The 461,373-nt window shown below is 60.7% G+C and carries 344 protein-coding genes, 10 tRNA genes, 1 other RNA gene and 10 pseudogenes (1 of these 365 only partly in view); 180 read left to right on the top strand and 185 right to left on the bottom strand.

Going from position 1 to position 461,373, the window contains the following annotated elements:
* The 5 genes from J2Y90_RS16535 to J2Y90_RS16515 all read left to right on the top strand — a co-directional run.
* Positions 1–208: the final stretch of an APC family permease gene (locus J2Y90_RS16535; protein ID WP_253500877.1), read on the top strand. It extends 1,418 nt beyond the left edge of the window; only the last 208 of its 1,626 coding nucleotides appear in the window; the start codon falls outside the window, past its left edge; it ends in the stop codon at positions 206–208.
* Positions 209–230: 22 nt separating this feature from the next.
* Positions 231–1,157, top strand: coding sequence for a 4-hydroxyproline epimerase (locus J2Y90_RS16530; protein WP_253500876.1), 927 nt, complete (start codon positions 231–233; stop codon positions 1,155–1,157).
* A 54-nt stretch (positions 1,158–1,211) separates the two neighbouring features.
* A complete protein-coding gene (locus J2Y90_RS16525; RefSeq protein WP_253500875.1) occupies positions 1,212–2,159 on the top strand; it encodes a dihydrodipicolinate synthase family protein in 948 nt (315 codons plus the stop codon).
* 63 nt (positions 2,160–2,222) lie between these two features.
* Positions 2,223–3,815 (top strand): aldehyde dehydrogenase (NADP(+)), encoded by a 1,593-nt coding sequence (locus J2Y90_RS16520; RefSeq protein ID WP_253500874.1) that lies wholly within the window; start codon positions 2,223–2,225, stop codon positions 3,813–3,815.
* Complete coding sequence (locus J2Y90_RS16515) at positions 3,805–5,058, top strand: NAD(P)/FAD-dependent oxidoreductase (RefSeq protein ID WP_253500873.1); 1,254 nt, start codon at positions 3,805–3,807, stop codon at positions 5,056–5,058. Before J2Y90_RS16520 ends, J2Y90_RS16515 begins: the two co-directional genes overlap by 11 nt.
* Here the strand turns inward: J2Y90_RS16515 and J2Y90_RS16510 are convergent.
* Positions 5,055–5,264: a DUF2945 domain-containing protein gene (locus J2Y90_RS16510; protein ID WP_253500872.1), complete on the bottom strand. Its 210-nt coding sequence runs from the start codon at positions 5,262–5,264 to the stop codon at positions 5,055–5,057. The genes J2Y90_RS16515 and J2Y90_RS16510 overlap by 4 nt on opposite strands.
* Before the next feature lie 165 nt (positions 5,265–5,429).
* On the opposite strand from J2Y90_RS16510, the gene J2Y90_RS16505 reads away from it, so the two are divergent.
* From J2Y90_RS16505 to J2Y90_RS16495, 3 genes are all read left to right on the top strand, one after another.
* Entirely contained in the window at positions 5,430–5,657 is a 228-nt protein-coding gene (locus tag J2Y90_RS16505) for a hypothetical protein (protein WP_253500871.1), read from the top strand.
* Between the two features lie 148 nt (positions 5,658–5,805).
* A complete protein-coding gene (locus tag J2Y90_RS16500) occupies positions 5,806–6,855 on the top strand; it encodes an NAD(P)-dependent alcohol dehydrogenase (RefSeq protein WP_253500870.1) in 1,050 nt (349 codons plus the stop codon).
* 130 nt (positions 6,856–6,985) lie between these two features.
* Entirely contained in the window at positions 6,986–7,684 is a 699-nt protein-coding gene (locus tag J2Y90_RS16495) for a tRNA (adenine(22)-N(1))-methyltransferase (RefSeq protein ID WP_301291664.1), read from the top strand.
* A 227-nt stretch (positions 7,685–7,911) separates the two neighbouring features.
* Here J2Y90_RS16495 and ycaC (J2Y90_RS16490) read toward each other — a convergent pair whose 3' ends face one another.
* Entirely contained in the window at positions 7,912–8,541 is a 630-nt protein-coding gene (ycaC, locus tag J2Y90_RS16490) for an isochorismate family cysteine hydrolase YcaC (RefSeq protein ID WP_186528125.1), read from the bottom strand.
* Between the two features lie 364 nt (positions 8,542–8,905).
* On the opposite strand from ycaC (J2Y90_RS16490), the gene J2Y90_RS16485 reads away from it, so the two are divergent.
* Entirely contained in the window at positions 8,906–9,616 is a 711-nt protein-coding gene (locus J2Y90_RS16485; RefSeq protein WP_253500868.1) for an SDR family NAD(P)-dependent oxidoreductase, read from the top strand.
* Between the two features lie 94 nt (positions 9,617–9,710).
* Positions 9,711–10,640, top strand: a complete 930-nt coding sequence (locus J2Y90_RS16480; RefSeq protein ID WP_253500867.1) for a LysR family transcriptional regulator — start codon at positions 9,711–9,713, stop codon at positions 10,638–10,640.
* Positions 10,641–10,656: 16 nt separating this feature from the next.
* Here J2Y90_RS16480 and J2Y90_RS16475 read toward each other — a convergent pair whose 3' ends face one another.
* A complete protein-coding gene (locus J2Y90_RS16475) occupies positions 10,657–11,574 on the bottom strand; it encodes an AraC family transcriptional regulator (protein ID WP_253500866.1) in 918 nt (305 codons plus the stop codon).
* A 174-nt stretch (positions 11,575–11,748) separates the two neighbouring features.
* Positions 11,749–12,513: an SDR family NAD(P)-dependent oxidoreductase gene (locus J2Y90_RS16470; protein WP_227974230.1), complete on the bottom strand. Its 765-nt coding sequence runs from the start codon at positions 12,511–12,513 to the stop codon at positions 11,749–11,751.
* A gap of 258 nt (positions 12,514–12,771) precedes the next feature.
* Between J2Y90_RS16470 and J2Y90_RS16465 the strand changes: the two genes are divergently transcribed.
* Complete coding sequence (locus J2Y90_RS16465) at positions 12,772–13,653, top strand: helix-turn-helix domain-containing protein (RefSeq protein ID WP_253505187.1); 882 nt, start codon at positions 12,772–12,774, stop codon at positions 13,651–13,653.
* Between the two features lie 127 nt (positions 13,654–13,780).
* Positions 13,781–14,518, top strand: a complete 738-nt coding sequence (locus tag J2Y90_RS16460; protein ID WP_253500865.1) for an SDR family oxidoreductase — start codon at positions 13,781–13,783, stop codon at positions 14,516–14,518.
* A 164-nt stretch (positions 14,519–14,682) separates the two neighbouring features.
* On the opposite strand, the gene J2Y90_RS16455 is transcribed toward J2Y90_RS16460, so the two are convergent.
* Positions 14,683–15,378, bottom strand: a complete 696-nt coding sequence (locus J2Y90_RS16455) for a B3/B4 domain-containing protein (protein ID WP_253500864.1) — start codon at positions 15,376–15,378, stop codon at positions 14,683–14,685.
* A 46-nt stretch (positions 15,379–15,424) separates the two neighbouring features.
* On the opposite strand from J2Y90_RS16455, the gene J2Y90_RS16450 reads away from it, so the two are divergent.
* Positions 15,425–16,051 (top strand): helix-turn-helix domain-containing protein, encoded by a 627-nt coding sequence (locus J2Y90_RS16450; RefSeq protein ID WP_253500863.1) that lies wholly within the window; start codon positions 15,425–15,427, stop codon positions 16,049–16,051.
* A 69-nt stretch (positions 16,052–16,120) separates the two neighbouring features.
* Here the strand turns inward: J2Y90_RS16450 and J2Y90_RS16445 are convergent, their stop codons facing one another.
* Positions 16,121–16,321: a hypothetical protein gene (locus J2Y90_RS16445; RefSeq protein WP_253500862.1), complete on the bottom strand. Its 201-nt coding sequence runs from the start codon at positions 16,319–16,321 to the stop codon at positions 16,121–16,123.
* A gap of 151 nt (positions 16,322–16,472) precedes the next feature.
* A complete protein-coding gene (gene ycaC / locus J2Y90_RS16440; protein ID WP_253500861.1) occupies positions 16,473–17,102 on the bottom strand; it encodes an isochorismate family cysteine hydrolase YcaC in 630 nt (209 codons plus the stop codon).
* 206 nt (positions 17,103–17,308) lie between these two features.
* Between ycaC (J2Y90_RS16440) and J2Y90_RS16435 the strand changes: the two genes are divergently transcribed.
* Complete coding sequence (locus J2Y90_RS16435) at positions 17,309–17,572, top strand: hypothetical protein (RefSeq protein ID WP_253500860.1); 264 nt, start codon at positions 17,309–17,311, stop codon at positions 17,570–17,572.
* Positions 17,569–18,306, top strand: coding sequence for a Fic family protein (locus tag J2Y90_RS16430; protein ID WP_253500859.1), 738 nt, complete (start codon positions 17,569–17,571; stop codon positions 18,304–18,306). Before J2Y90_RS16435 ends, J2Y90_RS16430 begins: the two co-directional genes overlap by 4 nt.
* Positions 18,307–18,353: 47 nt before the next feature.
* Here the strand turns inward: J2Y90_RS16430 and ycaC (J2Y90_RS16425) are convergent, their stop codons facing one another.
* Both ycaC (J2Y90_RS16425) and J2Y90_RS16420 read right to left on the bottom strand, forming a co-directional pair.
* Positions 18,354–18,983: an isochorismate family cysteine hydrolase YcaC gene (gene ycaC / locus J2Y90_RS16425; protein ID WP_016774235.1), complete on the bottom strand. Its 630-nt coding sequence runs from the start codon at positions 18,981–18,983 to the stop codon at positions 18,354–18,356.
* Positions 18,984–19,112: 129 nt separating this feature from the next.
* On the bottom strand, positions 19,113–20,039 hold the full coding sequence (locus J2Y90_RS16420) for a Gfo/Idh/MocA family protein (protein ID WP_253500858.1): 927 nt from the start codon (positions 20,037–20,039) through the stop codon (positions 19,113–19,115).
* A gap of 245 nt (positions 20,040–20,284) precedes the next feature.
* Here J2Y90_RS16420 and J2Y90_RS16415 point away from each other — a divergent pair, with 245 nt between their 5' ends.
* Complete coding sequence (locus J2Y90_RS16415) at positions 20,285–21,007, top strand: helix-turn-helix transcriptional regulator (RefSeq protein WP_253500857.1); 723 nt, start codon at positions 20,285–20,287, stop codon at positions 21,005–21,007.
* A gap of 10 nt (positions 21,008–21,017) precedes the next feature.
* Here the strand turns inward: J2Y90_RS16415 and J2Y90_RS16410 are convergent, their stop codons facing one another.
* From J2Y90_RS16410 to J2Y90_RS16390, 5 genes are all read right to left on the bottom strand, one after another.
* On the bottom strand, positions 21,018–22,976 hold the full coding sequence (locus tag J2Y90_RS16410) for a MacB family efflux pump subunit (RefSeq protein ID WP_253500856.1): 1,959 nt from the start codon (positions 22,974–22,976) through the stop codon (positions 21,018–21,020).
* Positions 22,977–22,978: 2 nt separating this feature from the next.
* Entirely contained in the window at positions 22,979–24,127 is a 1,149-nt protein-coding gene (macA, locus tag J2Y90_RS16405; protein ID WP_253500855.1) for a macrolide transporter subunit MacA, read from the bottom strand.
* 66 nt (positions 24,128–24,193) lie between these two features.
* Entirely contained in the window at positions 24,194–42,037 is a 17,844-nt protein-coding gene (locus tag J2Y90_RS16400) for a non-ribosomal peptide synthase/polyketide synthase (protein WP_367399438.1), read from the bottom strand.
* Positions 42,034–55,050 carry a non-ribosomal peptide synthetase gene (locus J2Y90_RS16395; RefSeq protein ID WP_253500854.1) on the bottom strand — a complete coding sequence of 4,339 codons (13,017 nt, stop codon included), beginning with the start codon at positions 55,048–55,050 and terminating at the stop codon, positions 42,034–42,036. The genes J2Y90_RS16400 and J2Y90_RS16395 overlap by 4 nt, the downstream gene beginning before the upstream one ends.
* 260 nt (positions 55,051–55,310) lie before the next feature.
* A complete protein-coding gene (locus J2Y90_RS16390) occupies positions 55,311–61,721 on the bottom strand; it encodes a non-ribosomal peptide synthetase (RefSeq protein ID WP_253500853.1) in 6,411 nt (2,136 codons plus the stop codon).
* 474 nt (positions 61,722–62,195) lie between these two features.
* On the opposite strand from J2Y90_RS16390, the gene J2Y90_RS16385 reads away from it, so the two are divergent.
* The 4 genes from J2Y90_RS16385 to J2Y90_RS16370 all read left to right on the top strand — a co-directional run bounded on the left by J2Y90_RS16385 (position 62,196) and on the right by J2Y90_RS16370 (position 65,667).
* Positions 62,196–62,990 (top strand): helix-turn-helix transcriptional regulator, encoded by a 795-nt coding sequence (locus tag J2Y90_RS16385; protein ID WP_253500852.1) that lies wholly within the window; start codon positions 62,196–62,198, stop codon positions 62,988–62,990.
* A complete protein-coding gene (locus J2Y90_RS16380; protein WP_429459406.1) occupies positions 62,972–64,426 on the top strand; it encodes an efflux transporter outer membrane subunit in 1,455 nt (484 codons plus the stop codon). Before J2Y90_RS16385 ends, J2Y90_RS16380 begins: the two co-directional genes overlap by 19 nt.
* Positions 64,427–64,582: 156 nt before the next feature.
* Entirely contained in the window at positions 64,583–65,188 is a 606-nt protein-coding gene (locus J2Y90_RS16375; protein WP_016774221.1) for an SCO family protein, read from the top strand.
* A complete protein-coding gene (locus J2Y90_RS16370; protein ID WP_253500850.1) occupies positions 65,188–65,667 on the top strand; it encodes a copper chaperone PCu(A)C in 480 nt (159 codons plus the stop codon). Before J2Y90_RS16375 ends, J2Y90_RS16370 begins: the two co-directional genes overlap by 1 nt.
* A 543-nt stretch (positions 65,668–66,210) precedes the next feature.
* On the opposite strand, the gene J2Y90_RS16365 is transcribed toward J2Y90_RS16370, so the two are convergent.
* Positions 66,211–67,227 carry an ABC transporter substrate-binding protein gene (locus J2Y90_RS16365; protein WP_253500849.1) on the bottom strand — a complete coding sequence of 339 codons (1,017 nt, stop codon included), beginning with the start codon at positions 67,225–67,227 and terminating at the stop codon, positions 66,211–66,213.
* A 113-nt stretch (positions 67,228–67,340) separates the two neighbouring features.
* On the opposite strand from J2Y90_RS16365, the gene J2Y90_RS16360 reads away from it, so the two are divergent.
* The 3 genes from J2Y90_RS16360 (at position 67,341) to katG (ending at position 72,266) form a co-directional block, all read left to right on the top strand.
* Positions 67,341–67,535, top strand: a complete 195-nt coding sequence (locus tag J2Y90_RS16360; protein WP_253500848.1) for a hypothetical protein — start codon at positions 67,341–67,343, stop codon at positions 67,533–67,535.
* A gap of 19 nt (positions 67,536–67,554) precedes the next feature.
* A complete protein-coding gene (locus tag J2Y90_RS16355; protein WP_253500847.1) occupies positions 67,555–69,765 on the top strand; it encodes an LTA synthase family protein in 2,211 nt (736 codons plus the stop codon).
* Between the two features lie 224 nt (positions 69,766–69,989).
* Positions 69,990–72,266 carry a catalase/peroxidase HPI gene (gene katG, locus J2Y90_RS16350; RefSeq protein WP_253500846.1) on the top strand — a complete coding sequence of 759 codons (2,277 nt, stop codon included), beginning with the start codon at positions 69,990–69,992 and terminating at the stop codon, positions 72,264–72,266.
* A gap of 187 nt (positions 72,267–72,453) precedes the next feature.
* On the opposite strand, the gene pepN is transcribed toward katG, so the two are convergent.
* The 6 genes from pepN to J2Y90_RS16320 are packed head-to-tail and all read right to left on the bottom strand — an operon-like array spanning position 72,454 to position 78,971.
* Positions 72,454–75,111, bottom strand: a complete 2,658-nt coding sequence (gene pepN, locus J2Y90_RS16345) for an aminopeptidase N (RefSeq protein WP_253500845.1) — start codon at positions 75,109–75,111, stop codon at positions 72,454–72,456.
* 10 nt (positions 75,112–75,121) lie between these two features.
* Complete coding sequence (locus J2Y90_RS16340; RefSeq protein WP_042609562.1) at positions 75,122–75,952, bottom strand: DUF2797 domain-containing protein; 831 nt, start codon at positions 75,950–75,952, stop codon at positions 75,122–75,124.
* Positions 75,949–76,209 carry a YeaC family protein gene (locus J2Y90_RS16335; RefSeq protein ID WP_042609561.1) on the bottom strand — a complete coding sequence of 87 codons (261 nt, stop codon included), beginning with the start codon at positions 76,207–76,209 and terminating at the stop codon, positions 75,949–75,951. Before J2Y90_RS16335 ends, J2Y90_RS16340 begins: the two co-directional genes overlap by 4 nt.
* 34 nt (positions 76,210–76,243) lie before the next feature.
* On the bottom strand, positions 76,244–77,113 hold the full coding sequence (locus tag J2Y90_RS16330; RefSeq protein ID WP_253500844.1) for a rhomboid family intramembrane serine protease: 870 nt from the start codon (positions 77,111–77,113) through the stop codon (positions 76,244–76,246).
* A complete protein-coding gene (locus J2Y90_RS16325) occupies positions 77,110–78,081 on the bottom strand; it encodes a metallophosphoesterase (protein WP_253500843.1) in 972 nt (323 codons plus the stop codon). Before J2Y90_RS16325 ends, J2Y90_RS16330 begins: the two co-directional genes overlap by 4 nt.
* A complete protein-coding gene (locus J2Y90_RS16320; RefSeq protein WP_041480619.1) occupies positions 78,081–78,971 on the bottom strand; it encodes an NAD(+) kinase in 891 nt (296 codons plus the stop codon). The genes J2Y90_RS16325 and J2Y90_RS16320 overlap by 1 nt, the downstream gene beginning before the upstream one ends.
* Positions 78,972–79,084: 113 nt before the next feature.
* Between J2Y90_RS16320 and J2Y90_RS16315 the strand changes: the two genes are divergently transcribed.
* Entirely contained in the window at positions 79,085–80,035 is a 951-nt protein-coding gene (locus J2Y90_RS16315; RefSeq protein WP_253500842.1) for a DUF1853 family protein, read from the top strand.
* 115 nt (positions 80,036–80,150) lie between these two features.
* Here J2Y90_RS16315 and J2Y90_RS16310 read toward each other — a convergent pair whose 3' ends face one another.
* Positions 80,151–81,434: an arsenic transporter gene (locus J2Y90_RS16310; protein ID WP_253500841.1), complete on the bottom strand. Its 1,284-nt coding sequence runs from the start codon at positions 81,432–81,434 to the stop codon at positions 80,151–80,153.
* 184 nt (positions 81,435–81,618) lie between these two features.
* Positions 81,619–82,176, bottom strand: coding sequence for an NADPH-dependent FMN reductase (locus tag J2Y90_RS16305; protein ID WP_253500840.1), 558 nt, complete (start codon positions 82,174–82,176; stop codon positions 81,619–81,621).
* 183 nt (positions 82,177–82,359) lie between these two features.
* On the opposite strand from J2Y90_RS16305, the gene J2Y90_RS16300 reads away from it, so the two are divergent.
* Together J2Y90_RS16300 and J2Y90_RS16295 are read left to right on the top strand one after the other, a co-directional pair.
* Positions 82,360–82,596: a hypothetical protein gene (locus J2Y90_RS16300; protein ID WP_123418551.1), complete on the top strand. Its 237-nt coding sequence runs from the start codon at positions 82,360–82,362 to the stop codon at positions 82,594–82,596.
* A gap of 85 nt (positions 82,597–82,681) precedes the next feature.
* The gene (locus tag J2Y90_RS16295) at positions 82,682–83,575 is read left to right on the top strand and encodes a LysR family transcriptional regulator (protein ID WP_253500839.1); all 894 of its coding nucleotides are present in this window, start codon (positions 82,682–82,684) and stop codon (positions 83,573–83,575) included.
* On the opposite strand, the gene J2Y90_RS16290 is transcribed toward J2Y90_RS16295, so the two are convergent.
* From J2Y90_RS16290 to J2Y90_RS16275, 4 genes are all read right to left on the bottom strand, one after another.
* On the bottom strand, positions 83,541–84,155 hold the full coding sequence (locus J2Y90_RS16290; RefSeq protein WP_253500838.1) for a GNAT family N-acetyltransferase: 615 nt from the start codon (positions 84,153–84,155) through the stop codon (positions 83,541–83,543). The genes J2Y90_RS16295 and J2Y90_RS16290 overlap by 35 nt on opposite strands.
* Before the next feature lie 308 nt (positions 84,156–84,463).
* Positions 84,464–85,222 (bottom strand): DNA polymerase III subunit epsilon, encoded by a 759-nt coding sequence (gene dnaQ, locus J2Y90_RS16285; RefSeq protein ID WP_133339872.1) that lies wholly within the window; start codon positions 85,220–85,222, stop codon positions 84,464–84,466.
* A 217-nt stretch (positions 85,223–85,439) separates the two neighbouring features.
* Complete coding sequence (gene rnhA / locus J2Y90_RS16280; RefSeq protein WP_064390484.1) at positions 85,440–85,910, bottom strand: ribonuclease HI; 471 nt, start codon at positions 85,908–85,910, stop codon at positions 85,440–85,442.
* 90 nt (positions 85,911–86,000) lie between these two features.
* Complete coding sequence (locus J2Y90_RS16275; protein WP_041480625.1) at positions 86,001–86,759, bottom strand: class I SAM-dependent methyltransferase; 759 nt, start codon at positions 86,757–86,759, stop codon at positions 86,001–86,003.
* Between the two features lie 66 nt (positions 86,760–86,825).
* On the opposite strand from J2Y90_RS16275, the gene gloB reads away from it, so the two are divergent.
* The 9 genes from gloB to J2Y90_RS16230 all read left to right on the top strand — a co-directional run bounded on the left by gloB (position 86,826) and on the right by J2Y90_RS16230 (position 100,937).
* Positions 86,826–87,593: a hydroxyacylglutathione hydrolase gene (gloB, locus tag J2Y90_RS16270; protein ID WP_253500837.1), complete on the top strand. Its 768-nt coding sequence runs from the start codon at positions 86,826–86,828 to the stop codon at positions 87,591–87,593.
* 99 nt (positions 87,594–87,692) lie between these two features.
* Positions 87,693–89,156 carry a transglycosylase SLT domain-containing protein gene (locus tag J2Y90_RS16265; protein WP_041480626.1) on the top strand — a complete coding sequence of 488 codons (1,464 nt, stop codon included), beginning with the start codon at positions 87,693–87,695 and terminating at the stop codon, positions 89,154–89,156.
* 312 nt (positions 89,157–89,468) lie between these two features.
* The gene (locus J2Y90_RS16260) at positions 89,469–91,301 is read left to right on the top strand and encodes an extracellular solute-binding protein (protein ID WP_253500836.1); all 1,833 of its coding nucleotides are present in this window, start codon (positions 89,469–89,471) and stop codon (positions 91,299–91,301) included.
* Positions 91,298–93,139: an extracellular solute-binding protein gene (locus J2Y90_RS16255; RefSeq protein WP_253500835.1), complete on the top strand. Its 1,842-nt coding sequence runs from the start codon at positions 91,298–91,300 to the stop codon at positions 93,137–93,139. The genes J2Y90_RS16260 and J2Y90_RS16255 overlap by 4 nt, the downstream gene beginning before the upstream one ends.
* Before the next feature lie 4 nt (positions 93,140–93,143).
* Positions 93,144–94,217, top strand: a complete 1,074-nt coding sequence (locus J2Y90_RS16250) for a microcin C ABC transporter permease YejB (protein WP_016774154.1) — start codon at positions 93,144–93,146, stop codon at positions 94,215–94,217.
* A gap of 1 nt (position 94,218) precedes the next feature.
* Positions 94,219–95,238: an ABC transporter permease gene (locus tag J2Y90_RS16245; protein ID WP_122506905.1), complete on the top strand. Its 1,020-nt coding sequence runs from the start codon at positions 94,219–94,221 to the stop codon at positions 95,236–95,238.
* A gap of 1 nt (position 95,239) precedes the next feature.
* Positions 95,240–96,850, top strand: coding sequence for an ABC transporter ATP-binding protein (locus tag J2Y90_RS16240; protein ID WP_253500834.1), 1,611 nt, complete (start codon positions 95,240–95,242; stop codon positions 96,848–96,850).
* A 19-nt stretch (positions 96,851–96,869) separates the two neighbouring features.
* Positions 96,870–97,664, top strand: a complete 795-nt coding sequence (gene fabI, locus J2Y90_RS16235; protein ID WP_003202751.1) for an enoyl-ACP reductase FabI — start codon at positions 96,870–96,872, stop codon at positions 97,662–97,664.
* 150 nt (positions 97,665–97,814) lie between these two features.
* The gene (locus J2Y90_RS16230; protein WP_253500833.1) at positions 97,815–100,937 is read left to right on the top strand and encodes a hypothetical protein; all 3,123 of its coding nucleotides are present in this window, start codon (positions 97,815–97,817) and stop codon (positions 100,935–100,937) included.
* A 206-nt stretch (positions 100,938–101,143) separates the two neighbouring features.
* Here J2Y90_RS16230 and J2Y90_RS16225 read toward each other — a convergent pair whose 3' ends face one another.
* From J2Y90_RS16225 to J2Y90_RS16205, 5 genes are all read right to left on the bottom strand, one after another.
* Positions 101,144–102,106 (bottom strand): sensor domain-containing diguanylate cyclase, encoded by a 963-nt coding sequence (locus J2Y90_RS16225; protein ID WP_253500832.1) that lies wholly within the window; start codon positions 102,104–102,106, stop codon positions 101,144–101,146.
* 334 nt (positions 102,107–102,440) lie between these two features.
* Entirely contained in the window at positions 102,441–105,350 is a 2,910-nt protein-coding gene (locus J2Y90_RS16220) for a hypothetical protein (protein WP_253500831.1), read from the bottom strand.
* Between the two features lie 149 nt (positions 105,351–105,499).
* The gene (locus tag J2Y90_RS16215) at positions 105,500–106,078 is read right to left on the bottom strand and encodes a hypothetical protein (protein WP_253500830.1); all 579 of its coding nucleotides are present in this window, start codon (positions 106,076–106,078) and stop codon (positions 105,500–105,502) included.
* 1 nt (position 106,079) lies between these two features.
* On the bottom strand, positions 106,080–108,242 hold the full coding sequence (locus J2Y90_RS16210; protein ID WP_253500829.1) for a xanthine dehydrogenase family protein molybdopterin-binding subunit: 2,163 nt from the start codon (positions 108,240–108,242) through the stop codon (positions 106,080–106,082).
* 22 nt (positions 108,243–108,264) lie between these two features.
* A complete protein-coding gene (locus J2Y90_RS16205) occupies positions 108,265–108,720 on the bottom strand; it encodes a (2Fe-2S)-binding protein (protein ID WP_253500828.1) in 456 nt (151 codons plus the stop codon).
* 247 nt (positions 108,721–108,967) lie between these two features.
* Between J2Y90_RS16205 and J2Y90_RS16200 the strand changes: the two genes are divergently transcribed.
* Complete coding sequence (locus J2Y90_RS16200; protein WP_253500827.1) at positions 108,968–109,588, top strand: alpha/beta fold hydrolase; 621 nt, start codon at positions 108,968–108,970, stop codon at positions 109,586–109,588.
* Positions 109,533–109,799: an alpha/beta fold hydrolase gene (locus J2Y90_RS16195; RefSeq protein WP_253500826.1), complete on the top strand. Its 267-nt coding sequence runs from the start codon at positions 109,533–109,535 to the stop codon at positions 109,797–109,799. Before J2Y90_RS16200 ends, J2Y90_RS16195 begins: the two co-directional genes overlap by 56 nt.
* A 1,910-nt stretch (positions 109,800–111,709) precedes the next feature.
* On the opposite strand, the gene J2Y90_RS16190 is transcribed toward J2Y90_RS16195, so the two are convergent.
* Positions 111,710–112,102 carry a GFA family protein gene (locus J2Y90_RS16190; RefSeq protein ID WP_253500825.1) on the bottom strand — a complete coding sequence of 131 codons (393 nt, stop codon included), beginning with the start codon at positions 112,100–112,102 and terminating at the stop codon, positions 111,710–111,712.
* Positions 112,103–112,292: 190 nt separating this feature from the next.
* Between J2Y90_RS16190 and J2Y90_RS16185 the strand changes: the two genes are divergently transcribed.
* On the top strand, positions 112,293–112,796 hold the full coding sequence (locus J2Y90_RS16185; RefSeq protein WP_253500824.1) for a VOC family protein: 504 nt from the start codon (positions 112,293–112,295) through the stop codon (positions 112,794–112,796).
* 34 nt (positions 112,797–112,830) lie between these two features.
* A complete protein-coding gene (locus tag J2Y90_RS16180) occupies positions 112,831–113,664 on the top strand; it encodes an AraC family transcriptional regulator (RefSeq protein ID WP_253500823.1) in 834 nt (277 codons plus the stop codon).
* Positions 113,665–113,808: 144 nt separating this feature from the next.
* On the opposite strand, the gene J2Y90_RS16175 is transcribed toward J2Y90_RS16180, so the two are convergent.
* The 4 genes from J2Y90_RS16175 to J2Y90_RS16160 all read right to left on the bottom strand — a co-directional run bounded on the left by J2Y90_RS16175 (position 113,809) and on the right by J2Y90_RS16160 (position 118,028).
* Positions 113,809–114,396 (bottom strand): LysE family translocator, encoded by a 588-nt coding sequence (locus tag J2Y90_RS16175; protein WP_253500822.1) that lies wholly within the window; start codon positions 114,394–114,396, stop codon positions 113,809–113,811.
* A gap of 320 nt (positions 114,397–114,716) precedes the next feature.
* A complete protein-coding gene (locus J2Y90_RS16170) occupies positions 114,717–116,951 on the bottom strand; it encodes an ATP-binding protein (protein ID WP_253500821.1) in 2,235 nt (744 codons plus the stop codon).
* Positions 116,948–117,553, bottom strand: a complete 606-nt coding sequence (locus J2Y90_RS16165) for a biliverdin-producing heme oxygenase (RefSeq protein WP_253500820.1) — start codon at positions 117,551–117,553, stop codon at positions 116,948–116,950. Before J2Y90_RS16165 ends, J2Y90_RS16170 begins: the two co-directional genes overlap by 4 nt.
* A 196-nt stretch (positions 117,554–117,749) precedes the next feature.
* Positions 117,750–118,028 carry a hypothetical protein gene (locus J2Y90_RS16160; RefSeq protein WP_253500819.1) on the bottom strand — a complete coding sequence of 93 codons (279 nt, stop codon included), beginning with the start codon at positions 118,026–118,028 and terminating at the stop codon, positions 117,750–117,752.
* A 158-nt stretch (positions 118,029–118,186) separates the two neighbouring features.
* On the opposite strand from J2Y90_RS16160, the gene J2Y90_RS16155 reads away from it, so the two are divergent.
* The gene (locus J2Y90_RS16155) at positions 118,187–119,305 is read left to right on the top strand and encodes a carboxylate-amine ligase (RefSeq protein WP_253500818.1); all 1,119 of its coding nucleotides are present in this window, start codon (positions 118,187–118,189) and stop codon (positions 119,303–119,305) included.
* Here J2Y90_RS16155 and J2Y90_RS16150 read toward each other — a convergent pair.
* Entirely contained in the window at positions 119,287–119,718 is a 432-nt protein-coding gene (locus J2Y90_RS16150) for a VOC family protein (protein WP_253500817.1), read from the bottom strand. The genes J2Y90_RS16155 and J2Y90_RS16150 overlap by 19 nt on opposite strands.
* A gap of 109 nt (positions 119,719–119,827) precedes the next feature.
* Here J2Y90_RS16150 and J2Y90_RS16145 point away from each other — a divergent pair, with 109 nt between their 5' ends.
* Positions 119,828–120,910 (top strand): bifunctional transcriptional activator/DNA repair enzyme AdaA, encoded by a 1,083-nt coding sequence (locus J2Y90_RS16145; RefSeq protein WP_253500816.1) that lies wholly within the window; start codon positions 119,828–119,830, stop codon positions 120,908–120,910.
* Between the two features lie 58 nt (positions 120,911–120,968).
* Positions 120,969–121,586 (top strand): DNA-3-methyladenine glycosylase family protein, encoded by a 618-nt coding sequence (locus J2Y90_RS16140; RefSeq protein ID WP_253500815.1) that lies wholly within the window; start codon positions 120,969–120,971, stop codon positions 121,584–121,586.
* A gap of 44 nt (positions 121,587–121,630) precedes the next feature.
* Here J2Y90_RS16140 and J2Y90_RS16135 read toward each other — a convergent pair whose 3' ends face one another.
* The gene (locus J2Y90_RS16135; protein WP_253500814.1) at positions 121,631–122,566 is read right to left on the bottom strand and encodes a LysR family transcriptional regulator; all 936 of its coding nucleotides are present in this window, start codon (positions 122,564–122,566) and stop codon (positions 121,631–121,633) included.
* 250 nt (positions 122,567–122,816) lie between these two features.
* On the opposite strand from J2Y90_RS16135, the gene J2Y90_RS16130 reads away from it, so the two are divergent.
* The 3 genes from J2Y90_RS16130 to J2Y90_RS16120 are packed head-to-tail and all read left to right on the top strand — an operon-like array spanning position 122,817 to position 125,398.
* Positions 122,817–123,515, top strand: coding sequence for a CoA transferase subunit A (locus tag J2Y90_RS16130; RefSeq protein ID WP_253500813.1), 699 nt, complete (start codon positions 122,817–122,819; stop codon positions 123,513–123,515).
* A gap of 24 nt (positions 123,516–123,539) precedes the next feature.
* A complete protein-coding gene (locus J2Y90_RS16125) occupies positions 123,540–124,205 on the top strand; it encodes a CoA transferase subunit B (protein ID WP_016774134.1) in 666 nt (221 codons plus the stop codon).
* Positions 124,206–124,216: 11 nt separating this feature from the next.
* Positions 124,217–125,398 (top strand): acetyl-CoA C-acetyltransferase, encoded by a 1,182-nt coding sequence (locus J2Y90_RS16120; RefSeq protein WP_253500812.1) that lies wholly within the window; start codon positions 124,217–124,219, stop codon positions 125,396–125,398.
* Between the two features lie 219 nt (positions 125,399–125,617).
* Here J2Y90_RS16120 and cobF read toward each other — a convergent pair whose 3' ends face one another.
* A complete protein-coding gene (cobF, locus tag J2Y90_RS16115) occupies positions 125,618–126,373 on the bottom strand; it encodes a precorrin-6A synthase (deacetylating) (protein ID WP_253500811.1) in 756 nt (251 codons plus the stop codon).
* Complete coding sequence (locus tag J2Y90_RS16110) at positions 126,373–126,942, bottom strand: histidine phosphatase family protein (RefSeq protein ID WP_253500810.1); 570 nt, start codon at positions 126,940–126,942, stop codon at positions 126,373–126,375. Before J2Y90_RS16110 ends, cobF begins: the two co-directional genes overlap by 1 nt.
* A gap of 307 nt (positions 126,943–127,249) precedes the next feature.
* On the opposite strand from J2Y90_RS16110, the gene J2Y90_RS16105 reads away from it, so the two are divergent.
* The 8 genes from J2Y90_RS16105 to J2Y90_RS16070 all read left to right on the top strand — a co-directional run bounded on the left by J2Y90_RS16105 (position 127,250) and on the right by J2Y90_RS16070 (position 135,475).
* Positions 127,250–128,104 (top strand): MurR/RpiR family transcriptional regulator, encoded by an 855-nt coding sequence (locus J2Y90_RS16105; protein WP_253500809.1) that lies wholly within the window; start codon positions 127,250–127,252, stop codon positions 128,102–128,104.
* A gap of 2 nt (positions 128,105–128,106) precedes the next feature.
* The gene (locus J2Y90_RS16100; RefSeq protein WP_253500808.1) at positions 128,107–128,751 is read left to right on the top strand and encodes an isochorismatase family cysteine hydrolase; all 645 of its coding nucleotides are present in this window, start codon (positions 128,107–128,109) and stop codon (positions 128,749–128,751) included.
* The gene (locus J2Y90_RS16095) at positions 128,748–130,079 is read left to right on the top strand and encodes a glutamine synthetase (RefSeq protein WP_253500807.1); all 1,332 of its coding nucleotides are present in this window, start codon (positions 128,748–128,750) and stop codon (positions 130,077–130,079) included. Before J2Y90_RS16100 ends, J2Y90_RS16095 begins: the two co-directional genes overlap by 4 nt.
* Positions 130,063–130,815: an N-formylglutamate amidohydrolase gene (locus J2Y90_RS16090; protein ID WP_253500806.1), complete on the top strand. Its 753-nt coding sequence runs from the start codon at positions 130,063–130,065 to the stop codon at positions 130,813–130,815. Before J2Y90_RS16095 ends, J2Y90_RS16090 begins: the two co-directional genes overlap by 17 nt.
* A 68-nt stretch (positions 130,816–130,883) precedes the next feature.
* Complete coding sequence (locus J2Y90_RS16085; RefSeq protein ID WP_253500805.1) at positions 130,884–132,233, top strand: APC family permease; 1,350 nt, start codon at positions 130,884–130,886, stop codon at positions 132,231–132,233.
* A 118-nt stretch (positions 132,234–132,351) separates the two neighbouring features.
* Entirely contained in the window at positions 132,352–133,368 is a 1,017-nt protein-coding gene (locus tag J2Y90_RS16080) for an arginine N-succinyltransferase (RefSeq protein WP_253500804.1), read from the top strand.
* A gap of 49 nt (positions 133,369–133,417) precedes the next feature.
* The gene (gene astA, locus J2Y90_RS16075) at positions 133,418–134,452 is read left to right on the top strand and encodes an arginine N-succinyltransferase (RefSeq protein ID WP_253500803.1); all 1,035 of its coding nucleotides are present in this window, start codon (positions 133,418–133,420) and stop codon (positions 134,450–134,452) included.
* A 153-nt stretch (positions 134,453–134,605) separates the two neighbouring features.
* The gene (locus tag J2Y90_RS16070) at positions 134,606–135,475 is read left to right on the top strand and encodes an isocitrate lyase/PEP mutase family protein (RefSeq protein ID WP_016774123.1); all 870 of its coding nucleotides are present in this window, start codon (positions 134,606–134,608) and stop codon (positions 135,473–135,475) included.
* Positions 135,476–135,580: 105 nt separating this feature from the next.
* Here J2Y90_RS16070 and J2Y90_RS16065 read toward each other — a convergent pair whose 3' ends face one another.
* From J2Y90_RS16065 to J2Y90_RS16055, 3 genes are all read right to left on the bottom strand, one after another.
* A complete protein-coding gene (locus J2Y90_RS16065) occupies positions 135,581–135,883 on the bottom strand; it encodes a hypothetical protein (protein ID WP_016774122.1) in 303 nt (100 codons plus the stop codon).
* A 355-nt stretch (positions 135,884–136,238) separates the two neighbouring features.
* Positions 136,239–137,474: a M20/M25/M40 family metallo-hydrolase gene (locus tag J2Y90_RS16060; RefSeq protein ID WP_253500802.1), complete on the bottom strand. Its 1,236-nt coding sequence runs from the start codon at positions 137,472–137,474 to the stop codon at positions 136,239–136,241.
* A gap of 238 nt (positions 137,475–137,712) precedes the next feature.
* The gene (locus J2Y90_RS16055) at positions 137,713–138,786 is read right to left on the bottom strand and encodes a diguanylate cyclase (protein ID WP_253500801.1); all 1,074 of its coding nucleotides are present in this window, start codon (positions 138,784–138,786) and stop codon (positions 137,713–137,715) included.
* A 189-nt stretch (positions 138,787–138,975) separates the two neighbouring features.
* Here J2Y90_RS16055 and J2Y90_RS16050 point away from each other — a divergent pair, with 189 nt between their 5' ends.
* From J2Y90_RS16050 to J2Y90_RS15990, 13 genes and pseudogenes are all read left to right on the top strand, one after another.
* Positions 138,976–140,430, top strand: coding sequence for a flavin-containing monooxygenase (locus tag J2Y90_RS16050; protein WP_253500800.1), 1,455 nt, complete (start codon positions 138,976–138,978; stop codon positions 140,428–140,430).
* 21 nt (positions 140,431–140,451) lie between these two features.
* Positions 140,452–141,378, top strand: coding sequence for an alpha/beta fold hydrolase (locus J2Y90_RS16045; RefSeq protein WP_253500799.1), 927 nt, complete (start codon positions 140,452–140,454; stop codon positions 141,376–141,378).
* Entirely contained in the window at positions 141,375–142,874 is a 1,500-nt protein-coding gene (gene glcD, locus J2Y90_RS16040; RefSeq protein WP_253500798.1) for a glycolate oxidase subunit GlcD, read from the top strand. The genes J2Y90_RS16045 and glcD overlap by 4 nt, the downstream gene beginning before the upstream one ends.
* Positions 142,874–143,923 (top strand): glycolate oxidase subunit GlcE, encoded by a 1,050-nt coding sequence (glcE, locus tag J2Y90_RS16035; RefSeq protein WP_253500797.1) that lies wholly within the window; start codon positions 142,874–142,876, stop codon positions 143,921–143,923. Before glcD ends, glcE begins: the two co-directional genes overlap by 1 nt.
* A gap of 2 nt (positions 143,924–143,925) precedes the next feature.
* The gene (gene glcF, locus J2Y90_RS16030) at positions 143,926–145,146 is read left to right on the top strand and encodes a glycolate oxidase subunit GlcF (RefSeq protein ID WP_253500796.1); all 1,221 of its coding nucleotides are present in this window, start codon (positions 143,926–143,928) and stop codon (positions 145,144–145,146) included.
* Between the two features lie 88 nt (positions 145,147–145,234).
* Positions 145,235–146,632: a 2-oxoadipate dioxygenase/decarboxylase HglS gene (gene hglS, locus J2Y90_RS16025; RefSeq protein WP_253500795.1), complete on the top strand. Its 1,398-nt coding sequence runs from the start codon at positions 145,235–145,237 to the stop codon at positions 146,630–146,632.
* A gap of 627 nt (positions 146,633–147,259) precedes the next feature.
* Positions 147,260–147,775: an Hcp family type VI secretion system effector gene (locus J2Y90_RS16020; protein ID WP_007949952.1), complete on the top strand. Its 516-nt coding sequence runs from the start codon at positions 147,260–147,262 to the stop codon at positions 147,773–147,775.
* A 135-nt stretch (positions 147,776–147,910) separates the two neighbouring features.
* Positions 147,911–149,953, top strand: a complete 2,043-nt coding sequence (gene tssI, locus J2Y90_RS16015; protein WP_253500794.1) for a type VI secretion system Vgr family protein — start codon at positions 147,911–147,913, stop codon at positions 149,951–149,953.
* Positions 149,943–150,680, top strand: coding sequence for a DUF4123 domain-containing protein (locus J2Y90_RS16010; protein ID WP_253500793.1), 738 nt, complete (start codon positions 149,943–149,945; stop codon positions 150,678–150,680). Before tssI ends, J2Y90_RS16010 begins: the two co-directional genes overlap by 11 nt.
* Positions 150,680–155,338, top strand: a complete 4,659-nt coding sequence (locus J2Y90_RS16005) for an RHS repeat-associated core domain-containing protein (protein ID WP_253500792.1) — start codon at positions 150,680–150,682, stop codon at positions 155,336–155,338. The genes J2Y90_RS16010 and J2Y90_RS16005 overlap by 1 nt, the downstream gene beginning before the upstream one ends.
* On the top strand, positions 155,338–155,730 hold the full coding sequence (locus J2Y90_RS16000; RefSeq protein WP_253500791.1) for a hypothetical protein: 393 nt from the start codon (positions 155,338–155,340) through the stop codon (positions 155,728–155,730). Before J2Y90_RS16005 ends, J2Y90_RS16000 begins: the two co-directional genes overlap by 1 nt.
* Positions 155,731–155,908: 178 nt before the next feature.
* Positions 155,909–158,164: pseudogene (locus J2Y90_RS15995) on the top strand (RHS repeat-associated core domain-containing protein); the annotation flags it as partial.
* Positions 158,161–158,535 carry a hypothetical protein gene (locus J2Y90_RS15990; RefSeq protein WP_042606932.1) on the top strand — a complete coding sequence of 125 codons (375 nt, stop codon included), beginning with the start codon at positions 158,161–158,163 and terminating at the stop codon, positions 158,533–158,535. The pseudogene J2Y90_RS15995 and the gene J2Y90_RS15990, both read left to right, overlap by 4 nt.
* Positions 158,536–158,556: 21 nt before the next feature.
* On the opposite strand, the gene J2Y90_RS15985 is transcribed toward J2Y90_RS15990, so the two are convergent.
* On the bottom strand, positions 158,557–159,105 hold the full coding sequence (locus tag J2Y90_RS15985; RefSeq protein ID WP_252875664.1) for an RNA 2'-phosphotransferase: 549 nt from the start codon (positions 159,103–159,105) through the stop codon (positions 158,557–158,559).
* 175 nt (positions 159,106–159,280) lie between these two features.
* On the opposite strand from J2Y90_RS15985, the pseudogene J2Y90_RS15980 reads away from it, so the two are divergent.
* The 10 genes and pseudogenes from J2Y90_RS15980 to J2Y90_RS15935 form a co-directional block, all read left to right on the top strand.
* A pseudogene (locus J2Y90_RS15980) lies at positions 159,281–161,355 on the top strand (RHS repeat-associated core domain-containing protein); the annotation flags it as partial.
* Complete coding sequence (locus J2Y90_RS15975) at positions 161,352–161,696, top strand: hypothetical protein (RefSeq protein WP_167351290.1); 345 nt, start codon at positions 161,352–161,354, stop codon at positions 161,694–161,696. The pseudogene J2Y90_RS15980 and the gene J2Y90_RS15975, both read left to right, overlap by 4 nt.
* Positions 161,697–161,761: 65 nt before the next feature.
* A pseudogene (locus tag J2Y90_RS15970) lies at positions 161,762–164,283 on the top strand (RHS repeat-associated core domain-containing protein); the annotation flags it as partial.
* A 2-nt stretch (positions 164,284–164,285) separates the two neighbouring features.
* Complete coding sequence (locus tag J2Y90_RS15965; protein ID WP_253500790.1) at positions 164,286–164,924, top strand: hypothetical protein; 639 nt, start codon at positions 164,286–164,288, stop codon at positions 164,922–164,924.
* Between the two features lie 307 nt (positions 164,925–165,231).
* Positions 165,232–166,875, top strand: a pseudogene (locus tag J2Y90_RS15960) (RHS repeat-associated core domain-containing protein); the annotation flags it as partial.
* A gap of 451 nt (positions 166,876–167,326) precedes the next feature.
* Positions 167,327–167,695, top strand: coding sequence for a hypothetical protein (locus J2Y90_RS15955; RefSeq protein WP_253500789.1), 369 nt, complete (start codon positions 167,327–167,329; stop codon positions 167,693–167,695).
* A 106-nt stretch (positions 167,696–167,801) separates the two neighbouring features.
* Positions 167,802–168,146 (top strand): annotated as a pseudogene (locus tag J2Y90_RS15950) (RHS repeat protein); the annotation flags it as partial.
* A gap of 809 nt (positions 168,147–168,955) precedes the next feature.
* Positions 168,956–169,102 (top strand): annotated as a pseudogene (locus tag J2Y90_RS15945) (RHS domain-containing protein); the annotation flags it as partial.
* Positions 169,103–169,156: 54 nt separating this feature from the next.
* A complete protein-coding gene (locus J2Y90_RS15940) occupies positions 169,157–169,654 on the top strand; it encodes a hypothetical protein (protein WP_253500786.1) in 498 nt (165 codons plus the stop codon).
* 157 nt (positions 169,655–169,811) lie between these two features.
* Positions 169,812–170,639 (top strand): glycosyltransferase family 2 protein, encoded by an 828-nt coding sequence (locus J2Y90_RS15935; RefSeq protein ID WP_253500785.1) that lies wholly within the window; start codon positions 169,812–169,814, stop codon positions 170,637–170,639.
* Between the two features lie 322 nt (positions 170,640–170,961).
* On the opposite strand, the gene J2Y90_RS15930 is transcribed toward J2Y90_RS15935, so the two are convergent.
* The 6 genes from J2Y90_RS15930 to J2Y90_RS15905 form a co-directional block, all read right to left on the bottom strand.
* Positions 170,962–171,546, bottom strand: a complete 585-nt coding sequence (locus J2Y90_RS15930) for a hypothetical protein (RefSeq protein ID WP_253500784.1) — start codon at positions 171,544–171,546, stop codon at positions 170,962–170,964.
* An 86-nt stretch (positions 171,547–171,632) separates the two neighbouring features.
* Positions 171,633–171,833: a hypothetical protein gene (locus J2Y90_RS15925; protein WP_253500783.1), complete on the bottom strand. Its 201-nt coding sequence runs from the start codon at positions 171,831–171,833 to the stop codon at positions 171,633–171,635.
* An 11-nt stretch (positions 171,834–171,844) separates the two neighbouring features.
* Positions 171,845–172,087 (bottom strand): hypothetical protein, encoded by a 243-nt coding sequence (locus tag J2Y90_RS15920; protein ID WP_253500782.1) that lies wholly within the window; start codon positions 172,085–172,087, stop codon positions 171,845–171,847.
* Positions 172,088–172,743: 656 nt separating this feature from the next.
* A complete protein-coding gene (locus tag J2Y90_RS15915) occupies positions 172,744–173,811 on the bottom strand; it encodes a lipocalin-like domain-containing protein (RefSeq protein ID WP_253500781.1) in 1,068 nt (355 codons plus the stop codon).
* On the bottom strand, positions 173,801–176,269 hold the full coding sequence (locus tag J2Y90_RS15910; protein ID WP_429459461.1) for an FtsX-like permease family protein: 2,469 nt from the start codon (positions 176,267–176,269) through the stop codon (positions 173,801–173,803). The genes J2Y90_RS15915 and J2Y90_RS15910 overlap by 11 nt, the downstream gene beginning before the upstream one ends.
* Positions 176,269–176,922, bottom strand: a complete 654-nt coding sequence (locus J2Y90_RS15905) for an ABC transporter ATP-binding protein (protein WP_253500780.1) — start codon at positions 176,920–176,922, stop codon at positions 176,269–176,271. Before J2Y90_RS15905 ends, J2Y90_RS15910 begins: the two co-directional genes overlap by 1 nt.
* Before the next feature lie 138 nt (positions 176,923–177,060).
* Between J2Y90_RS15905 and J2Y90_RS15900 the strand changes: the two genes are divergently transcribed.
* On the top strand, positions 177,061–179,034 hold the full coding sequence (locus J2Y90_RS15900; protein WP_253500779.1) for an alkyl/aryl-sulfatase: 1,974 nt from the start codon (positions 177,061–177,063) through the stop codon (positions 179,032–179,034).
* 219 nt (positions 179,035–179,253) lie between these two features.
* On the opposite strand, the gene J2Y90_RS15895 is transcribed toward J2Y90_RS15900, so the two are convergent.
* The gene (locus J2Y90_RS15895) at positions 179,254–180,105 is read right to left on the bottom strand and encodes an AraC family transcriptional regulator (protein ID WP_253500778.1); all 852 of its coding nucleotides are present in this window, start codon (positions 180,103–180,105) and stop codon (positions 179,254–179,256) included.
* A 97-nt stretch (positions 180,106–180,202) separates the two neighbouring features.
* Between J2Y90_RS15895 and J2Y90_RS15890 the strand changes: the two genes are divergently transcribed.
* Together J2Y90_RS15890 and J2Y90_RS15885 are read left to right on the top strand one after the other, a co-directional pair.
* On the top strand, positions 180,203–181,123 hold the full coding sequence (locus J2Y90_RS15890; protein ID WP_253500777.1) for a LysR family transcriptional regulator: 921 nt from the start codon (positions 180,203–180,205) through the stop codon (positions 181,121–181,123).
* A gap of 19 nt (positions 181,124–181,142) precedes the next feature.
* The gene (locus tag J2Y90_RS15885; protein WP_253500776.1) at positions 181,143–182,162 is read left to right on the top strand and encodes a helix-turn-helix transcriptional regulator; all 1,020 of its coding nucleotides are present in this window, start codon (positions 181,143–181,145) and stop codon (positions 182,160–182,162) included.
* Between the two features lie 114 nt (positions 182,163–182,276).
* Here the strand turns inward: J2Y90_RS15885 and J2Y90_RS15880 are convergent, their stop codons facing one another.
* On the bottom strand, positions 182,277–183,974 hold the full coding sequence (locus J2Y90_RS15880) for a sulfatase-like hydrolase/transferase (RefSeq protein WP_253500775.1): 1,698 nt from the start codon (positions 183,972–183,974) through the stop codon (positions 182,277–182,279).
* Between the two features lie 389 nt (positions 183,975–184,363).
* On the opposite strand from J2Y90_RS15880, the gene J2Y90_RS15875 reads away from it, so the two are divergent.
* The 18 genes from J2Y90_RS15875 to J2Y90_RS15790 all read left to right on the top strand — a co-directional run bounded on the left by J2Y90_RS15875 (position 184,364) and on the right by J2Y90_RS15790 (position 203,055).
* Complete coding sequence (locus J2Y90_RS15875; protein WP_253500774.1) at positions 184,364–185,716, top strand: UDP-glucose dehydrogenase family protein; 1,353 nt, start codon at positions 184,364–184,366, stop codon at positions 185,714–185,716.
* Positions 185,713–186,747 (top strand): NAD-dependent epimerase, encoded by a 1,035-nt coding sequence (locus J2Y90_RS15870; protein ID WP_253500773.1) that lies wholly within the window; start codon positions 185,713–185,715, stop codon positions 186,745–186,747. Before J2Y90_RS15875 ends, J2Y90_RS15870 begins: the two co-directional genes overlap by 4 nt.
* Positions 186,748–186,761: 14 nt before the next feature.
* Positions 186,762–187,508, top strand: a complete 747-nt coding sequence (locus tag J2Y90_RS15865; RefSeq protein WP_253500772.1) for a sugar transferase — start codon at positions 186,762–186,764, stop codon at positions 187,506–187,508.
* Positions 187,508–188,155, top strand: coding sequence for a CpsD/CapB family tyrosine-protein kinase (locus J2Y90_RS15860; RefSeq protein ID WP_253500771.1), 648 nt, complete (start codon positions 187,508–187,510; stop codon positions 188,153–188,155). The genes J2Y90_RS15865 and J2Y90_RS15860 overlap by 1 nt, the downstream gene beginning before the upstream one ends.
* A 21-nt stretch (positions 188,156–188,176) precedes the next feature.
* The gene (locus tag J2Y90_RS15855; RefSeq protein WP_253500770.1) at positions 188,177–189,199 is read left to right on the top strand and encodes a polysaccharide biosynthesis/export family protein; all 1,023 of its coding nucleotides are present in this window, start codon (positions 188,177–188,179) and stop codon (positions 189,197–189,199) included.
* A gap of 16 nt (positions 189,200–189,215) precedes the next feature.
* Positions 189,216–190,808, top strand: a complete 1,593-nt coding sequence (locus J2Y90_RS15850) for a GumC family protein (protein WP_253500769.1) — start codon at positions 189,216–189,218, stop codon at positions 190,806–190,808.
* Positions 190,805–191,896, top strand: coding sequence for a glycosyltransferase family 4 protein (locus J2Y90_RS15845; RefSeq protein WP_253500768.1), 1,092 nt, complete (start codon positions 190,805–190,807; stop codon positions 191,894–191,896). The genes J2Y90_RS15850 and J2Y90_RS15845 overlap by 4 nt, the downstream gene beginning before the upstream one ends.
* Positions 191,893–193,260 carry an O-antigen ligase family protein gene (locus tag J2Y90_RS15840; RefSeq protein ID WP_253500767.1) on the top strand — a complete coding sequence of 456 codons (1,368 nt, stop codon included), beginning with the start codon at positions 191,893–191,895 and terminating at the stop codon, positions 193,258–193,260. The genes J2Y90_RS15845 and J2Y90_RS15840 overlap by 4 nt, the downstream gene beginning before the upstream one ends.
* Positions 193,257–194,225, top strand: coding sequence for a glycosyltransferase (locus J2Y90_RS15835; protein ID WP_253500766.1), 969 nt, complete (start codon positions 193,257–193,259; stop codon positions 194,223–194,225). The genes J2Y90_RS15840 and J2Y90_RS15835 overlap by 4 nt, the downstream gene beginning before the upstream one ends.
* On the top strand, positions 194,218–195,354 hold the full coding sequence (locus J2Y90_RS15830; protein ID WP_253500765.1) for a glycosyltransferase: 1,137 nt from the start codon (positions 194,218–194,220) through the stop codon (positions 195,352–195,354). The genes J2Y90_RS15835 and J2Y90_RS15830 overlap by 8 nt, the downstream gene beginning before the upstream one ends.
* Positions 195,355–195,367: 13 nt before the next feature.
* Positions 195,368–196,369 carry a polysaccharide deacetylase family protein gene (locus tag J2Y90_RS15825; protein ID WP_253500764.1) on the top strand — a complete coding sequence of 334 codons (1,002 nt, stop codon included), beginning with the start codon at positions 195,368–195,370 and terminating at the stop codon, positions 196,367–196,369.
* A complete protein-coding gene (locus tag J2Y90_RS15820; protein WP_253500763.1) occupies positions 196,366–197,673 on the top strand; it encodes an oligosaccharide flippase family protein in 1,308 nt (435 codons plus the stop codon). Before J2Y90_RS15825 ends, J2Y90_RS15820 begins: the two co-directional genes overlap by 4 nt.
* Positions 197,670–199,589 carry a hypothetical protein gene (locus J2Y90_RS15815; protein ID WP_253500762.1) on the top strand — a complete coding sequence of 640 codons (1,920 nt, stop codon included), beginning with the start codon at positions 197,670–197,672 and terminating at the stop codon, positions 199,587–199,589. The genes J2Y90_RS15820 and J2Y90_RS15815 overlap by 4 nt, the downstream gene beginning before the upstream one ends.
* A gap of 61 nt (positions 199,590–199,650) precedes the next feature.
* The gene (locus J2Y90_RS15810; protein WP_253500761.1) at positions 199,651–200,340 is read left to right on the top strand and encodes a GNAT family N-acetyltransferase; all 690 of its coding nucleotides are present in this window, start codon (positions 199,651–199,653) and stop codon (positions 200,338–200,340) included.
* A gap of 4 nt (positions 200,341–200,344) precedes the next feature.
* Complete coding sequence (locus tag J2Y90_RS15805) at positions 200,345–201,535, top strand: GNAT family N-acetyltransferase (RefSeq protein ID WP_253500760.1); 1,191 nt, start codon at positions 200,345–200,347, stop codon at positions 201,533–201,535.
* Entirely contained in the window at positions 201,532–202,224 is a 693-nt protein-coding gene (locus J2Y90_RS15800) for an N-acetyltransferase (RefSeq protein ID WP_253500759.1), read from the top strand. The genes J2Y90_RS15805 and J2Y90_RS15800 overlap by 4 nt, the downstream gene beginning before the upstream one ends.
* Positions 202,225–202,450: 226 nt before the next feature.
* Positions 202,451–202,744 carry a type II toxin-antitoxin system RelE/ParE family toxin gene (locus tag J2Y90_RS15795; protein WP_076567390.1) on the top strand — a complete coding sequence of 98 codons (294 nt, stop codon included), beginning with the start codon at positions 202,451–202,453 and terminating at the stop codon, positions 202,742–202,744.
* Between the two features lie 2 nt (positions 202,745–202,746).
* The gene (locus J2Y90_RS15790; RefSeq protein WP_253500758.1) at positions 202,747–203,055 is read left to right on the top strand and encodes an addiction module antidote protein; all 309 of its coding nucleotides are present in this window, start codon (positions 202,747–202,749) and stop codon (positions 203,053–203,055) included.
* A gap of 126 nt (positions 203,056–203,181) precedes the next feature.
* On the opposite strand, the gene J2Y90_RS15785 is transcribed toward J2Y90_RS15790, so the two are convergent.
* Complete coding sequence (locus tag J2Y90_RS15785; RefSeq protein WP_253500757.1) at positions 203,182–203,979, bottom strand: class I SAM-dependent methyltransferase; 798 nt, start codon at positions 203,977–203,979, stop codon at positions 203,182–203,184.
* A 231-nt stretch (positions 203,980–204,210) separates the two neighbouring features.
* On the opposite strand from J2Y90_RS15785, the gene relB reads away from it, so the two are divergent.
* Complete coding sequence (gene relB, locus J2Y90_RS15780) at positions 204,211–204,474, top strand: type II toxin-antitoxin system RelB family antitoxin (RefSeq protein ID WP_301291662.1); 264 nt, start codon at positions 204,211–204,213, stop codon at positions 204,472–204,474.
* Here the strand turns inward: relB and J2Y90_RS15775 are convergent.
* Entirely contained in the window at positions 204,449–205,348 is a 900-nt protein-coding gene (locus tag J2Y90_RS15775) for a LysR family transcriptional regulator (protein ID WP_024012435.1), read from the bottom strand. The genes relB and J2Y90_RS15775 overlap by 26 nt on opposite strands.
* A gap of 235 nt (positions 205,349–205,583) precedes the next feature.
* Here J2Y90_RS15775 and J2Y90_RS15770 point away from each other — a divergent pair, with 235 nt between their 5' ends.
* Both J2Y90_RS15770 and J2Y90_RS15765 read left to right on the top strand, forming a co-directional pair.
* The gene (locus J2Y90_RS15770; protein ID WP_253500756.1) at positions 205,584–206,603 is read left to right on the top strand and encodes an alpha/beta hydrolase; all 1,020 of its coding nucleotides are present in this window, start codon (positions 205,584–205,586) and stop codon (positions 206,601–206,603) included.
* 108 nt (positions 206,604–206,711) lie between these two features.
* Positions 206,712–208,139, top strand: a complete 1,428-nt coding sequence (locus tag J2Y90_RS15765) for a mechanosensitive ion channel family protein (RefSeq protein ID WP_253500755.1) — start codon at positions 206,712–206,714, stop codon at positions 208,137–208,139.
* An 88-nt stretch (positions 208,140–208,227) separates the two neighbouring features.
* Here J2Y90_RS15765 and ycaC (J2Y90_RS15760) read toward each other — a convergent pair whose 3' ends face one another.
* The 6 genes from ycaC (J2Y90_RS15760) to J2Y90_RS15735 form a co-directional block, all read right to left on the bottom strand.
* Positions 208,228–208,851: an isochorismate family cysteine hydrolase YcaC gene (ycaC, locus tag J2Y90_RS15760; protein ID WP_016774080.1), complete on the bottom strand. Its 624-nt coding sequence runs from the start codon at positions 208,849–208,851 to the stop codon at positions 208,228–208,230.
* A 68-nt stretch (positions 208,852–208,919) separates the two neighbouring features.
* Complete coding sequence (locus J2Y90_RS15755) at positions 208,920–210,758, bottom strand: amidohydrolase (protein ID WP_253500754.1); 1,839 nt, start codon at positions 210,756–210,758, stop codon at positions 208,920–208,922.
* 42 nt (positions 210,759–210,800) lie between these two features.
* Positions 210,801–211,427: an antibiotic biosynthesis monooxygenase gene (locus tag J2Y90_RS15750; protein ID WP_253500753.1), complete on the bottom strand. Its 627-nt coding sequence runs from the start codon at positions 211,425–211,427 to the stop codon at positions 210,801–210,803.
* Positions 211,420–211,833: a DoxX family protein gene (locus J2Y90_RS15745; RefSeq protein ID WP_253500752.1), complete on the bottom strand. Its 414-nt coding sequence runs from the start codon at positions 211,831–211,833 to the stop codon at positions 211,420–211,422. Before J2Y90_RS15745 ends, J2Y90_RS15750 begins: the two co-directional genes overlap by 8 nt.
* A 227-nt stretch (positions 211,834–212,060) precedes the next feature.
* On the bottom strand, positions 212,061–212,984 hold the full coding sequence (locus tag J2Y90_RS15740; protein WP_016774077.1) for a LysR family transcriptional regulator: 924 nt from the start codon (positions 212,982–212,984) through the stop codon (positions 212,061–212,063).
* 54 nt (positions 212,985–213,038) lie between these two features.
* The gene (locus J2Y90_RS15735) at positions 213,039–214,022 is read right to left on the bottom strand and encodes an MBL fold metallo-hydrolase (protein ID WP_429459484.1); all 984 of its coding nucleotides are present in this window, start codon (positions 214,020–214,022) and stop codon (positions 213,039–213,041) included.
* Between the two features lie 235 nt (positions 214,023–214,257).
* On the opposite strand from J2Y90_RS15735, the gene J2Y90_RS15730 reads away from it, so the two are divergent.
* Together J2Y90_RS15730 and J2Y90_RS15725 are read left to right on the top strand one after the other, a co-directional pair.
* The gene (locus J2Y90_RS15730) at positions 214,258–214,689 is read left to right on the top strand and encodes a helix-turn-helix domain-containing protein (protein WP_253500751.1); all 432 of its coding nucleotides are present in this window, start codon (positions 214,258–214,260) and stop codon (positions 214,687–214,689) included.
* Positions 214,690–214,823: 134 nt separating this feature from the next.
* Entirely contained in the window at positions 214,824–217,733 is a 2,910-nt protein-coding gene (locus tag J2Y90_RS15725; protein ID WP_253500750.1) for an ATP-binding protein, read from the top strand.
* Here J2Y90_RS15725 and J2Y90_RS15720 read toward each other — a convergent pair.
* On the bottom strand, positions 217,698–219,170 hold the full coding sequence (locus J2Y90_RS15720; protein ID WP_253500749.1) for an ATP-binding protein: 1,473 nt from the start codon (positions 219,168–219,170) through the stop codon (positions 217,698–217,700). The two genes, J2Y90_RS15725 and J2Y90_RS15720, sit on opposite strands and share 36 nt — an antisense overlap.
* 90 nt (positions 219,171–219,260) lie before the next feature.
* Positions 219,261–220,211 carry a GlxA family transcriptional regulator gene (locus tag J2Y90_RS15715; protein ID WP_253505176.1) on the bottom strand — a complete coding sequence of 317 codons (951 nt, stop codon included), beginning with the start codon at positions 220,209–220,211 and terminating at the stop codon, positions 219,261–219,263.
* A 219-nt stretch (positions 220,212–220,430) separates the two neighbouring features.
* Between J2Y90_RS15715 and J2Y90_RS15710 the strand changes: the two genes are divergently transcribed.
* A complete protein-coding gene (locus tag J2Y90_RS15710) occupies positions 220,431–221,153 on the top strand; it encodes a pirin family protein (RefSeq protein ID WP_253500748.1) in 723 nt (240 codons plus the stop codon).
* A gap of 41 nt (positions 221,154–221,194) precedes the next feature.
* Here the strand turns inward: J2Y90_RS15710 and J2Y90_RS15705 are convergent, their stop codons facing one another.
* Both J2Y90_RS15705 and J2Y90_RS15700 read right to left on the bottom strand, forming a co-directional pair.
* Positions 221,195–221,611 carry a hypothetical protein gene (locus J2Y90_RS15705; protein WP_253500747.1) on the bottom strand — a complete coding sequence of 139 codons (417 nt, stop codon included), beginning with the start codon at positions 221,609–221,611 and terminating at the stop codon, positions 221,195–221,197.
* A gap of 250 nt (positions 221,612–221,861) precedes the next feature.
* Positions 221,862–222,737 (bottom strand): LysR family transcriptional regulator, encoded by an 876-nt coding sequence (locus tag J2Y90_RS15700; protein ID WP_253500746.1) that lies wholly within the window; start codon positions 222,735–222,737, stop codon positions 221,862–221,864.
* Positions 222,738–222,847: 110 nt separating this feature from the next.
* On the opposite strand from J2Y90_RS15700, the gene J2Y90_RS15695 reads away from it, so the two are divergent.
* From J2Y90_RS15695 to J2Y90_RS15685, 3 genes are all read left to right on the top strand, one after another.
* Complete coding sequence (locus J2Y90_RS15695) at positions 222,848–224,047, top strand: YbfB/YjiJ family MFS transporter (protein ID WP_253500745.1); 1,200 nt, start codon at positions 222,848–222,850, stop codon at positions 224,045–224,047.
* A gap of 61 nt (positions 224,048–224,108) precedes the next feature.
* Positions 224,109–225,107, top strand: coding sequence for an NAD(P)H-quinone oxidoreductase (locus J2Y90_RS15690; RefSeq protein ID WP_253500744.1), 999 nt, complete (start codon positions 224,109–224,111; stop codon positions 225,105–225,107).
* A 114-nt stretch (positions 225,108–225,221) separates the two neighbouring features.
* Complete coding sequence (locus J2Y90_RS15685; protein ID WP_253500743.1) at positions 225,222–226,166, top strand: alpha/beta hydrolase; 945 nt, start codon at positions 225,222–225,224, stop codon at positions 226,164–226,166.
* Positions 226,167–226,195: 29 nt separating this feature from the next.
* Here J2Y90_RS15685 and J2Y90_RS15680 read toward each other — a convergent pair whose 3' ends face one another.
* The gene (locus J2Y90_RS15680; protein ID WP_186565465.1) at positions 226,196–226,525 is read right to left on the bottom strand and encodes a hypothetical protein; all 330 of its coding nucleotides are present in this window, start codon (positions 226,523–226,525) and stop codon (positions 226,196–226,198) included.
* Positions 226,526–226,710: 185 nt separating this feature from the next.
* On the opposite strand from J2Y90_RS15680, the gene J2Y90_RS15675 reads away from it, so the two are divergent.
* On the top strand, positions 226,711–226,986 hold the full coding sequence (locus J2Y90_RS15675; protein WP_253500742.1) for a hypothetical protein: 276 nt from the start codon (positions 226,711–226,713) through the stop codon (positions 226,984–226,986).
* Between the two features lie 73 nt (positions 226,987–227,059).
* On the opposite strand, the gene J2Y90_RS15670 is transcribed toward J2Y90_RS15675, so the two are convergent.
* From J2Y90_RS15670 to thrS, 12 genes are all read right to left on the bottom strand, one after another.
* Positions 227,060–227,347 carry a hypothetical protein gene (locus J2Y90_RS15670; RefSeq protein ID WP_253500741.1) on the bottom strand — a complete coding sequence of 96 codons (288 nt, stop codon included), beginning with the start codon at positions 227,345–227,347 and terminating at the stop codon, positions 227,060–227,062.
* Positions 227,348–227,587: 240 nt separating this feature from the next.
* Entirely contained in the window at positions 227,588–228,814 is a 1,227-nt protein-coding gene (locus J2Y90_RS15665; RefSeq protein WP_253500740.1) for an RtcB family protein, read from the bottom strand.
* Between the two features lie 815 nt (positions 228,815–229,629).
* Positions 229,630–229,806 carry a hypothetical protein gene (locus J2Y90_RS15660; protein WP_253500739.1) on the bottom strand — a complete coding sequence of 59 codons (177 nt, stop codon included), beginning with the start codon at positions 229,804–229,806 and terminating at the stop codon, positions 229,630–229,632.
* A gap of 78 nt (positions 229,807–229,884) precedes the next feature.
* A tRNA-Pro gene (locus J2Y90_RS15655) sits at positions 229,885–229,961 on the bottom strand.
* 89 nt (positions 229,962–230,050) lie between these two features.
* Entirely contained in the window at positions 230,051–230,407 is a 357-nt protein-coding gene (locus tag J2Y90_RS15650) for a MerR family transcriptional regulator (protein WP_003179985.1), read from the bottom strand.
* Positions 230,388–230,690 (bottom strand): integration host factor subunit alpha, encoded by a 303-nt coding sequence (ihfA, locus tag J2Y90_RS15645; RefSeq protein ID WP_002553164.1) that lies wholly within the window; start codon positions 230,688–230,690, stop codon positions 230,388–230,390. Before ihfA ends, J2Y90_RS15650 begins: the two co-directional genes overlap by 20 nt.
* Before the next feature lie 3 nt (positions 230,691–230,693).
* On the bottom strand, positions 230,694–233,072 hold the full coding sequence (pheT, locus tag J2Y90_RS15640; RefSeq protein WP_253500738.1) for a phenylalanine--tRNA ligase subunit beta: 2,379 nt from the start codon (positions 233,070–233,072) through the stop codon (positions 230,694–230,696).
* A 26-nt stretch (positions 233,073–233,098) separates the two neighbouring features.
* On the bottom strand, positions 233,099–234,115 hold the full coding sequence (pheS, locus tag J2Y90_RS15635) for a phenylalanine--tRNA ligase subunit alpha (RefSeq protein WP_003226365.1): 1,017 nt from the start codon (positions 234,113–234,115) through the stop codon (positions 233,099–233,101).
* Positions 234,116–234,224: 109 nt separating this feature from the next.
* Positions 234,225–234,581 carry a 50S ribosomal protein L20 gene (gene rplT, locus J2Y90_RS15630; protein WP_002553161.1) on the bottom strand — a complete coding sequence of 119 codons (357 nt, stop codon included), beginning with the start codon at positions 234,579–234,581 and terminating at the stop codon, positions 234,225–234,227.
* Positions 234,582–234,608: 27 nt separating this feature from the next.
* Positions 234,609–234,803, bottom strand: coding sequence for a 50S ribosomal protein L35 (gene rpmI, locus J2Y90_RS15625; RefSeq protein ID WP_002553160.1), 195 nt, complete (start codon positions 234,801–234,803; stop codon positions 234,609–234,611).
* Positions 234,804–234,863: 60 nt separating this feature from the next.
* Entirely contained in the window at positions 234,864–235,415 is a 552-nt protein-coding gene (gene infC / locus J2Y90_RS15620) for a translation initiation factor IF-3 (RefSeq protein ID WP_169432615.1), read from the bottom strand.
* On the bottom strand, positions 235,415–237,337 hold the full coding sequence (gene thrS, locus J2Y90_RS15615) for a threonine--tRNA ligase (protein WP_253500737.1): 1,923 nt from the start codon (positions 237,335–237,337) through the stop codon (positions 235,415–235,417). The genes infC and thrS overlap by 1 nt, the downstream gene beginning before the upstream one ends.
* A 370-nt stretch (positions 237,338–237,707) precedes the next feature.
* On the opposite strand from thrS, the gene J2Y90_RS15610 reads away from it, so the two are divergent.
* Positions 237,708–238,010: a hypothetical protein gene (locus tag J2Y90_RS15610; RefSeq protein WP_042609454.1), complete on the top strand. Its 303-nt coding sequence runs from the start codon at positions 237,708–237,710 to the stop codon at positions 238,008–238,010.
* Positions 238,011–238,300: 290 nt separating this feature from the next.
* Positions 238,301–238,513 (top strand): cold-shock protein, encoded by a 213-nt coding sequence (locus tag J2Y90_RS15605; protein ID WP_003179963.1) that lies wholly within the window; start codon positions 238,301–238,303, stop codon positions 238,511–238,513.
* Between the two features lie 65 nt (positions 238,514–238,578).
* Here the strand turns inward: J2Y90_RS15605 and J2Y90_RS15600 are convergent, their stop codons facing one another.
* Both J2Y90_RS15600 and J2Y90_RS15595 read right to left on the bottom strand, forming a co-directional pair.
* A complete protein-coding gene (locus J2Y90_RS15600; protein ID WP_065615026.1) occupies positions 238,579–238,896 on the bottom strand; it encodes an I78 family peptidase inhibitor in 318 nt (105 codons plus the stop codon).
* Positions 238,897–239,062: 166 nt separating this feature from the next.
* Positions 239,063–239,365: a hypothetical protein gene (locus J2Y90_RS15595; RefSeq protein ID WP_253500736.1), complete on the bottom strand. Its 303-nt coding sequence runs from the start codon at positions 239,363–239,365 to the stop codon at positions 239,063–239,065.
* Between the two features lie 131 nt (positions 239,366–239,496).
* Between J2Y90_RS15595 and J2Y90_RS15590 the strand changes: the two genes are divergently transcribed.
* Complete coding sequence (locus J2Y90_RS15590; protein ID WP_253500735.1) at positions 239,497–239,697, top strand: hypothetical protein; 201 nt, start codon at positions 239,497–239,499, stop codon at positions 239,695–239,697.
* 33 nt (positions 239,698–239,730) lie between these two features.
* Here J2Y90_RS15590 and J2Y90_RS15585 read toward each other — a convergent pair whose 3' ends face one another.
* The 8 genes from J2Y90_RS15585 to J2Y90_RS15550 form a co-directional block, all read right to left on the bottom strand.
* On the bottom strand, positions 239,731–240,759 hold the full coding sequence (locus tag J2Y90_RS15585) for a nucleoside hydrolase (protein ID WP_253500734.1): 1,029 nt from the start codon (positions 240,757–240,759) through the stop codon (positions 239,731–239,733).
* Between the two features lie 31 nt (positions 240,760–240,790).
* The gene (gene rbsD, locus J2Y90_RS15580) at positions 240,791–241,195 is read right to left on the bottom strand and encodes a D-ribose pyranase (RefSeq protein WP_253500733.1); all 405 of its coding nucleotides are present in this window, start codon (positions 241,193–241,195) and stop codon (positions 240,791–240,793) included.
* The gene (gene rbsK / locus J2Y90_RS15575) at positions 241,192–242,109 is read right to left on the bottom strand and encodes a ribokinase (protein ID WP_253500732.1); all 918 of its coding nucleotides are present in this window, start codon (positions 242,107–242,109) and stop codon (positions 241,192–241,194) included. Before rbsK ends, rbsD begins: the two co-directional genes overlap by 4 nt.
* Before the next feature lie 24 nt (positions 242,110–242,133).
* Positions 242,134–243,153, bottom strand: coding sequence for a LacI family DNA-binding transcriptional regulator (locus J2Y90_RS15570; RefSeq protein ID WP_253500731.1), 1,020 nt, complete (start codon positions 243,151–243,153; stop codon positions 242,134–242,136).
* A 3-nt stretch (positions 243,154–243,156) separates the two neighbouring features.
* Positions 243,157–244,134 (bottom strand): ABC transporter permease, encoded by a 978-nt coding sequence (locus J2Y90_RS15565; protein ID WP_253500730.1) that lies wholly within the window; start codon positions 244,132–244,134, stop codon positions 243,157–243,159.
* A complete protein-coding gene (locus tag J2Y90_RS15560) occupies positions 244,131–245,684 on the bottom strand; it encodes a sugar ABC transporter ATP-binding protein (RefSeq protein WP_253500729.1) in 1,554 nt (517 codons plus the stop codon). Before J2Y90_RS15560 ends, J2Y90_RS15565 begins: the two co-directional genes overlap by 4 nt.
* A gap of 55 nt (positions 245,685–245,739) precedes the next feature.
* Entirely contained in the window at positions 245,740–246,696 is a 957-nt protein-coding gene (locus tag J2Y90_RS15555; RefSeq protein WP_253500728.1) for a sugar ABC transporter substrate-binding protein, read from the bottom strand.
* Positions 246,697–246,895: 199 nt separating this feature from the next.
* Positions 246,896–247,342 (bottom strand): hypothetical protein, encoded by a 447-nt coding sequence (locus J2Y90_RS15550; RefSeq protein WP_253500727.1) that lies wholly within the window; start codon positions 247,340–247,342, stop codon positions 246,896–246,898.
* Positions 247,343–247,678: 336 nt separating this feature from the next.
* Between J2Y90_RS15550 and J2Y90_RS15545 the strand changes: the two genes are divergently transcribed.
* From J2Y90_RS15545 to J2Y90_RS15535, 3 genes are all read left to right on the top strand, one after another.
* Positions 247,679–248,767 carry an asparaginase gene (locus J2Y90_RS15545; RefSeq protein WP_253500726.1) on the top strand — a complete coding sequence of 363 codons (1,089 nt, stop codon included), beginning with the start codon at positions 247,679–247,681 and terminating at the stop codon, positions 248,765–248,767.
* Between the two features lie 198 nt (positions 248,768–248,965).
* Positions 248,966–249,235: a DUF1654 domain-containing protein gene (locus tag J2Y90_RS15540; protein WP_016774035.1), complete on the top strand. Its 270-nt coding sequence runs from the start codon at positions 248,966–248,968 to the stop codon at positions 249,233–249,235.
* Between the two features lie 4 nt (positions 249,236–249,239).
* Positions 249,240–249,929 carry an endonuclease gene (locus J2Y90_RS15535; protein WP_253500725.1) on the top strand — a complete coding sequence of 230 codons (690 nt, stop codon included), beginning with the start codon at positions 249,240–249,242 and terminating at the stop codon, positions 249,927–249,929.
* An 87-nt stretch (positions 249,930–250,016) separates the two neighbouring features.
* On the opposite strand, the gene J2Y90_RS15530 is transcribed toward J2Y90_RS15535, so the two are convergent.
* Entirely contained in the window at positions 250,017–250,382 is a 366-nt protein-coding gene (locus tag J2Y90_RS15530) for an SPOR domain-containing protein (RefSeq protein WP_253500724.1), read from the bottom strand.
* 250 nt (positions 250,383–250,632) lie between these two features.
* Between J2Y90_RS15530 and csrA the strand changes: the two genes are divergently transcribed.
* Positions 250,633–250,827, top strand: a complete 195-nt coding sequence (gene csrA, locus J2Y90_RS15525; RefSeq protein WP_003179932.1) for a carbon storage regulator CsrA — start codon at positions 250,633–250,635, stop codon at positions 250,825–250,827.
* Between the two features lie 219 nt (positions 250,828–251,046).
* Here the strand turns inward: csrA and J2Y90_RS15520 are convergent, their stop codons facing one another.
* Positions 251,047–251,502 carry a DUF2214 family protein gene (locus tag J2Y90_RS15520; protein WP_253500723.1) on the bottom strand — a complete coding sequence of 152 codons (456 nt, stop codon included), beginning with the start codon at positions 251,500–251,502 and terminating at the stop codon, positions 251,047–251,049.
* Positions 251,503–252,021: 519 nt separating this feature from the next.
* On the opposite strand from J2Y90_RS15520, the gene J2Y90_RS15515 reads away from it, so the two are divergent.
* Complete coding sequence (locus J2Y90_RS15515; RefSeq protein ID WP_253500722.1) at positions 252,022–252,183, top strand: hypothetical protein; 162 nt, start codon at positions 252,022–252,024, stop codon at positions 252,181–252,183.
* A 327-nt stretch (positions 252,184–252,510) separates the two neighbouring features.
* Here the strand turns inward: J2Y90_RS15515 and J2Y90_RS15510 are convergent.
* Positions 252,511–252,587: transfer RNA gene (locus J2Y90_RS15510), tRNA-Val, on the bottom strand.
* A gap of 183 nt (positions 252,588–252,770) precedes the next feature.
* Here J2Y90_RS15510 and J2Y90_RS15505 point away from each other — a divergent pair.
* Complete coding sequence (locus J2Y90_RS15505; protein WP_253500721.1) at positions 252,771–254,054, top strand: NAD(P)/FAD-dependent oxidoreductase; 1,284 nt, start codon at positions 252,771–252,773, stop codon at positions 254,052–254,054.
* Between the two features lie 44 nt (positions 254,055–254,098).
* On the opposite strand, the gene J2Y90_RS15500 is transcribed toward J2Y90_RS15505, so the two are convergent.
* The 23 genes from J2Y90_RS15500 to leuC all read right to left on the bottom strand — a co-directional run bounded on the left by J2Y90_RS15500 (position 254,099) and on the right by leuC (position 279,250).
* A complete protein-coding gene (locus J2Y90_RS15500) occupies positions 254,099–255,070 on the bottom strand; it encodes an XdhC family protein (RefSeq protein WP_253500720.1) in 972 nt (323 codons plus the stop codon).
* Position 255,071: 1 nt separating this feature from the next.
* A complete protein-coding gene (locus J2Y90_RS15495; RefSeq protein ID WP_253500719.1) occupies positions 255,072–256,307 on the bottom strand; it encodes a c-type cytochrome in 1,236 nt (411 codons plus the stop codon).
* A 2-nt stretch (positions 256,308–256,309) separates the two neighbouring features.
* On the bottom strand, positions 256,310–256,849 hold the full coding sequence (locus J2Y90_RS15490; RefSeq protein ID WP_253500718.1) for a (2Fe-2S)-binding protein: 540 nt from the start codon (positions 256,847–256,849) through the stop codon (positions 256,310–256,312).
* Complete coding sequence (locus J2Y90_RS15485) at positions 256,842–259,673, bottom strand: xanthine dehydrogenase family protein molybdopterin-binding subunit (RefSeq protein ID WP_253500717.1); 2,832 nt, start codon at positions 259,671–259,673, stop codon at positions 256,842–256,844. Before J2Y90_RS15485 ends, J2Y90_RS15490 begins: the two co-directional genes overlap by 8 nt.
* A 479-nt stretch (positions 259,674–260,152) precedes the next feature.
* Positions 260,153–260,229 (bottom strand) — tRNA-Asp (locus J2Y90_RS15480).
* A gap of 93 nt (positions 260,230–260,322) precedes the next feature.
* Positions 260,323–260,399, bottom strand: a tRNA-Asp gene (locus J2Y90_RS15475).
* Positions 260,400–260,454: 55 nt separating this feature from the next.
* Positions 260,455–260,530 (bottom strand) — tRNA-Val (locus J2Y90_RS15470).
* 166 nt (positions 260,531–260,696) lie between these two features.
* Positions 260,697–261,473, bottom strand: coding sequence for an SDR family oxidoreductase (locus J2Y90_RS15465; protein WP_253500716.1), 777 nt, complete (start codon positions 261,471–261,473; stop codon positions 260,697–260,699).
* On the bottom strand, positions 261,470–262,681 hold the full coding sequence (locus tag J2Y90_RS15460) for an O-succinylhomoserine sulfhydrylase (protein WP_253500715.1): 1,212 nt from the start codon (positions 262,679–262,681) through the stop codon (positions 261,470–261,472). The genes J2Y90_RS15465 and J2Y90_RS15460 overlap by 4 nt, the downstream gene beginning before the upstream one ends.
* A 71-nt stretch (positions 262,682–262,752) precedes the next feature.
* Positions 262,753–264,258, bottom strand: a complete 1,506-nt coding sequence (purF, locus tag J2Y90_RS15455) for an amidophosphoribosyltransferase (protein WP_003226416.1) — start codon at positions 264,256–264,258, stop codon at positions 262,753–262,755.
* A 41-nt stretch (positions 264,259–264,299) separates the two neighbouring features.
* Positions 264,300–264,860: a CvpA family protein gene (locus J2Y90_RS15450; RefSeq protein ID WP_016773942.1), complete on the bottom strand. Its 561-nt coding sequence runs from the start codon at positions 264,858–264,860 to the stop codon at positions 264,300–264,302.
* A gap of 98 nt (positions 264,861–264,958) precedes the next feature.
* On the bottom strand, positions 264,959–265,618 hold the full coding sequence (locus tag J2Y90_RS15445) for an SPOR domain-containing protein (RefSeq protein WP_253500714.1): 660 nt from the start codon (positions 265,616–265,618) through the stop codon (positions 264,959–264,961).
* Positions 265,602–266,909 carry a bifunctional tetrahydrofolate synthase/dihydrofolate synthase gene (gene folC, locus J2Y90_RS15440; protein ID WP_253500713.1) on the bottom strand — a complete coding sequence of 436 codons (1,308 nt, stop codon included), beginning with the start codon at positions 266,907–266,909 and terminating at the stop codon, positions 265,602–265,604. The genes J2Y90_RS15445 and folC overlap by 17 nt, the downstream gene beginning before the upstream one ends.
* Positions 266,906–267,826, bottom strand: a complete 921-nt coding sequence (accD, locus tag J2Y90_RS15435; RefSeq protein ID WP_016773939.1) for an acetyl-CoA carboxylase, carboxyltransferase subunit beta — start codon at positions 267,824–267,826, stop codon at positions 266,906–266,908. Before accD ends, folC begins: the two co-directional genes overlap by 4 nt.
* Before the next feature lie 199 nt (positions 267,827–268,025).
* On the bottom strand, positions 268,026–268,658 hold the full coding sequence (locus J2Y90_RS15430) for a phosphoribosylanthranilate isomerase (RefSeq protein WP_253500712.1): 633 nt from the start codon (positions 268,656–268,658) through the stop codon (positions 268,026–268,028).
* A gap of 64 nt (positions 268,659–268,722) precedes the next feature.
* Complete coding sequence (gene truA / locus J2Y90_RS15425; protein ID WP_047600206.1) at positions 268,723–269,547, bottom strand: tRNA pseudouridine(38-40) synthase TruA; 825 nt, start codon at positions 269,545–269,547, stop codon at positions 268,723–268,725.
* Positions 269,548–269,812: 265 nt separating this feature from the next.
* Positions 269,813–272,473 carry a FimV/HubP family polar landmark protein gene (locus J2Y90_RS15420; RefSeq protein ID WP_253500711.1) on the bottom strand — a complete coding sequence of 887 codons (2,661 nt, stop codon included), beginning with the start codon at positions 272,471–272,473 and terminating at the stop codon, positions 269,813–269,815.
* Positions 272,474–272,681: 208 nt separating this feature from the next.
* On the bottom strand, positions 272,682–273,692 hold the full coding sequence (locus J2Y90_RS15415) for an aspartate-semialdehyde dehydrogenase (RefSeq protein WP_253500710.1): 1,011 nt from the start codon (positions 273,690–273,692) through the stop codon (positions 272,682–272,684).
* Between the two features lie 246 nt (positions 273,693–273,938).
* A complete protein-coding gene (asd, locus tag J2Y90_RS15410) occupies positions 273,939–275,051 on the bottom strand; it encodes an aspartate-semialdehyde dehydrogenase (protein ID WP_071171651.1) in 1,113 nt (370 codons plus the stop codon).
* 66 nt (positions 275,052–275,117) lie between these two features.
* Positions 275,118–276,200 (bottom strand): 3-isopropylmalate dehydrogenase, encoded by a 1,083-nt coding sequence (gene leuB, locus J2Y90_RS15405; RefSeq protein WP_253500709.1) that lies wholly within the window; start codon positions 276,198–276,200, stop codon positions 275,118–275,120.
* A 55-nt stretch (positions 276,201–276,255) separates the two neighbouring features.
* Positions 276,256–277,023: a class I SAM-dependent methyltransferase gene (locus J2Y90_RS15400; protein WP_253500708.1), complete on the bottom strand. Its 768-nt coding sequence runs from the start codon at positions 277,021–277,023 to the stop codon at positions 276,256–276,258.
* Between the two features lie 149 nt (positions 277,024–277,172).
* Positions 277,173–277,817, bottom strand: coding sequence for a 3-isopropylmalate dehydratase small subunit (gene leuD / locus J2Y90_RS15395; RefSeq protein WP_024012386.1), 645 nt, complete (start codon positions 277,815–277,817; stop codon positions 277,173–277,175).
* A gap of 2 nt (positions 277,818–277,819) precedes the next feature.
* Positions 277,820–279,250, bottom strand: coding sequence for a 3-isopropylmalate dehydratase large subunit (gene leuC, locus J2Y90_RS15390; protein WP_253500707.1), 1,431 nt, complete (start codon positions 279,248–279,250; stop codon positions 277,820–277,822).
* Positions 279,251–279,389: 139 nt separating this feature from the next.
* Here leuC and J2Y90_RS15385 point away from each other — a divergent pair, with 139 nt between their 5' ends.
* Together J2Y90_RS15385 and J2Y90_RS15380 are read left to right on the top strand one after the other, a co-directional pair.
* Positions 279,390–280,280: a LysR family transcriptional regulator gene (locus tag J2Y90_RS15385; protein WP_042609424.1), complete on the top strand. Its 891-nt coding sequence runs from the start codon at positions 279,390–279,392 to the stop codon at positions 280,278–280,280.
* 64 nt (positions 280,281–280,344) lie between these two features.
* Positions 280,345–283,623 carry a PAS domain S-box protein gene (locus J2Y90_RS15380; RefSeq protein WP_253500706.1) on the top strand — a complete coding sequence of 1,093 codons (3,279 nt, stop codon included), beginning with the start codon at positions 280,345–280,347 and terminating at the stop codon, positions 283,621–283,623.
* A gap of 49 nt (positions 283,624–283,672) precedes the next feature.
* Here J2Y90_RS15380 and J2Y90_RS15375 read toward each other — a convergent pair whose 3' ends face one another.
* The 11 genes from J2Y90_RS15375 to uvrB form a co-directional block, all read right to left on the bottom strand.
* The gene (locus J2Y90_RS15375) at positions 283,673–284,116 is read right to left on the bottom strand and encodes an Hsp20 family protein (protein ID WP_042609422.1); all 444 of its coding nucleotides are present in this window, start codon (positions 284,114–284,116) and stop codon (positions 283,673–283,675) included.
* 119 nt (positions 284,117–284,235) lie between these two features.
* The gene (locus J2Y90_RS15370) at positions 284,236–285,195 is read right to left on the bottom strand and encodes a tRNA dihydrouridine synthase (RefSeq protein ID WP_016773924.1); all 960 of its coding nucleotides are present in this window, start codon (positions 285,193–285,195) and stop codon (positions 284,236–284,238) included.
* Positions 285,196–285,362: 167 nt separating this feature from the next.
* Positions 285,363–285,800 (bottom strand): acyl-CoA thioesterase, encoded by a 438-nt coding sequence (locus tag J2Y90_RS15365; RefSeq protein ID WP_122610307.1) that lies wholly within the window; start codon positions 285,798–285,800, stop codon positions 285,363–285,365.
* Positions 285,801–285,846: 46 nt separating this feature from the next.
* Positions 285,847–286,680 carry an alpha/beta fold hydrolase gene (locus J2Y90_RS15360; RefSeq protein WP_016773922.1) on the bottom strand — a complete coding sequence of 278 codons (834 nt, stop codon included), beginning with the start codon at positions 286,678–286,680 and terminating at the stop codon, positions 285,847–285,849.
* A 30-nt stretch (positions 286,681–286,710) separates the two neighbouring features.
* The gene (locus tag J2Y90_RS15355) at positions 286,711–287,250 is read right to left on the bottom strand and encodes a TetR/AcrR family transcriptional regulator (protein WP_016773921.1); all 540 of its coding nucleotides are present in this window, start codon (positions 287,248–287,250) and stop codon (positions 286,711–286,713) included.
* A 182-nt stretch (positions 287,251–287,432) separates the two neighbouring features.
* Positions 287,433–287,508: transfer RNA gene (locus tag J2Y90_RS15350), tRNA-Glu, on the bottom strand.
* A gap of 80 nt (positions 287,509–287,588) precedes the next feature.
* Positions 287,589–287,664, bottom strand: a tRNA-Ala gene (locus tag J2Y90_RS15345).
* A 53-nt stretch (positions 287,665–287,717) separates the two neighbouring features.
* Positions 287,718–287,793, bottom strand: a tRNA-Glu gene (locus tag J2Y90_RS15340).
* A 79-nt stretch (positions 287,794–287,872) separates the two neighbouring features.
* Positions 287,873–287,948: transfer RNA gene (locus J2Y90_RS15335), tRNA-Ala, on the bottom strand.
* 188 nt (positions 287,949–288,136) lie between these two features.
* Positions 288,137–289,618, bottom strand: a complete 1,482-nt coding sequence (gene gltX / locus J2Y90_RS15330; protein ID WP_253500705.1) for a glutamate--tRNA ligase — start codon at positions 289,616–289,618, stop codon at positions 288,137–288,139.
* A gap of 215 nt (positions 289,619–289,833) precedes the next feature.
* Positions 289,834–291,849 (bottom strand): excinuclease ABC subunit UvrB, encoded by a 2,016-nt coding sequence (uvrB, locus tag J2Y90_RS15325; protein ID WP_042609418.1) that lies wholly within the window; start codon positions 291,847–291,849, stop codon positions 289,834–289,836.
* A gap of 337 nt (positions 291,850–292,186) precedes the next feature.
* On the opposite strand from uvrB, the gene J2Y90_RS15320 reads away from it, so the two are divergent.
* Together J2Y90_RS15320 and J2Y90_RS15315 are read left to right on the top strand one after the other, a co-directional pair.
* Positions 292,187–293,383: an amino acid aminotransferase gene (locus J2Y90_RS15320; RefSeq protein ID WP_253500704.1), complete on the top strand. Its 1,197-nt coding sequence runs from the start codon at positions 292,187–292,189 to the stop codon at positions 293,381–293,383.
* Between the two features lie 260 nt (positions 293,384–293,643).
* Complete coding sequence (locus J2Y90_RS15315; RefSeq protein ID WP_016773917.1) at positions 293,644–293,844, top strand: hypothetical protein; 201 nt, start codon at positions 293,644–293,646, stop codon at positions 293,842–293,844.
* Here J2Y90_RS15315 and J2Y90_RS15310 read toward each other — a convergent pair.
* Complete coding sequence (locus J2Y90_RS15310; RefSeq protein ID WP_253500703.1) at positions 293,841–294,071, bottom strand: hypothetical protein; 231 nt, start codon at positions 294,069–294,071, stop codon at positions 293,841–293,843. The two genes, J2Y90_RS15315 and J2Y90_RS15310, sit on opposite strands and share 4 nt — an antisense overlap.
* 220 nt (positions 294,072–294,291) lie before the next feature.
* Between J2Y90_RS15310 and J2Y90_RS15305 the strand changes: the two genes are divergently transcribed.
* Positions 294,292–294,367, top strand: a tRNA-Asn gene (locus tag J2Y90_RS15305).
* Positions 294,368–294,566: 199 nt separating this feature from the next.
* On the opposite strand, the gene J2Y90_RS15300 is transcribed toward J2Y90_RS15305, so the two are convergent.
* Positions 294,567–296,090, bottom strand: a complete 1,524-nt coding sequence (locus J2Y90_RS15300) for a nucleobase:cation symporter-2 family protein (RefSeq protein ID WP_042609415.1) — start codon at positions 296,088–296,090, stop codon at positions 294,567–294,569.
* A 252-nt stretch (positions 296,091–296,342) separates the two neighbouring features.
* On the opposite strand from J2Y90_RS15300, the gene J2Y90_RS15295 reads away from it, so the two are divergent.
* Positions 296,343–296,627: a BrnT family toxin gene (locus J2Y90_RS15295; protein WP_253500702.1), complete on the top strand. Its 285-nt coding sequence runs from the start codon at positions 296,343–296,345 to the stop codon at positions 296,625–296,627.
* Between the two features lie 3 nt (positions 296,628–296,630).
* The gene (locus tag J2Y90_RS15290) at positions 296,631–296,966 is read left to right on the top strand and encodes a BrnA antitoxin family protein (RefSeq protein WP_253500701.1); all 336 of its coding nucleotides are present in this window, start codon (positions 296,631–296,633) and stop codon (positions 296,964–296,966) included.
* On the opposite strand, the gene J2Y90_RS15285 is transcribed toward J2Y90_RS15290, so the two are convergent.
* The 10 genes from J2Y90_RS15285 to J2Y90_RS15240 form a co-directional block, all read right to left on the bottom strand.
* The gene (locus J2Y90_RS15285; protein ID WP_253500700.1) at positions 296,963–297,796 is read right to left on the bottom strand and encodes an arylamine N-acetyltransferase family protein; all 834 of its coding nucleotides are present in this window, start codon (positions 297,794–297,796) and stop codon (positions 296,963–296,965) included. The genes J2Y90_RS15290 and J2Y90_RS15285 overlap by 4 nt on opposite strands.
* Positions 297,797–297,897: 101 nt before the next feature.
* Positions 297,898–298,692, bottom strand: coding sequence for an exodeoxyribonuclease III (gene xth, locus J2Y90_RS15280; protein WP_253500699.1), 795 nt, complete (start codon positions 298,690–298,692; stop codon positions 297,898–297,900).
* Between the two features lie 83 nt (positions 298,693–298,775).
* Positions 298,776–300,218 (bottom strand): mechanosensitive ion channel family protein, encoded by a 1,443-nt coding sequence (locus tag J2Y90_RS15275; protein WP_253500698.1) that lies wholly within the window; start codon positions 300,216–300,218, stop codon positions 298,776–298,778.
* Between the two features lie 243 nt (positions 300,219–300,461).
* On the bottom strand, positions 300,462–301,328 hold the full coding sequence (locus J2Y90_RS15270) for a pirin family protein (protein ID WP_253500697.1): 867 nt from the start codon (positions 301,326–301,328) through the stop codon (positions 300,462–300,464).
* A 155-nt stretch (positions 301,329–301,483) separates the two neighbouring features.
* Positions 301,484–304,690, bottom strand: a complete 3,207-nt coding sequence (locus J2Y90_RS15265; RefSeq protein ID WP_253500696.1) for a transporter substrate-binding domain-containing protein — start codon at positions 304,688–304,690, stop codon at positions 301,484–301,486.
* Between the two features lie 12 nt (positions 304,691–304,702).
* Positions 304,703–305,335 (bottom strand): response regulator transcription factor, encoded by a 633-nt coding sequence (locus J2Y90_RS15260; RefSeq protein ID WP_253500695.1) that lies wholly within the window; start codon positions 305,333–305,335, stop codon positions 304,703–304,705.
* A 128-nt stretch (positions 305,336–305,463) separates the two neighbouring features.
* Complete coding sequence (locus J2Y90_RS15255; protein ID WP_253500694.1) at positions 305,464–305,898, bottom strand: chemotaxis protein CheY; 435 nt, start codon at positions 305,896–305,898, stop codon at positions 305,464–305,466.
* A 229-nt stretch (positions 305,899–306,127) separates the two neighbouring features.
* Positions 306,128–308,827: a magnesium-translocating P-type ATPase gene (gene mgtA, locus J2Y90_RS15250; RefSeq protein WP_253500693.1), complete on the bottom strand. Its 2,700-nt coding sequence runs from the start codon at positions 308,825–308,827 to the stop codon at positions 306,128–306,130.
* A gap of 559 nt (positions 308,828–309,386) precedes the next feature.
* A complete protein-coding gene (locus J2Y90_RS15245) occupies positions 309,387–310,724 on the bottom strand; it encodes a lysine N(6)-hydroxylase/L-ornithine N(5)-oxygenase family protein (RefSeq protein ID WP_253500692.1) in 1,338 nt (445 codons plus the stop codon).
* Positions 310,725–310,856: 132 nt separating this feature from the next.
* The gene (locus J2Y90_RS15240) at positions 310,857–311,339 is read right to left on the bottom strand and encodes a sigma-70 family RNA polymerase sigma factor (protein ID WP_041478511.1); all 483 of its coding nucleotides are present in this window, start codon (positions 311,337–311,339) and stop codon (positions 310,857–310,859) included.
* A 280-nt stretch (positions 311,340–311,619) separates the two neighbouring features.
* Between J2Y90_RS15240 and J2Y90_RS15235 the strand changes: the two genes are divergently transcribed.
* Genes J2Y90_RS15235 through J2Y90_RS15225 form a run of 3 tightly spaced genes read left to right on the top strand, consistent with a single transcriptional unit; the run spans position 311,620 to position 316,156 of the window.
* Complete coding sequence (locus J2Y90_RS15235) at positions 311,620–312,783, top strand: efflux RND transporter periplasmic adaptor subunit (protein WP_253500691.1); 1,164 nt, start codon at positions 311,620–311,622, stop codon at positions 312,781–312,783.
* Positions 312,784–314,754: a MacB family efflux pump subunit gene (locus J2Y90_RS15230; protein ID WP_253500690.1), complete on the top strand. Its 1,971-nt coding sequence runs from the start codon at positions 312,784–312,786 to the stop codon at positions 314,752–314,754.
* Positions 314,755–314,761: 7 nt separating this feature from the next.
* Entirely contained in the window at positions 314,762–316,156 is a 1,395-nt protein-coding gene (locus tag J2Y90_RS15225) for an efflux transporter outer membrane subunit (protein ID WP_253500689.1), read from the top strand.
* 1,224 nt (positions 316,157–317,380) lie between these two features.
* Here J2Y90_RS15225 and pvdP read toward each other — a convergent pair.
* Positions 317,381–319,006: a pyoverdine maturation tyrosinase PvdP gene (pvdP, locus tag J2Y90_RS15220; protein ID WP_253500688.1), complete on the bottom strand. Its 1,626-nt coding sequence runs from the start codon at positions 319,004–319,006 to the stop codon at positions 317,381–317,383.
* A gap of 206 nt (positions 319,007–319,212) precedes the next feature.
* On the opposite strand from pvdP, the gene pvdM reads away from it, so the two are divergent.
* From pvdM to J2Y90_RS15195, 5 genes are all read left to right on the top strand, one after another.
* Entirely contained in the window at positions 319,213–320,577 is a 1,365-nt protein-coding gene (gene pvdM / locus J2Y90_RS15215) for a pyoverdine-tailoring dipeptidase-like protein PvdM (RefSeq protein WP_253500687.1), read from the top strand.
* A complete protein-coding gene (gene pvdN / locus J2Y90_RS15210; protein WP_253500686.1) occupies positions 320,574–321,860 on the top strand; it encodes a pyoverdine-tailoring periplasmic protein PvdN in 1,287 nt (428 codons plus the stop codon). Before pvdM ends, pvdN begins: the two co-directional genes overlap by 4 nt.
* 36 nt (positions 321,861–321,896) lie before the next feature.
* Positions 321,897–322,784: a dihydropyoverdine dehydrogenase gene (gene pvdO / locus J2Y90_RS15205; RefSeq protein WP_253500685.1), complete on the top strand. Its 888-nt coding sequence runs from the start codon at positions 321,897–321,899 to the stop codon at positions 322,782–322,784.
* A 109-nt stretch (positions 322,785–322,893) separates the two neighbouring features.
* The gene (locus J2Y90_RS15200) at positions 322,894–324,543 is read left to right on the top strand and encodes a cyclic peptide export ABC transporter (RefSeq protein WP_253500684.1); all 1,650 of its coding nucleotides are present in this window, start codon (positions 322,894–322,896) and stop codon (positions 324,541–324,543) included.
* Between the two features lie 115 nt (positions 324,544–324,658).
* Positions 324,659–327,142, top strand: a complete 2,484-nt coding sequence (locus tag J2Y90_RS15195; protein ID WP_253500683.1) for a TonB-dependent siderophore receptor — start codon at positions 324,659–324,661, stop codon at positions 327,140–327,142.
* A gap of 902 nt (positions 327,143–328,044) precedes the next feature.
* Here J2Y90_RS15195 and J2Y90_RS15190 read toward each other — a convergent pair.
* From J2Y90_RS15190 to J2Y90_RS15165, 6 genes are all read right to left on the bottom strand, one after another.
* Positions 328,045–329,001, bottom strand: a complete 957-nt coding sequence (locus tag J2Y90_RS15190) for an alpha/beta hydrolase (protein WP_253500682.1) — start codon at positions 328,999–329,001, stop codon at positions 328,045–328,047.
* Positions 329,002–329,064: 63 nt separating this feature from the next.
* Positions 329,065–341,379: a non-ribosomal peptide synthase/polyketide synthase gene (locus tag J2Y90_RS15185; protein ID WP_253500681.1), complete on the bottom strand. Its 12,315-nt coding sequence runs from the start codon at positions 341,377–341,379 to the stop codon at positions 329,065–329,067.
* A 13-nt stretch (positions 341,380–341,392) separates the two neighbouring features.
* Positions 341,393–349,216 (bottom strand): non-ribosomal peptide synthetase, encoded by a 7,824-nt coding sequence (locus J2Y90_RS15180; protein WP_253500680.1) that lies wholly within the window; start codon positions 349,214–349,216, stop codon positions 341,393–341,395.
* Complete coding sequence (locus tag J2Y90_RS15175; protein WP_253500679.1) at positions 349,213–352,614, bottom strand: amino acid adenylation domain-containing protein; 3,402 nt, start codon at positions 352,612–352,614, stop codon at positions 349,213–349,215. The genes J2Y90_RS15180 and J2Y90_RS15175 overlap by 4 nt, the downstream gene beginning before the upstream one ends.
* Positions 352,615–352,802: 188 nt before the next feature.
* On the bottom strand, positions 352,803–353,786 hold the full coding sequence (locus J2Y90_RS15170; protein ID WP_253500678.1) for a TauD/TfdA family dioxygenase: 984 nt from the start codon (positions 353,784–353,786) through the stop codon (positions 352,803–352,805).
* 39 nt (positions 353,787–353,825) lie between these two features.
* The gene (locus tag J2Y90_RS15165; RefSeq protein WP_253500677.1) at positions 353,826–354,566 is read right to left on the bottom strand and encodes a thioesterase II family protein; all 741 of its coding nucleotides are present in this window, start codon (positions 354,564–354,566) and stop codon (positions 353,826–353,828) included.
* Between the two features lie 135 nt (positions 354,567–354,701).
* On the opposite strand from J2Y90_RS15165, the gene J2Y90_RS15160 reads away from it, so the two are divergent.
* A complete protein-coding gene (locus J2Y90_RS15160) occupies positions 354,702–355,835 on the top strand; it encodes a cupin-like domain-containing protein (RefSeq protein ID WP_253500676.1) in 1,134 nt (377 codons plus the stop codon).
* A gap of 191 nt (positions 355,836–356,026) precedes the next feature.
* On the opposite strand, the pseudogene J2Y90_RS15155 reads toward J2Y90_RS15160, so the two are convergent.
* Positions 356,027–356,215, bottom strand: a pseudogene (locus J2Y90_RS15155) (MFS transporter); the annotation flags it as partial.
* Between J2Y90_RS15155 and J2Y90_RS15150 the strand changes: the two are divergent.
* A pseudogene (locus J2Y90_RS15150) lies at positions 356,203–356,352 on the top strand (cupin-like domain-containing protein); the annotation flags it as partial. The pseudogenes J2Y90_RS15155 and J2Y90_RS15150 sit on opposite strands and share 13 nt — an antisense overlap.
* A gap of 165 nt (positions 356,353–356,517) precedes the next feature.
* On the opposite strand, the pseudogene J2Y90_RS15145 reads toward J2Y90_RS15150, so the two are convergent.
* Positions 356,518–356,706, bottom strand: a pseudogene (locus J2Y90_RS15145) (MFS transporter); the annotation flags it as partial.
* On the opposite strand from J2Y90_RS15145, the pseudogene J2Y90_RS15140 reads away from it, so the two are divergent.
* A pseudogene (locus J2Y90_RS15140) lies at positions 356,694–356,843 on the top strand (cupin-like domain-containing protein); the annotation flags it as partial. The pseudogenes J2Y90_RS15145 and J2Y90_RS15140 sit on opposite strands and share 13 nt — an antisense overlap.
* 139 nt (positions 356,844–356,982) lie before the next feature.
* Here the strand turns inward: J2Y90_RS15140 and J2Y90_RS15135 are convergent.
* Positions 356,983–358,164 carry an MFS transporter gene (locus J2Y90_RS15135; protein WP_253500675.1) on the bottom strand — a complete coding sequence of 394 codons (1,182 nt, stop codon included), beginning with the start codon at positions 358,162–358,164 and terminating at the stop codon, positions 356,983–356,985.
* Between the two features lie 211 nt (positions 358,165–358,375).
* On the opposite strand from J2Y90_RS15135, the gene J2Y90_RS15130 reads away from it, so the two are divergent.
* From J2Y90_RS15130 to J2Y90_RS15110, 5 genes are all read left to right on the top strand, one after another.
* Positions 358,376–359,380, top strand: a complete 1,005-nt coding sequence (locus J2Y90_RS15130) for a terpene synthase family protein (protein WP_253500674.1) — start codon at positions 358,376–358,378, stop codon at positions 359,378–359,380.
* 127 nt (positions 359,381–359,507) lie between these two features.
* Positions 359,508–360,308: an SDR family oxidoreductase gene (locus tag J2Y90_RS15125; protein ID WP_253500673.1), complete on the top strand. Its 801-nt coding sequence runs from the start codon at positions 359,508–359,510 to the stop codon at positions 360,306–360,308.
* Complete coding sequence (locus J2Y90_RS15120) at positions 360,301–362,127, top strand: glycoside hydrolase family 15 protein (RefSeq protein ID WP_253500672.1); 1,827 nt, start codon at positions 360,301–360,303, stop codon at positions 362,125–362,127. The genes J2Y90_RS15125 and J2Y90_RS15120 overlap by 8 nt, the downstream gene beginning before the upstream one ends.
* Before the next feature lie 307 nt (positions 362,128–362,434).
* A complete protein-coding gene (locus J2Y90_RS15115; RefSeq protein ID WP_253500671.1) occupies positions 362,435–362,824 on the top strand; it encodes a hypothetical protein in 390 nt (129 codons plus the stop codon).
* Between the two features lie 97 nt (positions 362,825–362,921).
* Positions 362,922–363,809 (top strand): alpha/beta fold hydrolase, encoded by an 888-nt coding sequence (locus tag J2Y90_RS15110; RefSeq protein ID WP_253500670.1) that lies wholly within the window; start codon positions 362,922–362,924, stop codon positions 363,807–363,809.
* Here J2Y90_RS15110 and J2Y90_RS15105 read toward each other — a convergent pair.
* Entirely contained in the window at positions 363,778–364,761 is a 984-nt protein-coding gene (locus tag J2Y90_RS15105) for a GlxA family transcriptional regulator (protein ID WP_253500669.1), read from the bottom strand. The genes J2Y90_RS15110 and J2Y90_RS15105 overlap by 32 nt on opposite strands.
* A gap of 89 nt (positions 364,762–364,850) precedes the next feature.
* Between J2Y90_RS15105 and inhA the strand changes: the two genes are divergently transcribed.
* The 3 genes from inhA (at position 364,851) to J2Y90_RS15090 (ending at position 368,229) form a co-directional block, all read left to right on the top strand.
* Positions 364,851–365,537, top strand: a complete 687-nt coding sequence (gene inhA / locus J2Y90_RS15100) for an isonitrile hydratase (protein WP_253500668.1) — start codon at positions 364,851–364,853, stop codon at positions 365,535–365,537.
* Positions 365,538–365,769: 232 nt separating this feature from the next.
* Positions 365,770–366,561 carry a CPBP family intramembrane glutamic endopeptidase gene (locus tag J2Y90_RS15095; protein WP_253500667.1) on the top strand — a complete coding sequence of 264 codons (792 nt, stop codon included), beginning with the start codon at positions 365,770–365,772 and terminating at the stop codon, positions 366,559–366,561.
* Between the two features lie 102 nt (positions 366,562–366,663).
* Entirely contained in the window at positions 366,664–368,229 is a 1,566-nt protein-coding gene (locus tag J2Y90_RS15090; RefSeq protein WP_042608406.1) for a methyl-accepting chemotaxis protein, read from the top strand.
* 273 nt (positions 368,230–368,502) lie between these two features.
* On the opposite strand, the gene J2Y90_RS15085 is transcribed toward J2Y90_RS15090, so the two are convergent.
* The 3 genes from J2Y90_RS15085 to J2Y90_RS15075 form a co-directional block, all read right to left on the bottom strand.
* Positions 368,503–368,856, bottom strand: coding sequence for a DUF6124 family protein (locus tag J2Y90_RS15085; RefSeq protein WP_253500666.1), 354 nt, complete (start codon positions 368,854–368,856; stop codon positions 368,503–368,505).
* A gap of 1,058 nt (positions 368,857–369,914) precedes the next feature.
* Positions 369,915–370,268, bottom strand: a complete 354-nt coding sequence (locus J2Y90_RS15080; RefSeq protein ID WP_253500665.1) for a DUF6124 family protein — start codon at positions 370,266–370,268, stop codon at positions 369,915–369,917.
* 1,116 nt (positions 370,269–371,384) lie between these two features.
* Complete coding sequence (locus J2Y90_RS15075) at positions 371,385–372,065, bottom strand: alpha/beta family hydrolase (RefSeq protein WP_253500664.1); 681 nt, start codon at positions 372,063–372,065, stop codon at positions 371,385–371,387.
* Positions 372,066–372,155: 90 nt separating this feature from the next.
* On the opposite strand from J2Y90_RS15075, the gene ccoN (J2Y90_RS15070) reads away from it, so the two are divergent.
* From ccoN (J2Y90_RS15070) to J2Y90_RS15025, 10 genes are all read left to right on the top strand, one after another.
* The gene (ccoN, locus tag J2Y90_RS15070; protein WP_253500663.1) at positions 372,156–373,580 is read left to right on the top strand and encodes a cytochrome-c oxidase, cbb3-type subunit I; all 1,425 of its coding nucleotides are present in this window, start codon (positions 372,156–372,158) and stop codon (positions 373,578–373,580) included.
* Between the two features lie 10 nt (positions 373,581–373,590).
* On the top strand, positions 373,591–374,199 hold the full coding sequence (gene ccoO / locus J2Y90_RS15065) for a cytochrome-c oxidase, cbb3-type subunit II (protein ID WP_003223389.1): 609 nt from the start codon (positions 373,591–373,593) through the stop codon (positions 374,197–374,199).
* 5 nt (positions 374,200–374,204) lie between these two features.
* The gene (locus J2Y90_RS15060) at positions 374,205–374,402 is read left to right on the top strand and encodes a cbb3-type cytochrome oxidase subunit 3 (RefSeq protein WP_253505173.1); all 198 of its coding nucleotides are present in this window, start codon (positions 374,205–374,207) and stop codon (positions 374,400–374,402) included.
* Positions 374,399–375,352, top strand: a complete 954-nt coding sequence (ccoP, locus tag J2Y90_RS15055; RefSeq protein ID WP_253500662.1) for a cytochrome-c oxidase, cbb3-type subunit III — start codon at positions 374,399–374,401, stop codon at positions 375,350–375,352. The genes J2Y90_RS15060 and ccoP (J2Y90_RS15055) overlap by 4 nt, the downstream gene beginning before the upstream one ends.
* 481 nt (positions 375,353–375,833) lie before the next feature.
* The gene (gene ccoN, locus J2Y90_RS15050; protein WP_253500661.1) at positions 375,834–377,276 is read left to right on the top strand and encodes a cytochrome-c oxidase, cbb3-type subunit I; all 1,443 of its coding nucleotides are present in this window, start codon (positions 375,834–375,836) and stop codon (positions 377,274–377,276) included.
* On the top strand, positions 377,276–377,884 hold the full coding sequence (gene ccoO, locus J2Y90_RS15045) for a cytochrome-c oxidase, cbb3-type subunit II (RefSeq protein ID WP_042558541.1): 609 nt from the start codon (positions 377,276–377,278) through the stop codon (positions 377,882–377,884). The genes ccoN (J2Y90_RS15050) and ccoO (J2Y90_RS15045) overlap by 1 nt, the downstream gene beginning before the upstream one ends.
* Positions 377,885–377,889: 5 nt before the next feature.
* Complete coding sequence (locus J2Y90_RS15040) at positions 377,890–378,075, top strand: CcoQ/FixQ family Cbb3-type cytochrome c oxidase assembly chaperone (protein WP_016775513.1); 186 nt, start codon at positions 377,890–377,892, stop codon at positions 378,073–378,075.
* Positions 378,072–379,055 carry a cytochrome-c oxidase, cbb3-type subunit III gene (gene ccoP / locus J2Y90_RS15035; RefSeq protein WP_253500660.1) on the top strand — a complete coding sequence of 328 codons (984 nt, stop codon included), beginning with the start codon at positions 378,072–378,074 and terminating at the stop codon, positions 379,053–379,055. Before J2Y90_RS15040 ends, ccoP (J2Y90_RS15035) begins: the two co-directional genes overlap by 4 nt.
* A 525-nt stretch (positions 379,056–379,580) precedes the next feature.
* Positions 379,581–379,835: a type II toxin-antitoxin system Phd/YefM family antitoxin gene (locus J2Y90_RS15030; protein WP_253505171.1), complete on the top strand. Its 255-nt coding sequence runs from the start codon at positions 379,581–379,583 to the stop codon at positions 379,833–379,835.
* Positions 379,835–380,254 carry a type II toxin-antitoxin system VapC family toxin gene (locus J2Y90_RS15025; RefSeq protein WP_253500659.1) on the top strand — a complete coding sequence of 140 codons (420 nt, stop codon included), beginning with the start codon at positions 379,835–379,837 and terminating at the stop codon, positions 380,252–380,254. The genes J2Y90_RS15030 and J2Y90_RS15025 overlap by 1 nt, the downstream gene beginning before the upstream one ends.
* A 38-nt stretch (positions 380,255–380,292) precedes the next feature.
* Here J2Y90_RS15025 and J2Y90_RS15020 read toward each other — a convergent pair whose 3' ends face one another.
* The gene (locus J2Y90_RS15020; RefSeq protein WP_253500658.1) at positions 380,293–381,294 is read right to left on the bottom strand and encodes a metallophosphoesterase family protein; all 1,002 of its coding nucleotides are present in this window, start codon (positions 381,292–381,294) and stop codon (positions 380,293–380,295) included.
* A 486-nt stretch (positions 381,295–381,780) separates the two neighbouring features.
* Between J2Y90_RS15020 and ccoG the strand changes: the two genes are divergently transcribed.
* The 6 genes from ccoG to hemN all read left to right on the top strand — a co-directional run bounded on the left by ccoG (position 381,781) and on the right by hemN (position 388,905).
* Entirely contained in the window at positions 381,781–383,196 is a 1,416-nt protein-coding gene (gene ccoG / locus J2Y90_RS15015) for a cytochrome c oxidase accessory protein CcoG (RefSeq protein WP_253500657.1), read from the top strand.
* Positions 383,197–383,209: 13 nt separating this feature from the next.
* Positions 383,210–383,749, top strand: a complete 540-nt coding sequence (locus J2Y90_RS15010) for a FixH family protein (protein WP_253500656.1) — start codon at positions 383,210–383,212, stop codon at positions 383,747–383,749.
* A gap of 213 nt (positions 383,750–383,962) precedes the next feature.
* Positions 383,963–386,413, top strand: a complete 2,451-nt coding sequence (locus tag J2Y90_RS15005; protein ID WP_253500655.1) for a heavy metal translocating P-type ATPase — start codon at positions 383,963–383,965, stop codon at positions 386,411–386,413.
* A gap of 23 nt (positions 386,414–386,436) precedes the next feature.
* Positions 386,437–386,649 (top strand): cbb3-type cytochrome oxidase assembly protein CcoS, encoded by a 213-nt coding sequence (gene ccoS, locus J2Y90_RS15000; protein WP_039763029.1) that lies wholly within the window; start codon positions 386,437–386,439, stop codon positions 386,647–386,649.
* Positions 386,642–387,325 carry a sulfite exporter TauE/SafE family protein gene (locus J2Y90_RS14995; protein ID WP_253500654.1) on the top strand — a complete coding sequence of 228 codons (684 nt, stop codon included), beginning with the start codon at positions 386,642–386,644 and terminating at the stop codon, positions 387,323–387,325. Before ccoS ends, J2Y90_RS14995 begins: the two co-directional genes overlap by 8 nt.
* A 197-nt stretch (positions 387,326–387,522) precedes the next feature.
* On the top strand, positions 387,523–388,905 hold the full coding sequence (hemN, locus tag J2Y90_RS14990) for an oxygen-independent coproporphyrinogen III oxidase (protein WP_253500653.1): 1,383 nt from the start codon (positions 387,523–387,525) through the stop codon (positions 388,903–388,905).
* On the opposite strand, the gene J2Y90_RS14985 is transcribed toward hemN, so the two are convergent.
* Positions 388,902–389,384, bottom strand: coding sequence for a hypothetical protein (locus J2Y90_RS14985; protein ID WP_253500652.1), 483 nt, complete (start codon positions 389,382–389,384; stop codon positions 388,902–388,904). The two genes, hemN and J2Y90_RS14985, sit on opposite strands and share 4 nt — an antisense overlap.
* A 154-nt stretch (positions 389,385–389,538) precedes the next feature.
* On the opposite strand from J2Y90_RS14985, the gene fnr reads away from it, so the two are divergent.
* Together fnr and J2Y90_RS14975 are read left to right on the top strand one after the other, a co-directional pair.
* The gene (gene fnr / locus J2Y90_RS14980; RefSeq protein WP_253500651.1) at positions 389,539–390,273 is read left to right on the top strand and encodes a fumarate/nitrate reduction transcriptional regulator Fnr; all 735 of its coding nucleotides are present in this window, start codon (positions 389,539–389,541) and stop codon (positions 390,271–390,273) included.
* A 75-nt stretch (positions 390,274–390,348) separates the two neighbouring features.
* Complete coding sequence (locus J2Y90_RS14975; RefSeq protein WP_253500650.1) at positions 390,349–390,897, top strand: adenine phosphoribosyltransferase; 549 nt, start codon at positions 390,349–390,351, stop codon at positions 390,895–390,897.
* Positions 390,898–390,987: 90 nt separating this feature from the next.
* On the opposite strand, the gene J2Y90_RS14970 is transcribed toward J2Y90_RS14975, so the two are convergent.
* From J2Y90_RS14970 to dnaX, 5 genes are all read right to left on the bottom strand, one after another.
* Positions 390,988–392,136, bottom strand: coding sequence for an acyl-CoA dehydrogenase family protein (locus J2Y90_RS14970; protein ID WP_253500649.1), 1,149 nt, complete (start codon positions 392,134–392,136; stop codon positions 390,988–390,990).
* Between the two features lie 154 nt (positions 392,137–392,290).
* Positions 392,291–392,893, bottom strand: coding sequence for a recombination mediator RecR (gene recR, locus J2Y90_RS14965; RefSeq protein ID WP_016773861.1), 603 nt, complete (start codon positions 392,891–392,893; stop codon positions 392,291–392,293).
* A 66-nt stretch (positions 392,894–392,959) separates the two neighbouring features.
* Positions 392,960–393,994, bottom strand: a complete 1,035-nt coding sequence (locus tag J2Y90_RS14960; protein ID WP_253500648.1) for an NADP-dependent oxidoreductase — start codon at positions 393,992–393,994, stop codon at positions 392,960–392,962.
* Positions 393,995–394,267: 273 nt separating this feature from the next.
* A complete protein-coding gene (locus tag J2Y90_RS14955) occupies positions 394,268–394,606 on the bottom strand; it encodes a YbaB/EbfC family nucleoid-associated protein (RefSeq protein ID WP_253500647.1) in 339 nt (112 codons plus the stop codon).
* 66 nt (positions 394,607–394,672) lie between these two features.
* Positions 394,673–396,757: a DNA polymerase III subunit gamma/tau gene (dnaX, locus tag J2Y90_RS14950; RefSeq protein ID WP_253500646.1), complete on the bottom strand. Its 2,085-nt coding sequence runs from the start codon at positions 396,755–396,757 to the stop codon at positions 394,673–394,675.
* A 145-nt stretch (positions 396,758–396,902) separates the two neighbouring features.
* Here dnaX and J2Y90_RS14945 point away from each other — a divergent pair, with 145 nt between their 5' ends.
* Positions 396,903–397,652 (top strand): substrate-binding periplasmic protein, encoded by a 750-nt coding sequence (locus tag J2Y90_RS14945; protein WP_253500645.1) that lies wholly within the window; start codon positions 396,903–396,905, stop codon positions 397,650–397,652.
* Between the two features lie 103 nt (positions 397,653–397,755).
* Here J2Y90_RS14945 and J2Y90_RS14940 read toward each other — a convergent pair whose 3' ends face one another.
* The 8 genes from J2Y90_RS14940 to J2Y90_RS14905 form a co-directional block, all read right to left on the bottom strand.
* The gene (locus tag J2Y90_RS14940) at positions 397,756–399,723 is read right to left on the bottom strand and encodes a hypothetical protein (RefSeq protein ID WP_253500644.1); all 1,968 of its coding nucleotides are present in this window, start codon (positions 399,721–399,723) and stop codon (positions 397,756–397,758) included.
* Between the two features lie 36 nt (positions 399,724–399,759).
* Positions 399,760–400,248 (bottom strand): hypothetical protein, encoded by a 489-nt coding sequence (locus J2Y90_RS14935; RefSeq protein ID WP_253500643.1) that lies wholly within the window; start codon positions 400,246–400,248, stop codon positions 399,760–399,762.
* A gap of 205 nt (positions 400,249–400,453) precedes the next feature.
* An RNA gene (gene ffs, locus J2Y90_RS14930) (signal recognition particle sRNA small type) lies at positions 400,454–400,550 on the bottom strand.
* Between the two features lie 134 nt (positions 400,551–400,684).
* A complete protein-coding gene (locus J2Y90_RS14925; protein WP_253500642.1) occupies positions 400,685–401,848 on the bottom strand; it encodes a zinc-binding metallopeptidase family protein in 1,164 nt (387 codons plus the stop codon).
* A 161-nt stretch (positions 401,849–402,009) separates the two neighbouring features.
* Entirely contained in the window at positions 402,010–404,367 is a 2,358-nt protein-coding gene (gene ligA / locus J2Y90_RS14920) for an NAD-dependent DNA ligase LigA (protein ID WP_253500641.1), read from the bottom strand.
* 141 nt (positions 404,368–404,508) lie between these two features.
* On the bottom strand, positions 404,509–405,372 hold the full coding sequence (zipA, locus tag J2Y90_RS14915) for a cell division protein ZipA (protein ID WP_253500640.1): 864 nt from the start codon (positions 405,370–405,372) through the stop codon (positions 404,509–404,511).
* 259 nt (positions 405,373–405,631) lie between these two features.
* Positions 405,632–409,120, bottom strand: a complete 3,489-nt coding sequence (gene smc, locus J2Y90_RS14910; RefSeq protein ID WP_253500639.1) for a chromosome segregation protein SMC — start codon at positions 409,118–409,120, stop codon at positions 405,632–405,634.
* A 2-nt stretch (positions 409,121–409,122) separates the two neighbouring features.
* Positions 409,123–409,782: a GntR family transcriptional regulator gene (locus tag J2Y90_RS14905; RefSeq protein ID WP_039763015.1), complete on the bottom strand. Its 660-nt coding sequence runs from the start codon at positions 409,780–409,782 to the stop codon at positions 409,123–409,125.
* 268 nt (positions 409,783–410,050) lie between these two features.
* Between J2Y90_RS14905 and xdhA the strand changes: the two genes are divergently transcribed.
* The 4 genes from xdhA (at position 410,051) to guaD (ending at position 416,193) form a co-directional block, all read left to right on the top strand.
* Positions 410,051–411,505, top strand: a complete 1,455-nt coding sequence (gene xdhA / locus J2Y90_RS14900; RefSeq protein ID WP_253500638.1) for a xanthine dehydrogenase small subunit — start codon at positions 410,051–410,053, stop codon at positions 411,503–411,505.
* Complete coding sequence (xdhB, locus tag J2Y90_RS14895) at positions 411,498–413,891, top strand: xanthine dehydrogenase molybdopterin binding subunit (RefSeq protein ID WP_253500637.1); 2,394 nt, start codon at positions 411,498–411,500, stop codon at positions 413,889–413,891. Before xdhA ends, xdhB begins: the two co-directional genes overlap by 8 nt.
* Before the next feature lie 126 nt (positions 413,892–414,017).
* The gene (gene xdhC, locus J2Y90_RS14890) at positions 414,018–414,875 is read left to right on the top strand and encodes a xanthine dehydrogenase accessory protein XdhC (RefSeq protein WP_253500636.1); all 858 of its coding nucleotides are present in this window, start codon (positions 414,018–414,020) and stop codon (positions 414,873–414,875) included.
* A gap of 13 nt (positions 414,876–414,888) precedes the next feature.
* A complete protein-coding gene (gene guaD / locus J2Y90_RS14885) occupies positions 414,889–416,193 on the top strand; it encodes a guanine deaminase (RefSeq protein WP_253500635.1) in 1,305 nt (434 codons plus the stop codon).
* A gap of 157 nt (positions 416,194–416,350) precedes the next feature.
* Here guaD and J2Y90_RS14880 read toward each other — a convergent pair whose 3' ends face one another.
* Positions 416,351–417,115: a GntR family transcriptional regulator gene (locus J2Y90_RS14880; RefSeq protein ID WP_253500634.1), complete on the bottom strand. Its 765-nt coding sequence runs from the start codon at positions 417,113–417,115 to the stop codon at positions 416,351–416,353.
* 357 nt (positions 417,116–417,472) lie between these two features.
* Between J2Y90_RS14880 and J2Y90_RS14875 the strand changes: the two genes are divergently transcribed.
* Complete coding sequence (locus J2Y90_RS14875) at positions 417,473–418,663, top strand: benzoate/H(+) symporter BenE family transporter (protein WP_042608437.1); 1,191 nt, start codon at positions 417,473–417,475, stop codon at positions 418,661–418,663.
* 135 nt (positions 418,664–418,798) lie between these two features.
* Here J2Y90_RS14875 and J2Y90_RS14870 read toward each other — a convergent pair whose 3' ends face one another.
* Entirely contained in the window at positions 418,799–419,143 is a 345-nt protein-coding gene (locus J2Y90_RS14870) for a YggL family protein (RefSeq protein ID WP_016773843.1), read from the bottom strand.
* Between the two features lie 234 nt (positions 419,144–419,377).
* Between J2Y90_RS14870 and dacB the strand changes: the two genes are divergently transcribed.
* A complete protein-coding gene (gene dacB / locus J2Y90_RS14865; RefSeq protein ID WP_253500633.1) occupies positions 419,378–420,838 on the top strand; it encodes a D-alanyl-D-alanine carboxypeptidase/D-alanyl-D-alanine endopeptidase in 1,461 nt (486 codons plus the stop codon).
* 90 nt (positions 420,839–420,928) lie between these two features.
* Here dacB and J2Y90_RS14860 read toward each other — a convergent pair whose 3' ends face one another.
* Together J2Y90_RS14860 and rlmKL are read right to left on the bottom strand one after the other, a co-directional pair.
* On the bottom strand, positions 420,929–423,313 hold the full coding sequence (locus J2Y90_RS14860) for a sensor domain-containing diguanylate cyclase (RefSeq protein WP_253500632.1): 2,385 nt from the start codon (positions 423,311–423,313) through the stop codon (positions 420,929–420,931).
* 145 nt (positions 423,314–423,458) lie between these two features.
* A complete protein-coding gene (rlmKL, locus tag J2Y90_RS14855) occupies positions 423,459–425,729 on the bottom strand; it encodes a bifunctional 23S rRNA (guanine(2069)-N(7))-methyltransferase RlmK/23S rRNA (guanine(2445)-N(2))-methyltransferase RlmL (protein WP_253500631.1) in 2,271 nt (756 codons plus the stop codon).
* Positions 425,730–426,259: 530 nt separating this feature from the next.
* Between rlmKL and rmf the strand changes: the two genes are divergently transcribed.
* Positions 426,260–426,475: a ribosome modulation factor gene (gene rmf, locus J2Y90_RS14850; RefSeq protein ID WP_003223300.1), complete on the top strand. Its 216-nt coding sequence runs from the start codon at positions 426,260–426,262 to the stop codon at positions 426,473–426,475.
* 243 nt (positions 426,476–426,718) lie between these two features.
* On the opposite strand, the gene J2Y90_RS14845 is transcribed toward rmf, so the two are convergent.
* Positions 426,719–427,741 (bottom strand): quinone-dependent dihydroorotate dehydrogenase, encoded by a 1,023-nt coding sequence (locus J2Y90_RS14845; RefSeq protein WP_253500630.1) that lies wholly within the window; start codon positions 427,739–427,741, stop codon positions 426,719–426,721.
* 217 nt (positions 427,742–427,958) lie between these two features.
* Between J2Y90_RS14845 and J2Y90_RS14840 the strand changes: the two genes are divergently transcribed.
* From J2Y90_RS14840 to cobA, 8 genes are all read left to right on the top strand, one after another.
* A complete protein-coding gene (locus tag J2Y90_RS14840; RefSeq protein WP_253500629.1) occupies positions 427,959–429,170 on the top strand; it encodes a CmpA/NrtA family ABC transporter substrate-binding protein in 1,212 nt (403 codons plus the stop codon).
* A 15-nt stretch (positions 429,171–429,185) separates the two neighbouring features.
* A complete protein-coding gene (locus J2Y90_RS14835; RefSeq protein ID WP_007916390.1) occupies positions 429,186–429,761 on the top strand; it encodes an ANTAR domain-containing response regulator in 576 nt (191 codons plus the stop codon).
* Between the two features lie 320 nt (positions 429,762–430,081).
* The gene (locus J2Y90_RS14830) at positions 430,082–431,293 is read left to right on the top strand and encodes a nitrate/nitrite transporter (RefSeq protein WP_253500628.1); all 1,212 of its coding nucleotides are present in this window, start codon (positions 430,082–430,084) and stop codon (positions 431,291–431,293) included.
* Positions 431,294–431,300: 7 nt separating this feature from the next.
* Positions 431,301–432,971 carry a bifunctional protein-serine/threonine kinase/phosphatase gene (locus tag J2Y90_RS14825; RefSeq protein WP_253500627.1) on the top strand — a complete coding sequence of 557 codons (1,671 nt, stop codon included), beginning with the start codon at positions 431,301–431,303 and terminating at the stop codon, positions 432,969–432,971.
* A 411-nt stretch (positions 432,972–433,382) separates the two neighbouring features.
* Positions 433,383–435,836: a nitrite reductase large subunit NirB gene (nirB, locus tag J2Y90_RS14820; protein ID WP_253500626.1), complete on the top strand. Its 2,454-nt coding sequence runs from the start codon at positions 433,383–433,385 to the stop codon at positions 435,834–435,836.
* Entirely contained in the window at positions 435,833–436,150 is a 318-nt protein-coding gene (gene nirD / locus J2Y90_RS14815) for a nitrite reductase small subunit NirD (RefSeq protein WP_016773836.1), read from the top strand. Before nirB ends, nirD begins: the two co-directional genes overlap by 4 nt.
* Positions 436,150–438,864 carry a nitrate reductase gene (locus J2Y90_RS14810; protein WP_253500625.1) on the top strand — a complete coding sequence of 905 codons (2,715 nt, stop codon included), beginning with the start codon at positions 436,150–436,152 and terminating at the stop codon, positions 438,862–438,864. Before nirD ends, J2Y90_RS14810 begins: the two co-directional genes overlap by 1 nt.
* A gap of 10 nt (positions 438,865–438,874) precedes the next feature.
* Positions 438,875–439,642, top strand: a complete 768-nt coding sequence (cobA, locus tag J2Y90_RS14805) for a uroporphyrinogen-III C-methyltransferase (protein ID WP_253500624.1) — start codon at positions 438,875–438,877, stop codon at positions 439,640–439,642.
* A 97-nt stretch (positions 439,643–439,739) separates the two neighbouring features.
* On the opposite strand, the gene J2Y90_RS14800 is transcribed toward cobA, so the two are convergent.
* The 8 genes from J2Y90_RS14800 to ppsA form a co-directional block, all read right to left on the bottom strand.
* A complete protein-coding gene (locus J2Y90_RS14800) occupies positions 439,740–440,774 on the bottom strand; it encodes an OmpA family protein (RefSeq protein ID WP_016773833.1) in 1,035 nt (344 codons plus the stop codon).
* A 107-nt stretch (positions 440,775–440,881) separates the two neighbouring features.
* Positions 440,882–441,472 (bottom strand): RNA polymerase sigma factor SigX, encoded by a 591-nt coding sequence (sigX, locus tag J2Y90_RS14795; RefSeq protein ID WP_016773832.1) that lies wholly within the window; start codon positions 441,470–441,472, stop codon positions 440,882–440,884.
* A 90-nt stretch (positions 441,473–441,562) separates the two neighbouring features.
* On the bottom strand, positions 441,563–442,387 hold the full coding sequence (locus tag J2Y90_RS14790; RefSeq protein WP_016773831.1) for a mechanosensitive ion channel family protein: 825 nt from the start codon (positions 442,385–442,387) through the stop codon (positions 441,563–441,565).
* 2 nt (positions 442,388–442,389) lie between these two features.
* Positions 442,390–442,638: a hypothetical protein gene (locus tag J2Y90_RS14785; RefSeq protein WP_003223293.1), complete on the bottom strand. Its 249-nt coding sequence runs from the start codon at positions 442,636–442,638 to the stop codon at positions 442,390–442,392.
* A 63-nt stretch (positions 442,639–442,701) separates the two neighbouring features.
* Positions 442,702–443,697, bottom strand: a complete 996-nt coding sequence (locus tag J2Y90_RS14780) for a zinc transporter ZntB (RefSeq protein WP_253500623.1) — start codon at positions 443,695–443,697, stop codon at positions 442,702–442,704.
* A 21-nt stretch (positions 443,698–443,718) separates the two neighbouring features.
* A complete protein-coding gene (rraA, locus tag J2Y90_RS14775; RefSeq protein WP_253500622.1) occupies positions 443,719–444,210 on the bottom strand; it encodes a ribonuclease E activity regulator RraA in 492 nt (163 codons plus the stop codon).
* A 210-nt stretch (positions 444,211–444,420) separates the two neighbouring features.
* Positions 444,421–445,410 (bottom strand): alpha/beta fold hydrolase, encoded by a 990-nt coding sequence (locus J2Y90_RS14770; RefSeq protein WP_253500621.1) that lies wholly within the window; start codon positions 445,408–445,410, stop codon positions 444,421–444,423.
* 184 nt (positions 445,411–445,594) lie between these two features.
* Positions 445,595–447,964 (bottom strand): phosphoenolpyruvate synthase, encoded by a 2,370-nt coding sequence (gene ppsA / locus J2Y90_RS14765; RefSeq protein WP_253500620.1) that lies wholly within the window; start codon positions 447,962–447,964, stop codon positions 445,595–445,597.
* A gap of 174 nt (positions 447,965–448,138) precedes the next feature.
* On the opposite strand from ppsA, the gene ppsR reads away from it, so the two are divergent.
* A complete protein-coding gene (gene ppsR / locus J2Y90_RS14760) occupies positions 448,139–448,957 on the top strand; it encodes a posphoenolpyruvate synthetase regulatory kinase/phosphorylase PpsR (protein WP_016773826.1) in 819 nt (272 codons plus the stop codon).
* A gap of 111 nt (positions 448,958–449,068) precedes the next feature.
* Here ppsR and prpD read toward each other — a convergent pair whose 3' ends face one another.
* The 6 genes from prpD to J2Y90_RS14730 all read right to left on the bottom strand — a co-directional run bounded on the left by prpD (position 449,069) and on the right by J2Y90_RS14730 (position 457,762).
* Positions 449,069–450,553 (bottom strand): 2-methylcitrate dehydratase, encoded by a 1,485-nt coding sequence (prpD, locus tag J2Y90_RS14755; RefSeq protein WP_253500619.1) that lies wholly within the window; start codon positions 450,551–450,553, stop codon positions 449,069–449,071.
* Positions 450,554–450,845: 292 nt separating this feature from the next.
* The gene (gene prpF, locus J2Y90_RS14750; protein WP_253500618.1) at positions 450,846–452,036 is read right to left on the bottom strand and encodes a 2-methylaconitate cis-trans isomerase PrpF; all 1,191 of its coding nucleotides are present in this window, start codon (positions 452,034–452,036) and stop codon (positions 450,846–450,848) included.
* A gap of 55 nt (positions 452,037–452,091) precedes the next feature.
* Positions 452,092–454,686, bottom strand: coding sequence for a Fe/S-dependent 2-methylisocitrate dehydratase AcnD (acnD, locus tag J2Y90_RS14745; RefSeq protein ID WP_253500617.1), 2,595 nt, complete (start codon positions 454,684–454,686; stop codon positions 452,092–452,094).
* Between the two features lie 192 nt (positions 454,687–454,878).
* On the bottom strand, positions 454,879–456,006 hold the full coding sequence (gene prpC / locus J2Y90_RS14740) for a bifunctional 2-methylcitrate synthase/citrate synthase (protein WP_253500616.1): 1,128 nt from the start codon (positions 456,004–456,006) through the stop codon (positions 454,879–454,881).
* A gap of 146 nt (positions 456,007–456,152) precedes the next feature.
* Complete coding sequence (prpB, locus tag J2Y90_RS14735) at positions 456,153–457,043, bottom strand: methylisocitrate lyase (RefSeq protein ID WP_042608455.1); 891 nt, start codon at positions 457,041–457,043, stop codon at positions 456,153–456,155.
* Positions 457,040–457,762 carry a GntR family transcriptional regulator gene (locus J2Y90_RS14730; protein WP_253505169.1) on the bottom strand — a complete coding sequence of 241 codons (723 nt, stop codon included), beginning with the start codon at positions 457,760–457,762 and terminating at the stop codon, positions 457,040–457,042. The genes prpB and J2Y90_RS14730 overlap by 4 nt, the downstream gene beginning before the upstream one ends.
* Before the next feature lie 404 nt (positions 457,763–458,166).
* Here J2Y90_RS14730 and J2Y90_RS14725 point away from each other — a divergent pair, with 404 nt between their 5' ends.
* The 3 genes from J2Y90_RS14725 to J2Y90_RS14715 are packed head-to-tail and all read left to right on the top strand — an operon-like array spanning position 458,167 to position 461,230.
* Positions 458,167–458,703 (top strand): ATP-dependent zinc protease family protein, encoded by a 537-nt coding sequence (locus J2Y90_RS14725; RefSeq protein ID WP_039762988.1) that lies wholly within the window; start codon positions 458,167–458,169, stop codon positions 458,701–458,703.
* A gap of 5 nt (positions 458,704–458,708) precedes the next feature.
* Positions 458,709–460,244, top strand: coding sequence for an inactive transglutaminase family protein (locus J2Y90_RS14720; RefSeq protein ID WP_116659146.1), 1,536 nt, complete (start codon positions 458,709–458,711; stop codon positions 460,242–460,244).
* Positions 460,244–461,230, top strand: a complete 987-nt coding sequence (locus tag J2Y90_RS14715; RefSeq protein WP_056784132.1) for an alpha-L-glutamate ligase-like protein — start codon at positions 460,244–460,246, stop codon at positions 461,228–461,230. The genes J2Y90_RS14720 and J2Y90_RS14715 overlap by 1 nt, the downstream gene beginning before the upstream one ends.
* Positions 461,231–461,373 lie beyond the last annotated feature (143 nt).

Below are 461,373 nucleotides of genomic sequence, written 5' to 3'. Positions count from 1 at the left end.
ATCGAAACTCGGCACCTTCGGCGGCCTGGGCATCCTCGCCCATCCGTTCGACACGATTGTCGTCGCCGCTTGCGCCACCGGCATTTACTACTGGGGCGCGGCGACCGGTGTGCCTGCGCATCTGCTGCGCCTGGACGACGAGGACGAGGAAAGCGAAAGCCCTGCGCCCTCGCCCACCGTCAATGCCCGCCCTGCCGGCGCCTACTGAAATCATCCAACGGGATCTCTTCATGAAACGAGTACACGTCATTGATTCCCACACCGGCGGCGAACCGACGCGCCTGGTCATGAGCGGCTTCCCCGAGCTGCCCGGCAACAGCATGGCCGAGAAACGCGACGCCCTGCGCACCCACCACGATCAGTGGCGCCGCGCCTGTCTGCTCGAACCGCGCGGCAACGATGTGCTGGTCGGCGCGCTGTATTGCCCGCCGGTTTCGCCTGATGCCACCTGCGGGGTGATCTTCTTCAACAATGCCGGATATCTGGGCATGTGCGGCCACGGCACCATTGGCCTGATCAATTCGTTGCAGCATCTGGGGAAAATCGGGCCGGGCGTGCACAAGATCGATACGCCGGTGGGGCAAGTCAGCGCAACGCTGCACGACGATGGCTCGGTCACCCTCGGCAACGTGCCCGCTTACCGTTATCGCAAACAGGTACCGGTGGACGTGCCCGGTTTTGGTCGCGTGGTCGGTGATATCGCCTATGGCGGCAACTGGTTTTTCCTCGTCTCCCAGCATGGCCAGACACTGACCATGGACAACGTCGAACACCTGACCGCTTACACCTGGGCGATGCTCAAAGCGCTGGAAGATCAGGGCATCTTTGGCGAAGACGGTGCGGTCATCGACCACATCGAACTGTTCGCCGCTGATGATCAGGCCGACAGCCGCAACTTCGTCATGTGCCCCGGCAAAGCTTACGACCGATCGCCCTGCGGCACCGGCACCAGCGCCAAACTTGCCTGCCTGGCAGCCGACGACAAGCTGCAACCGGGCGCACCGTGGATCCAGGCGAGCATCACCGGCAGCCAGTTCGAAGGCCGTTTCGAATGGGAGGGCGAGCGCATTCGCCCGTTCATTACCGGCCGCGCCTACATGACCGCCGACAGCACCCTGCTGATCGACGACAGCGATCCGTTCGCGTGGGGCATCTGAGCCACCACGCCGATTTTCCACCTCGAATCCAACGAAATGTCAAGGAGTTGAACCATGAGCGACAACATCTTCACCGGTTGCATGCCGGCCCTGATGACCCCGTGCACTGCCCAGCGCAAACCGGACTTCGATGCGCTGGTGGCCAAGGGTCGCGAGCTGATCGATATCGGCATGAGCGCCGTGGTCTATTGCGGCTCTATGGGCGACTGGCCGCTGCTCACCGAAGCCGAGCGCCAGGAAGGCGTGGCACGCCTGGTCGCCGCCGGCATTCCGACCATTGTCGGGACCGGTGCGGTGAACTCCCGTGAGGCGGTTTCCCACGCGGCGCACGCGGCGAAAGTCGGCGCGCAAGGCTTGATGGTCATCCCGCGCGTCCTCTCCCGTGGCGCCTCGGCGACCGCGCAAAAGGCGCACTTCGCCGCCATCCTGCAAGCCGCGCCGAAGCTGCCAGCGGTGATCTACAACAGCCCTTACTACGGCTTCGCCACCCGCGCCGAGCTGTTTTTCGAACTGCGTCGTGAATACCCGAACCTGATCGGCTTCAAGGAATTCGGCGGCGGCGCGGACCTGCGCTACGCGGCCGAGAACATCACCTCCAAGGATGACGACGTGACGTTGATGGTCGGCGTCGACACGCAAGTGGTGCACGGTTTCGTCAACTGCAACGCCACCGGCGCCATCACCGGCATCGGCAACGCCCTGCCCCGCGAAGTGCTGCAACTGGTTGCGCTGAGCAAGCAGGCCGCGCAAGGCGATGCCAAGGCCCGCCGGCAGGCGCGGGAGCTGGAGTCGGCGCTCGCGGTGTTGTCGTCGTTCGATGAGGGTTGCGATCTGGTGCTCTATTACAAGCACCTGATGGTGCTCAACGGCGACAAGGAATACACCCTGCACTTCAATGAAACCGATGTGCTGAGCGACTCGCAACGGCGCTATGCCGAGAAGCAGTATTCGCTGTTCCGTCACTGGTACGAGAACTGGTCCGCCGAGCAGAACTTCGCCTGACCGCCACCTGCCGCGAGCCATCACGATTCGCGGCAGGCCTCGCTCATTTCACAGGAAGACACCATGACTCTGACGGGCAACATGCTGATCGGCCAACACTCCGTGGCGGGCCATCGTCCAGCCTTTCGCGGGATCAATCCGGCGACCAACCAGGCACTTGAACCGCAGTACACCGGGGCGTCAGCCGAACAGGTGGAACAGGCCTGCGCGCTGGCCTGGGCAGCACAAGACGAATACCGCGAAACCAGCCTGAGCGCCCGTGGCGAATTTCTCGAAAGCATTGCCGAGCACATCGAAAGCCTCGGCGATGAACTGATCGAACGCGCCCACGCCGAAACCGGTTTGCCCCGTGCACGCCTCCAGGGCGAACGCGGCCGCACCTGCTCGCAACTGCGCCTATTCGCCCGCACGGTGCGCGCCGGTGAATGGCTGGACGTACGTGTCGACACTGCGCAACCGCAGCGCCAACCTTCGCCGCGTTCGGACCTGCGCCAGCGGCAGATTGCCTTGGGGCCGGTCGCGGTGTTTGGGGCGAGCAACTTCCCGCTGGCATTTTCCGTGGCCGGTGGCGATACCGCTGCGGCACTGGCGGCCGGTTGCCCGGTGATCGTCAAGGCGCACAGCGCGCATCCCGGCACCAGCGAACTGATCGGCCGCGCAGTGGCGCAAGCGGTGAAAGAATGCGGTTTGCCTGAGGGCGTGTTTTCGTTGTTGTTCGATTCGGGCTACGAAGTGGGTATCGCACTGGTAAGCGACTGGCGCATCAAAGCCGTTGGTTTCACCGGCTCGCGCACCGGCGGGCTGGCCTTGATGAAAGCCGCGCAGGCGCGCCCGGAGCCGATTCCGGTGTATGCGGAAATGAGCTCGATCAACCCGGTCTTGCTGTTCCCCGCCGCTCTGCAAAATCGGGCGCAGGCGTTGGCCGAAGGTTTTGTCGCGTCGCTGACACTGGGCGGCGGGCAGTTCTGCACCAACCCAGGGTTGCTGATTGCCTGCAAAGGCCCGGCACTTGACGGGTTTCTCGGCGCCGTTGCAAAGCTGATCACAAGCAGTCCGGCGCAAACCATGCTGACGCCCGGCATCTTCAGCGCTTACCAAGCAGGCGTGACGGCGTTGCGAGACAATCCCCGTGCACGCGCCGTGGCGGCTGGAGAGATCGGCAACGGCCCGAATCAATGTCAGGCACAGGTGTTCAGCGCCGAGGCGGCGGATTTTCTTGCCGATCAGCGTTTGCAGGCTGAGGTCTTCGGCGCTGCATCGCTGATCGTGCAATGCAGCAGCGACGAAGAAATCCGTCAGGTCTGCGCACACCTTGAAGGCCAACTGACCGCGACCCTGCACATGGACGACGCCGACCTTGCACTGGCGCGCGCGTTGTTGCCAACCCTGGAGCGCAAGGCCGGGCGCCTGCTGGTCAACGGCTGGCCGACCGGCGTGGAAGTCTGCGAGGCGATGGTCCATGGCGGGCCTTACCCGGCGACCTCGGATGCGCGCAGCACCTCGGTGGGCACCGCGGCGATCCTGCGTTTCCTGCGGCCGGTGTGCTATCAGGATTTCCCCGACAGCTTGCTGCCGACGGCGCTGCAACAGGCCAACCCGCTGCACCTGCGGCGGCTGCTCGATGGTCAACGGGAAACGACACGCCATGACGAATAACCCGTCGCACGACATCGCCGTAGTCGGCGCGGGGATCATCGGCGTCGCTTGCGCGCTGCGTCTGGCGCGCCAGGGTTTGCGCGTGGTGGTCATCGATCAGCAGGACCCGGGGCATGGCGCTTCGTTCGGCAACGCCGGGCATCTGGCCACCGAGCAGGTATTCCCAATCGCTGACGTGTCGATCCTCAAGCGCTTGCCAGCCATGCTGATGGACCCGATGGGGCCGCTGCGTCTGGACTGGAAATACCTGCCACGCGCCCTGCCGTGGTTCACCCGCTTGCTGCTGAATCTGCGGCCTGAGCCTTTTCAGAAAACCGTCGCCGGCTTGCGCGCGCTCAACGAAAGCAGCCTCGACGCGTGGCAACGCTTGCTGAGTGATATCCAGCGCCCGGATCTGCTCAAGGTTGACGGCTCGTTGCTGGTGTTTGAAAAGCCTGAATCCCGGCAGGCCATCGAAGCCTTGCAGGCTCGCCTGAAGCATCAGCAAGTGCCGGTGGATTACTGGCAGGCCGGGGCGATCCGCGAGACGGCGCCGCAGCTCAGCGAGCAGCTTCAGGGCGGACTGTTTTTCCCGCGCACCGGGCATTTTCTCGACCCGTATCGGGTGGTGTGTGCGCTGGTCGAGGCGGCTCGCAGCAGCGGCGTGAGTTTTCTAAAGCAGCAGGTTCAGGGCGGCTACGTGCAGGAAAACGGGGTTTTATTGGTGACGGGCAACGGCGGTATGACGGCCAGCCGCGTGTTACTGGCCTGCGGTGCGCATTCGGCGAAACTCACCGCCGCGCTGACTGGCACGCAGGTGCCGCTGGACACTGAACGCGGCTATCACCTGATGCTGCCGCACGAGCATGATCGCCTGCCCTTCCCTGTCACCTCGCTGGAGCGCAAGTTCATCATGACGCCAATGAATGAGGGCCTGCGCCTGGCCGGCACGGTCGAGTTCGCCGGGCTGGCGCAGCCAGCGAACATGGCGCGCGCCTGGCAGTTGCAGCGTTTGAGCCAAGGCCTGTTTCGCCATGACCTGAACGCTGATGGCGCAACACCGTGGATGGGCTTTCGCCCGTCGCTGCCGGATTCGCTGCCAGTAATCGATCAGGTCTGCGATGGCAAGGTGTTGCTTGCTTTCGGTCACCAACATCTGGGGCTGACCCAGGCGGCGGTCACAGCGGAGATGATCGGGCAGATGATCTCAGGCGCCACCGTGTCGTTGCCGGACATCGAGCCCTACCGACTGGGACGTTTTTAAGCGTGCCTCAGCGCGTCGCCGTGATGCATGGCCAAGTGGCCGGTCTTGTCGCTCTTGACCTCGTACTGCGGCGCATCTTTCGAGGCCGGGCGGTGGCGGCCCATGAACTCGATATCTCGGGTGTGCACCTTGACCACTTTGCCGTGAATCTCGCCGGCCTCGGAATTCCAGCGCACCGCGTCACCGACCTTGAATGAGCTGCTCATCATTGCCTCCTCGCCTCTGGCTTGTTGGTGTATGGAGCCGCACGCGTCGGAGAAATTCCGCTTTTTTGCGAGGCGACCGAAGGCAGGCAAAAAAATCGAACGGCGAAAATCGCCCACACCTCCAACCTGCACACGCCGTAGAAAACGGCTATAGCGAGGTGTGAGATGAACAACGACCAAGGCAAGCAAGGTGACGATCCGCTCCCAACCAGGCCCGACCCGCTGAGTCCGGGGCGTACCGAGGTCGATCCGATGAAGGAGCGCGGCATCGACGAACTGCCCGACAACGAAGGCGAAATCCCGCTGGATGATGACGATACCGGGCTGGATCCCGAGCGTGTACGTCAGGAAACCGATAACGCCGAGATGGACGATCAGCCCAATCCGCGTTGAGCCCTGAAAGGCAGCCGGCGCAATACGGCTGCCTTTTGGTTCTGCAATCAGCGGCAGAATCAGGCAAGCATTTCACAGAAATGCACTACTTCGCCCTCGGACCCAAGCGCAACAATGGGCGTCCGACTACCCCATGGAGGATGCTCACATGCTTGTACAAGCCTACGGCGCCCACGCTGGCGACAAACCCCTTGAGCCCATGCAGATCAACCGTCGCGCCCCGGCGGCGCATGACGTGCAGATCGATATCGCCTTCTGCGGCATTTGCCATTCCGACCTGCACCAGGTGCGCGCGGAGTGGGCTGGCACGCAATTCCCCTGCGTGCCCGGCCACGAAATCGTCGGCCGCGTCTCGGCGGTCGGCGATCATGTCAAAGATTACAAGGTCGGCGATCTGGTCGGTGTCGGTTGCATTGTCGACAGCTGCAAACACTGCGCTGACTGCGAGTCCGGTCTGGAAAACTACTGCGACGGCATGATCGGCACTTACAACTTCCCGACCCCGGACGCACCGGGCTGGACCCTCGGCGGTTACTCGCAAAACATCGTCGTGCATGAGCGCTATGTATTGCGCATCCGTCATCCCGAGGCGCAACTGGCCGCCGTCGCGCCGCTACTCTGCGCCGGCATCACCACGTACTCGCCGCTGCGTCAGTGGAACGCCGGCCCCGGCAAGAAAGTCGGCGTGGTCGGCATCGGTGGCCTTGGTCACATGGGCATCAAACTGGCCCACGCCATGGGCGCCCATGTCGTCGCCTTCACCACCTCCGAATCCAAGCGCGAAGCGGCCAAGGCGCTGGGCGCAGACGAAGTGGTGGTGTCGCGCAATGCCGAAGAAATGGCGGCACATGCCAAGAGCTTCGACATGATCCTCAATACCGTCGCCGCGCCGCACGATCTCGACGCCTTCCTCGTCCTGCTCAAGCGCGACGGCGCCTTGACCCTGGTCGGCGCGCCCGCCTCGCCGCACCCATCACCGAACGTGTTCAACCTGATCATGAAACGTCGCACCATCGCCGGTTCGATGATCGGCGGCATCCCTGAAACCCAGGAAATGCTGGATTTCTGCGCCGAGCACGGCATCGTGTCCGACATCGAACTGATCCGTGCCGATCAGATCAATGAGTCCTACGAACGCATGCTCAAGGGCGACGTGAAATACCGCTTCGTCATCGACAACGCAACCCTCGCCCGCTAAGCGCAAGCAGCCATCGGCAGCGCTGTGCTGCCGATGGATCGAGGGACTCCATCGGCGCTATTTGACAGCGCCCGCGTTGCTCGCCAGAGTCGCACCCCTTTTTCCACCACTGGGTGAACAGGGGTCGCCGTTGAACCAACAGACATTGTCCATGCGCCTTGAACGGGTCGCCGCCCACGTGCCGCTCGGCGCACGGCTGGCCGATATCGGCTCCGATCATGCTTACCTGCCGGTTGCCCTGATACGCCGTGGCCTGATTACAGCGGCGGTGGCTGGCGAGGTCGCCTTGACGCCGTTCCACGCGGCGCAACGCACCGTCAATGACCACGACCTGCACGGACAAATCAGCGTGCGCCTGGCCGACGGTCTGGCGGCGATCAGACCTGACGATGCGATCACCGCCATCACCCTGTGTGGCATGGGTGGCGAAACAATTCGCGATATTTTCCAGAGCGGTAAAGCCCACCTCAATGGCCACGAACGGCTGATTCTGCAGCCCAACGGCGGCGAGCAGGCGTTGCGCCGGTGGCTGATGGACAACGGCTACCGGATCGTCTGTGAAGAGGTGCTGCACGAGAACCGCTTCGACTACGAAATCATCGTTGCCGAACGAGCCTCTGAGCCGGTGACTTACGATGCCAGGGAATTGTTTTTCGGACCGCTGCATCTGCAGGCGCGCAGCGCGGCGTTTATGCAAAAGTGGCAACGCCGGCTAAGTCAGCGGACGAAAACCTTGGGCCAGATCACGAAAGCGCAACAGGCACTGCCGCAGGCCAAAGTACGGGAGATCAGCCAAGAGGTGCAGTGGATCAGCGAATTGCTCGGGTGACTGTGCCGCAGTCTTCGCGAGCAGGCTCGCACACAGTTGACTGTGTCGTCAGGCCACACGCGATCTCCTGTAGGAGTGAGCCTGCTCGCGATAGCGGTACATCAGCCAACGGAGATGTTGAATGTGCCGACGCAATCGCGAGCAGGCTCGCTCCTACAGTTGCCCGTGTTTCATTTCGCGAACGCAAAAAGCCTGCTTTCAAAGCAGGCTTTTTAGTTAGCGATGTCTTACTTCTGCTGCGTCAGCGCCGAGTAGCTGTTCATCAGGTTGCGGTAGTTGGGGATGCGCTGCGACAGCAGATTGCCCAGGCCTTCGATGTCGTTGCGCCAGTCGCGATGCAGCTCACAGGCCACAGAGAACCAGTTCATCATTTGTGCGCCGGCCTGGGTCATGCGGCTCCATGCGGCTTGCTGCACGGTGGTGTTGAAGGTGCCGGAAGCGTCAGTCACCACAAACACATCAAAACCTTCCGCCAGCGCCGACAGGGTCGGGAACGCTACACACACATCCGTTACCACACCGGCAATGATGATCTGCTTACGGCCGGTGGCTTTGATCGCCTTGACGAAGTCTTCGTTGTCCCAGGCGTTGATCTGGCCTGGACGAGCGATGTATGGCGCGTCCGGGAACATCTCTTTCAGCTCCGGTACCAGCGGGCCGTTCGGGCCTTGTTCGAAGCTGGTGGTGAGGATCGTTGGCAGGTTGAAGAACTTGGCCAGATCCGCCAGCGCCAGCACGTTGTTCTTGAACTCGTTCGGCGAGAAGTCCTGCACCAGCGAGATCAAACCGGTCTGGTGGTCAACCAGCAGCACGATAGCGTCGTCTTTGTTCAGGCGGTTGTAGGTTGGAGTGGTCATGGTGTGCGTCCCTTTTCAAGTTTGAAGTTTTGTTGTTGCGTTCAAGTTGGGTACAGATTACTGACGCACAGCAAAGGGATAAATCGGCTGAAAAGCGTTTCACCGTCCACTCAAACAGGACAATCGAAAGATGCCTCCTGTAGGAGTGAGCCTGCTCGCGATAGCGTCATGTCAGCCAACGTTTTTTATCGATTGAAATGACGCCATCGCGAGCAGGCTCACTCCTACAAACGCATCCCCGATTAGATACACCGAAGTACAAATGAAGTACCTGCGCCCCCATTTATCAACTCCTCGCAACTTCCTAAAGTCCTCTCCAACAGCCACCCGCCATCCCGACGGGCCAGCGACAGAGGAAATCATCATGAGCACATCGAAAAAAGTAGTTGTCATCACCGGCGCCTCGCAAGGCATTGGTGCAGGTCTGGTCGAAGGCTTTCGCGCCCTTGGCCATCACGTAGTCGCAACCTCGCGCTCGATCAAAGAGTCGAGCGACCCGGATGTTCTGACCGTCGCTGGCGACATCGCCGATCCACAAACCGCTGAGCGAGTGATTCGCGCCGCAGTGGCCCGGTTCGGTCGCGTCGATACGCTGGTGAACAATGCCGGGATCTTTCTGGCCAAGCCGTTCACCGCTTACAGCCAGGCGGACTACGCCCAGGTCGTGGCGACCAACATGAGTGGCTTCTTTCATATCTCGCAACTGGCCATCGGCGAGATGGAAAAACACGGCAGCGGCCACGTCGTCAGCGTGACCACCAGTCTGGTCGATCATGCGGTTGATGGCGTGCCTTCGGTATTGGCATCGCTGACCAAGGGCGGTATCAACGCGGCGACCAAATCCCTGGCTATCGAGTACGCCAAGCGCGGCATTCGGGTCAACGCGGTATCGCCGGGCATCATCAAGACGCCGATGCACGCCGAGGAAACCCATCAGGCGCTGGGCAGCCTGCACCCGGTCGGCCACATGGGTGAAATCGACGACATCGTGCAAGCGATCCTCTATCTCGACAGCGCCAGGTTCGTCACTGGCGAAATCCTGCATGTCGACGGTGGCCAGAGCGCCGGCCATTGATCGAAACCCTGCAACGCCGCCGGTGGATACCGGCGGCGTCGTGGGTTGTGGTACACAGAGGATGAACGTCCGTCGATCTTCGGTGCGAGCCACAATGAAACGCCATTTTGAAGACTTGCAATTAGGCAGTATCGAACTGTTCTGCCTGGCTGCCGAAGCCGGCAGCTTCACCGCCGCCGCGCAACTGGCCGGGGTCACGCCTGCGGCTGTCAGCCGGTCGATTCTGCGTCTGGAGCAACGATTGGGTTCGCGCCTGTTCGCACGCACCACGCGCAGCATCCGCCTCACCGACGCCGGCCGCAGCTTCTTCGAACAATGCAGCCAGGCCCTGACGCAACTGGTCGAAGCGCAGCAGGAAGTCATGGGCGCGCAGACTTCGCCGTCGGGGCGACTGCGCATCAGCCTGCCAACCACTTACGGGCATCACCGCATCCTGCCGCTGCTGCCGAAGTTTCGGGCGTTGTACCCCGAGGTTACGGTGGACGTGCACTTGGGCAATCGCAATATCGACTTCGTCGATGAAGGCTACGACCTGGCGATACGCGTACGCGCGCAACCGGACTCGACCCTGATCGCTCGCCTGCTGGAAGACGCCAGCCTTGTGGTGGTCGCCTCCCCTGAATATCTGCAGAGAGCCGGCACGCCGCAAACCCTCGACGATCTGATCGAGCATGAGTGCATCCAGTTCGAGCTGCCCAGCAGTGGCCGGCGGATTTCCTGGTTGTTTCAGGAAAACGGCCGGGACCGCGAAGTGATTTCCGACGGTGGCTATTCCTGCTCCGACGATGTGCTCGGCGGCGTGACGCTGGCCAAGCACGGCGCCGGGCTGTTTCAGACTTACCGATTCATCGTCGAGCAAGAACTCGCCGATGGCCGGCTGATTGAAGTGCTACAGCCGTACGCCGGACGTTCGCGCCCCTACACCCTGCTCTACCCGCACGGCCGCTATGTGCCACAGCGGGTGCGGGCATTTGTGGATTTTCTGCTGGGGTTTCGTGACGAATGGGCGGAACCCGCGCGCTAAACAGGGCGTCAGGCCATCAACCGGTCTGGCGCAGGCGACTGAGTTCTTTCGATGGCGGGCAGCCGAACTGGCGGTTGTATTCGCGGCTGAACTGCGAAGCGCTTTCATAGCCAACGCGATAGCAGGCGCTGGACACGTCCAGCCCTTCATTGATGATCAGCCGCCGCGCCTCCTGCAGGCGCAGCTGCTTTTGATACTGCAGCGGGCTCATCGCGGTGACGGCTTTGAAGCGATGGTGCAGCGCCGAACTGCTCAGGTTGGCCACCTGCGCCAGCGCGTCGATGCGCAGCGGTTCAGTGAAATTCTTGTTCAGCCAGTCGATGGCCCGCGTGACCCGGTGGGTCTGCGAATCGCTGACCGCGATTTCATACAGCAGATGCCCGTGCTGGCCGCGCAGCAGGCGGTAATACAGCTCGCGCAACGCCATTGGCGCGAGCATGCCGATGTCGCGCGGGTTATCCAGCAGGCGCACCAGACGCAGCATGGTGTCGAGCAGGGTCACGTCGATCTTGTCGAGAAACATGCCGCGCCCGGCTTCCTGCGGCACCCCGGTCGGCGGCGATTCGGCAATCAGTTGCGTCAGTTGTGCAGGGTCGAAATCCAGGCGGACGCAAAAATACGGTGCCTCGGGCGAGGCTTCGATCACCCGGCCCGATACCGGCAACGTCACCGACACCACCAGATAATTCAGCGGGTCATACAGGAAACGTTCGTCGCCCAGCCCGACTTCCTTGCGACCCTGCACGATCAGGCACAGCGCCGGACGGTGCACGACATGGATCAGCTCGGACGGCCCATCGAGACGGATCACGTGCAGCGGCGCAATCGCCGTTTCGTAGGTGCCCGGCGCGTCGAAACGCTGGGTCAGCAGGCGCACCAGTTCGGCGCGATACACCGCCGTGTCGTGGAGGATGGAAGCGTCGTGGTTATCCATGCAAAGAGCCTCGAAAGCAGACGAAGGTGGGTCAACTGCGGATGAAGATTAGCCAGTTTTGCGAAGCAACTGCTAGATCAAAGATGCTGCAGATTTGCCTGATTCTGCGTCGCTCGGATCCTGGTAAAGCCATGGGCACGTGATCGCACGGGCCCATGGCTTGCGACGCCGCTTTCAGCCTGCGGTTACCGTCATGCCGCCATCGGCCATGACCACTGAGCCGACCATGAAACTGGCGCGGTCAGAGGCGAGAAAGGTGACGATTTCGGCGATCTCTTCCGGCTGCGCCGCCCGACCGATCGGTGCCGCTTCACCGTGTTGCGCAAGGAATCCCGGGCCGTCCTCGACTACATCATTGAGGATATTGGTCACCACATCGCCGACGCCGATGGCATTGACGCGAATGCCATGCTCGATGACTTCCAGCGCCAGCGTGCGGGTCAGTTGTGCCAGCGCACCTTTCGAGGCGGTGTAGGCGGCAATCGTCGGGAACGCGAAGTACGAGGCATAGGAGGCGATATTTACGATGGCGCCGGACTTGTTCGGGATCATCGCCTTGACTGCTTCGCGGCAGTGCAGAAAGGCCGCCGTGGCATTCACCGCCTGGATCTTTTCCCAGTCGTCGCGGCTCATGTCGATCACCGCTTTGTTGATGATGATCCCGGCGTTGTTGACCAGAATATCCAAGCGACCGAACTTCTCGACGGCAAGGCCTACTGCGCGTTCGGCGGCGCCGTCCTCGGTGATGTCCGCCACCAGCGGCAGCAGATCGGGACGCGCCAGCTCTTCGACAGCCGGGTTGAGATCTTCGGCAATTACCTTGGCGCCGCGAGCGTGCAGCATCAGCGCTATCGCCTTGCCGATGCCACTGGCCGCGCCAGTGACCAGGGCAACTTTACCGGCGACTTCTTGTGGCAGGGTGTGATTGAAATCAGTCATGGTTTTAACTCCTCGATAGCGAATCGGTGTTGCGCCTGATGGCGCTGTCGTAAACACGGCTTCACTGTCGCGCACTGTCCGCCGCCGGGCTTTCGGGTGATTGCCGAGACTGTCGGAGTTTTGCGCTGGAGTTTCCTGTCCGCCCGCCCTAATCTTCGAAACCATCCGCAGCCGAAGCTTTTCATGGAGCGTCCCGTGCCCTCTGCCAGCCCTGCTACGCCGCCAATCAGCCAGCCCGCGCGCATCGCCGCCGAAGCCATGCCGGAGCATTTGCCCGGTGTTGCGGAAACGACGACACCGCGGCCGCAGATCAAGGATGCGGTGGTGCAGCTGTTCCGCCATCAGACCCTGCTTGAGCCGATCCGCGTGCCATGCGTGGCCGAACCGTTGCTGGTGCTGGTATTGGCCGGCACTGCCCGGGTCGAGGAGCGTTCATTGGGCGGCGAATGGCAGGCGAGCCAGGTCACGGCGGGCGATTTCTTCCTGACCAACACCCGCGAACCTTATGAAATGCGTTGGCAGACCGAAGGCTGCGAGGTCTTCGAAGTAATGCACCTTTACCTCAGTCTGGGCCTGATCGAACAAGCGGCCCGCGAAGCTTTCGGCGAACACGCCGGCGCGGTGACGTTCATCGACGTGTCCGGTGCGCGTGACGAGCAGGTCAGCTTCATCCTTGAGCAACTGCGCATCGAACTGACCGAGCAACGCCAGCCCAGCGCACTGCTGGTGCACAGCCTGGCTCAGGCGTTGGCGATCCATCTGCTGCGTCACTATCTCGACCCGGACAGCAACCCGCGTCGCGACAATGCCCTGCCCGCCTACAAATTGCGCCGGGTGCTTGAAGCGATGAATGCGAATCTGGCGGAGGATTTCAGCCTCGGTCATCTGGCCGGCATCGCCGAGTTGAGCGACTACCACTTCAGCCGCACCTTCAAGCGCGCCACCGGCTTGTCGCCCTCGCAATACTTCATACGCCTGCGCATGAGCCGCGCGCGTCATCTGTTACTGGAGACCGCACGCAGCGTGATCGACATTGGCCTGGAGGTCGGCTACTCCAGTCCCAGCCACTTTTCCCAAGTGTTCCGCCGCGAAGTTGGCGTGACTCCGAGCGCCTACCGCGATGCGCCGCGCGGCGGCTGAAAACCGCTCGAAAAGCGACGCAGCAGAATTGGGCAAATTGCGTGGAGGAATCGATTAATAGCCTGAGAGCCTCCGCGCATAACCTTCTTCCAAGCCCACTCCCGGGCACCGCGAAGAGGAAGACATCATGCTGAATATTCAAGACAAAGTGATCGTGATTACCGGCGCCAGCAGCGGCATCGGCGAAGCCACCGCACGTCTGCTCGCCAGCCGTGGCGCCAAAGTGGTGTTGGGCGCGCGGCGCACCGAGCGTCTGGCGCTGATTGCCGAGGAGATCAACGGCGCCGGTGGCCACGCGCAGTTCCGCGCACTGGACGTCACCGATCAGCAGGATGTCCAGCGCTTCGTCGATTTCGCCGTCGAGCATTACGGCCGCGTCGATGTGCTGGTCAACAACGCTGGGGTCATGCCGTTATCGCGGCTGGACGCGCTGAAGGTCGATGAGTGGAACCGCATGATCGACGTCAACATCCGTGGCGTACTCCACGGCATCGCCGCCAGCCTGCCGTTGATGCAGCGCCAGCGCGCCGGGCAGATCATCAACATCGCCTCGATCGGCGCCTACGCGGTCAGCCCTACCGCGGCGGTGTACTGCGCGACCAAGTACGCCGTACGGGCCATTTCCGAAGGCTTGCGCCAAGAGGTCGGCGGCGATGTCCGCGTCACCGTCATTGCACCGGGCGTGACCGAATCGGAACTGGCCGACAGCATCTCCGACGAAGGCGGCCGCGCCGAGATGAAGTCTTTCCGCAAGATCGCCATCCCCGCCGAAGCCATCGCCCGCGCGATTGCCTACGCCGTTGAACAACCGGCAGATGTCGACGTCAGCGAACTGATCGTGCGCCCAACGGCAAGCCCTTACTGAGGCTACATTCCTCCTGAAAAAACCCAATCAACTGTAGGAGTGAGCCTGCTCGCGATCGCGTCACGCCAGTCAATGAAGATGTTGACTGGCCTAACGCGATCGCGAGCAGGCTCACTCCTACAAGGGAACTCTGCCAGCCTGAAGATTCAGTGACATTATCGAACCTACCGCGCCCCCGGCCCGATCAACATGCTTTCAATCTCGGCGCCGGGCATCATCTGCTGCAAACCTTCGATCAGCCTGTCGCCGGCCTCGGTCAGCGCTTCCAGCGGCATGGCCGGCAGGCTTTCGAGGATGAACCACATGTGCTGGGCCTGGGCGTCAAGGCGGGTTCGTACGCCCTGGCGCCAGTTCCACCGTCGGCAGGTCACGCCTTGGTCATCGCGCCAGACCACTTCCCCGGCTTCCGGGAACTCATGCGCAGGCTGGCCTTCCTTCATCGTATCGAACGGTTCGCTGCCATCGGCCACGACCAGGCGCGGTGAGCCGACATAGGCTTCGGCGTTTTCGCCGCCTACGGGAATCGCGTATTCGAGGCTGATGGCGTTGTACAGGTCGACCACCGGATCGATGCTCGGCAAGTTGCCGTCGCGCAATACGCGTTTGCGCAGTGCTTCGGCCGAGCAAGGCGTGCGCTGCGGCTTGGCGCCGAACTGGCGGAACACGTCGGCCCAGGCCTGCAAATGCGCAGGCGCCCACTGCGGGCCACCGGCGGCGACGGCCTGGCAGGCTCTGGCCAGCGCAAGACCTGCCACCTCAGCGTCAAGAATCGGTGCGGCTTGCACGACAATACTCAGCGCTCTGAAGCCCGGCGCCAATTGCGCAATAGCCGGATCGATTGACGGCACGACAGACAGCATCCCAGAATCCCCCTCATACCCGAATTTCCAACGATGCTAGCGACCAATGACCAATAAAGTCAATATACCGACCGAGGCCGGCGCCGACGTCCAGACCGTCAGCGCAGCGGTTTCCCGCACGCTCAAACAGGCACGCAAACAGCAGAGCATCACACTCGACGAACTGTCCCGACGCTCGGGCGTGAGCAAAGGCATGGTGGTCGAGATCGAGAAAGGCTCGGCCAACCCGAGCATCGCCACCTTGTGCAAAATCGCCGCGGCGCTGGGCTTGTCCGTGGCGGACTTCGTCAATGTCGCCGCGACCCCGGCGGCGCACCTGATCGACAGTCAGGACATCCCTACGCTGTGGCGCGGCGAGCTGGGCGGTTCGGCACGATTGCTGGCCGGTACCAGCGGCCCGAACATGCTCGAGTTGTGGCGCTGGGAGTTGTTTCCCGGCGAGTCGTTTGCTTCAGCCGGGCACCCGAACGGCACCACCGAGTTATTTCACGTCGAGAAAGGCACGTTGCATTTGACGGTTGGCGATGCCGAGCTGATTGTCGGGCCCGGGTGTTCGGCGGTAGCGCGGACGGATGTGACGCATGGGTATGCCAACCATGGGCGCTCGAAACTGGTGTTCACGATGTCGGTGACTGAACTGCATCAGGCAGCCAGGGAAAGCCCCTCACCCTAGCCCTCTCCCCGAGGAGAGGGAACTATCCGGGTTGACCATCACAGGGAGCATTCCCCTGATACCACTCTATCAGCGTGAAGGTGGATGCTCCGTCGAAACCGAGTTGGCCGCATCCACATCCGACATGTCTTCCTCAACCGGCGCTTCATCGTCCGGCGGCAAGGGCACCTCGGGACTTTCCCGCTTGGGATCGTGCCCGGTCTCGTTGTCGGTGGTGCGCGTCACGGCTTGTTGCGACTGGTTGCCCGGTGCGTTTTCGTCAATGTCCATGTCGGTCTCCAATGTGATTCAGCGATAGGTACCTGAACGTGTGAAATGCCAGCGCATGACAAGTGCCCGACAATGGACGAACGGTGGCTGGCCTGGCGGGCATAAATGCAAAAAGCCTGCTTTCAAAGCAGGCTTTTTAGTAAGCGATGACTCACTTCTGCTGCGTCAGCGCCGAGTAGCTGTTCATCAGGTTGCGGTAGTTGGGGATACGTTGCGACAGCAGATTACCCAGGCCTTCAATGTCGTTGCGCCAGTCGCGGTGCAGCTCACAGGCCACCGAGAACCAGTTCATCATTTGTGCGCCGGCTTGAGTCATGCGGCTCCACGCGGCTTGCTGCACGGTGGTGTTGAAGGTGCCGGACGCGTCAGTCACCACAAACACATCAAAACCTTCTGCCAGTGCCGACAGGGTCGGGAACGCTACACACACATCAGTTACAACACCGGCGATGATGATCTGCTTGCGCCCGGTGGCCTTGATCGCCTTGACGAAGTCCTCGTTGTCCCAGGCGTTGATCTGACCAGGACGAGCGATGTACGGCGCGTCCGGGAACATCTCTTTCAGCTCTGGCACCAGCGGGCCGTTCGGGCCTTGTTCGAAGCTGGTGGTGAGGATCGTTGGCAGGTCGAAAAATTTGGCCAGATCCGCCAGCGCCAGCACGTTGTTCTTGAACTCGTTCGGCGAGAAGTCCTGCACCAGCGAGATCAGACTGGTCTGGTGGTCAACCAGCAGCACGATAGCGTCGTCTTTGTTCAGGCGGTTGTAGGTTGGAGTGGTCATGGTGTACGTCCCTTTTCAAGTTTGAAGTTTTGTTGTTGCGTTCAAGTTGGGTACAGATTACTGACGCATAGCAAAGGGATAAATCGGCTGAAAAGCGTTTCACCGTCCACTCAAACCGGACAATGCCAAAAGTCGAAATGCTTGACGGTTAATCCCCCAGAACGACGCCATGCTATGCTCCGACAGAGACAACGAGGGGTTAGAAAATGAGCGAATCAGCCACTGACAGCGTCGCGAGCGAAGTTCGCAAGCTCGCGGAAAAACACCGGGTGGGCGCCGAGCGTGACGGACTGAGTCGCATGGCGCTGACGATAACGCGGCTGGCCGGTGATGCCGTTGAACTGGACAGTGTGGAGCAACTGCTGGTCAACCTGAAGCGAAAGGGTGTCTTGAACAAGGCTGAAATCATGGCCTTGCAAGGACGTTACCTTCAGGAAAAAAGGCATTCGAAGAAGCAGCTCAGCGCATGACGTTCGACCCCTTCGGCGATTTCGAAACTGAAGGCTACCTTCGCAACTCGCTCAAGCTCAAAGACCCGGTTGAAGTCAAGGAATCGGAACATCTCTCGTTCGAGGCCAGTATCGAAGAAGCGCTTGCCTATCTGGCAAAAAGAAGACCCATCAACTATCAAGCGGTACTCAAGACTCATGAAATCCTGTTCGCCGGTTTCTATCCATGGTCAGGTAAAGACAGAAATGAGCTGGTTCCCCATCTGGCGGTTTTCAAAGGATCGCTAGACGATCCGCATCACACACCTTTCGAGCGTCCAGAGCTGATCAAAAGATCCATCGAATATGCGCTGGAGCTCGCTGCAAACAAAAAACGTTTCCGTGATCGCCCAGGCGAGGTGATGGGGCAATTGGCTTCGGCTCATCCGTTTCTGGATGGAAACGGACGGACTATCCTGCTCGTTTACATGGAGCTGTGCTATCGGGCCAGGTTTGCCATCGATTGGTCGAAGACCAACAAAGATGCATATTTGCGAGCGCTCAGCGACGAGATCCGCGATCCCTTCAGAGGTCACTTGGACGAATATCTGAAACCCCACGTCGTAGACATCTCAAGCCGTGAGGAATGGCCTGGAGTGATTGGCGGTATCAAAGGGTTAGACGGTCTGGATAAGGAAGGAATCATTTACGCGAATCTCGACAATCCTGACATTCAGCAACTGTATAAAACTTACAGAACGCAGCCAATCGAGTGAAAACGCAAAAGCCTGCTTTCAAAGCAGGCTTTTTAGTTAGCGATGACTCACTTTTGCTGCGTCAGCGCCGAGTAGCTGTTCATCAGGTTGCGGTAGTTGGGGATGCGCTGCGACAGCAGGTTGCCCAGGCCTTCAATGTCGTTGCGCCAGTCGCGGTGCAGTTCGCAGGCCACCGAGAACCAGTTCATCATTTGTGCGCCGGCTTGAGTCATGCGGCTCCACGCGGCTTGCTGCACGGTGGTGTTGAAGGTGCCGGACGCATCAGTCACCACAAACACATCAAAACCTTCCGCCAGTGCCGACAGGGTCGGGAACGCTACACACACATCCGTTACCACACCGGCAATGATGATCTGCTTGCGCCCGGTGGCCTTGATCGCCTTGACGAAGTCCTCGTTGTCCCAGGCGTTGATCTGACCAGGACGAGCGATGTACGGCGCGTCCGGGAACATCTCTTTCAGCTCTGGCACCAGCGGGCCGTTCGGGCCTTGTTCGAAGCTGGTGGTGAGGATCGTTGGCAGGTCGAAGAACTTGGCCAGATCCGCCAGCGCCAGCACGTTGTTCTTGAACTCGTTCGGCGAGAAATCCTGCACCAGCGAGATCAGACCGGTCTGGTGGTCAACCAGCAGCACGATAGCGTCGTCTTTGTTCAGGCGGTTGTAGGTTGGAGTGGTCATGGTGTGCGTCCCTTTTCAAGTTTGAAGTTTTGTTGTTGCGTTCAAGTTGGGTACAGATTACTGACGCACAGCAAAGGGATAAATCGGCTGAAAAGCGTTTCACCGTCCACTCAAACCGGACAATCAACCTCAATCGTAAAACGGCTCAACCAACGCCCGGCTGCCCACAAAGAAACTGTCCGCCACCAGGCGCAACGGTTGCAGATCCAGGTCGCTGGCCTTGTCGCCGATCAGTTGCTGGAAGTGGCGGTAGACCGCTGCGTACTCGCCCTCTTCCGACACGCTTTGCCGAATGCCGTCGATGCTCAGCACGGCACCGCCGTTGTCCAGGCGCAGGACGCCTTCGGCGCAGCGGATTTCGATGCTCCACAGTTCGTCGTGGCCGTGGTCGAAATCGAACTCGGCGCGCACGTCGAGGCGACGCGCATCGGACATTTTGATCGATGCGGCAATCGGCGACTGGCAGTTGCTCGGCACGCGCAGTTCGGCGGCTTCGACAAACAGCGGCAACGCCAGCAGGTGGGTGATGATCGACAAAGCGTTGATGCCCGGATCGAACACACCGAGGCCACCCGGTTGCCAGATCCACGTCTGGCCCGGATGCCACTTGCGTACATCTTCCTTCCAGTCAATCTGCACGCTTTGCAGGGTGCGGCTGGCCAGCCAGCCACGGGCGGCGGCGATACCCGGTGCGTAGCGCGAATGCCAGGCGAACAAAGCGCTGACGCCTTGTTCGGCAACCTGATCGACCAAGGCCATGGCCTCGCCCAATGTCGCGCAGGGCGGCTTTTCCACCAGTACATGCTTGCCGGCCGCCAATGCCTGTTGCACCAGCGCGAAACGCCCCTGCGGCGGCGTGCAGAACGCAATCGCGTCGACGGCCGGGCCGTTCTCGAGCAGTTCGCCAAGCGACTGGAAGTTTTCCACCCCGGCGCAAGGTTTGCCCTGAGTGGCGACCGCCACCAACTGGAACGCCGGGTTGGCGAGGATGGCGGGGACGTGTTGATCCTGGGCGATCTTGCCGTAGCCCACCAGGCCGAGACGAATCGGTTGCATTACAGACTCCTGTTGTTGTTTTGATCTTTGCAGCGCAGCGGCAAGAGTACGTGTTTCTGCGCCGGCCTCCAATCGTCATACTATTTAAATCGCGCATCATCGCAACGCACACATTGACGGTTGATTAAACGCAAGTTCAAACGTTGTACTAGGATAGGATCCAAACCTGCAGAATTTTCCCGGCCAAGGAGCGTTACGCCGGGCTGCAAGGACACGAGCCCCCATTGCCAATCACGGATGAAGTCATGAACTCACACCTGTTTCCGCACATCGGCAAAGTCATCGCCAGCACCGGCAGCCGCCATTTCCCGCGCATGCTGCATGACTTGATCCGCACGCAACTGGCGATTGACGCCACACATATCCGCCAGATGCGCGTCGAACCGGTGACGCAGCACTGCGAACCCGAGCCGATGAAGGACGAGGCGCTGCGAGCCGATACCCTGTTCAGCGAGCACAGTGACCGACCGCCACCCGAGCCATCCTCGACCGCCGCCGACGCCATGCAATTGCACCTGACCCGGCGCAAGGACGGTTACCGCTACGTGATTTCGGTGTACCGCAACGATCAGTCGGAACGTTTTTCTGCGCAGGAACGCAGCCTGTTGCAGGACATCTCCCCGGTGCTGCTGCCGATGGTGGAAAAACACATCCACGCTGTGCAGCCGCTGGAGATCGATGCGCAAAGTCTGGCGCCAGCCAGCGAAACCAGCGGGCTGGAGACACTGCGCCTGCGCTTCAACGAGCGTTTGCAGCAGTTGGGGATGAAGCTGTCGAACCGCGAAAGCGAAGTGTGCATCGGCCTGCTCGCCGGGCACACCGCGCCGGAACTGGCCGCGCAGTTGCAGCTGAAGGTCAACACCGTCGAGAGTTACCTCAAGCGCGCTGCGATCAAACTGGGCATCAGCGGTCGGCACTCGCTGATGAAGTGGATGTATTCGCCGCAGGACAGCGCGGCCTCCCCCTGACCACGCGAGGTCAGTCCCGCGCCAGCGCTTCGATCGGGTCGAGCCGCGAAGCGTTGCGCGCGGGCACGAAGCCGAACACCACGCCGATCAGGGTCGAACAGAACACCGCCATCATTACCGAGGCCATTGAAAACACCATCTCCCATTCCTTGATGAACAGCGAAAACAGATGGCCGATGGCATACGACAGGGAAATGCCGATCGCGCCACCGAGCAGACAGACCATTACCGCTTCCACCAGAAACTGCTGACGAATGTCCGACTGCCGGGCGCCGACCGCCATGCGGATACCGATCTCGCGGGTACGCTCAGTGACCGACACCAGCATGATGTTCATCACCCCGATACCGCCAACCACCAAAGAAATCACCGCAATCAGCGACAGCAGCAACGCCAGCGAGCGGCTGGTTTTCTGCACCGTCTGTAAGACGCTGTCGAGGTTGTTGGTAAAAAAGTCCTTGGTGCCGTGGCGTTGCAACAACAGTCGGGTGACGTGTTCCTCCACCACTTTGCTCGGCTGGCCCTCCTTCATGCGCACGCTGATGCTGTCCAGATAACGCTGGCCCAACATCCGTCCGGCGGCGGTTTCGTAAGGCACCCAGACGTTGAGGGTCTTGCCCGAGGCAAACAGGCTTTTATCCTGCGCGGCCACACCGATCACCGTGCACGGCAGGTTACCGATCAGGATCACCTGGCCCAACGGATCGATGTCTTGCCCGAACAGGCGCTGCCGGGTGTTGTGATCGATGACCACCACCTGTGCCTGGCGCCGAGCATCGTTTTCGCTGAACGCAATACCCGCGGCCATCTTGATGCCGCGCACCTTGAAGTACTGATCGCTGACGCCGTTCACCTGCGCATCCAGATCGATATTGCGGTAACGCAGCAACAGGCTGCGGCCAATCATCGGCGTGGCGCTGTCGACGTAGTACAGCTGATTCAGCGCGGTGACATCGGCCGGTGTCAGGGTTTCGATGGCCGCTGCACGTTTGTCGCCGTAGCTCGTGCCGGGATAGACATCGATGGTGTTGCTGCCAATGGCCGCGATGTCCTTGAGCACATAGTTCTTCGCGCCCTCCCCAACCGCCGAAATCGACACCACCGAGGTGATGCCGATGACGATGCCCAGCATGGTCAGCAAGGTGCGCATGCGATGGGAAATCAACGCTACCCAGGCCATGGCGAACGCTTCTTTGAACAGGCCGAGGCTGGCTACCAGACGCCGCGAAGCGGTGGCTTTCGGCGTCACCGGTGCGTCGCTGAGCAGATGCGTGGTGTCACGTTCGTTGGCGCGGTCGCTGAGGATTTCGCCGTCGCTGACTTCGATGATGCGCTCGGCGTTGGCCGCGACTTTCGGGTCGTGGGTCACCAGAATCACCGTATGCCCCGCCGCGTGCAGCTCCAGCAGGATGCGCATCACCTCTTTACCGCTGGCGGTATCGAGGGCGCCAGTCGGTTCGTCGGCAAGGATCACTTCGCCACCGTTCATCAAGGCCCGGGCGATACTCACGCGCTGCTGCTGGCCGCCGGAGAGCTGGCTCGGCCGATGTGTCAGGTGGCCTTCCAGGCCCAGCCGCGCCAACAACTCCCGGGCGCGGGCATGGCGCTGAAGCTGCGGCGTGCCGGCGTAAATCGCCGGCATCTCGACGTTGTGCATCGCGCTCAAATGGGGCAGCAAGTGATAACGCTGGAAGATGAAGCCGAAGTAGTCACGGCGCAGTTCAGCCAAGGCCTGATTGTCCAGATCGCGGGTTTCCTGGCCGTTGATCCTGTAGCTGCCGGCGGTGGCGTAATCAAGGCAACCGAGGATGTTCATCAGCGTCGACTTACCGGAACCCGAGGCGCCAATGATCGCGACCATTTCCCCGGCATTGATCGTCAGGTCGATGTTCTTCAGCGCGAGGAATTCGCGGTCACCGGCGGTGAAACTGCGGGTGATGCCGGTGAGCTGTAACAGTGGCTTGCTCATGCTCAGGCTCCCCCCACATTGGTCAGCGGATCACCGATGACCACGCGATCACCTTCAGCCAGACCATCATTGATCTGCACTTTGACGTTGTTGTTGATCCCGGTGTGCACATTGCGCGACTGCGCGTGGCCCTTGGCGTCCAGCACCCGTACCGGGAAACTGCCATCGTCATTGCGCGGCCCGAGTGCCGCCACTGGCACGGTCAGCACAGCCTTGGCGGTGTCGAGGATAATGCGCACCTGCGCGGTCATCGAAATGCGCAGACGATGGTCGGGGTTCGCCACCTCGAACAAGGCGTTGTAGAACACCGCGCTGCTTTGCTTCGGTGTACCGGCGGGCGGCGTTTCAAGAAAGTTCTGTGGCGCCGGGTCCGTGCCGCGCAGTTTCGCGTAGTAGCGTTTGTCCTCGCCAAGAATGGTGAAGTACACCTCTTGCCCCGGGGCGATGTGGATCACATCGGCCTCGGAGACCTGCGCCTTGACCGTCATGGTGTCCAGATCCGCCAGTTTCAGCAGGACCGGCGCCAGTTGGCTGGCGATCACCGTTTGCCCTTCCTGCGTTACCACGCCGACCACGTCGCCATCGATTGGCGCGACGATGCGCGTATACGCCAGATTGACCTTGGCCGTGTCAATCTGGATGTGCGCACTTTTGATCTGCGCATCCAGCGACATCAGATTGGCCTGCTGGACCTGATAGTCAGACTCGGCGGTTTCAAAATCCTGGCGCGAGATCGACGCGTCGTCCTGCAGGTTCTTGTAGCGCTCGTAAATCGCTTTGGTCTGCCTCAGTTGAGCCTGGGTGGCACGTTTTTGCGCCTGCAGATTTTCCTCATCAACCTGGGCCTGACGCAGGGTGTTCTGCAATACCAGCGGATCGATTTCCGCCAGCCACTGGCCCTTCTTCACCTTGTCGCCGACCTTGACCTTGAGCGACTTCAACTGCCCGGACACTTGCGCGCCGACGTCCACTTGCTTGATGCCTTCGAGCAACCCGGTGGCCAGCACCGCGTTTTCAATATCACTGCGTTCCACCGGCGCGGTCAGGTATTGCGGCGCCTCGGCTGGTGCCTGCACCGCGTAGAATGCCAATCCCGCTACTGCCACTAACGCCAGACCCATACCGACTTTGCGCAACTTCGACTTTTCCATAAATGACCACAAGTCCGTTCAGGGGTGAGCCCGGCCAGCGGCCGGGCTCTGGTAGATAAACAACAATCAGGACACCACTTGGCCGGCCGGCACTTTCAGGCCGTCATGCCACCACGCCGCGAGACTGAAGACGTTGGGCGCCTTGAGAATCGTGAAGTGATTGCCCGGCCCGTACCACACCGCCAGATCCGCGACCTGGCGTTGCCAACCTTCAACCATTGCCGCTTGCTCGCGCTGATTGCCCCACGCATCCAGCGTCGGGTCATCGACCAGCGCCAGCCCCACCGGGCCGGTGTAGGCCAGTAGTGGTTGATAGACCGTGCGCAATGCCGTGGCGAAGGTGCGGACCGGCCCGTGCAACGCTTGCGCTGACGAACGCGCAGACAACACACCAGCGCGCACCATGCCCTCGTGCAGCAGGGACATTTGCGTAGGCTCGTCAGCCTCGGCGAACGCCAGCGGATCAATGCCCAGCGATTTGCCGCTGGACAGTTGCAACGTCTCGATCAAACGTTCCAGCGCGGCAGTCGTGGTGTACGGTCTGCCGGCCGTACCGTTGCCACCGGGAGATTCACTGTCTATCAGGGTCAACGATGCCACTTCACGCCCGGACGCCTGCAACTGCGCCGCCATGGCGTGCGCGACCCATCCGCCGAAGGAATGACCGATCAAGTGCACCGCACCTTCCGGATACAACTGCTCGACAGCTTGCAGATAGCACTTCGCTGCCGCTTCAACCTGGCTGTGCGGCACGCCACTGCCATCGAGCCCGCGCGGTTGCAAACCGAAAATCGGCCATTCCGGCCCCAGTGCTTCGGTCAGGTGGATAAACCCGGTAACACTGTCGCCCGCGCCCGGCACACAGAAGACCGGCGCATGCCCGGCGTGTCCGCTCTGGATGGTCAGCACCGGCTGATAAGCCTGTGGCTGCGGTGCCTGTGCTACCGCCATTGCCTGACTGAGCGCTTGGCCGAGTGCCTCGATATCCGGGCTTTTCATCATGCTGCGATGATCCCCCGGCACATCGATGCAACGCAGAAAATCGCTGGCGACTTTCGATTCCCAGCCACGAGTCGGACTCGGCTTCGCCTGCCCTGGCATCAGTGCCCGAGCGCGGAACAAATGCACTGGCTGGCTGGCCGGGCTGACCCGGTAATGCGCCAGCGCCAGGCCATGAGCGGCCTCGCGATCAAAGTAACTCCAGGCATCCGCTGCGCTCAGTGCGGCCAGTTCCGGGTCCGGCAACTGCTGCTCGCAGCAACGCTGGAACAGTTGGTCGAACGCGATGAGCTCGACTTCAGCCTCCAGCCGCTCGACCTCAGCCAACGCTGACAGCCCTTCTTCTCCACGCATCTGCGAACGCGCACGGCAATGCTCGATCAACTGACGTTTATCGTGATGCTCGCCGCCCCAACGGGTTTTATCCTGGCTGGCCGGATGCGGTGCATAGGTATCGAGCAGGCCGACAAACGCCACCGCCTCATCGAGACCGAGCAATTGCTGGGCGATTTCATACGCCAGCAAACCACCGAAAGACCACCCGGCCAGACGATACGGCCCATGCGGCTGCAACGTCCGGATAATTCCGACCAGCCGCGTGGCCATGCATTCAAGGGTGCGCAGTTGCGGTTGTCCCAGCGGCACGCCGGGCAAACCATAAATGGGAAACTGCCCTTCGATATGCATCCCCAATGCTGGGAAATACACGTCCCGGCCGCTGAACTCATGGATCAGGAACAGCGCATTGCCGCCCTCCCCCGGTCGCACCACGACCACGCCTTCGGGCTGCGCGAGCGTTGCGTCGGACCGACTGAGCAACGCGGCCAGCGCCTCAATGCTCGGACGCTGGAATACCTGCGCCAGCGTCACCTGTTGCCCTGCACGTTGCAGCAGGTTGACCAGCCGAATCGCCAGCAACGAATGCCCGCCCAATTCGAAGAAGTTGTCGTGACGTCCGACCTGCTCGACATTCAGCACTTCACTCCAGACTCGTGCCAGCAAGGTTTCGATTTCGCCTTGAGGCGCTTCGTAGTGACGGCTGAGCACCGCGTCGAGGCCCGGTGCCGGCAGCTCCTGACGGTCGATCTTGCCGTTGGGACTCAACGGCAAAACGTCGAGCGCAACAAACGCACCCGGCACCATGTACTCGGGCAATTGTTCGAGGATGAACGCGCGCAGCGTGTCGATCGCAGGCACAGCCCTGCCATCAACCGCAGTGAAATACCCGACCAGACGCTCGTCGCGCATCAGCACCACCGCTTCGCGAACCTGCGGGTGCTGGATCAACCGCGCTTCGATTTCACCGGGTTCCAGACGCAAGCCATGCAGCTTGACCTGGAAGTCGTTGCGCCCGCGGAATTCGAGGTTGCCGTCAGCGCGGTAGCGCACCAGATCGCCGGTGCGGTACAAGCGATCACCGGCCACAAACGGGTTGTCGATAAAGCGCTCGACCTGCATCTGCGGCAGCCCCATATAACCGCGCGCCACGCCGATGCCGCCGATGTGCAACTGGCCAATAACGCCGAGCGGCACCGGTTGATCGTGCGCATCGAGCACATACAGGCGGGTGTTGCAGATCGCTTTGCCGATCGGCAATTCGGTGGACGGCACCGGCGTGTGCGGTTCCAGCGTCCATGCCGTGCTGTCGACCGTGGCTTCGGTCGGGCCATACACGTTATGCAGGCGCACCCACGGCAGTTGCTGGCGCACAGCAGCGGCCAGCGCCGCAGTGAGTTCGCCGCCACCACAGAAAATATCGGTGAGGCTGGTGCATTCACTGACAGCCTGCAATTCGACAAACTGCTGCAACAGCGCCGGCACGAACTGGACCACCGTCACGCGTTGCTGGCGAATCACTTGCGCCAGATACGCCGGCTCACGATGACCACCCGGCCGTGCCAATACCAGACGTACCCCCGCCGTCAGCGGCCAGAAGAACTCCCACACCGAACCATCGAAACTGAAAGGCGCCTTCTGCAACAACGCGCCGTGCGCGGTTGGCGGGCAAATCTGCGAGCCCCAATGCACCAGATTGCACAAGCCACGGTGTTCGAGCATCACGCCTTTTGGTGTGCCGGTCGAACCCGAGGTGTAGATCATGTAGGCCAGATTCGAGGCGTTGAGGCCGGGCACCTGCAGATTGCTCTCCGATTGCTTGTGCCACGTGCATTGGTCAAAGTCGATGACTGCTGCGTCGGTCCCGGCAAACAGCGATCGAGTCGCCGTCTGCACCAGCACCGCCACCGGCGCACAGTCCCTGAGCATAAAGTCCAGGCGCTCCGCCGGGTAAGCAGGGTCCAGCGGCACGTAAGCGCCACCGGCCTTGAGAATGCCGAGCAACCCCACCACCAGATCGAGTCCACGCTCGACGCACAGCGCCACCCGCGCATCCGGCCCCACACCCTGCTCGCGCAGGTGACGGGCGAGGCGGTTGGCACGCGCATTAAGTTCGCGGTAAGTCAGACAGTGTTCGTCAGTCTGCACGGCAATGGCGTCCGGCTGACGCTGGACTTGCGCTTCGAACAGGCTCTGCACCGGTTGCTCGACCGGACAATCAACCGCTGTCGCGTTGAAATCGCCAAGCAAACGCAGTTGTTCATCCGCCGCCAGCAGGTTGATCTGCGCCAACACGGCTTGGTCATCACTGACCAATGCTGCCAGCAAACGCTGGAAATAACCGACAAACCGCCGCACGGTCGCCTCATCGAACAACGCCGTGGCGTAGCGCAGCGAGCCACGAATTCCTTGAGGGGTTTCGCCCAGGCTCAGCGACAGGTCGAACTTCACAAAGTGACTTTCCCCGGCAAGGCCTTCCAGCGTCAGCCCGCCCAGCGCCAGGGCTGGCGCGACGCTGCTGTCCCAGCTCACCAGGGTCTGGAACAACGGTGTGTGAGAAAGACTGCGCAGCGGCCGGGTGATTTCCACCACGTGTTCGAACGGCAGATCCTGATGCGCCTGCGCGGCCAGGGTCTGTGCCTTGACCCGCGCCAGCAGCGCTGCGCCCGTCAGATCGCCTGAGGTATCGATACGCAGTGCGAGGGTGTTGACGAACATTCCGATCAACCCTTCGATCTCGGCGCGGGTACGGTTGGCCACCGGCGAGCCGATCACCACATCGGACTGCCCGGACAAGCGAGCGAGCAACATCGCCCAGGCGCTCATGATCACCATGTATGGCGTCACGGCGTGGCACTGACACAACGCCTTGAGACCGGCGCTGGTCTGCGCGTCCAGCAGAATCTCGACGCTGCCGCCGCGGTGATCCTGTTGCGCCGGACGCGGACGGTCGGTCGGCAGGCTCAACAATGCCGGGGCGCCGGCCAGGGTCTGCTGCCAGTAGTCGCTTTGGCGCTGCAACACCTCGCCGCTGAGCCAGCGGCGCTGCCACAGCGCATAGTCGGCGTACTGCAAGGCCAGCGCCGGCAGCGGATCGTCCTCGCCGTGGCTGAACGCCCCATACAGCGCCATCAATTCACGGGCGAGCACGCCCATCGACCAGCCGTCGGAGATGATGTGGTGCATCGTCAACAAGAGCACATGGTGTTCATCGGCCAGACGCACCAGACGTCCACGAATCACCGGGCCATCCTGCAAATTGAATGGCCCGCGCGCCTCCGTGTCGAGCAAGGTGCGCAAGGCCTCTTCGCTCTGTGGCTGTTGCCGCCAATCTTCCTCAGTCAGCGGCAGGCCACTGTCGACCGGGGCAATCAGCACCTGCGCCTGGTCGTTCGATTGCACGAAACGGCTGCGCAGGGATTCGTGCCGCGCAACGATCCGCGCCAATGCCCGTTGCAATGCCACGGCGTTCAGCTGGCCACGCAAATGCAGGCCCAGAGGAATGTTGTAGGCAGTGTTGCCGCCGTCCATCTGCGCCAGGAACCACAAACGTTGCTGGGCGAACGACAACGGCAACGCCTGATCGCGCGGTGCCGGCATAATCTCCGGCAAGCTACTGCGTTCGGCCTGACTCAACACTTCGGCGACCGCCGCCAGTTCCGGGTTGGCGAACAGATCCGCCAGCGCCAGCTCCACACCCAATTGCTGGCGGACCTGGGAGAGCATGCGCATTGCCAGCAACGAGTGGCCGCCGAGTTCGAAGAAGTTGTCGTGGCGACCGACCCGTTCGACCTGCAATACCTCGGCCCAGACTTGTGCGAGGCTGATTTCCAGTGGATTGGCCGGGGCCTCGTAAACCCGACTGCGCAGCGCCTCCTGCGTCGGTGCCGGCAGTGCCTTGCGGTCGACCTTGCCGTTGTTGTTCAACGGCAACACCCTGAGTTGCACCCACGCGGTGGGCACCATGTATTCCGGCAGACGGGCATGCAATTGCGCGTACAGTCCGGCGCTGTCCAAGACGCCATCGTGCGCCGTGTAGTACGCCACCAGACGCGGGGTGTCCTGTCCGTCACGGCGCGCCAGCACCACCGCTTCCTTGATGCCCGGGCAGTTCAGCAGGCGATTTTCGATTTCCCCCAGTTCGATGCGGAAGCCACGGATCTTCACCTGATCGTCGTTGCGCCCGATGCAATCGAGTTGCCCCGGCGCCAGCCAGCGTGCGAGATCGCCGGTGCGATAGAGCAATGCGCCAGGCTTATCGCTGAACGGATCGCGGAGGAATTTCTCAGCGGTCAGATCCGGCCGGTTCAGGTACCCCAGCGCCACGCCCTGCCCGCCGATGTACAACTCACCAGTCACGCCCATCGGCACCGGTTGCTGATACGCGTCGAGCACATAAACCTGCGTGTTGCCGATCGGCCCGCCAATCGGCACGCTCTCGGCGCTTTCCGCCACTTCGCGCACTGCAAAGGCTGTCGCGTACGTGGTAGTTTCAGTCGGGCCGTAGCAATGCACGATGCGCAGTGCTGGCGCCTCGGCCAGCATTCGCCGGAACGCCGCTGGATCGCCACGCTCGCCGCCGCACAACAGAATGCGCAAGCCTTTGAGCGCCTGCGGGATCAGTTGCACGTACTGGTTGAACAGCGCGGTGGTGATGAAGAGGATTGTCGCGCCAGTGGCACTCAGTTCACGGCCGAAAGCATTCGGATCAAGCAAGGTCTGATGGTCGATGACCACCACGCGACCGCCATTGAGCAGCGGCCCCCAGATGTCCATGGTGCTGGCGTCGAACGCAGGGTTGGAGGCGAACACCACACGATCCTGCGCATTGAAATCGGCGTAACCGTTGTTGAGCACCAAGCGACCGATGCCCCGGTGCGGCACCATCACCCCTTTCGGGGTGCCGGTGGAGCCCGAGGTGTACATGATGTACGCCAGCGTCTCCGACGACTGCAACAGATTCGGGTTGTGCGTCGACTGACCGTTGAGGGTCAGCGTGTCCAGATCGATACGCGGCGCGACGTAGTCGATGACTTCACCGCTCAAGGTCAACAGCGCCACCGCCCGGCAATCCTCGACCATGAACGCCTGGCGTTCGCTCGGTGCATTGATGTCCAGCGGGACATAGGCCGCCGCGCACTTGGCGACGGCCAGTTGCGCCACGAGCAGTTCCAGCGAACGCGGTAGCAGAATCGCTACGTGATCGCCCGGTTGCACGCCGTGCGCGATCAGGTGATGGGCCAGGCGATTGGCCTGAGCGTTCAGCTCAAAGTAGCTCAGCGAGTGCGCGCCGTGCACCGCCGCCACAGCCCTGGGATGCGCCGCTGCCTGCTGCTGGAAAATCCCCTGCACGGTGAGTGTTTGCGGGTAGTCACGCGCCGTGGCGTTGAAGTCATACAGCAGGCGCTGACGCTCATCGGCCGCCAGCAACGGCGTGTGTTCCAGGATTATTTGATCATCCGTTACCATCGCTTCGAGCAAGCGTTGCAAGTAATCGACGTAACGCTCGATCGTCGACGCATCGAACAGCGCCGTGGCGTAGTTCAGCGAGCCACGCAACACCCCGTTGACCTCGCCCAGTGTCAGCGTCAGGTCAAACTTGGCGACATCGCCCGATCCGGCAATGGCCTCCAGCGTCAGATCGCCCAACGCCAGTTGCGGGCCGACGCTGCTGTCCCAGTTCAGTGTGGTCTGGAACAACGGGCTGTGCGCCAAGCTACGCGCTGGTCGGGCGATTTCGACCACTTGTTCGAACGGCAGATCCTGATGCGCTTGCGCCTCCAGTGTCCGCGCCTTGACCCGTGCCAGCAGCGCTTCGACGTTCGGTGCGCCCGAGGTGTCGATACGCAAAGCCAGCGTGTTGACGAACATGCCGACCAAGCCTTCGATTTCAGCGCGGCTACGGTTGGCCACCGGCGCACCGATCACCACATCGGACTGCCCGGACAAACGACTCATCAGCAATGCCCAGGCGCTCATCACCGTCATGAACAGCGTCACGCCGTGACGTTGGCTCAACGCTTTGAGGCCTGCGCTCAGGCGCTGGTCCAGCAGCACTTCGACGTTGCCGCCGGTGTAATCCTGCTGCGCCGGACGCGGGCGATCGGTTGGCAGCGTCAACAATGCCGGCGCGCCTTCGAGGGTTTGCTGCCAGTAGTCGCTTTGCTGCTGCAGCACTTCACCGTTGAGCCAGCGCCGCTGCCACACGGCGTAGTCGCCATATTGCAGCGTCAGGGCTGGCAGCGGATCAGGCTGACCCTGGCTGAACGCTTGATACAACGCCATCAACTCAGCGGTCAGCACGCCCATGGACCAGCCATCGGCAACAATGTGATGCACGGTCAACAGCAGCACCTGATGCTCGTCGGCCAGACGCACCAGCCGTCCGCGAATCAGCGGATCGTGCTGCAGATCAAACGCTGTCGAAGCTTCCTGTGTCATCAATGCCTGCAAGGCGTGTTCGGCTTGTGACTGTTGACGCAGGTCTTCAACGCGCAAGAGCAAACCGCTGTCGACCGGGGCAATCGACACCTGTGCGCTGTCGTCGAAGCGGATGAAGCGGCTGCGCAGGGTTTCGTGGCGGGCAACGATCCGCGCCAGCGCTGATTGCAGGGCATCGACGTCCAGGTGACCACGCAAGCGCAGACCAACAGGGATGTTGTACGCCGAGTTGCCACCCGCCATCTGCGCCAGGAACCACAGGCGTTGTTGGGCGAAGGACATCGGCAGTGCCTGATCACGCGGTGCCGGCAAAATGTCCGGTAGCACGCTGCGCCCGGCGCGATTCAATACTGCGGCAACTGCGCTCAATCGGGTATCGGCAAACAGATCACTCAGCGCCAGTTCGACGCCGAGACGCTGGCGAATCAGCGAAACCATGCGCATCGCCAACAGCGAATGACCGCCGAGTTCGAAGAAATGATCGTGACGGCCGACCTGCTTCACTTGCAGCACTTCGGCCCAGATCTGCGCCAGTGCTGTTTCCAGCTCGCCTTGCGGCGCCTCGTATTCGCGGGTCGGCAATGCGGCCAGATCCGGTTTCGGCAAGGCCCGGCGGTCGACCTTGCCATTGGCGGTCAGCGGCAAAGCCTCGAGCCGGACAAACGCTGCCGGCACCATGTAGTCCGGCAACTGCGTCAACAGCTGTGCGCGCAATTCGCCCAGCGCCAGTGGCTCGGCCCCGGCCTGTTCGGTGAAATACGCCACCAGTCGCGGCTGACCGGGTTGGTCCTCCCGGGCCAGCAGTACCGCTTCGTTGATCCCGAGGAGCTGATTGAGGCGGGTCTCGATTTCACCCAATTCAATGCGCATGCCACGAATTTTCACCTGATCGTCGTTACGGCCCAGGTAGTCGAGCGAGCCGTCTTCGCGCCAGCGGGCAAGGTCACCGGTGCGGTACATGCGCGCATTCGGCAAGGGGCTGAACGGGTCGTGCAGAAAGCGCTCGGCGGTCAGATCGACGCGGTTCAGGTAACCTCGCGCCACACCGGCACCGCCGACATACAACTCGCCCATGACGCCCATTGGCACCGGGCGTTGCTGCTCGTCGAGCAAGTAAACCGCCGCGTTCGCCACCGGTTTGCCGATGTGCAACGCCGCGCCGACTTCGATACGCCCGGAAGTGGCGACCACGGTAGCCTCGGTCGGGCCGTAGTTGTTGATCACGGCAAAGCGCTGGTCGCGGTTGAACTGGCGCAAGCGATCGCCACCAATCAGCAAGGTGCGCAAAGTCGGGTGATCGAGGTTCTGGCTGAACGCGTATTCAGCAATCGGCGTGGGCAGGAAGCTCACATCCAGTGGTTGCCCGTGCCACCATTCGAGCAACGCGTCGATGTCTTCGGTGCCGTCATGGGTCGGCGCCAAGTGCAAGGTCGCGCCCACACACAGCGCCGGCCAGACCTCCCACGCCATTGCATCGAAGCCAAACCCGGCAAGGCTTGAGGTGTGGCTGCCGGCGCGTAAGTCGAACGCATCACAGTGCCAGTCGACCAGGTTGGACAGCGTCTGATGCTCGACCATGACCCCTTTGGGCAGGCCCGTCGAACCCGAGGTGTAGATCACGTAGGCCAGATGCGCAGCGCTCAGTCCCGGAACCGCAGGGTTGTGCTGCGGCTGCGCCGGCCACGCGCACAGGTCGACATCGATTACTGGCACGCTCATCTGCGGCAGTCTCTCGTGCAAATCGCTTTGAGTGAGCACCGCAACCGGCGCGCTGTCGCCGAGCAGATAGCTGATCCGTTCAGTGGGATTCGCCGGGTCAACCGGCACGTAGCCGGCGCCGGCCTTGAGTATGGCGACCAGCCCGACCAACGTGTCCAGCCTACGACGGGCGACTATGGCCACGCGGTCATCGGCTTTCACCCCGATGGCGATCAAGTGATGAGCCAAGGCATTGGCCTGACGATTGAGTTGCAAGTACGTCAGTGGCTGCCCGGCAAACAGCGCTGCCACGGCCTGCGGACGCGCGGCGACCTGCGATTCGAAGCGCTGCGCAATCGTCAGCCCACGCGGGTAGTCAGCCTCGGTCGCGTTGAAGCCCGCCAGCACCTTTTCACGCTCGTGCATCGGCAGGATCGACAACCGATCGAAACCCACCTGCGGCTCAAGCTCCAGCGCATCAAGCAATACGCTCAACGCAGCCTGCATGTACCCGCAAATGCGTTGCGCATCAATGCCGGCCCCGGCCAATACCTTCAGGCTGAAATCGTCGCCACGATCATCGACGCTGAGGGTCAGGCGATAGTTGGTGTGTTCCTCGGCATCGAGCAATTGCATGCCGTGCCAGGCGGCTTGCACCTCGGCAGATATCGGTCCGACCGGAGCGCTGTGACGATAATTGAGCAGCGTGCTGAACAGCGGCGTTCCCGCCGGCATGGCGCTGCACTGTTGCACCTGCGCCAGTTGCGCATGCTCGTGGGCGAGCAACTGACTCAGGCGTTCGTGGGTCGCCAGTGCGGCACCTTTGACGCTATGAGCGTTCAGCTCGATGCACAACGGCAAGGTGTTGATGAACACACCGAGCGCTCGCTCCGCCCCCGCACCGCCCTGCAATCGGCCGAGCAACACCGTGCCAAACACCACGGTGTCACGCCCGGACAACTGCCCGAGTACCTGCGCCCAGGCGAGGTGCATCAGGCTGGCGGCGCTGACCCCCAAGCGTCGCGCCTGCTGACGCACGCTGTAGCTCAGTGGACTATCCAGATTCAGTTGCGCCTCTTGTGCGGGACCGTCGTCGGCCAGACTCTGTCCGTAGGGCAAGGTCGGCTCATCAACAGCGCCGAGCATCTCGCCGAAGAAACTGGCGTGCTCTTGCTCTGTCAGGCCGGAGCGGGTGTGCGCCACGTAATTGCGGTACGGCACCGGATCGCCCAGTTGCCCGGCGTTGCCCAGCAAAAACGCCTGCATCTCGTGCTGCAACACCTCGAGCGCCACGTGATCCATGACCAGGTGATGGAACAGCAGCAGCGCCACCACGCGTTGATGGGCGGCATCACGGCTGTACACCACGCGCATCAGCGGTGCCTCGGTAACCGGCATACGGTAGTTATCGACGTTGAATCGGTTACGCAACTGGCTCAGCGCATCGCCTGCTTCGGCATCCAGGTGCAATGCCTCGCAGCTCAGCGAAGCCAGACGCCAGACCACTTGCACCGGCTCTTCCAGCCCCTCCCAGAACAGCGACGTGCGCAGAATGTCATGGCGCTCGATCACTCTTTGCAGTGCCTCGGTGAAGGTCTGCAAACGCTGTTCATCGGCGAAGGCGAACTGCGCCTGCAACACGTACGGATCACCCTGCGCGGCCGACAGATGATGGAACAGAATGCCGGTCTGCAAAGGCGCCAGCGGGTAGATGTCCTGAACATTCCGGACGCCGCCGGGGACACTCGCGACGATCCGGTCGATGGCCGTTTGATCAAGCGCCATCAGCGGCAGCAGTTCGGGGGTGATGCGCAGGCAATCGGCGGGAATCAGGTTCGCTGGCACCGCCGCCTCGGGTTCGCCGCCGACCGCTGCAGCGAGCGCGGCCAGCGTTGGTTGGCCGAACAGCACGCGAATATCCGCCGACAGGCCGGCCTGGCGCATGCGCGCAACCAGATTGACCGCCAGCAACGAATGCCCGCCCAGTTCGAAGAAATGATCAAAGCGCCCTATCCGCTCGACCTTCAGCAGTTCGGCCCAGATACCCGCAATCACGGTTTCGACTTCACCGACCGGGGCTTCGTACGCGCGAGTCAGCAGCGCCGACGGGTCAGGGGCCGGCAAGGCCTGGCGATCCAGTTTGCCGTTGGGGCTCAGTGGCAAGGCCTGCAGATGCACAAACACCGCAGGCACCATGTAATCCGGCAAGTGCTTGAGCAGTTGGCTGCGCAACTGATCGATTTGCAGCGGCTCGCCGCTGTAGTACGCGACCAGACGCTGATCGCCCGGCACGTCTTCACGGGCCAGTACCGCCGCTTCGCGCACACCATCGACGTGCGCCAGATGTGCCTGAATCTCGCCCAACTCGATGCGCAAACCACGGATTTTGACTTGATCGTCGTTGCGCCCCAGATACCCGATGTTGCCATCAGCCAGATACCGTGCGACGTCACCGGTGCGATATAAACGCGCGCCAGCCTGATCGCTGAACGGATCGTCAAGGAAGCGTTCGGCCGTCAGCTGCGGCCGATTCAGATACCCCCGAGCCACCTGCACGCCACCCAGATACATCTCGCCTGCCACCCCCAGCGGCGTCGGTTGCTGGTGAACATCAAGGATGTACACGCGAGTGTTGCACAGCGGTTTGCCAATCGGCGGCGCGCCATGCGGTACCGGCGAATGCGGTTCCAGCGTCCACACGGTGCTGTCGACAGTGGCTTCGGTCGGGCCATAAACGTTGTGCAGGCGCACCTGCGGCAGACGCTCGCGGACGCTGCGCACCAACGCGCCAGTCAGCTCACCGCCACCACAAAACACATCGCTCAGGCTGCTGCACTCAACGACTTCTTCCACTTCAAGGAATTGCTGCAACAGCGCCGGTACGAACTGGATGACATTGACCTGTTGCTCACGAATCAGCTGCACCAGCGCCGCCGGATTGCGATGACCGTCCGGGCCCGCGAGGATCAGGCGCATGCCGCAGGTCAACGGCCAGAACAGCTCCCATACGGAAGCATCGAAACTCAACGGGGTTTTCTGCAACAGCGCAGCGCCGGTCGCCAGCGGACACAGGCTGGTGCTCCAGTGCAGCAAATTGCCCAAGTTGCGGTGCTCGACCATCACGCCTTTTGGGGTGCCGGTGGAACCGGAGGTGTAAATCACATAAGCCAGGTTCGCAGCGTTCAGGCCCGGTACCTGCGGATTGTTTTGCGCAAGGTTTTGCCAGCTGCAATGGTCGAAATCGACCAACATGCCGGCCCACTCGCCGATCAGTGCACGCGTCGGCGCATGCACCAGGACTGCCACGGGCGCGCTGTCCGCGAGCATATAAGCCAGACGCTCGGCGGGATAACCCGGGTCGAGCGGCACATATGCACCGCCAGCCTTGAGAATTGCCAGCAGACCGACAAGCAGCTGCGGCCCGCGCTCGACGCAGATCGCCACCCGCGAATCGCTGCCCACGCCGCACTGGCGCAAGTGATGCGCGAGGCGGTTGGCGCGGCGGTTCAATTCGGCGTAACTCAAACGCAGTTCACCGGCGACCAAGGCCTCAGCGTCTGGCGTGCGCAGCACCTGCGCCTCGAAGCGGCCATGAACGGTCTGTTCGAGATCGTGGGTGACGGCGGTGGCGTTCAGATCGACCAGCAGGTGCTGACGCTCGTCGTCGGCCAACAACGTCACCTGTTCCAGCACGGCTTGGTCGTTGCTGACCATTGCCTGCAACAGTCGCTGGAAGTAACCGACATACCGCTCAATGGTCGATTCGTCGAACAAGGCAACGGCGTACTCCAGCACACCGCGAATCCCGCCCGGCGCGTCTGCCAGCGTCAGCGACAAATCGAATTTGGCAAAGTGGCTCGGCTCGGCGACGCTTTCCAGCGTCAGCTCGCCCAGGCTCAGGCTGGCGCCGTGGCCGCTGTCCCAACTGAACATCGCTTGAAACAACGGGCTGTGCGCCATGCTGCGCAGCGGCCGGGTGATTTCCACCACTTGCTCGAACGGCAGATCCTGATGCGCCTGCGCTTGCAGCGTGCGCGTCTTGACCCTTGCCAGCAGCGCTTCAGTGCTCAACTCACCAGAGGTATCGATACGCAGCGCCAGCGTGTTGACGAACATGCCGATCAAGCCTTCGATCTCGGCGCGGGTACGGTTGGCCACCGGCGAACCGATGACCACTTCGGCTTGCCCGGACAAACGACTCAACAGACTCGCCCAGGCACTGAGCAGAAGCATGTACATCGTCACGCCGTGACGCTGGGCCAAGGCCTTGAGTGCGGCACTCAGGCGTTCGTCGAGCACCACGTCGACGGTGCTGCCGGCGTAATCCTGCTGCGCCGGGCGCACGCGGTCAGTCGGCAACGTCAACAGTGCCGGAGCGCCGGCCAGGGTCTGTTGCCAGTATTCGCTTTGACGCTGTAGCACCTCGCCACTGAGCCAGCGTCTCTGCCACACCGCGTAATCGCTGTATTGCAGCGTCAGCGGTGGCAGTGGATCCGCCTGACCCTGGCTGAACGCCTGATACAACGCCATCAATTCGCGGGTCAGAACCCCCATCGACCAGCCATCGGAAATGATGTGGTGCAGGGTCAGCAACAGCACGTGATGATCGTCGGTCAGCCGTACCAGTCGTCCACGAATCAGCGCGTCATCCTGCAAATCGAACGGCCCGGACGCTTCGCCCTGAATCAGCGCCTGCAAGGTTTCGTCAGGTTGCGGGTGCTGGCGCAGATCTTCGACGCGCAGCAGCAGACCGCTGTCGACCGGGGCGATCAGCACTTGCGCTTCGTCGTTGAACTGGGCGAAACGGCTGCGCAGGGTTTCATGCCGCGCGACGATGCGCGCCAACGCCTGTTGCAGGGCTTGTTCATTGAGGCTGCCACGCAGACGCAGGCCGATGGGAATGTTGTACGCGGTGTTCGCGCCTTCCATTTGTGCGAGAAACCACAAGCGTTGCTGAGCGAACGACAGCGGCAAGGCGCCGCCACGGGCCACCGCGACAATCTCCGGTTGCGTGCTGCGCCCGGCCTGCGCCACCGCCTCGGCGACGGCAGCGAGTTCGGCGTTGGCAAACAGATCGCCCAGCGCCAGCTCGACGCCGAGGCGCTGGCGAACCTGGGACACCATGCGCATGGCCAACAACGAATGGCCGCCGAGTTCGAAGAAATGATCCTGACGCCCTACTCGCTCGACCTGCAGCACCTGCGCCCAGATCTGCGCCAAAGCGCTTTCCAGTTCGTTGTGCGGTGCCTCGTACTCGCGGGTGAACAGCGCCGCACGCTCAGGTTTCGGCAAGGCTTTGCGGTCGACCTTGCCATTGGCGGTCAACGGCAGTGCGTCGAGTCTGACGAAGGCCACCGGCACCATGTACTCCGGCAACTGGCTCAACAAGTGCGCGCGCAACTCGGCTACCGTCAGCGGTTCGACCTGGCTCTGCTCGGTAAAATACGCCACCAGACGCGGCTGACCGGGTTCATCCTCGCGCGCCAGCAACACGGCTTCCTGAATGCCGGGCAACTGGTTGAGGCGGGTTTCGATTTCGCCGAGTTCGATGCGCACGCCACGGATTTTCACCTGATCGTCGTTACGCCCCAAGTACTCGATCGTACCGTCGGCACGCCAGCGTGCGAGGTCGCCGGTGCGGTACATGCGCGGGTTCGGCAGGGCGCTGAACGGGTCATGGAGGAAGCGCTCGGCGCTCAAGTCGGCGCGATTCAAATAGCCGCGAGCGATCCCGATACCGCCAACGTACAACTCACCCATGACGCCAATCGGCACCGGACGCTGCTGTTCATCGAGCAGGTACACCGTGGCATTGGTCACCGGTTTGCCGATGTGCAAGGCGCCGCCTGCCTCGATTCGCCCAGAAGTGGCGACCACGGTAGCTTCGGTCGGGCCATAGTTGTTGATCACGTCGAATTGCTGGTTGCGACTGAACTGGCGCAAGCGGTCGCCACCGATCAACAGCGTACGCAACGTCGGGTGTTCGAGGTTCTGGCTGAAGGCGTATTCGGCGACGGGCGTCGGCAGGAAACTGACGTCCAGTGGCTGCGCGCGCCACCAGGCGAGCAGCGCATCGATATCCTCGCTGCCTTCGTGAGTCGGTGCCAAGTGCAAGGTCGCGCCGGCACACAACGCCGGCCAGACTTCCCAGGCCATGGCGTCGAAACCGAAGCCGGCAAGGCTTGAAGTGTGGCGACCGGCGCACAGATCAAACGCGGAGCAATGCCAGTCGACCAGATTCGACAAGGTGCGGTGTTCGACCATCACCCCTTTGGGCAAGCCAGTGGAACCGGAGGTGTAGATCACGTAGGCCAGATGTGCGGCGGTCAGCCCCGGCACCTGCGGATCGAGGGTTTCGCTCAGCGGCCAGGTGCGCGGGTCAAGATCGATTACCGGCACCGCCAGCGCCGGCAAGCGACCACGCAGATTGTTTTGGGTCAGCACGGCGACGGGGGCGCTGTCGCTGAGTAAGTAATGCAGACGCTCGGCCGGGTGTGCCGGGTCGACCGGCACATAGCCGGCGCCGGCCTTGAGAATGGCGACCAGCCCGACCAGCGTATCGAGGCCACGGCGGGCGACGATGGCAACGCGATCATCAGGCTTCACACCCAGTTCGATCAGATGATGGGCCAGCGCGTTGGCATGCCGGTTGAGTTCGGCATAACTCAATTGCTCACCCAGGAACTGTGCTGCCAGCGCTTCTGGTCGCTGCGCCACTTGCGCCTCGAAACGTTGGGCAATGGTCAACGCTGCCGGGTAGTCGGCCTTAGTGGCATTGAACGCCAACAGCACCTGCTCGCGCTCGCCCGCCGGGAGGATCGGCAATTGGTTGAGCGCGGTATCGGGCGCCTGTTCCAGCGCCAGCACCAAACTATCGAGGGCGCATTGCAAGTAATCGCAGATACGCTGTGGATCGACCTCGGTGGTGGCCAGCAAGGTCAGGCTGAACGCATCGCCGAAATCATCGACACTCAAGGTCAGCGGATAGTTGGTGCGCTCCTCGGAGCTGAGCGTACTGATCCCTTCCCACGCAGCCAGGGTCTCGGCACTCGCCGTCGCCGCCGTATGGCTGTGCCGGTAATTGAGCAAGGCACTGAACAGCGGCGTCGGTGCGACCACGCCGCTGCAACGCTGGGCCAATGCCAGCGGCGCGTGTTCGTGGCGCATCAAAGTAGTCAGGCGTTTGTGCGTCGCCTCCACCGCCGCACGTACGCCCTGCGCATCGACATCGACCCGTAGCGGCAAGGTGTTGATGAAAATCCCCAGCGCCCGTTCAGTAGCTTCGGCGCCTTGCATGCGGCCCATCAGCACCGTACCAAACACCACGTTTGGCTTGCTGGTGAGCGCCGCGAGCACCTGCGCCCAGCCCAGGTGAAACAGGCTCGCGGCGCTCACGCCGAGTTGCCGCGCCTGCGCCCGCAAACGCTGGCCGAGCAACGCATTGATCGGCAGGCTCAGCTCGGTGATACCGCGGCCGTCGCCCTGCACATCCTGCAAACCGTACGGCAGCGTCGGCTCGGCAATGTCCGCGAGCATCTCGCGGAAAAACGTCTCGTGTTCTGCTTCGCTGATGCCCAGCCGCGCTTGCGCCACGTAATTGCGAAACGGCACCGGCCGGCCAAGCGATTGATCCTGTCCGGTGAGGCAGGCGAGCAGTTCGTGACGCACCACGTCGAGCGCCGAGTGGTCCAGGGCCATGTGATGGAACAACAACGTCGCGACCACGCGCTGACCGTCCTCGTCCCACGCGTAGGCCAGACGCATCATCGGCGCACACCGGACGTCGAGTCGGAAATGCCGCGCATCGAAGCGATCGTGCAATTGCTGCAGCGCAGCGCTTTCGCCGTCTGCCAGCACAACCTCTTCCATCGGCAACTGTGCCTGACGCCAGACCACTTGCAGCGGCACGTCCAGCCCCTCCCAATGCACCGCCGTGCGCAGGATGTCGTGGCGATCGATGACCTTTTGCAACGCTTGAGCGAAGTCCTGCAGACGTTCACGGCTGCTGAACGCGAAGTACGATTGCATGACGTAGGGATCGCCCTGCTCGTTGCTCGCGTGGTGATAGAGAATGCCTTCCTGCAACGGCGCCAGTGGATAGATGTCCTGCACATTGGCGGCGCCGCCCGGTACGTCGGCGATCAAGCGGTCGAGTGTCGGCTGATCCACTTCAGCCAGGGTCACCATCGCTGGCGTGATGTGCGTGCTGCCGGGAAGAATGCCGTTGGCCGGCACGTCGATCTGGCCGACGCGAGTGGCCGAGTATTGCCCGGCCTTGATCAGTTCGATCAGTGCCGGTTTGTGTTTACGCAGCGCGGCCAGCAGTGCCGGATCGCTCAACGCCTGTTTGTTGCCGTTGACGCGCAATTGCTCATCGGTCACCGCCAACTGAATGTCTTTTGCCTTCAGGGTTGCCAATAGTTCGAGCACATTCACAGGACGATCTCCATTCTTTCGGTAATTGCGGCGTAGCCGGCCAGGGTCGGTTGTTCGAACAACGCCCTGACATCGGCTTCCATGCCTTCCTGACGTAACCGGCCGATCAGACTGACCGCCAGTAATGAGTGACCACCCAGTTCAAAGAAATGATCGTGACGCCCTACTCGTTCGACGTTGAGCAGCTCGGCCCAGAGCCGTGCGAGGGTGATTTCGACTTCACCGACCGGGGCTTCGTATTCGCGGGTTTTCAGCGATTGCTGATCCGGCGCCGGCAGCGCCTTGCGGTCGAGCTTGCCGTTGGGGCTCAGCGGCAAAGCGTCGAGATGCACGAACACGGCGGGCACCATGTAGTCCGGCAAGGGCTTGAGCAAATGACTGCGCAGCAGGTCGATTTCCAGGCGTTCGCCGGTGTAGTACGCGACCAGACGTTTGTCGCCCGGCACGTCTTCGCGGGCCAGCACCACCGCTTCTTGCACGCCGTGGACCTGGGTCAGGCGTGCCTGGATTTCGCCCAGTTCAATACGCAGACCGCGGATCTTCACCTGATCATCGTTACGCCCCAGGTATTCGATATTGCCGTCCGGCCGATACCGTGCGACGTCGCCAGTGCGGTACATGCGCCCATGCGGATGAAACGGATCCTCGAGGAAGCGTTCGGCCGTCAGTTGCGGTCGGTTCAGATACCCGCGCGCCACCTGCACGCCAGCGATGTACAGCTCGCCGATCACGCCTTGCGGCACCGGTTGCTGTTGCGCATCAAGGATGTACAGGCGGGTGTTGGCGATCGGTTTGCCGATCGGCGTGTTGTCCGGGGTCTGCTCGATGGAGCCGGCGCAATCCCACGCCGTGACGTCGACGGCCGCTTCGGTCGGGCCGTACAGGTTGTACAAAGCGCTGCCCGGCAGTTGCAGTTTGAAGCGCCGCACCAGACTGCCCGGCAACGCTTCTCCGCTGCACATCACCTGACGCACGCCATCGCAGCGTGTGGCATCGCTGTTAGCGAGGAACACGTCGAGCATCGACGGCACAAAGTGCAGCGTGGTGATGTTCTCACGCTCGATCACGTCGCTCAGATACTGCGGATCCTTGTGCCCGCCGGGCTGCGCCATGACCAGCCGCGCGCCGGTCATCAGTGGCCAGAAGAACTCCCACACCGACACGTCGAAGCTGAACGGGGTTTTCTGCAACACCGAATCGGCCGCGGTCAGCTGATAGGCGTCCTGCATCCACAGCAGACGATTGACCACCCCGGCATGTTCGTTGACCACACCTTTGGGCTGGCCGGTCGAGCCCGAGGTGTAGATCACGTAAGCGCTGTGCCGGGGCGTCAGCGCCGGGATTTGCGGATTGTCGGCGGACAGTGATTGCCAGCTGTTGTGGTCAAGGTCGACCACTGCCGCCGTGACATCCCCCAGCAACCCGCTGGTAGCAGTGTGTACCAGCACCACGGCTGGCGCGCTGTCCTCAAGCATGTAGGCCAGGCGCTCCGGCGGATAGGTCGGGTCCAGCGGCACATACGCGGCGCCGGCCTTGTTGATCGCCAGCAGGCCGATGACCATTTCCAGACTGCGTTCCACGCAGATCGCCACGCGCGAATCCACCTGCACACCGAGGTCGACCAGGTGCCCGGCCAGGCGGTTGGCGCGCTCGTTCAGTTGCGTGTAGCTCAATGCCTGTTCGCCGGCGACGACGGCCACAGCCTGTGGCGTACGCAGCACTTGCGCTTCGAATAAACCGTGCAGCGTCTGCTGCAAATCGTAATCGACGTCGGTGGCGTTGAGGCCGAACAACAACGCCTGCCGCTCCTCGTCCGGCAACACCGTCAAACGATTCAACGGTTGCTGTGGTGTCTGCTCCAACGCCTCAGCCAGCACAACCAGCGCGTTCTGCATGAACCGGCTGATGCGTGCTGCGCCGATACGCGCCGGGGTCATCACCGTCAGTTGGAAGCCGCTGCCGAAATCGTCGACGTTAAGGGTCAACGGGTAATTGGTGCGCTCCTCACCGGTCAGGGATTCGATGCCCTGCCAAGCCTCACGCTTGGTATTTTGCTGAGCTTCGCTGTCGCTATGGCGGTAATTGAGCATTGCGCTGAACAGTGGCGACGGCGCCGCCACACCGCTGCAACGCTGGGCCAATGCCAGCGACGCATGTTCGTGGGCCAACAGCGCACTGAGTCGCGCATGGGTTGCCTTGACCCCGGCGCGCACGTTGCTTTCGTCAACATCCACACGCAATGGCAAGGTGTTGATGAACATGCCCAGCCCGCGATCCGCGCCTGCGCCGCCCTGCATGCGCCCGAGTAACACGGTGCCAAAGACCACGCGCTCCTGGCCGGACGTTGCCGCCAGCACCCGTGCCCAGGCGAGATGGAACAGGCTGGCGACGCTGACACCGAGCAACCGCGCCTGACTGCGCAAACGCTGCGCCACCGCAGCAGGCAGCGCCCGGCGGACTTCCTCGATGTCATTGCCGTCGCCGTGCACATCCTGCAAACCGAACGGCAGTGTCGGTTCGTCGATGTCGCCGAGCATCTCGCGGAAGAACACTTCGTGCTCTTGTTCGCTGACGCCAAGTCGGGTCTGAGCCACATAGTTGCGGTACGGCACAGCGGCCACCGGCAGTTGCTCATCACCGCGCAAAATCGCCTGCATTTCTTCGCTGACCACGGCGAGCGCGGTGTGGTCCATGGCGATGTGGTGGAACAACAGCATGGCAACCACGCGCTGATGGTCCGGATCGAGGGCATACACCAAGCGCAGGAGTGGTGCCTGATCCAGCTCCAGACGCCAGTTCCGCGCATCGAAGCGCGCGCGCAACTGCTCGATGGCTTCACCCTGCGCGGGCTCCAGCGCCACGGCCTGTACCGGCAGTTCGGCATGACGCCAGACCACTTGTACCGGCGCTGCGAGCCCTTGCCAGACAATCGAAGTGCGCAGAATGTCGTGGCGGCTCATGACTTGACGCAGCGCCGCGGCAAACGCCTGAAAACGCTCGACGCTGTCGAATGCCAGACACGATTGCAGCAGGTACGGATCGCCCTGCGCCGCACTGAGATGGTGATACAGAATCCCTTCCTGCAACGGCGCCAGCGGATAAATATCCTGCACGTTGGCCGCGCCGCCCGGCACCGTGGCAACGATGCGCTCGATGCTGGCCTGATCCAGTTGCACCAGCGTCAGCATGTCCGCGTTGATGTGCGTGCAATCGGCCGCAATCAGATTGTCCGGCACTGCGACCTCGCGGCCACTGCCCACCGCTGCAGCTAGCGCGGCTAGAGTCGGCTGGCTGAAGAGCACACGCACATCGGTGCTCAGATCGACCTGACGCATGCGTTCGATCAGCGTCACTGCCAGCAATGAATGCCCGCCCAATTCGAAGAAGTTGTCGTGGCGGCCGACCTGTCCAATGTTCAAAACGTCCGACCAGATCTGCGCCAGCGCAATTTCCACCGAACCTTGCGGCGCGGCGTAGTCGCGGCTCAGCCACGCCGTTTGATCCGGCTCCGGCAACGCCTTGCGGTCGAGTTTGCCGTTAGCGGTCAGCGGCAGTGCTGGCAGACGTACGTAAGCGACGGGCACCAGGCCTTGCGGCAACTGCGCTTGCAGATGACTGCGCAAATCATCGATCTCGACGTTCAGGCGTTCGGTAAACCACGCCAGCAACTGCCCGTCGCGCACCAGCACCACGCAATCCTGCACGGCTTCGTGACCACACAATGCCGCTTCGATTTCGCCCAGTTCGATGCGCACGCCGCGCAGTTTGACCTGATCATCGTTGCGCCCCAGGTATTCGATTGTGCCGTCGGCGAGCCAGCGTGCGAGGTCACCGGTGCGGTACATGCGCGCCTGCGGTTCGTCACTGAACGGGTCGTCGAGGAAGCGTTCGGCAGTCAGCTCTGGCCGATGCAGATAACCACGCGCCACACCGGCACCGCCGACATACAACTCGCCGGCGACGCCGACCGGTACCGGGCGCTGCTGATCGTCGAGCAGGTAAATCTTCGCATTGGCCATCGGCCGGCCGATGTGCAGCACCTGCCCGGCCTCGACCGCGCCGGAGGTGGCGACCACCGTGGCTTCGGTCGGGCCGTAGTTATTGATCACCGCGAAGGTCTGCTCGCGGGGGAACTGGCGCAGTTTGTCGCCACCGATCAACAGCGTGCGCAAGGTCGGGTGGCCGAGGTCGCGACTGAACGCGTATTCGGCGACGGGCGTCGGCAGGAAACTCACCTGCAATGGCTGCGCGCGCCACCACGCGAGCAACTCGTCGAGGTGCTCGTTGCTCACCGATTGCGGTGGCAGATGCAGGGTCGCGCCGACGCACAGTGCTGGCCAGACCTCCCACGCCATGGCATCGAAACCGCAGCCGGCGACGCTTGAGGTTTGGCTGCCGGCGCGTAGGTCGAAAGCTTCGCAGTGCCAGTGCACAAGGTTTTCCAGCGTTGCGTGTTCGACCATCACGCCTTTCGGCTGGCCGGTGGAGCCGGAGGTGTAGATCACGTAGGCCAGATGAGCCGGGGTCAGCGTCGACAGTTGCGGATTGCTGTCGGACAACTGCTGCCAAGTGGGATGGTCCAGATCAATCAACGGCACTGCGCCCAGCAAATCAGCCGTCGCAGCCTGCGCCAGTACCGCCATCGGCACGCTGTCCTGCAACAGATAAGCGATGCGTTCCGCCGGATACGCCGGGTCGACCGGCACATAACCGGCGCCGGTCTTGAGGATCGCCAGCAACGCGACGAGCATGTCCGGGCCACGGCGCAGACACACGGCGATGCGGTCATCGGGCTGCACGCCGAGGCCGAGCAAGTGATGGGCCAGGCGATTGGCACGCTGATTGAGCTGAGCGTAAGTCAGCTGCTGCGCGCCCTGCACCACGGCCGGTGCATGCGGCTGCTGCTCGGCCTGAACCTCGACCAAGCGCTGAATCGTCGCGCCACGCGGATAGGCCGCGTCATGCTGGTTGAAGCCGACCAGCAAGTCTTCGTATTCCGCCACCGAAAGCACCGGCAACCGGTTGAGCGGACGTTGCGGTGCTTCTTCCAGTGCGGTCACCAGATGTTCGAGTGCGGTGTGCATGTAACTGCAAATCCGTTGTGCACCGATCTCGGCGACCGCCAGCACGTCGAGGGCAAAGCCTTCGCCCAGATCATCCACCGACAGGGTCAGCGGATAATTGCTGCGCTCCTCACCGCCAAGCATGCGCACGCCCTGCCAAATTCCTTGACCATCGCGCGGCTGTTGTGCGGCGGCGCTGTGCCGGTAGTTGAGCAAGGCACTGAACAGCGGCGCGGAACCGACCATGCCACTGCAACGCTGGGCCAGCGCCAGTGACGCGTGTTCATGGCCAAGCAGCGCCGTCAGCCGCGCATGGGTGGCTTTCACCCCGGCGCGCACGCCTTGTGCGAGATCAACCCGCAGCGGCAAGGTATTGATGAACACCCCGAGCGTGCGGTCGGCGCCCTCGCCGCCCTGCATCCGTCCCATCAGCACGGTGCCGAACACCACATCACAGCGTCCGGAGACCATGCCCAGCACCTGCGCCCAGGCCATGTGCATCAGGCTCGCCGGGCTGACACCCAACTGCCGCGCCTGTTCGCGCAGGCGCAAATTGAGCGTGGCATCGACCGCTTGCAGCGCTTCTTCGATGCCACGCCCATCGCCCTGAACATCCTGCAGACCGAAAGGCAAGGTCGGCTCGTCGATATCGCCAAGCATCTCGCGGAAGAACGCCTCATGTTCCTGCGCATCGGCGCCCAGGCGCGCCTGCGCCACGTAGTTGCGGTACGGCATCGGGGGAGTCAGCGTGTCGAGCTGATCAAACATCAACGCGTGCATTTCCCGACCAATCACTTCCATGGCGGTGTGGTCGAGAATCGAGTGATGGAACAACACGATGGCGACGACTTGCTGATGCGCCGGATCCTCGGCGTAGACCATGCGGATCAGCGGTGCCTGATTCAAGTCGAGGCGGAAATGCCGAGCATCGAATCGCGCGTGCAACTGTTGGAGAATGTCGCCGTCCTGCACCTCCAGTGGCACCTTGTGCACAACCATCTGCGCCTCACGCCAGACCACTTGCTGTGGGTTGGACAAGCCTTCCCAGACTACGCTGGTGCGCAGAATGTCGTGACGCGCGATGACCTGCTGCAAATGCGTGGCGAAGGTTTGTAAACGTTCGAGGCTGTCGAAGGCCAGACGTGATTGCAGCAGATACGGATCACCCTGTTCGGCACTGAGGTGGTGATAAAGAATGCCTTCCTGCAACGGTGCCAGCGGGTAGATGTCCTGCACATTGGCGGCGCCGCCCGGCACCGTGGCGACGATACGATCGATGCTGGCCTGATCCAGCGTGGTCAGGGTCAGCATGTCCGGGGTGATGTGCGTGCAATCGGCCGCAATCAGATTGGCCGGCACTGCGATTTCCCGACCACTGCCCAAGGCCCGCGCCAGCGCGGCGAGGCTCGGCTGGTTGAACAGCACGCGTACATCGGCGCTCAGGCCGGCCTGACGCATGCGTTCGATCAGGCTCACCGCCAACAGCGAATGGCCGCCGAGTTCGAAGAAGTTGTCGTGACGACCGATCTGTTCGATGTTCAGTACGTCGGCCCAGATCTGCGCCAGCGCTACTTCAACCGGGCCTTGCGGCGCCTCATATTCACGGCTGAGCCACGCGTCCTGATCCGGCTCGGGCAAGGCCTTGCGGTCGAGTTTGCCGTGAGCCGTGAGCGGCAGGCTGGCCAGTCGCACATAGGCGGCCGGCACCAAAGTGTCCGGCAGTTGCGCTTGCAGATGGCGGTGCAAGTCGCCGATCTCGACCTGCTCGATGTCAGTGAACCACGCAACAAGACGCCCGTCGCGCACCAGCACCACGCATTCACGGACCGCATCATGTGCGCTTAGCGCCGATTCGATTTCCCCGAGTTCTATACGCACACCGCGCAGTTTCACCTGATCGTCGTTGCGCCCCAGGTATTCGATATTGCCATCGTCCAGCCAGCGCGCCAGGTCACCGGTGCGGTACATCCGCGCGTGCTGTTCGTCGCTGAATGGGTCGTCGAGGAACTGCACAGCGGTCAGTTCCGGTCGATTCAGATAGCCGCGTGCAACCCCGGCGCCACCGACATACAACTCGCCCTGCACGCCCGTCGGCACCGGCTGTTGCTGGCGGTCCAGCAGATAGATCCGCGCATTGGCGATCGGCCGGCCAATGTGCAAAACCCGCCCGGGTTGGATGCTCCCGGACGTCGCCACCACCGTAGCTTCGGTCGGGCCGTAGTTGTTGATCACGGCGAACGTCTGCTCCCGTGGGAACTGGCGCAACTTGTCGCCACCGATCAGCAGCGTGCGCAGGGTCGGATGGCCCAGTTCACGACTGAAGGCATATTCGGCCACCGGGGTCGGCAGAAAACTCACCTGCAACGGCTGCGCACGCCACCACTCGAGCAGTTCGTCGAGGTGTTCATTTTTGATCGAGGGCGGTGGCAGATGCACGGTCGCGCCGACGCACAACGCCGGCCAGACTTCCCAGGCCATGGCATCGAAACCGCAACCGGCGATGCTGGCGGTGTGGCTGCCGGCGTGCAGATCGAAAGCTTCGGCGTGCCAGTGCACGAGGTTTTCCAGAGTGCGGTGCTCGACCATCACGCCTTTCGGTTGCCCGGTGGAACCCGAGGTGTAGATCACGTAGGCCAGATTCGCCGGGGTCAGGCCCGACCGTTGCGGGTTGTCGTCGGGCAAGTGCCGCCAGTCGCTGGCGTCCAGATCAATCACCGGCGCAAAGCCGAGCAAGTGGCGCGTCGAAGCCTGCGCCAGCACCGCGACCGGATCACTGTCCTGCAACAGGTAGGCAATGCGTTCTGGCGGATAATCCGCATCGATCGGTACATAACCCGCGCCGGCCTTGAGAATCGCCAACTGCGCAACGAGCATGTCAGGGCCGCGACGCAGGCACAGCGCGACACAGTCGTCGACTTGCACGCCGAGGCCGATCAAGTGATGGGCGAGGCGATTGGCGCGCTGATTCAGTTCACGGTAGCTGAGCTGTTGCTCGCCCTGCACCACCGCTAGCGCCTCGGGATGCGCCAGGACTTGCGCTTCAAACAGGCGCGGCACTGTTTGCGCGGGCGGGTATTCACGACCGCTGATATTGAAGCCGACCAGCACCCGTTGGCGCTCGCCCGGCGACACGATCGTCAGTTGCTGCAACGGCGCCGTCGGCGTGTACTCCAGCGCCGTGACCAGACTGTGCAACGCGGTTTGCAAGAAATCACAGACCCGCGTGCCATCCACCTGCGGCACGGCTTGCACGCTCAGACGGAAACCTTCGCCAAGGTCGTCGACGCTGACCACCAACGGATAGTTACTGCGCTCGCGCGAGCTGAGAATCTGCACGCCGTCCCACGTTACCGCGGCCGATTCCGGCGCACTGTGGCGGTAGTTGAGCAAGGTGCTGAACAGCGCCTGCGAACCGGCAACACCACTGCAACGCTGGGCCAGTGCCAGCGAGGCTTGCTCATGGCCGAGCAACTGCGCCAGACGTGCATGGGTCGCACGCACGCCGCTCTCTACCGAATCCGCCCCGACGCTGACGCGCAGCGGCAAGGTGTTGATGAACATGCCCAACGCCCGATCAGCGCCCTCCCCACCTTGCATCCGTCCGAGCAACACTGTGCCGAACACCACCTCTTGCTGGCCGGAAACCTGCGCCAACACCTGCGCCCAGGCCTGATGCACCAGACTGGCCACGCTGACACCCAGCCGCCGCGCCTGCTCGCGCAGACGCTGACCAAGGCTGGCGTCCAGCTCGGAATGACTGTCGAGGATCGCGCTGCCGTCGCCGTGCACGTCCTGCAAACCGAAGGCCACGGTGGGTTCGTCAATGTCAGCAAGCATCTCGCGAAAGAAGAGTTCATGAGCCTGATCATCGGAACCGAGCCGCGCCTGCGCGACGAAATTACGGTACTGCACCGGCGGCGGCAGATCACTGCTGACGCCGCGCATGACGTCGTTCATTTCCGCGACCAGCACATCCAGCGCGGTGTGATCAAGGACGATATGGTGCAGCAGGAGAATGCCGATCCAGCGGTTGTGCGGCTGATCTTCGGTGTAGACAAAGCGCATCAGCGGCGCGCGATTGAGGTCCAGATGATAGTGGCGCGGATCGAAACGCGCTTGCATCTGTTCCAGTACATCGCCGACGAGTTCATCGGCATCGACGCGTTCCAGCGCCAGTGGTGCCTCACGCCAGACCACTTGCACCGCCTCTTCAAGCCCTTCCCAGACAATGCCGGTGCGCAGAATGTCATGGCGTTTGATCACGCCATTCAAGGCACGAACGAAGTCTTTGATCCGCGCCAGGCCGTCGAAGGCGAATTGCGCCTGCAACACATAGGGATCGCCGGCGCTGGTTGCCAAGTGGTGATAGAGAATCCCCGCCTGCAACGGGGCAAGCCCGTAGATGTCCTGCACATTGGCAATGCCGCCCGGCACGCTGGCAACCACGCGGTCGATCGCGGCCTGATCGAGATGGGCCAGCGGCAGCATGGCCGGGGTAATGCGCGAGCAATCCGCCGCGATCAGATTGTCCGGCACGACGATCACGCGTTCGCTGCTCAAGGTCGCCGCCAGCGCGGCCACGCTTGGCTGACCGAACAGCACGCGCACATCACAATGCAGATCCTGTTGGCGCATGCGTTCGATCAGTTTTACCGCCAGCAGCGAATGGCCACCGAGTTCGAAGAAATTGTCATGGCGACCGACTTGCTCGACACCGAGCAAGGTCTGCCAGAGTTCGGCAATCAGCTTTTCCACGACCCCGACCGGTGCTGCGAAGCCACGATGGGCGAAGGCCTCGCTGTCCGGTTGCGGCAAGGCTTTGCGGTCGAGCTTGCCATTGGTGGTCAGCGGAAAAGCGTCCAGACGCACGAAGGCGCTCGGCACCATGTAGTCAGCCAGCACCGCCAGCAAATGATCACGCAACTGCGCCACGTCCGGCGCGGCGCCTGCGTCGGCCAGCCAGTAGGCAACCAGACGCTGATCACCGGGGCTGTCCTCGCGGGCGATGACCACGGCTTCGCGCACCCCTGCGCAAGCGCAAAGGCGCGCTTCGATTTCGCCCAGTTCGATGCGGAAACCGCGAATCTTCACTTGATCGTCGTTACGGCCCAGGTATTCGAGGCTGCCGTCGGCGGCCCAGCGCGCGAGGTCACCGGTTTTATACAAACGCGCCTCGGCGTTTTCGCTGAACGGATCATTGATAAAACGCTCGGCCGTCAGTGCTTCGCGATTCAGATAACCGCGCGCCACCCCCGCGCCGCCGACGTACAACTCGCCAATCACGCCTACGGGGACCGGCTGACGCTGCGCATCGAGGACATACAGTTGCAGGTCGGGAATACGCACGCCAATCGGGCTGACGCCGAGCAATTGCGCGTCGGCGGCTTGCAGCGGTCGATAGGTCACGTGCACGGTGGTTTCGGTGATGCCGTACATGTTCACCAGCCGTGTACCGGCATTGCCGACCCGTGCGTACCACGGTTTGAGCAGGCTCGGCTCCAGGGCTTCACCGCCGAAAATGACTTCCCGCAACGAGTGTTGAAGCTGACTGCGGCCCTGCGCGGCGATCAATTGGCGGAAGGCGCTCGGCGTCTGGTTGAGCACGGTCACGCCGCTTTGGCAGAGCAATTCATAGCAGTCATCCGGCGACCGGCTGACAGCTTGCGGGACCAGCAGCAATTGCCCTCCGAGCGCCAGCGCGCCCCAGATTTCCCACACCGAGAAATCGAACGCAAAGGAATGGAACAGCGCCCAGGTGTCCTGCTGATTGAACTGGAACCAGTCATGGGTAGCAGCAAACAGCCGCGTCACGTTGCGGTGCTCGACCATTACGCCTTTGGGCAAACCGGTGGAACCGGAGGTGTAGATCACGTAAGCCAGATGCGCCGTGGTCAATTCGGGAATCTGCGGATTGCAGTCGAGTCCGGCCTCGAGGTGAGCGCCGTCGAGGTCAATCTGCGGCGCGTCGAGATCGGCCACGCGATCGCGCGTTGCCGCTTGCATCAGCACCGCCGCCGGTGCGCTGTCCTGCAAGGTGAAGCTGATTCTGTCGAGCGGATAAGCCGGATCGATCGGCACGTACCCGGCACCAGCCTTGAGTACGCCGAGCAGGCCGATGATCATCTGTGGGCCTCGCTCGACGCAGATGGCGACACGGTCATCGGGGCGGATGTTCAGCGCCAGTAAATGATGGGCGACCTGATTGGCGCGGCGATTGAGCTCGCCGTAGCTGAGCGTCTGCCCCGCGAAGATCAACGCCGTGGCGTCAGGTCGGGCCTGCGCATGGGCTTCGAATTGCTGGTGGATCAGCGGGGATTCGGGGAACTGCGTCAGAGGCAGATTGCTGCCGTGCAGCAGGTGTTCGAGTTCGCTGGCGGGGAGGATTTTCAGCTCTTGCAGCGCCACATCGGCGCTGGATTGCAGCGCCGCAGCCAGGCTCTCCAGCGCAGTGCTCAGGTAAGCCGCCATGCGCTCGGCACCCAGCGCTGCATCTGCCAGGGCGGTGATGCGCAAATCTGCGCCGAGGTCATCAATGTTGATGGTCAGCGGATAGTTGGTGCGCTCGCGGGCGCCGAGCAGCTGCACACCGGGGGCAATGTCGACCACGTCAGCGACTTCTTCGACACTGCTGTGCCGGTAGTTGAGGATCGCGCTGAACAGCGGCGTCGGCACGGCCACTGCGCTGCAGCGTTGGGCCAAAGCCAGCGAAACCTGCTCATGCGCAAGCAACGCCGTCAGGTGCTGATGGGTCGCCCGCACGCCGGCACGCACACTTTGTTCGCCGACATCAACGCGCAGCGGCAAAGTGTTGATGAACATGCCCAACGCCTGCTCACCACCCTCGCCCGCGTCCATCCGCCCCAGCAGCACGGTGCCAAACACCACCGCCGTGCGCCCGGACAATTGCCCCAGCACCCGCGCCAGCGCCAGATGCGTCAGGCTCGCAACGCTCACGCCGAGCTGCCGCGCCTGCTCGCGCAACTGCTGGCTCAAGCGGCTGTCGAGCATCAACGAAGACTCCTCGATGGCGTGGCCGTCACCCTGCACATCCTGCAAACCACACGGGAGTGTCGGCTCGTCGATGTCGGCGAGCATCTCGCGGAAAAACGCTTCTTGCGCCTGCTGATTGCCGGCACTGCGCGCCATCGCCAAGTGATCGCGATACGGCACCGGCGCAGGCACCTGCGCGGTCTGCCCGAGCAGAAACGCCTGGATTTCCCTGCGCATTACATCCAGCGCAACGTGATCCATGATCATGTGATGAAACAGCAACAGCGCGACCACGCGCTCCTGGGCAGGATCCTGCGCATAGACCATGCGCAGCAGCGGCGCTTGCTGCATGTTCAGGCGCAAGTGCTGCGGGTCATGGCGTTCGAGCAATTGCGTGAGTACGTCGCGGTCACGGTCGACGCTGATTTTCTCACACACCAGCGACGCCTCGCGCCAGACCACTTGCACCGCCTCGTCGAGGTATTCCCAGACAAACGAGGTGCGCAGAATGTCGTGACGCTTGACCACCCAACGCAGCGCGTCGGCAAACGCGTCCAGCCGTTGCAGGCCGTCGAACACGAAGCGCGCCTGCGAAATGTAGGGGTCGCCAGCAGCAGCCGAGAGGTGGTGATAGAGCATGCCCTCCTGCAACGCGGACAGCGGATAGATGTCTTGCACATTGGCGGCGCCGCCCGGCACGGTGGCGACGATGCGGTCAAGCGCCTCCTGATTCAGCGTCACCAGCGGCAGCATGTCCGGGGTGATGCGAAAGGCCGGGCTCAGCCAGTCACCGCCGTGTTCTGCAACCAGTTCCAGCAGTTGCGCCTTGTGCGCCGCGAGGCTGTCCCACAACGCGTCATCCAGCGCGTCGTCGCTGCCCAGAATGACCAGGTCTTCATCTTCCTGTTGAAGGCGGATCGCATGGGTGGAAATAACAGCCATCAGTTCGCTGAAATGCATGAGGTAACCTGCTGTAAATACGGAAAATAGGGGCGCGCAGCAGCGAGTCCGTGCAGGCGGCGCGCAGCCTGGAAAAACTAAAACATCGGGGCGTGGGCGTCTGACATGGGAAGCGGGGACAAGCCATATCGGATAAGGGCCACACAACCGGCCCCTGTAGGAGTGAGCCTGCTCGCGATTGCGGTGTGTCAGTCACGAACATATCGCCTGACCTGACGCCATCGCGAGCAGGCTCACTCCTGCAGGGTTTGTGTGCGCCGTCAGAGCCGGCGTTTGCGGTTGAGGTTCGGGATGGTGGTCTGGGCGATCTCGACCTGCTTCGCCTGTCGCGAGGTCTGGGCCGCCAGCGCGGCCAGTGTCGGCTGGCTGAACAGCGTGCGCGCGTCGACATGCAGGCCGGCCAGGCGCATGCGCGCGACCAGACTGACCGCGAGCAAGGAATGCCCGCCCAATTCGAAGAAGTTGTCGCCGCGCCCCACCTGCTCGACCTTGAGCACCTGCGCCCAGATCTGCGCCAAGGCGGTTTCCACGTCGCCTTCAGGTGGCGCATAAGGCCGACTGAGCAGCGCTTCCGCCCCCGGTTCCGGCAATGCCTTGCGATCGATTTTGTCGTTGGGCGTCAACGGCAACGCCGCCAGCATGACGTAAGCGCCGGGCACCATGAATTCTGGCAACCGCGCCAACACGTGGTTGCGCAACGCCTCCAGCGTCGGTGCAGCCCGTTCGGCCCGCACGCTGTAATAAGCCACCAATCGCTCATCGCGCACCAGCACCACTGCCTCGCGAATATCGGGATGCTCAAGCAGACGCGCTTCAATCTCGCCCAGCTCGAGACGAACCCCGCGCAGCTTGACCTGAAAGTCATTGCGACCGAGGAACTCGAGATTGCCGTCAGCGCTGTAACGCACCAGATCCCCAGTGCGATACAACCGGTCACCGGTCACAAACGGACTGTCGATAAAGCGTTCGGCCTGCAATTGCGGCAGTCCCCAATAGCCCCGCGCCACGCCCACCCCGCCAATGTGCAAATGACCGCTGACGCCAAGTGGCACCGGTTGATCGCCGGCATCGAGCACATACAGCCGCGTGTTGCTCAGCGCCTTGCCGATCGGCACTTGTGTCTGTGGCACCGGTTCACCGGGTTCCAGCGTCCAGCCGCTGCTGTCGACGGTGGTTTCGGTCGGCCCGTAGACGTTGTGCAGGCGCACCCACGGCAGGCGCTCGCGCACTTGCCGGGCCAGCGCAACAGTCAACTCGCCGCCACCGTTAAGCACGTCGGTGAGGCTGGTGCACTGGCTGACATCGTCCTGTTCGATGAACTGCTGCAACAACGCCGGTACAAACTTGACCACCGAAATGTTCTGCTCGCGAATCACTTGCGTCACATAAGCCGAATCGCGATTGCCGTCGGCCCGCGCCAGCACCAGACGCATGCCCGAGCACAGCGGCCAGAAGATCTCCCACACCGAACTGTCGAAACTGTACGGCGCCTTTTGCAACAATGACCCGTGTTCGCTCGGTGGCGCCAGTTGCGAACCCCAATGCACCATGTTGCAAGCGCTGCGGTGTTCGATCATCACGCCCTTCGGTGTACCGGTGGAGCCGGAGGTGTAGATCATGTAGGCCAGATTCGCCGCGCCGAGGCCCGACACCTGCGGGTTGTCGTGCGACTGGTCCTGCCAGGCGCCGAGGTCGAGATCGATCAGCGGCACGCTGGTTTCGCCGAGCAGATCGCGCGTCGCGCCATGCACCAGCAGCGCGACCGGTGCGCTGTCCTGCAACATGTAGTTGAGCCGTTGCAGCGGATAATCCGGATCGAGCGGCACATACGCACCACCGGCCTTGAGAATCCCCAACAGACCGATCACCAGTTCCGGCCCGCGCTCGACGCAGATCGCGACCCGCGAATCCGGCTGCACGCCGAGCTCGCGCAGATGATGAGCCAGGCGGTTGGCCTGCTCGTTCAACTGGCGATAGGTCAGGCGTTGCTCGGCGAACTGCACGGCGATGGCATCCGGCTTGCGCTGCACCTGTTGTTCGAACAGCGCCTGCAGCGGTTGCTCCATCGGGCAATCGACTTCAGTAGCGTTGAACTCGATCAGCAGCCGTTGCCGTTCCTCCTGCGGTAACAACGGCAGGCTGTTCAGCGGCCGCTGCGGCGTGTTTTCCAGCGCCTCGACCAAACCGCTCAACGCTGTTTGCACGTAAGCGCAAATCCGCTGCGCGCCAATATTCGACAAGGTTCTGGTGGTCAGGCGCAAGCCCGTACCGAGATCGTCAACGCTCAGGGTAAACGGGTAATTGGTGCGTTCCTCGTTGGCCAGGGTTTCGATGCCTTGCCAGGTTTGCCGGGAGGTTTTTTGCTCAGCATCATCGCTGTGTCGGTAGTTGAGCAAGGCACTGAACAGTGGCGCTGGCGCGGCAACGCCACTGCAACGCTGGGCCAGCGCCAAAGACGCATGTTCATGGGCGAGCAAAGCGGTCAGGCGTGCGTGGGTGGACTGCACCGCCGCGCGCGCGCCTTCACCGACATCGACCCGCAGCGGCAAAGTGTTGATGAACACCCCCAACGCCCGGTCGGCACCCACGCCGCCCTGCATGCGCCCCATCAGCACCGTGCCGAATACCACGCTTCGCTGCGCGGAGGTCGCTGCCAGCACTTGCGCCCAGGCGAGGTGGATCAGGCTGGCAACGCTCACACCCGCCAGACGCGCCTGCTGCTGCATGCGCTGATAGAGATCGGATGCCAAGGCTTGCTCAGCTTCTTCAATGTTGCTGCCGTCACCCTGCACATTCTGCAAAGCGAACGGCAAGGTCGGCTCGTCGATATCGCCGAGCATCTGGCGAAAGAACGCTTCATGCTCCTGCTCGCTGACGCCCAGTCGCGTCTGCGCCACGTAGTTGCGATACGGTACTGGCGGCGCTAGCGTCTCCGGGTGCCCGGACAGGCTGGCGTGAATCTCTTCGCGCATCGCTTCGAGCGCGATGTGATCCATCGCCAGGTGATGGAACAGCAAGATGCCAACCACTCGGTTGTGCGCCGGATCACGGGCATACATCAGGCGCAGCAGCGGTGCCTGACTGACATTGAGGCGATAGCGCCGTGCGTCGAAACGCTCGTGCAATTGATCGATGATCGCGCCGTGAGCAGGCTCCAGTTCGACCTCCTGCACTGGCAGAATCGCCTCGCGCCACACCACTTGCACCGGCGATGTCAGCCCCTCCCAGACCACTGCCGTACGCAGGATGTCGTGCCGTGCGATGACCTGACGCAGCGCAGTGGCGAAGGCCTCGACCCGTTCGAGGCTGTCGAACGCCAGCAGCGATTGCAGCAGGTACGGATCGCCCTGCGCGGCGGTGATGTGGTGATAGAGAATGCCTTCCTGCAACGGCGCCAAGGAGTAGATATCCTGCACGTTGGCGGCTCCGCCCGGCACCGTTGCAACGATGCGCTCGATCATCGCCTGATCCAGTTGCACAAGTGGCAACAGGTCAGGCGTGATGTGCGTGCAATCGGGGGGAATGCGGTTGGCCGGCACCTCGACTTCGCGGCCGCTGCCCTCCGCCGCTGCCAGCGCGGCCAGTGTCGGTTGACTGAACAGCACCCGCACATCGCTGCTCATACCGATCTGACGCATGCGCTCGATCAGCCCGACCGCCAACAAGGAGTGGCCGCCCAGCTCGAAGAAATGGTCGTGACGCCCCACCCGTTCAACCTGCAAGACCTCGGCCCAGATCTGCGCCAGGGCGATTTCGACGTCACCTTGTGGCGCCTCGTATTCGCGCCGGATCAACGCTTCCGGCCCCGGCGCCGGCAGCGCCTGGCGATCAAGCTTGCCGTTGGCGGTCAGCGGCAACGTCGCCAGGCGGATGTAGGCCGCCGGCAGCATCGCGGCCGGCAAGCGCGATGTCAGATGCGCGTGCAGTTGCAGGATGTCCAGCGCTTCACGCTCGGTAAACCATGCCAACAGCTGACCATTGCGCACCAGTACAACGGCTTCCTGCACCGCATCATGGCTGGCTAGAGCGGCTTCGATTTCACCCGGTTCGACACGCACACCGCGAACCTTCACTTGGTCATCATTACGACCGATGTACTCAAGGTTGCCGTCGGGGCGCCACCGTGCGAGGTCGCCGGTGCGGTACATGCGCGCCTCCGGCTGCACGCTGAACGGGTCGTCGAGGAAGCGTTCGGCGGTCAGGTCCGGGCGATTCAGATAACCCCGGGCCACCCCGGCGCCGCCCACATACAGCTCACCAATGATGCCGATCGGCACCGGGCGCTGCTGGTCATCGAGCAAATACGCCGTGGCATTGCTCACCGGTTTGCCGATGTGCAACGCCTGCCCAGGCATGATCAGCCCCGAGGTGGCGACCACCGTCGCTTCGGTCGGGCCATAGTTGTTGACCACCGCAAACGCCTGGGCACGGTTGAACTGGCGCAGACGATCACCGCCGATCAGCAAGGTGCGCAAGGTCGGGTGGTCGAGTTGTTTGCTGAAAGCGTATTCGGCAATCGGGGTTGGCAAAAAGCTGACGTCCAGCGGCTGCCCACGCCACCAGTCGAGCAGCACGTTGATGTCTTCGTTGCCTTCGCTTGCGGGCGGCAAGTGCAGGGTCGCCCCGGCACACAACGCTGGCCATACCTCCCACGCCATCGCGTCGAAACCGAAGCCGGCGAGGCTCGAAGTGTGCTGGCCGATGCCGAGGCCGAACGCCGCGCAGTGCCAGTCGACCAGATTGCCGAGTGTGCGGTGCTCGACCATGACGCCTTTGGGCAATCCGGTAGAGCCGGAGGTGTAAATCACGTAAGCGAGGTTGCTGGTGGTCAACCCCGGGACGTCGGGATCGACCATGTTGTCGAGCGACCATTCGCGCCGATCAAGCTCGATAACCGGCAGCGCTGTGGCGGGCAAACGCTCACGCAGATCGCTTTGGCTCAGCAACGCCACTGGAGCACTGTCGCTGAGCAGATAACTCAGGCGCTCGGGCGGATGCGCCGGATCAATCGGCACATACGCGGCGCCAGCCTTGAGAATCGCCAGTAGCCCGACCAGCGTTTCCAGGCCCCGGCGGGCAACGATCGCCACACGATCGTCAGGGCGCACGCCGAGGCCGATCAGATGGTGGGCCAACCCATTGGCTTGCCGGTTCAGCTCGGCATAACTCAGAGTTCGTCCTTGGTACGTTGCTACCACGGCGTCCGGTTGGTCGGCCACTCGGGATACGAATCGCTTATGAATCAGTTGCCCGTGCGGATAACTGACGCGGGTGTCGTTCCACTCCTTGAGCAGGGCCAGCTCTGCCGGGCTATTGAGGTTGAAATCGGCGATCGCCAGTGCCGGGCATTCCAGGCCTTGCTGCAGAATCAGCAACAAGCGCTCGGTGAGCGCCGCGATCTCATCGGCCGCGAAATAGGCAGGCGAGTACACCAGATGCAGCCAGGCCTTGTCGTTGAAACGGTTGCTGCGCAGGTGAAGGGCCAGCGGTGTCGCTTCATGCTGATTGGAGACCTTGACCACGTGCCCCGGCGTCTCAGCGTAACGGTAGTCATGGTCGTCCTGCTCGTAGGACACCGACAACTCGAACAGCTGCGAACGGTCTTCACGCAACAGGCCCAGTGCGCGGTTCATCTCGCTCAGTGGATAGCGTTGATGGCGAAAATCCTGCTTGAGGCTATCGCCGATCGCCTTGATCAACTCAGCGAATGACAATTCACGGCCAAAGTCCATGCGCATCGCACTTACCTGGGTGAACAAGCCCATGGTGCTTTTGAAGCGGGCGCCAGAGCGATTGAGAATCGGCAAGCCGACCACCCAATCGTCACGCTGGGCGGTGCGACTGAAATACACGTGCAGCGCCGCCAGCAACACATGAAAGGCCGAACCGCCGAGGTGTCGCGCGGTGTCTTTCATGCGCTCGTGCAGCAGGGCCGGAAAAGCCTCGACGTGGATGCGAGCTGGCGCCGTTTCAGGATCAAGGGGTTCGCGATAACGGGGCGTCAGCAAAAGTTCGGGAAGGCTGCGGTACTTGTCCAGCCAGTAGCTTTGATCGAGTTCATAGCGGGATGACTGGTGATAGCGCGCGTCATCTTCGATGAAGCCGACATAGGACGGTGCCGCCACGCCTGGATGCTCGCCGCGGGACAGCGCGCTGTAAATGTCGCCCACCGATTTGAACAGTAAACCAAACCCCCAACCATCGATAATCAAGTGGTGAGCCTGCGCTGCCAGCCAGTGGCGGTAATGATCGAGGCGAATCAGGCTGAAGCGGAACAACGCTTGGCCGCTCATCACGTACGCCTGGGCCATTTGCTCTTCGACCAGCGCCCGAGCCGCCGACTGTGGATCGGGATGCCCGCTGAAATCAAATAGCGGCATGTCCACCGGCAGTGTCTGTGCGAACCCTTGTAACGGCAGCCCGTCGTGACCGACGTCTGCCAGCAGCACAATGCGCAAGGCATCATTCGCTGCCACCAGAGATTCAAGTGCCGATTGCATCAGTGCCGGATCCAGCGGCCCGGTCAGTTCGACATACCCGCCAATGTTGTACAGCGGCGAATCTCCGCGGCTCAGTTGGTCCAGCCAGATATCCCGTTGAGCGGCAGTCAGCGGGAATGTCTCGACAGGCACGGACAGATCGTCCGCCACGTTGGCAGAAGTAGGCTGCATAAGATCCATCTCATGTGATTTGCCGGATATTCAAGCATCGGCCCCGTTTACGGGATGACACCTGAAACCCGGACAAGCGCAACGCTTCCCTGCCCCACTCGCCCTGAACCCCCCGAACTCAGGCGCGCCGCGCCCTGTTTGCTGAAGCAACGACTGAAAAATCTGTAGGAAAAACACCATTCCGCGGTAGCGCTTTTCGCTGGGCAGTCGACGCCGGGAAGACTTCATCTGCCGATAATCCGGGCGTTCGGCATGACCCGTCAGTCACGCATGTCGATTGAGCGCAGGCGCCTGCCATCAGCATCTCAGCGCAAATAGTGGCACTTTGTGTCCCTGTTTTCCCCTACAGACGCAGGACAAATGCATAGGATTAAATTCCGCTGCAGCTCAGTTCAAGGAGAAATGATTGCGCGGTGACGTGTGCATGAACGGTAGACGAAGCGGTGATGACTCTGAACCAGGGATGAGAAGGATATGAATCTGACCGGCAGTATTCGCAACATGGAAAACCCGCACTTCTACTGGCAACTTGGAGAGCTGATAGCCAGCACCGGCGACGATCATTTCGCCAGCAACATGTTCCAGTTGGTCGACACGCTGGTGCCGGTCAACCGCCTCGATCTCACTGAATGGACGCTGGATGAGCGCCAGGCCAGCGTGGTCGAGATCAAACCGCTGGGCAGCGCGGGTCTGCCGCAGGCCGGCGAATGCCAGGCAGCAATCGAACGACCGGACGATCATCCGCTGTTGCAGAAAATGATCGAGATGAACGACTCACTGCTGATCCAGTTGAAAGCCTCCTTGCTGCCACGCCATCCGCAACACGGCGTGCATCAATGCAATCTGGTGTCGCGCACGTCCAATCGCCGGTGTGTGATCTCGGTGTACCGGCCGCACACCCAGCGGGTGTTCTCCCTGCCGGAACTGGCGTTTCTGAAAAGCCTGTCCGACACCTTGCTGCCGCTGATCGAACGTCACGCGCAGATGACCCGGCAAAGCCTTGCCCGGCAGCCACGTCCGGCCCTGGCCGAGTTGGAGCAGGCGCCGCTGGCGCAGGTCTTCGATGAACGTCTGGCCCTGAGCGACGTCGTCTTGTCAGCGCGCGAGAAGGAAGTCTGTCTGGGTCTGCTGACCGGCGCCACCGTGCCGCAAATGGCGGAAAAACTGCGGGTCAAGAACAGCTCGATCGAGACGTATCTCAAGCGAGCCGCCGCCAAACTGGGTGTCAGCGGGCGACATGGTCTGGCGAAATGGATGGCCGGCGCTTGAACCCTTCTCGACCTTTACCGCATGTTCAGCCGAACCGCAGCTGTTCGAGCTTACGCCTTCCCCTACTGTGCACGGCTCTACTCATGGCCGGGTGTTCGCTGATCCCTGATTATGAGCGACCGCCGTCGCCGAGCGCCGCGCAGTACCCGGTGGCGACGCAGCCGGCGACGAACCGCGAAGACTGGCGCACGCTATTCAACGATCCGGCTCTCAAGCAACTTATTGCAACAGCGCTGGCCAATAACCGTGACCTGCGCGTGGCGGCGCTGAATGTTCAAGCGTTTCAGGCGCAATACCGGATCCAGCGCGCCGACCTGCTGCCGGCGGTGTCGGCCAACGCCAACGAGTTACGCCAGCGGATGCCGTCCAGCGTCACCGGCGGCCGGGCGCAAATCACCTCGACGTACACGGTCAATCTGGGCATCAGTGCTTATGAGCTGGATCTGTTCGGTCGGGTGCGCAGCCTCAGCGAACAAGCGTTGCAGAGCTGGCTCGCGACTGAGCAGGCGCGGCGCAGTGCCGAACTGAGTCTGGTGGCCAACGTGGCCAATGCCTACCTGACGTGGCGGGCCGATCAGCAGTTGCTGGAGCTGAGCCGTGACACGCTTACCGCCGACGAACAGAGCCTGCACCTGACCACGCGTAACCGCGAGGCTGGCAAATCTTCGGCGCTGGAACAGGCGCAAGCGCGGACCAGCGTCGACAGCTCGCGAGTCAATCTTGCGCGCTATCAACGACTGGTCGCCCAGGATCTGAACAGCCTTACGCTACTGGTGGGTGCGCCGGTATCCGAGCAATTGCCGGCGCTTCCCTTGGCCAGTGAACTGGTATCGCCGCTGCTGGCGGGGCTGCCGTCGGATCTGCTGCAACGGCGCCCGGACATCCTGCAGGCCGAATACCGGCTCAAAGCCGCCAACGCCAATATCGGCGCGGCGCGCGCAGCCTTCTATCCCAGCGTGAGCCTGACCGCCAATGCCGGCACCGCCAGTCGAGATCTCTCCGGGTTGTTCAGCGCAGGCTCCGGCGCGTGGACGTTCCAGCCGCAGATCAGCCTGCCGATCTTCAATGCCGGGAGCCTGCGGGCGAGTCTGGATTATTCGAAATTGCAGAAAGATGTGGCGGTGGCTGAATACGAAAAATCGATCCAGACGGCGTTTCAGGAAGTCGCCGACGGACTGGCGGCGCGCAGCACCTATGCGCAGCAACTGCAGGCCCAGCGCGATCTGGTGCAAGCCACGCAGGACTACTACAACCTGGCGCAGAACCGTTATCGCAACGGCGTCGACAGCAGCCTGACCTTTCTCGATGCGCAACGTTCGCTGTTCACTGCGCAACAAGCCTTGATCAGCGACCGCCTCGCGCAACTGGTGGCCGAGGTCAATCTGTACACCGCGCTGGGCGGTGGCTGGCAGACGGAGGAGCCAGCGCTGCGCTGACCTCCGGTCATTTCTTCTTACACCTTTTGTCGCCCGATCCGGCACCACGCGGCGATCGGCGGCCGGCGAACGGGCTCAGTTTGCTATCATGCGGCGCTTTTACGGTTAACCCCCCGCCAGTCCTGCCGACTTGCGGGCTGCAAAAGGCGGTATTAGATGACGGCTTTGTTGACTCGCCGCAAGGTACTTGCGGGAATGGGCGTGCTCGGGCTCGGCCTGCTCGCCGGTTGCGATACCCGTGGCCAACTGTCGTACAAGTACGGCAAGGATCTGAGCGACAAGATCCTCGGACGCACCTTCAAGCTGAAGAACCCCGAAGGCGAAACCATGTCGCTGTCGAGCTTTCGCGGGATGATGCCGATGATCTTCTTCGGCTTCACCCAGTGCCCGGCCGTTTGCCCCACCACCCTGGCCCGCGCCGCGCAGATCAAGAAGCTCATGGGCCGCGACGGCGACCGCCTGCAAGTGGTGTTCATCACCCTCGATCCCGAACGCGACACGCCGCAGATCCTCGACGCCTACGTCAAAGCCTTCGACCCGAGCTTCGTCGCGCTGTACGGCACACTTGAGGAAACCAAGGCCACCGCCAAGGAATTCGACGTGTTCTACGAAAAAGTCCCGGCCGGCGACACCTACACCATCTCCCACACGTCCACCAGCTACGTCTACGACTCGCGTGGTGAGTTGCGCCTGGGCCTGTCCACTTCGCTGACAGCCCAAGAGTGCACGGAAGATTTGCTTACTGTTATGGAGGTCTGCTGATGCATCCCGTTCTGAATCACTTCAAACGCACCGTGTGCGTGCTGTCCCTGCTCGGCCTGGCGTTCCAGGTTTCGGCGCAGACCAAAGTCGACGACGCCTGGGTCCGCGCCACCGTGCCGACCCAGTCCGCCAGCGGCGCGTTCATGACCGTCACTGCCGACAGCGACAGCAAGCTGCTCAGCGTTGCCTCGCCAGCGGCAAAGGACGTGCAGATTCATGAGATGAGCATGAAGAACGACGTCATGAGCATGGGCCCGGTGAAATCAGTTGAGCTGCCCGCCGGCAAAGCCGTGAGCTTCGACCCGAACGGCTACCACATCATGCTGATGGGCCTGACCGGTCGATTGAAAGAAGGCGAAAGCGTGCCGCTGACCCTGACCGTGGAAAACGCCAAGGGCGAGAAAGAAGCCATCGAGGTTAAAGCGCCGGTTCGCGCGCTGACCGAGATGGGCGGCCACGATCACAGCAAGATGCATTGATCGCTGACGGAAATACTGTTCGCCAGAAAACCTGTGGGAGCGAGCTTGCTCGCGAAGGCGTCAGGTCAGTCAAATCACCTGTGGCTGAAACTCCGCTTTCGCGAGCAGGCTCACTCCCACAGTAGTGCCGGGTGATGCCCCATTTCGCATCTGCCACAAATCCCCTTTAGGAGTGAGCCTGCTCGCGATCACGGTGTGTCAGTCACGAAAAATGTCGAATGACCTGACGCCATCGCGAGCAAGCTCGCTCCTACAGTAGTGCCGGGTGATGCCCCACTCTGCAACCGCCGAAAAAACCTGTGGGAGCGAGCTTGCTCGCGATCGCGTCAGGTCAGTCAAATCATCTGTGGCTGAACTCCGCTTTCGCGAGCAGGCTCGCTCCCACGGTAGTTCCGGGTGATGCCCCATTTCGCATCCGCCACAAATCCCCTGTAGGAGTGAGCCTGCTCGCGATCACGGTGTGTCAGTCACGAAAATGTCGAATGACCTGACGCCATCGCGAGAGGCTCACTCCTACAGTAGTGCCGGGTGATGCCGGATCCTTCAACTCCCCGCACCACCATGCGCCTCTTCAAAAAAGTAATCCTTCCAGCTTGCCGCTTTGTTTTTCAGCACGCCCAGTCCCTGCAATTTCTCCGCATAGATAAATGTGCGTTGCGGCACCACGGTGAAGTCGATTTCCGGGTCTTTGACGATTTGCTCGACCAGCGCCAGCGGCAGTTTCGATTGCTCTACACGGATGTAGGCCTGGGCAGCGGCAGGCTTGTCGGCTTTGATGATTTTCTCGGCTTCGGCCAGTGCGTCGTAGAACGCCTTGTAGGTTTTCGGGTTTTCGTTGTGGAATTTTTCTGTGGTGTAGAGCACGTTGAACGTCGCCGGACCGCCGAGGATGTCGTAGGAACTCAGCACTTTGTGCACGTTAGGGTTTTGCAGAGCCTGGTACTGAAACGGTGGGCTGGAGAAATGAGAGTTGATTTCCGAGCCGCCGGCGATCAGTGCAGCGGTGGCGTCCGGGTGCGGCAGGCTGACCGAAATGTTGTCGAACTTCTTGAACTGATCGTCGCCGAATTCCCTGGCGGTTTCGATCTGCAGCGTGCGCGACTGGAAGCCTACGCCCGCGGCCGGCACGGCGATGCGATCCTTGTCGCTGAAGTCCTTGAGGGTTTTGATGTTCGGGTTGTTGGTCAGCAGATAATTGGGCATCGAACCCAGCGCGGCGATGGCTTTGACGTTCTGTTTGCCCTTGGTGCGGTCCCACACGGTGAGCATCGGCGGCACGCCGGCGGAGACCACGTCCAGCGCCCCGGTCAGCAGCGCCTCGTTCATGGCCGTCGCGCCGGAAATGCTGTTCCAGTCGACCTTGATCTCCAGGCCCTGGGCCTTGCCGTGTTTCTCGATCAGTTGTTGATCGCGCACGACGTCGAGAATCAGGTAACCGATGCCGAATTGCTGGGCGATGCTGATTTTGCCCTCGGCCCGGGCGCCGCTGCTGAACAGCGCGCCCGCTGCCAGAGTTGCGGCCAACAGAGTCAGCGCAGAACGTTTGAACGGTGTAGCCATGACAACCTCGCAGCATAGGGTGGGCTGAAAGGACTGACTTTATAGCTATAAAAAATAGAAATTAAATACCTTTATCGCATATCGATAGCACTGGGGGATTTGACGTCTGCTGCGTGAATATCACCAGCGGTGGCCGGACCTACAACAGTCTGAAACAAAAAAGTGTCCTGACTGAAAAGCTACAGCTGGTGCGAAACGCCCGCCAGCGCTGGGTGTCCGCCTCTTCAGAGAGCGCCAGCCGCCAGTTTAAAAAGCCGATCAGGATTCCTGTCCTTGTTATCATCACCCACACTTTTTTGACCCTTTGATGACATGCAGGCCTTTTTTGTGAGCGCTCTTTTCAACTGGCTGCGGCAGCCGAATGCCCGTCTCCTCTCCCTCATCGTTTTGGTATTGATCGTGCCGGTGTGTCTGCGCGCGGCCCTGGGCTGGTCGACACCGCTGGGCTTTCTCTCGGATCTCGCCGTCGGCAGTCTGCTGGTGGTAGCACTGCATCGTCGCGCATGGTGGCTGGCCTTGCCGGTGCTGTTGTTCTGGGCGTTGCTGGCGATCGCCACGGTAGAACTGGTCAGCGCCGTCGGCCGCCTGCCGACGCCTTCGGATATCCACTATTTGATCGATCCGCAGTTCGTCGAGAATTCCACCGGCGGCGGGCTTGCGCACCCTGCCCTGGCGATCGCTTTGTTGGGGGCATTGAGTTTCTGGCTGCTGACTCAAGTGGCCGGACGTGGTCTGTCTCGTCCGGCACTACCGCGCGTGGTCTGGGTCGCGCCAATCGTGTTGTTCGCCGCGCACTGGGGTGCGCAAAACCTGTGGCCGAACGACGGCGACGCGTGGCGCTTGTACAACCTGCCGCATCAACTGCTCGCCAGTGAAGTCGCCGACCTGCAGATCCAGGCCGAGGAATGGCTGGACGGTGACCTCGAAGAACCGACGCCCGCAATGGCGGGGCTCACCGACGTCGACCTCAATGGCCAGAAGCTGCTGACCGCGCCGGGTCAGGCGCGCAACGTGTTGATCATCGCCCTGGAAGGCATTCCCGGCGCCTACATCCGTGCCAACCGCGAGGCGATCGGCAGTCATTATCAGGAAGACCTGATGCCGAATCTCAGCCGCTGGGCCGAGCGCGGCATGAACACCCCGGACTACGTGCTGCACAGCCATCAGACCATTCGCGGTCTGTACGCCATGCTTTGCGGTGACTACGACAAGCTCAACAACGGCACGCCCAAAGGCGTGGAAATGCTCACCCTGAACGAGCGCAATCAGGCCTGCCTGCCAGCGCAGCTGCGCGCTCACGGTTTCAGCACCCACTATCTGCAAGGTGCCGGCCTGCGCTTCATGGCCAAAGACAAAATCATGCCGCACATCGGTTTCGATGCGACCCACGGCCTGGAATGGTTCAGCAACAGCAATTATCTGGAGTTCCCGTGGGGCAAGGATGACAAGGCGTTTTTCGAAGGTGCGCTGGATTACGTCGGCCAACTGAAAAAGCACAAACAGCCGTGGATGCTGACCTTGCTGACAGTCGGCACCCACCAGCCCTACTCCGCACCTGACGATTATCTGCAGCGCTATGAGACGCCGAAGCAGGCCGCCGTCGGTTACCTCGACGATGCGCTGGACCAGTTTCTTTCGGGGCTGGAACGCCAGGGCATTCTGAAAGACACGCTGGTGGTGATCACCTCGGATGAATCCCACGGCATCGACGGCGTGCGGCTGGCCTCTTCATGGGGTTTCAACCTGACGCTGGCGCCGGAGCAGGCGCAACTGCCGCGCCTGAATGCCGGGGTGTACGGCCACGTCGATCTGAGCACTTCGATCCTCGACTATTTCGACCTGCCGGTGCCGACGGCGCTGAGCGGCCGGTCGCTGTTTCGCGACTACGATTCCGGGCGCGAAATCATGTCGTTCACCAACGGCAAACTGCGCTACCACAACGGTCAGGGCATTTTCTCCGAGTGCGACCTGCCGCGCCGCTGCCGCTATTACCAAAGCACCGGCTTCATCGCCGAAAGCGCCACCTACAAAGGCACCTACAGCGGACACCCGGCCCGGCAGATCGCCGCCCGCGCCGATGCGCTGGACCTGTCCCTGCTGCGCACGCCACTCAACCATCGCTACCAGTTCGGCAGCAACAACATCATCCCCCTGCAGGCGCAGGTCAAGGACGACTGGGCCGACAACCTGATCGGCGCGCAATACCTGGAAATGCCCAAAGGCTCGCACACCCGCGTGCGCCTGACCGTGCGCTCGGTCGATCCGCAGCAGGCGGCGTACATTCAGCTCAAGGCCAAGGAATTCGAACAGGACGTGCAACTGGGATTGCCGGCAGAAATGGTGGCGACGGCGGATCAGCCGCTGGAGATGGATTTCAGCTTTGAAAACCCGCAGCCGCGCAAGGCCTTCTCGTTTCATCTGTTGGGGTATGGCAATGGCGCGGTCGAGGTCTCGGACTTCAGCGTGATCACTGAACTGCCGGGGCAGGATGACATACTTGATGAAGTGCCCGAGGACGATACCGCGCAATCGAGCTAACCCCGTGCAGGAGCTGTCGAAGGCAGCAATCTTTTGCTTTTTGATTTTTCATCGAACAGCAAGATCAAAAGATCGCAGCCTTCGGCGGCTCCTGCATGGGACGGTGAAAGAGTTTGCCTATCGGTATCCAATAGTCGGGCTATTAGCCGACTTGCCAACTCGGGTCTAGCCTTACCAGTCCGAAGTCGGCACGAGCCGGCCGCAGACCTGATAGGGATACGAACATGGCAAACGAATCGAAATGCCCGTTCAACCACGCCGCCGGTGGCGGTACGACGAACCGTGACTGGTGGCCGAATCAACTCAATCTGAAAATTCTCAGCCAGCATTCACCCAAGTCCGATCCGCTGGGCCAGGACTTCGACTACGCCAAAGCTTTCAAAAGCCTCGATTTTCAGGCGCTAAAACAAGACATCAGAGCGCTGATGACTGATTCTCAGGACTGGTGGCCGGCCGATTTCGGCCACTATGGCCCGCTGTTCGTGCGCATGGCCTGGCACAGCGCCGGGACTTATCGCACCGCCGATGGCCGTGGTGGCGCCGGCTCTGGACAACAGCGCTTTGCGCCACTGAACAGCTGGCCGGACAACGTCAGCCTCGACAAGGCCCGGCGCCTACTGTGGCCGATCAAGCAGAAATACGGGCGCAATATTTCCTGGGCCGACCTGATCGTGCTCACCGGCAACGTCGCCCTGGAGTCGATGGGCTTCAAGACCTTCGGTTTCTCCGGCGGCCGCGCGGATGTCTGGGAACCGGATGAAGATGTGTACTGGGGTTCGGAAACCGAATGGCTCGGCGGAGACAACCGTTATGGCAAGAGCAACGGCCCGGTGCAGGAACCCGGCGACGGCACACTGGTGGCTGAGCCCGATTTGCATGGCCGCGAAGAAAGCCGCACCGATCAGGGCGAACGCAATCTGGAAAATCCCCTCGCCGCCGTACAGATGGGCCTGATCTACGTGAACCCGGAAGGCCCTGAAGGCAACCCGGACCCGGTGGCCTCGGCCAAGGACATCCGCGAAACCTTCGGCCGCATGGCCATGAACGATGAAGAAACCGTGGCGCTGATCGCCGGCGGTCATGCGTTCGGCAAGACCCACGGCGCCGGCCCTGCCGACAATGTCGGTGCCGAACCGGAAGCGGCCGGCCTCGAACAACAAGGCCTGGGCTGGAAAAACGCATTCGGCACCGGTAAAGGCGCCGACACCATCACCAGCGGCCTGGAAGTCACCTGGACCACCACGCCAACGCAGTGGAGCAACAACTATCTGGAAAACCTGTTCGGCTTCGAATGGGAGCTGAGCAAAAGCCCGGCGGGCGCCAATCAGTGGCAACCGAAAAACGGCGCCGGTGCCGGCACCGTTCCCCACGCTCACGATCCGAACAAGAAGCTCTCGCCGACCATGCTCACCTCCGACCTGGCGCTGCGCTTCGATCCTGCCTATGAGCAGATCTCGCGACGCTTCCTGGCCAATCCCGATCAGCTCGCCGACGCGTTCGCCCGCGCCTGGTACAAGCTGATCCATCGCGACATGGGGCCACTCTCTCGCTACCTCGGCCCGGAACTGCCGCAAGAGGAGTTGCTCTGGCAAGATCCGCTGCCCGACGTAACGCATGCGCTGATCGATGACAGCGACGCCACGGCGCTGAAGAACAAGGTGCTGGATTCAGGACTGTCGGTCTCGCAACTGGTCTCCACCGCGTGGGCGGCAGCATCGACCTTCCGCGGCTCGGACAAGCGCGGCGGTGCCAACGGCGGGCGCTTGCGTCTGGCCCCACAGAAGTTCTGGCAGGCCAACCAGCCGGAGCAACTGGAGAAGGTGCTGAGCACACTCGAAGGCATTCAGAACGAGTTCAACAACGGCGCGGCCGGTGGCAAGAAGATCTCGCTGGCTGACTTGATTGTGCTGGCCGGCAACGCCGGGGTAGAAAAAGCCGCGCAAAACGCCGGGCATTCGGTGTCGGTGCCGTTCTCACCGGGCCGCGTCGATGCTTCGCAGGAGCAGACCGATGTCGAATCGTTCGGCTTCCTCGAACCGATCGCCGACGGTTTCCGCAATTACAGCAAAGGCAAATACACGGTTGCGGCAGAAACCCTGCTGATCGACAAGGCGCAATTGCTCACCCTCACCGCGCCGGAAATGACCGTACTGGTGGGTGGTCTGCGGGTGTTGAACACCAACGTCGGGCAGACCCGACACGGCGTGTTCACCGACCAAACCGAAGCGCTAAGCAATGACTTCTTCACCCACCTGCTGGACATGGGCGTGGAGTGGACGCCGACCTCGCGGGATGCCGACGAGTTCGAGGGTCGTGATCGCAAGACCGGAGCGGCGAAATGGACGGCGACGCGGGTGGATCTGGTGTTCGGCTCGAATGCGCAATTGCGCGCCTTGGCCGAGGTGTATGCCAGTTCCGATGCGAAGACGCAGTTCGTCAATGATTTCGTCAAGGCATGGACGAAGGTGATGAATCTGGACCGGTTTGACCTGCGCAAATAGCTGGTTGTTGTGCCAATGAAAATGCCGCTCGTTGAGCGCCATTTTTGTGTCTTGATCGTTCCCACGCTCCGCGTGGGAATGCAGCAAGGGACGCTCTGCGTCCCAAAGCCGACGCAGAGCGTCGAGAAAGGCATTCCCACGCAGAGCATGGGAACGATCAATGAAACGCCCCAACATTTAATCAGCGTTACGCCAGGCTTTTGCTTACCACTTCATACACGTCGCTGGACAACGCTCCGGACGCCAGAATCCGCTCCAGCTCAGCCTTCATCAGTGCCTGACGCGCGCTGTCGTATTTGCGCCAGCGGGTCAGCGGGGCGAGTTGGCGTGAGGCGATCTGTGGGTTGAAGCCGTTCAGCTCGATCACCAGATCGGCGAGGAAGCGATACCCGGAACCGTCCGCCGCGTGGAAGTTGATCAGGTTCTGCCCGGCAAACGCGCCGATCAGTGCACGCACCTTGTTCGGGTTCTTGATGTTGAACGCCGGGTGCTGCATCAACGCCTTCACTCGCTCCAGACCGCCCGGCAAGGTGCTGCCGGCCTGCACGCTGAACCACTGATCCATGACCAGCGGATTGTCCTTGAAGTGCTCGGCGAAGCTGGCCAAAGCCAGGGCCTTCTGCTCTTCGAACGGCGAGTTGACCAGCACCGCCAGCGCAGTCAGGCGCTCGGTCATGTTGTCGGCCGTCTCGAATTGCTCCAGCGCCGCCGCCAGCACTTCCGGCTTGCCGCTGAGCATCAGGTACGACAGGGCAATGTTCTGCAATGCGCGACGGGCGAAGTGCTCGGCCTCGGCCACGTACGGGGTCTTTTTCGACAGGTCGCGGTTGGCCTGATAACGCAGCCACAGCGCTTCGAACAAGCCTTCGGCAAGTTGCTTGCGGGCGAATTCGCGCGCGACATGAATCGCCTCGACGTCGGCCACTTCGCTGATCTCGGTGAGATACGCCTCACCCGGCAACGAGAGCATTTCGGCAACCATCGCCTGATCCAGCGACTCGTCGGAGAGCACCGTGCGCAGCGCCGACACCAGACGTGGGTCGAGCGTCAGGCCCTCGCCCTTCTGATGCTGAGCGATCAATTCCTGCAGCACTTGCACCGACAGTTGCTGACCGGCATCCCAGCGGTTGAAGCCATCGCTGTCGTGCTGCATCAGGAACATCAGTTGATCGCGGTTATACGGGAAGCTCAGTTTCACCGGCGCCGAGAAGCCGCGCAGCAGCGATGGCAGCGGCTGTTCGTTGATGTCGACGAAGGTGAAGGTCTGCTCGGCTTCGGTGACCGAGATCACCCGAGTGGTGCCCTGTGCCGAGGCTTCACCAGCCAGACGCAGGGCAATTTCGTTGCCCTGGCTATCAAGCAGCCCGAGCTCGACCGGAATTACGAACGGCAGTTTTTCTACCTTGTCCGGGGTCGGCGGGCAGCTCTGGCGGAAGGTCAGGCTGTAGGTTTTCGCCGCGGCGTCATAGGACTCGGTCACTGTCAGACGTGGGGTGCCGGCCTGGCTGTACCAGCGCTTGAACTGACTGAGGTCGACGCCATTGGCGTCTTCCATGGCCTTGACGAAATCGTCACAGGTCACGGCCTGACCATCGTGGCGTTCGAAATACAGATCGCTGCCCTTACGGAAGCCTTCGGCGCCCAGCAGGGTGTGGATCATGCCGACCACTTCCGAGCCCTTTTCGTACACGGTCAGGGTGTAGAAGTTGGAAATCTCGATGAAGCTGTCCGGGCGCACGGCGTGGGCCATGGGGCCGGCATCTTCGGCGAACTGGTGGGTGCGCAGATAGGCCACGTCCTGAATGCGCTTGACCGTCGCAGAGTTCATGTCCGAGGAGAAACCGGCGTCGCGGAACACCGTGAAGCCTTCCTTGAGCGACAGCTGGAACCAGTCGCGGCAGGTGACGCGGTTGCCCGACCAGTTGTGGAAATATTCATGGGCGACGATCGCTTCGACCCGCTGGTGCGCGGCGTCGGTGGCGGTTTCGGCGCGGGCCAGCACGGCGCTGGAGTTGAAGATGTTGAGGCCCTTGTTCTCCATCGCACCCATGTTGAAATCGTTGACCGCGACGATCATGAAGATGTCCAGATCGTACTCGCGACCGTAGACCTCTTCATCCCAGCGCATGGATTTCTTCAGGCTGTTCATCGCGTGCTGGCACTTGTCGATGTTTTCCGGCTCGACGTAAATGCGCAGCGCGACATTGCGCTGGCCCATGGTGGTGAAGGTGTCTTCGACGCACCACAGATCACCGGCGACCAGCGCAAACAGGTACGCCGGTTTCTTGAACGGATCTTCCCAGGTCGCCCAGTGCCGGCCGTCTTCGCCGGGGCCGGAAGCGATCGGGTTACCGTTGGAGAGCAGCACCGGGTAGCTGTGCTGTTCGGCCACGACGGTGGTGGTGAACTTGCTCATCACGTCCGGGCGGTCGAGGTAATAGGTGATCTTGCGGAAGCCTTCGGCCTCGCACTGAGTGCAGAACATGGTGCCGGACTTGTACAGGCCTTCCAGCGCGGTATTGGTTTCCGGGTGGATGCGCACGCTGGTGTCGAGGGTAAAAGTTTCACTGGTTGGCTGCAGGGTCAGGTGGCTGTCGGACACTTGATAGTCAGCGGCGCTCAACTCCTGGTCCGCCAGCGTCACCGAGAGCAGCTCCAGTTGCTGGCCATCGAGCACCAGCGGCGGCAGGCCTGCGCCGCGCTCCGGGTTGCGGCGCATCACCAGTTGCGCGTGAACCAGGCTGTGGTCCTCGAACAACTCGAAGGTCAGGTGCGTTTCGTCGATCAGGTACTCGGGCGCCTGATAGTCCTTGAGGTAAATCATCTTCGGTTGTTCGGTGCGCATGCTGGAATCCTTATTGATGCACGGCGAGCTGGTAAGCCGTGTATTTACGAATGTTGATCACGCCGGTGTCGAAGATCAGGTACTGGCCCTTGATCCCCAGCAGCGTGCCTTCGGCAATCGGGTTCTTGTCCAGGTTGAAGCTGACGATTTTCGCCGGGTATTGCTCGACGGGATAGCGGATTTCCAGCGGTTCGACATCGGCAATCGTCTGAATTGCCTGTAGGCCGAATCGCTCCTGCAAGCCTTGCAGACCTTCGGCGCAGCTTTCGAACAACTGATCGCGCACCTGCGCCAGATCCACCGCCGCCGCATCGCCCTTGAGCAGTGCGCGCCAGTTGGTCTTGTCCGCCACCTGGCTGCGGAACAGGTCTTCGACAAACCCCGATTGCTGGCGTGTCGACACGCGCATGATCGGCAGCGCCTGACTCGCGCCCTGATCGAGCCAGCGGGTCGGTAACTGCGTGGCACGGGTGATGCCAACCTTGATGCCTGACGAATTGGCCAGGTAAACCACATGGTCGGTCATGCAGAATTTCTCGCCCCACTCCGGATCGCGGCAGGTGCCGGCGTCGAAGTGGCAACGTTCCGGGCTCATGATGCACAGGTCGCATTGCGCCAGTTTGGTCATGCACGGGTAGCAATAACCCTGACTGAAACTGGTTTTGGTCCTGCGCCCGCAATGGCTGCAATGGATCGCCCCCAAAAACTCCAGACGCAGGGTGCTGCCGATCAACGGATTGACCGGCACCTCGACGTCATCCAGACGAAACGCGTACTGCACGTTCGGCCCGTCCAGGCGCGCCGACATTTTGCTGATTGCACCGCGGCCAATCTCGATCAATGGATGGCATCCGACTTGAACAGGATGTTCGGCACTTCGATCGACTTCGACGCACACTCTTGCGGGCCCATGTAACCGGTGCGCTGGTCTTCCGGCAGGTTCTGGATTTCCCAGGCAATCATCGCCTGCAACGACAGCTCGCGCTGTTCGGCAGTGAGTTTGTTGCCGTCGGACCATTTGCCGATTTCCACGGCCAGTTTCAGGCTCTCGTAGATGTCCGGGGTGATGTTGCTGATCATGTCGTTGAAAGAGGACATCAGGGTCTCCGTGCTCTTTGCTGAAACAAAAATGTTAGACGGCGAGTTTACGGCGGTTATACAAACCGCCCAACAAACCGGTGAAGCATCCGATGAGTAACCCGCTCAGGTGCGCGGCGTTGGCGATCTGACCGAAACCGATCAGCGAAATCAGCCCGGACATGCACACCACCAGCCACACCAGCATCATCACCAGCACGCCGCGCGGCAAACGATAGGCCGGGTTCGGCGCCAGCAACTGGAAGATCCAGCAATGCCCGAGCAAGCCGTAAAGCACGCCGGACAGCCCACCAAACAGGCTCGGGCCGCTCCAGACGAACTGCGCGTAGTTGGACACCAGACTGAACAAGAGCGTCAGGCCGATTAGGTTGATGCTGCCCTGACGCGATTCGATGCGCCGCCCCAGCTCCCAATACCACATGCCGTTCATGGCCAGATGGAGGATGCCGAAGTGGATCAGCATCGGCGTGATCAGCCGCCACCACTGCCCTGCCGCCAGACTGTCGGCCAGCGGCGTGAAGTGGATGTACTCGCCGATCACGCGGAAATCGAGGAAGGTCAGCCAGCGCAGCGTCTCGAGGTTTTCACCGAGGAAGGTCAGACCGCCGACGATCAGGCTCAGCAGCAGAACGAATCCGGTGGCCCTGGCGTGTTTCAGCTGTTCGGCAAAACCCGGCCTTTTGAAGGTCTGGCCCACGGGCATGTCCAGTTGCTGATCCGGGTCGCCGGCCGGAAAGCGCTCGTACAGCGAACGCACGTCCTCGCTGATTTCCTCCGGCGCCCACAGCACCTGCTCGCCCGCTTCTTCGCTGACCCGATGGGGCACTTGCATACGTTGCAGCAGCTTGACGAAGCCGCTCAAATCCACCGCCAACGGCAGGCGCAATACCGCTACCGCGCTCATTGCAGCACCTCCGGCCGCTCGACATCGACCCAGACGAATTTTTGCGGATCCAGGCGCGTTTCCTGATCCAGACGATAGGCCACCAGTTTGCCGTAGAGCACGGCGCTGTAATCCAGGCACGCGAGGTTCGGGCGGATCGGCGCCGGTTTGCCGCTGCGCCAGTAGTGGCCAACGAACAGCAACGGTTCGTCGACGCCATAGCGCAGCAGTGAGTTTTTTTCGGTTGAAGTCAGCGGCGTCTGCGCGACAGGTTCCGGCAACGCATCGGGCTGAAAGACGATATCGCCGTAGGTTTTCGGGTCGTCTTCCCAGAATTTGGTGCGGAAGAACGAACGCACCAGACCATCGCCGCTGGTCATGGTCAGGCCGCCCGGCAGGCGCATGTCGGTGCCACGCAGCAAGCGGTCGAACACGGTGCAGGCGAAGCTGCCGGGAACGGCTGAAGCCTGGAGGAAATGCTCATCGACGCGGCCGTTGGGGAACAACGCCCGCAGCGGCTCGATCAATCCGGCATCCCAGCAGGCGTGGACGACGCGGAAGCGTCCGGCATCGACGAACAGCGGCAGCTCGTAGAACCACTGCTGGAAGTCATGCCAGTCGCCCGGATGGTTTTCGAATTGCGTCAGCGTTTCCTGCAGCAGGCGCGCATGGCGCTTGGTGTGTTCGCGCACGAACTGCTTGCCGCTGCCCGGTGGCGCCGGGGTCACCCAGCCGAGGGCGTTGAATTCATGGTTGCCCATGATGCACAGCGCCTGCCCCGCCTCGACCATGTCGTGGACGATGTGCAGCGCCTCGCGAATCCGCGGGCCGCGGTCGATAATGTCGCCGACGAACACCGCCATGCGCGAAGGATGGCGCCAGACCCCGCCCTGCTTGTGATAACCGAGACGGTCCAGCAAGTGTTCGAGGGTCAGAGCGCATCCGTGCACGTCACCGATCAGGTCGTAACTGCGCGCGGGATCGAGCATCAGTCGCCTCCGCCCCCCAGCTTGCTGCCCCAGCCAAGCTTGGTCCGGCACACCTCGTAGTAGTTGTGATCGAGCGGATGAATCAGGCGCAGTTTCTGCGCTTTCTTGCTCACGGTGATGGTGTCGCCCGGTGCACAGGTGAAGTGGTTCTGGCCGTCGCAGGAGACCTGCGGGTAGATCTGCATATCTTTGGACACGACGATTTTCAGCTCACTGTTGCCATCGACCACGATTGGCCGTCCCGACAAGGTATGGGGGTACATCGGCACAATCACAATAGCGTCGAGCTTGGGATGCATGATCGGCCCACCGGCGGACAATGCGTAGGCAGTGGACCCGGTGGGCGTGGCGACGATCAGGCCGTCGGCCTTCTGGCTGCAGACGAACTGGCCGTCGATGTACAGCTCGAATTCGATCATCCGCGTCGATTTGCCCGGGTGCAGCACCACATCGTTGAGCGCATCGCCCTGGCCGATGGCCTCGCCATGGCGACGCACTTCGGCTTGCAGCAGGAAGCGGTTTTCCACCAGATAGTGGCCGTCGAGCACTTCGGCGACCTTGATTTCCAGCTCGTCCGGGCGAATATCGGTGAGGAAGCCAAGGCTGCCACGGTTGATGCCCAGCACCGGAATATTGTGTCTGGCCAGCGCCCGCGCGGCGCCGAGCAGGCTGCCGTCACCGCCGACGACGATGACCATGTCGCAGACTTCGCCGAGCATCTTGCGCGACGAGGTTTGCAGGCCGTGGCCGGGCAGGACTTCAGCGATGGTGTCTTCGAGGATCACATGCAGGTGACGGTCGAGCAGAAAGCGTTTCAGTCGGCGGACGGTATCCAGCACCTGGGAGCTGCCCAGGCGACCGATGATGCCGATATTACGAAATTGCTCCATGGGACCTCTGCGGACAATCGAAAACGCGAAAACCCGATTATGGGCGAAAGCGCCAGATAGACAAAATCCTTTCAGCCTCAAGGGTGGGCTCGGTTTAAGGCTATGCTCGCAAGATGATCCTGTTTCCCGATTTGCTTCAACTGCCCCATCAATTACGCCATCCCGAAGTGCGGGACCTGGCGTGGGTGATCCTCGCGCCGCCGATGCTCGCCGACACGCCGTGGCCGCAGCGTCATCCGCTGGCCGGCAGCGACTGGGTGCACGACCCACAGCGTCTCGAACACTGGCTGCGTCAGCTCGACCGCGACAGTTACGGCCTGCTGCAATGGCTGTCCCAGGCGCGCACCCGGCGTCTGGGCCTGTATTACGAACGCCTGTGGCAGTTCGCCGTGGAGCACGCACCGGGCATCGACCTGATCGCCGCCAACCTGCCGATCCGCCGCGCCGGGCACACCCTCGGCGAACTCGACATGCTGCTGCGTGACCGCGACGGCGTGCACCATCTGGAACTGGCGATCAAGCTCTACCTCGGCCCGCAGGCTGGCGACGGCCGCGATCCCGCGCAGTGGCTGGGGCCGGGGTGCCATGATCGGCTGGATCGCAAACTGGCGCATCTGGCCGAGCATCAGTTACCGATCTCGGCGCGTCCGGAAAGCCGCGAAGTACTCGCGGCGCTGGACATCGAAACCTTCAGCGCGCAGCTGTGGCTGGGCGGTTATCTGCTGTATCCGTGGCCCGGGCAGGCTGACCCACCGAACGGCGCCCATCCGCAACATCTGCGCGGCAGCTGGCTGCATCAGAGGGACTGGCCGGCGTTCGTCGCGCAACGTCCGCCGGGACGCTGGCAACCCCTGCCCCGCCACGCCTGGCTCGCCCCAGCGCATTACCCGGCGGATCAGGTCTGGGCGGATGAGCATTTGCGTTTGTGGCTGGAGGATCTGCCAGCGCTGGCCCCGGCGCAGCTGATGGTGCGCCTGACCGAGAATGCCCAGGGCGAATGGGAAGAGGCGGAGCGGTTGTTTCTGGTGGCAGATCTTTGGCCGAATGTCCCTGGCCAAGCCTGAGATTTTTGGTGCCTGACCGAATTCGCGAGCAGGCTCGCTCCCACAGGGACCGCATTCCAGATTTGAAATGCATTCTCTGTGGGAGCGAGCCTGCTCGCGAAAAGGACAACTCGGTCTATATGGATAACCGCACCGCCAGCGCCGCCAACGTCACCAGCAACACCGGCACGGTCAACACAATCCCGACGCGGAAGTAATAACCCCAGCCAATATGGATGCCCTTGCGCTCCAGCACGTGCAGCCACAACAAGGTCGCCAGACTGCCGATCGGGGTGATCTTCGGCCCCAGATCACTGCCAATCACGTTGGCGTAGATCATCGCCTCCTTGATCACCCCGCTGGCCTGACTCGCGTCGATCGACAGCAATCCGATCAGAACCGTCGGCAAATTATTCATGATCGACGACAGCAGCGCCGTCAAAACCCCGGTGCCCATGGCCGCACCCCACACGCCGTGCCCGGCGAATACGTCCAGCCACCCGGCGAGGTAACTGGTGAGCCCGGCGTTGCGCAGGCCGTACACCACCAGGTACATGCCCAGCGAGAAAATCACGATCTGCCACGGCGCTTCTTTCATCACTTTGCGCGTGGAGATCTTGTGGCCGCGCGCGGCGATACCCAGCAGCAGCGCGGCGCACACCGCCGAAATTGCGCTGATCGGAATGCCCAGCGGTTCGAGGGCGAAGCAGCCGATCAACAGGATCACCAGCACCGCCCAACCGGCTTGGAACGTCGCCTTGTCGTGGATCGCAGTGCTCGGGTTTTCCAGTTGTTCAGGGTCGTAAGACGCAGGAATGTCGCGGCGAAAGAACCACAGCAACATGCCCAACGTCGCCGCAACGCTGACGAAGTTGACCGGCACCATCACCGCGGCATAGCGGTTGAAGCCGATGTGGAAGAAGTCTGCGGAAACGATGTTGACCAGGTTCGACACCACCAGCGGCAGGCTCGCCGTATCGGCGATAAACCCGGCGCCCATAACGAAGGCCAGCGTTGCCGCCGGGGAAAAGCGCAGCGCCAGCAGCATCGAAATCACGATCGGCGTAAGAATCAGCGCCGCGCCGTCATTGGCGAACAGCGCCGACACCAGCGCGCCGAGCAGCACCATGAAGGCAAACAGCTTGCGCCCACTGCCCCGCCCCCAACGCGCCACATGCAGCGCTGCCCAATTGAAGAAGCCAGCCTCGTCGAGCAACAGGCTGATGATGATCAGCGCAACGAAGGTGCCGGTGGCGTTCCAGATGATCTGCCAGACCAGCGGAATATCCGTGAGATGAACGACGCCGAAGATCAAAGCCAGCACGGCGCCCAGCGTCGCACTCCAGCCGACGCCGAGGCCTTTGGGTTGCCAGATGACGAGGGTAATGGTCAGCAGGAAAATCAGTGACGCAGCGAGCATTCGCAGGAGCCTTCAAAGAGATGATGTGGAACGATGACAAATGCCAAGGTGAATAAATACCCCTGTGGGAGCGAGCTTGCTCGCGAAAGCGCTGGTCCAGTCAGCAATTTTGCACCGGCTGACGACGCCTTCGCGAGCAAGCTCGCTCCCACAGGTTCTGTAAGCAGCCAAAATCTCGGTGAGATTATTTTTTGTGTTGCTCTACGAACTGGCCGTAAGCATCAATGAATTTCTGCAGGAATGGCTTCACCGATTCGCTCAGCTTGCCCGCTTCATCAAACGCATTGCCCGCGCCTCCCAGATACGCTTCCGGCTGTTGCAGGCAATGGATATCGAGGAAAACAAAGGTCTGGCGCAGGTGCTGGTTGGCGCCGAAACCGCCGATGGCGCCTGGCGATACGCTGATCACCGCGCCGGGTTTGCCGCTCCACGCGCTCCGGCCATAAGGGCGGGAGCCGACGTCGATGGCGTTCTTCAACGGTGCCGGAATCGAGCGGTTGTACTCGGGGGTGACAAACAGCACCGCGTCGGATGACGCCACTTTCTGACGGAAAGTGCTGTAGGCTGCGGGCGGAGAATCGCCGTCGATGTCCTCGTTGTACAGCGGCAGTTCACCGATTTCGACAATCTCGAGCTTGAGATTGGCCGGTGCCAGTTCGGCAAGGGCCAGTGCGACTTTGCGATTGATCGATGCTTTGCGCAGGCTACCGACCACTACAGCGACGTTGTAGACATTGCTCATGGAAGACTCTCGATGGTCTGTGGGAAGAGTCGCTAGTTATAGATGATCCAGTGACGCTTTCACCAGTGATCATTGGTTTTTCCTGCGCGAGGAATATTTTTTTCCTGTAAGAAAACTTACCGAGCTTGGTGACGGTCTACAAAGCCGCAAATCAAGCGTTTTATCTCCAGAGGTTCTAAGCAGATGGCAGCAGTACTCGTCGGTCAGTTTCATGCAAGAGACGCGGAAGGCCGTGTTTATTCCGTGCATGAATTCCAGGAATCGAACCCGTCTGCAGACGGATCCACTGGCTCGGAGCCCGTTACCACCTACAAACTGGCCATTGGCGATCGGGTCAATAAGCTCGATGACAACGAGTTCGTGCTGGTTCAGTCGGGCGTAACCCTTACCCGTGAACCCGAGACCAGCGTCGCGTCATAACTGATCGTTATGAGCAGAAGTCATGCGTGCAGACTTGGGGTAGGATTCAGCGCCTGACCCCATTTGCTGAACATGGACTTCACGCATGCGTTTACGCCACATCGAAGTGATTCAGGCGCTCTTGCAGACCGGTCACCTGGGCACCGCCGCCGAATGGCTGCAATTGCCGGTGACCGAGGTCGAAGAGCGTTTGCGCGAAGCCGAAGGCCAGTTGGGGTTCATGCTGTTTGCCAGCGTTCGCGGGCGCCTGCAATCGACCCCCGAAGCGCGCGCCTTGCAGGTGGAAATCGCGCACGTCTATGCAGCGCTGGAGCCGGTGCAGCGTCTGGCCAGCAGCCTCAAGCAATACCTCGCCCCGCCCCTGCGCATCATCGGCACCCCGCCGCTGGCTCAACAGCTGTTACCGCAAAGCCTGGCAGCCCTGCGCCGACGTTTGCCGGATGCACCTTGCAGCCTGCTCAGCGCGCCGACCCGGGACATCGTCCGCAGCCTGTTACTGCGCGAGAGCGATCTGGGCCTGAGCCTGCACGACCCCGAACACCCCGATATCGACTGCCAACCGCTCGCCCAGGGCAAACTGCAATTGCTCGCTCCGCACGGCTGGCTGCAGCCGAAACAGAAATATATTTCTCTGGCAGACCTGGCCGGTCAGGCCATGGTCGGTCTCGAAGGGCAGGATCCGCTGAGCCCGGCATTGGAAAACAAACTGCAGGCCTTGCGCCCGGCACCGAGCATTCAGACCCGCGTGCAGACCCATCAGATGATGCGCAGCATGGTCGAGGCCGGCGAAGGCCTGGCCATCGTCGATCCGTTCACCGCTTTGGGTGCTCGCGCCGGCGGGCTGGACGTCTGCCCGCTGTCACCGGCGGTGCCGGTCAGCCTCTACGCGCTGACCTTCAAACACGCAGCGCCAGCACCGGCAACTCAGACCCTGCTGGCGATCATCACGGAACAAGCCGAGGCGATGCTGTCGATCTGAGTGGGTTTTCCAGCGGATTATCGAACAGCCGATACCAGAACAATGCGACTTCGGCGGTATGCGGATCGATGCCGCGATAGCGCAACTGGTCGATACCGCCAATCACGTAACCGCAGCGTTCATACAGACGGCAGGCGCCAAGGTTGTTGTTCTGGGTTTCGAGCATGATGCCCGGCAGCTTTTTCTTGCGACTCCAGAACTGCGCTACATCGAGCAGCGCCTTGGCCACCCCGTGGCGCCGGGCCGGGGCGTGCACCGCCAGTTCATCGATGTGGGCGAAGCCGTTCCAGTTGGTGCTGATCACCAGGTGGCCGACCGGTTCGTCGTCCAGGTAGGCCATGAAAATTGCGCTGTCGGGCGCGTTGTGAAAGGCGCTGAACTCCTCCGGATCGATGCCGTAGCACTTGCGATAGGGCACGATCGGCGTCACCGGCCATTGCTCGACCGGTTTGCCGATCACGGCGGCGCCATAGGCGGCGACCTCGAAACTGAAGTCACTGCCCCAGATATACGGCGCAAAACCTTCGTCGGCTACACGCACCGACAACCCTGGGTATTTCGGATTCATGACCGGTCGCATACTGGGAAAAGCCCTCATTCCTTGACGCAGCCGACGTAGTCGACCTTGATGTCGCGATGGAAGATCGCCAGCGCAAATTTCAAATCTTCGTACATGAGACTCAGTGTCCTGAGGCGGCAGATCTGCACCCGCCAATGCACTCAGGGTAGAGGGTTGCAGCGGATGTGGCGAGGGTGGCAACTTGGCTTCATGTCGCCAAAAGCAAAAAACCGCCGCCTTCCTCGTCCCTTACTGTGGAATGCAATCCCCGTAGGAGCTGCCGAAGGCTGCGATCTTCTGATCTTCTGATCTTCTGATTTTTCGATCTTTCAGGCCTGCGCATCAGCCTCGGCAATCTGCGTCCACAACGCCGGCGCTCCCGCCGATTTGGCGATGATTTCCAGCCGCACCAGATGCGCAGCCAGCTCTTCTTCGGTGGCGCGGATGATGCGCGCGGGTTGACGATCAACCGGCAGGCGGCGGATTTCCGTAGCCGAATTGTCCGCGCCCTCGCCCGTGCCATTGCCGTCAGACGCATTGCCGGCCAGCGACAGGCTGGTCTGGCCGCCGGTCATGGTCAGGTAGACGTCGGCGAGAATCTCCGAGTCGAGCAAGGCGCCGTGCAGTTCACGGCCGGAGTTGTCGACGCCATAACGTTTGCACAACGCGTCGAGGCTGTTGCGCTGCCCCGGGTGACGTTCCCGGGCCATCATCAGGGTGTCGAGGATTGTGCAATGCTGGGTGATGTCGGCGCGATCGTGCTGGCCCATCAACGCGAATTCATTGTTGATGAAGCCAACGTCGAACGCCGCGTTGTGGATGATCAGCTGCGCGCCTTTGATGAATTCAAAGAACTCGTCGGCAACTTCGGCAAAGCGCGGCTTGCCGACGAGGAATTCGTTGGTGATGCCGTGCACACCGATCGCACCTTCGTCGCTTTCGCGATCCGGTTGCAGATAAACGTGAAAGTGCCGGCCAGTCAGGCGCCGACCGATCAGTTCGACGCAACCGATTTCAATGATCCGGTGACCATCGGTCACCGGCATGCCGGTGGTTTCGGTATCGAGTACAACGGATCTGGTGGCCATCAGTGCTCAGCTCTCAATGGGTCGATCTTGCAAAAAAACGCGGATGTTAACACGCTGGGGATGAAGCCTGTAGGAGCTGCCGAAGGCTGCGATCTTTTGATTTTTTTTACAGCAAGATCAAAAGATCGCAGCGTCCCGCAGCTCCTACAGGGAAATGCATTCCAATTGTAGGAGTGAGCCTGCTCGCGATTGGGGCACCACGGTGCAACGGAGGGAATCAGGTCTGCTTGTAACCGCGCACTTCGTCAACGCCACGATTGGCCAACTGGTCCGCCCGCTCGTTACCGTGATGACCAATATGCCCACGCACCCATTTCCAGGTGACTTTGTGGCGGTTGACCTGTTCGTCCAGTTCTTTCCACAGATCGGCGTTCTTCACCGGTTCTTTCGCGGCAGTTTTCCAGCCGCGCTTCTTCCAGTTGGCCATCCACTCGTTGATGCCTTTCATCACATACTGCGAGTCAGTCACCAGCAGCACTTCGCAGGGACGCTTGAGTGCTTCGAGGCCGCGGATCGCGCCGAGCAGTTCCATGCGGTTGTTGGTGGTGTTGGCCTCGCCGCCCCATAGTTCCTTTTCGACGCCCTTGCACACCAGCAGAGCACCCCAGCCACCGGGGCCGGGGTTGCCCTTGCAGGCGCCGTCGGTGAACAGTTCTACGGTGTCGACGCTTTCCACGCTTTCGCTCATGCCAGTCTTTCCAGAAAAATGCCTGTCCTGCCAATCACGGATCGACAATGACCGCGGCCGGGACAAGCCCGGCCACAAATAAAAGAAGATTTACGGTTCGATGCGGCGGCGGTTGACCTTGGCCATCGGCAGCGGAATCAGCTTGCCCATCGGCTCGCGGCGCTCCTGGCGCAATGGCCTGAGCCCCACCACGATCTTGCGCGCCACCAGCAAATAGAAGCCGCCGCCGGACAACTGCCAGTCCCCGGCCTTGCGTTCCCAGCCGGCCAGGCGGTTCTGCCACTTGGGCGACGCGAGCGGCGGACGATAGCACCCGAAGCGGCGTTTCTCCAGCGCGAAGCCCAGCAGATTGAGCCAGTCGGCAACCCGCGACGGTGATATGCAGCGCGCCTTGCGCAGGGCATCGTTGGCGAAGAAATGCCGCAGGCCCCACGTGCTCCAGGGGTTGATGCCGATGATCAGCAGATGCCCGCCCGGACGCACGCTGCTGGCCGCTTCACGCAGCAAACCGTGGGGCGACAGGCAGAAATCCAGGCCATGCTGCATCACCACCACGTCGGCGGCATGCTCGCTCAATGGCCAGGCCTGTTCTTCGCAAACGATCTCGACCCCGGGCAACGGCGCGCCGAGACGTACGTTGCGCTGCACTTGCGGCGCCGCCGGCGGGGTTTCGGCGGACGGGCCGTAATGCACCAGATAACCGCCGAAGAAGCGGCCGAGCTCGTCATCGAGCATGCGCCGTTCTTCATCCAGCAGAAATTGCCCGAGCGGCCCCGACAGCCATTCGCGGGCAGCGCTGATCAATGCCAGCCAGTCGGGATCGGCCTGAGCGAACGCTTTATCGGTCATGTCATTCTCCAACGCGCCAGGAACTACTAAGATGCGCCAATGTTTTCTGCTTGGCGAATTCCGACGATGATACAGATCAGTGCCCTGCCCGCGTTCACCGACAACTACATCTGGTTGTTACAGGATCATCAGACCCAGCGCTGTGCGGTGGTCGATCCGGGCGACGCCGCCCCGGTGCAGGCGTGGCTCGATGCGCACCCGGGCTGGGTGCTCAGCGATATTCTGATCACCCACCATCACCACGACCACGTCGGCGGTGTCGAGCGCCTGAAAGCGGCGACCGGCGCCAAAGTCTACGGCCCGGCCAGCGAAAGCATCCCGGCGCGCGACGTAGCGCTCAAGGACAATGACAGCGTCAGCGTGCTTGGCTGGGACTTCGACGTCTATGCAGTGCCCGGTCACACTTTGGGGCACATCGCCTATTACCACCATGGCCTGTTGTTCTGCGGCGACACGCTGTTCGCCGCCGGTTGCGGCCGACTGTTCGAAGGCACGCCCGAGCAGATGTATCACTCGCTCAGCCGTCTCGCGGGCCTACCGGAAGATACGCTGGTCTATTGCACCCATGAATACACCTTGAGCAATCTCAAGTTTGCCGCCGCCGTCGAGCCAGGCAATCCGCACACTGCCGCTCGTCTGGAAAAGGTCATTCAGCAACGGCAGAACGGCGTAATGACGCTGCCGTCGACGCTGGCGCTGGAAAAGCTCACCAATCCGTTTTTACGCACTTCTGAAACATTGGTTACACAAAAAGTGGACGAACGGGAAGGCGCTCAAAACCGGGCGCCGAGTGAGGTGTTTGCGGCGTTGCGAGCGTGGAAAGACACGTTCTGAGCAAGCGGCTGGCGGGCACGGAAATTCTCAATGGTTGACCGCGGGGGGTGCGCTTTCTAGAATCGCCCGACATTTTTGCCCGGAACTTACTTCCAGCCAATGTCGTCATCCATACGTAAGTCCGTCAATTCAGATGCTTTGACCCGCCTGGCGCAAGCCATCGCGGTGGCTGTGTCCGCCACGCTGGCGGGTTGCTCCAGCCACGCTCCGCAGACTGAAGCGACGCACACGCCGAACATTGCTGCGCGAGCCAAGCAGAAGCCGATCTGGCTGACCGAGAAGCCCACCCCCGTGGCGCCCCAGGACATCTGGGAACGCATGCGCCAGGGCTTCCAGTTGCAGGAAGGCCTTGGCGTCAATCCGCGCATCGAGCAGCAACGCCTGTGGTTCGCCAGCAACCCCTCTTTCCTCGAGAATGCCGGCGAACGCGGCAGCCTCTACATTCATTACATCGTCGAACGCCTCGAAGAACGCAACATGCCGCTGGAACTGGCCCTGCTGCCAGTGATCGAGAGCGCCTACAACCCCATGGCCTATTCCCGTGCCGATGCCGTGGGCCTGTGGCAATTCATTCCGTCCACCGGGCGTTACTTCAATCTGCGCCAGACGCGTTTCTACGATGGCCGTCGCGACATTACCGCTTCAACCACAGCGGCGATGGACTACCTGACTCGTCTGCATGACATGTTCAACGGTGACTGGCTGCTGGCTCTGGCGGCCTACAACGCCGGTGAAGGCACCGTGAGCCGGGCGATCGAGCGCAACGAAAAGCTCGGCCTGCCTACGGACTACTGGAACCTGCCGCTGCCGGCGGAAACCCAGGCGTATGTGCCGAAACTGCTGGCACTGTCGCAAGTGGTACTGGCGCCGGAAGCCTACGGCGTCAACCTCAACCCGATCGCCAACGAACCGTACTTCCAGGTTGTCGAAATCAACCAGCGCATGGACCTGTCCAAGGTCGCTGCGGTGGCCAACATCGACGAAGACGAACTGTTCCAGCTCAACCCGGCCTTCAAACAGCGCACCACCATCGACGGTCCGCAGCATTTGCTGGTGCCGACGTCCAAGGCACAACTGCTGACCGCCAGTCTGCAGACCATGCGTCCGGACGAGCTGATAAGCCCGCGCTCGCTGAAACCGGTATTCGAAGGTGCCGATCCGTCTGAAGTCGCGCAGCTCAAACGCGCTTATCGGGTCAAGCGGGGCGACAACCTCGGCTCCATCGCCAAGGCCAACAAGGTCGAAGTGAAGGATCTGCAGCGCTGGAACAAGCTGACCGGCAAGAATCTCAAGGTTGGCCAGACCCTGGTCATGCAGGACAACACCAAGCGTGCTCCGGCGCGCAAGTCCGGTCGGGTCAACACCGTGGTCGCGGCGAATACCAAGACCAAAGGCAAGGACGAGAGCAAGCAGCAGACCCAGTACAAGGTCAAGCGCGGCGACACCCTGTACGTGGTGGCGAAGCGCTTCAACGTCGAGATGCAACATCTCAAGCGCTGGAATCCGGGTGCTGGCAAGGCGTTGAAGCCGGGGCAGATGCTCACGGTTTATCAGCCGCACTGACAGAAGAGCCCCTGAGATTTCGGGGGCTTTTTTTGGATGAAGTTTTTGTGGTGTGCTTTAGAACCATCCCCCTCACCCCAGCCCTCTCCCCCAAGGGGGCGAGGGGGAAAGGGAGCCGATCTCCAGGCTTTTCAAAATCTGAGTTCGACTCGGTATCGCACGTCGGTGCAATTCGCCCAGACACCACGATCAGTCCCCTCTCCCTCCGGGAGAGGGTTAGGGTGAGGGGCTCTTTAACCCGCATCTTTTTCCTGTCCAGACAAGCTGTTACTGTACGGCCCACAAAGCCCAAGCCGCTGGATCGGATCTGACTTGAAGCGTGCCCTCCTCCTGCTCCTGATCAGCCTGGCCTTGAGCTCACCCGCAAGCGCGACGATTACCGAAAGTCATGGTTATGCGCAGTTCGGCACGCTCAAGTACCCGGCCAGATTTACCCACTTCGACTGGGTCAACCCGCAAGCGCCCAAGGGCGGCACGTTGCGGGTGATGGCGTTCGGCACCTTCGATACGGTCAATCCGTACACCTTCAAGGGCACCAGCCCGGTCACCACAGCGAACTTCCTGCAGTACGGCATCAACGAGCTGAACGAGCCGCTGATGGTCGGCACCGGGCAGTATTCGCCGTCCGGCGACGAGCCGGCGTCGAGCTACGGTTTGATCGCACAATCGGTGGAGTACGGCGAAGATCGCAGCTGGGTGGTGTTCAATCTGCGCCCCGAGGCGCGCTTCCATGACGGCTCCCCCATCACCGCCTACGACGTCGCGTTCTCCTATCGAACGCTGCTCAAGGACGGCCATCCGCTGTATCGCACCGCGCTGCAGGAAGTGCTGCGGGTCGACATTCTCCACAAGCAGCGCATTCGTTTCGTGTTCAAGCGCTCGGGCAATCCATTGCTCATCCTGCGCCTGGGCGAGTTACCGGTGCTGCCGCAGCATTACTGGAAGGATCGCGATTTCAAGGCCACCACCTTTGAGCCGCCACTGGGCAGCGGGCCGTACCGCATCACCTCAGTCACGCCGGGGCGGCAGTTGATCTTCGAACGGGTCAAGGATTACTGGGGCAAGGACCTGCCGGTCAATCGCGGCAAGTACAATTTCGATCGCATGGAAGTCGAGTTCTACCGCGACAGCGATGTGGCGTTCGAAGCGTTCAAGGCCGGTGAGTTCGACATCTACATCGAGCATCAGGCGAAGAACTGGGTCAACGGCTACAACTTCCCTGCCGTGCGTCGTGGCGAGGTGATCAAGGCGCAGATCCCGCATCGGATCCCGACCCAGACCCAAGGCCTGTTCATGAACACCCGCCGCGCGACCTTCGCCGACGTCAAGACCCGCGAAGCGCTGGGGCTGATGTTCGACTTCGAGTGGACCAACCGCGCGCTGTTCAGCGATGCCTACAAACGCGCCACCAGCTACTACCCCAACAGCGAATTCACTGCGTCCGGCCTGCCGGTCGGCCATGAATGGCTGATGCTCAAGCCTTACAAGGAGCAGCTGCCAGCCCGACTGTTCACCGAGCCGTTTACCCTGCCGAAAACCGACGGCCGAGGCATTCCCCGGGAAACCATGCGCAAGGCGCTGGCCCTGCTCGCCGAAGCCGGCTGGAAACTCAACGGTCAGCGTCTGCAAAACGCTGATGGCCAACCGCTGCGCTTCGAACTGCTGCTGGTCAATCCGAGCCTGGAGCGTCTCTACCAGCCGTATATCGAGAACCTCAACAGCATCGGCATCGACGCGCGCCTGCGTACCGTTGATCGTGCGCAATACAAACAGCGCCTCGATCAATTTGATTTCGACATGATTTCGATGACCCTCGGCCAGACCTTGAGCCCCGGTCTTGAGCAGTGGCAGTACTTTCACTCCAGCCAGGTGACCGTCAAGGGCAGCAAGAATTACGCGGGCATCGCCAATCCGGTGGTCGATCACCTGCTCGAACAACTGCTCGCCGCGCGCACCCGCGACGAGCAGGTCGCCGCCGGCAAGGCGCTCGACCGCGTGCTGCTCTGGCAGCACTACAGCATTCCCAACTGGTACCTCAATTATCACCGTCTGGCCTACCGCAACCGGTTGGCCTTTGTCACCACGCCGCCCTACACCCTAGGCCTGAGCGCGTGGTGGCTGAAGTCTTCGGAGAAAGATCGATGAACCCTGTTCGCATCCTGCTCGTGCAGGCCAGCGGCTTGCTGTTCGCCGGGCTGGCCTTTGCTGCCCCGCAACACGCCGTGACCCTGTACAACGAGCCGCCGAAATACCCGGCCGACTTCAAGCACTTCGATTACGTGAACCCCGATGCGCCCAAGGGCGGCGTGTTCCGTCAGGCCGGTTTCGGCGGCTTCGACAGCCTCAACCCGTTCATCAACAAAGGCGTGCCCGCCGATGACATCGGCCAGATCTACGACACCCTGACCAAACACAGCCTCGACGAGCCGTTCACCGAATACGGCCTGATCGCCAGCAAGATCGAGAAAGCCGACGACAACAGCTGGGTGCGCTTCTACCTGCGCCCGGAAGCACGTTTCCATGACGGCCACCCGGTGCGCGCCGAAGACGTGGTGTTCAGCTTCGAGACGCTGACCAAGGAAGGCTCGCCGATGTTTCGCGGCTACTACAACGACGTCGCCGAAGCCATCGTCGAAGACCCGTTGAAAGTGCTGTTCAAGTTCAAGCACAGCAACAACCGCGAGCTGCCGCTGATCCTCGGCCAGTTGCCGGTCCTGCCGAAACACTGGTGGGCCAGTCGCGATTTCAACAAGGGCAATCTGGAAATTCCGCTGGGCAGCGGCCCGTACAAGGTCACCGAAGTGAAGGCTGGCCGTTCGGTACGTTACGAACGGGTCAAGGATTACTGGGGCAAGGACTTGCCGGTCAACCGTGGTTTCTACAACTTCGACACGATGACCACCGACTACTACCGCGACAACACCGTCGCCCTCGAAGCGCTGAAGGCCGGGCAGTTCGATTACTGGCTGGAGATGACCGCGAAGAACTGGGCCAGCGCCTATAACGTTCCGGCGGTCACCGAGGGCCGTTTGATCAAGGAACTGATCCCCAACAGCAACCCGACCGGCATGCAGGGTTTCGTCTTCAACCTGCGCCGTCCGCTGTTCCAGGATGTCCGCGTGCGCCAGGCGCTTGGGCTGTTGTTCGATTTCGAATGGACCAACAAGCAATTGTTCAATGGCGCTTACGTGCGCACCCGCAGTTACTTCGAGAACTCGGAAATGGCCGCCACCGGCCTGCCGGACGCCGATCAGCGGACAATCCTTGAGCCATTCCGCAGCAAACTGCCGGCCCAGGTGTTCAGCGAAGCCTTCGAAAACCCGAAGACCGACGCCAGCGGCATGATCCGCACCCAGCAGCGCGAGGCGTATCAACTGTTGCAAGAGGCCGGCTGGAAAATCGTCGATGACAAAATGGTCGACGCCGCCGGCAAACCGGTGGTGATCGAATTCCTCCTCGCCCAGACCGAATTCGAACGGGTGCTGCTGCCGTTCAAGCGCAACCTCAGCGACCTCGGCATCGATCTGGTGATCCGCCGCGTCGACGTCTCGCAGTACATCAACCGCGTGCGTTCGCGGGACTTCGACATGATGGTCGGCAGCTTTCCGCAATCCAACTCGCCGGGCAACGAGCAGCGCGAATACTGGATGAGCGCCGCCGCCGACAAACCGAGCAGCCGCAACAGCATGGGCCTCAAAGACCCGACCGTTGACCAACTGGTGGAAAGCCTGATCAACGCCGACTCGCGCAAAAGTCTGGTGGCCCACGCCCGCGCGCTGGATCGCGTACTGCAATGGGGCTACTACGTGGTGCCCAACTGGCATATCAAGAGCTGGCGCGTGGCCTACTGGAACCACATCGGTCACCCGAAAACCTCGCCCAAGTACGACATCGGCATCAACACCTGGTGGGTCAAGCCTGACGCCAAGCCTGCCGTAGAAGTCGAAACCCAACTGCAAGCCGACCCTGCGGGCACGGAGTAATCAGATGCTGGCGTATATCTTTCGGCGACTGCTGCTGATCATCCCGACCCTGTTCGGCATTCTGCTGATCAACTTCGTGATCATCCAGGCCGCACCCGGCGGGCCGGTCGAGCAGATGATCGCCAAGCTCGAAGGTTTCGAAGGCGCCACCAGCCGGATTGCCGGCGGCGGTGCCGAGGTCGCGGTGGCCGGTTCGTCCTACCGTGGTGCGCAGGGGCTGGACCCGGCGCTGATCAAGGAAATCGAGCACATGTACGGGTTCGACAAATCGGCCCCGGAACGCCTGTGGATCATGGTCAAGAACTACGCGCAGCTGGATTTCGGCGACAGTTTCTTCCGCGACGCCAAGGTCATCGACCTGATCAAGGAAAAGATGCCGGTGTCGATCTCGCTGGGGCTGTGGAGCACGCTGATCATGTATCTGGTGTCGATCCCGCTGGGCATCGCCAAGGCCACGCGACACGGCAGCCACTTCGACGTCTGGACCAGTTCGGCGATCATCGTCGGCTATGCGATTCCGGCGTTTCTGTTCGCGATCCTGCTGATCGTGGTGTTTGCCGGCGGCAGTTATCTCGACTGGTTCCCCCTGCGCGGCCTGACCTCGAACAACTTCGATGAGCTGAGCCTGGGCGGCAAGATCCTCGATTACTTCTGGCACCTGGCATTGCCGGTTACCGCGCTGGTGATCGGCAACTTCGCGACCATGACCCTGCTGACCAAAAACAGCTTCCTCGATGAAATCAACAAACAGTACGTGGTCACCGCCAAGGCCAAAGGCCTGACCCGCCATCGAGTGCTCTACGGCCACGTGTTCCGCAACGCCATGCTGTTGGTGATTGCTGGTTTTCCTTCGGCGTTCATCGGTATTTTCTTCACCGGCTCGTTGCTGGTGGAAGTGATTTTCTCCCTCGACGGCCTCGGTCTGATGAGTTTCGAAGCGGCGATCAACCGCGATTACCCGGTGGTGTTCGGCACGCTGTTCATCTTCACCCTGCTCGGGCTGGTGGTGAAACTGATTGGCGACCTCACCTACACCTTTGTCGATCCGCGCATCGACTTTGCCAGCCGGGAGCATTGAGATGAACCTGTCCCCTCTCAACCGCCGGCGCTTCGAACTGTTCAAGGCCAACAAGCGTGGCTGGTGGTCGCTGTGGCTGTTTCTGATCCTGTTCGGCCTGAGTCTGGGTGCCGAGCTGATCGCCAACGACAAACCGCTGGTCGTGCATTACGACGACAACTGGTATTTCCCGGCGATCAAGCGCTACCCGGAAACTGCCTTCGGCGGCGAATTCCCGCTGGAAGCCAACTACAAGAGCCCGTACATCCGCGAACTGCTCAAGGCCAAGGACGCGTGGATTCTGTGGGCGCCGATTCCGTACAGCTACCAGAGCATCAACTACGACCTGAAAGTCCCGGCCCCGGCGCCGCCCTCGGCGGACAACCTGCTGGGCACCGACGATCAGGGCCGCGACGTGTTGGCCCGGGTGATCTACGGTTTCCGCATTTCCGTGCTGTTTGCCCTGACGTTGACCGTATTGAGTTCGATCATCGGCGTGATTGCCGGGGCGCTACAGGGTTTCTACGGCGGCTGGGTCGATCTGGCCGGGCAGCGTTTTCTGGAAATCTGGTCGGGCCTGCCGGTGCTGTACCTGCTGATCATCCTCGCCAGTTTCGTCCAGCCGAATTTCTGGTGGCTGCTGGGGATCATGCTGCTGTTCTCGTGGATGAGTCTGGTCGACGTGGTGCGCGCCGAGTTCCTGCGCGGGCGCAACCTCGAATACGTACGCGCCGCGCGGGCGCTGGGCATGCAGAACGGCGCGATCATGTTCCGCCACATCCTGCCCAACGCCATGGTCTCGACCATGACCTTCATGCCGTTCATCCTCACCGGCGCCATCGGCACCCTCACCGCGCTGGACTTCCTCGGTTTCGGCTTGCCGGCGGGCAGCCCGTCGCTGGGAGAACTGGTCGCCCAGGGCAAATCCAACCTGCAGGCGCCGTGGCTGGGGATGAGCGCGTTTGCCGTGCTGGCCCTGATGTTGAGTTTGCTGGTGTTTATCGGCGAGTCCGCTCGCGATGCCTTCGACCCGAGGAAGTGAAATGAATCAGGACAATCTGATCGAAGTGCGCGACCTCGCCGTCGAATTCGGTTTCGGCGAGCGGGTGCATCGTGTGGTCGAGGGCGTGAGCTTCGACATCAAGCGCGGCGAAACCCTGGCGCTGGTCGGCGAATCGGGCTCGGGCAAATCGGTGACGGCGCATTCGATCCTGCGCCTGTTGCCCTACCCCATGGCGCGGCATCCGGCCGGCAGCATCAATTATGCCGGGCAGAATCTGCTGGGCCTGAGCGAAAAAACCATTCGTCACATTCGTGGCAACCGCATTGCGATGATTTTTCAGGAACCGATGACCTCGCTGAATCCGCTGCACTCGATCGAGAAGCAGATCAACGAAATTCTCGGCATCCACAAGGGCTTGAGCGGCAAAGTCGCGACCAGGCGGACTTTGGAGCTGCTGGAAATGGTCGGCATACCCGAGCCGCACAAGCGCCTCAAGGCCCTGCCCCATGAATTGTCCGGCGGCCAGCGGCAGCGGGTGATGATCGCCATGGCCTTGGCCAATGAGCCGGAATTGCTGATTGCCGACGAACCGACCACCGCGCTGGACGTGACCGTTCAGCTGAAAATCCTCGATTTGCTCAAGGAGCTTCAGGCTCGATTGGGCATGTCGCTGCTACTGATCAGTCACGATTTGAACCTGGTGCGAAGAATTGCGCATCGCGTATGTGTCATGCAGCGCGGTTGCATCGTCGAACAGGCATCGTGCGCAGAGCTGTTCCGTTCGCCGCAGCATCCGTACACTCGGGAACTGCTCGGCGCGGAGCCCAGCGGCGGCCCGGCGAGCAATGAAATCGGTGCGCCGCTGCTCGAAGTCGAGGACCTGAAAGTCTGGTTCCCGATCAAAAAAGGCCTGCTCAAGCGCACGGTGGATTACGTCAAGGCAGTGGACGGCATCAATTTCAGCCTGCCTCAGGGCCAGACCCTGGGGATCGTTGGCGAAAGCGGTTCCGGCAAATCCACCCTCGGTCTGGCAATTTTGCGCCTGATCGGCAGCCAGGGCGCGATCCGCTTTGAAGGCAAGCAGCTAGACTGCCTGACGCAAAGCGAGGTTCGTCCGCTGCGGCGGGAGATGCAGGTGGTGTTTCAGGACCCGTTTGGCAGCCTGAGCCCACGCATGTGCGTCAATGACATCGTTGGCGAAGGCCTGCGGATACACAAGATGGGCACCGCCGCCGAACAGGAAGCGGCGATCATCGCGGCATTGAAGGAGGTAGGTCTGGATCCGGAAACCCGGCACCGCTACCCCCACGAATTTTCCGGTGGGCAGCGGCAGCGAATCGCCATTGCCCGGGCCCTGGTGCTGAAACCGGCGCTGATCCTGCTGGACGAGCCGACATCGGCGCTCGACCGGACGGTGCAGCGGCAAGTAGTGGAGCTGTTGCGTTCACTGCAAGCCAAGTACAACCTGACGTATTTGTTCATCAGCCATGACCTGGCTGTCGTCAAAGCGCTGAGCCACCAGCTGATGGTGGTCAAGCATGGCCAAGTGGTCGAACAGGGAGACGCGCAAAGTATCTTTGCCGCCCCCCAACATCCGTATACACAGCAGTTGCTGGAAGCCGCTTTTCTGGCACCAGCCACTGCGCAATAACCTGAAAGAGGAGCAACACATGGGTTTTCTCGCCGGTAAGCGCGTACTGATCGTCGGTGTCGCCAGCAAGCTGTCCATCGCATCCGGCATCGCTGCCGCCATGCATCGCGAGGGCGCTGAGCTTGCCTTCACTTATCAGAACGACAAACTCAAGGGTCGCGTCGAAGAGTTCGCACAAGGCTGGGGTTCGAGCCCTGAGCTGTGCTTCCCGTGCGACGTGGCCAGCGATGAAGAAATCGCCAAGGTCTTCGAAGAACTGAGCAAAAAGTGGGACGGCCTGGACTGCATCGTGCACTCCGTAGGGTTCGCGCCGGGCGACCAACTGGACGGCGACTTCACCGAAGCCACCACCCGTGAAGGTTTCCGCATCGCTCACGACATCAGCGCCTACAGCTTCGTGGCCCTGGCCAAGGCCGGTCGTGAAATGATGAAAGGCCGCAACGGCAGCCTGCTGACCCTGTCGTACCTGGGCGCCGAGCGCACCATGCCGAACTACAACGTGATGGGCATGGCCAAGGCTTCGCTGGAAGCCGGCGTCCGTTACCTGGCCGGTTCCCTCGGCCCGGACGGCACCCGCGTCAACTGCGTGTCGGCTGGTCCGATCCGCACCCTGGCCGCTTCCGGCATCAAGAACTTCCGCAAGATGCTGGCCGCCAACGAAGCGCAGACGCCGCTGCGCCGCAACGTCACCATCGAAGAAGTCGGCAACGCCGGCGCCTTCCTGTGCTCCGACCTGGCGTCGGGCATCAGCGGTGAAATCATGTACGTCGACGGCGGCTTCAACACCACCGCCATGGGCAACATCGAAGAGTGATCTTCGGTTAGCCAATAAAAAACCCGCCGAATCCGGCGGGTTTTTTTACGCCTGGAGAAAAGGTCGCCGCACTACATATGTACCGCCAACCACCGCGCTCTGCCTTCGATACTCGGCTCTCAATGCTTGTCAGCCGCCAGGGAGGCACAAATGAACGACACACCGGTACATGAACAGACGCTGCTCCAGAATCTCATCACGGAATTGACTGCCGTTCCGGTGGTCACCGCCGCCACGCCGGCGCGTACGCTGGACGTGCCCCGTCCGTGCCTGCTGCGCGAGTGGATGGAGCTTTACTGGAACGCCCTCGAACGCCCCGAGTTTCTCGACTGGGCCAGCCGCTTCCATATCGACCTGGACACCCTGCAGATCAAAGGCGACACCCTGCACGCACAAACGCCAGCCAATGGCTCAAGCGGTGTTCGCACTTTCACTCTGGAAGATGATTCTGGCTGGTGGCAGATGGCGCCCATGTTGCTGTCGATTTCCCAGCGCATAGATCCTGCCGGCTTGGGTTTGCCTTATATCGGCGGCAAGTCGGCCAACCCGCTGTACCGCTTTCCACGGCAAGTGGTATTGGCGTTCTACGGTTATCCGGAACCGCAAAACGCGGTGCAGGCCGGGGTCATTGTGACCGAACTGAAAAACACTGGCTTTGCCCCCATTGATGAAGACGGCCACACCACTTCAGCCGTAGTCAAGGAACGCATCGAGCAACTGAAGGATTTCAAGGCTATCGCCGAGCGCATCGATGAAGTGTTGCTGACGAGGGATCCCTTCGAGCAGCGCAGCTTTCTCGACACTGCGGTGACGCTCACTTCAGCCTCTGTTTCCGCTCCTGTCAGAGGGCCGCGCCTCAAACTGGGCGAGCTTCTGGGTCGCTACGGGTTTCGATTGCCGGAAGATGCCGCGCAAGCTGAAGCGCTTGCACAACGCCTGCGGCAACGCCGCTGGCCGGAACTGCCCTACGTCAGTGACTACGTGCAGACCGCCGACCCCATCCGCAGCTATCGCGAAAGCTTCGCCGACCTCGAAGACGGTCGGCATATTGTCCGGCGCCTTGAGGCACTGAGCTGGAACAAGGCACCCGACGCCAAAATCGATTACGAGGAATTCAGCGAGCCCCATCCGGATTCCGCGCTGGCGGAGTGGATGACGCTCGGCCAGCGTCAATTGCAGATATTCAGCTCCAATGCGGATTTTCAAGCCATTCTGCAGCAGCTCGGGTTGCCTGCCGACAGTCAATTGCTGGTGAGCGACACCGGTCATGTCGGTACCGCCAGTGCCAAAGGCTGGGTAACCTTGACGACTCAGGTAGAAAAGAACACTGATCTGAAACTTCATCGCGATCGGCTCACAGCCAAGGCACGCAAAGCCGGCGGAGCCCTGCGTTCGAGCGGTAAAGTCACGCTTGGGCAGATGTTGCGCTTCTACAACCTGCCTTTGCCGAAAACTGTCGAGCACGCACTCGCCATGGCGAAATGGTACAGGGTCGATCTGAACACGCGTCCCGGACACATGAACCACTGGTATCTGTTAGGTCAGCCCTGGACACAAACCGAAGGGTTCACGACGTCACAACGTCAGAGCATCATCGACACCATCCAAAGGTTTTTGCCCGAAGACTCGCCGCCCTTGATCGACTACCTCAGTGAAGGCGTCGATACCGACCTGCCGCTCAATACGCTCAAGGCAAAAGCCGATTACCTGATCAGCTGTATCCTGATCACGCCACGCGCCCGGACGCTGGGCAATCAGTTGGTGAAGAACCTGGGGGCGCCGGTCGGGAAAAAACGTCTTTTGGCCACCAATCGCGATCGCCTGTTGCTCGCTGCATTGATTCTCAGCCTGGAACCGAGCGCCGGTGAGGATTTGAACCGAATCGTCGACCAGCGTCTGGAGGGCCACGATTTCTGGGGCGACAACTATGATGAGGTACGCCGGTTCATCGACCGGCAGCCGCAGCTCACGAGGGTCACCAACAAGACATTGGCGACCCACCTGTTGTTGTCCGGCATAGCGCCGGAGTTTCTCACCCGCGACATTCCTGCATCACTCTCCTACATGAGTTGCCTGCACTGGGTGTGGTTCAAGCAAGTCGTGCTGTATATCGAAAGCCGCCTGCCGGGCGTGGCGCGCTTGATGAGCTACCCACAACTGAGCCAACTGACCAAAGGCCCGGCTCCGACGGACTTCTACCAATTCCTGCGCGGGGAGGCCTGTGCCTCGATTGTCGTAGACTGGGCGGTTGCCAGAGGGTTGATTCAGCGCAACGCCGAATTTCAGGTCACGATTTATGACGCCACGACGATGAAGCAGGCCGACCTGCTCTTTCGCGGTCACACTCGTTTGCTGGACGATTTAGACCGGCAGGCGTTTCTGACGACACCGCCCACTCCTTCCACGGTTGCCCTGACGGATCTGCGCCAGGTCTTCTCCGATAACCCACACCTGACGGAGAAGGTGCTGTTTATCCCAGCCTCGAATGCCGAGTCCGATGCGCCGCATTACTCTCTGGGCGAACTGCATATGGCCGGCAAGCTGGCAGGCGACCTGCAGGGTTGGCAATCGAGCAATCCACAGCTGCAACTGGCATCCATGAAGGCGTCGCTGCCCAGACTGCAAAGCGTGGCAACCTCTTTCCATGCGGCACTGGCTGCACGCCTCAAGCAGATGAAGGACGCGCATACCGCGTTTCTCAAGGAAGCGTTTTGTAGTTTGCCGCTGGCGCAACGGCTCGACATCGAAGACTACAGGCTGGAATTGCTGGCCCTGCGGCCCACATCAACGACCGCGAACAAGTCAATTTCCGACGCCGCAGCGCCCTTCGGCATCCTTGCACTGCTGCATGGGGAGACAACCCGGGTGTGCGAAATTTTCACCTGCAGGAATGAAGTGGTCGTGCGTCGTGATATCGATATCACCTTGCTCACGCCATCGGTGGCGAAAGAAGCGCCGAAATCGCTGCCCCTGGATGCCGAAGCCTACCGGCACGGCACCCTTCCCCGCTCAAACGCCACCTGCAACGCGTTCATCAGCCGACTCGACATTGAAGGCGCCCCCCTGGAGCAACAAGCACGCCCCGCCGTGCCTGACACCTTTGCCTCGAGGAAGGTCAACGCCATCGCCAGCACCGCCGTCCGGCACCTGTTCGACGCCTATGAGGCGCAAGCCTTGCAAGAGGCGCTGCGAGTGCCCGACCTCAAGGATGCTGCTGCCAGTCATGAGAAATGGCTGGCGTTTTACCGCAAGCTGAGTCCGCCCAAAGTCTGAGCCCTGGCGAGATTGCATTGAATGAGCTGACGCCTTCGCGAGCAGGCTCGCTCCCACAGGGGTAGGCGGCCAAACAAAAAATCAACAACACCGCCAAACCTGTAGGAGTGAGCCTGCTCGCGATAGCATTTTATCTGTGACTTCAGGACCGCCTGACACACCACTATCGCGAGCAGGCTCACTCCTGCCTTTGATTTGCGGCTGAACTAGCAGCCTTTCAGAGTCTGTTTGTGCGCATACATTGCGCTATCCGCATCGGCCAGCAGGCGATCCACGGTGTCATGGCGCGCGGGATCGTATTCGATCTGGCCAACGCTGAAGCGAATCGCGTAACCCCGGTGCAGCGTGGCGTTGCGCTCTTCGAGGATTTCCTTGAGCCGCGCCATGATCCGTGTGGTTTCGACGTGACTGGAGCCGGTCAGCAACGCGACAAACTCATCGCCACCCAGGCGCCCGACCACATCACTCTCGCGAAAGGCAATGCGCAACACATCGGCGAAGGTCTTCAGCGCGCTGTCGCCTTCGGCATGGCCGTACAGATCGTTGATCTGCTTGAAGTCGTTGAGATCGAAAAACAGCAGCGTCGCCGGTCGGTTCAGGCGCGCGCAGGCGTCCAGCGCGTGCTGGGCCAGTTGTTTGAAACCGCGACGATTGGACAACAGCGTCAGTTCATCCATGCTCGCCAACTGCACCGCCGTCAGCTCTTGCTCGGCCATCTGCGCAAGGTCACGCAGCAGGGCCCGCTCTTCGTCATCAAGGTTGCGGGGTTTGGTATCGATCAGGCACAAGGTGCCCATCTTGTTGCCGTCGGGCACGGTCAGCGGATAACCGGCGTAAAAGCGAATATTCGGCGCGCCGGTGACCAGCGGATTGTCATGAAAACGCAGATCTTCCAGCGCATCGGGCACCAGCATCAGTTCGTCCTGCAAAATCGCATGGCCGCAGAACGAGACATCGCGCGACGTCTCGCTGACATCAAGCCCCACACAGGACTTGAACCACTGACGATCCTTGTCCACGAGCGTGACCAACGCGATCGGCACATTGAACAAGCGCTTGGCCAGGCGCGTCAGGCGATCGAAGCGCTCCTCGGGAGCCGAGTCGAGGTTAAGGCCATGCAGCGCGTCAATTCGTGCAGCTTCATTGGCAGGTTTTCCGGGAGCCAACATCACATACTCCATCAGCGTTGATGGACTTTAGAGTAGCGCTAAATGTGCGATGGCTCATCCTATTCGCAGCTAACCGCGGGCATAGGTTGAGTTGTTAATTGGATGTTTTGGGGCTGTGGATAGCAAAATCTTCATCAAAACAGTGCTGGAAAACCTGGGTTTTCCTTTAGTGACAGATGTTGTAATGCCGCGAACTGGCGAAGGGGCCACAAGGCCCCTTTGTTTACTTTTTTAGATATATCCTCGCGAATTAAATCGAGCTGGACTTTTGATAACGGCGTTTTTGGGCTCTATACTTTAGCAATCAACCCGAGCGCTAACCCATAGAATTTCTTCATGAAACTTGTCTTATCCGAATATTATCCAGCTTTGGATATCCTTGTTCAATCTTTATTGTAATACTTGGGGAGGGCGCATTATTTACATATTCAAACTTAAAACCAGCCCAACTACCTGTTGGGTCAACCGCCCTACTGTAAACAGGATACTCAGGCCTAACTATTCTTATAATGGCTGAATCACTTACAAGATAATCAAAACTTATTTCAAAAGTCTGACCAACAGCAAGACCAACGAAACCCTTTGTAATATAGAGCGTATTAAATACACCACCGTATTCCAAAAAGTACTCACCACCTTCTTCGAAGATTCTACTTGGATATTCTTCTGGATAATTGTCACGCCAACCATTCCGTTCCGATCCAGTAAACGTCGTCAAATCATCAAACAAAGTTTTCACCGCATATACCCGCACCGGACAAGCCACCGCATCCGCCAGCGTCGCCGCCTTGAACAATCCAACTTTCAGCTCGACTCTCAGGGTTGAACCTTCCTTGCACTCGCGCAACCACTGCACTTCAGCCGCCATGGCCAGTCCATCGGACTGATTGTTCGGTATGCCCGCAGGGGGTATCGATTGCCGTGTGGTCCCATCGCTCAGCTGTTCGATGTAACTCACCCACACAGGCGCGCCATACAACTGAAACGACCATTGGTTGCACAACACCCGGGTGGTGTCGCGTATGGATGCAGGATCGAACGCGTCGCCCTCAATTCCTTCCAGTTGTGGCATCGGCAAGTTCTGCAACAAGCCGATGCGTAACGGCAAGGTTTTGGAAGGCGTCGGCCCGCTGTCGCGTATCACCTCATAACGCACACTCACTTCTCTCCCGAGATTGGCCGCGGTAATCAAGGCCGCAATCGGAAAATCGATAGGCGTTGTTCCCGTGACATACCGCCGCTCCGGCCGAGCCGAACCCTCCCCTGCACGCCCCTCGATGATCAGATCGATACCATCGTCCTGCTGCAGCGCGGTGGTGTCGACGCGTACCGTGAACCCTTCCTGATGGACATTGGGGTCGAGCTGTCCGCCGGGGGCTTCCAGTACGCTGGGCGCGTCCCATTGCGGTTGCGGCTCGCCGATGCTCAGGGTGCGGACTTGCGAGTAGCGTGTCGGCTCGCCCGAGGCAAATATGACGTAGTAGCTCACGTCCACCTGGCCATTGCGATTGGCCTCGATGTGCGCGAGGTGCACGTGAAACGGCACGGGGTAACCCGCGGTGTGTGTGCTCAGGGGAATTTCATATTTTGGATGCGGGCCGCTGATCGAGCCCACCCAGCGCAGGCCGACAATGTCGTCTTTCACTGTATCGACAAACGGTGCAGTCACATCAGCGCCATTCGGCGCGTTCTCCGGCGGCAGGACGTCGTTGTCGTCCGCCTGAGCCACCTCCGGTTTTTGCAGATCAGGCAGGGCGTCGCCAACAGTGAGGTTCAGCGGCAGCGAGTTGCGCACGCTGTTGAGCATCACGTCGTCATTGGCCACGGAGTACCAGACTTTCACCGAACCACCGTCCAGCAGCAGGATTTCCTTCGCCGGCACCTCGCGGACGATGGCCGTGCCTTCCGGCTCGTCAGCGACGATGATGCGGATCGGGTAATACGTATCGCCGCCGCCGGGACGCTTACCTTCCCAGTGCACCGTGATCAGATCGCCCTTGCGGCGCCCTTGGTAATACAGCACCGCCACCGTGGCGCGCGGCGCGTCTGCCGGCAGGTGGCCGCCGGACGCTTCGAGCACCTGCGGCGCCTGCAAATTGCTGATCTCGCCCTTGACGCTGGCACTGGCGTTTTTCGAGGGACGGTCAGGGACGCCCTCACGTTTCAAGGTATACGCCACCAGTGCCGAACCCATGGCAATGGCCTTGACCTTGGCGTTGGGAATCGGGAAGACAACTTGCAGGCCGACACGAACGACGGGCAATTCGATCGGCCCGTGGACCACTTGCGATCCTTCGGACGGGGTCCCCGTCCAGGTCATCACGACGATATCACCGGCCCTGAAATGGTCTTCCGACGTGTTGACCAGCACGGTGACGTCCTTTTCTCCCAGTGTTTCCAGTTTGATTTCACCCGTCACCGGGTCAGCTTCCAGCACGATGGGCGCGCTTAGCCGGTTCTGTTTGAGATCAACCAGCAAATAGGTGGGCGCCGACCAGGGCGAGCGCTCGTCCGGGTAATTGCCGACCTCGTCGATCACCTGATAGTGCACGCTGATCCGCGTGCCATCGCCGACCTCGACAATGCTGGCCTCGTCAATGTTTACGATCAGTGGATGTTTGACCGGATCCTCAACGTGCTCGCGCGTAACGCGCTCGGTAAGGCGCTTGGAGCCAAAGATAAGGTGGATGACGTCGTTCTCCCGCATGAACGGATACGGCAGGATGGTGACTTTCACCCCCGCCTCCGCTTCGACCGGACCGATACCATGGTCGATGATGGCTTGCGGAATCGAGTACAGCAGGTGTGAATGACCGTCCTGGTTGTAATCATCATCAAACCCGCCGGGGCGGTCGAGCTTGACCAGCACCTTGAGTTCCGGGGTGGAATTTTCCCACGCCTGATTCAAGCGCTTGACCGAATAGAACAACGGATGAACGTCACCCCGCACCACATGCCCGGAGGGAATGCGGCCGTGCAGCGGCTTGTTTTCCTCGCCGGCCAACAGCGTGTGGCTCCACACATCGTCAATGATATTGCCCCAGTAAACCCTGACTTCGTCCCCCGCCGTCATGATGCCCCAGGGATTGATCACAAAACGCAGGCCACCTTCGACCGCTCCTACACCGAAGCCGCCGTCGTAGCCCTCGACGGGCGTCCTGATGCTGGAAAAAATCGGTGGCCGCAGCACCAGCGGTTCGACGGGTTGCGATTGCGTTTCGTCTGTTGTCACGGGGGTGTTCATGGGCAGGCTCCGGGTCTGAGGGGACGGAGAAGCCATGAAACAGGAAAAATTGCGCGTTGCCACCTGTCAGATCTGACAGGTGCGGACGAATGGTTGCGGGGCTAAGCTCGCAGGTTGCATAACTCAGCGCCGGACGAAAGGGCTCCGCATCAGCCGCCCGCCACCGGACACGGCCCGCCGGCATCGGCCCAGAGTTTGAATTGCGCGACGAAAATATCGTGCGGTACCGGCACCGGCGCGCGCCCTGCCCCGGGATTCCAGCCCCAGAGCACCAGTTTGTCTTCGCTGACGTGTTTTAACAGCGCGGCGAAATCGCGATCGCCGTTGCTCGCGCGGTCCTTGATCATCGCGCAGAGCTTGTCCGAAGGCAGGCCGATCCAGGCCATTTTGTGCGCCGCTGGTGGCAGGCTCCAGTGCGGCGCGCCCGGAGGTGCATGGGGGCCGTAACTGGCCGGTGGATTGCTTTCAGCGTGGCAGGTGGCGCAAGGCAAACCGGCGGCGCCCTTGCCGTCCAGGCCGCGCACCACGTTCATCGCATGGGGAATGCCGGCATCGAACTGCAACGGCGAATCGCCGGGAATGTGACAGTTCTGGCAGCGCGGGCTCTGGAAAACTTTCTGCACCGTGCCGAAGGCTTGCAACGCCTGCTGATCCTCGGCAAACAGGTCCGAGGCGTAGCCACCTAGGCCCAGCAACACGACGGTGCCCAGCACCAGATGTCGTTTCATCTCACACCCCCGACAATTGCAGTGGCAGTTCGCGCAGGCGTTGCCCGGTCAGGGCGAACACCGCGTTGGCCACGGCCGGCGCGGTCGGTGGCACGCCGGGTTCGCCGATGCCGCCGGGTTTCTCACTGCTGGGGACAATGTGCACTTCGACCACCGGCATTTCGTTGAGCCGCAGCACCTGGTAATCGTGATAGTTGGATTGCACGACGCCGCCGTCCTTGACGGTGAGTTTGCTATGCAGCGCCATGCCGAGACCGAAGGTGATGCACGATTCCATCTGCGCGGTGATGCTCTGCGGGTTCACCGCAATGCCGCAGTCCACCGCGCAGACCACCCGATGCACGCGAATCGCCAGATTGTCCTGCGACACCTGCGCCACTTGCGCCACGTAGCTGCCGAACGACTCGTGCACCGCTACGCCGAGAGCATGGCCGTCGGGTAGCGGCGCGCCCCAGTTGGCCTTCTCCACCGCCAGATTGAGTACGCCAAGATGCCGCGGATGCGCCTTGAGCAGCGTTCGTCGGTACTCGACCGGATCCTTGCCTGCCGCCGTCGCCAGTTCATCGATCAGCGACTCCATGACGAACCCGGTGTGGGTGTGGCCCACCGAACGCAGCCACAGCACGTTGATGCCGGTCTGCGGCGAATGCAGATCGACCTGATGATCAGGCAGGTCCTTGATGTACGGACTGTCAGCCACACCCTCGACCGAGGTCGCATCGATGCCATTCTTGACCATTGCCGCCTCAAGCATCGTTCCGGTCATGATCGATTGTCCGACCAGCACATGCTGCCAACTTATCGGCAGGCCATCGCCGCCCAGCCCGACACGGGCCTGATGCAAGTACATCGAGCGGTAATAGCCGCCGCGAATGTCATCTTCGCGCGCCCACACGGTTTTCACCGGCAGGCCTGCCGCTTTCGCGACTTGCACGGCTTCGGCGACAAAATCCGAGGTCGGGTTGGCACGGCGACCGAAACCACCGCCGAGAAATTCGGTGTGAATCTCGACCTGCTCAGGCTTGAGCCCGGTGATCTTGCTGGCGACCATCTGGTCGAGGGTCTGAAATTGCGTGCCGGTCCAGATTTCGCATTTGCCGGTGCTGATCTTTACCGTGCAATTGAGCGGCTCCATCGGCGCATGGGCCAGATACGGCACGCTGTATTCGACATCGATTTTCTTCGCAGCCTTGTCGAAATGGGCCTTGGCGTCCCCGGCCTGAGTGGCGGACGTACCCGGCGTCGCCGCGAGTTTGCGGAAACTGTCCAGCAGCTTTTCGCTGCTCATGTCGGCCAGCGGCCCGAGATCCCAATCGACCGTCAGGGCATCGCGGCCCAGTTTTGCCGCCCAGAAATGCTCGGCCACCACCGCTACTCCGCTGGGCACCTGCAGCACTTTGTGCACGCCGGGAATCGCCAGCGCTGCGGCGCCTTCGAAAGATTTGACCGTGGCGCCGAACACCGGCGCGCGAGCGACCATGGCGGTCATCAGGCCCTCGAACTGCACGTCTATGCCGAATATGGCGCGGCCGGTGATCTTTTCCGGGGTGTCCAGACGTTTGGTCGGTTTGCCGATGACTTTCCAGTCCTTGGCTTCCTTGAACGTGATGGTTTTCGGGTCCGGCACCGGCAGTTGCCCGGCGGCATCGGCCAGTTCGCCGTAGGTCGTGCGTTTGTCCCCGGCGATCACCACGCCGGACTCAGTGCGAATCGTCGAAGGCGCAACGTCGAAGCGTTTCGCCGCCGCTTCCACCAGCATCTGCCGCGCCGTCGCCCCGGCCAGGCGATAGCGGTCAAATTCCATCCAGGTCGAAGTCGAGCCTCCGGTGATCTGCATGCCGCCGAACGCTGGCAAACCGTAATCCGCCGCCGAGGCTGGCGAGTGTTGGACGCTGATTTTCGACCAGTCGGCGTCGAGCTCTTCGGCAATCAGCATGGTCAGGCCGGTCCAGATGCCCTGGCCCATTTCCGAATGGCCGAGCAGCACGGTAACGCTGTTGTCCGCCGCGATACGCAGGAACGCATTCGGCGCGAACGTCTTGTTCTGATCCTCTGCCGCGCGGGCAAAGCGATTGGCCCCGGGCACCACAAACGCCACCATCAGACCGCCACCCAACACGGCACTGCCCTTGAGAAAACCTCGACGCGATACCGGACTGTTCATCGTCTATCTCCCACAGAATGAATCAGCCGATTTCGGCGGCGCGTTTGACCGCTGCGCGAATGCGCGGATAGGTGCCGCAGCGGCAGATATTGCCGGAGAGCGCCTGATCGATATCGCTGTCGGTGGGGTTGGGAATTTTCGCCAGCAACGCGGCGGCGGACATGATCTGCCCGGACTGGCAGTAACCGCACTGGACCACGTCGAGTTCCGCCCACGCCTGCTGCACCGGGTGCGCACCATCGGTGGACAGGCCTTCGATGGTGAGGATTTTCTGCCCGTGGGCGACGGCAGTAGCCGGGGTAATGCAGGAGCGTAATGGCGCACCGTCGACGTGCACGGTGCACGCGCCGCACTGGGCCATGCCACAGCCGAACTTGGTGCCGGTCAGGTGCGCGACATCACGCAGAACCCAGAGCAACGGCATGTCGGCGGGGACATCGAGTTCCTGATCCTTGCCATTGATATTCAGAGTCAGCATCGGCGGGTTTCCTCAGACTCACGGGGTTGCGAAGGGGCGTCGCTGTGGCTGCAAAACCTACGGACGCCCGCGCTTATCCCTTTCAGCAAAGCCTAATTTGCGCACCAAGCCAGACGTTGTGACCAGCGGTCATGCAGAGGCCGACATTGATCCTACAGTTGATAACGGCTCGCACTGAGTCGTCGTATCTCTGCGCAACCGGTCCGCGAAACTCGCGGTTGTCCATCACAGGTCAGGAGTAACGAATATGGGTTTTGTCACCACTCGAGACGGCGTCGACATCTTCTACAAGGACTGGGGCCCGCGCGACGCTCCGGTGATCCATTTCCACCACGGCTGGCCGCTCAGTTCGGATGACTGGGACGCGCAGATGCTGTTTTTTCTCGCGCAGGGCTTTCGGGTGATTGCCCATGATCGGCGCGGGCACGGGCGCTCAAGCCAGGTCTGGGACGGCCACGACATGGACCACTACGCCGACGATGTGCTGGCCGTGGTCAATCATCTGGGTACGAGCAACGTTGTCCACGTCGGCCATTCCACCGGCGGCGGCGAGGTCATCCATTACATTGCCCGGCATGGTCAGGACAAGGTCAGCAAAGCGGTCTTGATCAGTGCGGTGCCACCGTTGATGGTGCAGACCGAAAGCAACCCGGGGCGGTTTGCCGAAATCGGTGTTCGATGGCTTTCAGGCGCAATTGGCAGCGAACCGGGCGCAGTTTTATCGCGATGTGCCGAGCGGACCTTTCTACGGCTACAACCGTCCTGGCGCCGAGGCGTCGGAAGGGATCATCGCCAACTGGTGGCGGCAAGGCATGATCGGCGGCGCCAAGGCGCACTACGACGGCATCGTCGCGTTTTCGCAGACTGACTTCACCGAAGATCTGAAAAAAGTCAGCGTGCCGGTGCTGGTGATGCATGGCGAGGACGACCAGATTGTGCCGTACGCCAACTCCGGACCGTTGTCGGCGAAACTGTTGCCCAATGGCACGCTGAAATCGTATCCGGGGTTTCCGCATGGCATGCCGACGACGCAGGCGGAGACGATCAATGCGGATTTGTTGGCGTTTATTCGCGGGTGACATCACGGACCTACGCGATCCCCTGTAGGAATGAGCCTGCTCGCGATAGCGGTGGGTCAGTCAATTCAATAGTGACCGACCCACCGCTATCGCGAGCAGGCTCGCTCCCACAGTTGGCATTGGGTATATATCCGCCAGAGACTGGTCGGCTATCAGGCCGCCATCGCTGGCAAGCCGGTTCCCAGAGGAATCAGGGTAGATCCGCCATTCATTCGTATCCTTGAGATAGCTATCGCGAGCAGGCTCACTCCTACAAGAGCAAGAGCAAGAGCAAGAGCAAGAGCAAAAGATCGCAGCCTTCGGCAGCTCCTGCAGTTTCCGCGTCCACCTCTAGGCCGAGTGTCAGCTCGCCTGCTTTTGATCTTGATCCACCAGCGACGTCGGAAGGCTGACTGAAGGGATTGATCCGGGCGTGGGAGCGCAGCGACCGTCTGGCGCAGCCAGACACAGCGGAAGGAGGTGCAGCGAAGCAAACCGGAGCCGCTGCGCCCGGATCGATCCCGCAGCGAAGGAACCCCGAGCCCGCGAGGGGCCGAACGTCGGAGCAAGCCTTTTCGGTTACCTTTTCGGCGTTTGGAAAAGGTGACCCGCCGTAAGGGCGGAACCCTAAGCAGCCGTTACCGCAGCAATGGATATGTACTCACTCAAAAAATACCCCACCGCCCCAAAAAAAGCCTTCGCCAGCAGGCTCGTTCACAGTCGGGACCGGGTATATATCCGCCAGAGACTGGTCGGCTATCAGGCCGCCATCGCTGGCAAGCCGGTTCCCACAGGGATCAGGGCAGGTCCGCTGTTCATTCGTATCTTTGATATAGCTATCGCGAGCAGGCTCACTCCTACAAGAGCAAGAGCAAAAGCAAAAGCATGATCAAAAGATCGCAGCCTTCGGCAGCTCCTACAGTCTCCGCGTCCACCTCTAGGCCGAGTGTCAGCTCGCCTGCGGCTTTTGATCTTGATCCACCGGCGACGTCGGAAGGCTGAGCGGAGGGATTGATCCGGGCGTGGGAGCGCAGCGACCGTCTGGCGCAGCCAGACACAGCGGAAGGAGGTGCAGCGAAGCAAACCGGAGGCGCTGCGCCCGGATCGATCCCGCAGCGAAGGAACCCGAGCCTGCGAGGGCCGAACGTAGGAGCAAGCCTTTTGGGTTACCTTTTCGGCGTTTGGAAAAGGTGACCCGCCGTAAGGGCGGAACCCTAAGCAGCCGTTACCGCAGCAACGGATATGTACTCACTCAAAAAATACCCCACCGCCCCAAAAAAAGCCTTCGCCAGCAGGCTCGCTCACAGTCGGGACCGGGTATATATGCGCCAGAGACTGGTCGGCTATCAGGCCGCCATCGCTGGCAAGCCAGCTCCCAGAGGGATCAGGGTAGATCCGCTATTCATTCGTATCTTTGATATAGCTATCGCGAGCAGACTCACTCCTACAAGAGCAAGAGCAAGAGCAAGAGCAAGAGCAAAAGATCGCAGCCTTCGGCAGCTCCTACAGTCTCCGCGTCCACCTCTAGGCCGAGTGTCAGCTCGCCTGCTTTTGATCTTGATCCACCGGCGACGTCGGAAGGCTGAGCGGAGGGATTGATCCGGGCGTGGGAGCGCAGCGACCGTACGACGCAGTCGTACACAGCGAGAGGAGGTGCAGCGAAGCAAACCGGAGACGCTGCGCCCGGATCGATCCCGCAGCGAAGGAACCCGAGCCTGCGAGGGCCGAACGTAGGAGCAAGCCTTTTGGGTTACCTTTTTGGCGTTTGAAAAAGGTGACCCGCCGTAAGGGCGGAACCCTAAGCAGCCGTTACCGCAGCAACGGATATGTACTCACTCAAAAAATACCCCACCGCCCCAAAAAAAGCCTTCGCGAGCAGGCTCGCTCCCACAGTGGATCGTCGGTGTGTGCGCGAGATTGCGATAAATCCTCTACCCCTCTCCGCGCCCCGTGCCTTCCCGATCACCGCGGTAATGCTCGGCAAGCGGAAAATCCGGCAGCCACGATTCACGTCGCACAATCCAGCTCTCATAGGTCGGCTTCAACTGATCCGACGCATCCAGCGCGCCTAGATTGACCTCGACCTCATCACCACTGCGATTGAACACCGACGAACCACAGCGCGGACAAAAATGCCGCCCTTGGTAATCATGGGTTTCACCGCTGACGGTCACAGCGTCCTCAGGAAAAATCGCCGAGGCATGAAACAGCGCGCCGTGGACTTTGCGACAGTCGAGGCAATGGCACAGCCCGACCCGGTAAGGCTCGCCAGTGGCTTGAAAACGCACGTCGCCGCACAGGCATCCGCCGGTAAATGTATTCATGGTTCATCTCCATTGCGCCCTTGATAAACACAATCGCCAGGTGCCGTTCAAAAGACCTGCGGCGAAACTCCACCCAGCCTATAACAGTCGGTGCCTATGCGCCCGGCACGCGCCGATCTACGGCACCGCAATCTGCCGAAGAACTGACTACGCTGATAGTCCAGCCTGTAATCAGCCAAGGGTGACTGCCATGCAACGCGTTCAGAAACTCACGCCGTGCTTGTGGTTCGATGATCAGGCCGAGGCCGCTGCGGCGTTTTATTGTTCGATCTTCGATCATTCGAAAATCACCGCGCTGACCCACTACAGCAAAGTCGGCCAGGAATTTCACGGGCAGCCGGAGGGCGCGGTGATGACCGTCAGCTTCGAGCTCGACGGCCAGACGTTTACCGCGCTCAACGGCGGGCCGGTGTTCACCTTCAATGAGGCGATTTCATTTCAGGTCAACTGCCAGGATCAAGAAGAAATCGACCATTTCTGGGGCAATCTGTCCGCTGGCGGGCCGGTGGAAGCGCAGCAATGCGGCTGGCTCAAGGACAAGTTCGGCGTGTCGTGGCAGATCGTCCACGTGGGGTTTCTGCAGATGCTGCAAGACCCGGACACGCGCAAGTCACAGCGGGCGATGCAGGCGATGTTCCAGATGAAAAAGCTCGATGTTGCCGCACTGCAACGGGCATTCGACGGCCAGAGCTAATACACTCGGGCGCAGACTTGCCGGGAAGACCACGATGAAACACGCCGCTGCGAAAAACCCCGAGAAAGCCCCGCTTTTCTGGCGCGACGACGCCCTGCCCTTCATCGAGGCGCGCGCCATCGCCGATGGCCGTGAGGTGTGCTACGCGCGGCATTCCCACGGGCACTTTTCCATCGGCGCGATCACCGCCGGGCGCAGTACCTATGTGCATGAGCAAGCACAGTACGAGGTTGCGGCGGGCACCGTAGTGCTGATGAATCCCGGCGATGTCCACGCCTGCAACCCGATCGAAGATCAGCCGTGGTCGTACGTGATGTTGTATGTCGAGACGCCGTGGCTGACGGATTTGCAGCATCAGTTGGGGTTTGCGGCGGAGCTGGAATTTCGCCGTTTTTCAGACACGCACCTGAGCGATGCCGAACTGTTCGGCAAGTTGATGGCGTTGTATGAGGTTTTGGTTGACGATCAATTGGAAGCGCTGGCGAAGCAGAGCGCGGCAGTGGAGTTTTTCAGTGATTTGCAGCTGCGCCTGAACCCGGCTGATCAGTCAGTACGTGAGCCGAATTTCAAACTTGAACGCGCCGCCGGGTTCATCCGCGAACATTGCACTGAGGTGTTGAGCCTTGACGCGATTTGCGCGGCGGCGCAGCTGTCGCCGTCGTACCTGATTCGCGCATTCAAGCAGCGTTACGGGATGACGCCGCATGCCTTCGTGGTCAACCAGCGCATCCAGTTCGCCCGCGAGCGCTTACGCAGCGGGCAATTGATTGCTGACGTGGCGCTTGAGGCCGGATTTGCCGATCAGGCGCATTTTCAGCGAGCGTTCAAACAACATCTCGCGGCGACGCCGGGGCAGTATCGCGGCTGAACCCTATCTCCGAGCACACACCAATCCCCTGTAGGAGCTGACGAGTGCAACGAGGCTGCGATCTTTTGATCGTTAAAAGCAAAATCAAAAGATCGCAGCCTCGTTGCACTCGTCAGCTCCTACAGAGGGAATGCGGTCAGGAAATCAAGTGAACAGCAGATAAATAGCGCTCGCCACCAACAACACCGCCATCAACCGATTGAACCAGCGCATCCCCGCCGCATTGCTCAGATAGCCGCGCAGGAACGTCCCGGCATACACCCAGCAGCCCACCGACAGATAGCAAATCACCAGATACACCGCCGCGAACTGCCAGACCAGTCGCGCCTCGCCGTCGGCGACAAACGCGCCCATGCCGGCCACGCAGGCCAGCCAGGCCTTGGGGTTGAGCCATTGCATGACTGCGCCATAGAGCATCGAAGGCGCGCGGCCAGAATCGCTGGCATTCAACCGGCCGTCGTCGCTGGCGAGTTTCCAGGCCATGAACAGCAGAAACGCCACCCCGGCCCATTGCACCACGCGGGTCATGAACGGCCACAACTGCAGCACTTCATGCAGGCCCAGGCCCATCAGCACCAGCAACAGCACAAAACCCAGCGTCGCCCCCGCCACATGGCGCTGACTGGCACGAAAACCGTATTGTGCCCCTGAGCTCAGCGCAACGATATTGACCGGCCCGGGCGTGATGGAAGCGGCCAGGGCAAATGCCGCCATGGAAAGAATCAGACTCATTGCACACCTGCTTCAAACGAGGAACGAGATGGCAAGGGTAGCCAGCGCGGGAGTGGCGGTATTGAAGAAAATGCCCCTGAGGATGCGAGTCACCTGTGGGAGCGAGCTTGCTCGCGAAAGCGGTGGGTCAGTCAGCCCAGTGTTGACTGGGCTGACGTCTTCGCGAGCAGGCTCGCTCCCACAGGGTTTTGTGTGAGGCTCAAATCTCGCACACCCCACAAGACCTGTAGGAGTGAGCCTGCTCGCGATAACGGTGGATCAGTCAGAACAGCTCTGACGGGACGGACGCCATCGCGAGCAGGCTCACTCCTACAGGGCGCTCAGGCCAGACGCGGCACGGTGAAACGGAACTCGCTGCCCTGCCCCGGCTCACTCTCGGCGACGATCTGCCCGCCGTGAGCTTCAACGATGCCCTGGGTGATATACAAACCAAGGCCGGTACCGGTCGGGTTGCCTTCTTTCACCGTCCAGTAGCGATCAAATACATGCGGCAAGTGCTCTTTGGGAATGCCCTCGCCGCTGTCACGCACAGTGAAGACGATCTCATCGCCGACCGATCTGGCATGCACACCCACCGTACCCATGCGCGGGGTGAATTTGATCGCGTTGCCGACCAGATTCGACAACACCTGAAACAGCCGCTCAGGATCGGCATGGATGCGCAGATCGGGATCGGACTGGAAGGAAATGTTGATGTCCTTGACCTGCGCCAGCGGCAAAAGCAAGGCCTGCGCCTCTTCGAAAATATGCCCGACGTCCAGCGGCTGCGGGGTGATGGAGTAGCGCCCGGCGTCGATTTTCGAGGTATCGAGAAGGTCTTCCAGCAGCGTGTTCATCCGCGCCGTGGCCTGTTGCATGGTGTCGATGGCCGTGGAGATGCGCCGCGAAGTGTGCGCGCCTTCCGAGCTGAAGGCTTTTTGCATCATGCCGCAGAGCATGGAAATCACCGTCATCGGGTTGCGCAGGTCATGGGAAACCACCGCCACCAGATCATCGCGCGCCTGCACGGCCTCCTGCTCGCGCCGCACCTGGCGGGCCAGATCGTTTTCCAGCGCCGAGCGGCGCAGATCGTTGGCGGCGAACCGATCACCGTGGCTCCACTTGGTGGAGATCCCGGCCATCTCGACTTTCCAGATCTCGAACGAGGTACGCGGACGCAGGCGCAGACCGGCGTCGGAGTTTTCCAGGTCCAGCGGTTTGCGCGGGTCGCCGCTCCAGTTGATGTTTTCCTTCACTTCCGGACGGAACCACAGCACCCCGTTGTCCACGGGTTTGGGCAGGCTCATGGCAAGTACGCCGCTGGCCACTGACTGATACTGCGCCGCTGGCGGGTAAACGCTGGACAGATGATGACTGGCAAACACCGGCTCGCCGCGCTCCTGCAACCACCTGTGCAACGTACGAATCTCTTCCGGCGCCGGGCAGTTGCCGTAACGGTGCAATTGTTTGTCTTCGATGATCGCGATGCCACCGGCGTTGGCCAGCGCCATCAGCGTCGCCGGCTGCTGAGCGAGGCCGTCGAACACGTTCTGCGGCGAATCGATCATCGCTTGATTGAGCCGCGCCAGCGCTTCGACCTTTTCTTCGCGCTGGCGAGTCAGCTCCAGGGTTTCCATGGCACTGATCTGCAACGACAGAACCTGGCCGATGGTCTGGCAGGCCATGCGCAACTCATGCGGCACGTGCAGCGGCTGGCGGTTGCCGCAGCTGATCAGGCCCCAGAGCTTGTCGCCCTTGAGCAGGGAAATGCTCATCGACGACAACACGCCCATGTTCTTCATGTATTGGCAGTGAATCGGCGAGACGCTGCGCAACGTGGCGAAACTCAGGTCCAGCGGTGTATGGGTATCGGGACGCAACTTCGGCACCAGCGGCACCGGCTGATAATCGGCATTGGGGATGATCCGCAGCCAGTTGGTGCGATACAGCTCGCGTGCCTGCTCGGGGATGTCCGAGGCCGGGAAGAACAGACCGTTGAAGACTTCCATCGACGGATCGGACGCTTCGGCGATGACCTGACCGTGGCCCTCTTCCTCGAAGCGATAGATCAGCACCCGGTCGTAGCCGGTCATTGCCTGGATTTCCTTGACGCTGATGTCGTACAAGGCCTGCAGCGTGGTCGCCGCTTGCAGACGCTGGAGCATCCGCCCCAGATGGGTGTTGACCCCGGCGACGTTACGCGCCTGGAAATTCTTTACGTGGATCTCGAGCTCGAGAATCAGTACGCCCTGGTGCCGATGCAGCAAACCTTCGAACGCGGTGCCGTTAAGCTCCAGGCGCAGCGGCGCCGCTTCGGAAAACGCTGTTTGCAAGGCTTCAAGCACTTGCCCGGTGTGCTCGGCGCCGATCAGGCTGTACAGCGGCTGGCCGATCAACGATTCCGGCGCGCGGGCCAGCAGCGTTTCGACGTTGGCGCTGACCTGAATGATCTGCAGCGCAGGCTCGCTCAGGGTCAGCAGCAAACCATGGGGCTGAATCGCGCCGGGAAAGCGGATCGGCTCGTCGGCACAGTTGGCCAGCAGTTCTTCAAAGGCTTGTTGGTCTTGCAGGTTCATGCCAGTACCTCCTGGCGCTCGAGCCACTGCTCGAAACAGCTGAATGTGGTTTGTGCTGCGCTGACCACGGCCGCGCGTTCGCTGGCATCCATGGGCCGGTTGCTCAGGTATTCGATGAACTCGCGCCAGCGCCGCCCGGTGGCCGCTCCGTAGACATCCAGAAACGCGGCGCCATTGTCGGCATCCAGGTTCAGTCGAGCAGCGATTTCCCGACGCAGGATCTGCCCGCCGAGAGTGGCGCCTTCGAGCACGTACAAAACCCCAAGGCTGGCGGCGCTGGAGTCGATCACCGGCAAGTCTTCGCACAGCGGCAAGTCATTGGCCGTCGCGCCCAGCGCGCGCAGGTCGGCGTGCAAGGTTTCGGCCTTCAGACGAGGCGTCAGGTTGAAATCGTCCGGCACCGCCCCGCTGGCCAGCAACGCCCGTTCCAGCGGCTGATAGAAACCGTAATAGGCCGCCATCAAGCGTTCGAAAGCGGGGGTATCGAGGGTGTCGGAGAAAAAAGGAAGGCGTTTTTCCAGTGCGATGTGCAGTTCGGCTGTGCCGGCCCGCAGATCCTGCAGCACCGGTGGCACATAAACCTCACGGGCCTTTGCTTGCATGTAGATCGCTCTTGGTGGGACCCGGCAGGGGCCATTCTGGGTGGGCACGACGTGGGGTGGGAATTTATCACGCTACGAGGCTTTTTCAGCCTGCAGAAGCGTTTTTTCTGTCGAGCCGCGCCCCTATGACAGGTTGAGAGTGGCGCCGGATCGAAAAAGTTCGACCGACGCCATTATCCTGCCACCCTCCACCGCCTCAGTCAGCGGCGCTGTCGTTCTGCACGGCTGGATCACCGTTGGCTGGCACGCTGGTGTCGGGATTGCGTTTTGACGGGTTACTGTGCTCGGCGCCAGGGTAACCGGGCAAACCGCGAGTATCGTCCGGTGTCATGACATCTTCGCTGTCCCGGCTGACGTCCCAGTCGGTGGTGGCGTTGGGATCTTCATCACGCCCGGCCGTACCGATGGCAAAGCCGTCGTCGTTGGGATTGCCGGTGTCATCGAGGGTTTTGTCGTTGCTGGATGGGTGGTTCATATATGCCTCCAGAAAACGTTGATCGGACTTTTTGGAAACGCCCTGGCCGCTCAAGTGCAATGTACAAGACCAACGGTGCATTCGCGGCACTGGTCGCCTGGCTTGAACCACCACTACTGCGGACTGTTCTCAACAGAAACACTCACTCGAGCACCGCCATGAGCCATCCGCGATTCGGTATCGAGGAAGAGTATTTCCTCACTGATCTGCAGACCCTGCGCATGGTCGGCAGCCCGCCACCACAGGCGATCGAGGCTTGCCGGGGGGCGCTGGGTGTGTGGTTTGCCACGGAGATGTTTCAGGGGCAGATCGAGGTGGCCTCGCCGGTGTTCAGCGACTTTCTGCATGCCGGCGACTTTCTCCGTGGCAGCCGTCAGGCCTTGGGAGCAGTCCTCGAACCGTTTGGCCTGGGCGTGCTCAGCGCCGGCAGTCATCCGCTGGCCGATTGGCGCGAGCAGGTGCCGACCGACGAGGAACATTTCCAATATCTGTTCGAGCGCTACGGCCATGTTGCCCGGCGCAGCGTGTTGTCGGGACTGCATGTGCACGTCGAGGTGGTCGAGCCGCTGGATCGCATTGCGGTGATGAACGAAGTACTGCCGTGGACGCCGCTCCTGTTGGCGCTGAGCTGTTCGTCACCAATCTGGGATGGCGCCGCCAGCGGTTTCATGAGCTACCGGCAGACGGCCTGCGACGAATGGCCCCGCATGGGCATCCCGCCGCTGTTTGCCGATCAGCGCCATTACGACGAGCACCTGGCGTTTCTCACGCGCATCGGCGCGATCACTCAGCCGAGCGAGTGTTGGTGGGGTGTTCGTCCGGCCGCGCGCTTTCCGACTCTCGAACTGCGCATGACCGACGCTTGCCCGCGGGTCGATGTCGCGCTGACGCTCGCGGCGTTTTTTCGCGTAGTGGTGGCTCATGCCAGTGCACAGCGGCGCCCCGGTCTGCTGTACGACCAGACCGCGCGTTCGATGCTGGAAGAGAACCGCTGGCGGGCCAAACGCTTGGGCATTCATGCGCGCTTTCTGGTCGAAGGCATCGACGGTGACTGTTCGACCGCGCAGTGGCTGGAACTGGCCGAGCAGCGTTTTGCCGAGACCGCGCAGGCATTGGGCGCGGCGCAATTGTTCGAACGTGCGCGGGCGATCATTGACAGCGGCAACAGCGCCGATCGGCAACTGGCGCTGTTCAACCTGGCGTCTGAACAGCCGCAAAACGGCCGCTCGGCCCTGGCGCAAGTGACCGAACTGTTGCTTCAGGAAACGGCTGGCTGAGCGGTCTCGGACGGGCCTTTGAGTTCGACCTGATTGCCGTCCGGGTCGAAACAGTACAGCGACAGGCCGTAACCCTCAGCACCGAAACGTCTGGCGGCTCGCTCCACGGTCAACCCGAACGACTGCAGGTGAGCGATGAGCGCGGCTTCGTCGAACGGCTCGATGCGCAGGCAGAAGTGATCAACATTGCGTTTCTGCGCCTCAGCCGCGCCGCCGCCCTTGCGCCCGAGTTCGCCCGCCAGGTCGACCAGATCGATCATCGACGTGCCGGCCCGCAAGTGCACCAGCCCCAGCGGCTGGTTATGCCTGACCACCTCGGCGCCAAATACCCTGGCGTAGAAATCGATGCTGCGTTGCAGGTCGGCGACGCGCAGGACGATGTGATCGATGCGCTGAATGGAAAACGGATGCATGGGTTGGCTTCCTTGAAAGCGGCGACCCGCTCATTGTGCTGCACCAGCGAAAAAATTCACTGTCGATTTTTCGGTGGAGCCATCGACAAAGCGGATTTACTCTCAGGCCATGAACATACCAGCCGCTGTCCTGCCACCCCACGCCGAAATGGTTCGCGCCATGCTCGAACGCGACTCTGCCTACGAAGGCGTATTCTTCACGGCGGTGAAAACCACCGGGATTTTCTGCCGCCCCAGCTGCACGGCACGCAAGCCGAAACCGGAAAATGTCGAATTCTTCGCCCACGCCGACGAATGCCTGTGCGCCGGTTACCGCGCCTGCCTGCGCTGCAAACCGCTGGACGCCGCGGCCATCGCGCCGGACTGGGTGCAGCGCCTGCTCAACGCGGTAGACGCGGATCCCGAACGGCGCTGGAGCGATGCACAATTGCTCGCCGAAGGCATCGAGCCGCTGAAGCTGCGGCGCTGGTTCAAGCAGCACTTCGGCATGACCTTCCACGCTTGGCTGCGTACCCGCCGCCTCGGCAGGGCCCTGGGCGGAATCAGGCAAGGCACGTCGATCGATCATGCCGCATTCGACTCCGGCTATGAATCGCTCAGCGGTTTTCGCGACGCGTTTCAGAAATCCTTCCACATCACCCCGGGCCGCGCCGCCAACAGTGAGCCGTTGCTGTTCACCCGCCTGACCACGCCGCTGGGGCCGATGATCGCCATGGCCGAGCGCCGTGGGCTGGTGCTGCTGGAGTTTCTTGATCGTCCGGCGCTGACCCGTGAAGTCGAAGCGCTGCAGAACCGTTATGGCTACGCGGTCGCGCCGGGGCACAACGTCCACTTGCAGCAGATCGAGGTGCAACTGGCGGATTATTTTGCCGGCAAACTCACGCAATTCAGCGTGCCGTTGCACCTGCCCGGCAGCGCTTTTGCCCGCGAGGTGTGGGCGGCGCTGCTGCAAATCCCCTACGGCCACACCAGCACTTACGGCGCTATCGCCGCCGCGCTGGGCAAACCCGGCGCCAGCCGTGCGGTAGGCCTGGCCAACGGGCACAATCGCCTGTCGATCGTGGTGCCCTGTCATCGAGTGATCGGCGCGGACGGTTCGCTGACCGGCTATGGTGGCGGACAGCCGCGCAAGGCGTTTTTGCTCAGGCTGGAAAACGCTGCGCTGCAAATGACTCAGCAACTGGCTTTCTGAAGCATTCGATTGATCAAGCGACAAGGGATTTCAATGATTACGCTCGACCCACGGCAGCATGACTGACGCGTACGACGCGGCCAGCGCCTTTCTCGCCGCAATAGACACTGACTGGCAGCGCCATATCCGTGCCGTGGGCCCGTGCCTGCATCAGCCGCACCCGGCGCGGGATCCGTATGAGTCGCTGTTGCGCGCGATTGCCTATCAGCAACTGCACGCCAAGGCTGGCGATGCGATTCTCGGGCGTCTGGTGGGGTTGTTTCCCGGACAGGCATTTCCGCGTCCGGAGCAGATTCTGTCGAGTGAGGTCGAGCAACTGCGTGCTTGTGGTTTTTCGGCGAGCAAGATTGCGACGATTCAAGGGATTGCCCAGGCGACGCTGGACGGCGTGGTGCCGGATTACCCGACGGCGCGGGTCATGGACGATGAAACCCTGATCGAACGTCTGACCAGTCTGCGCGGCGTCGGCCGCTGGACCGTGGAGATGCTGCTGATCTACAGCCTGGAACGCATGGACATCCTGCCGGCTGATGACTTCGGTGTGCGTGAGGGTTACCGGCGTTTGAAGGGGCTGGACGTGCAGCCGACGCGCAAACAGATAATCGAGATTGGACGGGCGTGGAGCCCGTATCGGACGGTGGCGGCCTGGTATCTGTGGCGGGTGGCCAAGGGTTAGGCCGCGTTATCGTTCTTCGCGAGCAAGCTCGCTCCCACACTGAATCAGCGTTCGGCGCTCTGTTTCCGCGCTCCCGGGGTGAGGGGGAGATCGAACTGGCGCTGCAGATCTTCAGCCTTGAGAATCTCGAACAACGCCTGCGCCGCCGCCGACAATTCATTGCCCGGCTCGGTCAACACACCAATCGCCCGCTCCACCGAATCAACCAGGGTCAGGCAGTGCGCGCCAAGCTCGCGCATCTGGCCCGCACACAATGCCGGCACCGCGCTGACCCCGAGCCCGCTGGCGACCATGCGGCCGACCGTCGCCAATTGATGACTCTCGAACTCCACCGGCAACTTCATTCCGCGTGCCTGCAAATGCTCTTCAAGCATGACTCGCACGGTCGATGGCCGCTGCAGGGTGATGAACGGTTCCTGCAACAAGGTCTGCCAATCGATGTCGACGCGATCGGCCAGCGCTGAATCCGCTGGCACCACCGCGACAAAGCGGTCGACATACAACGGAGTGAACATCATCGACGTGCTCTGCATCGGCGCGAACGCGACGCCGAGTTCGACCTGCCGGTCGCGGACCATTTCCAGGACTTGTTCATTGATCACGTCGTTGACCGTCACGTTGACGTTCGGATAACGCGCGCGAAAGCTCTTGAGGATCGGCGGCAGCAGATTGCCGGCAAACGACGGCATCGCCGCCAGCGTCACGCGCCCGCGTTGCAGGCTGAAACGCTGACGCATCTCGTCTTCAGCGTTGTCCCAGTCGGCGATCAACCGGCGCGCCAGCGGCAGCAGGGATTCGCCTTCCGGGGTCAGCGCGACGTTGCGCGTATTGCGGCTGAACAATCGCCCGCCCAAGCCCTCCTCCAGCGCTTTGATGGTCAGGCTCAACGCCGACTGGGACAGGTGCAGGCGCTCGCAAGCGACGGCGAAACTCAAGCTGTGGGCCACGGCGAGAAACGCACGGATCTGTTTGATTGTCATGGTCGCGTTGCTCCAGTGATCGTTCCCATGCTCCGCGTGGGAATGCCTCTAGGGACGCTCCGCGTCCAGTGACGCGGAGCGTCACGGTCTGCATTCCCACGCAGGAGCGTGGGAACGATCATCGAGGCGTTGAACTATTGAGCTTTATCAATCAATCCACCGCAAAAATCAACTTAACAAATATATCCCACGGAGAGACACTCCGATCATTCGGCTAGCCAGCCGCCCGCAAATAATAAAAGAGGTGCCTATGGCAGGTTTCGACAAGCGTGTGAGTTCCTACGAGGAAGCGATGGCCGGGCTGGAAGACGGCATGACCGTCATTGCCGGCGGCTTCGGTCTGTGCGGCATTCCGGAAAACCTGATCGCCGAGATCAAGCGCAAGGGCACCCGCGACCTCACTGTCGTTTCCAACAACTGCGGCGTCGACGGTTTCGGCCTTGGCGTGCTGCTCACCGACCGGCAGATCAGCAAAGTCATCGCCTCGTACGTTGGCGAAAACAAACTGTTCGAAGAGCAACTGCTCAAGGGCGAGATCGAAGTCATCCTCACCCCGCAAGGCACCCTCGCCGAGAAGATGCGCGCGGGCGGCGCCGGCATTCCGGCGTTCTTCACCGCCACCGGCGTCGGCACTCCGGTCGCCGAAGGCAAGGAAGTGCGCGAATTCAAGGGTCGCAAGTACCTGATGGAAGAATCCATCACTGGCGACTTCGCCATCGTCAAAGGCTGGAAGGCCGACCATTTCGGTAACGTCGTTTACCGCCATACTGCGCAGAACTTCAATCCGCTGGCCGCGACCGCCGGCAAGATCACCGTGGTCGAAGTCGAAGAAATCGTCGAACCCGGCGAACTCGACCCGACGCAGATCCACACCCCGGGCATCTACGTCGACCGGGTCATTTGCGGCACGTTCGAAAAACGCATCGAACAACGCACCATCCGCAAATAATTCAGGCCTACGGAGAACAACAACATGGCACTTACCCGCGAACAAATGGCTCAACGCGTCGCCCGCGAAATGCAGGACGGCTACTACGTCAATCTCGGCATCGGCATTCCGACCCTGGTCGCCAACTACATCCCCGAAGGCATGGAAGTCATGCTGCAATCGGAAAACGGTTTGCTCGGCATGGGTCCGTTCCCGACCGAAGAAACCATCGATGCCGACATGATCAACGCCGGCAAACAAACGGTGACGGCGCGGATCGGCGCGTCGATCTTCAATTCCGCCGAATCCTTCGCGATGATCCGCGGCGGCCATGTCGACCTGACCGTACTCGGCGCGTTCGAAGTCGACGTCGAAGGCAACATCGCTTCGTGGATGATCCCCGGCAAACTGGTCAAGGGCATGGGCGGCGCCATGGACCTGGTGGCCGGTGCCGACAACATCATTGTCATCATGACCCACGCGTCCAAGGACGGTGAATCCAAGCTGCTGGCCAAATGCAGCCTGCCGCTGACCGGCGCCGGCTGCATCAAGCGCGTGCTGACCGACCTCGCCTATCTGGAAATCGAAAATGGCGCTTTTGTCCTCAAGGAACGCGCACCTGGCGTCAGCGTTGAAGAAATCGTCGCCAAAACCGCTGGTAAACTGATCGTCCCGGATCACGTACCGGAAATGCAGTTCGCTGCCCAGTGAGGAATTCGAAAATGCAAGACGTCGTCATTGTTGCCGCCACGCGTACCGCGATCGGCAGTTTTCAGGGCTCCCTGGCCAATGTATCCGCGGTAGATCTAGGCGCGGCGGTGATCCGCCAGTTGCTTGAGCAGACCGGCCTGGACGGTGCGCAGGTCGATGAAGTGATCATGGGCCAGGTGCTGACAGCCGGCGCCGGGCAGAACCCGGCACGTCAGGCCGCGATCAAGGCCGGCCTGCCTCACGCGGTACCGGCGATGACTCTGAACAAGGTCTGCGGTTCCGGCCTCAAGGCTCTGCATCTGGGTGCGCAGGCAATCCGCTGCGGCGACGCCGAGGTGATCATTGCCGGCGGTCAGGAGAACATGAGCCTGTCCAACTACATCATGCCGGGCGCCCGCACCGGCCTGCGCATGGGCCACGCGCAAATCGTCGACACCATGATCAGCGATGGCCTGTGGGATGCGTTCAATGATTACCACATGGGCATCACTGCCGAGAATCTGGTCGACAAATACCAGATCAGCCGCGAACAGCAGGACGCCTTTGCTGCGGCTTCCCAGCAGAAAGCTGCCGCCGCGATTGAAGCCGGGCGCTTCGTCGATGAAATCACCCCGATCCTGATTCCCCAGCGCAAGGGTGATCCGGTCGCGTTCAAGGTCGACGAGCAGCCACGGGGCGACACCACCGCCGAATCCCTGGCGAAGCTGCGCCCGGCGTTCAAAAAGGACGGCAGCGTCACCGCTGGCAACGCCTCCTCGCTCAACGACGGTGCCGCCGCCGTGATTCTGATGAGTGCCGAAAAAGCCAAAGCCCTCGGCCTGCCGGTTCTGGCCAGAATCGCTGCCTACGCCAACGCGGGCGTCGATCCGGCGATCATGGGCATCGGCCCGGTATCTGCCACCCGCCGCTGCCTCGACAAGGCCGGCTGGAGCATCGACCAGCTCGACCTGATCGAAGCCAACGAAGCGTTCGCCGCACAATCGCTGGCCGTGGCCAAGGACCTGCAATGGGATCTGGACAAGGTCAACGTCAACGGCGGCGCCATCGCTCTTGGTCACCCGATCGGCGCATCGGGCTGCCGCGTGCTGGTGACCTTGCTGCACGAAATGCTCAAGCGCGATGCGAAAAAAGGTCTGGCGACCTTGTGCATTGGCGGCGGTCAGGGTGTGGCTTTGGCGCTGGAACGCGCCTGATACGGAGTTCAAGGTTGACGGCGGATCCACGACATCCGCCGTTGGCTGGCAACAAAAAACCCGGTGCGATTTGCGTTGCACCGGGTTTCTTTTTGCCTGCCTACAATCGGTGGTGAATGTTCTGGCCCCTTCGCGAGCAGGCTCGCTCCCACATTCTGCAACGCATTTCCCTGTGGGAGCGAGCCTGCTCGCGAAAGCGCTTGTTCAGGCGCCAACCACTCAAGGCTTGCGCAGCAGATAGGTATCCATAATCCACCCATGCTCCGCCCGCGCCGCTTTGCGCACCCGTTTTATCTCATCCGCTACATCCGCCAGCCGGCCGCTGAGCAGAATCTCATTCGGTGTGCCGAGGTAAGCGCCCCAGAAAATCTCGGTCTGCCGATCCGCCACGCGCTGATATGAATCCTCGGCATCAAGCATCACCACCAGACTGTCTGCCTCACTCACCTGCCCCGCCGCCAGCCGCCGGCCCGTGGTGATTTCCACCGAACGGCCAATCGTGTTCAGCGGTATCTTGTGCTGTGCAGCCAGGGCTTGAACGCTGGTAATCCCGGGAATCACCTCGTACTCGAATTCACACTGTCCCGACGCCTCTATTGCCTGGAGGATCCTCAGCGTGCTGTCGTACAACGCCGGATCGCCCCATATCAGAAAACCGCCGCACTGGCCGTCGGACAATTCTTCATTGATCAGCCGCTCGAAGGTCAGCTGCTTGGCGCGGTTCAGTGCATCGACGCTCGCCGTGTAGTCGACATCGCCGCGCTCGCGCTCGGGACTGCTGGCTTCGACAAAGCGATAAGCATGATCGGTGATGTAGCGCTCGCAGATCTCCCGGCGCAGATCGATCAGCGTCTGCTTGCTCTGGCCTTTATCCAGCAGAAAGAACACATCGACACGATTCAGCGCTTTCACCGCCTGCATCGTGATGTAGTCCGGATTGCCGGCGCCAATGCCGATGACCAGCAGCTGTTTCATCAGAATTCCTCTTCAAGGGCCATGCCCGGCAAGCGTAGACGCCAGATGCCGTTGAAGCGCAGCTCGATCACCGACAGCGGCTCGACATCGATCGCATTGAACGCTGCGCCCTGCAGCACCTGCATCAGCGCCGCGCGAATGACGAACGGATGGGTGACCGCTACCACATGCCCGGGCGTTGGGGCGATGGTGTCCAGCCACTTCGTAACTCGTTGCGTCAGTTGCCTGACCGATTCGCCGCCATGGGGGGCTGCTTCAGGATCGGCCAGCCAAGCGTGTAACGCTTCAGGCTCATAGGCTTGCAGCTCCTTGATCGATTGGCCGTGCCAGCGCCCCCAATCACAATCGCGCAGGGCCTGGTCAATCTGCGCATCGGCGCCAAACCACGCCGCCGTTTGCAGGGTGCGCAACTCAGGCGCGCAAATCAGTCGCCGTGGCGAGGGGAATCGCGCCCTGAATGCGTCAGACGCTAAAGCCAAATCTTCAACAGGCTCGTTCGTAGGAAAACGCGCCAGTTTTTGTGCGACGGTTCGCGCATGGCAAATCAACGTCAAACGGCTACTTGGCACAGGCAGGTACTCGGTCGAAAGATATGAAACCAACGGCAATTAGCCAATTCGCGGCCTATTGTGCCGCAAACCATGAACTTCAGTACTGCCGGCCGCAAACCGAATGGGCAATGTCTGACACGGTATAAGGCAATGGACTACAACATCCTGCTACTTCCACGTAGCCCTTGTTACACGGGCTCCTTGCACGCTTTTGGTGCTTTCTGAACCTGTACAAAAATTCGCTAGACATGTAGCGCCCATTACATAAATACTCTTTTAACGGATTGTGAAACGAATTCGACACCCTCATCCAGCAGGAGCCCGGATGCCCCCTCTCAGAGACCTGATCACCGACCCCGGTCTGGAACTGACGCCGTCAGAGCGCAAAGTCGTCCGCGCCCTGCTCGATCAGTATCCGCGCAATGGTCTCGGTCCAATGGCGCGTTTGGCCGAACATGCCGGAGTCAGCGATCCGACCATCGTGCGCCTGGTTAAAAAGCTCGGTTTTGGCGGTTATGCCGAATTTCAGGAAGCATTGCTCAGCGACATGGACCATCGCTTGCGCTCGCCGCGCACGCTGCTGCAGCCGCGCTCGCAGCAGAACAAGGACGATGCCTGGGGCCATTATCTGGCCGACAGCCACCGCTTGCTGGTCGACACCCAGGCGCTGACCCAACCCGAAGACGTGCGGATCCTCGTGGAATGGCTGCTCGACACCCGCCATCAGGTTTACTGCTTCGGTGGCCGTTTCAGCATCCTTATGGCCAATTACCTGCTCAACCATCTGCGCCTGCTGCGTCCCGGTTGCTTCGCTCTGGAAGACAACGCCCTGTTGCCCGACCGTTTGTTCGATCTGCAACGCCAGGATGTGGTGCTGGTGTTCGACTACCGGCGCTACCAGACCCAAGCCCTGCGCGTCGCCTCCGCGGCGAAGAACAACAACGCACGGGTGGTGCTGTTCACCGATATCTATGCCTCGCCGCTGCGCGAGATGGCCGACCTGATCATCAGCGCCCCGGTGGAATCGGCGTCACCGTTCGACACCATGGTGCCGGCGCTGGCGCAGGTCGAGGCGCTGATTGCCTGCCTGACCTTGCGCGTGCCAGACCCGGCCGATCGCCTGGAAGGCATCGACGCCCTGCGCAATGACTTTGCGACTCACCTGCTGGAGGAAAAATAAGGATGTTCAGCCTTCCCCACCGCTCGCCTCGGGACCTGCCGTTTGCGTTCGACCACACCGCCTTGTTGCTGGTGGACATGCAGCGCGCCTGGCTCGAACCGCAATTCGACCCGCACCTGAGCGGGCCGGATGCCGAGTATTTCCTCCAGCGCGCGCGCAGCCAGGTGGTGCCCAATCAACAACGTCTGCTTGGCGCCTTTCGCCAGGCGCGGCAAAACGTGCTGCACACGATTATCGAAAGCCTGACCGCCGACGGTCGCGACCGCTCGCTGGATCACAAGCTGTCGGACATGCACCTGCCCAAGGGCAGCGCGCAAGCTCAGGTCATTGCTGAACTGACCCCGGCCGAGAACGAAATCGTGCTGCCGAAGACCTCCTCCGGGGTCTTCAATTCGACCAACATCGACTACGTGCTGCGCAACTTGCAGACCCGTCATTTGATCATCGCTGGCATCGTCACCGACCAATGCGTGGACATGGCCGTGCGCGACGCCGCCGACCGTGGCTATCTGGTGACCCTGGTGGAGGACGCCTGCGCCACTTACACAGCCGAACGCCACCACGCCTGCCTGAATGCGATCAAGGGTTACTGCTGGATCACCGACACCGACACCGTGCTCGGGCGTTTGCAGGAGATGCAGCCGTGAGCACACGCCTGACGCCGCTGCCGATGACCACTCTGGTGACCACCGATCTGATCGGTATCACCCGTGGCCGCTCGTTCCCTACCGACGAGCTTGAGCACTATCAGGCAGCGGGTTGCGGCTGGGTCCCGGCCAACAGCGCGTTGACGCCACAAGACATCATCGCCTCGAGCAATCCGTGGGGCGCATACGGCGACCTGCGTCTGATTCCGGATCCGAGCAGCCGCGTTACCGTCGGCAGCGGCCCGGATGCCAACGCGCCGGCGCTGGACTTCATCCACGCCGACATCCGCGAAACCGATGGCCAGGCGTGGGGCGCCTGTCCGCGCACGCTGCTGCGCGATGAAATCGAGCGCTATCGCGATGAACTGGGTTTGCAGGTCTACGCAGCCTTCGAACACGAGTTCAACCTGCACGCAGGCGTCGCCGAACACGCAGCGTTCTCTCTCGAAGCGCAGCGCCAAGGCGCCGAGTTCGGCGGCTGGCTGCTCAGTGCCCTGCGCGCCGGTGGCGTCGAGCCGGAAATGTTCCTGCCGGAATACGGCAAGCACCAATACGAAATCACCTGCCGCCCGACCTTGGGCGTGGCGGCGGCTGATCGTGCAGTCAACGTGCGCGAAATCACCCGGGAAATCGCCCGGCAGCTGGGTCTGGAATTGAGTTTCGCGCCGAAGACCGCCGCCGAAGCGGTGTGCAACGGTGTGCATCTGCACATCAGCCTGCTCGATCTGGCCGGTCAACCGATGCTGTACGACGCCGGCACCAGCAATGGTCTGTCGAGCATCGGTCAGCACTGGGCTGCCGGCGTCCTGCATTATCTGCCGGCACTCTGTGCCTTTACCGCGCCGACGCCGCTGTCGTACGAACGCTTGCAGCCGCATCACTGGAGCGCGTCGTACGCCTGCCTGGGGCAGCAGAACCGTGAAGCGGCGCTGCGCATCTGCCCGACCGTGACGTTGGGTGGCAAGTCCGCCGCGCAGCAGTTCAACCTGGAATTCCGCGCCATGGACGCCACCGCCTCGCCGCATCTGGCCATGGCCGCGTTGCTGATCGCCGGGCGACTGGGCATCGAACAGCGTCTGGCCCTGAACGCGATTACCGATGAAATTCCCGATTCACTCAACGACGAGCAACGCAAGGCCCGGGGCATCGTCGCCCTGCCCGCCTCACTGTCCCAGGCGCTGGATTGCCTGCGCGACAGTGCAGCCTTCAACGAATGGCTGCCCAAGCCGTTGCTCGACACTTATTACGCCCTGAAAACCGAGGAACTGGCGCTGACGGAACAGCTCTCGCCCGCTGACTTGTGTGAGCACTATGCACGCCTGTACTGAATCCGCCGAGCTGGGCTTGTACACCCGCCCGGTCTACAACCTGAGCCGCGAGGACTCGACGAATCCGTTGATCCTTGTGTGCGAACACGCCAGTCGCTACATCCCCGACGCCCTGGACAATCTGGGCCTGGACGAGACTGCCGCGCGCGAGCACATCGCTTGGGACATCGGCGCGCTGCAACTGGCCGAACAATTGTCGCAACAGCTCGGCGCCACGTTGCTCAGCGCCAACTATTCAAGGCTGTTGATCGACCTCAACCGCCCGCGCCATGCACCGGACAGCATTCCCGTGCAGAGCGAGATCTACCAGATCCCTGGCAACCGCGAGCTGGACGAGGCGGCCCGCGAGTACCGCCGGCAGACCCTGTTCAAACCGTTTCATGCACGTTTACAGACGTTGATCGACGAGCGCATTGCCCAAGGCCAGGCGGTGCGCGTGGTCGGCATTCACAGTTTCACCCCGGTGTATTACGGCCAGCCGCGACCGCTGGAAGTCGGCGTGCTGTTCGGCCAGGCCAAAGCCTACGCCCAGCGCCTGCTCGACGGGCTGCAAGCGCATCCGCTGAAAGTCGCGGGCAACCAGCCGTACAGAATTGATCCCCTAGGCGACATGACCGTGCCGGTGCACGGCGATGCCCGCGGCCTTGAAGCGGTGCTGATCGAAGTGCGCAATGATCTGCTGCGCAGCCCCGAAGCCGTCTCGCGCTGGGCCGGCTACCTGGCACCCTTGCTGTAAGAATCGCGGTAAATGATCGACCGATAGAACAACTGAAACGACCGATGGCTGACAAGGAGTTGCGCTTCATGGAAATTGAAGATTTCGGCTACAAGCAAGAGTTGAAACGGAGCCTGACGCTGACCGATCTGGTGGTGTACGGGATGATCTTCATGATCCCCATCGCCCCGTTCGGGGTGTATGGCTACGTTAATGCCGAGGCACCGGGGATGGTGCCGCTGGCCTACATCATCGGCATGGTGGCGATGCTGTTCACCGCGCTGAGCTACGGCAGCATGGCCAAGGCCTTTCCGATTGCCGGCTCCGTGTATTCCTACGCCCAGCGCGGCCTCAATCAACACATCGGCTTCATCGCTGGCTGGCTGATGTTGCTCGACTACCTGCTGATTCCGCCGCTGCTGTACCTGTATGCGGCGATGGCGCTCAACCATTTGTACCCGGAGATTCCCAAGGTCGGTTTCATTCTGGCGTTCCTGATCAGCGCGACGTTCGTCAACCTGCGCGGCATCACTTTTACCGCACGGATGAACATCCTGTTCCTGCTGGCGCAACTGGTGGTGTTGGGCATCTTCCTGTTTTATGCCTGGAATGCTCTGCACAACGGCGGCGGTAATGGCGAGCTGACGCTGGCGCCGCTGTATCACCCGGAAACCTTCAATTTCGCGCTGCTGATGCAAGCGGTGTCGATCGCCGTGCTGTCGTTCCTTGGCTTCGATGCGATCTCGACCCTCGCCGAGGAAATCAAGGAAGATCCGGGCCGCAGCGTCGGCAAAGCAGCACTGATTACCCTGGCGGTGATGGGCACGATTTTCGTCGTACAGACGTGGATTGCCACCGATCTCGCGGCGGGCATGGGCTTCAAGTCCGCCGACACTGCGTTCTATGAAATCGCTGAAATGGCCGCCGGCAGCTGGCTGGCGACCCTGACCGCCGTAGCGACGGCGCTGGCCTGGGGCGTCGCGGTGGCGATCACCTCGCAGGCCGCCGTGTCGCGCCTGCTGTTCGGCATGGCCCGCGACGGCAAACTGCCAAAGGTGCTGGCCAGGGTCCATCCGAAACACAACACGCCTTACCTGAGCATTTATCTGGTGGCGGTGTTGTCGCTGCTGATCTGCTACCTGTTCATCGAGGCGGTGGACATTCTCACTTCGCTGATCAACTTCGGCGCCCTCAGCGGTTTCATGCTGTTGCACCTGACGGTGATCAACCACTACTGGCGTCGGCAGAAGTCAGGCAAGTTTGTGCGCCATCTGCTCTGCCCGGTGATCGGCTTCATCATCGTCGCCGCCATCATGTACAACATGGGCGTCGATGCGCAGAAACTCGGCCTGATCTGGATCGCTCTGGGCCTGGTTTACCTGTTCTTCCTCAACAAGCTCGGCGCCAGTACGGTGTTGCCCGATCCGAGCAATGGCTGACAAGAAAAAGAGCGGCGTCTGACAACAAATCAGGCGACCGCCGATTCAACGCGTGGAAACCGACAGTGATAGTCAGGTTCGGCGAACCGGCCGAGCCTTTTGATACAGGAGTACATCCATGCTGGTCTTACGCCCAGTCGAGCAGAATGATCTGCCCCAGCTACAGCGCCTGGCCCGCGAGAGCCTGATCGGCGTGACCTCGCTGCCCGATGACAGCGAACACTTGCGCGACAAAATCGCTGCCTCGTGCGCGTCCTTCGACAGCGCGGCCACGGCGCAGGGGCCGGAGAACTATTTCTTTGTGCTCGAAGATCCTGATCGTCAGCAATTGGTCGGCTGCTCGGAAATCCTGGCCACCGCCGGCTTCAAGGAGCCGTTCTACAGCCTGCGCAACCGCCATTTCACCAGCGCCTCGCGTGAATTGAACATCGAGCATGGCGTGCCGGCGTTGTCGCTCTGCCATGACCTCAGCGGGCATACCCTGCTGCGCGGGTTCCACATCGACGCCACGCTGGTGCGCACGCCGTTTTCCGAACTGTTGTCGCGGGCGCGCCTGCTGTTCATTGCCGCCCATGCGCAGCGGTTCTCCGAAGCGGTGATTACCGAGATCGTCGGCTACAGCGACGAGCAGGGTCACTCGCCATTCTGGGATGCGCTGGGCAAGCACTTCTTCGACCTGCCCTACGCCGAAGCCGAGCGTCTGTGCGGGTTGCAGAGCCGCACGTTCCTCGCCGAACTGATGCCGCAATACCCGATCTACGTGCCGATGCTGCCGCAAGCGGCGCAGGACTGCATCGGCCGGGTCCATCCGGACGGTCAGGAAGCGTTCGACATCCTTGAGCGCGAAGGCTTCGAAACCAACAGCTACATCGATCTGTTCGATGCCGGTCCGACCCTGTATGCGCGCACCGCGAACATTCGTTCGATCACTGGCAGCCAGACCGCCATCGTTCGACAACACGCTTCGATGGACGCTCGTGGCCGTTATCTGTTGAGCAACGACGCTCTGCATGACTACCGCGCCATCGTCACCGAGCTCGACTATCACCCCGATCAACCGCTGCCCCTCACCCCCGAGATCTGTGCGGCGCTGAAAGTGAGCGATGGCAGTTCGATACGGTTGGTCGCCTTGTGATCCGCCTCCCCCGTTCGCGCCTGAATCGGTACGCCGAAGGAGTTAGAGCATGATTGTCCGTCCAGTTAAAGTCAGTGACCTGCCTGCGTTGATGACCCTCGTGCAACAGGCAGGGCCAGGCTTCACCACCCTTCCGGCGAACGAGGATCGACTGGCGCACCGGGTACGCTGGGCGCAACGGGCCTTCGCCGAGCAGGTGGAACGGGCCGATGCCGATTACCTGTTCGTCCTCGAGGACGATGACCAGCGCGTAGTCGGCGTCAGTGCGGTGGCCGGCGCCGTCGGTTTGCGCGAGCCCTGGTACAACTACCGGCTGGGCGTGACCGTCAGTTCGGCACCCGACCTGGGTATTCAACGACAGATCCCGACGTTGTTTCTCAACAACGAGCTGACCGGGCAATCGGAACTGTGCTCGCTGTTCCTGCGTCACGACCAGCGCAGCGGCAGCAATGGGCGTTTGCTGTCGCTGGGGCGTCTGCTGTTTGTCGCCGAATTCCCGCACCTGTTTGGCGAGAAGATGATTGCCGAACTGCGCGGCAGTGCCGATGCAAACGGGTGTTCGCCGTTCTGGGACAGCCTCGGCAGGCATTTTTTCCAGATTGATTTCACCCACGCCGATCACTTGGCCGGCCTGGGCAACAAAGCCTTCATCGCCGAATTGATGCCACGTCAGCCGCTCTATACCTGCCTGCTGACCGAACAGGCGCAGGCCGCGATCGGCCAGACTCACCCGAACACCCAGCCGGCATTGAAAATCCTGCAGGCCGAAGGCTTTGCGCACAAAGGCTACATCGACATTTTCGACGGAGGCCCGGTCATCGAAGCGCCGGTGCGCAGCATCCGCACGGTACGCGACAGCCTCGAACTGACCCTGAGCCTCGGCACCCCGGACGAGCAGGCGCCGCTATGGCTGATTCACAACCGCCGCCTGGAAAACTGCCGCATCACCGTGGCGCCCGGGCGACTGGTGGGCAATAGCCTGATGGTTGATCGTCTCACGGCCAAACGCCTGCAATTGCAGCCGGGCAATTCGGTGCGCGCAGTGCTGCTGCCCCATCAACAGCAGCACGCCGTGGCGGCCTGATAGGTTCAGCACAGAGGGTTAAACCTTTCAGCCGCCAGTCCTGCCGCGCAAATTCGTCATGATTCCTGACCCATCCGCGTGATAGCCTTTTCATTCTTCGGCGTTGACACCTTTGCTCAAGCCTCTCCATTCCTTATGTATTGGTGGACTCGTATGACCAGGCTTTCCCATCAAGATTTGCGCCGTAATTTCCGTCAGCTGCTGGCCTCCGACACCTGCTATCACACGGCTTCGGTGTTTGATCCGATGTCCGCCCGCATCGCCGCTGACCTGGGTTTCGAAGTGGGTATTCTCGGTGGCTCCGTGGCCTCGTTGCAGGTGCTCGGCGCCCCGGACTTCGCCCTGATCACCCTGAGCGAATTCGCCGAACAGGCAACGCGCATTGGCCGCGTCGCCCAATTGCCAGTGATCGCCGACGCCGATCACGGCTATGGCAATGCCCTCAACGTGATGCGCACCATTGTCGAACTGGAGCGCGCCGGTGTGGCGGCATTGACCATCGAAGACACGTTGCTGCCGGCGCAATTCGGCCGCAAATCCACCGACCTGATCACCGTTGCCGAAGGCGTCGGCAAGATCCGCGCGGCGCTGGAAGCCCGGGTCGACACGGAAATGGCAATCATCGCCCGCACAAACGCCGGCATTCTGCCGAATCAGGAAATCATCAGCCGCACCCGCCAATATCAGGCGGCGGGCGCTGACGGTATCTGCATGGTCGGCGTGCAGGACTTCGACCAACTGGAACAGATCGCCGAGCACCTGACCGTGCCGCTGATGCTGGTCACCTACGGCAACCCGGCGCTGCGCGACGACAAGCGCCTGGCCGAACTCGGTGTGCGCGTAACCATCGACGGCCACGGCGCCTACTTCGCCGCGATCAAGGCCACTTACGACAGCCTGCGCGAACAGCGGCAGATCTTTACCCAGGCCTCCGACCTGAGCGCGACCGAATTGACCCACACCTATACCCAGCCGGAGGAATACATTCTCTGGGCCAAGGAATACATGAGCGTCAAGGAGTGATGCACACGCTGCACCGGCCCCTTCGCGAGCAGGCTCGCTCCCACAGTTGAAATGCGGTCCCCTGTGGGAGCGAGCCTGCTCGCGAAAGCGTCTATTGTGGCACCGCTAAACCGGCGTCTTGTAACCCTCCTCCCGCTGCGCGGCCCGCGCCTGGATCACATTCAGAATCGCACAGCCCTCACGCATCAGCAGATGAACCGCGCTAGTCACCCGCGTCAGATCACAATCGGAGATGCCCTTGAGGTTAAGGCTGGCAAAGGTATCGGCCAGATCCCGCACGACCACAAACCGGTGCATCGCACAGGCGGCCATGTCGCTGAGTTCAGTGTGAGTATTGATGAAGAGCACCGGGGATTCGGCGTCGTAGGTGTCGATGGGGAGGTAGCGCGGCATTACTTGGTCGGTCATAAAGTTCACTCCAAAGAGGGGTCTGGTGCTGTATTCGACCGGCCAAGATCGTTGCAGAGGTATCTGCGAACCGAGACTATAAGAGCCGCGCCCAACGGTCGCAACGAGAGCTTCTGTCGGACTTTTCGGTATTTTTTGTGCGCCGTCCTCGACTTCCACTTTTCCCACAAAAGCCCCTCACCCTAGCCCTCTCCCAGAGGGAGAAGGAACCGATTGGGGATGCTCGGGAGCTACTAATGATCGTTCCCACGCTCCGCGTGGGAATGCAGCCCGGGACGCTCTGCGTCCCACACAAAGCCGAACGCGGAGCGTCCGTTGAGGCATTCCCACGCAGAGCGTGGGAACGATCGCTCCTTCACCGCGGCTTCGCCAACTCCATGATCATCCGCGACAACAGATAAATCCGCGGCGCCACGCTCGCCACTTCGGCGTATTCCTCCGGCGTGTGAATATTACCGCCAACGATTCCGAAGCCATCCAGCGTCGGCGTCCCTACGCCTGCGGACAGGCTGGCATCCGCCGCGCCACCACTGCCCTCCTCGGTCAACTTGCGGCCAATCTCACCGTAAATCCCCTGAGCCATGGCCATCAGGCGATCCGATTCGGCCGTCTGCGGCATCGGCGGCAATCCGCGCTGCAAGGACGTTTTCACTTCCGTCTCGGCAATCAACTTGTCCTGCGACACCCGCGCCAGATCCTTCTCGATGCGATCAAATTCCTCCGGCACTGCCGCACGCACATCCGCTTTGGCCGTGGCCTGATCAGGAATCACGTTGGTGCGATCACCGGCCTTGAGCACGGTAAAGTTGATGGTGGTCTTCTTCGCCTCATCACCGAGCTTGCCCAGTTGCAGAATCTGGTGCGCCGCTTCCATCGCCGCGTTCCGTCCCAACTCTGGCGCGACGCCAGCGTGGGCGGCCTTGCCTTTGACTTCGACCAGCGCCGTCGCACTGCCCTTGCGCCACACCACCAGGCCATCGGCCGGGCGCCCCGGTTCGAGGTTGAGGGTGACGTCATGCTGTTTGGCGGTTTTCTTGATCAGATCGGTAGCGACGTCCGAGCCGGTTTCTTCGCTGGCGTCGAGCAGGAAGGTGATCTGCGCGTAATCCTTGAAGTCGAGGTTCTTCAGCACTTTCAGCGCGTAGATGCCGGCGACGATGCCGCCCTTGTCGTCCATCACCCCCGGCCCGTAGGCGCGGCCGTCTTTGATGTGGAAAGGCCGGTCGGCGGCGGAGCCTTCCTTGAACACCGTGTCCATGTGCGCCATCAGGAGGATTTTCGCCTTGCCGGTGCCTTTGAGCGTGGCCAGCACGTGGCTGGATTTTTCCGGGGTGTTGGGCACCAGTTCGATGGTGGCGCCGAGTTTCTTCAGCTCATCGATGGCGATATCGCTGACCTGTTTGAGGCCCGGTTCATAACCTGAACCGGAGTCGATATTGACCAGTCGCTCCAACAACTTCAGGGCTTCGGGCTGGTACTGCTCGGCATCGGCGAGCACTTGTTTATGTGGTTCGGCGGCGTTTGCGGCCGAGAACGCGAGGGACAGACCGAGACTGGCGGCCAGCAGAGAGCGGGAAAATGAGAACGTCATGAAGCAGTCCTTGTTTCGTGTCGGGGGGATTGAACCGTAACCGACATTGGCGCAAGGCTCTATAGCGAATGCGACACTCTCCAGACCGACACCGAACAAACTGTAGGAGCTGCCGAAGGCTGCGATCTTTTGATTTTGATCATTCCCACCCTCTGCGTGGGAATACAGCCCCGGACGCTCTGCGTCCCAAAAAGATCGCAGCCTTCGGCAGCTCCTACACGGGGTCACCAAACACCTGTCAGACGGAATCCAGCAACGCCTGCCTCGGCTTGTTATCGCTGTTGCAAATCACCCGATTGCGCCCACTCGCCTTGGCTTCGTACAACGCCTGATCGGCATCATCCAGCCACCGCGTGGCATCGGCATGACTCGGGTCATGCGCGGCCAGGCCAATGCTCAGACTGACCCTCAACGCCGGGTTCTGCTCATAGCCCAGCGTCGCGAAGCGTTCGCGCAAGGCTTCCATGGCCTGAGCGGCGTTGAACAGCGGCAATTCCGGCAGGATCACGCAGAATTCATCCCCGCCGTAGCGCCCGGCGACATCGGTGGCGCGCAGATTGTGCTTGAGCAGTTTGCTCAACTGGCGCAGGACGATGTCGCCAGCGACGTGGCCGTAGGTGTCGTTGATCGCTTTGAAATGATCGATATCGATCAGCGCAATCGCCGCGCCCTGCTGCTGCCGTTTGCAGTGCTGAAACGCAAGATCCAATTGGTCCTTCCACGCGCCGTGATTGAGCAGACCGGTCAGGCTGTCGGTACGACTCAGCGCCAACAGCTCACGCTTGTGCCGGCCGAGAGTAGCGGCCTGGAGAAAGCAGATCCAGCCCAGCGCCAGCGGATACAGCAACAACAACGGCAAACAGGCGTATAGCTGCAGCGGCGTTGTTTGCGGGATGAACGCAGGAGTAAACACCACCAGGCCCACGCCCATTCCGAAAAGCTGCGCCGCCGTCCCGGCGAGTAGAAATCGCCCGCCACCGATGGCGACATTGTTCATCGCCATCATGGAAATCGTGGTTGCGCTGGGCAACGGATTGAACTGCATGGCGGCGACCCAGAAGCCGCCCATGAATGCGTCGATCAGCAAATTGCGGTGTTCGGCGCGAAACGGCACGCTCGAGCGGCGCGCCCATTGAAACGCCAGATGCGGCCAGATCAGGCCGTTGAACAGCATCAAGCCCCACACCCACAGCGGCGGATCGAGGGCATACATCGCCACGCTGACGCAAATGAGCCCGAGCAGCAGCCCGAACACCCGCGACCTGTACAGCCTCCTGGCCAGTGAAAGTCCCTTTCCCCGCGTATTTCCCATAAGGGCCTCGACCGCGCGCTGCAATGGTTTCACCCCGACACGGATGTGTTCGGAGTCTATCAGGGCGCCGCTAAATAGCCATCACCGGCCAGCGGCCTGAATAGAGCGCTATCAGCGCCGCACACGAAGCCCAGAGTTGGCTATAAATGAAACAGGGGAAATGGAAAAACAACTATAAAAAGGGGGCCCATGCACATCTACCATGTGTTGATCATCGGCAGCGGTTTTGGCGGCCAGTGCGCGGCGGTCAACCTGCTCAAAGCCGGGATCGATGACTTTCGCATACTGGAGCGACGCGATTTTTTTGGCGGCACCTGGTGCCAGAACACCTACCCCGGCGCGGCGGTTGACGTGCCGTCGCCGCTGTATTCGCTGTCGTTCGCGCCGTACCGCTGGTCGCAGATGTTCGCCGGACAGGCGGAACTGCGTCGCTACACCGAACAGGTGATCGAGGAGTTTGGTTTGCGCGACCGCGTGGAGCTGCAGGCTGATGTCCAGCGCGTCGAGTGGAACGAGGCGGAAAAACACTGGACGGTGCACACCCGCGCCAAAGGCATCTTTCACACGCAGTTCCTGATCAACGCCTCCGGGCCGTTGAGTCAGCCGGTCATCCCACACTTCCCCGGGATGGATCGCTTTCAAGGCAAGACTTTTCACACAAACCATTGGGATCACAGCTACGACTATCGCGGTAAACGCGTGGCGATTGTCGGCAGCGGTGCCAGCGCGGCCCAGGTGATTCCGGCGATTGCACCGCAAGTCGAACACCTGCATGTGTTTCAGCGCACGGCGCATTGGGTGTTGCCGCGTGCCGATCGTAAATTCGGCAGGTTCCAGCGCTGGCTGCTCGGCTTGAAACCGGCATACAAGTTGCTGCGCTGGCTGATCTACTGGCAATTCGAAACCCGGGTGATCGCCTTCAAATACTCGAAACCGGCGATTCACCTGGTCCAGCAACATGCGCTGCGTTTTCTCAAACGCCAGGTTCCGGACCCACTGCTGCGGCAGCAACTCACCCCGGATTTCACCATCGGCTGCAAGCGGGTGCTGGTGTCCAGCACGTATTACCCGGCGCTGAGCCGCGCCAACGTCACGCTGCACAGTCGCGAGCATGGCATCGCGTCGATCGACGAAAGCGGGATCAAGACGGTAGACGGCGAGCATATCGATGTTGATCTGATCGTCTGGTCGACCGGTTACGACGCCACCGACGGGATGATTTCCTACCCGGTCAGCGGCAAAAACGCGGTGCAACTCAGAGATGTCTGGGCCGAATACCCGCGCGCCTATCTGGGCACCAGCCTGCCGGACTTCCCCAACCTGTTCATCGTCACCGGGCCGAACACCGGCATTGGCCACACCTCGGCGCTGTTCATCATCGAATCGCAGATGAACTACATCCTCGACTGCATCCGCACCGTGCAGGCCAAAGGCCTGCGCAGCATCGAAGTGCGCCATGACGCGGAACGTACCTACACTGCAATGATCCACCGGGAAATGCAGCGCACGGTGTGGAAGTCCGGTGGCTGCCACAGTTGGTACCAGAGCAAGAGCGGTCATGTGATCGCGATGTTTCCCGGCTTCAGTTTCAGCTATCACCTGCTGACCCGGGCGCTGAAACCGGGCGACCATATTTTGTCCTGAACACGTAAAAGGAAGACGTCGATGCTTTTGCTGTTTGTCGCACTCGCGGTTTTCATGGCCTGGAGCTGGTTGACTTACCCGGCGGTCGGCCATTGGCTGTACGACCTGGCCATGGCCAGCGAGGCCAAGTTGTACAAACTGCACAAGATCGAAGTGCCGATCGCCGAAATGACCGTGTCGACCTGGCAAGGCGGGCCCTACGAGGCGTCCAGCGCGATTCTGATGCTGCACGGCTTCAGCGCCGACAAAAACCTCTGGCTGCGCTGCGCCCGACACTTCGTCCGCCAGTATCGGGTGATCATCCCGGATCTCGCCGGCCACGGCGAAACCGGCTTCAAGGCTGGCGGCGGTTACGACATCGCGGTTCAGGCCAAACGCATGATTCAGTTGCTCGACGTCTGCGGCGTGGAGAAAGTCCATGTCATCGGCAACTCCATGGGCGGCTACATCGCCGCGTGGCTGGCGGCGACCTATCCCGAGCGGATCGCCTCGCTGGCCTTGATCGACCCGGCCGGCGTCACCGCGCCGCAGCCCAGTGACATGGAGCGCCATCTGGCGCGCGGGCACAACCCGTTCCTGATCAACTCCCGCGAAGAGTTTCAGCGCTTTTATGCGATGACCATGGAGTCGCCGCCATGGGTGCCGAAGCTGGTGCTGGACGCTGTCGCCCAGCGCTACGAGCAACAACGTGACGAGCTCGAAGAAATCTTTCGCGACTTCCATGCCAGCCCGCCGATGGAGCCGAAACTGGCCGAGATCAAATGCCCGGCGCTGCTGCTGTGGGGGCGCAAGGATCGTCTGATCGACGTCAGCAGCGTACCGGTGTGGAGCAAGGGCATTGCCAATCTCGAAGTGGATGTGTGGGACCACGTCGGGCACATGCCAATGGTCGAGCAGCCGGGAAATACCGCGCGGCTGTACGGGGAATTTCTGGAACGACAGCGATGAACATCCTTTACGACGAACGCCTCGACGGCGCCCTGCCCGAGGTGAACAAGGGCGAATTGCTCAAGGCTCTGCAACAAGCCCTGCCTGACCTGGACATCCTCTGGCGCGAGGATGAACTCAAACCCTACGAATGCGACGGCCTCTCCGCCTACCGCACCACGCCGATGCTGGTGGCCCTGCCCCGGCGCCTCGAGCAAGTGCAAACCCTGCTGAAACTTTGCCATCGGCACAATGTGCCGGTGGTCGCCCGGGGCGCCGGCACCGGATTGTCCGGCGGCGCTCTGCCACTGGAAAAAGGCCTGCTGCTGGTGATGGCGCGGTTCAACAACATCCTGCATATCGACCCTGCCGCCCGTACCGCGCGGGTTCAACCTGGCGTGCGCAATCTTGCTATCTCCCAGGCGGTGGCCCCGTTCGGCTTGTATTACGCGCCGGATCCGTCATCGCAGATTGCCTGTTCGATTGGCGGCAACGTCGCGGAAAACGCCGGTGGCGTGCACTGCCTCAAGTACGGCCTGACGGTGCACAACGTGCTGAAAATCGAAGTGCTGACCATCGAGGGCGAACGTCTGACGCTGGGCTCCGAGGCGCTCGATTCAGCCGGTTTTGACCTGCTCGCGCTGTTCACCGGCTCCGAAGGTCTGCTGGGGATCATCACCGAAGTCACCGTGAAGCTATTGCCCAAACCGCAAGTCGCCAAGGTCTTGCTCGGCAGTTTCGATTCAGTGGAAAAGGCCGGCCGTGCGGTTGCCGAGATCATCGCCGCCGGGATCATTCCGGGCGGTCTGGAAATGATGGACAACCTCGCCATCCGCGCCGCCGAAGACTTCATCCACGCCGGCTATCCGGTCGACGCCGAGGCGATTCTGCTGTGCGAACTCGACGGTGTCGAAGCCGACGTGCACGACGATTGCCAGCGCGTACGGGAAGTCATGACAGCGACCGGCGCCACCGAGGTGCGCCAGGCCCAGGACGAAGCCGAGCGCGTGCGTTTCTGGGCCGGGCGCAAAAACGCGTTTCCGGCGATCGGCCGGTTGTCGCCGGATTATTACTGCATGGACGGCACCATCCCGCGCCGCGAATTGCCCGCTGTGCTGCAAGGCATCTCGCGTCTTGGCGAAGAATATGGCTTGCGCGTGGCCAATGTGTTCCATGCCGGCGACGGCAACATGCATCCGCTGATCCTGTTCGATGCCAACCAGCCGGGCGAGCTGCATCGCGCCGAAGCGTTGGGTGGCAAGATCCTCGAACTGTGCGTGAAGGTCGGCGGCAGTATCACCGGCGAACACGGCGTCGGCCGCGAGAAAATCAATCAGATGTGCGCGCAGTTCAACAGCGACGAGTTAATGCTGTTTCATGCGGTGAAAGCCGCGTTCGATCCGCAGGGCTTGCTCAACCCCGGCAAGAACATCCCGACCCTGCACCGCTGCGCCGAATTTGGCGCGATGCACATCCACGCCGGGCAACTGCCCTTCCCCGAGCTGGAGCGCTTCTGATGGCCGATTTCGATGGCGCCGAGGCCCTGCTCGACCAAGTGAATGCCGCGCGGGCCAATGCCACGCCGCTGAGGATTCAGGGCGGCAACAGCAAGGCGTTTCTTGGTCGCGAGGTGGCCGGTGAAGTGCTCGACACCCGCGCCCATCGCGGCATCGTCCAGTACGATCCGACGGAACTGGTGGTCACGGTGCGCGCCGGCACGCCATTGTCCGGGCTGCTTGCGGCGCTGGATGACGCCGGGCAAATGCTGCCCTGCGAACCGCCGTCCTTCGCTGACAGTGCCACGGTCGGCGGTATGGTCGCTACGGGACTGTCCGGATCACGCCGGCCGTGGTCCGGCTCGGTGCGCGACTTCGTTCTTGGCACGCGGGTGATCACCGGCCTCGGTCAACATTTGCGCTTCGGTGGCGAAGTGATGAAAAACGTCGCCGGTTATGACCTGTCGCGGCTCATGGCCGGCAGTTTCGGCTGCCTCGGCGTGATCACCGAAGTGTCGCTGAAAGTCCTGCCGAAACCACGCCAGTGCCTGAGCATTCGCCTTGACCTCGATTGTGTCCGCGCCTTGAGCAAATTTGCCGAGTGGGGCCAGCAACCGCTGCCGATCAGCGCCGCGTGTCACGATGGCCAGAGTCTGTATCTGCGTCTGGAAGGTGGCGAAGGTTCGGTGACGGCGGCGCATCAACGCCTCGGTGGCGAGCCGCTGGACTCGGTTTTCTGGCGCGACCTAAACGAACAGCGCCTGAGTTTTTTCGACGAAGGTTTGCCGCTGTGGCGCCTGTCATTGCCGAACAATCTCGGCCCGCTCGAGCTGCCCGGCGAGCAACTGATCGACTGGGCCGGTGCGCAACGCTGGCTTAAATCCGACAGTGCCGAGATTCATGCCCTCGCGCAGACGTTTGGTGGCCACGCGACATGCTTCACCCATGGTGCAACCGATTCACCGTTTCAACCGCTGGCGCCGACCTTGCTGCGCTACCACCGGCAACTCAAGGCGCAACTCGACCCGCAAGGGCTGTTCAACCCCGGACGAATGTACGCGGAGGTCTAGCCATGCAAACCACCCTCAGTGAGCAATCGCGCCAATTACCCCGCGCCGCCGAGGCGGAAAAAATCCTGCGCACCTGCGTGCATTGCGGCTTTTGCAACGCGACGTGCCCGACCTATCAATTGCTCGGCGATGAACTCGACGGGCCGCGTGGGCGCATTTATCTGATCAAGCAAGTGCTGGAAGGCGCACCCGCCACCGAGCAGACGCAGCTGCATCTGGATCGTTGCCTGTCGTGCCGCAACTGCGAAACCACCTGTCCGTCCGGGGTCGATTATCACAACCTGCTCGACATTGGCCGCGCGGTGGTTGATGACGCGGTGCCGCGCCCGGCCGCCCAGCGCTTGATGCGCGAAGGCTTGCGCGCGTTGGCACCGAATCCAGGGTTGTTCAAAGGCTTGTTGCGAATGGGCGCGACGTTTCGGCCGCTGCTGCCGCGCCTGCTGGAAAGCAAACTGCCGCAGCACGTCGCCGCTACGGGTTCGCGCCCTGCTCCTCGGCATGCGCGCCGGGTGTTGTTGCTCGAAGGCTGCGTGCAACCAGGCCTGTCACCGAACACCAATGACGCGACGGCGCGGGTGCTCGATCGCTTGGGCATAAGTGTCACCCCGGTGAGCGAGGCCGGTTGCTGCGGCGCTCTCGACTATCACCTCGACGCTCAGGGCAAAGGTCTCGACCGCGCTCGGCAGAACATCGACGCCTGGTGGCCGCATCTGCAGAACGGCGCCGGAGCCATCGTGCAAACGGCCAGTGGTTGTGGCGCGTTCATCAAGGATTATGGGCATTTGCTGGCGGGCGATCCGGTGTATGCCGACAAGGCTCGGCGGATCAGTGAAATGACCCGGGACCTGGTGCAAGTCATCGCGGCGGAACCGCTGGAACAGGTGTGCGCCGCCAGCGAAAGATGCATCGCCGTGCATTGCCCGTGCACGTTGCAGCACGCGCTGAAACTCGGCGGCGCCGTGGAAACAGTGCTGACCCGACTCGGCTTCAACCTCACGCCAGTGCCGGACGGCCATTTGTGCTGCGGCTCGGCGGGCACTTACTCGCTGACCCAACCGGTGCTGGCGCGGCAACTGCGCGATCAGCGCCTCAACGCCCTGGAAAGCGGCCGGCCCGAGTTGATCGTCACTTCCAATGTGGGCTGTCAGAGCCATCTGGCGAGCGCCGGGCGCACGCCGGTCAGGCACTGGATCGAACTGGTGGATCAGTCGTTGGCAGAATGAAGTTCGTAGGATTCTTCGTTTGCCCGCGTGGGCGAAGGCTGCGATCTTTTCCGGCATCCATTTCGTCACCGTGGCAGGAATTTTTTTCATGACCGTGCAGCCGTTCATCAGCCCCGACCTGATCCGCCAACGCTTCTCCCGAGCGATGTCCGACATGTACCGCGAAGAGGTGCCGTTGTACGGCGCGCTGATGGAACTGGTGGAAAAAACCAATCGCGAAGTGCTGGCACGTCAGCCTGACATTGCCGGACAGCTCAAGCGCACCGGCGAAATCGAACGCCTGGACATGGAACGCCACGGCGCCATTCGCGTCGGCACCGCGAGCGAACTGGCTACCCTCGCCCGCCTGTTCGCGGTGATGGGCATGCAACCAGTGGGTTATTACGACCTGACCCCGGCGGGCGTGCCGGTGCATTCAACGGCGTTTCGCGCGGTGCATGAAGAGGCGCTGCAGGTCAGCCCGTTTCGCGTGTTTACCTCGTTGCTGCGCCTGGAGCTGATTGAAGACGCTGAATTGCGTTCGTTTGCCGAGTCGGTACTGGCCCGTCGTTCGATTTTTACTCAAGAGGCGTTGCGCCTGATTGAACAGGCGGAAACGGAAGGCGGACTGAATGACGACGAAGCCGCAGAATTCGTCCGACAGGCCCTGGAGACTTTTCGCTGGCACCACAGCGCCACCGTCAGCGCCGCGCAGTACCAGAAACTCAGCGCTCAGCACCGCTTGATCGCCGATGTCGTTGCGTTCAAAGGCCCGCACATCAACCACCTGACCCCGCGCACGCTGGACATCGACACCGTGCAGCAACAGATGCCTGCCCATGGCATCACACCCAAAGCGGTGATCGAAGGCCCACCGCGCCGCAAGTGCCCGATCCTGTTGCGCCAGACCAGTTTCAAGGCGCTGGACGAGCCGATCGCCTTCACCGATCAGCCCGAAACCCGTGGCAGCCACAGCGCGCGTTTCGGCGAAATCGAACAACGCGGCGCTGCACTGACGCCCAAGGGGCGCGCGCTGTATGACCGCCTGCTGAATTCCGCCCGCGATGAACTGGGCGACTTTCCCAACGAAGCCAATGCCGCACGTTACAACGCGCTGATGACTCAGCATTTTGCGGAATTTCCTGACAGCGTCGAGGGCATGCGTGAACAAGGGTTGGCGTACTTTCGTTATTTCGCTACGGAAAAGGGCTTGGCCGCTGAAGGACTTGGTGAGTCGTCCCTGGAGGACTTGCTGCGCGATGGCTATGTGAAAGCGGAGCCGCTGGTGTACGAAGATTTCCTGCCGGTGAGCGCGGCGGGAATTTTTCAGTCAAATCTCGGCGATTCTGCGCAGGCGCATTACGCCGAACATTCCAATCGCCAGGCATTCGAACAGGCGCTGGGGCGTTCGACTATTGATGAGCTGGACTTGTATGCAGAGACGCAATGGCGGTCGATTGAGGAATGTGCCGAGGTGCTGCGTATCAACCTAAGCGGACTTTGCTAACTACCCCCGCCGATCCCCTGTAGGAGTGAGCCTGCTCGCGATAGCGGTCTACCAGTCGCTGATGTTTTGCCTGAACGGACGCCTTCGCGAGCAGGCTCGCTGCCACAGGTTTCGCGGATGAACACGAATTCGGGGCAACACACAAATCCCCTGTAGGAGTGAGCCTGCTCGCGATAGCGGTGTATCAGTCGCTGATGTTTTGCCTGAACAGCCGCGATCGCGAGCAGGCTCACTCCTACAGGTTCTGCGGTGAACCGGGGCTTTCGGGCAAACCATAAATCTCATGTGGGCCTGCTCGCGAAGCAGACACCTCGGTCCCGGCAAATACCCAACTGCGCAAGAAGTTGCGCAGTTGGTCGTAATATTTCAGGGGTTAAATCCTCTGCAGCCCAAGCGCTGCAAGCCCTGCAGCCAAGTGCGCAAGAAGTTGCGCAGTACTGCGCAACTTCTTGCGCACTTTCTCCTGATTATTCCGCTGAAAATCGCCCCGGATGATCACCAACGACCGTGGCGCCCCCGCCATCCGGGCTCCGCGCAAAACCTGGCACGCTCCTTGATAACCCTCAGCCACCCACCGGGCGATTTCGCCTCCGGGCACCCTAACTTTATCCGCAAGGAGAGCACCCCATGGCAACACCAGCGTACATGTCGGTTACCGGCGAAAAACAAGGCCTGATCACTGCCGGCGCTTTCACCGCCGACTCCGTTGGCAACACCTACCAGGAAGGCCACGAAGACCAGGTTATGGTTCAGGCTTTCACCCACGACGTGATCATCCCGCGTGACCCGCAATCCGGTCAGCCAACCGGTCAGCGCGTGCACAAGCCAGTTGTGATCACCAAGGTCTACGACAAGGCTTCGCCACTGCTGCAAGCAGCTCTGACTTCCGGCGAGCGCATGAGCGAAATCGTTATCCAGTGGTACCGCACTTCGGCTCAAGGCACCCAAGAGCACTACTACACCACCAAACTGGAAGACGCGATCATCGTCGCCATCAACAACAAAATGCACAACTGCCAGGATCCAGGCAACGCGCACTTCACCCACTTGGAAGAAGTGCAGTTCACCTACCGCAAAATCACCTGGACCCACGAAGTATCCGGTACTTCGGGTTCCGATGACTGGCGTGCTCCAGTCGTTTAATTACGGCTGACCGTTACACGCATCGGCCAGCTCTGCTGGTCGATGTTGTTTACGCCCCTCCAGAATTTCGCGTACGTTGAGTCGCTTTTTTTGCGGCCGTCGACGAGCGCCGCTGTACAGCACGAGGAACAAGGGATGTTCGCGCCGGCCAATGAAACCCACTTTGCCCTGACCATCGAAGGGCTTTCCGCCGACTTTCAGGTGTTTACCCTGCAAGGCCGGGAAGCCATCAGCCAGCCTTTTGTCTTTGAGGTGGAGCTGGTCAGTGAGCAGCCGTCGCTGGACCTCGAAACCCTGCTGCACAAACCGGCCTTTCTGCAGCTGTCACCTGACGGCAGCGGCATTCATGGGCAGATCTACCGCGCCGCGCAAGGCGATTCCGGCAAGCGCCTGACGCGTTATTCGGTGACGCTGCGGCCGCAACTGGCGTACCTCGCGCACCGCATCAACCAGCGCATCTTCCAGAACCTCAGTGTGCCGAAAATCATCGGCATGGTGCTGGAAGAGCACGGCATCCAAAGCAACGCCTACGAATTCAAGACCGGCTCGATCTATCCCGAGCGCATCTACTGCGTGCAATACGACGAGTCGGACCTGCATTTCATCCAGCGCCTGTGCGAGGAAGAAGGCATTCACTTCCACTTCCAGCACAGCGCCAACGCGCACAAGTTGCTATTCGGTGACGACCAGACGGTGTTCCCGAAACTGGCCCCTGTGCCCTATCAGCAAGACTCCGGCATGGTCGCCAGCAACCCGGTGATCAAGCGTTTCGACCTGCGTCTGGAAACCCGCACCAGCCGCACCACGCGCCGCGACTACGACTTCGAAAAACCGCGCCTGACCCTCGAAAGCGAAAACCGTGGCGACGCCCTGCCCGACCTTGAAGACTACGATTACCCGGGCCGCTTCATCGACCGCGAGCGCGGCAAGCACCTGGCCAAACGCGCCCTCGAACGCCACCGCAGCGACTTCCAATTGGCCGAAGGCAAGAGTGATCAGCCACTGCTGGTCAGCGGCCACTTCCTCGCCCTGACCGAACACCCGAAAGCCAAATGGAACGACCTGTGGCTGCTCACCGAAGTCCTGCACGAAGGCAAGCAGCCGCAGGTGCTCGAAGAGTCGGTGACCAGCGACACCACCGCGCTGAAAGACGACTTCCATCAGGGTTATCGCAACCGCTTCCAGGCCACGCCGTGGGACGTGCCCAACCGCCCACCGCTGCGCCATCCGAAACCGCGCATCCTCGGCAGCCAAAGCGCGGTAGTCACCGGCCCCAAAGGCGAAGAAATCCACTGCGACGAATACGGCCGGGTCAAAGTCCAGTTCCACTGGGATCGCGAAGGCCAAGCGGACGACAAGACCAGCTGCTGGCTGCGCGTCTCATCCGCCTGGGCCGGCGCCCAATACGGCGGCATCGCCATCCCGCGCATCGGCATGGAAGTGCTGGTCACCTTCCTTGAAGGCGACCCCGATCAACCGCTGATCAGCGGCTGCCTGTACCACAAGGAAAACACCGTCCCCTATCCACTGCCGGCGAACAAGACCCGCAGCACCTTCAAGACCCTGAGCTCCATGGGTGGTGGCGGCTACAACGAACTGCGCATCGAAGACAAAAAAGGCCAGGAACAGATCTACCTGCACGCCCAGCGCGACTGGGATGAAAACATCGAGCACGACCAGAAAATCCGCGTCGGCAACGAACGCCACGACACCGTCGAGCAAAACAGCTACAGCGAATTCAAGGCCGAAGAACACCACACCGTCTACGCCGACCGCAAAGTCGAAACCCGCGCCAACGACCACCTCACCGTCGGTGTGAATCAGCACATCAAGATCGGCACCGGCCAGTTCATCGACGCTGGCCAGGAAATCCACCTGAGCAGCGGCATGAAAGTGGTGATGGAAGCTGGCGCGGAACTCACGCTGGTCGGCGGCGGCAGCTTCATCAAGATCGACGCCGGCGGCGTGACCCTGAGCGGCCCGGTGATCAACATGAATTCCGGCGGCAGCCCGGGAAGTGGGACTGGTGCGGCGCCGTTGATGCCAGGCATCCTGAAACAGGCTGATGCGGACAAGGCCGGCCAGGTCCTGACCCCGGCGCAGATCAACACCCTCAAACGTAACGCGCCGTTCTGTGAAGAATGCGAAAAATGCAAGGCAGGTGCCTGTGCCATCTGAACGAATCACCCCCAAGGACTGGCTGGCGCAACAGCCACTGCAAAGCGGCGAGCGCCTGTACCTGATCATCAGCGCCGCCAGCGACGCCGACGCACTGAAAACCCTGTACCTCACCGAACCCACCGCCCAGCTCCTGCCGATCTGGGGCGGCACGCCCTACTCCACCTGGCAACCGGTGATGCCCTACCTCACCGAACTCAAAGCCAACTCCGCCTTCCTGCCCTGGATCGCCGAAACTGATGCGCTGGACTGGGGCTGGCTGGCGACATCGCGTTCAGCACCGAACGAAGTGTTCGAACATCTGCGCAGCCTGACGCAGGTGAAGATGCCGGACGGCACTGAAGTGTTTTTCCGGTTTTGGGATGGACGGCATATTTATCCGATCCTGCAGGGTCTGGGGGAAAAGGCCGGAGAGGTGCTGCCGGTGTTTGAGCGGTATCTGATCAATGGGCAGGCGCTGGACGTGGGCACGCGGGTGGTGCCGAAGGTCAGGGACTGGCCGTGGTGGGAGGTGCCGAAGGGGTTGTTGGAGGGGTTGAGCAAGGACAATCCGGCGACGCTGGTCAGCAACCTGATGCAGTGGCTGGAAGAAGACCGCCCGGACCTCTATACCGCGTGGCCCGAGAACAATCTGAAGCTGAAAATCACCCGCTTCGTGCGCCGCCCGGATGCGCCGCAAAATCTTAAAGAAGCATTGATAAACCACCTGATTCTGGAGCAAGGCTGATGGATCGCGTTGCCTTTGTTGACAACCAACTGAACACCTTCAAGGACAGTCTGAAGCTGTATCAGGAACAAACCAAAACCTGGTACGCGCAGGCGCTAGACAAAGGTAGCCATGCCGCTGACATGCCGTCTTTGCTGGGCATGGAACGTGTCATCAAGGTGGGCAACACCAGCAAAGCGGTGAGCATGACCGACGGTAACTTCACTTCGAACGTGGCTCAATGCCCGCTCAAAGGGCCGTTGCTGATCGAGAGCAAATTCGAATCGGTTTACGACATTCCAGTCGGCGATATCGAAGTCGAAATCGTGGCCGTGGACGGTGGTGCGGTCAGCAAGGTCAAACTCGACGCTCAAGGCAAAGCCGCATGGACCGGCGGTGTGCCAGGCAAGTTCTACAAAATTCGTGTGCATAACGTAGTGACTCCGGCGCAGATCGACGCCCTCTTCAGCTCCTATAGCGGTGTGACCGCTGACCTCGAAGGTTTCCTGCGCAAGGAGTGGGTCGGCTTCAAACCGCAATGGTCGAATCTGTCGACTTCCGGTACAGCCATGGCCATCGGCAACGGCATTCTGGAAGGTGGCTGGGAAGCGATCAAGGGTGTATGGGACGGCATCAGTCTCGTACTCGACATCCTTCAGGACCCAGGAAAGTTTGCGAAGGATCTCGGCGCTGGCGCGGACGAACTGATCAAAGTGGCAAAAAGCACGCCGGACGTCATGAAAAAAGCCATGTTGCTGGCCAGTGACGAAGCCGCTTTGTTTTTGCTCGTGCGCAGTGCGGTGATCTGGCTGGCGGCCTTGCCGCCGATGAAGATGGCGGGCGATGTAGCGAAGATGACCACGGCCATTGTCGTCGGCATTGCGATCGACATCGTGATCGGTGTCGTATTGACCGTTGCCGCGGAAGGTACCGGCGTCATCTACCTTGCCGCCCGGCTGAAGAAGTATGGAGAGCTTGTCATCAAGGCTGTCATCGGCTTCGTGAAGTCGGTGTTCAAGATCATCAACGGCTTTATGGAGTATGTCGCCAAGTACACCGCTGTGGCGGCGCGTGGGGTGACGGCGAAGGTCAGGAACGGGATTTCCGAGTTGCGTTTTGATGGGAAGAAAAACGCCAGCCTTGCTGAAGGCAGAGTCGCTGATGACGTATCGACCCAGGCGACAAATCCCGCCGAAAAGAGCGCAGAACCTGCTGCAAAGACTTGCACCAGCGGCTGCCCTGTTTCGATGGTCACTGGCGAAGAGTTACTGACGTTAACTGACGGCCACCTCGACGGCCTGCTCCCATTTGAATGGACCCGCCTCTACAGAACCAGCGCCGTAGAAATCGATTGCGGCCTTGGCTATGGCTGGAGTCACGCGCTCGCTCATCGCATCGAGATCAATGGCGATGAAGTCATCTGGACCGACCAGGAAAACCGCTCCACCGCATTTCCGCTTCCAAGTGAGCAGCGTCCCGCCATCACCAACAGTCTCTCGCGAGCAGCCATTTTCCTGGGTGACGACCCAGCTGAATTGATTTTGGCTCAGGCTGGCAAGCGCCCATCGTTTTACCATTTCCGTCACAACAGCAAAGGCGCAAGCCTGATCGCCATCAGCGACAGCTATGGCAATCGCCTGCAGGTCACCCGCGACATCCACGGTCGCATCAAGCGCCTCGACAACGGCGCCGGTCGCGCCCTGCTTCTGCGCTACGACCGCAAGCACATCATCGCCGTCGATTATCAGCAGTTTCTGCCCGCCGATAATCTGGAAGACGTCTGGAATACCGTGCAGACGTTGGTCACCTATAGCTACGACGCGCAACATCGCCTGATCGAGGCGAAAAACGCGGCGGGCGAAGCCGAGCGTTATCGCTACAACGAGCAGCACGTCATTCTCGAGCGGCAATTGGCAGGCGGCGCGGCGTTCTATTGGGAATGGGAAAACGAAGGCAAACTGTCTCGCTGCACTCGTCACTGGGCCAACTTTTCGCAGATGGAAGCGCAGTACGTCTGGGACGACAAAGGCAGCGTCACCGTAACCAACGCCGATGGCAGCGAAGAGGTCTATACCCACGACGATCAGGCCCGATTGATCAGCAAGATCGATCCGGATGGTGCCGAGCATTTCAAGGCCTACAACGACAAAGGCCAATTGATCGCCGAAAAGGATCCGCTGGGCGCCGTTACCGAATATCGCTATGACGATAACGGATTGATGACCGCGGTCATCCCGCCGGAAGACGAAGCCACCACTTACGAATACATCAATGGTTTCGTCAGCGACGTTCGTCGCGGCAAAGCCAGTTGGAAGTACCAACGCAACCGTCAGGGCGATGTTACTGCGCAGATCGACCCGGACGGCAATGCCACCCTCTACAGCTATGACCCTCAGGGTCGTCTGCTGGAAATCCGTCATCCGGACGGCAGCCGCCATCAGCTGGGCTGGAACAATCTCGGCCAGCTATTGGAAGAGCGCCTGCCTGATGGCGGTCAACGCAAGTACCGCTACGACGCACTGGGTAGGCAGATCACCCGCCAGGAAGAGTCAGGCGCGATTACGCATTACCAATGGGACACCGCCAATCGACTCGCTCAGGTCACGCTACCGGGCGGTGCAACCCGAGCGTTTACTTATAACGCCTATGGCAATGTCACCGCCGAACGCGACGAACTTGGCCGCATCACCCGCTACGAATACGCCGACAACCTGCACCTCGTCAGCCGCCGCATCAACCCCGACGGCAGCCAACTGCGCTACCGCTATGACAACTCCCGCCTGCTGCTCACTGAAATCGAAAACGAGCGCGGCGAGCACTACCACCTTGATTACTACGCCAACGGGCTGATTCAACAAGAAACCGGCTTCGACGGCCGCCGCACCGCGTACGAATACGACCTCAACGGCCAACTGCTGAAGAAAACCGAATTCGGCGATGACGGTAGCGAACTGATCACCGAATATCAGCGAGATACCGCCGGCCGTTTGCTGGTAAAAACGCTGCCCGATGGCGCAGAGATTCACTACAGCTACGACGCACTTGGTCGCCTCGTTAACGTCGACGACGGCCACTGGCCGCTCGCCTATAAATACGATCTGCAAGACCGACTCATCGAAGAACACCAAGGCTGGGGCACTCTGCGCTACGAATACGACAGCGTTGGCCAGCTCAAGCACTGCCGTTTGCCCGATGGCAGCAAACTCGATTACCGCCACCAACCTGGCGGGCAACTCAGCAGTATCGACCTGAACGGTTCACGCCTGACCAGCCACCAGTTCAGTGCTGGTCGCGAACAACAGCGCCAGCAAGGTCTGCTACTCAGCCAATACCAATACGATGAACAGGGCCGACTGCAGGCCCACAGCGTCAGCCAGCGGGACCAGCACCTGTTCCAGCGTCGCTACAACTACGATGCCAACGGCAACCTCGCCGGCATTAGCGACAGCCGCAAAGGCAACCGCAGCTATCACTACGATCCGCTCGACCGACTGATCAGCGTACGCGGCGCCACACCAGAAAGCTTCGCCCATGACCCGGCAGGCAACCTCCTCGGACAAAATGACCTGCCCGCAGCCAACCTTGCCAACGTCAAAGGCAATCGCCTGCTGATGCAAGGCGACCGCCACTACGACTATGACGCCCACGGAAATCTGATCCGCGAAAGTCGCGGCACCGGCCAGAAGCTTGTCACTGAGTACCGCTACGACTGCCAACACCGCCTGATCGGCGTCAGCCTGCCAGGCGGCAGCACCGCATCCTACAAATACGACGCCTTCGGCCGCCGCATCGAGAAAACCGTCGACGGCCACACCACTGAATTCCTCTGGCAAGGCGAACGCCTCATCGCTGAAAGCGCAGAGAACCGCTATCGCAGCTACATCTACGAACCGGGCAGCTTCCGCCCGTTGGCAATGCTCGACGGCGAAGGCCCGCTAAAAGCGGCCCCGTTCTACTACCAGCTCGACCACCTCGGCACCCCGCAGGAACTCACCGACTACAGCGGCGAAATCATGTGGTCGGCAAAATACCGCGCTTACGGCAATCTCGCGGCGCTGGACGTCAGCGAAATCGACAACCCGTTGCGTTTTCAAGGGCAATATTTCGACGCTGAGACGGGGTTACATTACAACCGCCACCGCTACTACAATCCGGGGACTGGGCGGTTCTTGACGCCCGATCCGATCAAGCTCGCGGGTGGGTTGAACAGCTACCAGTACGTGCCTAATCCTACCGGGTGGGTGGATCCGTTGGGGTTGAGCAGCAACTGCCCAGATGCCGATCAAAAGCTACAAAACGGGGAAAAGCCTGGGACTACGTCGGGAAATACTGTTCATGACGCAGGCCCCTCTTCGCCTCCGGCCCCACCGCCAATTGGGCAGGGGTATCACAATGAGGTTTATGGAAGTAAGCCAGTTAAACCACAAGATGCCGTAAAACGCTGGGAAGATTTTTTGGGTGAGGGACCATATACAAATATTCATCCGAGGACGGGACTACCAGACAATGATCGTATCGTCTCTGCAGACGGTATGAGAAGCATCCGGTATGGCGCTCATGAGATGAACAGCAAGCCGAACAAACATCATTACCATGAAGAAATTTGGACTTTGGATTTAATAAACAAAGCAATGAACGTCGACAACACCGTAATTCGAGTGCCCCTAGGAGTGAAATAATGAACATTACAATTAAAAACATCTTAAGAGAGCATCCCGAAGGATCGTTTGTCGAGTATTCGACCCCCTATGGAAATGGGAAAGCAGTTTTCATAGGTCCACACCCTAAAATAAACTCAAAATATGACGTAGAAATCAATATCGACGATGACTTTTTTTGGGGGCGCAATTTAACGCAAGCCCAACAATGTGCACCCTCAATAAAGTATCACTCAGACCAAACCCTGATGTCAGTCGAGTTAATAGCAATCGAAGAGGACGGTTGTGGAGTACTAAGAATGGGAGACTCGATCATGCTGATCTCGATTGAAAAAGAATATCAGAAACACGACCTCCCGATGTTTATCGACCTAATCTCAAATAAGATCTCACTTCACCCCACGAACACTTAGAATAATTAATGAACAGTAATTAACCACCTTATTATTTATATAACCTTGGCCACATTTTCGAGTCATACAATAAAGATTTTTGAACCGATTTTAAGCAGATAAAAGCACACACCACTGAAATCAAGAGAGACAAGCGAAGCTCAGGTATATAGCCTAGACAGCCGCCATCATGGGCTAAAACAATCTCGGCCAGCTATTGGAAGAGCGCCTGCCTGATGGCGGTCAACGCAAGTACCGCTACGACGCACTGGGTAGGCAGATCACCCGCCAGGAAGAGTCAGGCGCGATTACGCATTACCAATGGGACACCGCCAATCGACTCGCTCAGGTCACGCTACCGGGCGGTGCAACCCGAGCGTTTACTTATAACGCCTATGGCAATGTCACCGCCGAACGCGACGAACTTGGCCGCATCACCCGCTACGAATACGCCGACAACCTGCACCTCGTCAGCCGCCGCATCAACCCCGACGGCAGCCAACTGCGCTACCGCTACGACAACTCGCGCCTGCTGCTCACTGAAATCGAAAACGAGCGCGGCGAGCACTACCACCTTGATTACTACGCCAACGGTCTGATTCAACAAGAAACCGGTTTCGACGGCCGCCGCACCGCATACGAGTACGACCTGAACGGCCAACTGCTGAAGAAAACCGAGTGCGGTGATGACGGTAGCGAACTGGTCACCGAATACCAGCGTGATGCCGCAGGCCGCTTGCTGGTAAAAACGCTACCCGATGGTGAGGAGATTCACTACACCTACGACGCGCTGGGTCGCCTCGTTAACGTCGACGACGGCCACTGGCCGCTCGCCTATAAATACGATCTGCAAGACCGACTCATCGAAGAACACCAAGGCTGGGGCACTCTGCGCTACGAATACGACAGCGTCGGTCAGCTCAAGCACTGCCGCTTGCCCGATGGCAGCAAACTCGATTACCGCCACCAGCCTGGCGGGCAACTCAGCAGCATTGACCTCAACGGCTCGCGGCTGACCAGCCACCAATTCAGCGCTGGTCGCGAACAACAGCGCCAGCAAGGTCTGCTACTCAGCCAATACCAATACGATGAACAGGGCCGCCTTCAAGCGCACAGCGTCAGCCAACGGGACAAACACCTGTTCCAGCGTCGCTACAACTACGACGCCAACGGCAACCTCGCCGGCATCGACGACAGCCGCAAAGGCAACCGCAGCTATCACTACGATCCACTCGACCGACTGATCAGCGTACGCGGCGCCATGCCAGAGAGCTTCGCTCACGACCCGGCAGGCAACCTCCTCGGACAAAATGACCTGCCCGTTGCGAACCTCGCAAACGTCAAAGGCAACCGCCTGCTGATGCAAGGCGACCGCCATTACGATTACGACGCCTACGGCAACCTGATCCGCGAGCGTCGCGGCACCGGCCAAAAGCTCATCACCGAATACCGCTACGACTGCCAACACCGCCTGATCGGCGTCAGCCTGCCAGGCGGCAGCACCGCATCCTACAAATACGACGCCTTCGGCCGCCGCATCGAGAAAACCGTCGACGGCCACACCACTGAATTCCTCTGGCAAGGCGAACGCCTCATCGCTGAAAGCGCAGAGAACCGCTATCGCAGCTACATCTACGAACCGGGCAGCTTCCGCCCGTTGGCAATGCTCGACGGCGAAGGCCCGCTAAAAGCGGCTCCCTTCTACTACCAACTCGACCACCTCGGCACCCCGCAGGAACTCACCGACTACAGCGGCGAAATCATGTGGTCGGCAAAATACCGCGCTTACGGCAATCTCGCGGCGCTGGACGTCAGCGAAATCGACAACCCGTTGCGTTTTCAAGGGCAATATTTCGACACCGAGACAGGGTTACATTACAACCGCCACCGCTACTACAATCCGGGGACTGGACGGTTCTTGACGCCGGATCCGATCAAGCTTGCGGGTGGTTTGAATAGCTACCAGTACGTGCCTAACCCTACGGGGTGGGTGGATCCGTTGGGGCTGAGTTGCAAACCAGGTGCATGTCCAATAGTTAAATCGATAAATCCCAACGAAGTTCGCTTTTCCCAAAATAGTGTTTCTTATAATAAGATTGACAGGGCTACCGGCGAAAACTTTAGTTACGATGATCTTGTAAGCTCGATGAAAAGGAACGGTTGGCAGGGCGAGCCTATTGATGTAGTGCGCATGCCTGATGGTCATCTTACCAGTATGGATAACACTCGAGTGCGTGCCGCACGCGAGGCGGGTATCAAGGTAGAAGCTAGAGAATGGAAGATGGACGATCCGCTATCTCAAAGTAATAAAGAGCGATTCGAAGTCAATGATGTAACGCCTGATACCTGGGGAGAAGCATTGCAACTTAGAATTCAGAAGCAAAAACCTAAGAGATTTGGCAACGATAATCCATATGGATCTCACGAACTACCCAAGCTGACGGGACAAAAATGAACTTATATTTAGATATTGACAAACTACCCAACTACCCTTTCCCGCAAAGATTTGTCGAGTTTGCACAAGCAGAACCGAAAATTGACATTGAGCCATGGTGGTTACTTGTATACAAAGAGGGAAAAATCAACAGTTGGCATAATAAATTGAAAGAGCTCTATCCCAAGCGCACGCTGGTACCATTTGCCAAATTCAGCGCGAATGATGATATTGCATGTTTTGATGGCGAAGATCTCTCTGGCGATCCAAAAATTTTAATAATCCATGCATACGCATCCGAAGGGTGGGAGCTACATAACGAGTACCCCCGTTTTACTGACTGGCTAAGAAGTGCCACTGATATGCACGCCGAGTGGAACCAAGAGGAATAGATATGCTTACAGAAAAATAATTCAATCCCACATATCTATAAATTCTGGCGGCACAGTCAAAGTTAGCCAAACATCATTCTCCGCCCTGAAGAACTTAAAGCCATTTAAAAACATTTGATAGCTCTTGATACGTAAAACTACAGACCTACCGTAACGTAGCCCAACATCGTGAGCTAATACCTCATTTTCGGTCAGATGAACATGATGCCTGGCTCCATGCAACAGTCCTTCCTTCCGAATAGAATCTAGGAAGCGTGTGGCCGTGCCATGATATAGAAAATCAGGAGGCTGAAGTGCAGAGTATTTTCGCTTAACCGATTCTGACGAATGCCCCTGTACAGCTCGAATATTTGCCCCATTCTCGGATATCTCGAAACGCTTTTTATCACTGCGCGATACAATATTACTAATAGTTTCATAGCTTAAAAACTTTCCTACACTCTCCGCTCCTTTGATTAAGTCTTCTATACTTGCCCACCCCTCAACATCCAACAGCAAGCCAATTACCTCGGGTTTGTGACGCAACACATAACTCAAAAATTTACTGAATTCTTCAAGAGAATCACGCATATAACACCCCAAACAGGAAAACCTTAAAAACTTGTTAAACATTTATCAAAAAAACTTACGCAGCCAACAAAAGCTGGCTCATGTCAAAGCTCGAATATACCATAGGAAATTATGGTAACAACTATCCAAAGTTCAGCCCTTCAATCTGCGCTTAGAAAGCGATCACCATTAGCCCTTTACCTACAATCCGTATGGCCGCGTCACCGCCTAACGCGACGAGCTCGGCCGTATCACCCGCTACGAATACGCCGACAACCTGCACCTCGTCAGCCGCCGCATCAACCCCGACGGCAGCCAACTGCGCTACCGCTACGACAACTCCCGCCTGCTGCTCACTGAAATCGAAAACGAGCGTGGCGAGCATTACCATCTCGATTACTACGCCAACGGTCTGATTCAACAAGAAACCGGTTTCGACGGACGCCGCACCGCATACGAGTACGACCTCAATGGCCAACTGCTGAAGAAAACCGAGTTCGGTGACGACGGTAGTGAACTGGTCACCGAATACCAGCGCGATGCCGCAGGCCGCTTGCTGGTAAAAACGCTACCCGATGGTGAGGAGATTCACTACAGCTACGACGCACTTGGTCGCCTCGTTAACGTCGACGACGGCCACTGGCCGCTCGCCTATAAATACGATCTGCAAGACCGACTCATCGAAGAACACCAAGGCTGGGGCACTCTGCGCTACGAATACGACAGCGTTGGCCAGCTCAAGCACTGCCGTTTGCCCGATGGCAGCAAACTCGATTACCGCCACCAACCTGGCGGGCAACTCAGCAGCATTGACCTCAACGGTTCTCGCCTGACCTCTCATCAGTTCAACGCCGGTCGAGAGCAACAGCGCCAACAAGGTCTGCTGCTTAGCCAATACCAATACGATGAACAGGGACGTCTGCAAGCGCACAGCGTTAGCCAACGGGACAAGCACCTGTTCCAGCGTCGCTACAACTACGACGCCAACGGCAACCTCGCCGGAATCGACGACAGCCGCAAAGGCAACCGCAGCTATCACTACGACCCGCTGGATCGCCTGATCAGCGTGCGCGGCGCCATGCCAGAGAGCTTCGCCCATGACCCGGCGGCAACCTCCTCGGACAAAATGACCTGCCCGTTGCGAATCTCGCCAACGTCAAAGGCAATCGCCTGCTCATGCAAGGCGACCGCCACTACGATTACGACGCCTATGGCAACCTGACCCGTGAAAGTCGCGGCACCGGACAAAAACTCGTCACCGAATACCGCTACGATTGCCAACACCGCTTGATCGGCGTCAGCCTCCCAGGCGGCAGCACCGCCACCTACAAATACGACGCCTATGGCCGCCGCATCGAGAAAACCGTCGACGGCCATACCACTGAATTCCTCTGGCAAGGCGAACGATTGATCGCCGAAAGCGCACAAAATCGTTATCGCAGTTACATCTACGAACCGGGCACCTTCCGCCCGTTGGCAATGCTCGACGGCGAAGGCCCGCTAAAAGCGGCCCCGTTTTACTACCAACTCGACCACCTCGGCACCCCTCAAGAACTCACCGACTACAGCGGCGAAATCATGTGGTCCGCGAGGTACCGAGCGTACGGCAACCTCGCGGCGCTGGATGTCAGCGAAATCGATAATCCGCTGCGCTTCCAAGGTCAGTATTTCGACGCCGAGACAGGGTTACATTACAACCGCCACCGCTACTACAATCCGGGGATCGGACGGTTCTTGACGCCGGATCCGATCAAGCTTGCAGGTGGGTTGAATAGCTACCAATACGTGCCTAACCCTACGGGGTGGGTGGATCCGTTGGGGCTGAACAGCACTAATTGCCCGAAAAAGATTGATACAAGCGAGTACCAAACGCGTAAAGATCTACGAACAGATATTTATGATGCGAAACGTCCAGAAGGTAGGCATGCGACAAAGCACACAAATGCACAATCGGCAGAACAAGCGAAATCGCTAAGTCTAGGCCAAGGCACCAGAGACGGAAAACCTGAGGCCTCCTATCTTCCCGATATCGCTAATAATGTGAGCGGATTTGAGAAACAAGCAGCGTACTCAGCAGTGCGCGATGGCAATGTGTTCGATCACGGCGGCTCAAGATATATGTTCTATAGATCAGAAGCTCCAGTCGGCTACAACAATGGAGAACTGACAAACTGGGTCAGGATAGAGCTATCCAAAGCCGGCGAGCCTGTCATCCATAGTTTTCCAGCCGCCCCTGAACAGGTAAAAAAATATATGGGCAATGTGAAATGAGACCAAAACTAGAGCACAAGCTTCACCCTATACGCGTGCCAAGCGGTTGGACGATAACAATCAACAACCTATTTGAAGTCGAGCTTACACCTGATACAAGTGAATGGTTCTCCAGCTCGGTTTTGATTGGTGGAGTCCGCCGAAGCACTGGGCACTGTTTTGATTCTAGAGTGGAGCCGGAAGGTGATCCCGAAGGGTATTTCGTAATTGACTTTCTAACAATTGAATATGACCACAAAGGGAAACCGATAAAAAACTCAGAAATTTTCCTTGGAGAATTCAGAACCAAGAGCAAACTTGAATTTATCGAGAAAATCGAATCCTTTATGTTGGAAGTGTAAAAAATTTAGAAAAATGGAGGCAGATTTATTTTTTAAGCACTGAAATAAGTCTGTCCCCATTTGTCGTCCCAGTAAACAATGCCGACGGCAGCGAAGAAGTCTACACCCACGATGACAAGGCTCGACTCGTCGCCAAGGTCGATCCGGATGGATCCCTCCTGAAGGTGTTCCGACGCGCTACAACTACTTCAACGGTCAACTTATTGATGTCCAGCGCGGCAAGGCCCGCTGGAAATACGAACGCAACCGCCAGGGCGACATTACCCAACAAACCGATCCTGACGGCAACGAGACCTTCTACAGCTATGACCACCAGGGCCGCTTGGTAGAGATCCGCCACCCCGACGGCAGTCGTCATCACCTGGGTTGGAACAGCCTCGGCCAATTGCTGGAAGAGCGCCTGCCGGACGGCGGTCAACGAAAATACCGCTACGATGCCCTCGGCCGGCAAATCACTCGCCAGGACGAATTCGGTGCGATCACCCAATACCAATGGGACGCCGTCGACCGTCTGATCCAAGTCACCCTGCCCGGCGGCGCCACACGTGCGTTTACCTACAACCCGTATGGCCGCGTCACCGCCGAACGCGACGAGCTCGGCCGTATCACCCGCTACGAATACGCCGACAACCTGCATCTGGTCAGCCGCCGCATTAATCCCGACGGCAGCCAACTGCGCTACCGCTACGACAACTCGCAACTCAACCTCACCGAGATCGAAAACGAGCGCGGCGAACGCTATCAACTCGATTACCACCCGAACGGCCTGATCCAGCAGGAAACCGGCTTCGACGGCCGCCGCACCGCGTACGAATACGACCTCAACGGCCAACTGCTGAAGAAAACCGAGTTCGGCGATGACGGTAGCGAACTGGTAACCGAATACCAGCGCGACGCCGCAGGCCGTTTGCTGGTCAAGACACTGCCCGATGGGGAAGAAATTCATTACAGCTATGACGCGCTGGGTCGATTGGTTAACGTCGACGACGGCCATTGGCCGCTCGCTTATGAATACGACGTGCAAGATCGCTTGATCACCGAGCATCAAGGTTGGGGCACCACGCGTTACGCATACGACAACGTCGGTCAGCTCAGCCACTGCCGTCTGCCGGATGGCTGCACGCTCGATTACCGTCATTTGTCCGGTGGACGCCTGAGCAGTATCGACCTGAACGGTTCACGCCTGACCTCTCACCAATTCAGCGCTGGTCGCGAACAACAACGCCAACAAGGGTTGCTGCTCAGCCAATACCAATACGATGAACAGGGCCGCCTGCAAGCGCACAGCGTCAGCCAGCGGGAAAAACACCTGTTCCAGCGTCGCTACAACTACGACGCCAACGGCAATCTCGCCGGCATTAACGACAGCCGCAAAGGTGACCGCAGCTATCACTACGATCCACTGGATCGCCTGATCAACGTGCGCGGTGCTATGCCTGAGAGCTTCGCCCATGACCCGGCAGGCAACCTGCTCAGCCAAAATGAACTGCCCGCAGCCAACCTCGCCAACGTCAAAGGCAATCGCCTCTTGATGCAAGGCGACCGCCACTACGACTATGACGCGTACGGCAACCTGATTCGTGAACGCCGTGGCGCCGGACAAAAACTCGTCACCGAGTACCGCTACGACTGCCAACACCGCCTGATCGGCGTCAGCCTGCCAGGCGGCAGCACCGCATCCTACAAATACGATGCCTTCGGCCGCCGCATCGAGAAAACCGTCGACGGCCACACCACTGAATTTCTCTGGCAAGGCGAACGCCTCATCGCTGAAAGCGCAGAGAACCGCTATCGCAGCTACATCTACGAACCGGGCAGCTTCCGGCCGTTGGCCATGCTCGATGGAGAAGGCCCACTAAAAGCGGCCCCGTTCTACTACCAACTCGACCATCTCGGCACGCCGCAGGAACTGACCGATTACAGCGGCGAAATCATGTGGTCTGCGAGATACCGCGCCTACGGTAATCTCGCAGCGCTGGATGTCGGCGAAATCGACAACCCGCTGCGATTCCAAGGACAGTATTTCGACGCCGAGACAGGGTTACATTACAACCGCCACCGCTACTACAATCCGGGGACTGGACGGTTCTTGACACCGGATCCGATCAAGCTTGCGGGTGGGTTGAATAGCTACCAGTACGTACCTAACCCTACGGGGTGGGTGGATCCTTTGGGGTTGAGCAACAATTGCCCTGGCAAAGCGAAAAAAGGCTTTCAAAGAAAGGTGGATGATACTAGTAACAATAAGGTTGAAAATGGCGAACCAGAGCTACCTATAGGCCATGACAGCACAATTACTAGGAAAGCCGCATTCAGACAAGCGAAACGCGTTGGAGGTGTGCCCCTATCACAGCAGCCATCCAGATCCTATAAAGAGGTACTTACCGACCAGCCTGGTCGCGTGATGAGTAGGGTTTACGAATTCAATTTGAAAGACGGCAGGATTGTGACTATCAGAGAGCATTCATTGGGACATGTAAAAGGTAATGAAGGACCACACTTCAACACTGAAGTTACGGGAACGACAGGTACGAAAGCAGCCTTAAAAGAAGGTGACAACTCACACATTTACTTCAAAAAAGACTAATCATGAGCATATACTACACATGCGAACCGGGCATAAAGTTCCACGAAACGCCCGAGCACTTTTCCGCCCCTGACTTCATGAGCATCGCATTGATAGCAGGCACTCTTCAAGACTTATGGACCACGTGGAAAGCCGTCAGTAACTTTCTCGCGCCTGAATGGCCGGTAACCATAAAGTGGCGGACCATTGGATACTCTCTGGAACAACAGAAAATTCAAGAGCTCCGCCTGCAAAAAGAGATACTCACGAGCCTAAGCCCGAATGGACTTTTGAAAAAAAACGAAAAGACCAAAATATATTCTTATGTAGACTTCACTAACACGAACGATATCATGTTCACCCCCAACGAACTAACACAATACCGAAACACTATTCTCATTCTAAAAAAGGAAGAGGAAGACGCATATAAAATCTGGAGCCAACTAAGTGAGAACGACAGATTGAACGCAGCAGCTATAGCAAAGTTCTTGAAGAGTAATCGAGATGCACTCATCGCTCGCTTTCTAGAAAGTGACACCCACTCAACCGCTCATATTATCACCTCCCAAAAATACTCAGAAAGAATAAAATCAATACTATCCAAGCTAAATAGTGAAGAGATAAAATCGGCCAAGCTTTATGAAATCATTAATAAACTTTGAATCTATTTGAAACCGCTGCTATTGCGTAGATCAATAAAGGTAGAGCATTTCCCCTTGCTGATCTTGGTTATCCAGAAGAGCTCTCACCGATTGTCAGATATATGCCTTTACCGGAAGGCGGGGCAGGATCAGAAGAAAGACTTTACGCGAATTGGAAAAGCGTCATTTCTGCGTATGAGGAACTATTCTCCCTCGAAAGGAACGCTGACAAAAGCAGTTGAACTCTTTAGTTTTCTAGCATTTTGTAAATCCGCAACTTACTACTCGGCGGCCCCCCTCCGCATTTATAGACAGCGTCAGTCGCCCTGTCACGGACGAACGCGACGAGCTCGGCCGTATCACCCGCTACGAATATGCCGACAACCTGCACCTCGTCAGCCGCCGCATCAATCCCGACGGCAGCCAACTGCGCTACCGCTACGACAACTCGCAACTCAACATCACCGAGATCGAGAACGAGCGTGGCGAACGCTATCAACTTGATTATTACTCGAACGGCCTGATCCAGCAGGAAACCGGTTTCGATGGTCGTCGGACTGCCTACGAGTACGACCTCAACGGCCAACTGCTGAAGAAAACCGAGTTCGGCGATGACGGTAGCGGACTGGTTACCGAATACCAGCGCGATGCCGCCGGCCGTTTGCTGGTCAAGACGCTGCCCGATGGCGAAGAGATTCACTACAGCTACTACGCACTGGGTCGCTTGGTCAACGTCGACGACGGCCATTGGCCGCTCGCTTATGAATACGACGTGCAAGATCGCTTGATCACCGAGCATCAAGGTTGGGGCACCACGCGTTACGCATACGACAACGTCGGTCAGCTCGGCCACTGCCGTCTGCCGGATGGCTGCACGCTCGATTACCGTCATTTGTCCGGTGGACGCCTGAGCAGCATCGACCTCAATGGCTCACGCCTGACCAGCCACCAGTTCAACGCCGGTCGCGAACAACAGCGCCAGCAAGGCTTGCTGCTCAGCCAATACCAATACGATGAACAGGGTCGACTTCAAGCGCACAGCGTCAGCCAGCGGGACAAACACCTGTTCCAGCGTCGCTACAACTACGATGCCAACGGCAACCTCGCCGGCATCGACGACAGCCGCAAAGGCAACCGCAGCTATCACTACGATCCGCTCGACCGACTGATCAGCGTACGCGGCGCCATGCCAGAGAGCTTCGCCCATGACCCGGCAGGCAACCTCCTCGGACAAAATGACCTGCCCGCAGCCAACCTCGCCAACGTCAAAGGTAATCGCCTGCTGATGCAAGGCGACCGCCACTACGACTATGACGCCCACGGAAATCTGATCCGCGAAAGTCGCGGCACCGGCCAGAAGCTTGTCACTGAGTACCGCTACGACTGCCAACACCGCCTGATCGGCGTCAGCCTGCCAGGCGGCAGCACCGCATCCTACAAATACGACGCCTTCGGCCGCCGCATCGAGAAAACCGTCGACGGCCACACCACTGAATTCCTCTGGCAAGGCGAACGCCTCATCGCCGAAAGCGCCGAGAACCGCTACCCCAGCTATATCTACGAACCCGGCAGCTTCCGCCCGTTGGCAATGCTCGACGGCGAAGGCCCGCTTAGAGCGGCACCCTTCTACTACCAACTCGACCACCTCGGCACCCCTCAAGAACTCACCGACTACAGCGGCGAAATCATGTGGTCGGCGAAATACCGCGCCTACGGCAATCTTGCAGCGCTGGACGTCAGCGAAATCGACAACCCGCTGCGATTCCAAGGACAGTATTTCGACGCCGAGACAGGGTTACATTACAACCGCCACCGCTACTACAATCCGGGGACTGGGCGTTTTTTGACCCCGGATCCGATCAAGCTTGCGGGTGGGTTGAATAGCTACCAGTACGTGACGAACCCTACGGGGTGGGTGGACCCACTAGGTCATAGCGAGTGTCCGGGGGCGGGGAATGGTGATCCAAGATCACTGAAAAGGCCTGAGGAAACAACAAAAGTAAAAGAAGAAGTTCCCCTCCCCCTATCGCTGATAGAAAATTTAAGCTAGGAGAAGATGTTCGTCACTTTGAAAAGCACGGCGAGGAAATTGGACAAACGCTCGGGCACGACAACTACACCCTCGAACAATATGTAGCCGATGCAAACTCGGTCATCCGCAATGGAACGTTTGCACCGGAACTGAATGCTTTCGTTGCAATTCCAGGTGGCCTAGGAAGCGCAAAAGGGTTACTAGTAGGAGTCGATAGAGCTACAGGGGAGATTACAACGATGCATTTGAAGTCTGTTTCATTTTTTGAAACTAAAGCTCCGAACCTCGGATGGAAGGCGCAACCGAAGTCTGTCAAGACAGATACGATTGGTTCAGACCCTCATGTCGGCTGGAAACATCCATACGGGCAAAAAACACCGGAGTGACGACTATGATTGTAAAAAATATAAAGTGGATATCTAGAGCTTCCGAAGAGGCGGAGGTTGAAATAACCGACGGCGAGTTTACTTGTATTGCTTTCTCCCATCCCTGCAGCGCGAATATTGGAGATGAAGTAAACGACCCCCTGTACATTTTCTCTATGAAAAGCGCAATGCGTTGCGAAGGGCTTGCTGAACTGGGGATTTGGAACATTCAGAAGCAAGGGCTATCCAGAAAAGTCATTGCCAGAGTATTAGACCCTTCGGAACAAGTAGTAACAGTTGGAAAAATCACTATGATTATTGAGGACTATCTACCAGGAGGGATTATGGTCGGAGACTTAATCGAATTTGAGTGTGCACGCATAGATCTATGGTAGAGCTCACATCGTAAAATGGGGAGACACTTCACGTTGTTATTTTCCAGATGTAATCTTCCTGTGAACAACTTCATTGTGTAAGTTTCTGAAGGTCACCTTCCCTTAACAATCTGGTCAGAACCACCTCGGCCAGTTGTTGGAAGAGCGCCTGCCCGATGGCGGTCAACGCAAGTATCGCTACGATGCGCTCGGTCGACAAATCACTCGCCAGGATGAATTCGGAGCGATCACCCAATACCAATGGAATGCCGTTGACCGCCTCACTCAGGTCACCCTGCCCGGCGGCGCCACACGCGGGTTTACCTACAACCCGTATGGTCGCGTCACTGCCGAACGCGACGAGCTCGGCCGTATCACCCGCTACGAATACGCTGACAACCTGCACCTCGTCAGCCGCCGCATCAATCCCGACGGCAGCCAACTGCGCTACCGCTACGACAACTCGCAACTCAACCCGTGGACGGGGTTCAATGGCAGGTTATTAAAGAAAACGATGTCATCACTTCTTCATACCCTACGGGAGCAACTCCATGACGACTAGCAATGAGGAAATCTTTATAAAAAACTCTGCTCATGGATAGGTGAATCTGAAGATTCGCACTGGACTGAATACAGCACCGAGCTAGTTGCAAAAACGGTACTCATAGACTTCAATGACCAGGACTGGGAGGTCCTAAAAAAAACAATACTCAAAATGCCGGAATTCTGGCAACAAAGATGCGCCGTTTCACTTGGAGAAAATCGTACTGACCAAGCCATAGAGATTTTGAAAACTCTACTTTCGGAATCGAAATATAAAGATGTTAAAATTATTTCTATTTACGAGCTCGACTGGGCCGAAATACCGATAGAAAAAAAATATTCCTACCATATAAAGCAGGTAATAGACACCACACCAAAAAGCGAAATCTAACCAGAAATATATAGCTTACTTGCAAAAGCAGAATCATCAGAAACATAATGAGTAAATTTACTAATTTTTTATACTAGAAAAATCATGAAAGAATCGCAAGTAACGCACACTAGCGACACTACAACCATAATGCTCCAAACAATGGAAACAGAAGAAGAAATAAATACTTTCTTGGAGAATAACAACATCAATCCAGGACTATTCACTCCTCCTTGAACTTGCTTTTACCCACTTGACTGAGTATAACAGGCAGGCGTACAAGATTAGAGAGGGGTGATAGGTTCATTAGCTAGGGGAAGGGGAAAAGAGCGCGCGAGCGCTACCACCTTGAGTACTCCGCCAACGCCCCGTTAAAAGCAGCACCGATCTATTACCAACTCGACCACCTCCACATGCCGCAGGAACTGATCGACTACACCGGCAAGATCAAGTGGTCGGCAAAGTACCCCGCCTACGGTAATCTCGCAGCGCTGCACTTCAGCGAACTCACTAACTCGGTAGCATCGCCAGAAGAAAATTAAACCAGGGAATTTGAGACTGAAGCCCAAATGAATACCCGTCAGATAACGCTTGCCAATCGATGGACCGCAACCTTCCAAAACATCGGCGAGTTTCGCATGGGCGTCGAGGGCTGGAGCTTGCTTCTACAGGGTCCGGATAACCAGACGATCAAATACTTCGCAGACCAGATTGTTCTAGCGAACGACGAGGACGGCCACCAAGCCAACACCTGCATCCTGCTCTCGGTCGATGGTGTTTACGGCTATTTGCGTACGGCCGTAGACGGCGACTGGGTGATCGATTTTGCGCGAGGGATGATTGCCCCTCACCGAGTAACCATTCGCCACCATCACGACGCGTACGACGAAACCCTCGCGCTGTACGAACAGCCCGCCTTCAAACGTGTTCGCCAGTACATCAGTGTTGCCGGCAAACACATCTATCTGACCTTTCCGCTAACCCGAGATGAAGATTTTCCCAACTTGTGGGAGGAATACCTGGCAATCCGCAAGCGCCAACTGGATGAGCTTTACTTCGCAACCTGATGAACGCATGGAGACATCCGGTACGCATCCCAACCGTTTTACGTCCTTACACTTCTCCAGGTCCGACCCTGCCAAATTAAGCTTCACCTAAGCTTCCCCCGCTAGCATCCCGGCCCATGAACCCCGTCGTCTTGAGCCGTGGATGAGTCCCTCCGACATGAAAGCTTTCGATCTACCCTTCCAGCCGCAACCCAACTTCAGCCTCGTCCTGGTCAATTACAAAACCCCGGACATCACCCGCATGTGCCTGGAGCTGTTGCGCGAGCATGTTCAGGCGCAGGGCATTCCAGTTTGGGTGGTGGACAACGATTCGGCGGATGCCAGCCTTGATTACTTGCGTTCGCTGGACTGGATCCATCTGATCGAGCGGCCGTCGCCGGGCAAGGAAGCGGGGCATATTGCCCATGGCAAGGCGCTGGATCTGGCCTTGGCTAAAGTTGAGACCGACTACTTGTTTCTGCTGCACACCGACACTTTTGTCTACGACATGGAAGTGTTCGCGATGATGATGCGCGAGTGCACGAAAAATGCAGACATGGCGGCGGTCGGTTGTGTGGAGCAACTTGATCGTGGGTTGTTGCGAGATACCTGGCGGTTGACTTCGCGATTCTGCAAACACCATGTTCGCCGGCTCAAAGTTCATTTCGGGCTGCGCTCGAAACCGCCACGCCCGTATAAAGAAACGCATCTTAAAAGTTTCTGTACGCTGTGGAATGTGCGTTTGATGAAGTCGCAAGGGTTGCACTTCTGTATGGATGATCGGGTGCCGGGTTATACGCTGCAGGATCGAATGATCGAGTTGGGCTATGGCGTCAGGTTTCTCTCGCCGCGGACGATTTTCCGCTATCTGGATCACATCCAGGCCGGCACCGTCGCGGCGGCAGGCACGTATGGCAAGGATCATCGCCGTACGAAGATGTACCAGCAGACACTCAAACGCTTGCAGGGGCAGCATGGCAAAAACGCTATGCAAGCTTCGACTTGATCGAAAACAATAAAAAGGGCGACTGCAAAGTCGCCCTTTTTGTTTCCAGATTCTGTATACAACTTTCGCCAGTAGTGGAGTTCGCCCAGTGTTACGGCCTGGCAATCCTTGCACCGGTAAAGAGCCCTGACACTGGGCGAACGCCGGGGATTTTAATTCAAACAAGTGGACCTGTCGTCATGGGCAAACATGAAATTTTTTAACTGAAAAGTTAAAAACTGTGTTTTGCCGATTTATCCCGGGAATTGTCTTACAAAAAAATTTATATGATTGCTCTCATACATAAAGTTGTACAAGAGCAATAAAGCTGTAGAGCTAATACTCAACTATCGTGTTGACTGGTCACTTTCAGGATATCGGTGTAAGTGACATTTACGCTCTGCCCTACTCTCAGATCTTTCAACCTGGCCTGAATCTCCGGCTTCTTCACATCGAGCGTCTTCGATTGTCCGGACGGATTTTCCAGGGTGACCTGATTGGTCTTCAAATCGATTTTGCTGATTTTCAGCTGCACCTGAACCTGGCGATAGGCCTCGCCGCCCGGGTTATCGCTGCCCGGAGCCTTGCGCAGTTCGCCAATTCGCTCGGTGGTGCCTGGCAGACCTTTATCTACATCGGTGTCGAGATAAGCCGCGACAGACCGCTGCACTTCGATCTTCACCAGGTCCCCCACCTTGAGATTGGCGAGATTTTTCGCTTTGTCGCTGAGCTGGACGTGGACCTGACGTCCTTCCGGACCTTCCAGCACCACCTGGTGATTGGCCGGGTCGACGGCGCGCACTTTGGTGGTAACGGAATCGGCCTCAACGGTGGCAGACAATGGGATATCGGCAGCCAGAGCGCCGAAGCTGGAGACAGAAAGGAGCGTAGCGAGGGTGATGGCCTTGGCCAGAGCGTCGAGCTTCATATGCATTACTTTCCCTGTGATGAAGTGGCGACGCCCGCTGCCGAATCGACTTCAGCGGCGGGCGTGCCAGTGAGCATAGACGCGGTTCAGGGCTTGACTTGGGTTTGTGGCCCGCGGGTGTGTGGCTTGGCGGTTTCCTGAGCGGTGGATTCGCCGCTGGCGGTGCCTTTGCCGCTGTCCTCTCGCTGCTTGGGATCGGTTGGGCGCAGGGCATCGTTATCGCGCTCGGTTTCGCCGGCAGGGCGCGGTTCGTCGGGGTTGTCGTTCTGGTTGCTGGTGGTATTCACGGCGGTATTCCTCAGGCTTCGGGATCGTCGAGTTCGCGGGCGACGTTGACCTCGGGTGACTGCTTGTGCAAATCGTCGGCCTTGGCGCGCAGCAACTGCCATTGCTCAAGATCGATCGCGCCTTGGCCGAGCAGGTCATCGGCGATGCGCTGCAGATCGAAATAGTGAGCGTCGGGCGATTGCTGCCAAAGGGTCTGATCGTCGAACAGGCGCTGCCAGGTTCCGAGGTCCGGGAGTTGCAGGTCGTCGCTCATAGGTAAGTCCGAAAATGGCGGGTTTCTGGGTAGAGCGGTGGGCGCCGGTGAGAGTTCCAGTCAGTTCGCTCAGCGGTGAAGGCACGGACGCTATCGCTGGCAAGCCAGCTCCCAGAGGGATCAGGGTAGATCCGCTATTCATTCGTATCTTTGATACAGCTATCGCGAGCAGGCTCACTCCTACAAGAGCAAGAGCAAGAGCAAGAGCAAGAGCAAAAGCAAGATCAAAAGATCGCAGCCTTCGGCAGCTCCTACAGTCTCCGCGTTCACCTCTAGGCCGAGTGTCAGCTCGCCTGCGGCTTTTGATCTTGATCCACCGGCGACGTCGGAAGGCTGAGTGGAGGATTGATCTGGGCGTGGGAGCGCAGCGACCGTACGACGCAGTCGTACACAGCGAGAGGAGGTGCAGCGAAGCAAACCGGAGGCGCTGCGCCCGGATCGATACCGGAGCGAAGGAACCCCGAGCCTGCGAGGGGCCGAACGTAGGAGCAAGCCTTTTCGGTTACCTTTTTGGCGTTTGAAAAAGGTGACCCGCCGTAAGGGCGGAACCCTAAGCAGCCGTTACCGCAGCAACGGATATGTACTCACTCAAAAAGCCCCCCCCCAAAAAAGCCTTCGCGAGCAAGCTCGCTCCCACAGGGAAACTGCACCTACCGTTAATACCCGGTCATTTCCAGATAGCCCTGGCCAGGATGGCTGCCATCAATCTTCACCGGACCCTCCCAATAGGGAATACGCAAATCCATCCACGCATTGCGGTTGATCGCATCGACGCTGATATCGAGCTTCTTGTCGGGAATGCGGATCGACCACTTCACTGGCATCGGTCGATCAGCCACCTTGGCCGTGTCCTGCGGCACAAGACTGATCTGCTCGCTGCGCAGTGATTGAATCTGCCCGTCAGCGGCGATCCAGGTGCCGGTCAGGTACGGAGCGCCGTCCTTCTGCCGCATGCGATAGAGCATCACATGTTCACCGCTGTCCAGATGCAGCGAAAACCAGTCCCAGCCTGTCTGATTGGCGGTCAGCGGTTGACTGCTCCACTCGCGATCGAGCCACGCCGGGCCACTGACCGTGTAGGTCTGGCCGTCGATCTGCAGCGTGCCACTGGCCTGGAAAAACGGCTGGCTGTAGTAATACGAAGCCTGGCCTTCTTCGGATTTCTGGCTGAAGCCGTTGTCGCCCTGCAACACCAGCGGCCGGCTGGAGGTGAGGCGCAGTTGATACGCGAAATTTTTATCGCGGGCGCTGAGCTGCATATCGCTCAGCGCGTCCCGCGCTTGGCTGGCGAACATCCAGTCGTCGATCCACGCCTCGAACGGCGCCAGGCGCACGCCCGCCTGGCCTACACCCCCCCGGGCGTAGCGCTCGGCGGCGTGATGAACCGAACGCGAGGTGACGGCCGCATGGCCAAGCCAGATCGTCTGATTGCCCCACCCGGCCTGCTCGGCGAGCGGTTTCAGGGCGCTGCGAAACAGCGTCCATTGCACACCAAAATCGTTGCCCTGCTGATCCTTGAGATTGGCGGTGACGTACCACCACTCGATGCGAAAACCATCATGCGCGCCGTGATCGGCAGGGAAACTGAACACCCGACCGGGCACCACCGGGGTGAACGATTGCGCCTGATCACCCATCCCCGCAAAGCCCTTCTCCTCGGGTGCGGGCTGATCGCAACCACCGAGCAGCAACACCAGCATCAGCACGACGCCATTAATCCTCATGGGCAAACGTCCTCAGCAAATCCGCCGGTTGCGTGCGGTACAGCGAATACAGCGGCCATGCCGAGGCCAGTAAAGTCGCGAGCAAAGCCAGGCCCATCAGTTGCAATAACTGCAACGGGAACACCCGCAACGGCAATCGCCAGCCAAACGCCTGCACGTTGATCACCGCATCCAGGCACCACGCCAGTGCGATACCCAGTGGCAGCGCCAACAACAAGGTCAGCACCGCCAGAAGCCAGGTCTGGCCGAGGTTGAGCAACATCAATTGCTTGCGCGTCACACCCAGCGCCCACAGTGGTGCGAGCTGACTGAGCCGACTCTGGCTCTGGGTCAAAAGACTGATGAACAGCGCCACGCCAGCCACGGCCAAGGTCAAGCTGTTCAACGCCGCCGTCGCGGCAAAGGTGCGTTCGAAGACTTGCACCGACCAGCCCTTGAGCCGCGCCTGATCGATGATGCGGTTGTCATCCAGCTCAAAGCGCGCCTGCAAGGCATTGAGCAGCGCCGGAATCTGCGCTGGATCGATACGCAGATTGAAGCGGTTCGGCGTGAGTTGCGGCCAGCCGCGCAGCAGGTGCTCACTGCTGATCAGCACATGCCCTTTCGGATTGCCGTAGTCGGCGTAGATGCCGACGATGCGCGGCGACCACGTGCCGTTTGGCGTGGGGATGCGCAAATGCTCGCCCGCTTTGAGTTTCAGGCGTCGCGCCAGTTGTTCGCTGAGCATCACCGCATCATCCGTGGCCAGTTTCCCCCATGGATTGCTGCCGCTGCTGTCGAGCAACGGCCAGTGCTGGCGATAGTGCGGGTGGTCGATGATGCCGTAGACATCGGCCGGCCAGCCTTGCAGCGTCACCGAAACCTGCCAGTTGGGCAGCACCGCGCTCACATTCGGCTGCTGTTTGAGCCAACTGTGCATTTCGCGGGCCTGCGCCGGGTTGGTCGGGTTGATGTACAACTCGGCACTCAAGCGCTGTTCGAGCCAGTCGTTGAAGGTCTGGCGAAAACCGGCGGTCATGCTGCCGGCGCCGATGTTGGCCGCGAGCGCCAGCAGCAGCGCCATCAGCGCCAGACTCAGGGCTGGCAGTTGCTGGCGGCAATCGGCGAGAAACCACTGGCCGAGCACCGAACGACTGCGCCCGAGCAGCGGATTCAACAACGCACTGAGCAACACCGGCAAGGCCAGCGCAGCACCGAGCAGCAGCCCGGCCATGAGTACGAAGCCGCTGCTCAGGCTGTCACCCCAGATCAGCGCCACCAGTGCAATCGCCAGCAGCGCCGCCGCCAGCCAACCCTGCCGACGCAACCAGCGCGAATATTGCTGATGCCAGGCCTGCGGATCAGCCACCGCCAGCAACGGCAGGCGCGCCGCCCGCAGCAGACTGTTGGCGCCGGCCAGCAAGGCGCCGAGCAGGCTCAGACCGATGCCGCTGAACCACCACCAGGGACTCAGACGCAACTGCCCCGCCACTTCCGCGCCATACAACCCGCGCAGGCTGGCGGCGACGTCCGGCAGCAGCACGCTGGCCAGCCAATAGCCGCTGATCACACCGAACAATCCGCCGATCAGCGCCAGCACACCCAGTTCAACCACCAGACATGCGATCAGCATTCGTGCACTGACGCCACAGGCGCGCAAGGTGCGCAGCAAACCTCGGCGCTGTTCCAGAGCGAGGCCGATGGCAGCATGGACGATGAACAGGCCGACCAGAAACGACAGAAATCCAAGGGCATCGAGATTGAGGTGAAAGCTCTCGGTCAGCCGCGCCAGATTGTTTTCTTCACCGCTGCTTTTGAGCTGCAAGCGATCGCTGAAACTGGCCGGTAAATCTTGATGAAAGTCCTTGGGCAACAGAAGCCGCGACAATTGCTCGGGTTGGTCGAGCATGCGTTGCGCTACGCCGATGTCGACCAGTAACAGGCCCGGCGCCATGTCCTTCTGCGCGAGCAGCGGCGGCAACTGATGACCGCTCACGGTTTGCGGCGTCTCACCCTCGCGCAAGCCGAGCATTTGCAGGGTGTCCGGGGAAATCCAGGTGCTGCCCGGCGGGCTGAAAAATTCGACGATGCGCTCGATCGGCATCGCCTGCCCGGCCACTGCAGAATCCGTCGGCAGCGACACCGGCTCGATGCCCATCACCTGAATGCGTTGGTCTTCGTGGCCCTTGAGTGTCAGCCGACCCTGCAATACCGGCGACACCGGCCAGCCCTCACGGCGCAGCTCGATAAACCAGCGCTGGGGAAACAACGCACCGTTCGGCGTACTCAGGCTGGCTTGCGGTTCGCCGCCGATCATCTGGCTGGCCCGCGCATAGCTGTCGCGTGCCTGGCTGTTCAGTGCCTCGACGCCGGTGAGCAGACTGGTGGCCAGCCACAGCCCGGTCAGCACGCTGAAAAACTGCACGGGATGGCGCCGCCAGTGGCTGAGCAGCGCGCGCAGGGTTTGCCGCCAGATCATCAGGCAACCCGCCCGTTCGACAACACCACGCGCTGGGCCAATCGCGCCGCAACGCGCTGACTGTGGGTGACCATCAGCAGCGTCGTCGGTGTGTCATCGAGCAGTTCGAGCAAAAGCCGCAGCACTTCATCACTTGTCGCTTCATCGAGGCTGCCGGTAGGTTCATCGGCCAAGAGCAATTTCGGCTGTGAAGCCAATGCTCGGCCGAGCGCCACCCGTTGCTGCTGGCCGCCGGAGAGTTGCTCGGGATACCGCGAGAGCAGATCGCCCAGCCCCAGACGCTGCACCAGATGCGCCTGCCAGCGCGGCTCATGGCGCCCGGCCAGGCGCGCCTGAAAGGCCAGATTGTCTTCCACGCGCAGGCTGCCGATCAGGTTGAACTGCTGAAACACCAGACCGATTTCCGTGCGTCGCCAGTTCGCCAGTTGCGCTTCGCTCATGGCTTCCAGGCGATGTTCGCCGCTGCGGATGCTGCCGCTGTCGACCTTGTCCAGCCCGGCCACCAGATGCAGCAGCGTGCTTTTGCCACTGCCCGATTCGCCCATCAGCGCCAGACTGCCACCGGCCTCCAGCGTCAGGTCGACGCCTTGCAGCACCGGCAACACTCCCTGTGGCGTGGCATAGCTTTTGAAAACGTCGCGAACCTCAAGCATGGGCAAACCCGATCAGTGAACCTGGGCCTAGGATAGCGGCCCTGAATGGTTTTTGTCCGCTGATGATCATCGCCAACCTTGCGCCGCGTCTTACGCTGCTGGCTGTTCGGCCATAACGATAAAAAACCGGAGACACCCATGCCCCGTTTCACTTTGAGCCCGCGCGGCCTGTTGACCTGCCTGATCACCGCTTGCCTGAGTCAGTCGCTGCTCGCCGCTGACGGCCCGGTGGCGCCCAGCGCGCAAACCGCCGCGAGCAACGCTGCAGTCCTGAACACCCTGCCGTTCAGCGACCGCACCGATTTCGAATCGGTCAGCAAAGGCTTGATCGCCCCCTTCGAGGGTCAGATCAAGGACGCCGCTGGCAAAGTCATCTGGAACGTCAACGCCTATGACTTCCTCGCTGAGGACAAGGCGCCGGAATCGGTCAATCCGAGCCTGTGGCGCCTGGCCCGGCTCAATGCCCACGCCGGTCTGTTCGAAGTCAGCCCCAAGCTGTATCAAGTGCGCGGGCTCGACCTGGCCAACATGACCATCATCGAAGGTGACGAAGGGCTGATCATCATCGATCCGCTGACCATGACCGAAACCGCCAAGGCTGCGCTGGATCTGTACTACGCCAACCGTCCGCGCAAACCCGTCGTTGCGGTGGTCTACAGTCACACTCATGTCGATCACTTCGGCGGCGTGCGCGGGGTGATCGACGAGGCCGACGTCAAGGCCGGCAAGGTCAAGGTTTATGCGCCGGTCGGTTTCATGGAACACGTGATGAGCGAGAACGTCATGGCGGGCAATGCCATGAGCCGCCGCGCGCAGTACCAGTTCGGCAGTCTGTTGCCGCGCAGTGAAAAAGGTCAGGTCGACGCTGGCCTTGGCAAGAGTGCGCCCAGCGGCGGCACGGTCACGCTGATCGCGCCCACCGACCTGATCGCCGAGCCGCTGGAAACTCGCACCATCGCTGGCCTGCAAGTTGAATTCCAGCTGACCCCGGGCACCGAAGCGCCAGCGGAAATGAACCTTTATCTACCGCAGCTGAAAGCCTTGTGCATGGCCGAAAACGCCACGCAGATGATGCACAACATCCTCACCCCGCGCGGCGCGCAAGTACGCGATGCCAAGGCTTGGTCGCAATACCTCGATGACAGCCTGGCGCGCTACGGTGACAAAGCCGACGTGCTGTACGCTCAGCACAACTGGCCGACCTGGGGCGGCGAGCGAATTCGAACTCTGCTCGCCGATCAGCGTGACATGTACGCCTTCATCAACGACCGCACCCTGCACTTGCTCAACCAGGGCCTGACGCCGCTGGAAATCGCCGAGGCGATCAAGAAACTGCCCGGCTCGCTCGACCAGAAGTGGTACACCCGCGGCTATTACGGTTCGCTGAGTTTCAACACCCGCGCGATGTATCAGCGCTACATGGGTTTCTACGACGGCAACCCGGCCAACCTCAATCCGCTGCCGCCGGTGGAGGCAGCCAGACGTTCGGTCGAGGCCATGGGCGGTGCCACGTCGGTGCTGGAGAAAATGCGCAGCGCGATGGCCAGCGCGGATTACCGCTGGGCCGCGCAGTTGGGCAACCAGTTGCTGTTCGCCGATCCGGACAACGCCGACGCGCGCAAGGCTCAGGCAGAGACGCTGGAGCAGCTGGGTTATCAAAGCGAGAACGCCACCTGGCGCAATATGTACCTGACCGGGGCGATGGAACTGCGCAACGGCGTGCCGCCGCAATCAGCCAATTCCGTGTCGGTGGACATGGTCCGGGCGATGAGTCCGGAAATGTTCTTCGACTACCTCGCGGTACGCCTGGACAGCGACAAAGCCGTGGCCAATGACCTGACGCTGAACTGGACGTTCGACGATGTGCAAAGGGATTTCACCCTGACCTTGCGCAATGGCGTACTGACTCACCGCGCCGGCCTGCATCCGGCGGCGGATGCCAGTGTCAGCCTCAGCCGCGATACGCTGGAGAAGATCAGTCTCAAGCAACTGGACTTCCCGACGGCGATGCAGAAGGGACTGGTGAAGTTGCAGGGCAATGGGCAGAAATTCGGATTGCTGATGGGCAGCCTGGATACGTTCGGGCCGCAATTCAATATCGTCACGCCGTAAGTCAAAAGCCCCTCACCCTAGCCCTCTCCCGGACGGAGAGGGGACTGACCGAGTTGCCTGTACGAGGTACGCCGACTGGGGATACCGAGTTGAACTCAGATTCCGAACGCCATAAAGATCGGCTCCCTTTCCCCCTCGCCCCCTTGGGGGAGAGGGCTGGGGTGAGGGGGTAAATCTTGCTGACACCCTCAATGACGATCAAACACCTCGATCCTGCTTTCAACAGACCTGCCCAGCGTTCAACCGGAACTGCTTCGGCGTAGTCCCGAACTGTTTGCGAAACGCGCGGATAAAGTTGCTCGGCTGCCGATAGCCCAGGCGTTCGGCAATGCGCTCGATCGGCTGATCCCCCGTCGTCAGCCAGTGCCTCGCCATTGTCAGATTATCCTGGCGTGCAGGTGCGCTGGCTTCAGCGCGCCAGTGGCGCAGCACGCTTAGGTGCAAAAACGGATTGGCGCCAAGCAAGGCCTGGTCGAGACTCGATCGCCGCAATGTCAGGCACAGGTGCTCGCCCTGCTCCACCGCAACGCCAACTTCACACAGCCAGCTTCCGGCCATTTGCGCAGCGCCCAGGCTGACATTCACAAACAAATCTCCCGGCGCAATGCCCGACCGCCGGGCAATATTGCGCACCAGTGTTAGCGCCGCCGCGTCCAGAGCGAAATGATGGAGCGGCCCCAGCAGCGAACGCAGGCGCAAATGAGCCACGTCGCCCGCCTCGACCAACTCCACCGCGACGTAGTTGATCACCCGCGGCAAGCAGTCGATGAAGCACTTCAGACTGGCGCGCAAGGTCGCCGCCGAGTCGAGGAGAATATTCAGTCCCTGCAGGCAATCGGTCGCCATCCCGTCAGCCAGTTCACAGCCGAACGTCGGCGCCACCCCCGCCCACTCACACTCACGCCACAACTGTTCAACCGATCGTGCGGCGATCGATTGACGCTGACCGGCGAGCACTGACGGGCAAATCCCGGCGCGCGCCATCAAGTGTTGCGGGCACAGTCCGGACTGCCGGGCATGAGCGAGAATCGTGCGGACGAAAGCGCTGGAAACGAACACAGGCTGGGACATGAAGGCATGCCATGAAAGAACAGGCGTGTACTTATGCCAGTGGACGTGCTATCGATCCAATGCATTAAAAGTATCCGCAGAATGCAGGAGACGCATGATGGATCTTCGCCAGCTTCGCCACCTGGTCGCCCTCGCTGACTGTCGCAATTTCGGTCGCGCCGCTGAGGCGATCAACTTGAGCCAACCGGCGTTCAGCCGCAGCATCCAGACGCTTGAGCGCGACCTCGATTGCGCGCTGGTCGAACGCAGCAGCCGTGAGTTTCGCCTGACCGGGCAAGGTGAACTGGTGCTGCAGCACGCGCGGCGCCTGCTCGCCGGCAGTCAGGCACTGCACAACGAATTGACGCAATACAACGGCCTCACCGGCGGCGAACTGCAATTCGGTTGCGGCCCGTATCCGGCGCAAGTGCTGGTGCCCGAAGCGCTGGCCGATTTCATTCAGGCGCATCCGGCGATTCGCACGCGCTTTCACCAAGGCGACTGGCAACAATTGTCGCTGTGGTTGCGTGAGCAGCAGATCGAGTTTTTCGTCGCGGACGCGCGGCACTTCGTCAGCGATCCGCAATATGAGGTGCACCAGTTGCGCAGACGGCCGGGACGGTTTTTCTGTCGCGCCGGGCATCCGCTTGTCGCGCAGGCAGACCTGCGTTTGCGCGCCCTGCTCGATTACCCGATCGTCGGCACGCGCATTCCACCGATGATCCGCAAGGTGCTCGCCGATATCCTCGGTGAGCCCGACTTCACGCCGAGCGTGGAGTGCGCGCAATTCGATGCCATCCAGCGTGTGGTCCTGCGCTCTGATGCCGTGGGTCTGGCGACGCTTGAGGCCTTGCGTGAACAGCTCGACGAGGGCCTGATCGAGTTGCTCGATTTTGTCGACGTGCCGCACGACGAGGCGGCGCTGCAATTGGGTTACGGCATCGTCAGCCGCGCCGGCTATACCCTGACGCCGGCAGCGCGGGCGATGATCGAGGCGATCCTTCGCGTCGATCAGCGTTTGCTGGCGGCCAATCGATGAGCGCAAGAGCCTGCGCACGATGAGCAAATTCGCCCCGTTGGCCGCCAATGCCTTTTACGCGCCGACCCTGTTGCCGGCCATTGAAGAATTGCTCGCGCGCGGCATTACCCAAGGCGCAATCGAAGCCCAACTGCGCCGCAGCCTGTCTGATCTGCGCACGCCGTTCATGCGCATGCCGCTGCTGATGTCGCGGCGCTTCTGGGCGTTTGCCGTGGAGCAGAGCGCAGATCCGTCGATCGGTCTGGCGGCGGGTGAACGCTTCGTTTCGACCGCCACCAACGGTTTGACCTATCTGTTCGATGTCGCCGTGTCGCTGCAACGTGCCTGTGAGTTTTTCGCCGAGTACTGTGCGTTTTTCAACGGGCATTTGCGCATGGAGCTTATGCGTGAACACCGTGGGGTAACGCTGCGTCTGCTCGAGACGGGCAGTCTCGGTGCTCCGGCAGCGCTGACCGATTACATCCTTGTCAGCCTGTGCAGCCTGATGCGGCGCAAGTTGCTGGCCAGTGGTTTGAAGGCTGACCCGGTGCTGGGTGTAGCGCTGGTGTCGGCAAGCCGCGAACAACACGAAACGGCGTTCCGCGCCCCGGTGAGCGCAGAGCAATCGTGCGCGGCGATTCATCTGGATCCGCAGCTGTTCGTAATGCCGTTGACACCGGGCAATCCGGCGCTGGAAACAACCTTGATCGATTTGCTGGAGCAGACCCGCCGTCACAGTGAGCCGACCTTGCTGGAACAGCTCAGCGATTACCTGATCGAAGATCTGGCGACGGCGCACTGGCAGCAATTCTGCGCAACGCAGCATGTGCTCGAGCGCACGGCGGCACGGCGGCTGAAGGCGTTGGGCTGGACCTTCAGCGAACTGCTTGATGAGTATCGGCACTACCGGGCCGAGGACCTGTTGCGGTCCGGGGCGTTGGAGTTGGTCGAAGTGGCGGATCGGTTGGGTTACAGCGATGTGCAGGGATTCAACCGGGCGTGTCTGCGCTGGCTGGGGTGCGCGCCGGGGGTGTATCGGGCGCGGTTCAACAAGGGTTGAGACTGTCGCAGCCTGTCCCGACTTGTTCGCGAGCAGGCTCGCTCCCACCCTGGAATACGATCCCCTGTGGGAGCGAGCCTGCTCGCGAAGAGGCTCGCCCGAGCAACCCGAAACTCACTGCCCCGAAGCCACAATCGCCGGCGCCCGCTCAGGCGTAACGATGCTGCCCAGATCGATATGCTTCCACTCAGGCTTGGCCCCCAACCGCGCATTGAAGCGGTAATTGAAAGTGAACTCATCCGCCGTGGGAACGCTCAGCGGTTTGCCATACAGCGCTTCAATCCCCGCCAGGTCGTAACCCATCACCTGCAGCAGCGTCGGGAAAATGTTGTAGTGGCTGGAGCGGTCCTTGTTGGCCGGCAGATTCGCTGCCCAGTCTGGCGTCTGCAATCCACGGCCCTGAATCACCACCAACGGCACCAGCCCCTCCTCTTCCACCGGGTCGCCGCCGCAATGGGTATTCAAGCCCGGGTTGCCGCGTTCATGCAGATCCTGGCCATGATCGGAGGTGTAGATCAGCAGCGCGTTGTGCAGATTGGCCTGGGCAAAGACCCGCGCGAAGAACTCGCCGACATTCCACAACAGCGTGTTCTTGTAGGCGTTGCGATACAGCACCCAGTCATCCGGCTGGCCGTTGAAACCGGCACGTTCGCCAGTGTCGGCGACTTCGGTGAACTGCCCGCGTGGCAGCGTTGGCCGGTAAGCCATGAACGCGTCCGGGTATTTGTCGTGCACCGGAAAATGCGCGCCGACCTTGTTGATCACGATCAGCTCGGCGCGATCGTCGTTGAGCAATTCGATCAGCTTCGCCGCTGCCGCCATGTCGCGATCACGGACGCTGGTCTGGTCGAATTGCACGAAACTGTCGATGTCGTTTTTCTCGGCGGCGGTCATCAGGTTCTGCAGGTTGCCGGCGGTGCGCTGGGCGTCGATGTACACCGTGCCGAGCCCGGCCTGTTTGGCGTACTGCCAGATCGACGGCTGCGTGCTGTTGATGCGCCGGTAATCGGCGCGGGTGCCGCCGTAGCGCAAGGTGACGTTGGTGTCCGCACTGCAATTGGCAATGGACGCGGCATAGCCAAAGTTGAAGACGTCGACCCCGGCCGGCGCCTGCTTGAGGTTGCTGTGCACGCCGAACGGCGCGTTGATGTCGAGGTAGTTGCCGGAAATGCTTTCATCGATAATCAGCACGATGTCGTGCCCGACGGCAGGCGCCGCGCGCGCGAGGGTAACCGCTTCACGCGGGCCGACAGTGTCGTGCAGCGCTTCATAGGCAAACAGATTCAAATAGGCCAAAGGCGTGTACATGATCGGCAGGCCCCGGGCGCCCTCTCCCGCACGTAAAAACAGCAAAGCGCTGAGCATCAACACACCGACGATGGGCGCCGCGATCCGCAACCTGTTCGGTACGACCAGGGCATGACGCGGCTTGAGCCCGATGCCGAACAACAGCAACAAGCCGCTGAGCACCGCGCGCAGAATTGCGTCGCGGTACTGATACGCGGCTTCCTGAATGAAGCCGCCGGAATATACCAGCGAGACGAAATCGCTGTACCTCAGGTAATCCGCGGTGACCCGGGTATAGACATCGAAAAACACCGCCGCCGCAAACAGCGTTAATGCGAATGCATGTCGAACGAGAGCCTGCCTTATATAGGCAGTCAGATATAACGCTAAAGTCAGCGCCAAAAACATCGCGCCAAAAACAAGTGCATTGAAACTCCACCCGATAGCATTTAACCGCTCCAGGTAGTAGTCGGAATACAACAGTAAAAAGACAACTAAAAGCAGTTCTTTGGCATATCTGAACATGGCGATACCGGGCGGGCAGAAATAGCTGGATGTCAAAGCTTTGTCGGTCAGACCCTGACACTAGCACCCGCCCCTAAAAGCGCAAGAATTGACTGATAGCCGGAATCACCGTCAAAAAAACGGTGCCTCAAATCTGACACACAAAATCTGGAAACCCCTTTAAAACCAATACTTTCGACCGCTTGTCGGTTACTTTAAATCTGAACAAATCTGCAAAAAAACAACAAATTCAATCGCAGCAATGACTTGATGGCCAATCGCCAAAAAACACTCAAGTGTTATACCCGTGCAACATGTCATTTTGCTGACACGCTTTTCAAACCCTGCGCTATACCCCTTTAACAATCTCATTCCGTAGTTAACTTTTCTGGTTTTATTGAGGTGCGCAGATGGACGTGAGCGTATTTGGCACTGGCTATGTCGGACTTATACAAGCCGCTGCACTTGCCGATGTCGGCCATCGGGTTTTATGCATTGACATTGATCCGAACAAAATCAAACAACTGCAACAAGCGGTACCGCCCATCAGTGAGCCAGGCCTGTCCGCAACACTTGAAGAAAACATCAAGGCCGGGCGCTTGTTGTTCAGCACCCAGGCCAGTGATGCAGTGACCCACGCCGAGCTGATCTTCATCGCCGTCGGCACCCCGGCGGACGAGGATGGCTCCGCCGACCTCAGCCATGTGCTCAACGTCGCCCGGCAGATTGCCGGACTGATGGAAGCCGATCGCACGCTGATCATCAAATCCACCGTGCCGGTCGGGACTGCCGATCAGGTTCTGGCAACGGCCACCAGCGAATTGCTGCAACGGGGCAAAGCCGGGCTGCAGGTGCGCGTGGTGTCGAACCCGGAATTCCTCAAGGAAGGCAGTGCCCTCGCCGATTGCATGCGTCCGGACCGGATCATCATCGGCACCCGCGACGACGCCGCCCGCGAGCAGATGAGCGAGCTGTACGCACCGTTCTGCCGCAACCACGAAAAACTGATGTTCATGGACAACCGCAGCGCCGAGCTGACCAAGTACGCGGCCAATGCGATGCTCGCCACCCGCATCAGTTTCATGAACGAACTGGCCAATCTCACCGAGCTGCTCGGCGCCGACATCGAAGCGGTGCGCAAAGGCATCGGCTCCGACCCGCGCATCGGCTACCACTTCATTTACCCGGGCTGCGGCTTCGGTGGCTCGTGCTTTCCCAAGGACCTGCGTGCCCTGCTGCATACCGCCGAACACAACGGCATGCCGCTGAAACTGCTGCGCAGCGTCACCGACGTCAACGACAGCCAGCGGCACATCCTCTTCAGCAAATTGCGCGCGCAGTTTCCGCAAGGCCTGGCTGGCAAATCCATTGCGGTCTGGGGCCTGGCATTCAAACCGAACACCGACGACATGCGCGAAGCCCCCAGCCGTTATCTGATGGACGCGTTGTGGGCCGAAGGCGCCAGCGTGCAGGCCTACGATCCGGAAGCCATGTCCGAATGCCGACGCATTTACGGCTATCGCAACGACCTGCATCTGTGCGCGACCCGCGACGACACCCTTGAAGACGCCGACGCGCTGGTGATCTGCACCGAGTGGAAAAACTTCCGCGTGGTCGATTTCGAGCTGCTCGCCGAGAAGCTACGGTCGAAGGTGATCATCGACGGCCGCAACCTCTACAACCCGGAACAAGTGGCGGCCGCCGGCCTGCACTACAGCGGCATCGGCCTGCGCCACATCGCCCCTGAAGGGCTGCGGCCATGAAGATCCTGGTGACCGGTGCTGCCGGGTTCATTGGTGCCCATTGCGTGCTGCGCTTGCTGCGCGACGGCCATTCGGTGGTGGGCCTGGACAATTTCAACCACTACTACGACCCGCAGCTCAAGCAAGACCGCGTGCAGTGGGTGCGCGAGCAGGTCGGCGATTTTCAGCTGGCCACGGTGGATCTGGCCCACGCTTCGGCCATCGACGCATTGTTTGCCCGCGAACAGCCGCAAGTGGTGATTCATCTGGCCGCGCAGGCCGGGGTGCGCTATTCGCTGGACAATCCACGGGCGTACCTGGACAGCAATCTCAACGGTTTCCTGAACATTCTGGAGAGCTGCCGGCATCACCCGGTCGAGCACTTGATCTACGCCTCGTCGAGTTCGGTATACGGCGCCAACCAGCACACGCCTTACTCGGTCAAGGATGGCGTCAACCATCCGCTGTCGCTGTACGCCGCGACCAAAAAAGCCAACGAGTTGATGGCGCACAGCTACAGCCATCTGTTCGGCATTCCCTGCACCGGCCTGCGCTTTTTCACCGTCTACGGGCCTTGGGGCCGACCGGACATGTCGCCGATCCAGTTCGCCCGGGCGATCAGCGAAGGCGAACCGCTGAAGCTGTTCAATTACGGCGAGCATCAGCGCGATTTCACCTACATCGACGACATCATCGAAAGCATCGCTCGCCTCATCGATCAGCCTCCACAAGCCAATCCGCAATGGGATCGCGAGCAACCCGACCCGGCCAGCAGCATGGCGCCGTGGCGCCTGTTCAACATCGGCGGACAGCAACCGGTCGCGCTGAAGACCTACCTCGCGCTGATGGAAAAACACCTCGATCGCCAAGCCATTGTCGAGCTGCTGCCGCTGCAACCGGGCGACGTGCTCAACACATGCGCCGAGGCCAGCGATCTGGCTCAGGCCACCGGATTCCAGCCCCGGATAGAACTGGATGAAGGACTGGGCCGCTTCATCGCCTGGTTCCGCAACTACTACCCCACTGCCCGTGCGCCGCTTGCGGCTGAATGAATGCGGAGGATGCCATGACTGGACATGAAAGAAGTGTGTCGATTGCACAGATGCGCCCTGACAAGCGTGTCGACCCGGAACATCGCATGCGCCTTGATGCGGCGATCCATCGTCAGGGTCGCGGCTGGCTCAGCGGCCGCGATGGCGGCCGCCCATGGCAGCTGTCGCGGACCAACCGGGTGGTCGCCTGCCTCGGCGCGCTGACCATTCTGCTGCTGCTCTCGCCCGTGCTGTTGGGCCTGGCGCTGACGATCAAATTCACCAGCCCTGGGCCGGTGCTGTTCGTGCAGAAGCGCACCGGCTACCGCGGCCGCAAGTTCGGCATGTTCAAGTTCCGCACCATGGTCAGCAACGCAGAAGAACTCAAAGAGTCGCTGCGCCACCTGAACAAACACGGGGCCGACGCGATTGACTTCAAGATCGACAAGGACCCGCGCGTCACCGGCATCGGCGGCTTTCTGCGGCGCACCAGCCTCGACGAGTTGCCCAACCTGATCAACGTAGTGACCGGCGACATGCGCCTGGTCGGCCCTCGCCCGACCTCGTTCAACGCCTACCGCTACAAGGACAATCACCTCGCACGTCTGGCGATCTACCCCGGCATGACCGGTCTGTGGCAGATCTCCGGACGCAGCAACATCGACTTCGACCAGCGCGTTGAGTTGGACCTCAGCTACATCGCCGAGCAGAGCCTTCTGCTTGATCTGAAGATTCTGTTGAAAACCCCCTTCAAAGTATTCAGCGGCCACGGAGCAAGCTAATGGACGGTTCAACCAATAAAAGCCTGAGCATCGCCAGCCCCAGCGAGTCGAATCTGACGTCGACCGTGCTGGATCTCGATCTGCGGATCCTGTTTCTGACCGCCGCCAATCCCGGCGCCGGCACCACCACCAGCGCGCTGGCACTGGCCAGTCAGCTGGCGCAGATGAGCAGCGGCCAGGTATTGCTGGTCGACGCCAGCCAGTCGGCGAACAACCTCACCCAGCAAATGAACCTGGGCAAAGAGCGCGGCCTGCGCGACCTGCTGTTCAATCCGGACAACCCGCCGCTGTTGCAGGACTGCGTGGTGCAGGTGTCGAGCCTGCCCTTCCACGTGCTGCCCAATGGTCGGCCGATCCGCACGCTGGAACACCTGACCGCCGAGCGCCTGAGCCCGTTGCTCGACCAGTTGGGCAGCCAGTACCGCTTCGTGGTGATCGATGGCGACGCGGTGTACTCCGCCGCCGACACGCTGGTCATCAGCACTCAGGTCGACGGCGTGGTGTTTGTCGTCCGTGCCGAAGACACCCGCTGGGAAGTCGCCCAGGCCGCCGTGCAACGCCTGACTCAGGCCGGGGCAAAAGTGGTCGGCAGCGTGTTCAACCGGCGCAAGTACTACATGCCCAAATGGCTTTACAAAAACCTGTAAGCGAACGCAAAGGATGACGCCATGAACGCCAGAATGCTTGTCCTGCTGTTGCTGCCGCTTGCGGGCTGCTCCAGCAATTCCGACACCCGCAACATGCCGGTGAATATTCTCACCGCGACACCGGCCAACGCCCAGGCCACCGACATGCCGCGGGTCGAGCAGACCCTGCGCCCGAAAGACGTGCTGGATGTGATTTTCCACATCAGCACCAGCGGTTCGGACGCTTACCGCGTGCAATCAGGTGACCAGATCGGCCTGAATTTCACCGCCGCCAGCCAGCTCAACGGCACGCAACTGGTGCTGCCCGACGGCACCATCGAACTGCCGGGCGCCAACACCTCGGTGAAAATTGCCGGGCTGACCAGCGAAGAAGCCCGCCAGGAAATCCAGCGTGCGTATGAGCGCAAGCAACTGTTCCAGCCCAACCGCAATCAGCTCTCGGTGCAGATTCTCAGCCCGCTGAGCAACGAGCAGAACCTCAAGAGCGCGTTGAACCACCCGGCCACCGGCATGAGCCGCGAGATCACCGTCGGCACCGACGGCTACGCGAGTTTTCCGGAAATCGGCGCCGTGCCGCTGCAAGGCATGACCGTCAATCAACTGGAAACCTTCCTCAACCAGAAGTACGCGCAACTGCCGGGCCGCATGAATGTGGACGTGCTGCTCAAGTCCACCGCCGGCAACGAAATCTACGTGCTGGGCGAAGTCGCACAACCGGGTTCCTACCCGATCCGCCGGCCGGTGTCGGTGCTCGAAGCGCTGACACTGGCACGCGGCACCAACGTCAAGGCGCGGCTGGATTCGGTGGTGATCATGCGGCGCAACGGTAATCAAGTGCAGGCGATGAACTACGACGTCGAAAAGGCCTTGTCCGGTGACGCGCCACAAATCGCCTATCTGCAGCCGGACGACATGCTCTACGTGCCAAAAACCAAACTCGCCAGCGCCGGCGAACTCGCCCGGCAACTGGCGGATGTGGTGCTGTTCCAGGGCGTCGGTTTCAGCTTCGGCTACCGCGTCGACAACAAAGGCAGTGACAACTGACTCTCAGGTGACCGACATGAACCCAAAAGAAAATTACCTGCACGAGTTCTTCAGGATTTTCTTCGCCAACAAGCAACTGGTGAAGCGCATCTTCCTGACCTTTGCAGTGATCGCCCTGCTCCTGCCGTTGCTGCTCAAACAGAGCTTCGATATCACCGCGCAGGTCATCGTGCAGTCGAAAAAGCTGTCCCAGGGCGATGCGACGACCTCGCTGACCCAGGACAACGCCACCTTCATCCCGCCATCACTGGCGGACATGGAAACCGAAAGCAATATCCTCCGTTCGCCGGCACTGATCCGTCAGACCATCAGCGAACTGCGCGACCAGGGTCAGTACAACCCGCCGCCCGGGATGCTCAGCAAGCTGGCCGGCGAACCGTTCAAGCGATACGTCAGCACGCCACTGCGCGAATACGTGGTCAATCCGCTGCGTGATGCGCTGGGCATGGAAACCGATCCGGTGCGCGACACGACACTGGACGGTTTGACCCAGGACGCCATCGACAACCTGAAGATCGAAACCCTGCCAGGTTCCAACGTGATCTCGATCGTCTACAGTTTCCCCGATCCGGCTCAGGGCACAACGTTCGTTGCCGCGTTGCTGCAGAACTATCTGGTCGATCGTCAGGCGTTGCAATCGATCGAGCTGCCGCATTCGTTCTACGAGACCAAGAAGCATCAATATCAGGTGCGGCTCGATGGTCTGGAAGGCGCGCGGCTTAGCTTGCTGGAAAGCGTCGGTTCGTCCGACCCGAAAGAGGAAATCACCTTTCGCCTCAATGCGATCAACACCGAAGAGCAGGCACTCAACCTGTATCGCGATCGCTTGCTGCAAAGCCAGCGCTGGCTCGATTACCTGAAAACCAGCCTGGCGGCGGCCAACTCCAACAAACTCAACGACTACACCTTCCCTTTCACCTTCACCACGACGGTGGACAACATCGCGTTCGAAGACCGCGAGATCAGGCAGATGGGCGAGGCGCTGACCACTCAGGTCAGCCGCTATATGAATGACCTGGCGGTATTCCAGCCCGGTAGCGAACCGATGTTGCTGGCCCGCGAGCAAATTGCCCGCACCCGCCAGCAGTTCCTCAAAGTGGTCAACAACCGCATCCAGGAACGCACAACCGACCTGTCGGTGGTGAGCCAGGTCATCGAACAGAAAACAGCGCGCATTGCCGAGTTCAAGAATCGCATCCATCAATTGCAGCAGACGCAAAGCAAGCTGCGTCAGATGGACACCGAAATCGGCGCGTTGCACGCAGCGTTTTCCACCTATGCGCAACGCTTTGCCGAAAGCAGCACGACGCGCGCGCTGGATAACGACTTGTCCAATGCCCGGGTCTTGAGTCCACCGTTCGAACCGACCGAAGCGGCTTTTCCCAAGCCGATGCTGATCATTCCGTTCGGGCTGTTCACCGGTCTGCTGCTGGCAATCGCGTTCGTCTACGTGCGTGAGTTCTTCGATCACCGCTTCAAGCATCCGGCGCAAATCAGCCATGAGCTGGGCGTGCCAGTGTTGTTGGTGCTCAACGAAGAAACGCCGCAGGCGGGCAATCCGCACAAGAACTGGACCATGCCAAGCCTGGTTCACTGGGTGCGCAATTGAACGCGGTGTCCACCCCAATCGTCGCCCTGCCGATCATTCACTTGCTCAGCAGCGGCGGCTTCTACGGGGCCGAGCGGATGTTGCTGGATCATTGCCTGGCCACGCCGGGGCAGCACCAAGTGCTGTTCCTCGACGCGCCGCCAGAATTGATCGCGCGATTTCGCGAGGCCGGGGTGGACGCTCGCGCTTGTGCCGGGCTCGGCGGACTGCTGCGGCACTTGCGTCAGCGCCGTGGCGACAAACCATTGCTCAACACCCACAACTTCAAAGGGCTGCTGTTCGGCTGGGTTGGCGCCACGCTGTTGCGCCTGCCGCTGGTAATCACCCAGCACGGCTTCACGCCACGCAGTCGCAAGCAGAAGTTCTACACCTGGCTGAGCCTGCAACTGTGCCGCACGGCGTCGGTGAAGCAGGTGGTCTGCGTGGCGCAAAGCATCGCCACGCTGCACCTTGAGGCCAGCGTGCGCGCGGAGAAGTTGCAGGTGATTCCCAACGGTCTGCCAGCGGCGTCGGCGATGCAACCGGTGGCCGACCGGCAACGCTGGCTGGTCGGGTACGTCGGTCGGTTGAGCAGTGAAAAAGGCCCGGATCTGTTCCTCGATGCGCTGATCGGCCTGTGTCACCAGCATCCGCAACTGGATGCGGTGATGCTCGGTGACGGCCCGGAACGTGAGGCCTTGCAGACGCGCATCGACGCTGCCGGTTTGCCGCAGCGGATTCGCCTGCCGGGCTATCAGACGGCAATGCAAGGCTGGTGGCAGCAACTCGATGCGCTGGTGATCAGCTCGCGCACCGAGGGCACGCCGATGATTCTGCTCGAAGCGATGCAGGCCGGGGTGCCGGTAGTGGCGTTCGCGGTCGGCGGTATTCCCGATGTGCTGCAGGACCGCCACAACGGCCTGCTCGCCGCGCCGACGGATACCGCCGCCCTCGCCCGCCAGCTCGACACCTTGCTGGCCGAGCCGAAACTGGCCGCGCAGTTGCGCGACAACGCCAGACGCACACAACAGGAACACTACGACCTCAAGGCTTTGGCCGAACGCTGGTCGCAGCTGTACATCCACACGGCACGGGAGGCACGCACATGATTTTCCCGCTCTCGATCGTCAGTCTGTTCGCTTTGGTGAGTCTCGGTTTGCTGGCCAGTCCCTGGCCGTATCTGGCGCCGGGGGCAGTGATTGGCCTGGTCGGTTTCACCGTCCTGTACCGCAAGCCGACCTGGGGCCTGCTCGGCATTGCCGCGCTGGTGCCGTTCGAAGGGTTCTTCAAGGACAGTTCTGTGTCCGGGAGCAAGTTGCTCGGCGCCTCGCTGGCGGTGATCGTGATGTTGCAACTGGCGCTGCATCAGATTCCGTCCGAACGCCTGCGCAGCAACCTGTGGCGCTACCTGATCGGTTTCATGGCGCTGTACCTGCTGAGCCTTTTCGCCAGCGACAATCTGGGCATGTCGCAAACTCATCTGCGTGAACTGAGCGTCGGCCTGGTGCTGTTCGTGATCACCCTGTTGATCGGCCGTGAGTTGAATCTGGATCTGTTCGCCCGACTGGTCACCCTGAGTGTCAGCACGACCTGCGCGATGGCGATGTTTTCCAGCCGATTCCAGGACAAGGGCCGCGCCGCCGGCCTGCTCGAAGACCCCAACGCCTTCGCCTTGCTGATCGCCTTCGCCGTGCCGCTGGGCCTGCTGCTGGTGATCCGCAGCCCGAACCTGCTGCAACGCCTGTTCTGGGCTGGCTGCTGCCTGCTACTGCTCGGCGGCATGACCAAAACCGAGTCGCGCTCAGGGCTGGTGGTACTGGCGTTGAGTCTGGCAATCGGGGTCTGGCACTACCGCCAACAGCTGACCCGCATTCGTCCACGGCATTTCGGCTTCGCCATGCTCGGCGCTGCGATCATCCTGCCGTTGGCGATCTATGCGATGCCGGCCGGTTATCTGGCACGCATTCAGTCACTGAGCATTCTCAGCGCCGGGGCCAAGGCTCAGGACGAATCCCTCGGCCGTCGCGCCTCCTACATTGTCGTCGGCAGCCAGATCATCCGCGAGCATCCGCTGCTCGGCTCCGGCCCCGGCACCTTCCCGTTGCACTACGCGACCACCGGTTATGCCAAGGCGTTTTCCGCCAACCGCAAGATCGGCGACCTGTATCGCCGGGCGCATAACACTTATCTGGAGATCTTCAGCGAACTGGGGATTCCCGCCGGCCTGTTGTTTGTCGGCATGCTGGTGCAGGGTTTCTACAACCTGATCCGCGCACGACGCACGTGGCTGCAACGGCGCGAATGGCAGCACGCAGGCATGGTGACCCATCTGGGGATGAGCTTTCTGTCATTGACGTTGTTTCTGATGTTCCTCAGCGCGCCGAACCTGAAGTACCTGTGGATCATGCTGGCGCTGACTTGGGTGCTGCGTCTGAAAGCCGAGCAGGCAGCGCTGACGGAGGCCAAAGCATGAGCCGGATCAGCATTGTCATTCCGATGTACAACGAAGCCCGGCACATCGGCCGCACCCTGCTGGCCGCCAGCAAGGCCGCGCACGCTGCCGACATCGACTGTGAACTGATCGTGGTCGACAACGGCTCCAGCGACGAGGGGCCACAGATCGCCCGCGCATTCGGCGCGCAGGTTCTGCTGGCGCCCGGGCTGCTGATCGGCGCCTTGCGCAATCGTGGCGCAACGGTTGCCCGCGGTGAATGGCTGGCGTTCATCGATGCCGATATCGAGATGCCGGAAGACTGGCTGAAGCAGATGTTCGCTCTGGCTGCGTGCGACCAGGGCGACGTCTTCGGCCTGGATCTGCACACTCCTGCCACCGCGCCATGGTTCGCCGCCGCGTGGCAGCGCCGCTCTTTGCGCCCCTCGGGCCGCGCCACGCGCACCGTGCAATGGCTGCCCAGTGCCAACCTGCTGATGCGCAAGCAGTGGTTCGACAAGGTCGGCGGTTTCAACGAAACCCTGCGCACCGGTGAGGACAAAGAGTACACCCTGCGTCTGCACAGACACGGTGCGCGCTTGCTGTCGGTCAATACCAGCGTCGCCCTGCACTGGGGCTACGAAATGACCTGGCGCGAATGGATCGGCAAGGAACTGTGGCGTCAGGGCAGTCACCTGCAATTGCTCCGCGCCCACGGCATGAGCCTGCGCCTGCTGCGCTTTCCGCTGCTGTCATTGCTGGTGTGGTTGCTCGATGTTCTGGCGATCGTCGCATTGCTGGGCGGCCACGCGCAGCAGGCGTTGATGCTGTTGATGGCGGGCCTGCTGCCCGGTCTGCTGCTCAGTCTGCGGCAAAGCATTCGCCAGCATAACCTCAGCCTGACCTTGCAACTCTGGGGCCTGCACTGGGTGCGTCTGCACCTGGCGAGCGCGGCATTGATTCTCGGTCTGTGTCATTGGAATGCAAGGAGGCCTGCCCGTGGCTGAACTCATTTTTTGCCTGTGCCTCTTGTTGCCAGCGTATGCCTACATCGGCTATCCGCTGCTGCTGACCTTGCTCGCGCCGCTGTTTCCGGCCTGGCGCCATGCCCCGGCGCCGCCGTTGAATATCAGCATCGTCATCGCTGCGCACAACGAGGCGCGGCACATCGAGCACAAATTGCGCACGCTGCTGGCCCAGGATTATCAACCGGCGACGCTGCAGATCATTCTCGCCAGCGACGGTTCGACCGATGACACCGTGGCCTGCGCGCACAAAGTGATTGATCCGCGCATCACCGTGCTCGACCTGCCGCGTCAGGGCAAAGCCGCCACGCTGAATGCCGGCGCCGCCCTGAGTACCGGCGACATTCTGGTGTTCACCGATGCCGACAACCAATGGTCGCGCGATACCCTCGGGCACTTGCTCGCGCCGCTGAGCGATCCGCAGGTCGGCGCCTGCGCCGGACACATGGTGATCCCGGTCACCGGTGGTGGCCTGAGCATCGGCGACAGTCTGTATCGGCATTACGAAGGCTGGTTGCGCCGGGTCGAGAATCGCACCGGCTGCATGGTCTCCGCCGACGGCGCCCTGCTCGCCTTGCGCCGCGAGCTGTTCCAGAACGTGCCGGCCGAGGTCAACGACGATTTCTTCATCAGTACCTGCGCACCGGTGGCGCACAAACGCATTGTTTATGTGCCCGAGGCGCAGGTGATCGACCAGGGCGTCGACGAAGCGGACAAACAGTGGCGTCGCCGCCAGCGGGTCACCGTCGGTGGCCTGCAGAGCCTGGCGCAACGCCGCGAACTGCTCAATCCCTTCAAGCACGGCCTGTATTCGATCGCATTGATCAGCCACAAACTGATCCGTCGACTGGCGCCGGTGCTGTTGTTGCCGCTGCTGCTGAGCAATTTCTGGCTGTGGAACGAACACGGTTTCTACCGCCTGAGCCTGGTCGCGCAATTGCTCGGTTACTCGATTGCCATCGCCGGCCTGCTGGATGCGCAACACCGTTTGCCCAAACCTTTCCGCCTCGCGGCATTCCTGCTGGTGACGCTGGCAGGCATGAGCGTCGGCCTGTGGCAGTTCCTGCGCGGGCAACGTTACGCACAGTGGAATCCTGACCAGAATCGTTGAGAGGACGCATGCCATGGCGATCAAACAGTTGATAAAACGCACCAGCGGCTGGCTCTATCTCAACTCGTCAGTGGGGCGCAACCAGTTGCACGGGGCCGGGGTCATCCTGATGCTCCACAGGGTGTTGGCCAACGACCGTGCCGCCAACCTGCCGCACCGCAATGAACTGTGCGTCGGCCCGCAGGCGTTCGAACACTTGCTGATGTGGCTGCGCAAGCATTTCGATTGCGTGCCGCTGATGGAGGTGTTGCAGCCCAATGCCCTGCGCACCGAACGCCCGCGCGTGGCGCTGACCTTCGATGACGGTTGGCGTGACAACGCGGTCAATGCTTATCCGCTGCTGCAGAAATATCAGGTGCCGGCGAGCATTTTTCTTTCCACCGATTTCATTGGCAGCCGGCAACGCTTCTGGTGGGAAAGCGTCGGTGAAACGCTGTGGGGCAGCCATGGCGAAAAGGCCCGTATGCACCTGATCGAGCACCTGCGCATCACCGGCCATCCGCTGCCGGTGTTGCTCGACGATATCGATGTCGACCGGCGCAGCCTGGCGCTGCTGCATTACCTGCAAGGGCTGAAGAGCCTCGATCCGCAGGAACTTGAACGTCTGACCAATGAGTGCCCGCCGGATTCTCTGCCGCAAGCGCTGGACTGGCATCAGGTGCGCGCCATGGAAGCGTCCGGCCTGGTGCGCTTCGGCCCCCACGGCGCCAGTCATGCGATCCTGACCGGCCTGGACGATGTACGCCTGCACGAAGAAATCAGCCGTAGCCGCGACGCCCTGCACAACGGCTGCAATCGGCCCTTGCCGGTTTATTGCTACCCCAACGGCGACAACGATGAGCGCGTGCGCGAGCAGGTCGCCAATCACGATTACCCGTTTGCCCTTGGCACGGGCACCGGGCTCTATCGCGGTGCCGGCGATCCGCTGAACCTGCCGCGCTTCGGCGTCAGCCAACGCACCGCACGCAATCCGGAGCTGCTGTCGTTACGCATCTTTCGCGGGGCACGGCCATGAGTCGCGGCAGCTACATCCGGCATCTGGCCCTGAGCATGGGCACCAAACTGGCGATGATCGCTCTGCGCCTGCTGCGCAATGTGTTGCTGGCGCGGATTCTCGGGCCGAGCGAACGCGGCTTGTTCGCCCTGCTCAGCACCCTGCCGGATCTGATCAGTGCGGCCACCAGCGGCGGCTTGAATTCGGCAGTCGGTTATCAAGCGGCCAACCAGCGGCCGATGGGGCTGTTGCTCGCTCAGGTGTTGGTGTTCGGCTGTCTGCTGGCCGGGCTGCTGACGTTGCTGGTGGTGGCGCTGGCGCGAGAATTCGGCAGCGAACTCGATGTCACGATGCAGCTCGGTCTGCTGGCCTGGCTGTTGTTGCTGGCGGTACCGCTGACCGTGCTCAAAAGCGGCCTGCTGACCTTGCACAACGCGTCGGGTGGCGTAGTCGCTTTCAATGTCTTGCGTCTGGTCGAATCGCTGGCGCCGCTGCTGCTGTTTGTGGCGCTGTTCTGGATGTGGAAAGAGGCGGCACTCGAAGCGGCACTGATCAGTTGGCTGGCCGGTATCAGCCTGGTGGTACTGGTGGGCTGGATGTGGCTCAAACGCGCACAGCCGCTGCAACTGCAATGGGACCGTGCGAGCCAGAAGGAGTTGCTGAAATTCAGCGCGCGCAGCCATCCGGACCTGCTGTTCCAACAGGTCATTCTGCGCTCCGATTACCTGTTCATCGGCGCCCTGCTCGGCAGCAGTGCGCTCGGCCACTACGCCATGGCCAGCGCCGCCGCCGAACTGCTGCTGATCGTCCCGGAAGCGGTCACCACACCGCTGATGAAGCGTCTGCTGCAACAGGACAAGGGCATGGACAAGGTCACGCCGCTGGCGCTGCGCCTGACCGCCACAGTGATGCTCGGCGCCTGCGTCAGCATGGCGCTGATCGGCGAATGGCTGATCGTCACCCTGTTCGGCGTCGCCTACCAACCGGCGTACCCGGCGCTGCTGGCTTTGCTGCCGGGGCTGTTGGGCCTGTGCTACGCAAGCATTCTGCGCCTGGACCTGATCGGCAAGAATCGCCCTGCCACCGTCTCGCTGATGATGGGGGTGGGGGCGTTGCTCAATCTGGCCCTGAACCTGCTGCTGATCCCGAGCTACGGCATCGTCGGCGCAGCAGCGGCGTCCTCGATTGCCTATCTGGCCGTAACCCTGGCAATGCTGGTGCTTTATTGCAGACTCAGCGGCGTACCGTTCTGGCACACGCTGTTCATTCTGCCCGGTGATCTCAGCCCGATGTGGCTGATGCTGCACCGCAGGAAAGCCGCATGAAGCGCCTGGCCCTGCTGTGCGGACTCGGCATGACGCTGAACGCCTTCGCTGCGCCCATGCAGTGGGGCGACATCCGCGACGGCAGCCTGTATCTGCAAGCCGATCGCCCGGATACCGTCACCGTGCGCTGGGTGCCGGCGTGGCAGGCCGAGGCCAATGAAGAGCATATCTATCTGCTCGACGGCCATGGCCGCTTGCAAGGTGACCGATTCATCAAGGCCAGTGAAGTCCGCGGTACGCAAAGCTGGCCGCTGCTGCCGGGAACTGCCGGTTATCGCCTGGAGATTCCCGGCTACAGCTTCCGCAGTTACCGCGTCCAGCATGACGATAAAACCGTGGCGCTGTTCAGTCCGGCCAAGGTGCATTTCAGTGTCGAAAGCCGTAAGGGCGATGAGCTGTTTTTTCAGGTCGCACCGGGAGAGCATGCGGTGCTGAACGGCAAATACCATGGCGGCGTCAACGCACTGCAAGCACAGCGTGTGGACGATGGACAACAGCTGTCGCTGGCCCTCAAGCCCTACCGCGCCTATTGGCAATTCGATCAAGTGGCCTTGCCGGTCAGCGACCGGCCTCAGGTCTGGCGCTTGCGCCTGCAGGGCAGCGGCAAAGCGGCGTTCTGGCTCGACGGCACGGCCAACCTGTTCGCGCAGAATCCGCAGCAGCTGCAGCCAGTGCGTGAAGAGTCGGGTGAGGTACACCTGACCCTGCACGACAAGGTGCTCGGGCGCACTCCGGATCTGGGCATTGCGCTGCCCAATCTGATGCCGCCCGCGAGCAGTCATGCCGCACTGGATGCGTTGAAACCGGGCGCGGCGAGTTATTACAGCTACGTTGACGTCAGCGCGAAAAATGCCCGTTTCGAAGACCCGGTGCGTCAGCTCTATCAGACGCGCTTCGGCATCCGCCAGGACATCACTCTGCTCGCCGGGACCGGGCGTCAGGCCAATCTGCGCGCCGACGTACAAAGCAGCAACGGCCTCGATGCCTGGCTCGCCAGCACTCGCACACTGGGGGATCAAGGCACGCATTACATCGGCTTCGCCGACGAGCCGAACCTCAACTATTCGAGCTACGAGGATTACCAGGCGATTTTTGTCAGCATGGCCCGCCAGGTACGCAGCGATCCGGCCAATGCCAAGGCCGGCGTGCGCATCGCCATGCCGGCCAGTTCGCGCCTGGTCAACGGCCCGTTCGCCAATAACGCCGCAGGCAAACGCGGGATCGATTGGGCACGGCGTCTGCTCAGTGAATCGCCCGAGCAGATCGACGCGTTGGCCTGGCACGAATGGATGATCCGCGACCTGCTCGCCACCCGCGTCTACCGCGACAGCGTGCGCCGCGCCGCGGAACTCGTAGGGCTCGGCGCCAACGGCCAGCCGCGCAAAGCCTTGTTGCTGGATCAGACCAACCTGTCCAGCGGTTCAAGCCTGAGCCCGTACGACCAGGAAACTCACTACGCCGCGCTGTGGTGGGCCTCAGTGGTCATCAATGCTTCTCAGGACGGCTTGCTGAGCATGCTCAACTGGTTTCAGGCAGCCGACGAGCCGCCCTACGCCAAGGGCATGGTGCGCGTGCTGGGCGGCGATCGCTTCGAGCTGAAACCGGTGGGCCTGGCCCAGCAATTCATCGCCCGGCATTGGCTGCCGCACGTGCTGCAACTGGATAACGACGCTTTCGAAGTGGATGTGCTGGCGATGGCCGGTGACGAGCAGCGCACTGTGCTCGGGGTGAACAAAGGCACACGTCTGCAACGCGTTGATCTGAGCGGCGCCAAGTGCCCGCTCAACCACGGCGCCCTGCATTTCTTCGGCGCTGACAATCGCGCCCGTGACGCACCGTTTGCCTGCGAAAACGGGCGCGTGCGTTTCGAATTACCCGGGCAAACCCTGTTTGCCCTGAACTGGAACGCTTCATGAACCGCCCTTCTGCCCTGCGAGCGTCATGCTGCGCGCGGCACCTTCATCAGGAGAAGAGACCATGGATATTTTGCAAAAACTCAGCGGACATATCCGCCGCAAAGGCCTGCGAGCGACCTTGGCGAAGATCCGCACAATGTACATTTTTTCCCATCGGCAATTGCTGTGGATGGAGCGGGATCTGGTCAGCCCCGTGCCGCCGCACAACCTCAAACCGTACCCGCCACTGCGCGTAATGAAGATCACCGCAGACAACGCCAGCGCCTTCACCCGTTACTTCGGCGACCGTGTCGGCGTCATGGCCGAGCTGGCCAATGAAGGTCACACCGGGCACATGCATGTCGATGAGCATGGCGATGCCGTGGCGTTTATCTGGGGCACGCCGCGCGATTATTTTGATCGGCATTACTACGGTTGCCGGTTCCCGGTGAAACCCGGCGAGTTCTTCGAGTTCGGTGGCGAAATGGCCCGCGCCTATTGGGGCACAGAATTGTCAGTCGATGTGCAAGTGCGCCTGTGGAAAGCCATGGCCGTGCAAGGCTGCAGCAAAGTGGTCGATGTCTGTGACTCCAGCAACATCCCGGCGCTCAAGCTGCACCTGCGCATGGGCTATACCGAACAACAGCGGATCACCCATATCTACACGCTGTTTGGCCGCTGGCGCTTCTACCGCGAAACCCGTTACAGCGGTTCGCGCCTGGCAGCGCTGCGCAAAACTTCCCGTCCACCTGTCCCAGCAACGGCGGCCTGAACCTATGGCGATGCGATTCGAATGGCGCACATCCCTGTGCGCGGCCGACTTCCCGGCAGAGGCCTGTGAGGCACTGCGCCTGCGCGTGGCCGACCACACGCCGTTCAACAATCTTGGCTGGTTGTGCGCGGCGGAACAGGCGCTGGGCGAGAATCAGCATCTGCACATATTGCTCGGCTGGGAAGCAGAGGCATTGCGTTTGTGCCTGCCATTGGTGGCCAGCCGCGAACGCTTCGCCGGTCTCAAGTTTCGGGTTTTGCATCACTTGGGTTATCCGCTGGCCGATCGGCTGGCCTTGCTGTCACTGCTCGGCAGTGAAGACATGCACAAGGCGCTGCTGCTGATCCGTGAGCGCCTGCCCCATGCGCTGCTGCAACTCAACGAACTGTCGGAACCTGCCGGCGAAGAGAGTGCGCTCACCGAATGGATGGCGCGCAGTTCCACGGCTGAGCGACGCCTGAGTTGCCGGGTGCCGGTGCATCTGATCAGCGACGCCGACCGCCAGGAAGTCACCGGCGACCCGCGCTACAAACTGCGTCGGGCGCGTAAACGGATTGTCGCATGCGGTGCGCAAATACGCCGGATCACCCCGGATGCGCTGAGCATGGGCGCCGTGTTGCAGACCATCAGCGAAGTCGAAGCGCTGAGCTGGAAAGGTGATGAAGGCGTGGGAATTTTCGCCACACCCCACAGCCGCCAATGGATCGAACGCGCCTTCACCGCCCTCGCCGGCCAAGGCCTGGTGCGCGTGGTGATGCTGGAGCTGAACGGCCGCTGCATCAGCTATCGGCTGGGCCTGCTCGAGCAGGGCCGACTCTACGACTACAACCTTGCATTTCTGCCGCAGCATGCCGATCTGGGCAGCGGCCGCGTACTGCTGGAGGAATGGATCCGCTGGGGCCTGGACGAGCAATGGCACTGGATTGATGCCTCGCGGGTCAGCCTGGAAAACTCCAGCCATCAACTGCACGAGCGCATGACCGGGCAACTGGAACACTGGCGCTGGAGCTTCTATTCATGGCGCCCCAGCGGCCTGCTGCTCGGCCTGGGGCTGCGTCTTTGGTACTGCGTCAAACCGGCCCTGCAAAAATGGCGCGCACAGCGTGCCGGCAGGCCGACAGCGGCAAATACATCCGCAATACAACCGGCAACATCATCCACCACACCTGGGCTAGCGCCTCGGAGAGCATCATGAACGTCATCGACAAACTGCTTCTGCGCATCAAACAAAAAGGCCTGCGCCGCACCCTTGGCGCTTTCGGCAAACGTTATGTCTTCGCTCACCGTGAATTGCTGTGGATGGAGCGCGATCTGGTCACGCCGATCGCGCCGAACAAACTGCGTCCCTGTGAAGGTTTACTCAGAGTCGACATCACCGAGGACAACGCCAAGGCTTTCAGCAAGTACTTTGGTGACCGTGTGCAGACCATGGCCGAGCTGGCCGCTGAAGGGCACACCGGGCACATGTACCTGGATCAGGAAGGTCACACCGTCGGGTTTGTCTGGGCCAGCACTCGCGACTATTACGATCGACACTTCTACCGCTACACGTTTACGGTCCAGCCGGGGGAATACTTCCAGTTCGGTGCCGAAATCACCCGACACTATTTCGGCAGCAGCCTGACCGTCGATGCCCAGACCGCACTTTGGCAAGTCATGTCTGCCCGAGGCTTCAAAAAAGTGGTGGATATCTGCGACAACGCCAATATCCCGGCCCTGAAGATGCATGTGCGCCTGGGCTATAAGGAACAAGGGCGGATCACCCATGTTTACGACCTGTTCGGCCACTGGCGCTTCTTCCGCGAAACGCGCTACAGCGAGTCAAGGCTGGAGGCACTGCGCAAGCCGGAAAGACCGGTGGTCAGTGCGCCGGCACAGGCTTGATCCGCTCTGGATATTTGCGGCGGTTTTGATGCCGTCTTCGCGAGCAGACTCGCTCCTACCGGGAATGCGTTTCCCTGTGGGAGCGAGCCTGCTCGCAAAGAGGCCAGGCGCACACGCAGCTCTCACAATCGATTGGCTGGTTGCCTACAAACTGTGACGACACTTCCAATATTCGGAAAAGACTTGGCCGACTGTTTGTCCGTATCCACTTGGATACAGTCGACTAATGACTTATCTTATCCAGCAAACCGCAATATTCCAGGCTTGGCACCGTTCGATTAGAGACTTGCGCGCCAAAGTGGCTATCGCCCGGCGTATTGATCGGGCGTCAACAGGTAATCTCGGCGACGCCAAATCGGTGGGCGATGGAGTCTCTGAGATGCGTCTGGATGTTGGCGCGGGCTACCGGGTGTATTTCACAATCCGCAATGGCGCAGTAATCATTCTGCTGGCCGGAGGCGACAAATCCTCACAAAGCGCAGACATCCGACGCGCACAAAAAATGGCAAAGGAGGTTTAACCATGAGCCAGACTTTGACGAATTTCGACATGGTCGCGCTGCTCGACAGTGACGAAGCCATCAGCGAATACCTGTCGCAGGTGCTTGCAGACGGAGACAGCGAAGAATTCCTTCGCGCTATCGGTTACGTGTTAAGAGCGCGAGGAATGACGCAGATCGCCAGGAATTCAGGCATGGGTCGTGAAAGTTTGTACAAGGCTTTTGCTCCCGGAGCGAAGCCGCGCTTTGACACAGTGCTGAAGGTAATTCATGCACTGGGCATCGATCTATATGCGCAGCCGGGGCACGTAGTCAATCACGCCGTTCCCTGAATTTTTTAGCGGTTGCAAGGCCGCCATCGCGAGCAGGCTCGCTCCCACACTGGATAGTCGCCGTACGCGAAACCAATGTGGGAGCGAGCCTGCTCGCGAAGAGGTCATAGGCTACACCGACAGACTTCAGGATTTGCTGGCGATCAAGGTAAAGCACATCGGCAGCTGCGCCTGCTGGTTCAGGTAGCAGTCATACACCTCTTCCCGGTTCGAATGCGCATATTCCTGAAAATCCACAATCCTCAGACCCGCTCCAATGGCGCCGCTGAAGATCGCGCCCAGCGTATGCACGAACCAGTACGACTTCGCCGCCGGTTGCTCGACTTTTCCTACATAAACGATCGGCTCTTCCTGCACAAACGGCTCGGCGCGGAAATACGAGCTGACGAGGCGCAAAGGATCTTCAGCCTGCGGATCAACCATCTCTAGAAACGGATGGGTTTCGTAGATCACCAGCTTGCCGTCCGGCTTCAGCACATGCGCGACATGACGGAAGAATTCGCCGATGTCAGGCATCCAGTTGAGTACCCCGATGGTGATTAGGGCGACGTCGAATCGGTTATGCAGTGACGCGGGGAGACGGTGGATATCACTTTCGATGAACTCAGCAGTGTGCGGCGAGCGGCTGTTGAGCTCGCGGGCCTGCTCGAGGAACGCTGCCGATTGATCAACGCCGACGACACTGCGCGCACCCAGCGCAAACAGCGACAGGCTTTCCCGACCGTTGTTGCAGCCCAGTTGAATCACGTCTTTGCCGTCGACTTCCAACAAGCCGCGCAAGGTGTCATCGAGACAGCAAAACTCCGCCTGCACGACATCGCTGAGCAATACCTGCCAGTCCGGTGAATCCTGATGATGACGGGCGGAATCGTTCCACGCCTGACGATTGCTTTCGATGGCGGTTTTGGGGTTGGGCACTTCCATGGCGCACTCCGGATGAGGCTCGTGATTGAGCGGCGTGAGTCTAGAACAGACCCGGAGTAGCGATTGTTGCAATGTTGTAAGCCCGCCACACGGCGCGAAACAGCGAGTCCTACAGAAAAAGGAAGGCACTCGGGAACCCCAACCGTTTTCCTACATCTCCCGTCGGTTGGCCGTCGGAAGCGCTCAGTCTAGGATTTGTCGAACTACAGATATTCATGGAGCTCGACCAAGATGCAGTTCATCCAGAGAACGACGACAGCTATCGAGAGCAAGATCTTCGCGGTTGATTCAGGATTTGAAATCGAAGGCCAGGCTGTAGGACATGATCGCTGGTTGCGAGCCAAGGTGCAGGCGTCCAGAGATGATCCCCATCCGAGCCTCCCCCATGAGGACGTGATGGCGGACATGCATGCCTTGATCGAATCCATTCGCTCAATCGAAAAGCGCCAGTTCCCTGAGAGTCCCACTATCAAAGATTCACATGACTCTGGTTAAGCCGCTCACGCAAAAACTCCACCAGTGCCTGCACCGGCCGCGAAGCCTGGCGATGTTGCGGATATACCGCCGACAAGGTCAGTGGCTCCGGGCGTAAATCATCCAGCACCGGCACGAGGCGCCCATCCTTCAGCGCCGCGCCGACGATGAAGGTCGGCAGGTAGGTAATCCCCATCCCCTGCACCGCCGCGTCCCGCAGCAGTTCGCCGTTGTTGACGCGCATGCGGCCGGTAACGTTGATCAGCAGCGGTTTGCCCGGCGCTTCGTTGAAGCGCCATTGCACCGAGCGCCCGTGGCCGTAAGGCAGGCAGTCGTGGCTGTGCAGGTCTTCGGGTTTGAGTGGCGTGCCGCGTTCGGCAAGGTAGGCCGGGCTGGCGCAGTAGACCCGTTCGATGCTGGCAATGCGTCGGGCGATCAGTGTCGAGTCTTCCAGCACGCCGATGCGCAGGGCCAGGTCGTAGCCCTCGCCGAGCAGGTCGACCGGGCGATCGCTCAAATCGACCTCGACAGTAACCTCGCGATAGCGCTGCAAAAATAACGGCAACAGACAACCCAGATGCGCCACGGCAAACGACAGCGGCGCGCTCAGGCGGATCGTGCCGCGCGGCTCGGCGGTTTCGCCGGCGATGCCCTGCTCGACCTGCTCGACTTCTCCGAGCAAACGCAACGCCGATTCGTAATAGCTCTGCCCCAGCGGGGTGACGTCGAGGCGGCGGGTCGAGCGATTCAACAAGCGCACACCGAGGCGCTCTTCCAGTTGCATCAAACGTCGGCTGACGAACTGCTTGGACAGGCCCAACTGATCGGCTGCAGCGGTGAAGCTGCCGGAGTCCATGACCTGGCAAAAAATACGCATGTCTTCGAACGGGTTCATTGTCACTCTCTGGTGGACAGTTAAACGCTTTATAGCCGCTTTTTCGCTTTTCAGCAGCCCATTAATCTGTGTTCACGGTTTGAAAACAACCCTCAACACAACGAGCTGCCGAAGGCAGCCATCTGATCGTTGGGACGCGGAGCGTCCCCGGCTGCATTCCCACGCAGAGCGTGGGAACGATCAGATCGCAGCCTTCGGCAGCTCCTACATCACACATTCAAAAATGGAATTGAACATGAGCATCAAGAAAACCCTCGCCGCCTCCCTCCTCGCCCTGTCCGTCAGCAGCGCCTTTGCCGCTGGCAACACTGGGGTCGAACACAACACTCAAGCATTCCTCGACGCCCTCGCCGCTGGCGGTGGTCGCCCGCTGGAACAGCTGAGCCCGAAAGACGCCCGTGCGGTGCTGACCGGTGCCCAGGCTTCGGTGAAGGTTGACCTGTCCGGTGTGGAAGTCAGCGACAAAGCTATCAAGGTCGACGGCCAGACCATCAACCTGAAAGTGGTGCGCCCGGTCAAGGTCAAAGGTGAGTTGCCGGTGTTCATGTTCTTCCACGGTGGCGGCTGGGTGCTGGGTGACTTCCCGACGCATCAGCGCCTGATCCGTGATCTGGTGGTCGGCTCTGGCGCCGTTGCGGTGTATGTCGATTACACGCCGTCGCCGGAAGCGCAGTACCCGACCGCGATCAACCAGGCTTACGCCGCGACGAAATGGGTGGCCGAACACGGCAAGGACATCGGTGTCGATGGCAGGCGTCTGGCGGTGGCCGGCAACAGCGTCGGCGGCAACATGGCGGCGGTCGTGGCGTTGATGGCCAAAGAGCAGAAAACCCCGGCGCTGCGCTTTCAACTGCTGATGTGGCCGGTGACTAACGCGCAGTTCGACGACGGCTCGTACCAGCAATTTGCCGAGGGTCACTTCCTCACCAAGGGCATGATGCAGTGGTTCTGGGACAACTACACCACCAACCCGGCCGAGCGTGCGCAGATCCACGCCTCGCCGCTCAACGCCAGCGCCGAACAGCTCAAGGGCCTGCCTGCTGCGCTGGTGCAGACCGCCGAGTTCGACGTGCTGCGTGACGAAGGCGAAGGCTACGCGCGGCATCTGGATGCGGCTGGCGTGCCGGTGACCTCGGTGCGTTACAACGGGATGATTCATGACTTCGGCCTGCTCAATCCGCTGAGCGAGATTGCGGAAGTCAAAGCGGCGGTGCGTCAGGCCGCGGCTGAACTTAAAACCCACTTGCAGCCTTAACGGCAAAAGATCGCAGCCTGCGGCAGCTCCTACCCTGGAATACCATTTCCTGCAGGAGCTGCCGCAGGCTGCGATCTTTGTTCTCACGAGCGTCGCGGAGTACCGGTCATGACCCTTTTCTACGCCCATCTGCTGTCCTGGAGCGCCGTGCTGTTGCTGCTCGACGCCGCACTCTGGCATTTCTCGCCCTTCACCCATCGCGCGCCGCGAGTCGGTGTGCGTCTGGCGCTGTTTCTGGCATTCAGCGCGCTGGTGATCAATGCCGGTGTCAGCCCGTTGCAGGCGCCGCTGTTCGCCGATGATCGCGTGGCGCAACTGGGCGCGACAGCGCTGGGGATTCTCTGGTGGTTGTATGCCGCCAGGGTGCTGACCGAAGTCATCGGCCTGGCGCTGATGCGCCGCATCGGTCACAGCGGTCGCTTGCTGCAGGACGTCATCGGTGCGCTGGTGTTTCTGGTCGCGATTGTCGCGGCGGCCGGTTACGTGCTGGAACTGCCGGTCAAAGGTCTGCTGGCCACTTCCGGGGTGGTCGCCATCGTGGTCGGTCTGGCGCTGCAAAGCACCCTCGCCGATGTGTTTTCCGGCATCGTTCTCAACACCACCAAGCCATATCAGGTGGACGATCTGGTAATGATCGACGGCGTCGAAGGCAAGGTCTTCGATATCGACTGGCGCGCCACGCACCTGCTGACCAGCGCCGGCACCATGGCGGTGGTACCGAACTCGGTGGCAGCCAAGGCGAAGATCGTCAACCTCAGTCGGCCGAGCAACATGCACGGCGTGTCGATCAGCATCCAGGTGCCCAACCACATTCGTCCGCGACGGGTGCTCGACGCCCTTGATCGCACCTTGCAGGGCAGCAGTTCGCTGTTGCTCAGCCCGGCGCCGAAAGCCGTGCTCAAAGAGGCCGGCGAAAGCATGTCGGAATACGTTGCCAGCGGTTTCATCGCTGAGCTGGGCAAGAAGAGCGAAGTGCGCAATCAACTGTTCGACCTCGCCCACCGCCATCTCGAAGCGGCAGGTATTTCCCGGCATCCCGACGGCGTGATCGAACCGTCGAGCCGTGCTCGTGCGCTGCTGGATGAGGTGAAGATTTTCCGCTCGCTGAGCAGCGAGGAACGTGATCGTCTGGCGGAATCGATGGTCGCGCAGCAGTACACGGCGGGACAGGTGGTGCTGGATCTGGACGAAGTGCCGGACAGCCTGTTCGTGATTGCCACGGGCGTTGTCAGCGCGACGGTGCCGGACGGCAACGGCCAGACCGAGGCCGGGCGCATGGGGCCAAGCGAAGTAATGGGTGAGCAGAGCATCCTCGCCGATACGCCGTCGCAGGCGACGTTCACGGCGCTGACGTCGAGCATCATCTATCGCCTCGACAAGCAGTTGACCCGAGAGTGCATGGACAAGCGCAGCGAAGTCGGCCGGGCCTTGAACAAGTTGCAGGCGGTGCGTCAGCAGAACAGTCGCCTCGCGTTGATGGCCAAACCGGTGGCGGTGAAAAAAGGTGGTTTCTTGGGTTGGTTGCAGAAGCGCTAACAGCAAAAGATCGCAGCCTTCGGCGGCTCCTACAGGGAAAATGCGTTCCCATGTAGGAGCTGCCGAAGGCTGCGATCTTTTGATTTTCTTACTTGGCAGTGAACTTGGTATAGCTGTTGATCAGGTTGCGATAGTTAGGCAGACGCTCGGACAGCAGATGCGCCAGGCCTTCCATGTCGTTGCGCCAGTCGCCCTGCAGCTCGCAAGCCACAGCGAACCAGTTCATCAGGTGTGCACCGGCGGCGGACATCCGCGCCCATGCCGCTTGTTGCACGGTGGTGTTGAAGGTGCCCGACGAGTCGGTCACTACGAACACTTCGAAGCCTTCAGCAATTGCCGACAGGGTCGGGAAAGCTACGCAAACGTCGGTCACGACACCAGCGATGATCAGTTGCTTGCGGCCGGTGGCCTTGATCGCTTTGACAAAGTCTTCGTTGTCCCAGGCGTTGATCTGGCCTGGACGCTGAATGAACGGCGCGTCGGGGAATTGCTCGAGCAGCTCAGGCACGATCGGGCCGTTCGGACCTGCGTCGAAGCTGGTGGTCAGAATGGTAGGCAGCTTGAAGAACTTGGCGATGTCGCCCAGTGCCAGCACGTTGTTCTTGAACTCGTTCGGCGAGAAATCCTGCACCAGCGAGATCAGACCGGTCTGGTGATCGACCAGCAGGACGACGGCATCATCTTTGTTCAGACGCTTGTAAGGAACGCTCATGGCAAAACTCCTGGATGGATGGTTGTTGCGTGAAGCGCCGGCCCTGATGACCGGCGCTTGTTTCGAACTCAGAAAGCGAAGCAGGAACAGCCGAACGCGCCCCAGAAACCGGCGAAATCACTGACCGGCGCATTCGACATCCGCGCCTTTTCATGGCTGTGGGTGTGCACGGCGCACGGCCCGCTGCACTGGTGAACCTGCGCCTGAAGTGGCGAGTTCGGACGCCAGTGGCCCGGGACTTTCACCACTGGCGACCAGTCCGGCAGTACCGGAATCGAACGCGGGCCGAGGTCTTCGAAATCGCCGGCGGCATAGACGATCTTGCCGCCGACCACGGTCATCACCGACTCGATCCACTTGATCGCTTCTTCTTCGACGCTGAAGAAGTCAGCGCTCAGCGCCGCCAGGTCAGCCAATTGACCGACGCGGATCTGGCCCTTCTTGCCCTGCTCCGAGGAGAACCAGGCGCTGCCGTGGGTGAACAGTTCCAGCGCGGTGTTGCGTGGCAGACCTTCTTCGTACAGGGCCAGACCGCCAACAGTGCGGCCGCTGACCATCCAGTACAGCGAGGTCCACGGGTTGTAGCTCGATACGCGCGTGGCATCGGTGCCGGCGCCGACCGGCACGCCTTCAGCGAGCATGCGCTTGATCGGTGGCGTGGCTTCGGCAGCTTGTTTGCCGTAGCGATCGACGAAGTATTCACCCTGGAACGCCATGCGATCCTGAATCGCAATGCCGCCGCCCAGCGCTTTCACGCGCTCGATGTTTTGCGGGGTGATGGTTTCCGCGTGGTCGAAGAACCACGGCAGACCGTTGAACGGAATGTCGCGATTGACCTTCTCGAACACGTCGAGCATGCGGCTGATCGATTCGTTGTACGTGGCGTGCAGACGGAACGGCCAGCGCTGCTCGACCAGGTGGCGCACCACCGGCTCCAGCTCCTGTTCCATGGTCTGCGGCAGGTCCGGGCGCGGTTCGAGGAAGTCTTCGAAGTCGGCGGCGGAAAACACCAGCATCTCGCCGGCGCCGTTGTGGCGCAGGTAGTCGTCGCCCTGATGCAACTTGACGCTGCCGGTCCAGTTCTGGAAATCGGTCAGCTCTTCTTTCGGCTTCTGGGTGAACAGGTTGTAGGCGATGCGTACGGTCAACTGGTCGTCTTTGGCCAGTTGCTCGATCACTTGGTAATCGTCCGGATAGTTCTGGAAACCACCGCCAGCGTCGATCGCACTGGTCAGGCCGAGGCGATTGAGTTCGCGCATGAACTGGCGGGTCGAGTTGACCTGATATTCCAGCGGCAGCTTCGGCCCCTTGGCCAGTGTCGAGTAGAGAATCATCGCGTTCGGCCGCGCAACCAGCATGCCGGTCGGGTTGCCGTTGCTGTCGCGTACGATCTCGCCACCCGGCGGGTTCGGCGTGTCGCGGGTGTAACCGGCCACGCGCAGCGCGGCGCGGTTGAGCAGCGCACGGTCGTAGAGGTGCAGGATGAACACCGGGGTATCCGGCGCCGCCTGGTTGATTTCTTCCAGGGTCGGCATGCGTTTTTCGGCGAACTGGAATTCGTTCCAGCCACCGACCACGCGCACCCACTGCGGGGTTGGCGTGCGATCGGCCTGATCCTTGAGCATGCGCAGCGCGTCGGCCAGCGACGGCACGCCTTCCCAGCGCAGTTCGAGGTTGTAATTCAAACCTCCGCGAATCAGGTGCAAGTGCGAGTCGTTGAGGCCAGGGATGACGCAGCGGCCTTTCATGTCGACCACTTGTGTGGCGCTGCCTTTGAGGGCCATGGCCTCGGCATCGTTACCGACGGCGACGAAGCGCCCGTCCTTGATCGCCACCGCACTGGCCAGTGGTTTTTCCCGGTCTACGGTATGAAATTGGCCATTGAATAAAATCAGATCGGCGCTCATCGCAGTTCCTCAAGCAAAAGTGAAAAGAAGCGAACCCCGCGCTCAGCGCGGCGAGGTTTCTTGGGAATCGAGGTGTTCATGGGCCTGGCTGGCTTCCAGCCACGGGGTGAACAAACGGGTCACCGGCGGCATCACCACGTACACCACCGAGACGACGATGGTCAGGGTGATCAGGAATGTGGCGACCACGTAGTTCGACAGGATCGGGTGCAGCGCCAGCAGCGGGCCCCAGATCAGCGGCACCAGCAAGGTGTGCGGCAGAATCACCAGCAGCGAGACCACGGCCTGCTTCCAGCGCGGCGGCGGCGAAGCGGCATCGGCCAGGGGGGAGAACCAGAACTCGTTGACCGGGGCGACTTCGGTCTGATCACCGTCAGCCAGCATCGGCGCAGCTTCGGCGACCAGCGCCTGACGCTCGGAGGATTCCAGCCAACCCTGCATGGCCTCGGTGGAGCTGAAGCGCAGCACGCAGGTATAAAAATCCAGACGCCCGCGCTCGCCGCGCACCACGTCCACACCCAGATGCCCTTCGCGCTGCCCGGCAACGCGCACGATGTTGCGCAGCCATGCTTCATACGCCGACTCGAAACCGGCCTTGACCGAGTGTTTGATGATCAACGTGACAGTCTCATCGGCCCCCGGTGCTTGTTGATTCAGGACTTCAGGCATAACGCAGCACTCCGGGCAAACGAACAGGAACCGCCAGCCGTCCAGGCCCGGCGATCAATACAGTGGTGAAAAGAATCAACAGCAACCAGCCGAACTGCCCTTCGGCCACACTCCATTGCGGATGCACGACCAGCAACGCCACCAGCAGCACAAAGAGAATAGGCAAGCAGGCCAATCGCGCCAGCACACCGGCGACGATCAGTAGTGGGCAGAGGACTTCGGCGAAGATCGCCAGGATCAGCGTCAGGTGGGCACCGAGGTGGAACGGATCTTCGATCAGTTGCAGTTGCGCGGTGAAGTCCAGCATCTTGGGCAAGCCGTGCACCCACAACAGAAACAACCCGCCGCTGACCCGCAGGAACAGCAACCCGATGTCGCGTGCCTGTTCATCCCTCGTAGCAATCATGACCCGACCCTTTGAATGTCATTGACGGGAATCATGCCAAGGCCGGCGCGGGAGAAATTGGATGGGTGTGCTTAGTTGATTCTGCAGCCAGTCACAAAACAGTGTAGGAGTGAGCCTGTTCGCGATAGCGGTGTGTCAGGCACCACAGGTACCGACAGAACTGACGCTATCGCGAGCAGGCTCACTCCTACAGGGGACCGACGTGTATCTGAGAACTGCGCTGGGATTTAGATCGCCGGAATATCCAGCGGCGCCGCCATGAACTGGCTGATCCGCGAGCGCAGCCACTTCTCCGCCGGATCGTTGTCATGCACCCCGCTCCACGCCATCGACAATTGCGCGGCATCGATCGGGAATGGCGGGTCTTCGGCACGCAGGGCGCAGCCTTCGACCAAAGCACAGGCGGCGTAATCCGGCACGGTGGCGATCATCTCGGTGCCAGCGAGCAAGGCACGCAAACCGCTGAATTGCGGCACACCGAGAACCACCCGGCGGCAGCGGCCGATCTTCGCCAGATCGAGGTCGATATTGCCGCTCAGGTCACCCGAGAACGACACCATCGCGTGCGGACGCGCGCAATATTCGTCCAGCGTCAACGGCCCCGGACGGTCGTCGCCGCGCAGCACTTTGCACGGAATATCACGCAGCTTCTTGCGCTTGGCATTGGCCGGCAGATCCGTGGTGTAACTGACACCCACGGAAATTTCCCCCGAAGCCAACAGCGCCGGCATCAACAGATAGTTGGCGCGGCGCACCACCACGACGATGCCCGGCGCCTCCTGCTGCAGCTGGCGCAACAATGGTGGAAACAGCCCGAACTCGGCGTCGTCCGACAAACCGATGCGGAACACGTCGCAACTGCTCGCCGGTTCGAATTCCTTGGCGCGGCTGACCGCACCGGAAATCACGTCCATCGCCGGTTGCAGCTCCTTGAGGATCGCCAGCGCCCGCGCCGTCGGCTCCATGCCGCGACCGTTGCGCAGCAGCAACGGATCGTCGAACAGATCACGCAAGCGCCCCAGCGCCGCACTGACCGCCGGTTGGCCCATGAACAGTTTTTCGGCGACGCGGGTCAGGTTCTTTTCGAACATCAGCGCTTCGAAAATCACCAGCAGGTTCATGTCGACGCGGCGCAGATCGTTACGGTTCATGGGCGTGGTTTCCTTATCGGTGTCAGACGCTTTTTGCCACTGGCGCTGGGCACTTTACTCGATCAACGGCACTTTCGCCGCGCGTTTGTACGGGCCGTATTCCACCGGCACCCACTGGAAATGTTTGCCTTCGGCGGTGATGTGGCCGATCCCCGGGAACGGCAGATGCGCTGCCGTTACCCAGGTCTTGCTCGCTGCCGGAGCGCTGAACACGGCCTGCCGACTGCTGATCGCTTGCTGACTGTTGACGTCAAAAGCGATCGACACTTCCGGATGCAGAAACTGCACCGCGAGGTTGTGCACCAGATCGCCCATGAACACGATGCTCTGCTGCTGCGACGTGAAGCGGTAAGTGGTGCTGCCCGGCGTGTGCCCGGCTTCGAGGGTGGCTTCGACCAGTCCCGGCAGTGGCGACTGCCCGGCGGTAAAAGTCTTGAAGCGACCGGCGGCAACGTAGGGCGCCGTCGAATCCTGGGCAATTTTGAAAAACTCTTTGGCGCCGGCCGGAGCCTTGGCCAGCGCTGCCGGATCGAGCCAGTAATCGGCCTCGGCTTTGGCCGCATACACGGTGGCGTTGGCGAACAGCGGTTTTTTCTCTGCATCGACCAGACCACAGACGTGATCGAGGTGCAGGTGCGTCAAGAGAATCGTGTCGACCTGCTCAGGCTTGTAGCCAGCGGCCTGCATGTTGGACGAAAGCTGCCCGGCGGTGGCGCCGATGCACTGCCCGGCGCCGGTATCCACCAGAATCAGCTGTTTGCCGGTGTTGACCAAGAATGCATTGAACGCCGTCTGCACGCCGGGGGTTTCAATCGAACGGCGGGCGAGGAGCGCGCGAATCTGGCTCTGGCTCATGCCCTGCAACAACTTCGGCGACAAATCGTTGTAACCGTCGAACAACGCGGTGACTTCGTAATCACCCACCGCCAAGCGGAAATAACCCGGCGCCTGAGTGCCCACCTGCGGTGCCTGCCCCATCGCGCCGGACATTGCCAGCATGACCGCCAGAGTCGTCGCTGCTTTTACCCTGCCTTTCATTGCATTCCCCTTTGATCCTGGCCGACGCCGGCCGCGCTTTATCGACATCGTCGCGTAAAGCCCGGGCGCTGACTTGCAAGGATGTGCTGAGTTCCAGCCTGAGCGAGGAAATTAACAACGATTAACTCGTCAGTCTCACGGTCCCGCCCAACAATGAAGCCCTCTGCGCAGCGTTGCTTTTTTGACCTGAGGGAATGCGCCGACCGTGCCTTCCCCACCGACACGGACCTTGGCCATGGCTTATCTACAGCAAACCGTCGCCCTCGCCCCTGCCTGCGAACCGCGGAAAAACGCGACTGGCGGACTCAGTCCGCAGCGCGAGCGCCAGATCAAACAGTTGATCCTCGAGCGCCTGGGCGAAAGCCTCGAAGTGGCTGAACTGGCCCGGGCCTGTTCACTGTCACGCAGTCATTTCTCCCGCGCGTTCAAGTGCAGCACCGGCCTCTCGCCACAAGACTGGATTCGCACCCAGCGTCTGGCCCGGGCCAAGTTGCTGATCCAGCACACCGACCTCAGCCTGACGCAGATCAGCCTGGAGTGTGGCTTCTGCGATCAGGCGCACTTCTGCCACATGTTCACTCGCAGCGAGGGCATCAATCCGTTCGCCTGGCGCTGTCGAGTCATGGGCAAACTGAACAACAGCGCCGCGCAGCCTGCGGTGTTTTGACTGCTGCCGTTACGCCACCCGTTGCACTGATGCTCAAACCTGAGGATTATGCCCGGACACCCCGGATCAGACGGCCTGCGCATGCGCCAAGGTCTGATTCGCCCTGTCCGCCGCATTACCGCAGGAGCGCGCTGTTGAGTTTTCCCCCGAATCAGGCCATTGCATTTGGCCCCTATCGGATTCATCCCGGGCAACGACTGCTGATTGAAGGCCAACAGCCTTTGCGCCTGGGACGGCGGGCGATGGACATCCTCCTGATTTTGCTGGCCCACGCTGGTGAAGTGGTGAGCAAGCAGCAATTGATGGCCGGGGTCTGGCCAGACAGTGTCGTCGAAGACATCAACCTGCGCGTGCACATGGCGGCGCTGCGCAAGGCGCTGGGCGACGGGCAGAACGGGCAGCGCTATATCGTCACCGTGGCGCAGCGCGGCTACAGCTTTGTCGCACCGATTGTGCTCGACAGCATCGAACAGAAACCTGCGGTCGCTGTGGCCAGACACAACCTGCCGCTGCGCCGTACGCGAATGATCGGTCGCCAGCCGGTGGTCGATCACCTGATCGCGCAACTGCCGCGCCGACGCTGCATCACCCTGGTCGGCCCCGGCGGCATCGGCAAAACCACGGTCGCCCTGCGCGTCGCCGAGCAATTGATCGGCCAGTATCGCGACGGTATCCGCCTGGTGGATCTGGCGCCCATCGCCGATCCCGCACTGATCGGCTCGCACCTGGCAGCGCTGCTCAATCTGTCGGCAGCTGAAGGCGATGCGCAGGCTTGTCTGGTCGATGGTCTGCGTGATCGGCAAATGTTGCTGGTAATCGACAACTGCGAGCACTTGATCGATGCGATCGCGGCGCTCAGCGAGCGGATTCTGCGCGGCGCGCCCGAGGTGCATATCCTCGCGACCAGCCGCGAGAGCCTGCGCGCTGAGGGCGAGTTCGTGCAGCGTCTGGAATCACTCGAATGCCCGTCCATGTCGACCGCGATGGAGCCGGCCCAGGCGCTGGGCTTTGCTGCGCTGCAATTGTTTGTCGAACGCGCCACGGCGGCCAGGGAAAACTTTCAACTGAGCCACGCCGAGCTGCCGCAAGCGATCGAGATCTGCCAGCGCCTGGACGGCATTCCGCTGGCACTGGAACTCGCCGCCGCGCAGGTGAGCGAATTGGGCATGGACGGACTGCTCAAGCAATTGCGCGAGGGTTTGCCGCCGCTGTCAGCCGGACAACACAGCAGCGCCGAGCGCCATCTGACTCTGCGCGCGACGATGGACTGGAGTTTCAACCTGCTCAACGCCTGCGAGCAAACCTGTCTGCGCCGTCTGGGGATTTTCCGCGGCAGTTTCAACCTCGCCTCCGCGGCGGCAGTGGTCATTGGCCAACAGATCGATCCCGGTGCAGTGTTCAACGCAGTCACGCAACTGGTGGCCAAATCCCTGCTTAGCGTCGAAGTAGGTGATGAAGATGTTTACTACCGCTTGCTCGACACCACGCGCCACTACGCACTGGAAAAACTCGAACAGGCCGACGAGCTCAGCGCAACCCGCTTACGCCACGCCGAGCGCTGCCTGACATTGATGCAACGGGCGCAAGCGGATTGGGACAACACCCCGACGGTGCTGTGGCTGGAACGCTATGCCCGGGGTCTGGAGGATTTGCGCGCGGCGCTGGATTGGAGCCTCAACGGGCCGGGACCGGATGAGCTGGGTGTGCAACTGGCAGCCGCTTCGGCACCGTTGTGGCAGGAGCTGTCGCTGTTGCGCGACTACAGCCGCCATGTGCGTCGCGCACTGGTGCTGATCGAGGAAACATCTGCGCCCTGCCCTCGCCTGCAAATCGCCCTGAAACTGGCGCTCGGCAGCGCCAGCTATCACACCTGGGGCGGCACGCCACAAACCATCCAGGCCTTCGTCGACGCCTGCCAATTGGCCGAGAAACACGGCGATCTCGCCGGGCAACTGCGTGCGGTGTCCGGGCACATGGCGGTCAATCTGAGCTGCGGGCATTACCGCATGGCTTTGGCCCAGAGTGAGCAATTCGACCGAATCGGCGTACACGGCGAACCGCTGCTATCACTGAGCACACATCGCTTGCGGGTGCTGGCCCTGCATTATGCCGGCGACCAACCGCAGGCGCGCGCGCATGCCGAGCAAGTGCTGCAACGCATGGCCCACAGCGGCCATCTCAATCGCTTCACCCATGGTTTTGGCGTGCAATACGACCAGAGCGTCGCCTCGCTGACGGTGCTGGCACGGGTGCTGTGGCTGCAGGGCCTGCCCGAGCAGGCTTGGCGCGCGGCACGGCAGGCGCTGGACATTGCCGTGCAGATCAACCACGGCACCTCGATCTGCTACACCCTGGCGCTGGCCAGTTGCCTGATCGCTCATTACAACGGTGAACGCGAAACCGCCCGCGCTCTGCTGCAATTGCTGCTGGAGCAATCGCAGAAGCACTCGGTGCTGCTGTTCAATAATTGGGGCCGGCACTACGCGCAGGTGATCGATCCGGATAATGCCGCGCCTGTGTCAGCGCAGAGCAGTGGTCTGATCCGCGAAGTCATGGTTACGCTGGATGAGCGCTTTGTCGATGAGGCACTGGTGGAGCGGGCATATAGCGGCGATGCGGGATGGAGTGCGGCGGAGATATTGCGCGGGCGGGCGGCGGCATTGTTGAAGGGTTCAGAGACTCCCCTTCGCGAGCAGGCTCGCTCCCACAAGGGTTCGGTGTCGGGCGTAGATTCTCAGTTGGGTGCGGATTCCTGTGGGAGCGAGCCTGCTCGCGAAGCGGCCTTCTCAGACAGCGCTGAAATCCAGGAAGCAGAACGAACGCTGCAACAAGCCTTGACCATCGCCAGAAGCCAAGGCGCGCTGGCCTGGGAACTGCGCAGCGCCAAGGTTCTTGCTGAACTGTGGCAGCGCCAGTCTCGCCATCGCGAGGCACTGGATCTGCTGACCCCCATCTACCAGCGCTTCACCGAAGGCTACGCTACTCCGGACTTGCGCAAGGTGCGTCGGCTACTCGACCGTCTGCGCGACCAGTGCCCGGCCTGACGCGTTGCGTATGCGGCTGAGATAGCGCGCATGGCGATGTTCCAGTTCGAGCCTCTCGTCGCTGCGTTGGAGCTGATCGCGCGCATAGCGGCGCACGGTGTTGAGCATCCAATAGCGCACCGTTGCATGGACCGGTTGCTGGATCAGCAACGATTTGCGTGCCAGCCCTTCGATTATCGCGCTCAGCCTGGAACCGGCCAGATCCACGCTGCTGATCACGCTCAGTGCGGCCTCCAGAGTAAAGCCCGTGCTGAACACCGACAGACGCAGCAGCACTTGCTGCTCCATTTCTGTCAGGCATTGATAGCTCCAATCGATAGCAGCAGCCATCGACTGATGGCGCGGTTCCGCGGTGCGCCGGCCTTGGCCGAGCAACTGCAAACCGTTTTCAACCTGGGCCTGTAAGCCGATCAAACCCAGTGCGTCGATCTGCGCCGCGGCGAGTTCGATCGCCAGCGGCAGACCGTCCAGTTGACGGCAAATCTCGCGCACGCCCGGCAAATCCTGTTCACGCAAACTGAAGCCATGCTGCCGCGCCCGCGCGCGATTGACGAACAACTGCACCGCCGGATAGCCCATGGCTTCTTCGACGGTGTTCAATGTCGAGCGCTTGGGAATCGCCAACAGCGGGACGTAATGAACGGTCTCCTGCGCGACTCGCAGGGGTTCGCGGGCGGTGACCAGAATCGACAGACGGGGCGCAGCATGCAACAGGGTTTCTGCCAGAGCCGCGCAGCTGTCGCGCTGGTGGTCGCAGTTATCCAGTATCAACAAGGCGTGCCGGCCGGTCAGGGTGAAAAAGTCTGTCTTAAGGATGTGCAACAGGTGTTCGAGCAATGGTTTGCCGGCTTCGAGGCCAGCAAGATCGACCCACCAGGCGCCATCGCGAAAGTATTGCAGCAGCAATTCCGCCACGCGCAGTGCCACAGTGGTTTTGCCAACACCCGGCGCACCGGTAATTGTCATCAAGCGGCACACCGGCATTTGTCGAACCAGACTCCCGACCAAGGCATCGCGCCCGCTGACTGGCGTCAGTCGTGCTGGAAGATTGTGCAGAGCCGTGAGCGCGGCGACGGGCGTGGGCAGCGCATCACTTGTGTGCCGCTGCACCGGGGCGACAAAACTGTAGCCGCATTGCGCCACGTGAATGATGTAACGCTGCCCGTTGGTGCCGTCGCCCAGTGCGCGCCGCAATGCCGCGATGTGCACCCGAAGATTGATCTCTTCGACGATCGACGTCGGCCACACTTGAGCAATCAATTGCTCTTTGCTGACCACCTCGCCCGCGTTATCGAGCAGCACCTGCAGAATGTCCATGGCGCGCCCGCCCATGCGCAGCGGCTGCTCTCCTTCAAGGACCAGACGCTGGCGCACATGAAAGGCGTAGGGGCCAAAACGCAGCACCGAACCCTGGTTTGTGTCGTTGTGATTATTCATGCCAGACATCTTGGCACCCTTGCGTGACGATACAACCGCCACAGCCGACACAGTACGGACATCCGGCTGCGCCAGACGGACAGAACCGCTCTAGCTGAACTGTTCCCGGTACTGCAAAGGCGTAAGGCCGAGCTTTTCGGCGAACAACGAGCGCATGTGCCGGACACTGCCGAAGCCACTTTTGTAGGCAATGGTTTTGAGGGGCAGATCGCTGGTCTCCAACAGGTTTCGCGCGCAGTCAATGCGGGCGTTCTGCAGGAATTCCATCGGCGTCATGTTGACGTCACGAGTAAACAGACGAGCGAAGTGGCGTGCGCTCATGTTCGCCAATCCGGCCATGCGCTCGACGGTGAAGGCTTCGTCCAGGTGTTCAAGCACGTAATTCTGCGCGCGGGTGATGGGCGTCTCCTGCGGAGAGACTGCCGCCATCAAAGGGCTGAACTGCGCTTGTCCGCCTTGGCGCTTCATGACCACCAACAAGACCTTGGCCACGTCCTGAGCGATTTTCTTGCCGTGATCTCTGGCCACCACCGCCAGTGCCAGGTCGATGCCGGCGGTCACCCCACCCGAGGTGATCAGATTACGATCCTCGACGTAGATCTGATCGGTGGTCACCGTGGTTTTCGGAAAGGCCTTGATCAGCCGCTCGGTGTAATTCCAGTGCGTGGTGACGCGATAACCGTCCAGCAAACAGGCATGGCCGAGGATGAACGCGCCAGTGCAAATCGAACCGTAGCGTTCGGCGCGCGGCACGGCGTTTTTCAGCCAGGTGAACAGCTGCGGAAATCTCTGGTTGTAAGCACCGGGTCCGCCGGGCACCAATAACAGGTCATAGCGTTCGGCCGCTTCGTCAATATGCAGATCAGCCTGGACCTGCACGCCATTGGAAGCCCTCAGCAAGCCGCGCTCCGTGCCCACCGTCGTCAGTTGATAATGCAAATCCGGTTTCAGATAACGGTTGGCGACTGAAAACACTTCCAGCGGCCCGGCCATGTCGAGCATCAGAAAGTCAGGAAACAGCACCATTGCCACGGTTTTCATGGGAGGCATCACACATTTCAGGGGTAAATACGCACGCTGCAACCCGGGCATTATGGCCAACTCAGGCGTAATCAGCGCACACGAATGGGTGAACCATAACGCAAAACTGTCAACCTGAGCCGGACAGTCTTTCAATTTCCATCTACTTATTGCCTTGTCCGGTAACCAGTAACCTTCTCCTCACTCGGACGAATTCACGTCCCGCCAGGAGATTTCATCATGCTGACTCTTCGCAAAGCCTCCGATCGCGGCCTCGCCAATCACGGCTGGTTGAAGTCGTTTCACACCTTCTCTTTCGCCAGCTACCGCAACCCGCGTGAACAAGGGTTTTCCGACCTGCTGGTGATCAACGATGACCGGGTCGCCGCCGGCAAAGGTTTTGGCCAGCACCCGCACCGCGACATGGAAATCTTTTCCTATGTGCTCGAAGGCGCGCTGGAACACAAGGACACCCTCGGTACTGGCTCGGTGATCCGCCCCGGTGATGTGCAATTGATGAGTGCCGGCAGCGGCGTGGCGCACAGTGAGTTCAACCACTCGGCCACCAAGCCCGTGCACTTTCTGCAAATCTGGATCGTGCCGGACGTCAGCGGCGCCAAACCGCGTTATCAGCAGGAGCACTTCAGCGCGCAGAAAAAACGCGGTCGCCTGCAACTGATCATCTCGCCGGATGGTAACAACGGCTCCCTGAAAGTCCGCCAGGATGCGCGGGTCTATGCCGGGTTATTCGACGGCAAGGAAAGCGCCACGCTGAAATTGCCGGCCAATCGTTACGCCTACGTGCACGTTGCGCGTGGCAGCGTCGAACTCAACGGCCAGACCTTGCAGGAAGGCGACGGCGTGCGGGTTCGTGAAGAACAGCTGCTCACCTTGAGCAACGGCGTCGATGCCGAAGTGCTGGTATTCGACCTGCGCCCACAGGAGTTGCCTGAAATGCCATGATTTGGCGCGCTGCAGAACGGCCTTCCAATGAAGGCCGTTTTTTATGGCGGCGGCACTGTTGAGGGTTGTACGACCGGTTTGGGTGACGATACTTCTTTGCCAATCTGAATCGCCGCAAGCGTGGTTTGTATTGTGCTCAACACCGCCGCCTGATTGGCGAAATGCGCGCCTACCAGCAACGAAGCCACGCCGAGGAAATGCACGGTGGTGGCAGCCCAATAGTTGGCCTTTACCGTTGATGCCTGCCTGATCGCTTCCCGCGATTCGTCGGCGATTTTCTGCACGCCCATCCACATCAGGTCATAACGCTTGTCCCGTTCCAATAGGGCCTTGTTCTGCTCTGCCTGAGCAGCAAGGAACCCGCGAATGTCGGCGCGCATTTCTGCTACGCGGCCGTCCATTCTCGTCTCGATGGTTTCTATCCTGGCATCGAATTCTTCGCGGCTTAAAGTGCTCATGATTTGCCTGTCCCGACCTGCGTCCGATCTATCCGTAACTGCATAATGACTCACTTCCCTGATTTTCAATTCGACACCTTTGTGTGGCTACCGAGGCCTTCCCTGGCGCTTCGTTTCGATGCGGGCCTGAGGTCTGCATCGAGCTGCGGTCACAATAGAATTCATCAGTGTCGACGACAAGCCGGCCCATTCTGCCTCGGACGTAGGCTGTTTCGTCAGACGTTGTAGCCTCGGCAAAACCCTGAATCCATTATTGGTTTTCCAGCGCAAACGCCTCAACGATCTGTTCGATAACGGCCCGCACCCGCGCGGTGTGACGCAGGTCGGCGTGGGTGACCAGCCACACTTCATACGGCAGCGGCCGGGTCCGCTCCGGCCAGAGTCTGACCAGGCCGTCGCGCTCGCCCATGTACACCGGAATTTCCCCTACACCCAGGCCGGCGGCAAGTGAGCGACGCACCAACAGGCTGGAACTGAGCGTCGCGACGATGCGCCCTTTGTTCAACGGTTCGGAGACCAGGGTCAAATCTTTTTTACTCTGCAGATAGGGCTGATAAACCACCAGATCATGCCCCTCGAAAGCACTGCCGGGCCGCGGTTCGCCATGGCGGTCGACATACGCCTTCGCTGCGAAAAGTCCTACAGGCCAACGGGCGATTCGCCGGGCGATGAGATCCGGGTTATCCGGCCGGGTATTGCGCACGGCGATATCCGCCTCGCGCTTGGCCAGACTGAGGATTTGCGTCGAGGCATCCAGCTGGATTTGCACATCAGGATGCTGATCATGCAGGCTCGCCATCGCCGGAATAATGAAGTCGATGGCCAGCGAGTCGGTGGTGCTGACCCGCACATTACCGATCAGACGATCATCCAGCCCATGGATGTGCCGCTCCAGCTCAAGCGCCGAGTGCTCCATTTTTTCCACACTTTTGAGCGCCGCTTCACCGACTGCGGTCAGCGCGTAGCCATCCGAGGTGCGCAGGAACAGCGTCGCGCTCAACGATTTCTCCAGCGCAGTAACGCGGCGTCCGACCGTGGCCTGATCCACGCCCAGAATCCGCGCAGCACCGCGCAATGTCGACTCACGACAGACCGCCAGAAACACCCGCGCATCATCCCAGTTCATACCATCCTCTTCGAAACATTTTTGCATCAGTGTGCCGCTTAATCGCTGCATATGCGCAGCAACGATAGCCGATAAGCTGAGCGCCATACACCTCTTGTGAGATCGCAATCATGCGTACATCAAACTCTTCCGGCATCTGGCTGCCGATCTTCGCCGGACTTTGCGCCAGCCTGGTCAGCATCGGCCTGGCGCGTTTCGCTTACACGCCCTTGATCCCTTCGCTGATTCAGGCGCAGTGGTTTTCGGCTAATGATGTCGTCTATCTCGGCGCGGCCAATCTGGTCGGCTATTTGATCGGTGCCCTGCTCGGTCGGCCCATGGCCCACCGACTGGGTAATCGCAATGCCTTGCGCCTGATGATGCTGGCGGTCACGGCAGCATTTTTTGCCTGTGCTTACCCGTTGTCGGTGAGCTGGTTCTTCGGCTGGCGTTTGCTGTCCGGCATTGCCGGCGGCGCGATCATGGTGCTGGTTGCGGCAACCGTGCTGCCACACGTTCCGGCGTCGCGCCGAGGCTTGGCCAGTGGCGCAATCTTCCTTGGCATCGGCCTCGGGATTGCCGGCTCCGGAACCCTCGTGCCGCCGCTGCTGACGCTTGGCTTGCAGGCAACCTGGCTGGGACTGGGCGCGCTGGCGCTGTTGCTGACCGCGGTGAGCTGGTTCGGCTGGCCTGCGGATACCACGCATGCCGTGGCTGCGCACGCAACGTCGGCTGATGAGCCAACACCGCCGGGCGTTTACCTGTTATTCGCTCAATACGCGTTCATGGCCGCCGGGCTGGTGCCTGCAATGGTGTTTCTGGTGGATTACGTAGCGCGTGGATTGGGTGCCGGGGCGCATATCGGCGCGATGGTCTGGGTCATGTATGGCCTGGGGGCGATTGTCGGGCCGATGACTTACGGGTTTCTGGCTGACCAGCTTGGCGCCCGTACTGGTATTCGACTGGTGTTGGTAGTGCAAGCCATCGCCCTCGGTTTGCTGGCCGTCTCCCATTCATTTCTGGCGCTGGCTTTACTGGCGGTGATTCTCGGCTCGTTCCCGCCGGGCATCGTTCCGCTAGCCTTGGCCCGGGTGCATGAACTGGTGCCGTCGCATCACCGTCAGCAGATCGCGTGGAGCCGTGCCACTGTGTCATTCGCAACCTTTCAGGCGCTGGCCGGGTTTGCCTATTCGGCATTGTTCAATACCTCGGGCGGCCAGCACACGCTGCTGTTTGTGATCGCCGCTGGCGCGATCGTCGTCGCTCTACTGCTGGAGCAAGCCATGCGCTGGCTGCCCTCTACAACTGAATCCCGTTGCGCGGCGAACTGAAGGGAATCATTGCGCGTTGCCAGTGCTCCCATCTACACGACCTTTTTCACAGGAATCGACTATGTCACTGCCCAATGAAATGACCCGTATCGAAATCACCGAGCCCGGCGGCCCTGAAGTATTGCAAGCCAGACGCGTGCCTCTGCCAACCGTTGCCGAAGGTCAGGTGCTGATCCGCGTTCACGCCGCCGGTATCAATCGCCCCGATGCCTTGCAGCGTGCCGGCAAATACCCGATGAAACCCGGCATGGACCCGATTCCTGGCCTGGAAGTGGCTGGCGAAGTGGTTGCACTGGGGGCCGGAGTTACGCGGTTCGCTGTGGGCGATCGTGTGTGCGCACTGACCAATGGCGGCGGATACGCCGAGTATTGCGCGGTACCAGCCGGCCAGACTTTGCCTGTGCCGGATGGAGTCGATTGGGTCCAGGCCGCCGCGATTCCGGAAACGTTTTTCACCGTCTGGGCCAACCTTTTCGGCCTCGGCGCCGCCAAGACAGGCCAGCGCGTGCTGATTCACGGTGGCTCCAGCGGTATCGGTACCACAGCGCTGATGCTCTGCCGTGAATTCGGTATTGAGGCGTTCGCCACCGCCGGCAGTCCTGAAAAATGCGGCGCAATCAGTAAACTTGGCGGGCAGCCGATCAACTATCGGGAAGAAGATTTTGCCAAGGTCATTGCCCAGAAGACCGCAGATCAGGGCGTGAACGTGATTCTCGACATCATGGGTGGATCGTATTTGAACGGCAACATCAGCACACTGGCCATGGACGGGCGTCTGGTAATGCTCGGCTTTCTTGGCGGCGCCCGCGCCAACGACATCGATCTGCTGGCGATCCTCGGCAAACGCGCGGTGGTCACCGGTTCGCTGCTGCGCGCGCGTACCGCTGCGGAGAAAGCCGCCATCGCCGATCAACTGCAAGAACACGTTTGGCCTGCCCTCAGCGCCGGGCGCTGCCTGCCGATCATCGACAAGGTTTACCCGCTGGCTGACGCAGCTCAGGCCCATGCCCGCATGGAGGGCGGCGACCATATCGGCAAGATTGTGCTGCAAGTGGTGTGATCGATTGCAGCATCTTGTAATCGTTGGGCGTGCACGGTGGTCGAAAAACAGTCACGCGCAGACCGAGGCATCTGGTAAAAAGCGTTCTTTGTCTGCGCCGTGGTGAAACGATTGATGTTCCTGTCCTTCCTGACTCGTCTGCGACGCCGCCGCCTGGCGTACGCCATGATGGCCGCGCTAATTATTGGTGTGCCGACGAGTTGTGCGGTGCTGGAACACACCGAGCGCAAACTGCTGTTCCGCATCGAACCCGGCACCGCCGGCTGGTATCGCGGTCTGCCCGGCAGCGTTCAGGAACTTGATCTGCAACCGAAAAGCTTCAAGGCCGGGCAGAACATCCATGCCTGGTGGTGGCCGGCCGAACGTGCCAATGCGCCAGCGATTCTGTACCTGCATGGCGTGCGCTGGAACCTCACCGGGCAATTGTTTCGCATCGAACAGCTGCGCGCGGCGGGTTATTCGGTGTTGGCTATCGACTATCGCGGGTTCGGACAGAGCAAGGGCGATTTACCGTCCGAAAGCAGCGTTTATGAAGATGCCCGGGTGGCCTGGGAGCGCTTCCAGCTGCTGCAACCCGATCCGAACAAGCGCCTGATCTACGGCCATTCTCTCGGTGGCGCAGTGGCGATCGATCTGGCGGCTGAGCTAGGGCAGAACGCAGCGCGCAACCACACGCCTCTGCCAGTGCGTGGGCTGGTCATCGAGTCTACCTTCACTTCTCTGGCCGACGTAGCTGCCGCAGTGGCCAATACTTCGCTACCGGTGCGCTGGTTGCTGTCGCAGAAATTCGATTCCATCGACAAGATCGCCGACATTCACATGCCGCTGCTGGTGGTGCATGGCTTGGCTGATGCCTTTGTACCGCCGCGCTTCAGTGAGCAGCTGTTCAATGCCGCTGAGCAGCCCAAGCGCCTGTTGCTGGTGCCAGGGGCAACTCATAACAACAGCATGGCGCTCGGTGGCCAGGGTTATCGCAAGGCTCTGGATGCACTGATGCAGACCAAAGCGGCGCCGCGGGTTGCCGGGCCGGCAGTCGCCAAGGGCTCTCGCGATTCCTGAACTGTGTAATCAGTCCTGAGAAACCGGCATCAGCGCCGAGCCAACTCATGGCGTACGCATTGCTCGTAATAGGTCTGCTTGACCGCGGCCGGTTTGAGCTTCGAACTGCTGTTGTAAGTCTGCTCGGTAATCCCCATCGCGGTCATGCGCATCCAGGGTTGCTGGAAGCGGCGGACCTGCAACTGCTTGCGTGCGCCGTACAGCGAAACCCCGGACAGCTTGGATTGCTGCGCACCGGCAGCAATGTCCGAGCCCCAGGTGCAGGCAAAGCGATGGCCCTTGCTTAACTCTTTTGCCTGCACTCCCGAGGCGATCAAAGCCAGGGAAAGCGTCGCAACGGTGATCACAATCGTCCGCATATAGCCAACCTAACCTTTTGAAAAAAGGCGATTTTGCCGGGGTGGATTGCGTCTGGGGGCCAGCAATTTGCCTGCTGTCGGGATATTTTTCATCAGGTGAAATTCGCCGCTCGTCCACTACCGCGCACCTTTGGCAGGCAGGCCTATCCAACGCAGTACATCCCACCGCGCAGAAGACCCAAGTGATGAACAAGAAAATCCTCGCCCTGTCTTTTTTCAGCCTGTGCCTGATCGGCCCACTCCACGCCTGGGCAGCCGAAACGACAGCGGGTGCCGCCACCCCTGCCACCGCCCTGCCCGGCGTCAATCACGCAGAAAGCTCAAGCGATCATGATGAGAAGGCGAACAAGAAAGGTGAAGAATCGTCAGGCGCCAACGCGGGCTCAGAGCCGCATGAGACGGAAAAGGATGCGGCGACGTCGAGCGACTCCGAAGATCTTGAGAAAAAACCCGCTCAGTAGAGTTGTCGATAAATAAAAAGGCCAATGTCACGGACATTGGCCTTTCTTTCTCAGCGTCGCGGAGAATGGTTCATCATTGCTTGTTGCACTGAGCCCCCAGGCCCATCCCCATGGAACCCAGAGCGACCATTGGGCCGCTCGGCAGTTCGCACGTGTATTCACCACCTTCGGTTTGAGCGGTGTAGAAGGTTGTATTGAAGTCGCTGCGGATGTTGGAAACCTTGATTACAGGCTTGCCGATGGTGGTCTGTGCTCGATTCTTGAGATCACTCTCTCCCGGCTTGACGGTCTGGCATCCAGTGACCGCGAGCGCCAATGTTGCGAATAAAGCGAGAACCGGGATAGTCCTTGATGAGTTCATGCAGATCGACCTTTTTGATTTTCATACCGGAAAAATTCTGGCAATAAGCTGCCAAGCGAAAGGACTTTAAAGTCGAGCCGGGACAGGGGCAATTAGGTCGGATGTGCTAATGGCTGAAGGCTAGCGGCGCTCGATGAGGTTTCGCAACAGATTTCGGGGCGGCCCGCCGCTGCTGAGCAGTTTGGTCATGTGCGGCATAGTGAACGCTCCACCACTTGCCATCGTCGGCAGTACGTGGCGTTATCCTTTGACGCACACCAGCTGACGCAAGGTGTGCAGCACTTCCACCAGCTCACGCTGGGCATGCATGACTTTATCGATGTCCTTGTAGGCCATCGGAATTTCGTCGATGACCGCTTCGTCCTTGCGACACTCCACATGGGCGGTGGCGCGGATCTGATCGGCGACGGTGAAGGTATTCTTGGCCCTGGTGCGGCTCATGGTGCGGCCGGCGCCGTGGCTGCAGGAACTGAACGATTCTGTGTTGCCCAGACCGCGAACGATAAAGCTCTTGGCGCCCATCGAGCCCGGAATAATCCCCAATTCACCTTTCTTCGCCGACACGGCGCCTTTGCGGGTGATCAGTACCTCCTGACCAAAATGCCGCTCTTTCTGCACATAATTGTGGTGGCAGTTGACGGCCTCCAGCGCCACTTCGAACGGCTTGCGGATGATCTGCCGCGTGGCCTGAATCACTGCGCGCATCATCAGTTCGCGGTTCTGTCTGGCGAAGTCCTGCGCCCACCCCACTGCTTCCACGTAATCATCAAAGTGCTGGCTGCCTTCTTCGAAATAGGCCAGGTCACGGTCCGGCAGGTTGGCAATGTGCTGACGCATATCGGCTTGGGCCATCTGGATGAACAGGTTGCCGATGGCGTTGCCGACACCACGCGAACCACTGTGCAACATGAACCACACCCGGTCGGCTTCATCCAGGCACACTTCGATAAAGTGGTTGCCGCTGCCAAGTGTCCCCAAGTGCCCACGGTTGTTGGTGTTGGCCAGTTTCGGATACTTGTCGGTGATCAATTTGAAGCGCGGCTGCAAACCTGCCCAGGCCTGATCAGCCTGCTGCGGGACCTCGTCCCAAGCGCCTTTGTCTCGCCGCGACCGACTCAAACTGCGGCCATGGGGAACCGCCTGTTCAATGGCGCTGCGCAGTCCGTGGAGGTTATCCGGCAGATCCGAAGCCATCAGCGATGTACGCGCAGCGATCATTCCACAACCGATGTCGACACCCACCGCTGCGGGAATGATCGCGCCCACTGTTGGAATCACGCTGCCGATCGTCGAACCCTTGCCCAAATGCACGTCAGGCATCACCGCCAGATGCTTGAAGATGAAGGGCATTTTCGCGGTGTTCATCAATTGTGCACGGGCTTCATTTTCTACCGGAACGCCTTCGGTCCAGAGTTTGATTGGCTTGCCGTTGGCGACTTCGAGGAGTTGGTAGGTTTGGTCTTTCATATCGGTTGTCCTGTTCGTTTCCATCAGCTGAAATCGCAGGCACGAAGTGAAGTGCAGCGCCCTGATCACACAGCCTCAATGATTACCGTAGAAAAAATGAATTAGCCGGCTGATCTCTCGGTCAAGAATTATGAACGTAGTAAATCTGACGAGGTAACAGCAATGACTATCCAGGCAGAGACACTCGTACAACTGACCGAAGCGCTTCAAGAGCGCGGCATGAAGATGGTCTCAGACGTCCACTTTACGCGCGCGCCATACCGATACAACCACCGCTGGATCTGCATAGTAGAGTGAACATGCTTGCTGCCGGCGCCTGGATCGAAACGTCCAGCCGCCGGCGCCTTATGGCTTCGCCCACTCAAAACCAGATGACCGCCTCCGTTTAGATCTCGGCTACGTTGCTAGCGAGTTCGATGGCAATAAAAAAACCCGGCACGTTGGGCCGGGTCTTGTACACGATATGAATTCCATGCGCCTATTTCGCGCCGCCGTTATTTCGGCCCGTCTGGGCATCTTGATCTGAGCCAGGATTCCCGGGTGGCGGATTCCAGTCCTCTGGTCGTTCGTCGGCACCTTGCTTTGGCTCAGAGTCAGCCTGCTCCAGGCCGGAATCATGACCCTGGCCAGAGTCAGGGGTTTGCTCGCCTGGTCCCGGATATGGCGCTTCAGGGCCGTTGTTGTCGTCGATCATCATTTCTCCCGTCAGTGGCGCAGGGGCTGCGCATATTATTGAGAGAAAATGCGCAGCCCCGGAGTGCGATCTGCTCGACGAGCGGGCATAAAAAAGCCTCATACAACGACGAGGCGACAAATCACTTATTCCGTTGCAGCCACCCTATCAACATGAATACCAAGCCAGGTATCAATAGCCCCGGAGCTACGTGAGCCAAGGTTCCGCTGGCGAGAAGACCATTGAGGCCGAAAACGAAGCCGCAAATTGCAAGTGGCAGCCCAACAACAAACATTGGCTGTTTGAACGCCTTATCCATAACTCGACTCCATTCGCAAATCTCACGCACATGAAAAAGGCCAATGCTGTGAACATCGGCCTAAGTCATTGAAAAATATGGTCGGGACGGAGTGATTCGAACACTCGACCCCTAGCACCCCATGCTAGTGCGCTACCGGACTGCGCTACGCCCCGACTGATGTTGCGTTTCGCTCTTCACCTCGAAGAGCGCTCAAGAATATATCGCAAGCATTTGAAAACTGGAAGTATTCAAACGCAGCTTTTTATTTCTTGAGCACCACCAGGACATCTTCCAATTCCGCAATCATCTGCCGAATCATCTGTTTGTACTGCGTGGTGTCGTCCTTGGCTTCATCGCCGGACAAGCGCAGACGTGCGCCGCCGATGGTGAAACCCTGATCGTAAAGGAGCGCGCGGATCTGCCGGATCATCAGCACGTCCTGGCGCTGATAATACCGGCGGTTTCCGCGGCGTTTGACGGGGTTGAGCTGAGGAAACTCCTGCTCCCAATAGCGCAGCACGTGTGGCTTGACCGCACACAGCTCGCTGACTTCACCTATGGTGAAGTAGCGTTTGCCCGGGATGACGGGTAGCTCGTCGTTATGACTTGGTTCCAGCATAAGCCTCAACTCGGGCCTTCAACTTCTGCCCTGGACGAAAGGTGACCACACGGCGAGCCGTGATCGGGATTTCTTCCCCCGTTTTCGGGTTGCGGCCAGGCCGCTGGCGTTTGTCCCGAAGATCGAAATTGCCGAAACCGGACAATTTGACCTGCTCGTTGTCTTCAAGAGCGTGCCTGATTTCCTCGAAAAACAGTTCGACCAATTCCTTGGCTTCCCGCTTGTTCAGGCCCAACTCTTCATACAGACGTTCCGCCATCTCAGCTTTCGTCAAAGCCCCCATACGTCACTTCCTTAACGTGGCGTTCAACCTTTGTTCGAGCGAGGTGAGGATATTTTGCGTCGTCGAATTCACCTCATCGTCATTAAGAGTGCGCGATGGATGCTGCCAGGTCAAGCCGACTGCAAGGCTTTTTCTATCAGGATCAATACCTTTACCCTGATACACGTCAAACAGCCTGAGCTCTGTGAGCCATTCGCCTGCATTTTCACGGATTACGTCCAGTACAGCCGAGGCTGCGACGTCTTTTTGCGCGATCAATGCAAGGTCACGACGCACTTCAGGAAAGCGCGACAACTCGTGGAATTTGGGCATTTTACCGAGTGCCACTTCCGCCAGAACCAGCTCGAAAACGAACACCGGACGATCCAGCCCGAGAGTTTTCGACAATTCTGGGTGGATTGCACCGATGAAGCCCACTTCGCGACCTTCCCGCTCAATGCGCGCAGTCTGACCCGGATGCAGCGCCGGATGTTTGCCCGGAGCGAAAGTGAACGAGTCCAGTGCACCGGCGAAACTCAGCACCGCTTCAACATCGGCCTTCACATCGAAGAAGTCGACGGTGTCGCGACCCTGCGCCCAGCCTTCCGGCAAGCGGCTACCGCAGACAACACCGGACAGCATCGGCTCTTGCTTCAAGCCTTCAAGCTGGCCGACGAAGCGCAGACCACTCTCGAACAGACGGACGCGATCCTGCTGGCGGTTGAGGTTGTGCTGCAGCGCCTTGACCAGACCTGGCCACAGCGACGAACGCATGGCCGCCATGTCGTTGGAAATCGGATTGGCCAGCAACAGTGGCTCGACGCCCGGGTTGAACAGCTCGAACTGCTTCGGATCGATGAAGCTGTAGGTAATCGCTTCCTGATAACCCCGCGCGACCAGCAGACGGCGCAGCTCAGGCAGATCGCTACGCGCTTCAGCCTTGGCTTGCGGCGCCAGGCGCGCTTGCGGGTAGCGAACCGGCAGACGATTGTAACCGTACAGACGAGCCAGTTCTTCGATCAGGTCGACTTCCAGACTGATATCGAAGCGGTGGCTTGGCACTTCGACGCGCCACTGCCCTTCCCCGTCAGCGCTAATGTTCAGGCCCAGGGCACTGAGCAGACGCTCGACCTGTGCCGAATCCATTTCCATGCCGAGCATCTGAGTGATGCGCTGGGCACGCAGAGTGATCGGCGCGATCGACGGCAGATGTTGCTCGCTGACGGTCTCGATGATCGGGCCAGCTTCGCCGCCGGTGATTTCCAACAGCAGGCCAGTGGCGCGCTCCATGGCTTCACGGGCCAGTTGCCAGTCAACGCCACGCTCGTAACGATGCGAAGCGTCGGTGTGCAGACCGTAGGACCGCGCCTTGCCAGCCACGGCGATCTGATCGAAGAACGCGGATTCAAGGAACACATCACGCGTGGTCGCGGAAACGCCGCTGTGCTCGCCACCCATGACACCAGCGATCGCCAATGCACGAGTGTGGTCGGCGATGACCAGCGTATCGCTACGCAGGCTGACTTCCTGACCGTCGAGCAGCACCAGCTTCTCGCCCTCTTCAGCCATGCGCACACGAATGCCGCCATTGATTTCGGCAAGATCGAAAGCGTGCAACGGCTGACCCAATTCGAGCATCACGTAGTTGGTGATGTCGACGGCAGCGTCGATGCTGCGCACGTCAGCACGACGCAAACGCTCAACCATCCACAGCGGGGTTGGCCTGGACAGATCGACGTTACGGATGACCCGACCCAAGTAACGTGGACAGGCTGCTGGCGCCAGCACCTCGACCGAACGCACTTCGTCGTGTACAGCGGGAACCGCAGCCACTACAGGGCGGGTGACCGGCACGGCGTACAGAGCGCCGACTTCACGGGCCAGACCGGCCAGGGACAGGCAGTCGCCACGGTTCGGGGTCAGGTCGACCTCGATGCTGGCGTCTTCCAGATCCAGGTACACACGGAAGTCTTCGCCCACTGGCGCGTCGGCCGGCAGCTCCATCAGACCGTCGTTGCCTTCACCGACCTGCAACTCTGCTTGCGAGCACAGCATGCCGTTGGACTCGACGCCGCGCAGCTTGGCTTTCTTGATCTTGAAGTCGCCCGGCAGTTCTGCGCCGATCATGGCGAATGGAATCTTCAGGCCCGGGCGCACATTTGGCGCTCCGCACACGACCTGAAAGGTTTCCGCGCCCTTGCTGACCTGGCACACACGCAACTTGTCGGCGTCCGGGTGCTGCTCAGTGCTCAGCACTTCGCCCACCACGACGCCACTGAATACACCGGCGGCCGGAGTAACACTATCGACCTCAAGACCGGCCATCGACAGACGGGCAACCAGCTCGTCGCGATCTACCTGCGGGCTAACCCAGCCACGCAGCCATTGTTCACTGAATTTCATCCTGCTCTCCTAAGAATTCGTTACGACTAGCGAAATTGCGCGAGGAACCGCAAGTCGTTGTCGAAGAACAGACGCAAGTCGTTCACGCCGTAACGGAGCATCGCCAGACGCTCGACACCCATGCCAAAGGCAAAGCCGGAGAACTCTTCCGGATCGATGCCGGACATGCGCAGCACGTTCGGGTGAACCATGCCGCAGCCCATCACTTCCAGCCAGCCGGTCTGCTTGCAGACGCGGCAGCCTTTACCGCTGCACATCACGCATTCCATATCGACTTCGGCGGATGGCTCGGTGAACGGGAAGTACGAAGGACGGAACCGTACGGCCAGTTCTTTCTCGAAGAACACCCGCAGGAATTCTTCGATGGTGCCTTTGAGATCGGCAAAATTGATATCGCGATCGACCAGCAGGCCTTCAACCTGGTGGAACATCGGCGAATGGGTGATATCGGAGTCGCTGCGATAGACGCGGCCCGGGCAGACGATGCGGATCGGCGGCTGCTTGGATTCCATGGTGCGGACCTGTACCGGCGAGGTATGGGTGCGCAGCAACATGTTGGCATTGAAATAGAAGGTGTCATGCATCGACCGGGCCGGGTGATGGCCTGGGATGTTGAGCGCTTCGAAGTTGTGATAGTCGTCTTCGACCTCAGGGCCTTCGGCGATGCCGTAGCCGATGCGGGTGAAGAACTGCTCGACGCGTTCCAGAGTCCGGGTGACCGGATGCAGACCGCCAGAGGTCTGGCCACGGCCCGGCAATGTCACATCGATGGATTCGGCGGACAGTTTGGCAGCCAGCTCGGCTTCTTCAAACAGGGCCATGCGCGCATTGAGAACGCCTGTAACACGTTCCTTGGCAACGTTGATCAGCGCACCGACTTGCGGACGCTCTTCGGCCGGCAGATTCCCCAGGGTCTTCATCACCTGAGTCAATTCGCCCTTCTTGCCAAGGTATTGAACCCGGATTTGCTCCAGGGCATTGATATCTTCAGCGCTTTGCACAGCCTCTAGTGCTTGAGAGACCAGCGCATCCAGGTTTTCCATGTACAGACTCCAGATACAAAATAGGGGAAGAGCTTGAAGGCTCTTCCCCTATTTATGACGTTTAACACCTGGCCCCACAGAGGTGAGGCCGGGTGACTGTCGGGGGTACTTAAGCCAAGGTGGCTTTAGCTTTCTCGACAATCGCAGCAAACGCCGCTTTTTCGTTCACTGCCAGATCAGCCAGAACCTTACGGTCGATCTCGATGGACGCTTTTTTCAGGCCAGCGATGAAACGGCTGTAGGACAGACCGTTAACACGAGCACCAGCGTTGATACGAGCGATCCACAGAGCGCGGAACTGACGTTTTTTCTGACGACGGTCACGGTAGGCGTACTGGCCTGCCTTGATTACCGCTTGCTTGGCAACACGGAATACGCGGGAGCGTGCGCCGTAGTAGCCTTTAGCAAGTTTCAGAATTTTTTTGTGACGCTTACGGGCAATGACGCCACGCTTTACACGAGCCATGAGTTACTTCCTCTATTCTTGACTAAATTAACGAAGGCGCAGCATGCGCTCGACTTTTGCCACGTCAGACGGATGCAGCAAGCTGCTACCGCGCAGTTGACGCTTACGCTTGGTCGACATTTTAGTCAGGATGTGGCTCTTGAAAGCGTGCTTGTGCTTGATGCCGTTAGCAGTTTTCAGAAACCGCTTGGCAGCACCACTTTTGGTTTTCATTTTTGGCATGTTCGGATACTCCGCATTCAGTTGATAAACATAATCAGAAGGCCTGCCGTGCCCTGTTGATTACTTCTTCTTTTTCGGGGCGATGACCATGATCAGCTGGCGTCCTTCCATCTTAGGATGCTGTTCGACCGAACCGTACTCGAGCAGGTCTTGTTCAACCCGCTTGAGGAGTTCCATCCCCAGCTCCTGGTGGGCCATCTCACGGCCGCGGAATCGCAAGGATACCTTGGCCCTGTCCCCGTCACTCAGGAAACGTACCAGGTTGCGCAGTTTTACCTGGTAATCCCCTTCCTCCGTCCCTGGACGAAACTTGATTTCTTTAACCTGAATCTGCTTCTGGTTTTTCTTCGCCGCGGCAATCTGCTTCTTCTTCTCGAAGATCGATTTGCCGTAGTCCATCACCCGGCAAACAGGCGGGACTGCATCGGCGGAGATTTCCACCAGATCAAGCTTTGCTTCTTCAGCGATACGAAGCGCTTCATCAATCGAGACGATGCCAATCTGCTCGCCATCAGCGCCAATTAACCGAACCTCGCGTGCCGAGATATTCTCGTTGATCGGGGCTTTCGGTGCAGCTCGTTTATCTTGTCTCATTTCACGCTTAATAATAATTACTCCGAATCTGGGCGACCACGCCGGGAAACCGCTTGCGCGAGAAACTCAGCGAACCGGGCGACGGGCATCGAGCCCAGGTCAGCACCTTCACGAGTACGCACAGCGACAGTCTGCATCTCGACTTCCTTATCTCCGATAACCAAAAGATAGGGAACCTTGAGCAAAGTATGCTCGCGGATTTTAAAGCCGATCTTTTCATTTCTCAAGTCGGACTTGGCACGAAATCCGCTTTCGTTGAGAGTTTTTTCGACCTCTGCAACAAAATCTGCCTGTTTATCAGTGATATTCATGATCACCGCCTGGGTTGGCGCGAGCCACGCAGGGAAAGCACCTTCGTAGTGCTCGATCAGAATCCCGACGAAACGCTCGAACGAGCCGAGGATCGCCCGGTGGAGCATCACAGGATGTTTGCGGCTGTTGTCTTCAGAGACGTATTCAGCGCCCAAACGGACAGGCAGGTTAAAATCGAGCTGCAAGGTACCACACTGCCAGACGCGACCGAGACAATCTTTCAGCGAGAACTCAATCTTCGGCCCGTAAAAGGCACCCTCGCCCGGCTGCAGATCGTACGGCAGACCAGCGGAATCAAGGGCTGCAGCCAATGCCGCTTCAGCGCGATCCCACAATTCATCGGAGCCGACGCGTTTTTCCGGACGAGTGGACAGTTTCATCTCGACTTCGGTAAAGCCGAAATCGCGATAGACGTCCATGGTCAGCTTGATGAACGCAGCGGACTCGGCCTGCATCTGCTCTTCGGTGCAGAAGATGTGCGCGTCGTCCTGAGTGAACGCTCGCACGCGCATGATGCCGTGCAACGCACCCGATGGCTCGTTACGGTGGCAGGCACCGAACTCGGCCAGACGCATCGGCAACTCGCGGTAGCTTTTCAGGCCCTGATTGAACACCTGCACGTGGCACGGGCAGTTCATCGGCTTGATGGCGTAGTCGCGGTTTTCCGACTGAGTGGTGAACATGTTGTCGGCGTAGTTGGCCCAGTGCCCGGATTTCTCCCACAGGCTGCGATCGACGACTTGAGGAGTCTTGATCTCAAGGTAACCGTTGTCGCGCTGGATCTTGCGCATGTACTGCTCAAGCACCTGATACAGAGTCCAGCCGTTCGGGTGCCAGAACACCATGCCCGGGGATTCTTCCTGGGTGTGAAACAGGCCCAGACGCTTGCCGATCTTGCGGTGATCGCGCTTTTCAGCTTCTTCGATGCGCTGGATGTACGCCGCCAACTGCTTCTTGTCAGCCCAGGCGGTGCCGTAAACGCGCTGCAATTGCTCGTTCTTGGCGTCGCCGCGCCAGTAGGCGCCCGACAGCTTGGTCAGCTTGAAGGATTTCAGGAAACGTGTGTTCGGCACGTGCGGACCGCGGCACATGTCGACGTATTCTTCGTGATAGTACAGACCCATGGTCTGCTCGTTCGGCATGTCTTCGACCAGACGCAGCTTGTAGTCCTCGCCACGGGCCTTGAACACTTCGATCACTTCGGCGCGCGGAGTGACTTTCTTGATGACGTCGTAATCCTTCTCGATCAGCTGCTGCATGCGCTGTTCGATGGCCGCCATGTCTTCCGGCGTGAAAGGACGCTCGTAGGCGATGTCGTAATAGAAGCCTTCGTCGATGACCGGACCGATGACCATCTTCGCGGTCGGGTACAGCTGTTTGACCGCGTGGCCGACCAGGTGCGCGCAAGAGTGGCGAATGATCTCCAGCCCCTCTTCATCCTTTGGCGTAATGATTTGCACGGTCGCGTCGCTGCTGATGATGTCGCTGGCGTCGACCAGTTGGCCATTGACCTTGCCGGCGAGCGTGGCCTTGGCCAGACCTGCACCAATGGATGCGGCGACCTCGGCTACGGAAACCGGGTGATCGAATGAACGTTGACTGCCGTCGGGAAGAGTAATAGTTGGCATGGCGCCTCCTCTCCTAGTGGTGACCCCTACCAAAGGTCACGTGGGTTGGGATGAGCCAGTACAAGATCCGATCCAGGCCATTCAATGACGAACGCCTGCCTTACAGCGGCAGGAGCCTTGCGGCCAACCGGAAAACCGAACCAGAGTGACTGGGATTCAAATCGGGAAAATTCGCACGCCGACCGCTTCGGGACTGAAGGTCATCCGAAGCCTGAGAACGCTTGAGCCCGGCATGCTAGCACAGATGAGCGGTCGCCTACGCCCTGATTTGGCAGAAGGCCAAATGTCCGTTTTTATGCCAGAGTGCTGAACTTGATCGGGCCTTGCGCCCTCAGATAACAAGACATTGACCCACAAGGAGCATCCTCGCATGCGTCTGAAAAGCTTATTCGCCGCCGTCGCCCCCGTCGTTCTGCTGCTGCCACTGAGCGCCCATGCCGACTGGCCGAAGGGCGAGCGCGAGAAGTACATGGCCCAGTGCACCCAGGCTGCCACCCCACAAATCGGTGCTGCTGCAGCGAAATCGCACTGCGCTTGCGGTGCTGACGCCATCAAGTCCTATCCGGCCAGCGATATTCAGGCATTGATGGACAACAAGGCGGCTCCGGAACTGCAGCAGAAAGCCCTTGGCCAGATCGCCAAATGCAAAGCAAATACCCCGGCGAAAAAATAACAAAACCGAGCATCCTGATCGCTTGAAAGGCCGAAAAAAGTGTTGGAAATGAGCCTTTTTGGACGATTTATGCAGGTTTTACAGGTTTTTTTATCGTCTTTACGTTTCGCTGCAAGCCTTTCAAACCGGGGCTTTCAGCAGAAACAGGCGGTAAAGAAAACACGACTGATTGGCAAACAGCACGTCCGGGGGGCTACCAAAGCGAACATTTCGACTATGATACCCGGGTGTGCCCAGTTGGCCTGAGCAGCACAGTACTACTGAAAATATATGTTTCTTGGAGATACACCATGTCTAATCGCCAAACCGGCACCGTTAAATGGTTCAACGATGAAAAAGGCTTCGGCTTCATCACTCCTCAAGGTGGCGGTGACGACCTGTTCGTACACTTCAAAGCTATCGAATCCGACGGTTTCAAAAGCCTGAAAGAAGGCCAGACCGTCTCTTTCGTGGCTGAGAAAGGCCAAAAGGGTATGCAAGCTGCACAGGTTCGCCCAGAGTAATTTCTCGGCGCACTAAAAAAACCCCGTCCAGGTGACGGGGTTTTTTATGCCTGAAACAAAAGGACTCAGCCGCAGTTGACGCGGGTAACCACCAGGTTGTTGTCGGTGTTCAGGTTCAGCCGGTCGGAGCGATATTCCAGAGTGATCATGTCGTTCGGCTTGAGGAAGCGCGCGTTTTGCGCTCCAGCCTTGGCACGCGCCTGATCCAGCAGCTCAGGGGATGCTTTCTTGCCGACGGCAAATTGTGCTGCCGATGCTTCGCAGCGGCTATTTCCTGATTCAGCCGCCACGGGCTCCTTTGCCGACTCGCTGGAGGTTGTGCTGCAACCAGCCAATAGAGCAGCGGCCATAAGTGCACCCAGTGTCGCGAACTTCAAAGGCATGAAGCCTCCTTGTTTTCAAATGTTAAGCAGAGATCGTGCGACCGCCAGCTCGGCGTTTGGTTTCACGGCCAGAGCCATGCCCTGCCCCACGAGCGGAAAAATGCCGAGTGTGCCTGAGCTGCCCTGTCCGGCTCATCAAACAATCGTGACTGAATATTAACAACGCTCAATAAACGTCGATGTAATCAAAGGGCGGATTCGGCCAGTTGTCCTTGAGCGCGTTGAAAATCTGCATCACCCAGACTTCATCGCTGGCCGCAACCTTGCCTACATAGCCGGAGCCCTTTGCCCAGGTTTCCAGGCGAAACAGCAGACCGTCGACATCCTGCCCGCCAGTCACTGTGGACAGCCAGGCGATGCCGCCCTTGGACACGCGCAACTGCGTGTGTTCGTCATCGCTGGCCGAGGCGAGCAATTGGCGCACAGCTTCGAGTGTGAGGCCGTCAGGGGTATTCAGATCGATCTGCACAACAGGGTCCTTGGTAAGCCGTAAAAGACCAAGTGTCGCATACCACTCCGCTCATGCCTAAGTCGCAGTGCCAAACGCCGCGCAAAATGGTTAACTCGAAAAACAGACATCCTGACTTTTCGAGCCTTCTCATGACCAGCCTCAGCATCGACGCCGACATCAAAGCCAAATGGGCAGACGGACACAGCTCTTACAGCCCCGGTACGACGGAAGAGCTGGCGCTGATCGGCATCGATCTATTGGTCAAGGAGCTGGGAATCGAGGCGGCGCAACAATTCATCAATCAGGTATTCGAACGATACCCGACCGTACCGGCCGAACACGCGCAATGAAACCCGCAGGCAGCAGCCTGCGGGTCAGCGGAGTTATTTGAGGCGTTTCAGGCGCTCGGTCAGCAAATCAAAGAATCCCTGGGCGTCGCCATTTTCGACCCAGAACGCATTCTTCGGTGCTTTCAGACCGTCGTACCAGTCAACAATGGTCTGGCCGAATGTCGGACCTTCCCGACTATCCACCACGACATTGACGGCCCGACCGGTAAACAGCTCAGGTTTGAGCAGATACGCCACAACAGTCGCGTCATGCACCGGGCCGCCGGGAATGCCGTAGTGCTCCATATCGCCCTTGATATATTCGTTGAGAATGTCGCCGACGATCTTGCTCGCATTGTTATTGAGCGCGGCAATCTGCTTGAGGCGTGCGTCACTGGTCAAGATCTTGTGCGTCACGTCCAGCGGCAGATACGTAAGCTTCACCCCGCTCTTGAGAACCACCTCGGCAGCCTGTGGATCAGCGAACAGGTTGAATTCGGCGACGGGGGTGATGTTGCCACCGTTGAAATGCGCCCCGCCCATGATCACCACTTCCTTGATGCCCTGTACAATCTCCGGCTCCTGGATCAGCGCCAGCGCCAGATTGGTCTGTGGACCGAGCATGGCAATGGTGATGCTGTGTGGCTTGGCTGATTTAAGGGTGTCGATCAAATAGTTGACCGCACTGCCTTGCGCCAGGCCTTTCTTCGGTTCGTGAACCGTGACGCCCGACAGGCCTTCCTTGCCATGAATGTTCTCGGCGTAGATCGGCGTGCGCATCAGCGGTTTCGGCGCGCCAGCGTACACCGGCACGTCTTCGCGCCCCGCCCATTCGCGAGCCAGGCGCGCGTTTCGCGAGGTCTTGTCCAGACGCACATTGCCGGCGACGGTAGTGAGAGCGCGGATATTCAACTCGTCGGGCGATGCCAGCGCGAAGAGCAAGGCGACCACGTCGTCAGCGCCTGGATCAGTATCGATGATCAGGTCGATCTTTTCCGCCGCCTGAGCGCCGGTCGCAGTTAGCACGGACACAAGCAGCAGGCTCCGGATCAGTTGATGAAATTTTTCAGCATAGCGTTGCATAGCGCATTCCTTGTGCAGGTGAAATCGGAAATCAGAATGTAACCCCGGCGACCAGAACGATGTTGCAGTACGGCTGACATTCTCCTGTACGAATGATCGCCCTGGCCTGTCGGCTCAGCACCTTGAACTGTTCGTGAGTGAGCAAATCCCTACGTCCCAGCGCGCCCTCTTCGCCCAACGCATCCAGATTCGCCAGCGCCGTCGGTTGCTTGTCGAAGATTTCCTTGGCCAGCACATGGCTCTCCACCTGCATTTCGCTGAGCACGACCTTCAGTGTGCTGACGAAATCAGGGATGCCATGGGTCAGCGCCAGATCGATCAATTCGACACCCGGCGGCACCGGCAAACCAGCGTCGCCAATCACCACCATGTCACCGTGGCCAAGAGACGCGATCAGTCGCGACAGCGCGACGTTGAGCAAAGGAGTCTTTTTCATGCGGGTTTGAACGCCTGTACTTCGGATATGGTTGGAATCGACGGTTGCGCACCGGCGCGGGTAACCGACAATGCGGCGGCGATCTGCCCGTAGCGAATCGCCTCGGCCTCGGACTTGCCGCTGGCCAGCGCTGCGGCGAAACCGCCGACAAAAGTGTCGCCCGCCGCCGTGGTATCGACCGCCTTCACGGTCGGCGCGGGGAAATGTTCGAAGCCATTGCCATTGGCGAACAACGAACCCTGCGCGCCCAAGGTGACGATGACTTTACCCGCGCCCATGGCAATCAATTGGCTGGCAGCCGTTTCAGCCGTGTGCAACGAGTCGACAGTCAATCCGCTCAATGCGGCCGCTTCGCTCTCGTTGGGAATCAGGTAATCGATCGCGGCAAACCAGTCTGCCGGCAGAGGGCGACTGGCCGGCGCCGGGTTGAGGATTACGGTTTTGCCCAGTTCACGCGCACGCTTGAGCGCATGTCCGACCGTCGCATCGGGAATCTCGAGCTGACAGATCACCACATCAGCGGCCTGCAAAACCGGATCAAAGCGGTCGATCACTGCCGGGGTCATCGCGCCGTTGGCACCGGCGACAATCACGATGGCGTTCTGGCTGTTGTCATCCACCACAATCAGCGCTACGCCACTGGAGTCCTCGACGACGCTGACTGCCTGGCAATCGATGTGCTCGGCAAGCAACGCATCGCGCAACCGCACACCGTAGTCCTCATTACCGACGCAACCGATCATTGCCACCTGCGCGCCCAAGCGCGCAGCGGCAACTGCCTGATTGGCGCCCTTGCCGCCCGACACGGTGGCAAAGGAATGACCGATCAGCGTTTCACCGTCGCGTGGCAGCCGCGGGGCCCGGGTGACCAGGTCCATGTTCAAGCTGCCTATTACCACTACATTTGCTGGCATACATCACTACTCATCAATTCGGTTTCAGCGATATTCGGTGAACACGCCGGACAGCGGCGCGGTCGATTCGCGCAGGACAATGCTCGGGGTAACGATGCGTTGATCGGTACCCGAATCGGGCGCAGCAATTCTGCGCAACAGCACTTCGGCGGCCATCTCGCCCAGTTGCAGGATCGACTGGCCGACCGTGGTCAGCGCCGGATAGACATAACGGCTCATCTGGATGTCATCGAAGCCGATCACCGACAATTCGGCCGGCACCCGCACGTTACGTTCGGCCGCTGCGCGCAGTACGCCGATGCCAATCATGTCGTTACCGGCAAAAATCGCACTCGGCGGATTGCTTTCAAGCAAGCGGGCGGCGGCGTTGTAGCCACCGGTGCTGGTGAAGTCGCTTTCGAGCATGCGCTCTTCGCGCACCTCGATCCCCGCCTCTTGCAGCGCTCGGCAATAACCGGCCTGACGCATTTGCGCCACGCTGGTACTGGCCGGACCGCCGATGGTGGCGATGTCGCGATGCCCCAACTCAAGCAGGTGACGCGTCGCCAGATAAGCGCCGTATTCGTGATCGATGCGCACCAGATCGGCATTCACCCCTTCCAGGCCTCGGTCGACGATGACCATCGGCGTTTTCACACCCGCCAGCCCTTGCGCCAGACCACTGTCACCGCCGGCGGAGGCGACGATCAAACCGTCGATGCGTTTTTCCAGCAACACGCGCAAATAACTGCGCTGTTTTTCCGGGTTGTCATCGGAGTTGCAGAGGATCACGCAGTAGCCATTTCGCTCGCAGTAATCCTCGATTCCCCGCGCCAGTTCGGCGAAGTACGGGTTGAGACTGTTCGGCACCAGCAAGCCGATGGTCGCGGTGGTTTTGGCTTTCAACGAGCGCGCCACGGCACTGGGAACGTAGTCGAGGCTCTTGATTGCCGCCTCCACCTTGCGCCGCACTTCCTGACTCACCGGGCGGGTGTTGTTTACCACGTGCGACACGGTCGTGTAGGAAATGCCCGCAAGCGCCGCTACATCCTTGATCGTTGCCATGGTTCAGCCCCGGCGACTGGCGCGTTGACTGCGATAGGTGTCGAGCACCACGGCGATGACGATCACCGCACCGGTAATAATGCGCTTGGTCGGCTCCGTCGCACCAATCTGTGCGAGTCCGGCAGCGAGCACGGAAATGATCAACACGCCAAAGAAAGTGCTGATCACCGAACCGCGCCCACCCATCAGGCTGGTGCCGCCGATAACCACCGCTGCGATCACTTGCAGTTCCAGGCCCGAACCTGCGTTCGGGTCAGCCGCTTCCAGACGCGAAATCTGAAACAGCGCAGCAATGCCCGCCAGCAAACCCATCAGGCTGAACACCAGAATCTTGTAGGGCTTGGGATTGATCCCGGCCAGACGCACCGCCTCTTCGTTGGTGCCAATGCCGATCAGGTAACGACCGAAAACGGTGCGGGTCAAAACCGCCTGCGCGATGAAAATCACCAGCAAAGCGATGATGAACGAGGGGGAAATACCGAACGCGATCGGATTCGACAGCCAGGCAAACGCATCACCAATGTAAGCGGTACGCGAGCCGGTCATCTGATAGGCCACACCGCGGGCCATCTCCAGCACGCCGAGGGAGACGATGAACGACGGAATCCGCCAGGCCACGGTGATCGAACCGGTGATGGTCCCAGCCAGAGCCGCTACCGCCATGCCGAGCAGAGCTGCCGGTAAAACGCTCCAGCCCCAACCGAGAATCGCAACGCTGACCGTAGATGCAGCCAGCGCCAGCACGGAGCCAACCGACAGGTCGATGCCGCCGATGATCAGCACGAAGGTCATGCCGACTGCCAGCACCATCAGGTCGGGAATCTGGTTGGCCAGGGTGCTGAAAGTGTTGTACGAGAGGAAATGGCTGCTCAGGACCGAGAACAGCGCAATCATCGCCAGCAAAGCACCGGCCAGGCCCAGATAAGTACCCAGGCCGAAAAAGTTGCCACTAGGTTTACTGGCAGAGGATGCAGTTTTCATGGGAGATCCCTAGGCGCTGCTTCATTGAGCAACGCATCACGTTTTTGGTAGCCGGCGAATGCGGCGGCAAGCAAATCATCCTGGGTCCAGCTGTCGCGCTCGAAGGTGTCGATCAGACGCCCCGCCGAAAGCACGCCGATCCGGTCGCAGATCAGCATCAACTCGCGCAAGTCACTGGACACCACCACCAACGCCTTGCCCTGACGGGTCAAATCGCCGAGCAAACCGTAAATGTCGAACTTGGCGCCGACATCGATTCCGCGAGTGGGCTCGTCGAACAGCAGTACTGAACAGTCACGTTCCAGCCAGCGACCGATCACGACCTTCTGCTGATTGCCGCCGGACAGCTCCGAGACCAATTGCGTCGGGCTCGAACTGCGGATGCGCATGGCCTCGATCTGACGCTGTGCCAGGGAGATTTCGTCGCCGTCGTTGATGAACCCGCCACTGGAAATTTCCGGCATGTTGCCCAAGGCAATGTTGGCGCTGATCGATTGACTGAGCAGCAGCCCTTCGCCCTTGCGATCCTCGGTGATCAGGGCAATGCCATTGCGCACGGCATCCACTGGCGAGCGAACACTCACAACTTTGGCCGGGGAGCCGAGAGCGATGGTTCCGCTATCAGCCGTGTCGGCACCGAAGATCAGCCGCAGCAATTCCGTGCGCCCTGCCCCGATCAATCCGGAAATGCCGAAAATCTCTCCGGCTCGCACCTCGAAGGACACGTCGCGGACTTTGTCAGAACGCGTCAGACCTTTCACCGTCAACGCCGGAGCGCCGATCTTGCGCGGCCCCATGTCGATGTGTTCGCCCAGTTCGCGACCGACCATCAAGGTGACCAGTTGCTCGCTGTTGTAGTTGGCCATTGGCTCGACGCAGACTAGATTGCCGTCACGCAGCACGGCAATACGCTGTGCCACCCGCGCCAGTTCTTCGAGGCGGTGCGAAATATAAATGATGGAAACGCCACGGGCCTGCAATCGCGTGATCTGTTCGAAGAGCATTTCGACTTCGCGCGCCGTGAGCATCGCGGTCGGCTCATCGAGGATCAGCACGTGGCAGTCGCCGATCAGGTTGCGCGCGATTTCGACCATCTGTTGATGACCGATTCCAAGCTCGCCAACCAGCGTGTCCGGATCGATCGCATCGAGGCCGACCTGCGCCATGGCTTCGATCGCCGCCTTGCGCAACTGCTTGCGGCTGATCCAGCCAGCGCTGCTTGGCAAATTATCCAGAAACAGATTCTCCGCGACCGACAGCGTCGGCAACAGATTGAGTTCTTGCATGACCATGCGCACGCCAAGCTCTTCAGCCTGGGTACGACTGCCCGGACGGTAGTCCTTGCCTTGGAATTGCATCTGGCCCGTGGTGGGTGTGACCAGACCACCAATGATTTTCGACAGGGTACTTTTGCCGGCACCATTTTCACCGGTCAGCGCCAGTACTTCACCGCGCATCAGCGTCAGATCGATGCCGGTGAGCACCGGTTGCGCATAGGTCTTGCCGATACCGCTGACCGAGAGGACAGCGTTCGGAGCGGAAACTGACATAGGAATCTCCACGCGCTCGCCCGGACGGACGAGCGCCGTTGTATCGCCAGATGACTTACTTGGTGACCAGCTCGACCGGTGTTTCGATCACGCCGTTGGCACCGCTGTCGACTTTCTCGCCCTTGATGATTTTCAGCGCGGTTTCAATACCGAACACGGCTTGCTTCGCAGCAAACTGGTCAGCCGTAGCCAGCACGCGGCCGTCCTTGAGCATTGGCTTGATCGCGTTGATGTTGTCGTAACCGACGACCTGAACCTGGCCCGCCTTGCCGGCGGCACGGACGGCGGAAACGGCACCGACCGCCATGCTGTCGTTACCGGCCAGCAGCGCTTTGACGTCCGGGTATTCGCTAAGGATCGAAGCGGCGACCTTGTTGCCCTTGTCGATTTCCCAGTCACCGGATTGCAGCGAGACCACTTTGATCTGCGCGGCTTCCATCGCGTCCTTGAAACCGGCGGTGCGTGCCTGCGCGTTGGTGGTGGTGGACACGCCTTCGATGATGCCGACCTCGTCGCCCGCCTTCAGTTGTTTGGCCAGGTATTCGCCGACCAGACGCGCACCCTTGCGGTTGTCCGGCCCTACGAACGGCACGTTGATGTTTTTGCTTTTGACTACGGCAGGATCGAGCTGATTGTCGATGTTGATCACGGTGATACCGGCGTCTACAGCCTTCTTGATCACCGGCACCATGGCTTTGGAGTCGGAAGGCGCGATCACCAGTGCGTTCACCTTGGCCAGGATCATTTGTTCGACGATGCGGGTCTGGCCGGCGGTGTCGGTTTCGTCCTTGATACCGTTGGAGATCAGATCGAAATCGGCGGAGTGTTCTTTCTGGTAGGCCTTGGCGCCGTCTTCCATGGTCAGGAAGAATTCGTTGGCCAGAGATTTCATGACCAGCGCGACCTTGGGTTTTTCCGTGGTTTCGGCGAACGCCGAGGAGACAGGTAGTGCAGCGGCTGTAGTAGCCAGCATAGCGACAGCAAGAAGACGTGCGGCGAAGGGCAGCTTCATGGGTTCACTCCGATCTTATGATTATTGTGAGCAACGTTTGCGCTGACGTAAGCTACATCACGGCTGTATGGACATCTGCCCTGTTAAAGCCGCGCAAACGTTTGCGTAGACGGAACTATGAGAATCCCGCCGACTTTTGTCAACAATCAGAAATCGTCATTTGTTGTAGGGCGAATCGCTGACTCGCCCCTACGGCATGTTACGCGGTGGTGTTGACCAAGCCACCACTGGCGCCCTTGGACATTTCCTTGACCAGTGCGCCCGCGACTTCGGTCATTGCGGCGCTGGTCTGCGCGATCTGCCCCTGAATGGACATGATCGCCTGGGCCTTGGCCTCCGGCGTTGGATAGCTCGCGGCCTGCGCTGCCGCCAGTTGCTGCTGCTGTTCCTGAAGCTGTTTCTGCAGTTCCTGCATGCGCTTGAGCAACGTCTTGACGGTGACGCTCTGATTGCCGCCACTCTCGACCTTGCTGTCTTCCTGAACAGGACCGCCACCGGTTCTGACCTGATTAGTTTCGGTCTTCTCGGTACCCAGCGCCTGCGCCGATGCCTCATTGGTCGCGTCGTTCAGGGTGTTGATCGTCGCTGCAGTTTTACCGCCGATGGTGACTGCAGCGGGATTGGCAAAACCGACCGTCAGTGACATGTGAACTCCTAAGATTTGGTTTCCTTGAGGACGCATCGGCCCGAGAGCGCATTTCTTTAGCAGGGATTTGTCACGCGCCCTGCATTTCAAAGATTGCCTATCGGTGCGCCGAACAATAATCCGCCCGTCGTTCGGGATCCCGGATGGGTTAGTCAGCAGGAATATTCTGACTGTCGACAAATATTGATTTAAATCATCGGGTTAAACATTTTCCGCAGGCACATTACGCATGGTATGAATCCTGCTCCCCTCCCTGCACCTCGAGCATTCAGATCGGCTTGGGGCGCATCTAGATGAACCTGCATCAGCACCGTCTCACGACTAGAGAGAAAAATAATGAAATCTGCTTTCAATACCCTGATTCCGGGCGCATTGGCCCTCCTCCTGCTCCTGCCAACCGCCGTTCAGGCAAAAGAAGTCGAAACCCAGACCCAACTGGCCAACGTAGTCGTTCTCGCCACGGGCGGCACAATCGCCGGCGCAGGCGCGAGCGCCGCAAACAGTGCCACTTATCAGGCAGCCAAAGTCGGTATCGAACAACTGATCGCCGGCATTCCCGAGTTGAGCAAACTGGCTAACGTGCGTGGCGAACAAGTCATGCAGATCGCTTCGGAAAGCATCACCAACGACAACCTGCTGCAATTGGGTCGTCGCGTTTCCGAACTGGCTGACAGCAAGGATGTCGACGGCATCGTTATCACCCACGGTACCGATACCCTGGAAGAGACCGCTTACTTCCTGAATCTGGTCGAGAAGACCGACAAGCCGATCATCGTCGTTGGCTCCATGCGTCCGGGCACTGCCATGTCGGCAGACGGCATGCTCAACCTGTACAACGCCGTGGCCGTGGCGAGCAGCAAGGAAGCGCGCGGCAAAGGCGTGCTGGTGACCATGAACGACGAGATCCAGTCGGGTCGCGACGTCAGCAAAATGATCAACATCAAGACCGAAGCATTCAAAAGTGCCTGGGGCCCGCTGGGCATGGTCGTTGAGGGAAAATCCTACTGGTTCCGCCTGCCGGCCAAGCGTCACACCATGGATTCGGAATTCGACATCAAGAACATCAAGAGCCTGCCTGACGTCGAAATCGCCTATTCCTACGGCAACGTCAGCGATACCGCCTACAAGGCACTCGCCCAATCAGGTGCCAAAGCGATCATCCACGCCGGCACTGGCAACGGTTCGGTCTCCTCTCGCGTGGTCCCGTCCCTGCAAGCCTTGCGCAAGGATGGCGTGCAGATCATTCGTTCTTCCCACGTCAACGCTGGCGGTTTTGTCCTGCGTAACGCTGAGCAACCAGACGACAAGTATGACTGGGTTGTCGCCCACGACCTGAACCCGCAAAAAGCCCGCATCCTGGCGATGGTCGCACTGACCAAGACCAACGACAGCAAAGAGCTGCAACGGATGTTCTGGGAATATTGATTGACCTTCGCCTGATCAGCTCTCGATCAGGCAATTGCGCACCACCTGCCGGATTTGGCGGGTGGCGCCTCCCCTACACACCTCAAGTATTCTTCCCACAAAAAACTCGACGAGCCTTACACCAAAATCGGAAACCTGCTGTCAGAGGATTTTCTTGAATTTTAAGCAGTTGCGAAATCGCTTACAGTTAAATACTGTATGCACGTACAGCTTAATAAGGATAACCTCGTGGCCACCTCTCCTGCTGCTCCTGACGCTTACGAACGCATGGGCATGCGCGTTCAGAAAATCATAAATTCCCCTACCGCACAAAAAGCCAAAGCCGCACTGATTTTCCGTTTGCCGGATGAGCCGATGGATGACTGGGAGCGCTTGCTCGAGGAAATCGACGAGAACGACAACGTTACCCTCGCTTATCGCGATGACGGTGGCGTGCAGATTTTTTGGGTTGTGCCGAAGGAAGATTGATTCAATGAGTGTCCGCTGTGTTGCTTTGCTGTTGTTATTTTTTTCCGTGGGCGCCCAGGCTGGCGCCCCACGCACCTTTTCCGAAGCCAAGAAAGCCGCGTGGAAACTCTACGCGCCGCAGTCCACGGAGTTTTACTGCGGCTGCAAGTACACCGGCAACAAGGTCGATCTGAAAGCTTGCGGTTATGTGCCACGCAAGAACGCCAAGCGTGCTTCAAGAATCGAATGGGAGCACATCGTGCCGGCCTGGCAGATCGGTCACCAGCGGCAATGCTGGCAGCAAGGCGGACGCAAGAATTGCACACGCTACGACCCGGTTTATCAAAAGGCCGAAGCTGATTTGCACAATCTGGTGCCGAGCATTGGTGAGGTCAACGGTGACCGCAGCAACTTCAGCTACGGCTGGTTGCCGGTACAGTCCGGTCAGTACGGATCCTGCCTGACCCAGGTCGATTTCAAGGCGAAGAAGGTCATGCCCCGCCCTTCGATTCGCGGCATGATCGCCCGCACCTATTTTTATATGAGCAAACAATACGGACTGCGATTGTCGAAGCAGGATCGGCAGCTGTATGAGGCGTGGGACAAGACTTATCCGGTGCAGGACTGGGAACGTCAGCGCAACCAGAGCGTGGCGTGCGTGATGGGGCGCGGCAATGAATTTGTCGGCTCGGTAAATCTGAAAGCCTGCGGCTGATCGCAGCACAAAATAAAAAGGCCTCGAGCGTTATGCTCGAGGCCTTTTTCATATCTGTGCGTCCGAGCCGGTTTGAAGGCGCTTCGCTTATGGCGTAAGCGGATGCTCGATCACCACCGATTCGATATTTTGTTTCTTGGCTTTTACCAACGCCGCATCGACCTGCACCTTGCGCGCCTCGGCGTCAGCCTGAGAATTGAACGGACCGATCAGAATTCGTGTTTTACCGCTACCGTCCTTGACGACCGTTGGAACGAAAGCGTGCTCGATCAACCAGCCGCTCAGGTCACTGACGGCCTGAGGCGTTTCGCCACGCACTTCCAGATCCCACTGTGGCGCGGCAACCGCCGGCGCAGTTGCAACCTTCGTCTCAGGCTTCGGCGCATCTACATTTTTGCCATCACCGCAGCCTGCCAATGCCAGTGCCGCTACCAGCCAAACCAATTTGCGCACAACGCTGTCCTCAGAATTCGTAAAGCGGCGATCTTATCATTCATAAATACTTCGCGAGCCCCGCAAAATGGGCACAAAACAACGAGAATGATGATTGCAGCCTCTGTATAGTTACGCCCTGGGAATTAATGCCGCATCTGCGCGTCAGAAAGAGGCACCCAAACCGTGAGACTTCGCACTAATCTATAGATACCACCGACCTCTGCACTGTCTGAATCAGGTGCCCTACAAAGCAATCAAGGAGAAGACCATGCTGATACTCACCCGCAAAGTCGGTGAAAGCATAAACATTGGTGATGACATCACGATCACCATCCTCGGAGTCAGCGGCCAACAGGTTCGCATCGGCATCAACGCTCCGAAAAACGTGGCAGTGCACCGTGAAGAAATCTACCAGCGCATCCAGGCTGGCCTGACCGCTCCGGACAAGCCGCAAACGCCCTGAGCCGCACTGCATCACGTAGCCAGTCCCTTTGCCGCCGCGCAAGACTGGCTAAAGATTCACGCGCCGTTTAGCCATCCGCATTTCCCCCCGCTGGGCACGGCGCCTGAAGCAGGCTAACTCCCTTCATTGGTCTCCCCTTCCTCACTTGCGCCGATATTACCTTTCACTCCTGGAGTTGGCTGTCGGACGTTTCCGAGAGAGCGCGGAGAATTTCGCCTTCTAAGTGAGTATCACCCCACGCGCCATGCCTGTCGCCGCGACCATCATCAAGATCAGGAGCAGCGCTTCAACGTGACTGATTCGCGCGTACAGCTTGGCACGTCCGATATCAGGCGCTGTCCCGCGCGATGATGCGATACGCCATTTGATCAGCGTGATCATCGGTGCAAGCTCTATGAGAAGGATCAGCACAAACAGCGTGATCTTCAAATGAAACAGCGGCTGATGCAGGTAATAGTCAGAGCCTTTCTCATAACCGCCAAATGCACGCATGCCACCGGTAACCAGCAGCGCCAAAGCCGAAAGCCCCCACAGATTATCGGCAAGCAAAACACGCTTGACGTATCCCGCGCCGACCGCGAGCTGGCTGAATGCTTTGCCACGCGTCAGCACCGCCCAGAAAGCCAAGGCGAAAGCGAATAGATGAACAGCCGCAAGAATCCACTGACTCAGCATCGACGTACTCCTTATAAAGAGTTGGAAATCGGCCAGTCAGTAGTAGACGAAAACACGGGACCTCGCTTGGAGGTGATGGAGGGATAAATGCCCAAACGCCAAATCGCAGGCAAAAAAAATCCCAAGCAGCTGATGGAAGCTTGGGATTTAAAAATGCATAAACCGTGGTGGTGAACGCGGGATGGATGTTACTTAAATTCACAGTCACCAACAAGGCTTTTTCGATAGCCGGTTGGAGGAAAAAAGCTGTAAGCCTTTAAATATCCACAGCTTTTTTTATCAAACAGGAGCATGCAGCGCACCAGGATGGCGCGTTACCACCTGCGTTGCCGGAAGAATCGCGTGTCACAGGCCATTCCTGTGAACAGTAGTTGCCCGTCATTTTCAGATCCAGCCAATCTGATGAGCCTCGCCGTAGCACAACCGAGGCACCGAAGGATGAACATACGTTCATCGAAATCATCACTGCAAGCGTCTAGTCTGCGGGTTCCGACATAGTGACTACAGGAGTAACCCACCATGTTCTCGCACGAAAGCATCCCGCTCATCATCATCTTCATCATCATGCTGCTTGGCGTCCTGGCTACTGTCCTCCATCCGGTGCATGCGCTGATCACCTGGCTTCGCAGGCGAAGCGAAGGATCTTCCAACAGCCGCGCGCAAAAAGCAGAATCACGCTGATTATTCCCACATACGCCCGGCAAGGTCCGGGCTTTCTTTCGCCTGCACGAATCCTCGGTAACTCCCCGTCATCAGCCAATTGTGGAGCGGGACACCGTCAGGGTTTACCGCAGGAGTACTTCAAAGCGCTACTGGGCCACACGCAGACGAGAAGATGACGAAGCACTACCAGGCGGGACATGGCGACAAGTCGATAGATATGGAGGTGAGCGCCGAACTGGCGTTCTGAGGCGGGGGTTTTGCAAAAGTTTTGCAAATCGCAGACAACAAAAAAGGGCTCACCTTTCGGTGAGCCCTTCCAGACCGCCCAGCAGAGCGGATTTTGTTTGGTAGGCGCGATTGGACTCGAACCAACGACCCCCACCATGTCAAGGTGGTGCTCTAACCAACTGAGCTACGTGCCTGCTGTGAGGCGGCATTCTACGGAATTCCGGAGGGGTGTCAACACCTTTTTTTCACCTAACCCTATGAATATGCAAAATATTTAATTTCGCCTCGGCCAAGAAGAATTTCCGGTGGCTGGCGGAGGTTTTTCAACTCGGGTAGGATCGACACTCTCGTAAAATATATTAAACAGAGGCGGCAGGATGGCGAACACCCAATACCCAGAGTCTTATTACGCTGCGTCGGCCAATGCCGCACCGCCACGTCCAGTGCTGCAGGATGATGTGGAGACGGACGTCTGTGTGATCGGCGCCGGGTATACCGGGCTGTCCTCTGCTTTGTTTCTGCTGGAGAACGGTTTTCGCGTAACCGTGCTGGAAGCGGCCAAAGTCGGTTTTGGCGCCTCGGGCCGAAACGGTGGGCAGATCGTCAACAGCTATAGCCGCGACATTGACGTCATCGAACGCACGGTCGGCCCCAGGCAAGCGCAACTGCTCGGTGAAATGGCCTTTGAAGGCGGTCGGATCATTCGCGAGCGCGTGGCGAAATACAACATCCAGTGCGATCTGAAAGACGGCGGTGTATTCGCCGCCCTTTCCGCCAAACAGATGGGTCACCTGGAATCGCAAAAGCGCCTTTGGGAGCGCTTCGGCCACACCCAACTCGAACTGATGGACCAACGCCGCATTCGTGAAGTGGTTGGTTGCGATCAGTACATCGGTGGCATGCTCGATATGAGCGGCGGCCACATTCATCCGCTCAACCTGGCACTTGGCGAAGCGGCTGCAGTCGAGTCACTCGGCGGCACCATCTATGAGCAATCACCTGCCGTGCGCATCGAGCGCGGTGCCAATCCGGTCGTGCATACGCCGCAAGGCAAGGTCAGGGCCCAGTTCATCATCGTCGCCGGCAACGCCTACCTCGGTAATCTGGTGCCGGAACTGGCGGCCAAATCGATGCCGTGTGGCACTCAGGTGATCACCACCGAGCCGCTGGGCGACGAGCTGGCGAAGGCGCTATTGCCGCAGGATTACTGCGTGGAGGATTGCAACTATCTTCTCGACTACTACCGGCTTACTGCAGACAAGCGTCTGATCTTCGGCGGCGGCGTGGTCTACGGCGCGCGTGATCCGGCAAACATCGAAGCGATCATTCGCCCGAAGATGCTCAAGGCCTTCCCGCAACTCAAGAACGTCAAGATCGACTACGCCTGGACCGGCAACTTCCTGCTGACCCTGTCGCGCCTGCCTCAAGTCGGACGCCTGGGCGACAACATCTATTACTCACAGGGCTGCAGCGGTCACGGCGTCACCTACACGCATCTGGCTGGCAAAGTCCTCGCCGAAGCGTTGCGCGGTCAGGCCGAGCGTTTCGATGCCTTTGCCGACCTGCCCCACTACCCCTTCCCCGGCGGGCAAATGCTGCGTACACCGTTTGCCGCGCTGGGCGCCTGGTATTACGGGCTGCGCGATAAATTCGGGATGTAAAAAAAGGGCCGCAAATTGCGGCCCTCTTCATTTCTACGCAAAGCTCAAAGCTGATCCCGAGCAATCCCGCTGCGAATCCGCAGGATATCCGCCAGCACCGCCAGCGCAATTTCCGCCGGTGTCTTGCTGCCAAGGTTAAGCCCGATCGGCGCATGAATCCGCGCCAGCTCTGCCTCACTCAAGGCACCAACACGGCGTAAGCGCTCAAAGCGTTTTTGCGATGTCTGCAGCGATCCCATCACACCGACGTAAAACGCCTCGGTGCGCACCGCTTCCATCATCGCCAGATCATCGATCCGCGGATCGTGGGTCAGCGCCGCCACTGCTGTGTCGCGATGACAGCCACCGTCGGCAATGAACACCGAAGGCAACTGCCGGCGGATTTCTACGCCATCAAGCACCACACCTTCGAGCACTTCATCACGCGGATCGCAAAGAATCACTTCAAAGCCAAGCCCTACCGCAAACTCGGCACAGGCCTGTGCCACGCTGGAGTAGCCGGCGAGCAACAAGCGCTGCGCCGCGCCGATGCGAATGCGCACCCGATCAATCTCACGCTCGATCCGCGCGCCCTGCTCGCGATCAGCAAACACAGTGCGCGCACCGCTGCTCAAATCGACCTCGCGAATCAAACGTCGCTGACCGAGCAACGCCGATTCCAGTTCACGCAGATGCGCCTGTACCTCGCAGTCGGCGTCAAGTTTCTCCACCAACACATCGAGAATGCCGCCGCAAGGCAGACTGACCCGCGAGCGCGGATCGTCGCCTTCGCCGTAGCGCACGACGCTGACCGCCTCGAGAAACGCACCTTCGGCGACGCGCTGAAGAAAATCCTCCTCGACGCAACCGCCCGACAGCGAGCCGATCCACTGCCCGCCGTCGTTCACCGCCAGCAGCGAACCCGGCGCGCGCGGTGCCGAGCCGTAAGTGCTCAGCACCGTGCACAGCCAGATTCGCTGCCCGGCCACCGACCATTCCAACGCCCGGCGCACCACTTGCAGATCGAGATGCTGCATATCAGTGGGCCTTGTGCTCGACGCTCGGCGCGTCGGCTTGCAGCTTCTGCACTTCACTCATCGCCAGCTCATCACTCTGGCCGCCCCAACCCTGACGCAGATAGTTGAGCAGATCGGTCAATTGCTCGGGACTGAGCTTGTCGGCAAAACCCGGCATCGGCTGCATGTGTTCGAACCCGGAAAACTTCTGTTCGCCAATGCCATCTTCGATCACGCGCAACAGGTTGCGCGGATCGTCCAGACGCAACGTGGTGTTGCCGCGCATGGCCACTGCGATGTGCGGCTTGCCTTCACCGCCAGCCGCGTGGCAACCGGCGCAGACGTTGAGGTATTCCTGACGGCCGCGCTGGGCACTCGGGCTGAGCTTGTCCAGCGGCACTTCGACGAGCTCTTTGGCTGGCGGAGGTTGCTCACCCAGCAGGAATGTTGCCATTGCTGCCAGATCAGCATCGCTCAGCCCCTGAGTGCTGTTGTGGAACACCGGGAACATTTCGTTGAACATCGTTCCTTGCGCGCTCATGCCGTGCTTGAGAAACGTGCTCAGATCCTGCTGATTCCAGCCGCGCGCGGCCAGGTCGGTGGCCAGCAGACTCGGCGCCAGATAACCATTGAGGATGCCGCCGGTCATGCGCTTGTCCATTTGCATCGCGCCCGGCAGGCCGCGCGGCGTATGGCATTCACCGCAGTGACCGAGAACGTCGACCATATACTGGCCGCGCTTCCACGCCTCACTTTTGCCTTCAGCCGGCTCCAGTTTCACGTCTTTACCGTAGAGCATGTTCCATCCGGTCAGCCCCAGACGGACGTTGAACGGAAAGCTCAGGCTGGTTACCGGTGCGGCGCGCTCGATCGGCTCGATGGTTTTCAGATACGCGTGAATCGCATCGGAATCGGCGCGCGGCATCAGGTGATACGAGGTGTACGGCATCGCCGGGTACAGATTCGCACCGTCGCGACGTTTGCCTTCGGTCAACGCGGCGAAGAACTCGTCATCGTTGTACAGACCGATGCCGTGTTCCTTGCTCGGGGTGATGTTGGTGCCGTAGATCGTGCCGAATGGCGAGACGATCGGCAGGCCGCCGGCATAAGGCGCGCCACCCGGTGCGGTGTGGCAGGCCATGCAGTCGGCGGCGCGGGCGAGGTATTCGCCGCGCTTGACCTGATCGTCGGCGTGGGCCGCCAAGAGCGGCGCGGCCAGCCCGACTGCGAAAGTCACGCGGGTCAGTAAACGCTTCATGCTCAACCCTCCTTGACCAGACCAAGATCGGTCAGCACGTTGCGCGTGGCGTTGTAGTAACGCACGTAGCCGGTGCAGCGGCAGACGTGATGGCCGAGGCTGTCTTCGATCACCTGTTCAAGCTGACTTTTGACAATCGGCTGGCGCTTCAGCTTCTCGACCAGCACGGTTGCGGCGTTGACGAAGCCCGGCGCGCAGTAGCTGCACTGGAAGGCGAACTCGTCGACGAAGCGCTGCTGGATCGGATTGAGCTCGGTGACCTGACCTTGCTCGTCGCGGGTGGCGTGGCCTTCGATCGTGCGAACTTTCTTGCCCTCGAAGTAATGCGCGCCGGTGATGCAGGTGCGCACCTCTTCGCTGGTGCCGTCGGGGTTGTCGACGATCACTACGCAGGCGTGGCAGATGCCCTGGCCGCAGCCCAGACGCGAGCCGGTGAGGTTTTTGTATTCGTGCAGGTAGTCGATCATCGGCAGGTCATCAGGGATGTCCACCGGACCGACGGATTGACCATTGAGGGTCAGTTGAAGCGGACGGTTAGCCATTGAGGGCCTCCTTGATGCGCGCAGCGGTGATAGGCAGGTCACGAACACGTTTACCGATGGCATGCGCCACGGCGTTACCGATGGCACCGACGATCGGGATCATCACCACTTCGGCGATGCCTTTAGACGGATCGCTCGGCGACAGTGGCGGCAGAATTTCCGCGGTCTGTTTCCACACTGCAACGTGACGCGCCATCGGCAGACGATAACGGTTGAAGTTCCAGTCACCCTCCCCCGGACCGCCTTCGTACAGCGGCATCTCTTCCATCAGCGCATGGCCAATCCCCATAGCGATACCGCCTTCGAGCTGGCCCTTGACCAACTCTTCAACCAGCACGCGACCGCACTCGATCCACGAATGGTGATTGAGCACCTGGACTTCCGCCGAGCCTTTGTTGACCTTCAGCTCGACCAGCGTGGCGACCGGGCTGTAATAGGTCACCGCTGCGTTGTTCAACTGCACCACCGGGTAGTTGACGTTCTGCCGATCGAGCAGGTGGAAGCCAGCGCTGTTCATCTGCGCTTTCTTCGCTTGCGGGGCGCCATCGCCGTATTTCACCGCCAGACCGTCGAGCGGCAGGCGCTCGCGCACGCCGTCGATGCTGTACTCGGCCTCGGCCCAGCTCCAGCGGTTGAAACCGTGCACCGTGGCGCCTGTCACCAGACCGCGTTCATGGGCGCGCTTGGCCAGCTCTTCGAAGCTCAGCGGTTGCATGCCGTTGGCGGTCAGCTTGCCATCGACCCAGTGCGCATCCTCGCGACGCACCACGTAAGGGTTGGCCTGGCCGCCATACGGGCCCTGACGCCAGATCTCCAGCGCCGCCGGCCACAAACCATGGTTGAACAGCACGCGTGCCGCTTCCCGGGTCGCATGACTGAAGTAATAGGCGGAGTTGGTCGCCGACGACGCCGAGGCCAGCTTGCCGACCCAGCGCGGGTTGCGCAGCAGATTGTCCTGCTCCGCCTGACTCATGATGTACGGGTTGCCGCTGGTGATCAGCTGCATTTCCTGCCATTCGGTTTCGCCGGTCTTCACATCCTGCGCCGGGCTGCCGAGGAAATCGGCGACGACCAACGCTTGCGAGGTGGACATGCCGGTGCCGATTTCGATACCAATGTGGCGCAGCGTGATGCGGCCATCAGCGGTGAATTCGATGCTGGCCATCGGCGCTTCGGAGCCGGTGCCGAAATCTTTCTGGCAGATGGCGAAACCGACGCCGTACCAGTTATCCGGGTCTGCCGCTTCACGTTGCTGCTTGATCGCGTCGCGGTTTTTCCAGACCTCGTGCACCGAGGCCTTGTCGAGAATTTCGTGCAGGCGCAGCGCACCGGCCGGGATCGCGCCCTGAGTATTCTTCATGCCGGAACGCAGAGCGTTCCTGCGGCGCAAATCGATCGCGTCGACACCCAGGCGATTGGCGATCTCGTCGACCATCATCTCCGTCGCCGCCATGCTTTGCAGGGTGCCGTAACCGCGCATTGAGCCCGCCTCGACCGCACGCGAGTGATACGCGGTGACTTGCAGATCGTTCTGCGGCATGTAGTAGATCGACTGCGCTGCTGTGGCACCAACCGCCGCCACCGATGGGCTGTAGTTGACCCGACCGCCACCGTCGACGCTCATTTCCGCGCGGAAAATCTTGAAGGTGTAATCGTTCTTGTCCACGGCCAACTGGTAGCGGATGTCGAACGGGTGACGCTTGATGCCGCTCTGGAATTGCTCGTAGCGATCATTGGCCAGACGCACCGGCACCCCGGCGCCGTAGAGCGCAGCCAAGGCTGCGTAGTAAACGAAGATGTTGTGGTCTTTGGAGCCGTAGCCGACGGTGTAGCCCGGGTGCATGTTCAGGTTGGCCAGGCCGAAACGCGACGGCCCGATCATCTTCGCGGTCTCGGTCGCGACTTCCAGCGGGCACTGGGTCGCCACGACAAAATGCAGGGTTTTGGTTTTCGGGTCGTACCAGCCGTTGCCGTTGTCCGGCTCGAGGGCAGCCGGTTCGATGGACGGAGTTTTGTAGCGCTCATCGAACACCAGCCAGTTGTCCGGCGGCGTGTCGATTTCCTGCTTCATGCGGTCAGCGTAGAACAGGCCGCGTTCGGTGAGGTTGCCATGCAGGTTCGGCGAGGCATTCCACACCGGACGGCGGTTCTTCAGCATCGGGAACAGGATCGAATCCTTGAGGCTGGCGAACTCGTCTTCATCCGCCGAAGTCGCGCCGCCGACGCGCACGTAGCGGAAGCTGCCGTAGGGATCGCCTTCGTAGAACGGCACCTTGGCGCCGTAACGAATCGCTTTGTCATTGAATTTGAGTTGGTTCTTGGCCTGACGGAAACGCTCGAAATCGTTCCAGATCAGGATCGCCACCGGGTGACCGATGAACATCGGCACTTTGCCTTCCGGCAGCAATGGATCAGGCGCATGCTCTTCGGGGAAGTGGATACCGTCCTTGTCCAGATCGGCAGCGGTGACGATGCGGTCAGGTTGCAGATCGGCGCCGAGCCACGACAGGTCGTAACCTGCGTAGATACGGTCGGCCTTGATGGTTTTCAGCAGCATGGCGTGGCCCTGTTGCTCAGGCCAGCCGGGCATGTCCTTGGCGCGGATGTCGCGGGCGAAAACTTTGCCGCCGCAGACCTTGGACAGGGCATCGTTGCGTTGGCGCGCCTTGCCGTTATTGCCGAGCCATTTCTCGGACGGCACGGTGACGCTGTTTTCCATCAAGGCAGCCAGCGCCTGACTGCTGAGCGGCGTAAGCGTAACGCTCACACCCGCCACCAGCCCGCCCTGGAGGAACGAGCGCCGGGATATTTCACGGTTGGACATGGATCATCCTCTGGGCGGTTATAGGTCCGCCCTTGTGGTTATCTACTGGGGATCTCGAGTCGTGCAGAAGCTCTTTCTGGCGAAGCAAAGAGCTGTGTTGACAGTGCAAAGCTGACCGAAAGGTTAACTTTAAAGGTTTCTGCGCCCGCGGCAAACAACCAGTTACAAAAACCTGACCAAATAATCAAAAAAATCAATGCGACGTGGGATCGCAGCAATTTGGTTTGGAATCAAATCATTGTAGGAGTGAGCCTGCTCGCGATGGCGGTGTGTCAGTCGCGAATATCGGCGACTGGAATACAGCTATCGCGAGCAGGCTCACTCCTACAGAAGGATTTGTGCAAGAGTTCGAGAGAGGAATAGCCAAATTTCAGACACAAAAAACCCCGGTCTTTCGACCAGGGTCTTTGCTATCGATCCGATTCAGCCTGTTGCTGGTTTCGGCGCTTCAAGGCGTTCAGTGGTCCTTGAGGCAGATATGGCGCAGCGGACGGGACTCGAACCCGCGACCCCCGGCGTGACAGGCCGGTATTCTAACCGACTGAACTACCGCTGCGTATCGCTTTGAGCTTGCGCTCAAGTAACTCGTTTTGATCGCCGGCTTCGGTGCCTGGCAATCGCGAACCAGATGAATCTGACTCGTAAAATATGGCGCAGCGGACGGGACTCGAACCCGCGACCCCCGGCGTGACAGGCCGGTATTCTAACCGACTGAACTACCGCTGCGCGTCGGTGCAGGCACTTTCAGCCTACTCTCTTGCTTGTGCAAGCTTCTCGGGAGTGGTGGGTGATGACGGGATCGAACCGCCGACATTCTGCTTGTAAGGCAGACGCTCTCCCAGCTGAGCTAATCACCCGTTTGCATCTCCGAGGCCGCGAAATTTACGCAGGTGGCGAAGCTAAGTCAATAGCAGGATTGGAGTTTTTCTGAAAAAGACAAAATTGCTTCATTCCTGAAGAAGCCATCGACCCATAGACCGCATTCGCGAGCAGGCTCGCTCCCACAGGACGCGGCTTCGCTTGTTATTCGGTGTAGATCATCTTCTTGGTCATGCCGCCATCGACGACGAATTCCTGGCCGGTGACAAACCCGGCATTGCGCGACAGCAACCAAGCGACCATCGCCGCCACGTCCTCGACCATCCCTACCCTGCCCGCCGGATGCTGGGCATGATCGGCATCGGCCAGAGGTTGGGCGCGCCGTACCGAGGGATCACGCGCATCGATCCACCCCGGGCTGACGGCATTGACTCGAATTTCCGGCCCGAGGCTGATGGCCAGCGCATGGGTCAGCGCCAACAATCCGCCCTTGCTCGCGGCATAGGCCTCGGTATCCGGTTCCGACTGCCCGGCGCGGGTCGAGGCCAGGTTGACGATCGAACCGTTGTGGGCACGCAGATACGGCGCACAGTGCTTGGCCAGCAACATCGGCCCGCTCAGGTTCACCGCCAGCACCCGATTCCAATAGGCGAGATCGAGACTTTCCAGAGTGATGTTGTGCGGATCGGCCACCGCCGCGTTGCAGACCAGCGCATCCAGGCGACCAAACTGACCCAGCACCTCGGCCACGCCCAGCGCAACCTGACTTTCGTCCGCGACATCCATGGCGATAAACCAGGCATTCTCGCCCAGCACCTTCGCCACTTTCGAACCACGCGCCCGATCGAGATCGGTCAGCACCACTTGCCAGCCCTCGCTGATCAGCCAGGCGGCAATGCCCAGACCGATGCCACGCGCGGCACCCGTGACCAACGCAACGCGGCCATGGGTACCTGCGGTCGGGGTAGACAACTCGATCACAACGCGGCCAGACCGCGCGCCAGGTCGGCTTGCAGGTCAGCGACGTCCTCCAGACCCACCGCAACGCGGATCAGGCTGTCACGAATGCCCGCCGCTTCACGCTCTTGCGGCGCCAGACGGCCATGAGAGGTGGTGCTCGGGTGCGTGATCGTGGTCTTGCTGTCGCCGAGGTTGGCGGTGATCGAAATCAACCGCGTGGCATCGATAAAGCGCCAGGCGCCCTCTTTGCCGCCCTTGACCTCGAAGCTGACCACAGCACCGAAGCCCTTCTGCTGGCGCTGGGCCAACTCGTGCTGCGGATGGCTCTTGAGACCGGCGTAATGGACTTTCTCGATGCCGTCCTGCCGCTCCAGCCATTCGGCCAGCGCCTGGGCGTTGGCGCAATGCGCTTTCATGCGCAGGTTGAGGGTCTCGAGGCCTTTGAGGAAGATCCACGCATTGAACGGGCTGAGGGTCGGCCCGGCGGTCCGCAGGAAACCCACCACTTCCTTCATCTGTTCGCTGCGTCCGGCGACAACGCCGCCCATGCAGCGGCCCTGACCGTCGATGAACTTGGTTGCCGAGTGCACGACAATGTCCGCGCCGAGCTTCAGCGGTTGTTGCAGCGCCGGGGTGCAGAAGCAATTGTCGACCACCAGCTGCGCGCCCTTGGCGTGGGCGATTTCAGCTAGCGCGGCGATATCCACCAACTCGGCCAACGGATTGGACGGAGACTCGACAAAAAGCAGTTTGGTGTTGGACTTGATCGCCGCGTCCCAGGCCGACAGATCGGCCAGCGGCACGTAATCGACTTCGACGCCGAAGCGTTTGAAGTACTTTTCGAACAGGCTGATGGTCGAGCCGAACACACTGCGCGACACCAGCACATGATCGCCAGCACTGCACAGACTCATCACAACCGCCATGATCGCAGCCATGCCGGTTGCCGTGGCGACGGCTTGCTCGGCGCCCTCCAGCGCGGCAATGCGTTCTTCGAACGCGCGCACGGTCGGGTTGGTGTAGCGCGAATACACGTTGCCGGGCACTTCGCCGGCAAAGCGCGCCGCTGCATCGGCAGCGGTGCGGAACACGTAACTGGAGGTGAAGAACATCGGGTCACCGTGTTCGCCTTCCGGCGTGCGGTGCTGACCGGCACGGACGGCCAGGGTATCGAACGCTACGCCTTCGAGGTCGCTGTCCAGCCGACCGGCATCCCATTCCTGACTCATGCTGTCTCTCCTTGCTGTTCTCGAACAATAAATATCAGATACAAAACCGGCCCCTCAGGGCCGGTGGAAACTCAGTTGTTGTACAGATCGATGATCGCACTGACTGCCTGGGTCTTGACCTTCGAGGCATCGTTGCGCGCCTGTTCGATCTTGTCCAGGTAAGCCTCGTCGACGTCACCGGTCACGTACTTGCCATCGAATACCGCGCAATCGAAGTTTTCGATCTTGATCTTGCCGCCGCCGACCGCTTCGATCAAGTCAGGCAGGTCCTGATAGATCAGCCAGTCTGCGCCGATGAGGTCGGCCACGTCCTGGGTCGAACGGTTGTGCGCGATCAGTTCGTGAGCACTCGGCATGTCGATGCCGTAAACGTTCGGGAAGCGCACCGCGGGTGCCGCCGAGCAGAAATAGACGTTCTTCGCACCGGCTTCGCGGGCCATCTGGATAATCTGCTTGCAGGTGGTGCCACGCACGATCGAGTCATCGACCAGCATCACGTTCTTGCCGCGGAATTCCAGCTCGATGGCATTGAGCTTCTGGCGTACCGACTTCTTGCGCGCCGCCTGGCCCGGCATGATGAAGGTGCGACCGATGTAACGGTTCTTGACGAAGCCTTCGCGGAATTTCACGCCCAGGTGATTGGCCAGTTCCAGCGCAGCGGTACGGCTGGTGTCGGGAATCGGGATAACCACGTCAATGTCGTGCTCAGGGCGCTCGCGCAGGATCTTCTCGGCAAGCTTCTCGCCCATGCGCAGACGCGCCTTGTACACCGACACGCCGTCGATGATCGAGTCCGGACGCGCCAGGTAGACGTGCTCGAAGATGCACGGGGTCAGCGACGGGTTGGTCGCGCACTGACGGGTGTGCAGTTTGCCGTCTTCAGTGATGTACACCGCTTCGCCCGGCGCCAGGTCGCGAATCAGGGTGAAACCCAGCACGTCCAGCGAAACGCTCTCCGAGGCAATCATGTACTCGACGCCTTCGTCGGTGTGACGCTGGCCGAACACGATTGGACGAATGCCGTGCGGGTCGCGGAAACCGACGATGCCGTAACCGGTGATCATCGCGACAACGGCGTAACCACCGACGCAACGGTTGTGCACGTCGGTCACGGCGGCGAAAACGTCCTCTTCGGTCGGCTGCAGCTTGCCGCGCTGGGCCAACTCGTGGGCGAACACGTTGAGCAGCACTTCCGAGTCAGAACTGGTGTTGACGTGACGCAGATCGGATTCGTAGATCTCTTTCGCCAACTGTTCAACGTTGGTCAGATTACCGTTGTGCGCCAGGGTGATGCCGTACGGGGAGTTGACGTAGAACGGCTGGGCTTCTGCCGACGTCGAGCTGCCGGCGGTCGGGTAGCGGACGTGGCCGATACCCATGTGGCCGACCAGACGCTGCATGTGACGCTGCTGGAACACGTCACGCACCAGGCCATTATCCTTGCGCAGGAACAACCGGCCATCATGGCTGGTCACGATACCGGCAGCGTCCTGGCCGCGGTGCTGGAGCACGGTTAGCGCGTCATACAGCGCCTGATTGACGTTCGACTTACCGACGATACCGACGATGCCACACATGCGACGCAACCCCTACTTAATGGATCTGAACTGAACAACACTCACTGAGGCGTTTTCGCCGTCGGCAAGAGCTGCTCCTTGAACGGAATCTCAGCGGGTACGCTGATTCCGCTGGCAAGCCACTGACTGCTCCACCCCAGTATCAGGTTCTTGGACCAGTCGGCGACCAATAGAAACTTGGGCACGAGCTGTGATTCTTTCCACCACCCGTCCTGCTGTACCGGCCCCAGGCTCAACAGCCCGACCGCCACGACCACCAGCAACACGCCACGCGCTGCGCCGAAGGCCATGCCGAGGAATCGATCGGTCCCGGACAACCCGGTGACGCGAACCAACTCGCCGATAAGATAATTGATCATTGCGCCCACGATCAGTGTGGCGACAAACATGATGGCACAGCCCGCGATCACGCGAGCCGATGGGGTTTCGATGTATCCGGCGAGGTACTCGGACAGTGAGCCACCAAACATCCAGGCAACCGCTCCTGCGATGATCCAGGTCAGCAGCGATAAAGCTTCCTTTACGAAGCCGCGGCTCAGACTGATCAAAGCGGAGATGGCGATGATTGCAACGATCGCCCAGTCAACCCAGGTAAATGGCACAGTGCAGCCTACAGACGGATAAGGCGGCGCATTTTAGCAGAGCGCATGGCTGTCGGTAAGCTGCGATTGTCAGTGGTTTTCAATCGAGGTGATAGATTTCAGCCACGTTCAGGCTGAAAACGGACAACGAAGCCCTTGAGGTTCTGCTGGCGACTCAGCAGATCGCGCAGGCGATCAGCTTCGGCGCGCTCGATCAGCGGACCGACGAACACCCGATTCTTGCCGTCAGCCGATCGAATGTAGGCGTTGTAGCCTTGGCTGCGCAGGTTTTTCTGCAGGCTTTCGGCGCTGGCACGGCTAGACAGACTGGCCAGTTGTACCGACCAGCTGACCGACAGACCGTTGGCATCGACGCGGCTCTGCGTGGTATCGGGCTTGCTCGTTGCCGAGGTGATCGGCTGGGCCGGCGCCGGTATCGGCTTGGCCACCGGTGGCGGCGTCGCCGGGCGGGCAATCTGCGCAGGGATGGTCGGTGCTGGCGCAGCCGGGGCAGCCGGAGCAGCAGGCACTGCTTCTTCAGCGACCTCTTCGTCAGTCGGCACCGGCTCTTGCGGCAAAGCCTGCGGCTCAGGCACGGCGACCGGGTCCATTTGCACTTGCGGCAGGGCCGAAGGCTGAGGCGCAGCCGGGGCCTCGACCGTCACCTGACGCTGCTCGTCCTGGCGGGAAAACAGCATCGGCAGGAAGATCACCGCCAGCGCTACCAGCACCAGCGCGCCGACCATGCGCTGCTTGTACGCTTTATCCAGCAAAGCCATTCGCCGCTTCCTCCGTGGAGCGCCGGGCCAGCCACTCAAGGGCCTCGGCGACACAATAAAATGATCCGAACAACAGAATCTCGTCGTCGCTGGTCGCTACCGCGCACTGCCCTTCCAGAGCAGCTGCGACACTGTCGTAGGACGCGACCGAAGCGCCAAGGTTCTGCAGCGCGGCCTGCAACTCCGCGACCGGACGCGCGCGTGGCGAATCCAGCGGCGCGACAGCCCAATGCGCGACACTAGCATTCAATTCGCCAACAACACCATCCAGATCCTTGTCCACCAGCAGCCCGAACACCGCCAGGCGCTTGCCAACCGGCGGGCGCGCGGCCAGACGACGCGCAAGATATTCGGCGGCATGCGGGTTGTGACCGACGTCCAGCAACAGATTCAGGCGCTTGCCGTTCCATTCGAACGAACGGCGATCGAGGCGCCCGACCACGCGCGTCGCCTGCAACGCCGCGACAATCTGCTCGGCATTCCACGGCAAACCTGTCAGCAGATAGGCTTGCAGCGCCAACGCGGCGTTTTCCATTGGCAGATCGAGCAGCGGCAAGTCGCGCAACTCCACCGCTTGGCCCTGTGCATTGGTACCGCGCCACTGCCAATGCTGCTCGGTGATGCCGAGATCGAAATCGCGACCACGCAGGAAAAACGGGCAAGCCAGCTCGCGGGCTTTGTCCAGCAGTGGCTGCGGGGGATTCAGATCGCCGCACAGGGCTGGCTTTCCTTGACGGAAGATCCCGGCCTTCTCGAAGGCTACGGATTCGCGGGTATTGCCAAGATAGTCGGCATGATCGACGCCAATGCTGGTGACCAGCGCGATATCAGCATCGACTACATTGACGGTATCCAGACGCCCGCCCAACCCGACTTCAAGCACCACAGCGTCAAGCGCCGCCTGCTGGAACAGCCAGAACGCTGCCAGAGTGCCCATTTCGAAGTAAGTCAGGGAAGTCTCGCCGCGGCCCGCCTCGACCGCAGCAAAGGCTTCGCAGAGCTGCGCGTCAGTGGCCTCGACGCCATTGAGCTGCACCCGCTCGTTGTAACGCAGCAGGTGCGGGGAATTGTAGACACCAACGCTCAGGCCCTGCGCGCGCAGCAACGAAGCCACGAACGCGCAGGTCGAACCCTTGCCGTTGGTGCCGGTGACCGTGATCACCCGAGGCGCCGGCTGGCCCAGCCCCATGCGGGACGCTACCTGTTGCGAACGCTCCAGGCCCATGTCGATGGCCGACGGATGCAACTGCTCGAGGTAGGCGAGCCATTCACCAAGGGTGCGCTGGGTCATACGTTGGCAGGCACCGGCGGCACCACGATCGGCTCGATCGGCGCGGCGACGAATTTCGGCGTCGGCTTGCCGGTCATCTGTGCCAGCAGGTTACCCAGACGCGGGCGCAGTTCCTGACGGTGGATGATCATGTCGATGGCGCCGTGCTCCAGCAGGAACTCGCTGCGCTGGAAGCCTTCCGGCAGTTTTTCGCGCACGGTCTGCTCGATAACACGCGGACCGGCGAAGCCGATCAGGGCTTTAGGCTCGCCGACAATGACGTCGCCGAGCATCGCCAGACTGGCCGACACACCGCCGTAGACCGGGTCGGTCAGTACGGAGATGAACGGAATGCCTTCTTCACGCAGACGCGCCAGCACGGCCGAGGTCTTGGCCATCTGCATCAGCGAGATCAGCGCTTCCTGCATGCGTGCACCACCGGAAGCAGCGAAGCAGATCATCGGGCAGCGGTTTTCCAGCGCGTAGTTGGCAGCGCGAACGAAGCGCTCACCGACAATGGCGCCCATGGAACCGCCCATGAAGTTGAATTCGAATGCCGAAACCACCACCGGCATGCCCAGCAAGGTGCCGCTGACCGAGATCAGCGCGTCTTTTTCGCCGGTCTGCTTTTGCGCAGCAACCAGGCGATCCTTGTACTTCTTGCCGTCGCGGAATTTCAGACGGTCAACCGGCTCCAGATCGGCGCCCAGTTCGTTGCGGCCTTCCGGATCGAGGAAGATGTCGATGCGCGCACGTGCGCCGATGCGCATGTGATGGTTGCACTTGGGGCAAACGTCCAGGGTCTTTTCCAGTTCCGGACGGTACAACACCGCCTCGCAGGACGGGCATTTGTGCCACAGACCTTCAGGCACCGAGCTCTTCTTGACCTCCGAGCGCATGATCGAAGGGATCAGTTTGTCTACTAACCAGTTGCTCATGCTTTCTTTCTCCAGTACCGGCGGCCCGAACGCTCTGGTTCGCAGCCCCGCGTATGCCCTTGAGCTAAATTCATGTGTGTGGCGATGGTTGATGAACGGTTGCGGTCAGCGCGAAACATGACCTGCGTACGATTCAGCAACCCTCAGCCGCGCCTGCTTTGTGCAAGTGCATTGATGGACGGCGGCAGACTGCCAGCCGTCACATCGACGATGTATTGCCGCGCACCGCGTTGATGAATGCGCGAATCTTGTGGTGATCCTTGATGCCTTTGCTCGCTTCTACCCCGCCGCTGACATCCACCGCGTAGGGCTTGACCCGTGCTACCGCGTCGGCAACGTTCTCCGGCGTCAGGCCACCGGCCAGAATCAGCGGCTTGCTCAGGCGCTGCGGAATCAGTGACCAGTCAAACGCCTCGCCGGTTCCACCGGGCACCCCTTCGACATAGGTGTCGAGCAGCACGCCACTGGCGCCGGGAAAAGCATCGCAGGCAGCGGCAATGTCATCACCCGCCTTGACCCGCAGCGCCTTGATGTACGGACGATGCCAGCCTTCGCATTCCTCGGCGCTTTCGTCGCCATGGAACTGCAGCAGATCCAGCGGCACCGCATCGAGGATTTCTCCCAGCTCGCAACGGCTGGCATTGACGAACAGCCCGACAGTGGTCACGAACGGCGGCAGCGCCTTGATGATCGCCCGCGCCTGCTGCACGCTCACCGCTCGCGGGCTCTTGGCGTAGAACACCAAGCCGATCGCGTCGGCACCGGCTTCGACCGCGGCCAATGCATCTTCGATGCGGGTAATGCCGCAGATCTTGCTGCGAACGGCTGACATGTCAGGAAAACCTCAGGGCAAAATCCGAAAACGTCCCGGATGGTAACAAAAGCGTTCGAGGGCGTCAGCCGTCAAGTTCGGAGAAACCCGTAAGGAAATGTGGCCCGATAAAGCGCTCGGGCAACGGGAATTCGTCGTGGTACTCGACCTGCACCAGATACAACCCGTATGGATGCGCCGTCACCCCGCCGGAGCGACGCTCGCGGCTTTCCAGCACTTCTTTCATCCACTCCACCGGGCGCTCACCGGCGCCGATGGTCATCAGCACACCGGCAATATTGCGCACCATGTGGTGCAGGAACGCGTTGGCACGAATGTCGAGCACGATCATCTTGCCGTGACGGGTCACGCGCAGATGATGCATCTTCTTGATCGGTGACTTGGCCTGGCACTGACCGGCCCGGAATGCGCTGAAATCGTGGGTACCGATCAGGTATTGCGCTGCCTCGGCCATACGTTCGACGTCGAGCGGACGGTGATTCCAGGTGATTTCTTCGTTGAGGTGCGCCGGGCGAATCTGATCGTTGTAGATTACATAGCGATAACGCCGCGCGATGGCTTTGAAGCGCGCGTGAAAATGCGCCGGCATGACCCTGGCCCAGCTGACGCTGATGTCGTGGGGCAGATTGATGTTGGCGCCCATGACCCAGGCTTTCAGCGAGCGATCGACCTGGGTGTCGAAGTGCACCACCTGGCCGCAGGCATGCACGCCGGCATCGGTGCGCCCGGCGCATTGCAGGGAAACCGGCGAATTGGCGACTTTCGACAGGGCTTTTTCAAGCTCTTCCTGCACCGTCGCCACTCCGGTCAACTGCCGTTGCCAGCCGCTGTAACGCGAGCCTTTGTACTCAACGCCCAGCGCGACGCGGTAAAAGCCGTCGGGCGCCATTTCGGCGACCGGGTTATCTATGTTTGCCAAGGTGGGACAGCCTGCTGATTTGCAAAGGCGGGCATTATAAGGCGGTGGGCCGGGGATGCCAGAGTTCTCTATCGGCAGTACCGCCCCATCGCGAGCAGGCTCACTCCTACAAAGGGTACGCATTTCAACTGTAGGAGTGAGCCTGCTCGCGATAGCGATCTTCCGAACACCGCAGAAACGGGCACAAACAAAAACGGCAGCCCCACCGGGCTGCCGTTTTCGTCTACCGCTGAACTCAGACCAGGTTGGAAAGCATTTCCTTGGCCTCGCCCCGCTGCTTCTCGTCACCCTCGGTCAACACTTCGTTGAGGATGTCGCGCGCACCATCGGCATCGCCCATGTCGATGTAAGCCTGGGCCAGATCGAGTTTGGTCGCCGCTTCGTCAGTCCCGGCGAGGAAGTCGAAATCATCTTCGCCCAGGTCATCGCCCAACGCTGCGTCCGCTTCGCTGAAGGTCGGCTCGGCCATGCTTTGCGACAGGCGATCCAGCTCGGCATTGACGTCGTCCAGCTCGGCCGCGAACGCATCCGGCTCGGCGGCGGGATTGGTGTCCATTTCGTCTGCCAGCGACAGGTCGAAATCGGCCGGCAACTCCAGATCGTCCTGCGGCACGTCGGCGACTACCGGCGTCTCGACCGGCGGCAGATCTTTCACACCGTCATCCAGATCGAGCAGGAAGTCATCTTCAGCCAACGTGGCCGGCGATGGTTCGGCGCCAAGATCCATGTCCAGATCGAAGTCCGACAGATCGTCGAGATTGTCTTTCATCTCGGTCTGCTCTTGCAGCACCGAGGCGAAGCTCAGATCGTCTTCGGCCGGGAATTCATCCAGCTCGACCGGCGCTTCTGGCTCAACCACTGGCGCAGGATCTACCGGGGTGATGTTGTCGAGGTCGTCCAGACTCAAATCGAACGCCGTGTCCAGATCGTCAGTCGCAGGCTCAGGCGCCTGCGGCTCGTCCTGCAACAGTTCCTTGACATATTGCGCGTCCAGTTCGGCTGCGACGGCCGCAGCCGCGAGCCCACCGGCAGCAACCACGGCCATGGCCGGGAAGCGGCTTTTCAGCGCTTCGACCTTGGCGAAGTTGTCGCCGTTGGCCACCAGTTGACGCTCTTGCGCAACGAACGCATCGCGGTCGCCCTGCTGACCGTAGACTTCCATCAGCTTCAGGCGCAGATCGCTGCGTTCCGGCTCGAGGCTGACGCCCTCTTCCAGCAGCGCGGCGGCCTGATTCAGGCGACCGGCATTGATGTGCGATTGCGCCTTGTCGAGCACGTCATCCGAGCGTTCGCCGGCCGGGGCCACCAGAGGTGCGGCGATCGGCGCGGCCATCACCACCGGAGTGACAACCGGTGCTGGCGCTGGCGTTGGCGCAGGTGTCGGAGCGGGCGTATTGAGCTTGACGCTGGCCGCAGGAGTTTCCAGGCCAGAGAAGCTGCTTTCCGGCAAATCATGCTCGGCGGAAAACTCTTGTTCTTCAGCCAGAGCACGCGCCATGCGCAGGTGCTTTTCGGCTTCCTGCTGAGCTTTGCGACGACGCGCCAGTAGCAACAACAGAAGCAGCAAAACCACCGCACCGCCGCCGATCAGGCCGAGCAGGATCGGATTGGTCAGCAGTTCGTTGAAAGTTTTGTCATCGTCAGCAGCGGGCGTGGTTTCAACCACCGGCTCGACGACCGGCTCAACCGGTGTTTCCGCTGGAGGCGCAATGGCCGACTCCGGAGTGGGTGAAGCGGCTGCGGCGTCCGCCGGGGTGGCCGGCGGAGTCGCGGCCAGCTCGGCAGTGATCGCCGGAACCGGCGGCACAGCAGCGTTGGCGCCAGGCGCAGCGCTGGCACCGTCGGCCTGCATCTTAGCCAGTTGATTGTTCTTCAGCTCGATCAGCTTCTGCAGCTTGTCCAGCTGGCTCTGCAGATCAGCCATGCGGCTTTTCAGTTCCTCATTGTCACGACGGGTCGTGTCGAGGGTTTCCTGAGTGATCGCCAGTTTGTTGCTCAGCGCCTTGGCATCGCCTGCCGGGCCTTTCGCACCGGGCTTGGCGCTTTCCGCCGAGACCAGGCTCAGATTGTCCTGAGTGTTGGGCGCCGCACCGGTGTTGCCACGGCCGCGATTGGTCGCATCCAGCTGCTGCTGACCGGTGCCCGGCTTGGCCACGTAACGACGACCCTGACGCCAGGCTTCGTTCTGCGCCGCCACTTCAGCGATGGCTGCCGATTGCGGCAGCGCGGTGCTTTGTACCGAGTCCGGCAGACGCAGCACCTGACCGGTTTTCAGACGGTTGATGTTGCCGTCGATAAAGGCATTCGGATTGAGTGCCTGAATCGCCAGCATGGTCTGCTGCACCGATCCGCCGTTACGCGCCTTCGCGGCGATTTCCCACAGGGTGTCGCGCGGCGTAGTGGTGTACTGATTGCGATGGGTGGCGCCAGTGGTTGGCGCGGTGATGGTTTGCGACGGCGCCGGTTGCGCAGCGGCGTCAGCGGTCTGCGGCGAGAACTTCGACGGATCGAGCAGCACGCTGTAATCACGTAGCAAGCGGCCATTGGGCCACATCACCTGCACGAGAAACTTCACCATCGGTTCCGACAGCGGTTGGCTCGAGGTCACGCGCAACACGCTTTTGCCGTTGGCGTTGAGCACCGGGGTGAAGGTCAGATCATTGAGAAAGGCCTGGCGATCGACGCCGGCCTTGGCGAAATCTTCGGGTGAAGCCAGGCTCGGCACCACCTCGGCGGCGGTGAGATCCTTGACGTCGAGCAGCTCGATTTCGGCCACCAACGGCTGGTTCAGGGTCGACTTCAGGGTCAGCTCCCCGAGCCCGAGGGCATGCGCCATACCGGAGGACAGCGCCGAGGCGGCCGCTATTGCTAACACCAGTTTGCGAACTTGAACCATAGCCTCATCCTTTGTTTGAACGTTCCTCGGCCAGCGAGAAGCTTTTGAATACCGCTGCCGTAAGGCATTGCGCGCGACGACGGAAGTCGCCGCGCGCGATCATTTCTTTACTGCCCCGGAAAGTCCCGGAGGGTGACTCGTCATCGAGCGCTTCGGGCAAGCATAGCGCTCACCTAGAATCAGTCGACAAATTGTTGCCAAGTATCTTTTACAGCAGGTCTTTTATCAACAACTCAGCCAGCTGCACGGCATTGAGCGCCGCGCCTTTGCGTACGTTATCTGACGTCAGCCAAAGATTTAGTTCCGCCGGGTCGTCGACGCCGCTGCGCACGCGCCCGACATAGACCACGTCCTGCCCCACTGCATCGCCGACAGCGGTCGGATAATCGCCGGCATCAACCAGCTCGATGCCCGGCGCAGCTTCGAGCGCTGCGTTGACCTGTTCCAGGTCAACAGCACTTGCTGACTGCAAGGTCACGCTAAAGCTATCGCCAAAAAACACCGGGGCTTGAACGCAAGTGGCAGAAATCTTCAATAAAGGTTTCGCCAGGACTTGGCGCAGTTCACGCACCAGACGTTTTTCCAGCAGCGTATGGCCCTGCGCATCCGGCGTGCCGACTTGGGCGAGCAGGTTGAAAGCCATCTGCCGATCAAAGAATGTTGGCTCCAGCGGGCGCATGTTCAGCAGCTCGGCGGTCTGCCGCGCGAGCTCGGTTACCGCCTCGCGGCCTTGCGCAGAAACCGCCAGATTGGCGGTGACATTGACGTATTGCAGATCAATCAGATCGAGCAGCGGCGCCAACACCACCGCAAGGGTCGTGGCCGACGGGCTCGGGCTGCTGACCTGGAATGGGCTTTTCAGACTGGCGAGAATATCGGCATTGGCCTCCGGCACCACCTGCGGCGCCTGATCGGCGGGCAAGGCGCCGGACAGGTCGATCAACGAGCAGCCGGCAGCATGGGCGCGTGCCGCATAGCTCAGCGACACAGCGGCGCCGGCGGCGAAGAACACCAGTTTGACCTTGCTGAAATCGAACTCGTCAACCTCGCGCACGCGTACGTTTTTGTTGCGGAACAGCACCGAGCTACCGGCTGATTCACTGCTGGCCAGCAGGTGCAGGTTGCCGACCGGGAAGTCGCGTTCTTCGAGAATCTGTACGAGGGTTTCGCCGACAGTACCGGTGGCGCCGATAACGGCGATATCGAAAGTCTGGGTCATGGAGCTACCTCTGGCAAAACGGGGGAGCGGCACTTTACCGGGTGGGTGGCGCACAGGCAATTTCTGCAGGTTTTGCGGTGTCAGTACCGGCCCCTTCGCGAGCAAGCTCGCTCCCACATTTGAAATGCATTCCCCTGTGGGAGCGAGCTTGCTCGCGAAAAAGGCAGTACAGACACCCGAGAAATCCTTGGCATAAAAAAACCCGCACCTCTTTCAAGGCGCGGGCTCTTTCATCGCGTCAAGCGATCAACGCTCCAGCAGGATCCGCAGCATGCGCCGCAGCGGTTCGGCCGCGCCCCACAGCAGCTGGTCGCCGACGGTGAAGGCACCGACGAATTGCGAACCCATGTTCAACTTGCGCAGACGGCCGACCGGGACATTCAGGGTGCCGGTGACCTTGGTCGGGCTCAGCTCCTGCATGCTGATCTCGCGGTTGTTCGGCACCAGTTTGACCCAAGGGTTGTGCTGGCTGATCAGCCCTTCGATATCGGCGATCGGTACGTCTTTGTTGAGCTTGATGGTCAGCGCCTGGCTGTGGCAGCGCATGGCGCCGATGCGCACGCAGATGCCGTCGACCGGGATCGGGCTCTTGAAGCGGCCGAGAATCTTGTTGGTCTCGGCCTGGGCCTTCCACTCTTCGCGGCTCTGGCCGTTCGGCAGTTCCTTGTCGATCCACGGGATCAGGCTGCCGGCCAGCGGTACACCGAAATTTTCGGTCGGGTAGGCTTCGCTACGCATGGCCTCGGCAACACGACGGTCGATGTCGAGAATCGCGCTGGCCGGGTCGGCCAGTTGATCAGCGACAGCGGCGTGGGTCGCGCCCATCTGCTTGATCAGTTCACGCATGTTCTGCGCGCCGGCACCGGAGGCGGCCTGATACGTCATGGCGCTCATCCACTCGACCAGACCGGCTTCGAACAGACCGCCCAGGCCCATCAGCATCAGGCTGACGGTGCAGTTGCCACCGATGTAGTTCTTGGTGCCCGCGTCCAGCTGCTGGTCGATGACCTTGCGGTTGACCGGGTCGAGAATGATCACCGCGTCATCGTTCATGCGCAGGCTCGACGCCGCATCGATCCAGTAGCCCTGCCAGCCGGCTTCGCGCAGCTTGGGGAATACTTCGCTGGTGTAGTCGCCGCCCTGGCAGGTCAGGATCACGTCGAGGGTCTTCAGCTCGTCAATGCTGTAAGCGTCCTTGAGCGGAGCAATGTCCTTGCCCACGGACGGGCCCTGGCCACCGACATTGGACGTGGTGAAAAACACCGGCTCGATAAGATCGAAATCCTGCTCTTCCAGCATCCGCTGCATGAGCACGGAACCGACCATCCCGCGCCAACCGATCAGACCTACACGTTTCATCGCAACTACACCTTCTTGAAAAGTGGGCCGCTGCTTAGCATTGAATTTCGCAGCGGGCCCGAGAGATTACAGATTCCGCAGCGCGGCGACTACTGCGTCGCCCATTTCCTGCGTACCGACTTTGGTACAACCGGCCGAGTGGATGTCGCCGGTGCGCAAGCCCTGATCGAGCACGACGCTGACGGCTTTTTCGATGGCATCGGCAGCATCGTGCAGATTGAAGCTGTAACGCAGCATCATCGACACCGACAGGATCGTTGCCAGCGGGTTGGCAATGCCTTGACCGGCAATGTCCGGCGCCGAACCGTGGCAAGGCTCGTACATGCCCTTGTTGTTGGAGTCCAGCGAGGCCGACGGCAGCATGCCGATGGAGCCGGTGAGCATCGACGCTTCGTCGGAGAGGATGTCGCCGAACATGTTGTCGGTGACGATTACGTCAAACTGCTTCGGCGCACGCACCAGTTGCATGGCGGCGTTGTCGACGTACATGTGGCTCAGTTCGACTTGCGGGTAATCCTTCGCCACTTGTTCGACGACTTCACGCCACAACTGGCTGGACGCCAGGACGTTGGCCTTGTCCACCGAGCAGAGCTTCTTGCCACGGACCATGGCCATGTCGAAACCGACACGGGCGATGCGGCGGATTTCGCTTTCGCTGTACGGCAGGGTGTCGTAGGACTGACGCTCGCCATTGTCCAGCGTACGGGTGCCACGCGGCGCGCCGAAGTAAATGCCGCCGGTCAGCTCACGGACGATGAGGATGTCCAGGCCGGCAACGATTTCCGGTTTCAGGCTCGACGCGTCGGCCAACTGCGGATAGAGGATCGCCGGGCGCAGGTTACCGAACAGGCCCAGTTGCGCACGGATCTTCAACAGACCGCGCTCAGGGCGGATATCACGCTCGATGGTGTCCCATTTCGGGCCACCGACCGCGCCCAGCAGCACAGCATCGGCAGCACGGGCGCGTTCCAGGGTTTCGTCGGCCAGCGGCACGCCGTGCTTGTCGATGGCCGCGCCACCGATCACGTCGTGGCTCAGCTCGAAGCCCAGGCTGTACTTGTCGTTGGCCAGTTCCAGCACCTTGACCGCTTCGGCCATGATTTCCGGACCAATGCCGTCACCCGGGAGAATCAGAATCTGCTTGCTCATGCTTTCCTCGTGTCTTCAAGCGGTGCGCCAGTGAACGGCGCGCCGGGAAAAATTCTTATCGCTCAGCCATCAGTACGATCACATCGGTACTGAACGAGCCGTCGGCATCTATCTCAAAATACTCACGCACCTCGTTGCCCATCGACTGCTGCAACTGGCGGATCGCCCCGCGCATCACCTCGGGCGTGCGCATGCGCTCGACCCAACTGAGGTACTCCAGACGCAAGCGCTGGCGCGTGGTGCTGCGCACATGCAGACCGGCTTCGCTGACCTGGCGCAGCCATTCGGCGGCGGAGTAGTCGCGGACATGGCTGGTGTCACGCAGCACTTCAACGCTTTGCAGGTAAGTGTCGAACAACGGACTGCCCGGTGACAACACATCGACGAACGCTGCCACCCCGCCCGGCTTGAGCACCCGGCGAACTTCGCGCAAGGCCAGGCCCAGGTCGCTCCAGTGATGCGCCGAATAACGACTGAACACAAAATCGAACTCGCCATCGGCGAACGGCAGGCGCTCGGCAGCGCCGTTGACGGTGACGATGTTGCTCAGAGCGCGATCGACGGCAGCACCCGCAACCACATCGAGCATTTGCTGCGACAGGTCGTAGGCCACCACTTCCCTGACCAGCGGCGCCACATGAAAACTGACATGCCCGGCGCCACAGCCCAGATCCAGCACCCGTGCCGCGCCCTGCCCGGCCAGCTCAGCCTGCAGCACTGCGAATTCACTGCCTTGGGCGTGAACGGCGCTGCTCAGGTAAGCGGCGGCCTGTTCGCCGAATTGCTTCTGGACGACCTGGGTGTGCTGGGCGGTGCTGGTCATGGTCACATCCTTCTGGGTTTTAGCCTTGTATTGCCCGGACTACCGCCTTCGCGAGCAAGCTCGCTCCCACATTTGAAATGCATTCCCCCTGTGGGAGCGAGCTTGCTCGCGAAGGGGCCGGCCCTGACTACATCAATTCCAAATCATGCTTATGCGTCGCGAAACAACCACGGCTGGCTAACCCGATGTTTCGCCTCGAACGTCGCAATCGCATCACCGTCCTGCAAGGTCAGGCCGATATCGTCCAGACCATTGAGCAGGCAATGCTTGCGAAACGCGTCGATCTCGAAGCTGTAGACCTTGCCATCCGGGCGGGTCACGGTCTGCGCTTGCAGGTCGATCTGCAATTGATAACCCGGCTCGGCTTCAACCTGCTTAAACAGTTCATCAACTTCTGCATCGCTGAGGATGATCGGCAGCAGGCCGTTCTTGAAACTGTTGTTGAAGAAGATGTCGGCGTAGCTCGGCGCGATGATGCTGCGAAAACCATACTCTTCCAGCGCCCACGGCGCGTGTTCACGGCTCGAACCGCAGCCGAAGTTCTCGCGGGCGAGCAACACGCTGGCCCCCTGATAACGCTCGGCGTTGAGCACGAAATCCTTGTTCAACGGGCGCTTGGAGTTGTCCTGATACGGCTGGCCGACATCCAGATAACGCCACTCGTCGAACAGGTTCGGGCCGAAACCGGTGCGCTTGATCGACTTCAAAAACTGCTTGGGAATGATCTGATCGGTGTCGACGTTGGCACGATCCAGAGGCGCGACAAGACCAGTGTGCTGAGTGAATGCCTTCATCTTTACTGTGCTCCTTGGATCAATTGACGAACGTCGATGAAACGGCCGTTCACCGCTGCTGCTGCCGCCATGGCAGGGCTGACGAGGTGGGTACGGCCACCGGCGCCCTGACGGCCTTCGAAGTTGCGGTTGGAAGTCGAGGCGCAGTGCTCGCCGGACTCCAAACGGTCCGGGTTCATCGCCAGGCACATCGAGCAACCCGGCTCGCGCCACTCGAAACCGGCTTCGAGGAAAATCTTGTCGAGGCCTTCGGCCTCCGCCTGAGCCTTGACCAGACCCGAGCCCGGCACGACGATCGCCTGCTTGATGGTCGAGGCGACCTTGCGGCCCTTGGCAATTACCGCAGCGGCGCGCAAGTCTTCAATGCGCGAGTTGGTGCAAGAACCGATGAACACGCGATCAAGCTGAATGTCGGTGATCGCCTGATTGGCGGTCAAACCCATGTATTTCAAGGCGCGGACAATCGAATCGCGCTTGACCAGATCCATTTCCTTCGCCGGATCCGGTACGTTCTGATCAACAGCCAAAACCATTTCCGGGGAAGTGCCCCAGCTGACTTGCGGCTTGATTTGCGCGGCATCCAGCTCGACCACGGTGTCGAATTTGGCATCGGCGTCGGAGACCAGATCTTTCCAGGCTTCGACGGCCATGTCCCACTGCTCGCCCTTCGGCGCGAATGGACGACCCTTGACGTAGTCGATGGTCTTTTGATCCGCGGCCACCAAGCCTACGCGGGCGCCGGCTTCGATGGACATGTTACAGATGGTCATGCGGCCTTCGACGGACAGATCACGGATCGCGCTGCCGGCAAATTCGATGGCATGGCCGTTACCGCCGGCGGTGCCGATCTTGCCGATAACGGCGAGGACGATGTCCTTGGCGGTCACGCCGAACGGCAATTGGCCTTCGACGCGCACCAGCATGTTCTTCATTTTTTTGGCGACCAGGCACTGCGTGGCGAGCACGTGCTCGACCTCGGAAGTGCCGATGCCGTGGGCCAATGCACCGAATGCGCCGTGGGTGGAGGTGTGCGAGTCGCCGCAGACTACCGTCATACCCGGCAAGGTCGCGCCCTGCTCCGGGCTGATGACGTGGACGATGCCCTGGCGAACGTCGTTCATCTTGAACTCGACGATGCCGTATTCATCGCAGTTGTCGTCGAGGGTCTGCACCTGCAAACGCGAAACCTGATCGGCAATGGCTTCGATGCCGCCCTTGCGTTCCGGGGTGGTCGGTACGTTGTGGTCCGGGGTGGCGATGTTGGCATCGATGCGCCAAGGCTTGCGCCCGGCCAGACGCAAGCCTTCGAAAGCTTGCGGCGAAGTCACTTCGTGGATGATGTGACGATCGATGTAGATCAGCGCCGAGCCATCGTCGCGCTGCTTGACCAAATGCGAATCCCAGAGCTTGTCGTAGAGCGTTTTGCCGGCCATCAGACGGTTCCTCATCAGCTTGTTTCTATGCCCTGGGCTTATCAATAACCCTTTGGCTTGTGAGGCCGATCCTATGGGGTTAGATTAAATAACTCAAATTCATATTTTTTATGCTTTGGATAACCAACTGGAATGCGACATGGATCTGGCTAACCTCAATGCTTTTATTGCCATCGCCGAGACCGGCAGCTTCTCCGGCGCGGGCGAACGCCTGCACCTGACCCAACCGGCGATCAGCAAACGCATCGCCGGGCTTGAGCAGCAATTAAAGGTGCGCCTGTTCGATCGCCTCGGTCGCGAAGTCGGTCTGACCGAGGCCGGCCGCGCCCTGCTGCCACGGGCTTATCAGATTCTCAATGTGCTCGACGACACCCGCCGCGCCCTGACCAACCTGACCGGTGAAGTCAGCGGTCGCCTGACCCTGGCCACCAGTCACCACATCGGCCTGCACCGCTTGCCTCCTCTATTAAGGGAGTTCACTCGCCGCTACCCACAGGTCGCGCTGGATATTCAGTTCCTCGATTCGGAAGTGGCCTATGAAGAAATTCTCCACGGCCGTGCAGAACTGGCGGTCATCACCCTCGCGCCGGAGCCGCACACCCTGGTCAAAGCCACGCCGGTGTGGGACGACCCGCTGGATTTTGTCGTGGCCCCGGAGCACTCGCTGATCAACAACGGCGCCGTCAGTCTGGCAGACATCGCCGGCCATCCGGCAGTTTTCCCCGGCGGTAACACCTTTACCCATCACATCGTCCAGCGTTTGTTCGAAGCCCAGGGCCTGACGCCGAACATCGCCATGAGCACCAACTACCTGGAAACCATCAAGATGATGGTCTCCATCGGCCTGGCCTGGAGCGTGCTGCCGCGCACCATGCTCGATGAACAAGTGGCAAGCATCGCATTGCCGGGCATACAGCTCACTCGCCAGCTAGGCTATATCTTGCACACCGAACGGACGCTATCGAACGCAGCAAGAGCCTTCATGGCCCTGCTGGATGCACAAATCGATCGGCCAGGGACTCCGGCCTGACTTGTGCTAATCCTATAGAGCCGCCCCCTGTGCCTAACGCCACTCAGCTCAAGGCCCGCTGACAATGCCGAAATCTGTTGACCGAATTCCGCCGATGCCGCGAATCCAGGCTGTTGATCCGCGCCATTCCGAGCAGAGCTGGGAAAGCGCGCCGCAATTGCTCGCCGCGCTCAACGGCGCGCGGCTCGGTGCCTGGTATTGGGACATCGAGCGCGGGCAGATCAGCTGGTCGCGGGGCACTCAGGCGTTGTTCGGGTTTGATCCACGGCAGCCGCTGCCCGCCGACCTTGAGTACCTCGACCTGTTGCCGCCGGAAGACCGCGCGAAAACCGTGCGCGCCTTCCACGCAGTGATCGCCGGCGCGCCGCTGGAACAGGCGATGCATCACCGCATCCGCTGGCCAGACGGCAGCCTGCACTGGCTGGAAATCAGCGGCAGCCTGTTGCCGGACAAGAATGGCCGGCCCCGAATGATCGGGGTGATTCGCGAAATCACCCACCAACGCCAACGCGAGCAGGCCCTGAGCAGCTCCGAGAAACGTTTCGCTACACTTTTCCACCTGTGCCCGAACATGGTTCTGCTGACCCGTCAGGAGGACGGTCTGATCAGCGAAGCCAATCAGTATTTCGAAAGCCTGTTCGGCTGGCCGGTACAAAGCGCCATCGGCCGCACCACCCTGGAACTGGGCTTGTGGGTGCATCCCGAACAACGCGCCGAACTGGTAAAGAAAACCAAGGCCAAGGGCGAACTGATCAGCATGGAAGTGCAGTTCCGCGCCAGCAACGGTCAGGTGCATGACGGCATCCTCAGCGCGCAGAAGGTCGAGCTCGAAGGCCAGCCCTATCTGCTCAGCACATTTCTCGACACCACCGAACGCAAAGCCGCCGAACTGGCCTTGAAGGACAGCCAGGAACGCCTCGACCTGGCGCTGGATTCGGCGCAACTGGGCACCTGGGACTGGCACATCCCCAGCGGCATGCTCTACGGCTCGGCGCGCGCTGCGCAATTGCACGGGCTGGAGCCGATTCCATTCCATGAATCATTCGAGGAGTTTTTCGAAGGCGTCCCAGGCGAAGAACGCGACAGCATGCGCGACGCCTACCGCAGCCTGCGCGAAGGTCCGGCCGGCAACTATCAACTGACCTATCGCGTGCAATTGCCCGACGGCAGCTCGCGTTATCTGGAAAGCCGCGCTCGTCTCTATCGCGACGACAACGGCGCGCCACTGCGCATGGCCGGCACGTTGCTGGACATTACCGATCAGGTCGAGCGCGAACAGCGTCTGGTGGCGTCGGAAGAGAAATTCGCCACGCTGTTTCAGGTCAGCCCCGATCCAATCTGCGTCACACGCCAGGAAACCGGGGAATTCATTGAGATCAATTCAAGCTTCAGCCAGACTTTTGGCTGGAGCGCCGCCGATGTGATTGGCCACACCGCCGAGGAAATCGGCCTGTGGGACGCCTCGGCAAAGAGCCTGCAACGTATCGAACGGGTGATTCGCGAACAAGGCCTGAGCAACGTCGCGATTCTGGTTCAGCACAAGGACGGCCAGTCGCTGACCTGCGTGATTTCCAGTCGACAGATCAGCGTCGGCGACCAACCGTGCATCGTCACCACCCTGCGCGATATCACCCAGCAACAGCGCTCGGAAGCGGCGTTAAAGGCCAGTGAAGAAAAATTCGCCAAGGCGTTTCACTCCAGCCCCGACGCCATCACCATCACCGAGCGCGACACCGGGCGTTATCTGGAGGTCAACGACGGCTTCTGTCGCCTCACCGGCTATCGCGCCGACGAAGTGGTGGGTAAAACCGTTTATCAGGTGGGGATCTGGGCCGAAGAAAAACAGCGCTCGACGCTACTCGCCGAACTGCAGATCAAGGGCCGCGTGCATCATCAGGAAATGCTCGGGCGCAACAAGCGCGGCGAATTGCTCACCGTAGAAGTTTCGGTCGAGCCGATCACCCTTAACGAAACCGCCTGCCTGCTGCTTACGGCGCGCGACGTCAGCCTGCTGAAAAACGCCGAAGCGCAGATCCGTCATCTGGCCTATCACGACCCGCTGACCAACCTGCCCAACCGCGCGTTGCTGATGGATCGCCTGAGTCAGCAGATCGCTCTGCTCAAGCGCCACAATCTGCGCGGCGCCTTGCTGTTTCTCGATCTCGATCACTTCAAGCACATCAACGATTCCCTCGGTCATCCGGTCGGCGACACCGTGCTGAAAATCATCACCGCGCGGCTCGAAGCCAGCGTGCGCATGGAAGACACCGTGGCGCGCCTCGGTGGCGACGAATTCGTGGTGTTGCTGAGCGGCCTCGAGGGTTCGCGCAGTGAAGTCAGCGAGCAAGTGCGCGCGCTGGCCGACACCATTCGTGAGCTGCTCTCGGAGCCGATGTTCCTCGATGGCCAGCGCCTGCAAGTGACGCCGAGCATCGGCGTGGCATTGATTCCTGATCACGGCTCGACCCCGACCGACCTGCTCAAACGCGCTGACATCGCCCTGTACCGCGCCAAGGATTCCGGGCGCAACACCACGCAGATGTATCACAACACCATGCAGAAAGCGGCCAGCGAACGCCTGCGCATGGAGACCGACCTGCGGCTGGCGCTGTCACGCGGCGAGTTCAACGTGCACTTCCAGCCGCAAGTCGATGCCCGCGACAACCGCATCATCGGCGCCGAAGCCCTGGTGCGCTGGAACCATCCCGAACTCGGCGCGCAATCGCCCACCGAGTTCATCAAGGTGTTGGAAGACAGCGGCCTGATCCTTGAAGTCGGCACCTGGATACTCGATGAAGCCTGCAATGCCTTCAAACAATTGATCGCACTGAAACTCGTCGACCCGCTCAACTTCAGCCTGTGCGTGAACATCAGTCCGCGGCAGTTCCGCCAGAACGATTTCGTCGAACGCATCGAACACAGCATGACCAGCCACGGCCTGCCCTGTTCGCTGCTGAAACTGGAAATCACCGAAGGCATCGTCATCCAGAATCTGGACGACACCATCAGCAAAATGCGCCGCCTGAAAAAGCTCGGCGTGAGCTTCGCCATGGACGATTTCGGCACCGGTTATTCATCGCTGACCTATCTGAAACGCCTGCCGGTCGACACGCTGAAAATCGATCAGTCGTTCATCCGCGATGCGACCACCGACTCCAATGTCGCGGAGATCATTCGCGCAATTGTCGCGATGGCTCGCAGCCTTGAGCTGGAAGTCATTGCGGAGGGCGTGGAGACAGCGGCGCAATTGGCATTTTTGCAGGGGCTGGACTGCCATTTGTATCAAGGCTATCTGCATAGCCGGCCGGTGGGGTTGGAAGATCTGAAAATTCTGCTCGAATAGCGGACGCAAAAAAGGGCGCCATCACTGGCGCCCTTTTTGTTGCCCGACGTTATTGCAGGACAGGCTGTTGCGCTCCATTGATCGGGATGCGCTTGGCTTTCGCTTCTTCCGGGATCACACGGAGCAGGTCGATGCTCAGCAGGCCGTTGCGCAGGGCAGCGTCCTTGATCTCGATGTGATCGGCCAGACGGAACGACAGCTTGAAGGCTCGCTGAGCGATGCCCTGGTGCAAGAACGTGACGTTCTCGTCGGTGTCGCGCTTGCCGCCACTGATGGTCAGCACACCCTTCTCGACTTGCAGGTCCAGGTCTTCTTCCTGGAAACCGGCGGCCGCAACGACGATGCGGTATTGGTCATCACCGTGTTTTTCGACGTTGTAGGGTGGGTAGCTGCTGCCTGGCTCGTTACGCAGCGCGGTTTCGAACAGGTCGTTGAAACGGTCGAAACCTACCGAGGAACGGAACAGTGGCGCGAGAGAAAATGCAGTACTCATGATTCAAATCTCCTGAAAACAATCAGCAAGGTTTTGTGTCTCCGCGACCCGAATTCGGCATCGCGTAACCCTTAGATAGGGACCGCTGTTTTGATTTCAAGAGAATATTTTGAGATTTTTTATGCGGCCTCGACGAGCGGCAATCCGAGCAAGCGCGAGACTTGATCCGGCTCGGTTTCGCGACGCAGAACAGTGAAAAGCTCGGCGGCTTCCGGGTAGTTGCGCGTCAGCATGGCCAGCCATTGCTTGAGGCGACCAGGCGATTGACGCGCGGTCATCTGTGCCTTGGCCTGCAGCCAGAAGTCCTGAATCAGCGGCATCAGCTCGGCCCAGGTCATCTCGACGACCTCTTCGCCAGCGCGAGCGGCGGCGATCTGCCGGGCAAGATCCGGGCGGGAGACCAGCCCCCGACCGAGCATGATGTCTTCGACACCACTGATTTCGCGGCAACGGCGCCAGTCTTCGACGCTCCAGATATCACCGTTGGCGAACACTGGCACCTTGACCACGTCTTGTACGCGCGGGATCCACTCCCAATGTGCCGGCGGTTTGTAGCCGTCCATTTTCGTCCGCGCATGTACGACGATGTGCTCCGCCCCGCCTTCGGCCAGCGCCGTGGCGCAGACCAGCGAACCGTCAGGACTGTCGAAACCCAGGCGCATTTTTGCGGTGACCGGGATATGCGCCGGTACGGCGCGACGCACGTGCTCGACGATCTGATTGAGCAGCTCCGGCTCCTTGAGCAATACCGCGCCACCGCGGGATTTGTTGACGGTCTTGGCCGGGCAGCCGAAGTTGAGGTCGATCACTTCAGAGCCGAGCTCGCAGGCCAGCGCGGCGTTTTCCGCCAGGCACACCGGATCGGAACCGAGCAACTGCACGCGCAGCGGCACGCCGGACGCGGTGCGAGCACCGTTGAGCAGCTCGGGGCCGAACTTGTGGAAGTAGGCCGGTGTGAGCAACTGGTCGTTGACCCGAATGAATTCGGTCACGCACCAATCGATGCCGCCAACGCGGGTCAGCACGTCGCGCAGGATGTCGTCGACCAACCCCTCCATGGGCGCCAGAGCAATTTGCATGGGGAACACTACTTGAGGAAAAAACGTGCGGCAGTTTACTGGATATCGCAGAAAACCGCAGATCCCTCGTAGGAGCTGCCGAAGGCTGCGATCTTTTGATCTTGATCTTGATTTGCAAAAAGCAAAATCAAAAGATCGCAGCCTTCGGCAGCTCCTACCGGTCCGGGTCAGGCTGGAGTCAGGATCGCCGGGCCATAGCCTTCGATGAACTCGGCCGGCATACGCTTGGGCTTGCCGGTCGACAGTTCGATGCAGACAAACGTGGTCTGCGCGCGCAACAGGGTGGCGTTGTCGCTCGGGCGTTTGAGCTGGAAATGCCGGGTCATTTTCAGGCGCTGATCCCAGTCGACGATCCAGGTCGCCAGTTGCAGCTCATCGCCTTCATAAGCCGCGGCCAGGTAATCGATTTCGTGGCGGACGACAGCCATCGCCCGATCCAGACGCCGGTACTCCACCAGGTCCAGGCCGAGGCGCTGCGAGTGGCGCCAGGCGCAGCGTTCGAGCCAGGTCACGTACACGGCGTTATTGGCGTGCCCGAGCCCGTCGATGTCCTCGGCACCTACTTGCAGATCAATGGTAAACGGCGTTGCCCGATCCCAGCCCATGCCCCACTCCCGGTCAAAGTTTTCAACCGGGGCAGTGTAACGGAGCTCAGGCCGATTGGCGCGCCTGAAGGCTGCGACCGGCGAGCAGTGATAACACGCCATCAATCACTCGAGGGTCGGCCAGCACCCGTTGATGGCCACCACTCTCCAGCCTCAGCAGACGGCTGTCGAACCAGGCCTCGTGAATCAGTTGCGATTCCTTGACCGAGACGAAGTTGTCGTCCTCGGCGTGGACGATCAGGCCGGGCATATCCAGTTGATAGTGGGCAACGTCAAGCGTCGCGGCGCGCATGCCGACGTCCTGCTCGACCTGACGAATGAACGCCGAGCGCGCACGCGGCGGCATGCCGACCATGCGCGCGAATCCGCGCAGTACGCCGAGAATGCGCGACGGTGCGGCGATGCTGACCAGGGTTTCGGTGCGCAACCCCAATTGCACGGCGAGCATCGCGCTGGCGCCACCCATGGAGTGGCCGATAACCGCTTGCAGCGGTGGCAATTCGGCAGCGGCTTCCAGCATGGCGCGGGCGAACAGCACCACGTTGGCTTCGCGCCCGGGCGAACGGCCATGGGCCGGGCCGTCGAGTGCGACGACGGTGTAGCCTGCGTCGACCAGCGCATTGATCAGCGAAGCGAATTGCGTTGGCCGCCCTTCCCAACCATGCATCAGCAGCACCGTAGGGCCTTGCCCCCAACGCAGCGCCGACAGGCCGAAGCGCAAAGTGATGCGCTCGGAGCTCGCCAACAGCGGCAGCTCCCAGTCTCGTAGCGGCAGTGCGCGGGGCGTCATGAACGCCAGGCGCATTTTGCTCGCCACCAGTTTCGGTGCAAACCAGCCCAAGGTACCGTTAACGCCACGAACCCACTTCAACGCGTTCATCGCACTCTCCTCAGGCTTATTGCCTTCAGGTCAACGCACCGCCGACTTGGCAGCGCGCAGCAATCGATCGGATAACTCTCCCGGACCCAGCGCCCTGGCGAGGGCCAGACCACCTACCATCAGCGCGACATCAGCCAGAGCCTTGTCGGTGTCTTCAGGGCTGGCCGCCAGTTGCGCGACCATTAGCTCCAGATGCTCGTTCAGAGCGATGCGGAACGACTCCGGCAAACGTCCCAGCTCACCAATCGAGGCTGGGATCGGGCACGCCGCTTCGCTGGAGTCACGATGCTTGCGCGACAGGTAGAACGCAGCCACCAAGGCGCGACGTTCTTCGCCGGTCAGATCGGCATCCATGTCGGCGATCAGATCGCGACGCCGGCCCAGCAGTTGCTTGAACGCTTCGAGCATCATCGCGTCCTTGCTTTCGAAGTGCGCGTAGAAGCCGCCAACCGTCAGGCCGGCTGCGCCCATCACTTCGCCCACGCTCGGGTCGGCCGGGCCACGCTGGATCAGTGCGGCGCTGGCAGCCTTGAGGATGCGTTCGCGGGTTTGAGCTTTTTTATCGTTCATCGTTGCCTCCGAATATTACGACTAGAATATTATTCGCATAATAATATTCCGCAAGTCATGTATATGACCGCTGGTCTGAAGCACAGTGTAAGGAAAAAGGAAGGTTGGCCAAACGCCAGACAAACAAAAGGGCCATTCAATAATTGAATGACCCTTATAAAATCCCGCAGAGCGGGTAATCGTGGCGTCCCCTAGGGGACTCGAACCCCTGTTACCGCCGTGAAAGGGCGGTGTCCTAGGCCACTAGACGAAGGGGACACAAACCCTTCTATACAACTGATCAGTGCTGAGAGCTGATCGATTCAAGGCCGGTGTGGCCAGACCTTGAACTGTAAAATTGGTGGAGCTAAGCGGGATCGAACCGCTGACCTCCTGCATGCCATGCAGGCGCTCTCCCAGCTGAGCTATAGCCCCGGATTTTTCGCCTCGCGGCGGAGTGATCTCTTGCAACATCACTTCTGTAAAACTGGCGTCCCCTAGGGGACTCGAACCCCTGTTACCGCCGTGAAAGGGCGGTGTCCTAGGCCACTAGACGAAGGGGACGCAAACCCTTCTATACAACTGATCAACGCTGAGTGTTGATCGCTTCAAGGCCGGTGTGGCCAGACCTTGAAGTGTAAATTGGTGGAGCTAGACGGGATCGAACCGTCGACCTCTTGCATGCCATGCAAGCGCTCTCCCAGCTGAGCTATAGCCCCTCATCGCTGAGGACGGGGCGAATCTTAAGGGCGTATCGAAAGCCTGTCAAACTTATTTTTGAAAAATTTCAAAATTTTTTGTCGGGATAACAATCACTTACCGCCCTCCCCCGTAAATTCGGGAGAAACGCCGAAGGCAGGATCAAAAGATCGCAGCCTTCGGCAGTCCTGCAGAGAAGCAAAAGCAATCAGGCGATGGCGCCCAAGAGCTTTTCCCACTCCTTGTTTTCTTTCTTCGACACGCCGCCCAGCAGGTCAATCGCCTGGCGCAAGCGGAAACGGGTCAGGTCAGGCCCGAGGATTTCCATCGCATCGAGCACCGACACCGAACTCGCGTGCCCGGTGATCGCGGCAAACATCAGCGGCATCGCGTCGCGCAGTTTCAACTCCAGGGATTCGACCACCGCCTGAATCGTCGCGGTGATGCTGTCCTTCTCCCACTGACGCAGGCTTTCCAGCTTCCACAGGATCAGTTGCATCAACTGGCGAACCTGATCACCGGAGAGCTTTTTCGATTCAAACAGCTTGGCATCCGGGTTAACGCCGCCGGCAAAGAAGAATCCCGCCAGCGGTGCGACCTGGCTGAACGTTTCAACCCGGCCCTGCACGTGCGGCGCGATTTTCATCATGTATTCAGAGTTGAACGCCCACTTCTGCACGCGGGCGGCAAACTCTTCCACCGGCAGATCGCGCAGCCACTGGCCGTTGAGCCACGACAGCTTCTCGATATCGAAGATCGGCCCGCCGAGGGAAACGCGCTTGAGGTCGAAGTTGTCGACCATTTCCTGCAGCGAGAACTTCTCGCGCTCGTCCGGCATCGACCAACCCATGCGCCCGAGGTAGTTGAGCATCGCTTCCGGCATGAAGCCCATGCGCTCGTAGAACGTCACCGAGGTCGGGTTCTTGCGCTTGGACAGCTTGCTCTTGTCCGGGTTGCGCAGCAGCGGCATGTAGCACAGCTCTGGTTGTTCCCAGCCGAAGTATTCGTACAGCAAAATCAGTTTCGGTGCCGATGGCAGCCACTCTTCGCCACGCAGCACGTGGGTGATGCCCATCAGATGGTCATCGACGACGTTGGCGAGGAAGTACGTCGGCAGGCCATCGGTCTTCATCAGCACCTGCATGTCCATACGATCCCACGGGATCTCGACGTCGCCACGGAGCATGTCCGGCACCACGCAGACGCCTTCGCTCGGCACTTTCATGCGGATCACGTGCGGTTCGCCAGCGGCCAGGCGCGCCGCGACTTCTTCTTTCGACAGCAGCAGTGCGCGGCCGTCGTAACGCGGGGTTTCGCCGCGAGCCATTTGCTCGGCGCGCATCTGATCGAGTTCTTCAGCGGTGCAGAAGCACGGGAAGGCATGGCCCATGTCGACCAGTTGCTGGCAGTACTTCTGATAAATATCGCCGCGCTCGCTCTGTCGGTATGGGCCGTGCGGACCGCCGACATCCGGGCCTTCGCTCCAGTCGATACCGAGCCAGCGCAGGGCGTCGAAGATCTGCTGTTCGGACTCGCGGGTCGAGCGCAACTGATCGGTGTCTTCGATGCGCAGGATGAATTCACCGCCGTGCTGCTTGGCAAAGCAGTAGTTGAACAATGCGATGTAAGCGGTACCTACGTGGGGGTCCCCGGTAGGCGATGGCGCGATGCGAGTGCGGACGGTGGTCATGGCATGTCTCGAAAAAATGAAGAGCAGAACAATCAAGCGGCGAATGGTAACAGGCGACACCGGCCCCGCTCCAGCGGGCAGGGTATTTAAGCCACATGCCCCAAGGCCTTCCGATTGTGTGAAGGCCATTCGCGAGCAGGCTCGCTCCCACAGGGATAGGCAATTCCTCTGTGGGAGCGAGCTTGCTCGCGAAGCGGCCGGTCAGGCGACGATGATCAAACGGTCAGCAATCGTTCGCGCAGTTTGGCAATCTCGTCGCGCATCTGCGCCGCCGCTTCGAACTCCAGATCCCGCGCCAGCTGATACATCTTCTCTTCCAGTGCGCGGATGCGTTTGGTGATTTCGCTGGGCGAGCGCAGTTCGGCTTCGTACTTGGCGTTCTCTTCGGCGGCCTTGGCCATGCCTTTGCGCTTCTTGCTGCGCGAGCCCGGTACCGTGGCGCCTTCCATGATGTCGGCGACGTCCTTGAACACGCCTTTCGGAGTAATGCCGTTTTCCAGGTTGAAGGCGATCTGCTTCTCGCGACGGCGCTCGGTCTCACCTATCGCCCGCTCCATCGAACCGGTCATGCGATCAGCGTAGAGAATCGCTCGGCCATTGAGGTTACGCGCCGCGCGGCCGATGGTCTGGATCAGCGAGCGCTCGGAACGCAGGAAGCCTTCCTTGTCGGCATCGAGAATCGCCACCAGCGACACTTCCGGCATGTCGAGACCTTCACGCAGCAGGTTGATCCCGACCAGTACATCGAACACGCCGAGGCGCAGATCGCGGATGATCTCGACGCGTTCGACAGTGTCGATGTCCGAGTGCAGGTAACGCACGCGCACGCCATGGTCGGCGAGGTAATCGGTGAGGTCTTCGGCCATGCGCTTGGTCAGTGTGGTGACCAGCACACGCTCTTCGATCGCCACACGCTTGGTGATTTCCGAAAGCAAGTCGTCGACCTGGGTCAGCGCCGGCCGCACTTCAACCTGCGGGTCGACCAGACCGGTCGGCCGGACCACCTGCTCGACCACGCGCCCGGCGTGCTCGGCTTCGTAGTTGCCGGGGGTTGCGGAAACGAAAATGGTTTGCGGGCTGACCCCTTCCCATTCGTCGAAACGCATTGGCCGGTTGTCCAGCGCCGATGGCAAGCGGAAACCGTACTCGACCAGAGTTTCCTTGCGCGAACGGTCGCCCTTATACATCGCGCCAACCTGCGGCACGCTGACGTGAGATTCGTCGATTACCAACAGCGCGTCGGCGGGCAAGTAGTCGTAAAGCGTGGGTGGCGCCGCGCCGGATGGCCGCCCGGACAGGTAGCGCGAGTAGTTCTCGATGCCGTTGCAGTAACCCAGTTCGAGGATCATCTCGAGGTCGAAACGGGTGCGCTGCTCCAGACGCTGGGCCTCTACCAGTTTGTTGTTGCTGCGCAGGTATTCGAGACGCTCCTGCAGTTCGACCTTGATGCCTTCGATGGCGTCGAGCAGGGTTTCACGAGGTGTCACGTAGTGACTCTTCGGATAAAAGGTGAAGCGCGGCATCTTGCGGATGACTTCGCCGGTCAGCGGATCGAACGCGGAAATGCTCTCGACCTCATCATCGAACAGCTCGATGCGGATCGCTTCCAGATCGGATTCCGCCGGGAAGATATCGATCACGTCGCCACGCACGCGGAACGTCGCCCGGGCAAAGTCCATGTCGTTGCGGGTGTATTGCAGATCCGCCAGGCGCCGCAGCAGCGCACGCTGATCGAGCTTGTCGCCGCGATCAACGTGCAAGACCATTTTCAGATAGGTTTCCGGGCTGCCCAGACCGTAGATGCACGACACCGTGGTGACGATGATCGCGTCCTTGCGCTCCAGCAGCGCTTTGGTCGCGGAGAGTCGCATCTGCTCGATGTGGTCGTTGATCGACGCGTCCTTCTCGATGAAGGTGTCGGACGACGGCACATACGCTTCGGGCTGATAGTAGTCGTAGTAGGAAACGAAATACTCCACCGCGTTGTTCGGGAAGAACGCCTTGAACTCCCCATATAACTGCGCGGCCAGGGTCTTGTTCGGCGCCAGCACCAGCGTCGGACGCTGTACCTGGGAGATGACGTTGGCGATGCTGAAGGTCTTGCCCGAGCCGGTCACACCGAGCAGTGTCTGGTGCGCCAACCCGGCGTCAATGCCCTCAACCAACTGGCGAATGGCTTCCGGCTGATCGCCGGCAGGCTCGAAGCGGGTGACTAGCTGGAATTCCGACATACACACCTCTGGAATCGCGGCGTTCCGCGTCAGACGGAGCACCACGAGGACGACCGCAAACGACCGATGTCGCGCAAGAAAAAACCTGGATTGTGCTTAATGTGGTGGCGATTGCCTGAGCTTTCAAGGCAAACGTCCTACATCCGGTAAAGACTCTGACAAAGTCAATCGACTAACGGTCAAGAAATAATCGGAAAAACTTACCGCAAAAGCCGATTCGCCTGTCGCCATCGCGCGGTGATGGCCTCTATACTAGCTCCCCGTTTGTGCACCGCTCTAGTGCATTCGGCTGGAGCGCGACACGTCCCTCCACTCTCCATTCAGAGCCGCCGTAATAATGAGCCTGTTCTCCGCTGTCGAAATGGCACCCCGCGATCCAATCCTGGGCCTCAACGAAGCATTCAACGCCGATACCCGGACCACCAAGGTCAACCTGGGCGTGGGCGTCTACTGCAACGAAGAGGGGCGAATTCCACTGCTGCGCGCGGTGATCGAAGCCGAGACGATTCGCGTCGCTCAACACGCTTCGCGCGGTTACCTGCCGATCGACGGCATCGCTGCCTACGATCAGGCTGTGCAGAAGCTGCTGTTTGGCAACGACTCGCCGCTGATCAGCGCCGGTCGCGTCATCACCACTCAGGCCGTCGGCGGCACCGGCGCACTGAAAATCGGTGCCGACTTCCTCAAGCAACTGCTGCCGAACGCTGCCGTGGCGATCAGCGATCCAAGCTGGGAAAACCACCGCGCGCTGTTCGAAACCGCGGGTTTCCCGGTGCAGAACTACCGTTACTACGACGCTGCCACCCACGACGTGAACCGTGCCGGCATGCTCGACGACCTCAACGCCCTGCCGAACGGCTCGATCGTCGTCCTGCACGCCTGCTGCCACAACCCGACTGGCGTCGACCTGACCCCGGCGGACTGGAACAACGTGCTGGAAGTGGTCAAGGCCAAGGGGCACGTGCCGTTCCTCGATATGGCTTACCAAGGCTTCGGCGACGGCATCAATGAAGACGCCGCCGCTGTGCGCCTGTTCGCTGAATCCGGTCTGACCTTCTTCGTCTCGAGCTCGTTCTCCAAATCGTTCTCGCTGTACGGCGAACGCGTTGGCGCACTGTCGATCATCAGCGAATCGAAAGAAGAAAACGCGCGCGTGCTGTCGCAGGTCAAACGCGTGATCCGCACCAACTACTCCAACCCGCCAACCCACGGCGCCAGCATTGTTGCTGCCGTGCTGAACAGCCCGGAACTGCGCGCACAGTGGGAAGCCGAGCTGGCCGAGATGCGTCTGCGCATTCGCGGCATGCGCGAGCAGATGGTTGCCTTGCTGGCAGAAAAAGCCCCGGGCCGCGACTTCAGCTTCGTCGGCCGTCAGCGCGGCATGTTCTCCTACTCCGGCCTGACCACCGAACAGGTGCATCGCCTGCGCAACGAGTTCGGCATCTACGCCTTGGACACCGGTCGCATCTGCGTGGCTGCCCTGAACCAGAGCAACATCAAGGCTGTGACAGACGCGATCGTTCAGGTCATCTGATTTTCGCGGCGTGATCAAAAAACGGGAAGCCTTGAACGGCTTCCCGTTTTTATTTGTCTCTGGGAACGCCTTGCAACCTCTAGACTGCACACAAATCAGACCGTAGGAGCTCGTAGGAGCTGACGAGTGAAACGAGGCTGCGATCTTTTGATCTTGTTTTTTAAGATCAAGATCAAGATCAAGATCAAGATCAAAAGATCGCAGCGTTCCGCAGCTCCTACAGGTTTTGTGTACACCCAAGATTTTTGAAGAGAACCCACATGAAAAACGACAACCTGCGCGCCGACCGTGACGATCTGGATGATTTCATCCCGCGCGCTCCGGCCAAGCGTGAAAAGAGCCTGGTGCTGCAAGTCGCCACCGGGGTATTCCTCGGTGGCCTGGCCCTGTGGCTGGTGCAACTGGCGGCGACGGCGGCCTATGCCAAGCTGATGCTCGGCACGATCACCTTCGGCAGTTAAGCCAGTTCGGCGGAGCGCTGAGTGGCGGCGTCGTCGTAAATCACATACAGCGATTCGGCGATCTGGCTCTTGATGGCCTTGCTGCTCTCGAGACCGAGGACAAAACCTTCGGCCTTGCCGCCCGCACGGTTCAATTCTTCGGCGGTGCTGGCGCCGGTGATTGCATCGAAGAGTTTCTCGGCGTGCGGGCCGACGCCTTTGGGCAGGCTGATCTGGGCGGTGCTCATGCGAGCACCTCGGTGTTGCGAGTGATTTGAATCATTGGCGCGTACCTTTGCGGCGAATGGCCGGCAGCGCGTGTGACCACTTCCGGGCTGCCATGGTAGACCCCTGAGGCCATTCTGGTAACCGCCAATCGCTGACAAAATGCCGTCCGTCCCGACGAATCGCAAAAGTTGCCAGGCGGCGCTTGACTTCTCTTTTTGAATCAGTAACATACGCACCAATTCCGCAATAGCTCAGTTGGTAGAGCAAGTGACTGTTAATCACTGGGTCCCTGGTTCGAGTCCAGGTTGTGGAGCCAAATAGCAAAGCCCCTGAATCGCAAGGTTCAGGGGCTTTTTTGTGGGCGCCTGAAAAGATCAAAAGATCGCAGCCTTCGGCGGCTCCAACAGGGAAACGCTGATCCCGATGCAGGAGCTGCCGAAGGTTGCGATCTTTTAATCTGCAAACGAAAAGGCCGATCTGTACAACCAGATCGGCCCTTCTGTATTCAGCAGCGGTCAGACATGTTCGCTGCTTTTCACCTGCACCTTCGGCGCGCCATGCCCATGGTCGTGGTCATCCGGCTCGATCACCGGTACCTCCTTGCCATCGCAATCATGCAGCTTGCCATCGCTGAAGTAATCGCCTTCGCGCAGCGCGGCCAGATCGCGGTAACGCAGGGTGCGCTCTTCCGCTGCGGCAAACACCGACTGCTGATCCGAGTTGCCAGCCGTGAAGTGATTGAACGCCAGGTTGAGCAGGATCGCCATGATTGCCGACGAACTGATGCCCGAATGGAAAATCGTCGCGAACCAGCTCGGGAAATGATCGTAGAAGTTCGGCGCGGCGATCGGGATCATGCCGAAACCGATCGAGGTGGCAACGATGATCAGGTTGACGTTGTTGCGGTAATCGACCTTCGACAATGTGCGGATGCCGCTCGCGGCCACGGTGCCGAACAGCACGATTCCCGCGCCGCCGAGTACCGACGTCGGCACAGCGGCAATCACCCGGCCCATGAACGGCAGCAACCCGAGCACCACCAGGAACACGCCGCCGGTGGCGACCACGAAACGGCTCTTGATCCCGGTCACCGCCACCAGGCCGACGTTCTGCGCGAAAGCACTTTGCGTGAACGAACCGAAGATCGGCGCAAACATGCTCGACAGCATGTCGGCACGCAGGCCGTTGCCCAAGCGCTTGGAATCCACTTTGGTGCCAATGATTTCACCGACAGCGAGGATGTCCGCCGAGGTTTCCACCAGGGTCACCATGACCACAATGCACATCGACAGAATCGCGGCGAAGTGGAAGGTAGGCATGCCGAAGTGGAACGGCGTCGGGAAGCCGAACATCGGGCCGGTGGTGACACTGGAGAAATCCGCCATGCCGAGGAACACCGCCAGCACCGTGCCGATGACCATGGCCAGCAAAATCGACAGCCGCGAGATAGTCGAGCTGCCGACCTTGCTCAGCAACAACACCAGCACCAGCGTGACCGCCGCCAGACCGATGTTCTGCATGCTGCCGAAGTCCGGCGCGTGGCTGTTGCCGCCCATCGCCCAGCGTGCGGCAACGGGCATCAGCGTCAGGCCGATGGTGGTGATCACGATGCCGGTGACCAGCGGCGGGAAGAACTTGGTGATGCGTGAGAACACAGGCGTGATCAGCAAGCCGATCAACGAGGCGGCAATCACCGCGCCCAGCACCGATTGGAAACCGCCCTCCCCGCCGCTGCTGACAATCGCGACCATGGTCGCCACGCCGGAGAACGACACGCCCTGAACCAGCGGCAGCTGACAGCCAAAAAACGGCAGACCCAGGGTTTGCAGCAGTGTCGCCAGCCCCCCCGCAAACAATGAAGCAGCAATCAACAGACCAATGTCCGCCGGCGACAGACCGGCCGCCTGGCCAATGATCAGTGGCACCGCAACGATACCGCCGTACATGGTCAGAACATGTTGCAGGCCGTAAGCCATATTCGCGCCGACCCCGAGGTTTTCGTCCTCGGGCCGTTGGTGTGAAACATGGGGCGTTTTCATGGTGGGGGGTTCCCTGGTTTTTGTTATGCGCACACTGTATTCAATACTCAGGACAAATGTCCATAGAGTTGTATACAACTTATCAGTCACATAATGGTTAGGTAGCCATCCAAGCTTCTGGCTCGCGGCTTGCGCCCCCACAAATCCGGCAACACATCCCCACGGCGTCTGCGCCGGTGCCCACTAGGCTGAAGTGTTCACGGCGACCGACGGTGCGGTCGCGCTCTTTTTTATACATATAAAGTATGCATAATGAAGTCATTCAAGATTCAGTACGACAAAAGCAAGAACGCAGCCAACAAACTCAAGCACAAAGGCATCAGCCTCGCCGAAGCCGAACCCGTTTTCTACGACGAACGCGCACTGACCCTTGAGGACAACGATCATGACGAACAACGCTGGATCACGCTCGGCCTGGATGCAAAGGGTCGTGTGCTCGTCGTGGCTTACAGCTACCGCGAAGCCAACGTTGTTCGAATCATTTCTGCACGTCTCGCCACACCCAGCGAACGGCGCGCATATTTACAGGAGGCTTGAACGATGAAAGACGAATATGACTTTTCTGCAGGCAAACGCGGCGCAGTAGCGCCGAGCAAGGGCAAGACGCGCATCACCATCATGCTTGATGACGCGGTGATCGAAGCGGCGCGTACCGCCGCAGAAACCGAGGGATTTGGCTACCAGACCGTGATCAACAACACCTTGCGTCATGCCTTGCTGGAAGGTAACCGCCAGCAGGAACGCGTTGACGATTCAGGTCTGTCAGGCCAGTTCAAGAAAGGCATCACGGCCACCGACCTGAAAAGCCTGGAGAGAAAGCTGTCGGCCGCGATCGGGGAAATTCGCCGCGTGCTGGAGCCTGACGTGAAACCCTAGACCGGTACTGGCGCGATTACCCGGGCCAGCGCTTGCCGCACACCGGGTGAATCAGGCACCTGTAGATCAAACTCATGCCGCAGCAACCCCATCAACTCGTCGACGTCCGCCACTTCGCGCCGCTGACTTTCTGCCCCCATAGGGTGAATGGCAAAACTGCCGTTGTTCAGGGTCTTGCGCCAGCCATCGCCGGTACGCGCGACCATCAGGCGCTGGGCGAAAGGTGATTCTGGATGGGTCGAGACGTACCAGTTGCCGACGGTGTAATCGATGTCTTCCTGGCGTTGCAGATCAAACAGGTACATCGGCCGCCACTCTCCTGCGACCTTGGCGCGCAGCAAGTAGCCATCGATCTGCTTGTCGATGCGGTAGGGTTCGTGCGCAGTGGACTGCTCATCTTCGCTGTCGAGCAGCAACGGTGCCGTCGGCACCATGCCGCCGAAGCCGACGTCGGCGATATACCGAATACCGTCGATGGTGACCAGGCTCAAGCGATGCGTGCGCGCCGTCCAACTGCCTTCCGGTTGATTCATCACCACGCGACCGCTGATGCCGCGCGCTTGAAAACCCAGTTCAAGCAGCAGCGCATAGAACAAATGGTTGAGCTCATAACAGTAGCCGCCCCGCCCATGCCGTAGCACCTTGTCTTCGATAGAGACCAGGTCGATCAACACCGGCACTCCGCTGATGGTTGCCAGATTTTCGAAAACAAACTCAGCGGTATGGCGCAGCTGCAATTGACGCAACGTGTCCAGCGTCGGTGGCGGCGCTGTGTCGAAACCCAAGCGTTGCAAGTACAGATTGGTATTGGTCAGCCGTGGCGCACTCATTGCTCAGTCCTTATGCATGGGGCCGCAGAACACTGCGTGAATGTTGCCCTGTATACGGGATCAAGCACGGCTTCCGACAATTGATTTCGCCAATCGCTCGATCAGCGCTTTTTCCGCGAGCCGATGCGAATCCATGTCGGTGCATGGTCACTGGCGTGCGGCTCATTGCGCACCCAGGCGTCGACGCCGGCGTCGTGCAAATACGGGCTCAATGCCGGGTTCAGCAGCAGGTGGTCGATGCGCAGGCCGGAGTTGGTTTGCCAATGATTGCGGAAGTAATCCCAGAAGGTGTAGAGGCGTTCTTCGGGATACACGTGGCGCAGGGAATCGGTCCAGCCTTGGTCCAGCAGCCGCTGGTAGCACTCGCGGCTTTCGGGTTGCAACAAGGCATCCTTGAGCCAGGAACGGGTGTTGTAGATGTCCATGTCGGTGGGCACGACATTGAAGTCACCGGCCAGCACCACCGGGTGATCGCTGCTCTGCAAGTCTTGAGCGTATTTGATCAGGCGCTCGAACCAGGCCAGTTTGTAATCGAATTTCGGCCCCGGCTGCGGGTTGCCATTAGGCAAATACAGGCAACCGACCAGCACACCATGCACCGCTGCTTCGATATAGCGGCTGTGCGTGTCATCGGGATCGCCGGGCAAACCACGCCGACTTTCCAGCGGCTGCGCATCCCGCGCCAGAATCGCCACGCCATTCCATGACGCCTGGCCCTGCCAGATCGCCCCGTAACCGGCGGCTTCCAGTTCAGCGGCGGGAAAGGCGCTGTCCACAGACTTGAGCTCTTGCAGGCAAACAATGTCCGGCTGCTCGCGCTTGAGCCAATCCAGCAGATTCGGCAGCCGCGCGCGCATGCCGTTGACGTTGAAGGTGGCGATTCGCAGGTTTTTCATCGTCCGCAACTCCTGCCCGGTGGGATTGAAAATTGTGACCCTGAGAGCGCCGCGCAGGTTGCATCGAATGATAGAAGGGCAGCTCAGACGCGATTACGCAACCACTGCAGAAAGCCTCTTTTCGGCGCGACTACGGGCGCTTCCTCGGTCAGCGATTGCGCCTTGTGCAGGCGGAAATCGAGCAATGCCTGCATCGCATCGTGGATGTCGTGGCGGGCGTCCAGACAGGGTTTCAGGTAGGACTTCTCGATGCGATACAGGGCGCAGAAAGTCTTCGCGGAAAAATCCGCCGGCAGCGCGGTGTCGGAGAGAATCCCGGCCTCGCCGATCACCTCACCCGGCCCCATGCGCCCGGATTCCAGGGGCACACCATGGCGCTTGAGCGTCACCGAAACCACCCCGGATTCAATGATGAACAAATGATCGCTGACCTCCCCGCCCGCCAGAATCGTCTCGCCGGCGCGGAAGGTTTGCAGGGTCATGTTCTGGCTGAAGGTGTCTTTCTCTTCCTCGCGCAGGGTCGAGAAGATTGGCGAGCTTTCCAGCAACGCCCGTGGCCGCGACAGTTGCGGCGCGGCGCTGGTTTCGTTGCTCGACAGCAGATTGACCCCGGAGGCCTGCAAATGTCGGTAAGCGAGGTCGAACAGCTGATTGCGCACCACGCGCTTCTCGCCCATCGAAGCGACAAAACCGCTGATCTCGTATTCGGCGCCGCCGCTGGCAGAACTCTTCAACGACACGCTGGGCGCCGGTGTGTCGAGCAATTGCCGGCAGCCCTGCATCGCCCGCTCCAGCGCCTCGATCACCGAGCTGGGCCGGGCATGGGGGCTGACAGGCACGCTGACCGAAACACCGAACATGTTGCTTGGGCGACTGAAGTTGATGATCTTGGCTTTGGCCGCCAGCGAGTTGGGAATCACTGCCATGCTGCCCTGGCTGGTCTGCAGACGCGTAGCCCGCCAGTCGATGTCGGTGACGCGGCCCTCGGTGCCGTCGATCGAGATCCAGTCGTCGAGTTGATACGGCTTGGTGGTGTTGAGGACGATTCCGGAGAATACGTCGCTCAAAGTGCTCTGCAAGGCCAGACCGACAATGATCGCCAACGCGCCGGAGGTCGCCAGCACGCCTTTGACCGGCAGATCGAGCACGTAAGCCAGTGCCGCGATGATCGCGATGAGAAAAATTACCGCCCCGAGCAAGTCCTGCAACAGCCGGCCGGTGTGGCCGACCCGTTGCATCATCACCGCACCGATCAACACCGTCAGGGTGCGCGCGCCGAACAGCCACCAACCGATCTGCAACCCGGTCGCCGCCAGATGCAACGGCACGTTATCAGCCCACGGCGCTGGCTCCATCGGGTTGAGGCCTTCGTTGAACAGAACAATGCTGAACAGGGCGAAAATCAGCACCCGCACCAGCAGTTTCCATTCGCTCCCGCGAGAGCTGATCAGCCGCCACAGGCCCAGATCGAGCAGAATCAGGATCAATGCGCAAAACAACGGGTGTTCGGTCAGCAGAGACAGCATCAAACAACTCCGACAAAGGCCAATCGCGAGAAGATCGCACAGATTGGCACAGTGTAGGAGCAATTGATTTCGGTGGATGAACACCCGCTCAAAAACACTGCAAAACCCTGTAGGAGCTGCCGAAGGCTGCGATCTTGAGGCTGTGGGACGCGGAGCGTCCCCGGCTGCATTCCCACGCAGAGCGTGGGAACGATCAGATCAAAAGATCGCAGCCTTCGGCAGTTCCTACAGGGGAATTGTGCGCTAGGCGTGCATCTGGCCAAAGCGCCCGGACTGGAAGTCGGCAAAGGCCTGGTGGATTTCCTGCTCGGTGTTCATCACGAACGGGCCATGGCCGACGATCGGTTCGTCGATCGGCTCGCCGCTGAGCAGCAATACCACCGCGTCTTCGCTGGCTTGCAGGGTGAGTCGATCACCGTCGCGTTCGAACAGCGCCAACTGCCCCACTCCCACCGATCCCGTGCCGTTGACCTGCACCGAGCCCTTCAACACCACCAGCGCGGTGTTACGTCCTTCGTGCAAATCAAGCGTCAGCGACTTGCCGGCATTGAGGCGCAGATCCCAGACGTCGATGGGCGTGAACGTCCGCGACGGGCCGGTGTGCCCGTCGAATTCACCGGCGATCAGACGCAGGCTGCGGGCGTCGTCCTTGAGCGCGATGTTCGGAATATCCCGATCGAGAATGGTCTGGTAACCCGGCGCGGCCATTTTGTCCTTGGCCGGCAGGTTGACCCACAGCTGGACCATTTCCAGCTTGCCGCCGGTTCTGGCGAAGTTCTCCGAATGAAACTCCTCATGGAGGATGCCGGATGCTGCGGTCATCCACTGTACCTCGCCCGGGCCGATCGTGCCGCCACTGCCCGTGGAATCACGGTGCTGCACTTCGCCGTCATAAACGATGGTCACGGTTTCGAAACCACGGTGCGGGTGCTGGCCGACGCCACGCTGTTCTGTGGTCGGGGTGAACTCGGCGGGCCCGGCGTGATCGAGCAGCAGGAACGGGCTGATGTGCTTGCCCAGGTTGTCGTAGGAAAACAGCGTGCGCACCGGGAAACCATCGCCGACCCAATGGCCGCGCGGGCTGGTGTAGATGCCGATGATGTTTTTCATGGGGTCTCCGTTGTGTCATTGCATTGGATTCAGCCTAAAGGCATACCGAATATTCGACTAGAGGGTGCAAATCGGCCTGAGTGTTCCATGTGCAGAACAATGACCCGGTGGCGCCTTTCGCGTGCAGGCTCGCTCCCACAGGAGACCGCATTGCCTCAGAGACAGCGCGCGAGGCCGTGCATGGCTTCGCGCAACCTGTCGATGGCACGGTTGATAACCACGTTATCACTGTCTCGACAAGCCATCTCCAGGTCAGCACACGCCGCAACAACCCGCGCGGCCCCGACCATCTGCGCGCCACCCTTGATGCGATGGGCCAACTCGCGCAAGTCTTTGCGATCGCTTGCCTGCAATAGATCCAGCGCCAGCAGATCGTCGCGCAGACTGTTACCGACTTCCTTGCGCAAGCGTTCGATCAACGAGTGGTCGGCACCGGCCATCTGTTCCAGCGCACTCAGATCAATCTCGACAGGCTCGGCGGCCGGCGGGTGATCCACGTGCAGCTCGCAAGGGTGGGCGCCGTCCAAAGCCTGCGCCAGATCATGCAAACGAATCGGTTTGAACAGGCAGCCGTCCATGCCGGCATCCAGACACCGCAGACGCTCTTCCATCTGCGCGTTGGCGGTAAAACCGAGAATCAGGCAGCGCCTGCGTCCGGTGGCGGCTTCTTCGTCGCGAATAGCCTGCGCCAGTTCATAGCCATTGCGTCGGGGCATGTTGCAGTCGGTGATCACCACATCGAAGGCCTGGGTTCGCCAGCGATCCAGCCCCTGTTCACCATCGCCGACGTCTACCGTGCGATGCCCGAGTTCGCTCAGTTGCCAGCACATCAGCAAGCGGTTGACCGGGTGATCGTCCACCACCAGCACGTTCAATACACAGGTGGCGGGCGCCGCGTCGGGCGTTGCCGCGGTGGTCGCCATCGCGGCCAGCAGTGGCAACTGCAGGTTGATTTCCACGCGTGTGCCTTGCCCGGGATCGCTGTCCAGACGCAACGTGCCGCCCATCATTTCGCAAAGGTTGCGACTGATCACCAGCCCCAGACCGGACCCGCTGCGCGCCGCTTGTGGACTATTGCCCGCTTGAACGAAGGGATTGAACAGGCGCTTTTGATCGGCGGTACTGATGCCGATGCCGCTGTCCTCGATAAGCACTCGCACATTCACTTGCTCGTCCAATATCGCACCGATCTGCAATTGCAGGCCGACCTCGCCGGTCTCGGTGAATTTGATCGCATTGCTCAGCAGATTCGACAGCACTTGCTTGAAGCGCGTCGGATCTATCAGCACGTCCACGTCGGCGCGCGGGTCAAGTTCGATGCGCCACAACAAGCGCTTCTGTCGCGCCAGCCCTTCGAACACCCGGCATACCGATAACACCGTCTCCCGTAGATTGGCCCGCTCGGGGGCGAGGGACATATGCCCCGACTCGATGCGGGCGATGTCGAGAATGTCACCGATCAATGCCAGCAGTTGCTGGCCGGCATTCGAGGCCACCTGAATCGCCAGACGATCGGTCACGCCCTCTTCCGCACGCTTGAGGGCCAGTTCGAGCATGCCGATCAAGGCGTTCATCGGCGTGCGGATCTCATGGCTCATGGTCGCCAGAAAAGTGCTCTTGGCCCGATTGGCCTCGTCCGCCGCGTCCTTGGCCTCCTGCAGTTGCAGCAACCATTGTTGACGCTGGTGAATCTGCCGACGCTGCCAGCCGATCCAGAGCATTGCCAGCAGGAGCAAGGCCGCTGCGCCGGCGAAGCCCAGCAGAATCTCCTGACGGTGGCGCAGCCAGTAGCTGTCCTCGACCACCACATCGTGGCTCCAGCGCTCGACCAGTTCATCCATCTGCTGCGGCGCGATGCTCAGCAACGCCTTGTTCAGGATCGAGTGCAGTAGCGCCGACTGCGGCGCTGTAGCCAAAGCGATACGCGCCGGCTGGTCGCCAACGGTGCCGGTGATACGCAGGCGATCGCGATACTGCCGGGCGATCAGAAAACGCGCCACCAGCAACGAGCTCACCGTCACGTCGACCTGTCCCTTGGCAATCAGCGCCATGCCTTCGGCGGGGCTCTTGACCTCGACCAGACGCAGACCGGGCACGCGTTGCAGCAGGTAATCGCGCAATGGGTGGCCGCGATAGATGGCCAGACGTTTGCCGTTCAAAGCGTCGAGAGGTAGCGGATGCGGGCCATTCGCCGTGCCGACCAGCACAAATGGATTGTTCAGATAAGCGCGGGTGAATTGCAGTTGCGTTTCACGCTCGGTGCTGGGCGTCACCACTGGCAGGACATCAAGCTCACCAGCCTGCAGTTGCTCGAACTGGTCGTTGAGCGAGCTGCCGCGCACGATCTCGAAATTGAGGCCACTGCGCTGCGCAATCAGGCTCAATAACTGCGCCGACAATCCGCTGAAACGCCCGTCGGCCCCGAAAAACGCCAGGGGCGCAAAGTCATCGACAGCGCCCACGCGTACCACCGGGTGCTGATCCAGCCATTGCTGCTCGGCGGCGCTGAGTTGCACCCGGGACTGTTCGGCCATCTCGGCGAGGCCGACACTCCAGCGCTGTTCGATCAGATGCCGACGCTCCATAGGTACGGCCAGCAAGGCCTTGTCGACGATGCGTTTGAGCACCACGTCGCTGCGCAACAGCGCAAACGCGAACGGATTGGCGTCAAGACCCGACGGCCCGGCCAGTTGCAGGTCGTTGCGATAATTGGTGTTGATCAGATAGTTGGCGCTGATGAAGTCGCCCAGGTACACGTCGTCGGCACCGAAGGCGACCGCGCCGAGTGCATCCATTGCCGAGGCATAAAGCTGCACGTCGGCGCCGGGATAAAACGCCTGAACATGGGCCAGCGGCAGGTAGTCTTCGACCATGGCGATGCGCTTGGCTGAAAGATCAGCCGGGAGCTTCTCGTCGTGGCGCGTGATCAGCATTGGCTGATCTTCAGCGTACGGCCGCGACAGGATAAATGACGGGTCAGCCGCTTCGAAACTGTTCGACGTGCCCAACAGATCGACATCGCCGCGCTTGAGTGCCGCCATCAGCGCAGGTCGATCGGCGAAGCGCCGCACTTCAATTCTGATGCCCAGCAGTTGCGCCAGCAGATCGGCGTAATCGGCCGTCAGACCTTCGAGCTCGTACTGATTGCGGGTGATTTCGAATGGCGGGTAATCCGGCCCGGAGATGCCCATGCGCAACACCGGATGCTCATGCAGCCATCGGCGTTCCCGATCATCGAGGCGAACCTGGACATTGCCCGGTTCGAGGCGGGCCAGCACCTCCAGTGTCTGCGGCTGTGCGTTTGCACCGACCGACGTTGCAAGTGCTAGCCACAGCCATAAAGTACGCAGTCCCTGCGTCATGTCGGGGGGCACTCAGATCAGGTGATTGCGCTTGGCGAATTCGCGCAGGAGCACCAATGAACCCAGGCAGAGTTTAGACATCATGCGGGTTTTGTAGGTGCTGACGGTCTTGTGGCTCAAGTGCATCTCCTGGGCAATCGCCTTGTTCGATTTGCCCAGTGCCAATTGCACGAAGATACATAACTCACGATCGGAAAGCTGATCGATCATCTGCTTCTCAGTCCGTTGCGTGGCGTTGAACAGAGCGCCGCTGTTCGGCAACGCAGAAAAATAGGTGTGCCCGGACATCAGTGCTTTTATGGCCTCGTGCAGCAGCGTCAGCTGGTTGCTTTTGGTAACGTAGCCTCTCGCCCCCGCACGCAGGCAGCGCTCTTGATAATGCGTCGGCTCATGCATGCTGAACACCAGGACTCGACATCGCGCCGTCGGAGCCTTGATCTGGATCCGCGTCAGCACCTCCAGTCCGTCCATGGACCCCAGTGCGAGATCGAGCACTACGAGATGCGGATCATGTTCGCAAATCAACGGCACGACCTCATTGCCATTGGACGCCTCATGAATTTCGCTGAAACCTAGAGCTTGCAAGACGATTCGGATAGCCGCGCGCACTACGGGGTGATCATCAACGATCAGCGCTGACTTCATTGGCACTCCTGCACAATCGTAAAAGACACCGCACCACCCCGTTTCGGAGTCGGTGGCTGCGCCGGCACTGTTACATGGATGGACAAGGGAATCACCTGTCAGGTCTGACAGTTGTGCAGTCTGGGTTTTTATGCATTGGCATGGCGCAACAACCAGTGTGAGTCAGGCGCTTGCCGGAGTTCGCCGGCTGCTTCGACCCTTGCCATCACCTGCCCGACGAGCTGTGAATTGGGCAGTTGCGCCGGGCTGATCTGCACGTTTTCCTGAGCGAAGCCTGCCAGCGCCTGCAACGGTGCTGACTGTTCGTTGTAGATCAGAGCGTGGCGAACCTGTGGGTTATCGAGCAGAAAGCCCAGCAGGTCCAGGGTGCCTGCCGCCAGTTCGGCATTGATCACCAACACATCGAACGGCTCACAGCCGTAGTCGACCAGGGTCAACAATTCGCCGAGACTCTGCACCGGGGCCACGCGGTAGTAGCCGAGCGCATTGAACAGACGCTCGATTTTCATGCGATGAAAATGCTGCGGGTCGGCGATCAGGATGCGCAACGCTTTGTTGCTCATGGTCATTCTCCCGGTGGGGTTTGGAGAGGGGCAAGACTACGCAAGCGTCGAGGATAGCTCTGTAGGACTTTTCCTAAAAATCCGGCCATTCATCCGGGCATCCCCGCACTGACGGACGCACCGGTACTCCTGTAGGAGTGAGCCTGCTCGCGATGGCGGTATTCCAGTGACATTGAAGTTGACTGACACACCGCTATCGCGAGCAGGCTCACTCCTACAGGGGGCGGCATTATTGCCAGCCAAACCGGCGAATGTAGAAGCCCTTCACCGCCTGGGTCAGGGCCATGTACGCCAGCAGGATCAGTGGCAGAAACACGAAATACAGCGACGGCAATGCCTGCAATTTGAAGTAATGCGCCAGCGGCCCCATCGGCAAAAAGATGCCCACCGCCATGATGATCGCGGTCATCACCATCAGCGGCATGGCGGCACGGCTTTGCAGGAATGCAATCTTCGGCGTGCGGATCATGTGCACGATCAGCGTCTGCGTCAGCAACCCGACCACGAACCAGCCGGACTGGAACAGCGTCTGGTGATCCGCGGTGTTGGCATCGAACACGTACCACATCAAGGCGAACGTGGTGATGTCGAAAATCGAGCTGATCGGGCCGAAGAACAGCATGAAGCGCCCGACATCACCCGGCTGCCAGCGTTGCGGTTGTTTCAGCATCTCCTCATCGACGTTGTCGAACGGAATGGCGATCTGTGAGATGTCGTAGAGCAGATTCTGCACCAGCAGGTGCATCGGCAGCATCGGCAGAAACGGAATGAACGCACTGGCGACCAGCACCGAGAACACATTGCCGAAGTTGGAACTGGCGGTCATCTTGATGTACTTGAGCATGTTGGCGAAGGTCCGACGTCCTTCGAGCACGCCCTCCTCCAGCACCATCAAGCTCTTTTCCAACAGGATGATGTCCGCCGCTTCCTTGGCGATATCCACTGCGCTGTCGACGGAAATGCCGATGTCGGCGCTGCGCAGCGCCGGCGCGTCGTTGATGCCGTCGCCCATGAACCCGACCACATGGCCATTGCCCTTGAGCACACGGACGATGCGCTCCTTGTGCGACGGCGTGAGTCTGGCGAAGACGTTGGTGCTCTCGACCGCCACGGCCAGTTCGGCATCGCTCATGCGCTCGAGGTCGTTGCCCAGCAGCAAACCCTGTTGGGCGAGGCCGACTTCGCGGCAGATCTTCGCCGTGACCAGTTCGTTGTCACCGGTCAGCACCTTCACCGCCACGCCATGCTCGGCCAAGGCCTTGAGCGCCGGCGCGGTGCTTTCCTTCGGCGGGTCGAGAAACGCCACGTAACCGATCAGCGTCAGCGCCTGCTCATCCGCCAGGCTGTAAATCTCCCGACCTTCGGGCATTGCACGAGCGGCGACCGCCACCACGCGCAACCCTTCGGCGTTGAAGGCGGCGGTGACCTGGCGAATCCGCGCCAGCAATTCATCGCTCAAAGCCTCATCAACTTCGCCATGACGCACGCGGCTGCACACCGCCAGCACTTCCTCGACCGCGCCTTTGCAGATCAGCTGATGTGGCTGACCGCGGCCCTCCACCACCACCGACATGCGTCGGCGATTGAAGTCGAACGGGATCTCGTCGACCTTGCGAAACGCCGTGCCGACCTTCAGCTCGCGGTGGATTTCCACGTGTTCGAGCACGGCGACATCCAGCAGGTTTTTCAGGCCGGTCTGGTAATAGCTGTTGAGGTAGGCCAGTTCCAGCACTTCGTCCGAGTCTTCGCCCCAGACATCGACATTGCGCGCGAGAAAGATCTTGTCCTGAGTCAGGGTGCCGGTCTTGTCGGTGCAGAGCACGTCCATGGCGCCGAAGTTCTGGATCGCGTCGAGGCGTTTGACGATGACTTTTTTGCGCGAGAGGAACACGGCGCCTTTGGCCAGGGTCGAGGTGACGATCATCGGCAGCATTTCCGGGGTCAGGCCGACGGCAATCGACAGCGCGAAGAGCAGCGCTTCGGTCCAGTCGCCCTTGGTGAAACCGTTGATGAACAGCACCAGCGGCGCCATGACGAACATGAAACGGATCAGCAACCAACTGACCTTGTTGACGCCCTGCTGGAACGAGGTCACCGCCCGGTCAGTCGCACCGACCCGTTGCGCCAGCGCACCGAAGTAGGTGCTGTTGCCGGTGGTGAGAATCAGCGCAATCGCGCTGCCGGAGACAACGTTGGTGCCCATGAACAGAATATTGTCCAGCTCCAGCGGGTTACGCGTGTCGCGATCGGTGTGCCGGGTGAATTTCTCCACCGGCATCGATTCACCGGTCATCGCTGCCTGGCTGACGAACAGGTCCTTGGCGCTGAGCACCCGGCAATCGGCGGGAATCATGTCGCCGGCCGAGAGCACGATGAGATCGCCGGGCACCAGTTGTTTGATCGGCAGCTCCCGGCGTGGGCCATCCCGACGCAGCACCGTCGCGGTGTTGCTGACCATGGCTTTGAGCGCATCGGCGGCCTGATTGGATTTGCTCTCTTGCCAGAAGCGCAGCAGCGTCGACAGCACCACCATGGAGAAAATCACCACAGCTGCCTTGAGGTCTTCGGTCAGCCAGGAGATAACCGCGAGCAACGTCAGCAGCAGGTTGAACGGATTTTTGTAGCAATGCCACAGATGAGTCCACCACGGCAGCGGTTGCTCGTGCTCGACCTCATTGAAGCCATGTCGCGCGCGCAGTGCATCGGCCTCGACGTCGGTGAGCCCCTCCCCGTGGGTGCCCAGTGACGACAGCAACGCAGCACTATCGGCATGGGCGGCAGCGACCAGCGTACTGGCCAGCGTCGGCGGCACTTCACGGCTGACGGTGGTGTCGTTGATCGAGTCCAGCAGCGCCAGACGACGAAAGTGTCGGGCGATATGGCGGCTGCGCAGAAAGCCTGCGAAAAATTCCTTGAGCTTCAGTTTCATGGCTGTGTCCCCTGTGGTCAGCCGGGAAGCCGTCGAGCAGGTACCACCGCGCCTCGGCACCGGGAAAAACCGGCACGGCAAGGCGTGGCGCGCCGGTCGGCAATGACAGGCGTGTCGATAGGCGGCGATGGCGACTCAGGTCGTCAGCACGCTTGGTTCAGTGTCGATGAGAGGGACGTCGAGACATGACCCAGGACTGGCCATGCACGGGATGCCGCTGCTCGCTGTTACGGCGAGACAACGGCAGGGAAAGGCTGCGCGTTATCTTGCCGAGAATCTGCCGGTGATCGAGACCGGCCGACAACTGTCACTCGAACAAGTACCCACTGTGGGTCTCCGCAATTGATGAAAACGCGCGCAGCTTACGCCCGCAGCGAAATGGCTGGAAGAGCCATTTGCGGGGAATGTGAGGGGTGTTCAGGAGGGGTTCAGGATTCAGCTTTGCGGTGCTGGCAAGGGCCCCTTCGCGAGCAGGCTCACTCCTACATTTGTCCTGCGTACACAGATCCTTGCAGGAGTGAGCCTGCTCGCGATGGCGGTGTGACAAGCGCAGCAGAACTCAGCTGGCAGTGGCCAGCAACAGTTCCGCCACCGAGCGGCTGTGCCCGCGCTCTTTGCCATGCTCATACAGCGAGCCAGCGATTTCGTCGGCGCGAATCGGCAGCACCGACAGCAGCGTATCGCTCAGGCCATGGCTGGCCTGGCAGAAGCCCTGCATATAAATGCCAGCCTTGCAGCGCTCGTCGGTGATCAGTTTGTAATTGCGATCGACTTCGAATTCGCCGAGGTAGTCCTCCAGCGGCGCGAGCAATTTGCGGTGCATCTGCCGCTCGTAACCGGTGGCCAGCACCACGGCGTCATAGATTCGCACCGTGACCTCACCGGTGGCGTTGTTGCGCACCGCCAGTTCGATCCCGCTTGCCGTGGCAGTGGCGCTCTCGACGGTGGTCAGGGTGCGGAAGGCATGGCGGGCAATCCCGGAAACCTTCTGCCGGTAAAAAATGCCGTAGATGCGCTCGATCAGGTCGATGTCGACCACCGAATAGTTGGTGTTGTGGTACTCGTTGACCAGCCGCTCGCGCTCGACGCTGTTCTGCTGGAACACCAGGTCGGTGAACTCCGGCGAGAACACTTCGTTGACGAACGGACTGTCGTCCGCAGGCTTCAACGCCGAGCCGCGCAGGATCATGTCGACCTGCACCGACGGGAACGAATCGTTGAGGTCAATAAAGGCTTCCGCCGCGCTCTGCCCGCCACCGATGATCGCGATGCTCATCGGTTGATTGTTCACGCACGGCTGGCGGGCCATTTGCGACAGGTATTGCGAATGGTGGAACACCCGGTGATCACCCTTCAGCGCCTTGAATGCCTCCGGAATACGCGGTGTTCCGCCAGCGCTGACCACCACCGAACGCGTGGTGCGCACGAACTGCTGGCCGTCGCTGCCCCGGGAAATCACGCGCAAGGCTTCCACCTGCTGGTTGTGCAGGACCGGTTCGATGAACTGCACTTCTTCACCGTAACGGCTCTGCTCGGTGAACTGCCCGGCAACCCAGCGCAGGTAGTCGTTGTACTCCATGCGGCATGGATAGAAGGTGCCGAGGTTGATGAAATCGACCAGACGTCCGTGGTGTTTGAGGTAATTGACGAACGAGTAAGGACTGGTCGGATTGCGCAGGGTCACCAGGTCCTTGAGGAAGGAAATCTGCAACTCGCTCTGCGTCGACAACGTGTTGCCGTGCCAGCTGTAATTGGCCTGCTTGTCGAGGAACAGCACATCCAGCTCGCCCTGGGTCGCGCCGCGTTCCTGCAAAGCGATGGCCAGTGCCAGGTTCGAAGGGCCGAAACCGACGCCGATCAGGTCGTGAACGATGGGCGATGCAATTGCCTGTGTCATTTCCAGTGTCCTCTGGATGAACCCCTCAACGCGGGGAAAAAAGCCTGGGTGGCCTGACCGGCCTGTATCAGGTCAGCAGGTCGTCTGTTGAGTAGGAACGAGGACGATGAGAGGAAATTTAACCGGCGCGGATCACTGGCCATCCCATTGCTGGATACGCAAGCGGCAATGCTTCATGGCGTTGACGATGTGTTTTTCCACCAGTGCCCGGGAGATGCCGAGTGTCTGAGCGATTTCCGGATGGGACAGGCCTTCGATCTTGCGTAGCAGAAAACTGTCGCGGCACAGCGGCGGCAACTCGGCCAATGCGCGCTGGAGCATTTCCAGACGCTGGCCGTGATCGAGGGTGCCGTGGGGTGACGGGGTGAAGTAGCGCTCTTCGTTGTCCAGCACGTCCAGCGATTCGACCTGGCGCAGCGCGTTGCGGCGGTGATCGTCGATGACCAGGTTCAGCGCGGTGCGATAAAGGAAGGCCCGTGGCTGTTCGATCGGCACTTCGCTGGAGCGCTCCAGCACGCGTACATAGGCGTCATGCACCACATCCTCGGCGACCTGACGGTTGCCCAGTCTGGCGTTGAGGAAACACACCAGCTCACGATAGTAGTTTTCCAACATGACTCCCGACCGCATCGATGCCGTTTCTGTCCTTGAGCGCACTGATCAGACCTGCGGATGACGCAGTAGCAAGATAGTGGCAACTTGAAGTGCGTAATTTATAGTAATTCTCATATAGATTTAAAGAGCTGATTCCATATCCCGGACAAATAGTGCTCGCCCGGCACCCGGTGACTCGAGGTGTCTGCGGCTAAATTCCGTGGCCCATGCCTCGTTTACAGGACAGCCCCTGTGTCTGTCGTGCCTTGCGACGGGCCGCAACCACTGGCCGGAACCCTGCATGAATCGTCCCCGCCCCGCCCGTCGCGCGCTGTTCGCCGCCCTCTGTCTGATTCCCGTGATCGCCGTTGCTGCCTGGCAAGTGCTGCCACCCGGTCGCGACGCCGTTGCCACCGTGCAAGTCAGCCGGGGCGATATCGAAAACAGCGTAACGGCGCTCGGTACCTTGCAACCGCGCCGCTACGTGGATGTCGGCGCGCAGGCCTCGGGGCAAATTCAGAAGATTCACGTCGAGGCCGGTGACGCGGTCAAGGAAGGCCAGTTGCTGGTGGAAATCGACCCGTCGACGCAGAAAGCCAAACTCGATGCCGGGCGCTTCTCCATTGAAAACCTCAAGGCGCAGCTTCAAGAGCAACGTGCCCAGCACGATCTGGCGCAGCAGAAATACCAGCGCCAGCAGAAACTCGCCGCCGGTGGCGCCACCCGCGAGGAAGACGTGCAGACCGCCCGCGCCGAGGTGCGTGCGACCCAGGCGCGCATCGACATGTTCCAGGCACAGATCCGTCAGGCCCAGGCCAGCCTGCGCAGTGACGAGGCGGAACTCGGTTACACGCGTATCTACGCGCCGATGAGCGGAACTGTGGTCGCCATTGGTGCGCGCGAAGGCCAGACCCTCAACGCTCAGCAACAGACCCCGCTGATCCTGCGCATCGCCCGACTGTCGCCGATGACGGTATGGGCCGAAGTTTCGGAGGCCGACATTGGCCATGTCAAACCGGGCATGACCGCCTATTTCACTACTCTCAGCGGCGGCAACCGACGCTGGAGCAGCACCGTGCGGCAGATCCTGCCGGTGCCGCCGCGCCCGCTCGAACAGAATCAGGGCGGCAGTCCTACCAGCGGCCGCAGCGGCAGCGAACGCGTGGTTCTTTATACCGTGCTGCTTGACGTCGACAACGCCGATCACAGCCTGATGACCGACATGACCGCCCAGGTATTCTTCGTTGCGCAACAGGCGCAGGACACCCTGACCGTGCCGAGCGCCGCCCTGCAACCGGGTTCGCGTCCACAGTGGCAGCGGGCGCAGATCGTCGCTGCCAACGGTGACATTCAAACGCGGGAAGTACGCACCGGCATCAGTGATCGCCTGCGCACTCAGGTGCTGGAAGGTCTGGCCGAGGGCGAGCATATTCTCAGCGCGCCGGCCAGCGGTCATGGAGGCTGAATGCACACGCCTCTGATCGACCTGCGGCAGATCCGCAAAGCCTACGGCGGAGATGACAGCCCGCTGGTGGAAGTGCTGCGCGGGATCGATCTGTCGATCCACGCCGGCGAGTTCGTCGCCATCGTCGGCGCCTCCGGTTCGGGCAAATCGACACTGATGAACATTCTCGGTTGCCTCGACCGCCCCACCAGTGGCGAATACCGCTTCGCCGGGGAAAACGTCGCGCAGCTGGACAGCGATGAACTGGCCTGGCTGCGCCGCGAAGCGTTCGGTTTTGTCTTTCAGGGCTATCACCTGATCCCCTCCGGCTCGGCGCAGGAAAACGTCGAGATGCCGGCCATCTACGCCGGCACCCCGGCCGCCGAGCGGCATGCCCGAGCCTTTGCGCTGCTGGAACGTCTCGGTCTCGGCACTCGCACCGGCAACCGTCCGCATCAGCTTTCCGGCGGGCAACAACAGCGGGTGTCGATTGCCCGCGCGCTGATGAACGGCGGCCACATCATCCTCGCCGACGAGCCGACCGGCGCCCTCGACAGCCACAGCGGCGCCGAGGTGATGACCCTGCTCGACGAACTCGCCGATCAGGGCCATGTGGTGATCCTCATCACCCATGACCGCGAAGTGGCACAACGAGCCAAACGCATCATCGAAATCCGCGACGGCCTGATCATCAGTGACAGCGCCGAGCACGCGTCCGCGCCACCTGCGGCCAATCCCGGCGCGCTGCAAGCGGTCGACCTGCGCCAGCGCCTGAGCAGCGGCAGCAATGAGACCGGCGCCTGGAAAGGCGAATTGGTCGACGCCGTGCAAGCCGCGTGGCGGGTGATGTGGATCAACCGTTTTCGCACGGCGCTGACGCTGCTCGGCATCGTCATTGGCGTAGCCTCGGTGGTGGTCATGCTCGCCGTCGGCGAAGGCAGCAAGCGCCAGGTCATGGCGCAAATGGGAGCGTTCGGCTCCAACATCATTTACCTCAGCGGCTCGGCACCGAACCCGCGTACGCCGGAGGGCATCATCACCCTCGACGACGTCGCCGAACTGTCCGCCCTGCCCCAGGTGGAACGAATCATGCCGGTCAACGGCTCGACTGCCGGCGTGCGCTTTGGCAATGCCGACCACAGCAGTTACGTCGGCGGCAACGACACCAACTTCCCGGTGATTTTCAATTGGCCGGTGATCCAGGGCAGTTACTTCACCCAGGCCGATGAAGACAGCGCCGCCGCTGTCGCGGTGATCGGCACCAAGGTCCGCGACAAGTTGCTCAAGGACGTCGCCGACCCGATCGGTCAATACATCCTCATCGAAAACGTGCCGTTCCAGATCCTCGGCGTGCTCGCGGAAAAAGGCGCCAGCTCTGGCGATTCCGACAGTGACAACCGCATCGCCGTGCCCTATTCGGCGGCGAGCATGCGCCTGTTCGGCAGTCGCAATCCGCAATACGTGGTGATCGCCGCCAAAGATGCGCGCAAAGTCAAGGACGCCGAACAGGCGATCGAGCAGGCGATGCTGCGTCGCCATCACGGCAAGAAGGATTTCGAGCTGACCAACAATGCCGCGATGATTCAGGCCGAAGCGCGCACGCAAGGCACGCTGTCGCTGATGCTCGGGGCGATTGCGGCGATTTCCCTGCTGGTCGGCGGTATCGGCGTGATGAACATCATGTTGATGACCGTGCGCGAACGCACCCGCGAGATCGGTATTCGCATGGCCACCGGCGCACGTCAGCGCGACATCCTGCGCCAGTTCCTCACTGAAGCAGTGATGCTATCGGTGGTCGGCGGTATCGCCGGGATCGGCCTGGCGCTGCTGGTCGGCGGCGTGTTGTTGCTCAGCGGCGTGGCGATCGCCTTTCAAGCGCTGGCGGTGATTGGCGCGTTTGCCTGCGCGCTGGTCACCGGTGTCATTTTCGGCTTCATGCCGGCCCGCAAAGCTGCCCGGCTCGACCCGGTCACGGCCCTTACCAGTGAATGATCGACCTATGAAAGTGCGACTGACGTTTCTCGCCGCCAGCCTGTTGCTGGCCGCCTGCAGCAGCCCGGCGCCGCGCCTCGACAGCGCCGTGCAGCCACCGAGCGCTTGGCAGTCCGCGGACAGCCTCGGCGCATTGCAGAGCAATCGGCAATGGTGGACGCAGTTCGGCAGCCCTGAACTGGAGCGGCTGGTGGAACAGGCGCGACTGGGCAGCTACGACCTCGCCGCCGCGATGGCGCGGGTCCGACAGGCTCAGGCCAGCGCAACCATAGCCGGCGCGCCGCTGCTGCCGGAGCTCAAGGCCGGATTGAATGCCAACCGGCAGAAACTGATCCACGGCAAGGGTTACAGCCAACTGGATGTCAGCCCTGAGAATCGTTCGCTGGATTATTACGACGCCGAGCTCAGCGCCAGTTACGAGATCGATTTCTGGGGCGGCAATCGAGCCGCGCGCGACAGTGCCGCGTTCGCTGTGCAGGCCAGCGAGTTCGACCGCGCCACCGTCGAGCTGACCTTGCTCAGCGGCGTCGCCAACAGTTACACCCAAGCTTTGGCCCTGCGTGAGCAGGCGCGCATCGCCGAGCTCAATCTGACCAATGCGCAGAACGTGCTGCATCTGGTGCAGACCCGTTTTGACGCCGGCAGCGCCACTGCGCTGGAACTGGCCCAGCAGAAAAGCCTGGTGGCCGAACAACAGCGTCGCCTGCCGCTGGTGCAACAACAGGCCCGCGAAGCATTGATCAGCCTCGCCGCCCTGCTCGGCCAGCCGGTGCAAGCGCTGCCGTTGCCCGAGCAATCCTTCGCCCAATTGCACTGGCCGGACATCGCCAGCGGCGTGCCGAGCGATTTGCTCAGCCGCCGCCCGGACATTGCCAGTGCTGAAGCCAAGCTCGCGGCAGCCCAGGCTGATGTCACCGTCGCCCGCGCCGCGATGCTGCCGAAAATCACCCTGACAGCCAGCCTCGGCAGCGGCGCCGACCTCGCCGCCGACCTGCTGCGCACGACGTTCTACAACCTGTCCTCGGGGCTGACCGCGCCGATCTTCAACAACGGCCGCCTCAGCGCCGAACGCGACAAGGCCAAGGCCCGCCAGGATGAACTGTTGGAGACCTATCGCGGGGCAATCATCAATGGCTTCGCCGACGTCGAAAAAGCCCTCAGCAGCATCCGTGGCCTCGACGAACAGCGGCAATGGCAAAGCGAAGAACTGACCCAGGCACAAACCGCCTTCGACATCGCCCAAAGCCGCTACCAAGCCGGCGCCGAAGACCTGCTCACCGTCCTGCAAACCCAGCGCACGCTGTATGCCGCGCAGGATCTGAACGTGCAACTGCGCCTGGCGCGGTTGCAGGCCAGCATTGCCTTGTACAAAGCGTTGGGTGGTGGTTGGCAAGAGACCTGACAGCGACGCGGCGACTGGACTGACGCCTTCGCGAGCAAGCTCGCTCCCACAATGGAACTGCTCACAGATCACAATTTACGGCACAACAAAGCCCCCCCTGTAGGAGCTGCCGAAGGCTGCGATCTTTTGATCTTGCTTTTCTGTAGGAGTGAGCCTGCTCGCGATGGCGGTGGGTCGTCCACCAAATAGGCTGACTGACACGACGCCATCGCGAGCAGGCTCACTCCTACAATGGAACTGCGCACAGATCACAATTTACGGCACAACAAGGCCCCCCCTGTAGGAGCTGCCGAAGGCTGCGATCTTTTGATCTTGATCCTTAAATGCAAGATCAAAAGATCGCAGCCTTCGGCAGCTCCTACAGTCTCCGCGTCCACCTCTCGGCCGAGTGTCAGCTCGCCTGTGGCTTTTGATCTTGATCCACCAGCGACGTCGGAAGGCTGAGCGGAGGGATTGATCCGGGCGTGGGAGCGCAGCGACCGTACGACGCAGTCGTACACAGCGAGTGTAGGTGCAGCGAAGCAAACCGGAGCCGCTGCGCCCGGATCGATCCCGCAGCGAAGGAACCCGAGCCTGCGAGGGCCGAACGTAGGAGCAAGCCTTTTGGGTTACCTTTTTGGCGTTTGAAAAAGGTGACCCGCCGTAAGGGCGGAACCCTGAGCAGCCGTTACCGCAGCAATGGATATGTACTCACTCAAAAAATACCCCACGCCCCAAAAAAAGCTTTCGCGAGCAGGCTCACTCCTACAAGAGCAAGAGCAAGCAAGATCAAAAGATCGCAGCCTTCGGCAGCTCCTACAGTCTCCGCGTTCACCCCTAGGCCGAGTGTCAGCTCGCCTGCGGCTTTTGATCTTGATCCACCGGCGACGTCGGAAGGCTGAGCGGAGGGATTGATCCGGGCGTGGGAGCGCAGCGACCGTCTGGCGCAGCCAGACACAGCGGAAGGAGGTGCAGCGAAGCAAACCGGAGCCGCTGCGCCCGGATCGATCCCGCAGCGAAGGAACCCCGAGCCCGCGAGGGGCCGAACGTAGGAGCAAGCCTTTTGGGTTACCTTTTTGGCGTTTGAAAAAGGTGACCCGCCGTAAGGGCGGAACCCTAAGCAGCCGTTACCGCAGCAACGGATATGTACTCACTCAAAAAGCCCCCCACCGCCTGAAAAAACTTCGCGAGCAGGCTCACTCCTACAAGGGATTACGATCTATTCAGAGTATGTGGTGAACCAATCTAGAGCTGTCGGCCCTTGACCTTCAGATGCCGCGCATACCACGGGCGCTGCGGCACTTTGCGGAACAGCTCGGTCATGTTGTCTTCGTCGCCGAAGGTGATGCGCAGCGCCAGTTTCATGGTTTCCGGATCCATCTCCACCGAGCGCCCGACTTGCAGGCCGGGCACGGTGCTGCAGCCGTGGGTGTCGGGGCCGAGCCAGGGATCGCCGACTTCCACCCAGCGGCCCGGCGCAAACCACGGCACGCCGTTGACTTCCAAACGACTCACTTCGCCCGGATGAAAACGTTCATGGGCGCGGAACCAGTCTTCCAGGCGATCATCAATCCAGCCGTGGAAACGCCAGAACACCGGATTCACATGGGAGGAAAACGGATCACCGAGAAAGTCGTTTTCCGGCGCATACCAGCGCGCAGCGAAGTCTGCCTGATCCCGCGCCATCGGCACTGGAATGTCATTGGACGGATCCCGCGCCACTGAAGCCCAGCGCATGTGCAGCCAGTCGTGCAGGCCCAGTTCGACTTCCGAACCGAACTGGCCGAGGGTCAATTTCGATAAATAACGCGGATCACGGTACTGCGATTCCCAGACCAGAAAATTGCTCTGAAAAGTCTCCGCTGCTTTGATGTCGCTGACCCACTTGGTGTACTCGTCATCACCCTCGGCCAGCCAGGTCGGCGGCAGTGAGTTGCCGTCGTGATTGTCGAAGTAACGCGCGAAGCCCTGCCGGTCACGCTCCAGCTCAGGCTGCGGCTGCGGGAACGCCGGCCACGATGGCAGATCCTGCATCGAGCGGGCGATGCCGAGCATGTGGCGGTGCATAAAGAAAAAGTCCACGCCCGAGCCGTTGCGATCCTTGCTTGGCCCACGGGCATCGCGCTCCTTGTCACGTGGCCCTGGCTGCCAGCCGATACCGCGCAGCGCTTCGCGTTTTTTCTCGGAGAGCTTGTGCCACTTGTCGCGGGTTGCATGCCAGAGCTGATGGAACAGACGATGCTCGGGCGCGACCAGCCAGGCCAACAATTGTGGACTCAAACCGGTACGTTCGCGGGCTTCGGGAAAACGCCGTTTGATGGCGATGAACTGATTGTCCAGTTCGGGCAACGCCAACGGCCGATCCAGGCGCAAGACCTGCCCGGTGAACGTGGCGCTGCCGGCATTGCCGAACGCCGCCCAGACTTCATCCAGTTTGACTTTGAATTCATACACGGGCGGTTCTAACGGCGCATCGGTGCGCAGCAGACGCCAATACATCTCGGCACCGTTGCCCGGCGCCAGATCACCAATCACTTGATAACGCGCAGGCCCCTCGGCACGCAGATTCGTCCCGGTGTCGAGATAGCCGCGCAATCCGCGCCCGCGGTGAGCGATGTCGAGAAACAGCTCCAGGCCTTGCGCCGGCAAACCATCGAGCCCGGCCGCCGCACCGGTAAAGCGAATGTCCCAGACCCCACGCAAATTGTCCGCCAGCTGTTGCCCGGCGGTATCGGCCAGATCGACCGTGGCCTCGCCCGGGGTGATCGGAAACTCCTCGCGAGTCAGTTCACGATGTGCATAAAAAGCGGCAGGCAGCGCGGCGCCCGTGAGTGCCATGCCCGCCATGAACCAGCGTCGAGAGATCGTCATTGCCCTACCTGTGTCAGCCATGAAGCAGGCTTTATCCAAGCTAGAACGTTTGCTCGACGGGGAAATTTACGCTGCCGGCAAAACATCGCAACGGCACCACCGGGCATTTGTAACGCCGCCTAAATTAGCCACCGGGCCACTCGTTCTTCCCAGATAGCAAAGGCCCCTGCGCCTGTACCTCGACGGCGAACCTGAATGAGATGGCAATGACAAAACCGCGTTGGAAAAAGGCTCTATTCATCGGCCTGCCACTGGCCCTGGCGATCAGTGCCGGCGCAGGATTTCTGGCCTGGGATTACTGGAACAACCCCGGCTACCCGGTGAAGGTGATGAAACAGGCGACCGAATTGCAGGATCGCCTGCTGTCGTTCGACAGCCACATCACCGTGCCGCTGAGTTTCGGCAGCCACGACCACGAAGCCGACAAGGATGGCTCGGGCCAGTTCGATCTGGTCAAGGCCAATCGCGGACGCCTGTCCGGTGCGGCGCTGACGGTGTTCGGCTGGCCGGAAATGTGGAACGGCCCGAACGCCCCGCACCGCCCGACCGAGGGTTTCGTCGAAGAGGCGCGCAACCAGCAGGAAGTGCGCTACAAGATCATCTCCGGGATCGTCCGCGACTTCCCCAATCAGGCCGGCATCGCCTACACGCCGGATGATTTCCGCCGGCTGCACGGCGAAGGCAAGTTTGCGATTTTCATCAGCATGCTCAACGCCTACCCGCTGGGCAACGACCTGGGCAAGCTCGACCTGTGGGCCGGGCGCGGCATGCGCATGTTCGGCTTCAGTTACATCGGCAACAACAGCTGGGCCGACTCATCGCGGCCGCTGCCGTTTTTCAATGATTCGCCCGATGCCCTCGACGGCCTCTCGGATATCGGCAAACAAGCGGTGCAACGCTTGAACGATCTGGGCGTGATCATCGACGTTTCGCAGATGTCGACCAAAGCCCTCGAGCAAGTCGCCGAACTCAGCCGCACACCGCTGGTGGCCTCGCACTCGGCGCCTCGGGCGGCCGTAGATATTCCGCGCAACCTCAGCGACAAAGAGCTGCAACGGATCAAGAACAGTGGCGGCGTGGTGCAGGTCGTGGCTTTCTCGCAGTACCTGAAACCGCTGACTCAGGGCACCCAGGACAAACTCAATGCGCTGCGTGCGCGCTTCGATCTGCCGCCGCTGCCCAATCTGGCCATGGCGCTGATGCCCGGCGATCCGATCATCACTGCCTGGTCGGAACAGAAGCTCGGCCAGTACGCCAGCGGCCTCTACGCGATCCTCGAAGAAGAACCGAAAGCCACCCTCAAGGATTTCGGCGATGCCATCGATTACACGGTGCGCAAAATCGGTATCGACCACGTCGGCATCGCTTCGGACTTCAACGATGGTGGCGGGATCAAAGGCTGGGAAAACGTCGGTGAAATTCGTAACGTCACCGCCGAACTGCTGCAGCGCGGCTACTCCGAGGCGGACATCGCCAAGCTCTGGGGTGGCAACTTCATGCGCGTCTGGGACCAGGTGCAGAAAGCCGCGAAACCGGCGCTGGCGTCGCGCCAGGAGGTGGCCCGGCCATGACTGATCGCCGCACTTTTCTGAAACACGCCGGCCTGCTCGCCGCCGCCCTGCCCCTGGGCGCCAGCCTCACTGCGCCGGCGGCAATCGCTGCCGTGCCGACTGCGTCGCGGGACAAATGGGCGCAGCTGCGTCAGTTGTTCGATCAGGATTCCCAGGCGATTCACTTCGCCAATTTTCTGGTCACCTCGCACCCGAAACCGGTGCGCGACGCGATCGAACGCCATCGCGCGGCGCTGGATCTGAATCCGGGTCTGGCGATGGATTGGGATCTGGGCGTCACCGAGAAACGCGAAGAAAACGTGCGCCACTGGGCCGGCGAGTACCTGCAAGCCAAACCGGGGCAGATTGCCCTGACCGGCAGCACCACCGAAGGCCTGGCGATGATCTACGGCAGCGTGCAGGTGCGCGCGGATCAGGAAATCCTCACCACGGTTCACGAGCATTACTCGACGCGCAACATTCTCGATTTCCGCAACCGTCGTGACGGGACGCGCGTGCGCAAACTCACACTGTTCAAAACCCCGCAGAGCATTTCTCTGGATCAGGTGCTCGACACGATCAACCGCAATATTCGCCCCGAGACCCGCGTGCTGGGCATGACCTGGGTGCATTCGGGCAGCGGCGTGAAGCTGCCGATCAGCGAGATCTCGCGGCTGGTCGACGAGCACAACCGTCAGCGCGACGACAAGGACAGGCTGATCTATGTGGTCGATGGCGTGCACGGTTTCGGCGTCGACGACCTGAGTTTCCCGCAGATGAACTGCGACTTTTTCATCGCCGGCACGCACAAGTGGATGTTCGGCCCGCGCGGCACCGGCATCGTCTGCAGCCGCACTGAAGAACTGAAATACGTCAGCCCCAGCGTGCCGACCTTCTCCGAGGCCACGGCGTTCTCGACCATCATGACCCCAGGCGGCTACCACGCCTTCGAACATCGCTGGGCGCTGGACGAAGCCTTCAAGTTGCACCTGCAACTGGGCAAAGCCGAGGTGCAGACGCGCATTCATCAGCTCAACAGCTACCTCAAGCAACGCCTGCAGGAGCACCGCAACATCGAACTGGTGACCCCGCTTGATCCGCAGTTTTCCGCCGGTTTCACCTTCTTCCGGATCAAGGACCAGGACAGCGACGCAGTGGCTGCCTGGCTGATGCAGAACCGGGTGATCTGCGACGCGGTCAGCCGCGACGTCGGGCCGGTGATTCGTACCGCGCCGGGCTTGCTCAACAGCGAAGCCGAAGTGGATCGCTTCATGAACATCCTCGGCAACAAGCTGCGCGCCTGATCCTCGACTGCCGTTTTCCTTTCAAAGAGACGACCCATGAAAAAGCCTCACGCGTCACTCCTCTCCAAAGCCCTGCCCGCACTGGCGCTGAGCGCCCTCTGCGCGGCACTGCTGCCCGGCACCGCGCTGGCGGCGACAGCGCCCGCAGCGGGCAAAGTGTTCAAGGATTGCAAGGACTGCCCGGAAATGGTCGTGCTGCCGACCGGCAGCTACACCATGGGCACGCCGGACGATGAAGTCGGCCGTCAGCCCGATGAAGGCCCGTTGCACACGGTGACCTTCAGCAAACCGTTCGCCATCAGCCGCTCGCAGGTGCTGGTGGGCGAATGGGACGCCTATGTGCGCGAAACCGGCAACAAGCCCTACGACTTCGATGACCGCCCCGGCCGCCGCTGCACCGCCGGCAAACCGGAATTCAAACAGACGCCCCGCGACCCGGCGGTGTGCATGAACGTCGCCGAAGCCCAGGGCTACATCGACTGGCTGTCGAAAAAGACCGGCCACGCCTATCGCCTGCAAAGCGAATCGATCCGTGAATACGCCGCCCGTGGCGGCAGCACCGGGCCTTTCCCGTTCCCGTTCGATGAAGGCAAGGATTACCAGATCTCCAAACACGCCAACACCTACGGCGCGGCCGACGGCTACAACTTCACCTCGCCGGCCGGCACATTCCCGGCCAACGCCTTTGGCGTGTTCGACGCCCACGGCAACGTCTATGAGTGGACCGCCGACTGCTATCACCCGGACTACTCCGGCGTGCCCGCCGACGGTCGTCCATGGACCCAGGAAAACTGCGAACGCCAGGTCATGCGCGGCAACGACTGGGGCGAGGCGCCGATCTTCTCCCGCTCCGGCAACCGCAACAGCAGCTGGCCGACCAGCAAGGGCGACTGGCTGGGCTTTCGCGTAGTGCGCGACCTCTGACACTGGCTTCGACGAGCGCAGCCCCGTCTGCGCTCGTTTAAAGAAACTCCGCGACCATTCGTTTTCCTTAAGTACCGGCACTCCCTCCGCATCGAAGCAGGAATCCTCCATGACCAAGCCTACGCGTGGGGCGATCAACGAATTGTTCGCCCTGCTCAAGCCCTTCCGCCTGATCGTTTCGGCCTCCATCGTGCTCGGCATGCTCGGCGGCCTCAGCGTCACCGTGCTGCTGGCGACCATCAACAACGCCCTGCACTCCGATGACGGCCTGACCCGCACGGTAGTGATGATCTTCGCCGGACTCTGTGCCCTCGCTCTGCTGACCACGATTCTGTCGGACATCGGCACCAACTACGTCGGCCAGCACATCATTGCCAAACTGCGCAAAGAGCTCGGGGAGAAAGTCCTGTCGGCGCCGATCGACCAGATCGAACGCTACCGCAGCCACCGCCTGATCCCGGTGCTGACCCACGACGTCGACACCATCAGCGACTTCGCCTTCGCCTTCGCGCCGTTGGCGATTTCGATGACCGTGACCCTTGGCTGCCTCGGCTATCTGGCCATGCTGTCGTGGCCGATGTTCCTGATGATGCTGGTCGCTATCGCCATCGGCACCACCATTCAGGCGATTGCGCGGGCCAAGGGCATGCGCGGTTTCTATGCCGCCCGCGACTCCGAAGACGAACTGCAAAAGCACTACAACGCAATTGCCGAAGGCGCCAAGGAACTGCGCATCCACCGCCCGCGCCGCCAGCGCATGTTCGTTGCCGGCATTCAGAAAACCGCCGAGAAAATCTGCGACACCCAGATCAAATCGATCAACACCTTCGTCATCGCCAAGTCGTTTGGCTCGATGCTGTTCTTCGTGGTCATCGGCATGGCCCTGGCCCTGCAATCGCTGTGGCCGAGTGCCGACAAAGCGGTGATGAGCGGTTTCGTTCTGGTGCTGCTGTACATGAAGGGGCCGCTGGAGCACCTGATCAGCACCCTGCCGATTATCAGCCGCGCACAGATTGCCTTCCGCCGCATCGCCGAACTCAGCGAACAGTTCTCCTCGCCGGAACCGCACCTGTTGCTGCAGGATCAGGGCAACAAGCCTGCCGCCGTCGATAGCCTGGAACTGCGCAACGTGCGCTACGCCTTCCCGGCCGTGGAAGGCAGCGAACCGTTCCGCCTCGGGCCGGTAAACCTGCGCATCGAACAGGGCGACATCGTGTTCATCGTCGGTGAAAACGGCTGCGGCAAAACCACGCTGATCAAATTGCTGCTGGGCCTGTACGCGCCGACCGAGGGCGAAATCCGTGTCAACGACAAGCTGATCACTGCGGTCAACCGCGATGATTATCGGCAGAACTTCACCACGATCTTTGCCGACTACTACCTGTTCGATGACCTGATACAGGGCGATCGTGAAGTGCCGCAGGATGCCACCCGCTACCTCGAACGTCTGGAGATTGCGCACAAGGTCAGCGTGCGCGACGGCGCCTTCAGCACCACCGACCTGTCCACCGGCCAGCGCAAACGCCTGGCGCTGGTCAACGCCTGGCTCGAGGAGCGACCGGTGCTGGTGTTCGATGAGTGGGCAGCGGATCAGGACCCGACCTTCCGGCGGATCTTCTATACCGAGCTGCTGCCCGACCTCAAGCGTCTGGGCAAAACCATCATCGTGATTTCCCACGACGACCGTTACTTCGACGTCGCCGATCAACTGGTGCGCATGGAGGCCGGCAAGGTCCAGAGCGAACTGCAACCCGCCTGATCAAGGCAGCCGCGAACGAGCCGGAGAAAAAACTTTTCCGGTTTGCCGCGGCTTCCTCGTCTTAATGAGATGAATAAGAACCATTAACAACTATACCTGCCAAGGTCTTAACCTCATGTCCGCATCCCGTTTCATGCTTCGCCCTCTGACTCGAGCCCTGCTGATGCACGGCGCGACCCGCACTCGCCTGGCCGGTAGCGGCCTGGGTCTGGCACTGACCCTCGCAGCGGCGCCCTATGTCCAGGCCCAGGAGTGGACCCTGAACATCCCTGCCCAACCGCTGGCCCAGGCCCTGCAGACCCTCGGTCAGCAGACCAGTCTGCAAATCGTCTACAGCCCGGAAAGCCTGCAAGGCCTGCGCTCCAGCGCCCTCAACGGCCGCTATCAGGACGACGAGTCACTCAAGGCGATGCTCAGCGGCACCGGCATCCGTTATCAGCGTGACGGCAACACCGTCACCGTGCTCGGCCCGGCCACCAGCGGCAGTGCCATGGAACTGGCCCCGACCAACGTCAACGCCAACCGCCTCGGCGCCACCACCGAGGGCAGCAACTCCTACACCACCGGCGGCGTGACCATCGGCAAGGGCGTGCACTCGCTCAAGGAAACACCGCAGTCGGTCACGGTGATGACCCGCAAGATGCTCGACGACCAGAACCTCAACACCATCGAACAGGTGATGGAGAAGACCCCGGGCATCACCGTTTACGACTCGCCCATGGGCGGCAAGTATTTCTACTCGCGCGGCTTCCGCATGACCGGCCAGTACCAGTACGACGGCGTACCGCTGGACATCGGCAGCAGCTACGTGCAGGCAGACAGTTTCAACAGCGACATGGCCATCTACGACCGCGTGGAAATCCTTCGTGGCGCGGCCGGCATGATGAAGGGCGCGGGCGGCACCGCCGGTGGCGTCAACTTCGTGCGCAAGCGCGGCCAGGACACCCCGCACACGCAGCTGTCGTTGTCGGCGGGCACCTGGGACAACTACCGCGGCCAGGTCGACACCGGCGGCCCGCTGAACGACGCCGGCACCGTGCGTGGTCGCGCTGTCGTCACCCAACAGACCCGGCAGTATTTCTACGATGTGGCTGAACGCCGCGACCAGATCTACTACGGCGCGCTGGACTTCGATCTCAGCCCCGACACCACGCTCGGTCTGGGCATGGCCTATGAAGACGTCGACGCCACCCCGTGCTGGGGCGGCCTGCCACGCTACGCCGACGGCTCCGACCTGCACCTGAAACGCTCCACTTGCCTGAACACCTCGTGGAACAACCAGCGCAGCAAACGCGCCACCTACTTCGCCGACGTCAAACACCAGTTCAACGACGACTGGTCGTTGAAAGTCGCCGGTGTCTACTCGCGCAACACCCAGGACATGGAATATTCCTTCCCGAGCGGCACAGTGCCCTTGGGCGCGACCGCCACCAACACGCTGATGCTTGGCAGTACCTATGACTACGATCAGCGCGACTACGGTTTCGATGCTTACGTCGACGGCAAATTCGACGCCTTCGGCCAGGAGCACGAACTGATCGTCGGCGCCAACGCCAGCCGTTCGCACAAGGACGACTTCTACGCGGTGGCAGCATTGCCACAGCGCCAGAACGTGTTCAACCCGAACCACAACATCCCGCAGCCGGATGAAAGCTACTACCTGGCCAACGCCTCCCGTGGCGGCCCGGTGGACATGCACATCAAGCAATACGGCGCTTACTCGATCGCCCGCCTGAAACTCGCCGACCCGATGACGCTGGTACTTGGCAGCCGGGTCAGCTGGTACAAATCCGACACCGATTCGGTGCAGTACTTCCGCGGCGAAGGCACCGAGGTCAACACCAAGTCCACCGAATCCGGCCAGGTCACGCCGTTCGCCGGCCTGCTCTACGACCTCAACGACAACCTGACCGCGTACGCCAGCTACACCGACATCTTCACCCCGCAAGGCTCGTACAAAACCATCGATGGCAGCACGCTCAAGCCGCTGATCGGCCAGAGCTACGAGCTGGGGATCAAGGGTGAGTGGTACGAGGGTCGCTTGAACACCACGTTCAACCTGTTCCGCACCATCCAGAAAGATGCGGCCCAGGATGACCTGCGCTGCGAAGACAGTTCGTGCCAAATCAACTCGGGCAAGGTCCGCGCCCAGGGCTTTGAAGCTGAAGTCAGCGGTGAAGTGATTGACCGTCTGCAATTGCTGGCCGGTTATACCTACACCCAGACCAAGGTGCTGGAAGACGCCGATGCGACTCAGGATGGCGCGGTCTACAACTCTTACGTGCCGCGTCATCTGTTGCGTGTGTGGGGTGATTACGCCCTGAGCGGGCCGCTGGATCGGGTGACGATTGGTGCGGGTGTCAATGCGCAGACGGGCACCTACCGGGTTTCGCCTCTGGGCGGGGACAATGTCGATGGCGCGGGTTATGCGGTCTGGAACGGTCGCATTGGTTATCGGATCGATGACACCTGGTCGGTGGCGTTGAACGGCAATAACCTGTTCGACAAGCGTTATTACGCGACTATTGGGACCGAGGGGTTTGGTAATTTCTATGGTGAACCGCGTAATTTTGTGATGTCGGTGAAGGCTGATTTCTGATTGGTCTTAACGTTGTGTGGGAGCCCCGCTTTGGCGGGGCTTTTTTGTGTTTGGGATTGGGGGCATATCCGTTGCTGGGGTGAAGGCTGCTTAGGGTTCCGCCCTTACGGCGGGTCACTTTTTCCAGACGCCGAAAAAGTAACCAAAAAGGCTTTGCCCCGGCGTACGGCCCGCTCGCTGGGGCTCGGGGTACCTTCGTTACGGGACCGATCCGGGCGCAGCGTCTCCGGTTTGCTTCGCTGCACCTCCTCCCGCTGTGTACGACTGCGTCGTACGGTCGCTGCGCTCCCACGCCCGGATCGATCCCGTAACGAAGCCTGCCGAAGGGGCAAAAGATCAAAAACCGAAGCAAAGCAAAAGCCAGATCAAGAGCCAGATCAAAAGATCGCAGCCTTCGGCGGCTCCTACAGTTGGATCGCGTGAATTCGATAGAAATTGGTTGCCTCGCAGATCGCCATCGCGAGCAGGCTCACTCCTACAAGGGGGCGGTGTACATCAGGAAAAATCAGGTCGGCTGTCAGGCCGCCTTCGCGAGCAGGCTCGCTCCCACAAAAGCAAAAGCAAGGCAGCGCAGCTGCCCGCGGCGAAGCCGCCCCACTCAACAATGAGCGTTAGCTCGAGTGCTTTTGATCCACGGGCGACGTCGGAAGGCTGAGTGGAGGGATTGATCCGGGCGTGGGAGCGCAGCGACCGTTCGACGAAGTCGAACACAGCGAGAGGAGGTGCAGCGAAGCAAACCGGAGGCGCTGCGCCCGGATCGATCCCGCAGCGAAGGAACCCGAGCCTGCGAGGGCCGAACGCAGGAGCAAGCCTTTTTGGTTACTTTTTCGGCGTCTGGAAAAAGTGACCCGCCGTAAGGGCGGAACCGTAATCAGCAACCCCCGCAGCAACGGATATGCACACTAAACCAGAACCCGCGCAAGCGCCCCACCAACCCGCGAATAAACATCCAGAACCCCAGGCACCACCGCCCCCAACCGCAACAAATCATGAGTCAACCTGGCACAAACCTCGACCTCAATCCCCACTCCCTGCCCGCGCAGCTTATCAACATAAGCCTGCCCCTCATCCAGCAGCGGATCAAACCCGGCGAGCAGCACAATGGCCGGCGCAACCCCACGCAAATCCTCCGCCAGCAACGGCGAAAAACGCCAATCCAGATAATCCTCCGGCCCACGCGCATAGTGCTGATAAAACCAGTCCAGCGTGTCGTTCTCGAGCAAATACCCCTCGCCAAACAACAGCCGCGAATCATGCACCCGAGAAGCATCGGTCACCGGATAACACAACAACTGCGCCTTGGGTGCGATGGCCACCGTGTGCGGCTGCCGCACCGCCTGAATCGCCAACACCGTCGCCAGCGTGGCGCCCGCGCTATCACCGCCAAACGCGACCCGCGAACAATCCAGGCCCAGGCTCACAGCCTGTTCGGCCAGCCACGCCAACGCGTCCTCGCCATCCTCCAGCGCCGTCGGAAAACGCTGCTCCGGCGCCAGCCGATAACCGACCGAGAGCACCGCACACGGCGTGCGCTGGCAAAACTCGCGGCAGACGCCGTCGTGGGAATCCAGACTGCCGACCACAAACCCGCCACCGTGGAAATACACCAGCACCGGCAGCGGCGACTTAACGCCGTTGGGCCGATACAAACGCAAGGCCAGTGCCGCGCCGTCCCGGGCCAATGTTTCGATCTCGGTGACTTCAAGGTCCTGCGGCGCCGGCCAGCGCAGTTGCGCGGTGGTCTGTTCGAATGTGCCGCGGGCCTCGCTCGGGGTCAGTTGGTGCATGGCCGGCAGGCCGGCGTCCCGGCTGTCTTGAGCCAAGTCGAGGAACGCTTCCAGATCAGGGTGTAACGACATCGATAAGATCCTTTATCCGCAAAAAACCGGGCGCGCCTCGGCTGCGCCCGCACAAAAGAGCGATCAACCCGCCCGTGCCATGCAGTGCTCGATCAACGCTTCAAGCTCACGCTGGTAATCGCTCATCAGCGCATCCATGGTGCCGGCGCGGTAGCGCTGGTTGCTGTAGATGCAGCGCAAGGCCAGTTGCCCGTCGTAGACCTGGCCAACGATTTCCAGCCAGTTGCCCAGGTTCGCCTTGAGGCTGTAGTTGTCGCCGGTTTCTTCCAGTGCCGGCACCAGCAACGCCTGTTCATCGAAGCTCTGGTCGAACTGCCCGAGGTAGTTGAACGTCACCCGCGCCTGCGGCAAACCGGCGAGTTGCGCGCAGATGTCCGGGCCGGCCAGATGACGCAGCACGCCATAGCCGATGCCCTTCTGCGGTACACCCGCCAGTTGCGCCTGCACATCGATGATCGACTGGCCGATGTCGTCGCTGTCCGGGTGCAAACGCACCGGGAACATGCTGGTGAACCAGCCGAGGCTGCGGCTCAGGTCGATCGATTCGAAGAGGTCTTCGCGACCGTGCCCTTCAAGCAGAATCAGCGCCGACGGTTGCTGGCTCCAGCGGCACAGCGCACGGCTGAGTGCCGACAACAGCAGGTCATTGATCTGCGTGCCGTACACCGCCGGGGCTTGTTTGAGCAGTTGTTCGGTGTGCTCGCGCGACAGCTTGAGCCGCGCCTGCGCCTGTTGCCGCACAAGGTTCTTGCCGCGCGGGTTGTCGCACGGCAGGTCGACACCCGGTTGATCCAGTTGCTCCAGCCAATAAGCCAATTCCTGCTCGGCAATCACAGGCGCCTGCGCCTGCAACGCTTCGGCGAACGAACGATAACTGCTGGTGCGAATCGGCAACTGCGGTGGCAGCCCCTGCACGCACGCCTCATAAGCGACTTTCAGATCGTCGAGCAGAATCCGCCACGATACGGTGTCGACCACCAGGTGATGAATCACCACCAGCAAGCGCGCCTGACCGTCCGGCAAGGCCACATGCATGACCCGCCAGACCGGCCCGTCATCGAGCTTGAGGCTGCGCTGCGCAAGGTTGGCCAAGGCTTCGACCTCGTCGCTGTTCTGCGCTTCACGGCGCCACAGCACAGCCTCGTCGGACGCGCTGCTGCTATAGCGCTGCAACCAGCGTCCGCCGTCATTGGAAAAGCGCAAACGCAGCGAATCGTGATGTTGTTCGATCAAGCCCAGCGCCTGTTCGAGTGCATCGAGATCCAGCGGCTGACGGGCGCTGAGCAGCAACGACTGGTTGTAGTGATGCGCCTCGGCCATGCCTTCGGCGAAGAACCATTCCTGAATCGGCAGCAGATTGAACGCACCTTCTGCTGCCACTTGGGTAAGGTCCGGCAGCGCTTGCCCAGCGCCCTCCTTCACCACCTGCTGCTCGACGATCCCGGCGATGGTCTGATAGCGCATCAGATCGCGCAGCTTCAGCTCCATCTGCAGGGTCGGATGGTTTCTCACCCGCGAGATCACTTGCAGGCTGAGGATCGAGTCGCCGCCCAGTTCAAAGAAGTTATCGCTGATACCGACCTGCTCGACCTGCAGCACCTGCGCCCAGATTTCCGCCAACAGGCTTTCCTGCTCGGTGCGCGGGGCAAGGTATTCGTCGCTTTTGAATTGCGGTTCAGGCAGCGCCTTGCGATCGAGTTTGCCGTTGGGCGTGACCGGGAACGCACTGAGGCAGACGATCTGCGCCGGCACCATGTATTCCGGCAGCGAAGCGCGCAGCCCGGCCTTGAGTTCATCGCCGATATCATCACCAGTGGCGGTGACCACATAACCGATCAGTTGCTTGCCGGACGCATTGTCCCGAGCGATGACTAAAGCATCACTGACCGCCGTCAACTGACGCAGGCTGGCCTCGACTTCACCCAGTTCGATACGGAAGCCGCGCACCTTGACCTGATGGTCGATGCGTCCGACGTAATCAACCACGCCGTCCGGACGGCGGCGCACCAGATCGCCGCTGCGGTACAGGCGTTCGCCCGGCGCAAACGGGTTGGGCACGAAACGCTCGCCAGTCAGATCGGGGCGCCCGTAATAACCGCGGGCGATACCGTAGCCGCCGATGTACAACTCACCGGCAAAACCCGGCGGCAGCGGATTCAGATCGTCGTCGAGCACGTACAGCGAGCGCGCACCGACCGCGCGACCGATCGGCGCGTACGCCGCTTCGCAGTGCTGGCTGATGGTGACTTTCCAGAGCATCGGCGTGACCACGGTTTCGGTCGGGCCATAACCGTTGGTGAAGTATTGCGGACGCAACGCTGCTTTCACCTGTTCGAAGGTCTGCTCTGGCACCGCATCGCCACCGAAGCAGTAGATGCGTACCGGTGGCGGCGCGATGCCGCTGGCTGCCGCGTACTCGGCCAGTTGCTTGAGGTAGGCCGGCGGGAAGCAGGCGATGGTCACGCCGTAATCGTGCAGGGCCTGATAGGTCTGCTCCGGCGTCCACAGGCATCCGTCGCGAATCACCAGACGACCGCCGCTGTACAACGTACTCAGCCAGCGTTCATGAGCGCCGTCGAAAGCGAACGACATGAAGTGCAGCTCGCAGCTGCTGGCGTCCATTTCGTACAACTCGGCGATGGCCTGGCAGTGCATGCTCAGCGGGCCCTGGGTGACGGCCACGCCTTTCGGCCGCCCGGTGGAGCCGGAGGTGTAGACCAGATAGGCCAGGCTCTGCTCATGAACATCGCAAACCGGAGCAGCGTCGCTGTAGAGACTGCGATCAAGCTGATCGATTTCCAGACGCAGCAGGCCTTGCGGCGCCGGCAACGTCGCACGCAGGCTGGTTTGCGTCAGCAGCAGGGCCATGCGCGAATCTTCGATCATGTACGCCAGACGCTCCGGCGGATAATCGATGTCCAGCGGCACGTACGCCGCGCCGCTCTTGAGCACGGCGAGGAAGCTCACCAGCATTTCCAGCGAACGCGGCAACGCCACGCCTATTACCACTTCCGGCCCGGCGCCGTGGGCGATCAGGCACTGCGCCAGTCGATTGGCCTGCCGCTCCAGCTCTGCGTAGCTCAGGCTTTCGCCGGCGCATTGCACGGCGATCGCATGGGGTTGCTGTTGCGCATGGCGACTGATCAGCTCCGGCAGCAACTGCGGCGCGTGGCGGTGGGAAGGCTCAGCGCTCCAGGCCTGCGCCGCTTGCCATTGTTCGGCGGACAGACGCTGCAGATTGCCCAGCCGCTCATACGGCGCGGCCATCATTGCCGCGAGGGTGTTTTCCAGGGTCAGGCGAATGCCTTGCACCGCCTCGGCACTGAAGTGGCTGCGCAGGTACAGGTATTCGATCGACAACTCGTCGCCGAGCATCACCGCAAGGTCCATCGGCACGTTGGTCACGCCATGGCCGATGGATTTGCCGAAGGTCAGCTCGGTGTCGGTTTCTTCCTGCAAGCGCTCGTCGATCGGGAAGTTCTCGAACACCACGATGCTGTCGAACAGCGCCTGCCCCCCGAGGTTCGACCAGCGCTGCACATCCGCCAGCGGTGCCTGGGAGTAATCGCGAATGTCGAGGTTGTAGGCCTGCACTTCACCCAGCCAGTCGGCCAGACGCTGATCGGCCTGCGGGGTCTGAATGATCGGCAAGGTGTTGATGAACAGGCCGAGCATGTTGCCGACGTTCGGCAGACTTTCCGGACGCCCCGACACCGTGGCACCGAAGGTCACCGTCTGCTGGCCGGTGTAGCGCTGCAACAGCAGCAGCCACGCACCCTGGATCAGCGTGTTGGGGGTGATGCGCAGGTCGCGGCAGAACTCCAGCAGACGCGCGGTTTGCGCCTTGTCCCAGTTCGAATAAATCGCATCGTGACCCGCAACGTCGGCGCTGTGGCGCGGGTGCATGGCCTGGCTCAGCGCAGTCGGTTCGTTGACCACCGCCAGACGTGCTTTCCAGAACAGCTCCTGGGCGTCCTGATCCTGTGCCTGCAACCAGGCAATGAAGTCGCGATAGCGGCCATTTTCCCCAGTCACCTGGCCCGTGGAGTAATACTGCAAGACCTCGCCGAACAGCCGCGAGCTGCTCCAGCCGTCCATCAGAATATGGTGGCTGGTCCAGATCATCTGGTACTGCTCGTCGCCCAGATGCAACAGGGTCACGCGCTGCAAACGCGCTTCGGACAAATCAAAACCCAATGCGCGGTCGGCGCTGGCGAATTCGGCAATCGCCGCCTCGCTGCAGTCCTGCGCACGCCAATCGAGCACCTGCATCTGCAGCGGCGCATGGCGATGGACGACCTGCAACGGCTTGGCCAGCCCATCCTGCCAATGGAAACTGGTGCGCAGGATCGCCTGCCGGACGATGACGAATTCCCAGGCCCGGCGGAAACGCTCCACGTCGAGACCCTTGATCGGCAGGCTGACCTGTTGCACGTAAAGGCTGCTGCCGTTATCCGACAACGTATGGAACAGCATGCCTTCTTGCATCGGCGACAGCGGGTAAACGTCTTCGATCAGCTCCGCTGGCACCGGCAAGGCATCGAGCTGGGCCTGATCCAGTTGCGCCAGCGGGTAGTCGGCAGCACTGGCGGCTTGCGCGTCTTCAAGCGAAACCACTGCGGCCAGCTTCTGCACCGTCTGCTGCTGGAACAGGTCTTTGGGGGTGAAGCAAATGCCCTGCTGCCGCGCGCGGCTGACCAGTTGAATCGAGATGATCGAATCACCGCCGAGGGCGAAGAAATTGTCGGTCACGCCGACCCGCTCGATCTTCAGAATGTCCTGCCAGACCTCGGCGAGTTGCTGCTCCAGCGGAGTCGACGGCGCGACGAAATCGCGTTGCGACTGACTGGCGTCCGGTGCCGGCAGAGCCTTGCGATCGAGTTTGCCGTTGGGCGTCAGCGGCAATTGCTCGAGGAAAAGCCACTGCGCCGGCACCATGTATTCCGGCAGATGTGCCTTGAGCGCGGCTTGCAGTTCGGCGCTCAGCGCGTGCAGTTGCGCGGGGCTTTGATCGGCTTCGGTCGGCACCACATAAGCCACCAGTTGCTGGCCGCCAACGCCGTCCCCCGCCAGCACCACACCTTCGCGCACGCTGGCCTGGGCCAGCAGACGCGCTTCGATTTCGCCCAGTTCGATACGGAAGCCACGCACCTTGACCTGATGATCGATGCGGCCGACGTACTCGATACGGCCGTCATCCAGCCAGCGCGTCAGGTCGCCAGTGCGGTACATGCGCTCGCCGTTGCTCGCCAACGGGTTGGGCACGAAGCGCTCGGCGGTCAGGCCCGGGCGCAACAGATAGCCACGGGTGATGCCGTCGCCGGCCAGATACAGCTCCGCGGCGATGCCGATTGGGGCTGCCTGCAATTGCTCGTCGAGCAGGTACGCAGTGGTGTTGCGCAGTGGCCGGCCGATATTGGCCTGACCGTCGGGTTCGCGACGGGTCCAGGTCGAATAAGTGGTGTCTTCGGACGGCCCGTACAGGTCGTAAACGTGAGCGACCGAGGTCTCGCGGTACAACGTGTCGACCAGCGCCTGCTTCAGCGGCTCGCCGGCCAGATTGATGATGCGCACGCCCGGCGGGATCTGGCCGATGCGTTGCAGCGCGGCAATCGCCGACGGCACGGTGTTGATAAGGCGCACCTGATCACGCTCGGGCAAGTCCGGCAGTTCCAAGGCATTGCGCGCCATGACCATGGAGCCGCCATGCGCCAGGGTGACGAAAATCTCCCACACCGACAGGTCGAAGCACACCGACGTCGAGGCCAGCACACCTTGCAGGTCGTCCTCGCTGTAGACCTCGGCGGACCAGTGGATCAGCGCCTGCACGTTGCGATGGGCGATGGCCACGCCTTTCGGTTTGCCGGTGGAACCGGAGGTGTAGATCACATAGGCAAGATTGGCCGAGTCGCCGCGCGCCGGCAGGTCGTCCTGTGCCTGCGCGGCAAACGCCTCACCGCCGGCCTCGACCAGCACCACCTGCGCTTGCGTCGATGGCAATTGCGCCAGCAATGCTTGCTGGGTCAGCAGGACTTTCGCCTGGCTGTCGTCGAGCATGTAGGCCACGCGGTCGGCCGGGTAGTCCGGATCCAGCGGCACGTAGGTGCCACCGGCCTTGAGCACCGCCATCAGGGCGATCACCAGTTCCGCCGAACGCGGCAGTGCCACGCCGACGCGCACCTCGGCCGTCACGCCGAGCGTCAACAAGTGTCGGGCCAACTGGTTTGCACGCCGATTCAGTTCGCCGTAGCTCAAGGCCACGCCGGCATGACTCAACGCCAGTGCCTGCGGATGTGCCGCCACCCGCGCTTCAAAGCTCTGCGAGATCAGCCGCTCGGCCGGATAAGCCGCGTGATTGTCGTTCCACTGCGCCAGCGTTTGCCGTTCCGCCAGCGGCAGCAGACCGATTTCGCCGAGGGCCCGCTGCGGGGCCTGGATAAATTGCTCGAGCACTTCGCGCAGATGCGCGGCCAGAGCGAGCACGCTGCGTTCGGCAAAGTGCTCGGTAAGGTAATTGAAATCGAGGTTGAGCACTTCGCTGGCGCCAGCGATCAGGGTCAGACCGTAGTTGGTCTGCTCGCGATGCTCCAGGCCGGAGAAACGCAGCCCGCCCGGATTGGCCTCCAGCGCTTCGGAGACCGGGTAGTTCTCGAACACCAGCAAGGTGTCGAACAACGCTTCGCCGCTCAGGGCGGCCAGACGCTGAATGTCCTGCAACGGCGTCTGTTCGTAATCACGTAGCACCAGGTTCTTGTCCTGCACGCTGCGCACCCAGTCACCCACGCTGAGGGCGGCCTGCGGGCTGGCGATCACCGGCAAGGTGTTGATGAACAGCCCCAATTGTTCTTCGATGCCCGGCAGATCCACCGGACGCCCGGATACCGTGGCGCCAAACGCCACGGTGGGCTGACCGGTGTAGCGCTGCAACACCAGCAGCCATGCCGCTTGCACCAGACTGTTGAGCGTCACCTGTTGCTGACGGGAAAAATGGTTCAGACGCTGGGTGAATGCTTCGTCGAAGTGCAGACGATGCATCTGTTTGCCCGGCCCCGGTACGGTGCGTCCATGACAGGCCGACGCCAGTCGGGTCGGTTCGTCGAGTTCGGCCAGTTGCCCGCGCCAGAAATCCTGCGCAGCCGCCTTGTCCTGGCCCTGCAGCCACACCAGAAAATCCCGATAGCGGCCCTGCGCGCTCGGCACTGGCTGGCCGGCGTAATCCTGCAGCACCTCGCCGAACATCCGCGAGTTGCTCCAGCCATCCATGAGGATGTGGTGGCAGGTGAAAATCAGCCGATGGCGATCGTCAGCAGTGCGCAGCAGGCACAGGCGCAACAGCGGTGGATTCTGCAGATCGAAGCCGCGTTCACGGTCGGCCTGCGCCCGCGCTTCAAGCACCGCCGGCAGATCGGCGACATCGCGCACATCGATTTCCGGCATTTCCAGGGTCAGTTGGCGGTTGATCACCTGCAACGGCGCGTCGAGGCCATCGCGGCCCCAGATGAAACCGGCGCGCAGCACTTCATGGCGATCGACCACGCGCTGCCAGGCTTGCTGGAACCGCACGACGTCGAGGCCGTCGATGTCCAGCAGCATCTGATAGACATAGGCGCTGGCGTCCGCGTCGTACAGGCTGTGGAACAGAATGCCTTGCTGCATCGGCGCTAGCGGATAGATGTCCTCGATGCGCTGGGCGGCGATCGGCAGGCTGTCCAGATGCGCCTGGGACAAACCGGCCAGCGGCACATCGGACGGCGTGAGGCCGCCCGCATGGCTGAGGCAGTGATCGATCAATTCGCTCAACGCCGTTTCGTAGGCGCGGGCCAGAGCGGCAATCGTCGCCTCTTCGAAGACGTCGCTGCTGTAGGTCCAGGTCAGGCTCAACTGGCCCTGATAAACCCGGCCATCGATGGTCAGCCAATTGGCCATCGGCGCGTTTGCGTCCTGACCGGCGCCCTTGTCTTCGGTGGCCGGCCGCCACAAAGCGTCTTCGTCGAAGTTGTTATCGAACTGGCCGAGGTAGTTGAACGTCACCTGCGGTTGCGCCAATTCATGCAACGCCGCTTGTGCGTCGGGCGTGCCGAGATAACGCAGCAAGCCATAGCCGATGCCCTTGTTGGGGATCGCGCGCAGTTGCTCCTTGATGCCTTTGATCGAGGTTTCCAGACTGGCGTTTGGCGTCAGGCGCACCGGGAACATGCTGGTGAACCAGCCCACGGTGCGGCTCAGGTCGATGTCATCGAAGAGGTCTTCGCGGCCGTGCCCTTCGAGCTGCACCAACGCACTGTCGCTGGCGGTCCACTCACACAACACTCGCGCCAGTGCGGTCAGCAGCAGGTCGTTGACCTGAGTGCGGTAGACCGCCGGGGCCTGTTGCAGCAACTGCCGGGTCCGTTCGGCGTCCAGCCGGGTGTCGACGCTGCGCTCGAAGCGGTTGTTCAACTGGCCCTGCGGATTATCCAGCGGCAAACCGAGCGGCGCGTCGCGCAACTGCTCGCGCCAGTACGTCAGTTCACTGTCCAGCGCCGCGCTGCGCGCATGCTCTTGCAGGCGCAAGCCCCAGTCCTTGAACGCGCTGGTCTTGGCCGGCAGGTTCACGCTCTGCCCGGCACTGATCTGCTGATAGGCGTTTTGCAGATCTTCGAGCAGGATCCGCCACGACACACCATCAACCACCAAGTGATGGATGACCAGCAGCAGACGCTGACTGGCGTCCGGCAAGTCGACCAGCGCAGCGCGGATCAGCGGGCCATTGTGCAGGTCGAGGCTGCGCTGCAGATCCAGGCACAGCGCTGGCAATGCGGCGCTGTCGTCCAGCGTAAAGGTGCGCAACAAGTCGTGTGGCTGATCCGCCGCGCCGTGACTTTGCTGCCAGCCCTGCTCGGTTTGGCGATAACGCAGACGCAAGGCGTCATGCTGTTCTTGCACCTGGGCCAAGGCCTGTTGCAGCGCAGCGGCTTGCAGGGTTTTCACCGGGGTCAGCAGGATCGACTGGTTCCAGTGATGGCGCGCCGGGATGTCGCTGTGGAAAAAATACTGCTGGATCGGCGTCAGCGGCGCGTCGCCGAGTACCTCGCCCTGCTCCGTTTGCACGGCGTCGCTCTGTTGCGCGACGGTGGCCAGACGCTGCACGGTCTGGTGCTGGAAAATGTCCTTGGGCGTGAAGCGAATGCGGACCTGCCGCGCGCGACTGACTACCTGAATCGAGATGATCGAATCGCCGCCCAGCTCGAAGAAGTTGTCGTGCAGCCCTACCCGTTCGACCTTGAGCACGTCTTGCCAGATCTCGGCCAGACGCTGTTCCAGCTCACTGCGCGGTGCGGCGTACGCCTCTTGCACTTGCGCAACGTCCGGTTGCGGCAGTTGCTTGCGATCGAGTTTGCCGTTGGCGGTCAATGGCAGACGTGCAAGGAACGCCCAACTGACCGGAACCATGTAATCCGGCAGGGTTTCGCGCAGGTGCGCCTTGATCGAATCGCGCAGGGCGCCCTGCTCGTCCGCGTTCACTGCCTCGACGGGCACGACCCAGGTTGCCAGTTGCTGGCCGCTGAGGCCGTCCACCGCCAGCACCACGGCTTCGCGCACCTGTGGATGCTTGAGCAGTTGCGCTTCGATTTCGCCGAGCTCGATGCGGAAGCCACGGATCTTCACTTGGTGGTCGATACGGCCGATGTACTCGATCACCCCGTCGCCGCGCAGCCGTGCGAGGTCGCCGGTGCGGTACAGACGCTCGCCTGCCTTGCGATTGAACGGATCGGGCACGAAGCGGGTAGCGCTCATGCCGGACTGATTCAGATAACCACGGGCCAGACCGGCGCCGGCGATGTACAACTCGCCGATGCAGCCTTGCGGCACCAGGTTGAGCGAGCTGTCGAGCAAGTACCACGACAGGTCGACAATCGGCGCGCCGATCGGGCTGCTGTGATTGCTGTGCAGATCGGCCAGCGACAACGGCCGGTAGGTCACGTGCACGGTGGTTTCGGTGATGCCGTACATGTTGATCAGCGTCGGCGCGCGGTCACCAAAACGCTCGAACCACGGGCGCAGATTCTGCACTTCCAGCGCCTCGCCACCGAACACCACGTAACGCAGGGCATTGCTGCGCGAGGATTCACAGGCGACCTGCATCAACGGCTTGAATGCCGACGGTGTCTGGTTCAACACCGTGACATTTTCATCGCAGAGCAGTGTGTAGAAATCCTCCGGCGAACGGCTGACGTCGTGAGGCACGACCACCAGTTTGCCGCCGTACAACAGCGCGCCGAAAATCTCCCACACCGAAAAGTCGAACGCGTAGGAATGGAACAGCGTCCAGCTGTCCTGCGCGCCGAAATCGAACCAGTGCTCGGTGGCGCTGAACAGGCGCATGACATTGCCGTGCGGCAGCAACGCGCCTTTGGGTTTGCCGGTGGAACCGGAGGTGTAGATGACGTAGGCCAGATTGTCCGGCGTGGTCAGGCATGGCGGGTTGCTTTCGATGCCGTGTTCCGGCGCCTGATCCAGATCGAGGCAGACCAGCCCCGGAGGAATCGGCAACTGCCCGAGCAAATGACCCTGGGTCAACAGCAATTGAATGCCGCTGTCGTCGATCATGTAGCTCAAGCGATCATCCGGGTAGCTCGGGTCCAGCGGCACATAGGCACCGCCGGCCTTCAGCACCGCGAGAATGGCGACGATCATGTCCAGCGAACGCTCGACCGCAACGCCGACGCGCACGTCCGGGCCGACACCCCGCTCGATCAGCGTATGTGCCCATTGGTTGGCGCGGCTATTGAGTTCAGCGTAGGTCAGGCGTTCCCCGGCACAGCTCACGGCCACCGCGTCGGCATGCCGCGCGGCCTGGGCTTCGATGGCTTGCTGGATGCACTGGGTCAGCGGTTGTTCGACCCGCGGCGGATTCCATTGCGCCAACAGCTGTTGCTGCTGGCCGGCGTCGAGCATCGGCAATTGGCCGATGCGCTGGGTCGGCTCGGCGACGATCGCCTGCAACAGCGCAGTCCAGTGTTGCGCAAGGCGCTCGATAGTCGCCGCGTCGAACAGGTCGGTGGCGTACTTGAGCACCGCTTCGATGCCGTGGGCCTGTTCGGTGGTGTTGAGGGTCAGGTCGAATTGCGCGGTCTGGCTCTGCCATTCCAGCGGTTCGATGTTCAGGCCGTTCAGGCGCGTCGCAACGCTCGCACGGCGCTCGGCCTGGTGGTTGAACATGACCTGGAACAACGGACTGTGACTGAGGCTGCGGCCCGGTTCCAGCGCTTCGACCAGTTGCTCGAAGGGCAAGTCCTGATGCGCCTGCGCCTCCTGCGCGGTCTGTTTGACCTGACGCAGCAGCTCGACAAATGGCAACTCGGCGTCGACATCCGCCTTGAGCACCTGGGTGTTGACGAAGAAGCCGATCAGCCGCTCGATTTCCACCCGGCCACGGTTGGCCACCGGCACACCGACACGGATGTCACTCTGCCCGCTGTAGCGATGCAACAAGGCCTGAAACGACGCCAGCAGCACCACGAACAGCGTGACGTTTTCCTGCCGGGCAAAAGCCTTGAGGGCATGGCTCAGCGCCGGGTCGAGAATCAGGTTATGGCTGGCGCCGGCGAAGCTCTGCTCGACCGCGCGCGGGCGATCCAGCGACAGCTCCAGCACCGGCTGTTCGCCGCCGAGTTTTTCCTGCCAGTAGGCCAGTTGGCGCTCCTGCTCACCGGCCTCCATCCACTGGCGCTGCCACAAGGCGTAATCGGCGTATTGGATCGGCAGCGCGGGCAGACCGGCGTCGTGACCGAGGTTGAAACCGGCGTAGAGCTGCACCAGTTCCTCGATCATCACTTGCAGCGACCAGCCATCCGAAACGATGTGGTGCAGGGTCAGCACCAGCACATGCTCAGCGGGGCTGACCTGCAGCAGCGCGGCACGCAGCAACGGGCCGTGCTGCAGGTCGAAAGTCTTCTGGCTCTGGGTCTGGACGAAGGCCTGGATCGAGGTGTCCGGGTCGTTGGCCAGATCAGCGCTCAGGTGATGAATCTCCAACGCAAAAGGTCCTGCGGGCAGGACCACTTGCAAGGGTTGTGCACTGTCTTGAGTGAATACCGTGCGCAAGGTTTCGTGGCGTTCGATCAGCGCCGCGATGCTGCGTTCCAGTGCCGGCACATCCAGCGGGCCCTGCAAGCGCAGGGCCGTCGGAATGTTGTAGGCCGCGCTGTGCGGTGCCCACTGCCAGAGGAACCACTGGCGCTGCTGAGCGTAGGACAGCAGCAACGGCTCTTCAGCCGTGCGCTTGAAAACCGGGGCAATGTCAAAGAGGTTGACGCCTTTCTGCTTGAGCAGAACCGCCAGAGCCTTTCTTTGCTTAGCCGAAAGTTGTCCTACCGACTCGATTAACTCTTGCACGCGTTTTTCCCTCTCAAGAAATCAGTTTTTCCAGATCATCGAGGGATAGACGTTTGAGGGCCTCCAGTGATTTAGCCAATTCATCCTGAACGGGCGACATTTCGACGCGCAGGTGTTCGATCCGCGCGCAGAAATCCTTGAGGGTGTCGGTCTCGAACAGCGCCTTGAGCGGCACCTTGTCGCCGAGGCGCTCCTGCACCCGGGTCACCACCAGCGTCGCCAGCAGCGAATGCCCGCCAAGCTGGAAGAAGTTGTCTGCCAGCCCTACCCGCTCGACCTCCAGCACCTCCTGCCAGATCGTTGCGACCTCCCACTGCAGGTCGCTTTGCGGCGCCTGGTATTGCTCCTGCGTCGGGCTCTCGGCCAACGCCATCAGCGCCTTGCGATCGAGCTTGCCGTTGGGCGTCAGCGGGATCGCGTCGATCAGGTGCAAATGCCCCGGGACCATGTGCGCCGGCAAGCGGCTGACCAGTGCACTGCGCACCCGCTCGGTCAGGGTCGACCGCTCGCTGTCCGGCGCGGCGACGAGGTAGGCATGCAGGTGTTTGCCGGCGGCGCCGTCCTGCGCCAGCACCACCGCTTCGCCGATATCGTCGAGCTCCAGCAGGCGCGCTTCGATCTCGCTGAGTTCGATGCGGAAACCGCGAATCTTCACCTGATGGTCGGCGCGACCGATGTACTCGATGTTGCCGTCGTCGCCCTGGCGCACCAGATCGCCGGTGCGGTACAGGCGCTCGCCGTCGGTCGCGTAGGGATTCGGCACAAAGCGTTCGGCGGTCAGCGCGGCGCGGCGCAGATAGCCGCGCGTCACCCCGGCACCCGCCAGGTACAGCTCAGCCGGCACGCCCGCGGGCAGCACCTGCAATTGACTGTCGAGCAGGTACGCCACGGTGTTGTCCAGCGGCCGGCCAATGTTCGCCCGCCCCTGCGGCGTGCGCAGGGTGAAGGTCGAATAGGTGGTGTCTTCCGACGGCCCGTAGAGGTCGTAGACCTGCTGCACCTGGGTGCTGGCATACAGGCTGTCGACCAGACTCTGTTTGAGCGGTTCGCCGGCCAGATTGATGGTGCCGACCGAAGCCGGAATCTGCCCGGCCCGTTGCAACGCGGCAATCGCCGACGGCACCGTATTGATCAGCGTAACCTGATCGCGCGCCGGCAAATCGGCCAGCGCCAGGGCGTTGTCGGCCAGCACCAGACAGCCACCGCAGGCCAGCGTGACGAAGATTTCCCACACCGACAGATCGAAGCAGATCGAGGTCGAGGCCAGCACACCGCGCAATTGTTCTTCGCGATAGACCCCCGCTGACCACTGAATCAGCGCCGACAGATTGCCGTGGCTGATGGCTACGCCTTTCGGTTTGCCGGTGGAGCCGGAGGTGTAGATCACGTAGGCCAGATTGTCTGCGGCGAGGTTAATCAGCGGCGCAGTGGCCGGGCATTCGCTGGCGACGCTTTCGTCCACCAGCAACACTTGCGCGTCCAACGATTCAGGCAGCATGGCCAGCGCCGCTGGCTCGGTGAGCAACACCGCCGCGCGGCTGTCGTCGAGCATGTGCAGCAAGCGTTCCTGCGGGTAATCCGGGTCCAGCGGCACGTAGGCACCACCGGCCTTGAGGATCGCCAACAGTGCGACCAGCATGTCCGGCGTGCGGCGCATGCACACGCCGACGCGCACCTCCGGCCCGACGCCCATGCCTTGCAGCTTGTGCGCCAGACGATTGGCCCGGGTATCGAGGCTTTGGTAATCGATGCACTGCTCGGCGAACAACACCGCGCTCGCTTGTGGCTGACGTTGCACTTGCGCGGCGATGTGCGCCAGCACCGTGCGTTGATCCGGCGCGATCACCGGCGCCTTGCCCCATGCGATGGCGTTCTGGCGTTGCGGCTCGGCGAGCAATTGCAGCGCGCCCAGCGGTTGCGTGGCGTCGGCGAGGAACTGCTCGAGCAGGCCTTGCAACTGCGCACTCAATGCACTGATCGCTGGAGCGTCGAAACTGGCCTGATCGTAACTCACGCCCAGACTCAGTTCGCGGCCGGTGACCGCCACCAGCGTCAGCGGATAGTTGGTCTGCTCCTGGCGGCGGATCGTCGAGAACTTCAGGCCGGTCTCCGGCCCCTGCGCCAGCGCTTCGGCCATCGGATAGTTTTCGAACACCAGAATGCTGTCGAACAACGCCCCGGCACCCGCCCCGGCCCAGCGCTGAATGTCATACAGCGGCGTGTGTTCATGCTCGCGCAACGCCAGGTTGAGGTCCTGTACCTGTTGCAGCCATTGGCTGACGCCGATCTCCGCCGATGGCGCCGCCACCACCGGCAAGGTGTTGATGAACAGGCCGATCTGCTGCTCGACGCCCGGCAAATCCGTCGGCCGCCCAGCGACCGTCGCACCAAACGCCACGTGATCCTGCCCGGTGTAGCGCTGCAACAGCAGCAGCCACGCCGCTTGCACCAGCGTGTTGAGGGTGACTTTCTGCTCGCGGGCGAAGCGGTTCAGTTCGGCCGTCAGCTGTTCGCTGAACACATGCTGGTGATCGACATAACCGCTGGCCGCGTGCCTGACCGGCATGGCGCTGACCAGTCGCGTCGGCTCTTCGAGATCCGCCAGCGCCGTGCTCCAGAACTGCCGACTGGCCTGCTGATCGCGCTGGCCGAGCCATTCGATGTAATCGCGATAACGCCCCTGCCCTGCGCTCGGCGTGATGCCGGCGTAACGCTGCAGCACTTCGCCGAACAATTGCGAAGTGCTCCAGCCATCCATGAGGATGTGATGACAGGTGTAGATCAGGTGATGAGTGTTCGCATTGGTGCGCACCAGCGTCACGCGCAACAGCGGTGCCTCGAGCAGATCGAAACCGTTGTGCAGATCTCCAGTGGCCAGATGATCAAGCGCTGAATCGAGGCCATCGCGACCGCGCCAGTCGTGCACCTGCCACGGTATCTGCACACGGCTGCGCACCACTTGCACTGGCGCGGCGGCATCCTGCGGCCAGACGAACGCCGTGCGCAGAATATCGTGGGCTTCGAGGGTCTGCTGCCAGGCCTGGCGGAAGCGCTCGGCGTCGAGCTGCTCGACGTCGACGCGCAGCTGATTGGTGTAAGCCGGGCTGTCCGGCTCATTGCGGCTGTGGAACAGAATGCCTTGCTGCATCGGCGACAGCGGGTACAGATCAACGATGTCACGCGGCGCGATCGGCAGCGCCGACAGCTGCGCCTGCGTGAGGTTGGCGAGGTTGAAGTCCGAGGGTGTCACGCCACCGGCGTCGCTCTCGCAGCAATGTTCGATCAGGCGTTCCAGCTCGCGGCCATAGGCCTCGGCCAACGCCTCGATGGTCTCGGCGCGGTACATGCCGATGCCGAAGGTCCAGGTCAGTTCCAGCTCACCGCCGAAGACCTGACCGTCGACACTCAGCCAATTGCCCAGCGGCGCTTGCCCATCCTGATTGGCACCGGTGCTGTCAGCGCTTGGCACGAACAACGCGCCTTGCTCAGCACTGAACGCGCCATCGAACTGGCCGAGATAATTGAAGGTCACCCGTGGTTGCGCCAGCGCCTGCAACTCGGCAGAACGGGTGAGGTAACGCAGCACGCCATAACCGATGCCCTTGCCCGGCACCGCGCGCAGTTGCTCCTTGATCGGGCACAGCGACGCAGCCGGATTTGCTTGCGGGGTCAGGCGCACCGGGAACAGGCTGCTGAACCAACCCACGGTACGGCTCAGGTCGATGTCGTCGAACAGGTCTTCACGACCATGGCCTTCGAGCTGGATCAACACCGAAGGCTGCTCGCTCCAGTCGCACAACACCCGCGCCAGCGCGGTCAGCAACAAGTCATTGATCTGCGTGCGATACGCCGCCGGGGCGACTTTCAGCAGCTTGTCGGTCAGTGTCTGGCTCAGGCGCGTAGTGGCGCGGGCAGCCTGGGCACGGGTCTGGCTGTCCTCGGCAAAATCCCGTGGCAGTGACGCGTCGCCGGCCTCAAGGGTCTGGCGCCAATAAGCGCTTTCGGCCGCCAACGTGTCGCTTTGCGCATAACGGTGCAACTGCCCGGCCCAGTCGTGCAGCGAACTGCTTTTGCCCGGCAACGCAAGCGCGGTCCCCGCCGCCAGGGCGTGGTAAGCCTGCTGCAAGTCCTCCAGCAGAATGCGCCACGACACGCCGTCGACCACCAAGTGATGAATCACCAGCAACAAACGCTGCTCGGCATTCGGCAGAGTGACCAGCAAAGCGCGCAGCAAATGCCCGCGTTGCAGATCGAGACTGCGCTGCGCCGCGTCGACCAGTGCGGGCAAGGCATCGAGACTCTCCAGCTGGCGAACCCAGAGCAGTTCGGCATCACCCTGCGACTGCGGCAGTGCCTGCCAGCGATCGCCCGACTGCACAAAGCTCAAGGCCAGTGCTTCGTGCTGTTCGAGCAACGTCGCCAGCGCCTTGCTCAGGTGCACGGCGTCCAGCGCCAGGGTCGGTTGCAACATCACTGACTGATTCCAATGCTGGCGCTGGGCAATCGGCGTCTCGAAGAAACGCTCTTGAATCGGCAGCAACGGCAATGGCCCGCGTGCCACAGCTGCGGCAGCGGCAGCCGGTTTGGCCTCGATCAGTTTGGCCACGGCGGCCAGTTGGCCGATGGTCTGCTTTTCGAACAACTGCTTGGGGCTGAGCTTGATGCCCTGGCGCTTGGCCCGGGCGATGATCTGCAGACTGAGAATCGAGTCGCCACCCAGTTCGAAGAAGTTATCGCTGCTGCCGACCCGCTCGAGCTTGAGCACCTCGGCCCAGATGGCAGCCAGTTTCTCTTCGATCTCACCGACCGGCGCGACGAACTGCTGGCTGACCACGCCAGGCACGGGCAAGGCGCGTTTGTCGAGTTTGCCGTTGGCAGTCAGCGGCAGCTTTTCCAGCAACAGCAACTGCGCCGGCACCATGTAGTCCGGCAGCCGCGCCTGCAATTGCTCGCGCAGATCCTGCGCCTGCACTTTCGCTCCCGCTAGCGGCACGCACCACGCCAGCAGCTGCAGACGCGCCGGATCGTCATCCACTGGCAGCGCGAGCACGGCGGCCTCGCTGACGCCATCGAGGCTGAGCAACAGCCGCGCAACTTCCGCCGGCTCGACGCGATAGCCGCGCACTTTGACCTGATCGTCGGCACGACCGATGAATTCCAGCGCCTGCTCGCGGTTGCGCCGGACCCGGTCGCCGCTGCGGTACACCCGCGCGCCGGCTGCGCCGAACGGATCGGGCAGGAAACGTTCGGCGGTCAGCGCCGGCTGATTCAGGTAACCAAGGGCAACGCTGTCGCCGCCGATGTACAGCTCACCGGCGACCTGATCGGCCACCGGGTTGAGCACATCATCGAGCACATAAACATGGGCACCGGTCAACGCCGTGCCGACCGGAACGCTGCGCGTCTGCGCGGCAAGTGCTTCGACCTCATGGGTCAGCACGCCCACGGTGGTTTCGCTCGGGCCATAGTGATTGATCAGGCGGCAGCCCGGTTTCAGTTGCTGCACGCGTTCGACCAACGCCAGCGAAGAGGCTTCGCCGCCGACGATCAATGCGTGTTCCGGCAGCACGTCGGCTGGCTTGGCCGCCTGCAACAGCGCGGCGAGATGGCCGGGGACGATTTTCAGCACGCCAACGCGATGGCGGGCCATGTAGTCGGCAAAGCGGTCCGGGTCGAAACCGAGCTCTTCCGGCAGCACATGCAGCAGGCGGCCCGAGCACAACGCGCCGAACAGCACGGTGAAGCCAAGGTCGGCGGCGATGGTCGAAACCAGCGCCATGCTCGCCTCGGGCGCCGGCGCCAGACGTTCGAGTACGCCGCGCACATAACTGCCCAGCGCAGCGTGGCTGACCAGCACGCCCTTGGGTTGCCCGGTGGAACCGGAAGTGTGAATCACGTACGCCGGCGACTGCGCATGCAGCGTCAGCTCAGGCGCGGACGCCGGCAGCGACCGCCATTGCCCCGGCGCAAATTCAAGACCCTGACAGCCCTCGACCGCCAGTTCGCTGACCCGCGCATCGCCTTCGGCACCGATCAATGCCCGTGCCTGTGCAGCGCCGAGCATCTGTTGCAGGCGTGCGCTCGGTGCCTTGACGTCGAGCGGCATGTACACCGCGCCAGCCTTGAGAATCGCCAGCAGGCAGGTCAGCCAGTCCAGCGAACGCTCCAGCAGCACCGCCACCGGTTCGCCGACATTGACGCCCTGCGCACGCAAATAATGGGCGAGACGATTGGCTTGCTCATCCAGTGCCTGGAACGTCATCGTCTGCTGGAGATCACGAGCGGCCAGCGCCTGCGGCTGCCGGGCCACTTCCCGCGCCCAGTGCTGCAATACGGTCAACGCCGGTTCTCGTTGAATTGCCAGCGAAGCGGGCCGTTGCGTGGCGACCGTGTGCAGCGGCGCCTGCGGCGAGTTGAGCAATTGCGCAAACAGGTCGAGCAACATCGGCACAAAACCGCCGACAGTTTCCGCCCGATAGAGATCGCTGGCGTAGGTCATCTGGCCGTGGATCAGCGCGCCGTCGTCGGTAATGTCCAGGGCCAGATCGAAATGCGTGCCGTCCTTGGCCAGCGGGTATTCGCTGACGGCCAGACCGGGCAAGGTCATCGAGCGCTGTTTCTGCATGCCGACGTTCTGGTTGAACTTGGCCTGGAACAGCGGGTTATGACCGAGGGTGCGTTCGGCGACCAACTCGTCGACCAGTTGCTCGAACGGCAATTCCTGATGCGCCTGCGCGCCGAACGCCGCTTCACGCACCTGCGCCAGCAGATCCGCGAAACTGCCGCGCTCATCGACCTGGCAACGCAGCACTTGGGTGTTGACGAAGAAACCGATCAACCCTTCGACTTCGGCACGGCCACGGTTGGCATTCGGCACGCCAACACGAATGTCGCGCTCGCCGGCCAGACGCGAGAGGAACAGCGAGAAACCGGCCAGCACCAGCATGAACAGGCTGATGCCCTGGCTGCGCGCGAAGGCATTGAGCTGCTGCGAAAGGTCAGCACCGAAATCGAAACTCAGGGTCTGTCCTGCAAAGCTTTGCGTCAGCGGTCGGGCAAAGTCCGGCGCCACTTCCAGCAGCGGATGCTCGTCGCCCAATTGCCGACGCCAGTAATCGAGCTGGCGCTCGCCCTCGCCGGCTTCCAGCCAGCGTCGCTGCCAGATCGCGTAGTCAGCGTATTGCAACGGCAGCGCCGGCAATTGCGGTTCGCGCTGCAGGCTGAAAGCCTGATAGCACTGGACGAATTCCTTGACCATGACGTCCATCGACCAGCCATCGGAGACGATGTGGTGCATGCTCACCACCAGCACGAACTCGTCGTCGGCCAGGGCAAACAGGCTCGCGCGTAACAGCGGGCCATGGCGCAGATCGAACGGCTGCGCGGTGACCTCTTGCACTTTTTGCGCGAGCGCCGACTCGCGCTCTTGCGCGGCGATGCCCGTCAGGTCGAAGCGTTCCAGGGCAATATTCTGCTGCTCGAGAATCAGCTGATGCGCTTGATCGCCGTCAGTGTGAAACACCGTGCGCAACACTTCATGGCGCGCCAGCAGATGATCGAACGAACGGCTCAGTGCCGACTCGTTAAGAAGACCTTTCAGACGCAAGCCGGCGGCCATGTTGTACGCGGCGCTGTGCGGTTCCAGTTGCCAGAGAAACAACAGGCGCTGCTGGGCGAACGACAGGGGAATCTGCGCGCAGTCGTGGCGGCTGACCGGCAGCGGCAGCAGGCTGAAATCCTTGCCCTCCTCACGTAGCCTGGCGAGAAACAGCCGACGCTGTGCCAGCGGCAGGCCGACGAATCTTTGCGCAATACGTTCCGCCATCGTGCCGCTCATACTTCTTCTCCTTGCAAAGCATTCATGAACTGATCCATGTCGGACCAGTCGTCGTCACCGCTCGCCTCGGCCAGTTGCCCGAGCACCTCGGCCAGATCCGCCAGCAGCGGTTTTTCGAACAGACTGCGCAGCGGCAGCACCACACCCATCTGCTCCTTGACCCGCGCGATCACCTGCGCGGCCAACAACGAATGACCGCCCAGTTCAAAAAAGTGATCGTCCAGACCCACACGCCGCACTTGCAGCACCTCGGCCCAGACCTGCGCCAGACACTGCTCGGCAGGCGATTGCGGGGCACGGTAATCGCCCTGCAACTGCGCCGGATCCGGCGCTGGCAAGGCCTTGCGGTCGAGCTTGCCACTCGGCGTCAGCGGCAGGTTCGCCAGCAACAGCAGATGCCCCGGCACCATGTAATCCGGCAGACTGGCTTGCAGCGCGGCGCGGGTCTGCTGACGGAACGCCGCTTGCGTCGCCGCACTGGCGAGCACCGCCGGTTCCGTCACCACATAGGCGACCAGTTGCGCACCGCCCGTGAACGGCACCGCCAGCACCACCGCTTCCCGAACCTCGGGACATTGCTGCAGGCGCGATTCGATTTCGCCCAGTTCGATGCGGAAGCCGCGAATCTTCACCTGATGATCGACCCGACCGACGTACTCCAGCGCGCCATCGCCGCGCAGCCGCGCACGATCGCCGGTGCGGTACAGGCGCTGACCGTCGGCGAACGGGTCGGCAATGAAACGCTCGGCGCTGAGGCTCGGCTGGCGGTGATAACCGCGTGCCAGTCCCGGCCCACCGATGTACAACTCGCCCACCGCGCCTTGCGGCAGCAGGTTCAGGTCATCGTCGAGCACGTACAGGCGCCGCGCTTCAAGCCCCTTGCCGATCGGCATGCCGCGCCACGACACGTCCTGTGCGGTCAGCCCGGTGCAGTCATGAATCGTCGAGACCACCGTGGCCTCGGTCGGCCCGTAGGTGTTGAGCAGGCGCACATGGCCGAGCCCGGCCTGCTGCCACAGGCGCAATCCGTCCACCGCCATGGCCTCGCCGCCAACGTGAATCTGCCGCAGCGCGGCGAAACTGGCCGGCGGTTTCGCCGCGTATTCCTGCACCAGCCAATACCAGTAGGCCGCCGGCAGATCGGCCAGGGTGATGCCGTGATCGATGATCACCTGATGCAGCGTCGCGCTGTCCCACAACGGCGCGTCGCGCATGACCACGCTGGCGCCATGGCACAGCGGCGGGAAAAACTGCTCGACGAAACCGTCGAAACTGCTGGTGGCGAATTGCAGGACCCGGTCGCCTTCGCGCAGATCGCTGTAATCGATGGCGCGGGCGATGAACTCGCTCAGTGCGCCATGACTGACCGCCACGCCTTTCGGCCGGCCGGTGGAACCGGAGGTGTAGATCACGTAAGCGAGGTTGCCGGCTTCGACCGTGACCGGCATGTTGTCGCTCTGCTCGCTGACAGGCAATTGCTCCAGACACAGGCACTCGACACCATCGAGCGGCGGCAGGCTGGCGAGGCTTTGCCGGTCGCTGAGCAACAGTTTCAGACCGCTGTCAGCGAGTACATGGCGCAGGCGTTCGGCCGGGGTCTGCGGGTCCAGCGGCACATAAGCACCACCGGCCTTGAGCACGGCCAGTAGCGCCACCGCCAGTTCCAGCGAACGCCCCAGCGCGACGCCGACCAGCACGTCTGGGCCGACACCCTGCGCGCGCAACTGATGGGCCAGACGATTGCTGCGGGTGTTGAGTTCGTCGTAGCTGAATACCGGTGCAGGCGCAGTGGCCAACCGCACCGCCGGCGCTTGCCCAGTGCGCGCGACCTGCGCTTCGAACAGGCTTTGCACGCTGGTAAAACCAGGCGAAGGCGCGGCGGACTGAATCAGCGCTTGCCGTTCGCTGTCGGCGAGCATCGCCACGTCGCCGATCAACTGCTGCGGGTCGCGGCACACCGACTGGAGAATATTGCGCCAATGCCCGGCCAGCGCGGCGATGGTTGCGGCGTCGAAAATATCCGTGGCGTAAGTGAAGGCGGCAAACAGTTGCTCGCCCTCCTCGCGGGTGTCGAGCATCAGGTCACTGGTGGCCGCGTGTTGTCGAGCGCTGCCGGCCAGTTGTTCTTCGCTCAGATAGCCCACGCGCAAGCCTGAAGCGAGTTGCGCCTGATGCAGATCGGTGACCAGCGGCTGATGGTTGAACATCACCTGAAACAGCGGATTGTGGCTCTGGCTGCGCGCCGGTTGCAGGGCTTCGATCAGCGCGTCGAACGGCAGATCCTGATGGGCCTGAGCGCCGAGTGCAGCCTGGCGCAGGTTCTGCAAAAGCTCGGCGAACGGCGTCTGTGCGGTGACCACGCTGCGCAGAATCTGGGTGTTGACGAAGAAGCCGATCAGGCCTTCGGTTTCACTGCGGGTGCGGTTGGCGATCAGCCCGCCGACACGAATATCGGTCTGGCCGCTGTAGCGATGCAACAGGGTCTTGAACGCCGCCAAAAGCACCACGAACAACGTCACGCCCTGGCGCTGGGCGAGGTTTTTCAGCTCATCGCGCAGGGCTGCATCGATCACCGTTTCCAGGCGTGCGCCCTGATGGCTGGATTGCGCCGGATAGGCGCGGTCGGTGGGCAATTCCAGCACCGGATGCTCGTCGCCCAGTTGCGTGCGCCAGTAGTCCAGTTGCCGCTCACGCTCGCCAGCCTCCAGCCAGCTGCGTTGCCACAGTGCGTAGTCGCGGTAATGCACGGTCAACGGCGCCAGCGTCGGTTCACGCCCGGCGACCAGCGCATCGTAGGTGCGCATGAACTCATCGATCAGAATATTCATCGACCAGCCGTCGGCGATGATGTGATGCAGGGTCAGCAGCAGTACATGTTCCTGCGCGGCGAGGCGCAACAGACGCAGGCTCAGCAGCGGGCCGTTCTGCAAGTCGAAGGCCTGGGTCGCCTCGGCCATCATGTGCTGCTGCGCGAGCGGCCAGCGCTGCGCTTCGGGCAACCCGCTCAGGTCAGTCACGGGCAACTTGAGTGGCTGCGGCTCGGCCACACGCTGGAAGGCACGCTCGCCGTCCTGGCCGAAGGTGGTGCGCAGACATTCGTGGCGCGCCGCCAAATGGCTGAAAGCCTGTTCCAGCGCTTCGACGTTTAGATCGCCCTCCAGACGCACGGCCATCGGCAGGTTGTAGGCTGCGCTGGTCGGCTCCAGCTGCCAGAGAAACCACATGCGCTGCTGCGCGTAAGACAGGCCGTCGCGCTCAGCGAGGCCGTCGCAGGCAGTCATGGGAAGCTGCGCAAAATCGATGCCTTCGCGGGCCATGCCGGCGAGGAACAAACGACGTTTGTCCTCGGGCAATTCGATAAAGCGGCGGGCTAGTTTCTGTGCGTCTGCGGCATTCATGCGTGGAGTCCTTGCTGATCGGCGGCGTGACCTGGAGACCCGGTCGTATCAACAAGAACGAATGGCCCGCGCGACGATTTAGCGCGCCAGCGGCAATCGCGGCCCGACGGTACGAACGCCAGACGGACAAATGCCGAACCCCGGTACAGGTCCGGCTTCGGCATTCAAATTGAAGCGTTGCGATCCGCTCAGCGCGCGTCCTGCGAATGCCCCTCGGCCATCGCCACAATCACTTTGCGCGGCCCTTCGAACGGTGAACGTGCATGCGCGGACAACATGTTGTCGAGCATCAGCACGTCGCCCTCCTGCCACGGAAAACTGATCGCACAGTCATCGAGCACCGCGCGAATCTGCGCCAGCACCTCGTCTTCGATCGGCGAACCGTCGCCGTAGTAGACGTTACGTGGCAGGTCTTCTTCGTCGACGATGTCGAGCAGGCTTTCGCGCACTTCCGCTTGCAGGTTGGAGATGTGAAACAGGTGCGCCTGATTGAACCAGACGCGCTCGCCGGTCACCGGGTGCACTGCCACCGCCTGACAGGTCTGGCGCGTGCGCAGCTCACCGTCGTCCTTCCATTCACAGACAATGCCGTGGGCCTTGCAGTAGGCCTCGACGACTTCACGGTCTTCGGTGCTGAACACGTCTTCCCAGGCGACATCGAGGCCGTTGCCGAAGTTGCGCACATACATCAGACCTTTACTGACGAAACGCTCGCGGATCGCCACGGGGATGCGCCGGTAGACTTCGCGGCTGTCGGCAATCGGCGTCTCACCACCGGACTTCGCCGCGATCATGCTGTAGAACCAGATTTTCATCGGCCAGTCGCGGGAATACGCCTGTTCGTTGTGCAACGGAATGCTCTGGTGCGCCGGGTATTCCGTGGAGGTGTACACCCCTTGGGTGACGTTGGTACGCGGGGTCGAGCCGAACTCGTAGTTCAGCAGCGGATGACCGAAGCTCGCGGCGAACTGGCGGAACTGCTCGGCGCCGTCGAGGCGGAAACCGCGAAACAGCACACCACCGTCGCGCAGCAGATGCTCGTCGACCAGCTCCTTCAATTCATCGAATACCGCCAACAGATCAGTGTCGGCATCGCTCGCCTCGATCAACAGCGGCAAGCGTCCGCGCTGCGGCAGCAATGGCCGAACGGAAAATCCCAAAGCAACAGCCATGACTGGCCTCCTGACTATGCGTGATGGATGAGTCGCTTCTCAGAACGCCGGTTGCGCGGCATGCGCAAGGCGCCGGTGATGCACTTCCAGATGGCTCTTGATCGTGCGAATGACCCGCGCTTCATGTTCATGAATGAAGAAATGCCCGCCGGTCATCATGTCCACCGAGAAACTGCCCAGGGTCTCTTTGCTCCAGCCGATCAGTTGTTCGGTGGTAGCCCGGTCTTCCTTGCCACCGAGCACGTGCACCGGGCAATTGAGCAAAGGCCGCTCGGCGGGGGTGAAGCGCCCGCACATCATGAAATCGGCGCGCAGCACCGGCAGGGTCAGACTCATCAATTCCTGATTGGCGAGGATTTCTTCGCTGGTGCCCTGAAAGGTACGCAACTGTTCGATGAGCTCTTCATCGCTGCGCGGTTCGGCAAAGCCGCGGTCGTAGTCGCTACGCAGGGTTGGCGCGGCGGTGCCGGAGGCGAACAGCGCCAACGGCTCCGGCGCACCGAGCTCGCGAAAGGCATGGGCCAGTTCGCAGGCGAGCAACGCGCCGAGGCTATGCCCGAACAACGCATAAGGGCCTTGCAGGCCCGGTTTGTGTTCGCGCGCCAGTTGCCGCGCCAACGCGCGCATGTCGGTTTGCAGAGGTTCGTCGAACCGCGCGCCACGCCCCGGCAGTTCCACCGGTTGCAATTGCAGCCACGTCGGCAGTTGACGCCGCCAGCGGCTGTAAACCATGGCGCTGGCACCCGAATAGGGCAGGCACAGCAATGTCAGCTTGGTCACCGCGCTTTCCTTGAAAAATGTGTCTGCAAGAAAGACGGATCACTGGCCGGACAAATTAGTCGCCGGCCGCTAAATTCCCCCGCCAGCCGCTCGTTGCCTGTTCAGGAAAAAAACAACAATCGCGAGGGAATCACCGTGGACCTGCAGAGCATTCTGGGCAAGTTGTTCGCCAACGCCGGCGCGGTCGGCATCGAGGGGGTTTTCCAGTTCATCTTCAGTGCGCAACAGGCGTACTGGTATGACATCAAGTTCAGCCGGCGCACGGAAGCTGGACGCCACCCCAGGCCGGACGTGACCATCGAAGTCGCGGAAAAGGACTTTTTGGGGATCATGGCCGGCGTGGTCAACGTCGAGGAACTGTTCGCCAGCGGTCGGCTGAAGATCGGCGGCAACATGGGCCTGGCGACAATGCTGCCGCAGATCATCGATCACGCCCGCCAGGGTGGCGGCACGGTGGAAAAGGTCGACATGAACAAGCGCTACCCGACCCCGCCGCGCTTCAGCGAAAAGCTCACTGCCGCGCTACCTCGGCAGACCAGCGTCGAACGTCGCACGCGCGCCGAATTGAGCCGACATGAATTCGAAACCCGTTATCTGCCCAACGGCATCCCGTTGGTGATCAGCAACGCCCTGCACGACTGGCCGCTGTTCAGCCTGAGCCGCGAAGAGTCGCTGGTGCATTTCGCCGAATTGCAAGGCATCACCCGCCATGGCGATTACGTGAAGAAGACCTTTTCCACCGAGCGTGATTTCCGCTCGACCTCGATGGCAGAGTTCATCGCCTCGCTGGACAGCCCGGCGATCAAGGTCGCGGACGGCGAGCCGCCGGCGTACATGGGCAACAACATTCTGCCCGCGCAATTGCTGCAACAGATCCAGTACCCGCCCTACTTCGACACCTCGCTGTTCATCCCGCCGCGCATCTGGATCGGCCCCAAGGGCACGCTGACGCCGTTGCACCGCGATGACACCGACAACCTGTTCGCGCAGGTCTGGGGCCAGAAAAAATTCACCCTTGCCGCACCGCATCATCGCGAGGCGCTGGGCACCTGGTCAACCGCGCCGAAGGGTGGCCTGGACGGCTGCGATTTCAACCCGGACGCGCCGGACTATGAACTTTTTCCGGCGGCGCGGGAGGTGACGTTTCTGCGAGTGACGCTGGAGGCTGGAGACCTGCTGTTTTTGCCCGAGGGCTGGTTCCATCAGGTTGAATCGGTGTCGACCTCGCTATCCGTCAACTTCTGGATCAACTCAGGACGAGGCTGGTAACCCGATCCCCTGTAGGAGCGCAGGAGCGTAGGAGCTGACGAGTGCAACGAGGCTGCGATCTTTTGATCTTGATCTTGATCTTGATCTTGATCTTCAAAATCCAAAGTCAAAGTCAAAGTCAAAGTCAAAGTCAAAGTCAAAGTCAAAGTCAAAAGATCGCAGCCTCGTTGCACTCGTCAGCTCCTACGCTCCTACGCTCCTACCCGGAGGTGGCGGTAGCTCTGGAACGCGGAAATCAGCACCACCGCCCCCGCCGTTATCGCCAGCCAGAATCCGCTGCGCGCGCCAAACGCATCGACCAGCGCGCCGGAGCCAGCGGCGCCGATTGCCACGCCAATGCTCAGCCCGGTCAGGCCGTCAGTGAGTCTGGCCGGCGGCGCGGGATGTGACGTATTTGCGGGTGACGCTGGAAGCTGGGGATTTGCTGTTTTTGCCCGAGGGCTGGTTCCATCAGGTTGAATCGGTGTCGACCTCGTTATCAGTCAACTTCTGGATCAACTCCGGCCGAGGCTGGTAACCCAATCTCTTGTAGGAGCGTAGGAGCGTAGGAGCTGACGAGTGCAGCGAGGCTGCGATCTTTTGATCTTGATCTTGATCTTGATCTTGATCTTCAAAATCCAAAGTCAAAGTCAAAGTCAAAGTCAAAGTCAAAAGATCGCAGCCTCGTTGCACTCGTCAGCTCCTACGCTCCTACCCGGAGGTGGCGGTAGCTCTGGAACGCTGAAACCAGCACCACCGCCCCCGCCGCTATCGCCAGCCAGAACCCGCTACGCGCGCCAAACGCATCGACCAACGCGCCGGAGCCAGCGGCGCCGATCGCCACGCCGATGCTCAACCCGGTCAGGCCGTCAGTGAGTCTGGCCGGCGGCGCGGGATGTGACGTTTCTGCGGGTGACGCTGGAAGCCGGGGATCTGCTGTTTTTGCCCGAGGGCTGGTTCCATCAGGTTGAATCGGTGTCGACCTCGTTATCAGTCAACTTCTGGATCAACTCAGGCCGAGGCTGGTAACCCGATCTCTTGTAGGAGCGTAGGAGCTGACGAGTGCAACGAGGCTGCGATCTTTTGATCTTGATCTTGATCTTGATCTTGATCTTCAAAATCCAAAGTCAAAGTCAAAAGATCGCAGCCTCGTTGCACTCGTCAGCTCCTACGCTCCTACCCGGAGGTGGCGGTAGCTCTGGAACGCGGAAATCAGCACCACCGCCCCCGCCGCTATCGCTAGCCAGAATCCGCTACGCGCGCCAAACGCATCGACCAGCGCGCCGGAGCCAGCGGCGCCGATTGCCACGCCGATGCTCAGACCGGTCACCAGCCAGGTCAGGCCCTCGGTCAGTTTGGCCGGTGGCACGATGCGTTCGATCAAGGCCATCGCGACAATCAGCGTCGGCGAAAAGAACAGGCCGGCGATAAATACCGCGATCGACAAGCCGAGGATGTTGCTCGCCAAGAGCAGCGGCAGCGTGGTCACCGCCGTCGCCACGCCGCCGTAGAGAAACAGGCGCGGCAGCGGCAGTTTCGAACGCATCGCACCGAAGGCGATGCCGGCCAGGCATGAGCCGATCGCGTACACCGACAAAACAATACTCGCCGCTGCCGGCTGGCCCTGATGCTGGGCGAAGGCGACGCTGACCACGTCGATCACCCCGACGATCACGCCCATCGCCAGCATCAACGCCAGCAGCCATTGCACGTCGGTCGAGCGAATGATCGAGCCCAGATGCTGCGACTCCTGCGCGTGCACCGGTGGCTCGGTGCTGCGTTGGGCGACAAACGCCGTCACGCCGATGGCCAGGGCCAACAACGCCGCCAGCGGCCCGGCCTCGGGAAACACCGCAACGGACAGACCCACCGACAACGGCGGCCCGACGATAAAACACACTTCATCGAGCACCGACTCCAGCGCATACGCCGTTTGCAATTGCGGCTGGCCCCGGTAGATCTCGGTCCAGCGCGCCCGCACCATCGCCGACATGCTCGGCATGCACCCGGCCAGCGCGGCGAAGACGAACAACGTCCAGTTCGGCGCCTGGACACGCGTGCACAGCAGCAACATCAATAACCCGCCGCCACCGGTCAGCGCTGCGATCGGCAGCACCCGCCCCTGCCCATAACGGTCCACCAACCGCGATACCTGCGGCGCGCAAAACGCCGTGGCCAAAGCAAAAGTCGCCGCCACCGCGCCCGCCAGCGCATAACCGCCGTTCAACTGCGCGAGCATGGTGATCAGCCCGATGCCCGTCATGGAAATCGGCATGCGCGCCAGCATCCCAGCCAACACAAAAGCACGGGCGCCGGGGGCAGTGAACAATTCGCGGTAGGGGTTTGCCATCGATTGCAGCCTCATCAGGGGCGGCCAAGTTGCCATAGGCTTGAATGCCGTGGAAGCGCGCAATTGTTGGTGGAGTGTGAATGCCACCTGATCTTTGCTGCGCTGAAAGGCGATGACCATTGGTCGAAAACCCACGCTTACCTGTCACACCTGACAGGTGTTTTTTCTTGTGTGAAGCGTTCTCATGAACCTTTCGCAAAGGAGGAAAACCATGGATCAGCCGAAGATCACCTCAAAGCCTCGCAGCGCCGTCGCGCCTTTCGTTGTCCGCGACCTTTATTGCCCGCCGCCGACGCGCATCGATGAGGCGTTGGGCAAGCAAGTCAATGAACGTCTGATGGCCTGGATACCGACCATTGGGATCTTCGCGGGCAAGCATGAAAAAATCCGTGCCAGCGACTTCGGCCGCTACGCCATGTTGTGCCATGCCGACACCGATGACCCGGACAGGTTATTGCTTGCCGCCCAATGCTTCGCCGCATTGTTCGCGGTCGATGATCATTATTGCGACGACCTGTCCTTCGGCGGCAGCCCGGAAAAAGTGGCGGAAAAGTTATCCTTCGCCATCACGGCCCTCGACCCGGTTTATTTGCCTGCACCGTTTGATGAAGAACTCTCGCAGCAGCAACGGCGTGATCCGGTGCTCCGGGGCTTGCTGGCCTACATGAAACGGGTGGCGCATTTCTGCAGCCCTTCGCAGGTCGCCCGGGTGCGACAGATCACCATTGCGATGTTCGTCACCATGGCAGCGGAAGGTCCTTGGCGGGTTTATGGCACGCAACCGACCATCGCCGAGTATCTGGCCAGCAGGCAGGTCAACAGCTTCTGGCCGTGCCAGGTTCTGATCGATGCAATCGGTGGCTACGAAATACCCGCCAATCTCTATTCGCGGCCGGACATCCACCGTATCAGCGCGCTGGCATCGCTGGCCACGACCTTGGTCAACGACTTGTATTCCGCCTACAAAGAGCATCTTAACGAGACCGGTGACTTCAAGCTCCCTTACCTGCTGGCAGCCAAACATGACTGTTCTTTGCAGGAAGCCATCGATAAGGCGGCCGATATTCATGATGCCGTCATGCATGAATACACAACGCTGCAACAGCAACTGCTCAACGATGCCACGCCGTTGATAAAACGCTATCTGACTGGTTTGACGACGTGGGTGGCGGGAAACCGTGAATGGCATAAACACAGCGCGCGGTACCGTCTCTGACGATGCTGCGACGCTCCCCCAACTCGTGCGCGATTGAGGTGACGGGCATTTTTTTACTGCTGCGCTGAACTCTGGTCTGCGCGGATCAGTCAGCTGTCTATGCCCACAATTCGAGGCCCGGACATTCATGCAGATCTCCCTCGCCCGACAAGTTGCCCTCGTCACCGGTGCCAGCTCCGGCATCGGCCATGCTGCCGCGAAAGCACTCGCGGCGGCCGGTGCTGCGGTCGTCATCAATTACAACAGCAGCGCCAAACCCGCCGAAGAACTGGCCGCGCAAATCAACGCCGAGGGCGGTAAGGCCCTCGCCATCGGCGCCGACGTCTCGAAAGAGGACGAGGTCGAACGGCTGTTCAAAGAGACGGTCGACGCGTTCGGCTCGCTGGACATTCTGGTGGCCAATTCCGGTCTACAGAAAGACGCAGCTGCCGTGGACATGACGCTCGACGACTGGAACACGGTGATCGGCGTCAACCTCACCGGGCAGTTCCTCTGCGCGCGTGCGGCGCTGCGGATTTTCCAGCGTCAGGGCGTGCGCGAAGGCGTGTCGCGCGCGGCGGGCAAGATCATTCACATGAGCTCGGTGCACCAGCGCATTCCGTGGGCCGGCCATGTCAATTACGCGGCGTCCAAGGGCGGCGTCGATCAATTGATGCAGAGCCTCGCCCAGGAAGTCAGCCACCAGCGCATCCGCATCAACAGCATCGCGCCCGGTGCGATCAGCACTGCGATCAATGCTGAAGCCACCGCAGGCGAAGCCGGAAAGAAGCTCCTCGAACTGATCCCCTACGGACGCATTGGCGATGTCGAGGACGTTGCCAATGCAGTGGTCTTCCTCGCTTCCGACCTGTCCGATTACATCGTCGGCACCACCCTGTTCATCGATGGCGGGATGAGCCTCTATCCGGAGTTTCGTGACAATGGCTGAGCCTGAAATGGAACAACAGAGCGCCATCGGTGCTCACGGCATCATCGGCGACATGCGCAGCGCCGCGCTGGTCAATGACAAGGGCAGCGTGGATTTTTTCTGCTGGCCGGAGTTCGACAGCCCGACGATTTTCTGCTCGCTGCTCGACACCCCTGAGGCAGGGATTTTCCAGCTCGCACCGGACTTGCCTGATGCGCGCCGGGAACAGATTTATCTGCCCGACACCAATGTCTTGCAGACCCGTTGGCTGAGCGAACATGCAGTGGTGGAAATCACCGATCTGTTGCCAATAGGTGACGATGTCGATGCGCTGCCACTGCTGATGCGCCGGGTGCGAGTGGTCAGCGGCTCGGCGACGTTCAATCTGCGTTGTGCGGTGCGCCACGACTACGGCCGCGCCGACACTCATGCAGAGATGGACGCAAAAGACGTAACGTTCCGCGCCACTGGCCAGCCGTCGCTACGCCTGGCTTCAGATCAAACCCTGCAGGTCGACGCGCAAGCGGCCGTCGCGCAGTTCACCCTCAAGCACAATGAAACCGCCGCGTTCATGCTCGGCGGCATTGATGATCCGCGGTTCGCCGAGGGCGCTGCCGAGCTGTGCATGGAGCGCACCTTGAAATACTGGCGCGGCTGGATCAGCCAATCCAACTATCGCGGCCGTTGGCGGGAAATCGTCAATCGCTCCGCCCTCGCTCTGAAGCTGCTGACCTCGCGTCGCCAAGGTGCGATCCTCGCCGCCGCTACCTTCGGCCTGCCGGAAACCCCCGGCGGCGAACGCAACTGGGATTATCGCTACACGTGGATTCGCGATGCCTCGTTCACGGTATACGCGTTCATGCGTCTGGGCTTCGTCGACGAGGCCAACCACTACATGCAATGGCTGCGCGGCAGGGTCAGCGATTGCTGCGGCAAACCGATGAAGCTCAATATCCTCTATGCCATCGACGGCCAGCAGGAGTTGCCGGAAACCGAACTCACGCACCTGGCCGGCCACGGCGGCGCGCGACCGGTGCGTATCGGCAACGGCGCTTACGAGCAGATCCAGCTGGACATCTTTGGCGAGCTGATGGACGCGGTGTATCTGGTCAACAAATACGGTGACGCGATTTCCCACGAAGGCTGGCGGCACGTCGGCGAAGTGGTCGATCAAGTCTGTGAGAACTGGCAGACCGAGGATGTCGGAATCTGGGAAATGCGCGGTGAGACCCATCATTTCCTGCACTCACGGCTGATGTGCTGGGTGGCCCTGGACCGCGCGATCCGTCTGGCTTCCAAGCGTTCGCTGCCCGCGCCGTTCGCCCGTTGGGATCAGACCCGGCAAGCGATCTACACCGACATCTGGGACAACTTCTGGGATGAAGAGCGTGGGCATTTCGTCCAGTACAAGGGCGGCACCGCGCTGGATGGCTCGATGCTGCTGATGCCGCTGGTGCGTTTCGTCAGCGCCAAGGATCCGCGCTGGCTGTCGACTCTGGAAGCGATCGAAAAAACCCTGGTGCGCGACGGCATGGTCTATCGCTATCGCAACGAAGACGCCAACATCGACGGCCTCAACGGCACCGAAGGCGCATTCGCTGCGTGTTCGTTCTGGTACGTCGAATGCTTGGCCCGCGCCGGCCAGGTGGAAAAAGCCCATCTGGAGTTCGAGCAGTTGCTGCGTTACGCCAACCCGCTGGGGCTGTACGCCGAGGAGTTCGACAGCCATGGCCGCCATCTGGGCAACACGCCGCAGGCGCTGACGCATCTGGCGTTGATCAGCGCAGCGAGCTTTCTCGATCGCAAGTTGAGTGGCGAGAAGAGTTCCTGGCAGCCATAGCGCTGTTTTTTCGTCAGCGCCTGTCAGACCGTTCCCTGACTGGACGGGATTTTTTCACAACGGGCCTGCCCGCCAGCCAACGGGAACAGGCCCATACCCAACGTGAAACCTGCGCGGCGGTTACCTCTGGCGACAGTCTGTGTAAAAACTGCGCCTACAAAAGGCACACACCTTACGTTGAAACGCTTCCCGCAACGTACGCTTACACGCCGAAATACCTTGTTGCCAGCCGTTACATCCACACCTACCATCCAACGCAACGGGCACAGCGGAGCTGTCCAACCACACCCGAATTCAAGGAACCGGAATGCCTCACCACGTCCAGCGCAGCATCGACTCCCCTCTTCGCACCGGACTGAGCCGCACCCAGCTCTGGGAAGCCGCCGACAAAGGCCTGATCAAATGCTGGGAAATCGGCCGCCAGCGCGCCGAACGCTTCCCCGAACTGGCGCAGCGTTGCCTGGCCGGTGAATTGCCGGTGCTTGGCTGGAAGGGTGGCGTCAACCGCAGTCTGAAGAAAAACGAGAAATACGGTTCGCTGAAATATCTCGCGCAGTGGCAAGGCTTGCGTGGCGAGGATCTGGATATTGATCTGGCGCAGGAGCGTTCGCTGACGTGCTCACGGACGAAGATGAAGGTGACGTTTACCCCGGACCGGACGAAGTATTTCAATCAGGTGGCGGAAGTTGAGGCCTAGTGGCGCGCCAGGCATGCGTCTCGTCGGCTGAGTTGAGCCGGGCAGTCCGTGCGCGGGTCCAGAGTATTTGCATGCGTTTCAAACGGAGTGGTTAGTCATGATCGAGTCCGCCCTCACCCCAACCCTGACCATCGCCTACGAAGTTCATGGCCCGGACAACGGCGCGCCGGCAATTCTGCTCCACGGCTTCCCCTACTCCCCCCGCGCCTTCGACGAAGTTGCCCCGGCGCTGGCCGCGCAAGGCTATCGCATTATCGTGCCGTATTTGCGCGGTTATGGGCCGACCCGGTTCAACAGTCCGCAAACGCCGCGCTCAGGCCAGCAAGCTGCGCTCGCGCAGGATCTGCTCGATCTGATGGACGCGTTGGGGATCGAGCAGGCGACGCTTTGCGGCTACGACTGGGGCGGTCGGGCGGCGTGTATTGTCGCGGCGTTGTTTCCGGCGCGGGTACGCGGGTTGGTGACCGGCGATGGCTATAACCTTCAAGACATTCCCCATTCGATTCAGCCACTGGACCCTGAAACTGAGCACCGCCTCTGGTATCAGTACTACTTTCACACACCGCGTGGCATCGAAGGCCTGACACAAAATCGCCGGGCGTTGTGTCAGTTGCTCTGGCGGCTGTGGTCGCCGACATGGGCGCAAAAGGACGAACGCTATCCGCTCACCGCTGGCGCTTTTGATAACCCTGATTTCGTTGAAGTGGTGATTCATTCCTATCGGCATCGCTTCGGCTACGCCCCGGGCGATCCGGCCCTGGAGTGGATGGAAGAAGCGCTGGCCAGACAGCCGGCGATCAGCGTGCCGAGCATTTCGCTGTGCGGCGCCGATGATGGCGTCGGCCCGCCTCCGATAATTGATGAGGATGCCGAGCAGTTCAGCGGTTTTTATGAGCGGCGCGTGTTGACCGGCGTCGGGCACAACATCCCGGAAGAAGCGCCGCAGGAAACCCTCAAGGCGATACTGGATCTGTCACAGCGCTGACGGAAAACCGCTCGCGATACGCCTGCGGTGTCACGCCAATGGCACGGAGAAAACTGCGCCGCAGCGTCTCTTCGCTGCCAAAGCCGCAATTGGCGGCGATGCGTTTGACCGGCAGACCGGTATCACTGAGCAATCGCCTCGCGGTTTCGACGCGGATCAATTCGATCGCCCGCGCCGGGGTCTGGCCGGTATCGGCGCGATAGTGGCGGATGAAGCTGCGTTCGCTCATGCCGGCCTGTTCGGCGAGGGTCGGGATGCCGAGATCACAGGTCAGGTTCTCGGCGATCCAGGCGTGCAGTTCATCGAAGCGGTTGCCCTGTTGTTGCAACGACAGCGTCACGCTGAATTGCGACTGCCCGCCCGGGCGTTTCAGGAAGACGACCAAATGCCGGGCGACGTCGAGGGCGATGTCGCGGCCGAGGTCTTCCTCGACCATGGCCAGGGCCAGATCGATACCCGCCGTGACCCCGGCGGAAGTCCACACCGGGCCGTCGTTGATGAAAATCGGGTTGGCTTCCACGCGCAGATTGGGATGTTGCTCGGCCAATTGTTCGCAGCGGGTCCAGTGCGTCACTACGCGGCGGCCGTCGAGCCAACCGCTGGCCGCGAGCAGAAAGGCCCCGGTGCACACCGAAGCCACACGTCGGCAGCCGTGGGCATGTTCGCGCACCCAGTCGACCAGTTGCCGATCTTCCGATGCCGCATAAATGCCCCAGCCACCGGCGATGATCAAGGTGTCGCTGGGCGTTTGCGGCAACGGTTCGGCGAGCACCGCCAATCCCGCCGACGACAGCACCGCCCCGCCGCCGCTGGCGATCACACTCGGCGCATAAGGCGTCGGCAACCCGCGCTGACGGGCGAGATCGTTGGCCGAGGCGAACACCTGCAACGGCCCGGTGACATCAAGAATCTGCATGTTGGCAAACGCGAGGACGTGAATGGCTTTGGGCATTTGGCGTGATTCGTGGGGTGATTGGCGTATGCGCCAGAACCTACGCGCCTACAGTGAAGGCGTCCACTTCTTTCAACGGAGCAAGAACGATGACGCTGCAGATCGGTTTTCTGTTATTCCCGCAGGTTCAGCAACTCGACCTGACCGGCCCCTACGACGTACTCGCCTCGTTGCCCGGCGTGCAAGTGCATCTGGTCTGGAAGGACCTGATGCCGGTGACGTCCAGCACCGGCCTGCTGCTGAAACCGACGATAACCTTCGACGATTGCCCGGATCTGGACGTGATCTGCGTGCCCGGCGGTGGCGGCGTCGGGCCGTTGATGGAAGATCAGCAGACGCTGGACTTCATCAAGCGCCAAGCCGCCCAGGCACGTTATGTGACTTCAGTGTGCACCGGCTCGCTGGTACTTGGCGCCGCGGGTTTGCTGCAGGGCAAACGCGCGACCACCCACTGGGCGTATCACGAGTTGCTGCCGAAACTGGGGGCGATTGCGGTGAAGGATCGGGTGGTGCGCGATGGCAATCTGTTTACCGGTGGCGGGATCACCGCCGGGATTGATTTTGCCTTGGTACTGGCCGCTGAATTGGTTGATGCGGATACCGCGCAACTGGTGCAGTTGCAACTGGAATATGCCCTGGCGCCGCCGTTCAATGCCGGCAGCCCGGACGTGGCGCCGAGTGCAGTTGTGGCTGAAGCGCGGTTGCGCGCGGCGCCTTCGTTGAAGCTGCGCACGGAGATTACCGAACGCGCGGCGGCGAACCTGAACCTGCGCTGATCTGCAGCCGAATGCAAAACCCTTGTAGGAGTGAGCCTGCTCGCGATAGCGGTGGATCAGCCAACATCTGCGCGGAATGACACACCGCTTTCGCGAGCAGGCTCACTCCTACAGGGGATCCGGGGTTTGCCGTGATGTCGTTGTTGTCCCCAATTGTCGCCACACCTTCACTTGTCCCACCTCCCTCGCCCGTGTAGAAAGCCCCTTCCAGAATTTCGCACAAGGACTTTCGATGAAGGCGCTGCCCTGGCTCTATCTTGCGCTGCTCGGCCTCGGTTACGGACTGGCCCTGAGCTACGGCCAACTCGGTTGGCTGGCATTGATCTCCGTCGGGCTTTTGCTGTTCGCCGCGTTCGCCGTGCGCCAGCAACAGGTGCCGGTCGCGCGCTGGCTCGGCCATGGCCTGTTTGTCGTCCTGGCCCTGGCATTGGCGCTGCACTGGCTGCCGGGCTTCGCCAACGGCCGCGCGATCGATCCGCAACGCTTCACTGAAAACGCCGTGCCGTTCGCGATGTACCTTAATCTCGACAAACCGCTGGTGGGTTTCTGGCTGCTGCTGGTGTGCCCGTGGATCGTCGCCCGGCGTTCGTTACGCCTGACTGTTTATGCCACCGCTCTCGCCCTGACGCTCTGCGCGATTCTCGCCCTCGGCGGTGCGCTGTTGCTCGGCGTGATTGCCTGGGCGCCAAAGTGGCCGGATCAGGCCTGGCTCTGGGTGCTGAACAATCTGCTGCTGGTGACGCTGGTCGAGGAAGCGCTGTTTCGCGGCTATATACAGGGCGGACTCAGCCGTCGTCTCAAGCACCTGCCCTACGGCGACAACCTCGCGCTGCTGTCGGCGTCGCTGTTGTTCGGTCTGGTGCATGCCGGCGCTGGCTGGACCTGGGTGTTGCTGGCGGGACTGGCCGGGGTCGGCTATGGTCTGGCCTACCGTTTCGGCGGACTGGGCGCGGCGATCGCCACGCATTTCGGCCTGAACCTGTTGCACTTCGGCCTGTTCACCTATCCGATGCTGGCCAGTTGATGCAAGCGTCGTTTTGCGACGCCGTACTTAAATCTGAAAAAAAACTTCAATAAAAACCTGTCAGCGCCGACAACCTTTGAAAGCCTTGCGGATTGAAAAACCATGCGTAACAACCAGCCCATTACACAACGCGAGCGGACCTTTCCAGCTCAGCAACGGTTGATTTCCACCACCGATGCCAAGGGTGTGATCACCTACTGCAACGACGCGTTCGTTGAAATCAGCGGGTTCTCGCGGGAGGAACTGATCCGGGCGCCGCACAATCTGGTCCGTCACCCTGACGTGCCGTCGGCGGTGTTCTCGCACATGTGGGGCACCCTGAAACAAGGCTTGCCATGGATGGGCATTGTCAAGAATCGCTGCAAATCCGGTGACCACTATTGGGTTAACGCCTACGTCACGCCGGTGTTTGATGGCAGCCAGGTAATCGGTTACGAGTCGGTGCGCGTCAAACCCACCGCCGAACAGATCCGCCGCGCCGAAGCGCTCTACCAACGCATCAACCAGGGCAAGTCGGCGATTCCTTCGACGGACAAATGGCTGCCGATCCTGCAGGACTGGCTGCCGTTCATTCTGGTCAGCCAGTTGAGCTTCATGATCGGCGCGACGCTGAACTCGCAGTGGGGCTTCGCCCTCGCCGCCGGTCTGTCGGTGCCGCTGGGCCTGATGGGCCTGCAATGGCAGCAACGCGGGCTCAAGCGCCTGCTGCGCCTCGCTGAGCAGACCACCTCCGACCCGCTGATCGCGCAGATGTACACCGACAGCCGTGGCGCTCAGGCGCGTCTGGAGATGTCGATCCTCAGCCAGGAAGCGCGCCTGAAAACCTGCCTGACCCGTCTGCAGGACACCGCCGAACACCTGACCGATCAGGCCAAGCAGTCCGACGCCCTCGCGCACAACAGCTCGACCGGCCTGGAACGCCAGCGCGTGGAAACCGAACAGGTCGCTACCGCCGTCAACCAGATGGCCGCCACCACCCAGGAAGTCGCCAGCCACGTACAACGCACCGCTGACGCCACCCAGGAAGCCAACCGCCTGACCGGCCGTGGCCGCGACATCGCCGGGGAAACCCGCGAAGCGATCCAGCGCTTGTCGGTGGTCGTCGGCGAAACCGGCCTGACCGTGACCCAACTGGCCAAGGACAGCGACGAAATCGGCGGCGTGGTCGACGTGATCAAAGGCATCGCCGACCAGACCAACCTCCTCGCCCTCAACGCCGCCATCGAAGCGGCACGTGCCGGCGAAATGGGCCGTGGTTTTGCGGTCGTGGCTGACGAAGTCCGCCAATTGGCACAACGCACCAGCGAATCCACCGGGCAGATTCATGCCCTGATCGCCAAGCTGCAACAGACCGCCTCCAGCGCCGTGCAAACCATGGAAGCCGGACATCGCCAGGCTGAAGAAGGCGTGGCCCGGGTACTGGAAGCGGATCAGGCGCTGGTCGGCATCAGCGAAGCGGTGGCCAACATCACCGACATGACCACCCAGATCGCCGCCGCGACCGAAGAGCAAAGTGCCGTGGCTGAAGAAATCAGCCGTAACATCAGCAATATCTCGGAACTGGCGGATCAGACCTCGGAACAGGCGCATAACTCGGCGTTGTTGAGTGAAGAGCTGACCAAAACTGCGAATACGCAATATTCGTTGGTGGAGCGGTTTAACCGCTAACAGCAAAAGATCGCAGCCTGCGGCAGCTCCTACATTGGAATGCATGTTCCTGTAGGAGCTGCCGAAGGCTGCGATCTTTTGATCTTCAAAGCCCGGACGGCGAAAGCTTCCGGGTTTTTTGTTGCCTATGTGAAATCAATGGCATCTGGCAGACCGCCATCGCGAGCAGGCTCACTCCTACAGGGGATCTGCGGTGACCACAGCTTTTGTGTCCAACGACAATCCCCTGTGGGAGCGAGCCTGCTCGCGAAGAGGCCATTACAGCCAATGAAATTATTGAGGCAACTTCAGCTTGTCCAGCAGTCGATTGACCAACAGTTCGTTGAGCATGATCACCTGTTGCAGCGCCAGCAGTGGTTTGCGTTCCGGGCCGCCTATCGAGTTGACGATGTTACCGGCCATGGCATGGGCGTATGAAAGCGACTCGCAGGCTTCGATCAACAGGGTTTCGTCATCTAGCGTGGGGTCTACAACATAGACGGGGTGATATTTCGGCGAACTTGGCGGGGCTGCCAGGTCTTCGGGTTTGAGGTAGTAGTCGAGGGCACGGTCGGTGGCTTCCTGGACTTTTTGCGGATCGAGTGCGGGGTCGTGTGGGGGTGGCGGGTTGGGGGTTACTTTGAACATGATGAAACTCCTATTGCAGATTCAAGGAGCCATCACCTTCGCTACCAAACGAGGGTGGCGGCCATGCGCGGGTTGGTAGACCGGCTGCAATAGGAACCCGGCGCCCGCGAACGAGCCCCACGCATGACCACCATATAAACCGAGCCCCAAAAAAAGGACGGCATCAAGGCGTAGACATACGGCCATTACAGACGGGCTACCAAACCCGATCACTGCTTTCTTTCAGTGACCGAGAAACGATATAGCCAACCTCATGGCGCGTAAGCCGGCGGATTCTGGCGTACGCGTAGGCAACGGCGCAAGGAGTTGTAGCCGGGATGGCGTAACGGATCGTGTAGTTTCAACGGGGTTATTTGATGGTGTTTAAATGCTGGGATTGCCTCTGACAGGCTGGTGGTTTGAGGTCGTCTGGAAGAGCGCTTTCGCGAGCAGGCTCGCTCCTTCACTGGATTTGCGGTGATCACAGATTATGTGCCTGATTGCGATCCCCTGTAGGAGTGAGCCTGCTCGCGATGAGGCCGTCTGCGCCGGCGACGATCTCACTCAAGCAATGCGGATACTGCCTACACCTGCGCCAGAATGCGCCGACTGGTGCGGGTTGAGGCCACGTTCTATCGTTTGCCGGTCACTACTCAGTCAGGCAGACCTGCCAGCATGAATACAGCCCCCGCCCGAAAACCCGCTAAATAGAAAGTTCGAGATGAGCTGACATTCCTAGATGTTCAGAAAGCCGCGCGTGATGGGCAGAAAGTGTTCGATACATTTGTCATCACTGGCAGGCTCCCCATTACCGGTAAATCAAAAAGATCGCAGCCTTCGGCAGCTCCTGCTCGGTCACTGTAGGAGCCGCCGAAGGCTGCGATCTTTTGATCCTGAAAGCCCAGACGGCGAAAGCTGTCCGGGCTATTTGTTTCTGATCTGGAATTTTTGGTGTCTGGCAAGCCGCCATCGCGAGCAAGCTCACTCCTTGGATCTGCGGTGATCTCAGATTAGGTGCCCGACACCATTCCCCTGTGGGAGCGAGCCTGCTCGCGATGAGGCCATTACAGCCAGCGAACTTATTCAGGCAACTTGAGCTTGTCCAGCAACCGATTGACCAACAATTCGTTGAGCATGATCACCTGTTGCAGCGCCAGCAGTGGTTTGCGTTCCGGGCCGCCTATCGAGTTGGCGATGTTACCGGCCATGGCATGCGCGTATGAAAGCGACTCGCAGGCCTCGACCAACAGGGTTTCCTCATCCAGCGAGGGGTCGACAACATAGACCGGGCGATATTTTGGCGAACTTGGTGGAGCGGCCAGGTCTTCGGGTTTGAGGTAGTAGTCGAGGGCACGGTCGGTGGCTTCCTGGACTTTTTGCGGATCGAGCGCGGGGTCGTGGGGGATTGGTGGGTTGGGGGTTACTTTGAACATGATGAAGCTCCTGCTTAAAAAATAAGGAGTCATCACTCTCGCTACCAAACGAGGGTGGCGACCATACGCAGGTTGGTAGACCGGTCTAAGCAGGAAACCCGGCGCTCCCGAAGGAGCCCCACGCATGGCCACCATAAATCGAGTCTCTACAGAGACTGCCTATGGCGTCATGACGCTTAGAGACGGGCTACCAAACCCGATCACTGCTGTTTGTCAGTGACCGAGAAACGATATAGCCAACCTCATAGCCGTGTAAGCCGGCGGATTCTGGCGTAGGCGTAGGCAATGGCGCAAGGAGTTGTAGCCGGGATGGCGTAACGGATCGTGTAGTTTAAACGTGGGAATTTGATGATGTTTAAGTGCTGGGATTGCCTCTGACAGGCAGGTGGTTTGATGTCGTCTGGAAGGGAGCTTTCGCGAGCAGGCTCGCTCCCACATTTGGATCGGGGACATCAGTGGGGGATGGTCGGCTTGGAGGTTGCCATCGCTGGCAGGTCAGCTCGCACAGGGATTGAGTCCGGCCGGTGGATAATGGCCGGTTGTCAGGGCGTCATCGCGAGCAGGCTCACTCCTACAGTTGGACTGGGTACAACCGCAGGAATCAGGTCGGCTGTCAGGCCGCCTTCGCGAGCAAGCTCGCTCCCACAGAAAAGCAAAGCAGCGCAGCTGCCCGCGGCGAAGCCGCACCACTCAACAATGAGCATTAGCTCGAGTACTTTTGATCTTGATCCACCAGCGACGTCGGAAGGCTGAGTGGAGGGATTGATCCGGGGGTGGGAGCGCAGCGACCGTTTGGCGCAGCCAAACACATCGAGAGGAGGTGCAGCGAAGCAAACCGGAGGCGATGCGCCCGGATCGATCCCGCAGCGAAGGGACCCCGAGCCTCAGCGAGCGGGCCGAACGTAGGAGCTAGCGTTTTTTGCTTACTTTTTTAGGCGCTTGTAAAAAAGTAAGTCGCCGTCAGGCGAAACCGCCAGCCGCAGCTCCCGAAGCAACGGATATGCCCCCAAGAGCAAGATCAAAAGCTACCCCCTCACCCCAGCCCTCTCCCCCATGGGGGCGAGGGGGAAAGGGAGCAGATCTTCACGCAACGCAAAATCCCGGCCCGGCTCAAAATCAGTCACGGAGAAATTCAGCCACCTTCAGCGCGGCACCCGCCAAATGATCTGCATGCGTAAACCCGGAAGCCTTGAGCGGCTTCAAATCATGATCCCCCGCCGCCAGCCACATCACCTCAATACTCGGTGACAAAGTGTAAGCCTCGACAGCTTCGCGATTGCCCAGCGCATCCCGCTCCCCCTGCACAATCAAAGTCCGCGTCTGCAAAGAAGACAAATGCTCAACCCGAGGCTTCTCCGGTTTACCCACTGCATAAAAGGGATAGCCCAAACACACCAGCGCATCAGCCCCCAACTCATCAGCAAGCAAACTGGCCATCCGCCCGCCCATCGACTTGCCGCCAATCGCCAACGGCCCAGCGACATGACGCCGCACCACCGCAAACACCTCCCGCCAACACTCCTGCAGTTTCCCAGCAGGATTCGGCGGCCGCTTCACCCCATCCACCCGCCGCTGCGCCATGTAAGGAAACTCAAAGCGCAACACGTTCACTCCAAGCCCTGCCAGCCGCCCAGCCATGTCATTCATCCAGTCGCTATCCATCGGTGCCCCCGCCCCGTGCGCCAGAATCAGCGTCGCCGAGGCCCCACCAACAGCGGCATCCCACAGCCACCCATGATCACGCACACACTGCGCCCATTGATCCCCGTCAATACTGGCCTTGTGCTGTTTGTCCATGCTTGCCTCGCTTTTAGTCTGCCTATAACTCCAGGCGAAGGATTCGCGCCGTTTGCGCGCTCACTTCGGCTGAACCGTGGATGGGGAACCATGAACACTTCTATCAGTACCGCCTACAACTACAAGGTGGTCCGCCAATTCGCCATTATGACGGTGGTGTGGGGCATCGTCGGCATGGGCCTCGGGGTTTTTCTCGCGGCGCAATTGGTCTGGCCGGAACTCAACTTCAATCTGCCCTGGACCAGTTTCGGCCGCCTGCGCCCGCTGCACACCAACGCGGTGATCTTCGCCTTCGGTGGCTGCGCGCTGTTCGCCAGCTCTTTCTACTCGGTGCAACGCACCTGCCAAACGCAATTGTTCGCGCCGCAAATCGCCGCGTTCTGCTTCTGGGGCTGGCAACTTGTGATCCTGCTGGCGGCGATCAGCCTGCCGCTGGGTTACACCAGTTCCAAGGAATACGCCGAGCTGGAATGGCCGATCGACATTCTGATCACCATCGTCTGGGTCGCTTACGCGATCGTGTTCTTCGGCACGATCATGCAGCGCAAGACCAAACACATTTATGTGGGCAACTGGTTCTTCGGCGCGTTCATCATCACCGTGGCGATTCTGCACATCGTCAATAACCTTGAGTTGCCGGTGAGTTTCACCAAGTCCTACTCGGTGTACGCGGGTGCAACCGACGCGATGGTGCAGTGGTGGTACGGCCACAACGCTGTGGGCTTTTTCCTCACCGCCGGTTTCCTCGGCATGATGTATTACTTCGTGCCGAAACAGGCCGAACGCCCGGTGTATTCGTATCGCCTGTCGATCGTACACTTCTGGGCGCTGATCACCCTGTACATCTGGGCCGGCCCGCACCACTTGCATTACACCGCGCTGCCGGACTGGGCCCAGTCGCTGGGCATGGTGATGTCACTGATTCTGCTGGCACCGAGCTGGGGCGGCATGATCAACGGCATGATGACCCTCTCGGGCGCCTGGCATAAGTTGCGCAGCGACCCGATCCTGCGCTTCCTCGTGGTGTCGCTGGCGTTCTACGGCATGTCGACCTTCGAAGGGCCGATGATGGCGATCAAGACCGTCAACGCCCTCTCCCACTACACCGACTGGACCATCGGCCACGTTCACGCCGGCGCACTCGGCTGGGTGGCGATGATTTCCATCGGCGCGCTGTACCACATGATCCCGAAAATCTTCGGCAAGGCGCAGATGCACAGCGTCGGCCTGATCAACGCGCATTTTTGGCTCGCGACCATCGGCACCGTGCTCTACATCGCTTCGATGTGGGTCAACGGCATCGCCCAGGGCCTGATGTGGCGCGCGGTCAACGAGGACGGCACGCTGACCTATTCCTTCGTCGAAACCCTGGTGGCCAGCCATCCGGGCTTTGTCGTGCGCCTGATCGGTGGGGCGATTTTCCTCAGCGGCATGTTGCTGATGGCTTACAACACCTGGCGCACCGTGCGGGCCTCGCAGCCTGCCGAAGTCGTCGCTGCCGCGCAGATGGCCTGAGGAGTCCGCCATGAAACACGAAACCATTGAAAAGAACGTCGGCCTGCTGATGCTGCTGATGGTGTTCGCCGTGAGCATCGGCGGCCTGACCCAGATCGTCCCGCTGTTCTTCCAGGACGTCACCAACAAACCGGTGGAGGGCATGAAGCCCTACACCGCGCTGCAACTGGAAGGCCGCGACATCTATATCCGCGAAGGCTGCGTCGGTTGCCACTCGCAGATGATCCGCCCGTTCCGCGCCGAAACCGAACGCTACGGGCACTACTCAGTGGCCGGCGAAAGCGTCTGGGACCACCCGTTCCTGTGGGGTTCGAAACGCACCGGGCCGGACCTCGCCCGGGTTGGCGCGCGCTACTCGGATGACTGGCACCGCGCGCACTTGTACAACCCGCGCAACGTCGTGCCGGAATCGAAGATGCCGGCTTATCCATGGCTGGTCACCCAGGCCGTCGACAGCAGTCACACCGAAACCAAGCTGAAAACCATGCGCACCCTCGGCGTGCCGTATACCGACGACGACATCAGCGGCGCGGTGGCCAGCCTCAAGGGCAAAACCGAAATGGACGCCCTCGTTTCGTATCTGCAAGTGCTCGGCACTGCGATCAAGAGCAAGAGGTGAGCACGATGATCTTTGAGATGAGTGCAGGCCTGATCCGCGGCCTCGGCACGGTCGTGGTGTTCGTCGCCTTCGTTGGTTTGACGCTTTGGGTGTTCAACCGCAAGCGCACCGCCGAGTTCGCCGAAGCACGCCTGCTGCCATTCGCCGACGAACCACTACCCGAAACACATTCAGCCCCTGAAACAAGGAGTACCCGGCCATGACCACCTTCTGGAGTACGTGGATCTGCGTACTGACCCTCGGCAGCCTGATCGGCCTGACCTGGCTGTTGATCGGCACGCGCCGGGGCGAGACCAAGGGCAGCGTCGACCAGACCATGGGCCACAGCTTCGACGGCATCGAGGAATACGACAATCCGCTGCCGCAGTGGTGGTTCATGCTGTTCGCCGGCACGCTGGTGTTCTCGGTGGGCTATCTGATTCTGTATCCGGGCCTGGGCAACTGGAAAGGCATCCTGCCCGGTTACGAGGATGGCTGGACCGGCGTGCACGAGTGGGAAAAGGAAATGAACAAGGCCGACGCCCGTTTCGGCCCGATCTTCGCCAAATTCGCAGCGATGCCGCTGGAAGAAGTAGCCAAGGATCCGCAGGCGCTGAAAATGGGCGGTCGCTTGTTTGCCTCCAACTGCTCGGTGTGCCACGGTTCGGATGCCAAGGGCGCATTCGGTTTCCCCAACCTCGCCGACAGCGACTGGCGCTGGGGCGGCGATGCCGAGACGATCAAGACCACCATCATGGGCGGCCGCATGGCGGCGATGCCGGCCTGGGGCGAAGTGCTCGGCGAAGCCGGGGTGAAAAACGTGGCCGCCTATGTGCGCCACGAACTGGCCGGCCTGCCGCTACCCGCCGACAGCAGAGCGGATCTGCAAGCCGGGCAGCAAGCGTTCAGCACCACTTGCGTGGCTTGCCACGGCGCAACTGGCCAGGGCACGCCCGCAATGGGCGCACCGAATCTTACCCATCCGGCCGGCTTCATCTATGGCACCAGCCTGACGCAATTGGAGCAAACCATTCGCCATGGTCGCCAAGGACACATGCCGGCGCAGAATGAGTTGTTGGGCAACGATAAAGTGCAATTGCTGGCCGCCTACGTGTACAACCTAAGCCACGGATTGAATACAGAAAGAATGGCAAGTGAAGACATAGAGAAATAAATCCTGCGCACACAACTGCCGCGACTTTTTCGTTGCGGCAGTTTCCCGCCCCATTGCGACGCATTGTCGCACCCCTTCCCACCTCACCTTTCGGTTCGCCTGATTCGGGTCTACGCTTGTTCGAAAGCGGACTGGCGCGTGACAGTTTCAGATCACCCCCGGGCGATGCGTCCGATGAACCGGCTGATGGATTCGCCGCAAGGGCAGGCAGTTAACGGCTGTTGCGCCGATCACCCTCCATCCCCCGATCACGACGTTGAAAAAGACGCCGTCGGCGGCGATCCGAACCCTGCGCTTTTTTCACTCACTGCGACATTTTGACAGGGGTCATTTTTGACCCTACGCGGCGCATGGAAAGGCCGCAGAATCAGCGTTGGAAAGCATTGACCCGGGTCATGGCGCGTTGCAATGACCCCCTGCTCTCTGCATACTTGCGGCCGATTCCAATCCTAATAAAACACCCAAACCGTGGAACCTTAGAATGAGCACAGCAATCAGTCCGACTGCTTATAACTATAAGGTAGTCCGCCAGTTCGCCATCATGACGGTGGTCTGGGGGATCCTTGGCATGGGGCTCGGTGTCTTCATTGCCTCGCAACTGGTCTGGCCGGAATTGAACTTCGGTCTGCCGTGGACGAGCTTTGGACGCCTGCGCCCGTTGCACACAAACCTGGTGATTTTCGCCTTCGGCGGTTGTGCACTGTTTGCCACCTCCTACTATGTCGTGCAGCGAACCTGCCAGACGCGGCTGATTTCCGACAGCCTCGCGGCCTTCACCTTCTGGGGCTGGCAAGCGGTCATCGTCGGCGCCATCGTTACCTTGCCGCTGGGTTACACCACCACCAAGGAGTACGCGGAGCTGGAATGGCCGATCGCCATTTTGCTGGCCATTGTCTGGATCTCCTACGGACTGGTGTTCTTCGGCACCATCACCAAGCGCAAAACCAAGCACATCTATGTCGGCAACTGGTTCTACGGCGCGTTCATCGTCGTCACCGCGATGCTGCACATCGTCAACCACATGTCGCTGCCGGTCAGCCTGTTCAAGTCGTACTCGGCCTACTCGGGCGCGACCGACGCGATGATCCAGTGGTGGTACGGCCACAACGCGGTGGGCTTCTTCCTGACCACCGGTTTCCTCGGGATGATGTACTACTTCGTGCCGAAACAGGCCGAACGTCCGATCTATTCCTATCGTCTGTCGATCGTGCACTTCTGGGCGCTGATCACTCTGTACATCTGGGCCGGCCCGCACCACCTGCACTACACCGCCCTGCCGGACTGGGCACAATCGCTGGGCATGGCGATGTCGATCATTCTGTTGGCGCCAAGCTGGGGCGGCATGATCAACGGCATGATGACCCTGTCGGGCGCCTGGCATAAATTGCGCACCGACCCGATCCTGCGCTTCCTCGTGGTATCGCTGGCGTTCTACGGTATGTCGACCTTCGAAGGGCCGATGATGGCGATCAAGACCGTCAACTCGCTCTCGCACTACACCGACTGGACTATCGGCCACGTACACGCCGGCGCGCTCGGCTGGGTGGCGATGATTTCCATCGGCGCGATCTATCACATGATCCCGAAATTGTTCGGCCGGGCGCAGATGCACAGCGTCGGGCTGATCAACGCGCACTTCTGGCTCGCGACCATCGGCACCGTGCTCTACATCGCCTCGATGTGGGTCAACGGCATCACCCAGGGCCTGATGTGGCGTGCAATCAACGATGACGGCACCCTCACCTACTCGTTCGTCGAAGCGCTGCAGGCCAGCCACCCGGGCTTCATCGTCCGTGCGCTGGGCGGTGCTTTCTTTGCCAGCGGCATGCTGCTGATGGCTTACAACGTGTACCGCACCGTCCGTGCGTCGGATCCGGTTGAAGCCGAAGCCGCCGCCAAGATTGCCGTCGTTGGAGCTCACTGATGAAGCATGAAGCTGTCGAGAAGAATATTGGCCTGCTGGCCTTCTTCATGGTCATCGCCGTCAGCGTCGGTGGCCTGACCCAAATCGTTCCGCTGTTCTTCCAGGACGTCACCAACAAGCCGGTCGAGGGCATGAAGCCTCGCACGGCGCTGGAACTGGAAGGCCGCGACGTGTACATCGCCAACGGTTGTGTCGGCTGCCACTCGCAGATGATCCGCCCGTTCCGCGCTGAAACCGAACGCTATGGCCACTATTCGGTTGCCGGTGAAAGCGTCTGGGACCACCCGTTCCTGTGGGGTTCCAAACGTACCGGTCCGGATCTGGCCCGTGTGGGCGGTCGTTACTCCGATGACTGGCAACGTGCGCACTTGTACAACCCGCGCAATGTGGTCCCCGAGTCGAAAATGCCGGCTTACCCGTTCCTCGTGGAAAACAAGCTCGACGGCAAGGAAACCGCAAAGAAAATGGAAGTGTTGCGCACCCTCGGCGTGCCTTATACCGACGAAGACATCGCCGGTGCTCAGGACGCCGTGAAGGGCAAGACCGAAATGGACGCGCTGGTGGCCTATCTGCAAGGCCTGGGCACCATCATCAAAAGCAAACGGTGAATCTGATGGATATCGGGATGATTCGAGGCCTGGGCACCGTTGTCGTGATGGTGGCCTTCATCGGTCTGGCCTTGTGGGTGTTCAGCCCCAAGCGCAAGTCGGAGTTTGACGACGCGACCATGTTGCCTTTTGCAGATGATCCCGAAGCCATCAAGCACGTCGAGCAAGCTTCTAGGAGTAACAAAGAATGACTACATTCTGGAGTCTGTACGTCACAGTCCTCAGTCTCGGTACGATCTTCGCCCTGACCTGGCTGCTGCTGTCGACCCGCAAGGGCCAGCGCAGCGAACAGACGGACGAGACGGTCGGCCACTCCTTCGACGGGATCGAGGAGTACGACAACCCGCTGCCGAAATGGTGGTTCATGCTGTTCGTCGGCACCATCATTTTTGCCTTGGGTTACCTTGTGCTGTACCCGGGTCTGGGCAACTGGAAAGGTCTGTTGCCGGGCTACAACTATCTCGATACCGAGAAGCAGACCGCGTTCGCCAACGGCCAGACCGGCTGGACCGGCGTCCACGAGTGGGAAAAGGAAATGGCCCGTTCCGACGCTCGCTTCGGTCCGATCTTCGCCAAGTTCGCGGCGATGCCGATCGAAGAAGTCGCCAAGGACCCGCAAGCGCTGAAGATGGGCGGCCGTCTGTTCGCGTCCAACTGCTCGGTGTGCCACGGTTCCGACGCCAAGGGCGCCTATGGCTTCCCCAACCTGACCGACGCCGACTGGCGCTGGGGCGGTGAGCCAGAAACCATCAAGACCACCATCATGGGCGGCCGCCACGCGGTGATGCCGGCGTGGGCGGAAGTGATCGGCGAGCAAGGCGTGGCCGACGTAGCGGCCTTCGTGGTGACCAACCTCGACGGGCGCAAACTGCCGGAAGGCACCAAGGCCGACCCGGCCAATGGCGGCAAACTCTTCGCCGCCAATTGCGTGGCCTGCCACGGCCCTGCCGGTAAAGGCACGCCGGCCATGGGCGCGCCTGACCTGACGCACCCGGGCGCATTCATCTACGGCTCGAGCTTCGCGCAACTGCAACAGACCATCCGTTACGGCCGCCAGGGCCAGATGCCTGCGCAGGAACAACTGCAGGGCAACGACAAGGTTCACTTGCTGGCAGCGTATGTTTACAGCTTGTCGCATGGGGAAAAAGCACCGGAAGCAAAGGCTGAATAAGTCCAACGCTTGAAGCATAAAAAGGCCCCGCCAATGAGAATTGGCGGGGCCTTTTTTTGGTGGCATTCATGATTCGAAACGGTTACTCAATGGACCTGAGCAGAGATGCACGGTAGGTTTTTTTCGCCCCGATAAGCCATATCGGGACCACTTCAAGGACGAAGCTCGAATGTCGAAAGCTGACCTGATAAAACTGCAAAATCCGCCTCAACTCAGCTCAACCGATTGGGCAAGGTTCGAACGAATATCTGTTAAACCGTTACTCGAGGTTTCGCACAAAACCATGAACAGCCCAGGTAACGGTGGTGGGCTCGACGGCCTCGGGGGCGGTAGATTGCTCTGACAAGGGCAGCAAAAACACCGAATTCAAGTCCATATCCAGCGCCTCGCGCCTCGGCGGGAGGCGCTCTAACCGGTGCCCTTATGAAAGTGACAAACCGATCGTCCCCGACCCGCCTTTCCGATTGCGGGGAAAATCTCAAAGTAGTAACGTTCCTACATCAGAATTTCTGGAGGCCAAACATGATGGCCATCACCACCATTTCCAGCCGCGAGTTCAATCAGGACACCAGTGCAGCCAAAAAAGCCACACATCAAGGTCCAGTTATCATTACTGACCGAGGCAGGCCTGCCCACGTATTGCTCAGCATCGAGGAGTATCAAAAACTGACTGGGTGCCAGACCAGCATCGTTGAGCTACTGGCGATGCCGAATGCGGCTGAAATCGAATTCGAACCCGAGCGCGCCGTCATCTCTCCTCGCAGCGTGGACCTTTCCTGATGTTTCTACTGGATACTAATGTAGTTTCCGAACTGCGGAAATCCCAAGCCAACCAGCATGTAGTGACATGGGCAAAAAGCATTCCACCGGCCAGCCTGTATCTATCCGCAATCACTGTACTGGAACTGGAAACCGGGGTTCTACGTATAGAACGTCGTGATCCTTCACAAGGCCAGCTGCTGCGCAACTGGCTGGAACATCGCGTCAAGCCAGCGTTCTCTGGAAGGATCCTGCCGGTCGATACCACAGTCGCCACCCGGTGCGCACAATTGCATGTTCCCGACCGCAGCAGTGAATGCGACGCCTTGATCGCCGCCACCGCGCTTGTACACGGGCTTACGCTGGTAACTCGCAACATTGCGGACTTCCAACTCAGCGGCGTCAATCTGATCAACCCATGGATCGCTGCCAATAACTGATTGATGAATACCCCGCCCTATCAGCGGCGGGGATTTTTTCACGGGCGTTGGGCAAAGATTGAATGCACCGCCGTGGTGTCGATCAACGTTCGATTGCGCCACTGGTTGTTTTCCACCAGATAAACCTGCAGTTGCTTGCGGTCCTCAGTGAAACTGGCAACCAGATAGGTTTGCTGAGAGGTACTGCCGCTCAGGTACATGGGCACGTTACCCTCCTGATAGGCATCGCCCCCGTCTTTATGCAAATGGCCGGCAAAGATCGCCGTCACTTGATATTTGTTGACCATGTCGTGGAAGCGTTTCTGTTGCGCCTGGTTCCCCTTGTGGTTAAACGGTTTGTGCATGTTGATGATAATGGCGTAGCCCGACGCTCGCGCCAGCCTCAGATCGGTCTCGAGCCAGTCCAGGGCGTCGTTGATTTCGAACGTCGTCGGGTTCAATGGATGAGCAATACGGGTGGTATAGGTCGGCTCGTTATTGAGCTGCACCATATGCACTTCGCCGATATTTTTCGAATAGGCGAGACTGCCCGAATACGTTTTGCTCAGAAAGCTGCCGGTAATCTTCAGATCGAAGTTGTCGACTTTACTTTCATGATGCCCTTTGAATTCGACGATACTTCCTGCCGCACAGCTATTGGTAAAACAATCATCAACGTTGTTTTCATAGTCGTGATTACCAAGTCCGTACAAATAGTCGCCTTTGAAGTGCTTATCCAGCAGATCCTTCATGAAAGAGCGCTGCCAGCCATGCCCGAAAGCGGTGATATCGCCATTGATCATCAACGGCACCTGCGCTTGCGAGCCGTATTGATTCCTGAATTCGGCAATGCTTGCAAGTTGGCTGTCAACCAGCCATCTCGAGCGTTCCTTGAATTCGGAGTCGGATTCGGGTTGGCGACTATCGGTCTTGTCTGTCCACGGATATTGAGTGTCTGAAGCAAAGACCATGTGTTTTGGCATGCCAGCAGCCTGAGCAGTAATAGCCGAAGCTATCAGACAAACACCCATAAAGATGCTCACGAGTTTATTCAAAACCATGTTTTAAATTCCATTTCAATTAATTTTCAATGCGCAAAATTATTTCCGCGAAAACAGAACTTATTCGAATACAGCGAAAACCTCAAAGTCTTCCCGAACAACAATCAAATGATTATGTTTCAGACCGGGCAGCTCACAACATACAGCTCAGTAGAAACCTGGTGCTTACTGCTGAATCTGGCACCGCGGTAATAATGACCGACTGCTTATTATTCAACTTGCGAAATCAACAACGGTAGCGTGCACAGTCAATTGAACGATGGAACTAGCCGCCTCGGCAAAACCGGCCATACTCAACAAGTCAATTGATCTGCATCAGGCTTTTCTGCAATCGCTACACCATCTGCATTTTTTACCCAACGCGACCAAAGGTCGCACCCTTGAGGCAGAGCGGCAGGCGTATCATCGCGCTACTGCAACAGCCCTTTTTGACCTTGGTTGGCACGTATCGACCGAGGCATTTTTCCACTGCCGTGGGATGCAATGATGAGCAATCAGATTCCGGTACACGACGTCACGCCGCCGAGCAAGAACGCGAACAACAGCGTCGATCTTTATGCCTCACGAGAAAAAATCTACACCCGTGCCTTCACCGGCCTGTTCCGCAATCTGCGGATGCTCGGCGGTGCGGCGTTGTTTCTGCTGTATTTCGGTACGGTGTGGCTGAACTGGGGCGGTCACCAGGCGGTGTGGTGGAACCTGCCGGAGCGCAAGTTCTTCATCTTCGGCGCGACATTCTGGCCGCAGGATTTCATCCTGCTCTCGGGCCTGTTGATCATTGCCGCGTTCGGCCTGTTCTTCATCACCGTTTATGCCGGCCGGGTCTGGTGCGGCTATACCTGCCCGCAGAGCGTGTGGACGTGGATTTTCATGTGGTGCGAAAAGGTCACCGAAGGCGACCGCAACCAGCGCATCAAGCTCGACAAGGCGCCGATGAGCGCCAACAAATTCCTGCGCAAACTGGCCAAGCACTCGCTGTGGTTGCTGATCGGGTTTGTCACCGGCATGACCTTTGTCGGCTACTTCTCGCCGATCCGCGAACTGGTCATCGAGTTCTTCACCGGCCAGGCCGATGGCTGGTCGTATTTCTGGGTCGGTTTTTTCACCCTCGCCACGTACGGCAATGCCGGTTGGCTGCGTGAGCAAGTGTGCATTTACATGTGCCCGTATGCGCGCTTCCAGAGCGTGATGTTCGACAAGGACACGCTGATCGTTTCCTACGACCCGCGCCGTGGCGAAAGCCGTGGGCCGCGCAAGAAAGGCATCGACTACAAGGCCCTGGGGCTGGGCGATTGCATCGACTGCACGATGTGCGTGCAGGTCTGCCCCACCGGCATCGACATCCGCGATGGGCTGCAGATCGAGTGCATCGGCTGCGCCGCGTGCATCGACGCCTGCGACAGCATCATGGACAAGATGGATTACCCGCGCGGGCTGATCAGCTACACCACCGAACACAACCTCTCCGGGCAGAAAACCCATAAACTGCGCCCGCGCCTGATCGGCTACGCCGTGGTGCTGCTGGCGATGATCAGCCTGTTGGTTGGCGCGTTCTTCATGCGCTCGCTGGTCGGTTTCGACGTCAGCAAGGACCGCGTGCTGTACCGCGAAAACGCCGAAGGGCGGATCGAAAACGTCTACAGCCTGAAGATCATGAACAAGGATCAGCGCGACCACACCTACCTGCTGCAAGCCGAGGGCCTGCCGGACCTGCGCCTGCAAGGCAAGCGCGAGATCAAGGTTGCTGCCGGGGATATCGTCAGCATGCCGGTCGAGTTGTCGAGCGCACCGGAACAACTGCCATCGAGCACCAACGAGGTGAAATTCATCCTCAAGGACGCCGATGACGACAGCGTCCACGTTGAAGCCAAGAGCCGATTCATCGGCCCACAAATCCGTTGAGAGAATTTTGAACATGCCCGCTGCAAACGCCGCAAGTCCTTGGTACAAGCACCTCTGGCCGTGGATCATCATCGCGATTCTGGCCTGCTCGGTGGCCTTGACCCTGTCCATGGTGACCATCGCGGTGAACAATCCGGACAATCTGGTCAACGACAACTATTACGAAGCAGGCAAAGGCATCAACCGTTCACTGGACCGTGAACTGCTGGCGCAAACTTTGAAACTGCGCGCGGCGGTGCATCTGGATGAGGTGACCGGCGAAGTCGACCTGCGTTTGAGCGGTGACAGCCAGCCGCAAACCCTGGAACTGAACCTGATCTCGCCGACCCAGCCGGAGAAGGATCGCAAGATCGTTCTGACCCGCAGTGACAGCGAGAGCGGGCGCTACATTGGCCAGTTGAGCGACAAGGTCGAAGGGCGGCGCTTTGTCGAGTTGCTCGGCAGTCAGGATGAGCACGTGTGGCGCATGTTTGAAGAAGAGCTGGTCAGCCACGACAAGGAACTGCTGCTGGGTGATGAGCCATTGCAGGGTGCGGAAGACCTGAAGAAGTGAATCAAGGTCTAGAGCCCCTCACCCTAGCCCTCTCCCTGAGGGAGAGGGGACTGATCTCGGCTGCTTGGAAGCGTGGCGTATGACAGTGACAATGTCGGCGACTGAAGCCGCTTTTCCGGCTCACACCGATCGGCTCCCTCTCCCTCCGGGAGAGGGCTGGGGTGAGGGCAAGCGGATACACCCAATGCAAGGGCTCACACCCTCAACGATGCCATGACCACCCCACTTGCCTGCTACCACTGCGCCCTGCCCGTCCCGTCCGGCAGCCGCTTCACCGCCGTCGTCCTCGGGCAGGCCCGCGAGTTCTGCTGCCCGGGCTGTCAGGCCGTGGCCGAAGCCATCGTCGCCGGGGGTCTGGAAAGTTATTACCAGCATCGCAGCGAAGCCTCGGCCAATCCCGAAGCGCTGCCGGTGCAACTGAGCGATGAACTGGCGCTGTACGACCGCGCCGACGTGCAACAACCCTTCGTTCGCCATGAAGGCGATCTGGCCGAAACCACCTTGTTGATGGAAGGCATCAGCTGCGCCGCCTGTGGCTGGCTGATCGAGAAACACCTGCGCACCCTGCCCGCCGTCGCCGAGGCGCGGCTGAACCTGTCCAACCATCGCCTGCATGTGCGCTGGGCCGACGCACACTTGCCGCTGAGCCAGATCCTCGCCGAACTGCGCCACATCGGTTACGCCGCTCACCCCTACCAGGCCGACCGCGCCAGCGAACAACTGGCCAGCGAGAATCGCCTGGCCCTGCGCCAACTCGGCGTCGCCGGGTTGCTGTGGTTTCAGGCGATGATGGCGACCATGGCCACCTGGCCGGAATTCAACATCGACCTCAGCCCTGAGCTACACACGATTCTGCGCTGGGTCGCGCTGTTTCTGACCACGCCGATCGTGTTCTACAGCTGCGCGCCGTTCTTCAAAGGCGCGATGCGCGACCTGCGCACCCGCCACCTGACCATGGACGTTTCGGTATCGCTGGCAATCGGCAGCGCCTACATCGCCGGGATCTGGACATCGATCACCGGGGTCGGCGAGCTGTACTTCGATGCGGTCGGCATGTTCGCGCTGTTTCTGCTTGCCGGACGTTATCTGGAACGCCGCGCCCGCGAGCGCACCGCCGCTGCCACTGCGCAACTGGTCAACCTGTTGCCGGCCTCGTGCCTGCGCCTCGATGCGAATGGTCAGAGCGAGCGCATCCTGCTCAGCGAGCTGCGTCTCGGCGAGCGGATTCTGGTGCAGCCGGGCTCGATTCTGCCGGCGGACGGCAAGATCATCGACGGCCAGTCGAGCATCGATGAATCGCTGCTGACTGGCGAATACCTGCCGCAGCCACGCACGCCGGGTGATGCGGTCACCGCAGGCACCCTCAACGTCGAAGGCGCGTTGACCGTGGAAGTGCAGGCGCTCGGGCAAGACACGCGTCTGTCCGCCATCGTGCGCCTGCTTGATCGCGCTCAGGCGGAAAAACCGCGTCTGGCAGAAATCGCCGACCGCGCCGCGCAATGGTTCCTGCTGCTGTCGCTGATCGCCGCAGCAGTGATCGGCGTGCTGTGGTGGCAACTGGATTCATCGCGGGCGTTCTGGATTGTTCTCGCCATGCTGGTGGCGACCTGCCCGTGCGCACTGTCGCTGGCGACGCCGACCGCCCTCACCGCCGCCACCGGCACGCTGCACAAACTCGGCTTGCTGTTGACACGCGGGCACGTGCTGGAAGGCCTGAACCAGATCGACACGGTGATCTTCGACAAGACCGGTACGCTCACTGAAGGTCGCTTGGTGCTGCGTTCGATTCGCCCGCTCGGCGCGCTCGACAGCGAGCAATGCCTGAGCCTTGCCGCCGCGCTGGAAAACCGTTCCGAACACCCGATTGCCCGGGCCTTCGGCCGCGCACCGCTGGCCGCTGAAGACGTGCACAGCAGCCCGGGCCTGGGCCTTGAAGGCATGGTCGGTGAACACCGCTTGCGCATCGGTCAGGCGTCATTCGCCTGTGCCCTGAGCGGCGCGGCGTTGCCGGCGATGCCCGATGAAGCCGGGCAATGGCTGCTGCTCGCCGACACCCACGGGCCGCTGGCGTGGCTGGTCCTCGATGATCGCCTGCGTGATGACGCCCCCGCCCTGCTCGCGGCCTGCAAAGCGCGGGGCTGGCGCACGTTGCTGTTGTCCGGCGACAGTTCGCCGATGGTCGCCAGTGTCGCCGCCGAACTGGGCATCGACGAGGCCCGTGGCGGTTTGCGCCCCGATGACAAACTGCAAGTGCTGCAGCAACTGCACAAGGAAGGGCGCAAGGTGCTGATGCTCGGCGACGGCGTCAACGACGTGCCGGTGCTGGCGGCGGCGGACATCAGCGTGGCGATGGGCTCGGCCACCGATCTGGCGAAAACCAGCGCCGATGCGGTGTTGCTGTCCAACCGTCTCGGCGCCCTGGTGCAAGCTTTCACACTGGCGCGGCGCACCCGCAGGGTAATCATCGAAAACCTGCTGTGGGCGGCGCTGTACAATGGCCTCATGTTGCCGTTCGCCGCCCTCGGCTGGATCACTCCGGTGTGGGCGGCGGTCGGCATGTCGATCAGTTCGCTGACCGTGGTGCTCAACGCCCTGCGCCTGACTCGCTTGCCGAGCGCGCCGGTCGCCGGCAGCCCGACCCACACCCGCCCGCTGCCGGCCTGAGCCGCGCGGGCCTGGAGTTACCGATGCCAGCTCTCTACGTGATGATTCCCGCTGCCTTGCTGATCGTCGCCATCGCCGTGTACATCTTCTTCTGGGCGGTGGACAGCGGCCAGTACGACGACCTCGACGGCCCGGCCCACAGCATCCTCTTTGACGATCAGGACCCCAACCACACCGCAGCCGTGGACGAAGCCAACGCCGGCAAACCGGACGACAAGGCGCCACCCCATGCTTGAACTGGCGCCCCTGCTGGTCTCGGCGCTGATCCTCGGCCTGCTCGGTGGCGGCCATTGTCTGGGCATGTGCGGCGGTCTGATGGGCGCGCTGACCCTGGCGATCCCCAAGGAACAACGCAGCCGGCGCTTTCGCCTGTTGCTGGCGTACAACCTCGGGCGGATTCTCAGTTACGCCACGGCGGGATTGCTCATCGGCCTGGCCGGTTGGGCAGTCGCCAACAGCCCGGCGGCGCTGTTCATGCGCGTGCTGGCGGGGCTGCTGCTGATTGCCATGGGGTTGTACCTGGCCGGTTGGTGGAGCGGGCTGACCCGTATCGAAGCGCTCGGGCGTGGTTTGTGGCGCCTCATTCAACCGGTGGCGAACCGCTTGCTTCCGGTGTCCAGTTTGCCGCGTGCCTTGCTGCTCGGTGCGCTGTGGGGCTGGCTGCCGTGCGGACTGGTTTACAGCACGTTGTTGTGGTCGGCGAGTCAAGGTAATGCGCTGGACAGTGCGCTTCTGATGCTTGCGTTTGGCCTCGGCACCTGGCCGGTGCTGCTGGCCACCGGGCTGGCGGCTGAACGGGTCACCGCGATCCTGCGCAAACGCAGCGTGCGCATGGCCGGCGGTTTGTTGGTGATTCTGTTTGGTTTGTGGACCTTGCCCGGGCCGCATCAGCATTGGCTTATGGGTCATTAGATGGGTGGGGCGGCCTTCGCGAGCAGGCTCGCTCCCACAGGTCTTGAGTACGCTGCAAATCCAATGTGGGAGCGAGCCTGCTCGCGAAGACGCCCGCACGAACAACACAAATCCTCGCCGTTGATGCAAATCAAGATGCCCTGTAACGCCCTCCCCTAGACTCGCCACACTGCCAGCCTATCCGGGGGAATGCCCGCATGCTCGACGCCATTCGTTGGGACTCTGATCTGATCCGCCGCTACGATCTGGCGGGGCCACGCTACACCTCGTACCCGACTGCCGTGCAATTTCACGGTCAGGTCGGCACCTTCGACCTGTTCCATGCCCTGCGCGACAGCCGCAAGGCGCAGCGGCCGTTGTCGCTGTATGTGCATGTGCCGTTCTGCGCGAACATTTGCTACTACTGCGCCTGCAACAAGGTCATCACCAAGGATCGCGGCCGCGCGCAGCCGTACCTGCAACGTCTCGAGCAGGAAATCCAGTTGATCGCCTGCCACCTCGACCCGGCGCAAAAAGTCGAGCAACTGCATTTCGGTGGCGGCACGCCGACCTTTCTCAGCCACGACGAACTGCGCCAACTGATGGCGCACCTGCGCAAGCATTTCAATCTGCTCGATGATGACTCCGGCGATTACGGCATCGAAATAGACCCGCGCGAGGCCGACTGGTCGACCATGGGCCTGCTGCGTGAACTGGGTTTCAACCGGGTCAGCATTGGCCTGCAAGACCTTGACCCGGCGGTGCAGCGCGCGGTAAATCGCTTGCAAAGCCTGGAAGAAACCCGCGCGGTGATCGATGCGGCGCGAACCCTGCAATTTCGCTCGATCAACATCGATCTGATCTACGGCCTGCCGAAGCAGACCCCGGACAACTTCGCCCGCACCGGCGACGAAGTGATCAGCCTGCAACCGGATCGCCTCTCGGTGTTCAACTACGCACATTTGCCGGAGCGCTTCATGCCGCAACGGCGGATCAACAGCAGCGAACTGCCCAGCCCCGCGCACAAACTGGAAATGCTCCAGCGCACCATCGAGCAACTGACCGCCGCCGGTTACCGCTACATCGGCATGGACCACTTCGCCCTGCCCGATGACGAGTTGGCGATCGCTCAGGAAGAACACACCCTGCAACGCAATTTCCAGGGTTACACCACCCACGGCCATTGCGATCTGATTGGTCTGGGCGTGTCGGCGATCAGCCAGATTGGCGATCTGTACTGCCAGAACAGCAGCGACCTAAACGCCTATCAGAACAGCCTCGTCAGCGCGCAACTGGCGACCAGTCGCGGCCTGATATGCAACGCCGACGATCGCTTGCGTCGCGCGGTGATTCAGCAGCTGATCTGCAATTTCGAACTCGAATTCGCTGAAATCGAGCAGCAGTTCAACATCGATTTTCAGGGCTATTTCGGAGCGCTGTGGCCGCAGTTGCAAGGCATGGCCGAAGATGGCCTGCTCAGACTCGAGCGCGAACGCATCGAGGTATTGCCGGCTGGCCGATTGCTGGTGCGCTCGGTGTGCATGGTCTTCGATGCGTACCTGGAGCAGCAGAACCGCCAGCGTTTCTCGCGGGTGATCTAAGGCTTGGTCAGCAAGGAGCCGACCTTGAGATTCTGATCAGGATTCAACGCCGACTGGTTCATCACTTTCGACAAGGCGAGGTTGGCGGTGATCAGGCCACTGTTGAGCGCGGCAATGGCACCGCGCAGTGCGGCGAGCTTGTTGATCTTTTCTTCGGTGGACAGGGTTCTGTCGGACATGACCGCTGCCATGCGCGCTTTCTTCTCGATGATCTCTTTTTGTATTTTGCGAATCATCTTCAGCAACTGCTGGATGTTCTCCGGCAAGCCGCTGTTGTCGATGTCGCTGTTCTCGCCGCCGACAGCAGCGGATTTGGCGATGGCCGCGCCGGACAGCGACACTTTGACGCCCTCGACCAAGGTCGGGATTGCCGTACGCGACAAGTCGTCATCGCGGTCGATTGCAACGTCGGGACTGATTACCTCGGGCGCGGCAGCAACGCCGCTGCTACCGGGGCCTAACGTGCCAATGGCGGTCATCGGAGCCTTCCCTGGATGAATGCAGATAGTTGTTTATCGGCCGCAGGTGCTGCGGCTTTATGTCTGTGGGACAACGCCGCCGCGTGCTGGCCTGAATGTCCTTGCGTGGGTTACCCTTACGGCTTATGTGTGTTTTCCCACAAGGATTGAAGAAATGTCCGAGCCAGTCAAACTGCGCGCTCACACCCAGGCCCACTGCAAGGATTGCAGCCTGGCCCCGCTCTGCCTGCCACTTTCGCTGAATCTGGAAGACATGGATGCGCTGGACGAAATCGTTAAACGCGGCCGCCCGCTGAAAAAAGGTGAATTCCTCTTTCGCCAGGGCGACACCTTCGATTCCGTTTATGCAGTACGCTCCGGCGCTCTGAAAACCTTCAGCCTGAGCGATGCCGGCGAAGAGCAACTGACTGGCTTCCACCTGCCAAGCGAACTGGTCGGCCTGTCGGGCATGGACACCGAGAAACACCCGGTGTCGGCCCAGGCGCTGGAGACTACTTCGGTCTGCGAAATCCCCTTCGAACGCCTCGACGAACTGGCCCTGCAATTGCCGCAACTGCGCCGCCAGTTGATGCGAGTGATGAGCCGCGAGATCCGCGACGACCAGCAAATGATGCTGCTGCTGTCGAAGAAGACCGCTGACGAGCGCATCGCTACTTTTCTGGTCAACCTGTCGGCACGCTTCCGCGCTCGCGGCTTCTCGGCCAACCAGTTCCGCCTGAGCATGTCGCGCAATGAAATCGGTAATTACCTGGGCCTGGCGGTGGAAACCGTGTCGCGGGTGTTCACGCGCTTTCAGCAGAACGAGCTGATTGCTGCCGAGGGCAAGGAGATCCACATTCTCGATCCGATCCAGCTGTGCGCGCTGGCCGGCGGTTCGATCGAAGGCTGATCACGACCCGCGGTTGAGCGAATCGTTTCAGCCGCGGGTATACTGCGCCGTTTGCAGCCCTGCCAGGACACCCCGATGGTCTTCGACTCCTTCGACATCAAATCCCTGATCCGCCCCGTGATCGACTTCCCCAAGCCGGGCGTGATCTTTCGCGACATCACCCCGTTGTTCCAGTCGCCGACGGCCCTGCGCCTGGTGATGGACAGCTTCGCCCATCGCTACGTCGAAGCCGAATTTACCCACATCGGCGCCATGGATGCCCGTGGCTTTCTGATCGGTTCGGTGTTGGCCTACCAGTTGAACAAGCCGCTGGTGCTGTTCCGCAAGCAAGGCAAACTGCCGGCGGACGTGCTGGCCGAAGGTTACGCAACCGAATACGGCGAAGCGTTTCTGGAAGTGCACGCCGACAGCCTGTGTGAAGGCGATTCGGTAGTGATGTTCGATGACCTGATCGCTACTGGCGGCACGCTGATCGCCGCGGCCAACCTGATTCGCCGCATGGGCGCGCGGGTGCATGAAGCGGCGGCGATCATTGATCTGCCAGAGCTGCAAGGCTCGCAGCGTCTTGAGGATATGGGCATTCCTACCTTTTGCCTGACGCAGTTTGCGTTGACCGATAAATAATCAAGATCAAAAGATCGCAGCCTTCGGCAGCTCCTACACAGGGATCCGCATTTCCCTGTAGGAGCTGCCGAAGGCTGCGATCTTTTGCTTTTAGAGCCCCATCTGCTTGCTGATGATTTCGTTCATCACTTCCCGCGTCCCGCCACCAATCGACAGAATGCGGTTATCCCGATACAGCCGCTCCACCAGGCTTTCACGCATATAACCGAGCCCGCCAAGAATCTGCACGGCTTCGGTGGTGATCCGGTCCGATGTGTCGGTGGCGAAGTTCTTCGCCATGGAAATCTCCTTGATCACGCTCTGCCCCGCCGCCATTTTCGCCGCTTGCCGATAAGTGAACTCCCGGGACACTTCCAGCGCTGTGGCCATTTCGGCGAGGCGATGTTTGATCACCTGAAATTTGCCGATGGGTTTGCCGAACGCCTCACGCTCGCGCGCCCATTTCAGGCTCTCCTCCAGCGCCAATTGCGCCGTCATGTTGGCCATCAGCGCCAGCGCCAGCCTTTCGCTCTGGAAATCGCCCATGATGCAGGCAAAGCCCATGTTCTCTGCGCCGATCAAGTTTCCTACAGGCACGCGGCAGTCGTCGAAGAACAATTCAGCGGTATCCGACGCCCACCAGCCCATTTTCTTCAACTGCCGACCGACGCTGAAACCTGGCGTGCCCTTCTCGATCAGCAACAGGCTGATGCCGCCGAACCCCGGCGCACCGGTACGCACCGCGACGGTGTAAAAATCCGCGCGCACGCCGCTGGTGATAAAGGTTTTGCTGCCAGTGACCCGGTAGCAATCGCCGTCGCGCACGGCGCGGGTTTGCAGGTTGGCGACGTCGGAACCGCCGCCGGGCTCGGTCACGGCCAAGGCGCTGATCTTTTCGCCGCTGAGCACTTGGGGGACGACCCGCTCTCGCACTTCAGGCCGCGCCCATTTGACGATCGGCGGCAAACCGATATCCAGCGAGCCCAGCCCGGCTACGAGGCCGCCAGAGCCACAGCGCATTAGCTCTTCACTGGCGGCGACCTTGGCGAACAGATCGCCTTCATGGCTGCCACCGAGCGCCTCGGGATAGCCGATGCCGAGAATGCCCGCCGCACCGGCCTTGAGGTACAGCTCACGGGGAAAGCTCTCGGCTTCTTCCCACTCATCGATGCCCGGCAGGATCTCGCGTTCGACGAAACGTCTGACACTGTCGCGGACCAATTGGTGGCTGGGGTCGAAGTATTCCTGAAAGGCAGGCATGGGCGAGCTCCACGGAAGGGTTCGCCGACGTTAACCGAGCGCTTGCTTGGTATTCAAGATGCAGAAGATCAAAAGATCGCAGCCTTCGGCGGCTCCTACATTGGAATGCGTTCCCTTGTAGGAGCTGCCGAAGGCTGCGATCTTTTGATTTTTATCAGAGGGAAATCGGTTTGCGCCCGGCAAACGAATGCGCCAGCGTACCGCCGTCAACCAGCTCCAGCTCACCGCCCAGCGGTACGCCGTGGGCAATCCGCGAGGCGACCAGACCTTTGTTATTGAGCAACTGCGCGATGTAATGCGCCGTCGCTTCGCCTTCGACCGTCGGGTTGGTGGCGAGAATGACTTCGGTAAACGTCCCCGCCTCTTCAATCCGCGCCATCAATTGCGGAATGCCGATTGCTTCGGGCCCCAATCCGTCCAGCGGCGACAAATGCCCCTTGAGCACAAAATAGCGGCCACGGAATCCGGTCTGCTCCACCGCATAAACGTCCATCGGCCCTTCGACTACACACAGCAGCGTGTCATCGCGGCGCGGGTCGGCGCATTGCGGACACAAGTCGTCCTCGGTCAGCGTGCGGCACTGGCGGCAATGGCCGACGCCTTCCATGGCCTGGCTCAAGGCCTGGGCCAGGCGCGTGCCGCCGCTGCGATCACGTTCGAGCAACTGCAACGCCATGCGCTGAGCGGTTTTCTGACCCACGCCCGGCAAGGTGCGCAGGGCGTCGATCAGTTGGCGAATTAAAGGGCTGAAGCTCATGGGTAAACAGTCCGACTAAACAACGAGACGCGGTTTATACCCGCGCCTCTGGCCAGCGTCAAATCCTCAGTCCTGGGCGACCCGGACCACCAGTTTGCCGAAGTTGCGCCCTTCCAGCAGACCGATAAACGCTTCGGGCGCCTGCTCCAGGCCTTCGACCACGTCCTCGCGGAATTTCACCTTGCCGTCGCGAACCCACGGCACCATGTGGCTGATGAATTCCGGCTGACGATCACCGTAGTCGTCGAAGACGATGAAGCCCTGAATACGCACACGCTTGGTGAGCAAAGTGCGTTGCAGCATCGGCAGGCGATCCGGGCCGGTTGGCGCCTCGGCGGCGTTGTAGCCGGCGATCAGGCCGCACAACGGGATGCGCGCCTTGGGGTTGAGCAACGGCAAGACTGCGTCGAAGACATGGCCGCCGACGTTCTCATAATAAATGTCGATGCCGTTGGGGCAGGCCTTGGCCAGTTGCTCGGCGAAGTCGTCGGCCTTGTGGTCGATGCAGGCATCGAAACCCAATTCCTCGACCACGTATTTGCACTTCTCGGCACCACCGGCCACGCCGACCGCGCGCAGGCCTTTGATCTTCGCCACTTGCCCGACCACCGAGCCGACGGCGCCGGACGCCGCAGCCACCACCAGGGTTTCGCCTTCTTTCGGCTGACCGATGTCCATCAGCCCCATGTACGCGGTCATGCCCGGCATGCCCAGCACCCCGAGAGCCATCGACGGACTCGGCAGACCGGCGGGAATCGGCATGATGTTGCGGCCGTCGCTGATGCTGTGGCTTTGCCAGCCAGTCGCACCCACCACCAGATCGCCGGTGTGGAATTTCGGATGATTGGATTGCTCGACCCGGCTGACCGCGCCGCCGGTCATCACTTCGCCGATTTGCACTGGCGCGGCGTAGGACGGTGCGTCGCTCATGCGTCCGCGCATGTAGGGGTCGAGCGACAGGTACAGGGTTTTCAGCAACACCTGGCCGTCATGCAGATCCGGCAAAGCCTCGCGCTCGAGACGGAAGTTTTCCGGGGTCGGCGCACCGGTCGGGCGCGAGGCGAGGACGAAGCGTTGGTTGAGGGTGAGAGGGTCGGACATGTCAGCGTCTCCTGTGAATAGTGAATTCAGCGAGTATAGGGAGCAGACCGTTAAGGTTTTTGGGCGTTCGATGTTTCGCACTGCACCCCATCCATGTAGGAGCTGCGGAACGCTGCGATCTGTTGATCTTGCTTGTAAAACAACAGAATCAAAAGATCGCAGTCTCGTTTCACTCGACAGCTCCTACAGGGTGCGGTGTTACTGGGTCAGAAACAAAAATGCCAGGCGCGATGCCTGGCATTTTGTGTAGCTCATCTGCCGCGCAGTGGCGAATCAGAACGGCAGTTTCATACCCGCTGGCAGGTTCATGCCGGCGGTCATGCTGCCCATTTTTTCCTGGCTGTTGGCTTCGATCTTGCGCACGGCGTCGTTGACGGCGGCGGCGATCACGGCTTCCAGCATTTCCTTGTCGTCTTCGCTCAGGCCTTCGACCAGGCTCGGGTCGATGCTCACGCTTTTAACGTCGTGACGACCGGTCATCACCACGGTGACCATGTCGCCGCCGGCCTTGCCGGTGACTTCGGCGTTGGCCAGTTCTTCCTGCATCTTGGCCATTTTTTCCTGCATCTGCTGCGCCTGCTTCATCAGGCCGGCCATGCCACCTTTCATCATGGGAATCACCTCAAACGTACTTGGATAAAACAGCGCCCGGCCATCGCGGCCGAGCACCTTCAGTTATTAGCCTTGGGTGACCAAGGCGTCGACAGGTTCAATAGTATCGCTTCGCACCACCGCGCCGAACTGCTGAACCATCTGCTGGATGAACGGATCACCGTGGATCGATTCCTCCGCCTCGCGCTGGCGATTGGCGCGGCGGCGGGAGGCGGCCTGGGCCGGGGTTTCCTGCTCGGGCTTGATCAGCTCGATGGTCAGCGTCAGCGTGCGCCCGTGGAACTGGTTCAACGCATCGTTGAGACGCCGTTGTTGCGTGGCGTTGAACAGTGCGCTGTGGGCTGGATCAAGGTGCATCAGCCAATGATCGCCATCGACCGCAATCAACGTGCAGTTGGCGGCGATGCTGCCGGTCATGCCGGAAATCGGCAGTTTTGGGAACAGCTCCAGCCATTGCAGGGCCAGACCGGTTGCCGGCGCGGCGGCGGGTTCCGGCTCGGGCTCGGGTTCAGGATCGGCGGCGTGTTCGCTGGCCAGTTCGTCGAGGTAGCTATAGGCCGAATCCATGTCCGGCTCGATGTAGTCCTCGTCCAGCGGCGGTTCGTCGTCGAGGTCGATGCCCGGGGTGGCTGCGTCGACGTCAGCGACGGACGGCTCGGGAATCGGCGCGGCGGCCCACTCCGGCGCATCCGGGACCACGCTGTCCGGGGTTGGCAACGGCATTGGCGGCAGCTCGGGCTGTTCGCCAGCGGTTTCCAGCACAGGTTCGACGGCGGGTTGCTGAACGGGCGCAGGTTCGGGCTCGACTTCTACCGGGTCGTTCCATGGCAAATCGACCACAGCTTCGATAGCGACAGGCTCAGGCTCCGGTTGCGCTTCGACCACCGGCGCAACAGGTTCTGGCTCGGGAGTCGGCGCCGCTACCGGTGCGGGCGCAGGTGCCGGCGCAACAGCCGCAGCGACCACCGGCGCAGGCTTCGGCGCGGCAGCCACTGAGTTTGCGGAATCAACTGTGGCCTGGCTGATCCCCACTGGCTTTAGCGGTTGCCTCGGCGCGTCCGCGGTATCCGCCGGGCGGAACGCCAGCATCCGCAGCAAGACCATTTCGAAACCGCCACGCGGGTCCGGCGCCAGCGGCAAATCGCGGCGACCAATCAGACCCATCTGGTAATAGAACTGCACGTCTTCGGCCGGCAACGCCTGGGCCAAGGCCAATACGCGATCACGGTCGCCGTGGCCATTGTCGACGCCTTCCGGCAGCGCCTGAGCGATGGCCACGCGGTGCAGCACGTTGAGAATTTCCGAGAGCACGCCGTTCCAGTCCGGGCCTTGTTCGGCCAGATGTCGCACGGCTTCGAGCAACGCCTTGGCGTCGCCTTCGATCAGCGCATGCAGCACGTCATAGACCTGGCCGTGATCCAGCGTGCCGAGCATCGCTCGCACGTCGGTAGCGAGCACCTTGCCTTCACCAAAGGCGATGGCCTGATCGGTCAGGCTCATGGCGTCGCGCATGGAACCATCGGCGGCGCGGCCGAGCAGCCACAGTGCATCGTCTTCGAACGGGACGTTTTCCGCCGTGAGCACGTGGGTCAAATGCTCGACCACACGCTCGGGCGTCATGTTCTTCAGGGAGAACTGCAGACAGCGAGAAAGAATCGTTGCCGGAAGTTTCTGCGGATCAGTGGTCGCCAGGATGAACTTGACGTAGGGCGGCGGCTCTTCGAGGGTTTTCAGCAGCGCATTGAAGGAATGGCTGGAAAGCATGTGCACTTCGTCGATCAGGTAGACCTTGAAGCGCCCACGGCTTGGCGCGTACTGCACGTTATCGAGCAGTTCGCGGGTGTCTTCGACTTTGGTGCGGCTGGCGGCGTCGATTTCGATCAGATCGACAAAACGGCCCTCATCGATCTCGCGGCACACCGAGCATTCGCCGCAGGGGCTGGAGGTGATACCGGTCTCGCAGTTCAGGCACTTGGCAATGATCCGCGCGATGGTGGTCTTGCCGACCCCGCGCGTCCCGGTGAAAAGGTAGGCGTGGTGCAGCCGTTGGCTGTCCAAGGCATTGATCAGAGCCTTGAGCACATGGGTCTGGCCGACCATTTCGCGGAACGAGCGTGGACGCCATTTACGTGCAAGAACCTGATAACTCATCGAAAACCGTCGCAGCGAAGGAAGCAGAAGCGGCTAATGCTAGCGGAGCAAGGGCAAAATTGCATCCGGTGTCCTCGTCTAATATGGCTAAGCTGCATCAGCAGAGGCTTTTATCAGCTCGGGATGGGGAATTACCGGAGCGTCTATGCGGTGGGCCGTGGCGGCATTGCTGGGTATCAGCCTCAACGCGATGGCCGCGCAAGCGCCGTTGCGCTTCGCCGTGCCGGATAGCTGGGCGATGCCGATGGTGCAACTTCAAGGCGGCAGACCGACCCAGGGCATCCTGCACGACATCCTGCTCAGTCTGGCGACCCAGGTTGGCGCACCGGCGCAATTCATCGTCCTGCCGCGCGCGCGGGTCCAGAACGCCATGGAACACGGCGACATCGATGTGCGCTGCTATGCCGCACAGTCGTGGTTGCCGAATCAGTCCGGCGATTACATCTGGAGCGTGCCGCTGTGGTTTCAGCGTGACCTGCTGGTCAGCCGCGAGGATCAATCGGCGCAGATCAATCCCGCTGATCTGCCGCGACAGGCCATCGGCACCGTCCTCGGTTACAGCTACCCGACCCTGCAATCACTGTTCGACGCCGACCGGTTGCAACGCGAGGACGCGCGCAATCAGGAACAGGTGCTGGAAAAGCTCCTCGCCGGACGCTATCGCTACGCAGTAAGCAATCAGTGGACGCTGGACTGGATCAATCAGCGCCTGCTGCCAAAGCAGCAGTTGCGAGGGGTCGCGGTGCTCCAGGAACAGCATATCGGCTGCTATGTCAGGAACGACCCGAAAGTGCCGGTGCAGCTGATTCTGCGGACGTTGCTGCGGATGAAAATGTCCGGCGAGATAGACGACATCATCCGGCTCTACACCGGCACTTCCGAACACACCCCATAACCCTGTAGGAGTGAGCCTGCTCGCGATAGCGGTGGGTCAGTCAGCATTATTGTTAACTGACCCACCGCTATCGCGAGCAGGCTCACTCCTACAGGGGGCTCAATCAATAACCGTGCGATTCGCGGAATTTCGGCTCACGGCTGTGGTGATAATCGATCCATTCCACCACGTCGTAAGGCAGATAAAGCTGCTGCCGGGCGCGGGACACGGCGATGTAAACGGCGCAGATACGCTGATCGAACTCGTAGGCGTCCTTGAATTTCTCATTGCTGAGCAACGCCCGCGTCAACAGCACGCGCCTGAACTCCATGCCGCCGGCCTGCTCGGCCATCATCAACAGACAGGCCTTGCCCGGCTCGATGATCCTCTGGCTCAGTCGGGTCAGGTCGGCAATCCTGAAGCCTTCTTGCAGCTGCGCTTCGATCCACACAAAGGCTTCATCGAAGCGGTTCGCCTCACGCACCTGCCGCCAATCGGCCATGTCGCTGAAATACGGATGCGGCCCCTTTTCGCTGGAGCCAGCATTGTAGAAGTCGCGGCGGAACAGCTCGATAGCGGTGGTCATGAATTGCTTGATGTCGTCCTGCGCTTCCCGGTCGGGAAAGCTGAAGGCGCAATTGCAATCGTGCAGGTGGATGGCCCACATCATCGTGTCCCACGGGGACGCGGTCAGCACCACGCAGCCCTCGGGCGGTACGAAGGCTTGCGGGTAGTACTCGATATCGACGTCGGCGTGACGAGCACCTTCAAACGGCACTTTGCTTTTCTGCGTGTGGCGCGAGATCAGCGGATTGACCAGGCGCTCGACGTTGCGCCCCGAGCGCACCGAATAGCAGATATCGCTCTGGCGCACTTCACGCTTGCGCTTGAGCGGCTCGCCCTTGGCCTGCTGATATTCATCGCCGAGGGTGATCAGCACCTGCTTCCCGCGCTCGATGATCTGCAACAGCGACGCCGGCACATCCTGGCTTTCGTCGATGATCACATGGGTGTAGCGCGGCGGGACGCGGCAACCGGCCAGACTGGCGCGCTTGATCATCAACAACGTCTGAAATCCGCTCTGGCTGGCCCAGGCCGGGTTGGCTTCGAGATAGACCCACAGGCGACTGGAGTACTCCAGCAGCGCTTGCGAGTCTGCGGCTGTCAAAGGCTGCTGGAAATGTGGCAGATGCCTGGCGGACAGCGCGTGATCTCTTGATGCGCAATACAGCTCCAGCACGCGCAGACAGACCTCAAGGGTGCCCTGCCCGTCGTGGTGGCGAAAGCCGAACATATTCAGTTCCTGCGCCAGCGCCTGCTTGCTCGGGATCCGCGCTGGCGTCCTGGCCATATGCAACCGGGGGCCCAGCAACTGGGCCTGGGCAAAGTCGAAAAAGGTCTGGCCAATTTCCGTGTCGTGCACTTGCATGATGTGCTTGCGCAGCGTCGCCAGTTTTGCCGGGGTACGCGCCAACACCAGGGTTCGCTTCGAGCGCAGGCATTCGATCAGCGCGCTGAGCATGTAGCTCTTGCCGATGCCCGCATAGCCCTGCACGTGCAGGTCTTCGTCGAGATTGGCGCGAAAGGTCCGCAGCAGCTTGTCCTGCGCGGCGCTTAACCAGTGCTCACGCTCGCGCGGTGTGACCATTTGCTGACTGAACGGGTTGTTCTGTTTCTGATGGCGAATCTTGTAGTCGACATCCCATTGCCCGTCGGGCAACAGGTATTCCTGCGCAGTGACTTCGTCAGCCATGAGAAACCGCAGGTTCAGGCCTTTGAGCGCATTGAGGCCGAAATACAACTTGCGCGAATCGAACAATCGCCGCGCCTCGGACATCAGTCCCGTCGATCCAGAGCGCCGGGAGGTGACGGACCAGTCAATGAGTCGGGCGAGAATTTTCTCTGCCGCGCTGGCGCTCAAATCCTGTTCCGCTGCCTGGGCGAGGTTCTGGATAACCAGCACCGCCGCCAGTTCCGGGTCAGACAGGTCGGCCAGTGCCGCTTCACCCTCGGACTGCAACAACGCCATACATGCATCATGGCTGATCGGTAGAAGTACCGGGGTGGCCAAATCAAAATGTTCCGGGTGCATACAACCTCGCCGCCAGGGCTTTGACACAACACCAGATCAGTCCTGGTCATTCTCGTCGCGCAGTTCATGGGTGGGCGGCAAGCATCCCTCATTGCCGGCCTCGGGGTGGATCCGCAGCTCGAAGGAGTAGTCGCCCAGCGTCCCGGACATGCCGCGTCGATCTGAGCCGTCAGTCACCGAGCCCGCATCGATCTGTGCCTGCACTTCGTAGAGCGCCATTTCCAGCAGTTTGCGCAGGTGTTCAGGGCTTTGAGCGGTGGCGTGCAGTTGCACGTGGTACTTGCCGGACTCCGACTCGGTGATGGCTGGCTGCGCCTCCACTTCGACCGGCTGCGCCGTTTCTTCAACCGCGTTGAACACGGTCGAAGCCGCCAGAATCGCGGCATGCTCTTCATCCATCAGGTCGAGCACTCGCGACAGCTCCAGCGTGCGCTCGGGCTGTTCCTGCATCTGCGCTTTGACTTCCAGACGACGTAACTGCCATTCACGCAGTTTTTCCCGGGTCAGATCGTCAATTTCACCCACTTGCCTTACCTCTCGATGCCAGGCGAGGGAGTATGCCACTGTTCGGTGTCGGCAGCCGCACGGGCAACGAAACGCTGCGCTGCTCATCTGAGCGTTTCTGATAGCGGATCAACGCCAAAAGCCAAATCACAGGCATAAAAAAACCGCAGTGGGCGAAACCCATGCAGTTCTGTCTGAAGCCTTCGGTGGTTCGTTAAGGTGGTGCCCCCACCAGCCACACCCCGGCACACAATGTTCCCGCTGTGGCTGCTTCCTTCCGGATCTGACCAGGTTCACGGGTAATCGTTGCGGGGGGACCGATGGGGTCACCATAACGACGCTTGCCTGTCGGCGAGCCGCGCCATTGTACCTGTCTGAGATGAAGTTACAACCGTTGGTTGCAGATAAAAAACATGAACGGGTTCAAGGACATAAAGATCGCAGCCTGCGGCAGCTCCTACAGGGCCAGGACTTCGTCTGCACGACCGCCCGCCTGCTGGATCACCAGATGAATGAAGTGCAGCTTGGCGATCGCCGCTGCCGGCAGTACGAACGGATAGAAATCCGGCTGGCCCATGCTGCGCGACAGTTCGTTGAGCATGCCGGCCAGTTCGATCCATGCGTTGACGAATGACAGGAACGCGCTCCCGCCGGGATGCTCCGGGTCGTACAGGGTGCTGGCCGGAAACGGCTGATAGTCGAAATCCATTTCTCGTGCGCTCATGCCGAAGCCCAGTGCGGTGTCCACGGCGTCCATCATGTGCAGGTAATGCGCCCAGGTTTCCGCCCAGTCTTCCCACGGGTGCATGGTCGCGTAGGCGCTGACGTAGTGCTGCGGCCAGTCCAGTGACGCGCCCTGCTGATAATGGCGGTCCAGCGCCTCGGCGTAGCTGGCGCGCTCGTCGCCGAACAGATTGCGGAATGCGCCAAGCCAGGGGCCGTTGGCAATCAGGCGATCCCAGTAATAGTGGCCGACCTCATGGCGAAAATGCCCGAGCAGCGTGCGATAGGGCTCGTGCATCTGCGCCCTGACCTGCTCGCGATGGGCATCGTCGGCTTCTTGGATATCGAGGGTAATGAGGCCATTGGCGTGGCCGGTCATCGGCGCATTGCCCTGCAAGTCGACACCAATGAAATCGAACGCCAGCCCGGTTTCTTCGTCCATGGTTTTCGGGATCACCGGCAGGCCGAGAGTGATCAGTTGCGCGACCAGGCGGCGCTTGGCGATTTCGACCTTGCGCCAGCGCTCGGGATTCTCAGGGACAGCCAGATCGGGAATGGTGCGATTGAGGCTGCAGGCGATGCACAAGGTGTCGTGATCGTTGGCCGGCAGCAGCCAGTTGCACGCGGCGGACATGTCGAGGTTGGCGCAGCGGCGGAACAGGCCGGCGTCGGGATCGACGTCGAGTGTCCAGGTGCCCTCTTCCGGCCCAGGCTGCAGCGAGGTCAGGCGACTTTGCTCGGGTTGATAACCGAGCAAGGCGTTACAGGCCAGGCACTGACTGTTGCGAAAGAACAGCGACTGGCCACAACGGCACGGCCAGACTTTGCTGTTGCGTGAGGATCCGGCCACGAACGGCGCGATGATGCGGGAACTGAGCTGCTCGAAAAAACGGTGCATGGCGATCTCTCCCTGGGACTGGCCAAGACTAGATCATCCCCGCGCACTGATCGTTCCCACGCTCTGCGTGGTAACGCATCCCGTGACGCTCTGCGTCACAGCGGACGCGGAGCGTCCCGGGCGGCATTCCCACGCGGAGCGTGGGAACGATCAGTGCGAGGTCACACGGCGACGCCGTGGGTTTTGAGGAAGGCGATGAACGCTTCTTCGTCCATGACCTTCACACCCAGCTCGTTAGCCTTGGTGAGTTTCGACCCGGCACCCGGGCCTGCAACCACGCAATGGGTTTTCGCCGAGACGGAGCCGGCGACCTTGGCGCCGAGGCTTTCCAGGTGATCCTTGGCCACATCCCGGCTCATCAGTTCGACCTTGCCCGTCAGCACCCAGGTTTCGCCGGACAATGGCAAACCTTCAACGACTTTCTTCTCGCTCTGCCAATGCATGCCGAAATCGCGCAGTTGCTGTTCGGCCTGCTCGGCGAGTTGGCGATTCTCGGGCGAGGCGAAGAACTCGCGCACCGAGTTGGCCTGTTTCTCGGGCAATGCCTGACGCATGTCCAGCCAGTCAGCGTTCATCACCGCATCGAGTGAACCGAAGCGGTCGGCCAGTTTCTGCGCACCACCGGGGCCGACGAAAGGAATATGCAGCTTGTCGAGCAAGCCGCCTAATGTGGTACTGGCGGCGAACTCCGCACCCAACTCGCCTTGGTCCTGAATCTGCAAACCATGGCCGAGCAATTCGGTAATTACCTGCCGGTTATGCGCATCCTCGAAGAAACTGTGAATCTCGTGCGCCACTTCCAGGCCGACGTCCGGCAGGTAGGTCAGCACATGCGGCAAGGCCTGATGCACGCGCTCCAGTGAACCCAGCGACCGCGCCAGCACCTTGGCCGTCTCTTCGCCGACATCGGGAATGCCGAGGGCGTAGATGAACCGTGCCAGGCTCGGTTGCTTGCTGTCTTCGATGGCTTTCAGCAACTTGTTGCTCGAGACCTCGGCGAAACCTTCAAGGTCGACGATGTCATCGAACTTCAGCGCATACAGATCGGCCGGAGAACTGACCAGACCTTCATCGACCAGTTGCTCGACGCTCTTGTCGCCCAGACCTTCGATGTCCATGGCCCGGCGCGAAACGAAGTGGATGATCGCCTGCTTCAGTTGCGCGCCACAGGCCAACCGGCCGACGCAGCGATACACCGCGCCTTCGCTGAAGGTTTCCTTGCCCTTGCTGCGCTTGACCAGTTGCGTGCGCTCAACGTGCGAACCGCACACCGGGCAGCTTTCAGGAATGGCCACCGGGCGCGCGTCATCGGGGCGACGCTCGGTGACCACCTGCACCACTTGCGGAATCACGTCGCCGGCGCGGCGGATGATCACCGTGTCGCCGATCATCAGGCCCAGTCGCGCGACTTCGTCCATGTTGTGCAATGTGGCGTTGGCCACGGTGACGCCAGCGACTTTCACCGGTTTCAGACGCGCCACCGGCGTCACCGCGCCGGTGCGGCCGACCTGGAATTCAACGTCGAGCAACTCGGTGAGCTCTTCCATCGCCGGGAATTTGTGCGCGATCGCCCAGCGCGGTTCGCGGGCGCGGAAGCCCAGCTCACGCTGATCGGCAATGCTGTTGACCTTGAACACTACACCGTCGATTTCATAAGCGAGTGCATTACGCCGTGCGCCGATGTCGTGGTAGTACGCCAGGCACTCGTCGATGCCCTTGGCCAGCTTCAGCTCGTGACTGATCGGCATGCCCCACTTCTGCAACTGCTTGAGGTTGCCAATGTGCGTGTCGGAAATATCGTGGGACACTTGGCCAATGCCGTAGCAACAGAATTCCAGCGGCCGGTTGGCGGTGATCTTCGAATCGAGCTGGCGCAGACTGCCCGCTGCGGCGTTGCGCGGGTTGGCGAAGGTCTTGCCGCCGATCTCCAGTTGCGAAGCGTTGAGGCGCTCGAAACCGGCCTTGGACATGAACACTTCGCCGCGTACTTCCAGCGTCGCCGGCCAGCCCTCGCCGTGCAGCTTCAGAGGAATGTTGCGCACGGTGCGCACATTGACGCTGATGTCTTCGCCGGTGGTGCCATCGCCACGGGTAGCACCGCGCACCAGCAAACCGTCCTGATACAAAAGGCTGACCGCCAGGCCATCAAGCTTCGGCTCGCAGCTGTATTCAATCGCCGAGCCGCCACCGAACAGATCGCCCACCGGCACGTCGAGACCTTCGTTGACGCGGCGATCGAACTCGCGCATGTCGGACTCTTCGAAGGCGTTGCCGAGGCTGAGCATGGGGATTTCATGACGCACCTGGGTGAACGCAGTCAGCGCCATGCTGCCGACGCGCTGGGTCGGCGAGTCGCTGGTGATCAGTTCCGGGTTGGCCGCTTCCAGCGCCTTGAGCTCGTGGAACAAGCGGTCGTATTCGGCATCCGGAATACTCGGCTCGTCGAGAACGTGGTAGCGATAGTTGTGCTGATCCAGCTCAGCGCGCAGCTCTAGAATGCGGGTTTTGGCGGCGGTCATGGGTGTTCTCTCATAAAGCAAAAGAGCAGCCGAGGCTGCTCCAGTTTTATTCCATTATCGGCGGTGGGGCCAAAAGATCGCAGCCTCGTTGCACTCGTCAGCTCCTGCGAACCGAAGGCTGCGATCTTTTTGATTTCAGCCTTAGCGCTTCTGGGTCAGGGCGCGGCGTTCGAATTCGACGATACGCTGACGGTAGTGCTCGATCGTCTGCGCGGTCAGTACGCTGCGCTGGTCGTCTTTCAATTCGCCGTTCAGTTCCTGAGACAGCTTGCGCGCTGCCGCGACCATCACATCGAAAGCCTGTTTCGGATGACGCGGGCCGGGCAGGCCGAGGAAGAAGCTCACCGCCGGGGTGCTGAAATGGTCGATGTCGTCCAGATCGAAAATCCCCGGCTTGACCGCGTTGGCCATGGAGAACAGCACTTCGCCGTTGCCGGCCATGCTTTCGTGGCGGTGGAAAATATCCATCTCGCCAAAACGCAGGCCGCTTTCGAGAATGTTCTGCAGCAGCGCCGGGCCTTTGAAGCCAGCCGGGTCGCGGCAGATCACGCTGATCACCAGGACTTCTTCGGCTTGCGGCTGATCCTTTTCCGCTACGGCCGGTACAGGTTTGCTGTCTTCGACGAAATCGTCATCACGGCTGCTGAAGCTCGGACCGCCGTCCAGATCCAGGTCGAGGTTCAAGTCGCCCTGCGCCGGGCCATTGCTGCCGCGCTTGCCACGTTTCGAACCGGATTCACGCGGCTCGCGGGCTTCGCGGTTGGGCATGCTCACCGACGGCAGATCGTGCTCGTCCAGTTGCGGCTCCTTGTGCGTGTCCAGCACGCGGGCCGGGCCCAACAGCTCGGCGCTGGTGTCCTCGTCCGGCAGATTGGACAGGCTCCGGTCGAGACGGAATTTCAGCTTTCCCTTGCCGCCGCGCATACGGCGCCAGCCATCGAAAAGAATACCGGCTATCACAATGATGCCGATGACGATCAGCCACTCGCGCAGACCGATTTCCATGTAATCCCGTGCCTCTATAAAAAATGCTGAAAAATAAGGGGTTTACACTGCGTAAACCGCTTTAAAACGTGGCGCCAACTCTATGTTCTGACAGGCGTTTTGCCCACGTATACGAAAAATTGACATTAAACTAGCACGACCAAAGACAACTTTACACCGTCTGTCTCATTTGGCTTGCGCGAATATGTCGATTGGCCATCCAGCCGACGTCAGTAAAAAGTCCTACAGACCTGCAAAACCATTCCGACACCACAGCGACTCAGGCATCCACCATCGCCATCGCCTCCTCGACATCCACCGCCACCAATCGCGAACAACCCGGTTCATGCATGGTCACGCCCATCAACTGCTCGGCCATTTCCATGGCGATCTTGTTGTGGGTGATGTAGATGAACTGCACGGTCTGCGACATCTCTTTGACCAGGCGTGCATAGCGTCCAACGTTAGCGTCATCCAGTGGCGCGTCAACCTCATCGAGCATGCAGAACGGCGCCGGGTTCAACTTGAAGATGGCAAAAACCAGGGCCAGTGCAGTCAGGGCTTTTTCGCCGCCGGAGAGCAAATGGATGGTGCTGTTCTTCTTCCCGGGCGGCTGCGCCATGATCGTCACCCCTGTATCGAGTAGATCTTCGCCCGTCAGTTCCAAATACGCCCGTCCACCACCGAAAACTTTTGGAAAAAGTGCCTGTAAACCGCCGTTGATCTGATCAAAGGTATCTTTGAAACGGTTACGGGTTTCCTTGTCGATCTTGCGGATGACGTTTTCCAGGGTCTCCAGCGCTTCGACCAGATCGGCGTCCTGCGCATCCAGATAACGTTTACGCTCAGATTGTTGCGTGTATTCATCGATGGCCGCGAGGTTGATCGCACCCAGACGCTGGATCCGCGCATTGATGCGTTCGAGTTCTTCTTCGGCTTCGCGTTCACTGGCTTGTGCGGTCAATGTCGCGAGCACGCCGTTGAGATCGTAGCCGTCTTCAAGCAGTTGATCCTGTAAAGCCTTGCGCCGTACGGTCAGGGCTTGCCATTCCATGCGTTGCTGTTCGAGCTGACCGCGAATCAGCTGCGATTGCTGTTCGGCCTGGGTCCGGCGTTTTTCCGCGTCGCGCAATTCACGATCGGCGTCTTCCAGGGCGATCTGCGCAGTCTTGAGTTCTTCATCGACGGTCATGCGCTTGTCGAGCAACTCCTCGAGCTTGAGGCGCAACTCTTCCAGCGGTGCCTCGCCCTCCTCCAGATTCAGACTCAACTGTTCGCGCTTTTCAGTCAGACGCTCGGCCTGCATTTCCAGACGCTCCAGCGCCTGCCGCGTGGAATCGTGCTGGGCACGCAGCGAGCCGAGACGCACGGCCAATTGATGGGCGTGATCCTTGTGCTGCCGCGCTTCCTGACGCACGCGGTCGAGGCGTTCGCGCAGGCTGTCGCGCTGGGCCAGCAGCAACTCGCGCTGCTCGGTATCCAGGGCCATGGCGTCCAGCGCTTCCTGCAATTGCATGCGCGCTTCGCCGACCTGTTCGTGCTCAAGCTCACGCTGTTCGGCAAGTTCGACCAGCTCTTCATCCAGACGGGTGCGGCGCAATGTCAGCTGTTCGGCCTTGGCTTTGCCGGCGGACAACTGCGCTTTCAGTTCGCCTTGCTGGCGCGCTTCGTCCTGCAGCAAACGGCGCAGATGTTCGCGGCCGTTTTCCTGCTGACGCTGTTGCGCACGCAAGGTTTGCAGACGGGTTTCCATGGCCTCGACCGTGGCTTCGCGCTCTTCGCGCTCCAGCTGCAACGCTTCGATTTCCTGGCCACGGGCGAGCATGCCGCTTTCCGCTTCGCTCGCGCGACGTACGCGTAAAAAGTGTCGACCGACCCAATAGCCATCGCGACTGATCAGGCTTTGCCCGGCGCTCAACTGGCCGCGCAAGGCCAGCGCCTGCTCAAGGCTGTCGACCGGTTTGACCTGGCCAAGCCACGGCGACAGATCGATCTGCGCCTCGACTTTGTCCAGCAGACTGCCGGCCACCCGCACGCCATCACTGGCCGGGCTGAGCAGGCGCAAATCGCCTTGAGTGAAACCGGACAGATCAAAACCGCTGAAATCGTCAACCAGCACCGCTTGCAGATCGGCGCCGAGCACGGTTTCCACCGCCAACTCCCAACCCGCCTCGACCTTCAGGCCCTCGGCCAGACGCGGACGCTCGGCGAGGTTGTGTTCCTTCAACCATTCGGCGGTGCCGGTGCCCGGGTCGAGCGCGGCCTGCTGCAAGGCTTCCAGCGATGCCAAACGCCCGTTGAGTCGCTGCAGATCGCCCTGCGCCTGCTGCTGGGCGGTCAACGCCTGCTGCAATTCCTGACGCAGTTGTTCGAGCTTTTCGACCTGCGCTTCTTCGCTGGTCTGCAGATCTTCCAGGGTCGCTTCGGACTCGGCGAGCTGCTCGTTGAGGGCCAAGATCGCCGCGTCTTCCGGATCGGCTGAAAGCAACGCGCGCTCTTCGCCGAGGCGTTTCTGCCGGTCGGCCAGGCGCTCCATGCTGCTTTCCAGCTGCTGGATCCGCGACTGTTGCACTTCGGCCTGACGGCGCGGTTCGGCAGCGGTCAGGTTGAAAGCGTCCCACTGCTCCTGCCAGCCGTGCATGGTGGTTTCGGCTTCTTCAAGCGCAGCGGCGGCTTCTTCGGCGGCGGCGCTGGTGACTCCCTGCTCGGGGGTGAGCATGTCCAGCTCTTCACCGAGGGTCAGCAGCAGGGTGCGGTCGTGGCCCAGGTGCGATTCGGTTTCCAGTCGCGCGCGTTCGGCTTCTTTCAGATCGTCCTGCAACTGGCGCAGCCGCTGCTGGCCGTGCTGAATACTCTGCTCGACCCGGGCAATGTCGCCGCCGACCGAATAGAAGCGGCCCTGCACCAGATTGAAGCGTTCGGACAGGTCGTGGTGGCCGTCGCGCAGGCGTTCAATGGCCGCGTCAGCGTTACGCTGTTCAGCGACCAACGCTTCGAAGCTGACTTCCTGGTTGCCGATGATCGACTCGCGCTGGCCGACCTGCTCGTTGAGATCCTGCCAGCGCAGGGCCGACAGTTGCGCCTTGAGCTGGCGCTCTTCGGCCTTGAGTTCCTGATACTTTTTCGCCGCCTCGGCCTGACGGTGCAGACGTTCGAGCTGGCGCTCCAGCTCTTCGCGCAGGTCGGTCAGACGCGCGAGGTTTTCATGGGTGCGGCGGATGCGGTTTTCAGTCTCGCGGCGGCGCTCCTTGTACTTGGAGATGCCCGCTGCTTCTTCGATGAAATTGCGCAGGTCTTCGGGCTTGGATTCGATCAGCTTGGAGATCATCCCCTGTTCGATGATCGAGTAGCTGCGCGGGCCGAGGCCGGTGCCGAGGAAAATGTCGGTGATGTCGCGTCGACGGCATTTGGTGCCGTTGAGGTAATAAGTAGTCTGGCTGTCGCGGGTGACTTTGCGGCGGATGGAAATCTCCGCGTAGGCGGCGTATTCGCCGAGCAGCGTGCCGTCGGAGTTGTCGAACACCAGTTCGATACTGGCCTGGCTCACCGGTTTGCGGCTGGTCGAGCCGTTGAAGATGACGTCGGTCATCGACTCGCCACGCAGGTTCTTCGCCGAACTTTCGCCCATCACCCAGCGCACGGCGTCGATGATGTTCGACTTGCCGCAACCGTTCGGCCCGACGACCGCCGCCATGTTACTGGGGAAGTTCACCGTGGTCGGGTCGACGAAGGACTTGAACCCCGCCAGTTTGATGCACTTTAGCCGCACGCTCAGGCAACCGTCAGCGCAGACACCACCAGATCGCAGCTGCGCTGGGCGTACGCCGTGAGCACGATGCGGATCTGCGGCAAATCACGGGCGAGGACGGCGGCGAGCAGGCGTTCGAACAGTTCGAGGAATTCGCTCATTTCCGCCTTGCGCTGTTCGAGGGCGAGAAAATAGGCGCGGCTCATCGCCGGCTGGAGGTTCTCGACGGTTTCTTGCAGGTACGGATTGTTGGCAAACGGATAGGCGGCGCGCATCACCGCGAAGCTGTCATCGACGAAGCTGCGGATATCGCCGCGCTCGTAATTGGCGGTCAGGCGCTGCTGGATCTGCACGAACGGCGCCATGTCCGACTGCACTTGCCAGCCATTCGCTACGGAATTGCCGAGCAGGATGTACAGCTCGCTCATCAGCGTGCACAGGCTCTGCACCTTGTGCGGCGTCAGCTCGGTCACGTGGGCGCCACGACGCGGCAGGATCGCGATCAGGTGACGGCGCTCGAGGATCAGCAAGGCTTCGCGGACCGAACCGCGGCTGACGTTGAGCGCCAGCGTGACCTTCTGTTCCTGGATGCGCTCTCCCGGCTTCATTTCGCCACGAATGATGCGTTCGGCGAGGTGGTGAGCGATTTGCTCGGCGAGGCTGTCCGGCGCCTTGAACGTCATGGTTGTCCTTCAAACTCTATCGATCTGCACAAGCGGCGCAGTGTAGCGCAAATGCACGGTCATGGCGGAGTGCCCACTCAGCGGTTTTTGGCACGAATCCCGCAAAAAAGCGCAGTGACCGATGAAGGTCAATACTGAATAGACACGCTGTTGATCGACGAAATGGATTTTCCTGACCTTTAGGTCAGAAAACCATTGACCGAAAAGTCAGACCTGCTAAATTCGGTTCACGTCGGTTAACAACAATAATGAGTCTGCGAGGCCTTCCGTGATCCAGTTTTTACTTAACCAGGAACTCCGTAGCGAGCATGCCCTGGACCCGAATCTGACCGTGCTCAACTACCTGCGCGAACACGTGGGCAAGCCCGGCACCAAAGAAGGTTGCGCCAGCGGCGATTGCGGCGCCTGCACCGTGGTGGTTGGCGAGTTGCAGACCGATGATACCGGGCGTGAACACATCCGCTATCGCAGCCTCAATTCTTGCCTGACCTTCGTCTCGTCCCTGCACGGCAAACAACTGATCAGCGTCGAAGACCTCAAGCACAAGGGCGAACTGCACAGCGTGCAGAAAGCCATGGTCGAGTGCCACGGTTCACAGTGCGGCTTCTGCACCCCCGGTTTCGTCATGTCGTTGTTCGCCCTGCAAAAGAACAGCGATGCGCCGGATCAGGCCAAGGCCCACGAAGCGCTGGCCGGCAACCTCTGCCGCTGCACCGGCTACCGGCCGATTCTCGCCGCCGCCGAACAATCCTGCTGCGCCAAGCCTGCGGATCAGTTCGACGCCCGCGAAGCCGAAACCATCGCCCGCCTCAAAGCCATCGCCCCGACCGATATCGGTGAACTCAACAGCGGCGACAAGCGTTGCCTGGTGCCGCTGACCGTGGCCGATCTGGCCGACCTCTATGACGCTTATCCACAAGCCCGGCTGCTCGCTGGCGGCACCGATCTGGCCCTGGAAGTCACTCAATTCCACCGTACCCTGCCTGTGATGATCTACGTCGGCAACGTCGCAGAAATGAAGCGCATCGAAACCTTTGCCGATCGCATCGAGATCGGCGCCGCCACTGCCCTCTCCGACTGCTATGAAGCGTTGAACGCCGAGTACCCGGACTTCGGCGAATTGCTGCACCGCTTCGCCTCGTTGCAGATCCGCAATCAGGGCACCCTCGGCGGCAACATCGGCAACGCCTCGCCGATCGGTGACTCGCCACCGCTGCTGATCGCCCTCGGTGCGCAGATCGTGCTGTGCAAAGGCGAAACCCGCCGCACGCTGAACCTGGAAGATTACTTCATCGACTATCGCGTCACCGCGCGGCAGGAAAGCGAGTTCATCGAAAAAATCATCGTCCCGCGCGCCAGCGCCGAGCAGTTGTTCCGCGCCTATAAAGTGTCGAAACGTCTGGACGACGATATCTCCGCCGTCTGCGCCGCGTTCAACCTGCGCGTGGACAACGGTGTGATCAGCGACGCACGTGTAGCCTTCGGCGGCATGGCGGCGATCCCCAAACGCGCTGCGCATTGCGAAGCCGTGCTGCTTGGTCAGCCGTTCAATAACGCCGTGATCGAACGCGCCTGCGCCGCGCTGGCCGAAGACTTCACGCCACTCTCGGACTTCCGCGCCAGCAAGGAATATCGCCTGCTCAGCGCGCAGAATCTGCTGCGCAAATACTTCATCGAACTGCAAACACCGCACATCGAGACTCGGGTGACCGCTTATGTCTAACCATCACGCCGTAGAGAAAACTCAGGCTGAGCTGGCCGAACTGTTCGCCCAGGACCTGACCACCGGTGTCGGCCGCAGCGTCAAGCACGACAGCGCCGCCAAGCATGTGTCCGGTGAAGCGCAGTACATCGATGATCGCCTGGAATTCCCCAACCAGTTGCACCTGTATGCGCGCCTGTCGGACCGCGCCCACGCGAAAATCCTCAACATCGACACGTCGCCGTGCTACGCCTTCGAAGGCGTGCGCATCGTCATTACCCACGAAGACGTGCCGGGCCTTAAAGACATCGGCCCACTGATGCCGGGCGACCCATTGCTGGCGATCGATGACGTGCAGTTCGTCGGCCAACCGGTGCTGGCGGTCGCGGCGAAAGACCTGGAAACCGCGCGCAAAGCAGCGATGGCGGCGATCATCGAATACGAAGATCTGGAACCGGTGCTCGACGTCGTCGAAGCCCTGCGCAAACGCCACTTCGTGCTCGACAGCCACACCCATCAGCGCGGCGACTCGGCCTCTGCACTGGCCACGGCTGAACACCGCATTCAGGGCACGCTGCACATCGGCGGCCAGGAGCACTTCTATCTGGAGACACAAATCTCCTCGGTGATGCCCACCGAAGACGGCGGCATGATCGTTTATTGCTCGACGCAGAACCCGACCGAAGTGCAGAAACTGGTCGCCGAAGTGCTCGACGTGTCGATGAACAAAATTGTCGTCGACATGCGCCGCATGGGCGGTGGTTTCGGCGGCAAGGAAACCCAGGCCGCGAGCCCGGCGTGCCTGTGCGCGGTGGTCGCGCACCTCACCGGCCAGCCGACCAAGATGCGCCTGCCGCGTGTCGAAGACATGCTGATGACCGGCAAACGTCACCCGTTCTACGTCGAGTACGACGTCGGCTTCGACGGCAGCGGCCGTCTGCACGGGATCAACATGGAGCTGGCCGGCAACTGCGGCTGCTCGCCGGACCTGTCCGCCTCGATCGTTGACCGGGCGATGTTCCACTCGGACAACTCCTACTATCTCGGCGATGCGACCATCAACGGTCACCGTTGCAAGACCAACACCGCGTCGAACACCGCTTATCGTGGCTTCGGCGGCCCACAGGGCATGGTCGCCATCGAGGAAGTGATGGACGCAATTGCCCGTCACTTGAAGCTCGATCCGCTGGCGGTGCGCAAGGCCAACTACTACGGCAAGACCGAGCGCAACGTCACCCACTACTACCAGACCGTCGAGCACAACATGCTCGAAGAGATGACCGCCGAACTGGAAGAAAGCAGCCAGTACGCCGAACGTCGTGAAGCGATTCGTCGCTACAACGCCAACAGCCCGATTCTGAAAAAAGGCCTGGCGCTGACCCCGGTGAAATTCGGTATTTCCTTCACCGCCAGTTTCCTCAATCAGGCCGGTGCGCTGATCCACATCTACACCGACGGCAGCATCCACCTGAACCACGGCGGCACGGAAATGGGTCAGGGCTTGAACACCAAAGTTGCCCAGGTCGTGGCCGAAGTGTTCCAGGTCGAAATCGATCGCGTGCAGATCACCGCGACCAACACCGACAAGGTGCCAAACACCTCGCCGACCGCGGCCTCCAGCGGCGCTGACCTGAACGGCAAAGCCGCGCAGAACGCAGCCCAGACCATCAAGCAACGCTTGGTCGAATTCGCTGCGCGACACTACAAGGTCAGCGAAGAAGACGTCGAATTCCGCAACGGCCACGTGCGTGTGCGCGAACAGATCCTGACCTTCGAGGCGCTGGTCCAACAGGCGTATTTCAACCAGGTCTCGCTGTCGAGCACCGGGTTCTACAAGACCCCGAAAATCTACTACGACCGCAGTCAGGCTCGGGGTCGTCCGTTCTATTACTTCGCTTTCGGCGCAGCCTGCTGCGAAGTGATCGTCGACACCCTGACCGGCGAGTACAAGATGCTGCGTACCGACATTCTTCACGACGTCGGCGCCTCGCTGAACCCGTCCATCGACATCGGCCAGGTCGAGGGTGGCTTCATTCAGGGCATGGGCTGGCTGACCATGGAAGAACTGGTCTGGAACAACAAAGGCAAGCTGATGACCAACGGCCCGGCCAGCTACAAGATCCCGGCGGTGGCCGACATGCCACTGGATCTGCGGGTGAAGCTGGTGGAAAACCGCAAGAACCCGGAAGACACGGTGTTTCATTCCAAGGCTGTCGGTGAACCGCCGTTCATGCTCGGCATCGCCGCGTGGTGCGCGATCAAGGACGCGGTGGCGAGCCTCGGTGATTATCAGCATCAGCCGAAAATCGACGCACCGGCCACGCCGGAGCGGGTGTTGTGGGGGTGTGAGCAGATGCGTCAGCTCAAAGCGGTGAAAGCTGTCGAAGCTGAAACCGCGGTTGTTTGATGATCGTTCCCACGCTCTGCGTGGGAATGCAGCTCGCGACGCTCTGCGTCGCATCCTGAACAGCGGACGCGGAGCGTCCAGTGATGCATTCCCATGCAGAGCGTGGGAACGATCTGAGAGGTGTGTATGTACAACTGGATCGACGCCCTCGCCGACCTGCAGAATCAGGGCGAGCCCTGTGTGCTGGTGACGATCATCGAAGAACTCGGTTCGACGCCACGCAACGCCGGCTCGAAAATGGTCGTCAGTGCCGAGCGCCTGTTCGACACCATTGGTGGCGGCCATCTGGAATTCAAAGCCATGCAGATCGCCCGCGAGATGCTCGCCAGCGGTAAGCAGGACACGCATCTGGAGCGCTTCAGCCTCGGCGCCAGCCTGGGCCAGTGCTGCGGTGGCGCCACCGTGTTGCTGTTCGAACCGATGGGCCAGGTGCAGGCGCAGATTGCCGTGTTCGGTGCCGGCCATGTCGGTCGCACCCTCGTGCCGCTGCTGGCCAGCCTGCCCTGCCGGGTGCGCTGGATCGATTCGCGCGAGGCCGAGTTCCCCGAACACATCCCCCACGGCGTGCGTAAAATCGTCAGCGAAGAACCGGTGGATGAAGTCGATGACCTGCCCGCCGGCAGCTACTGCATCGTCATGACCCACAACCATCAGCTCGACCTGGAGCTGACCGCCGCGATTCTCAAGCGCAACGACTTCACTTGGTTCGGCCTGATCGGCTCAAAAACCAAACGCGCTAAATTCGAACACCGCCTGCGCGATCGTGGTTTCGACCCGAACGTGGTGCAACGCATGCGCTGCCCGATGGGCATCGGCGAAGTCAAAGGCAAATTGCCTGTGGAAATCGCCATCTCCATCGCCGGCGAAATCATCGCTACCTACAACGCCAATTTCGGCCAGCACAGTGCCCGCGCCGAACCGATTGCCCGACTGCTGCCCGCCTCGCGCCGCAGTCAGGCGGCCAAACTCAAAGCCTCAAACTGATTAGAGAACCCTCATGCCTCTGACTCGCAAAGCCTACCGCGCCGCCATCCTGCACAGCATCGCCGACCCTGCCGAAGTCGGCATCGAAGCCTCCTACGAATATTTCGAGGACGGCCTGCTGGTGGTCGATGACGGCAAGATCAGCGCCGTCGGCCACGCCAGCGAACTGCTGCCAACCCTGCCGGCGGATATCGAGATCAATCACCATCAGGATGCGCTGATTACCCCGGGCTTCATCGACACACATATTCACCTGCCGCAAACCGGCATGGCCGGCGCCTACGGCGAGCAATTGCTCGATTGGTTGAACACCTACACCTTCCCCTGCGAAAGCCAGTTTGGCGACAAGGCCCACGCCGACGAAGTCGCCGACATCTTCATCAAGGAACTGCTGCGCAACGGCACCACCACCGCGCTAGTGTTCGGCAGCGTCCATCCGCAATCGGTGAATTCGTTTTTCGAAGCCGCCGAGAAGCTCGACCTGCGCATGATCGCCGGCAAGGTGATGATGGACCGCAATGCCCCAGACTATCTGGTCGATACCGCCGAATCGAGCTACGTCGACAGCAAGGCGCTGATCGAACGCTGGCACGGCAAGGGCCGTTTGCATTACGCGGTGACGCCGCGCTTCGCCCCCACCAGCAGCCCGGAACAACTGACCCTCGCCGGGCAGCTGCTGACGGAATACCCGGATCTGTACATGCAGACCCACATCAGCGAAAACCTCAAGGAAATCGAGTGGGTCAAGGAACTGTTCCCGGAGCGCAAGGGCTACCTCGATGTTTACGATCACTATCAACTGCTCGGCGAGCGATCGGTGTTCGCCCACGGCGTGCACCTGTGTGATGACGAATGCGCACGGCTGGCGGAAACCGGCTCGGCGGTCTCGTTCTGCCCGACCTCGAACCTGTTCCTCGGCAGCGGCCTGTTCAACCTGCCGATGGCCGAGAAGCACAAGCTCAATGTCGGCCTCGGTACCGACGTCGGCGGCGGCACCAGTTTCTCGCTGCTGCAGACGCTGAACGAAGCTTACAAAGTGATGCAACTGCAGGGCGCGCGGCTGAGCCCATTCAAGTCGCTGTATCTGGCGACCCTGGGTGGTGCGCGGGCGCTGCGTCTGGAAGATAAAATTGGCAATCTGCAACCGGGCAGTGACGCCGACTTCCTGGTGCTGGATTACAACGCCACGCCGCTGCTCAGCTATCGCTTGAAGCAGTCCAAGAACATTGCCGAGACGTTGTTCGTGCTGATGACGCTGGGGGATGACCGCACCGTGGCGCAGACGTATGCGGCGGGGGCGTTGGTGCATCAGCGCTAAGCCTTTTCCAAGGCATAAAAAATCCCCCGGTGGTGCACGCCCCGGGGGATTTTTGTTGGCGGTCAGATTGTCTTCGCGAGCAGGCTCGCTCCCACCTTTGAAATGCATTCCCCTGTGGGAGCGAGCCTGCTCGCGAATGCCGCGACTCGGTTTCAGATCAGAGCTTGGCGCTCGAGCGCCCCGGCTTTTTGGTCTGCAACAAATGCGAGAACACCGCATGCAAGTCATCCGACGCGCCTTCCTCGTCGAGGTTGAGCTTGCTGTCGATGTGATCCATGTGGTGCATCATCAGGCTCACCGCCAGTTCGCCGTCGCGCTTCTCGATCGCGTCGATCAGTTGAGTGTGTTCGTCGTACGAGCAGTGCGAGCGGTTGCCGCTTTCATACTGGGCAATGATCAGCGAAGTCTGCGAAACCAGGCTGCGCTGGAAGCTGATCAACGGTGCGTTCATCGCCGCTTCTGCCAGTTTCAGATGGAACTCGCCCGACAGACGAATACCGGCGCCGCGATCACCACGGGAGAAACTGTCGCGTTCATCATTGACCATCTGCCGCAGTTCGGCGATCTGCTCAGCGGTGGCGTGTTGCACGGCCAATTCGGTAATGGCGCGTTCGACCAGACGCCGGGCTAGGAAAACCTGACGCGCCTCTTCAACGCTCGGGCTGGCGACCACCGCGCCACGGTTCGGCCGCAACAGCACCACGCCTTCATGGGCCAGACGCGACAGCGCGCGGCGAATGATGGTGCGGCTGACCCCGAAGATTTCCCCCAGCGCTTCTTCGCTCAATTTGGTGCCGGGCGCCAGGCGCTGTTCGAGGATGGCCTCGAAGATATGCGCGTAGACAATATCGTCCTGGGTCCCGCTGCGGCCGGCTTTGCCTGCTCGCGGTTGTTTCTTGAGGGGTTGCAACTGTTCGTTCATGGGCACTCGAGTCGGGAAAACTGCGGCGAATAGACCGTGACTGTAATACGGCACAGTAGGTCGCTGGCAAGTATCGCGTAAAAAACAGCGCGATTGTACACAATGAATGGTGGCAACACGACTGTACGGCTGTTTGCGCCTTCGGCTGTATTGCAACGATTCGTAAGGTTTGAGTTTAGGCTTGATCGCAGAATCCGCCTTCTACGCACAATCCCCTGTAGGAGTGAGCCTGCTCGCGATGACGGTGTGTCATTCAGAGATAATTCGACTGACACACCGCCATCGCGAGCAGGCTCACTCCTACAGGGGGATTGCGTCAAAGGGGACATCTCCATTGGTATAAGGAACACCGCCGTCATGACCGACGCCACCCACGCCCGCCTGCGCCCTCTGGCCGATACTTCGCCTTCCGCCATCGTCGCCGGTTTCATCGCGATGATGACCGGTTACACCAGTTCGCTGGTGCTGATGTTCCAGGCCGGGCAAGCGGCCGGCCTGAGCAGCGGGCAGATTTCCTCGTGGATCTGGGCGATCTCGATCGGCATGGCGGTGTGCTCGATCGGCCTGTCGCTGCGCTATCGCACTCCGATCACCATTGCCTGGTCGACCCCTGGCGCGGCGTTGCTGATCACCAGCCTGGGCGGCGTCAGTTACGGCGAGGCGATCGGCGCCTACATCACGTGCGCGGTACTGGTGACGATCTGCGGCCTGACCGGCAGCTTCGAACGGCTGGTGAAAAAGATCCCGGCATCTTTGGCGGCAGCTCTGCTGGCAGGGATTCTGTTCAAGATCGGCAGCGAAATCTTCGTCGCCGCGCAACACCGTACCGGGCTGGTGCTGGGGATGTTCTTCACTTATCTGCTGGTCAAGCGCCTGTCGCCACGCTATGCCGTGCTCGCGGCGCTGCTGATCGGCACTGCGCTGTCGGGCTTTATGGGGTTGCTGGATTTCAGCGGTTTTCACCTGGAGGTGGCCACCCCGGTCTGGACCACGCCGCACTTCTCCCTGGCCGCGACCATCAGCATCGGTATTCCGCTGTTCGTGGTGGCGATGACCTCGCAGAACATGCCCGGCATCGCCGTGCTGCGTGCCGATGGCTATAACGTCCCGGCCTCGCCACTGATCACCACCACCGGCATCGCCTCGCTGTTGCTGGCGCCGTTCGGCTCCCACGGCATCAACCTCGCGGCGATCAGCGCGGCGATCTGCACCGGCCCGCATGCCCATGAAGATCGCAACAAGCGCTACACCGCGGCGGTGTGGTGCGGGGTGTTCTACGGGATTGCCGGGGTGTTCGGCGCGACGTTGGCGGCCCTGTTTGCCGCGCTGCCGAAAGAACTGGTGCTGTCGATTGCCGCGCTCGCACTGTTCGGCTCGATCATCAATGGTTTGAGCATCGCCATGAGCGAGGCGAAGGAACGGGAAGCAGCGTTGATCACCTTTATGGTCACGGCGTCGGGGCTGACGCTGTTTTCCATTGGCTCGGCGTTCTGGGGGATCGTTGCGGGGGTGGTGACGCTGGTGATTTTGAATTGGCGTAAAGCCTAGAAGCAAAGATCGCAGCCTTCGGCAGCTCCTACAGGAGACCGCGTTCCCCTGTAGGAGCTGACGAGTGCAACGAGGCTGCGATCTTTTGATCGACGAAAAAAAACGGCGACCCGAAGGTCGCCGTTTTTTTCAGTATCACTTAGCCGCGTTGATCGGCTTTTCCGGATACCACACGTCCAGCAGCGGGCTGACTTCGTATTTGGTCAGCTCGGAGCGGTTTTTCAGCCAGGCTTCAACGGCAGCGCGCTGCTCTTCGTTGACCGAGCCACGCTTCTGCAGGCACACCAGACCGAAGTCGTCGCCGCCAACATAACCCAGACCGTTGGCTTCCATGGCTTCTTTGATGAATGCTTCGAGGAAAGCGTCAATGGCTTCTTCGGACAAGTCTTCTTTGAAGTCCAGGTTCAGTTCGAAACCCAGCTCTTGAAATTCATCAACGCACAGTTTTTTGCGCAGACGCTGGGAACGGTTAGTCGCCATTGGAACAATCCTCTTAAGTAATAACGGCCGGCACTTTACCAGTTTAAGCCGGCGATTGCCCGACTCTCTGGCCGCTGCGGCCGACCGCCTGTAAAAAAATAACCGATTGGCCGTCCTCGATACGGCACAAGCCGTAACAGCTTGGGGCATAATGCCGACACTTTCATGACCACTGAGGGCCTTTTCATCCATGTCCTCGTCTTTTTCCCCCTCTTTTGCAGGGTTTTATTGCATATGATCAAATCGTTGCGTCCACTGTTTCTCGCCGGCCTTCTTCTGCCTCTGGCCCTGCCTGTCTCCGCTGCCACCATCAACACTTCCCTTACCCCGAACGTCGAAAAAGCCCTCAAGGCCAGCAAGCTGCAGCCCACTGCGCTGTCGCTGGTGATGGTGCCGCTCGACGGTCCGGGCACGCCGACCGTGTACAACGCCGATGTGTCGGTCAACCCGGCCTCGACGATGAAACTGGTCACCACTTACGCTGCACTGGAAATGCTCGGGCCCAACCATCAGTGGAAAACCGAGTTCTACACCGATGGCGACCTCAGCGGCGGCATTCTCAACGGCAACCTCTACCTCAAGGGTGGCGGTGATCCGAAGCTGAACATGGAGAAACTCTGGCTGCTGATGCGCGACCTGCGCGCCAACGGCGTGACCCAGATCACCGGCGACCTGATCCTCGACCGCAACTTCTTCGTGCAGCCGCAACTGCCGGAATTCAACGATGACGGCAACGACGACAACAAGCCGTTCCTGGTCAAACCCGATTCCCTGCTGGTCAACCTCAAGGCCCTGCGCTTCGTTGCGCGCAATGACGGCGGCCGGGTGCTGATTTCGGTGGAGCCGCCGATTGCCAGCATCCGCATCGAGAACACCGTCAAGGCGCTGCCGTCCAAGCAATGCACCGGCGGCGTGCGGTACAACCCGGTGCCGCAGGCCGATGGCAGCGTGACCGTGACCGTTGGCGGCCAGTTGGGCGAAGGCTGCAGCTCGCAGACTTACCTGTCGCTGCTCGACCACGCGACCTACACCGCCGGCGCCGTGCGCGCGATCTGGAAGGAACTGGGTGGCAGTATCCAGGGCAAGGATCGTCTGGCGCCAACGCCGAGCAGTGCCAAGTTGCTCGCGCGCGCGTACTCGCCGGATCTGGCCGAGATCATCCGCGACATCAACAAATACAGTAACAACACCATGGCTCAGCAGCTGTTCCTCAGCCTTGGCCAGCGTTTTCGCAACGATGCCGACGGTGATGACGCCCGGGCAGCGCAGCGCGTAGTGCGTCAGTGGCTGGCGAAGAAAGGCATTACCGCGCCGCATCTGGTGATGGAGAATGGCTCTGGTCTGTCGCGGGCCGAGCGGGTCAGTGCGCGGGAAATGGCCAACATGCTGCAGGCCGCCTGGCACAGCCCGTACGCCGCCGAATACATCAGCTCACTGCCGATTGCCGGTACCGACGGCACCATGCGCAAACGTCTGAAAACCACGGCGATGCGCGGCGAAGCCCACGTCAAGACCGGTACTCTGAACACCGTGCGCGCAATCGCCGGCTTCAGCCGTGACGTCAACGGCAATACCTGGGCGGTGGTGGCGATCCTCAACGACAAGGCCCCGTTCGGCGCCTCGTCGGTGCTCGATCAGGTGCTGCTGGATCTGTACAAACAGCCGAAACTGCCGCAGACCGCTTCGGTCTTGTAACCCTCAAAAGCAAAAGATCGCAGCCTTCGGCAGCTCCTACAGGTGTCCACATAACCCTGTAGGAGCTGCCGAAGGCTGCGATCTTTTGATCTAACCTAACTCCCGCTCCACCCGATCCCGGCCATTCTGCTTCGCCGCATAAACCCCTGAGTCCGCGCGCAACAGCAACGCATCCGCGCCCTCCCCCGGGCGCCAGCTGGCGATGCCGAAACTGGCGGTGACCACGCCAACCACGTCCACCGGCGTGCTGCGCAGGCCTTCCCACAATTCCATTGCCAGCATGTACGCGTGCTCGCCGTCGATGTCCGGGCACAGCACCATGAACTCTTCGCCGCCCAAGCGGCAGAACACGTCGGTGCGGCGCAGGCGATGGCCGATCCGCTCGCACACCGCTTGCAGCACACGGTCGCCGACGGCGTGGCCGTAGTGATCGTTGATGCGTTTGAAATGGTCGATGTCGAGCATGATCACCGACAACTCGCCGCCGCCACGCTCGACCCGGGCCATTTCGGTGGTCAGGCGCTCCTGGAAATAGCGGCGGTTGTGAATGCCGGTCAGCGAATCGGTGATCGACAACGCACGCAATTCTTCTTCCACGCGCTTGAGGTCGGAAATGTCCGAGATGTAGCCGTGCCACAGCACCCCGCCACCCGGCAGCTCCTCCGGTGTTGCCTCGCCGCGCACCCAGCGCAGGCCGCGTTCAGGCAGTTGCACGCGGTACTCCTCACGCCACGGGCTGAGGTTTTCCGCCGATTCGCGGATTGATGAGCGCACGCGAATCGCGTCCTGTGGGTGAATGCGGCTGAAAATCGCCTCGGAGTCGAGCAGCAGGACATCCGGCTCCAGCTCGTAGATCTCGCGAATGCCATCGCTGGCATAGATCACGCTGAAGCGCCCGTCGAATTCCATCTTGAATTGGTAGATGCCACCGGGTACATGGGCGCTGAGCTTCTTCAGCAACGTGTCGCGTGCTGCCAGCACTTCGTGGACACGCTTGCGCTCGGTGATGTCGATGCAGATCGCCAGGTGGCCGACCCATAGACCCTGCTCATCCAGCACCGGCGTGGCGAGCATGTTCACTGGCAGATGACTGCCATCGCTGCGCACCAGCGTCCACTCGCGTGCTTCATGGCCGCCGACTTCGCCGCCCTCGACCAGCATGGCGTGGCAGGTCGGGATGCTTTTTCCGTAACGGGCACCCAACTCGGCAGCACGGGCGGCCAGTTCCCGAGGCAAATGCAGGTTTTCCAGGGTCATCCGCCCGACGACCTCGGCGCTGCTGTAGCCCAGCATCTGCTCGGCGCCGGGGTTGAAGGTGTTGATCACACCGCGCAGATCGGTGGCGATGATGGCGACCTGAGTGGCGGCATTCAACACGCCGCGCAACTGGCCATGAGTGCCGCGCAGTTCCTGCTCGCGCTCGTGCAGTTCCTGGGTGCGCACCTCCACCAGGCGCACCGCACGCTGACGCTGACTCACCAGCACGTACAGCAATGCGCTGAGCAGCAGGCTGAGCAAACCGCCCAGAATGATCACGCTGCCCACCGAAGAATGATTGGCTTGCATGAACGCGTAGCTTGGCAGGATATCGACCTGATAGTCGTGATCGGCCATGCGCAGCAAACGCGTCGCCGCCAGATCGCCGGGCACCGCCTCGTTGGTCGATTCGAACAGCGCCTCGTGCTGGTCATGGACCGACAGATCGAGAATGCGCACCGACAGATAATCGTGCAAGGCGTCCGGCAACCCGTCGGCGAGCAATTGACGCATGCTGATCACCGCCATGACATAACCGAACGGCTGCGACTCGCCCTGGCGATTGACCGGCGCCAGCAACAACACCCCACGCGCGTAGGACGGCTCGATTCCGACCAGATGCATCGGCTGCGACACGACCAGACTGCCGAGGCGGTCGGCGCGTTGCAGGGTTTCGCGGCGCAAGGGTTGGGCGAGCAAGTCATAACCCAGTGGCGGCGCCAGTCGACTCTGGGTCTGGGTATAGAGAACCGGCACGTATTCGTCGCGTGACTCGGCCAGTCGCAACTCGCCCTTGTCGTCCAGCTCGCGAATGGTAAAGGTGCTCAGGCCTTCTTCACGCACCCGTTGTTCAAAAGCAGCCCGGTCGGCGCCGCTGACTCTCGGGGCATAGGTATAAGCTTGGGTGCGCAACAACAAAGGTCGGGAGTAGCCGTCGAATTCGGCGCGCGACACCGATTCGGAGTTGGTGAAGAACCGGCGCAGACCGTCGAGACGTTGCTCCTGATCCTGAAAGCGTTCGGCGATGCGGCTGTAGCGTTCGTTGGCCAGCAGTTGAAAGCGCTGACGCGATTGTTGCTGAAACTGGTTATGTGTTCCCCACGCCAGCAGCCCGGTGAGAATTCCACCGGCAAGCCATACCAGCAACACGACCAGCCAGGCTGACACGTCTTCGCTGATGAAACCGAGGATTTTCGGGCGCACGGGGTGCAACGGCATAAGCACGACTCACTCCGCCAGATTCCCGGGAAAGACCCCATTGGCGGTGTGTGAGTTATAGCTATTAGCCACTAATTTAGCCAGCACCGCTGGATCCACCGAGCCGTTAAAAATCAACGCTCTGTGGATCCAACCGGCAAGACTGTCAACGAGCCGTGATTTTCCAGGCGCGATGGATCCTGGTATTGCGGGCGAAATCCGGATCAATGGTCTGCGCGCTGATTTCCTCCACCGCATAGCGCTCGGCGAGGTTTTCTTCCAGCTGGAACTTGCGGAAGTTGTTGGAGAAATACAGCACGCCACCCGGCGCCAGACGCGCCATCGCCAGGTCGAGCAACTGCACCTGATCGCGTTGCACGTCGAAGATGCCTTCCATGCGCTTGGAGTTGGAGAACGTCGGCGGGTCGATGAAGATCAGGTCGTACTCGTCGCGACTGCTTTCCAGCCACGCCATGACGTCGCCCTGCTCCAGACGGTTCTTGTCCGAGAAGCCGTTCAGCGACAGATTGCGCCGCGCCCAATCCAGGTAGGTCTTCGACAAATCGACGCTGGTGGTGCTGCGCGCGCCGCCCTTGGCTGCATGCACGCTGGCGGTCGCGGTGTAGCAGAACAGATTGAGGAAGCGTTTGCCGGCCGCCTCTTTCTGAATGCGCATGCGCATCGGCCGGTGATCGAGGAACAGGCCGGTGTCAAGGTAGTCAGTGAGGTTGACCAGCAACTTCACGCCGCCCTCATTGACCTCGACAAACTTGCCCTGGGCGGCCTGACGTTCGTACTGCTTGGTGCCGCTCTGGCGCTCACGGCGTTTGACCACTACGCGGTTCTTGTCGACGTTCAACGCCTGCGGAATGGCCGCCAGCGCATCGAACATACGCGCCGAGGCTTTTTCCGGGTCGATGGATTTCGGCGCGGCGTATTCCTGAACGTGCACCCAGTCGTGGTACAGGTCGATGGCCATTGCGTATTCCGGCATATCGGCATCGTAAACGCGGTAACAATCGATGCCTTCGCGCTTGACCCACTTGCCCATCGCCTTGAGATTCTTTTGCAGACGATTGGCAAACATCTGCCCGCCTTCGCTCAGGCGCGGCTGCTCGATCACTGGCGCCGGGGCTGGCGTCGGCTTGATCGGGTTGCCGTTCTTGTTGAACTTGCGCTCTTGCGGCTCGTCGGGGGTCTGGTCGTAAGCCGCTTGCTCGCGCTCGGCCTGGCGCTGTTCCGGGGTGCGCCGCTCGCCAGTGACGAACTGATCGGGCAAAACCTTGATCAGCAGCAGCTTGCACGGCAGCGCGCCGTTCCAGAACGAATACTGTTTGTGGCTGCGAATGCCCATGCGCTTGCCCAGATCCGGCGCGCCGGTGAACACCGCCGCTTCCCAGTTCAGGCAGGCCTGACGCAGACGCTCGCCGAGATTCTGGTAGAGATAAAGCAGGCTGGCTTCGTCACCGAGACGCTCACCGTACGGCGGGTTGCAGATCACCAGACCTTTCTGGTTCTGATCCGGGCGCGGCTCGAAGGTCGCCACTTCGCCCTGGTAGATCTTGATCCACTCGCTGAGGCCGGCGCGCTCAACGTTGTTGCGACCCGGCTGAATCAGGCGCGGATCGGCTTCATAACCACGAATCCACAACGGGGGTTTGGCCAGACCGGCAGCGGCGCGCTCGACGGCTTCTTCGTGAAGTTTTTTCCACAGCGCCGGCACGTGACCGAGCCACGCGGTAAAGCCCCACTGCTCGCGACGCAGGTTCGGCGCCATGTCGGCGGCGATCATCGCCGCTTCAACGAGGAACGTACCGACACCGCACATCGGGTCAGCCAGCGCGCCGCCCTCGGCGGCAATACGCGGCCAGCCGGAACGGATCAGGATGGCCGCCGCGAGGTTTTCCTTCAGCGGCGCCGCGCCCTGCTGCAAGCGATAGCCGCGCTGGTGCAGGCTGTGGCCGGAGAGGTCGAGGGACAGAATCGCTTCGCCGCGGTCCAGACGCAGGTGAATGCGCAGGTCCGGGTTGAGCTTGTCGATGGATGGCCGGTCGCCCTGCGGCGTGCGCAGTTTGTCGACGATGGCGTCTTTGACTTTCAGCGCGCCGAAGTGGGTGTTGTCGATGCCCGAGCCGTGGCCGCTGAATTCGACGGCCAGGGTGCCGTCGCTGAGCATGTGATCCTGCCAGTCGATGTCGAGCACGCCGTGGTAGAGGTCTTCAGCGTCCTTCATCGGGAAACGCTTGAGCACCAGCAACACCCGGTTGGCCAGGCGCGACCAGAGGCACAGGCGGTAGGCGGTTTCCATGGTTGCCATGCCACGCACGGCGGAGGTGTGCTCGCGCGCTTCTTCAAGGCCAAGCCCGACGGCTTCCTCGATGAGCAGGCCTTCAAGGCCTTTGGGGCAAGTGAGGAAGAGTTCGAAACGATCGGACATGGTAATTCCAGAGCCTTTGGCTAGTGGGCCGGCAACGCATTGCCGACCCGGTTTTCAATCAGGCGCTTTTCTGAAAGAGCGCCCGCGTGGCACGAAGGTGTGCCGTTCCATCCCCGCTGCTCGGGTTAAAAGAGCTTAGATGCCGGGACAGATAAAAAAGTTGGTGAAACAAAAAGACCCAAAGCGACCCTTCGTCGAATAGTACCCAAGCGCAAACGTGGGTCATTCTCACTTGAGGATTAACCTGCTGGGTCAGCGGGGCGCCGATCATACCGGGGTTTGCGCAATGATCGTTGAATAAATACGCGGTTACTTATCGCCATAGCATCCTTTCCGTTACGTGCTTATGACAAAACGATCATTCCCTCGATGTGACTCATTGGTTAGAACTGAGCACAGGTTGACGTCGCAACGGCGTCAACACCTTGGCTCGCCACGCCGGCAGCGAGCCGCACAATGGCAGGTTTTTTCTGCCAGACCTCAATTGAGGTCAACGCGACACTACAGTCAACAAGTGAGGGAAACACCCTATGAGAAGACTTAAGCGTGATCCGTTGGAAAGAGCATTTTTGCGCGGATATCAATATGGCGTTGGTGGCAAATCCCGTGAGCTTTGCCCATTTACTCTACCGTCGGTACGTCAAGCCTGGATCAACGGCTGGCGAGAAGGACGCGGCGACAACTGGGACGGTATGACCGGCACTGCGGGAATCCACAGACTCAACGAACTTCACGCCGTCGGCTGACACAGGGCATTTATTCCGACACGACAATCTGAATCTGCATTGAATTAACCACGCACGTCCCTCCCGGACGGCGGGCTACGGCCCAGGGGCTCCTTTGAGGAGCCCTTTTTATTGCCTGCATTTTTGTGCCGAGCACATAACCCGTAGGAGCTGCCGAAGGCTGCGATCTTTTGATCTTGTCTTTTCAAATCAAGATCAAGATCAAAAGATCGCAGCCTTCGGCAGCTCCTACGGGGACCGGTGTTATTTGCGCAATGCGGCGATCGCATCCACCGATTCGCGAATCAGCGCCGGGCCTTTATAGATGAAGCCCGAATAGATCTGCACCAGGCTCGCGCCGGCAGTGATTTTCTCCGCCGCGTGCTTGCCTTCGGTAATCCCGCCCGCGGCAATGATCGGCAAACGCCCGGCCAACTCGCCCGCCAGCACTTTCACGGTGTTGGTGCTCTTCTCACGCACCGGCGCCCCCGACAGACCGCCCGCCTCGTCGCCATGTTCCATGCCTTCGACGCCGACACGGCTCAGGGTGGTGTTGGTGGCGATCACCGCGTCCATCCCGGTTTCGATCAGCGCCTGGGCAACCTGCGCGGTTTCTTCGTCGGTCATGTCCGGGGCGATCTTGATCGCCAGTGGCACATGCTTGCCGTGACGCAGGGCCAGTTCGGCGCGGCGCGTCGCCAGATCCGCGAGCAGTTGCTTGAGCGAGTCACCGAACTGCAGGCTGCGCAGGCCCGGGGTGTTTGGCGAGCTGACGTTGACGGTGACGTAGCTGGCGTGGGCGTAGACCTTGTCCAGGCAGATCAGGTAATCATCGACCGCACGCTCGACCGGGGTGTCGAAGTTCTTGCCGATATTGATCCCCAGCACGCCCTTGTATTTCGCCGCAGCGACCCGCGCCAGCAGGTTATCCACACCGAGGTTGTTGAAACCCATACGATTGATGATCGCCTCGGCTTCCGGCAGGCGGAAGATCCGCGGTTTCGGATTGCCCGGCTGCGGACGCGGAGTGACGGTGCCGATTTCGACAAAACCGAAACCCAGTTGCGCAAAGCCATCGATGGCCGCGCCGTTCTTGTCCAGACCAGCGGCCAGCCCCACCGGGTTCGGGAACTCCAGCCCCATCACTGTCACCGGCATCTTCGCCGGCGCCTTGCACAGCAAGCCGTTGAGGCCCAAACGCCCACCCGCGCCGATCAGATCCAGCGACAGATCGTGGGAGGTTTCCGGGGAAAATTTGAACAACAGCTGACGGGCCAGGGTGTACATGGGCGGCAATGACTCGGGCGGCGAAAAGAGGCGGCGATTATAGCCGGGCATCGCCCCCCGGCGCGAGGCGCCTGCACGAATCAGGCGACTGGCATATGCCTTGCACCGGCCTGCCTATCAGTCTGCCGACCAATGACGGCGCGCAGGCCAGGACAATGGCGTCGTCCTCGGGTTTGCCTGCGCAGAATCCGGGACGACGTTTTTTTTGAGGTAGCGTATGAACGAAACGTCCTCGGGGCCTCTGGCCTGGGTCAATGGCAGCGATGCGCCAGAAAAGAGCGCGATCAATCTCGGCTTCATGGCACTGAGCGATTGCGCCTCGGTGGTGGTCGCCGCCACCCAGGGCTTCGCCCAGCCCTATGGGCTGACGCTGAACCTCAAGCGTCAGGCGTCATGGGCCAACCTGCGCGACAAACTGGTCAGCGGCGAACTGGATGCCGCGCACAGCCTGTACGGCCTGATTTATGCGGTGCACCTGGGCATCGGCGGGATCGCCCCGACCGATATGGCGGTGTTGATGGGCCTGAACCAGAATGGCCAGAGCCTGAATCTGTCCCATGGCTTGCAACAGGCTGGCGTGAACAGTCCTGAAGCGCTCGATCGGCACGTGCACCAAAGCCGCGCAAAACTGACCTTCGCCCAGACCTTCCCCACCGGCACCCACGCGATGTGGCTGTATTACTGGCTGGCGAGCCAGGGCATTCATCCGTTGCAGGACGTCGACAGTGTGGTGGTGCCGCCGCCGCAAATGGTCGCGCACCTGCAAGCCGGGCGCATCGACGGTTTTTGCGTCGGCGAACCGTGGGCAGCCAGCGCGGTGCAGCAGGATCTCGGTTTCACCTTGGCCACCAGCCAGAGCATCTGGCCCGACCACCCGGAAAAAGTCCTCGGCTGCACCCGTGAATTCGTCGAGCAATACCCGAACACCGCACGGGCGCTGGTCATGGCCATTCTTGAGGCCAGTCGCTTCATCGAAGAAAGCCCGGAGAACCGCCGCAGCACCGCGCAACTGCTCAGCGCTGGCGAATATCTCAACACCCCGGCCGCGTGCATCGAGCCGCGCTTTATGGGCGACTACGCCGACGGCCTCGGCAATAGCTGGCAGGATCCGCACGCGCTGCGTTTTCATGGCGGAGGCGAGGTCAATCTGCCGTACCTCTCCGACGGCATGTGGTTCATGACCCAGTTCCGTCGCTGGGGTCTGTTACGTGAGGATCCGGATTATCTGGCCGTCGCCCGGAAGGTTCAGCATCTGGATCTGTACCGCGAGGCCGCCAGCGCTGTCGGTGTTGCGGCTTCCCATGCAGACCTGCGCAGCAGCCAGTTGCTCGACGGCAAGGTCTGGGACGGCAGCGATCCGGCGGGCTATGCACGCAGTTTCAAGCTGCACGCGTTGAACGACGATGCCCCTCTTCTCGCCCGCCGCTGACAGGAGACCGCGAACATGTTGCGCATTCTGCTGATCAACGACACCGCGAAAAAAGTCGGCCGCCTGAAAGCGGCGCTGACCGAGGCCGGTTTCGAAGTGATCGACGAGTCCGGCCTGACTATCGACTTGCCCGCGCGCGTCGAAACGGTGCGCCCGGACGTGATCCTGATCGATACCGAGTCACCGAGCCGCGATGTCATGGAGCAAGTGGTGCTGGTCAGCCGCGACCAGCCACGGCCGATCGTGATGTTTACCGACGAACATGACCCAGGGGTGATGCGTCAGGCGATCAAGTCCGGGGTCAGCGCCTACATCGTCGAAGGCATTCACGCACAGCGTCTGCAGCCGATTCTCGATGTGGCGATGGCGCGCTTCGAGAGCGACCAGGCCTTGCGCGCGCAATTGCAGGCCCGTGACCAGCAACTGGCCGAGCGCAAGCGCATCGAACTGGCCAAGGGTTTGCTGATGAAGATGAAGGATTGCAACGAAGAGGAGGCCTACACCCTGATGCGCCGCCAGGCCATGAGCCGCCAGCAGAAGCTGATTCAAGTGGCGGAGCAGATCATTGCCATGAGTGAGTTGCTGGGCTGATTGAAGATCAAAAGATCGCAGCCTCGTTGCACTCGTCAGCTCCTACAAGTGAACGCACCCGCCTGTAGGAGCTGACGAGTGCAACGAGGCTGCGATCTTTTCAAGCCTTGGCACAAATCTCGCTAAGTAAACCGCACAGGTAACCAACGGCGGTTGCCCCACCTACGACAAAGACGTCGCTCACCCCGTTCGCCTCCGGCGAATCAGGTAGCGGCGTTTTTGCGTTTTGGCCCCAGAGAACGGGGCCGGTGGTGCGGCCGTGAGGCGCTCCACCTGCTGTGCATGACTCCTTTCGAGACTCTTTTCAGCCGAGGTGCGCGATGAATTCAAGCTTCTGGAAATCCGGCCATACCCCGACCCTGTTCGCGGCCTTCCTGTATTTCGACCTGAGCTTCATGGTCTGGTACCTGCTCGGCCCGCTGGCGGTGCAGATTGCCGCCGACCTGCACCTGACCACCCAGCAACGCGGCCTCGTCGTCGCCACGCCGATTCTGGCCGGTGCGGTGTTGCGCTTTGCCATGGGCATGCTCGCCGATCGCCTGTCGCCGAAGACCGCCGGGCTGATCGGCCAGGTCATCGTCATCTGCGCACTGTTCGGCGCGTGGAAACTGGGTATCCACAGTTATGAACAGGCGCTGATCCTCGGCCTGTTCCTCGGCATGGCCGGCGCGTCGTTCGCCGTCGCCCTGCCCCTGGCCTCGCAATGGTACCCGCCAGAACATCAGGGCAAAGCCATGGGCATCGCCGGCGCCGGCAACTCCGGCACTGTGTTCGCCGCACTGCTCGCGCCAGTGATTGCCGCAGCGTTCGGCTGGAGCAATGTCTTCGGTTTCGCCCTGATCCCGTTGATCCTGACCTTGGTGCTGTTCGCCTTGCTGGCAAAAAACGCTCCCCAGCGGCCAAAACCGAAAGCCATGGCCGATTACTTCAAGGCCCTCGGTGACCGCGACAGCTGGTGGTTCATGTTTTTCTACAGCGTCACCTTCGGCGGCTTCATCGGCCTTGCCAGCGCCCTGCCAGGTTATTTCAACGATCAATACGGTCTGAGCCCGGTGACCGCCGGCTACTACACCGCGGCCTGCGTGTTCGGCGGCAGCCTGATGCGGCCGCTGGGTGGTGCGCTGGCCGATCGCTTCGGTGGCATCCGCACCTTGCTGGCGATGTATACCGTTGCCGCCACCTGCATCGCCGCCGTCGGCTTCAACCTGCCAAGTTCCTACGCGGCGCTGGCGCTTTTCGTCTGCACCATGCTTGGCCTGGGCGCGGGCAACGGTGCTGTTTTCCAACTGGTGCCGCAGCGCTTTCGTCTGGAGATCGGCGTTATGACCGGGCTGATCGGCATGGCCGGCGGTATCGGCGGCTTCGCCCTCGCGGCCGGTATGGGCGCGATCAAGCAAAGCACCGGCAGCTATCAACTGGCGCTGTGGTTGTTCGCCAGCCTCGGTGTATTGGCGTGGTTTGGCCTGCACGGCGTCAAGCGTCGCTGGAGAACCACCTGGGGTTCGGCGGCAGTAACGGCGGCGCGGGTCTGAGGCTTCAATGGCCCTGCAACTGAGTTTCGCCGAAGCCAGCGCCACCGGCCCACGCGCGGAGAATCAGGACGCCCTGCGTTCGGTGACACCCGCGCCGGCATTGGCGGTAAGCAAGGGTTTTCTGTTCGCCATCGCCGACGGCGTCAGTCAATGCGCCGACGGCGGCCTCGCCGCGCGTTCAACCTTGCAGGCGCTGGCGCTGGACTACTACGCCACGCCGGAAACCTGGAGTGTGGCCCAGGCGCTGGATCGCCTGCTGCTCGCGCAAAATCGCTGGCTGCAGGCCAACGGCGGCGGGCAACCGCTGCTGACCACGGTCAGCGCGCTGGTGATGCGCGGTCGGCGCTTCACCCTCGCCCATGTCGGCGATTGCCGGGTCTATCGCTGGCATGCCGACCGGTTGCAGCGCATCAGCGAGGATCACGTCTGGGAGCAACCGGGCATGCAGCATGTGCTCAAACGTGCGCTCGGGCTCGATCAGCATCTGGTGCTGGACTTCCTCGACGGTGAATTGCGAGAGGGCGAAAGCTTCGTCCTGCTCAGCGACGGCGTCGGGTCGACCTTAGGCGATACCGCGATCGCGGCAATTCTGCGTGATCAACCGGATCTGCACAGCGCGGCGCAAACCCTGGTCAACGCCGCGCATCTGGCCGGCAGTCAGGACAATGCCAGTGCCCTGCTGGTGCGCGTCGATGCGCTGGGCGAATCGAACATCGGCGATGCGCTGGTGCAGCTGCAGCAATGGCCGCTGCCGCCAGCGCTGAAACCCGGGCAAGCGTTTGAAGGCTGGCAGGTGCAAGGCATCATCGGCCAGAGCCAGCAATCGCTGCTGTATCGCGTGCTCGATGGCCACGGCCAGCCGTGGCTGTTGAAGACCTTGCCGACGCGCTTGGCCGACGATCCACAGGCCGGGCAAGCGCTGCTGTCCGAGGAATGGTTCCTCAAGCGCGTGGCCGGACGGCATTTTCCGGAAATCCATGCCTGCACCCAGCGTCAGCATTTGTATTACGTCATGCGCGAATATGCCGGGACGACACTGGCCGAAGTGTTTCAACACCGCGGCCCGCTGCCATTGGCGCAATGGCAGGACATTGCCGAGCGCCTGTTGCGCGCGGTGGGGCTGTTGCATCGGCGGCAGATTCTGCACCGCGATATCAAACCGGAAAACCTCCTGCTGGGTGATGATGGCGAGCTGCGCTTGCTGGATTTCGGGCTGGCTTATTGCCCGGGCTTGTCGGAAGACGCGCCGGCGACATTGCCGGGAACGCCAAGCTTCATTGCTCCGGAAGCGTTTCGCGGCGAACCACCGAATGCACAGCAGGATTTGTATTCAGTTGGCGTCACCCTTTATTACCTGCTCACCGGGCATTTTCCCTACGGCGAGATCGAAGCGTTCCAGCGGCCCCGGTTTGGCGTGCCGGTCAGTGCCAGTCGCTATCGCCCGGACTTGCCGGAATGGCTGGCGCAGAGTCTGGAACGCGGCGTCGCAGCCGATCCGCAGCAACGCTTTGAAACGGCTGAAGAGTGGTTGCTGGTGCTGGAACAGGGTGAGCGACGTAGTTTGAGTGTGCGGCCTCGGCCCTTGTTGGAGCGAGAGCCCTTGAAGGTCTGGAGGACGATGGCGCTTCTGGCATTGCTCGGGAATGTGGTGCTGCTGGTTTTGTTGTTTCATCACTGACACCGCGTCGCGGCCATCGCGAGCAGGCTCACTCCTACAGGGGGAATGCATTTCAAATTGTAGGAGTGAGCCTGCTCGCGATGACGCCCTTCCAGTCGCTACAAATCCATCTGCCTGAATGCTCCACGAACGATCAGCCTGCTTCGATACGGTGCAGAAAAACCTTTGGGAGCGCTAACGAAACCCAATAAAACCGCGCGTCCCGTAGTTGGCACAACCACTGCATTACCCTTCTCACCACACATAAAGCCCAACCTTCAACGACGAAGGCTGCGCTTCCCGAGAGAACGGGACCAGGACAAAGGCGTCCTCGCTAGGCAACTAGCGGGACGCCTTTTTTTGTTTGCGCAAAATTTGTCGAGCAAGGCCCGACGGCCCACCAGAGGCCAGCCGCAGCTCCCGGAGAACCTGATGAAAAAACTCAAACTGGTGATGATCGGCAACGGCATGGCCGGGGTGCGTACCCTGGAAGAACTGCTCAAGCTGAGCGACGAGCTCTACGACATCACCGTCTTCGGCGCCGAACCGCACACCAACTACAACCGCATCCTGCTGTCGCCGGTGCTGGCCGGTGAGCAGACCTTCGAAGAGATCGTCCTCAACGACCTCGACTGGTACCTGGAAAACAACATCAAGTTGCTGCTCAACCGCAAAGTCGTGGAGATCGACCGGGGCAAACGCCGGGTGATCGCCGAGGACGGCACCGAAGCCGAGTACGACCGTCTGCTGATCGCCACCGGCTCGACCCCATTTATCCTGCCAATCCCCGGCAACACTTTGCAGGGCGTGATCGGTTATCGCGACATCGCCGACACCCAAGCCATGATCGACACCGCCAGGACCCACAAACACGCCGTGGTCATCGGCGGCGGTCTGCTCGGCCTCGAAGCGGCCAACGGCCTGATGCTGCGTGGCATGCACGTCACCGTGGTGCACCTCGGCGAATGGCTGCTGGAGCGGCAACTGGACAAGACCAGCGGCCAGTTGCTGCAATCAGCGCTGGAATCCCGGGGCCTGCATTTCCGCCTGTGCGAACTGACCCAGGCCCTGCACGACGCCGGCAATGGCCGGGTCGGCTCGGTGCAGTTCAAGAACGGCGACATCATCCCTGCCGACCTGGTGGTGATGGCCGCCGGCATTCGTCCTAACACCGAACTGGCGGAAAAGGCCGGCATCCCGTGCAATCGCGGGATTCTGGTCAACGACACCCTGCAAACCTACGATCCGCGCATCTACGCGATCGGCGAATGCGCCAGTCATCGCGGCATCGCCTACGGCCTGGTTGCGCCGCTGTTCGAACAGGCCAAGGTTTGCGCCAACCACCTCGCGCAACTGGGTTTCGCTCGCTATCAGGGCTCGGTGACTTCGACCAAATTGAAAGTCACCGGCATCGACCTGTTTTCCGCCGGCGATTTCATGGGCGGCGAAGGCACCGAGACCATCACCCTCTCCGACCCGATCGGCGGCGTGTACAAAAAACTGGTGATCAAGGATGACGTGCTGGTCGGCGCCTGTCTGTATGGCGATACGGCAGATGGCGGTTGGTATTTCCGGCAGATTCGTGAGAATCACGCCATCGGTGAGATCCGCGATCACTTGATGTTCGGCGAAAACGCTTTAGGCGACGTAGGACATCAGGGCCAGGACAAAGCCATGGTCATGGCCGACAGCGCCGAAGTGTGCGGCTGCAACGGTGTGTGCAAGGGCACCATCGTCAAGGCGATCCAGGAACACGGCCTGTTCAGCGTCGATGAAGTGAAGAAACACACCAAGGCTGCCAGCTCCTGCGGCTCCTGCGCCGGTCTGGTCGAGCAGATCCTCATCAATACCGTCGGTGGCGCAGCGGACGTCAAACCGAAGAGCGAAAAAGCCATCTGCGGTTGCAGCGACCTCAACCACGGGCAGATTCGCCAGGCGATCCGTCAGGAACACCTGCTAACCATCGCCGAGACCATGAGTTACCTGAACTGGCGCACGCCCAATGGCTGCGCGACCTGTCGTCCGGCGCTCAACTATTACCTGATTTCCACCTGGCCGGGCGAAGCCAAAGACGATCCGCAATCGCGCCTGATCAACGAACGTGCCCACGCCAACATCCAGAAGGACGGCACCTATTCGGTGGTGCCACGCATGTGGGGCGGCGTGACCAACCCGTCGGAGCTGCGCCGGATCGCCGATGTGGCCGACAAGTACAACGTGCCGATGGTCAAGGTCACCGGCGGTCAGCGCATCGACCTGCTGGGGATCAAGAAACAGGATCTGCCCGGCGTGTGGAAAGACCTCGACATGCCGTCCGGCCACGCCTACGGCAAATCCATCCGCACGGTGAAAACCTGCGTTGGCAGCGAGTTCTGCCGTTTCGGCACGCAGAACTCGACGCAACTGGGCATCGAGCTCGAGCACGACCTGTTCAACATGTGGTCGCCGCACAAGGTCAAGCTGGCGGTATCCGGTTGCCCACGCAACTGCTCGGAAGCGGGCATCAAGGACGTAGGAATTATCGGCGTCGACTCCGGCTGGGAGATGTACATCGGTGGCAACGGCGGGATCAAGACCGAAGTCGCCGAGTTCTTCGTCAAACTGAAAACCGCCGAAGAAGTTCGCGAATACAACGGTGCCTTTTTGCAGCTGTATCGCGAAGAAGCTTTCTACCTCGAACGCACCGTGCACTACCTGCAACGGGTCGGCATGGAGCACATCAAGAAGAACGTGCTCGAAGACGCCGAGCGGCGCAAGGCTCTGAACGAGCGGCTGCAATTCTCCCTGTCGTTCGAACAGGATCCGTGGAAAGAACGTCTGGCGCAGCCGCAACTGAAGAAAGAATTCGACGTGATCCCTGTGAAAAACCTGGAGGTGCCGGCATGAACTGGCTCGATATCTGCGCGCTGGAAGAGATCAACGCCCTCGGTTCGCGGATCATTGCCGGGCCGAAAGGAGACATCGCGATTTTTCGTACAAGCGACGATGAGGTTTTCGCCCTTGATGACCGTTGCCCGCACAAGGGTGGGCCACTGTCGCAAGGCCTGATCTACGGCAAACGCGTGGCCTGCCCGCTGCACAACTGGCAGATCGACCTCGAAACCGGCGAAGCCCAGGCGCCGGACATCGGCTGCGCCCATCACCATCCGGCGCGAGTCGAGAATGGCCGGGTGCAACTGGCCCTGCGGGACGCCATCTGATGAACCGCCAGACGACCGCCTCGACCTGCTGTTACTGCGGGGTCGGCTGCGGCGTACTGATCGAGCATGACGGCGAGCGCATCCTCGGCGTCAGCGGCGATCCGGCGCACCCGGCCAACTTCGGCAAACTGTGCAGCAAAGGCTCGACGCTGCACCTGACCGGCGACCTCGCCGCCCGCGCCTTGTACCCGGAACTGCGTCTGGGCAAAGGCCTGGCGCGCAGCCGTACTGGCTGGGACAGCGCATTGGAGCACGCCGCCAACGTCTTTGCCGAAACCATCGCCGAACACGGCCCGGACAGCGTAGCGTTCTACATTTCCGGGCAGTTGCTCACCGAGGACTACTATGCCTTCAACAAACTGGCGCGGGCGCTGGTCGGCACCAACAATATCGACAGCAATTCGCGGCTGTGCATGTCCTCGGCGGTGGTCGGCTACAAACGCAGCCTCGGCGCTGACGCACCGCCATGCAGTTACGAAGATCTGGAACTGAGCGACTGCGTGATGATCGTCGGCAGTAACATGGCCTACGCCCATCCGGTACTTTTTCGTCGGCTGGAGGAAGCCAAATCCCGTCGTCCGCAGATGAAAGTCATCGTCATTGACCCGCGTCGTACTGACACCTGCGATTTGGCTGACCTGCATCTGGCGATTCTTCCGGGTACCGATGTCGCCTTGTTCCATGGGATTTTGCACCTGCTGCTGTGGGAAGACTGGGTCGATCGCGATTTCATCAAGGCGCACACCGAAGGCCTCGGCGGACTTAAAACGCTGGTCCGCGACTACACCCCGCAGATGGTTTCGCAGCTGTGCGGCATCAGCATCGAGCAGTTGCAGCAATGCGCGGAATGGGTCGGCACTGCGCCGAGCTTCTTGTCGCTGTGGTGCATGGGCCTGAACCAGTCCAGCGCCGGCAGCGCGAAAAACAGCGCGCTGATCAACCTGCACCTGGCCACCGGGCAAATCGGCCGGCCGGGTGCAGGACCTTTCTCCCTGACCGGTCAGCCAAACGCCATGGGTGGGCGGGAAACCGGCAGTCTGTCCAATCTGCTGCCCGGCCACCGCGACGCCGCCAATCCAGAGCATCGCGCCGATGTGGCGGCGTATTGGGGTGTGGACAAGTTGCCCGAGGCGCCGGGCCTGAGCGCCATCGAGCTGTTCGAAAGCCTGCGCAGCGGCAAGATCAAAGCGCTGTGGATCGCCTGTACCAACCCGGCGCAATCGATGCCCGATCAAAGCGCAGTCCGCGCAGCGCTTGAGGCCTGCCCTTTTGTAGTGTTGCAGGAAGCATTCCGCACCACCGAAACCGCTGCGTTTGCCGACCTGCTGTTGCCAGCGGCAAGTTGGGGTGAAAAGGAAGGTTCGGTGACCAATTCCGAACGGCGCATTTCCCACGTGCGCAAAGCGGTTGTCGCACCGGGCGAAGCGCGGCCGGACTGGGCGATCACGGTGGATTTCGCACAGCGTCTGGAGAAACGTCTGCGTCCTCGCCAGCCAAGTCTGTTCGCTTTCGATCAGCCTTCGCAGTTGTTTGATGAATTCAAAGCACTGACCCGTGGGCGAGACCTGGATCTGTCCGGAATCAGTCATGCCCTGATTGACGAGATCGGCCCGCAGCAATGGCCCTTCCCTGTCGGCGCCCGCCTAGGCACGCCACGCTTGTACGGCGACGGCATTTTTCCTACAGCCAATGGCCGCGCGCAGTTCATTGCCGATCCGTATCGCGCCGCCAAGGAACAACGCGACGCGCGCTTCCCGCTGACCTTGATCACCGGTCGCCTGCGTGACCAGTGGCACGGCATGAGCCGCACCGGCACCGCCGCGCAATTGTTCGGCCACGTCAGCGAAGCCGTGCTGAGCCTGCACCCGGAAGAAATGCGGCGGCACCGCTTGCAGCCCGGCGATCTGGTCAATCTGAAAAGCCGCCGTGGCGCCCTGGTTGTTGCGGTCGGCAGCGACGACAGCGTGCGTCCGGGCCAGGCGTTCCTGCCGATGCACTGGGGCGATCGCTATCTCAAGGGCGGCGTCAACACGCTGACCTTGCCGGCGTTTGATCCGCTGTCCAGGCAACCGGAGCTCAAGCACAGCGGCGTGCGTCTGGAGGCAGTCGACCTGCCGTGGCAACTGTTCGCCTTGATCGAGGGTGATGTTCAGCGGCATTTCGAGACGCTACGACCGCTGTGCGAGGCGTTTTCCTACGTCAGCCTCGGCCTTGTCGGTCGGGAGCGACCGGCGTTGCTGATACGCGCTGCACACGCCGAGGCGCCAGAACCACAGTTGCTGGGCGAGATTGACCGGTGCCTGTCGCTGCTGGATGGCCCGGTTCTGGCGTACGACGATCCGCGCCGTGCCATTGGCAAGCGGGTGCGCATCGAGAACGGCCGTATCACTGCGATTCGCCTGGCCGGCGAAACCCTTGCCCAGCACTGGTTGCAAAGCCTGTGGCTGGAGGGCCGCGCCGACCAGCAACTGCGGCGCTGGCTGCTCGCGCCAATGAGCGCACCGCCGGGCGCTGTCGGCGCCATCGCGACTGACAAGACGCTGTGCAATTGCGAAAACGTCAGCCTCAACGCAGTCTGCGCCGGCATCCGCCAGGGCCTGGATCTGCAAGGCCTGAAAAAAACTCTCCGATGCGGTACGCAATGCGGTTCCTGCGTGCCGGAAATCAAGCGTCTGCTGGCTGCCGAAGCGCGGCCGGTCGCGGTCATTCAATGAGGACAACAGCATGAATGCGAAAGTCTGGCTGGTGGGCGCAGGCCCTGGCGATCCGGAGTTGCTGACGCTCAAGGCAGTGCGCGCGCTGCGCGAAGCCGATGTGGTGATGATCGATGATCTGGTCAACGACGCGGTGCTGGAGCACTGCCCCGATGCGCGGGTCATTGCCGTCGGTAAACGCGGCGGCTGCCGCTCGACACCGCAGGCATTCATTCATCGGCTGATGCTGCGTTACGCACGCCAAGGCAAATGCGTGGTGCGGCTCAAGGGCGGCGATCCGTGCATTTTCGGTCGCGGTGGTGAAGAAGCGCAGTGGTTGCGCGAGCGCGGTGTTGAAGTGGAACTGGTCAATGGCATCACCGCCGGGCTCGCCGGAGCGACGCAATGCGATATTCCACTGACGTTGCGTGGCGTCGCACGCGGGGTGACGTTGGTGACTGCGCACACTCAGGATGACAGTCAGCTGAACTGGCAGGCGTTGGCGCAAGGCGGGACAACGCTGGTGGTTTACATGGGCGTGGCGAAACTGGGCGAGATTCGTGATCAGCTGTTGGCGGGAGGGATGGCGGCGGATACGCCGGTGGCGATGATCGAAAACGCCTCGTTGGCGCATCAGCGTGAATGTCGCAGTGATTTGAGTGCGATGGCTGAGGATGCGTCGGCGTTTGAATTGAAGAGCCCGGCGATTCTGGTGATTGGTGCGGTGGCGGCTGTTGTTGAAGAGCAAAAGATCGCAGCCTGCGGCAGCTCCTACATTGGACCTGCGTACCTCCTGTAGGAGCTGCCGCAGGCTGCGATCTTTTCAAGATTCAAAGCCAAATCGCAGACAAAGAAAAGCCCGGCCTGAGCCGGGCTTTTCCATCAGCGGCAGCTAATTACTTAGCTTGAGCTTCAACCTGCGCTTCTACGCGACGGTTTACAGCGCGGCCAGCGTCAGTTTTGTTGTCAGCAACTGGGCGGGATTCGCCGTAGCCAACAGACTGAACGCGGGACGATTCAACACCGTACTGGTTGGTCAGAACCTGCTTAACGGCGTTTGCACGACGCTCGGACAGTTTCTGGTTGTAAGCGTCAGGACCGACGGAGTCAGTGTGACCTTCAACAGTAGTGGTGGTGGATGGGTACTGCTTCATGAAGTCAGCCAGGTTTTTGATGTCGCCGTAGCTGTTAGGCTTGACTACCGACTTGTCGAAGTCGAATTTCACGTCCAGCTCAACACGAACAACTTCAGCAACTGCTGGGCAGCCATCAGCGTCAACGGTTACGTTGGCTGGGGTGTCCGGGCACTTGTCAACGTTGTCGCAAACGCCATCGTTGTCGCTGTCGGAGCAGACTTCAGCAGGTGCTGGAACTGGAGCAGCAGCTGGTTTGGAGCCGCCACCGAAGTTCACACCGATACCGACGCTAGGAGCCCACTCGGTGTCGCCCTGGTCGATGTTGTACTGAGCTTCAACGCCGGCACGGGCGTAGAAGTTCTCGGTGAAGTACAGCTTGGCACCGCCGCCAACGTTGGCGAAGGTGGAACGGTTACGACCGTTCGAACCGTTCTGGTCGATGCTCTGGTCAGAGAAACCGGCCGAAACGTATGGACGAATCATGTCGCCTGGGTTGTTGAAGTGGTACAGAGCGTCCAGAGCGGTGTTAGCGCCTTTGACGTTCTTGCCATCGTCGGCACGTACGTTGTGCACTTCGTCGTAGCCCAGACGCAGTTCAACGTCGTCGGTCAGGAAGTAACCGATCGAACCGCCGAACAGGTTGCCGTTGTTCTTGAAGTTACGAGCGCTGTCGAATTGTTCTTTCTTAGCGAAGCCTTCGATTTCAACTGCGCCTTGGCCTTGTGCCAGAGCGCCGAACGAAGTGGCGGCAATCAGAGAACCAATGGCCAAGCCCAAGGTGTTTTTCAGTTTCATCCGTTAAATCCCCATCTGGTGATTGTGAAGCAGTCCCGCAAACCGGGGGACAACTCGGCGGCAAGTCTATCAGAACTTGCCTACACGTAAGAGATATTTGCGCTGAACTAAGTTTCAGCAATGCCTGCAAATTTCTCACGCAATTTATCTAGAGCGCGTTTGTAACGCATTTTTGTCGCACTCAAACCCATGTGCATGATGTCTGCGATCTCCTGAAACTCCAGCTCTGCGACAAATCGTAGCACCAGAATTTCGCGGTCAATCGGATTCACATACACCAGCCAGCGATCAAGCCCACCCTTCTCCTCCGGCTTCGGCGCCTTTTCTTCAGACGCTTCTTCAAGAGGGTCCAGACTGAGAGCGTCCATCAAGCGACGCTTACGCCGTTCCTTCCGATACTGCGTGATGCATTCGTTGTAAGTGATGCTGTAAAGCCAGGTTTTGAACTTCGATTTCCCCTCGAAGTTCTTCAGGCCGTACAGCACCTTCAGCATCACTTCCTGACAGACATCGTCTGCGTCGCGATCGTTCCCAAGATATCTCGCGCAGACGTTAAATAATGTTCGCTGGTAACGCCGCATCAACTCTTCGTAGGCGCGCGTTACGTGAAACAGCTCGGTATGCGAGCGCGCGACCAACTCCTCATCAGAGAGCTCGCGGGGGTCGTAGCGCGTGGATAGCGGTTGGGCTTTATTCAAAACAAGTCGTGCCGACAGTCAGGTCAATGTCCGCCACAACCAGCCTCGGCTGGCATTTTGCGGCGGCATACATTAGCAGGGTTTGCCGGTTTAGCGGCTACTCACATGCTGTTCCAGCAGGATCCGATTGGAGAGAGAGACTAGCTCACCCTCATCGGTCAGCAATGTGGTTTTAACCGTGCCGATCTCTTCGATCTGGCCTTCGACCTCGCCAACACGCACTTGTTGCCCAACCTCGTACAGCTCACGCACATAGATTCCCGCAAGAATCTGACCGGCGATTTCCCGGCTTCCCAACCCCATGGCCAGCGCAACTGCCAGACCAACGGTAATCAATACGATGACAATCACATGGTTCAGCAGGTCAGTCTTGACCTCGAGCTGGCTGATCGCAACCGAGATGCTGATGATGATCACCAGTCCCTGAGCAATGCGTCCCAGCCCGGAAGCGTAGTCCAGGCCTACGCCTTCTGCCGCCCCGCGCACCAGTCCGTTGGCCAATTGCGCCAGCAGGACACCGACCAGCAGCACCAGTGCGGCGCCGAAAACCTTCGGCAGATACAACGCCAGCATGTCCAGCGTAGCTGAAACTCGCTCAAGGCCAAGGGATTCTGCCGCGGAAACCAGAAAAATCAGCAGAACGAACCAGTAGACGATTTTACCGATCAGTGTCGAAATTGGCACCTGCAGCCCGGCGCGTGACATCAATTTGGTCAGTCCGGTGCCGCCCATCAGGCGATCGAGGCCGAGTTTGGCGAGCAATTTCGAGAGCAAGGTGTCGAGCAGTTTGGCCACGACGAAACCCAGCAGCAGCACAACCAGTGCGCCGAACAGGTTCGGAATGAAATTAGCGACTTTGGTCCACAACGCAGTCATTGCAGTGACGAGGCTCTGAGTCCAGAGATCAAGTTCCATATTCAATCAGCCTTATCAGCAGTGCGAGCAGTGGTTTTACGAAGACGGGAAACCGGCGAGACATGCGCCGAGCCATTGTTCAGGGCGATCATCAGCGCGGGCAGCCAGCGGCCCAGCAGGCTGAACAGATCGCCGGCGCCGACCTGGCGGTTGGCGGTTTTGAGTACGCGGCCCAGGCACGCATCGTCGTCGCGGCTGGACGGCGAAGCGTTGAGCATGTCGCGCAAAGACTGTTCAAACGGATCGTGCATACGCACCTCTCGTGATGTCTGTGAAAGACGCGGGCAGATTTGCTCGGGTCACATGCGTCATCTTCACACCCAGCGCAAACGGCGGAACAACCACCACTGGCCGAACGCCAGGGCGAGTACCGTCAGACAGGCAATCAGGAAACCATACGGGCTCTCGGCAAACGGAATACCGCCGACATTGATACCGAGCAGACCGGTAATGAAACTCATCGGCAAAAAGATGCAGGTGATGATGCCGAAGCGGTACATGGTGCGATTCATGCGCACGCTCAAGCGCCGGTCTTCGGCCTCCAGCACAAGCCCCACGCGCTCTCGGGTCAATTCAAGCTCTTCCAGATAACGGGTCAGGCTGTTGTTCAATTCGTTCCAGTAGTCGGCGTCGTCTTCGACAAACCACGGCAGTTTTATCCGCGTCAGCTGTCCGAAAATATCCCGCTGCGGTGCGAGAAAACGCTTCAGCCCGGCCGCTCTGCGACGGATGTGCAAAATGGCCCCATGCTCAGGGGTATACCGTTCGTCGGCGTCGAGTTTTTCTTCCTCTTCATCGACCACTTCCGACAGGCAGGTGACCAGATCCTGCACTTTATTCGTGAGGAACTGCGCCAGATACAACATCAATTCGGAGGACGTTTTCGGGCCTTTGCCCTCGCCGAGCAACGCCAGCAGCTCATCGGTGGCGCGCAACGGGCGCAAACGCAGGGAAATCACGCGTTGGGCAGCAGCGAAAATCCGCACCGAGACCATGTCTTCCGGCTCGGCGCCGGGATTGAGATTCACCCCGCGCAGAAACAGCAGCAGCTCGGAATCGGGCAATGGCAACAGCCGCGGCCGGGTATTTTCTTCCAGCAGCAGATCGCAGGTGAATTCGTTGAGCCCGCTGGACCTGCGCAACCAGGTTTGCGTTTGCGGATGGCTGCGATCCCAGTGCAGCCACAGGCTCTCATGGGCCTGCAGTTGCAAATCGTCGAGCTCAGACCGGCCTATCGAACGCGCACCGCCCTTGCCATCCAGCACCAGGGCATGCACCAGCCCCCATTGCGCGTTTTCTTCCTCGAACATCCGCATCCCTTGTCGAAAAGCTTATTCAGGCATTTTCAGCGGGCTCGGCGATACGATCACGCCGTTGTTGTCCGCATAAATGTACTGGCCCGGGTGAAACGTCACGCCGGCGAAAGTCACCGCAACGTTGAGGTCGCCAATGCCGCGCTTGTCGGTTTTCATCGGATGGCTGGCCAGCGCCTGCACGCCGAGATCGGTCTGGGCGATGACGTCGACATCACGGATGCAACCGTAGATCACCAGCCCTTCCCAACCGTTCTGCGCGGCCTTGGCGGCAATCATGTCGCCCAGCAGAGCGCGGCGCAGCGAACCGCCGCCATCAACGACGAGCACTTTGCCTTTGCCGTTGAGTTCGGCCTGCTCCTTGACCAGCGAGTTGTCTTCGAAGCACTTGATGGTCACGATTTCGCCGCCGAAGGAATCACGGCCGCCGAAATTGCTGAACATCGGTTCCAGCACCTGCACCAGCTCCGGGTAGGCGTCGCACAGATCGGGCGTAAGGTAATGTTCCATCGAAAAACTCCTGTAACAAGGAAGACGATCAAGGATGCCGCATGCTGATAAGACGAGTTCCGGCGGTCGCTGTTTACCTTAGCCCATGCCATCGTCGCTGAGCGAAGCTGAACCTGAGCTGAAACGTTATCGCTAAACCACCACGAAATATGACCGGAACCGCACAATGCGTCATATCTTAGCCGCAAGCCAGGCTTAACGGAACGCCCCTCACACCGCAGCGGCCATACCCGCTGTCTGAGCCAGCAATGGCGTCTGCTGATCGTTCAACCAGCGCGCCACCAGTGGCCACACTTCCGTCTGCGCCGCTTTGCTCACCAGCATTTCGACATGGCCGAAATTATCCGAGAAGCCCTGCTCACGCCCCAGATTGATGAACTGCTTGCACTCCGAGCCGATCTGCTCGAACAGCTTGCGGCAGGCCCACGGCGGATCCTGATGATCGCCCGCGGCCGTCACGGCCAGCACCGGCACCTGAACCTCGGCGAGCCCGGCCCACCAATCCTTGTCCTTGTCGCCAAAGCGGCCGAACAAGCCGTACCAGCGCATGCTTTCGATGGCCAGACCGATCGGCTCATCTTCCGGGCCACGTTTGAGGCGTGAGCCGGACAATTGCGCGAAGCGCTTGAGAATAAAGCGCCCGCCCCACTCCACCGGTGGAATCTTCAGTGGCCAATAGGTACGGCTGACCTGCGTACCGAAAAACGCCGCCGAGGCCACTGCCGGTTCCCCGAGGTATTCGCCACCGAGTGCAGCCGCCAAAGTGATGCCACCCAGAGAGTGGCCGATCCAGTGCGGGATCTGTCCGCTCTGCTCGCGAACGAACGCGGCAATCGCTGGCAGATCATAGCGCGCGTAATCGGCAACGCGGTTGCGTCGGTAGTCCTCATTGCGCTGGGACAGGCCGTGACCGCGCATTTCCGGAATCCACACGTCGAAGCCCAGTCGCGTCAGATACGCGCCAAGCCCGAGGCCTTTGGGGGAAAACCAGAAACGCCGATTGGAAAAACTGCCGTGCAACAGGATCACCGGCACGCCGCGTGGCGCCGAGTCATCGGCCATGCCCAGGCGGGTGACAGCGATCTCCACGGACCAGTCCGGGCTGTTGCCGGGTTTCAATCGATAGACGTCTTCGCTCAGATCGCCGCGCCGCTCGGCGCTGATCAGTGCGACAGGAAACAGGTTGCTGCTGCTTTGCATAATGCTCTTGCACAAAAAAGGGCGGCATCCGGAGACCCCGCCCTGTTTGAATCTCAAAGTCCGGCCCATGTGGGAGCGAGCTTGCTCGCGAAGGCGCTGTATCAGTCAACACCCATAGTGAATGTTGCTCCGTCTTCGCGAGCAAGCTCGCTCCCACAGGGGGCGCGGGCCGATTACATACTGCTTAAGCCTGACCTTCGGCGAGGAAGAACCAGGTTTCCAGCACGGTGTCCGGGTTCAGCGACACGCTTTCGATGCCTTGCTCCATCAGCCACTTGGCCAGATCCGGGTGGTCCGATGGACCCTGACCGCAGATGCCGATGTACTTGCCGGCCTTGTTGCACGCCTGAATGGCGTTGGCCAACAGTTTCTTGACCGCCGGATTACGCTCGTCGAACAAGTGGGCGATGATCCCCGAGTCGCGATCCAGACCCAAAGTGAGCTGCGTCAGGTCGTTGGAGCCGATCGAGAAACCGTCGAAGAATTCGAGGAATTCCTCGGCCAGAATCGCGTTGGATGGCAGTTCGCACATCATGATCACGCGCAGACCGTTTTCGCCGCGCTTCAAGCCGTTTTCGGCGAGCAGATCGACCACCTGGCTGGCTTCGCCGAGAGTCCGGACGAACGGCACCATGATTTCCACATTGGTCAGGCCCATCTCGTTGCGCACACGCTTCAGCGCGCGGCATTCGAGTTCGAAGCAGTCGCGGAACGATTCGCTGATGTAACGCGAAGCGCCACGGAAGCCCAGCATCGGGTTTTCTTCTTCCGGCTCGTAGAGCTTGCCGCCGATCAGGTTGGCGTATTCGTTGGACTTGAAGTCCGACAAGCGCACGATGACTTTTTTCGGCGTGAACGCAGCAGCCAGGGTGCTGATGCCTTCCACCAGTTTGTCGACGTAGAAGTCGACGGGGTCGCTGTAACCGGCAATACGCTTGTCGACGCTGTCCTTGATGTCCTGCGGCAGACCGTCGTAGTTCAACAGCGCTTTCGGGTGCACGCCGATCATGCGGTTGATGATGAATTCCAGACGCGCCAGACCGACGCCGGCGTTCGGCAACTGCGCGAAGTCAAAAGCGCGATCCGGGTTGCCGACGTTCATCATGATCTTGAACGGCAGCTCCGGCATGGCGTCGACGGAGTTCTTCTTGATGTCGAAACCGAGTTCGCCTTCGAAGATGTAACCGGTATCGCCTTCCGCGCAGGACACGGTCACGCCCTGGCCATCCTTCAGCAACTGGGTGGCGTTGCCGCAACCGACCACGGCCGGAATGCCCAGCTCACGGGCGATGATCGCCGCGTGGCAGGTACGCCCGCCACGGTTGGTGACGATGGCGCTGGCGCGCTTCATTACCGGTTCCCAGTCCGGGTCGGTCATGTCGGAGACCAGCACGTCGCCCGGCTGGACTTTGTCCATCTCGGAAACGTCTTTGATGATCCGCACTTTGCCGGCGCCGATGCGCTGACCGATCGCGCGACCTTCCACCAGCACAGTGCCGGTTTCCTTCAACAGGTAACGTTCCATGACGTTGGCCTGGGTGCGGCTTTTCACGGTTTCCGGACGCGCTTGCACGATGTACAGCTTGCCGTCGTCACCGTCCTTGGCCCACTCGATGTCCATCGGGCAGCCGTAGTGTTTCTCGATGATCATCGCCTGCTTGGCCAGCTCGCTGACTTCGGCGTCGGTCAGGCAGAAACGCGCGCGCTCGGCCTTGTCGACATCGACAGTCTTGACCGAACGACCGGCCTTGGCCTCGTCGCCGTAGATCATCTTGATCGCTTTGCTGCCCAGGTTGCGCCGCAGGATCGCCGGACGACCAGCCTCCAGCGTGCCTTTGTGTACGTAGAACTCATCCGGGTTGACCGCGCCTTGTACGACGGTTTCGCCCAGGCCGTAAGCGCCGGTGATGAACACCACGTCACGGAAACCCGATTCGGTATCGAGGGTGAACATCACGCCGGCAGTGCCGGTTTCCGAACGCACCATGCGCTGCACGCCAGCCGACAGGGCGACCAGTTTGTGATCGAAGCCTTGGTGCACGCGGTAGGAAATCGCCCGGTCGTTGAACAACGAGGCGAATACCTCTTTGGCGGCGCGGATTACGTTTTCCACACCACGGATGTTCAGGAAGGTTTCCTGCTGACCGGCGAAAGATGCGTCCGGCAGGTCTTCGGCGGTGGCGGAGGAACGCACGGCCACGGCCACGTCAGGGTTGCCGGCCGACAGCGCGGCGAACGCGGTGCGGATCTCGGTGTTGAGCTTTTCAGGGAATTCGGCGTCCATGATCCATTGGCGGATCTGCGCGCCGGTCTTGGCCAGGGCATTGACGTCGTCGACGTCGAGCGCGTCGAGGGCCTTGTGGATCTGATCGTTCAGGCCGCTCAGTTCGAGGAAGTCACGATAGGCCTGAGCCGTCGTGGCGAAGCCGCCGGGGACCGAAACACCGGCGCCTGCCAGGTTACTGATCATCTCGCCCAGGGATGCGTTCTTGCCCCCCACATGCTCAACATCGTGTTTGCCGAGCTTATCGAGGGAAACTACGTACTCTACCAAGGTGATCTCTCCACTAACTGTGTTGGAAAAGCTCAGAAACCGGCGGCCCGGGGGAGCCTCGGCCGGTTGTATGGCCTGGACCTGGAAAATAAGTGAGAATGCGGGCCAACGGCGGCCGGCAAATCGCGCCTATCATATCCAAGAATGTTCATTAGTCTAAGGCCCAAGGTGCAAATGAAACGATCTGCTTTCTTCATCTCCGATGGCACCGGCATTACCGCCGAAACCCTGGGTCAAAGCCTGCTGGCGCAGTTCGAAAACATTACCTTCAGCAAATTCACGCGGCCCTACATCGACAGCGTGGAAAAAGCGCGGGCCATGGTACAACAAATCAACAAAGCCGCTGAAACCGACGGCTTCCGGCCGATCATCTTCGACACCATCGTCAATCAGGACATCCGTGAGATTCTCGCAACGTCGAATGGTTTCATGATCGACATTTTCTCGACCTTCCTCGCGCCGCTCGAACAGGAGCTCACCGAGCACTCTTCCTACACCGTCGGCAAGTCCCACTCCATCGGGCACAACTCCAATTACATGGAGCGCATCGAGGCGGTGAACTTCGCCCTCGACAACGATGACGGCGCGCGCACCCACTATTACGACAAAGCCGATCTGATACTAGTGGGCGTGTCGCGATGCGGCAAAACGCCGACGTGTCTGTACATGGCCATGCAGTTCGGCATCCGCGCGGCCAACTATCCGCTGACCGAAGACGACATGGAGCGCCTGACCCTGCCGACCGCCCTGCGCGCCCACCAGCACAAGCTGTTCGGCCTGACCATCGATCCTGATCGCCTCACCGCGATCCGCAATGAGCGCAAGCCCAACAGCCGCTATTCGAGCTACGCCCAGTGCGAATTCGAAGTGCGTGAGGTGGAGAATCTGTTCCGCCGCGAGAACATTCCGCACATCAATTCCACGCATTTTTCCGTGGAAGAGATTTCGGCGAAGATTCTCGTGGAGAAAGGGGTTGAGCGGCGGTTCAAGTAGTTATGCGGTGCCTGATCTGGCGCCTTCGCGAGCAGGCTCGCTCCCACAGTGGATCTGCATCGTAACGACTGTGGGAGCGAGCTTGCTCGCGAAGAACGATAACGCGATCTGTCAGAGCACAAACAGGTCGATGAATCGATTCACCGGCGTAGCCTCCAGTCGCGCCTGATCCTCGCACAGCGCAAAAATCTCAGCGCAACACTGGCCAGCGAAACGCGTGGCGAGGTTGGCCTTGAACTTGTCTTCCAGCAGCGGAATGCCTTCGGCGCGACGGCGGCGATGGCCGATCGGGTACTCCACCAAGACGTTCTCGGTGCTGCTGCCATCCTTGAAAAACACCTGCACGGCATTGGCAATCGAGCGCTTGTCGGACTCGAGGTATTCGCGGGTGAAGCGCGGTTCTTCGACGATGACCATTTTCTCGCGCAACACATCAATGATCGGGTGCGCCTTGTGGAAGTCGTCTTCGTAGTGCTCGGCCACCAGATTGCCAAATGCCAGCGGCACGGCGGTCATGTATTGCAGACAATGATCGCGGTCGGCAGCGTTGGCCAGCGGGCCGACCTTGGAAATGATGCGGATCGCCGATTCGTGGGTGGTAATGACGATGCGGTCGATCTCGTGCAGGCGATTGCGCACCTGCGGATGCAAGGTCACCGCCGCTTCGCACGCGGTTTGCGCGTGGAATTCGGCGGGAAAACTGATCTTGAACAGCACGTTTTCCATTACGTAACTGCCGAACGGTCGGGAAAAGCTGAAAGCGCGTTTGTCCTCGGGCTTGAGCGCCAGATCGTTGTTGGTGTGGCTGAACGACACGTCATAGAAGCCCCATTGCTTCGCGCTCAATACACCGGGAATGCCCATCTCGCCGCGCATGGCGATGTCGGCCAGACGCACCCCGCGACTCGCCGCATCCCCCGCCGCCCAGGATTTTCGCGAGCCGGCGTTCGGTGCGTGGCGATAGGTACGCAGCGCCTGACCGTCGGCGAAGGCATGGGACAGCGCCGATAGCATCTGCTCACGGTTAGCACCCATCAGTCTGGCGCTGACCGCAGTCGAGGCGATTTTCACCAGAATGACGTGATCGAGTCCTACGCGGTTGAAGGAGTTCTCCAGCGCGATCACACCTTGAATCTCGTGGGCCATGATCATCGCTTCCAGCACGTCGCGAATCGTCAGCGGCGCTTCACCGTTGGCCACGCGTTTCTGCGACAGGTGATCGGCAACGGCGAGAATGGCGCCGAGGTTATCCGATGGATGGCCCCATTCGGCGGCAAGCCAGGTGTCGTTGTAGTCGAGCCAACGGACGATGCAGCCGATGTCCCATGCGGCTTTGACCGGGTCGAGGCGATAAGGGGTACCTGGCACTCGTGCACCGAACGGTACAACCGTGCCTTCGACGATCGGGCCGAGGTGTTTCGTGCATTCAGGGAAACGCAGGGCCAGCAGACCGCAGCCCAGCGTGTCCATCAGGCAGTTGCGCGCGGTATTCAGCGCCTCGGCGGATTCTGGCTTGAAGGTGAGGACGTAATCGGCGATGTCCTGCAGGACACGGTCGTAGTCGGGACGGTTGTTCAGGTCGACGTTGGCGCTCATGGTGATTCTCCTGTTCGGGGAAATGAGTGGTTGGGTCTTCCTCAAGGGCTTGGCTGTTTTAGGGGTGGTTGTTGTCTGTTTTTTTGTGTCGTGTCAGGGGGTAGCCCCTCACCCTAGCCCTCTCCCGAGGGAGAGGGGACCGATTGGGGGATGCTGTAGGGGTTCACCGACCTGAAAGTCCATCGCTGAATCCATAATCGCCTCGGTCTTTCAGGTCGATGTACCACGCAAGACACCTCGGTCGGCCCCCTCTCCCTCCGGGAGAGGGCTGGGGTGAGGGTAAAATGTCGAGTCAGAACGAGTCAGCGGGCACGCGCACATACCCTTCCATCAACACCCGCGCACTGCGGCTCATGATGGCTTTCTTCACCACCCACTCGCCGTTTTCCAGCGTCGCCTCAGCGCCCACGCGCAACGTTCCCGACGGATGGCCGAAACGCACGGCGTTGCGCTCAGCCCCACCAGCAGCAAGATTCACCAACGTGCCGGAAATCGCCGCCGCCGTGCCGATCGCCACCGCCGCCGTGCCCATCATCGCGTGATGCAGTTTGCCCATCGACAACGCGCGCACCAGCAGGTCCACATCACCAGCAGCAATCGCTTTGCCACTCGACGCGACGTAATCCGCAGGTTTGGCGACAAACGCGACTTTCGGCGTGTGCTGCCGTTTCGCCGCTTCTTCCAGGTTCGAGATCAGGCCCATACGCAACGCACCGTAGGCACGAATCGTCTCGAACATCAGCAACGCTTTCGGATCGCCATTGATCGCGCCTTGCAGTTCGGTGCCGGTGTAGCCGATGTCTTCGGCGTTGACAAATATCGTCGGGATCCCGGCATTGATCATGGTCGCCTTGAACGTGCCGACACCCGGCACCTCCAGCTCATCGACCAGATTACCGGTGGGGAACATCGAGCCGCCGCCACCCTCTTCTTCCGCCGCCGGATCCATGAATTCAACCTGCACTTCGGCCGCCGGAAAGGTCACGCCGTCGAGTTCGAAATCACCGGTTTCCTGCACTTCGCCGTTGGTGATCGGCACGTGGGCGATGATGGTCTTGCCGATGTTGGCCTGCCACACGCGCACCACCGCCACGCCGTTGTGCGGAATGCGGCTGGCGTCAACCAGACCGTTGCTGATGGCGAACGAACCGACCGCCGCCGAGAGGTTGCCGCAGTTGCCGCTCCAGTCGACGAACGGCTTGTCGATCGACACTTGGCCGAACAGGTAATCGACGTCGTGATCGGCGCGGGTGCTCTTCGACAGGATTACGGTTTTGCTGGTACTGGACGTCGCGCCGCCCATGCCGTCGATTTGCTTGTCGTACGGGTCGGGACTGCCGATCACCCGCAGCAGCAGCGCATCGCGTGCCGGGCCAGGAACCTGCGCGGCTTCGGGCAGATCGGTCAGACTGAAGAACACGCCTTTGCTGGTGCCGCCGCGCATGTAGGTGGCTGGGATTTTAATCTGTGGTGCGTGAGCCATGATTGCTCCTTTGAAGCGGCCAAGGGACTGATCACCCATTGGCCGCTGAACCTGTTTAAACGGCTACCGCCGACCCTTCGAGAAAGTCCTGAGCGAAGCGCTGCAGCACGCCGCCCGCCTCGTAGATCGACACTTCTTCAGCGGTATCGAGACGGCAGGTCACCGGCACTTCCACACGCTCGCCATTCTTGCGATGAATCACCAGCGTCAGATCCGCGCGCGGCTTGCGTTCACCGATCACGTCATAGGTTTCGCTACCATCAATGGCCAGGGTGTGGCGGTTGGTGCCGGGTTTGAATTCCAGCGGCAACACACCCATGCCCACCAGGTTGGTGCGGTGAATGCGCTCGAACCCTTCAGCGGCAATCGCCTCGACACCGGCAAGGCGCACGCCTTTGGCCGCCCAATCACGGGACGAACCCTGACCGTAGTCGGCACCGGCAATGATGATCAGCGGCTGCTTGCGCTGCATGTAGGTTTCGATGGCTTCCCACATGCGCATGACCTGGCCTTCCGGCTCGACGCGGGCCAGCGAACCCTGTTTGACCTTGCCGTTTTCCACGACCATTTCGTTGAACAGTTTCGGGTTGGCGAACGTCGCGCGCTGGGCGGTCAGGTGGTCGCCACGGTGGGTGGCGTAGGAGTTGAAGTCCTCCTCCGGCAAGCCCATTTTCGCCAGGTATTCGCCGGCGGCGCTGTCGAGCATGATCGCGTTGGACGGCGACAGGTGATCGGTGGTGATGTTGTCCGGCAGCACCGCCAGCGGGCGCATGCCTTTCAATGGACGGGCGCCGGCCAGTGCGCCTTCCCAGTACGGCGGACGGCGGATGTAGGTGCTCATCTCGCGCCAGTCGTACAGCGGCGCGACTTTCGGCCCGGTGTCTTCATGCACGGCGAACATCGGAATGTAGACCTGTCGGAACTGCTCGGGCTTGACCGACGACTTCACCACCGCATCGATTTCTTCGTCGCTCGGCCAGATGTCTTTCAGGCGGATTTCCCGACCATCCACCACGCCCAGCACATCCTTTTCGATATCGAAACGGATGGTCCCGGCGATCGCATAAGCGACTACCAGCGGCGGCGAGGCGAGAAACGCCTGCTTGGCGTACGGGTGAATGCGCCCGTCAAAGTTGCGGTTGCCAGACAACACGGCGGTCGCATACAGATCGCGGTCGATGATCTCTTGCTGGATCAGCGGATCGAGGGCGCCGGACATGCCATTGCAGGTGGTGCAGGCAAACGCGACGACGCCGAAACCGAGCTGTTCCAGCTCAGTGATCAGCCCCGCTTCGTCGAGGTACAGCGCGACGGTTTTCGAACCCGGCGCCAGCGAGGATTTCACCCACGGCTTGCGGGTCAGGCCGAGCTTGTTGGCGTTGCGCGCCAAGAGGCCAGCGGCGATGACGTTGCGCGGGTTGCTGGTGTTGGTGCAACTGGTGATGGCGGCGATGATCACCGCGCCGTCGGGCATTTGCCCCGGCACGTCATCCCACTGGCCGGAGATGCCTTTGGCCGCCAGATCCGATACCGCGACGCGAGCGTGCGGGTTGCTCGGGCCAGCCATGTTGCGCACCACCGAAGACAGGTCGAAGGTCAGGCCACGCTCGTATTGCGCGCCTTTCAGACTGTCGGCCCACAGACCGGTCAATCTGGCGTATTGCTCGACCAGTTGAACCTGCTGATCTTCACGGCCGGTCAGCTTCAGGTAATCGATGGTTTGCTGATCGATATAGAACATCGCCGCCGTGGCGCCGTACTCCGGGGCCATATTGGAGATGGTCGCGCGATCGCCGAGGGTCAGCGCCGCTGCACCTTCGCCGAAGAACTCCAGCCAGGCGCCGACGACTTTCTGCTTGCGCAGATATTCGGTCAGGGCCAGGACCATGTCGGTGGCGGTGATGCCCGGTTGCAGCTTGCCTGTCAGTTCGACGCCGACGCTTTCCGGCAGGCGCATCCACGACGCGCGGCCGAGCATCACGCTCTCGGCTTCGAGGCCGCCGACGCCGATGGCGATCACGCCCAGCGCATCGACGTGCGGGGTATGGCTGTCGGTGCCGACGCAAGTGTCCGGGAACGCCACGCCTTCGCGCACCTGAATCACCGGCGACATTTTCTCCAGGTTGATCTGGTGCATGATGCCGTTGCCCGGCGGGATCACGTCGACGTTCTTGAAGGCCTTTTTGGTCCAGTTGATGAAGTGGAAACGGTCTTCGTTGCGGCGATCTTCAATGGCGCGGTTTTTCTCGAACGCCTGGGCATCGAAACCGCCCGCCTCGACGGCCAGCGAGTGGTCGACGATCAATTGCGTCGGCACCACCGGGTTGACCTGCGCCGGGTCACCGCCCTGCAAAGCGATGGCGTCACGCAGACCGGCGAGGTCGACCAGCGCGGTCTGGCCGAGGATGTCATGGCAGACCACCCGCGCCGGGAACCACGGGAAATCGAGGTCGCGCTTGCGTTCGATCAGTTGCTTGAGCGAGTCGGTGAGCGTGGCCGGGTCGCAGCGACGCACAAGGTTTTCCGCCAGCACGCGGGAGGTGTACGGCAGGGTGTCGTAGCTGCCGGGCGCAATCGCCTCGACCGCCGCGCGGGTGTCGAAGTAATCCAGCGGCGTGCCGGGCAGGTTCTTGCGGAATTCTGTGTTCATCGGGTCAGGACTCGGGTCACGGTGATTTCAAGTGATGGGCGTTACACCGACCTCAAGGGTCACACCGCCCCGTGTAGGAGCTGCCGAAGGCTGCGATCTTTTGATCTTGCTTCTGGAAAATCAAAGTCAAAAGATCGCAGCCTTCGGCAGCTCCTACAGGGGGTCTGCGGTGTACTCGGGTCAGCCCACCATTCAGCGACGTTCGATTGGCACGAACTTGCGCTGTTCGACGCCGACATACTCGGCGCTCGGACGGATGATGCGGTTGTTGGCGCGTTGTTCGAACACGTGCGCGGCCCAGCCGGTCAGGCGCGAGCAGACGAAAATCGGCGTGAACAGCTTGGTCGGGATGCCCATGAAATGGTACGCCGAGGCATGGTAGAAGTCGGCATTCGGGAACAGTTTCTTCTGCTCCCACATGGTCTTGTCGATGGCCTCCGATACCGGGAACAACACCTTGTCGCCGACCTCGTCAGCGAGTTTTTTCGCCCAGCCCTTGATCACCTCGTTGCGCGGATCGCTGTCCTTATAGATCGCGTGGCCGAAGCCCATGATCTTGTCCTTGCGCTCGAGCATGCCGAGGGTGCCTTTGATCGCCTCTTCTGGCGACGAGAAGCGCTCGATCATTTCCATCGCCGCTTCGTTGGCGCCGCCGTGCAACGGCCCACGCAGCGAACCGATGGCCGCCGTCACGCACGAAAACAAATCCGACAGCGTCGAAGCGCAAACACGCGCGGTGAAGGTTGAGGCGTTGAATTCGTGCTCGGCGTAGAGGATCAGCGACACGTTCATGACTTTGACGTGCAGTTCGCTCGGTTTCTTGCCGTGCAGCAAATGCAGGAAGTGGCCGCCGATGGACGGCTCATCGCTGACGCAATCGATGCGTTTGCCGTCGTGGCTGAAGCGATACCAGTAGCACATGATCGCCGGGAACGCCGCGAGCAAGCGGTCGGTCTTGTCGCGCTGCTCGGAGAAGTCTTTCTCCGGCTCGATGTTGCCGAGGAACGAGCAACCAGTGCGCATGACGTCCATCGGATGCGCGTCGGCGGGAATGCGTTCGAGCACTTCTTTCAGCGCTTGCGGCAGATCGCGCAGCTTGCTCAGTTTGCTCTGGTAGTCGGCCAGTTGCGCTTTGGTCGGCAGTTCGCCGTACAGCAGCAGATAGGCGACTTCTTCAAATTGCGCGTCGGCGGCCAGTTCACGCACGTCGTAGCCGCGATAGGTCAGCCCGGCACCGGCCTGGCCCACGGTGGACAGTGCGGTCTGCCCGGCTACCTGACCCCGGAGTCCGGCGCCACTGAGTACTTTTGCTTCGGCCATCGCTATCTCCAATTTTTGAATTTGTTAGGGAATCTGCAATTACGGTGTTGTTCGCAAAAGATCGCAGCCTTCGGCAGCTCCTACATCGACCGCGTTCCTGTAGGAGCTGTCGAGTGAAACGAGGCTGCGATCTTTTGATCTTTCAATCATTTTTTCGCGGCAAACAATGCATCGAGCTTCTGCTCGAACGTGTGGTAATCGATACGATCGTAGAGCTCCATGCGAGTCTGCATGGTGTCGATGACATTCTGTTGCGTGCCATCGCGGCGGATCGCCGTGTAGACGTTTTCCGCTGCCTTGTTCATCGCGCGGAACGCCGACAGCGGGTAAAGCACCAGCGAGACGTCAGCGCCGGCCAGTTGCTCGGTGGTGTACAGCGGGGTCGCACCGAACTCGGTGATGTTGGCGAGGATCGGCGCTTTCACGCGGTTGGCGAACAGCTTGTACATGTCCAGCTCGGTAATCGCCTCAGGGAAAATCATGTCAGCGCCGGCCTCGATGCACGCCGCTGCCCGATCAAGTGCCGATTCCAGACCTTCCACCGCCAGCGCATCGGTTCGCGCCATGATCACGAAGCTGTCGTCGGTGCGTGCATCGACGGCGGCTTTGATGCGGTCGACCATTTCCTGCTGGCTGACGATTTCTTTATTAGGGCGATGGCCGCAGCGCTTGGCGCCGACCTGATCCTCGATGTGAATCGCCGCCGCGCCGAACTTGATCATTGACTTGACCGTGCGCGCGACGTTGAACGCCGACGAACCGAAACCGGTATCCACGTCTACCAGCAGCGGCAGGTCGCAGACATCGGTGATGCGGCGCACGTCGGTCAGCACATCATCCAGCCCGGTAATGCCCAGGTCCGGCACGCCAAGAGATCCCGCGGCCACACCGCCACCGGAGAGGTAGATCGCCTTGAAACCGGCGCGTTTGGCCAGCAGCGCGTGGTTGGCGTTGATCGCGCCGACCACTTGCAAAGGATGCTCGCTGGCGACCGCATCGCGGAAGCGCTGGCCCGGCGTGTTCAGGTTGGAACTCATGAGTCACCTCGTTCAGTGGCTGTCTGGTTGTGGGCGCCGTCCTCGTAGTGACGGGCGATGTTGCGTTTCGAGGCACCGATGTGGCGGCGCATCAACAATTCCGCGAGCTCGCCGTCACGGTCGGCGATGGCATCGAGAATGCGGTGGTGTTCGGCGAAGGCCTGGTGCGGGCGGTTCGGCGTGGTGGAAAACTGGATGCGGTACATGCGCACCAGTTGATACAGCTCGCCGCAGAGCATCTGCGTCAGCGTGCGATTGCCGCTACCCTGGATGATCCGGTAATGAAAGTCGAAATCGCCTTCCTGCTGGTAGTAACCGACGCCGGCCTGAAACGCCGCATCGCGCTCGTGGGTTTCCAGCACCCGGCGCAACTCGTCGATTTCCGCGACGCTCATGCGCTCGGCAGCGAGGCGGCAGGCCATGCCTTCGAGGGATTCGCGGATTTCGTAGAGTTCGATCAATTCGGCATGGCTGAGTGAGACCACCCGCGCCCCCACGTGCGGCACACGCACCAGCAGGCGCTGGCCTTCCAGACGGTGGATCGCCTCACGCAACGGCCCCCGGCTGATGCCATAGGTGCGCGCCAGCTCCGGCTCGGAAATCTTGCTGCCCGGAGCGATCTCGCCCTTTACGATGGCGGCCTGAATGCGTCGGAAGACGTTTTCCGACAGCGTCTCGGAATCTTCGCCGCTGATGACCGGGGGATCGAGCTGATCCAGCATGATTGTCGACACCTTCAAATCCAATGCGGCAAAAACTAGCTAATAAGGCCGCATCAGTCAAAGGATAAATAGGTATTGTCGACAATCGTCTAATAACCTCAGCCAATCGATCATTTATTACTGGGGGAGCGAGCCTGCTCGCGAAGGCGGCATATCAGTCGGTTTCTGCATTGAATGACACCAGCGCTTTCGCGAGCGGGCTCGCTCCCACAAGGGTGGCATCCCTTGCAGCTTATGGGTCGGCGCGAGCGCTGGCGCCATAAAACCACCGTGCTAGAATGCCGCCCGCATTTGCGGGTCTTTGTACGGCTTGCCATAAAAAGCTGCCAGGCACACGCAGGGGCTTGCGCACGGTTGTGCGGGCACCTGAACCGATAACGGAACGCTGCGCACCAGGATTTATGAGACTCAAGCCTTTCCCCACCTTTTTTGCTCTGTTTTGCCTGCCCGGCCTCGCCGCCGCGGGGGAAAAAACCGTGTACGGCCTCAACGAATACGCTTCGCTTGACGGCATCAATCTCGAAGTTGCGGCCAAACTCGATACCGGGGCGAAAACCGCCTCGCTGAGCGCCCGCGACATCAAACGCTTCAAACGCAACGGTGAATCCTGGGTACGTTTCTACCTGGCGATCGACGCCGCGCATTCGCACCCGATCGAACGGCCGCTCGCGCGGGTCAGCAAGATCAAGCGCCGCGCCGGCGACTACGACCCGGAAGAAGGCAAGCAGTACACCGCCCGTCCGGTGATCGAGCTGGATATCTGCATGGGTTCGGCATTACGCAGCATCGAAGTGAACCTCACCGACCGAAGTGCGTTCCAATACCCGCTTTTGATCGGCTCCGAGGCGCTGAAACGCTTCGACGCGCTGGTCGACCCCAGTCTTAAATACGCTGCCGGCAAACCTGCCTGCACCATCGCCGCTCATACCGCCGAGTAATTTCCATGCGTTCTCTAACCTTCCACCTGAAAATCCTGATCGCCGTGCTGGTGCTGCTGGGCGTTTCGGTTACGGCCTATCAGATTTTCGTGCTCGGCATCCCGGTGACCGAAGACGCCACCGACGACCTGTGGAACATCGACGCCAAGGTCGAATTCGTCGCCAGCACCAAGGATCCGGTGAAGATCCAGATGTTCGTGCCGCCGTTGAGCCGCGACTACGTCAGTCTCAACGAAAGCTTCATCTCCAATAACTACGGCGTCGCGGTCAACCGCGTCGACGGCAACCGCAAGGTGACCTGGTCGGCCCGTCGCGCCAAGGGCAACCAGACCTTGTATTACCGTCTGGTGCTGACCAAGCGGTACACCGCGGAAAAATCCAAGGTCAAAGGCCCGACCTTCCGTGACAGCATGGTCATCGAAGGCCCGGAAAAGATCGCCGCCGAAGCCCTGCTCGCGCCGATCCGCCAACATTCGGCCGACGTCGAAACCTTTATTGGCGAGGCGATCAAGCGCGTCAACAACGTCAACGACGACAATGTGAAGTTGCTGCTGGCCGGCGATCCGTCGACCTCGCACAAAGCCAAAATTGTTGAATTGCTGCTGTCGATTGCCCACGTTCCGGTAGAAAAAGTCCACACCATCCGCCTCGTTGCCGATCAGCCACAGACACCCGAGCTGTGGCTGCGCAGCTTCAACGGTAACGACTGGCTGTACTTCAATCCGGAGACCGGTGAGCAAGGCCTGCCAACCGACCGCCTGCTGTGGTGGACCGGCGACGAAAACCTGATCACCGTCGACGGCGGCAAGAAAGCCAACGTGACCTTCAGCCTGAACAACAGCGAGATGAACGCGATTCGTCTGGCCAAGCTGACCGACGAAAACACTGACGCCAACTTCCTCGATTACTCGCTGTACGGCCTGCCGCTGCAGACCCAGCAGACCTTCATGATCATGGTGATGATCCCGATCGGCGTGCTGGTGATCCTGATCCTGCGCAACCTGATCGGCCTGCAGACCCTGGGCACGTTCACCCCGGTGCTGATCGCCCTGGCCTTCCGCGAAACGCAACTGGGCTTCGGCATTCTGCTGTTCACGGTGATTACCGCGCTGGGCCTGTCATTGCGCTCTTATCTTGAGCATCTGAAACTGCAAATGCTGCCGCGCCTGTCAGTGGTACTGACGTTTGTCGTGGTGCTGATAGCGGCGATCAGTCTGTTCAGCCACAAGTTGGGGCTTGAGCGTGGCTTGTCGGTGGCGCTGTTCCCGATGGTGATTCTGACCATGACCATCGAGCGTCTGTCGATCACCTGGGAAGAACGCGGCGCCAACCACGCGCTGAAAGTCGCCATCGGTACGCTGTTCGCCGCCTCCCTGGCGCACCTGATCATGACCGTGCCGGAGCTGGTGTACTTCGTCTTCACCTTCCCGGCGATCCTGCTGATTCTGGTCGGCTTCATGCTGGCGATGGGTCGCTATCGCGGCTACCGCCTGACCGAACTGGTGCGTTTCAAGGCCTTCCTGAAGAAGGCTGACGCCTGATGTTCGGTTTCTGGAAGACCTGGAAGGCCCTCGAGGCGCGCGGCATCATGGGCATCAACCGCCGAAACGCGGACTACGTGCTCAAGTACAACAAGCGCAGCCTGTACCCGATCGTCGATGACAAGATCCTCACCAAGGAACGCGCCATTGCCGCCGGCATCCATGTGCCGGAGCTGTACGGAGTGATCTCCACCGAGAAGGAAATCGACAAGCTCGACGAGATCATCGGCGGGCGCAGCGACTTCGTGATCAAACCGGCCCAGGGCGCCGGCGGCGACGGCATCATCGTCATCGCCGACCGCTTCGAGGGCCGTTATCGCACCGTGTCGGGCAAGATCCTCGCCCACGAAGAGCTCGAACATCACATCTCGAGCATCCTCACCGGCCTGTACTCGCTGGGCGGCCACCGCGACCGCGCGCTGATCGAATACCGCGTGACCCCGGACCAGATCTTCAAAAGCATCAGCTACGAAGGCGTGCCGGACATCCGCATCATCGTGCTGATGGGTTACCCGGTGATGGCGATGCTTCGTTTGCCGACCCGCCAGTCCGGCGGCAAGGCCAACCTGCACCAGGGCGCCATTGGCGTTGGTGTGGATCTGGCCACCGGCCTTACGCTGCGTGGCACCTGGCTGAACAACATCATCACCAAACACCCCGACACCACCAACGCGGTGGACGGCGTGCAACTGCCCTACTGGGACGGTTTCATGAAACTCGCCGCCGGTTGCTACGAGCTGTGCGGGCTGGGTTATATCGGTGTGGACATGGTGCTCGATCAGGAGAAAGGTCCGCTGATTCTTGAACTGAATGCGCGGCCAGGGCTGAATATTCAGATCGCCAACGATTGCGGGCTGACCTTGCGTACCCACGCGGTTGAAGCGCGCCTGGAAGAGTTGAAGGCGCGTGGCGTGACGGAGTCCGTTGAAGAACGGGTGGCGTTTACTCAGGAAATGTTTGGGCATATTCCAGCCGTTGAGGGCTGATCCTCCACATTGATCGTTCCCACGCTCTGCGTGGGAATGCAGCCCGTGACGCTCCGCGTCACAGTGGACGCAGAGCGTCCATGGCGGCGTTACCACGCGGAGCGTGGGAACGATCAAAGAACCCGAGCTTCAACTCTGCCGCC

Source organism: Pseudomonas koreensis (genome assembly GCF_024169245.1).
Classification (GTDB): Bacteria; Pseudomonadota; Gammaproteobacteria; order Pseudomonadales; family Pseudomonadaceae; genus Aquipseudomonas; species Aquipseudomonas koreensis_F.
Note: the sequence above shows the minus strand (reverse complement) of the source record. Positions and strands in the feature narration are given on the sequence as shown.

Coding starts and splice junctions, on each gene's coding strand:
- xdhC (WP_253500636.1), top strand. CDS start 414,018: ATGTACAACTGGATCGACGCCCTCGCCGACCTGCAGAATCAGGGCGAG.
- J2Y90_RS16005 (WP_253500792.1), top strand. CDS start 150,680: ATGGATCGCGTTGCCTTTGTTGACAACCAACTGAACACCTTCAAGGAC.
- J2Y90_RS15610 (WP_042609454.1), top strand. CDS start 237,708: ATGCGTCTGAAAAGCTTATTCGCCGCCGTCGCCCCCGTCGTTCTGCTG.
- guaD (WP_253500635.1), top strand. CDS start 414,889: ATGCCTCTGACTCGCAAAGCCTACCGCGCCGCCATCCTGCACAGCATC.
- J2Y90_RS16190 (WP_253500825.1), bottom strand. CDS start 112,102: ATGAATACATTTACCGGCGGATGCCTGTGCGGCGACGTGCGTTTTCAA.
- J2Y90_RS15990 (WP_042606932.1), top strand. CDS start 158,161: ATGAACTTATATTTAGATATTGACAAACTACCCAACTACCCTTTCCCG.
- J2Y90_RS15370 (WP_016773924.1), bottom strand. CDS start 285,195: ATGCAAATTGCTCTGGCGCCCATGGAGGGGTTGGTCGACGACATCCTG.
- J2Y90_RS16365 (WP_253500849.1), bottom strand. CDS start 67,227: ATGGCTACACCGTTCAAACGTTCTGCGCTGACTCTGTTGGCCGCAACT.
- J2Y90_RS15870 (WP_253500773.1), top strand. CDS start 185,713: ATGAAGATCCTGGTGACCGGTGCTGCCGGGTTCATTGGTGCCCATTGC.
- gltX (WP_253500705.1), bottom strand. CDS start 289,618: ATGACCACCGTCCGCACTCGCATCGCGCCATCGCCTACCGGGGACCCC.
- J2Y90_RS15865 (WP_253500772.1), top strand. CDS start 186,762: ATGACTGGACATGAAAGAAGTGTGTCGATTGCACAGATGCGCCCTGAC.
- J2Y90_RS15705 (WP_253500747.1), bottom strand. CDS start 221,611: ATGAGCACTTTAAGCCGCGAAGAATTCGATGCCAGGATAGAAACCATC.
- J2Y90_RS14960 (WP_253500648.1), bottom strand. CDS start 393,994: ATGTCCGACCCTCTCACCCTCAACCAACGCTTCGTCCTCGCCTCGCGC.
- J2Y90_RS14985 (WP_253500652.1), bottom strand. CDS start 389,384: ATGACCGCCATTGGCACGTTAGGCCCCGGTAGCAGCGGCGTTGCTGCC.
- rmf (WP_003223300.1), top strand. CDS start 426,260: ATGAGAAGACTTAAGCGTGATCCGTTGGAAAGAGCATTTTTGCGCGGA.
- J2Y90_RS15275 (WP_253500698.1), bottom strand. CDS start 300,218: ATGCTGTCTCTGCTGACCGAACACCCGTTGTTTTGCGCATTGATCCTG.
- J2Y90_RS15815 (WP_253500762.1), top strand. CDS start 197,670: ATGAAGCGCCTGGCCCTGCTGTGCGGACTCGGCATGACGCTGAACGCC.
- J2Y90_RS15600 (WP_065615026.1), bottom strand. CDS start 238,896: ATGCCTTTGAAGTTCGCGACACTGGGTGCACTTATGGCCGCTGCTCTA.
- macA (WP_253500855.1), bottom strand. CDS start 24,127: ATGGAAAAGTCGAAGTTGCGCAAAGTCGGTATGGGTCTGGCGTTAGTG.
- J2Y90_RS15240 (WP_041478511.1), bottom strand. CDS start 311,339: ATGTTGGAAAACTACTATCGTGAGCTGGTGTGTTTCCTCAACGCCAGA.
- J2Y90_RS15720 (WP_253500749.1), bottom strand. CDS start 219,170: ATGAATAATCACAACGACACAAACCAGGGTTCGGTGCTGCGTTTTGGC.
- J2Y90_RS15895 (WP_253500778.1), bottom strand. CDS start 180,105: ATGTCCCAGCCTGTGTTCGTTTCCAGCGCTTTCGTCCGCACGATTCTC.
- hglS (WP_253500795.1), top strand. CDS start 145,235: ATGACCGTGCAGCCGTTCATCAGCCCCGACCTGATCCGCCAACGCTTC.
- J2Y90_RS15750 (WP_253500753.1), bottom strand. CDS start 211,427: ATGCCTGAAGTCCTGAATCAACAAGCACCGGGGGCCGATGAGACTGTC.
- J2Y90_RS16290 (WP_253500838.1), bottom strand. CDS start 84,155: ATGCGACCGGTCATGAATCCGAAATACCCAGGGTTGTCGGTGCGTGTA.
- J2Y90_RS16155 (WP_253500818.1), top strand. CDS start 118,187: ATGAGCCATCCGCGATTCGGTATCGAGGAAGAGTATTTCCTCACTGAT.
- J2Y90_RS15500 (WP_253500720.1), bottom strand. CDS start 255,070: ATGCAGCATCTCGATCTGCAAGTGGTGCGCCGGGCGTTGGAATGGTCG.
- ppsR (WP_016773826.1), top strand. CDS start 448,139: ATGAAACGATCTGCTTTCTTCATCTCCGATGGCACCGGCATTACCGCC.
- J2Y90_RS15810 (WP_253500761.1), top strand. CDS start 199,651: ATGGATATTTTGCAAAAACTCAGCGGACATATCCGCCGCAAAGGCCTG.
- J2Y90_RS15605 (WP_003179963.1), top strand. CDS start 238,301: ATGTCTAATCGCCAAACCGGCACCGTTAAATGGTTCAACGATGAAAAA.
- ccoG (WP_253500657.1), top strand. CDS start 381,781: ATGAGCAATCAGATTCCGGTACACGACGTCACGCCGCCGAGCAAGAAC.
- J2Y90_RS16060 (WP_253500802.1), bottom strand. CDS start 137,474: ATGACGTTCTCATTTTCCCGCTCTCTGCTGGCCGCCAGTCTCGGTCTG.
- nirD (WP_016773836.1), top strand. CDS start 435,833: ATGAACTGGCTCGATATCTGCGCGCTGGAAGAGATCAACGCCCTCGGT.
- J2Y90_RS16150 (WP_253500817.1), bottom strand. CDS start 119,718: ATGCATCCGTTTTCCATTCAGCGCATCGATCACATCGTCCTGCGCGTC.
- J2Y90_RS15975 (WP_167351290.1), top strand. CDS start 161,352: ATGAGACCAAAACTAGAGCACAAGCTTCACCCTATACGCGTGCCAAGC.
- J2Y90_RS16065 (WP_016774122.1), bottom strand. CDS start 135,883: ATGACCGACCAAGTAATGCCGCGCTACCTCCCCATCGACACCTACGAC.
- J2Y90_RS15430 (WP_253500712.1), bottom strand. CDS start 268,658: ATGTCAGCCGTTCGCAGCAAGATCTGCGGCATTACCCGCATCGAAGAT.
- J2Y90_RS16450 (WP_253500863.1), top strand. CDS start 15,425: ATGACCAATAAAGTCAATATACCGACCGAGGCCGGCGCCGACGTCCAG.
- J2Y90_RS16460 (WP_253500865.1), top strand. CDS start 13,781: ATGCTGAATATTCAAGACAAAGTGATCGTGATTACCGGCGCCAGCAGC.
- J2Y90_RS14955 (WP_253500647.1), bottom strand. CDS start 394,606: ATGATGAAAGGTGGCATGGCCGGCCTGATGAAGCAGGCGCAGCAGATG.
- J2Y90_RS16330 (WP_253500844.1), bottom strand. CDS start 77,113: ATGAGCGCGGTAGCGGTATTGCGCCTGCCGTTGGCGGTGGATTTGAGC.
- J2Y90_RS15910 (WP_429459461.1), bottom strand. CDS start 176,269: ATGATCTGGCGGCAAACCCTGCGCGCGCTGCTCAGCCACTGGCGGCGC.
- J2Y90_RS15245 (WP_253500692.1), bottom strand. CDS start 310,724: ATGACACAGGCAATTGCATCGCCCATCGTTCACGACCTGATCGGCGTC.
- J2Y90_RS16125 (WP_016774134.1), top strand. CDS start 123,540: ATGGCACTTACCCGCGAACAAATGGCTCAACGCGTCGCCCGCGAAATG.
- pvdN (WP_253500686.1), top strand. CDS start 320,574: ATGACTGATCGCCGCACTTTTCTGAAACACGCCGGCCTGCTCGCCGCC.
- J2Y90_RS15445 (WP_253500714.1), bottom strand. CDS start 265,618: ATGGCTTTGCTGGATAAAGCGTACAAGCAGCGCATGGTCGGCGCGCTG.
- J2Y90_RS16230 (WP_253500833.1), top strand. CDS start 97,815: ATGAACGACACACCGGTACATGAACAGACGCTGCTCCAGAATCTCATC.
- J2Y90_RS16205 (WP_253500828.1), bottom strand. CDS start 108,720: ATGCTGACTCTGAATATCAATGGCAAGGATCAGGAACTCGATGTCCCC.
- J2Y90_RS15565 (WP_253500730.1), bottom strand. CDS start 244,134: ATGAAAACTGCATCCTCTGCCAGTAAACCTAGTGGCAACTTTTTCGGC.
- J2Y90_RS15415 (WP_253500710.1), bottom strand. CDS start 273,692: ATGACCCAGACTTTCGATATCGCCGTTATCGGCGCCACCGGTACTGTC.
- J2Y90_RS15260 (WP_253500695.1), bottom strand. CDS start 305,335: ATGAAGTCAGCGCTGATCGTTGATGATCACCCCGTAGTGCGCGCGGCT.
- J2Y90_RS16100 (WP_253500808.1), top strand. CDS start 128,107: ATGTTCAGCCTTCCCCACCGCTCGCCTCGGGACCTGCCGTTTGCGTTC.
- J2Y90_RS15270 (WP_253500697.1), bottom strand. CDS start 301,328: ATGAAAAACATCATCGGCATCTACACCAGCCCGCGCGGCCATTGGGTC.
- thrS (WP_253500737.1), bottom strand. CDS start 237,337: ATGCCAACTATTACTCTTCCCGACGGCAGTCAACGTTCATTCGATCAC.
- J2Y90_RS15840 (WP_253500767.1), top strand. CDS start 191,893: ATGATTTTCCCGCTCTCGATCGTCAGTCTGTTCGCTTTGGTGAGTCTC.
- J2Y90_RS16455 (WP_253500864.1), bottom strand. CDS start 15,378: ATGCTGTCTGTCGTGCCGTCAATCGATCCGGCTATTGCGCAATTGGCG.
- prpF (WP_253500618.1), bottom strand. CDS start 452,036: ATGGCTCACGCACCACAGATTAAAATCCCAGCCACCTACATGCGCGGC.
- J2Y90_RS15665 (WP_253500740.1), bottom strand. CDS start 228,814: ATGAAAGACCAAACCTACCAACTCCTCGAAGTCGCCAACGGCAAGCCA.
- J2Y90_RS15670 (WP_253500741.1), bottom strand. CDS start 227,347: ATGAACTCATCAAGGACTATCCCGGTTCTCGCTTTATTCGCAACATTG.
- J2Y90_RS15230 (WP_253500690.1), top strand. CDS start 312,784: ATGCACACGCCTCTGATCGACCTGCGGCAGATCCGCAAAGCCTACGGC.
- J2Y90_RS14975 (WP_253500650.1), top strand. CDS start 390,349: ATGGTCTTCGACTCCTTCGACATCAAATCCCTGATCCGCCCCGTGATC.
- J2Y90_RS15825 (WP_253500764.1), top strand. CDS start 195,368: ATGGCGATCAAACAGTTGATAAAACGCACCAGCGGCTGGCTCTATCTC.
- J2Y90_RS15560 (WP_253500729.1), bottom strand. CDS start 245,684: ATGTCAGTTTCCGCTCCGAACGCTGTCCTCTCGGTCAGCGGTATCGGC.
- J2Y90_RS15585 (WP_253500734.1), bottom strand. CDS start 240,759: ATGCAACGCTATGCTGAAAAATTTCATCAACTGATCCGGAGCCTGCTG.
- J2Y90_RS16500 (WP_253500870.1), top strand. CDS start 5,806: ATGCTTGTACAAGCCTACGGCGCCCACGCTGGCGACAAACCCCTTGAG.
- J2Y90_RS15590 (WP_253500735.1), top strand. CDS start 239,497: ATGACCAGCCTCAGCATCGACGCCGACATCAAAGCCAAATGGGCAGAC.
- J2Y90_RS15545 (WP_253500726.1), top strand. CDS start 247,679: ATGAAATCTGCTTTCAATACCCTGATTCCGGGCGCATTGGCCCTCCTC.
- J2Y90_RS15715 (WP_253505176.1), bottom strand. CDS start 220,211: ATGAAAACCGTGGCAATGGTGCTGTTTCCTGACTTTCTGATGCTCGAC.
- J2Y90_RS15855 (WP_253500770.1), top strand. CDS start 188,177: ATGAACGCCAGAATGCTTGTCCTGCTGTTGCTGCCGCTTGCGGGCTGC.
- J2Y90_RS16200 (WP_253500827.1), top strand. CDS start 108,968: ATGGGTTTTGTCACCACTCGAGACGGCGTCGACATCTTCTACAAGGAC.
- J2Y90_RS15025 (WP_253500659.1), top strand. CDS start 379,835: ATGTTTCTACTGGATACTAATGTAGTTTCCGAACTGCGGAAATCCCAA.
- J2Y90_RS16245 (WP_122506905.1), top strand. CDS start 94,219: ATGAACCTGTCCCCTCTCAACCGCCGGCGCTTCGAACTGTTCAAGGCC.
- J2Y90_RS16185 (WP_253500824.1), top strand. CDS start 112,293: ATGCAACGCGTTCAGAAACTCACGCCGTGCTTGTGGTTCGATGATCAG.
- J2Y90_RS16055 (WP_253500801.1), bottom strand. CDS start 138,786: ATGGGAAATACGCGGGGAAAGGGACTTTCACTGGCCAGGAGGCTGTAC.
- J2Y90_RS15380 (WP_253500706.1), top strand. CDS start 280,345: ATGCCGAAATCTGTTGACCGAATTCCGCCGATGCCGCGAATCCAGGCT.
- J2Y90_RS15115 (WP_253500671.1), top strand. CDS start 362,435: ATGCCTCACCACGTCCAGCGCAGCATCGACTCCCCTCTTCGCACCGGA.
- J2Y90_RS16435 (WP_253500860.1), top strand. CDS start 17,309: ATGAGCGAATCAGCCACTGACAGCGTCGCGAGCGAAGTTCGCAAGCTC.
- J2Y90_RS16225 (WP_253500832.1), bottom strand. CDS start 102,106: ATGTTGGCTCCCGGAAAACCTGCCAATGAAGCTGCACGAATTGACGCG.
- glcF (WP_253500796.1), top strand. CDS start 143,926: ATGCAAACCACCCTCAGTGAGCAATCGCGCCAATTACCCCGCGCCGCC.
- J2Y90_RS15650 (WP_003179985.1), bottom strand. CDS start 230,407: ATGCTGGAACCAAGTCATAACGACGAGCTACCCGTCATCCCGGGCAAA.
- J2Y90_RS15295 (WP_253500702.1), top strand. CDS start 296,343: ATGAAGTCATTCAAGATTCAGTACGACAAAAGCAAGAACGCAGCCAAC.
- J2Y90_RS16395 (WP_253500854.1), bottom strand. CDS start 55,050: ATGCATTTCAGCGAACTGATGGCTGTTATTTCCACCCATGCGATCCGC.
- J2Y90_RS14970 (WP_253500649.1), bottom strand. CDS start 392,136: ATGCCTGCCTTTCAGGAATACTTCGACCCCAGCCACCAATTGGTCCGC.
- J2Y90_RS16130 (WP_253500813.1), top strand. CDS start 122,817: ATGGCAGGTTTCGACAAGCGTGTGAGTTCCTACGAGGAAGCGATGGCC.
- J2Y90_RS16295 (WP_253500839.1), top strand. CDS start 82,682: ATGCGTTTACGCCACATCGAAGTGATTCAGGCGCTCTTGCAGACCGGT.
- J2Y90_RS16105 (WP_253500809.1), top strand. CDS start 127,250: ATGCCCCCTCTCAGAGACCTGATCACCGACCCCGGTCTGGAACTGACG.
- J2Y90_RS16020 (WP_007949952.1), top strand. CDS start 147,260: ATGGCAACACCAGCGTACATGTCGGTTACCGGCGAAAAACAAGGCCTG.
- J2Y90_RS14770 (WP_253500621.1), bottom strand. CDS start 445,410: ATGCAAAGCAGCAGCAACCTGTTTCCTGTCGCACTGATCAGCGCCGAG.
- J2Y90_RS15885 (WP_253500776.1), top strand. CDS start 181,143: ATGAGCAAATTCGCCCCGTTGGCCGCCAATGCCTTTTACGCGCCGACC.
- J2Y90_RS15375 (WP_042609422.1), bottom strand. CDS start 284,116: ATGAGTACTGCATTTTCTCTCGCGCCACTGTTCCGTTCCTCGGTAGGT.
- J2Y90_RS16080 (WP_253500804.1), top strand. CDS start 132,352: ATGCTGGTCTTACGCCCAGTCGAGCAGAATGATCTGCCCCAGCTACAG.
- J2Y90_RS15310 (WP_253500703.1), bottom strand. CDS start 294,071: ATGAGCACCGCCCAGATCAGCCTGCCCAAAGGCGTCGGCCCGCACGCC.
- ccoP (WP_253500660.1), top strand. CDS start 378,072: ATGACTACATTCTGGAGTCTGTACGTCACAGTCCTCAGTCTCGGTACG.
- J2Y90_RS14945 (WP_253500645.1), top strand. CDS start 396,903: ATGCGGTGGGCCGTGGCGGCATTGCTGGGTATCAGCCTCAACGCGATG.
- J2Y90_RS16430 (WP_253500859.1), top strand. CDS start 17,569: ATGACGTTCGACCCCTTCGGCGATTTCGAAACTGAAGGCTACCTTCGC.
- J2Y90_RS15905 (WP_253500780.1), bottom strand. CDS start 176,922: ATGCTTGAGGTTCGCGACGTTTTCAAAAGCTATGCCACGCCACAGGGA.
- J2Y90_RS15180 (WP_253500680.1), bottom strand. CDS start 349,216: ATGAGCGGCACGATGGCGGAACGTATTGCGCAAAGATTCGTCGGCCTG.
- J2Y90_RS14905 (WP_039763015.1), bottom strand. CDS start 409,782: ATGACGTTCAAGGCGCCGGACAGCCTCGCCGAGCAAATCGCTCACCAC.
- ccoO (WP_003223389.1), top strand. CDS start 373,591: ATGAAACACGAAACCATTGAAAAGAACGTCGGCCTGCTGATGCTGCTG.
- J2Y90_RS14725 (WP_039762988.1), top strand. CDS start 458,167: ATGAGACTCAAGCCTTTCCCCACCTTTTTTGCTCTGTTTTGCCTGCCC.
- J2Y90_RS16480 (WP_253500867.1), top strand. CDS start 9,711: ATGAAACGCCATTTTGAAGACTTGCAATTAGGCAGTATCGAACTGTTC.
- J2Y90_RS14830 (WP_253500628.1), top strand. CDS start 430,082: ATGAATTCAAGCTTCTGGAAATCCGGCCATACCCCGACCCTGTTCGCG.
- J2Y90_RS15965 (WP_253500790.1), top strand. CDS start 164,286: ATGAGCATATACTACACATGCGAACCGGGCATAAAGTTCCACGAAACG.
- J2Y90_RS16305 (WP_253500840.1), bottom strand. CDS start 82,176: ATGAGCAATGTCTACAACGTCGCTGTAGTGGTCGGTAGCCTGCGCAAA.
- J2Y90_RS14780 (WP_253500623.1), bottom strand. CDS start 443,697: ATGTTCGAGGAAGAAAACGCGCAATGGGGGCTGGTGCATGCCCTGGTG.
- J2Y90_RS15820 (WP_253500763.1), top strand. CDS start 196,366: ATGAGTCGCGGCAGCTACATCCGGCATCTGGCCCTGAGCATGGGCACC.
- rbsD (WP_253500733.1), bottom strand. CDS start 241,195: ATGAAAAAGACTCCTTTGCTCAACGTCGCGCTGTCGCGACTGATCGCG.
- J2Y90_RS15740 (WP_016774077.1), bottom strand. CDS start 212,984: ATGAACCGTAACGATCTGCGCCGCGTCGACATGAACCTGCTGGTGATT.
- J2Y90_RS15850 (WP_253500769.1), top strand. CDS start 189,216: ATGAACCCAAAAGAAAATTACCTGCACGAGTTCTTCAGGATTTTCTTC.
- J2Y90_RS15520 (WP_253500723.1), bottom strand. CDS start 251,502: ATGCTGAGTCAGTGGATTCTTGCGGCTGTTCATCTATTCGCTTTCGCC.
- J2Y90_RS14810 (WP_253500625.1), top strand. CDS start 436,150: ATGAACCGCCAGACGACCGCCTCGACCTGCTGTTACTGCGGGGTCGGC.
- J2Y90_RS16315 (WP_253500842.1), top strand. CDS start 79,085: ATGATCCTGTTTCCCGATTTGCTTCAACTGCCCCATCAATTACGCCAT.
- truA (WP_047600206.1), bottom strand. CDS start 269,547: ATGGCGCCCGACGGCTTTTACCGCGTCGCGCTGGGCGTTGAGTACAAA.
- accD (WP_016773939.1), bottom strand. CDS start 267,826: ATGAGCAACTGGTTAGTAGACAAACTGATCCCTTCGATCATGCGCTCG.
- J2Y90_RS15190 (WP_253500682.1), bottom strand. CDS start 329,001: ATGTCGTTACACCCTGATCTGGAAGCGTTCCTCGACTTGGCTCAAGAC.
- J2Y90_RS16520 (WP_253500874.1), top strand. CDS start 2,223: ATGACTCTGACGGGCAACATGCTGATCGGCCAACACTCCGTGGCGGGC.
- J2Y90_RS15690 (WP_253500744.1), top strand. CDS start 224,109: ATGTCACTGCCCAATGAAATGACCCGTATCGAAATCACCGAGCCCGGC.
- J2Y90_RS16385 (WP_253500852.1), top strand. CDS start 62,196: ATGAATCTGACCGGCAGTATTCGCAACATGGAAAACCCGCACTTCTAC.
- J2Y90_RS16470 (WP_227974230.1), bottom strand. CDS start 12,513: ATGACTGATTTCAATCACACCCTGCCACAAGAAGTCGCCGGTAAAGTT.
- J2Y90_RS15890 (WP_253500777.1), top strand. CDS start 180,203: ATGGATCTTCGCCAGCTTCGCCACCTGGTCGCCCTCGCTGACTGTCGC.
- cobA (WP_253500624.1), top strand. CDS start 438,875: ATGAATGCGAAAGTCTGGCTGGTGGGCGCAGGCCCTGGCGATCCGGAG.
- leuD (WP_024012386.1), bottom strand. CDS start 277,817: ATGAAGGCATTCACTCAGCACACTGGTCTTGTCGCGCCTCTGGATCGT.
- J2Y90_RS15515 (WP_253500722.1), top strand. CDS start 252,022: ATGTTCTCGCACGAAAGCATCCCGCTCATCATCATCTTCATCATCATG.
- J2Y90_RS15400 (WP_253500708.1), bottom strand. CDS start 277,023: ATGACCAGCACCGCCCAGCACACCCAGGTCGTCCAGAAGCAATTCGGC.
- J2Y90_RS15555 (WP_253500728.1), bottom strand. CDS start 246,696: ATGAAGCTGCCCTTCGCCGCACGTCTTCTTGCTGTCGCTATGCTGGCT.
- J2Y90_RS15005 (WP_253500655.1), top strand. CDS start 383,963: ATGACCACCCCACTTGCCTGCTACCACTGCGCCCTGCCCGTCCCGTCC.
- J2Y90_RS16300 (WP_123418551.1), top strand. CDS start 82,360: ATGGCAGCAGTACTCGTCGGTCAGTTTCATGCAAGAGACGCGGAAGGC.
- pvdO (WP_253500685.1), top strand. CDS start 321,897: ATGAAAAAGCCTCACGCGTCACTCCTCTCCAAAGCCCTGCCCGCACTG.
- J2Y90_RS14870 (WP_016773843.1), bottom strand. CDS start 419,143: ATGGCGACTAACCGTTCCCAGCGTCTGCGCAAAAAACTGTGCGTTGAT.
- J2Y90_RS16140 (WP_253500815.1), top strand. CDS start 120,969: ATGACTGACGCGTACGACGCGGCCAGCGCCTTTCTCGCCGCAATAGAC.
- J2Y90_RS15300 (WP_042609415.1), bottom strand. CDS start 296,090: ATGAAAACGCCCCATGTTTCACACCAACGGCCCGAGGACGAAAACCTC.
- J2Y90_RS14845 (WP_253500630.1), bottom strand. CDS start 427,741: ATGTACACCCTGGCCCGTCAGCTGTTGTTCAAATTTTCCCCGGAAACC.
- J2Y90_RS15685 (WP_253500743.1), top strand. CDS start 225,222: ATGTTCCTGTCCTTCCTGACTCGTCTGCGACGCCGCCGCCTGGCGTAC.
- J2Y90_RS15200 (WP_253500684.1), top strand. CDS start 322,894: ATGACCAAGCCTACGCGTGGGGCGATCAACGAATTGTTCGCCCTGCTC.
- J2Y90_RS15090 (WP_042608406.1), top strand. CDS start 366,664: ATGCGTAACAACCAGCCCATTACACAACGCGAGCGGACCTTTCCAGCT.
- J2Y90_RS16275 (WP_041480625.1), bottom strand. CDS start 86,759: ATGACCGATAAAGCGTTCGCTCAGGCCGATCCCGACTGGCTGGCATTG.
- J2Y90_RS14785 (WP_003223293.1), bottom strand. CDS start 442,638: ATGCACGATCCGTTTGAACAGTCTTTGCGCGACATGCTCAACGCTTCG.
- J2Y90_RS15940 (WP_253500786.1), top strand. CDS start 169,157: ATGAATACCCGTCAGATAACGCTTGCCAATCGATGGACCGCAACCTTC.
- J2Y90_RS15085 (WP_253500666.1), bottom strand. CDS start 368,856: ATGTTCAAAGTAACCCCCAACCCGCCACCCCCACACGACCCCGCACTC.
- J2Y90_RS14790 (WP_016773831.1), bottom strand. CDS start 442,387: ATGGAACTTGATCTCTGGACTCAGAGCCTCGTCACTGCAATGACTGCG.
- J2Y90_RS16210 (WP_253500829.1), bottom strand. CDS start 108,242: ATGAACAGTCCGGTATCGCGTCGAGGTTTTCTCAAGGGCAGTGCCGTG.
- J2Y90_RS16045 (WP_253500799.1), top strand. CDS start 140,452: ATGCTTTTGCTGTTTGTCGCACTCGCGGTTTTCATGGCCTGGAGCTGG.
- leuB (WP_253500709.1), bottom strand. CDS start 276,200: ATGAGCAAGCAGATTCTGATTCTCCCGGGTGACGGCATTGGTCCGGAA.
- J2Y90_RS16510 (WP_253500872.1), bottom strand. CDS start 5,264: ATGAGCAGCTCATTCAAGGTCGGTGACGCGGTGCGCTGGAATTCCGAG.
- J2Y90_RS15795 (WP_076567390.1), top strand. CDS start 202,451: ATGACTTATCTTATCCAGCAAACCGCAATATTCCAGGCTTGGCACCGT.
- J2Y90_RS16165 (WP_253500820.1), bottom strand. CDS start 117,553: ATGCAAGCAAAGGCCCGTGAGGTTTATGTGCCACCGGTGCTGCAGGAT.
- J2Y90_RS15880 (WP_253500775.1), bottom strand. CDS start 183,974: ATGTTCAGATATGCCAAAGAACTGCTTTTAGTTGTCTTTTTACTGTTG.
- J2Y90_RS16475 (WP_253500866.1), bottom strand. CDS start 11,574: ATGGATAACCACGACGCTTCCATCCTCCACGACACGGCGGTGTATCGC.
- J2Y90_RS15775 (WP_024012435.1), bottom strand. CDS start 205,348: ATGAACCCGTTCGAAGACATGCGTATTTTTTGCCAGGTCATGGACTCC.
- J2Y90_RS15675 (WP_253500742.1), top strand. CDS start 226,711: ATGAACAAGAAAATCCTCGCCCTGTCTTTTTTCAGCCTGTGCCTGATC.
- J2Y90_RS16195 (WP_253500826.1), top strand. CDS start 109,533: ATGATCGGCGGCGCCAAGGCGCACTACGACGGCATCGTCGCGTTTTCG.
- J2Y90_RS15710 (WP_253500748.1), top strand. CDS start 220,431: ATGCTGACTCTTCGCAAAGCCTCCGATCGCGGCCTCGCCAATCACGGC.
- prpD (WP_253500619.1), bottom strand. CDS start 450,553: ATGAGCGCCAACGTCGACCTGAACAACCGTCCCGACTACGACCGTGTC.
- J2Y90_RS15875 (WP_253500774.1), top strand. CDS start 184,364: ATGGACGTGAGCGTATTTGGCACTGGCTATGTCGGACTTATACAAGCC.
- J2Y90_RS15315 (WP_016773917.1), top strand. CDS start 293,644: ATGAAAAACGACAACCTGCGCGCCGACCGTGACGATCTGGATGATTTC.
- J2Y90_RS14835 (WP_007916390.1), top strand. CDS start 429,186: ATGTTGCGCATTCTGCTGATCAACGACACCGCGAAAAAAGTCGGCCGC.
- rbsK (WP_253500732.1), bottom strand. CDS start 242,109: ATGCCAGCAAATGTAGTGGTAATAGGCAGCTTGAACATGGACCTGGTC.
- J2Y90_RS15255 (WP_253500694.1), bottom strand. CDS start 305,898: ATGAGCAACAAAGCGTTGCGCATCCTGATCGCCGACCCGCAGCATTTT.
- J2Y90_RS15930 (WP_253500784.1), bottom strand. CDS start 171,546: ATGAAGCTCGACGCTCTGGCCAAGGCCATCACCCTCGCTACGCTCCTT.
- J2Y90_RS15225 (WP_253500689.1), top strand. CDS start 314,762: ATGAAAGTGCGACTGACGTTTCTCGCCGCCAGCCTGTTGCTGGCCGCC.
- J2Y90_RS15290 (WP_253500701.1), top strand. CDS start 296,631: ATGAAAGACGAATATGACTTTTCTGCAGGCAAACGCGGCGCAGTAGCG.
- nirB (WP_253500626.1), top strand. CDS start 433,383: ATGAAAAAACTCAAACTGGTGATGATCGGCAACGGCATGGCCGGGGTG.
- J2Y90_RS15125 (WP_253500673.1), top strand. CDS start 359,508: ATGCAGATCTCCCTCGCCCGACAAGTTGCCCTCGTCACCGGTGCCAGC.
- J2Y90_RS16325 (WP_253500843.1), bottom strand. CDS start 78,081: ATGCTCGATCCCGCGCGCAGTTACGACCTGATCGGTGACGTGCACGGA.
- J2Y90_RS16145 (WP_253500816.1), top strand. CDS start 119,828: ATGAACATACCAGCCGCTGTCCTGCCACCCCACGCCGAAATGGTTCGC.
- J2Y90_RS15915 (WP_253500781.1), bottom strand. CDS start 173,811: ATGAGGATTAATGGCGTCGTGCTGATGCTGGTGTTGCTGCTCGGTGGT.
- J2Y90_RS16485 (WP_253500868.1), top strand. CDS start 8,906: ATGAGCACATCGAAAAAAGTAGTTGTCATCACCGGCGCCTCGCAAGGC.
- csrA (WP_003179932.1), top strand. CDS start 250,633: ATGCTGATACTCACCCGCAAAGTCGGTGAAAGCATAAACATTGGTGAT.
- J2Y90_RS15695 (WP_253500745.1), top strand. CDS start 222,848: ATGCGTACATCAAACTCTTCCGGCATCTGGCTGCCGATCTTCGCCGGA.
- J2Y90_RS15175 (WP_253500679.1), bottom strand. CDS start 352,614: ATGAATGCCGCAGACGCACAGAAACTAGCCCGCCGCTTTATCGAATTG.
- J2Y90_RS15755 (WP_253500754.1), bottom strand. CDS start 210,758: ATGAGCGCCGATCTGATTTTATTCAATGGCCAATTTCATACCGTAGAC.
- ycaC (WP_016774080.1), bottom strand. CDS start 208,851: ATGAGCGTTCCTTACAAGCGTCTGAACAAAGATGATGCCGTCGTCCTG.
- J2Y90_RS14860 (WP_253500632.1), bottom strand. CDS start 423,313: ATGCCGTTGCACCCCGTGCGCCCGAAAATCCTCGGTTTCATCAGCGAA.
- fnr (WP_253500651.1), top strand. CDS start 389,539: ATGTCCGAGCCAGTCAAACTGCGCGCTCACACCCAGGCCCACTGCAAG.
- pheT (WP_253500738.1), bottom strand. CDS start 233,072: ATGAAATTCAGTGAACAATGGCTGCGTGGCTGGGTTAGCCCGCAGGTA.
- J2Y90_RS14825 (WP_253500627.1), top strand. CDS start 431,301: ATGGCCCTGCAACTGAGTTTCGCCGAAGCCAGCGCCACCGGCCCACGC.
- prpB (WP_042608455.1), bottom strand. CDS start 457,043: ATGAGTTCCAACCTGAACACGCCGGGCCAGCGCTTCCGCGATGCGGTC.
- J2Y90_RS16370 (WP_253500850.1), top strand. CDS start 65,188: ATGCATCCCGTTCTGAATCACTTCAAACGCACCGTGTGCGTGCTGTCC.
- dacB (WP_253500633.1), top strand. CDS start 419,378: ATGATCAAATCGTTGCGTCCACTGTTTCTCGCCGGCCTTCTTCTGCCT.
- J2Y90_RS15320 (WP_253500704.1), top strand. CDS start 292,187: ATGAGCCTGTTCTCCGCTGTCGAAATGGCACCCCGCGATCCAATCCTG.
- ycaC (WP_186528125.1), bottom strand. CDS start 8,541: ATGACCACTCCAACCTACAACCGCCTGAACAAAGACGACGCTATCGTG.
- J2Y90_RS15660 (WP_253500739.1), bottom strand. CDS start 229,806: ATGGATAAGGCGTTCAAACAGCCAATGTTTGTTGTTGGGCTGCCACTT.
- J2Y90_RS16515 (WP_253500873.1), top strand. CDS start 3,805: ATGACGAATAACCCGTCGCACGACATCGCCGTAGTCGGCGCGGGGATC.
- J2Y90_RS16505 (WP_253500871.1), top strand. CDS start 5,430: ATGAACAACGACCAAGGCAAGCAAGGTGACGATCCGCTCCCAACCAGG.
- tssI (WP_253500794.1), top strand. CDS start 147,911: ATGTTCGCGCCGGCCAATGAAACCCACTTTGCCCTGACCATCGAAGGG.
- J2Y90_RS16465 (WP_253505187.1), top strand. CDS start 12,772: ATGCCGGAGCATTTGCCCGGTGTTGCGGAAACGACGACACCGCGGCCG.
- J2Y90_RS15900 (WP_253500779.1), top strand. CDS start 177,061: ATGCCCCGTTTCACTTTGAGCCCGCGCGGCCTGTTGACCTGCCTGATC.
- recR (WP_016773861.1), bottom strand. CDS start 392,893: ATGAGCTTCAGCCCTTTAATTCGCCAACTGATCGACGCCCTGCGCACC.
- fabI (WP_003202751.1), top strand. CDS start 96,870: ATGGGTTTTCTCGCCGGTAAGCGCGTACTGATCGTCGGTGTCGCCAGC.
- ccoP (WP_253500662.1), top strand. CDS start 374,399: ATGACCACCTTCTGGAGTACGTGGATCTGCGTACTGACCCTCGGCAGC.
- J2Y90_RS15235 (WP_253500691.1), top strand. CDS start 311,620: ATGAATCGTCCCCGCCCCGCCCGTCGCGCGCTGTTCGCCGCCCTCTGT.
- rplT (WP_002553161.1), bottom strand. CDS start 234,581: ATGGCTCGTGTAAAGCGTGGCGTCATTGCCCGTAAGCGTCACAAAAAA.
- cobF (WP_253500811.1), bottom strand. CDS start 126,373: ATGAAACAGCTGCTGGTCATCGGCATTGGCGCCGGCAATCCGGACTAC.
- J2Y90_RS15700 (WP_253500746.1), bottom strand. CDS start 222,737: ATGAACTGGGATGATGCGCGGGTGTTTCTGGCGGTCTGTCGTGAGTCG.
- asd (WP_071171651.1), bottom strand. CDS start 275,051: ATGAAACGTGTAGGTCTGATCGGTTGGCGCGGGATGGTCGGTTCCGTG.
- J2Y90_RS15040 (WP_016775513.1), top strand. CDS start 377,890: ATGGATATCGGGATGATTCGAGGCCTGGGCACCGTTGTCGTGATGGTG.
- J2Y90_RS14800 (WP_016773833.1), bottom strand. CDS start 440,774: ATGAAACTGAAAAACACCTTGGGCTTGGCCATTGGTTCTCTGATTGCC.
- J2Y90_RS15785 (WP_253500757.1), bottom strand. CDS start 203,979: ATGGAAGTGCCCAACCCCAAAACCGCCATCGAAAGCAATCGTCAGGCG.
- relB (WP_301291662.1), top strand. CDS start 204,211: ATGCAGTTCATCCAGAGAACGACGACAGCTATCGAGAGCAAGATCTTC.
- J2Y90_RS16265 (WP_041480626.1), top strand. CDS start 87,693: ATGTCGTCATCCATACGTAAGTCCGTCAATTCAGATGCTTTGACCCGC.
- J2Y90_RS16250 (WP_016774154.1), top strand. CDS start 93,144: ATGCTGGCGTATATCTTTCGGCGACTGCTGCTGATCATCCCGACCCTG.
- J2Y90_RS16220 (WP_253500831.1), bottom strand. CDS start 105,350: ATGAACACCCCCGTGACAACAGACGAAACGCAATCGCAACCCGTCGAA.
- J2Y90_RS16000 (WP_253500791.1), top strand. CDS start 155,338: ATGAACATTACAATTAAAAACATCTTAAGAGAGCATCCCGAAGGATCG.
- J2Y90_RS16390 (WP_253500853.1), bottom strand. CDS start 61,721: ATGCAGCCTACTTCTGCCAACGTGGCGGACGATCTGTCCGTGCCTGTC.
- J2Y90_RS14715 (WP_056784132.1), top strand. CDS start 460,244: ATGTTCGGTTTCTGGAAGACCTGGAAGGCCCTCGAGGCGCGCGGCATC.
- inhA (WP_253500668.1), top strand. CDS start 364,851: ATGACGCTGCAGATCGGTTTTCTGTTATTCCCGCAGGTTCAGCAACTC.
- J2Y90_RS16175 (WP_253500822.1), bottom strand. CDS start 114,396: ATGAGTCTGATTCTTTCCATGGCGGCATTTGCCCTGGCCGCTTCCATC.
- J2Y90_RS14940 (WP_253500644.1), bottom strand. CDS start 399,723: ATGCACCCGGAACATTTTGATTTGGCCACCCCGGTACTTCTACCGATC.
- J2Y90_RS15075 (WP_253500664.1), bottom strand. CDS start 372,065: ATGGACAAACAGCACAAGGCCAGTATTGACGGGGATCAATGGGCGCAG.
- J2Y90_RS15800 (WP_253500759.1), top strand. CDS start 201,532: ATGAACGTCATCGACAAACTGCTTCTGCGCATCAAACAAAAAGGCCTG.
- J2Y90_RS15020 (WP_253500658.1), bottom strand. CDS start 381,294: ATGGTTTTGAATAAACTCGTGAGCATCTTTATGGGTGTTTGTCTGATA.
- purF (WP_003226416.1), bottom strand. CDS start 264,258: ATGTGTGGCATCGTCGGTATCGTCGGTAAGTCGAACGTCAATCAGGCG.
- J2Y90_RS16070 (WP_016774123.1), top strand. CDS start 134,606: ATGACCAGGCTTTCCCATCAAGATTTGCGCCGTAATTTCCGTCAGCTG.
- J2Y90_RS15735 (WP_429459484.1), bottom strand. CDS start 214,022: ATGAAAGGCAGGGTAAAAGCAGCGACGACTCTGGCGGTCATGCTGGCA.
- J2Y90_RS16085 (WP_253500805.1), top strand. CDS start 130,884: ATGGAAATTGAAGATTTCGGCTACAAGCAAGAGTTGAAACGGAGCCTG.
- J2Y90_RS15460 (WP_253500715.1), bottom strand. CDS start 262,681: ATGAGTCAGGAATGGGATGCCGGTCGGCTGGACAGCGACCTCGAAGGC.
- J2Y90_RS15570 (WP_253500731.1), bottom strand. CDS start 243,153: ATGGCAACGATCAAGGATGTAGCGGCGCTTGCGGGCATTTCCTACACG.
- dnaX (WP_253500646.1), bottom strand. CDS start 396,757: ATGAGTTATCAGGTTCTTGCACGTAAATGGCGTCCACGCTCGTTCCGC.
- J2Y90_RS15505 (WP_253500721.1), top strand. CDS start 252,771: ATGGCGAACACCCAATACCCAGAGTCTTATTACGCTGCGTCGGCCAAT.
- J2Y90_RS16090 (WP_253500806.1), top strand. CDS start 130,063: ATGCACGCCTGTACTGAATCCGCCGAGCTGGGCTTGTACACCCGCCCG.
- acnD (WP_253500617.1), bottom strand. CDS start 454,686: ATGAACACAGAATTCCGCAAGAACCTGCCCGGCACGCCGCTGGATTAC.
- ccoN (WP_253500663.1), top strand. CDS start 372,156: ATGAACACTTCTATCAGTACCGCCTACAACTACAAGGTGGTCCGCCAA.
- J2Y90_RS15135 (WP_253500675.1), bottom strand. CDS start 358,164: ATGGCAAACCCCTACCGCGAATTGTTCACTGCCCCCGGCGCCCGTGCT.
- J2Y90_RS15080 (WP_253500665.1), bottom strand. CDS start 370,268: ATGTTCAAAGTAACCCCCAACCCACCAATCCCCCACGACCCCGCGCTC.
- J2Y90_RS15495 (WP_253500719.1), bottom strand. CDS start 256,307: ATGAAGCGTTTACTGACCCGCGTGACTTTCGCAGTCGGGCTGGCCGCG.
- J2Y90_RS14875 (WP_042608437.1), top strand. CDS start 417,473: ATGACCGACGCCACCCACGCCCGCCTGCGCCCTCTGGCCGATACTTCG.
- ccoN (WP_253500661.1), top strand. CDS start 375,834: ATGAGCACAGCAATCAGTCCGACTGCTTATAACTATAAGGTAGTCCGC.
- folC (WP_253500713.1), bottom strand. CDS start 266,909: ATGACCCAGCGCACCCTTGGTGAATGGCTCGCCTACCTCGAGCAGTTG.
- J2Y90_RS15835 (WP_253500766.1), top strand. CDS start 193,257: ATGAGCCGGATCAGCATTGTCATTCCGATGTACAACGAAGCCCGGCAC.
- J2Y90_RS16120 (WP_253500812.1), top strand. CDS start 124,217: ATGCAAGACGTCGTCATTGTTGCCGCCACGCGTACCGCGATCGGCAGT.
- J2Y90_RS15550 (WP_253500727.1), bottom strand. CDS start 247,342: ATGTCACTGACGGTCGGTTTTGCCAATCCCGCTGCAGTCACCATCGGC.
- J2Y90_RS16215 (WP_253500830.1), bottom strand. CDS start 106,078: ATGAAACGACATCTGGTGCTGGGCACCGTCGTGTTGCTGGGCCTAGGT.
- J2Y90_RS14925 (WP_253500642.1), bottom strand. CDS start 401,848: ATGCACCGTTTTTTCGAGCAGCTCAGTTCCCGCATCATCGCGCCGTTC.
- mgtA (WP_253500693.1), bottom strand. CDS start 308,827: ATGAAACTGAAGCTCAAGGAATTTTTCGCAGGCTTTCTGCGCAGCCGC.
- gloB (WP_253500837.1), top strand. CDS start 86,826: ATGATACAGATCAGTGCCCTGCCCGCGTTCACCGACAACTACATCTGG.
- J2Y90_RS15105 (WP_253500669.1), bottom strand. CDS start 364,761: ATGCCCAAAGCCATTCACGTCCTCGCGTTTGCCAACATGCAGATTCTT.
- J2Y90_RS15355 (WP_016773921.1), bottom strand. CDS start 287,250: ATGAACGATAAAAAAGCTCAAACCCGCGAACGCATCCTCAAGGCTGCC.
- J2Y90_RS15790 (WP_253500758.1), top strand. CDS start 202,747: ATGAGCCAGACTTTGACGAATTTCGACATGGTCGCGCTGCTCGACAGT.
- astA (WP_253500803.1), top strand. CDS start 133,418: ATGATTGTCCGTCCAGTTAAAGTCAGTGACCTGCCTGCGTTGATGACC.
- J2Y90_RS15265 (WP_253500696.1), bottom strand. CDS start 304,690: ATGACGCAGGGACTGCGTACTTTATGGCTGTGGCTAGCACTTGCAACG.
- leuC (WP_253500707.1), bottom strand. CDS start 279,250: ATGGCCGGCAAAACGCTCTACGACAAGCTCTGGGATTCGCATTTGGTC.
- J2Y90_RS15860 (WP_253500771.1), top strand. CDS start 187,508: ATGGACGGTTCAACCAATAAAAGCCTGAGCATCGCCAGCCCCAGCGAG.
- pvdM (WP_253500687.1), top strand. CDS start 319,213: ATGACAAAACCGCGTTGGAAAAAGGCTCTATTCATCGGCCTGCCACTG.
- katG (WP_253500846.1), top strand. CDS start 69,990: ATGGCAAACGAATCGAAATGCCCGTTCAACCACGCCGCCGGTGGCGGT.
- J2Y90_RS15485 (WP_253500717.1), bottom strand. CDS start 259,673: ATGTCCAACCGTGAAATATCCCGGCGCTCGTTCCTCCAGGGCGGGCTG.
- J2Y90_RS15535 (WP_253500725.1), top strand. CDS start 249,240: ATGAGTGTCCGCTGTGTTGCTTTGCTGTTGTTATTTTTTTCCGTGGGC.
- ycaC (WP_016774235.1), bottom strand. CDS start 18,983: ATGACCACTCCAACCTACAACCGCCTGAACAAAGACGACGCTATCGTG.
- J2Y90_RS15385 (WP_042609424.1), top strand. CDS start 279,390: ATGGATCTGGCTAACCTCAATGCTTTTATTGCCATCGCCGAGACCGGC.
- J2Y90_RS16160 (WP_253500819.1), bottom strand. CDS start 118,028: ATGAACCACCCATCCAGCAACGACAAAACCCTCGATGACACCGGCAAT.
- J2Y90_RS16420 (WP_253500858.1), bottom strand. CDS start 20,039: ATGCAACCGATTCGTCTCGGCCTGGTGGGCTACGGCAAGATCGCCCAG.
- rlmKL (WP_253500631.1), bottom strand. CDS start 425,729: ATGTCCGATCGTTTCGAACTCTTCCTCACTTGCCCCAAAGGCCTTGAA.
- J2Y90_RS15985 (WP_252875664.1), bottom strand. CDS start 159,105: ATGCGTGATTCTCTTGAAGAATTCAGTAAATTTTTGAGTTATGTGTTG.
- J2Y90_RS15805 (WP_253500760.1), top strand. CDS start 200,345: ATGGCGATGCGATTCGAATGGCGCACATCCCTGTGCGCGGCCGACTTC.
- J2Y90_RS16525 (WP_253500875.1), top strand. CDS start 1,212: ATGAGCGACAACATCTTCACCGGTTGCATGCCGGCCCTGATGACCCCG.
- J2Y90_RS16180 (WP_253500823.1), top strand. CDS start 112,831: ATGAAACACGCCGCTGCGAAAAACCCCGAGAAAGCCCCGCTTTTCTGG.
- J2Y90_RS15060 (WP_253505173.1), top strand. CDS start 374,205: ATGATCTTTGAGATGAGTGCAGGCCTGATCCGCGGCCTCGGCACGGTC.
- glcE (WP_253500797.1), top strand. CDS start 142,874: ATGGCCGATTTCGATGGCGCCGAGGCCCTGCTCGACCAAGTGAATGCC.
- J2Y90_RS16375 (WP_016774221.1), top strand. CDS start 64,583: ATGACGGCTTTGTTGACTCGCCGCAAGGTACTTGCGGGAATGGGCGTG.
- J2Y90_RS16255 (WP_253500835.1), top strand. CDS start 91,298: ATGAACCCTGTTCGCATCCTGCTCGTGCAGGCCAGCGGCTTGCTGTTC.
- ligA (WP_253500641.1), bottom strand. CDS start 404,367: ATGACCGCCGCCAAAACCCGCATTCTAGAGCTGCGCGCTGAGCTGGAT.
- J2Y90_RS16445 (WP_253500862.1), bottom strand. CDS start 16,321: ATGGACATTGACGAAAACGCACCGGGCAACCAGTCGCAACAAGCCGTG.
- pheS (WP_003226365.1), bottom strand. CDS start 234,115: ATGGAAAACCTGGATGCGCTGGTCTCTCAAGCACTAGAGGCTGTGCAA.
- J2Y90_RS15110 (WP_253500670.1), top strand. CDS start 362,922: ATGATCGAGTCCGCCCTCACCCCAACCCTGACCATCGCCTACGAAGTT.
- J2Y90_RS15420 (WP_253500711.1), bottom strand. CDS start 272,473: ATGGTTCAAGTTCGCAAACTGGTGTTAGCAATAGCGGCCGCCTCGGCG.
- J2Y90_RS15765 (WP_253500755.1), top strand. CDS start 206,712: ATGACCCTTTTCTACGCCCATCTGCTGTCCTGGAGCGCCGTGCTGTTG.
- J2Y90_RS15010 (WP_253500656.1), top strand. CDS start 383,210: ATGCCCGCTGCAAACGCCGCAAGTCCTTGGTACAAGCACCTCTGGCCG.
- uvrB (WP_042609418.1), bottom strand. CDS start 291,849: ATGTCGGAATTCCAGCTAGTCACCCGCTTCGAGCCTGCCGGCGATCAG.
- J2Y90_RS15935 (WP_253500785.1), top strand. CDS start 169,812: ATGAAAGCTTTCGATCTACCCTTCCAGCCGCAACCCAACTTCAGCCTC.
- J2Y90_RS15540 (WP_016774035.1), top strand. CDS start 248,966: ATGCACGTACAGCTTAATAAGGATAACCTCGTGGCCACCTCTCCTGCT.
- zipA (WP_253500640.1), bottom strand. CDS start 405,372: ATGGAAATCGGTCTGCGCGAGTGGCTGATCGTCATCGGCATCATTGTG.
- ihfA (WP_002553164.1), bottom strand. CDS start 230,690: ATGGGGGCTTTGACGAAAGCTGAGATGGCGGAACGTCTGTATGAAGAG.
- J2Y90_RS16135 (WP_253500814.1), bottom strand. CDS start 122,566: ATGACAATCAAACAGATCCGTGCGTTTCTCGCCGTGGCCCACAGCTTG.
- J2Y90_RS15730 (WP_253500751.1), top strand. CDS start 214,258: ATGGCTTATCTACAGCAAACCGTCGCCCTCGCCCCTGCCTGCGAACCG.
- J2Y90_RS15745 (WP_253500752.1), bottom strand. CDS start 211,833: ATGATTGCTACGAGGGATGAACAGGCACGCGACATCGGGTTGCTGTTC.
- J2Y90_RS16410 (WP_253500856.1), bottom strand. CDS start 22,976: ATGAGCAAGCCACTGTTACAGCTCACCGGCATCACCCGCAGTTTCACC.
- J2Y90_RS14840 (WP_253500629.1), top strand. CDS start 427,959: ATGAACGAAACGTCCTCGGGGCCTCTGGCCTGGGTCAATGGCAGCGAT.
- ccoO (WP_042558541.1), top strand. CDS start 377,276: ATGAAGCATGAAGCTGTCGAGAAGAATATTGGCCTGCTGGCCTTCTTC.
- J2Y90_RS16335 (WP_042609561.1), bottom strand. CDS start 76,209: ATGTCCTCTTTCAACGACATGATCAGCAACATCACCCCGGACATCTAC.
- ccoS (WP_039763029.1), top strand. CDS start 386,437: ATGCCAGCTCTCTACGTGATGATTCCCGCTGCCTTGCTGATCGTCGCC.
- J2Y90_RS14880 (WP_253500634.1), bottom strand. CDS start 417,115: ATGAACGAACAGTTGCAACCCCTCAAGAAACAACCGCGAGCAGGCAAA.
- J2Y90_RS16310 (WP_253500841.1), bottom strand. CDS start 81,434: ATGCTCGCTGCGTCACTGATTTTCCTGCTGACCATTACCCTCGTCATC.
- rraA (WP_253500622.1), bottom strand. CDS start 444,210: ATGGAACATTACCTTACGCCCGATCTGTGCGACGCCTACCCGGAGCTG.
- rnhA (WP_064390484.1), bottom strand. CDS start 85,910: ATGAGCGAAAGCGTGGAAAGCGTCGACACCGTAGAACTGTTCACCGAC.
- J2Y90_RS15920 (WP_253500782.1), bottom strand. CDS start 172,087: ATGAGCGACGACCTGCAACTCCCGGACCTCGGAACCTGGCAGCGCCTG.
- J2Y90_RS15285 (WP_253500700.1), bottom strand. CDS start 297,796: ATGAGTGCGCCACGGCTGACCAATACCAATCTGTACTTGCAACGCTTG.
- prpC (WP_253500616.1), bottom strand. CDS start 456,006: ATGGCCGAAGCAAAAGTACTCAGTGGCGCCGGACTCCGGGGTCAGGTA.
- J2Y90_RS14720 (WP_116659146.1), top strand. CDS start 458,709: ATGCGTTCTCTAACCTTCCACCTGAAAATCCTGATCGCCGTGCTGGTG.
- J2Y90_RS16320 (WP_041480619.1), bottom strand. CDS start 78,971: ATGGAGCAATTTCGTAATATCGGCATCATCGGTCGCCTGGGCAGCTCC.
- rpmI (WP_002553160.1), bottom strand. CDS start 234,803: ATGCCAAAAATGAAAACCAAAAGTGGTGCTGCCAAGCGGTTTCTGAAA.
- J2Y90_RS16415 (WP_253500857.1), top strand. CDS start 20,285: ATGAACTCACACCTGTTTCCGCACATCGGCAAAGTCATCGCCAGCACC.
- glcD (WP_253500798.1), top strand. CDS start 141,375: ATGAACATCCTTTACGACGAACGCCTCGACGGCGCCCTGCCCGAGGTG.
- J2Y90_RS15770 (WP_253500756.1), top strand. CDS start 205,584: ATGAGCATCAAGAAAACCCTCGCCGCCTCCCTCCTCGCCCTGTCCGTC.
- J2Y90_RS15680 (WP_186565465.1), bottom strand. CDS start 226,525: ATGCGGACGATTGTGATCACCGTTGCGACGCTTTCCCTGGCTTTGATC.
- xdhB (WP_253500637.1), top strand. CDS start 411,498: ATGTCTAACCATCACGCCGTAGAGAAAACTCAGGCTGAGCTGGCCGAA.
- pepN (WP_253500845.1), bottom strand. CDS start 75,111: ATGCGCACCGAACAACCGAAGATGATTTACCTCAAGGACTATCAGGCG.
- J2Y90_RS15365 (WP_122610307.1), bottom strand. CDS start 285,800: ATGGGCTGGGATCGGGCAACGCCGTTTACCATTGATCTGCAAGTAGGT.
- J2Y90_RS16170 (WP_253500821.1), bottom strand. CDS start 116,951: ATGAACCTGCAAGACCAACAAGCCTTTGAAGAACTGCTGGCCAACTGT.
- J2Y90_RS15955 (WP_253500789.1), top strand. CDS start 167,327: ATGATTGTAAAAAATATAAAGTGGATATCTAGAGCTTCCGAAGAGGCG.
- J2Y90_RS15030 (WP_253505171.1), top strand. CDS start 379,581: ATGGCCATCACCACCATTTCCAGCCGCGAGTTCAATCAGGACACCAGT.
- dnaQ (WP_133339872.1), bottom strand. CDS start 85,222: ATGGCCACCAGATCCGTTGTACTCGATACCGAAACCACCGGCATGCCG.
- xth (WP_253500699.1), bottom strand. CDS start 298,692: ATGAAAAACCTGCGAATCGCCACCTTCAACGTCAACGGCATGCGCGCG.
- J2Y90_RS16380 (WP_429459406.1), top strand. CDS start 62,972: ATGGATGGCCGGCGCTTGAACCCTTCTCGACCTTTACCGCATGTTCAG.
- J2Y90_RS15170 (WP_253500678.1), bottom strand. CDS start 353,786: ATGGCTGTTGCTTTGGGATTTTCCGTTCGGCCATTGCTGCCGCAGCGC.
- J2Y90_RS16530 (WP_253500876.1), top strand. CDS start 231: ATGAAACGAGTACACGTCATTGATTCCCACACCGGCGGCGAACCGACG.
- J2Y90_RS16240 (WP_253500834.1), top strand. CDS start 95,240: ATGAATCAGGACAATCTGATCGAAGTGCGCGACCTCGCCGTCGAATTC.
- hemN (WP_253500653.1), top strand. CDS start 387,523: ATGCTCGACGCCATTCGTTGGGACTCTGATCTGATCCGCCGCTACGAT.
- J2Y90_RS15195 (WP_253500683.1), top strand. CDS start 324,659: ATGTCCGCATCCCGTTTCATGCTTCGCCCTCTGACTCGAGCCCTGCTG.
- J2Y90_RS15120 (WP_253500672.1), top strand. CDS start 360,301: ATGGCTGAGCCTGAAATGGAACAACAGAGCGCCATCGGTGCTCACGGC.
- pvdP (WP_253500688.1), bottom strand. CDS start 319,006: ATGACGATCTCTCGACGCTGGTTCATGGCGGGCATGGCACTCACGGGC.
- J2Y90_RS15095 (WP_253500667.1), top strand. CDS start 365,770: ATGAAGGCGCTGCCCTGGCTCTATCTTGCGCTGCTCGGCCTCGGTTAC.
- J2Y90_RS15130 (WP_253500674.1), top strand. CDS start 358,376: ATGGATCAGCCGAAGATCACCTCAAAGCCTCGCAGCGCCGTCGCGCCT.
- J2Y90_RS15360 (WP_016773922.1), bottom strand. CDS start 286,680: ATGAACGCGTTGAAGTGGGTTCGTGGCGTTAACGGTACCTTGGGCTGG.
- ycaC (WP_253500861.1), bottom strand. CDS start 17,102: ATGACCACTCCAACCTACAACCGCCTGAACAAAGACGACGCTATCGTG.
- J2Y90_RS16050 (WP_253500800.1), top strand. CDS start 138,976: ATGCACATCTACCATGTGTTGATCATCGGCAGCGGTTTTGGCGGCCAG.
- J2Y90_RS14995 (WP_253500654.1), top strand. CDS start 386,642: ATGCTTGAACTGGCGCCCCTGCTGGTCTCGGCGCTGATCCTCGGCCTG.
- J2Y90_RS15490 (WP_253500718.1), bottom strand. CDS start 256,849: ATGGCTAACCGTCCGCTTCAACTGACCCTCAATGGTCAATCCGTCGGT.